The organism is Solwaraspora sp. WMMD1047, assembly GCF_029626155.1.
GTDB lineage: Bacteria > Actinomycetota > Actinomycetes > Mycobacteriales > Micromonosporaceae > WMMD1047.
The window spans coordinates 854395-1315767 of the sequence record NZ_JARUBL010000001.1 but is presented as its reverse complement, the minus strand read 5'-3'; the positions used below and the strand labels follow the sequence as shown (position 1 = coordinate 1315767).

General features: G+C 72.4%; 399 protein-coding genes, 2 tRNA genes, 7 pseudogenes and 2 riboswitches (2 of these 410 cut by a window edge). Of the genes and pseudogenes, 176 read left to right on the top strand and 232 right to left on the bottom strand.

Annotated features, from left to right (window positions below):
• A protein-coding gene (locus O7627_RS06085; RefSeq protein ID WP_278092515.1) for a roadblock/LC7 domain-containing protein crosses the window boundary here: on the bottom strand, positions 1–235 show its 5' portion. 188 nt of this gene lie to the left of the window's left edge; 235 of the gene's 423 nt are visible here — the first part of the coding sequence; it begins with the start codon at positions 233–235; its stop codon lies beyond the left edge, outside the window.
• Positions 235–2919 (bottom strand): nitrate- and nitrite sensing domain-containing protein, encoded by a 2685-nt coding sequence (locus tag O7627_RS06080; RefSeq protein WP_278092514.1) that lies wholly within the window; start codon positions 2917–2919, stop codon positions 235–237. Before O7627_RS06080 ends, O7627_RS06085 begins: the two co-directional genes overlap by 1 nt.
• A gap of 360 nt (positions 2920–3279) precedes the next feature.
• Here O7627_RS06080 and O7627_RS06075 point away from each other — a divergent pair, with 360 nt between their 5' ends.
• The 3 genes from O7627_RS06075 to O7627_RS06065 all read left to right on the top strand — a co-directional run bounded on the left by O7627_RS06075 (position 3280) and on the right by O7627_RS06065 (position 5703).
• Positions 3280–3873, top strand: a complete 594-nt coding sequence (locus O7627_RS06075) for a hypothetical protein (protein ID WP_278092513.1) — start codon at positions 3280–3282, stop codon at positions 3871–3873.
• A 14-nt stretch (positions 3874–3887) separates the two neighbouring features.
• Positions 3888–5099 (top strand): hypothetical protein, encoded by a 1212-nt coding sequence (locus O7627_RS06070; protein ID WP_278092512.1) that lies wholly within the window; start codon positions 3888–3890, stop codon positions 5097–5099.
• Positions 5100–5340: 241 nt separating this feature from the next.
• Entirely contained in the window at positions 5341–5703 is a 363-nt protein-coding gene (locus tag O7627_RS06065) for a hypothetical protein (RefSeq protein WP_278092511.1), read from the top strand.
• A 250-nt stretch (positions 5704–5953) separates the two neighbouring features.
• On the opposite strand, the gene O7627_RS06060 is transcribed toward O7627_RS06065, so the two are convergent.
• Positions 5954–7744 (bottom strand): glycoside hydrolase family 6 protein, encoded by a 1791-nt coding sequence (locus tag O7627_RS06060; protein WP_278092510.1) that lies wholly within the window; start codon positions 7742–7744, stop codon positions 5954–5956.
• A 418-nt stretch (positions 7745–8162) separates the two neighbouring features.
• On the opposite strand from O7627_RS06060, the gene O7627_RS06055 reads away from it, so the two are divergent.
• The 3 genes from O7627_RS06055 to O7627_RS06045 all read left to right on the top strand — a co-directional run bounded on the left by O7627_RS06055 (position 8163) and on the right by O7627_RS06045 (position 11130).
• Positions 8163–8987: a TerC family protein gene (locus O7627_RS06055; RefSeq protein ID WP_278092509.1), complete on the top strand. Its 825-nt coding sequence runs from the start codon at positions 8163–8165 to the stop codon at positions 8985–8987.
• 606 nt (positions 8988–9593) lie between these two features.
• Positions 9594–10322, top strand: coding sequence for a hypothetical protein (locus O7627_RS06050; protein WP_278092508.1), 729 nt, complete (start codon positions 9594–9596; stop codon positions 10320–10322).
• Positions 10306–11130 (top strand): class F sortase, encoded by an 825-nt coding sequence (locus O7627_RS06045; RefSeq protein WP_278092507.1) that lies wholly within the window; start codon positions 10306–10308, stop codon positions 11128–11130. Before O7627_RS06050 ends, O7627_RS06045 begins: the two co-directional genes overlap by 17 nt.
• A 99-nt stretch (positions 11131–11229) precedes the next feature.
• On the opposite strand, the gene O7627_RS06040 is transcribed toward O7627_RS06045, so the two are convergent.
• Complete coding sequence (locus O7627_RS06040) at positions 11230–16401, bottom strand: NAD-glutamate dehydrogenase (RefSeq protein WP_278092506.1); 5172 nt, start codon at positions 16399–16401, stop codon at positions 11230–11232.
• A 324-nt stretch (positions 16402–16725) separates the two neighbouring features.
• On the opposite strand from O7627_RS06040, the gene O7627_RS06035 reads away from it, so the two are divergent.
• Positions 16726–18690, top strand: a complete 1965-nt coding sequence (locus O7627_RS06035) for a penicillin-binding transpeptidase domain-containing protein (RefSeq protein ID WP_278092505.1) — start codon at positions 16726–16728, stop codon at positions 18688–18690.
• Positions 18691–18753: 63 nt separating this feature from the next.
• On the opposite strand, the gene O7627_RS06030 is transcribed toward O7627_RS06035, so the two are convergent.
• Positions 18754–20286: a hypothetical protein gene (locus tag O7627_RS06030; protein ID WP_278092504.1), complete on the bottom strand. Its 1533-nt coding sequence runs from the start codon at positions 20284–20286 to the stop codon at positions 18754–18756.
• Positions 20287–20487: 201 nt separating this feature from the next.
• Between O7627_RS06030 and O7627_RS06025 the strand changes: the two genes are divergently transcribed.
• The 3 genes from O7627_RS06025 (at position 20488) to O7627_RS06015 (ending at position 22455) form a co-directional block, all read left to right on the top strand.
• Positions 20488–21615: a DUF6183 family protein gene (locus tag O7627_RS06025; RefSeq protein ID WP_278092503.1), complete on the top strand. Its 1128-nt coding sequence runs from the start codon at positions 20488–20490 to the stop codon at positions 21613–21615.
• A 63-nt stretch (positions 21616–21678) separates the two neighbouring features.
• Complete coding sequence (locus O7627_RS06020) at positions 21679–21858, top strand: DUF6767 domain-containing protein (protein ID WP_278092502.1); 180 nt, start codon at positions 21679–21681, stop codon at positions 21856–21858.
• A gap of 21 nt (positions 21859–21879) precedes the next feature.
• A complete protein-coding gene (locus tag O7627_RS06015; RefSeq protein ID WP_278092501.1) occupies positions 21880–22455 on the top strand; it encodes a class I SAM-dependent methyltransferase in 576 nt (191 codons plus the stop codon).
• Between the two features lie 37 nt (positions 22456–22492).
• On the opposite strand, the gene O7627_RS06010 is transcribed toward O7627_RS06015, so the two are convergent.
• A complete protein-coding gene (locus O7627_RS06010) occupies positions 22493–23152 on the bottom strand; it encodes a hypothetical protein (RefSeq protein ID WP_278092500.1) in 660 nt (219 codons plus the stop codon).
• Positions 23153–23305: 153 nt separating this feature from the next.
• Complete coding sequence (locus O7627_RS06005; protein WP_278092499.1) at positions 23306–23494, bottom strand: hypothetical protein; 189 nt, start codon at positions 23492–23494, stop codon at positions 23306–23308.
• 316 nt (positions 23495–23810) lie between these two features.
• Between O7627_RS06005 and O7627_RS06000 the strand changes: the two genes are divergently transcribed.
• Positions 23811–24197, top strand: coding sequence for a DivIVA domain-containing protein (locus tag O7627_RS06000; RefSeq protein WP_278092498.1), 387 nt, complete (start codon positions 23811–23813; stop codon positions 24195–24197).
• 1566 nt (positions 24198–25763) lie between these two features.
• Here the strand turns inward: O7627_RS06000 and O7627_RS05995 are convergent.
• The 11 genes and pseudogenes from O7627_RS05995 to O7627_RS05945 all read right to left on the bottom strand — a co-directional run.
• A pseudogene (locus O7627_RS05995) lies at positions 25764–26678 on the bottom strand (arginase family protein); the annotation flags it as partial.
• 103 nt (positions 26679–26781) lie between these two features.
• Positions 26782–27702 (bottom strand): tetratricopeptide repeat protein, encoded by a 921-nt coding sequence (locus O7627_RS05990; RefSeq protein WP_278092497.1) that lies wholly within the window; start codon positions 27700–27702, stop codon positions 26782–26784.
• A gap of 6 nt (positions 27703–27708) precedes the next feature.
• Positions 27709–30711 carry a hypothetical protein gene (locus O7627_RS05985; protein ID WP_278092496.1) on the bottom strand — a complete coding sequence of 1001 codons (3003 nt, stop codon included), beginning with the start codon at positions 30709–30711 and terminating at the stop codon, positions 27709–27711.
• Positions 30708–33782 carry an FtsX-like permease family protein gene (locus O7627_RS05980; protein WP_278092495.1) on the bottom strand — a complete coding sequence of 1025 codons (3075 nt, stop codon included), beginning with the start codon at positions 33780–33782 and terminating at the stop codon, positions 30708–30710. The genes O7627_RS05985 and O7627_RS05980 overlap by 4 nt, the downstream gene beginning before the upstream one ends.
• Complete coding sequence (locus O7627_RS05975; protein WP_278092494.1) at positions 33782–34675, bottom strand: ATP-binding cassette domain-containing protein; 894 nt, start codon at positions 34673–34675, stop codon at positions 33782–33784. The genes O7627_RS05980 and O7627_RS05975 overlap by 1 nt, the downstream gene beginning before the upstream one ends.
• Positions 34676–34731: 56 nt before the next feature.
• Positions 34732–36420: a methylmalonyl-CoA mutase family protein gene (locus tag O7627_RS05970; protein ID WP_278092493.1), complete on the bottom strand. Its 1689-nt coding sequence runs from the start codon at positions 36418–36420 to the stop codon at positions 34732–34734.
• Between the two features lie 98 nt (positions 36421–36518).
• A complete protein-coding gene (locus O7627_RS05965) occupies positions 36519–37184 on the bottom strand; it encodes an Asp23/Gls24 family envelope stress response protein (protein ID WP_278092492.1) in 666 nt (221 codons plus the stop codon).
• A 1270-nt stretch (positions 37185–38454) separates the two neighbouring features.
• Positions 38455–38841, bottom strand: coding sequence for a VOC family protein (locus tag O7627_RS05960; RefSeq protein ID WP_278092491.1), 387 nt, complete (start codon positions 38839–38841; stop codon positions 38455–38457).
• Between the two features lie 328 nt (positions 38842–39169).
• Positions 39170–39841, bottom strand: a complete 672-nt coding sequence (locus O7627_RS05955) for an ATP-binding cassette domain-containing protein (RefSeq protein WP_278092490.1) — start codon at positions 39839–39841, stop codon at positions 39170–39172.
• A 97-nt stretch (positions 39842–39938) separates the two neighbouring features.
• Positions 39939–40928, bottom strand: coding sequence for a methylmalonyl Co-A mutase-associated GTPase MeaB (meaB, locus tag O7627_RS05950; RefSeq protein WP_278092489.1), 990 nt, complete (start codon positions 40926–40928; stop codon positions 39939–39941).
• Positions 40925–42112 carry an acetyl-CoA C-acetyltransferase gene (locus O7627_RS05945; RefSeq protein ID WP_278092488.1) on the bottom strand — a complete coding sequence of 396 codons (1188 nt, stop codon included), beginning with the start codon at positions 42110–42112 and terminating at the stop codon, positions 40925–40927. Before O7627_RS05945 ends, meaB begins: the two co-directional genes overlap by 4 nt.
• A gap of 92 nt (positions 42113–42204) precedes the next feature.
• Between O7627_RS05945 and mce the strand changes: the two genes are divergently transcribed.
• Positions 42205–42678 (top strand): methylmalonyl-CoA epimerase, encoded by a 474-nt coding sequence (gene mce, locus O7627_RS05940; RefSeq protein ID WP_278092487.1) that lies wholly within the window; start codon positions 42205–42207, stop codon positions 42676–42678.
• Here the strand turns inward: mce and O7627_RS05935 are convergent.
• The gene (locus tag O7627_RS05935; protein ID WP_278092486.1) at positions 42608–43567 is read right to left on the bottom strand and encodes a hypothetical protein; all 960 of its coding nucleotides are present in this window, start codon (positions 43565–43567) and stop codon (positions 42608–42610) included. The two genes, mce and O7627_RS05935, sit on opposite strands and share 71 nt — an antisense overlap.
• 152 nt (positions 43568–43719) lie before the next feature.
• Between O7627_RS05935 and O7627_RS05930 the strand changes: the two genes are divergently transcribed.
• From O7627_RS05930 to O7627_RS05915, 4 genes are all read left to right on the top strand, one after another.
• Positions 43720–44673, top strand: coding sequence for a TIGR03621 family F420-dependent LLM class oxidoreductase (locus tag O7627_RS05930; protein WP_278092485.1), 954 nt, complete (start codon positions 43720–43722; stop codon positions 44671–44673).
• A 143-nt stretch (positions 44674–44816) separates the two neighbouring features.
• A complete protein-coding gene (locus O7627_RS05925) occupies positions 44817–46073 on the top strand; it encodes a cell division protein DivIVA (RefSeq protein WP_278092484.1) in 1257 nt (418 codons plus the stop codon).
• Positions 46074–46305: 232 nt separating this feature from the next.
• Complete coding sequence (locus tag O7627_RS05920; RefSeq protein ID WP_278092483.1) at positions 46306–48462, top strand: hypothetical protein; 2157 nt, start codon at positions 46306–46308, stop codon at positions 48460–48462.
• Between the two features lie 215 nt (positions 48463–48677).
• A complete protein-coding gene (locus O7627_RS05915; protein ID WP_278092482.1) occupies positions 48678–49601 on the top strand; it encodes a hypothetical protein in 924 nt (307 codons plus the stop codon).
• Between the two features lie 15 nt (positions 49602–49616).
• On the opposite strand, the gene O7627_RS05910 is transcribed toward O7627_RS05915, so the two are convergent.
• Genes O7627_RS05910 through O7627_RS05900 form a run of 3 tightly spaced genes read right to left on the bottom strand, consistent with a single transcriptional unit; the run spans position 49617 to position 52326 of the window.
• A complete protein-coding gene (locus O7627_RS05910; RefSeq protein WP_278092481.1) occupies positions 49617–50255 on the bottom strand; it encodes a PIG-L family deacetylase in 639 nt (212 codons plus the stop codon).
• Positions 50252–51097 carry a glucose-1-phosphate cytidylyltransferase gene (locus O7627_RS05905; RefSeq protein ID WP_278092480.1) on the bottom strand — a complete coding sequence of 282 codons (846 nt, stop codon included), beginning with the start codon at positions 51095–51097 and terminating at the stop codon, positions 50252–50254. Before O7627_RS05905 ends, O7627_RS05910 begins: the two co-directional genes overlap by 4 nt.
• A complete protein-coding gene (locus O7627_RS05900; protein WP_278092479.1) occupies positions 51097–52326 on the bottom strand; it encodes a class I SAM-dependent methyltransferase in 1230 nt (409 codons plus the stop codon). The genes O7627_RS05905 and O7627_RS05900 overlap by 1 nt, the downstream gene beginning before the upstream one ends.
• A 162-nt stretch (positions 52327–52488) precedes the next feature.
• Between O7627_RS05900 and O7627_RS05895 the strand changes: the two genes are divergently transcribed.
• The 4 genes from O7627_RS05895 to O7627_RS05880 are packed head-to-tail and all read left to right on the top strand — an operon-like array spanning position 52489 to position 57354.
• A complete protein-coding gene (locus tag O7627_RS05895) occupies positions 52489–53586 on the top strand; it encodes an NAD(P)-dependent oxidoreductase (protein WP_278092478.1) in 1098 nt (365 codons plus the stop codon).
• Positions 53583–54782 carry a class I SAM-dependent methyltransferase gene (locus O7627_RS05890; protein ID WP_278092477.1) on the top strand — a complete coding sequence of 400 codons (1200 nt, stop codon included), beginning with the start codon at positions 53583–53585 and terminating at the stop codon, positions 54780–54782. The genes O7627_RS05895 and O7627_RS05890 overlap by 4 nt, the downstream gene beginning before the upstream one ends.
• A complete protein-coding gene (locus O7627_RS05885) occupies positions 54779–55711 on the top strand; it encodes a glycosyltransferase family 2 protein (RefSeq protein ID WP_278092476.1) in 933 nt (310 codons plus the stop codon). The genes O7627_RS05890 and O7627_RS05885 overlap by 4 nt, the downstream gene beginning before the upstream one ends.
• Entirely contained in the window at positions 55711–57354 is a 1644-nt protein-coding gene (locus O7627_RS05880; RefSeq protein ID WP_278092475.1) for a lipopolysaccharide biosynthesis protein, read from the top strand. The genes O7627_RS05885 and O7627_RS05880 overlap by 1 nt, the downstream gene beginning before the upstream one ends.
• Here the strand turns inward: O7627_RS05880 and O7627_RS05875 are convergent.
• Positions 57332–60211 carry a PQQ-dependent sugar dehydrogenase gene (locus tag O7627_RS05875; RefSeq protein WP_278092474.1) on the bottom strand — a complete coding sequence of 960 codons (2880 nt, stop codon included), beginning with the start codon at positions 60209–60211 and terminating at the stop codon, positions 57332–57334. The two genes, O7627_RS05880 and O7627_RS05875, sit on opposite strands and share 23 nt — an antisense overlap.
• A 264-nt stretch (positions 60212–60475) precedes the next feature.
• Positions 60476–61882: a PQQ-dependent sugar dehydrogenase gene (locus O7627_RS05870; RefSeq protein WP_278092473.1), complete on the bottom strand. Its 1407-nt coding sequence runs from the start codon at positions 61880–61882 to the stop codon at positions 60476–60478.
• 312 nt (positions 61883–62194) lie between these two features.
• Between O7627_RS05870 and O7627_RS05865 the strand changes: the two genes are divergently transcribed.
• The 6 genes from O7627_RS05865 to O7627_RS05840 are packed head-to-tail and all read left to right on the top strand — an operon-like array spanning position 62195 to position 68493.
• The gene (locus tag O7627_RS05865; RefSeq protein ID WP_278092472.1) at positions 62195–63517 is read left to right on the top strand and encodes a glycosyltransferase family 4 protein; all 1323 of its coding nucleotides are present in this window, start codon (positions 62195–62197) and stop codon (positions 63515–63517) included.
• A 24-nt stretch (positions 63518–63541) separates the two neighbouring features.
• On the top strand, positions 63542–64420 hold the full coding sequence (locus O7627_RS05860) for a hypothetical protein (RefSeq protein ID WP_278092471.1): 879 nt from the start codon (positions 63542–63544) through the stop codon (positions 64418–64420).
• Positions 64417–65778: an O-antigen ligase family protein gene (locus O7627_RS05855; protein ID WP_278092470.1), complete on the top strand. Its 1362-nt coding sequence runs from the start codon at positions 64417–64419 to the stop codon at positions 65776–65778. The genes O7627_RS05860 and O7627_RS05855 overlap by 4 nt, the downstream gene beginning before the upstream one ends.
• The gene (locus O7627_RS05850; RefSeq protein WP_278092469.1) at positions 65775–66617 is read left to right on the top strand and encodes a glycosyltransferase; all 843 of its coding nucleotides are present in this window, start codon (positions 65775–65777) and stop codon (positions 66615–66617) included. The genes O7627_RS05855 and O7627_RS05850 overlap by 4 nt, the downstream gene beginning before the upstream one ends.
• Positions 66611–67450, top strand: coding sequence for a glycosyltransferase (locus O7627_RS05845; protein ID WP_278092468.1), 840 nt, complete (start codon positions 66611–66613; stop codon positions 67448–67450). The genes O7627_RS05850 and O7627_RS05845 overlap by 7 nt, the downstream gene beginning before the upstream one ends.
• Complete coding sequence (locus O7627_RS05840) at positions 67447–68493, top strand: glycosyltransferase family 2 protein (protein ID WP_278092467.1); 1047 nt, start codon at positions 67447–67449, stop codon at positions 68491–68493. Before O7627_RS05845 ends, O7627_RS05840 begins: the two co-directional genes overlap by 4 nt.
• On the opposite strand, the gene O7627_RS05835 is transcribed toward O7627_RS05840, so the two are convergent.
• Complete coding sequence (locus O7627_RS05835) at positions 68462–69223, bottom strand: alpha/beta fold hydrolase (protein ID WP_278092466.1); 762 nt, start codon at positions 69221–69223, stop codon at positions 68462–68464. The genes O7627_RS05840 and O7627_RS05835 overlap by 32 nt on opposite strands.
• Before the next feature lie 67 nt (positions 69224–69290).
• A complete protein-coding gene (locus O7627_RS05830; protein ID WP_278092465.1) occupies positions 69291–69617 on the bottom strand; it encodes a hypothetical protein in 327 nt (108 codons plus the stop codon).
• Between the two features lie 182 nt (positions 69618–69799).
• Between O7627_RS05830 and O7627_RS05825 the strand changes: the two genes are divergently transcribed.
• The 4 genes from O7627_RS05825 (at position 69800) to O7627_RS05810 (ending at position 74414) form a co-directional block, all read left to right on the top strand.
• Entirely contained in the window at positions 69800–70900 is a 1101-nt protein-coding gene (locus tag O7627_RS05825) for an Ig-like domain-containing protein (protein ID WP_278092464.1), read from the top strand.
• Between the two features lie 27 nt (positions 70901–70927).
• Positions 70928–72046, top strand: a complete 1119-nt coding sequence (locus O7627_RS05820) for an Ig-like domain-containing protein (protein ID WP_278092463.1) — start codon at positions 70928–70930, stop codon at positions 72044–72046.
• 102 nt (positions 72047–72148) lie between these two features.
• On the top strand, positions 72149–73267 hold the full coding sequence (locus O7627_RS05815; RefSeq protein ID WP_278092462.1) for a hypothetical protein: 1119 nt from the start codon (positions 72149–72151) through the stop codon (positions 73265–73267).
• 43 nt (positions 73268–73310) lie between these two features.
• Positions 73311–74414 (top strand): Ig-like domain-containing protein, encoded by a 1104-nt coding sequence (locus O7627_RS05810; protein ID WP_278092461.1) that lies wholly within the window; start codon positions 73311–73313, stop codon positions 74412–74414.
• An 87-nt stretch (positions 74415–74501) separates the two neighbouring features.
• Here the strand turns inward: O7627_RS05810 and O7627_RS05805 are convergent, their stop codons facing one another.
• Together O7627_RS05805 and O7627_RS05800 are read right to left on the bottom strand one after the other, a co-directional pair.
• Positions 74502–76220 carry a 3-hydroxybutyryl-CoA dehydrogenase gene (locus O7627_RS05805; RefSeq protein ID WP_278092460.1) on the bottom strand — a complete coding sequence of 573 codons (1719 nt, stop codon included), beginning with the start codon at positions 76218–76220 and terminating at the stop codon, positions 74502–74504.
• Between the two features lie 126 nt (positions 76221–76346).
• Positions 76347–76952, bottom strand: coding sequence for an FHA domain-containing protein (locus O7627_RS05800; protein WP_278092459.1), 606 nt, complete (start codon positions 76950–76952; stop codon positions 76347–76349).
• A 299-nt stretch (positions 76953–77251) separates the two neighbouring features.
• On the opposite strand from O7627_RS05800, the gene O7627_RS05795 reads away from it, so the two are divergent.
• From O7627_RS05795 to O7627_RS05780, 4 genes and pseudogenes are all read left to right on the top strand, one after another.
• A complete protein-coding gene (locus O7627_RS05795; protein WP_278092458.1) occupies positions 77252–78751 on the top strand; it encodes an aldehyde dehydrogenase family protein in 1500 nt (499 codons plus the stop codon).
• Positions 78752–78787: 36 nt separating this feature from the next.
• Positions 78788–79450 (top strand): class I SAM-dependent methyltransferase, encoded by a 663-nt coding sequence (locus tag O7627_RS05790; RefSeq protein ID WP_278092457.1) that lies wholly within the window; start codon positions 78788–78790, stop codon positions 79448–79450.
• 13 nt (positions 79451–79463) lie between these two features.
• The gene (locus O7627_RS05785; protein WP_347404702.1) at positions 79464–79625 is read left to right on the top strand and encodes a Scr1 family TA system antitoxin-like transcriptional regulator; all 162 of its coding nucleotides are present in this window, start codon (positions 79464–79466) and stop codon (positions 79623–79625) included.
• Positions 79618–79767, top strand: a pseudogene (locus O7627_RS05780) (DUF397 domain-containing protein); the annotation flags it as partial. The gene O7627_RS05785 and the pseudogene O7627_RS05780, both read left to right, overlap by 8 nt.
• Before the next feature lie 133 nt (positions 79768–79900).
• Here O7627_RS05780 and O7627_RS05775 read toward each other — a convergent pair.
• Positions 79901–80488 (bottom strand): hypothetical protein, encoded by a 588-nt coding sequence (locus O7627_RS05775; RefSeq protein ID WP_278098564.1) that lies wholly within the window; start codon positions 80486–80488, stop codon positions 79901–79903.
• Between the two features lie 121 nt (positions 80489–80609).
• Between O7627_RS05775 and O7627_RS05770 the strand changes: the two genes are divergently transcribed.
• Both O7627_RS05770 and O7627_RS05765 read left to right on the top strand, forming a co-directional pair.
• On the top strand, positions 80610–80855 hold the full coding sequence (locus O7627_RS05770) for an AbrB/MazE/SpoVT family DNA-binding domain-containing protein (protein WP_278092456.1): 246 nt from the start codon (positions 80610–80612) through the stop codon (positions 80853–80855).
• A complete protein-coding gene (locus O7627_RS05765; protein WP_278092455.1) occupies positions 80852–81256 on the top strand; it encodes a type II toxin-antitoxin system VapC family toxin in 405 nt (134 codons plus the stop codon). The genes O7627_RS05770 and O7627_RS05765 overlap by 4 nt, the downstream gene beginning before the upstream one ends.
• A gap of 168 nt (positions 81257–81424) precedes the next feature.
• Here O7627_RS05765 and nucS read toward each other — a convergent pair whose 3' ends face one another.
• Positions 81425–82084, bottom strand: a complete 660-nt coding sequence (gene nucS / locus O7627_RS05760) for an endonuclease NucS (RefSeq protein WP_278092454.1) — start codon at positions 82082–82084, stop codon at positions 81425–81427.
• Positions 82085–82152: 68 nt separating this feature from the next.
• Between nucS and O7627_RS05755 the strand changes: the two genes are divergently transcribed.
• The 4 genes from O7627_RS05755 (at position 82153) to O7627_RS05740 (ending at position 85240) form a co-directional block, all read left to right on the top strand.
• Positions 82153–82770 carry a DUF4126 domain-containing protein gene (locus tag O7627_RS05755; RefSeq protein WP_278092453.1) on the top strand — a complete coding sequence of 206 codons (618 nt, stop codon included), beginning with the start codon at positions 82153–82155 and terminating at the stop codon, positions 82768–82770.
• A 436-nt stretch (positions 82771–83206) separates the two neighbouring features.
• A complete protein-coding gene (locus O7627_RS05750; protein WP_278092452.1) occupies positions 83207–83506 on the top strand; it encodes a DUF1540 domain-containing protein in 300 nt (99 codons plus the stop codon).
• Between the two features lie 49 nt (positions 83507–83555).
• On the top strand, positions 83556–84404 hold the full coding sequence (locus O7627_RS05745) for an ABC transporter ATP-binding protein (protein WP_278092451.1): 849 nt from the start codon (positions 83556–83558) through the stop codon (positions 84402–84404).
• Positions 84401–85240, top strand: a complete 840-nt coding sequence (locus tag O7627_RS05740) for an ABC transporter permease (RefSeq protein WP_278092450.1) — start codon at positions 84401–84403, stop codon at positions 85238–85240. Before O7627_RS05745 ends, O7627_RS05740 begins: the two co-directional genes overlap by 4 nt.
• Here O7627_RS05740 and O7627_RS05735 read toward each other — a convergent pair.
• The 5 genes and pseudogenes from O7627_RS05735 to O7627_RS37140 form a co-directional block, all read right to left on the bottom strand.
• Positions 85237–86391, bottom strand: coding sequence for a tetratricopeptide repeat protein (locus tag O7627_RS05735; RefSeq protein ID WP_278092449.1), 1155 nt, complete (start codon positions 86389–86391; stop codon positions 85237–85239). The two genes, O7627_RS05740 and O7627_RS05735, sit on opposite strands and share 4 nt — an antisense overlap.
• On the bottom strand, positions 86391–87680 hold the full coding sequence (locus tag O7627_RS05730) for an AAA family ATPase (RefSeq protein WP_278092448.1): 1290 nt from the start codon (positions 87678–87680) through the stop codon (positions 86391–86393). The genes O7627_RS05735 and O7627_RS05730 overlap by 1 nt, the downstream gene beginning before the upstream one ends.
• A 64-nt stretch (positions 87681–87744) precedes the next feature.
• The gene (locus O7627_RS05725; RefSeq protein WP_278092447.1) at positions 87745–88593 is read right to left on the bottom strand and encodes a 3-hydroxyacyl-CoA dehydrogenase family protein; all 849 of its coding nucleotides are present in this window, start codon (positions 88591–88593) and stop codon (positions 87745–87747) included.
• Positions 88594–88702: 109 nt separating this feature from the next.
• Positions 88703–89785: pseudogene (gene murA, locus O7627_RS05720) on the bottom strand (UDP-N-acetylglucosamine 1-carboxyvinyltransferase); the annotation flags it as partial.
• A 207-nt stretch (positions 89786–89992) separates the two neighbouring features.
• Positions 89993–90211 (bottom strand): annotated as a pseudogene (locus O7627_RS37140) (UDP-N-acetylglucosamine 1-carboxyvinyltransferase); the annotation flags it as partial.
• A 52-nt stretch (positions 90212–90263) separates the two neighbouring features.
• Here O7627_RS37140 and O7627_RS05715 point away from each other — a divergent pair.
• Together O7627_RS05715 and O7627_RS05710 are read left to right on the top strand one after the other, a co-directional pair.
• Positions 90264–90881, top strand: a complete 618-nt coding sequence (locus tag O7627_RS05715) for a cob(I)yrinic acid a,c-diamide adenosyltransferase (protein ID WP_278092445.1) — start codon at positions 90264–90266, stop codon at positions 90879–90881.
• Entirely contained in the window at positions 90878–91279 is a 402-nt protein-coding gene (locus O7627_RS05710; RefSeq protein ID WP_278092444.1) for a VOC family protein, read from the top strand. Before O7627_RS05715 ends, O7627_RS05710 begins: the two co-directional genes overlap by 4 nt.
• Here O7627_RS05710 and O7627_RS05705 read toward each other — a convergent pair.
• From O7627_RS05705 to glyA, 13 genes are all read right to left on the bottom strand, one after another.
• A complete protein-coding gene (locus O7627_RS05705; RefSeq protein ID WP_278092443.1) occupies positions 91276–91719 on the bottom strand; it encodes a DUF2550 domain-containing protein in 444 nt (147 codons plus the stop codon). The two genes, O7627_RS05710 and O7627_RS05705, sit on opposite strands and share 4 nt — an antisense overlap.
• Positions 91720–91731: 12 nt before the next feature.
• Entirely contained in the window at positions 91732–92016 is a 285-nt protein-coding gene (locus O7627_RS05700; RefSeq protein ID WP_278092442.1) for a F0F1 ATP synthase subunit epsilon, read from the bottom strand.
• A 90-nt stretch (positions 92017–92106) separates the two neighbouring features.
• On the bottom strand, positions 92107–93198 hold the full coding sequence (locus O7627_RS05695) for an LCP family protein (RefSeq protein WP_278098176.1): 1092 nt from the start codon (positions 93196–93198) through the stop codon (positions 92107–92109).
• A 365-nt stretch (positions 93199–93563) separates the two neighbouring features.
• Positions 93564–95015, bottom strand: a complete 1452-nt coding sequence (gene atpD / locus O7627_RS05690; protein WP_278092441.1) for a F0F1 ATP synthase subunit beta — start codon at positions 95013–95015, stop codon at positions 93564–93566.
• Positions 95015–95956, bottom strand: a complete 942-nt coding sequence (locus O7627_RS05685) for a F0F1 ATP synthase subunit gamma (protein WP_278092440.1) — start codon at positions 95954–95956, stop codon at positions 95015–95017. Before O7627_RS05685 ends, atpD begins: the two co-directional genes overlap by 1 nt.
• A 2-nt stretch (positions 95957–95958) precedes the next feature.
• Positions 95959–97623, bottom strand: a complete 1665-nt coding sequence (gene atpA / locus O7627_RS05680) for a F0F1 ATP synthase subunit alpha (protein WP_278092439.1) — start codon at positions 97621–97623, stop codon at positions 95959–95961.
• Between the two features lie 79 nt (positions 97624–97702).
• Positions 97703–98524, bottom strand: coding sequence for a F0F1 ATP synthase subunit delta (locus tag O7627_RS05675; RefSeq protein WP_278092438.1), 822 nt, complete (start codon positions 98522–98524; stop codon positions 97703–97705).
• A complete protein-coding gene (locus O7627_RS05670; RefSeq protein WP_278092437.1) occupies positions 98524–99081 on the bottom strand; it encodes a F0F1 ATP synthase subunit B in 558 nt (185 codons plus the stop codon). Before O7627_RS05670 ends, O7627_RS05675 begins: the two co-directional genes overlap by 1 nt.
• Before the next feature lie 30 nt (positions 99082–99111).
• Positions 99112–99345, bottom strand: coding sequence for an ATP synthase F0 subunit C (gene atpE / locus O7627_RS05665; protein WP_278092436.1), 234 nt, complete (start codon positions 99343–99345; stop codon positions 99112–99114).
• Between the two features lie 91 nt (positions 99346–99436).
• Positions 99437–100216, bottom strand: coding sequence for a F0F1 ATP synthase subunit A (atpB, locus tag O7627_RS05660; RefSeq protein WP_278092435.1), 780 nt, complete (start codon positions 100214–100216; stop codon positions 99437–99439).
• A 43-nt stretch (positions 100217–100259) separates the two neighbouring features.
• The gene (locus O7627_RS05655; protein ID WP_278092434.1) at positions 100260–100481 is read right to left on the bottom strand and encodes a hypothetical protein; all 222 of its coding nucleotides are present in this window, start codon (positions 100479–100481) and stop codon (positions 100260–100262) included.
• A gap of 194 nt (positions 100482–100675) precedes the next feature.
• Positions 100676–101158 (bottom strand): hypothetical protein, encoded by a 483-nt coding sequence (locus tag O7627_RS05650; protein ID WP_278092433.1) that lies wholly within the window; start codon positions 101156–101158, stop codon positions 100676–100678.
• Positions 101155–102453 carry a serine hydroxymethyltransferase gene (gene glyA / locus O7627_RS05645; RefSeq protein WP_278092432.1) on the bottom strand — a complete coding sequence of 433 codons (1299 nt, stop codon included), beginning with the start codon at positions 102451–102453 and terminating at the stop codon, positions 101155–101157. Before glyA ends, O7627_RS05650 begins: the two co-directional genes overlap by 4 nt.
• A gap of 35 nt (positions 102454–102488) precedes the next feature.
• Here glyA and O7627_RS05640 point away from each other — a divergent pair, with 35 nt between their 5' ends.
• Positions 102489–104024, top strand: a complete 1536-nt coding sequence (locus tag O7627_RS05640) for an SDR family oxidoreductase (protein WP_278092431.1) — start codon at positions 102489–102491, stop codon at positions 104022–104024.
• Here the strand turns inward: O7627_RS05640 and O7627_RS05635 are convergent.
• From O7627_RS05635 to O7627_RS05620, 4 genes are all read right to left on the bottom strand, one after another.
• Entirely contained in the window at positions 103972–106155 is a 2184-nt protein-coding gene (locus O7627_RS05635; RefSeq protein ID WP_278092430.1) for a transglycosylase domain-containing protein, read from the bottom strand. The two genes, O7627_RS05640 and O7627_RS05635, sit on opposite strands and share 53 nt — an antisense overlap.
• A gap of 133 nt (positions 106156–106288) precedes the next feature.
• A complete protein-coding gene (locus O7627_RS05630; protein ID WP_278092429.1) occupies positions 106289–106906 on the bottom strand; it encodes a phosphotyrosine protein phosphatase in 618 nt (205 codons plus the stop codon).
• Position 106907: 1 nt separating this feature from the next.
• Entirely contained in the window at positions 106908–107552 is a 645-nt protein-coding gene (locus O7627_RS05625; RefSeq protein WP_278098175.1) for an L-threonylcarbamoyladenylate synthase, read from the bottom strand.
• The gene (locus O7627_RS05620) at positions 107552–108622 is read right to left on the bottom strand and encodes a HemK/PrmC family methyltransferase (RefSeq protein WP_278092428.1); all 1071 of its coding nucleotides are present in this window, start codon (positions 108620–108622) and stop codon (positions 107552–107554) included. The genes O7627_RS05625 and O7627_RS05620 overlap by 1 nt, the downstream gene beginning before the upstream one ends.
• Before the next feature lie 77 nt (positions 108623–108699).
• On the opposite strand from O7627_RS05620, the gene O7627_RS05615 reads away from it, so the two are divergent.
• Positions 108700–110268, top strand: a complete 1569-nt coding sequence (locus tag O7627_RS05615; RefSeq protein WP_278092427.1) for a GGDEF domain-containing protein — start codon at positions 108700–108702, stop codon at positions 110266–110268.
• Between the two features lie 6 nt (positions 110269–110274).
• Here O7627_RS05615 and prfA read toward each other — a convergent pair whose 3' ends face one another.
• The 10 genes and pseudogenes from prfA to argS all read right to left on the bottom strand — a co-directional run bounded on the left by prfA (position 110275) and on the right by argS (position 125837).
• Positions 110275–111363 carry a peptide chain release factor 1 gene (gene prfA / locus O7627_RS05610; protein WP_278092426.1) on the bottom strand — a complete coding sequence of 363 codons (1089 nt, stop codon included), beginning with the start codon at positions 111361–111363 and terminating at the stop codon, positions 110275–110277.
• Between the two features lie 130 nt (positions 111364–111493).
• Positions 111494–111718, bottom strand: coding sequence for a 50S ribosomal protein L31 (gene rpmE, locus O7627_RS05605; RefSeq protein WP_278092425.1), 225 nt, complete (start codon positions 111716–111718; stop codon positions 111494–111496).
• Between the two features lie 341 nt (positions 111719–112059).
• On the bottom strand, positions 112060–114183 hold the full coding sequence (rho, locus tag O7627_RS05600; protein ID WP_278092424.1) for a transcription termination factor Rho: 2124 nt from the start codon (positions 114181–114183) through the stop codon (positions 112060–112062).
• A 294-nt stretch (positions 114184–114477) separates the two neighbouring features.
• Entirely contained in the window at positions 114478–115494 is a 1017-nt protein-coding gene (gene thrB / locus O7627_RS05595; RefSeq protein WP_278092423.1) for a homoserine kinase, read from the bottom strand.
• Between the two features lie 10 nt (positions 115495–115504).
• The gene (locus tag O7627_RS05590) at positions 115505–116740 is read right to left on the bottom strand and encodes an MFS transporter (protein WP_278092422.1); all 1236 of its coding nucleotides are present in this window, start codon (positions 116738–116740) and stop codon (positions 115505–115507) included.
• A gap of 92 nt (positions 116741–116832) precedes the next feature.
• A pseudogene (locus O7627_RS05585) lies at positions 116833–120126 on the bottom strand (efflux RND transporter permease subunit); the annotation flags it as partial.
• A gap of 92 nt (positions 120127–120218) precedes the next feature.
• Positions 120219–121268 (bottom strand): threonine synthase, encoded by a 1050-nt coding sequence (thrC, locus tag O7627_RS05580; protein WP_278092421.1) that lies wholly within the window; start codon positions 121266–121268, stop codon positions 120219–120221.
• 147 nt (positions 121269–121415) lie between these two features.
• Positions 121416–122753, bottom strand: a complete 1338-nt coding sequence (locus O7627_RS05575) for a homoserine dehydrogenase (RefSeq protein ID WP_278092420.1) — start codon at positions 122751–122753, stop codon at positions 121416–121418.
• Positions 122750–124135: a diaminopimelate decarboxylase gene (lysA, locus tag O7627_RS05570; RefSeq protein WP_278092419.1), complete on the bottom strand. Its 1386-nt coding sequence runs from the start codon at positions 124133–124135 to the stop codon at positions 122750–122752. Before lysA ends, O7627_RS05575 begins: the two co-directional genes overlap by 4 nt.
• A 37-nt stretch (positions 124136–124172) precedes the next feature.
• Entirely contained in the window at positions 124173–125837 is a 1665-nt protein-coding gene (argS, locus tag O7627_RS05565; RefSeq protein ID WP_278092418.1) for an arginine--tRNA ligase, read from the bottom strand.
• A gap of 140 nt (positions 125838–125977) precedes the next feature.
• Here argS and O7627_RS05560 point away from each other — a divergent pair, with 140 nt between their 5' ends.
• From O7627_RS05560 to O7627_RS05550, 3 genes are all read left to right on the top strand, one after another.
• A complete protein-coding gene (locus tag O7627_RS05560) occupies positions 125978–126868 on the top strand; it encodes a DUF3105 domain-containing protein (protein ID WP_278098174.1) in 891 nt (296 codons plus the stop codon).
• A 185-nt stretch (positions 126869–127053) separates the two neighbouring features.
• Positions 127054–127725, top strand: a complete 672-nt coding sequence (locus tag O7627_RS05555; RefSeq protein ID WP_278092417.1) for a DUF305 domain-containing protein — start codon at positions 127054–127056, stop codon at positions 127723–127725.
• Between the two features lie 196 nt (positions 127726–127921).
• A complete protein-coding gene (locus O7627_RS05550; RefSeq protein WP_278092416.1) occupies positions 127922–128599 on the top strand; it encodes a winged helix-turn-helix domain-containing protein in 678 nt (225 codons plus the stop codon).
• Positions 128600–129197: 598 nt separating this feature from the next.
• On the opposite strand, the gene O7627_RS05545 is transcribed toward O7627_RS05550, so the two are convergent.
• Positions 129198–130448, bottom strand: coding sequence for an HNH endonuclease signature motif containing protein (locus tag O7627_RS05545; RefSeq protein WP_278092415.1), 1251 nt, complete (start codon positions 130446–130448; stop codon positions 129198–129200).
• 126 nt (positions 130449–130574) lie between these two features.
• Here O7627_RS05545 and O7627_RS05540 point away from each other — a divergent pair.
• Positions 130575–130649 (top strand) — tRNA-Arg (locus O7627_RS05540).
• A gap of 171 nt (positions 130650–130820) precedes the next feature.
• On the opposite strand, the gene O7627_RS05535 is transcribed toward O7627_RS05540, so the two are convergent.
• Positions 130821–131408, bottom strand: a complete 588-nt coding sequence (locus tag O7627_RS05535) for a TetR/AcrR family transcriptional regulator (RefSeq protein ID WP_278092414.1) — start codon at positions 131406–131408, stop codon at positions 130821–130823.
• Between the two features lie 75 nt (positions 131409–131483).
• Between O7627_RS05535 and O7627_RS05530 the strand changes: the two genes are divergently transcribed.
• Positions 131484–131855: a nuclear transport factor 2 family protein gene (locus O7627_RS05530; protein WP_278092413.1), complete on the top strand. Its 372-nt coding sequence runs from the start codon at positions 131484–131486 to the stop codon at positions 131853–131855.
• Between the two features lie 52 nt (positions 131856–131907).
• On the opposite strand, the gene O7627_RS05525 is transcribed toward O7627_RS05530, so the two are convergent.
• The 3 genes from O7627_RS05525 to O7627_RS05515 all read right to left on the bottom strand — a co-directional run bounded on the left by O7627_RS05525 (position 131908) and on the right by O7627_RS05515 (position 134973).
• Entirely contained in the window at positions 131908–132234 is a 327-nt protein-coding gene (locus O7627_RS05525; RefSeq protein ID WP_278092412.1) for a TraR/DksA C4-type zinc finger protein, read from the bottom strand.
• A 316-nt stretch (positions 132235–132550) separates the two neighbouring features.
• Positions 132551–133240 (bottom strand): glycosyltransferase family 2 protein, encoded by a 690-nt coding sequence (locus tag O7627_RS05520; RefSeq protein WP_278092411.1) that lies wholly within the window; start codon positions 133238–133240, stop codon positions 132551–132553.
• A 131-nt stretch (positions 133241–133371) separates the two neighbouring features.
• Complete coding sequence (locus tag O7627_RS05515; RefSeq protein WP_278092410.1) at positions 133372–134973, bottom strand: hypothetical protein; 1602 nt, start codon at positions 134971–134973, stop codon at positions 133372–133374.
• Positions 134974–135466: 493 nt separating this feature from the next.
• Between O7627_RS05515 and O7627_RS05510 the strand changes: the two genes are divergently transcribed.
• On the top strand, positions 135467–136357 hold the full coding sequence (locus O7627_RS05510; RefSeq protein WP_278092409.1) for a nucleoside hydrolase: 891 nt from the start codon (positions 135467–135469) through the stop codon (positions 136355–136357).
• A 147-nt stretch (positions 136358–136504) separates the two neighbouring features.
• On the opposite strand, the gene O7627_RS05505 is transcribed toward O7627_RS05510, so the two are convergent.
• The 4 genes from O7627_RS05505 to O7627_RS05490 all read right to left on the bottom strand — a co-directional run bounded on the left by O7627_RS05505 (position 136505) and on the right by O7627_RS05490 (position 139261).
• Positions 136505–137377, bottom strand: a complete 873-nt coding sequence (locus O7627_RS05505) for a class I SAM-dependent methyltransferase (RefSeq protein WP_278092408.1) — start codon at positions 137375–137377, stop codon at positions 136505–136507.
• Between the two features lie 95 nt (positions 137378–137472).
• Positions 137473–138072, bottom strand: a complete 600-nt coding sequence (locus O7627_RS05500) for an XRE family transcriptional regulator (RefSeq protein ID WP_278092407.1) — start codon at positions 138070–138072, stop codon at positions 137473–137475.
• 59 nt (positions 138073–138131) lie between these two features.
• A complete protein-coding gene (locus O7627_RS05495; protein WP_278092406.1) occupies positions 138132–138623 on the bottom strand; it encodes a DinB family protein in 492 nt (163 codons plus the stop codon).
• Positions 138620–139261, bottom strand: coding sequence for a class I SAM-dependent methyltransferase (locus tag O7627_RS05490; protein WP_278092405.1), 642 nt, complete (start codon positions 139259–139261; stop codon positions 138620–138622). The genes O7627_RS05495 and O7627_RS05490 overlap by 4 nt, the downstream gene beginning before the upstream one ends.
• Positions 139262–139382: 121 nt before the next feature.
• Between O7627_RS05490 and O7627_RS05485 the strand changes: the two genes are divergently transcribed.
• Genes O7627_RS05485 through O7627_RS05475 form a run of 3 tightly spaced genes read left to right on the top strand, consistent with a single transcriptional unit; the run spans position 139383 to position 141426 of the window.
• Complete coding sequence (locus O7627_RS05485; protein ID WP_278092404.1) at positions 139383–139961, top strand: XRE family transcriptional regulator; 579 nt, start codon at positions 139383–139385, stop codon at positions 139959–139961.
• A 3-nt stretch (positions 139962–139964) separates the two neighbouring features.
• Positions 139965–140831, top strand: coding sequence for a hypothetical protein (locus O7627_RS05480; protein ID WP_278092403.1), 867 nt, complete (start codon positions 139965–139967; stop codon positions 140829–140831).
• Between the two features lie 10 nt (positions 140832–140841).
• On the top strand, positions 140842–141426 hold the full coding sequence (locus tag O7627_RS05475; RefSeq protein ID WP_278092402.1) for a DUF1707 domain-containing protein: 585 nt from the start codon (positions 140842–140844) through the stop codon (positions 141424–141426).
• Between the two features lie 10 nt (positions 141427–141436).
• Here O7627_RS05475 and O7627_RS05470 read toward each other — a convergent pair whose 3' ends face one another.
• The 5 genes from O7627_RS05470 to O7627_RS05450 all read right to left on the bottom strand — a co-directional run bounded on the left by O7627_RS05470 (position 141437) and on the right by O7627_RS05450 (position 148546).
• Positions 141437–142663, bottom strand: coding sequence for an ABC transporter substrate-binding protein (locus O7627_RS05470; protein ID WP_278092401.1), 1227 nt, complete (start codon positions 142661–142663; stop codon positions 141437–141439).
• Positions 142663–143067, bottom strand: coding sequence for a roadblock/LC7 domain-containing protein (locus tag O7627_RS05465; RefSeq protein ID WP_278092400.1), 405 nt, complete (start codon positions 143065–143067; stop codon positions 142663–142665). The genes O7627_RS05470 and O7627_RS05465 overlap by 1 nt, the downstream gene beginning before the upstream one ends.
• 33 nt (positions 143068–143100) lie before the next feature.
• Positions 143101–145773: a nitrate- and nitrite sensing domain-containing protein gene (locus O7627_RS05460; protein ID WP_278092399.1), complete on the bottom strand. Its 2673-nt coding sequence runs from the start codon at positions 145771–145773 to the stop codon at positions 143101–143103.
• A 365-nt stretch (positions 145774–146138) separates the two neighbouring features.
• Positions 146139–147203 (bottom strand): DUF2855 family protein, encoded by a 1065-nt coding sequence (locus O7627_RS05455; protein ID WP_278092398.1) that lies wholly within the window; start codon positions 147201–147203, stop codon positions 146139–146141.
• Between the two features lie 56 nt (positions 147204–147259).
• A complete protein-coding gene (locus tag O7627_RS05450; protein WP_278092397.1) occupies positions 147260–148546 on the bottom strand; it encodes an APC family permease in 1287 nt (428 codons plus the stop codon).
• 27 nt (positions 148547–148573) lie between these two features.
• Here O7627_RS05450 and O7627_RS05445 point away from each other — a divergent pair, with 27 nt between their 5' ends.
• From O7627_RS05445 to O7627_RS05435, 3 genes are all read left to right on the top strand, one after another.
• A complete protein-coding gene (locus tag O7627_RS05445) occupies positions 148574–149371 on the top strand; it encodes an ArsR family transcriptional regulator (RefSeq protein ID WP_278092396.1) in 798 nt (265 codons plus the stop codon).
• Positions 149368–149754: a VOC family protein gene (locus tag O7627_RS05440; RefSeq protein ID WP_278092395.1), complete on the top strand. Its 387-nt coding sequence runs from the start codon at positions 149368–149370 to the stop codon at positions 149752–149754. The genes O7627_RS05445 and O7627_RS05440 overlap by 4 nt, the downstream gene beginning before the upstream one ends.
• Positions 149755–149906: 152 nt before the next feature.
• Positions 149907–150245: a DUF6223 family protein gene (locus O7627_RS05435; protein ID WP_278092394.1), complete on the top strand. Its 339-nt coding sequence runs from the start codon at positions 149907–149909 to the stop codon at positions 150243–150245.
• Between the two features lie 38 nt (positions 150246–150283).
• On the opposite strand, the gene O7627_RS05430 is transcribed toward O7627_RS05435, so the two are convergent.
• The 3 genes from O7627_RS05430 to O7627_RS05420 form a co-directional block, all read right to left on the bottom strand.
• The gene (locus tag O7627_RS05430; protein WP_278092393.1) at positions 150284–150946 is read right to left on the bottom strand and encodes a response regulator transcription factor; all 663 of its coding nucleotides are present in this window, start codon (positions 150944–150946) and stop codon (positions 150284–150286) included.
• Complete coding sequence (locus O7627_RS05425; protein WP_278092392.1) at positions 150943–152124, bottom strand: sensor histidine kinase; 1182 nt, start codon at positions 152122–152124, stop codon at positions 150943–150945. The genes O7627_RS05430 and O7627_RS05425 overlap by 4 nt, the downstream gene beginning before the upstream one ends.
• A 78-nt stretch (positions 152125–152202) precedes the next feature.
• Positions 152203–153468, bottom strand: a complete 1266-nt coding sequence (locus O7627_RS05420; RefSeq protein WP_278092391.1) for a cysteine desulfurase-like protein — start codon at positions 153466–153468, stop codon at positions 152203–152205.
• 149 nt (positions 153469–153617) lie between these two features.
• Here O7627_RS05420 and O7627_RS05415 point away from each other — a divergent pair, with 149 nt between their 5' ends.
• Positions 153618–154025 (top strand): GNAT family N-acetyltransferase, encoded by a 408-nt coding sequence (locus O7627_RS05415; protein ID WP_278098173.1) that lies wholly within the window; start codon positions 153618–153620, stop codon positions 154023–154025.
• A gap of 59 nt (positions 154026–154084) precedes the next feature.
• Here O7627_RS05415 and O7627_RS05410 read toward each other — a convergent pair whose 3' ends face one another.
• The 4 genes from O7627_RS05410 to O7627_RS05395 form a co-directional block, all read right to left on the bottom strand.
• Positions 154085–155263: an MFS transporter gene (locus O7627_RS05410; RefSeq protein ID WP_278092390.1), complete on the bottom strand. Its 1179-nt coding sequence runs from the start codon at positions 155261–155263 to the stop codon at positions 154085–154087.
• A 73-nt stretch (positions 155264–155336) separates the two neighbouring features.
• Positions 155337–156062, bottom strand: coding sequence for a DJ-1/PfpI family protein (locus O7627_RS05405; RefSeq protein ID WP_278092389.1), 726 nt, complete (start codon positions 156060–156062; stop codon positions 155337–155339).
• 127 nt (positions 156063–156189) lie between these two features.
• Entirely contained in the window at positions 156190–157161 is a 972-nt protein-coding gene (locus tag O7627_RS05400; RefSeq protein WP_278092388.1) for a DJ-1/PfpI family protein, read from the bottom strand.
• Positions 157162–157175: 14 nt separating this feature from the next.
• Positions 157176–159614: a helix-turn-helix domain-containing protein gene (locus O7627_RS05395; RefSeq protein WP_278092387.1), complete on the bottom strand. Its 2439-nt coding sequence runs from the start codon at positions 159612–159614 to the stop codon at positions 157176–157178.
• A gap of 257 nt (positions 159615–159871) precedes the next feature.
• Here O7627_RS05395 and O7627_RS05390 point away from each other — a divergent pair, with 257 nt between their 5' ends.
• On the top strand, positions 159872–161506 hold the full coding sequence (locus O7627_RS05390; protein WP_278092386.1) for a discoidin domain-containing protein: 1635 nt from the start codon (positions 159872–159874) through the stop codon (positions 161504–161506).
• Between the two features lie 23 nt (positions 161507–161529).
• Here O7627_RS05390 and O7627_RS05385 read toward each other — a convergent pair whose 3' ends face one another.
• Both O7627_RS05385 and O7627_RS05380 read right to left on the bottom strand, forming a co-directional pair.
• Positions 161530–163656 (bottom strand): heavy metal translocating P-type ATPase, encoded by a 2127-nt coding sequence (locus tag O7627_RS05385; protein ID WP_278092385.1) that lies wholly within the window; start codon positions 163654–163656, stop codon positions 161530–161532.
• Positions 163657–163738: 82 nt separating this feature from the next.
• Positions 163739–164737: a sigma-70 family RNA polymerase sigma factor gene (locus O7627_RS05380; RefSeq protein ID WP_278092384.1), complete on the bottom strand. Its 999-nt coding sequence runs from the start codon at positions 164735–164737 to the stop codon at positions 163739–163741.
• Between the two features lie 97 nt (positions 164738–164834).
• Here O7627_RS05380 and O7627_RS05375 point away from each other — a divergent pair, with 97 nt between their 5' ends.
• The gene (locus O7627_RS05375; protein ID WP_278092383.1) at positions 164835–165467 is read left to right on the top strand and encodes a maleylpyruvate isomerase family mycothiol-dependent enzyme; all 633 of its coding nucleotides are present in this window, start codon (positions 164835–164837) and stop codon (positions 165465–165467) included.
• A gap of 184 nt (positions 165468–165651) precedes the next feature.
• On the opposite strand, the gene O7627_RS05370 is transcribed toward O7627_RS05375, so the two are convergent.
• Positions 165652–166761, bottom strand: a complete 1110-nt coding sequence (locus O7627_RS05370; RefSeq protein ID WP_278098172.1) for a serine hydrolase domain-containing protein — start codon at positions 166759–166761, stop codon at positions 165652–165654.
• 400 nt (positions 166762–167161) lie between these two features.
• Here O7627_RS05370 and O7627_RS05365 point away from each other — a divergent pair, with 400 nt between their 5' ends.
• Both O7627_RS05365 and O7627_RS05360 read left to right on the top strand, forming a co-directional pair.
• On the top strand, positions 167162–168295 hold the full coding sequence (locus O7627_RS05365; RefSeq protein WP_278092382.1) for a M20/M25/M40 family metallo-hydrolase: 1134 nt from the start codon (positions 167162–167164) through the stop codon (positions 168293–168295).
• Between the two features lie 144 nt (positions 168296–168439).
• Positions 168440–169474, top strand: coding sequence for an SIS domain-containing protein (locus O7627_RS05360; protein WP_278098171.1), 1035 nt, complete (start codon positions 168440–168442; stop codon positions 169472–169474).
• A gap of 3 nt (positions 169475–169477) precedes the next feature.
• Here O7627_RS05360 and O7627_RS05355 read toward each other — a convergent pair whose 3' ends face one another.
• Positions 169478–172879 carry an SIS domain-containing protein gene (locus tag O7627_RS05355; RefSeq protein ID WP_278092381.1) on the bottom strand — a complete coding sequence of 1134 codons (3402 nt, stop codon included), beginning with the start codon at positions 172877–172879 and terminating at the stop codon, positions 169478–169480.
• A gap of 318 nt (positions 172880–173197) precedes the next feature.
• Between O7627_RS05355 and O7627_RS05350 the strand changes: the two genes are divergently transcribed.
• The 4 genes from O7627_RS05350 (at position 173198) to O7627_RS05335 (ending at position 176583) form a co-directional block, all read left to right on the top strand.
• Positions 173198–173554 (top strand): hypothetical protein, encoded by a 357-nt coding sequence (locus O7627_RS05350; protein WP_278092380.1) that lies wholly within the window; start codon positions 173198–173200, stop codon positions 173552–173554.
• Positions 173541–174587: a hypothetical protein gene (locus O7627_RS37135; RefSeq protein WP_347404640.1), complete on the top strand. Its 1047-nt coding sequence runs from the start codon at positions 173541–173543 to the stop codon at positions 174585–174587. The genes O7627_RS05350 and O7627_RS37135 overlap by 14 nt, the downstream gene beginning before the upstream one ends.
• Positions 174588–174894: 307 nt before the next feature.
• Positions 174895–175809 carry a DUF559 domain-containing protein gene (locus O7627_RS05340; protein WP_278092379.1) on the top strand — a complete coding sequence of 305 codons (915 nt, stop codon included), beginning with the start codon at positions 174895–174897 and terminating at the stop codon, positions 175807–175809.
• A 207-nt stretch (positions 175810–176016) separates the two neighbouring features.
• Positions 176017–176583 carry an N-acetyltransferase gene (locus tag O7627_RS05335; protein WP_278092378.1) on the top strand — a complete coding sequence of 189 codons (567 nt, stop codon included), beginning with the start codon at positions 176017–176019 and terminating at the stop codon, positions 176581–176583.
• Between the two features lie 238 nt (positions 176584–176821).
• Here the strand turns inward: O7627_RS05335 and O7627_RS05330 are convergent, their stop codons facing one another.
• The 6 genes from O7627_RS05330 to rnhA all read right to left on the bottom strand — a co-directional run bounded on the left by O7627_RS05330 (position 176822) and on the right by rnhA (position 181690).
• The gene (locus O7627_RS05330; protein ID WP_278092377.1) at positions 176822–177094 is read right to left on the bottom strand and encodes a YbaB/EbfC family nucleoid-associated protein; all 273 of its coding nucleotides are present in this window, start codon (positions 177092–177094) and stop codon (positions 176822–176824) included.
• A 69-nt stretch (positions 177095–177163) separates the two neighbouring features.
• Entirely contained in the window at positions 177164–178078 is a 915-nt protein-coding gene (locus O7627_RS05325) for a hypothetical protein (protein ID WP_278092376.1), read from the bottom strand.
• 14 nt (positions 178079–178092) lie between these two features.
• On the bottom strand, positions 178093–178425 hold the full coding sequence (locus O7627_RS05320) for a hypothetical protein (protein ID WP_278092375.1): 333 nt from the start codon (positions 178423–178425) through the stop codon (positions 178093–178095).
• A gap of 106 nt (positions 178426–178531) precedes the next feature.
• The gene (locus O7627_RS05315) at positions 178532–179152 is read right to left on the bottom strand and encodes a hypothetical protein (protein ID WP_278092374.1); all 621 of its coding nucleotides are present in this window, start codon (positions 179150–179152) and stop codon (positions 178532–178534) included.
• A gap of 107 nt (positions 179153–179259) precedes the next feature.
• Positions 179260–181182 carry a molecular chaperone HtpG gene (htpG, locus tag O7627_RS05310; protein ID WP_278092373.1) on the bottom strand — a complete coding sequence of 641 codons (1923 nt, stop codon included), beginning with the start codon at positions 181180–181182 and terminating at the stop codon, positions 179260–179262.
• A gap of 73 nt (positions 181183–181255) precedes the next feature.
• Positions 181256–181690 (bottom strand): ribonuclease HI, encoded by a 435-nt coding sequence (gene rnhA / locus O7627_RS05305; RefSeq protein ID WP_278098170.1) that lies wholly within the window; start codon positions 181688–181690, stop codon positions 181256–181258.
• Positions 181691–181776: 86 nt separating this feature from the next.
• Between rnhA and O7627_RS05300 the strand changes: the two genes are divergently transcribed.
• The 3 genes from O7627_RS05300 to O7627_RS05290 all read left to right on the top strand — a co-directional run bounded on the left by O7627_RS05300 (position 181777) and on the right by O7627_RS05290 (position 185553).
• Positions 181777–182814, top strand: coding sequence for a LacI family DNA-binding transcriptional regulator (locus O7627_RS05300; RefSeq protein ID WP_278092372.1), 1038 nt, complete (start codon positions 181777–181779; stop codon positions 182812–182814).
• A 209-nt stretch (positions 182815–183023) separates the two neighbouring features.
• On the top strand, positions 183024–184376 hold the full coding sequence (locus O7627_RS05295) for a PHB depolymerase family esterase (protein ID WP_278092371.1): 1353 nt from the start codon (positions 183024–183026) through the stop codon (positions 184374–184376).
• Positions 184377–184527: 151 nt separating this feature from the next.
• Complete coding sequence (locus O7627_RS05290; protein WP_278092370.1) at positions 184528–185553, top strand: hypothetical protein; 1026 nt, start codon at positions 184528–184530, stop codon at positions 185551–185553.
• Positions 185554–185825: 272 nt separating this feature from the next.
• Here O7627_RS05290 and O7627_RS05285 read toward each other — a convergent pair whose 3' ends face one another.
• On the bottom strand, positions 185826–186287 hold the full coding sequence (locus O7627_RS05285) for an ATP-binding protein (protein ID WP_278092369.1): 462 nt from the start codon (positions 186285–186287) through the stop codon (positions 185826–185828).
• 153 nt (positions 186288–186440) lie between these two features.
• Positions 186441–187715, bottom strand: a complete 1275-nt coding sequence (locus O7627_RS05280) for an erythromycin esterase family protein (protein WP_278092368.1) — start codon at positions 187713–187715, stop codon at positions 186441–186443.
• Between the two features lie 83 nt (positions 187716–187798).
• Here O7627_RS05280 and O7627_RS05275 point away from each other — a divergent pair, with 83 nt between their 5' ends.
• Positions 187799–187990 (top strand): DUF2795 domain-containing protein, encoded by a 192-nt coding sequence (locus O7627_RS05275; protein ID WP_278092367.1) that lies wholly within the window; start codon positions 187799–187801, stop codon positions 187988–187990.
• A 6-nt stretch (positions 187991–187996) separates the two neighbouring features.
• Here O7627_RS05275 and O7627_RS05270 read toward each other — a convergent pair whose 3' ends face one another.
• Both O7627_RS05270 and O7627_RS05265 read right to left on the bottom strand, forming a co-directional pair.
• Entirely contained in the window at positions 187997–188644 is a 648-nt protein-coding gene (locus tag O7627_RS05270; protein WP_278092366.1) for a response regulator transcription factor, read from the bottom strand.
• A complete protein-coding gene (locus O7627_RS05265) occupies positions 188608–190578 on the bottom strand; it encodes a sensor histidine kinase (protein WP_278092365.1) in 1971 nt (656 codons plus the stop codon). Before O7627_RS05265 ends, O7627_RS05270 begins: the two co-directional genes overlap by 37 nt.
• 258 nt (positions 190579–190836) lie before the next feature.
• Here O7627_RS05265 and O7627_RS05260 point away from each other — a divergent pair, with 258 nt between their 5' ends.
• On the top strand, positions 190837–192051 hold the full coding sequence (locus O7627_RS05260) for a YibE/F family protein (RefSeq protein WP_278092364.1): 1215 nt from the start codon (positions 190837–190839) through the stop codon (positions 192049–192051).
• Here the strand turns inward: O7627_RS05260 and O7627_RS05255 are convergent.
• The 3 genes from O7627_RS05255 to O7627_RS05245 all read right to left on the bottom strand — a co-directional run bounded on the left by O7627_RS05255 (position 192029) and on the right by O7627_RS05245 (position 194471).
• Positions 192029–192943 (bottom strand): Gfo/Idh/MocA family oxidoreductase, encoded by a 915-nt coding sequence (locus O7627_RS05255; RefSeq protein ID WP_278098169.1) that lies wholly within the window; start codon positions 192941–192943, stop codon positions 192029–192031. The genes O7627_RS05260 and O7627_RS05255 overlap by 23 nt on opposite strands.
• A gap of 251 nt (positions 192944–193194) precedes the next feature.
• Entirely contained in the window at positions 193195–193899 is a 705-nt protein-coding gene (locus tag O7627_RS05250; RefSeq protein ID WP_278092363.1) for a hypothetical protein, read from the bottom strand.
• Positions 193900–193988: 89 nt separating this feature from the next.
• Complete coding sequence (locus O7627_RS05245) at positions 193989–194471, bottom strand: tetratricopeptide repeat protein (RefSeq protein WP_278092362.1); 483 nt, start codon at positions 194469–194471, stop codon at positions 193989–193991.
• Between the two features lie 77 nt (positions 194472–194548).
• Between O7627_RS05245 and O7627_RS05240 the strand changes: the two genes are divergently transcribed.
• The gene (locus O7627_RS05240) at positions 194549–194914 is read left to right on the top strand and encodes a hypothetical protein (RefSeq protein WP_278092361.1); all 366 of its coding nucleotides are present in this window, start codon (positions 194549–194551) and stop codon (positions 194912–194914) included.
• Complete coding sequence (locus O7627_RS05235) at positions 194907–195308, top strand: hypothetical protein (RefSeq protein ID WP_278092360.1); 402 nt, start codon at positions 194907–194909, stop codon at positions 195306–195308. The genes O7627_RS05240 and O7627_RS05235 overlap by 8 nt, the downstream gene beginning before the upstream one ends.
• A 12-nt stretch (positions 195309–195320) precedes the next feature.
• Here O7627_RS05235 and O7627_RS05230 read toward each other — a convergent pair whose 3' ends face one another.
• Positions 195321–196976, bottom strand: a complete 1656-nt coding sequence (locus O7627_RS05230; RefSeq protein WP_278092359.1) for an alpha-amylase family protein — start codon at positions 196974–196976, stop codon at positions 195321–195323.
• Between the two features lie 164 nt (positions 196977–197140).
• On the opposite strand from O7627_RS05230, the gene O7627_RS05225 reads away from it, so the two are divergent.
• Positions 197141–197806 (top strand): DedA family protein, encoded by a 666-nt coding sequence (locus tag O7627_RS05225; RefSeq protein WP_278092358.1) that lies wholly within the window; start codon positions 197141–197143, stop codon positions 197804–197806.
• Positions 197807–197820: 14 nt separating this feature from the next.
• Here the strand turns inward: O7627_RS05225 and O7627_RS05220 are convergent, their stop codons facing one another.
• Both O7627_RS05220 and O7627_RS05215 read right to left on the bottom strand, forming a co-directional pair.
• Positions 197821–199221: a cellulose binding domain-containing protein gene (locus O7627_RS05220; RefSeq protein WP_278092357.1), complete on the bottom strand. Its 1401-nt coding sequence runs from the start codon at positions 199219–199221 to the stop codon at positions 197821–197823.
• A gap of 128 nt (positions 199222–199349) precedes the next feature.
• Entirely contained in the window at positions 199350–200750 is a 1401-nt protein-coding gene (locus tag O7627_RS05215; protein WP_278098168.1) for a carbohydrate-binding protein, read from the bottom strand.
• A 303-nt stretch (positions 200751–201053) separates the two neighbouring features.
• Between O7627_RS05215 and O7627_RS05210 the strand changes: the two genes are divergently transcribed.
• Positions 201054–202211, top strand: coding sequence for a glutamate--cysteine ligase (locus O7627_RS05210; protein WP_278092356.1), 1158 nt, complete (start codon positions 201054–201056; stop codon positions 202209–202211).
• The gene (locus O7627_RS05205) at positions 202204–203586 is read left to right on the top strand and encodes an FAD-dependent oxidoreductase (RefSeq protein ID WP_278092355.1); all 1383 of its coding nucleotides are present in this window, start codon (positions 202204–202206) and stop codon (positions 203584–203586) included. The genes O7627_RS05210 and O7627_RS05205 overlap by 8 nt, the downstream gene beginning before the upstream one ends.
• Position 203587: 1 nt before the next feature.
• Here the strand turns inward: O7627_RS05205 and O7627_RS05200 are convergent, their stop codons facing one another.
• Together O7627_RS05200 and O7627_RS05195 are read right to left on the bottom strand one after the other, a co-directional pair.
• Positions 203588–204913, bottom strand: a complete 1326-nt coding sequence (locus O7627_RS05200) for a hypothetical protein (protein WP_278092354.1) — start codon at positions 204911–204913, stop codon at positions 203588–203590.
• 112 nt (positions 204914–205025) lie between these two features.
• Positions 205026–205559: a SigE family RNA polymerase sigma factor gene (locus tag O7627_RS05195; protein ID WP_278092353.1), complete on the bottom strand. Its 534-nt coding sequence runs from the start codon at positions 205557–205559 to the stop codon at positions 205026–205028.
• 253 nt (positions 205560–205812) lie between these two features.
• Here O7627_RS05195 and O7627_RS05190 point away from each other — a divergent pair, with 253 nt between their 5' ends.
• Genes O7627_RS05190 through O7627_RS05175 form a run of 4 tightly spaced genes read left to right on the top strand, consistent with a single transcriptional unit; the run spans position 205813 to position 208605 of the window.
• Positions 205813–206172, top strand: coding sequence for a GntR family transcriptional regulator (locus O7627_RS05190; RefSeq protein WP_278092352.1), 360 nt, complete (start codon positions 205813–205815; stop codon positions 206170–206172).
• A complete protein-coding gene (locus O7627_RS05185) occupies positions 206169–207095 on the top strand; it encodes an ABC transporter ATP-binding protein (RefSeq protein ID WP_278092351.1) in 927 nt (308 codons plus the stop codon). The genes O7627_RS05190 and O7627_RS05185 overlap by 4 nt, the downstream gene beginning before the upstream one ends.
• Positions 207092–207787: an ABC transporter permease gene (locus O7627_RS05180; protein ID WP_278092350.1), complete on the top strand. Its 696-nt coding sequence runs from the start codon at positions 207092–207094 to the stop codon at positions 207785–207787. Before O7627_RS05185 ends, O7627_RS05180 begins: the two co-directional genes overlap by 4 nt.
• A gap of 5 nt (positions 207788–207792) precedes the next feature.
• Positions 207793–208605 carry an N-formylglutamate amidohydrolase gene (locus O7627_RS05175; RefSeq protein WP_278092349.1) on the top strand — a complete coding sequence of 271 codons (813 nt, stop codon included), beginning with the start codon at positions 207793–207795 and terminating at the stop codon, positions 208603–208605.
• Between the two features lie 119 nt (positions 208606–208724).
• Here the strand turns inward: O7627_RS05175 and O7627_RS05170 are convergent, their stop codons facing one another.
• Positions 208725–210827: an IPT/TIG domain-containing protein gene (locus O7627_RS05170; RefSeq protein ID WP_278092348.1), complete on the bottom strand. Its 2103-nt coding sequence runs from the start codon at positions 210825–210827 to the stop codon at positions 208725–208727.
• Positions 210828–210960: 133 nt separating this feature from the next.
• Complete coding sequence (locus O7627_RS05165) at positions 210961–211797, bottom strand: DNA-formamidopyrimidine glycosylase family protein (RefSeq protein ID WP_278092347.1); 837 nt, start codon at positions 211795–211797, stop codon at positions 210961–210963.
• A 35-nt stretch (positions 211798–211832) separates the two neighbouring features.
• Between O7627_RS05165 and O7627_RS05160 the strand changes: the two genes are divergently transcribed.
• From O7627_RS05160 to rocD, 11 genes are all read left to right on the top strand, one after another.
• Entirely contained in the window at positions 211833–212351 is a 519-nt protein-coding gene (locus O7627_RS05160) for a hypothetical protein (RefSeq protein ID WP_278092346.1), read from the top strand.
• 42 nt (positions 212352–212393) lie between these two features.
• Positions 212394–212651, top strand: coding sequence for a hypothetical protein (locus O7627_RS05155; RefSeq protein ID WP_278092345.1), 258 nt, complete (start codon positions 212394–212396; stop codon positions 212649–212651).
• 87 nt (positions 212652–212738) lie between these two features.
• Complete coding sequence (locus O7627_RS05150; protein WP_278092344.1) at positions 212739–213215, top strand: hypothetical protein; 477 nt, start codon at positions 212739–212741, stop codon at positions 213213–213215.
• Between the two features lie 169 nt (positions 213216–213384).
• Positions 213385–214404 carry a hypothetical protein gene (locus O7627_RS05145; protein ID WP_278092343.1) on the top strand — a complete coding sequence of 340 codons (1020 nt, stop codon included), beginning with the start codon at positions 213385–213387 and terminating at the stop codon, positions 214402–214404.
• Between the two features lie 567 nt (positions 214405–214971).
• The gene (locus tag O7627_RS05140; protein ID WP_278092342.1) at positions 214972–215163 is read left to right on the top strand and encodes a helix-turn-helix domain-containing protein; all 192 of its coding nucleotides are present in this window, start codon (positions 214972–214974) and stop codon (positions 215161–215163) included.
• 332 nt (positions 215164–215495) lie between these two features.
• On the top strand, positions 215496–216647 hold the full coding sequence (locus tag O7627_RS05135) for a sensor histidine kinase (RefSeq protein WP_278092341.1): 1152 nt from the start codon (positions 215496–215498) through the stop codon (positions 216645–216647).
• Positions 216647–217324, top strand: coding sequence for a response regulator transcription factor (locus O7627_RS05130; RefSeq protein ID WP_278092340.1), 678 nt, complete (start codon positions 216647–216649; stop codon positions 217322–217324). The genes O7627_RS05135 and O7627_RS05130 overlap by 1 nt, the downstream gene beginning before the upstream one ends.
• A 59-nt stretch (positions 217325–217383) precedes the next feature.
• Positions 217384–219504, top strand: coding sequence for an MMPL family transporter (locus O7627_RS05125; protein ID WP_278092339.1), 2121 nt, complete (start codon positions 217384–217386; stop codon positions 219502–219504).
• A 269-nt stretch (positions 219505–219773) separates the two neighbouring features.
• Positions 219774–220607 carry a thrombospondin gene (locus O7627_RS05120; RefSeq protein WP_278092338.1) on the top strand — a complete coding sequence of 278 codons (834 nt, stop codon included), beginning with the start codon at positions 219774–219776 and terminating at the stop codon, positions 220605–220607.
• Between the two features lie 331 nt (positions 220608–220938).
• The gene (ddaH, locus tag O7627_RS05115) at positions 220939–221778 is read left to right on the top strand and encodes a dimethylargininase (protein WP_347404639.1); all 840 of its coding nucleotides are present in this window, start codon (positions 220939–220941) and stop codon (positions 221776–221778) included.
• Positions 221778–222989, top strand: a complete 1212-nt coding sequence (gene rocD, locus O7627_RS05110; protein WP_278098166.1) for an ornithine--oxo-acid transaminase — start codon at positions 221778–221780, stop codon at positions 222987–222989. The genes ddaH and rocD overlap by 1 nt, the downstream gene beginning before the upstream one ends.
• Before the next feature lie 10 nt (positions 222990–222999).
• Here the strand turns inward: rocD and O7627_RS05105 are convergent, their stop codons facing one another.
• The 3 genes from O7627_RS05105 to O7627_RS05095 form a co-directional block, all read right to left on the bottom strand.
• Positions 223000–224007, bottom strand: a complete 1008-nt coding sequence (locus O7627_RS05105; protein WP_278092337.1) for a winged helix-turn-helix domain-containing protein — start codon at positions 224005–224007, stop codon at positions 223000–223002.
• A gap of 274 nt (positions 224008–224281) precedes the next feature.
• A complete protein-coding gene (locus tag O7627_RS05100) occupies positions 224282–225382 on the bottom strand; it encodes a mannose-1-phosphate guanylyltransferase (protein ID WP_278092336.1) in 1101 nt (366 codons plus the stop codon).
• 89 nt (positions 225383–225471) lie between these two features.
• On the bottom strand, positions 225472–226617 hold the full coding sequence (locus O7627_RS05095; protein WP_278092335.1) for a glycosyltransferase family 1 protein: 1146 nt from the start codon (positions 226615–226617) through the stop codon (positions 225472–225474).
• 146 nt (positions 226618–226763) lie between these two features.
• Here O7627_RS05095 and O7627_RS05090 point away from each other — a divergent pair, with 146 nt between their 5' ends.
• Positions 226764–227456 carry a TIGR03089 family protein gene (locus O7627_RS05090; protein WP_278092334.1) on the top strand — a complete coding sequence of 231 codons (693 nt, stop codon included), beginning with the start codon at positions 226764–226766 and terminating at the stop codon, positions 227454–227456.
• Between the two features lie 50 nt (positions 227457–227506).
• Here O7627_RS05090 and O7627_RS05085 read toward each other — a convergent pair whose 3' ends face one another.
• Positions 227507–227833: a hypothetical protein gene (locus O7627_RS05085; protein ID WP_278092333.1), complete on the bottom strand. Its 327-nt coding sequence runs from the start codon at positions 227831–227833 to the stop codon at positions 227507–227509.
• A gap of 126 nt (positions 227834–227959) precedes the next feature.
• Positions 227960–229966, bottom strand: coding sequence for an acetoacetate--CoA ligase (locus tag O7627_RS05080; protein WP_278092332.1), 2007 nt, complete (start codon positions 229964–229966; stop codon positions 227960–227962).
• Positions 229967–230151: 185 nt separating this feature from the next.
• Here O7627_RS05080 and O7627_RS05075 point away from each other — a divergent pair, with 185 nt between their 5' ends.
• The gene (locus tag O7627_RS05075) at positions 230152–230826 is read left to right on the top strand and encodes a hypothetical protein (protein WP_278092331.1); all 675 of its coding nucleotides are present in this window, start codon (positions 230152–230154) and stop codon (positions 230824–230826) included.
• Between the two features lie 220 nt (positions 230827–231046).
• Positions 231047–232063, top strand: a complete 1017-nt coding sequence (locus tag O7627_RS05070; protein ID WP_278092330.1) for a hypothetical protein — start codon at positions 231047–231049, stop codon at positions 232061–232063.
• A gap of 15 nt (positions 232064–232078) precedes the next feature.
• Here the strand turns inward: O7627_RS05070 and O7627_RS05065 are convergent, their stop codons facing one another.
• A complete protein-coding gene (locus O7627_RS05065) occupies positions 232079–233245 on the bottom strand; it encodes an acyl-CoA dehydrogenase family protein (RefSeq protein ID WP_278092329.1) in 1167 nt (388 codons plus the stop codon).
• Between the two features lie 376 nt (positions 233246–233621).
• On the opposite strand from O7627_RS05065, the gene O7627_RS05060 reads away from it, so the two are divergent.
• Together O7627_RS05060 and O7627_RS05055 are read left to right on the top strand one after the other, a co-directional pair.
• Entirely contained in the window at positions 233622–235049 is a 1428-nt protein-coding gene (locus O7627_RS05060; RefSeq protein WP_278092328.1) for a UDP-glucose/GDP-mannose dehydrogenase family protein, read from the top strand.
• 149 nt (positions 235050–235198) lie between these two features.
• Positions 235199–240529 carry a permease gene (locus tag O7627_RS05055; protein ID WP_278092327.1) on the top strand — a complete coding sequence of 1777 codons (5331 nt, stop codon included), beginning with the start codon at positions 235199–235201 and terminating at the stop codon, positions 240527–240529.
• A gap of 96 nt (positions 240530–240625) precedes the next feature.
• On the opposite strand, the gene purE is transcribed toward O7627_RS05055, so the two are convergent.
• From purE to O7627_RS05040, 3 genes are read right to left on the bottom strand one after another with little or no spacing between them, the layout of a single operon-like run.
• Complete coding sequence (gene purE, locus O7627_RS05050; RefSeq protein WP_278092326.1) at positions 240626–241120, bottom strand: 5-(carboxyamino)imidazole ribonucleotide mutase; 495 nt, start codon at positions 241118–241120, stop codon at positions 240626–240628.
• Entirely contained in the window at positions 241117–242280 is a 1164-nt protein-coding gene (locus tag O7627_RS05045; protein ID WP_278092325.1) for a 5-(carboxyamino)imidazole ribonucleotide synthase, read from the bottom strand. The genes purE and O7627_RS05045 overlap by 4 nt, the downstream gene beginning before the upstream one ends.
• 12 nt (positions 242281–242292) lie before the next feature.
• Positions 242293–244284, bottom strand: a complete 1992-nt coding sequence (locus tag O7627_RS05040) for a thioredoxin domain-containing protein (protein WP_278092324.1) — start codon at positions 244282–244284, stop codon at positions 242293–242295.
• Between the two features lie 116 nt (positions 244285–244400).
• On the opposite strand from O7627_RS05040, the gene O7627_RS05035 reads away from it, so the two are divergent.
• Positions 244401–245156: a hypothetical protein gene (locus O7627_RS05035; protein WP_278092323.1), complete on the top strand. Its 756-nt coding sequence runs from the start codon at positions 244401–244403 to the stop codon at positions 245154–245156.
• A gap of 62 nt (positions 245157–245218) precedes the next feature.
• Here O7627_RS05035 and O7627_RS05030 read toward each other — a convergent pair whose 3' ends face one another.
• Positions 245219–246133 carry a hypothetical protein gene (locus O7627_RS05030; RefSeq protein WP_278092322.1) on the bottom strand — a complete coding sequence of 305 codons (915 nt, stop codon included), beginning with the start codon at positions 246131–246133 and terminating at the stop codon, positions 245219–245221.
• A gap of 107 nt (positions 246134–246240) precedes the next feature.
• Here O7627_RS05030 and O7627_RS05025 point away from each other — a divergent pair, with 107 nt between their 5' ends.
• The 3 genes from O7627_RS05025 to O7627_RS05015 all read left to right on the top strand — a co-directional run bounded on the left by O7627_RS05025 (position 246241) and on the right by O7627_RS05015 (position 247144).
• Positions 246241–246636: a Scr1 family TA system antitoxin-like transcriptional regulator gene (locus tag O7627_RS05025; protein WP_278092321.1), complete on the top strand. Its 396-nt coding sequence runs from the start codon at positions 246241–246243 to the stop codon at positions 246634–246636.
• 12 nt (positions 246637–246648) lie between these two features.
• Positions 246649–246846, top strand: coding sequence for a DUF397 domain-containing protein (locus tag O7627_RS05020; RefSeq protein ID WP_278092320.1), 198 nt, complete (start codon positions 246649–246651; stop codon positions 246844–246846).
• 100 nt (positions 246847–246946) lie between these two features.
• Positions 246947–247144, top strand: coding sequence for a DUF397 domain-containing protein (locus O7627_RS05015; RefSeq protein WP_278092319.1), 198 nt, complete (start codon positions 246947–246949; stop codon positions 247142–247144).
• Between the two features lie 30 nt (positions 247145–247174).
• On the opposite strand, the gene O7627_RS05010 is transcribed toward O7627_RS05015, so the two are convergent.
• The 3 genes from O7627_RS05010 to mca form a co-directional block, all read right to left on the bottom strand.
• The gene (locus O7627_RS05010) at positions 247175–249667 is read right to left on the bottom strand and encodes an EAL domain-containing protein (protein WP_278098165.1); all 2493 of its coding nucleotides are present in this window, start codon (positions 249665–249667) and stop codon (positions 247175–247177) included.
• A 239-nt stretch (positions 249668–249906) separates the two neighbouring features.
• Positions 249907–250251: a hypothetical protein gene (locus O7627_RS05005; protein WP_278092318.1), complete on the bottom strand. Its 345-nt coding sequence runs from the start codon at positions 250249–250251 to the stop codon at positions 249907–249909.
• A 107-nt stretch (positions 250252–250358) separates the two neighbouring features.
• Positions 250359–251240, bottom strand: a complete 882-nt coding sequence (gene mca, locus O7627_RS05000; protein WP_278092317.1) for a mycothiol conjugate amidase Mca — start codon at positions 251238–251240, stop codon at positions 250359–250361.
• A gap of 114 nt (positions 251241–251354) precedes the next feature.
• On the opposite strand from mca, the gene O7627_RS04995 reads away from it, so the two are divergent.
• From O7627_RS04995 to O7627_RS04985, 3 genes are all read left to right on the top strand, one after another.
• Positions 251355–251789, top strand: a complete 435-nt coding sequence (locus O7627_RS04995; RefSeq protein WP_278092316.1) for a DUF4307 domain-containing protein — start codon at positions 251355–251357, stop codon at positions 251787–251789.
• 108 nt (positions 251790–251897) lie between these two features.
• Positions 251898–252398, top strand: coding sequence for a transcription elongation factor GreA (gene greA / locus O7627_RS04990; protein WP_278092315.1), 501 nt, complete (start codon positions 251898–251900; stop codon positions 252396–252398).
• Between the two features lie 128 nt (positions 252399–252526).
• Entirely contained in the window at positions 252527–253417 is an 891-nt protein-coding gene (locus O7627_RS04985; protein WP_278092314.1) for a hypothetical protein, read from the top strand.
• Between the two features lie 94 nt (positions 253418–253511).
• Here O7627_RS04985 and ilvA read toward each other — a convergent pair whose 3' ends face one another.
• From ilvA to O7627_RS04970, 3 genes are read right to left on the bottom strand one after another with little or no spacing between them, the layout of a single operon-like run.
• Positions 253512–254732 (bottom strand): threonine ammonia-lyase, encoded by a 1221-nt coding sequence (ilvA, locus tag O7627_RS04980; protein WP_278092313.1) that lies wholly within the window; start codon positions 254730–254732, stop codon positions 253512–253514.
• Complete coding sequence (locus O7627_RS04975; protein ID WP_278092312.1) at positions 254729–256111, bottom strand: amidase family protein; 1383 nt, start codon at positions 256109–256111, stop codon at positions 254729–254731. Before O7627_RS04975 ends, ilvA begins: the two co-directional genes overlap by 4 nt.
• Positions 256112–256149: 38 nt before the next feature.
• Positions 256150–257292 (bottom strand): cystathionine gamma-synthase, encoded by a 1143-nt coding sequence (locus O7627_RS04970; protein ID WP_278092311.1) that lies wholly within the window; start codon positions 257290–257292, stop codon positions 256150–256152.
• Between the two features lie 34 nt (positions 257293–257326).
• Between O7627_RS04970 and O7627_RS04965 the strand changes: the two genes are divergently transcribed.
• A complete protein-coding gene (locus tag O7627_RS04965) occupies positions 257327–257740 on the top strand; it encodes an HIT family protein (RefSeq protein WP_278092310.1) in 414 nt (137 codons plus the stop codon).
• A gap of 154 nt (positions 257741–257894) precedes the next feature.
• Positions 257895–259289, top strand: a complete 1395-nt coding sequence (locus O7627_RS04960) for an IS4 family transposase (RefSeq protein ID WP_278091547.1) — start codon at positions 257895–257897, stop codon at positions 259287–259289.
• A 79-nt stretch (positions 259290–259368) separates the two neighbouring features.
• On the opposite strand, the gene O7627_RS04955 is transcribed toward O7627_RS04960, so the two are convergent.
• The 6 genes from O7627_RS04955 to O7627_RS04930 form a co-directional block, all read right to left on the bottom strand.
• Positions 259369–260079, bottom strand: coding sequence for a class I SAM-dependent methyltransferase (locus tag O7627_RS04955; RefSeq protein ID WP_278092309.1), 711 nt, complete (start codon positions 260077–260079; stop codon positions 259369–259371).
• Positions 260080–260241: 162 nt separating this feature from the next.
• A complete protein-coding gene (locus O7627_RS04950) occupies positions 260242–260697 on the bottom strand; it encodes a pyridoxamine 5'-phosphate oxidase family protein (protein ID WP_278092308.1) in 456 nt (151 codons plus the stop codon).
• 158 nt (positions 260698–260855) lie between these two features.
• Positions 260856–261215: a hypothetical protein gene (locus O7627_RS04945; RefSeq protein WP_278092307.1), complete on the bottom strand. Its 360-nt coding sequence runs from the start codon at positions 261213–261215 to the stop codon at positions 260856–260858.
• A gap of 948 nt (positions 261216–262163) precedes the next feature.
• On the bottom strand, positions 262164–263267 hold the full coding sequence (locus O7627_RS04940; protein ID WP_278092306.1) for a questin oxidase family protein: 1104 nt from the start codon (positions 263265–263267) through the stop codon (positions 262164–262166).
• Positions 263268–263331: 64 nt separating this feature from the next.
• On the bottom strand, positions 263332–263535 hold the full coding sequence (locus tag O7627_RS04935; RefSeq protein ID WP_278092305.1) for a DUF397 domain-containing protein: 204 nt from the start codon (positions 263533–263535) through the stop codon (positions 263332–263334).
• Positions 263526–264329: a helix-turn-helix transcriptional regulator gene (locus O7627_RS04930; RefSeq protein WP_278092304.1), complete on the bottom strand. Its 804-nt coding sequence runs from the start codon at positions 264327–264329 to the stop codon at positions 263526–263528. Before O7627_RS04930 ends, O7627_RS04935 begins: the two co-directional genes overlap by 10 nt.
• 206 nt (positions 264330–264535) lie before the next feature.
• On the opposite strand from O7627_RS04930, the gene O7627_RS04925 reads away from it, so the two are divergent.
• Positions 264536–264811 (top strand): hypothetical protein, encoded by a 276-nt coding sequence (locus tag O7627_RS04925; protein WP_278092303.1) that lies wholly within the window; start codon positions 264536–264538, stop codon positions 264809–264811.
• Between the two features lie 200 nt (positions 264812–265011).
• Here the strand turns inward: O7627_RS04925 and O7627_RS04920 are convergent, their stop codons facing one another.
• A complete protein-coding gene (locus O7627_RS04920; protein ID WP_278092302.1) occupies positions 265012–265629 on the bottom strand; it encodes a hypothetical protein in 618 nt (205 codons plus the stop codon).
• A 112-nt stretch (positions 265630–265741) separates the two neighbouring features.
• Between O7627_RS04920 and O7627_RS04915 the strand changes: the two genes are divergently transcribed.
• From O7627_RS04915 to O7627_RS04890, 6 genes are all read left to right on the top strand, one after another.
• Positions 265742–266722, top strand: a complete 981-nt coding sequence (locus O7627_RS04915) for a GlxA family transcriptional regulator (RefSeq protein ID WP_278092301.1) — start codon at positions 265742–265744, stop codon at positions 266720–266722.
• 99 nt (positions 266723–266821) lie between these two features.
• Positions 266822–268768 (top strand): ABC transporter ATP-binding protein, encoded by a 1947-nt coding sequence (locus O7627_RS04910; RefSeq protein WP_278092300.1) that lies wholly within the window; start codon positions 266822–266824, stop codon positions 268766–268768.
• Entirely contained in the window at positions 268765–270543 is a 1779-nt protein-coding gene (locus O7627_RS04905) for an ABC transporter ATP-binding protein (protein WP_278092299.1), read from the top strand. Before O7627_RS04910 ends, O7627_RS04905 begins: the two co-directional genes overlap by 4 nt.
• A 109-nt stretch (positions 270544–270652) precedes the next feature.
• Positions 270653–271312 (top strand): peptide-methionine (S)-S-oxide reductase MsrA, encoded by a 660-nt coding sequence (gene msrA / locus O7627_RS04900; RefSeq protein WP_278092298.1) that lies wholly within the window; start codon positions 270653–270655, stop codon positions 271310–271312.
• Between the two features lie 90 nt (positions 271313–271402).
• The gene (locus tag O7627_RS04895) at positions 271403–271687 is read left to right on the top strand and encodes a type II toxin-antitoxin system Phd/YefM family antitoxin (protein ID WP_278092297.1); all 285 of its coding nucleotides are present in this window, start codon (positions 271403–271405) and stop codon (positions 271685–271687) included.
• On the top strand, positions 271684–271974 hold the full coding sequence (locus O7627_RS04890; RefSeq protein ID WP_278092296.1) for a type II toxin-antitoxin system RelE/ParE family toxin: 291 nt from the start codon (positions 271684–271686) through the stop codon (positions 271972–271974). Before O7627_RS04895 ends, O7627_RS04890 begins: the two co-directional genes overlap by 4 nt.
• Before the next feature lie 27 nt (positions 271975–272001).
• Here O7627_RS04890 and O7627_RS04885 read toward each other — a convergent pair whose 3' ends face one another.
• On the bottom strand, positions 272002–272961 hold the full coding sequence (locus O7627_RS04885; protein ID WP_278092295.1) for an AbfB domain-containing protein: 960 nt from the start codon (positions 272959–272961) through the stop codon (positions 272002–272004).
• 350 nt (positions 272962–273311) lie between these two features.
• Between O7627_RS04885 and O7627_RS04880 the strand changes: the two genes are divergently transcribed.
• Entirely contained in the window at positions 273312–273824 is a 513-nt protein-coding gene (locus O7627_RS04880; protein ID WP_278092294.1) for a GNAT family N-acetyltransferase, read from the top strand.
• Between the two features lie 77 nt (positions 273825–273901).
• Entirely contained in the window at positions 273902–274879 is a 978-nt protein-coding gene (locus O7627_RS04875; RefSeq protein WP_278092293.1) for a trypsin-like peptidase domain-containing protein, read from the top strand.
• Positions 274880–274887: 8 nt separating this feature from the next.
• Here the strand turns inward: O7627_RS04875 and O7627_RS04870 are convergent, their stop codons facing one another.
• Entirely contained in the window at positions 274888–276258 is a 1371-nt protein-coding gene (locus O7627_RS04870; RefSeq protein ID WP_278092292.1) for a cystathionine beta-synthase, read from the bottom strand.
• A gap of 71 nt (positions 276259–276329) precedes the next feature.
• Positions 276330–276686, bottom strand: coding sequence for a DUF1232 domain-containing protein (locus tag O7627_RS04865; RefSeq protein ID WP_278092291.1), 357 nt, complete (start codon positions 276684–276686; stop codon positions 276330–276332).
• A gap of 174 nt (positions 276687–276860) precedes the next feature.
• On the opposite strand from O7627_RS04865, the gene O7627_RS04860 reads away from it, so the two are divergent.
• From O7627_RS04860 to O7627_RS04845, 4 genes are all read left to right on the top strand, one after another.
• Positions 276861–278030: a GDSL-type esterase/lipase family protein gene (locus O7627_RS04860; protein WP_278092290.1), complete on the top strand. Its 1170-nt coding sequence runs from the start codon at positions 276861–276863 to the stop codon at positions 278028–278030.
• A complete protein-coding gene (locus tag O7627_RS04855) occupies positions 278027–278860 on the top strand; it encodes an SGNH/GDSL hydrolase family protein (protein WP_278092289.1) in 834 nt (277 codons plus the stop codon). The genes O7627_RS04860 and O7627_RS04855 overlap by 4 nt, the downstream gene beginning before the upstream one ends.
• A gap of 34 nt (positions 278861–278894) precedes the next feature.
• Positions 278895–280157 carry an acetyl-CoA C-acetyltransferase gene (locus O7627_RS04850; RefSeq protein WP_278092288.1) on the top strand — a complete coding sequence of 421 codons (1263 nt, stop codon included), beginning with the start codon at positions 278895–278897 and terminating at the stop codon, positions 280155–280157.
• A gap of 102 nt (positions 280158–280259) precedes the next feature.
• Positions 280260–281561: an IS701 family transposase gene (locus O7627_RS04845; RefSeq protein ID WP_278091974.1), complete on the top strand. Its 1302-nt coding sequence runs from the start codon at positions 280260–280262 to the stop codon at positions 281559–281561.
• A gap of 10 nt (positions 281562–281571) precedes the next feature.
• On the opposite strand, the gene O7627_RS04840 is transcribed toward O7627_RS04845, so the two are convergent.
• Both O7627_RS04840 and O7627_RS04835 read right to left on the bottom strand, forming a co-directional pair.
• Complete coding sequence (locus O7627_RS04840) at positions 281572–281895, bottom strand: hypothetical protein (protein WP_278092287.1); 324 nt, start codon at positions 281893–281895, stop codon at positions 281572–281574.
• 138 nt (positions 281896–282033) lie between these two features.
• Entirely contained in the window at positions 282034–282849 is an 816-nt protein-coding gene (locus O7627_RS04835) for a Bax inhibitor-1/YccA family protein (protein ID WP_278092286.1), read from the bottom strand.
• A gap of 197 nt (positions 282850–283046) precedes the next feature.
• On the opposite strand from O7627_RS04835, the gene O7627_RS04830 reads away from it, so the two are divergent.
• Positions 283047–283127 (top strand) — tRNA-Leu (locus O7627_RS04830).
• 13 nt (positions 283128–283140) lie between these two features.
• Here the strand turns inward: O7627_RS04830 and O7627_RS04825 are convergent.
• From O7627_RS04825 to O7627_RS04795, 7 genes are all read right to left on the bottom strand, one after another.
• Positions 283141–283566 carry a type II toxin-antitoxin system VapC family toxin gene (locus O7627_RS04825; RefSeq protein WP_278092285.1) on the bottom strand — a complete coding sequence of 142 codons (426 nt, stop codon included), beginning with the start codon at positions 283564–283566 and terminating at the stop codon, positions 283141–283143.
• Positions 283563–283808, bottom strand: coding sequence for an Arc family DNA-binding protein (locus O7627_RS04820; RefSeq protein ID WP_278092284.1), 246 nt, complete (start codon positions 283806–283808; stop codon positions 283563–283565). The genes O7627_RS04825 and O7627_RS04820 overlap by 4 nt, the downstream gene beginning before the upstream one ends.
• A 94-nt stretch (positions 283809–283902) precedes the next feature.
• Complete coding sequence (gene metE, locus O7627_RS04815) at positions 283903–286149, bottom strand: 5-methyltetrahydropteroyltriglutamate--homocysteine S-methyltransferase (protein ID WP_278092283.1); 2247 nt, start codon at positions 286147–286149, stop codon at positions 283903–283905.
• Positions 286150–286270: 121 nt separating this feature from the next.
• A riboswitch (cobalamin riboswitch) is annotated at positions 286271–286479 on the bottom strand.
• A gap of 13 nt (positions 286480–286492) precedes the next feature.
• Positions 286493–287488 (bottom strand): ribonucleotide-diphosphate reductase subunit beta, encoded by a 996-nt coding sequence (locus tag O7627_RS04810; protein WP_278092282.1) that lies wholly within the window; start codon positions 287486–287488, stop codon positions 286493–286495.
• 28 nt (positions 287489–287516) lie between these two features.
• Positions 287517–289835, bottom strand: coding sequence for a ribonucleoside-diphosphate reductase subunit alpha (locus O7627_RS04805; protein ID WP_278092281.1), 2319 nt, complete (start codon positions 289833–289835; stop codon positions 287517–287519).
• Positions 289836–289949: 114 nt separating this feature from the next.
• A riboswitch (cobalamin riboswitch) is annotated at positions 289950–290156 on the bottom strand.
• A 57-nt stretch (positions 290157–290213) separates the two neighbouring features.
• Positions 290214–291098 carry an ABC transporter substrate-binding protein gene (locus O7627_RS04800; protein ID WP_278092280.1) on the bottom strand — a complete coding sequence of 295 codons (885 nt, stop codon included), beginning with the start codon at positions 291096–291098 and terminating at the stop codon, positions 290214–290216.
• Between the two features lie 7 nt (positions 291099–291105).
• Positions 291106–291669: a sigma-70 family RNA polymerase sigma factor gene (locus O7627_RS04795; protein WP_278092279.1), complete on the bottom strand. Its 564-nt coding sequence runs from the start codon at positions 291667–291669 to the stop codon at positions 291106–291108.
• Between the two features lie 207 nt (positions 291670–291876).
• Here O7627_RS04795 and O7627_RS04790 point away from each other — a divergent pair, with 207 nt between their 5' ends.
• From O7627_RS04790 to O7627_RS04775, 4 genes are all read left to right on the top strand, one after another.
• Complete coding sequence (locus tag O7627_RS04790) at positions 291877–292611, top strand: YcnI family protein (RefSeq protein ID WP_278092278.1); 735 nt, start codon at positions 291877–291879, stop codon at positions 292609–292611.
• 2 nt (positions 292612–292613) lie between these two features.
• Positions 292614–294293 (top strand): copper resistance protein CopC, encoded by a 1680-nt coding sequence (locus O7627_RS04785; protein ID WP_278092277.1) that lies wholly within the window; start codon positions 292614–292616, stop codon positions 294291–294293.
• Complete coding sequence (locus O7627_RS04780; RefSeq protein WP_278092276.1) at positions 294290–294913, top strand: DUF1775 domain-containing protein; 624 nt, start codon at positions 294290–294292, stop codon at positions 294911–294913. Before O7627_RS04785 ends, O7627_RS04780 begins: the two co-directional genes overlap by 4 nt.
• A 116-nt stretch (positions 294914–295029) precedes the next feature.
• Complete coding sequence (locus tag O7627_RS04775) at positions 295030–296934, top strand: hypothetical protein (RefSeq protein WP_278092275.1); 1905 nt, start codon at positions 295030–295032, stop codon at positions 296932–296934.
• Positions 296935–296956: 22 nt separating this feature from the next.
• Here the strand turns inward: O7627_RS04775 and O7627_RS04770 are convergent, their stop codons facing one another.
• The 10 genes from O7627_RS04770 to O7627_RS04725 all read right to left on the bottom strand — a co-directional run bounded on the left by O7627_RS04770 (position 296957) and on the right by O7627_RS04725 (position 305795).
• Positions 296957–298273, bottom strand: a complete 1317-nt coding sequence (locus O7627_RS04770; protein ID WP_278092274.1) for an NAD(P)/FAD-dependent oxidoreductase — start codon at positions 298271–298273, stop codon at positions 296957–296959.
• A gap of 103 nt (positions 298274–298376) precedes the next feature.
• Entirely contained in the window at positions 298377–298937 is a 561-nt protein-coding gene (locus tag O7627_RS04765; RefSeq protein WP_278098164.1) for a hypothetical protein, read from the bottom strand.
• Between the two features lie 16 nt (positions 298938–298953).
• Complete coding sequence (locus O7627_RS04760) at positions 298954–300408, bottom strand: DUF58 domain-containing protein (protein WP_278092273.1); 1455 nt, start codon at positions 300406–300408, stop codon at positions 298954–298956.
• Positions 300405–301409: a MoxR family ATPase gene (locus tag O7627_RS04755; RefSeq protein WP_278092272.1), complete on the bottom strand. Its 1005-nt coding sequence runs from the start codon at positions 301407–301409 to the stop codon at positions 300405–300407. The genes O7627_RS04760 and O7627_RS04755 overlap by 4 nt, the downstream gene beginning before the upstream one ends.
• Positions 301406–301990, bottom strand: a complete 585-nt coding sequence (locus O7627_RS04750; RefSeq protein ID WP_278092271.1) for a hypothetical protein — start codon at positions 301988–301990, stop codon at positions 301406–301408. The genes O7627_RS04755 and O7627_RS04750 overlap by 4 nt, the downstream gene beginning before the upstream one ends.
• A complete protein-coding gene (locus tag O7627_RS04745; RefSeq protein WP_278092270.1) occupies positions 301987–302748 on the bottom strand; it encodes a DUF4129 domain-containing protein in 762 nt (253 codons plus the stop codon). The genes O7627_RS04750 and O7627_RS04745 overlap by 4 nt, the downstream gene beginning before the upstream one ends.
• Entirely contained in the window at positions 302749–303462 is a 714-nt protein-coding gene (locus tag O7627_RS04740) for a uracil-DNA glycosylase (RefSeq protein WP_278098163.1), read from the bottom strand.
• A 19-nt stretch (positions 303463–303481) separates the two neighbouring features.
• Entirely contained in the window at positions 303482–304180 is a 699-nt protein-coding gene (locus tag O7627_RS04735) for a dienelactone hydrolase family protein (RefSeq protein ID WP_278098162.1), read from the bottom strand.
• Positions 304181–304440: 260 nt separating this feature from the next.
• Positions 304441–305466 (bottom strand): hypothetical protein, encoded by a 1026-nt coding sequence (locus O7627_RS04730; RefSeq protein WP_278092269.1) that lies wholly within the window; start codon positions 305464–305466, stop codon positions 304441–304443.
• Positions 305463–305795: a PadR family transcriptional regulator gene (locus tag O7627_RS04725; protein WP_278092268.1), complete on the bottom strand. Its 333-nt coding sequence runs from the start codon at positions 305793–305795 to the stop codon at positions 305463–305465. Before O7627_RS04725 ends, O7627_RS04730 begins: the two co-directional genes overlap by 4 nt.
• 78 nt (positions 305796–305873) lie before the next feature.
• On the opposite strand from O7627_RS04725, the gene O7627_RS04720 reads away from it, so the two are divergent.
• On the top strand, positions 305874–306305 hold the full coding sequence (locus O7627_RS04720; protein WP_278092267.1) for a hypothetical protein: 432 nt from the start codon (positions 305874–305876) through the stop codon (positions 306303–306305).
• 88 nt (positions 306306–306393) lie between these two features.
• Positions 306394–307434, top strand: a complete 1041-nt coding sequence (locus O7627_RS04715; protein ID WP_278092266.1) for a cellulose binding domain-containing protein — start codon at positions 306394–306396, stop codon at positions 307432–307434.
• A gap of 130 nt (positions 307435–307564) precedes the next feature.
• On the opposite strand, the gene O7627_RS04710 is transcribed toward O7627_RS04715, so the two are convergent.
• From O7627_RS04710 to eno, 5 genes are all read right to left on the bottom strand, one after another.
• Positions 307565–308506, bottom strand: a complete 942-nt coding sequence (locus tag O7627_RS04710) for a Ppx/GppA phosphatase family protein (protein WP_278098161.1) — start codon at positions 308504–308506, stop codon at positions 307565–307567.
• Positions 308507–308551: 45 nt separating this feature from the next.
• Positions 308552–309097, bottom strand: coding sequence for an amino-acid N-acetyltransferase (locus tag O7627_RS04705; protein ID WP_278092265.1), 546 nt, complete (start codon positions 309095–309097; stop codon positions 308552–308554).
• Entirely contained in the window at positions 309094–309654 is a 561-nt protein-coding gene (locus tag O7627_RS04700; RefSeq protein WP_278098160.1) for a DUF501 domain-containing protein, read from the bottom strand. Before O7627_RS04700 ends, O7627_RS04705 begins: the two co-directional genes overlap by 4 nt.
• 128 nt (positions 309655–309782) lie before the next feature.
• Positions 309783–310436, bottom strand: coding sequence for a septum formation initiator family protein (locus O7627_RS04695; RefSeq protein WP_278092264.1), 654 nt, complete (start codon positions 310434–310436; stop codon positions 309783–309785).
• Positions 310437–310466: 30 nt separating this feature from the next.
• Complete coding sequence (gene eno, locus O7627_RS04690) at positions 310467–311750, bottom strand: phosphopyruvate hydratase (protein ID WP_278092263.1); 1284 nt, start codon at positions 311748–311750, stop codon at positions 310467–310469.
• Positions 311751–311973: 223 nt separating this feature from the next.
• Here eno and O7627_RS04685 point away from each other — a divergent pair, with 223 nt between their 5' ends.
• Together O7627_RS04685 and nudC are read left to right on the top strand one after the other, a co-directional pair.
• Complete coding sequence (locus O7627_RS04685) at positions 311974–312678, top strand: hypothetical protein (protein ID WP_278092262.1); 705 nt, start codon at positions 311974–311976, stop codon at positions 312676–312678.
• 53 nt (positions 312679–312731) lie between these two features.
• Positions 312732–313625, top strand: coding sequence for an NAD(+) diphosphatase (nudC, locus tag O7627_RS04680; RefSeq protein ID WP_278092261.1), 894 nt, complete (start codon positions 312732–312734; stop codon positions 313623–313625).
• Here the strand turns inward: nudC and O7627_RS04675 are convergent.
• The 4 genes from O7627_RS04675 to mfd are packed head-to-tail and all read right to left on the bottom strand — an operon-like array spanning position 313622 to position 320762.
• The gene (locus O7627_RS04675; protein WP_278092260.1) at positions 313622–315235 is read right to left on the bottom strand and encodes a DUF885 domain-containing protein; all 1614 of its coding nucleotides are present in this window, start codon (positions 315233–315235) and stop codon (positions 313622–313624) included. The genes nudC and O7627_RS04675 overlap by 4 nt on opposite strands.
• Before the next feature lie 10 nt (positions 315236–315245).
• A complete protein-coding gene (locus O7627_RS04670) occupies positions 315246–316313 on the bottom strand; it encodes a MazG family protein (protein WP_278092259.1) in 1068 nt (355 codons plus the stop codon).
• A gap of 41 nt (positions 316314–316354) precedes the next feature.
• The gene (locus O7627_RS04665; protein WP_278092258.1) at positions 316355–317107 is read right to left on the bottom strand and encodes a hypothetical protein; all 753 of its coding nucleotides are present in this window, start codon (positions 317105–317107) and stop codon (positions 316355–316357) included.
• Between the two features lie 13 nt (positions 317108–317120).
• Positions 317121–320762, bottom strand: coding sequence for a transcription-repair coupling factor (gene mfd, locus O7627_RS04660; RefSeq protein WP_278098159.1), 3642 nt, complete (start codon positions 320760–320762; stop codon positions 317121–317123).
• A gap of 194 nt (positions 320763–320956) precedes the next feature.
• Between mfd and O7627_RS04655 the strand changes: the two genes are divergently transcribed.
• Together O7627_RS04655 and O7627_RS04650 are read left to right on the top strand one after the other, a co-directional pair.
• The gene (locus O7627_RS04655; protein WP_278092257.1) at positions 320957–322039 is read left to right on the top strand and encodes a hypothetical protein; all 1083 of its coding nucleotides are present in this window, start codon (positions 320957–320959) and stop codon (positions 322037–322039) included.
• Between the two features lie 237 nt (positions 322040–322276).
• A complete protein-coding gene (locus O7627_RS04650; protein ID WP_278092256.1) occupies positions 322277–323185 on the top strand; it encodes a DUF559 domain-containing protein in 909 nt (302 codons plus the stop codon).
• 325 nt (positions 323186–323510) lie between these two features.
• Here O7627_RS04650 and O7627_RS04645 read toward each other — a convergent pair whose 3' ends face one another.
• Entirely contained in the window at positions 323511–324266 is a 756-nt protein-coding gene (locus tag O7627_RS04645; protein WP_278092255.1) for a TetR/AcrR family transcriptional regulator, read from the bottom strand.
• Positions 324267–324356: 90 nt separating this feature from the next.
• Between O7627_RS04645 and O7627_RS04640 the strand changes: the two genes are divergently transcribed.
• The 8 genes from O7627_RS04640 to O7627_RS04605 all read left to right on the top strand — a co-directional run bounded on the left by O7627_RS04640 (position 324357) and on the right by O7627_RS04605 (position 335908).
• Positions 324357–325346: an ATP-binding cassette domain-containing protein gene (locus O7627_RS04640; protein WP_278092254.1), complete on the top strand. Its 990-nt coding sequence runs from the start codon at positions 324357–324359 to the stop codon at positions 325344–325346.
• A complete protein-coding gene (locus O7627_RS04635) occupies positions 325343–326197 on the top strand; it encodes an ABC transporter permease (RefSeq protein WP_278092253.1) in 855 nt (284 codons plus the stop codon). Before O7627_RS04640 ends, O7627_RS04635 begins: the two co-directional genes overlap by 4 nt.
• A gap of 457 nt (positions 326198–326654) precedes the next feature.
• Positions 326655–328517: a family 16 glycoside hydrolase gene (locus O7627_RS04630; RefSeq protein ID WP_278092252.1), complete on the top strand. Its 1863-nt coding sequence runs from the start codon at positions 326655–326657 to the stop codon at positions 328515–328517.
• A gap of 23 nt (positions 328518–328540) precedes the next feature.
• Positions 328541–329668 carry a multicopper oxidase domain-containing protein gene (locus O7627_RS04625; RefSeq protein ID WP_278092251.1) on the top strand — a complete coding sequence of 376 codons (1128 nt, stop codon included), beginning with the start codon at positions 328541–328543 and terminating at the stop codon, positions 329666–329668.
• Positions 329669–329698: 30 nt separating this feature from the next.
• Positions 329699–333688, top strand: a complete 3990-nt coding sequence (locus tag O7627_RS04620; RefSeq protein WP_278092250.1) for a ThuA domain-containing protein — start codon at positions 329699–329701, stop codon at positions 333686–333688.
• Positions 333689–333835: 147 nt separating this feature from the next.
• Positions 333836–334969, top strand: coding sequence for a PQQ-dependent sugar dehydrogenase (locus O7627_RS04615; RefSeq protein ID WP_278092249.1), 1134 nt, complete (start codon positions 333836–333838; stop codon positions 334967–334969).
• 87 nt (positions 334970–335056) lie between these two features.
• The gene (locus tag O7627_RS04610; RefSeq protein ID WP_278092248.1) at positions 335057–335617 is read left to right on the top strand and encodes a Uma2 family endonuclease; all 561 of its coding nucleotides are present in this window, start codon (positions 335057–335059) and stop codon (positions 335615–335617) included.
• Between the two features lie 66 nt (positions 335618–335683).
• Positions 335684–335908 carry a winged helix-turn-helix domain-containing protein gene (locus O7627_RS04605; protein ID WP_278092247.1) on the top strand — a complete coding sequence of 75 codons (225 nt, stop codon included), beginning with the start codon at positions 335684–335686 and terminating at the stop codon, positions 335906–335908.
• Between the two features lie 132 nt (positions 335909–336040).
• On the opposite strand, the gene O7627_RS04600 is transcribed toward O7627_RS04605, so the two are convergent.
• Positions 336041–336355, bottom strand: coding sequence for a hypothetical protein (locus O7627_RS04600; protein WP_278092246.1), 315 nt, complete (start codon positions 336353–336355; stop codon positions 336041–336043).
• A gap of 214 nt (positions 336356–336569) precedes the next feature.
• Here O7627_RS04600 and O7627_RS04595 point away from each other — a divergent pair, with 214 nt between their 5' ends.
• The gene (locus tag O7627_RS04595; protein ID WP_278092245.1) at positions 336570–336797 is read left to right on the top strand and encodes a winged helix-turn-helix domain-containing protein; all 228 of its coding nucleotides are present in this window, start codon (positions 336570–336572) and stop codon (positions 336795–336797) included.
• A 164-nt stretch (positions 336798–336961) separates the two neighbouring features.
• Positions 336962–339748 carry a phosphoenolpyruvate carboxylase gene (gene ppc, locus O7627_RS04590; RefSeq protein ID WP_278092244.1) on the top strand — a complete coding sequence of 929 codons (2787 nt, stop codon included), beginning with the start codon at positions 336962–336964 and terminating at the stop codon, positions 339746–339748.
• A gap of 145 nt (positions 339749–339893) precedes the next feature.
• Here ppc and O7627_RS04585 read toward each other — a convergent pair whose 3' ends face one another.
• The 3 genes from O7627_RS04585 to O7627_RS04575 are packed head-to-tail and all read right to left on the bottom strand — an operon-like array spanning position 339894 to position 341319.
• A complete protein-coding gene (locus O7627_RS04585; RefSeq protein WP_278092243.1) occupies positions 339894–340169 on the bottom strand; it encodes a hypothetical protein in 276 nt (91 codons plus the stop codon).
• On the bottom strand, positions 340166–340651 hold the full coding sequence (locus O7627_RS04580) for a DUF2269 family protein (protein ID WP_278092242.1): 486 nt from the start codon (positions 340649–340651) through the stop codon (positions 340166–340168). Before O7627_RS04580 ends, O7627_RS04585 begins: the two co-directional genes overlap by 4 nt.
• Positions 340648–341319, bottom strand: coding sequence for a DJ-1/PfpI family protein (locus O7627_RS04575; RefSeq protein WP_278092241.1), 672 nt, complete (start codon positions 341317–341319; stop codon positions 340648–340650). Before O7627_RS04575 ends, O7627_RS04580 begins: the two co-directional genes overlap by 4 nt.
• 120 nt (positions 341320–341439) lie before the next feature.
• On the opposite strand from O7627_RS04575, the gene O7627_RS04570 reads away from it, so the two are divergent.
• Positions 341440–342393 carry a helix-turn-helix domain-containing protein gene (locus tag O7627_RS04570; RefSeq protein WP_278092240.1) on the top strand — a complete coding sequence of 318 codons (954 nt, stop codon included), beginning with the start codon at positions 341440–341442 and terminating at the stop codon, positions 342391–342393.
• Positions 342394–342514: 121 nt separating this feature from the next.
• Here the strand turns inward: O7627_RS04570 and O7627_RS04565 are convergent, their stop codons facing one another.
• Genes O7627_RS04565 through O7627_RS04550 form a run of 4 tightly spaced genes read right to left on the bottom strand, consistent with a single transcriptional unit; the run spans position 342515 to position 346010 of the window.
• Positions 342515–343225 carry an ABC transporter permease gene (locus tag O7627_RS04565; RefSeq protein WP_278092239.1) on the bottom strand — a complete coding sequence of 237 codons (711 nt, stop codon included), beginning with the start codon at positions 343223–343225 and terminating at the stop codon, positions 342515–342517.
• A gap of 1 nt (position 343226) precedes the next feature.
• Positions 343227–344228 carry an ABC transporter ATP-binding protein gene (locus O7627_RS04560; protein ID WP_278092238.1) on the bottom strand — a complete coding sequence of 334 codons (1002 nt, stop codon included), beginning with the start codon at positions 344226–344228 and terminating at the stop codon, positions 343227–343229.
• Entirely contained in the window at positions 344225–345103 is an 879-nt protein-coding gene (locus O7627_RS04555) for an ABC transporter permease subunit (RefSeq protein WP_278092237.1), read from the bottom strand. Before O7627_RS04555 ends, O7627_RS04560 begins: the two co-directional genes overlap by 4 nt.
• A complete protein-coding gene (locus O7627_RS04550; RefSeq protein WP_278092236.1) occupies positions 345090–346010 on the bottom strand; it encodes an ABC transporter ATP-binding protein in 921 nt (306 codons plus the stop codon). Before O7627_RS04550 ends, O7627_RS04555 begins: the two co-directional genes overlap by 14 nt.
• 166 nt (positions 346011–346176) lie before the next feature.
• On the opposite strand from O7627_RS04550, the gene cysC reads away from it, so the two are divergent.
• The 5 genes from cysC to O7627_RS04525 all read left to right on the top strand — a co-directional run bounded on the left by cysC (position 346177) and on the right by O7627_RS04525 (position 352456).
• Positions 346177–347730, top strand: a complete 1554-nt coding sequence (cysC, locus tag O7627_RS04545) for an adenylyl-sulfate kinase (RefSeq protein WP_278092235.1) — start codon at positions 346177–346179, stop codon at positions 347728–347730.
• Between the two features lie 93 nt (positions 347731–347823).
• A complete protein-coding gene (locus O7627_RS04540) occupies positions 347824–349917 on the top strand; it encodes a beta-galactosidase (RefSeq protein WP_347404638.1) in 2094 nt (697 codons plus the stop codon).
• Complete coding sequence (locus O7627_RS04535) at positions 349917–350735, top strand: DeoR/GlpR family DNA-binding transcription regulator (RefSeq protein WP_278092234.1); 819 nt, start codon at positions 349917–349919, stop codon at positions 350733–350735. Before O7627_RS04540 ends, O7627_RS04535 begins: the two co-directional genes overlap by 1 nt.
• On the top strand, positions 350732–351811 hold the full coding sequence (galT, locus tag O7627_RS04530; RefSeq protein WP_278092233.1) for a galactose-1-phosphate uridylyltransferase: 1080 nt from the start codon (positions 350732–350734) through the stop codon (positions 351809–351811). The genes O7627_RS04535 and galT overlap by 4 nt, the downstream gene beginning before the upstream one ends.
• Positions 351812–351847: 36 nt before the next feature.
• Entirely contained in the window at positions 351848–352456 is a 609-nt protein-coding gene (locus O7627_RS04525; protein ID WP_278092232.1) for a hypothetical protein, read from the top strand.
• Positions 352457–352510: 54 nt separating this feature from the next.
• Here O7627_RS04525 and O7627_RS04520 read toward each other — a convergent pair whose 3' ends face one another.
• Positions 352511–353461: an NAD-dependent epimerase/dehydratase family protein gene (locus O7627_RS04520; protein ID WP_278092231.1), complete on the bottom strand. Its 951-nt coding sequence runs from the start codon at positions 353459–353461 to the stop codon at positions 352511–352513.
• A 164-nt stretch (positions 353462–353625) separates the two neighbouring features.
• Here O7627_RS04520 and O7627_RS04515 point away from each other — a divergent pair, with 164 nt between their 5' ends.
• Positions 353626–355350 (top strand): serine/threonine-protein kinase, encoded by a 1725-nt coding sequence (locus O7627_RS04515; protein WP_278092230.1) that lies wholly within the window; start codon positions 353626–353628, stop codon positions 355348–355350.
• Between the two features lie 207 nt (positions 355351–355557).
• Here O7627_RS04515 and O7627_RS04510 read toward each other — a convergent pair whose 3' ends face one another.
• The 5 genes from O7627_RS04510 to purN form a co-directional block, all read right to left on the bottom strand.
• On the bottom strand, positions 355558–356775 hold the full coding sequence (locus O7627_RS04510; RefSeq protein ID WP_278092229.1) for an NADP-dependent isocitrate dehydrogenase: 1218 nt from the start codon (positions 356773–356775) through the stop codon (positions 355558–355560).
• A 141-nt stretch (positions 356776–356916) separates the two neighbouring features.
• The gene (gene mdh / locus O7627_RS04505; protein WP_278092228.1) at positions 356917–357867 is read right to left on the bottom strand and encodes a malate dehydrogenase; all 951 of its coding nucleotides are present in this window, start codon (positions 357865–357867) and stop codon (positions 356917–356919) included.
• A 97-nt stretch (positions 357868–357964) separates the two neighbouring features.
• A complete protein-coding gene (locus O7627_RS04500) occupies positions 357965–358825 on the bottom strand; it encodes a bifunctional methylenetetrahydrofolate dehydrogenase/methenyltetrahydrofolate cyclohydrolase (protein WP_278092227.1) in 861 nt (286 codons plus the stop codon).
• A gap of 77 nt (positions 358826–358902) precedes the next feature.
• Positions 358903–360486 carry a bifunctional phosphoribosylaminoimidazolecarboxamide formyltransferase/IMP cyclohydrolase gene (gene purH, locus O7627_RS04495; protein ID WP_278092226.1) on the bottom strand — a complete coding sequence of 528 codons (1584 nt, stop codon included), beginning with the start codon at positions 360484–360486 and terminating at the stop codon, positions 358903–358905.
• Positions 360483–361103: a phosphoribosylglycinamide formyltransferase gene (purN, locus tag O7627_RS04490; RefSeq protein WP_278092225.1), complete on the bottom strand. Its 621-nt coding sequence runs from the start codon at positions 361101–361103 to the stop codon at positions 360483–360485. Before purN ends, purH begins: the two co-directional genes overlap by 4 nt.
• 187 nt (positions 361104–361290) lie before the next feature.
• Here purN and O7627_RS04485 point away from each other — a divergent pair, with 187 nt between their 5' ends.
• Positions 361291–361575, top strand: a complete 285-nt coding sequence (locus O7627_RS04485) for a CD225/dispanin family protein (protein WP_278092224.1) — start codon at positions 361291–361293, stop codon at positions 361573–361575.
• Positions 361576–361673: 98 nt separating this feature from the next.
• Here O7627_RS04485 and O7627_RS04480 read toward each other — a convergent pair whose 3' ends face one another.
• From O7627_RS04480 to O7627_RS04465, 4 genes are all read right to left on the bottom strand, one after another.
• Positions 361674–362924 carry a DUF6350 family protein gene (locus tag O7627_RS04480; RefSeq protein WP_278092223.1) on the bottom strand — a complete coding sequence of 417 codons (1251 nt, stop codon included), beginning with the start codon at positions 362922–362924 and terminating at the stop codon, positions 361674–361676.
• A 65-nt stretch (positions 362925–362989) separates the two neighbouring features.
• Complete coding sequence (gene sucD / locus O7627_RS04475) at positions 362990–363877, bottom strand: succinate--CoA ligase subunit alpha (protein ID WP_278092222.1); 888 nt, start codon at positions 363875–363877, stop codon at positions 362990–362992.
• A 2-nt stretch (positions 363878–363879) separates the two neighbouring features.
• Positions 363880–365091 (bottom strand): ADP-forming succinate--CoA ligase subunit beta, encoded by a 1212-nt coding sequence (gene sucC / locus O7627_RS04470; protein ID WP_278092221.1) that lies wholly within the window; start codon positions 365089–365091, stop codon positions 363880–363882.
• A gap of 372 nt (positions 365092–365463) precedes the next feature.
• Positions 365464–365868, bottom strand: a complete 405-nt coding sequence (locus tag O7627_RS04465; protein WP_278092220.1) for a cobalamin B12-binding domain-containing protein — start codon at positions 365866–365868, stop codon at positions 365464–365466.
• Between the two features lie 441 nt (positions 365869–366309).
• Here O7627_RS04465 and O7627_RS04460 point away from each other — a divergent pair, with 441 nt between their 5' ends.
• Entirely contained in the window at positions 366310–367029 is a 720-nt protein-coding gene (locus tag O7627_RS04460; RefSeq protein ID WP_278092219.1) for a M23 family metallopeptidase, read from the top strand.
• Positions 367030–367300: 271 nt separating this feature from the next.
• Positions 367301–368167, top strand: a complete 867-nt coding sequence (locus tag O7627_RS04455; protein ID WP_278092218.1) for a peptidoglycan DD-metalloendopeptidase family protein — start codon at positions 367301–367303, stop codon at positions 368165–368167.
• A 10-nt stretch (positions 368168–368177) separates the two neighbouring features.
• Here O7627_RS04455 and pcrA read toward each other — a convergent pair whose 3' ends face one another.
• A complete protein-coding gene (gene pcrA / locus O7627_RS04450; protein WP_278092217.1) occupies positions 368178–370712 on the bottom strand; it encodes a DNA helicase PcrA in 2535 nt (844 codons plus the stop codon).
• 298 nt (positions 370713–371010) lie between these two features.
• Here pcrA and O7627_RS04445 point away from each other — a divergent pair, with 298 nt between their 5' ends.
• Complete coding sequence (locus O7627_RS04445; RefSeq protein WP_278092216.1) at positions 371011–371325, top strand: chorismate mutase; 315 nt, start codon at positions 371011–371013, stop codon at positions 371323–371325.
• Between the two features lie 173 nt (positions 371326–371498).
• On the opposite strand, the gene O7627_RS04440 is transcribed toward O7627_RS04445, so the two are convergent.
• The 7 genes from O7627_RS04440 to O7627_RS04410 all read right to left on the bottom strand — a co-directional run bounded on the left by O7627_RS04440 (position 371499) and on the right by O7627_RS04410 (position 379516).
• Positions 371499–372509, bottom strand: coding sequence for a dipeptide ABC transporter ATP-binding protein (locus tag O7627_RS04440; RefSeq protein WP_278092215.1), 1011 nt, complete (start codon positions 372507–372509; stop codon positions 371499–371501).
• Positions 372502–373542 carry an ABC transporter ATP-binding protein gene (locus O7627_RS04435; RefSeq protein ID WP_278092214.1) on the bottom strand — a complete coding sequence of 347 codons (1041 nt, stop codon included), beginning with the start codon at positions 373540–373542 and terminating at the stop codon, positions 372502–372504. The genes O7627_RS04440 and O7627_RS04435 overlap by 8 nt, the downstream gene beginning before the upstream one ends.
• 6 nt (positions 373543–373548) lie before the next feature.
• Positions 373549–374484 carry an ABC transporter permease gene (locus tag O7627_RS04430; protein ID WP_278092213.1) on the bottom strand — a complete coding sequence of 312 codons (936 nt, stop codon included), beginning with the start codon at positions 374482–374484 and terminating at the stop codon, positions 373549–373551.
• On the bottom strand, positions 374477–375487 hold the full coding sequence (locus O7627_RS04425) for an ABC transporter permease (protein WP_278092212.1): 1011 nt from the start codon (positions 375485–375487) through the stop codon (positions 374477–374479). The genes O7627_RS04430 and O7627_RS04425 overlap by 8 nt, the downstream gene beginning before the upstream one ends.
• Before the next feature lie 103 nt (positions 375488–375590).
• Positions 375591–377219 carry an ABC transporter substrate-binding protein gene (locus O7627_RS04420; protein WP_278092211.1) on the bottom strand — a complete coding sequence of 543 codons (1629 nt, stop codon included), beginning with the start codon at positions 377217–377219 and terminating at the stop codon, positions 375591–375593.
• Positions 377220–377588: 369 nt separating this feature from the next.
• A complete protein-coding gene (locus tag O7627_RS04415; RefSeq protein WP_278092210.1) occupies positions 377589–378272 on the bottom strand; it encodes a response regulator transcription factor in 684 nt (227 codons plus the stop codon).
• 5 nt (positions 378273–378277) lie between these two features.
• Entirely contained in the window at positions 378278–379516 is a 1239-nt protein-coding gene (locus O7627_RS04410; protein ID WP_278098157.1) for an ATP-binding protein, read from the bottom strand.
• Positions 379517–379728: 212 nt separating this feature from the next.
• On the opposite strand from O7627_RS04410, the gene O7627_RS04405 reads away from it, so the two are divergent.
• The 3 genes and pseudogenes from O7627_RS04405 to O7627_RS04395 all read left to right on the top strand — a co-directional run bounded on the left by O7627_RS04405 (position 379729) and on the right by O7627_RS04395 (position 383517).
• Positions 379729–381600: a PspC domain-containing protein gene (locus O7627_RS04405; protein ID WP_278092209.1), complete on the top strand. Its 1872-nt coding sequence runs from the start codon at positions 379729–379731 to the stop codon at positions 381598–381600.
• Positions 381597–381779: pseudogene (locus tag O7627_RS37130) on the top strand (hypothetical protein); the annotation flags it as partial. The gene O7627_RS04405 and the pseudogene O7627_RS37130, both read left to right, overlap by 4 nt.
• Positions 381780–382263: 484 nt before the next feature.
• Positions 382264–383517: a phosphatidylserine decarboxylase gene (locus tag O7627_RS04395; RefSeq protein ID WP_278092207.1), complete on the top strand. Its 1254-nt coding sequence runs from the start codon at positions 382264–382266 to the stop codon at positions 383515–383517.
• A gap of 71 nt (positions 383518–383588) precedes the next feature.
• Here the strand turns inward: O7627_RS04395 and O7627_RS04390 are convergent, their stop codons facing one another.
• The 3 genes from O7627_RS04390 to O7627_RS04380 form a co-directional block, all read right to left on the bottom strand.
• The gene (locus tag O7627_RS04390) at positions 383589–384536 is read right to left on the bottom strand and encodes a CDP-alcohol phosphatidyltransferase family protein (RefSeq protein WP_278098156.1); all 948 of its coding nucleotides are present in this window, start codon (positions 384534–384536) and stop codon (positions 383589–383591) included.
• A gap of 386 nt (positions 384537–384922) precedes the next feature.
• Positions 384923–385849 carry an NUDIX domain-containing protein gene (locus tag O7627_RS04385; protein WP_278092206.1) on the bottom strand — a complete coding sequence of 309 codons (927 nt, stop codon included), beginning with the start codon at positions 385847–385849 and terminating at the stop codon, positions 384923–384925.
• Between the two features lie 168 nt (positions 385850–386017).
• The gene (locus tag O7627_RS04380; protein ID WP_278092205.1) at positions 386018–386965 is read right to left on the bottom strand and encodes an NUDIX domain-containing protein; all 948 of its coding nucleotides are present in this window, start codon (positions 386963–386965) and stop codon (positions 386018–386020) included.
• A gap of 145 nt (positions 386966–387110) precedes the next feature.
• On the opposite strand from O7627_RS04380, the gene O7627_RS04375 reads away from it, so the two are divergent.
• Complete coding sequence (locus O7627_RS04375) at positions 387111–387497, top strand: PspC domain-containing protein (protein WP_347404637.1); 387 nt, start codon at positions 387111–387113, stop codon at positions 387495–387497.
• 15 nt (positions 387498–387512) lie between these two features.
• Here O7627_RS04375 and guaA read toward each other — a convergent pair whose 3' ends face one another.
• From guaA to O7627_RS04360, 3 genes and pseudogenes are all read right to left on the bottom strand, one after another.
• On the bottom strand, positions 387513–389063 hold the full coding sequence (guaA, locus tag O7627_RS04370) for a glutamine-hydrolyzing GMP synthase (RefSeq protein WP_278092204.1): 1551 nt from the start codon (positions 389061–389063) through the stop codon (positions 387513–387515).
• Positions 389064–389093: 30 nt separating this feature from the next.
• On the bottom strand, positions 389094–391226 hold the full coding sequence (locus O7627_RS04365) for an acyltransferase family protein (RefSeq protein WP_278092203.1): 2133 nt from the start codon (positions 391224–391226) through the stop codon (positions 389094–389096).
• 91 nt (positions 391227–391317) lie between these two features.
• Positions 391318–393031 (bottom strand): annotated as a pseudogene (locus tag O7627_RS04360) (GMC family oxidoreductase).
• Positions 393032–393244: 213 nt separating this feature from the next.
• On the opposite strand from O7627_RS04360, the gene O7627_RS04355 reads away from it, so the two are divergent.
• Positions 393245–394435, top strand: coding sequence for an LCP family protein (locus O7627_RS04355; RefSeq protein ID WP_347404636.1), 1191 nt, complete (start codon positions 393245–393247; stop codon positions 394433–394435).
• A gap of 45 nt (positions 394436–394480) precedes the next feature.
• Here O7627_RS04355 and O7627_RS04350 read toward each other — a convergent pair whose 3' ends face one another.
• Positions 394481–395863 carry a M1 family metallopeptidase gene (locus tag O7627_RS04350; RefSeq protein WP_278092202.1) on the bottom strand — a complete coding sequence of 461 codons (1383 nt, stop codon included), beginning with the start codon at positions 395861–395863 and terminating at the stop codon, positions 394481–394483.
• 133 nt (positions 395864–395996) lie between these two features.
• Entirely contained in the window at positions 395997–396368 is a 372-nt protein-coding gene (locus tag O7627_RS04345) for a helix-turn-helix domain-containing protein (RefSeq protein WP_278092201.1), read from the bottom strand.
• A 47-nt stretch (positions 396369–396415) separates the two neighbouring features.
• Here O7627_RS04345 and O7627_RS04340 point away from each other — a divergent pair, with 47 nt between their 5' ends.
• Complete coding sequence (locus tag O7627_RS04340; RefSeq protein ID WP_278092200.1) at positions 396416–397171, top strand: hypothetical protein; 756 nt, start codon at positions 396416–396418, stop codon at positions 397169–397171.
• A 4-nt stretch (positions 397172–397175) separates the two neighbouring features.
• Here O7627_RS04340 and O7627_RS04335 read toward each other — a convergent pair whose 3' ends face one another.
• The gene (locus tag O7627_RS04335; protein WP_278092199.1) at positions 397176–398294 is read right to left on the bottom strand and encodes a GuaB3 family IMP dehydrogenase-related protein; all 1119 of its coding nucleotides are present in this window, start codon (positions 398292–398294) and stop codon (positions 397176–397178) included.
• 57 nt (positions 398295–398351) lie between these two features.
• Positions 398352–399917: an IMP dehydrogenase gene (guaB, locus tag O7627_RS04330; RefSeq protein WP_278092198.1), complete on the bottom strand. Its 1566-nt coding sequence runs from the start codon at positions 399915–399917 to the stop codon at positions 398352–398354.
• 128 nt (positions 399918–400045) lie between these two features.
• Here guaB and O7627_RS04325 point away from each other — a divergent pair, with 128 nt between their 5' ends.
• A complete protein-coding gene (locus O7627_RS04325) occupies positions 400046–400438 on the top strand; it encodes a DUF5319 domain-containing protein (protein ID WP_278092197.1) in 393 nt (130 codons plus the stop codon).
• A 50-nt stretch (positions 400439–400488) separates the two neighbouring features.
• Here the strand turns inward: O7627_RS04325 and O7627_RS04320 are convergent, their stop codons facing one another.
• Positions 400489–401547, bottom strand: a complete 1059-nt coding sequence (locus tag O7627_RS04320) for a LuxR C-terminal-related transcriptional regulator (RefSeq protein ID WP_278092196.1) — start codon at positions 401545–401547, stop codon at positions 400489–400491.
• Positions 401548–401838: 291 nt separating this feature from the next.
• Between O7627_RS04320 and O7627_RS04315 the strand changes: the two genes are divergently transcribed.
• Positions 401839–402234: a WhiB family transcriptional regulator gene (locus O7627_RS04315; RefSeq protein ID WP_278092195.1), complete on the top strand. Its 396-nt coding sequence runs from the start codon at positions 401839–401841 to the stop codon at positions 402232–402234.
• A gap of 22 nt (positions 402235–402256) precedes the next feature.
• Here O7627_RS04315 and O7627_RS04310 read toward each other — a convergent pair whose 3' ends face one another.
• The 3 genes from O7627_RS04310 to groES form a co-directional block, all read right to left on the bottom strand.
• Positions 402257–403819, bottom strand: a complete 1563-nt coding sequence (locus tag O7627_RS04310; protein WP_278098153.1) for a molybdopterin-dependent oxidoreductase — start codon at positions 403817–403819, stop codon at positions 402257–402259.
• A 255-nt stretch (positions 403820–404074) separates the two neighbouring features.
• Positions 404075–405715 carry a chaperonin GroEL gene (gene groL, locus O7627_RS04305; protein WP_278092194.1) on the bottom strand — a complete coding sequence of 547 codons (1641 nt, stop codon included), beginning with the start codon at positions 405713–405715 and terminating at the stop codon, positions 404075–404077.
• An 81-nt stretch (positions 405716–405796) separates the two neighbouring features.
• Positions 405797–406111, bottom strand: a complete 315-nt coding sequence (gene groES / locus O7627_RS04300) for a co-chaperone GroES (protein ID WP_278092193.1) — start codon at positions 406109–406111, stop codon at positions 405797–405799.
• A gap of 288 nt (positions 406112–406399) precedes the next feature.
• Here groES and O7627_RS04295 point away from each other — a divergent pair, with 288 nt between their 5' ends.
• The 7 genes from O7627_RS04295 to O7627_RS04265 all read left to right on the top strand — a co-directional run bounded on the left by O7627_RS04295 (position 406400) and on the right by O7627_RS04265 (position 413006).
• Positions 406400–407689 (top strand): methyltransferase domain-containing protein, encoded by a 1290-nt coding sequence (locus tag O7627_RS04295; RefSeq protein ID WP_278092192.1) that lies wholly within the window; start codon positions 406400–406402, stop codon positions 407687–407689.
• Positions 407690–407949: 260 nt separating this feature from the next.
• Positions 407950–409041 (top strand): substrate-binding domain-containing protein, encoded by a 1092-nt coding sequence (locus O7627_RS04290; protein ID WP_278092191.1) that lies wholly within the window; start codon positions 407950–407952, stop codon positions 409039–409041.
• 139 nt (positions 409042–409180) lie between these two features.
• On the top strand, positions 409181–409984 hold the full coding sequence (locus O7627_RS04285) for an ATP-binding cassette domain-containing protein (RefSeq protein WP_278092190.1): 804 nt from the start codon (positions 409181–409183) through the stop codon (positions 409982–409984).
• A gap of 101 nt (positions 409985–410085) precedes the next feature.
• The gene (locus tag O7627_RS04280; protein ID WP_278098152.1) at positions 410086–411240 is read left to right on the top strand and encodes an ABC transporter permease; all 1155 of its coding nucleotides are present in this window, start codon (positions 410086–410088) and stop codon (positions 411238–411240) included.
• Positions 411241–411248: 8 nt separating this feature from the next.
• Positions 411249–412445 (top strand): ROK family transcriptional regulator, encoded by a 1197-nt coding sequence (locus O7627_RS04275; protein WP_278092189.1) that lies wholly within the window; start codon positions 411249–411251, stop codon positions 412443–412445.
• A gap of 70 nt (positions 412446–412515) precedes the next feature.
• A complete protein-coding gene (locus O7627_RS04270) occupies positions 412516–412851 on the top strand; it encodes a hypothetical protein (protein WP_278092188.1) in 336 nt (111 codons plus the stop codon).
• 14 nt (positions 412852–412865) lie between these two features.
• On the top strand, positions 412866–413006 hold the full coding sequence (locus tag O7627_RS04265) for a hypothetical protein (RefSeq protein WP_278092187.1): 141 nt from the start codon (positions 412866–412868) through the stop codon (positions 413004–413006).
• Positions 413007–413111: 105 nt separating this feature from the next.
• On the opposite strand, the gene O7627_RS04260 is transcribed toward O7627_RS04265, so the two are convergent.
• From O7627_RS04260 to O7627_RS04250, 3 genes are all read right to left on the bottom strand, one after another.
• The gene (locus O7627_RS04260; RefSeq protein ID WP_278092186.1) at positions 413112–413462 is read right to left on the bottom strand and encodes a hypothetical protein; all 351 of its coding nucleotides are present in this window, start codon (positions 413460–413462) and stop codon (positions 413112–413114) included.
• A gap of 223 nt (positions 413463–413685) precedes the next feature.
• A complete protein-coding gene (locus tag O7627_RS04255; RefSeq protein WP_278092185.1) occupies positions 413686–413883 on the bottom strand; it encodes a hypothetical protein in 198 nt (65 codons plus the stop codon).
• On the bottom strand, positions 413880–414017 hold the full coding sequence (locus O7627_RS04250) for a hypothetical protein (RefSeq protein WP_278092184.1): 138 nt from the start codon (positions 414015–414017) through the stop codon (positions 413880–413882). The genes O7627_RS04255 and O7627_RS04250 overlap by 4 nt, the downstream gene beginning before the upstream one ends.
• A gap of 357 nt (positions 414018–414374) precedes the next feature.
• Here O7627_RS04250 and O7627_RS04245 point away from each other — a divergent pair, with 357 nt between their 5' ends.
• Positions 414375–415262: a helix-turn-helix transcriptional regulator gene (locus tag O7627_RS04245; protein ID WP_278092183.1), complete on the top strand. Its 888-nt coding sequence runs from the start codon at positions 414375–414377 to the stop codon at positions 415260–415262.
• Positions 415259–415462: a DUF397 domain-containing protein gene (locus tag O7627_RS04240; RefSeq protein ID WP_278092182.1), complete on the top strand. Its 204-nt coding sequence runs from the start codon at positions 415259–415261 to the stop codon at positions 415460–415462. The genes O7627_RS04245 and O7627_RS04240 overlap by 4 nt, the downstream gene beginning before the upstream one ends.
• A 598-nt stretch (positions 415463–416060) precedes the next feature.
• Here the strand turns inward: O7627_RS04240 and O7627_RS04235 are convergent.
• The 5 genes from O7627_RS04235 to O7627_RS04215 form a co-directional block, all read right to left on the bottom strand.
• Positions 416061–416510: a barstar family protein gene (locus O7627_RS04235; protein ID WP_278098151.1), complete on the bottom strand. Its 450-nt coding sequence runs from the start codon at positions 416508–416510 to the stop codon at positions 416061–416063.
• A 348-nt stretch (positions 416511–416858) separates the two neighbouring features.
• Positions 416859–418679: a polymorphic toxin-type HINT domain-containing protein gene (locus O7627_RS04230; protein ID WP_278092181.1), complete on the bottom strand. Its 1821-nt coding sequence runs from the start codon at positions 418677–418679 to the stop codon at positions 416859–416861.
• Between the two features lie 35 nt (positions 418680–418714).
• The gene (locus tag O7627_RS04225) at positions 418715–423706 is read right to left on the bottom strand and encodes a hypothetical protein (RefSeq protein ID WP_278092180.1); all 4992 of its coding nucleotides are present in this window, start codon (positions 423704–423706) and stop codon (positions 418715–418717) included.
• Between the two features lie 86 nt (positions 423707–423792).
• Positions 423793–427380 (bottom strand): LamG domain-containing protein, encoded by a 3588-nt coding sequence (locus tag O7627_RS04220; RefSeq protein ID WP_278092179.1) that lies wholly within the window; start codon positions 427378–427380, stop codon positions 423793–423795.
• A 699-nt stretch (positions 427381–428079) separates the two neighbouring features.
• Positions 428080–428934 (bottom strand): helix-turn-helix transcriptional regulator, encoded by an 855-nt coding sequence (locus O7627_RS04215; protein ID WP_278092178.1) that lies wholly within the window; start codon positions 428932–428934, stop codon positions 428080–428082.
• 222 nt (positions 428935–429156) lie between these two features.
• Here O7627_RS04215 and O7627_RS04210 point away from each other — a divergent pair, with 222 nt between their 5' ends.
• Positions 429157–429378: a hypothetical protein gene (locus O7627_RS04210; protein ID WP_278092177.1), complete on the top strand. Its 222-nt coding sequence runs from the start codon at positions 429157–429159 to the stop codon at positions 429376–429378.
• Between the two features lie 15 nt (positions 429379–429393).
• On the opposite strand, the gene O7627_RS04205 is transcribed toward O7627_RS04210, so the two are convergent.
• Genes O7627_RS04205 through tsaB form a run of 7 tightly spaced genes read right to left on the bottom strand, consistent with a single transcriptional unit; the run spans position 429394 to position 435815 of the window.
• On the bottom strand, positions 429394–431142 hold the full coding sequence (locus O7627_RS04205; RefSeq protein ID WP_278098150.1) for an ABC transporter ATP-binding protein: 1749 nt from the start codon (positions 431140–431142) through the stop codon (positions 429394–429396).
• Positions 431143–431147: 5 nt separating this feature from the next.
• The gene (locus O7627_RS04200; protein ID WP_278092176.1) at positions 431148–432851 is read right to left on the bottom strand and encodes an ABC transporter ATP-binding protein; all 1704 of its coding nucleotides are present in this window, start codon (positions 432849–432851) and stop codon (positions 431148–431150) included.
• Positions 432852–432909: 58 nt separating this feature from the next.
• Entirely contained in the window at positions 432910–433164 is a 255-nt protein-coding gene (locus O7627_RS04195; protein WP_278098149.1) for a hypothetical protein, read from the bottom strand.
• 33 nt (positions 433165–433197) lie between these two features.
• Entirely contained in the window at positions 433198–434244 is a 1047-nt protein-coding gene (gene tsaD, locus O7627_RS04190) for a tRNA (adenosine(37)-N6)-threonylcarbamoyltransferase complex transferase subunit TsaD (RefSeq protein ID WP_278092175.1), read from the bottom strand.
• On the bottom strand, positions 434237–434728 hold the full coding sequence (gene rimI, locus O7627_RS04185) for a ribosomal protein S18-alanine N-acetyltransferase (protein ID WP_278098148.1): 492 nt from the start codon (positions 434726–434728) through the stop codon (positions 434237–434239). Before rimI ends, tsaD begins: the two co-directional genes overlap by 8 nt.
• An 8-nt stretch (positions 434729–434736) precedes the next feature.
• Positions 434737–434937, bottom strand: coding sequence for a hypothetical protein (locus O7627_RS04180; RefSeq protein WP_278092174.1), 201 nt, complete (start codon positions 434935–434937; stop codon positions 434737–434739).
• Positions 434934–435815: a tRNA (adenosine(37)-N6)-threonylcarbamoyltransferase complex dimerization subunit type 1 TsaB gene (gene tsaB, locus O7627_RS04175; RefSeq protein WP_347404635.1), complete on the bottom strand. Its 882-nt coding sequence runs from the start codon at positions 435813–435815 to the stop codon at positions 434934–434936. Before tsaB ends, O7627_RS04180 begins: the two co-directional genes overlap by 4 nt.
• A 558-nt stretch (positions 435816–436373) precedes the next feature.
• On the opposite strand from tsaB, the gene O7627_RS04170 reads away from it, so the two are divergent.
• The gene (locus tag O7627_RS04170; RefSeq protein WP_278092173.1) at positions 436374–437108 is read left to right on the top strand and encodes a helix-turn-helix transcriptional regulator; all 735 of its coding nucleotides are present in this window, start codon (positions 436374–436376) and stop codon (positions 437106–437108) included.
• A gap of 33 nt (positions 437109–437141) precedes the next feature.
• On the opposite strand, the gene ung is transcribed toward O7627_RS04170, so the two are convergent.
• From ung to O7627_RS04145, 5 genes are all read right to left on the bottom strand, one after another.
• A complete protein-coding gene (gene ung, locus O7627_RS04165; RefSeq protein WP_278092172.1) occupies positions 437142–437828 on the bottom strand; it encodes a uracil-DNA glycosylase in 687 nt (228 codons plus the stop codon).
• Positions 437825–438301, bottom strand: coding sequence for a tRNA (adenosine(37)-N6)-threonylcarbamoyltransferase complex ATPase subunit type 1 TsaE (gene tsaE / locus O7627_RS04160; protein ID WP_278092171.1), 477 nt, complete (start codon positions 438299–438301; stop codon positions 437825–437827). Before tsaE ends, ung begins: the two co-directional genes overlap by 4 nt.
• A complete protein-coding gene (locus O7627_RS04155; RefSeq protein ID WP_278098146.1) occupies positions 438294–439418 on the bottom strand; it encodes an alpha/beta hydrolase in 1125 nt (374 codons plus the stop codon). Before O7627_RS04155 ends, tsaE begins: the two co-directional genes overlap by 8 nt.
• A gap of 41 nt (positions 439419–439459) precedes the next feature.
• Positions 439460–440596, bottom strand: coding sequence for an alanine racemase (alr, locus tag O7627_RS04150; protein ID WP_278092170.1), 1137 nt, complete (start codon positions 440594–440596; stop codon positions 439460–439462).
• 81 nt (positions 440597–440677) lie between these two features.
• Complete coding sequence (locus O7627_RS04145) at positions 440678–442147, bottom strand: NAD(P)H-hydrate dehydratase (protein ID WP_278092169.1); 1470 nt, start codon at positions 442145–442147, stop codon at positions 440678–440680.
• 233 nt (positions 442148–442380) lie between these two features.
• On the opposite strand from O7627_RS04145, the gene O7627_RS04140 reads away from it, so the two are divergent.
• Positions 442381–442674: a type VII secretion target gene (locus O7627_RS04140; protein WP_278092168.1), complete on the top strand. Its 294-nt coding sequence runs from the start codon at positions 442381–442383 to the stop codon at positions 442672–442674.
• A gap of 53 nt (positions 442675–442727) precedes the next feature.
• On the top strand, positions 442728–444422 hold the full coding sequence (locus O7627_RS04135; RefSeq protein ID WP_278092167.1) for an alpha/beta hydrolase: 1695 nt from the start codon (positions 442728–442730) through the stop codon (positions 444420–444422).
• Between the two features lie 9 nt (positions 444423–444431).
• Here O7627_RS04135 and glmS read toward each other — a convergent pair whose 3' ends face one another.
• Positions 444432–446345, bottom strand: a complete 1914-nt coding sequence (gene glmS / locus O7627_RS04130) for a glutamine--fructose-6-phosphate transaminase (isomerizing) (protein WP_278092166.1) — start codon at positions 446343–446345, stop codon at positions 444432–444434.
• Between the two features lie 257 nt (positions 446346–446602).
• Between glmS and O7627_RS04125 the strand changes: the two genes are divergently transcribed.
• On the top strand, positions 446603–447454 hold the full coding sequence (locus tag O7627_RS04125; protein WP_278092165.1) for an MmpS family transport accessory protein: 852 nt from the start codon (positions 446603–446605) through the stop codon (positions 447452–447454).
• 6 nt (positions 447455–447460) lie between these two features.
• Positions 447461–448654, top strand: a complete 1194-nt coding sequence (locus tag O7627_RS04120; RefSeq protein ID WP_278092164.1) for a pyridoxal phosphate-dependent aminotransferase — start codon at positions 447461–447463, stop codon at positions 448652–448654.
• A gap of 37 nt (positions 448655–448691) precedes the next feature.
• On the opposite strand, the gene glmM is transcribed toward O7627_RS04120, so the two are convergent.
• The 6 genes from glmM to O7627_RS04090 all read right to left on the bottom strand — a co-directional run bounded on the left by glmM (position 448692) and on the right by O7627_RS04090 (position 453433).
• Entirely contained in the window at positions 448692–450050 is a 1359-nt protein-coding gene (gene glmM / locus O7627_RS04115) for a phosphoglucosamine mutase (protein ID WP_278092163.1), read from the bottom strand.
• Between the two features lie 161 nt (positions 450051–450211).
• Positions 450212–450700 carry a 30S ribosomal protein S9 gene (gene rpsI / locus O7627_RS04110; protein ID WP_278092162.1) on the bottom strand — a complete coding sequence of 163 codons (489 nt, stop codon included), beginning with the start codon at positions 450698–450700 and terminating at the stop codon, positions 450212–450214.
• Between the two features lie 46 nt (positions 450701–450746).
• Complete coding sequence (gene rplM / locus O7627_RS04105; protein WP_278092161.1) at positions 450747–451190, bottom strand: 50S ribosomal protein L13; 444 nt, start codon at positions 451188–451190, stop codon at positions 450747–450749.
• A gap of 193 nt (positions 451191–451383) precedes the next feature.
• Complete coding sequence (locus O7627_RS04100; protein ID WP_278092160.1) at positions 451384–452763, bottom strand: nitrate/nitrite transporter; 1380 nt, start codon at positions 452761–452763, stop codon at positions 451384–451386.
• 129 nt (positions 452764–452892) lie between these two features.
• Positions 452893–453186, bottom strand: coding sequence for a type II toxin-antitoxin system PemK/MazF family toxin (locus O7627_RS04095; protein WP_278092159.1), 294 nt, complete (start codon positions 453184–453186; stop codon positions 452893–452895).
• Positions 453176–453433, bottom strand: coding sequence for a DUF6364 family protein (locus O7627_RS04090; protein WP_278092158.1), 258 nt, complete (start codon positions 453431–453433; stop codon positions 453176–453178). Before O7627_RS04090 ends, O7627_RS04095 begins: the two co-directional genes overlap by 11 nt.
• A 270-nt stretch (positions 453434–453703) precedes the next feature.
• Between O7627_RS04090 and nirB the strand changes: the two genes are divergently transcribed.
• The 3 genes from nirB to O7627_RS04075 are packed head-to-tail and all read left to right on the top strand — an operon-like array spanning position 453704 to position 457697.
• Positions 453704–456253, top strand: a complete 2550-nt coding sequence (gene nirB / locus O7627_RS04085) for a nitrite reductase large subunit NirB (protein ID WP_278092157.1) — start codon at positions 453704–453706, stop codon at positions 456251–456253.
• Entirely contained in the window at positions 456250–456609 is a 360-nt protein-coding gene (gene nirD / locus O7627_RS04080; RefSeq protein WP_278092156.1) for a nitrite reductase small subunit NirD, read from the top strand. Before nirB ends, nirD begins: the two co-directional genes overlap by 4 nt.
• A complete protein-coding gene (locus O7627_RS04075) occupies positions 456609–457697 on the top strand; it encodes a uroporphyrinogen-III synthase (RefSeq protein WP_278092155.1) in 1089 nt (362 codons plus the stop codon). The genes nirD and O7627_RS04075 overlap by 1 nt, the downstream gene beginning before the upstream one ends.
• Positions 457698–457796: 99 nt before the next feature.
• Here the strand turns inward: O7627_RS04075 and O7627_RS04070 are convergent, their stop codons facing one another.
• The 3 genes from O7627_RS04070 to O7627_RS04060 all read right to left on the bottom strand — a co-directional run bounded on the left by O7627_RS04070 (position 457797) and on the right by O7627_RS04060 (position 460463).
• Positions 457797–458576: an ABC transporter ATP-binding protein gene (locus O7627_RS04070; RefSeq protein ID WP_278092154.1), complete on the bottom strand. Its 780-nt coding sequence runs from the start codon at positions 458574–458576 to the stop codon at positions 457797–457799.
• Positions 458577–458601: 25 nt separating this feature from the next.
• Positions 458602–459390 carry an ABC transporter permease gene (locus tag O7627_RS04065; protein WP_278092153.1) on the bottom strand — a complete coding sequence of 263 codons (789 nt, stop codon included), beginning with the start codon at positions 459388–459390 and terminating at the stop codon, positions 458602–458604.
• A gap of 164 nt (positions 459391–459554) precedes the next feature.
• Positions 459555–460463, bottom strand: coding sequence for an ABC transporter substrate-binding protein (locus O7627_RS04060; RefSeq protein ID WP_278092152.1), 909 nt, complete (start codon positions 460461–460463; stop codon positions 459555–459557).
• A 501-nt stretch (positions 460464–460964) separates the two neighbouring features.
• On the opposite strand from O7627_RS04060, the gene O7627_RS04055 reads away from it, so the two are divergent.
• A protein-coding gene (locus O7627_RS04055; RefSeq protein WP_278092151.1) for a GntR family transcriptional regulator crosses the window boundary here: on the top strand, positions 460965–461373 show its 5' portion. 287 nt of this gene lie beyond the right edge of the window; 409 of the gene's 696 nt are visible here — the first part of the coding sequence; its start codon is at positions 460965–460967; its stop codon lies off the right edge, out of view.

Here is a 461373-nt window from a genome sequence, read left to right as displayed (position 1 = left end):
CCGTCTGCCGGACCTGCCCGGCCTGGAAGTGCCGGCTGGCGCCCTTGGCCAGGCTCTGGAAGCCAGATGCCATCGCGGACAGGTGCTCGGCGTCCTCCCGGCTCAGCCCGGCGGAGTTGCCCATCAGCAGCCCGTCGGCGGAGAGCACCACTGCCTGCTGCGCCGGCGGCACCCGCTCGACGAGGTCGTCGAGCAGCCAGTTGAGGTTCGCGACCGGCCTCGGCGTCTGCACCACTACGCATTCCTTCCAGAGTGGGGGGATCCCTCGTCGGTGGCTGGTGCTCCGGTACCGGTACTGGCCGCCGGACCGGGCTGGGTCGTCCGGTTCGATTCGGTCGGCTCCACCGTGGCGTCCCGCCGGCCCCGCGCCGTGCCGGACTGCAGCGCCGCCATCACCGACCGGACCTCCTCCGGGGTGCGGGGCGGCGGCGGCGCTTCGGCGACGACGATCGGAGGGCGCCCGTTGCCGGGCCGCCTCGGCATCTCCTGGGTCGCGCCGGCCCGGCCGGGCGGTCCGGACTGCGGCTTGCGCAGCTGCGGGGCCAGGCTGGTCTGCCGGACCCGGCGCGGCAACCCGTCCTCGCCGATCTGCACCTCGGCCGGCCGACTGGGACCGGCCGGGCCGGCCGGGCCGGATTCGGCCGGGACGGGGCCGGCCGGGACGGGGCCGGCCGGGACGGGCTCTCCGGAGCCGGCCCGGGTCGCGGAAGCCGGACTGGTGGAGTCCCGGTGCGCGGGTCCCTGGACGGCAGGGGCCTGGATCGCGGAGGTTGGAGTCGCGGGGGCCTGGATCGCGGGGGTTTGGATCGCGGGGGTTTGGCTCACGGGGGTCTGAATCACGGGAGGCTGGTTCGGTGGGGTCTGGGCCGCGAGCTGGTCCCCGGTGAGCACGAACTCCACGGTGGAGTCGAGGTCCCGGCCCCGGGGTGGGCCGGGTCGGGCCGTCGGGGCGGCCCCGGCGGCGGCCGGTGAGACACCGGCCGGGCTCGGGCCGAGTGGCAGCGGCGGGCGGCCGGGGAGCGCGAGGGTGCCGGTGCCGGCGACCACGATGTCGGACGGGATCAGGGCCACCGCCGTCACCCCGCCGTAGGCCGACGTCCGTAGCTGGACCTTCACGCCGTGCCGGGCGCCGAGCTGGGCGACGACGAAGAGCCCGAGCCGGGCACTGTTGGTGGGGTCGAACTCCGGCGGGTCGGCCAGTCGCTGGTTCGCCTCGGTCAACGCCTCCGGCGGCATGCCGAGGCCACGGTCCTCGATCTCGATGGCGTACCCGTTGGGCAGCACCTCCCCGGAGACCCTGATCCGGGTGTGCGGCGGGGAGAACGAGGCGGCGTTCTCGATCAGCTCGGCGAGCAGGTGGACCACGTCCCCGACCGCCCGGCCGACCGCCGCGGCCGGCTGCACGGTGGCGATGTCGACCCGGGCGTAGTCCTCGATCTCGGAGATGGCACCCCGGATCACGTCCACCATCGGCACCGGATTGCGCCAGCCCCGGCCGGGTGTGGCGCCAGCGAGGATCACCAGGTCCTCCGCGTGCCGACGCATCCGGGTCGCCAGATGGTCCACCTTGAACAGGTCGGCCAGCTCGTCCGGCTCGGTGGTGCGCCGCTCCATCCGGTCGAGCAGCGCGAGTTGGCGGTGCAGCAGCGTCTGGCTACGCCGGGCGATGTTGAGGAACACGTCGTTGAGTCCCCGCCGGAGGGCGGCCTCGTCGATCGCCGACCGGATGGCGGTCTGCTGGACCTCGCTGAACGCCCGGGCGACCTCGCCGATCTCGTCCCCGCCGTGATCGAGCGCGGGCACCTCCCGGTCGAGGTTCACGTCCTCGCCCCGGCGGAGCCGGCCCACGACGGACGGCAGCCGTTCGGTCGCCGTCTCCTGCGCGGCGGCCCGCAGTCCACTCAGCCGGCGGGCCAACGACCGACCGATCCGGACGGCGATGATCATCGACAGGAGCACCGCCAGGAATCCGAGTACGCCGGCCAGCCCGAGCCGGGCCAGGATCCCGATCGCCACCGGGACGGTCCGCTCGGTGAGTGCCTCCGCGCCGGCCAGCTCGAAGTCGCGCAGCTGCCGCTGGACCGAGTCGTAGCTGCTCTGCCAGGCGCGGGCGTCGACCGGCACCGGAGCACCCGGGCGTCCATTGGCGACCAGCTGCTCCTCCATCGCCCGCAGCCGGACGAACGCGTCGCTCTCGGTCATCCGCTGGTACTCGGCCCGGCCGGCGTCGGGCAGTTCGGCCACCGCGTCCGCGAGCAGGAACCGCTGGGTGCCGATGATCTGGACCAGCTGGGTGTATTCCCCGTCGCCGAACCGCTCGGCGGTGAACGACCCGGCCAGCAGGGCATCGGTCTGCCCGAGCACCTCCCGGGCGCGGCCCAGCGCGGTGAGGGCGCGGGCCTCCCGGTTGAGCGACTCGTCGGGCAGGGCGAGCATCGCGGAGAAGGTCCGGAACGCAGTGTCGATCATGCCACTGTAGAGACCGATGGCGCCTGCGGCGTCCATGTCCCGGCGGTCGATGAAGCCCCGGCCCGCCGACAGCGCGTCCAGCGCGGTGTAGGTCTGGGCGAGCCGGACGGAGACCAGGCCGGTCGCCACGTCGGTCAGCTCCTCGCCGGTGGTCCGGCGGCGGAACTCGGTGATCGCCGCGTCGGTGCGGACCCGCTGCTCGGCCAGCTCGGTGGTGTTGTCCCGACCGGCCAGGTAGATGGTGGACAGCCGGCGTTCACGCTGCAGTTCGGCCACCATGGCCTCGCCGGGCTTGCCCAGCTCGTCCAAGAGCGTCTGGGCCGCCAACAGGCTCGACGCCGGGCCGACCGTCAATGTCGTCGCGAAGATCCACAACGCCAGCAGCGCTGCGATCGGAGCGGCGACCAGCGCGACGATCTTCGAGCGGATCGGCCAGTTGCGGGTGTTCATCAGACCTCGCCCGAGGGGGTGCGGCAGGGAGGCACGCGAGGCCCGGCGCGACCTCGGTTCTCACCCGGAGTCGCGGTCACGGGACCGACAGCTCCGGCCGAGTCTCGGTCGCGGGCTCGCACGCCTCCGGCAGGATACGTAATCACGGGCCCATGCACTACCGGGTGATCGCGACCGAATGCCCGGTCTGGGCGATCGCCGCAGGTCACGAGGTTGATCGATGGCTGGAAAGGGCTCACCTGACCGACCGCGGCCGAGCTTTCTGGAACCAGTCCAGTAAGACCGCCAGCAGGGAAAGTACCGGGAATCTGGATTGGTGATCAGGGCGGAGCGGGAATACCAGGTGACGAAGGAGGAGCCATGTCGCCCACGCAGCTCATCATCACAGTTCTCGTCATCGCCGCCGTCGTGGCCATCGCCGCGTTCGCCTGGGTCAGCGCCCGCCGCAAGGCCCTGCGGAACAGGTTCGGACCGGAGTACGACCGCCTCGTGGCCGAGCAGGACAGCCGGACGGCCGCCGAGCGCGAACTGCGGGAGCGGGAGCGGCGGCACGCCGAGCTCACGCTCACCCCACTCACCGACGAATCCCGCCGCCGGTACGCGGCGGACTGGGAGGAGATCCAGGCCCGCTTCATCGACTCGCCGGCCGAGGCGGTCGGCGCCGCCGACGAGCTGGTCACCCGGCTGATCGCCGAACGGGGCTACCCGACCGAGGACTATTCCGACCAGCTCGCCCACCTTTCGGTGGAGCACGCGCAGACCCTGACCCACTACCGTGACGCACACGAAATCCACCTGCGCAACGAACGCGGCGAGGCGAGCACCGAGCAACTGCGCCAGGCCGTCGTTCACTACCGGGCGCTCTTCGCCGAGCTGCTGGGCGAGGATCCGGTACGTCATCACCACGCGGACGAGCCCCGTCCCGACGCCACCCAGGACGCCCAGAGCCGGTGAGGAGACACTTCGCCATGCGCCACCAGGAACCGCACACCTATCAGGACCACCCCGAGTACGACGACCATCCCGAGGCGGTCAGGTCCGAGCCCGTCCCGGTACCCACCCCGCCCGGGGCCGAGGCCGACCGGCCCGGAGACGACGGCGACCGCACCGACGACGAGCTGCTCACCGGTGACCAGCCGCGGGCCGAGGACGGGAGCGGGCCGGACGGCGCGGCCCGCTCCGACGGCCAGCCACCCGCGGACGCGGACCTCCGGGCCGAGGACGAGGTACGGGCCGACGACGCGCCGGCCGACGACGCGGCACGGGCCGAAGACGTCCGGGCCGATGACGAGGTACGGGCCGAGGAGTTGCGCGAGGACGACGACTTCCGCGCCGAGGTGGCCGCGCTGAACGAGCCCGGGCCGCACGGTGGCGACGCGGACGGGTCGCCCGCCGACGATCAGGACCGTCCCGAGTACCACGATCCGGCGCCCGTTCCCACCGCCTTCGGCGCCCCCACGGTCGGCGGGGCCGTCGCCGCCTCCGCGCTGGCCAGCGAGGACCGGACCGCCGAACCCGACCCACGGGACGAACGCACCGCGGACCCGGCGAACGGCGTGGTCGACGCCGACCCGACCGGGAACCGACCCACCGATGTCCGCCCGGTCGACGCCGAGCCGGTCGCCGGCGGGCCGGTCGACGGTGGGCCGGTCGACGCCGAGCCGGTCGCGACCGGGCCGGTCGACACCCTTCCGGTCGGCACCGACCCGGTCGACGGGCAACCGGTCGGGACGGAGTCGGTGGCCGTGGGTTCGGACGGCGCGACCGAGGAGCGCGTGCTCGCGGCGGGTAACCCGGCCCTGACCGGCGACCAACCGGCGGTCGCGGCCGACGAGTCGACCACGCCGTCGGCCGACGAGTCGACCACCACCGCGGACGGCGAGTTGCTGCCGGGCGCCGTGCCGGCCGCGCCGGTCGCCACACTGTTGGCGGCCGACGCCGCCCAGGGCTTCCGGGACCGGTGGCGCGAGGTGCAGCTCCGCTTCGTGGATGACCCGCGGGCGGCGGCCGGCGAGGCGCAGGGCCTGGCCGAGGAGGCGATCGAGGCGCTGGCCGCGGCGCTCGCCGCCCAGAAGGACGAGCTGGGCGGTTGGCAGGACGGCTCGGCCGACGACACCGAACAGCTCCGGGTGGTGGTCCGCCGCTACCGCGACTTCCTGGACAAGATCCTCGACCTCTGAGGGTGGGCGTTCGCCAGCGCGGCCCGGCACTCCGCACCGAAGGATGCCGGGCCGCGGTGCGTCACCGGCCCGGCGGTCCGCACCCGCGGCTGCCGGGCGCGCTCCTCCTGGGGCGGATTCTCCCGCGGGCCGGTGGCATGACCGGGCGCGGGACGGGTAGCCGGCGAGCAGCGGGTGATCCGGTGGTCGACGAGGCGCGCACGAGCGCCGGGGCACCCGGGCGGAGCCGGGAGGATCAGGCATGACACGACGAGACCGCGAGTCCGGACAGCCGTTGGAGGAGACCCCGGAGGTGGCCGCGGCGGTGGACGACGAGACCACGGTGCCGCAGCTCGCGGCCGGTGGTGGACCTGACCGGGACACCCCCCGCTTCACCGGACCCGACGAGGTGCCGGCGGACCGGCCCCCGACCGAGGATGTGATCGGCGACGCGTACGGTGCGGGATCACCGGGCAGCGACGCCCGCACCGGCGCCGAGCAGCCCTGGGAGCCGGCGGACCTGGCGGCGGCGCAGGGGCGCGAGCCGAACCCGCAGAACATCGAACGGGCCCGCGAGGAGTTGGAACACGACGGGCCGGCGGCGGTCGAGCGCACCGTCCCCTGAACCGGACGCCGGCACCTGCCGGATGCTGGAGCGAGACGGAAGGCCGCAGGACCGAATGAGACCCGGCCGATGAGACCCGGCCGACGGACTCCGTCACAGCGACGGCCGCGGCGACCGAGATGCGGTACGGACACGGCGATCCCTGGTCCCGCCAGCTGCGGCGGGACCAGGGATCACTCGGGTGGTGCGCGGTGCTACCGCTTCGATCGGACCGGCCGGACCGAACAGGTCGATCCGGCCGGCGGTCGACCTACAGCGGCGGGTAGGCGTTCTCCATCAGCTCCTGGAGCTGAGCGGAGAACCAGGCGCCCGAGATCGGGGCGCCCGGGAGCGCACCGCTGGGGTTGTTGCCGTTGCGCACGTTGCCGCCGTAGGTCGGGTCGCACATCCGGTCGAAGCCCTTGCCCTCATCGTTGTCGATCAGGGTGCTGGAGCCGTCCGACTCACCCGGCGGCTTGACCCAGACGTAGGCGTCGATGCCAGGGGCCGGCGCGGCCCGCGGACGCTCGCCGAGGCCGGCGCCGCTCTGGTTGCACCAGTTGCCGAGGTGGATCCGGCGGTCGATGCGGGAGCCGTCGACCTGTTCGTTGATGTCACCGCTGGTCACCGGACCGGTCGGCCGGTCGGGGCCGCCCCACCCGTTGCGGGAGGTGTCGATCAGCATGCCGATGTTCGACGAGAAGCCCTGCGAGATCAGTTCGGTCCGCAGTGCCTGGGCGAACGACTGCTCGTCCACGTACTGGTTCCAGTCGATCCAGTCGGACTGGCGGTTCTGCTCGGTGATCGTCAGGTAGGGCTCGACGGTGGCCGAGTAGTTGGCGGTGTTGGCGATGAAGCCGTGCACGTTCGCCGGGGTGCTGCCCGAGGCACGGGCGGCCTGGGCGAAGATCTGCGCCGAGGGACGGAAGTTGCTGTCCCAGCCGATCCAGCCGTGGTGGCCGGCGTCCACGTAGTTGTAGACGTTCGGGATCGCGCCCAGCTTGGCCAGCGCGTAGCCGACACCGTCGACGTAGCCGCGGTTGGCCAGCATGGTGTCGCAGGCCGCCGTCGCGGTCTCCCGCGAACCGGTGTTGGTCACCAGGTTCGGCAGCGAGTCGATCTCGATGATCGCGACGATCCGCAGGCTGCGGTACTTCGTGTCGCCCATGATCGCGGCGATCGGGTCGATGTACTCGGACTTGTAGATGGGCAGGTCGTCCGGGCCCAGCTCACCGTTGGAGGCGAGCGCGGCGCAGTCCCGGCCGGGCAGGTTGTAGATGACGATCTGGATCGTCAGCGGCTGCCCGTTGGCCTGCACCAGTGCCTCGTCGAGGTGGTCGGCGAGACCCATCGGACCGTTCGAGCTGCTGTCCGGGGTGCCCTCGATCGCGGCCCGCCGGTCCAGCCAGACGGCCGTCGAGATGTTGGAGATCCGGTCGCCACCGGGCTCGGCGGCGGCCTTGGCCGACCACTCCGGGTTGACGTAGCCACGGGCGCCGACGTACGGGTTGTCGACCCGCTGTCCGGGCGGCGGCGTCGTCGGGTTCGGCGGCGGCGTCGTCGGGTTCGGCGGCGGGGTGGTCGGGTTCGGCGGCGGCGTCGTCGGGTTCGGCGGCGGCGTGGTGGGCTGCTGGCCGCCGTTGCACGCCACCCCGTTGATGGTGAACGCGGTCGGCGCCGGGTTGCTGCCGCTCCACGCACCGTTGAAGCCGATGCTGGTGGAGGCGCCGGTGGCGAGGTTTCCGTTCCACGCCATGTTGGTGGCGGTCACCTGGCTGCCGGACTGGGTCCAGTTCGCCGACCAGCCCTGCTGCACCCGCTGGCTGCTGTTCGGGAAGGTGAACCGCAGCGTCCAGCTGGTCAGCGGGTCACCGATGTTGTTGATGGTGACGTTGGCGGTGAAGCCGCCCTGCCACTGGTTGGCCGCGTACGTCACGTTGCACCCCGGGGCCGCGAACGCCGCGGTGACCGGGATGGTGACGAGGCCGGCGGCCACCAGGGTGCCCGCGCCCGCCAGCGCCAGCGCCTTGCGGCGGCCGGACAACCTACTCCGTAAATTCATGCACTGATCTCCTTGGGCCAGCCGAGGCTCCGATGACGGCGCCCGGCGAGGCGGCCTGCGGACGTCGCAAGAGGTGGGGACGTCACAAGGCGCCATGGGGGGACTACGGTGCCCGCACCCGGACGGGCAGCAGCAACTACGTGGTGGTGGTGCCGGCCGTCAGCAAGCGGCCGTGTCTCGACACCGTCCGGAGAACCGGATGCCCTCGGCATCGACTGCGCGGTGTGGCTCCCCCAGCACAGTCCCTGAATTCTTGCATGGGAGCGCTTCCACCACAACCGCAACCGAAAGATGGCGATGAATTTCCCGCCCGGGTCGCCCGGCCCGCACCCTCCCGGTGGCACCCTCTCGACTCCGTGTAGGACGATGATCCGCGACCGACGTACGCCCGGACGGGCGATCTCACCTGGGAGAACTGATGATCGAGCTTCTACTGCAGCCCGAGCTCTGGGTAGCCTTCGCCACCCTGCTCCTGCTGGAGGTCGTCCTCGGCATCGACAACATCGTCTTCATCTCGATCCTGGCCGGCCGGCTGCCCGAACACCAGCAGGCCCGGGCCCGCACCATCGGCCTCTCCCTCGCGTTGGTCACCCGACTGCTGCTGCTCGCCTCGCTCTCCTGGGTGATCGGCCTGACCGCGCCACTGTTCACGGTCTTCGGTCAGGAGATCTCCGGGCGGGACCTGATCCTGCTGCTCGGTGGGGCGTTCCTGCTCGCCAAGGCGACCTACGAGATCCACGAGAACCTGGAGGGCCACGCCGGCTCGGAGTCGCGCAAGGCCGCCACCTTCACCAGCGTCATCATCCAGATCCTCATCCTGGACATCGTCTTCTCGCTGGACTCGGTGATCACCGCGGTCGGCATGGTCGACCAGCTCTTCATCATGGTCGCCGCCGTCGTGGTGGCGATGGCGATCATGCTCATCTCGGCCGGCGCGATCAGCGACTTCGTCAACCGGCACCCGACCGTGAAGATGCTCGCCCTCTCCTTCCTGCTGCTGATCGGCGGCAGCCTGATCGCCGAGGGCCTGGACCAGCACATCCCCAAGGGGTACGTCTACGGCCCGATCGCCTTCTCGGTCTTCGTCGAGTTCCTCAACCTGCGGGCCCGGGCCCGGGCGGAGCGCCGTCGCGGCAAGACCGCCGAGCCGGTGCACCTGCACCCGACCTACGTCAAGCAGCGGACGGCGGCCGAGTCCGCGCCGGCCGGGACCTCGACCGGCACGCCCGCCGACAGCCACTAGACCGCCGAGCCACCAGGCCGCCGGCCGGGCCCGTGACGGGTCCGGCCGGCGGCCGGCCTGTCTCCGCTGTGGACGCGGCAACGGGAACACCTTTCACGTCCCGCCGAATGCGGGCGGAAAGGGGACGGTGCACGTAATGTGGACAGTGCACTTGCGCGTTTGACGACCTACTGCGGCGTTGTTTGTAAATAGCGCAATATCCGAATCAAAAGCGGCCTTTGCCCCGCGCCATCCCCCATCACGCCGAGCGCCGCTTTCGGTGCTACCGCGACCCTTGAAAGCGCCGGGGCCGTTGTGACGCAAGGGGCCGCAACACCCCTCCCAGCACCGGAAAGCCGGTCGCTCGAACCGGACCTCGCGGGCAGCGACGGGACGGGCAGGCCCCGGGGAACCGATAACGGTCGTCGCCCGGCTGACCCGCCGTCCGGCCCCAATGACCATCGACCAGCCCAGACCACGCGCGCACGGCAAATACCACAAACCGTCGCCATAAGGGCGAGGTTGGAAATAGCCGCTTTAATACGATGAAAGCTCGCGAACGCGCTAGCCTCGGTCATGGCTCGGCTGCCCGCCGGGCCGAAGGCGACAAAGGGAAGAGGAGGAGTCATGGCTAAGAAGTTCCTCGGCAAGATGGTGGCCGGAGCAGCTCTCGGCGGCGCGTCCCTGCTCATCGGCGCACCTGGCATTGCGCTCGCGGACGGACCCACGCCGGCGCCGGAGCCGGCACCGGAGGAGGTCAACAAGATCTTCACCTACCCGGAGTGGGTCAAGGCCGGCCACAAGGTCAAGATCGTCGAGATCTGCGAAGAGGCGCAGGACGCGCCGTGGGCCTGGACCGAGATCACGGGCGAGGTCGACCTCGTACCCAAGAAGCACGGGGACAAGTGGGGCGAGGAGGGCTCCTGGGGCGACGAGGGCTCCTGGGGCGAGGAGGAAGGCTCCTGGGGCGGGTCGAACGGCGCCGAGGAAGAGGGCGGCTGGGGCGGCTCCGCCAAGGACGACGCAGCGGACAAGAAGGAGCCCAAGGCGGACGCCGAGGACGCTGCGGCGGCCGAGGAGGGCAAGAAGGACGAGCACCACGAGAAGGACGAGAAGTTCGTCTACTACGCCACGGTGAAGATTCCGTGGGACACCACGCCGGGCCACTACGAGCTCGTCGGCCAGTGCGCCGAGGGTGAGCTCAAGGTGGCCCCGAAGGGCTGGGTGCACGGCGGCGACGGCGGTTCGACCGGCGCCAACACCGCGTTGGCCACGAGCGGAGCCGGCCTGCTCGGCGCCGCGGCGCTGGGCGGCGTCATGCTGATGCGGCGGCGTACCAATGGCACGCTCGCCTGAAAACCCGGCGGCTAGGGGCGCCGGCGGCAGTCACGGGTCACCGTGGCGCGCCGCCGGCGTCGCCGTCGTCGCCGCGCTGGCCCTCGGCGGCAGCGGGCTGATCGTGGTGGCCTTCACCGGTGAGCCGGAGGCACCGCCGCAGCCACCGGCCGAGGCCGCCCCGAGCGACCTCGCGTCGCTGCTGGCGGTACCTCCGGGCGCCGGGCCGACCGATCTGTCATCCGCCACGGCGACCGCGATACCGGCGCCGACCGGCACCGCGGCGCCGACCACCGGACCCACGCCCGGTGGCCCGGCCACCCCGACCGCCGCGCCGAGCCCGACCGGGCCGGCACCGCTGCCCCGGTCCGAACCGGTCGGCATCCGGATCCCGAAGATCGGCGTGAAGGCCAAGACCCTCTCCCTCGGACTGGACAAGGAGGGCATGGTCCAGGTGCCTTCGCTGGACCAGGCCCAGCACGCGGGCTGGTTCAACCTGGGACCGAGCCCCGGTGAGGTCGGCGCGGCGGTGGTCGTCGGGCACGTCGACTCGCACAAGACCGGTCCGGCGGTCTTCTTCAAGCTCGGCCTGCTCCGGCCGGGAGACAAGATCACCGTCAACCGCAAGGACGGCAAGGACGCCACCTTCGTGGTCGACGCGGTCAAGTCGTTCCCGAAGACGGCCTTCCCGACCGACCTCGTCTACAGCCGTACCGCGTTTCCCACCCTGCGGGTGGTGACCTGCGGCGGCCGGTTCGACCAGAAGACGGGCAACTATCCGGACAACATCATCGTGTTCGCCACCATCGCGGGGGCACCCCGGCTGTGACGCAGCCGGGGCGCGGCTGCGACGCGACCGGGCGGCTGCGACGCGACCGAAGGCCCGCCCGGCGGCGGCGCGGGGTCACCTGCCCCGCGCCGCCGCCGGTCAGCTCGCGGCGGAGGTCCGGACCAGGGTCCGGATCTGCCGGAGCAACACCGACAGGGCCGCCAGGTCGGACCGTGACTCGTCGAACTCGCCCATCGCCTTGCGGGTCCGGGTGATCGAGGTGGCGTTGGCCTCCTCCCACTGGTGCACCCGCTGCTCGGCCGGCACGTCGGCCGGCGTCGAGGCCAGCACCTCGGCGGTGAGCGCCGCCAGCGCCGCGTACAGGTCGTAGCGGAGCGCCATCCGGGCCAGCGTCTGCCACCGGTCCTCCCGGGGCAGCAGCGAGATCTTCGACAGCAGCGAGTCCACCCGGAACCGGTCCGAGATCACGAAGTACACCGAGGCCACCTCGCCGGTGTCCCGGCCGGTGTCGGTGGCCACCTCGACCACGTCGAGCAACCCGAAGCTGTACATCAACCTGGTCGCCCGCTCCGCCAGCTCGCGCGGCAGCCCCCGACCGACCTGCAGGTCGATGTGGGCCAGCAACGACTCCCGCTCGGCGCCGTAGAAGAGCCCGCCCAGCTCCGGCAGCAGCCGGGCCACCCCGTCCCGGAGCCGGGCGATCTCGGTCGGCACGTCGATCGGCGACCGCCGGTTGGTGACCAGCCAGCGCACCGCCCGGTCCAGCAGCCGCCGGGTGTCCAGGTAGACCGCCGTCTGCAGCTCGGTGGAGACCTGGTTGTCCAGCGCCTCCACCGCCGCCCAGAGTTCCCGCAGCCGGAACACGTCCCGCACCACCACGTACGCCCGGATCACGTCGGCCGGGGTGGCGGCGGTCTCCTCCACCACCCGGTAGACGAAGGTGAGTCCGCCCCGGTTGATCGCCTCGTTCACCAGCACCGTGGTCACGATGTCCCGGCGCAGTCGGTGGCCCGGCATCCGGTCGGCGTACCGCTCGCGCAGCGGCGTCGGGAAGTAGCCCGCCAACACCTCCGAGGTCCACTCCTCGTCGGCGATCCCGTCGGCCAGGATCTCCCGCTCCAGACCGATCTTGATGTACGCCAGCAGCACCGCGAACTCCGGAGCGGTCAACCCCGACTCCCGCGCCGCCAGCTCCTCGTCGGCCGGCAGCGCCTCCAACTCCCGGATGAGCTGCCCGGAGCGCTCCAGGTCGGTGATGATCCGCCGGTGCACCGGCAGCAGCGACGCGGCCTGGGCCAGCGAGTTGCTGATCGCCCGGGCCTGGTCGTAGTTGTCCCGCAGCACCAGCTCGGCGACCTCGTCGGTCATCTCGGCCAGCAGCGCGTCCCGGTCCGGCATGGTCAGCTCACCGTCGCCGACCGCGTCGCCGAGCAGAATCTTGATGTTCACCTCGTGGTCGGAGGTGTCCACCCCGGCCGCGTTGTCGATCGAGTCGGTGAAGATCCGACCGCCGGTGAGCGCGTACTCGACCCGGCCGGCCTGGGTGAAGCCCAGGTTCCCGCCCTCGCCGACCACCCGGACCCGCAGGTCCCGGCCGTCGATCCGGATCGCGTCGTTGGACTTGTCCCCCACCTCGGCGTTGGTCTGGGTGGACGCCTTCACGTAGGTGCCGATGCCGCCGTTCCAGAACAGGTCCACCGGCGCGGCCAGGATCGCCCGCATCAACTCCTGCGGCGACAGCGCGTCGACCCCGTCGTCGAGGCCGAGCACCGCGCGGACCTGCGGCGTCACCGGCACCGACTTCGCCGTACGCGCGAAGACGCCGCCGCCGTCGGAGATCAGCTCCTGGTCGTAGTCGGACCACGACGAGCGCGGCAGGTCGAACAGCCGGCGGCGCTCCGCGTAGGAGCGGGCCGGGTCCGGGTCGGGGTCCAGGAAGATGTGCCGGTGGTCGAAGGCGGCCACCAGCCGGATGTGCTCGGAGAGCAGCATCCCGTTGCCGAACACGTCGCCGGACATGTCGCCGACGCCGACCACGGTGAAGTCCTCGGTCTGGGTGTCGAGGCCCAGGTCGCGGAAGTGCCGCTTGACCGACTCCCAGGCGCCCCGGGCGGTGATGCCCATCCGTTTGTGGTCGTAGCCGGCCGAGCCGCCGGAGGCGAACGCGTCGGCCAGCCAGAAACCGTGCGCCAGCGAGATCTCGTTGGCGATGTCGGAGAAGCTCGCCGTCCCCTTGTCGGCCGCCACCACCAGGTACGGGTCGTCGCCGTCGTGGCGCACCACGTCCGGCGGCGGCACCACCCGACCGCCTTCCAGGTTGTCGGTCACGTCCAGCAGGGCGGCGATGAACTCCCGGTAGCAGACCACCGCCTCGTCCCGGTCGCCCGGCTTCTGCTTGAGCACGAAGCCGCCCTTGGCGCCCACCGGCACGATCACCGCGTTCTTCACCATCTGCGCCTTCACCAGACCGAGCACCTCGGTGCGGAAGTCCTCCCGCCGGTCGGACCAGCGCAGTCCGCCTCGGGCCACCGGGCCGTAGCGCAGGTGCACGCCCTCGAACCGGGGCGAGTAGACGAAGATCTCGTATTTTGGCCGGGGGGCCGGCAGGTCCGGGATCGCCTGCGGGTCGAGCTTCATCGCCACGTACGGCTTCGGTCGCCCGTCGTCGCGGCGCTGGTAGAAGCTGGTCCGCAGGGTGGCCTGGATCAACGTCAGGTAGGACCGCAGGATGCGGTCCTGGTCCAGGCTGGTGACCTCGTCCAGTTCCCGGCCGATCCGGTCGACCAGGTCCTTGCCGCGCAGGCTGCGTTCCTCCGCGCTCAGCCCCAGCACCGGCGACATCCGCACCTCGAAGAGCTCCACCAGCAGGGCGGCCAGCGTCGGGTAGCTGATGAAGGTCTGCTCCATGTAGTCCTGGGAGAAGACCGTGCCGGCCTGCCGCAGATACTTCGCGTACGCGCGCAGCACCACCACCTGCCGCCAGGTGAGGCCGCCGCGCAGCACCAGCTCGTTGAAGCCGTCCACCTCGGCCTCGCCCCGCCAGGTGGCCGAGAAGGCGTTCTCCACGTGCGGCCGCACCTCGGCCAGCTCCAGCGCCTTCTCCGGCAGTTCCAGGCCGAAGTCGTACAGGTAGATCCGGCCGTCGATCCGGTCCACCTCGTACGGGTGCTCGTCGATGACCCGGACCCCGAGCGAGTGCAGCACCGGCAGGACGGCCGACAGCACCATCGGTTCGCCGTACCGGTAGACCTTGAACCGGACGTCGGTCTGCTCGCCGCCGCGGTCGGCCCCCCACCGCTGCTTGCGGAACATGTGCATCTCGAGCTGGCCGGACTCCTCCAGCAGCTCCAGTTTGGCCAGGTCCTTCATCGCCTCGTACGGGGTGTGGCTGTCCTTGTAGCCCTCCGGGAACGCGTCGGCGTACCGGGCGAAGAGCCGTTTGGCCTGCTCGTCACCGAGCTTGCGCTCCAGCACCAGCCGGTAGTCGTCGTCCCAGAGCCGGGTGGCGTCGGCCAGCTGCTCGGCCAGCAGGTCGGGGTCGATGTCGCCGGGCGGGCTCGCCGGGTCGCTGCGGACGATGAAGTGCACCCGGGCCAGCATCGACTCGGTGACCCGGGTGGTGTAGTCGACCCCGATGCCGTTCAGCTCGCGCAGCAGGATCTCCTGCATGCGCAGCCGGTTCTGGGTGGTGAACCGGTCCCGGGGCAGGTAGATCAGGCAGGAGATGAACCGGCCGTAGCCGTCCCGGCGCAGGAACAGCCGCAGCTGCCGGCGGCCGGCCATCCGCAGTACGCCGACGACCGCGTGGTAGAGGTCGTCGGTCTTGATCTGGAACAGCTCGTCGCGCGGATAGGTCTCCAGGATCTGCAGCAGGTCCTTGCCGGAGTGGCTGCGCGGGCTGAGCCCGGAGCGGTCCAGCACCTCGGCGACCTTGCGGCGCACCACCGGCAGCTCCCGGACGCTGGTGCGGTAGGCGGCGGTGGCGAACAGGCCGAGGAAGCGCCGCTCGCCGACCACCTCGCCCTCGTCGTTGAAGATCTTGAAGCCGATGTAGTCCAGATAGGCCGACCGGTGCACGGTGGCCCGCGAGTTGGCCTTGGTGATGATGAGCAGCCGCTTCTCGCGTACCTTGTCGTGCGCCTCGGGCGCCAGCGAGGACAGCGTCCGGGGCCGGGTCGAGTCCTGGCGCAGGATGCCCAGGCCGGAGCCGAGCACCGCCTCCAGCGCCTGGTCGCCGTTGTCGGTGCGGACCAACCGGTACTCGCGGTAGCCGAGGAAGGTGAAGTGGTCGTGGGCGAGCCAGCGCAGCAGCTCCACCGAGTCGGTGATGTCCTTCTCCGGCACCGGCGGGCGGGTCTCGGAGGTCCGGGCGGCGGCCAGGTCGTCGGCGAGGCCGAGCGCCCGTTGCCGCATCTTCGGCCAGTCCTCCACCGCCTCCCGCACATCGGTGAGCACCCGCTGCAACTCGCCGCGGAGCCGGTCGCGGGCGGCGGCGTCGCGGACCGGGTCGATCTCGATCCGCATCCAGCTCTCGACGATGTCGCCGGCGATCGCGTCGTCCGGTTCGACGTCGGCGGCCACCTCGGTGAGCCGGCCGAGCGGTTCGCGGCGCACCACCACCAGCGGGTGGACCAGCATGTGCACGTCGAGGTGCTCGCCGGTGAGCAGGGCGGTGACCGAGTCGACCAGGAACGGCATGTCGTCGGTGACGATCTCGATCACGGTGTGCTGCTGGCCGGTGGCCGGCTCGTGGATGCGCAGCTTCAACTCGCCGGGCACCCGCTGCCGGGCCAGGTCCCGGTGGGCCTGGGCCGCGGCGAGCATCTCCTCGGCGGTGATGCCGATCAGTTCCTCGTCGGGGGCGAACCGCCAGAACCGGTCGACCAGGGTGGCGGCGTCGTGGTCGCCGCCGGCCAGCCCGACCGCCTGCGCGACCAGCCGCTCGGCGTTGGGTACCGGCTCGTCCAGTTCGGCGTCCTCGACGTCGTCGGCGAGCGCCTCGGCCGGCAGGCCCAGGTCGTAGAGGGTGTCGACGCTGGCCCCGGTGAGCCCGGTGACGCCGGTGAAGATCCGGGCCCCGGAGTCGTCGTCGCTCAGTCCGGTGTCCCCGGCATCGGGGCCGCCGGACCGGCGTCGGTTGCCGTCGTCGACCACGGCCAGCCCGATCTCGTGGTCGCCGTCCGGATCGAGGTCGCCCTCCGGACCGGAGCCGCGGTCGGGATCGAGGCCGCGGTCGGGATCGAAGTCGTTCCGGCCGTTGTCGTCAGGCCGGAGATCGGGTCCCGGTTTTGTCGCCGGACGCCGGTCCATTGGTGCCACTCCCCTCGACCCACGACGCTGTGGGTCACTCAGCGCCCCAGCCTAGGCCCTGCCGACCCGGGAACGGATCGGTGGATCGCCGGCCGGACGTCAGGAACCGGACTCTTCCCACCACCCCGTCCCGGCCCCAGGGAGAGGCTGTCCCTAGATACCCCCGCTGCGCAGGTCATCACACCCGACCCCGCCCTGATCGTCGGGGTGGTCGGCCGACGGGGGCGGCCCCCACGGGTCGGCCGCGGGTACTACCGTCGGCTCATCCGGCTCGCCAACCCCGGCCGCCCCACCAGCCGGTTCGCTTACCGAAAGTGACGACAGATGCGCTTGCTCCCGCCGTACCCGAAGGTTTCCGCCCGCCGGCGGACCGCCGCGGCCCTCGCCTGCCTGACGCTCGCCGCCGCCGGCCTGACCGGCTGCTCGGACGAGGACGGGCCGGAGCAGACCGTGGACGCCTTCCTGGCCGGGTGGCGCGACGGTGGCGGGCTGGACGCCATCGGCTTCCTCAACGCCTCCGGCCAGCGGACCCCGGCCGCCGAGGTGACCGAGGAGCTCAAGCAGCTCTCCGGCGAGCTGGCGGCGACCCCGCCCGCGCTGCGCCGGCAGGGCGAGGTCACCGAGACGGCCGAGTCGGCCACCGCGACGGTCCAGGTGGACTGGACGCTGCCGGGTGGCACCCACTGGAGCTACCCCACCGAGGTACGGCTGCAGCGCGGGCCGGACGACGAGTGGCAGGTGGTGTGGGAGCCGACGATCGTGCAGGAGAAGCTGACCCCGGGCGACCAGTTGGCGATCCGCCGGGTGCCGGCGGCCCGGGGCGCGGTGCTCGACGCCGCGGGTCAGCCGATCGTCACCCCCCGACCGGTGGTGCAGGTGGGGGTGCAGCCGAGCGCGGTGACCGACCCGGCCGCCCTGGTCCGCGACCTGGACGCCGCCTTCCGGGCGATCCGGCCGGCGCTGAACCCGCCGGTTGACCTCACCGACCTGCCGGACCGGCTCAAGGCCGCCAAGCCGGACGCGTTCGTCGACGTGGTGCTGCTGCGCCGGGAGGCGTACCTGCAGATCAAGCCGAGGATCCACGGCCTGGACGGCACCCGGTTCGTCGAGGACCAGCGGGATCTGGCGCCGACCCGGGAGTTCGCCCGGGCGCTGCTCGGCTCGGTGGACCCGGTGCAGAAGGCCGACCTGGAGGCCGAGCCGGGCGTCTACGCGGTCGGCGACCTGGTCGGCCACGGCGGCCTGCAGGGCGGGTACGAGCAACGGCTGCGCGGCACGGCCGGCACCAGTGTGATCGTCACCCGGACCAACCCGGCCGGGGTGGTCGAGCCGACGGGCACCGAACTGTTCCGGCAGGAGCCGCGGGCCGGCGCGCCGATCCGGACCACCCTGGACGTCCGGGTCCAGACCGCGGCCGACGCCGCGCTGGCCGGCGAGCCGAAGCGCTCCGCGCTGGTGGCCGTCCGGGTCAGCGACGGCGCGCTGCTGGCGGTGGCGAACGGGCCGGGCGGCGGCGCGGAGAATCTCGCCCTCACCGCCCAGGTACCGCCCGGTTCGACCTTCAAGATGGTCAGCACGCTCGGCCTGCTCGACCTCGGCGCGGTCGGGCCGGACACCCCGGTCGACTGCCCGAAGACGTTCACTGTGGACGGTCGGTCGTTCAAGAACTCCGACGACTTCGCCCTCGGCCGGGTGCCGTTCCACACCGACTTCGCCCGCTCCTGCAACACCGCGTTCGCGGCGCTGGCGCCGAAGCTGGGTCCGGACGGGTTGGCCGAGGCGGGCCGTTCCGTCGGCTTGGAGGCGCCCTGGGAGCTGGGCGTCGAGGCGTTCAGCGGCAAGGTCTCCACCGGCGGCAGCGCGGCCGAGCGGGCCGCCGCCGCGTTCGGGCAGGGCACCACGCTGGTCAGCCCGGTGGCGATGGCCGGCGCGACCGCGGCGGTGGCGCGCGGGCAGTGGCAGCAGCCGAAGCTGCTACTGGACCCGGCGCCGGCCAACCCCGCGCCGGCCGGACCGCAGCTCAAGCCGGGCTCGGTCGAGCCGCTGCGAACCATGATGCGGGAGGTGGTCACGGCCGGCACCGCCACCGCGCTCAAGGGGGTGCCGGGTTCGCCGGTGCACGGCAAGACCGGCACCGCCGAGTTCGACGACAACCCCGCGAACACACACGCCTGGTTCGTCGGCTGGCAGGGCGACGTGGCGATCGCGGTTTTCGTCGAGAAGGGCGGCGCCAGCGGCGCCAGCGCCGTCCCGATCGCCGCCAACTTCCTGCGCGCCGTGAACGGCTGAGCCTTCCGGGCGGTCCCGGCCGGGTTCAGCGGTCCCGGCCGGGTTCAGCGGTCCCGGCCGGGTTCAGCGGTTGAAGAGGCGGGTGAGGCCGGCGACGGCGGCGGTGGTCAACACCCAGCCGGCGATCACCAGCGCGGCGGCCACGTACTGGCTCCAGCCGGCCGGCTTCCAGGCCCCGTCGTGGCCGAGGTTGATGATCGGCAGGAGCAGGTCGAGGGCCTGCAACGCGGCGTCCGGGGTGGGCGCCTCGGCCGGGTTGCGCGGCTGCGGCGGCCGGGCCACGAAGGTGGCGGTCCCGACCGCCCAGAACACGACCAACCACAGCCCGGCCAGCCAGGTGCGGTAGCCGTAGCCGACCAGCCCGTCCAGCGCGTACCCGGCCAGCCGGCCCGGCCAGCGTAGGGTGGCCCGGCGCCGGCGCTGCTTGGCCAGCAGCACCCGCCGGGCCTCCGGATCCTGCCCGTTGCGCCGGTAGAAGTCGGCGAGCTGCTCGTACGGCTGCGGGGCGTAGCCGTCCGGGCTGCGGGTCAGCCAGTCCAGTCGTTGGCCGACCTCGACCTGCACGGTCGGCGACGGCTCGTCCGGCGCCGACGGCAGCCGGGCGACGATCAACCGGTAGGTGCAGCCGATCAGGTCCAGCTCGGCCGACCAGGTGGCCGGATCGTCGAAGATCGAGTCGACGGTCAGGCCGGAGAGCCGGACCCGCCCGTCCGGCGGTTCGGCGAAGTTCAGCCAGAGCGTGCCGGCCCGGGCACCGCCGAGGTGCAGCGCCGAGAATCCGGAGCTGCCCAGCCGGGCGTTCGTGAAGTTGAGCTGGCTGCCCACCTGGGCGTGGATCAGGATCACGTCCCCGTCGGCGCGGAAGCCGTACCGGGCGGTCAGGCTGCCGCCGACGGTCAGCCGGTCGGCGCTCAGCGACAGCCCGCCCGGGTTGCTGATCACGGCGCCGTCGAAGTCGGCCGTACCGCCGATCGTCGCGCCGCCGAGCCAGACCTGCCCGACCGCGGTGAAGCCGCCCCGGGCATGCAGGTTGCCGGTCACCGTCATCCGCGCGCCGGCCAGCGCCACCCCCGCGCCCCGGCCCGCCGCGCGGGTCTCGTCGACCGCCTCCCCGGCGGCGGCCAGCCGGGCGCCGTCCAGGTTCACCGTCCCGCCGACCCGGGCGTCGCGCAGGTCGACCGGGCCGGTCACGGCGCAGCCGCGCAACACCAGGTCGCCACGGAGCTCCAGCAGTCGGGCGCGCAGTCCGGGCAGGACGCAGTCGGTGAACAGCAGGCTGGCCGCGCGGGCGTCGTCGAGGCAGGGGGTGTCGGTGAAGGTGGAATCGGCGAACCGCACCGGTACGGCGACCTCAGCGTTGCGCAGATCCAGCCGTCCCTCGATCCGGGCGTTCCGCAGCCGCAGCGCGGCCCGGCCGGGCCGCTCGCAGCCGGTCAGCAGGTCGGCCAGGACGCCGGCCCGGACCGGTTCGGCCAAGTCCCGCAGGTCGACCGGCTCGCCCCGCTCGAACCCGACCGTCACCCGCCGTTCGGCACCGGTCAGCCCTCTCATCCGCTTGGACAACCGCGACCAGCCACGTCCCTCCACATCGGCCATCCTCGCAAACCCCGACACCGGCTGAGGGTGGAGCCAGCTCAGGTCGCCGCGTACCAGCGCTCCGGGTCGACGAGCTGGACGTCGGGGTCCGCCGTCGCCACCGACCTGTGGTCGTCGGTGAAGCCGCCGCCACTGATTACCTTATGGGACGGGCGCTGCCGGGTCAGCTGTCGCCAAGATCTGCACGGTTACCCTGCGGAGGTGGGCGACCAGATCGAGCGGCTCCTTCGCGGGTTGGGGCAGGAGAGGGAGGCGGCGGAGGTCTGGCGGCTCAGTGAACGGCGCCTTGCCGAGGGCGACGCCGGCTTCCTGGTGGAGCTCGGCCTGGCGGTCGCCAGTCGGTACGGCCGCGCGACCTGGCAGTTCCGCAGCGTCCTTCCCCCGCTGGTGCGACTGCTGGCCACCGCACCCGGGGCAGACCACCTTGAACCAACCTGTCGGCTGGTCAACGGCGTCGCCGACGCCGGCATCACCCGCTACGCGGCCGCCCTGCTGGCCACCCACCATCCCGCCGACGAGCTGGCGGCAGTGCTGCTCGACAGCGGCGCGGCGCAGGACGGACCGATCGCGGACCTCAACGCCTGTCTGACGCACGAACTGCTGCTGGCCGGCGCGGCCGTCGAAAAGACACCCTGGGTCTGCGGGTGGGCTGGGTCGCCGCACCGCGCCGCCCACCCTCTCGGCTGGCTGCCCCTGTCCCTGACCACGCTGGACAAGGCGGGCACCGCCGCCGCCCAGCCCCACGACCTCCCCGGTCCCGGCCATCGTGCCCTCTCCGGTCCGACGCTGGCGCGGCCCGCCACCGGACCGGCGGTGGCGGCGGAGACCACCACCGCATCGACGGCGACGGCGATCGGTGCGGCCGTCCTGAACTGGGTCGAGGACTCCAACGGCCGGTTCGAGGCCCGCACCTATCTCCTCGCCGACGATCTGGACATCGCGCCGGGTACCGTCGTCGGGCTGCTGTTCGGCCTCGGACTGGAGTGTCTTTCCGGGCTCGACGACCGGGATCGGCTCGTCCTGGCCGAGCGGTCACCGGCCGACATCTGGCGGCGGCTCTTCACCGCGGCCGCGACGGGTGGGGCGTACCGGTCCGGTGAGCGTGGCGCGTTCGGCCGGTTGGCCGCCTGGCGGTCGATCGCCGCGCTGGCGGGCGCCCCGCCCGATGCCTCCCCCGCCCAGGTGGAGCGGCTGGTTGACGATTGCGCCTGGTACACCTTCGACGCCGACACCGACTGGTTCGACCGGGTCGCCTGGGACCTCGGACTGGTCGCCATCCGCGCCGACCGGCGAGAGCTGTCCGTGCTGGCCGCCACGGACAGCGATTGACGCGCCAGCCGGCCGGGACTGATGGCCCTGGTCCGGGATGAAGCGCTGGGCGAACATGGGGACATGACCGCACGACCGTCCCGCCGCCCGGAGCCGAAGTGCCCGATCCGGCCGGGCGAACCTTGCACGCTCTGCCTACCCGGCGCCACCGGCCCGCAGGACTGCGGACTGGTCTACCTGGTGATGAGCGACGATGAACTGCGCGCCGGGCTGCATCGAACCCGGACGGGTCCAGGGAGGTAGTCGCCCGGGAAGGGAGTGACAGTGCAGGACGAACCAGTTCGCGTGCCCGAGGCGCTGGCGGGAATCCTGGCCGATGCGGCAGCACTCGGTTTCGAGATGTCGTGCGAGAACCGGACCGGGGCCATGCTGGCGACCCTCGCCGCGAGCAAGCCGGCAGGCCGCATCCTGGAGTTGGGCACCGGCGCCGGTGCCGGCGCCGCCTGGTTGCTCGACGGCATGTCCGCCGACGCGCGGCTGATCAGCGTGGAGATCGATCCCCGGGTGCAAGCGGTAGCCGTCGCCCGGCTGGGCGCCGATCCTCGGGTCAGCTTCGAGTCCGCCGACGTCGACGGGTGGCTGACCGACTACGACGGTGAGCCCTTCGATCTGGCCTTCGTGGACTGTCTTCCCGGCAAGTTCCACCGTCTCGACGACGTGCTCGCCCTGCTGCGGCCCGGCGGCCTCTACGTGGGCGACGACCTGCTGCCGCAGCCGACCTGGCCCGCCGAACACCAGGAACGCGTCGACGGATTCCTGGACCGGCTGCCCCGGGTGGCCGGGCTACGGGCGACCGCCATGGCTTGGGGATCGGGGCTGGTGGTCGGCGCCCGGATCTAGGGGCCGGCTGATGCGCAGGTAGGCCGGCTGTCGTCGGTCAGGAGAGTGGACAGGCCCAGGCCAGCGGGCGGGGCGTCGGTTGCCCCGGCCAGGTGCCGCTCAACATCGCGCCCTGCACCGCATCGGCACCATCGGGTCGGTCGAGGCGCCGGATCACGGAGAGTTCCACCCGGTCCGTGACCAGGATCGTGGGATCGGCGGATCGCACCGAACGAACAGCCCCGACACCGGTGTCGACGGACTCGCCACCAGTCCAGTCGCTCCCGGCCTCGCCGGTGACGGTCATGCTCCGCTCGCGCCGGTCGAGTTGGCCCTCCGTCTCGTAGAACTCGTCGGCCTGTCCCACTTCGCCGACGATGACGCTCGCCAGGGTTGCCGCGTAGACCGGATCGCCGCAGGCGTCGTAGATCCAGCGCCGGCCGAGCGCGGAATGCTCGCCCGTGCCGAGCAGCCGCTCGTCACCGCCGTCGAACGGGGCGTCCCGATAGGTCAACGGCACCTGATAGAGCTGCCCGTCGCCACACCGGACCAGCAGGGTTTCCATGCCGACCGCGCCGGCGGGATCATCGAACCGGTACGACGCCACCCGCTCAAGTTCCGCCGGATCTGGCCCCTGATACCAGGGCTGCCCCGGTAGCCAACCGGCAATGAGTTCCAGCCTGGTCGGGACCATCGTCGCCCGATGCAACAGCGCCACCCCCGAATCCTAACGCGATCGCCCATCCCACCCCGGCCCACCAAGACCCGCCCGCCCTTCAACGCGGTTCAGAGCAGGCGTTGAGACGTTCTGTGGTTGCCCCAGCGACACCGCAGCGTCTCAACATCGACGTTTCAGCTCGGGGAAGCCAGGTCAGTCTTCGCGCTGAGTCGAGCGGTGTTTCTTGATCCAGTCGGCAACCTGCTCGCGTGACCAGATCCGACCGGTCGCAAGGGTGTCCAAGGGCGCTGGGAAGGACGCCCGGTTGACGATCTCCGAGGCTCGTTGGCGGGATACGCCCCCGAGCATCTGTTGGATCTCCGCCATCCCAGCCAACCGCATGAAACGAACGTACGGAGGTGACGCCTAGCAGCCCCGTCAACTTGACGCACTTGACATACGTAAGGGGGAGGGTGATTCTGTTACCGGGTTCGGTTCCGCTCCGTCAGCGCCCGCCAATCCGTTACGCCGCCGGGACCGGACCCACACCCAACCGCTCAACCACTGCACAGCGGCTCTGTGGTCGTACCGCCGATTGAGGCTGCGGTCGTAGAGCGGGTGGCCCGACCCCGCCTGCCCCTATCCGGGGTCGGGCCACCCTTCCAACCATTCACGGCACAACCCGGCGTCATCCGTGATCCCGAGAGGGTGGTTCTCCGTGCGCAGACTGCTCAGGCGGCTCATCCCGGCACACCGGCGGCGAGCGAAACTCCTCGCCGACCTGCAAACCCGCACCGGCGGTCCCGCCGGTCACCCGAACGGGGGAGGACGGCCCCGGCTGGCGCGGCGGATGCCGAACGGCGGCGCCTACTACCGGCGGGTGGAGCGGGAGCCGATCAGCCCCGCCCAGGTGCGGGACCGCCGCTTCACCGACAGTGCCCGGCGCGGGTGCGACCCCGGCGAGGTACACGCGTTCCTGCACCTGGTCGCCGACGAGCTGGCGGCGCTGCGCGCCGAGCTGGCCACCACCAGGGCGGAGAACCTGCGGATCAAGCAGGCGCTGCGTGACTGGCAGCCCCAGTTCCACCGATGGGCGCCGTCGTGAACCCGGCCGTCCCGACCGTCGACCGCGCCGACTGCCAAGGCAGGCAGGCGGTACCCGATTTTGACGCGGACGCCGAGGCGAAGCGCCGCCAATTGGAGAGTGACCGGTGACGTGGGGGACGCCGTGGGAGTGGCGTTCCATCGGCGGTCGACCACCCCGGAAGCGGGAGCGGAGAGTGCGGACCGATACCGGAAGCGCCGCCGGCAGGGAAGTCCCGGAGAATGCGGCACACCGGTTCGTGGTTCCGCCGTTCCTCACCGGAACCCTGTCCGGGGCGTACCAGGATCTGGACTCAACCCCCGGCCCCGACCCGATCCCCGCCGACGTCCGGGCGCACGCCCTTCGGATGACCATCGAGCGGCACTCCCCGAACGGGAAGACGGGGGTGTGCGCGTGCGGCGCCCGACTCGGGACGGAGACCGGACTGTGTCGTGCGGCCCGGTTGGCGCTCGATCATCTGAGACGGATCGAGCCCCCGACGAACGGGACGGGGTGAACCCCTCGAACGGCCGGCCTCAGGTCCTCCGTGGTGGCGCCGCTCCCCGCTGCACAGGGGGCGGGCGTCGAACGGTTGATGATCTGAGCACCAGTGCTGTTATCGGTGCCGTTTAACAGCACTGGTGCTCAGATCATCAAGGGGCCTGCGACGCGGACTACCAGCGGATCGTTGATTTGCGCCTTTTGGGTGCCTAGACGTCGGCATCAGGGTTGAGGCTGGCGGCGGTGGTGGCGCGTGGCCGCTGGCCAGGCGGGCGGCGGCGAGCAGGTCGCTTGGCCCATTGAAGGGTGGCGCGGTCAGGCGCTCTCCGCCGTGGGATCTGCGGGCGGGGCGGAACCGCGCCCAGCGGCGGGTTCCGCAGGATCGGGAAGGGCCGGGTTACGGCGCAACCGACCCGGTCCCGCCGACGGCGGCGGTCCCACCGGCTCAGCCTGACGGCTCTCCGGCGTAGCGTCCTCGGCTCGGCGACCGGCCGGCGCGCCGCCGTCCACCTGGTGTCGGACCGGACCGTTCTCGGCCGGTGCACCCACCGCAGCCGGTTCGGCGGACGGCCGCCCGCCGTCGGCCCACCCCCCAGCCAGCCGCCGCTGGTCCGCGCTCCCAGCCGCGCCTGCGGCGGCGCCCTCAGGCCCGCGCGCAGCCGGCTGAGCTGGTGCTGCCCGCTCGACCCGCCGGCCCTCGGCGTGCCGACCCTCGGAGGGATGATCATCGGCGGGGCGGATCTCGGCGGTTCCGGCGGGCCGGACCGTCGCACCGGTGGACTGTGACCGGCGCCGTCGCGCCAGCCGTTCCGGCACGGTGATCGCGGCCGGGGCAACCAGCGGCGTCGGCCCGCCACCGGCCGGCAGAGACGGCATCGCGCCGGCCGCTAACGACGACCCCCCGCCAGCGGCCGAGGACGGCGCCGCCGAGGACGGTGCTGCCGAGGACGGTGCTGCCGAGGACGGCGCTACCGAGGACGGCGCCGCCGCCGACGGCGAGGACGGTGCCGCGCCGGCCGGTGGCCGAGGCAGGGCCGGCGCCGGTTCACTGACCGGCGTCCGGGGCGCCGGCGCGGGTGTCGGTTCCGGCTCGGTGAGCGGGGTGAGGCCGGCCACCAGCGTCGCGACGATCTCGGCGGCGTACCCGCCGTCCGGGTCGTAGTCGGGGTCGAAGACGGTGATCTCGGCGCCCAGGCAGTGCGGGCTGGCCACCAGGCCGGCCAGCAGCAGCTCCAGTTCCGGGAAGGCGATCCCACCGGCGTCCGGGGCGTCGACGGCCGGCATCACCGCCGGGTCGAGCACGTCCACATCGACGTGCACCCAGTAGCCGGCGCAGTCGGCCAGCTGGTCCTGGGCCCACTGGGCGCTGCGGGCCGCGCCCTCGGCCCGCAGCGGTGGTGCCGGCCGGGTCACGATCCCGGCCGCCTGCAGGTCGAGCCGGTACTCGTCCTGGGCCCGGATGCCGAGCACCACCACGTCGATGTCCCGGAAGTACGGGCGGCGCCCCTCGATGGCGGCCAGGTCGGCCTGGCCCCGCCCGGTCACCAGCGCCAGTCCCTCACCGGCCGCGGCGCCTACATACGAGGCGTTGCCCGGGTGCCGGAAGTCGGAGTGGCCGTCGACGTAGATCAGCCCGATCCGGCCGCCCACCGCCTCGCCGAGCCGGTGCATGGCCAGCGCCGCACCCAGCAGGATCGAGCAGTCACCGCCGAGGATCAGCGGAAACTCCCCGACATCGATGATGGCGCCGACCCGTTCGGCCAGCGCCATCGAATACGCCCCGATCTCGTCCGCGTGGCAGACCCCGTCGCCCGGCCGCCAGCCCCCCGGGTCGTAGCGGGGCGGGGTGAGGCAGCCGGCGTCGCGGGCGCCGAGCCGACCGATCAGGTCGTGGTCGCGCAGCGCTCCGGGTGCCTTGGCGCAGCCGGGGACGGAGGAGACCGTCGGCGGCCGCAGGCCCAGGTTCGACGGCGCGTCGAGGACGGCGATCCGGCGCATCATGGGCTCCCGTCCTCGTCGCGGCCACGCGGCTGGCCTGCCAGTTCCTGGCAATCATCCGGTGCGGACGCCGCCTGGGCCATCCTCCGTCAGAACAACGCCCGAGTCAGAACAACGCCCGCGCCAGTGCCCGCCGGGCCGCGCCGACCGCCGGATCGTCCGGACCCGCGATCGTGAACAGCGACACCAGGTGCTGCCGAACCCGTTCCCGCTCCTCGCCGGCCGTCCGGCCGACCAGCCCGACCAGCCGCTGGTACGCCAACTCGGCCTGGCCGCTGGCCATCTCGACATCGGCGGCCAGCAGTTGGGCGTCGAGGTCGTCCGGTGCGGCCTGCGCCGCCGCGAGCACCGCCGCCGGGTTCACCCCGGTGACCCGGCGGGCCAGCCCGACCTGCGCCAGGCCCGCCTCCGCCGCCCGGTCCGCGGGTGCCTCGGCCAGGATCTTCTTGTACGCCCGCTCGGCCACGTCGAGGTCACCGGTGATCAACGCCTCGTCCGCCTCGGTCAGCCGAGGGTCCTCCGGTTCCTCCACCGAGACCCCGCCGGCCTTGAGGACCGCGCCGATCCACTGCCGCAGCTGTGCCTCGGGAACCACGCCGGAGAAGGCGTCGACCGGCTGCCCGCCGACCACGGCGTACACCATGGGGATGCCCTGGACCCGGAACATCTGCGCGATGCGCGGGTTGGCATCCACATCGATCTTGGCCAGCACCCAGGCGCCGCCGCCCTCGGCGGCGAGCTTCTCCAGCACCGGCGAGAGCTGCTTGCAGGGCTCGCACCACTCGGCCCAGAAGTCCACCACCACCGGTGTGGTGAGCGAGCGTTCCAGCACCTCGGCCTGGAATGTCGCCTCCGTGACATTGATCACGGCGGCACCGCCGGGGCCGGCTGGGGCGGCGCCGGCCGGCGCGCCCCGCTCGGTGGGCCGGGTGGCTGACTGGGCGGGCGGCTGGGCGGCGCTACGCAGCGCGCCGAGGTCTACCGCGCCGCGGGTGAAAATCGACGAGGTGATCCGTGGGTCGCTCATGGTTGTCTAGTCTCGCACGCGCGCCGCCCGCGCCAGGGCAACCGCCACCCCCGCGATGAGCAATGCGATCGCCGCCCACTGCGGCCCGACCACGACCGGGTCCGGCCAGGCCGACGCGACCATCGGGAACTCTCGATCCACGAAGAGGGGCAGATACTCGCCGGTCAGCCACCACGCGACCACCGCACCGACCAACCCGGTCAGCAAAGCGGCCGCCACCAGCGGCAGCAGGCTCCACAGCTCGGCCCGGTCGGTGATCCGCGCCGGCAGGCCCTGCAGCCGCAGCGCCCGGGTGTCGTCGCGGCGGCGGCGCCGGTCGGCGACCCCCGCCAGCACCAGTCCGCAGAGCGCCAACGCCACGGCCAGGCCGCCGGCCAGCAGGTGGAACCAGATGGCCAGGGTGGGCGCCTGCTGGTCCAGCCGGTCCCGCTCCTCGACGACGGTGTCCTCTTCGAGGATCGTCAGCCCGGCACCCCGGAGCCGGTCCAGCACGTCCGGGGGCGCGTCCGGGCCCAGCCAGACCTCCGCCTCCGGCAGGAAGGTACTCGCGGTCGACTGCCGGGCGGCGTACTCCAGGTCGACCAGGACCCCCGTGCCGCCGACCCGCGGCAGGATGGCGGCGGCGCCGACCTGCTCGATCGGCCGGCGGACGGCGTCCAGCACGGCCATCGCCCCGCTCGGCGGCAACTCGCCGGCCACGATTGCCGGCAGCTGCTCCGGTGCGTCGTTCGGGCGGGCGATGATCCCGTTCGCCGGGATCGGCACAGCCACCGCCAGCCGGAGCCCGTCGGCCGCCGGTTCGGGGGCGGACGTCCGCCAGCGGCCGGCGAACGCGGCCGCGTCGATCACCGTGGCCCCGGTGTCACCCGCGCGCAGCCCGGTGACCAGCAGCTCCGCCCGCGGTTCGGTGTACTGCTCCAGGCCCGCCTCCACCGAGACCACCCGGCAGCCGTCGGCACAGGCCGTGACCTCGGCCGAGTAGTCCCCGGCACCGGCCGCGATCGGCCCGAACGGCACCCGGATCGCCTGGCCGCCGGCGAGCGGTCGCAGCACCACGGTCACGGTCAGCTTCCCCGGCACCGGCGGCGGCGGACCCTGCACCGACAGCGTGGCCCGGGTGTCCCGCAGGACGAACGGCTCGTCGGTAGCCGGTCGGAGCAGTCCGGTGACCGCGTCGGCCGACGGGGCGCCGTCCCCGGAGCGCCAGTAGGCCACCCGGGGCAGCGCCACGGAGTCGGCCAGCAGGACCGGCGGTCGGTTGTCGCCCTCCCCGGGCACCAACCCGACCGCCATCGCGTACCGGCCGTCCGGGTCGACGCCGCGGACCGCCGTGAGCAGTTTGTCCCCGGTCAACGGCTGCACGGTGATCCGCCGGTCCGCCCCGGTGGCCAGCTCCGCCCGGTCGGTCCGGCCCTGGGCGGCGACATCCACCGCCACGGTGGCGAATCCGAACAACGCGGAGGCCACCGCCAGCAGCACGAACAGCCGTTGGGCGCCGGGCCGGCGGGCGAGCTGGATCGCGCCCAGGGCCGGGCCGATCCGACCCCGCCGCAGCGCCCGCACACCCGCCCGGTCGGCCAGCGGCAGCACCAGCCGGGCCATCAGCAGCGCCACCGCCAGGCCGACCAACCCCGGCACCAGCAGCGACAGGCCGACCAGTTCGCCGTCGAACCCACGCAGCTGGAAGGCCGCCACCACGGCCAGCGCGACCACGACGGCCTCGATCGCCAGCGATCGCCACCCGGTCACCCGGGCGGGTACCCGGCGGAGCAGATCGACCACCGGGCCGGCCAGCTCCCGGCGCTGGGCGAGCAGGCCGGCCAGCACCGCCCCGCCGACCGCCAGCAGCACGGCGCCGGCCACCAGCGGTCCGCTGACGCCGTCGATGCCGCCGCCGAACCGGGCCCGGGCCAGCAGATCGACGCCCACCAGGCCGGCGACCAGCCCGATCGGGGCGCCAGCCAGGATCGCCAGGGTGCTCTCACCGCCGGTCAGCCACCACCGCACCGGCCATCGGGAGCCGCGCAGAGCCACCAGCCCGAGCTCGTGCCGGCGGGCCATCGTGCCGGCTCCGACCGACAGGAAGATGACGAACCAGCAGAGGGCGACCAACGGCACCGCGGCGACCGGCACCACCTGCCGGGCCAGCTCCCGGGACCGGTCGATCCGATCCAGCACGTCCGGCAGGTCCACCTCCACCCGCGCGTACTGGCCGACCGGGGAGGCGGTCTCGGAGCCCAGATCCGCGCCCAACTCGTCCAGGTCGGCCCGGAGCACCGGCAGCCCTTCGATGGTGAACGCGTCCGGGCCGGGTCGCGCGCTGACGGCCCGCACGTCGCCCGGATGGTCGATCGCGTCGAATCCGGGCCGGGTGACGAAGACCGGCTCGCGGTAGTGGTCCGGGCTGCCCGGCAGGAAGTAGGTCGCCCGACCCCAGTAGACGTCGGCCGGGTCGACCGGCCGGTAGACGCCGACCACGGTGAGCGTCGCCGGTTCGCCTACCGGCACGAAGCGCTTGGAGAGCTCGTCGTACCGGGCCGCCACCACGGTCACCGTGCTGCCCGGTCCGACCCCCCGCCGGGCCGCCGTCGACTCCCCGATGACCGTCTCGCCGGCGGTCATCAGGCAACGGCCGGCGATGATCTCCAAGTGGGGGCAGACGTCCTCCCGCAGGGTGAGCGTCGAGACGATCTGGTCACCCTCCTCCACCCCCAGCACCTGGAACTCGGCCGAGTAGACCGTGGTGAAGCCGGGCACTTTGAGCACCGAGGTGGCCAGCGAGTCGAACGACTCGGGACGCCCGCCCGCTTCCCCGGTCACCCCGCTGACGGCGATGGTCAGCTCCTCCCGGTCCGCCCCCGCCACGATGGTGGCGACGGCCGCGCGATCAACCGCGCGCAGATAAGCGGGACCGGCCACCGCCGCTGCCGTGGCGAAGACACTGAGCAGCGCCAGTACCACGGCCGGACCGCGGCGGGCCCGCAGCATCGACAGGACCAGCGAGATCACGTGCCCTCCCCCGTGCCATGGCCGGACCGACCCAGCACCGCCCGGACCAGCTGGCCGGCGGCGATCGCCGCCGCCCCGCCGAACGTCACCAGGCCGGCGAGCACCGCCAGCAGCACCGGTACGGGCGCGGGTCCGGCCGGCAGCGGCAGCACCCGCCAGTTGTCAACGAAGAGCGGCATCGCCGGCGGCAGCACGGCGCGGGCCAGCACCGCCGCGGCCACCCCGAGCCCGACCGCCAGTCCGACCAGCAGCAGCGGGCCGCCGTAGATGACCCGGCGTACCGGCCTGGCCGGCATCCCCTGCACCCGCAGCGCGGCCAGCTCGGCCGCCCGGTCCGGCCGCTCGGCGGCGGCGGCCACGGTGAGGGCACCGGCCCCCATCAGCAGGCCGATCATCCCGGCAAAGAGCTGGAACCGGCTGGCGGCCGGTGGACCCTGCGCACTGATCAGGTCGGCGGTCTCCGCGATGGTCTCGGTGGTCAGGACAGTGAGGCCCTGGTCGGCGAGCAGGTCCGGGAACCCCGCCGGCGCCTCGGCGGCCAGCCAGACCTGCAACAGGTCACCGGTGCCGCCCGCGGTCGGCGCGATCCGGTCGGCGTACTCCAGGTCGACGAGCAGACCGCCGCGGGGAAGCTGCGGGAGTCGCTCCACGACCGCGACGACCCGGGCCGGCAGATCGAGGCCGCCGAAGACCGGTGCCCGCGGGTCCCCCGGGACCTGCTCGCCAGGCTCGCCGGCGAGCAGAACCGGCACCGGCGACGGCCCGTCGACCAGGTACGCCCAGGTCGACCGCCGTACCCCGGGGGTGAGTGGCCGCGGCCCGGCGACGACGGTGAGCTGACCCCCGGTCGGTACGAGGGTGACCCCCAGCACCTCCGCGCGCAGGTCGCCCCGCCAGCGGGCCGGGTCTGCGAGTACGGCGGCGTCGAGCAGCTGCCCGGCCGGTCCGGAGAGGCCGTCGATCCGGACCTGCCGGCCGGGGTCGGGTTCGACCGGTGGACCGTCGACGGACGGCTCGAACAGGCCCAGTCCGACCAGTCGGCAGCCCCCGGCCGCCGGGTCACCGCAGCCGGTGACCGTCGCCCGATGTGCCGCGGGGGCGGCACCGATCGGGCCGAAGTCCACGTTGGCCGTCCGCCCCTCGATAGTGACGAACTGCGCGGTCACCAGCACCGGCGCGCCGGAGGCGACCAGGGTGAGCTCCCCGTCGCCGACCCGGACCGGTTCCGGCGCCGCGGGCCGGAGCAGCTCCGCCGGCGAGGCCGACCCGGCGGGCAGGTAGTGCCGCGGCTCGGTGACGACCGAGGCGAAGCGGGGCGAGTCGACGGCCAGGGTGGCCCGGCCCCCGGCACCGGCCCCCCGGACCACCGCCATCGCCTGCCGGCCGGTGGGGTCGGCCGCCCGGACGGCGGTCAGCAGGTGCGCCCGGCTGCGGGCCTCGACCGTGAGGACCCGGTCGGCGCCGATGTCGTGTCCGGCCCGGAGCTGCCCGGCCCGGGTCGACGCGGACACCCCGAAGACGGCGGTCGCCAGGATCGCCACCGCGACGGTGAGCAGCGCGAAGACCCGATGGGTTCCGGGCCGCCGGGCGATCGAGGTGGCGGCCAGCAGCACCGGCAGCCGGCCGGCCCGCAACGCCCGGGCGCCGGTCACGGCCGCCAGCGGGGCCAGGGTCCGGGCCGCCAGCAGTGCCACCACCAGGGCGATCAGCGCCGGGGCCAGCAGGGTGAGCCCGGCCGCTTCGCCGGGCTCGACCGTGACCGCGTAGGCCTGGTAGATCCCGGCCACGGCGACCGCGACGACCACGAGGTCGGTCACGTCGGCCCGCCAGCCCCGCCGTTGCGGAACCCGGCGCAGCAGGTCGGTGACGTCGCGACCCAGCCAGTGCAGGTCGGGCAGGCAGACCGCGATCAACGCCCCGGCCAGCGCCGCCGCGCCGGCCACCCCGGACAGGCCCAGGGCCAGCTGGATCTGGTCCGGTTCGGTGATGCCGCCGGCGAAGAGCCAGGCGCCGAGGGCGCCGGCTGCGGCGCCCACCAGTGCTCCGGCCAGCATCGGTACGGCGCTCTGCGCGACCGCCAGGTTCCAGGCCCGCCGTCTGGTCCCGCCGCGCAGCTTGAGCAGCCCGATGTCGGCCCGGCGCGCCTCGCCGGTGTGCCGGACCGCGAAGTAGAGCGCGCACCAGCAGAGCAGCAGCAGCTGCGCCGCGGCGATCGACACCCCCAGTTCGAGCAGGTGACGTTCGCGGGTCACCCGGTCGGCCAGCTGCGGGGCGGCGGTCTCCACCCGCCACCGCGTCCCCGGCCGCTCCCGCTGCAGTGCCAGATCGGCGCTGATGTCGTAGCCGTCGGCGCCGAGGAACGCCTCGGTCGGCAGGGTCAGGTGGTAGTCGGCGTTGAGCTTCTCCACCTGCAGGCCGGTCAGCGCGTCGGCGAGGACGAAGAGCGGGTCGCCGACGCTGGCCGACGCGGCCTGGCTACCGCCCGCCGAGGCCAGGTCGCTGAGCGCCCAGTACGGGTCGAGCGGTTCGCGTACCTGGTAGAGACCGGTCAGCCGCAGCGGGGCGACACCGCCGGTGTTGGTCCGGAAGGTCACCTCGTCGCCGGTCGACACCCCGAGGATCTCGGCGGTACGCCGGCTGAGCAGCGCCTGGTCCGGGGTGGTCGGGCAGGCGCCGTCGATGATCAGCGCGGCGCACACCTCGTCCCGGTAGGCGATCGGCAGGCCGATCGGATCGGCGGCCCCGGCGGCCCGGCCGCTGAGCCAGATCGCGACGCTCGGGCTGGCGCCGGGCACCTCGATCGACGCGCTGCCGGCGGAGCGGGCCTGATCGAGCAGTTCGGCGCCGGTGGTCACCGCGGGAGGCCTGGGCAGGTCGATCGAGCCGACGGCGCGGGCGGCGAGGTGGGCGGGTTGCGCCGCGGCGACGTCGGCGAGCGCCACCGACCGGGCGGTGGCGATCACGTACCAGGGCGCGGCGGTCGCCGTGGCCAGGGCCAGTGCGGTGAGTGCGAACAGGATGGCGGCCTGGGCACCGCGGGCCCGGATCGCGGCGAGGACGAGGGCGATCATCAGGCCGGCCGGCCAGTGTCCGCCGCCGGCCCGGGCGCGGGCGGTACGCCGTCGGGCAGCGGGCCGGCGCCCCCGATCACGAGGCTGACCGTCCCGTCGACGCGGTCGACGGTGAACAGGGTGCCGGGCGGGAATTCGCTGAGCACCTCGGGTGGCAGCTGCACCGTGCCGTCGCCGGCGACGACGGCGAAGTCCTGCCCGTCGCGTCCCTCGGCGCCGACCCGGCCGTCCCGGATGGTCACCGCCCGGCCGAGCCGGGCGCCGACCTCGCCGTCGTGGGTGACCACCACGATGGTGGTGCCGCGTTCGGCGTTGACGGTCTCCAGGGCGGCCAGCACCTCGTCCCGGCCGTGGGTGTCGAGCTGGCTGGTCGGCTCGTCGACCAGGAGCAGTCCGGGTGAGGCGGCGATGCCGACGGCCAGGGCGGCCCGCTGGCGGGCGCCGGGGGCCAGCTGGTCGATCTTGGCGGTGCCCTGGTTGGCGAGGCCGACCAGGTCGAGGATCCGCTCGGGGTCGTCAAGTGAGATCCCGGCGGTGGCGGCGGCCCGGCGCTGGGCCAGCCAGACGTTGCGGTGCAGCGTCGCGTACGGCAGCAGGTTGCGGGCGGCGCCCTGCAGGACCACCCCGATCTCGGTGCCGCGCAGCCGGGAGATCTCGGAGTCGGTGAGCTTGCCGAGGTCGTAGGTGCCGACGCTGACCCGGCCGGCGGACGGCCGCATCAGGCCGGCGAGCAGCGCGACCAGGGTGGACTTACCAGACCCGGACGGGCCGACGAGCGCGAGCATCTCCCCCGGGTTGATCGACAGATCGACCCCGGAGAGCGCCACCACGTCCCCCGCGCCGGCCCGATAGATGTGCACCACGCGCCGACACGCCACCGCCAGTCCAGTCACCGGAAGTGCTTACCACGGAACGACTGCGATCACCGCCCCGCGCCCGACCGGCAGGATCAGAACCGGGCCGGTTCGCGGTAGATGCCCCATTCGGTGCGCAACGCGTCGCAGATCTCCCCGAGGGTGGCCTCGGCGCGGGCCGCGTCGAGCATGGCCGGGATCAGGTTGCCGTCGGTGCGGGACACCTCGACCAGCCGGGCGATCGCCGCCTCGACGGCGGGGGTGTCCCGGGCCGCCTTCCGCCCCGCCAGCAGCCGGCGCTGCTCGACCTCCACCTCGTGCGAGACGCGCAGGATCTCCAGTTCCTTGGCGACCGTACCGGTGTGGCAGTTCACCCCGACGATCTTCTTGTCGCCCTTCTCCAGGGCCTGCTGGTAGGCGAAGGCGGACTCGGCGATCTGGCCGGTGAACCAGCCGTCCTCGATGCCGCGCAGGATGCCGGCGGTCATCGGCCCGATCGGGTGCGGGCCGTCGCCGGCCAGCCCCCGGATCCGGGCGAAGATCTCCTCCGCCTCGGCCTCGATCCGGTCGGTGAGCGCCTCGACGTACCAGGAGCCGCCGAGCGGGTCGGCCACGTTCGTCAGGCCGATCTCCTCCATCAGCACCTGCTGGGTACGCAGGGCGATCTCCGCCGATTCGTCGGTCGGCAGCGCCAGCGTCTCGTCGAGTGCGTTGGTGTGCAGCGAGTTGGTGCCGCCGAGCACCGCGGCGAGGGCCTCGACGGCGGTGCGTACCACGTTGTTGACCGGCTGTTGGGCGGTCAGCGACACCCCGGCGGTCTGGGTGTGGAAGCGCAGCCAGAGGGCCCGTTCGTCGGTGGCGCCGTAGACGTCGCGCAGCCACCGGGCCCAGATCCGCCGGGCGGCCCGGAACTTGGCGATCTCCTCGAAGAAGTCGAGGTGGGAGTCGAAGAAGAAGCTCAGTCCGGGCGCGAACGTGTTGATGTCCAGCCCGCGCGACAGCCCCAGTTCGACGTAGCCGAACCCGTCGGCGAGCGTGTACGCCAGTTCCTGGGCGGCGGTCGAGCCGGCCTCCCGGATGTGGTAGCCGGAGACCGACAGCGGCTTGTACCGGGGGATCTCAGCCGCGCAGTACTCCATCAGGTCGCCGATCAGCCGCAGGTGCGGCTCGGGGTCGAACAGCCACTCCTTCTGGGCGATGTACTCCTTGAAGATGTCGGTCTGCAGGGTGCCGTCCAACCGGGACAGGTCGGCGCCCTGGCGCTCGGCGGCGACCAGGTACATGCAGAAGATCGGCACCGCCGGCCCGGAGATGGTCATCGAGGTGGTGACGCCGGCCAGGTCGATACCGTCGAAGAGGGTCTGCATGTCGGCGGCCGAGTCGATGGCCACCCCGCAGTGGCCCACCTCGCCGAGCGCCTGCGGGTCGTCGGAGTCGCGCCCCATCAGGGTGGGCATGTCGAACGCCACCGACAGCCCGCCGCCGCCGGCGCCGAGGATCATCTTGTACCGCTCGTTGGTCTGCCGGGCGTTGCCGAATCCGGCGAACTGCCGGATGGTCCAGGTCCGCCCGCGATAGCCGGTCGGATACAACCCCCGGGTGTACGGGAACTCGCCCGGCCAGCCGATCCGTTCGAAGCCGGGGTGGTCGGCGCCTTCGGGTGGCCCGTACACCGGGTCGACGGTCGTCCCGGAGAGGGTGGTGAAGTCCGCGGTCCGCTTGCTCGCGGCGTCGTACCGGGCCTGCCAGCGGGCCCGGCCGGCGGCGATCTCGTCGGCGTTCATCCGGAGCGCTCCTCCTCGAGTTCTCGACCTGTGGTCGAGTGTAGGGGGCGTTCCTGAACGATCGCTAAGTCACCACCGACCGACCGGTAACCGCCGGCTCACGCCGGGTCGTCGGCTGCCCTCGCCTCGTCGTCTCCGACCGGTCCGGCGTCCTCGACGTGCACGTCGTCGACCCGGATGTTCACCTCGGTGACGTCCAGGCCGAGCAGGTTCTCGATCGCACCGATCACCTTGGCCCGGACCCGCTCGGTCACCGAGTGCACGACGAAGCCGTACTCGATGACCAGGGTGATGTTGACGACGGCGCTGCGGCCGTCGAGCTCGACCGACATGCCCCGGGCCGCGTCGTCGTCATCGTCGCCCAACCCGATCCGGTCCTTGACCGAGGCGAAGAACCGGGCCACGTCGCCGCCGAGGTCGTACACCCCGGGCACCTCGCGGGCGGCGATGCCGGCGATCTTCTCCACCACCTCGTCGGCGATGATCGTGGTACCCCGCTCGGCGGCCAGCTCGGCGCTGTTGCGCAGCCGGTCGACCACCTGCGAGGCGACCCGCCCGGACGCGGCGGCGGCCCGCTCGACGGCGTCCCCGGCCCGGTCGACCGCCTCGCCGGCCCGGTCGCCGAACCGTTCGAAGGCGGTCCCGGCCGGACCCGGCCCACCCGCCTCGGTGGCCTGCTCCAGCCCGTCGGCGACCGGCCCGGTGCCGGCCTCCGGCGAATCGTCGCGGCGCTGTCCCGGAATCCCGGTCGCGATCTCGGTCATGTCGTCTCCCCTGGCCTCGGTGGGTGCGAACGGCTGCTCAGCGGTATCCGATGGCTCGGCACAGTACCCCCTGCAACCCACCCCTGGGCAGCCCCCGAACGTCACCCTCGAACGTCACCCACCGGGCCGTCGTGGGACCGGCACGCATCCAGGCAAGCGGACAGCCCAGCACCTCGCGCAGCGTGCGGATCGAGCAGCAGCCGCAGGCGGGTCGGCTGCAAGGACCCGTGCCGGCAATCCCGGTTGGCTGCCGCCCGGATTCGACGATGGTCTGCCGCACCGCACGGACGAATGGGGCGGCGCATTCGCGGTGGGGAGCGTCCCGTGACGGAGTCAGGGTAGCGCCTGTCATTCGTGGTCCGTTTCCAAGCAGCTCCGCAAATCGCGCTGACCACGCAGTTCGCATCAGACAGAGAACGTTCCTTCGATCCCGGGCCACCCGCACCTCGATCGATCCGATCTCGGCCTGCGCCCTGCTCGCCGTGTGCCCGTGAGTTATACGGATGCCGCCTGGGTCCGCTTGGCGTACGTATTGCGCGATCTTCGGCTTCCGCTGTCGCCGTGGCCGTTAGCGAAATCTGTCGTCTCTCATGCCCGGCCAGTTCCCGGACAGCTTCCGGCTCACCGACCCGCACCTCGCCCGCTATAGCGGTGCCGGCCGCATGGTGATGCTCTGGCACGGCGATCACCCCGCGGTGAGCTTGGCAGCCACGTTCTCGGCCTGGCCCGGAATCGGTTCGTGCCGGTTCGGCCGTCACGGCGAGGGCGCCCGATCCGCCCCGGACCCGGCGTAGCCGCTCGGCGTGCCGCCGCCGCAGGCCCCACGCGCGGTGTCGTTCGTGGACCCGGCGGAATTCGTCACGGCTGGGACAGTAGTTGCGGGACTTTGCCCGGTCCCGCATTCTGCCCAGCTCAGCCGACTGAACAACTGCAGCTGCCGCATTCAACAATTATCTCGCATCCGAACACCCCACACCACCCCGAACAGGTGTTCGATAAAACTTTTCCCGATACTTTCGCGACGAGACCAAATGCGCCGACCTTTATACGCGCCGCTTCTCCCAGGTCACAGACCATGGATCCGAACAGCGACCACACAACGATGTGGCACGCGCACGGCGAACGTCGTCACCGACTCCTTCGGCTGGGAGTTTGCCCGGCGGCATCATCGAGAAGGACGAGACCGGACCGGCCGCCGCCGTCCGGGAAGGAGACCGGCCCGTCCAGCCGAGGGCGCGGACGCCAGCGTCCGCGTCCTCGGCCGTCGACGTCATCCAGACGTGTCACGCTCGGCGGGACTCGTGTTCATGCAGAACTCGTTGCCCTCCGGGTCGGCGAGCACGATCCAGCCTTGTCCTCGGCCACGCCGGTCCGCGATGAGCGTGGCACCAAGCGCGACGACCCGTTCGACCTCCTCGTCTCGGGTGCAGTCCAACGGCTGCAGATCGAGGTGCAGCCGGTTCTTGCCTGCCTTCATCTCCGGAACGCGGGTAAACAGCAGGCCAGGGTGCCCTGGCGCAGGCGGCAGCACGGCGCACTCGTCGTGGCCGGGCTGGTCTTCATCGTCAGTTGACCATCCGGTCACGGTTCCGTAGAAACGGGACAGCGGATAAGGATCGGCACAGTCAATAGAGATCCAGCGGATGGAAGAGGTCACTGATCCTCCAGGAAGGGGTGAATGGACGGGCGTCAGCGCTTGTCTGCGCGCCCGTCGAGAAACCCGGCATGGGACCCTCCTCCGCAAATATGATCTTCATCGGCCCGGAGTTGATTTTACGGCCGTGTTCCGGGTCTCAGCCAAACGCCGGTGCGTGATCATGGAGCCCGACGCCACCGGGACCCGGGTCGATCATCGAGTCCACCATTCGGACTTAGACGATTCGCGACTCGACTGTCCGGATCTACCCGGTTGAGCGCTGGTCAGCGCGCTCGCCGTGCTCGGGCCCTCCGACCCCTCGCGATCATCGGAGGTGCAAGGGTGGGGCTCAGGCTGCGATGGGGGCGGCGCGGAGCAGTTCGGCCCGGCCGTCCAGGAGGTGCAGTTCGGCGTCGCAGGCGGCCGCCGCCTCGGCGTCGTGGGTCGCGAACACCACCGCCGCGCCCCGGTCGGCCTCCTCGCGCAGCAGCTCCAGCACGCGCTGGCGGTTGCCGGCGTCCAGCTCGCTCGTCACCTCGTCGGCCAGCAGGACGTCGCCGCCGAGCGCCAGGCCGCGCGCGATCGCGGTGCGCTGCTGCTGGCCACCGGAGAGCTCCTCGACGAGCTGGTCGGTCTGACCGGCCAGGCCGAGTCGTTCCAGCGCGGCGGCGCTGGACCGGCGGGCGTCGACCGGCGGCGCGCCGGCGGCGATCAGCGCGACCTGAAGGTTCTCCCCGGCGGTCAGGATCGCGGCGAGGCCGTTGTCCTGGGGCACCAGCACCACGCCCCGACCGACCGCGTCGTCCCGGTCGCGCAGCGGTTCGCCGTCCACGGTGACGCTGCCCTCGACCGGTCGCAGCAGGCCGGCCATCGCCCAGAGCAGGGTGGTCTTGCCCGCCCCGGACGGGCCGGTGACGGCGAGCATCCGGCCCGGCTCGGCCACCGCCGACACCCCGCGCAGCACGGGCTCGCCCCTGCCGTACCCGACCGTTATCGCATCGACCCGCACCGTCCTGCTCACCCGGGAAGGGTAACGCCAGCGCCGCCACAGCGGGGACCGGTGCCGCGTCAGAACCTCGGCGACCGGCGCGACCGCGGATCAGGGACGTCGACGCGCGTCAGTGATCGAGTTGGTCGAGTAGTTCGGTGGCGGCGGCGTACGGGTCGAGGGTGCCGTCGGCGACCCGGGCGGCGAGCGCCGGCAACGCCGTACCGTGGCGGACCGAGCCCAACTTCTCCCGGAGCGTGCCGAGCGCGATGGCCTCGACCTCGGCGGCGGCCCGCGCCTCGCGCCGGCGGCGCAGTTCGCCGTGCTCGACCAGCCAGCCGCGGTGCTTCTCGATGGCCGAGGCGACCTCGTCGATCCCCTCGGCCCGCACGGCCACCGCCCGGACCACCTGCGGGCGCCACTGGCCCGGACCGCGCTCGCCGAGCGCGATCATGCCCTGGATGTCGCGGACGGTGGCGTCCGCGCCGTCCCGGTCGGCCTTGTTCACCACGAAGATGTCGGCGATCTCCAGGATGCCGGCCTTCACCGCCTGGATCGCGTCGCCCATGCCGGGGGCGAGCAGCACCAGCGTGGTGTCGGCCAGCGAGGCCACCTCGACCTCGGCCTGGCCGACCCCGACGGTCTCCACCAGGACCACGTCGCAGCCGGCGCCCTCCAGCACCCGCACCGCCTGCGGAGTGGCCGCCGCCAGCCCGCCGAGATGTCCCCGGCTGGACATCGACCGGATGTAGACGCCGGGGTCGGTGGCGTGGTCCTGCATCCGGACCCGGTCGCCGAGGATCGCCCCGCCGGTGAACGGGCTGGACGGATCGACCGCCAGCACGCCGACCCGGTGTCCCCGGGCCCGCAACTGCCGGACCAGCTCGTTGGTGGTGGTCGACTTGCCCACCCCCGGCGAGCCGGTCAGGCCGACCACCTGGGCCTTCCCCGTGTACGGGGCCAGCCCGGCCGCCACCTCGGGGAGCAGTTCGTCGCCGGACTCGACCAGGGTGATCAGCCGGGCCACCGCCCGGGGGTCGCCGCCCCGGGCGCGCTCGACAAGCATCGGCACGTCCCGGCTGCGCCGGATGCTGCCCGCTGCCGCCGCCGGTCCGGTCATCCGGCCGCGGGTACGTGGATGATCAGCGCGTCGCCCTGGCCGCCGCCGCCGCAGAGCGCGGCCGCGCCGGTGCCGCCGCCGCGCCGGCGCAGCTCGTACGCCAGCGTCAGCACCAGCCGGGCGCCGGACATCCCGATCGGGTGGCCGAGCGCGATCGCCCCGCCGTTGACGTTGACGATCTCCGGATCCACGCCGAGGTCCCGGGTCGACTGGACGCCGACCGCGGCGAACGCCTCGTTGATCTCGATCAGGTCCAGGTCGGCGACGGTCAGGCCGGCCTTGCGCAGCGCGTGGTCGATGGCGGCGGACGGCTGGGAGTGCAGGGAGTTGTCCGGCCCGGCCACGTTGCCGTGCGCGCCGATCTCGGCGAGCCAGCTCAGGCCCAGCTCGGTCGCCTTCGTCCTGCTCATCACCAGCACCGCGCAGGCGCCGTCGGAGATCGGCGAGGAGCTGCCGGCGGTGATCGTGCCGTCGGCGCTGAACGCCGGGCGCAGCTTGGCGAGGGTGTCGACGGTGGTGTCCGGCCGGATTCCCTCGTCCTCGCTGATCACCAGCGGGTCGCCCTTGCGCTGGGGAATCCGGACCGGGGCGATCTCCTCGGCGAACGCACCGTTCTTCTGCGCGGCGGCCGCGCGCTGGTGGCTGGCCGCCGCGAAGGCGTCCTGCGCGGCGCGGTCGATGCCCCGCCCGGCGTTGTGCCGCTCGGTGGACTCCCCCATCGAGCAGCAGTCCCAGGCGTCGGTCAGGCCGTCGATGGCCATGTGGTCGCGTACCACCACGTCACCGTACTTGTAGCCGGTGCGCTGGCCGAGCAGCAGGTGCGGGGCGTTGGTCATCGACTCCATCCCGCCGGCCACCACGATGTCGAACTCGCCGGCCCGGATCAGCTGGTCGGCCAGGGCGATCGCGTCGAGCCCGGAGAGGCAGACCTTGTTGATGGTCAGCGCCGGCACCGACATCGGGATGCCGGCCTCCACGGCCGCCTGCCGGGCCGGGATCTGGCCGGCGCCGGCCTGCAGCACCTGCCCCATGATCACGTACTGCACCTGGTCGCCGGGGATGCCGGCCCGCTCCAGCGCGGCGGCGATCGCCACGGCGCCGAGCCGGGTGGCCGGCAGGTCCTTCAGGTTGCCCAGCAGCCGGCCCATCGGGGTACGCGCGCCGCTGACGATCACCGAAGTCATGACTGTTCGCCTCCGAGGGGTGGGGTGCCCGGCGACCGCGGGGGTGGTGGGTCGGCCGTAGTCCTGAACGGGTGTTCAGCCAGACTAGCGGGATGACGGAAGAGACCTCGCCCGAGCCCGCTGCCGAGTTGGTCACAGGGATCGGCCTGCTCCGCATCGATCACGTCGGCGTCGCGGTGGCCGATCTGGATGCCGCGATCGCATTCTACGAGCGGGTCTTCGGGATGCGCTGCGTGCACACCGAGACCAACCCGGAGCAGGGGGTCCGGGAGGCGATGCTGGCGGTCGGGCCGTCCGTCGCGGGCGGCTGCCTGCAGTTGCTGGCGCCGCTGTCGGCCGACTCGCCGATCGGGAAGTTCCTGGACCGCAACGGGCCGGGGTTGCAGCAGGTGGCGTACACGGTCGCCGACGTGGCGGCCGCGTCGGCGGCGCTGCGCGACCGGGGGCTGCGGCTGCTCTACGACACCCCACGACGGGGTACGGCGGACTCGCGGATCAACTTCGTCCATCCGAAGGACGCGGGCGGGGTCCTGGTGGAGCTGGTCGAGCCGGCGCCGGGACACTGACCGGCGCACCGGGACCGGTGGCCTCGTACGCGCGGACCAGTTCGCGGGGCAGCGGGGCCAGGTCGGCCGCCCGCAGGAAGTCGCCGAGGCTGCTGCCCCGGCAGGCGGCGTCGACGTTCGGCGCGCCGGCTCCGGTGGTCAGGTCGGTCAGGTGCACGGCCCGGAAGTCGATCGAGAACCGGGTCCGGCCGGAGGTGTTCGGCACCGTGCTGTGCAACTGCGCCCCGGAGAAGACCAACAGGCCGCCGGGGGGCGTCAGTACCCGCAGCTCCGGCTCGCGGTCGATCTGTTGTTCCAGCCGGGGTTGGCGCCGGGTCTCGACGGTGACCTGCCGGACGGCCGCCACCCGGCCACGCCGGACCCAGTCCGCGTAGTCGTAGCCGGCCGAGCTGTTGCGTACCGCGGTGGCGAAGTACCGCTGGTGGAAGGCCATCACGTTGGCCTGCTCGACCTCGTACACGGGTAGCCAGAAGTTGACCTGGGCCAGTGGGGCGGAGAACCAGGTGTCCCGGTGCGGCGTGAACTGCAGGGTCAGCCCGGCGTTGAGGTATTCGCTGGTCATGGTCCGCAGCCGGGGTACGTCGAAGTAGGTCCGGTCCAGGTCGGCGCCGAGGTCGGCGAGGATGCCGCGGACCAGTTCCTTGCAGCGCGGGTGGTTGATGAAGCGGGGCTTGAGCCCGGCCAGCACCGACACGTACGCCGGCCCGGTGAGGTGGTGTTGGGCGTCCGGTGGGAAGTGCGGGGCGAAGGCCCGCTCGGCCATCACCCGGGCGAACTCGGCCAGCTCGATCGAGTGCGGGGTCGGCGAGTAGACGAACAGGTCACCGGCGAAGAGCCGGGTCCGGCGCTGCTCGTCGGCAGCGGCGGAGTCGACGTGCAGCACCGTCATCGTGACCTCCAGCGGACCGTCGCCGATCACGTTATGTTCGCCGTCCGATCGCCCCCGGTAGGCGAGGCCGGTCCGCCCTTGTCCGGAATCCGACCGGCGGCCCCGGCCCGCCGGCATCGGCGCCGGGCCGGTGGCCGCCTATGGTCCGGCGGATGACCGGGCCGCGTGGGTTCCGCTTCACCACCTCGATGCCGCCGCTGGACCGGCCGGTGCCGCGGTGGCGGGCCGAGATCCGGCGGATCGAGGACCTCGGCTTCAGCTCGGTGTCGGTCTCCGACCACCTGACCGGCGGCTGGTCGATGGACCCGGTGGTGGCGATGACGGTCGCGGCCGAGGCGACGAGCCGACTGCGGGTGCTCGCCCTGGTCCTCGGCAACGACCTGCGGCACCCGGCGGTGCTGCACCGGTCGCTGGCCAACCTCGATGTCTTCTCCGGCGGTCGGTTAGAGATCGGGTTGGGCGCCGGGTGGTTGCGCGCCGACCACGACGCGGCCGGGCTGCCGTTCGACCCCCCGGCGGTACGGGTGGCGCGGCTGGCCGAGTCGGTGGCGGTGCTGACCGCGCTGTTCGGGGGCGGCCCGGTCCACCACGCGGGCCGGCACTACCGGCTGACCGGGCTGGTCGGGCTGCCCCGGCCGGTCCAGCGTCCGCGCCCGCCGCTGCTGGTCGGTGGCGGTGGTCGGCGGGTGCTGGAGCTGGCCGGGCGGTGCGCGGACATCGTCGGGATCAACCCCCGGCTGGCCCCGGACGTCGACCCGCTCGCGGCGGCCGCCGAGCTGGGTCCGGACGGGCTGGCCCGCAAGGTGGGTTGGGCGCGGGCTGCGGCGGTGGCGGCCGGCCGCGACCCGGCGGCGCTGGAGTTCCAGCTGCGGATGTTCGACGTGCGGGTGACGCACCGGGGGGTGCGGCACCGGTCGACGTCCAGCCACGCCCGGTCGGTGCCGGAGTCGGTGTTGGCCGCCTCGCCCGCGGTGCTGCGCGGCGATGTGGCCGAGTGTGTGGACCACCTGTTCGCGGTCCGGGAACGGTTCGGCATCAGCTATCTGCATCTGGGCGGCAACCTGGCGGCGGCCGCGCCGATCGTGGCCCGGCTGGCCGGTCGGTGACGGCCCGGCCGATGACGCCCGCAGCTGGCAAGATCGGGAAAAATGGGTGGCGCGCCGGTCGGCGTCGTTGACCATACGAACGGCACGCGATAGGGCTTCGAAGCTCTTGCGAAGCACCCCGGTACGTCTGCAAGTATGTCCCAATGCCCCAGCAGCAGTCCTCCCCTCTTACATTCTTCGATAACGCCAACTCGCAGCCCGACTTCACCGTCGCCCTGCGCGGCTACGACCGCGAGCAGGTCAACAGCCATCTTGGCCGGTTGACCGCCGCGCTGACCCAGTCCGAACAGGCGCGCGCCGAGGCCGAGCAGCGGATGAACGACGCCCAGCGTCGGCTCCGACAGGCCGAGCAACGCCTCAACGCGGTGGAGCAGAAGCTCACCGACACGAACAAGCAGCTCGAGGAGAACAGCCGACCCACCCTCTCCGGTCTGGGCACCCGGGTCGAGCAGATTCTCCGGTTGGCCGAGGAGCAGGCCAACGACCACCGCGGCGAGGCCAAGCGCGAGTCGGAGGGGATCCTCTCCGCGGCCCGGCTGGAGGCGCGGGAGATCACCGACAAGGCCCGTGCCGAGGCCGCGGCCATGAAGGCCAGCGCCGAGCGGGAGGCCGGCAGCGTCCGCACCGCCGCCGAGCGGGAGGCAGCCGAGGTCCGGGTGCAGGCCCGTCGGGAGGCCGACACGCTGCGCGCCGACGCCGACCGGGAGACCAAGCAGCTGCGTACGGTCACCGCGCACGAGGTCGCCGAGCTGAAGTCGACGGTGGAGCGCGAGGTGGCGACCCTGCGGGCGACCGCCGAGCGGGAGATCACCCAGCAGCGGGCGAAGGCGGCCCGGGATGCCGAGGAGAAGCGCGCCGAGGCGACCAAGCTGCTCACCGACGCCCGGGACAAGCGGGACAAGGACCTGCAGGCGCTGGAGCTGCAGCTCGCCGAGCGCCGGGAGAAGGCAGAGCGCGAGGAGTCCGAGCGGCACGCCGCCCAGGTCGCGCAGACCCAGAAGCTGGTCAGCGAGGCCGAGCAGCGGGCCCGCGCCGCGCAGGACCGGGCCAAGGAGATCGAGCAGCGGGCCGAGGCCCGCCGGATCGAGTCCGAGCGCAACGCCAACGAGACCGTCGACAAGGCGAAGGCGCTGGCGGACAAGACCCTCAACGAGGCGCGCGCCGAGGCGCACCGGTTGATCAACGAGGCGCGTACCGAGGCCGAGCTGACCACCCAGACCGCCCGCCGCGAGGTCGAGGACCTGACCCGGCAGAAGGACGCGGTCACCTCGCAGCTCGGTCAGATGCTCTCCGGTCTGGCCGGCATCGTGCCGACGGTGGGGCAGGCGGCCAAGGGGGCGGACGCCCAGCCGGCCGGCAAGGACGAGTCGGACGACAAGAAGGTGCCGGCGGAGGCGTGACCGATCGGGCGGCGGGATGTCCGTCGCCCGACTCCCCGGGGCCGGCCGTCCGGCCCCGGAACGCGCGGAGGCGCGGGGCAGCGACAGGGCCGGCCGGATTTTTTCCGGTACGGCCCTGTAGCGTGTCCGAACAGGAGTCCGTCAGGTCTGAGATATCCCAAGCAGTGAGTTTCGTCCCATCAGCGCCCTCGGTATCGCCGCGCAACTGGGCGATGCGTGTGAGGATGGGGGTATGTCGCACGGCGAAGATCTGTTCGCTCTCAGCGGGGACGTCTCTACGGAGCCGAGCTTCGAGTCCGCTCTGCGTGGGTACGATAGACGGCAGGTTGACCGTTATGTCGCTCGCGCCGAGAACGAGATCAACACGCTGGCCGCCGAGCGCGAACAGGCATACACGCAGATCCACAAGCTGGCCGGCCAGGTGGAGGCGCTGCAGCGCGACCTGGTGAACGTCCGCCGGCAGGTCGGCGTGGTCGACCGGGCCTCCTTCCGCCATCTCGGCCCGGTGGTCGAGCAGATCCTGGCCCTCGCCGAGGAGCAGGCCGAGAGCATCCAGGTCGACGCCGAGCAGCACCTCGCCGAGCGCCGCGCGGAGGGCGAGCAGATTCTCGCCCAGGCCCGCGAGCAGGCCGAGACCGCCCTGAGCGATTTCGAGATCGCCCTGGCCACCCGGCGCTCCGAGGAGGAGCAGGTCACCGCGCGCCGCCAGGCGGAGGCCGACGCGGCGGTTGCCGCCGCCGCCGAGGAGGCCGCCCGACTGCGCGACGCCGGCGAGGCCGCGCACGCCAAGGCGGTCCGCGAGGCCGCCGAGCTGCGCGACACCGCCGCGGAGGAGGCGACCCGGCTGCGCGAGGCCGGCCAGGCCGCGCTCACCAAGGCGCAGCAGGAGTCCAAGCGGATGACCGAGAGCGCCACCCGGGAAGCGAAGCGGGTGACCGAGGTCGCGCTCCAGGAGGCGGGCCGGCTGCGCGACGGCGCGGCCGAGGAGTCGAAGCGGATGATCGAGGCCGCCAAGCAGGAGGCGACCCGGCTACGCGAGGCCGGCCAGGCCGCGCACGCCAAGGCCCAGCAGGAGACGACCCGGCTGCGCGAGGCCGGCCAGGCCGCGCACGCCAAGGCCCAGCAGGAGGCGAAGCGGATCGCCGACGAGACCGCGGAGATGGTGCGCCGGTCCCGGGCGGAGACCGAGAACTACGCCCGCCAGGTCCGCGCCCAGACCCAGCAGGAGCTGGGTGCCTGGCGGACCGGTGTGGAGCGCGAGGTCAACCAGCGCAAGTCCACCGCGGAGCAGGAGATCACCGCCCGCAAGCAGGCCGTCGAGCAGGAGTACGCGGCCCGCAAGCAGGCCCTGGAGAAGCAGTTCGCCGACCGCAAGGCGGAGCTGGAACTCCAGTTCGAGAACCGGGCCGCCGCCGCGGAACGGGATCTCGCCGGCCGCCGTTCCGACCTCGAACGGGAGTACGGCGTACTCATCGCCGGCGCCGACCAGGAGGCCACCGAGATCCGCCGGCAGGCCGAGGAGGTCGCCGCCGACATCCGCGGCCAGGCCGACGAGTACGCCGCGCAGGTGCAGCGGGAGGCCGACGACTACGCCACCGAGCTGCGGCGCGAGGCCGAGGAGTCGGCGGCGGCGTCCCGCCGCCAGATGGAGGAGTACACCGCGACCGCCCAGCAGCACCTGGCCACCACGCAGCAGCATCTGGCGACCACCCAGCAGGAGGCGGCGGTGGGTCGCCAGCAGCTCGCCGAGGTGATGCAGGAGATCGCCCGGGCGCAGCAGTCCCTCGCCGACATCCGGCAGGACACGGTGGCTTCCCGCAACGAGTCCGACCAGATCCGCAAGCGGCTCGCCGACGCGCAGCGGCAGCTCGGTCTGGAGCGCAAGCGGCTCTCCGAGACCCAGCGGCAGGCCAACCAGGCCGAGCGGTACGCCGCCCGGGCGGGGGCGGACATGCAGCGGGTGGCCGACGTGGCGGAGTCGATGGACGGCGGCGGCCCGGACGGCGCCAGCGCGGACGGTGGCCGGGGCGATCGCGCCGAGGTCCGCGAGCAGCCGGTCGGGGCGACCCAGGCCGCGGCGGTGACCGAGCCCGCGGCGGCGACCGAGCCCGTGACCGCGACCGAGCCCGTGACGGCGACCCAGCCGAACGGGTCGGCGGCGGCGACCCGGCCGAAGGACGAGTCCGACCCGGAGCCCGTCCTGGCGGGCGAGTCGGCGGGCGGCGGCGTGGCCGGCGAACCAACCGTCGCGGCGGTGCCCGGCGAGGGTGGCCGCGAGCCGGTCCCGACCCGGATCACCAGCACCGGCGACACCGGCAAGCGCTCCGGCAAGTCGAGCGTCGAGGACCGGGGAGCCAAGTCGAAGAAGGTCTCGGTCGACTCCGACTGAGCCGGCCCAGCCGCTCGTCCGAGCCCCCCGGCCCGTCCGGGGGGCTCTTTGTCGCGTGTCTACGATCCGTCAGATCCACTTAATGTGGTATTTGGCCATTCCTCGTATGATTCATCCATAAGTATTCACGTCGCCAACGGCGGCTCCGGAGCCACCCGGCGGTCAGCCGCCGGACCACGACCCGTGGCCAAGCCAGCCCCCCTGGGGAGCTACTCATGTCTTATCTGCGAGACGAATCCGTTGGCATCGCACCGACCTCACCCGACCCGGGTCGAGGCGGTCGGCGCTGGATGCTCGTCGGCGTGGTCGTTCTCGGCGTTCTGGCGGTGGGCGCGGTCGTCAAACTGGCGGACGCACCCCGGAGCCGTCAGGTGACGCCGACGGCTCCGCCCACGCCGATCAGCTACTGGCCGTCGGCGGCCACCACCGGGGTTCCCGCCGGCACCAAGCTGCGCGACTCCGGCGCGCTCAGCCTGCGTACCGACAACCAGGTGGTCACCGGCCTCAACATCACCGGATGCGTGAACGTGTACGCCCGCAACGTCCGGATCACCAAGTCGAAGATCAGTTGCGGCAGCCCGGCGTACGCGATCCGGACCATGAGCACGGCGGTGAACCTGGTGGTGGAGGATGTCGAGATCGACGGCCTGGGGCGCAACGGGGTGACGATCTGCTGCGGCAACTACACGCTGCGCCGGGTCAACATGTACGGGATGACCGACGGCCCGCGGCTCGGCACCAACACCACCGTCGTCGACTCCTACATCCACGACCTGGCCCGGCTGCCGGGCACCCACAACGACGCGCTGCAGATCACCGGCGGGGTCGGCGTCGTGGTGCGCCGCAACACGCTGCAGGTCTACGACGCGGCGACGAACGATCCGCTCAACGCCTGCCTGATGCTCGGCTCGGAGACCGCTCCCTCGACCCGCAACCTGCTGTTCGAGAACAACTACTGCGACGGCGGCAACTGGTCCATCGGGGTGCGCACCGACCTGGTCGGCGCCAACATCGTGTTCAAGGACAACAAGTTCGGCCGCAACTACCGGTACGGCATCATCGCCCGCCCCGATCAGGCCGGCATCATATGGGAGAACACGAACGTCTGGTTCGACAACGGACGGCCGGTCGTCCCGTGATCGACCACCCCGCGGTCACAGCGTGACGACCGCCTTGTCACAGCGGTACGCCTCGGCGTACCGGCTGCGGCACTCCATCCCGCGCAGCCGGGCCAGGCCGAGGAAGACCTCCTCGTCCCACCAGTCCCGGCCGGCCTGCGACGGGTAGCACCCGCGCAGCAGCGCCGCCTTCCGCCGGACCCGCTCCTCGGTCAGCGGCAGATAGACGTTGCGCCGGTTCAGGTCGCCGTCCCACTTCGGGATCTCGTAGTGCAGCAGCAGTCCGGCCCGGAACGCGGTGGGGACCAGCCGGGCCAGGGTGGCGTGGTCCTGGTGGGCGTCGTCAGGGTCGGGCGCGACGACCAGATCCGCGTCGGCCGCCGCCGCGACGGATTCGACGATCTCCTTGGCGGCCAGCCAGCGGGCCGGCACCCGCCCGTCCGGCAGGTCGTGCAGGGCCAGGCTGACCCGGGCGGCGGGCAGGAACGCCGTCGCCGCGGCCCGCGCCTCGGCCTGCCGGGCCGGTGTACCGGTCAGCAGGACGTAGTGCACCCGCAGGTCGGGCAGCTCGCCGAGCGCGAGCAGCAGCCCACCGGCGCCGATCTCGATGTCGTCCGGGTGCGCCCCGAGCAGCACGACGGACCGTACGCCGGTGAGCCGGAGGCCGGCGGTCACGACCGCGCGACCGAAGCTTCCACCGCGGCCCGCCCGGCCGGCGCCTCCTGCTGGTCGCGGTTGCGGTGGTGGTCCCAGAGCATCCACGGGCAGCGGCCCGAACGGTACAGCTCCTCCAACTCGGCCCGGTCCTTGAAGGTGTCGGCGGCCCGCCAGAACCCGGTGTAGCGCTGGGCCATCAGCCGGCCGTCCGGCAGCAGCCGGGCGAACCCCTGCGGCACCAGGTCCTCGCCCGGCCGCAGCACGGAGAAGATCTCCGGCCGGAGGATGAAGTAGCCGCCGTTCTCCCACTGCATCAGGTCCCGGATCGGCCGGACCCGGCTGACCCGGTCGTCCGGTCCGATGTCGATCACGTGGTGGGTGGACTGCACCGGCACCGCGAGCAGGCTGGCGACCGCGGTGCCGCGCTGGAACCGGTCGATCATCGACGGCAGCGGGGCGTCGGTGAGGGTGTCGGCGTAATTTGCCAGGAAGGCCGGTTCCCCCTCGACGTGCCGGCGGACCCGGATCAGCCGCTCGCCGATCGTCGCGTCCAGCCCGGTGTCGATGAAGGTGATCTGCCAGTCGGTGATGTCGGCGGAGAAGAGCCGCAGGTCCCGACCACCCATCGTCAGGGTGAAGTCGTTGGAGAGCGTCTCGTCGTAGCGCAGGAAGTACTCCTTCACCGCGGCGGCGCCGTAGCCGAGGCAGAGCACGAACTCGGTGTGTCCGAAGTGGGCGTAGTACCGCATCACGTGCCAGAGCAGCGGCCGGTCGCCGATCATGGCCATCGGTTTGGGGGCGGAGGCGGCGTCCTCGCGCATCCGCATCCCGAGCCCGCCGCAGAAGAGGACCACCTTCATCAGACCACCTCCAGCTCCGGGATCGCGAAGACCAGCCGGCCACCCCAATGGCGTACGTGGCACAGCTGGGTGGAGATCTCGGCCCGCAGGTTCCAGGGCAGCACCAGGACGAAGTCGGGCCGGTCGGCGTCGATCCGCTCCGGCGGATGGACCGGGATGTGCGTACCGGGGAGGAACCTGCCCTGTTTGTGCGGGCTGCGGTCCACCGTGTAGGCGAGCAGGTCGGGCCGGATGCCGCAGTGGTTGAGCAGGGTGTTGCCCTTGCCGGGGGCGCCGTAGCCGACCACCCGCCGGCCCTGGGCCCGGGCGGTGAACAGGAAGTCGAGCAGGTCCCGCCTGATCCGGAACACCTGGTCGGCGAACCCTCGGTGTCCGGCCAGGGTGTGCAGTCCGGCCTCGGCCTCCGCGTCCAGCAGCGACTTGACGTTGCTGGACGGAGCGCCGGCGGTCGCCGCCGGGCGGGCGTGCACCCGCAGCGAGCCGCCGTGCGACGAGAGCTCCTCCACGTCGGTGACGACCAGGCCGCCGGTGGCCAGCGCCCGGGCCGCGGTACGCAGCGAGTAGTACTGGTAGTGCTCGTGGTAGATGGTGTCGTACTGGCGGCGCTCGATCAGCCGCAGCAGGTGTGGGAACTCCAGGGTGACCAGGCCGGACGGCTTGACGAGCGCGGCCAGCCCGGCGCTGAAGTCGACCGGGTCCGGCACGTGCGGGTAGACGTTGTTGGCGACCACCAGGTCGGCGCGGCCGAACCGCTCCGCCAGCTTCCGGCCGGACTCGGCGCCCAGGAACTCGACCTCGGTGCGCACGCCCCGGGACCGGGCGACCTCGGCGACGTTCGCCGCCGGCTCGACGCCGAGCACGGGTACGCCGCGTTCGACGAAGTGGCGGAGCAGGTAGCCGTCGTTGCTGGCGACCTCGGTGACCAGGCTGGTCGGCCCGAGCCCGAGGGTGTCGGCGATGGCGGTGGCGTACCGCCGGGCGTGCGCCACCCAGGAGTCCGAGTAGGACGAGAAGTACGCGTACTCGGCGAAGATCTCCTCCCCCGGGACGTACGCGGGCAGCTGGACCAGCAGGCAGTCCGGGCAGATCCGCACGTGCAGCGGGTAGAAGGTCTCCGGGGCGTCCAACCGGTCGGCCGGCAGGTAGCTCTCGCAGAGCGGAGACATGCCGAGGTCGACGAAGGTCTCGGTCAGCTCGCCACGGCACAGCCGGCACCGCAGCGCGAACATCCGCATCACCCCTTGCCGCCCCCACCAGTGCGCGCAGTTACGCTATCCACACGTTCGGTAGGTTCGACCATTCAGTAAAAATACCGACAATAGCCGGTCATGATCCTCAACCATTCATAAACTCTCCTTCTTACTAAAACCACCAACCCCGGGAGCCTCCTGATGCGCGTGCTGGTGACGGGCCACCTCGGCTACCTCGGCAGCGTCCTCACCCCACTGCTGCGGGCCGCCGGACACCACGTCACCGGCCTCGACACCGGCCTGTACGCGGACTGCCTGCTCGGACCGGCGCCGCGCGAGGTGCCGACGCTGCGGCTCGACCTGCGCGACGTGCTGCCCGAACACCTGGCCGGCTTCGACGCGGTCTGCCACCTCGCGGCGCTGAGCAACGACCCGGTCGGCGACCTCGACCCGGAGCTGACCCACGAGATCAACCACCGGGCCACCCGGCGGCTGGCCCGGGCCGCCCGCCGGGCCGGCGTGGACCGGTTCCTCTTCTCCTCCTCGTGCAGCCTCTACGGCGCCGCCGGTGCGCCGGCAGCCGCCGCGCCCGGCACCGGCGGGCTGACCGAGACCGCCGACTTCGCGCCGGTCACCGCGTACGGTGAGTCGAAGCTGACCGCCGAACGCGGCCTGCTCGCCCTCGCCGACGAACGGTTCTGCCCGGTCCTGCTCCGCAACGCCACCGCGTACGGCTTCTCGCCGCGGCTCCGCGCCGACCTGGTGGTGAACGACCTCACGGCGCACGCGCTGCTGACCGGGCAGGTGCGGTTGCTCTCCGACGGCGCGGCCTGGCGCCCGCTGGTGCACGTCGAGGACATCGCCGCGGCCTTCCTCGCCCTGCTGCGCGCCCCCCGGGCGGTCGTGCACGCCCGCGCGTACAACGTCGGCGTGGACGGGGAGAACCACCGGATCCGGGACCTCGCCGAACTGGTCGCCGAACGGGTGCCCGGCTCGACCGTGACGATCGCCGGCGGCGCCACCACCGACACCCGCGACTACCGGGTGGACTGCTCGCGGATCCGCGCCGAGGTGCCCGACTTCCAGCCCCGGTGGACGGTCGCCGACGGGATCGACGAGCTGCTGCGGGCGTACCGGCGACTCGGGTTGACCGTCGCGGACCTGGAGGGTGACCGGTACCACCGGGTCCGCCGGGTCCGCGCCCTGCGCGCCGCCGGCCGGCTCGACGCCGACCTGCGCTGGACCGAGCAGCTGGCGGTCCGGTTACCGGACCGGACCGAGCAGCTGGCGGTCCGGTGACCGGACCGGACCGGGCCGCTGGCGCTCCGGTGAGCGGGCACCGCCGGTGCGACGCCTGTGGGCACCCGCGCCTGCTGCCCTTCGCCGACCTGGGCGAGGTCCCGATCTACTGCGGCACCCACTGGGCCACCCGGGACGAGGCGGTCCGGTCGCCGGTCGGCCGGATCGTGCTGGGCCACTGCCCCGGCTGCGGGTACGCCCGCAACCTCGCCTTCGACCCGGCCGCCCTGGTCTACGACACCACGATGGACACCAACCTGCACCACTCACCCGCCTTCCAGTCCTGCACGGCGGAGCTGGTCAAGCGGCTCGCCGACCGCTACCCGCTGCGCGGCGGCGCGGTGCTGGACGTCGGCTGCGGCCAGGGCGAGTTCCTGCGGGAGCTGTGCCAGATCGCCGGCTGCCGGGGCTTCGGCTACGACCTGATGTACGCCGGCCCGGTCGGCCCGGACCCGTCCGGCGCGGTGCTGTACCGCGGGCCGGTGCCGCTCGACGATCGGCTGCCGGCGTACGACCTGGTCACCTCCCGGCACTGGCTGGAGCACCTGGACGATCCGCACGGCTTCCTGGTCCGGCTGCGCGAGCTGGCCGGCGACCGGCCGGTCCACGGCTACCTGGAGGTGCCGGACGCCGGCTACGACCTGGCCACCGCCGGCTGGGAGGTGATCTACCCGCACGTCTCCTACTTCGACGGGTACGCGCTCTGCCGGCTCGTCGAACGCGCCGGCTGGCGGGTGCTCGCCACCGGTCAGCTCTTCGCCGGCATGTTCCGCTACGTGGAGATCAGCAACCAGCCGACCACCGGAGCCACCGGGAGCGCCACGGCCACCCGGGATCGGCAGCTTGCCGCCATCGCCGGCTTCGCCGCCCGGCACGCAGCCGAGCGGGACCGTTGGCGCACCGCCGTCGGGCGGCTCGTCGCCGCCGGGGACCGGCCGGTCCTCTGGGGCGCCGGCTCGCGGGGGGTGCAGTTCCTGCACCTGGCCGACCCGGACCGGCGGCTGACCGCCGTGGTCGACGTCAATCCGCGCAAGTGGGGCCGCTTCCTGCCGGTGACCGGGCACGAGGTGTGGCCGCCGCAGGCGCTGGCCGAGTCGGGCAGCCGCGCGGTGATCATCACGAACCCGGCCTACCGGGAGGAGATCGACGCCGCGCTGCGCCGGCTCGGCGTCGAGGCGGAGCTGATGGTGGCATGACGGCCGGCGACGGACCGCCCGCCCCCCGGGTCAGCCTCGGCGTGCCGGTCTACAACGCCGAGCGCTACCTGGCCGCCTGCCTGGACGCGCTGCTGGCCCAGGACTACCCGGACTTCGAGATCATCATCAGCGACAACGCCTCCACCGACGGCACCTGGGAAATCTGCCGGCGGTACGCGGCCCGGGACGGCCGCATCCGGCTGTACCGCAACCCGCGCAACTACGGCGGTCACGTCAACTACGCCCGGGTGGTGGAGCTGGCCCGGGGCGAGTTGTTCAAGTGGGTGGCCTATGACGACATCTGTCTGCCGTCGTACCTGAGCACCTGCGTGGCGGCGCTGGACGCCGCCGGCCCGCGCGCGGTCCTGGTCTATCCCCGCACCCTCCTCATCGACGAGGCGGGCGCGGTGATCGGCCCGTACGACGACGGGCTGGACCTGCGCGACCGGCGGGCCTGGCGGCGGGTCGCCGGGGTGGCGCACCGGATCAGCCTCTGCCACGCGCACTTCGGCGTGTTCCGGCTCGGCGTGCTGCGCCGTACCGGCATGATCCGCCCCTATCTCTCCTCCGACTACACGCTGCTCGCCGAGGTGGCCCGGCTGGGCGAGATCCACGAGGTGGCCGAGCGGCTCTTCCAGCGCCGGCTGCATGCCGGCTCCACCGTGCAGGGCCGGCGCAGCACCGCCGCGAGCGCCGCCACCTGGTACGCGCCCCAGGGCCGGCGGGTGCTGGCCCCCCGGTTGCGGATGCTCGCCGAGACGCTGCTCATCCTCAGCACCGGCGACGGCCGGCTGCGCACCCGGGTCGGCGCGGCCGGCGCGTTCCTGGCCGCCTGGCTGGTCCGCCGCTGCCGGGTGCTGCTCGGGCGATGGCGGCGGCGGATCGGCCTGCGCCGGACACCGCCGGCACCGGTCCGGGGTGGCTCCTAGTGGCCGACCGCACGGCCGCGCGGCGGCCGGCCGGCCATGACCCCGCGGCGCCACCCGACCCGTCGGCGTCCCACCCCTCGGCGTCCGACCCGGACCTCTCGGCGTCGCAGACCGGCCGGGTACGGACCGCGATCGGCTGGTCCTATCTGCTCACCGCCGGCCGGGTGGGCTCGTCGATCGTCGTCACCTTCCTGCTCGCCAAGCTGCTCGGGCCGAGCGAGTTCGGACTGGTCGCGATGGCGACGGCCTACATCGTCGTCGCACAGGCGGTGATCCAGCACGGCCTGGTCGCCGCGCTGGTGCAGCGCGAGCGGGTGACCGATGACCACCTCGACGCCGCCTTCTGGGTGCTGCTGCTCGGCGGGCTCGGCTGCACCGGCCTGACCGCCGCCGCCGGTCCACTCTGGGCGCTCGTCAACCGGGAGCCCGAGCTGACCGTGCTCTGCGTCGCGCTCTCCCCGCTGGTGCTGCTGCAGGCGCTCGCCATCGTCCCGGAGAGCATTCTCCGCCGCGAGCTGCGGTTCCGCTCGGTGGCCCTGCGGACCCTGGCCGCCGCGCTGCTGAGCGGGGTGGTCGGGGTGGTCCTGGCGCTGGCCGGCGCCGGCATCTGGGCGCTGGTGGCGCAGCAACTGGTGAACGCGGCGGTCGGTCTGGTGGTGCTCTGGCTGGTCTGCCCGTGGCGGCCGGGCCGGCGGCCGCGGTTGCGCGGCATCCGCGACCTCTGGGCGTTCTCCGCGCACTCGGCGAGCGCGGGCATCGGGGTGCTGCTCAGCGCGCGGGCCGACATCATCCTGGCCGGGATCTTCTTCGGGCCGGTCGCGACCGGCATCTACCGGTTGGCCGCGCGCCTGCCGGACATGCTCGTCGACGTGACGGTCCGCTCCGTCCAGCAGGTGGCGCTGCCGTCGCTGTCCCGGTTGCAGGGCGACCGGGCGGGCTTCGCCGCCCACCTGCGCCAGCTGCAGCACCTCGGCGCCGTGGCCGGGCTGCCGGCGCTGGGCGTCCTCGCCGCCACCGCCGACCCGCTCGTCGCGCTGCTCGGTCCGCAGTGGGCCGGCACCGAGCTGCCGCTGCGGCTGCTCTGCCTCTACGGCGCCGTCAACGTGTACGGCGTCCTGCTCGGACCGGCATTGCAGGCCATCGGCCGACCCGGCCGGCTGGCGGCGATCGCCTGGCTGCGCGGCGCGCTGGGGGTGGCCGCGCTGGCCGGGGTCGGTGCCCTGCTGGCCGGCTCTGGCGACCCGCCCGGACAGGCCGCCGCGGTGGCGCTGGCCGGCATCGCCATCCAGGCGGTGGTCACCGGGATCTCCCTCTGGGCGGCGGTGCACCGGGCGGCCGGCATGCCGGTGCTCCGCTTCCTCGCCCCCACCGCGCCGGCCGCCCTGGCCGCGACCGCCGCCGCGCTGGTCCCGCTCGCCGCCGGCCGGCTCGGTCTCGCCGGCGCCGATCCGGTCGTCGCGCTGCCGGTGTTCGGCGCGGCGGCGACGCTGACCGCCGCAGCGGTGCTCTGGCTCGCCGACCGGCCGTTGCGCCGCCAACTGCTGGCCCGGCTGCCCGGCCGCCGGCCGGCGGTGGCGCCGGCCGGCGGACCAGCCACCGCCGGACCGACTGCCGTCTCCGTCACCGATCGGGCGGCGGGTTGAACACCACGGCCCGGCCGTCGACCAGGACCGCGTGGTTCACCGAGTACGCCAGGGCGACTCCGCCCGTGCCGTCCTCGATCCCCACCGTGGCGCCGCTGCCCAGCTCCCGCAGGCTGGTGCCGGTCAGGCCGGCGTAGTTGAAGGTGATCCGCCCCGACTCGGCCAGGCTGAGCTGGAACGAGATCTTGGCCGTGGACGACCCGTACAGGTAGACGTCCCGCCACTCGACCACGAACTCGCGGTTCGGTGCGCTGCCCCGCACCGCCGACCGGACGCTGGAGTCGGCGCGTACCACCAGGTCGTCCCAGAACGGGTGGACGGCGGCGTTGGGTAGGCCGGCGTCCGGCAGGCCGGCGTTTATCGCGCCCGGCAGTCCCGGGTCCTGGAAGGAGAGGAACCCGTTCGTGGAGACCCAGGCCCGCTCGTACCGGCGGCCGTAGAACAGCACCGGGAACGGCAGGTCGACGGGTGTCCGGGCGTCGTCCCCGGTCAGCGGCAGCACCGCCTGGTCGGCCGGCTGGTACGCCGCGCCGACCACCGACGTACAGGTGTAGCCGGCGCTGTCCCGGCAGCCCGGCGCGGTGGCGAAGGTGGCGGTGTAGGTGGTGGCGGCCGGCGGGGCGATCACCACCTGGGTCTGGGCTCCCCCGTTGGACCAGTTGTCGAAGACGAACTCGGCGACCCCGGCGGACTGCGGCCCGGGTGCGCTCATCGTCGTGGTGGCGCCGACCACCACCTTCACGGCGGCCGGGGTGGTGTAGCTGACCCCGTCGACGTTCACCTCCAGGCCGCTCGGGTTGCTGACCATGTTCAGCCGGGTCCACCGGGGGTCCAGCCGGGTGGTGGTGCTCGCCGACAGGCCGCCGCTGCCGGTGGCGGTGAGGGTGAGCTCCAGATAGGACGGATATTCGTGGTCGGGCGCCACGAACGCCCCGGCGGCCACGCCGGTCCAGTGCTGCACGGTGTGGGTGTGGCAGTTGTCGACGGTCGGGCAGTGCCGGTTGATCAGCTGCCACTCCAGCCGGTCGGCCGGCACCGGCGCGCCGCCGGCCTCGGTCGCCCGGCCGGAGAACGTGATCTGCTGGCCGACGCTCCACTTCGCCGTGCCGAGCGGGCTGGTGATGACCGGCCGGGGGGCGCTGGTCCCCACCCGGATCTGGATCGTCGCGGTGTCGCTGCGACCGGCCAGGTCGGTGACCCGCAGCCGGGCGGAGTAGGTGCCGGTGGAGCGGTAGGTGTGGCTGGCCGTGACCCCGGTCGCGTCGAAGCTGCCGTCGCCGGTGAAGTCCCACTCGTGGCGCAGGATGTCGCCGGGGTCCGCATCCGTCGAGGCCGAGCCGTCGAAGAGCACCTCCAGCGGGGCGTTGCCCTCCTCCGGGGTGGCCCGCACCACGGCCCGCGGTGGCTGGTCGGCCGCGTCGAAGTGGAACCGGCGGACCGTGCCACCGGTCAGGTCCACCAGGTAGAGATCCCGCTCCGGCCCGATCTGCAGGTCCACCACGCCACCGGCGGCGGACGAGAACGGCTGCACGCTGGTCGGGTCGGGCAGCCCGTCCGACCCGGCCCGCATCAGCCAGACGCACCGCCGGGCGTAGTCGGCGAAGAACAGCGCCCCCCGGTACCCGGCCGGATAGCCGCCGCCGGTGGCCGGGTAGAAGGCCAGCCCGGACGGGGACGAGCCGCCGGCCGGGCAGCCGTCCCCGGTGGCCACCTGCTGGCTGTGCGAGTAGCTGTAGTACGGCGGCGTGACGGCGTCCGGCGGGGCGCTGTAGAGGCTGTCGCAGAGCCCGAGCCGGGCCACCCGGTAGCCACCCTGCTTGACGTTCCCCTCGTAGCAGGGCCAGCCGTAGTTCGGCGGCGGACCGCCCGGGTGGGCCAGCCGGTCGATCTCCTCGTGGTCGCGCCAGCCGACGTCGCCGAACCAGACCTCGCCGCTGTCCGGATGAAACGTCCACCGGTACGGGTTACGCAGCCCGTAGGCGAGGATCCGGCGGGCGTTGGGGTCGGCGCTGTGCGCCAGCGGGTTGTCCGGCAGCGCCGCGCCGGTCACCGGGTTGATCCGGATGAAGGTGCCGGAGAGGCCGGTCGGGTCGTCCGGCGTACGCAGGTCCTGCGAGCGCAGCGCGCCGCCCTCGGCGCTCGGCGGGGCCAGCGCCGCGCCGACCGGCCCGGGCGGATCGCCGCACGGGTTGACCGGGTTGCCGGTCTGGCCGTAGTCGACGAACGTTCCGGAGGCGCCGTCGCCGCCGGTGGCGTAGAGGGCACCGTCCCGACCGAACGCGAGGTCGCCGACCGAGTGGCTCTCGATCTGGGTGCACCAGTCGTGCACCAGCACGTGCTCGGTGCCGGTCATCGCGTCGCCGTCGGCACGCAGCCGGGAGATCCGGGCGCTGGAGACGCAGCTTCCGGCGGCCGGGCAGGTGTCGCGGTAGGTCGGCGCGCTGCCGCCGATCACCCCGTCGTAGCTGTAGCTGACGTAGACCCAGGGGTCGTCCGGGAAGGTGGGCGCCAGGGTCAGCCCGATCAGGCCCAGGTCCTTGTAGTCGTACACCTGGGTGCGCAGGTCGGCGAAGACGGTCGCGACCGGGTCGGCCAGGCCGCGGAAGACCTTGATCAGCCCGCTCTTCTCGGCGACGAAGACCCGCCCGTCCGGCGCGAACGCCAGCTTCGTCGGCCGGGTCAGCCCGGCGAAGACCACCTGCTGGGTGAAGCCGGCCGGCGCGGCACCGGCCAGCGCGACGGCCGCCCCACCGACCGTGGCCGGCCCGGCGGACACCGTCGGGCCGGCCACCGCGACCGGTACGACAAGCGCCACGGCCAACCCCGCGCGGAGCGCGCGAAGCCCTGATCCAGACATGATTACCCCATCCCCCGGCCCTGGCCCGGGCCGGATCCCGGTCGCAGAATGCCTGCTCAAAGCATTGGCGGCGGGTCCAGGGTGGGCTGTCAGGTGGCGGACCGAGAGCCGGGGCCGACCGGCCCGAAGTGCCGGCCCGGCCGACGCCCCGACGACTCGTCCGGGGGAGGAACGGGACCGGTTCCGGATGCCGACTGAAAGCGATCGTTGCCGACATCCGGCCATTCGTCCGATCTGGCCCATTGACCTGCTGGGTGCGTGGGGTCAGCGGTACTGGAGCCGGCGGATCGCGCCGCCGGCGAGGTCCACGTAGTACAGGTTGCGGTCCGGTCCCACCTGGAGGTCGACCGGCCGACCCACCGTGCTGCCCAACGGATCGATGTAGTTGAAGTTGGGTACCCCGCTGGCCCCGGGCCGGGCCGCCCAGACGCAGCGGCGCACCACGTCGGTGAAGAAGAGCGATCCGAAGAAGCGGGCCGGGTAGTGCCCGCCGCTGGCGGGGTAGAAGGCCAGGCCGCTGATCGCGCCGCGCGCCGTCGCGCAGCCGTCGCCGGCCCGCACCGGCTGACCGTGCCGGTAGCTGAACCGCGGCGCGGTCGCGGTGCCGGCGGCGTACAGGCTCGTGCAGAGGTTCAGGCCGATCGGCTGGTAGCTGGCCTGTGGGGCGCTCCCCTCGTAACAGGGCCAGCCGAAGTTGCGTAGCGGCCCGGCAACCGGGTCGGTCACCTGGTTGATCTCCTCCCAGTCCCGCCAACCCACGTCGCCGATCCAGAGCTCCGAGGTACCCGGGCGGAAGGTCCAGCGGTACGGCTGGCGCAGTCCGTACGCGACGATCCGGCGGGCGTTCGGGTCCGGGCTGCCGTACCCCGGGTTCGTCGACAGCGCCGCGCCGGTCGCCGGGTTGATCCGGATCACGGTCCCGGAGAGCCCGGTGGGGTCGGCCGGGGTGCGCAGGTCCTGGGCGCGCAGCGCGCCGCCCTCGGCGGTCGGCGGGGTCATCGCGCCGCCGACCGGCGCCGGCGGGTCGCCGCACGGGTTGCGCGGTGAGCCGGTCTGGCCGTAGTCGACGACGTCCCAGGCACCCTCGCCGCCGGTGACGTAGAGCGCGCCGTCCGGACCGAAGCCGACATCGCCGACGGAGTGGGTGTCGCCCTGGGTGCACCAGTCGTGGACCAGCACCTGTTCGGGGCCGGTCGCCACGTCGCCGTTGATCCGCAGCCGGGACACCCGGGCGCTGGTCCGGCAGTTGCCGGGCAACGTACAGGTGTCGTGGTAGGTCGGCGCCGGGCCGCCGATGACCCCGTCGTAGCTGTAGCTGAGGTACAGGTACGGGTCGGTCGGGAAGGTGGGCGCCAGGGCGAGGCCGAGCAGCCCGAAGTCGGCGAAGTCGTACACCTTGGGGCGCAGGTCGGCCACGACGGTGGCGGTGGTGCCGGTCAGCCCGCGGTAGACCAGGATGACGCCGTTCTTCTGGCCTACGAAGACCCGGCCGTCGCGGGCGAAGACCAGCTTCGTCGGCTGGGTCAGGCCCGAGAACACCACCCGGTCGGTGAAGTTGGGCGGTAGGGCCTGCGCCCGCGCGGTGTCGGCCGTCCCCGCCCCGGTCGGCCCGACGACGGCGAGGGTGAGCAGCGCGGACACCAGGCGTCTTGATTGCAGTCGCTGGAACATGACCGTCCTCCGATCTTGCGGAAGGTGCGGTCTAGGTGGGCTCCGCACCTGTTGTCCACAGTCGCGCGGGCCGTCGGACGGGCGCAGTCAACTGCCGGACCAGAGCGACTAAACCGGCACTACGTACTAATGAGACTGTTTCAATCAATCGACCGATTGGTCAGACGATCTGTAGCAATGTCGACAAGACTCGCGAATGATCGGACCGCGCATGCACTCTGAGTCAGCGCATCCGGTCGCTAGAGTGACCGTTTGCCCGGCGCGATGGACTCGCGCCGGTCCGATCGCGGGGCCGACGGACGGAGTGAGAGGGTGCCCGACCGACCACCGCACGTCGTCATCGTCGTGGTCAACCTGCCCGCCGAGCGGGACCGCCGGGTGATCCGGCAGTGCCGGGCCCTGGAGGAGGCGGGCTACCGGGTGACGGTGATCTGCCCGCGCGGGTCCGGCGACCCGGGCGTGCTGCCCGGCACCGAGCGCACCGCCGTCCGCCCGTTCCGCCAACCGTTCGCCGGCTCGGGGGTGCTCTCCTTCGCGGCCGAGTTCGCCTGGGCGCTGGTCGCCGTGACCGGCCGGCTGTTGGCGCTGATGCTGCGTACCCGGGTCGACGCCGTGCAGACCTGCAATCCGCCCGACGTGTTCTGGATCGTCGGCCTGCTGCTGCGGGCGGCCGGCCGGCCGTTCGTCTTCGACCACCACGACCTCAGCCCCGAGCTGTACGAGTGCAAGACCGACCGGCCGCGGCGGGGCGTACTGCGGTTGCTCCGGATCTTCGAGAAGCTCTCCTGGCGCTGTGCCTCCGCCGTGATCGCCACCAACCAGTCCTACCGCGACCTGGCGATCAGTCGGGGCGGGTGCGACCCCGACCGGGTCGTGGTGGTCCGCAACGGGCCGACCCTGGCCGAGGTCGGCGGTCCGCCCGGCACCTCCCCGCCGGCAGCCCGGCAGAACCCGGCTCCCCGGCAGAACCCGGCCCACCGCCCCGCGTCGGCGTGGCGGGGGTCGACCCCACCCCAGACCATCGTCTACCTCGGGGTGATCAACGAACAGGACCGGGTCGACCTCGCGGTGCTGGCCGCCGAACGACTCGTCGAGCTCCGCGGCGACGCCGACTGGCGGCTGGTGGTGGCCGGCGACGGGGAATGCCTGCCCCCGCTGCGCCGGCTCACCGAGGATCGCGGCCTCACCGACGTCGTCCGGTTCACCGGGTGGCTGGAGCCCGACCAGGTGAACAGCCTGCTGCACTCGGCGTCGATCGCGCTCCAGCCCGATCCGCCGACCCGGATGGCCGAGCTGTCGACGATGGCCAAGACGGTCGAGTACCTGGGCCGGGGCCTGCCGGTGGTCGCGGTCGACCTGCTGGAGACGCGCCGCACCGCCGGCGCGGCGGCGAGCTACGTGCCGACCGGCAGTCCCGACGAGCTCGCCGCCGAGCTGGACCGGCTCCTCGACGACCCGGACCGGCGGGCCGGGATGCGCGACATCGCCCGACGCAGATTCGCCGACCAGCTCGCCTGGGACCACCAGGCCCGGTCCTACATCGACCTGTGGAACCGCCTGATCAGACCGGACACCCCCGGCAACCAGCCGCCGACCCCGACGCCGATCGGCGACACCTCGGCGCTGACCACCTGAAACCCTCAAAGGACGGAACCCCCCATGGACTTTCTCGACCTGATCAGACTCATGTTCCGGCGGTGGTACGTGACCCTGCCGGTGGTGGTGGTGACCCTCGGCGCCGCCTACGCGGTCGGCTCGGCGATCCAGCCGGAGTACAAGACCTCGGTGGCCATCGTGCTCGTCCCGCCCACGGTGGCGGTCGCCGCGCCCGCCCCGGGCGAAAGTCCGCAGCCGGCCAATCCCTGGCTGCGGGTCGGTGAGAGCGCGATGGCCCAGGCGGTCCAGATCTCCACCTCCGCGCACGACGCCCGGTCGCGGGTGGCGGCCGCCGGTGGCGATCCCGGCTACCAGGTCGAACTGGTTCAGCGCAGTTCGATCCTGACCGTCGAGGTCGCCGCGGCGACCCGGGAGCAGGCGCTGGTCACCGTCGAGGCCACCACCCGGCTGATCAACGACGAGGTGGCCCGGCAGCAGGCGCCGTACGGCTCACGCGGTGGTGAGCAGATCACCACCCAGGTGCTGGACGCCGGCCTGAACATCACCCCGTCGCGCAGCAACGTGCTCCGGGTACAGATCACGATGGTCTGTCTCGGTCTGCTGCTCGCCGCCGGTGCCGCCGTCGGCTGGGACGCGATGACACGTCGCCGGGCCGCCGCCCGGACCGGCCAGCACCGGGGCGGCCCGGACGACCGCCCGGTCGACGACGACGGCCCGCGCGGAGCCGACCGGCGCGGCCAGGATGACAGCCGCGCCCAGGATGACAGCGGTCCCCACGGTGACCGCGGCGCGGACAGCCGGCCGGCGACCGCCGCCGACCACCCGACCGCCGGCAGCCAGCCCGCCGGCAGCCAGCCCGGGAGCCAGCCCGCCGGTGAACCGGGACGGCGGGAAACCGCACCGGCGGGCCGATCGGCGTGACCTCACCAGCCCTGTCGTTCCCGGTCGGGTCCGCGCCGGGGCGGGTCCACCCCGCTCCGGTCCAGCGGCCCGGCCGGGATGCGACGGTCGGGCTGGCGCTGGCCGTACTGCTGGCGTACCTGCTGCCGCACCGGCTGATCTTCCCGCCGCTGACGATCCTCGGCCGGCCGGCGGTCCTGGTGGGATTCGGGCTACTGGTCTGGTGGACGCTGACCCGGCTGCACCCCACCCTGGCCCGCCGGGGACCGCAGCCGATGCGCTGGGTGCTCACCGGTTACCTGGCCACCGTGGCCGCCTCGTACGCCGCCGGCCACGCCCGGGGTCTCAGCGCGCTGGAATCGGCCGGCGCGGACCGGACCGTGCTGATGGCCCTCGCCGCCGGCGGCGTCCTGCTCGCCGCCGCCGACGGCCTGGGCAGCCGGGACCGGATCGACACGGTGCTGCGGGTGTTCTGCTGGGGGTCCACCGCGATGGCGCTGATCGGGTTGAGCCAGTTCTCGCTCCGGATCAACCTGACCAACCACCTGCAACTCCCCCCGCTGTTGACCTTCCAACGCGACCAGATCGGCTTCAGCATCCGGGGCACCGGCGACCTGGTCCGGGTGGCCAGCACGACCGGCCACTACATCGAGTTCAGTCTGCTCATGGTCATCGGTCTGCTGGTGGCGATCCACTTCGCCCGGTTCTCCGACCACCGGCGGGACCGGCAGATCTACCTGACCCTGGCGATCATCCAGGCCGGCGTGATCCCGATCTCGCTCTCCCGCACCGGGGTGCTCGCGCTGGCCGCCGGCCTGCTGCTGTTGGTGCTGGTCTGGCCGCTGCGCACCACCTTCAACGTGCTGATCGTCGGCGCCGCGCTGGCGGCCCTGATCCAGGTCCTGCGGCCCGGCCTGCTGGCGACGCTGCGCGCCCTGCTGCTCGCCGGTGACCGGGACCCGAGCGTGGCCGGCCGGCTGGAGGACTACGACTACGCCGCGCCGTTCGTGCGGGACAGCCCGCTGCTCGGCCGCGGCGTCGGCACCTGGCTGCCGGAGCTCTACCAGATGCTGGACAACCAGTGGCTCGCCACCCTGATCACCGGGGGCCTGGTCGGGGTCGCCGGCCTCGCCTTCCTGCTGCTGGCCGGCGCGCTGGTCGCCGCCCGCGCCCGCCGCCGCCTGGCCGATCCCCGGGGCCGCGACCTGGCCGCCGTGCTGGCGGTCGCCATCGTCGTGCTCGGCATCGGCGCGCTCGCCTTCGACGCCCTCTACTACTCCACCTACCTGATCACCCTGCACCTGCTGCTCGGTCTGGCCGGCGCGCTGTGGCGGGTCACCCGGGCGGACCGGATCAACGACGACAGTGGGACGGCATGACCGGCATCGACATCCTGATGATCACGTACAACCGGCCGGAGTACGTCCGGCTCTCGCTGCCCCGGCTGCTGGACGGCTGCCCCCCGTACGCCCGGGTCTGGGTCTGGCACAACGGCACCGACCGGGCGACCCTGGACGCCGTCGAGGCGGTCCGCGACCATCCCCGGCTGCACCGCTTCCGGCACAGCCCGGTGAACGTCGGGCTGCGGGAGCCGACCAACTGGCTGTGGCGGGAGTCCACCGGGGACCTGGTCAGCAAGGTCGACGACGACTGCCTGCAGGACCCCGAGTGGCTGCCGACGCTGAGTCGGGCACACCGGGACGTGCCCGAGTTCGGGGTGATCGGCACCTGGCGGTTCCCGGACGAGGACGTCGACCCGGCGCTGACGGCGCGCAAGCTCGTCGCCTTCCCCGGCGGGCACGCGCTGCTGCGCAACCACTGGGTGCAGGGCAGCGGCTATCTGGCGAAACGGTCGGTGGTCGAGCAGGCCGGGCCGATCGCCGACGGCGAGTCGTTCACCTCCTGGTGCCTACGGACCGCCCGGCTCGGCTGGGTGAACGGCTGGTACCACCCGTTCCTGCGAGAGGACCACATGGACGACCCGCGCAGCCCCAACACGATCTACCGCACCGACGAGGACCTGATGGCCCGCCGCCCGCTGTCGGCCCGCAACACCGGGGTACGCACCATCGCCGAGTGGACCGAGCACATGCGGCACTCGGCCCGACTCGTCCAGGCGGCCTCGCTGGACCTGCGCGAGTACGAGGGCTGGCGGCTGCGCCGGCGGACCATCACCCGCCGGATCCGGTGGGCGCTGACCGGGCGGGCCCCGTGGTGATCAGTGTGGTGATCGCCGCGCACAACGAGGCGGCGGTGCTTCCCCGGTGTCTGCACGGTCTGCTGGACCGCGCCGAGCCGGGCGAGTTCGAGGTGGTGGTGGTGGCGAACGGCTGCACCGACGCGACCGCCGAGATCGCCCGCTCGTTCCCCGGCGTACGCGTGCTGGAGCTGGCGGCGGCGGGCAAGCCGGCGGCGCTGAACGCGGGCGACCGCGCGGTGGCCGCGTTTCCCCGGATCTACCTGGACGCCGACATCGTGCTCACCGCGCCGGCCGCCCGCGCGCTGGCCGCCGCGCTCGTCGAGGGCGGGTCGCTCGCGGTCGCTCCGCGCCGGTTGCTCGACACCACCGGCCGGCCGTTGCTGGTCCGGGCCTACTACGCGGTGAACGGGAGGCTGCCGGCGTTCCGGGACGCGCTGTTCGGCCGGGGTGCGATCGCGCTCGGCGCGGCCGGGCGGGCACGGTTCGCCGAGTTCCCGGACCAGCTCGCCGACGATCTGTTCCTGGACTCGCTCTTCCGGGCCGGGGAGAAGCGGGAGGTGCCGGCGGTGGCGACCGTGGTGGCCACCCCGCACCGCACCCGCGACCTGCTGCGCCGGTTGGGCCGGGTGCGGGCCGGCAACGCCGCGTTGCGTGGCACCGGCGGCCAGGTCCGCCGCTCCCGGCCGGCCTCCTGGCTGTTCGACGTGGTGCTGCCCCGGCCCTGGCTGCTGCCGGCCGGGGCCTGCTATCTGGCGCTGACGGTGGCGGCCGGGTGGGCCGCCCGCCGGCCGGCGACCCGCAGCGGTTGGGGCCGGGACGAGTCGTCCCGGCTGGCGGGCAGCCGGTGGTGACCCCGACGGTGAGCGTGGTCATGGTGTCGTACCAGACCCGCGAGTTGATCCTGCGGGCGCTCGCGGCGCTGCGGGCGAACTGCCCGGCCGACCGGTACGAGGTGATCGTCGTCGACAACGCCTCCGTGGACGGCTCGGCCGACGCGGTGGCCGCGGCCTTCCCGGCGGCCCAGGTGGTGCGGCTGGCCCGCAACGTCGGTTTCGGTCGGGCGGTGAACGTCGGTGCCGGGCGGGCCGCCGGCCGCTGGCTGCTGCTGCTCAACCCGGACACCGAGCCGGTCGGCGACCTGATCGGGCAGTTCGTCCGCTTCGCCAGCACCCATTCGGGGCACCGGATCTACGTGGGACGCACGCTGCGGCCGGACGGCACCGACGACGGCCGGTCGGTCTTCGGCTGGCCGACCCGGTGGGGCTACTTCTGTTTCGCCACCGGGCTCTCCACGGTGTTCCGCCGCTCCCGGCTGTTCAACCCGGAGGAGCTGCCGGGACTGAACCGGGCGGTGCCGGCCCGGGTGCCGGCCGGCTCGGGCTGCCTGCTGCTTGTCGACCGGGCGCTCTTCGCCGAGCTGGCCGGCTTCACCCCGGACTACTTCATGTACGGCGAGGACGTCGATCTCTGTTTCCGGGCCGCCCGGCTCGGGGCGGTGCCGGTGCTGGTCCCGCAGGCCCGGGTGCGGCACCACAATGGTGCCGCGTCGACGAGCGTCGACAAACGGATCATGCTGATGCGCGGCAAGACCACCTTCCTGCGGCTGAACTGGTCGCCGGGGCGGGCGCGGGCCGGGCGGGCGCTGCTGGCCGCCGGGATCGCGGCCCGGGCGGCCGGTGCCCGGCTGACCGGGCGGGCCGGCTACTGGCGGGCGGTCTGGACCGAGCGCCAGACCTGGTTGGCCGGCTGGCCGCCGGCCACCGACCTCGCCCCACTGGAGTTCGCCGAGCCGCTGGCGGACCCCGGCGGGCCACCCCCGGTCGCCGGCCGGCCGGGGCCGCCGGTTCCGCCGGCACCCGCCGTCAGCCAGCCGGGCGATCCGCGTACGCGCTGACGTCGCCGGTGGCCATCGGGCCGTCCCAGGTGGTCGGCAGCGGCAGGGGCACCGCCGGGTTGACCCGACGGACGATCTCGTCGAGCACCCGTTCGGCGTCGCCGACCCAGAGGTGCTTGGCGTCCGGCACGGCGACCACCTCGGCCTGCGGCACCACCGCGAACCGCTCGCGGGCCTGTGCCGGGCGCAGGTAGTCGTCGAACTCGGGCACCAGCGCGGTGAGCGGCTTGCCGGACTCCGCCCAGGTGGCCAGGTCGGCGTCGGTGCTGGACCGCAGCGGCGGCGAGAGCAGGATCGCCCCCGCCACGCCCGGGTCGCAGCCGTACCGCAGCGCCAGGTCGGTGCCGAACGACCAGCCGACCACCCAGATCCGGGGCAGCTCGGCGAACTCGGCGTACTCGATGGCGGCCGCCACGTCGTACTCCTCGGCGACCCCCTCGTCGAAGCTGCCCTGGCTGGTGCCCTGGACGCTGCTGGTGCCCCGGGTGTTGAACCGGAGCACCGCCAGGTCGGCCAGGGCCGGCAGCCGCCAGGCGGCCTTGCGGAACACGTGGCTGTCCATCATCCCGCCGTGGGTGGGCAGCGGGTGCAGGCAGACCAGGGTGGCCACCGGGTCGCGCTCGGCGGGCAGCGCCAGCTCGCCGATCAGGCGCAGGTGGTCGGCGGTGTGCAGTTCGATCTCCTGCCGGCGGGCGGGCAGGATCGAGGCGGCGCGGATGGCGGTGCTCACCGGACCAGTCTGGACCGGATCGCCACGTGGCGTCAGCCGGAGCCCGGCGAGCGTGACGAAGATCCCGTCAGCCGTAGCGGGGGGCGTTGCGGGACCGTTCGACGGCCGGGCCGCGCCGGTCCCGGGCCCGCCAGCAGCCGGTGTGCCAGTGCCGCCGGTCGGTGAGGTCGCCGCGCCCGTCCGCCGGCCAGGCGACCAGATGCGCCGTGCCGGCCGGGATCTCCTGCAGACAGCCGGGGCAGCGGTACGCCTTGGTCGCCGCGCCGCCGGGGATCGCCCGCACCTGCCACTCGCCGTCGGCCCAGCTCTGCACCGCGTCGACGCCGCGCCGGACCCGTTCGGCGTCGACCGGGTCGGCGCCGTCCGGACGCGGCCGATTACGACGGGGGCTCATGCGTTCCCAGCGTACGGGGTGGGCGACGGTCCGGTTCAGCCCGCGCCGAGCACGCCAGGAGACAGCGGAGAGCGTTTGTCGGATCACGGTCAGCAATATTCTCATTACCACAGAAGGGGTCTACGTTCGCGAATGTGTGCTGATCAGTACTAGTCGCTACACAAGGTGTGAAAGGAACGGCCATGAGGTGGAGTGGACGCATCGCGGTCGGAGTCATCCTGACGACACTCGGGACCCTCGGCGGGGTGGCACCGGTGTCGGCAGCCGAGCAGGGCGACCCCGTGCACGGCGACTTCAACAACGACGGCGTTCCCGACATCGCCTTTCTCGGCGTGATCGCCCCGGACCGGTGCTCGGTGATCGTCACCTACGGCCGGGAGCCGGGCGTCTACCTGCCCCCCGTCGCCTTCGCCTACCTGAACCCGGCCAGTGATGCGCCGAACGCCTGCCCGGACATCGGGGTCGGCTTCGACTGGGACGGCAGCCCGGGCGACGAACTCTGGGTCGGCTGGGCGGACGGTCCACCGCCGAGCCTCGACTACAACCGGCTGGTCCTCGACGACACCACCTTCCGGCCCATCGCCAGCTTCGCCTCCCCGGTCACCCCGGTCTTCCTGGGCATGGCGGACTTCACCGGTGATGGCGTACTCACCCCGTACACCTATGGCCTCGGCGGTTTCGCCACCGCGATCCGGCGCGGCGGCCAGGTGGTCCTCGGGCCCGAACGGTGGTGCTCGGTGGACACCCCGGAAGTCTTCGTGCGGGACTTCAACAACAACGGGGCGGCGGGCGCGCTCATCAGCTACACGCGCGGCTGCGACGACGACGGCAACGGCGTGGTGCTGTTGATCGACTCCGGCACCGTGCGCCGGCTCCAACACGACCCGACCGGGACGAAGACCTGGACCGCCAGCGTGGTCTACGCCAACGGCGACCGGTTCCCCGACGTGCGCACCACCGACTCGGCCAGCGACATCGACTACTTCCTCAACACCGGCAGCGGCACCGGGGAATTCGTCGCCTCGCCCAGCGCCACCACGGACGCGGTCTACCCGACCAACAGCCGGCGGCTGCTGATCGACGTGCTGGCCAACGACTGGGCGACTGACCAGGCCCGGCTCACCATCGTCACGCCGCCCGCCCACGGCCGGGTCCAGGTGCGCCCGGACCGTCAGCTCGTCTACGTCCCGGACGGCACCGTCCAACCGGACCGGTTCGTCTACGAACTGACCGAGGAGGGTCGCGTGAGCCGCGCCCCGGTCTACATCCGGCCTCGGATCTGAGGCTCCGTCGACCCATGGAGGAGCACCATGTGGCGCAAGCGCACGGCCCTGACCACCGCGAGCACGGTTCTGATCGCCGCGACCGCGGTGGTGCTCGGTCCGGCGGCCGCGGTCGCCGGCGGACGGGGTGATCCGATCCACGGCGACGTCGATGGCGACGGGTTACCCGATCGGGTCTATCTCGGCGTGATCCAACCCGACCTCTGCTCGGTGATCGTCGAGTACGGCCTCCCGGACGGCGGGTACCGAAACCCCCGCGCGTACGGGTATCTGAAGCCCGGCGGGACCGGCATCGCTACCCGCTGCCCCGACCTTGGCGTCGCGCTGGACCTCGACTGGGACGGAGTCGACAGTTTGGTGCTCGGCTGGTTCCCGGGTCCGCCCGCCACGCCGCCCGGCAATCTGATCATCCTCGGCCGGGATTTCATGCCGGCCGGCAGCCTGCCGGCGGCGATATTCCAACCGACCATGCTCGGCACCGACGATTTCAACGGCGACGGCCGACTGGACGTGTATGCCGTCACCGACCAGGGCGAGGGGTTCGAGACCCACCTCAACCTGGGCGACGGCCGGTTGACGCCGGGGCCGCAGCGGTGGTGCGCCGTGCCGCGGGGACACCTGCTGCGGGACCTCACCCACGACGGCGCCACCGAGGTCGTCATCCCGTACCTCCTACGCTGTGACGACTTCTCCAGCGGGGTGGTCGTCCTGCGCACCGATGGCTCGGTGATCGAACTCCACCACGACCCGCTCGGCGAGGATCACTGGGCCCTGGCGTTGGTCTACGCGGACGCGGACAACATCCTGGACCTCCGAACCACCTCCGAATTGACCGGCACCATCACCAGCTTCATCGGGGCCGGGGACGGAACCTTCGGCCCGACACCACGCGCGAACGGCGATTCGGTGACCCGCACCGGCGACCGCCGGATCCTCATCGACGTCCTCGCCAACGACCTGGCCTCCCGGGAGGCGCTGCTCGAGATCGTCGAGCCGCCGACCTACGGCCGCGCCCGGATCACCGCCGACCGCCAGGTCGCGTACACCCCCGACCCGGGCAGCCGGGCCACAGACCGGTTCACCTACCGCATAACCGAGAACGGCCGACAGAGCGTCACCTCCGTCTACGTCCGATACCGGGACTGACCAGACACCACCGGCGCTTGCCAGGGCGTCCAGCACCGGCGGGGCGACGTCAGCCGTGGCTGGGATGCCGGCAGGGTCCGGCGCGCGTCAAGGAGCAGAAAGATGTTGGAGATCCGCAGCACGACGCTTGCCATCGGGATCGCGGCTGTGATCCTCGCGGTGGGTTCGGCGCCCGTGCGCGCCGACGGCGGCCAGGGCGACCCACTGTACGGCGATCTGAACCACGACGGTGTCCTCGACCGGGTCACGGTCGTCGGTGTCGGGCCGGTCGGGCCGGGCCAGTGCGCGGTCCGGGTCGAACTGGGGCTGCCCGGTGGCGGCTACCAGGCTGCCCGGACCCACCCGTACCCGATGCCGGGCGGGACCGTCGGCTACTGCCCGGACATGGGGGTGATCGTCGACCTGGGCGGAGACGGCCGGGTGGAGATCGTGCTGGCCTGGTTCGATGGCCGCCCACCCGACGTCGACACCGACCTGCTGGTGCTGCGCGACTTCACCCCGGTCGGCGGTTTCGCGGGGATCTACCAGCCCAGTTTCATCCGGCTGGCCGACTTCAACGGTGACGGCCGGCAGGACGTCTACGAGTGGACCGACCAGGGCGAGGGGTTCCGCAGCTTCCTGAACACCGCCGACGGGCGGCTGGTCGCCGGCCCGGTCCGGTTCGCCGGGTTCTGCACCAGCGACCCGGACTTCGAGCTGGCCGACTTCAACCGCAGCGGCGGCCTCGGGCTGGCGATCGCCTACTTCGACCTCTGCGGCACCGGCAGCAGCGGGGTGGCCGTGGTCGGCTGCGACGGCACCCGGGTGGACCTGGAGTTCGACGAGTTCGGTGAGCAGTGGTGGGCGATGGACGTGGTGCAGGCGAATGACGACCTGTACCCCGACGTCCGGACCGTCAACGAGGTGACCGGCGAGGTGACCCACCACCTCAACCTCGGCAACGGCACCTTTGCCGAATCTCCCCGGGCGCTCCCGGACAAGGCGATAGCCGCCGTCAACGCCCCGACGGTCATCCCGGTCCTCGCCAACGACCGGGCCACCCGGGCCGCCACCGTAACCTTCGCCATGCCGCCGAAGTTTGGTCGGGTGACGGTGAACCCCGACCGGACCGTCTCGTACGTCCAACTCGCCCCGCACGACGGTGGGGACCGGTTCGTCTACCGGCTCAACCAGGACGGCAAGCGGCACACCACTTCGGTCTCCATCCGTTTCCCGACCTGACACCGCCGGCGGTCGGCGGCGACACTCGACTGAGGAGAAGTTCATGCGCGGACGCCTGGTGGCGGCGATGGTCGCCGCGACGTTGACGGCGGTGGTCGGGGTGGCGCCGGGCGCGGCAGCGGGTGGGCAGGGAGATCCGCTGCGCGGCGATGTGAACGGCGACGGGCTGGTCGACCGGGTGACGTTGGGTCGCGCCCCGGGCCAGTGCACGGTACGGGTGCGGCACGGCCAGCCCGGCGGCGGCTACGGCCCGGCGCGGACCCACGCCTACCCGCAGCCGAGCCCGACCGAGAGCTACTGCCCGGACCTCGGCGTCATCGTGGACCTGGGCGGTGACGGCGTGGTCGAACTGGTGCTGGGATGGTTCGCCGGACCCGACTCGGCGCTCGGGTACCAACTGCTGGTGCTGCGCGACTTCCAACCGGTTGGCGGGATCCGCAGCCGGGTCTACGCCCCCAGCGCCATCGAGACCGCCGACTTCGACGGCGACGGCCGGCAGGACGTCTACGCGTACTCCGACCAGGGTGGTGGTTTCATCAGCTTCCTGAACACCGCCGACGGCTGGTTGACCCCCGGTACGGCGGTGTTCGAACTCTGCGACCCTTTCGGCTTCGAGCTGGCCGACTTCAGCAACAACGGGGGACGCGACCTGCTCATCTGGTATACCGTCGGATGCTCCGGCGGGCTGGCCGGGGTGAGCGTCGTCGGCGGGCATGGCTACCGGATCGACCTGGAGCGGGCCAGCCCGCCCTGGTTGGACGAGTCCTGGACGGCCGACGCCCTGGACGCCAACGGCGACCGGGTGCCGGACGTCCGGACCGACAACCAGACCACCGGAGAGATCACCCACTTCCTCGGTACCCCCCACGGCGCCTTCTTCGTCGAATCGCCCCGGGCCGTCTTCGACCGACCCGTCGTCAGCCGCTCCCGACCGACCCGCATCCGGGTACTCGCCAACGACTTCGTCACCAGACAGGCCACCGTGACCATCATGAGCCAGCCCAAGTTCGGCACCGTCAGGTTGAACCCCGACCGCACCATCACCTACGTCCCGCGTGAGCCGGCCCACGGCGGCGACCGCTTCACCTACCGGGTCGACCAGGACGGCAAGCACCAGACCACCGCCGTCAGCATGTCGTTCAGCTGATCACCGGTTCGCCGTTGCCCGCCCGGCCAGCGGTCCCGGCCAACGGTTCCGGCCGGGCGCTCCCGGCGGGCGCTCCCGGCCGGGCCGTCAGCCGGCGGCGTGCTCGCGGAAGCCATGGCCGGAGATCCGGCCGAGGCGACCGACCGCCACCAACTGCGCGAGCAGTGGCACCGGCGCCAGCCCCGGCTCCCGTGACTCCCGGTAGAGGTCCCGCTGGATGGCCAGCGCGACGTCCAGTCCGACCGTGTCGAGCACCTCGAACGGCCCCATCGGGTAGCCACAGCCGAGCTTCATCGCGTGGTCGATGCCGTCGACGGTGGAGTAGCCGTCCGCCAGCATCCGTACCGCGTCGTTCAGGTACGGGAAGAGCAGCGCGTCGACCACGAAGCCGGCCCGGTCGCCGCAGACGACACCGGTCCGCCCCAGCCGGGCGCAGACCGCGCGGGCGGTCGACACGGTCTCCGGCGCGGTCCGGACGGTCCGGACGATCTCCACCAGTGGGACCTCCGTCACCGGATCGAGGAAGTGCAGCCCGACCACGTCGGCCGGTCGGCCGCTGGCCATCGCCAGGTCCACCACCGGCAGCCGGCCGGTCGGAGCGAACACCACCCCGGGCTTGCAGATCTCGTCGAGCCGGGCGAACAGCGCCTTGCGAACCGTCGGTTCCCCGGCCACCGCCTCGACCACCAGGTCGACATCGGCGAGCCGCCGCAACGCGGCGTCCTGGTCGGCCTCGTCGATCACCGCCACCACCTCGTAACCGGCCGCGGCGAAGACCTCGGCGATCCCCATCGCCCGGGCACCCGATCCGACCACGCCAACCACGGCCACGGTCCGCGCGGCAGCGCCGGCCGAGTCGACGGTGCCCGTCATGCCGGCAGTGCCGGCAGCGGCGCCGACGTCGGCCGGGGTGCGGTCGTCGGCGACGACGGCCGCCGAACCGGGCCGCTCGTAGGTGTAGAAACCGCGCCCGGACTTGCGGCCGAGCAGCCCGGCGGCGACCAGTTGCCGAAGCAGCGGCGCCGGGGAGTGCCGCCGGTCCCGGCCGCCGCGCCGGTACATGGTCTCCAGCACCTGGTACGCGGTGTCCAGGCCGATCAGGTCCAGCAGGGCGAGCGGTCCCATCGGCAGTCCGCAGCCGAGCTTCATCGCCGCGTCGAGGTCCTCCCGGCCGACGTAGCCCGACTCGTACATCGTCACGGCCTGGTTGAGGTAGCCGAAGAGCAGTGCGTTCGCGATGAAACCGGCCCGGTCGGCGATGGTGACGGCCACCTTGCCGAGCCGGTCACCCAGCGCTTCGACGTCGGTCACCACGGCCGGGGCGGTGACCACCGTGCGGACCACCTCGACCAGCCGCATCACCGGTGCCGGGTTGAAGAAGTGCATGCCGATGACCTGGTCGGGCCGGCCGGTGGCGACCGCGATGTCGGTGACGCTCAGCGAGGAGGTGTTGGTGGCCAGGATGGTGTCGGGCCGGCAGATCCGGTCCAGCTCTCCGAAGAGCTGCCGCTTGATCTCCAGCCGCTCCGGCACCGCCTCGATCACCAGGTCGACGTCGTCCAGCGCGGCCAGGCCGACCGCGAAGTCGATCCGGGCCAGCAGCGTGTCCCGGTCGGCGGCGGTGAGTTTGCCCCGGGCCACCGCCCGGTCGGCGGAACGGGTCAGCCGGGTCCGGCCGAGGTCCAGGGCGTCGGCGGCGATCTCGACCGCGACCACGTCGATGCCGTTGCGGGCGAAGACCTCGACGATGCCGGCCCCCATCGTGCCCAGCCCGACCACGCCGACCCTGGTGAACTCCCGTGCCACGGCTCCGACCTCCCATCGCTCCCCGGCGGTCACTGAACGACCGCTCAGGTCATGAGCGTGAGTCTGCCATGTGCCGGGTGCCGTGGTGGTCGGGCCGGCGGCGGGACCGCCGGCCCGACCGGCTGCTCACCAGATCAGGTACGCCCAGGCGAACCAGGCGACCATCGCCAGTACGCCGGCGACCGTGAGGACCGTCCGGCCGGACCGGGTGGTGTCCGGCATCACCTCGTCGAGGGTCATCGTGGGACCGCCCACCGACCGCAGCGCCGCACCGTTGCGCGCCGGCCGGGTCGTCCCGTGTTCCGGCCGACCCACCCCGCGGCCCGACCAGCGGTCCGCCCCGTCGTTCGGGCGGGCCGGCACCTGGTCCGTCGGGGCCGGCACGTAGTGCAGCGTGCCGATCGGATCGGTGGCGGCGGCCGCCGGGTCGAAGAACCGCAGGCCGACGTTGCCGATCCGGATCCGGTCGCCGTCGCGCAGCGCCCGGGCGTCGGTGATCCGCTCGCCGTTGAGCCAGGTCCCGTTCGTCGAGCCGGCGTCGGCCAGCATGACCCGGCCGTCCACGATCTCGACGGTCGCGTGTTTCCTACTGATTTTCCGGTCGTCGATCACGAAGTCGGCCGAGGCGTCCCGGCCGATCACCCGCAGCTCCGGACCGAGCCGGAAGCTGACCCCGTGGACCGGCCCGCTGACGACGGTCAGCACCGGTGACAGATCGTGTTCATTCCCCATCTGTGCTACCCGCTTTCCCCACCGGCGGCGGCTCCAGCCGCTCGGCACCCTGGGACAGCCTGCCAGCACCGGCGCGTTTTCCCCACGAACCAGCGGACGAGTTGGGCCGTCCGCCGGACAGTGTTGACCGCCGGGCGGGCCGGGCGCGGCCACCGTTCAGCCAGTAGCCGGGTGGCAACTTCCGGCAACCGTCCGGCGACGAAGGGTCAACCCGGGTGGGAGTTACGGGTGATCCGGGAGCCTACCGGTGAATGGGCTCGCACACTACCGCCCAGTAGTTTCGGGACTAGACTTCCGGCATGACGGCCACCCGCGTACCCGGCGTCCCGGTCATCGAGGACGGCGAGCTGATCTCGACGAACCCGGCCACCGGCGCACCGGTGGGCAGCTTCCCGGTGGCCGCCGCCGAGGACGTGACCCGGGCGGTGCAGCGGGCCGCCGAGGCGGCCGGGTGGTGGGCCGGGCTCGGCTTCGCCGGTCGCCGGCAGCGGCTGCTGCGCTGGCGGGCACTGCTGGCCAACCGGATCACCGAGATCGCCGACCTGTCCCACCGGGAGGGTGGCAAGCCGATCGCCGACGCGATCGTGGAGACCGCGTCGGCGGTCGAGCACATCGACTGGGCGGCCCGCCACGCGCGGCGGGTGCTCGGCCGGCGGCGCGTCCGCTCCCCGCTGGTGCTGGCCGAGTTCTCCGCCCACCTGGAATACCAGCCGTACGGGGTGGTCGGCGTGATCGGCCCGTGGAACTACCCGGTGCTGACCCCGCTGGGCTCGATCGCGTACGCCCTGGCGGCCGGCAACGCGGTCGTCTTCAAGCCCAGTGAGTACACCCCGGCGGTCGGCCAGTGGCTGGTCGACACCTTCGCCGAGGTGGTCGACGGGCGGCCCGTGCTGCAGGCGGTGCACGGGCTCGGCGAGACCGGGGCGGCGCTCTGCCGGTCCGGGGTCGGGAAGGTCGCCTTCACCGGTTCGCCGGCGACCGCCCGGAAGGTGATGGCGACCTGCGCCGAGTCGCTGACCCCGGTGCTGCTGGAGGCGGGCGGCAAGGACGCGATGATCGTCGACGGCGACGCGGACCTCGACGCGGCGGCCGACGCCTGCGTCTGGGGGGCGTTGACGAACGCCGGCCAGACCTGCATCGGCATCGAGCGGGCGTACGTCGTCGAGTCGGTGCACGACGAGTTCGTCGCCAAGGTGGTGCAGCGCGCCGGCCGGTTGACCGTGGGTGCCGGCGAGGGCGCCGACATCGGCCCGATCACCATGCCGAGCCAGCTCGACGTGATCCGGCGGCACATCGACGATGCCGTCGCCCGGGGCGGACGCGCGGTGCTCGGCGGTCCGGAGGCGGTGGCTCCGCCGTACGTGCGGCCGACGATCCTGGTCGACGTGCCGGAGGACGCCGCGGCCGTGCGGGAGGAGACCTTCGGGCCGACGTTGACGATCAGCCGGGTCGCCGACGCCGACGAGGCCGTGGCCCGCGCCAACGCGGTCGCGTACGGCCTGGGCGGGTCGGTTTTCGGTCGGCGGCGGGCGGTCGAGATCGCCGGCCGGATGCGGTCCGGGATGACCGCGATCAACTCGGTGCTCACCTTCGCCGGCATGTCGGCGCTGCCGTTCGGCGGCACCGGTGAGTCCGGCTTCGGCCGCATCCACGGTGCGGACGGGCTGCGCGAGTTCGCCCGGGCCAAGGCGGTGACCCGGCGGCGCGGCCCGTCGCTGCTGCCGACCACCACCTTCGACCGGACCCCGGCGCAGGTGGCCCGGATCGTCAAGGCAGTGAAAATTATCTACGGCAGGTAATCGCTTCATAACCGGTTGTTCTGTACCTTGCTAGGAATGGGTCTGCACGCGTTACGCACCCGCCTGGCCGACGGCGAGGACTCCTGGGGCGCCCGCCGCCGCCAGCAACGGGCCGGCTGGCTGGCCCAGACGTTCCCCGACCTGGCGCAGATGTCCATCATCGACCTGGGCGGCCGGGTGGACACCTGGTTGGCGGCGCCGGTCCGCCCCGCGCGCGTACACGTGGTCAATCTGGAGCCGGCGCCGGCCGACGTGCCGGACTGGGCCGAGGTGGACCACGGCGACGCCTGCGCTCTGCCGGCCCACCTGGCCGCCCGCCGCTACGACCTGGTCTTCTCCAATTCGGTGCTGGAACATGTCGGTGGGCACGAGCGCCGGGTCCGGTTCGCCGAGGCGGTGCACGCGCTCAGCGACGCGCACTGGGTGCAGACGCCGTACCGCTACTTCCCCATCGAGCCACACTGGATCGCCCCTGGCATGCAGTTCCTGCCGCTGGCCGCCCGCGCGTCGGTGGCCCGCCGCTGGCCGCTGGCGCACAGCCCGGCGAAGACCCGCGAGACCGCGCTACGCCAGGTGCTCTGGACCGAACTGGTCGACCGCACCCAGATGCGGCACTACTTCCCCGAGTCGCGCATCCGGGTCGAACGGCTCCTCGGCGTCCCCAAGTCGCTCATCGCGATCCGCACCCCGGCCGACTGACGGCCCGCCGCCGCTGGCCTATGTGGACACCCTCACCGGCGCCCTCTACCTGAGCAAGCCCGCCGAAGTCCACGCCTACGAACTCGCCTGGGGCGACCTCGAATCCCAGGCGCTCGACGAACCCACGTCGAGGAAACTGATCACCACGATCCTGGAGGCACTGACCCGTGACTGACCTCACCGGCGCCCGATGGCGCAAGAGCACCCGCAGCGGCAACGTCGGCGACTGCGTCGAGGTCGCAACCAACCTCCCCGACGTCGTCGCCGTCCGCGACAGCAAGGACCCCGCCGGCCCCACCCTCACCTTCACCCCCACCACCCCCACCCCGCCCGCTGACCCACCTGCCCTTCACGATCCAAAGGACATTGGGCACGGCCTGACGCCGTACGGCGTGCCCAATGTCCTTTGGATCTCGACTTTCGACCCCGTCGCCCGGTTGGGGCGGGAGGTCAGATCCAGTCGATGCCTCGGCGGACGACAAGCGCACCGGCGAGTAGGCCGACGACGATCATGGCAACCCCGGTCCAGGTACGCCCGACGCCCCACAGCCACGCGTCGCCGTATGGGCGGTCACCGGCCGGCACCTCTCCGGCGTACCTGTCGACCAGCTCCTGGACCTGTCGCAGCTCGTCGTTCGACAGGCCGTCGGATCCCAGCTCCCGGGCAAGGCCGGTGACCTGGGTCGCCTGTCCGTCCGTGAACCCGGTCAGGTTGACGCCGCCCGGCCCCGCCACCATCCCGTCCTGCACACACGACAGCGGCTTGCCGTTGGCAGCGCTGAGGACCAGACCGTTCGGCGGGCAGTCCTCCCCGGAGCGCCCGAAGATCACGACGTACGCGGCGTCGGCGTCGCGCTGCTCGATGATCCCTATCGGGACGAACAGCAACCCGAGGATCACCGCCAGGATTGCGCCGATGGCGCCAACGATGACCACCAATGCCCGCACAGGTTTCATCATGTACCCGGCAAGCTGCGGGCACCAGTCTGGCGGAAGCCGCGCGGGGTGACGGCACGACGCCACGGCCGGCGCGGGCACGAGCACCTCCGACCAGGACCCGCCCTCTCGGTGACCGATCGCTCGGGCCGCAGCGATACCCGCATGCGGAGCGAGACCGGATGCACTCTCGGCTTGGTTTGATCGATGGTATCTTCATACCATGAGAACTGCCATTGATGGGGCTGGCCGAGTCGTGATCCCCAAGGCGCTCCGGGACGCGCTCGGTCTGATACCAGGGCAGCCGCTCGACATCGTGTCGCGCGATGGGCGGCTGGAGATCGTGCCGGAGCCCACCCCGATGCGGCTTGTGGACGATGGGGATGGAGTGGCCGCCGTGGCAGATGTGGAGATGCCGCCCCTGAGTGCGGACCTGGTACGCGAAACCTTGGAGCAGGTCCGTCGATGATCGCCGTGGACTCAAGCGTCGCGATCGCGGGCTTTGCCAGCTGGCACGAGCAGCACGCGACCGCCCGAAAGGTCCTCGCCCGGTCACCTCGGTTGGTGGCCCACGCCGCGCTGGAAACCTACTCCGTACTCACCCGGCTGCCCGCGCCTCACCGGGCGCAGGCTGACATGGTCGGCGCATTCCTCACGGCCCGATTTCCGGACCAGCTCCTCTGCCTGCCGGACCACCAGTACCGGGAGCTGATCGCCCTTCTCGCCGAGCGGCAGATCCTGGGCGGCCGAATCTACGACGCCTTGATCGGGATGACTGCCGTTGCACACGGAGCCACTCTCGTCAGCCTCGATCATCGGGCTGCGCTGATGTACGAAGCAGTCGGTGTCAGCGTTGAACTACCGGGCTGACACCACCGCAGCGATCACCGGTCCGGCGAACCAGGCCATGGCAAGGAGTACCCGGGTGTCGGTCCACGCCGCCGCGTTCGAGGCGTCGATCGCCGTGGCCAGGAGCGTACGTGGGCGACCATGCGGCGAACGCGGTGCTGGCCGGAAGGCTGTCGCTCCCCTGACAGGTCAGAAGAGGGTCAGCTCGTCGCGTTCGATGCCGCGTAGCTTGTCGTAGTCGACGACCACGCAGCGGATGCCCCGGTCACCGGCGAGCACCCGGGCCTGCGGCTTGATCTCCTGCGCGGCGAACACCCCGGCCACCGGGGCGAGCAGCGGATCCCGGTTGAGCAGCTCCAGATAGCGGGTGAGCTGCTCGACCCCGTCGATCTCACCGCGCCGCTTCACCTCCACCGCCACGGTGCCCGCCTCGGCGTCCCGGCAGAGCAGGTCGACCGGGCCGATCGCCGTCATGTACTCCCGGCGTACCAGGGTATAGCCCTCGCCCAGGGTGGTCGGATTGGCCGCCAGCAACTCCTGCAGGTGCGCCTCGACGCCGTCCTTGCGCAGACCGGGATCGACCCCCAACTCGTACGAGGTGTCCTGGAAGATCTCCTCCAGGGTGATCCGCAGCTCCTCGCCGGCCTTGTTCACCACCCGCCAGACCCCGGGCGCCTCCTGCAGCTTGCACGGCGGGCTCATCCAGTTGAGCGGCTTGTACGCCCGGTCGTCGGCGTGGATCGACACCGACCCGTCCGCCTTCACCATCAGTAACCGGGTCGCCAACGGCAGGTGCGCCGAGAGTCGACCGACGTAGTCCACCGAGCATCGCGCTATCACCAACCGCACCGCACGAGGGTAGCGGAGCCGCCGATTGCCACCCGGCGCGACTGGCGCGTCGATGCGATGCTGATGTTGTGCTGGAGATCCTCACCGGAACCGGCCTCGCCGCGTCGGCGGGGCTCAACGCGTACATCCCGCTGCTCCTGATGGGCCTGCTCGCCCGCTACAGCGACCTGATCGACCTGCCGAGCGGCTGGCAGTGGCTCGGCAACGGCTGGGTGATCGCGATCCTGGCGGTGCTGTTCGTGATCGAGCTGGTCGCCGACAAGGTGCCGGTGGTCGACCACGTCAACGACGTGGTGCAGACGGTGGTCCGGCCGACCGCCGGCGGGCTGGCCTTCGGCGCCGGTTCCAGCTCGGAGACGGTCACGGTGAGCGACCCGGGCCAGTTCTTCTCGTCGAACCAGTGGGTGCCGATCGCCGCCGGGGTGGTGATCGCCCTCGGCGTACACGGGGTGAAGGCCGCCAGCCGGCCGGTGATCAACGCGGCCACCGCCGGGGTCGGCGCCCCGGTCGCGAGCACCGCCGAGGACGCCACCAGCATCGTCGTCTCGCTGATCGCGATCCTGCTGCCGGTGCTGGTGCTCGCGGTCCTGGTGGTCATGGTGCTGCTGGCAATCTGGCTGATCCGCCGAACCCGGACCCGCCGCCGCGAACGCGAGGCCGCCCGCGCCGCCGGCTTCCGGGTCTGACGCCGGCTCCGGAACCGGCAACCCTTCCCCGCCGGGCGGGCCGCAGCCTTACCCGACGGACGGCATTCCACGACGAACCGCCCGACGCTGGCGACGATGTATCCGGCTGCCGGATGTGAACGCGCCAGACGTTGTATACCGTTGAAGCAATATACAACCGAGTCATAATTATGCCGGAGAGGCATAACGCGACTTCCCTTTATGTTGTCCAGCCGCCGCTGAGCCGAGTGGTCGAATCCCGTCGGCCGGTCGGCGGAGCGCCGCGCGGCCCCGGCCCGCTCTGACACCATCGGCATCGGGTCCGTGGCCCGGACGTTCGCCGTGCTCAGGCTCTCGGCGGTACTGGCCGTCGTCTGAACTGCGAATACCGGCCTACCCGTAGCCGAAACTCCTTACTCTGTTCTTATCAGGCTTAACGTCGCAAAAGGGGGCTGTCATGACCGCGATGATGGAGATGCCACGGGTCCAGGAGTGCACCGTCACGGGGTGCTCGTACAACCACGACGGCTGCCGCGCCTTCGCGATCACCATCGGCAGCCTCAACCACGCGCACTGCGACACCTTCGTCGAGAGCCCCCTCAAGGGCGGCATCGACACGCTGGTCGCGCAGGTCGGCGCCTGCAAGCGGGACGACTGCCGGCACAACCTGGAGCTGGAGTGCCGGGCCCCGGCCATCACCGTCGCCGCCGGCCAGGACATGGCCGACTGCATGACGTACGAGCCGACGACGATCTGACCGGCCCCGCGGCCGACCCGTCCGGGCGGGCCGGCCATAGTTGTACCCCATGACAGACCAGCTCGCGATCTCCGTCCGGGGCCTGCGCAAGTCGTACGCGGGCAGCCCGGCGGTCGCCGGCCTCGATCTGGCGGTCCGGGCCGGCGAGGTGTTCGCCCTACTCGGCCCCAACGGCGCCGGCAAGACCACGACCGTGGAGATCCTGGAGGGCTACCGGCAACGCGACGCCGGTGAGGTGAGCGTGCTCGGCGTCGACCCGGCCCGGGCCGACCAGGGCTGGCGGTCCCGGGTCGGGATCGTGTTGCAGGGCACCGGCGAGTTCGACGAGTTGACCGTCGGCGAGGTGGTGCACCACTTCGCCGCCTTCTACCCCACCGCCGACGACCCGGCGCTGGTGATCGACCGGGTCGGGCTGGCCGCGAAGGCGAACGCCCGTACGCACACCCTCTCCGGCGGGCAGAAGCGCCGCCTCGACGTGGCGTTGGGCATCATCGGCCGGCCCGAACTGCTCTTCCTCGACGAGCCCACCACCGGCTTCGATCCGGAGGCGCGGCGCGAGTTCTGGGAGCTGATCCGGGACCTGGCCGCCGCCGGCACCACGATCGTGCTCACCACCCACTACCTGGAGGAGGCCGAGGCGCTGGCCGACCGGGTCGGGGTGATCGCCGGCGGTCGGCTGGTCGAGGTGGCCACCCCGGACCGGCTGGGCAACCGGCAGGAGGCGCTGGCGACCGTCTCCTGGCGTACCCCCGGTGGGGTGGTGGAGCGCGCGGAGAGCGCGACGCCGACGGCGCTGGTCGCCGAGTTGGCCGCGCGCTTCGGCGGCGAGGTACCCGGGCTCACCGTGACCCGTCCCACGCTTGAGGACGTCTACCTGCGGATGATCGGACACGCATGACGACACAGACTCGCACGGCGCCGACAACGACGGCGGCTGGGCCCGTCGGGCCGGTCGCGCTGGGCCTGCGGCAGGGGCGGCTTGAGGTACGCCAGTTCCTGCGCAGCCGGGAGTCGGTGGTCTTCACCATGGCCTTCCCGGTGATCATGATCCTGATCTTCGCCTCGATCTTCTCCGGCGAGATCGGCGGCGGGGTGAAGTTCACCCAGTACTTCGTCACCGGCATGATCGCCACCGGGCTGATGACGGTCGGCTTCCAGAGCCTGGCCATCCAGATCCCGATCGAACGCGACCGGGGCGTGCTCAAGCGGCTGCGCGGCACCCCGATGCCGAAGTGGGTCTACTTCGCCGGCAAAGTGATCATGGTGGCGGTGATCGGGGTGGCCGAGACGGTGCTGCTGCTCGCGGTCGCCGTGGTCCTGTTCGACCTGCGGCTGCCGGACACCGCCGGCAGGTGGCTGACCCTGGGCTGGGTGTCGGCGCTCGGCATCACCGCCTGCACGCTCTGCGGGATCGCCTTCTCGTCGCTGGCCCGCAGCGGGCGCAGCGCGTCGGCCGTGGTCACCCCGGTGGCGCTGGTGCTGCAGTTCATCTCCGGCGTCTTCTTCGTCTTCACCAGCCTGCCGACCTGGATGCAGCAGGTGGCCGCGCTGTTCCCGCTGAAGTGGATGTGCCAGGGGCTGCGGTCGGTGTTCCTGCCGGAGTCGTTCGGCGCCCAGGAGCCGGGCGGCTCGTTCGAGCTGGGCCGGGTCGCCCTGGTGCTGGCCGTCTGGTGCGTCATCGGCCTGCTGCTCTGCCTGACCACCTTCCGCTGGACCACCAAACGCGACGGCTAGCCGGTCCGGGCGCGGAACCACAGTCGGCGCAGCAGGTAGTACGCCTCGTTCAGAAGCCAGTTGCGCGCCCGCAGCACCAGCAGCAGGAACGGCACCATGATCAGCACGATCGCGGCCGCGTCCAGGCCGCTCTCCTCCCCCGGCGCCGGATCCACCGCCAGCAGCAGCCCCCCGAGCGCCACCCCGACCAGCCGCACCCCGGCGAGCAGGAACGTCGGGCGGCGCAGGTTTCTGCGGATCAGCGTCCGAGTCGGCCCGGCCAGCCGCCCCAGCCGCCAGCGCAGGAACCAGCCCGTCCCGCCGACCCCGACCAGCACCGCCAGCACCCCGACCGCCACCCCCGCCGGCCCGGCCTGCTCCGACCGCCAGTTGCCGGTGAAGATCGCCGCTACCAGCAGCAGCACGGTCGCGGCGTCGGTGAGCAGCCAGAGCGCCCGGCGGGCACCGTAGGTGGCGGCGGTCAACGCCGTCGGGTCGGTCGGCGCGGCCTGCAGCGTTCCGCCCAGCAGCGGTGAGGCGCGCAGCGCCCGGCCCCGGTCGGAGTCGAGGGTGGCCAGCTTGTAGAGCGCCCGCGGATTGTCCGGTTCCAGCGCCAGCCCGTGCCGGTAGGCCCGCCCGGCCCGACCGAACTCGGCCATCCGGCGCTGCACGTCACCCTCGGCGAGGTGCGCGTCGACCTCATCCGGCGCCAGTTGCCGGGCCCGGTGGGTCGCCGCGCCGGCAGCCACGATGTTGCGGGTGCCACCGGCGGCCAGCAGGGCGTCGGCAAGCACCACGTCGTTGCGGAAGTCCTCCGGGTCCAGCCGGTGCGCCTCACCGGCGGCGGCCACCGCCTCCCGGGCCCGGCCCAGCCCCTGCCACGCCCGGGCGAGCTGCCGGTGCGTGGTCGGATCGTCCGGCGCCAGCGCCGCCGCCTGCCGGGCGACCGCCAGCATCTCGGCGTACCGGCCGGCGCGCTGCAGGATGTACGCCAGCACGTGCAGCGCCGAGACGTTCTCCGGTTCGGTGGCGAGCACCTGCTGCACCAGCGGCACCGCCTCGCCCAGCCGGCCCAGGTTCGCCAGTTGCAGCGCCCGCGCCACAGCGTGCCGCGTCCGGTCCCCGGCGGCGGCCGGGGCGGTGTCGGCCCCCGGCCCGCTCGGCGCCGTCATCAGAGCAGCTTGCGTTGCTTCAGGTAGGCGACCAGGTCGTCGTAGACGCCACCCTCGTTGGCGAACATCGCCACGTTGCGGGCGGCGTCGAACCAGGCCCGCGTCGACGGCCGGATCTCCCGCACCGCGCGGTCGAAGTCCCGCTGCTCGATCATGCGTACCTCGCCGGTGCGGATCGAGTCGGCCATCGCGTACTCGGCCGCGGTCTCGCAGAGGTGGGCCAGGTCGGCGCCGGAGAAGTCCTCGGTGGCGGCGACGATCCGCGGCAGGTCGATGCCGGCGATCGGCCGGTCCCGCAGGTGCAGCCGCAGGATCGCGTCCCGGGCCTCGACGTCGGGCGGCAGCACCAGCACCATCCGGTCCAGCCGGCCGGGCCGGCGCAGCGCGGTGTCCACCTCCCACGGCGTGTTCGTCGCGGCCAGCACGAAGAGGCCGTCGTTGTCGCCCTCCACCCCGTCCAGCTCGGCCAGCAACTGGTTGCCGACGGTCCGCATCGAGCTGGAGTTCATCCGGGACCGCTTCTGCCCGAGCGCGTCCACCTCGTCGAGGAACAGCACGCACGGCGCGTTGCGGCGGGCGGCCTGGAACAGCTCGTGCAGGTTCCGTTCCGACCTGCCAATCCAGATGTCGAGGACATCCACGATGGACAGTGAGATGAACTTGGCCCCCATCTCGCCGGCCACCGCCCGGGCCAGGAAGGTCTTGCCGCAACCGGGCGGCCCGTACAGCATCAGCCCGCCGCGCAGGCTCTTGCCGAACAGCTTGCGCAGCTCGGGATTGCGCAACGGCCCGAGAAAGGCCAGCTCCAGCCGCTCCTTGACGGCGGTCATGCCGCCCACGTCGGCCAGCCGCACGCCCGCCGACTCGACCTCGAACATCCCGTCCTGCTCGCCGCGTACCGGCTCCGGCTCGCTCCCGGCCGGCGCCGGATCGAGTCCCGGCGACGAGGTCGACTTCTCGGCCGGCGCGTACCGGGGCGGCACCACGTCGGCGAGTTCCCGCTCGAAGGCCCCGAGCGGATCACCCTCCCCCGCCGGGTCCGCGTCCGGCGCCGGGTCCGTGCCGGTCGGCGGCGGCTTTGCGGGTACGGGCGACAGCGCGCGCTGCATCAGCGTCTGCGCCGGACCGTTGCCCGGATCGCTGGCGAGCACTCCCGCCAGGTGGGTGATCGCCTCGGGCGTCCGTCCGGCGTCCAGCAGCAGCCCGGCCAGGTGCAGCCGCAGCGGCAGATCACCGGGACTGGCCTGCACGGCGGCGGTGAGGCTCGTGATCAAGGGGTCATCGCTCATACCACCCGGCAGCCTACCGGCGTACCCGGAGGATCGGCCTCCCGGTGGCCGGTAGCGGCCGTGGTCAGTACGAGTAGAAGCCCTGCCCGGTTTTACGGCCCAGGTCGCCGGCGGCGACCATGCGCTGCAGCAGCTCCGGCGGGAAGAACTTCTCGTCGGCGGTGTCGGTGTAGATGTTCTTCGCCGCATGCAGCAACACGTCCACGCCGGTCAGGTCGGTGGTCGCCAGCGGCCCCATGGCGTGCCCGAACCCGAGCCGGCAGGCGGTGTCGAGGTCCTCCGGCGAGACCACCCCGGACTCGACGAGCTTGACCGCCTCCACCACCAGGGCGGCGATCAGCCGGGTGGTGACGAAGCCGGCGATGTCGCGGTTGACCACCACGCAGGTCTTGCCGATCCCCTCGGCGAACGCGCGGGCGGTGGCCAGCGTCTCGTCGCTGGTCTTGTAGCCCCGGACCAGTTCGCAGAGCTTCATCATCGGCACCGGCGAGAAGAAGTGGGTGCCCACCACGGACTCCGGCCGCTCGGTCACCGCGGCGATCTGGGTGACCGGGATCGCGGAGGTGTTGGTGGCGAGCACCGCACCGGGCCGGCAGAGCTTGTCCAGCTCCCGGAACACCTCCTGCTTGATCTCCAGCCGCTCGAAGACGGCCTCGACCACGATGTCGGCGTCGGCCACCGCCGCCAGGTCGGTGGTCGTGGTGATCCGGTCCAGCACCGGTGCCACCTCGCCGGCGTCCAGCCGGCCCTTGGCGACGAACTTCTCCAGCGAGACCCGGATGCCGTCGACGCCCCGCCGGGTGGCCGCGTCGTCGATGTCGCGCAGCGTCACCTGCCAGCCCGCCTGGGCGGCGACCTGGGCGATGCCCGACCCCATCAGCCCGGCTCCGACGACCGCCAGCCGACCCGCCATCTCGCCACTCCTCACGCCCGCTTCCGCTGCCGCCGACCACCCTATCGGTAGCACCTGAACGCATCCTCAGGACGGTCCGACCGGGCCGCTGCGCCGGGCGGGCGGGCGGTTAGAGGCTGAAGGCCGGCTCCTCCGGCGCGGAGACCCGCTCCACCTCGACGCCCAGGTTGCGCAGGTCGGCGACGAAGTCCGGGTAGCCCCGGTCGACGTGGTGCACGTGGGAGATCTCGGTGATTCCGTCGGCGCAGAGGCCGGCGATCACCAGGCCGGCGCCGGCCCGGATGTCGGTGGCCCGGACCGGAGCGCTGGAGAGCCGTTCCCGGCCCCGGACCACCGCGTGGTGGCCGTCGGTCTTGACGTCGGCGCCGAGCCGGGTCATCTCGTTGACGAACATGAACCGCCCGTCGAAGATGTTCTCGGTGATCAGCGAGGCGCCGTCGCTGACCGAGGCGAGCCCGATCGCCATCGGCAGCAGGTCGGTCGCGAAGCCGGGGAACGGCAGGGTCACCACGTCCACCGCGGTCGGTCGCCGGTCCATCCGGACCCGGAACTCGTCCGGTCGGGTCTCCACCATCGCCCCGGCGGAGACCACCTTGTCCAGGGCGATCTCCAGGAACGCCGGGCTGGCGCCGGTGACTGTCACGTCGCCCCGGGTCATCGCGGCGGCGAACGCCCAGGTGCCGGCGACGATCCGATCGCCCACGGTGGCGTGCCGGACCGGCCGCAGCGAGGAGACCCCCTCGATCCGCAGCGTCGAGGTGCCGGCTCCCTCGATCCGGGCGCCCATCTCGCTGAGCATCGTGCAGATGTCGACGATCTCCGGCTCCCGGGCCGCGTTGTCGATCACCGTCTCGCCGGTGGCGAGGACCGCCGCCATCACCAGGTTCTCGGTCGCGCCGACGCTGGGAAAGTCGAGCCAGATGGTGGCGCCGTGCAGTCCGTCGGGCGCCGAGGCGATGACGAAGCCGTGCTCGCCGGAGATGTCGGCGCCCATCCGGGCCAGCCCGGCCACGTGCATGTCCAGCCCGCGCGAGCCGATCGCGTCCCCGCCCGGGTGGGCCACCCGGACGTAGCCCCGCCGGGCCAGCAGCGGCCCGAGCACGCAGATCGACGCGCGCAGCCGGCGTACCAGGTCGTAGTCGGCCTCGGTGCCCGGCTCGGCGGGCACGTCGATGATCACGGAGCGGGACCGGGCCTCGCCGCCGGGCGGGCGCGCCGGGCCGGTGGGTCCGCTGCCGGCCAGCCGGCTCTCGCTGCCGGTCATGGTGTCGACCGGCAGCAGGTCGGGGCCGCCGACCGCCTGCCCGACGGTGACCACGTCGTCGCCGATCGCCACCCGGTCGCCGACCACCACCTCGTCGGCGGGCACCTGGTCGACCGCCACCGGTTCACCGGCGGCCTCGTCGTCGGCGAAGGTGACCGTACAGCCGAGCCGGCGCAGCACCTCACCCATGATCGCGATGTCGGTGATCCGCGGCACGTTTGTGATCACGCTCCGGCCGGGGGCCAGCAGCGCGGCGGCCATCAGTTTGAGCGCCGAGTTCTTGGCCCCGACCACGTGTACCCGCCCGGCGAGCCGGGCGCCTCCGCTGACTCTGATCACGTCCACGTCGGCCATCGTAGGATCGGTCGGCTCGGTTGTCGGGGCGGGCTTCCGTAGGCTGTCCGTCATGGCCGTTCACCTCACCCGCATCTACACCAGGACCGGCGACGCCGGCATGACCAGGTTGAGCAACAACGAACAGGTCTCGAAGACCGACCCGCGCCTGGCCGCGTACGCCGACGTGGAGGAGTGCAACGCGGCGATCGGGGTGGCGCTGGCCCTGGGCGGGCTCGACGGACAACTGCGGGCCATGCTGGCCGGGATCCAGAACGACCTCTTCGACACCGGCGCCGATCTGGCCAACCCGATCGAGCCGGAGCCGGCGTACCCGCCGCTGCGGGTGACCGAGGAGTACATCACCCGCCTCGAGCAGTGGTGCGACGAGTACAACGCGCGGCTGGCCAAGCTCGACTCCTTCATCCTCCCGGGCGGCACCGCCGGGGCGGCGCTGCTGCACGTGGCGCGGACCGTGGCTCGGCGGGCCGAGCGGTCGGCCTGGGCGGTGGTACGGCGTGAACCCGAACGAACTAGTGCCCTTCCGGCAAAGTATCTCAATCGTCTGTCGGATCTGCTCTTTATCCTGGCAAGGACCGCGAACCCCGCCGGTGACGTGCTATGGGTCCCGGGCGGCGGCCGCGCGACCGCCGACCCGGCGACGGGCGGTTCGGCGACGGACGAGGGTTGAGCGACGGCGGGCTGCACCACGTCGAGGTCTGGGTGCCGGACCTGACCGCCGCCGAGCGGAGCTGGGGCTGGCTCCTCGGCGAGCTGGGCTGGCAGCCGTACCAGCACTGGCCGGCCGGCCGGTCCTGGCGGCACGGCCCGGTCTACCTGGTGCTGGAGGAGTCACCGGCCCTGACCGGCCGGGTGCACGACCGGCTCGCCCCCGGGCTGAACCACCTGGCCTTCCACGCCGGCCCACCGGCCGAGGTGGACCGGCTGGCGGTGGCCTCGTCGGAGCACGGCTGGACGCTGCTCTTCCCCGACCGCCACCCGTACGCGGGCGGCCCGGACACCTACGCGGCGTACCTGACCGACGAGTCCGGCTTCGAGGTGGAGCTGGTCGCCCGGCTCCCGGCCTAGTCGTGCAGGGCCAGACGCGCGGAGACCGCCCCGGGTGGGGCGGCCTCCAGCCAGGAGAGGAACCCGGTGAGCGTGGCCGTCGCCATCGCGATCTCCACCGGGGCGTGATTGTTGGTACAGCGCAGGATTATCCAGTCGGTCGGCAGGATGAGCCGTTCCTGGCCCTCCGGGAGCCGGCGCCGCTCGACGGCGAGCCCGTTGCGGGAGAGCACCCGCTTCGGGCGCAACGAGAAGCTGAACATCCGGTACCAGCGCAGTTCGTCGTTGACGAACCTGGCGAATCCCGCCGACCAGCCACGACCGTCCAGGATCGTGGTGACCCGGACGCTGAGCCGGATGATGCCGCCGGAGCGGGCGAAGAATGCCCTACGCAGGAAGAGCAGGGCGATGGCGACGAGCAGGGCGAGGACGCCGAATCCGATCCACTCCAAGATCAGCATCGCCGGCCCGGATCATCGGGCCGGGTCGGCGGATACTGGGTTGGCCTCCTCGGCCAGGATGGTCACCCCGGACCCGGTCACCGAGAGGAAGCCGCCGGTGACCTGGTAGTCGACCTGGCCGCCCTCCGGCAGCTTGATCCGCACCTCGCCCGGCTCGGCCAGCTGACCCAGCAGCGGGGCGTGACCCGGCAGCACTCCGAGCTCGCCTTCGGTGGTCCGGGCGACGACCGAGGAGGCCGCGCCGGTCCAGACCTTCTCCTCGACAGCCACGAGCTGGACGTGTAGCTGCTCTGCCACGCTGTCTCCTTGCTGCGTGCGGCGTACGGGATGAGGAAAGTGTAATCCCGGTGACGACCGCGCCCCAACGCGGGTGGCGAGATCCACAGCTCACTGGTTCGTGTTGATCAGCTCCGGGTTGGCGAGCACGAACTCGTCGATGGTGCCGGCCTTGACGCTGGCCAGGAACTCCTCGGAGAGCGGGGTCAACCGCTCCCCCTGGTAGTTCCGGCCGGTGCCGATGCCCTCACCGTCCAGCTTGATCATCTGGATCGAGTCGGAGCCGAGCCCGCGCAGCGCGAAGCCGAAGTCGGCCACGCTGTGTCCCCGACCGTTGAAGATCAACGACTTGCCGGCGGCCCGCAGCACGGAGTCGAGCTTGATCGGGTTGGCCGCCACGTCCTTGCTCAGCGCCTGCGCCGCCATCGCCTTGACGAACTGCTGCTGGTGCCGCTGCCGGCCGTAGTCGCCGTCGGGCACGCCGTTGCTCGGGTAGCGCTGCCGGACGTAGTCCAGCGCCTGCCAGCCCTTCAGATGCCGGTTGCCCTTCTTGTAAACCGCCTGCGGGCCGATGTAGCCCTCGCCGTACGGGTTGCTCTCCCGGTGCTTGCCGTTGGGCTGGCGGTGCTCGGACTTCACGTCCCGCTCGATGTACATCGTGACGCCGCCCATCGCGTCGACGATCTTCTGGAAGCCGGAGAAGTTGATGATCGCCCCGGCGTCGAACCGTTTGATCCCGGTGTTCGCGCTGATCGTCTTGGAGAGCAGTTCGAAGCCCCGGGCCGCGTCCGGGTTGCCGCCCGGCACGTTGCTGCCGTGCGACATGGCTGCGTTGAGCCGGTCGGTGCCGCCCGGGTACCCGGCCTTCTCGAAGGCCGGGATCTCCACCCGCAGATCCCGGGGAAGCGAGAAGAGGTACGCCCGGTCCAGACCGGGCGGCACGTGCATGATCAAAATGGAGTCGGCCAGCGGCCGGGTCTCCGCGTCCCGCGGGTCGATGCCGACCAGCAGGATGTTCAGCGGACCCTTGATGTCGGACTTGCGCTCCTGCGCGCCGGCCGCCTGGTCACCGAAGAGGTCCGCGGTGGCCACCGAGCCCTCGTAGCGGGCCAGCAGCGCCTCGTACGCGATGAGCACGCCGCCGCTGAGCAGCATGAGGACCGCCCCGAACACGGTGCAGACCCGGGCCCAGCGCGGCACCAGCGAGCGGCGCTTGCGGGGTCGGTCCGGCGTCGGGCCGACCGCGGCCCGCCCTGCGCCCTTGCGGCGCGGCGACCGTCCGGCACGTCTGCCGCCTTCACTCACGAGCTTCTCCATTCATCGCGCCCCTGTGAAGAAGGACGGTCATCCGAGGCTCGGACGTTGCAGAGATTAACGCCGCAATCTGGTGATCGCCAACGACGGTACTACCGGCGGGCATGGCAGACCGGCATCAAAAGCGGCGTTTCGGACAGGCAGCCCGGCGCCGCCGGCCGGAAACGGAAAACCGCGCCGGCGTGACTGCCGGCGCGGTTTCCTGTCGCTTGGGGTGGAAGACCAGTTCCGACCGGCCTCGGCCGGCGGACCGGTCAGTCCTTCATCAGCTCCCGAGCCTTACGCTCCAGGTCCTCCAGGCCGCCGCACATGAAGAACGCCTGCTCGGGGAAGTGATCGAACTCACCCTCGCTGATCTTCTTGAACGCCTCGACGGTCTCCTTCACCGGCACGTACGAGCCCTTGATCCCGGTGAAGACCTCGGCCGCGTAGGTGTTCTGCGACAGGAAGCGCTCGATCCGCCGGGCCCGCTGGACCGTGATCTTGTCTTCCTCGGAGAGCTCCTCGATACCGAGGATGGCGATGATGTCCTGCAGGTCCTTGTACTTCTGCAGGATCCGCTTCACCTCGGAGGCCACCGCGTAGTGCTCCTGGCCGACGAACTCCGGCGCGAGGATCCGCGACGAGGAGGCCAGCGGGTCCACCGCCGGGTAGATCCCCTTGTCGGAGATCGACCGCTCCAGGTTCGTGGTGGCGTCCAGGTGGGCGAAGGTGGTGGCCGGCGCCGGGTCGGTGTAGTCGTCGGCCGGCACGTAGATCGCCTGCATCGAGGTGATCGCCTGGCCCCGGACCGAGGTGATCCGCTCCTGCAGCTCACCCATCTCGTCGGCCAGCGTGGGCTGGTAGCCCACCGCGCTGGGCATCCGGCCGAGCAGCGTGGAGACCTCCGAGCCGGCCTGGGTGAACCGGAAGATGTTGTCGATGAACAGCAGCACCTCCTGCTTGTTCACGTCCCGGAAGTACTCCGCCATGGTCAGGGCGGCCAGCGCGACCCGCAGCCGGGTGCCCGGCGGCTCGTCCATCTGGCCGTAGACCAGCGCGGTCTTGTCGATGACACCGGACTCGGTCATCTCGTGGATCAGGTCGTTGCCCTCGCGGGTCCGCTCCCCCACCCCGGCGAACACCGAGGTGCCGCCGAAGTTGTTCGCGACCCGCGTGATCATCTCCTGGATCAGCACGGTCTTGCCCACACCCGCACCGCCGAACAGGCCGATCTTGCCGCCCTTGACGTACGGGGCGAGCAGGTCGAGGACCTTGATGCCGGTCTCCAGCATCTCGGTCTTCGGCTCCAGGTCGGCGAAGGCCGGCGCCTTGCGGTGGATCTGCCACCGCTCGGCGATCTCCAGCTTCTCGCCCTCCTTGAGATTGAGGCACTCGCCGATCGTGTTGAACACGTGGCCCTTGGTGCCGTCGCCCACCGGCACGGTGATCGCCGAGCCGGTGTCGCGTACCTCGGCGCCGCGGACCAAGCCGTCGGTGGGCTGCATCGAGATCGCCCGGACCATGTTGTCGCCCAGGTGCTGGGCGACCTCCAGGGTCAGGGTCTTCTCGCCGCCGGACAGCGACACGTCCACGTGCAGCGCGTTGTAGATGTCGGGCATGGCGTCGCGCGGGAACTCGGCGTCGACGACCGGTCCGATGACCCGGACGACCCGGCCCGTCGCGGCCTGCTCCTGGCGGTTCGGAGTCTCCACTGGTGCAGTCATCACACTTCACTTCCCGACGCGGCCAGCGCGTTCGCGCCGCCGACGATCTCGCTGATCTCCTGGGTGATCCCGGCCTGGCGGGCCGAGTTCATCTCTCGTGTGTAGCGCTGGATCATGTCCTCGGCGTTGTCCGTGGCGCTCTTCATCGCCCGCCGGCGGGCCGCCGACTCGCTGGCCGCCGACTCGATCAACGCCGCGTAGATCCGGGTGTTGATGTACTTCGGCAGCAGCGCGTCGAGCAGCGTCTCCGGGTCCGGCTCGAACTCGTACTCCGGTGGCAGGGCCTCGGGCTCGGCCTCGCTGCGCGGGCGCTCCTCGACCTCCATCGGCGCCAGGATCCGGGGCACCGGCAGCTGGGTCATCAGCGACTTGAACTGGGTGTGCACGATGTGCAGCTCGTCCACGCCGTGCACGCCGTCCGGCCCCGGGTCGCCGTCGGCGTCGTCGGCCCCGCTGGTGAACGCGTCGATAAGCGTTTCACCCACCATGCGGGCGTCGGCGAACGACGGCTGCTCCGAGAACCCGGTCCAGCTCGCCTCGATCGGCCGGTTGCGGAACCGGTAGTACCCGACACCCTTGCGCCCGATGACGTAGAGCAGCGGATCCTTGCCGTCTTCCTTGAGCCGGGCGATCAGCGACTCGGCCGTCTTGATGGCGTTGGAGCTGTAGCCGCCGGCCAGGCCGCGGTCACTGGTGATCAGCAGCACGCCGGCCCGGCGCACGTTGGGTCGGGGGGTCAGCAACGGGTGGTCGACGCTCGCGTTGGACGCCAGCGCGGTGAGCACGCCGGTGATGGCCTGGGCGTACGGCAGCGACGCCTCCACCCGGGCCTGGGCCTTGGCGATCCGGCTCGTCGCGACGAGCTCCATCGCCTTGGTGATCTTCTTCATCGACTTCGCCGAGCGGATCCGTTGACGAAGAACGCGAACCTGGGCCGCCATCGTCAGCCCCGCTGCCCGTCGTCGTCGGCCTCGGTCTCGCTACCGTCCCGGTAGCGCACGACCGTCTCCCGGTCCTGCTCCCCGGTGAGGGCCTCGGCCGGTGCCTCGTTCACCCGGACCTCGTCCGCCTGGCCGAGGAACATCTCCTTGAACTTGGCGATCGCCTCGTTCAGGGCGTTGACGATGTCGTCGTCCCACTTGTTGTCGGCGATCGACTGCAGGGTGGCGGTGTGCCGGTGCCGCAGGTAGCCGAGGAACTCGGTCTCGAAGCGGCGGATCTCGCCGACCGGGATGTCGTCGAGCTTCCCCTCGGTGCCGGCCCAGACCGACACCACCTGCTCCTCGACCGGGAACGGCGAGTAGTTCGGCTGCTTGAGCAGCTCCACCAGTCGGGCGCCACGCTCGAGCTGGCTGCGGGAGGCCTTGTCCAGGTCGGAGGCGAAGGCGGCGAACGCCTCCAGCTCCCGGTACTGGGCCAGGTCCAGCCGGAGCCGGCCGGCGACCTTCTTCATCGGCTTCACCTGGGCGGCGCCGCCGACCCGGGAGACCGAGGTGCCGACGTTGATCGCCGGCCGGACGCCCTGGTTGAACAGGTCGGTCTCCAGGAAGATCTGGCCGTCGGTGATCGAGATGACGTTCGTCGGGATGAACGCGGAGATGTCGCCGCCCCGGGTCTCGATGATCGGCAGGCCGGTCATCGAGCCGCCGCCCATCTCGTCGGAGAGCTTCGCGCACCGCTCCAGCAGCCGGGAGTGCAGGTAGAAGACGTCACCCGGGTACGCCTCGCGGCCCGGCGGGCGACGCAGCAGCAGCGACACGGCCCGGTACGCCTCGGCCTGCTTGCTCAGGTCGTCGAAGACGATCAGGACGTGCTTGCCGCCGTACATCCAGTGCTGGCCGATGGAGGAGCCGGCGTACGGGGCGATGTACTTGAAGCCGGCCGGGTCGGAGGCCGGCGAGGCGACGATGGTGGTGAACGCCATCGCGCCCTGCTCCTCCAGCAGGCCCTTCACCGACGCGATGGTGGAGGCCTTCTGGCCGATCGCGACGTAGATGCAGCGCACCTGCTTGGCCGGGTCACCGGACTCCCAGTTGGCCCGCTGGTTGAGGATGGTGTCGATGGCGACCGTGGTCTTGCCGGTCTTGCGGTCGCCGATGATGAGCTGTCGCTGGCCCCGGCCGATGGCGGTCATCGCGTCGACGGCCTTGATGCCGGTCTGCAGCGCCTCGAACACGCTCTGCCGGGCCATCACGTTCGGCGCCTGCAGTTCGAGCTCGCGGTACTCCTCGGAGGCGATCTCCCCGAGCCCGTCGATCGGCTGGCCGAGGGCGTTGACGACCCGGCCGAGGAAGGCGTCGCCGACGGGTACCGAGAGCACCCGGCCGGTGCGCTTGACGCGCTGCCCCTCCTCGATGCCGGCGTAGTCGCCGAGCACCACGACACCGATCTCCCGGACGTCGAGGTTGAGCGCCACGCCGAGCGTGCCGTCCTCGAACTCCAGCAGCTCGTTGGCCATGGTCGAGGGAAGGCCCTCGACGTGGGCGATTCCGTCACCGGCGTCGGCGACGGTGCCGACCTCCTCGCGGGAGACGTCGGGCGAATAGGAGGAGACGTAGCGCTCAAGAGCGCCGCGGATCTCCTCCGACGAGATGGTCAGCTCGGCCATCCTCTGCTTCCTCTGTTTCAGGGGCCCGGGTCTGGTTCCGACCGGTCCGAACGGCGACGATTGGTTGTCTGGCTGGTCGTTAGCGCTTGGAGAGCGCGTTGCGGGTGTCGGTGAGCCGGCGCAGGATCGTGCCGTCGTAGAGGTCGGAGCCCACCAGGACACTCATCCCGCCGAGGACCTCGGGAACCACCGTCTGCTTGACGGTGACGTCCCGACCGTACAGTTCCGAAAGCTTGGCCCCCAACCGCTGCTCCTCGGCCTCGGCCAGCGGCGCCGCCACGGTGACGTAGGCGACCTGCCGGTCCCGCCGGTCCGCGGCGAGCTCGACCAGCCGGGTGAGCGCGCCGGAGAAGGAGCGCCCGCCGAAGCCGGCGAGCGCCACCTCGACCAGCCGGATGGTGACCGGCCGGGCCTTGCCGGCCAGTAGCGACCCGACCAGCCCGGCCCGCTGCGCCACCGGTGCGATGACGTCGGCGAGCACGCTGGCGAGCTCCGGGTCGCCGGCGACGACCTGGCCGAACCGGAACAGCTCGTCCTCGACCTCGCCCAGCTCGCCGGCGCGGTCGGCGCCGGCGAGCAGCGCCTCGACGCCGAGCCGCTCGGTGGCCTCGAGCAGCTCGGCCGGGGACGACCAGCGGGCCGCCGCCAGACCGGTGAGCAGGTCGGCGGACTCCCCGCCGACCCGGTCGCCGAGCAGGCCGCGCAGCAGTCCGGCCCGGTCCTCGCCGGAGCGGGCCGGGTCGGACAGCGCCCGCCGCAGCCGGGGTTCCCGGCGCAGCAGGTCCGCCACGGCCAGCAGCGCCTCGGCGGTGTCGGTGATCGCCGACGGCTGGGCGCCACCGACGTACGCCTCCAGCCGCTCGGCGGCGGCGGCGTAGGACTCCCGACTGGCGGCCTGCATCAGCTCGTCCTGACCGGGCCCGCGCCGTTGCCGGCGGACGCGCCCTCCAGGTCGGTCAGGAACCGCTCGACGGTGCCCTGCCGGCGGGCCTCGTCGGCCAGCGACTCGCCGACGATCTTGCTGGCCAGGTCGACGGCGAGGGTGCCGATCTCCGCGCGCAGCTCCCGGACGATGGTCTCCCGCTCGACGGCGAGCGACTCCCGGCCGGCCGTGATGATCCGGTCGGATTCCTCCCGCGCCTTGGCGAGCACGTCGGAGCGGATCGCCTCGGCGTCGGCGCGGGCGTCGTCACGGATCCGGGCGGCCTCGGTGCGCACCTCGGCGAGCTGCGCCTTGTACTGCTCAAGCAGCTGGTTCGCCTCGGCCTGGGCGGCCTCGGCGCGCTTGAGCCCGCCCTCGATCGCCTCGACCCGCGTCTGGTACATCGCCTCCATGCGGGGCATGACGAACTTGAGCAGGACGAAACAGAGCAGGGCGAAGGAGATCGACCCGATGACCAGCTCCTGCCAGATCGGCAGGATCGGGCTGTGCTCGACCCCTTCAGCGGCGAAATTCATCGCGGACCTCCCGGTTGGCGGCGCGGACGATCAGTTCGCAGTCGCGGGCAGCGCGAAGGCGAGCACCAGGCCGAACAGCGCGAGCGCCTCGACCAGCGCGAAGCCGAGGATCAGCCAGGTGCGGTTGTAGCCGGCGGACTCCGGCTGCCGGGCACTGGCCTGGATGTACGCGGAGAAGACAAGTGCGACGCCGATGCCCGGGCCGATGGCGGCGAGGCCATAGCCGATGCTGTTGACGTTGCCGACTACTTCGGCGAGAACCATTGCGAAGTTCCTCCTAGTTCGCGCGTGAGGTCTCACGCGGTACGACATGTGGTACCAAGGGCTGGGCCGGCGCGGGCGCGCCGTGGGTCGGTCAGTGTTCGTCGGCGAGCGACTTCGAGACGTAGTTGGCGGTCAGCACGACGAAGACGTAGGCCTGCAGGATCGCGACCAGCGCCTCGAAGAAGGCCATCACGATGGCCAGCGCGAAGGAGAAGATCGACGAGACCTGGATGAACGGGTTGTCCGAGGCCAGCATCACGAACCCGCCGACGGTGAAGACCAGCAGGATCAGGTGGCCGGCGAACATGTTCGCGAAGAGTCGCACCGCGAGGGTGACCGGCTGGTTGATGAAGTTCTGCAGGAACTCGATCGGGACCAGCAGGAAGTGCATCGGCCACGGCACGTTCGGCAGGATCAGGTTCATCTTCATGTATTTGAAGAACCCGTGCTTACGGATGCCGACCGAGAGGTAGAGCACGTATGAGATGGCCGCCAGCACGATCGGGAAGGCGATGTGCGAGTTCGGCGAGATCTGCAGGCCCGGCACGATGCCGAAGAGGTTCGTCAGCAGGATGAAGCAGAAGAGCACCGTCAGGTAGGGCGCGAACCGGATGCCCTGGACGCCCATCTGGTCGCGGGCGACGTTGTCCCGGATCAGGCCGTAGACCGACTCGGCCAGCCACTGGCCCTTGGTCGGCACGATCTTCGGGTCGCGGTAGGTGACCAGGAAGAAGATCAGCAGCAGCGCGACGGCGATCCAGATCATGACGCTGAACTTGGTGACCCACGGCCCCGCGATGTCCGGCAGGAAGAAGTCCTCGACCCGGGGAGGCCAGGGCAGCCCCTCGGCCGCGATCACCTTCTCGCTCACCGTGTAATCCTCCGCAGGTCGAACGAACCGGCCGTTGCTGGCGTCAGGCACCGAGCCGTTTCATGATCAGGTAAATCGCGCCGGCCGCACCGATCATCATGCCCACGGCGATGCCCACGCCGGACGGCAGACCGAGAAACCGGTCGGCCAGCCAGCCCAGGAAACCCCACGACACGATGCCGGCGATCAGGTAACCCACCACGGCCCCCGCCGCCCCCTCCGACGAGCGATCGTCGGACTGGTGGGGGTGGAGGTCGTCGGCCATGACGAGGAGAAGATATCAGCCCAGACGGACAGGGGTGCGAGGTACCCCCCACACTGCGAGTTGCGTGCGGGCCCTGATCCAAGGCGCGGCTGTCCGGGATCACGTTACTCCCACCCGGGCCGATTTTCGGCCCGCGCGGGAGCGCCAAGTTCCGACAGAATTCACCCGGACGGGTTGTGCGGTTCCCCCGCCGACTACCGGGCGTCCGGAGTCGGCCACTCGGCGTCGACCTGCACATAGGGCAGTGGCGCGCGGACCACCCAAGCCAGATGTACCGCTGTCCAGACCACCACCGCCGCGATGATCGTCACACCCATCGGCGCCAGACCGTCCCACCCGGTCGCCGCCACCAGCGCCATCACCACGCCCAGCAGGACGATCTTGAAGACATAGGTGAGCAGCCCGACCGACATGATCAGTCGTGGGTGGACGGCGTCCGCCCAGGCCACCGAGACACCGGAGATCAGGTAGCTGACCACCACCAGCGCCACGCCGGCCGCCGCGCCGGCCGCCCCCGGGCCGCCGCGCAGCACCGCGCCGACCGGGACGGCCACCGCCAGCAGCACCGCCGACGCCGGCAGGGTGGCCCGCAGGTACGGCAGCCGGTGCCGGATCGCCCCCGGCCGACCGGCCGGCGGGGCCGGCACCGCCGGGTCCGTCGTGGTCCGGGCGCTCATCTCGGGTACGCCGGAAAGTCCGCCACCAGCTCCGTCACCTCCTGTGCGATCCGGGCCAGCGTATCGGTGCCGCCCGGGGCGGCCGGATCGGTGCGGACCGCGCGGGCGATCAGCCCGGCGACCTGCCGCAGCTCGCCCTCCCGCATCCCCTGGGTGGTGACCGCCGGGGTACCGACCCGGATGCCGGAGGCGACCATCGGCGGCCGCGGGTCGTACGGGACGGCGTTCTTGTTCAGGGTGATCCCGGCCGCCTCGCACCGGCGCTCGGCGTCCGCCCCGGTGACGTCGAGGTCGCGCAGGTCGATCAGGGCCAGGTGGGTGTCGGTGCCGCCGGAGACCGGCCGCATCCCCTCGGCGGCCAGCCCGGCCGCCAGCGCCTGCGCGTTGCGGACCACCTGGCTCGCGTACGCCTGGAACTCCGGCAGCGCGGCCTCGCGCAGCGCGACCGCCTTGGCCGCCACCGCGTGCATCAGCGGTCCGCCCTGGGTGAACGGGAAGACCGCCTTGTCGATCCGCTCGGCCAGCCCGGCCCGGCACAGGATCAGGCCGCCGCGCGGCCCGCGCAGCACCTTGTGGGTAGTCAGGCAGACCACGTCGGCGTGCGGCACCGGGGACGGGATGGCCCGGCCGGCGACCAGGCCGATGAAGTGCGCGGCGTCCACCATCAGGTACGCCCCGACCTCGTCGGCGATGGCCCGGAACCGGGCGAAGTCGATCAGGCGCGGGTAGGCGGTCGCGCCACAGATGATCATCTTGGGTCGGTGCGTCCGGGCCAGCGCCGCGACCTCGTCGTAGTCGATCAGCTCGGTCTCCCGGTCCACCTGGTAGCCGACCGTGTCGAACCACTTGCCGGAGAAGTTCACCTTGCTGCCGTGGGTCAGGTGCCCGCCGTGCGCCAGCTCCATCGCCAGCACGGTGTCCCCCGGCCGCACCAGCGCCGCGTACGCGGCCAGGTTGGCGCTCGCGCCGGAGTGCGGCTGCAGGTTGGCGTGCTCGGCCCCGAACAGCTGGATCGCCCGGGCGATGCCGAGCTGCTCGGCCCGGTCCACCTCGGCACAGCCGCCGTAGTAGCGGCGGCCCGGGTAGCCCTCGGCGTACTTGTTGGTCAGGGTGGAGCCCAGCGCCGCCAGCACCGCCGGTGAGGTCAGGTTCTCGCTGGCGATCAGTTGCAGCCCGGTGCGCAGCCGGCCCAACTCGCCGACGACCACGGCCGCGATCTCCGGGTCGACCGCCGCCAACTCGGCGAAATCAGGCCCCCAGAACGGCACCGTCGGGTCGGTCTTCGCGTTCGGCACAACAGGTGAGTCTAGGTGGCCGCATGATGGAGATCATGAGATGCCTCGTCACCGGCGCCACCGGTTACATCGGTGGCCGGCTCGTACCCCGGCTGCTCGACGCCGGGTACGAGGTGCGCTGCCTGTCCCGCACCACCGGCCGACTACGCGACGTGCCCTGGGCGGACCGGGTGGAGGTCGTCGAGGGCGACCTGAGCAAGCCGGAGACGCTGCCCGCCGCGCTGGCCGACAGCCAGCTCGCCTACTACCTGGTGCACGCCCTCGGCCAGCAGGGCTTCGAGGACGCCGACCGGATCGCGGCGGAGAACTTCGCCACGGCGGCCCGCGCGGCCGGCGTACAACGGATCGTCTATCTCGGTGGTCCGGAGCCGCCGGCGGACGACCCGGCCCCCTCGGCGCACCTGCGCTCCCGGGCCGAGGTGGCCCGGATCCTGCTGGCCAGCGGGGTGCCGACGGTGGTGCTGCGGGCGCCGGTGATCATCGGGTCCGGCTCGGCGTCGTTCGAGATGCTGCGCTATCTGACCGAGCGGCTGCCGGCCATGGTCACCCCGCGCTGGGTGCGCAACCGGATCCAGCCGATCGCGATCCGGGACGTGCTGCACTATCTGCTGCACGTCCCCGACCTGCCGGCGGAGGTCAACCGGGGCTTCGACATCGGCGGGCCGGAGGTGCTGACCTTCCACGACATGATGCAGCGGTACGCCGCCGTCGCCGGGCTGCGCCGCCGGGTGATCGTGCCGGTCCGGGCACTGAGCCCGAGCCTGTCGTCGCACTGGGTGGGCCTGGTCACCCCGGTCCCGAACTCGATCGCCCGGCCGCTGGTCGAGAGCCTGATCCACGAGGCGGTGGCGCACGAGCACGACATCGCCGAGTACGTTCCCGACCCGCCCGGCGGGGCGACCGGCTTCGACGACGCGGTGCGGCTGGCGCTGGCCAAGATCCGCGACGGCGAGGTGGAGACCCGCTGGGCGAACGCCAGCTGGCCCGGCGCCTCCGCCGAGCCGCTGCCCAGCGACCCGCACTGGTCCGGCGGCTCGGCCTACACCGACACCCGGACCAGCCCGGTGGCCGCTCCCGCCACCGCCCTGTGGCGGGTGATCGAGGGCGTCGGCGGCGAGAACGGCTGGTACTCGTTCCCGCTCGCCTGGTCGGTGCGGGGCTGGCTGGACCGGGCCGTGGGCGGGGTGGGGCTGCGCCGGGGGCGGCGCGACCCGCACCGGCTTCAGGTGGGCGAGGCGCTGGACTTCTGGCGGGTCGAGGAGATCGTCCCCGGCGAGCTGCTGCGGCTGCGGGCCGAGATGCGGCTGCCCGGGCTGGCCTGGCTGGAGATGCGGGCGGAGTCGACCGGCCCGGACCGCAGCGAGTACGTGCAGCGCGCCGTCTTCCTGCCCCGGGGGCTGGCCGGGCACGCCTACTGGCGGGCGGTCAGCCCGTTCCACGCGCTGATCTTCGGCGGGATGGCCCGCAACATCGCCCGCGGCGCCGAACGCCCGGCCGCCGGGGGCGGTCCGGCGCGGGTCAGAAGTTCGTCCGGCCCGGGCCGACCACCAGGTCCTGACCCGGTGGGGTGAACTCCCGCTTCGGCGCGCCGGCCAGCGCGGTGGCCATCACCCGGACCACCGCCGCCACCACGTTCGCCTGGACCGCGGCCCCCACCTTGTCGCCCGGGTCATCCGGGTTGGCGGCGATCGCCGCCGCCGCGAGCTGCGGCGTGTACGCGACGAAGGTCTCGGTGGCGTACTGCTCGGCGCTGCCGGTCTTGCCGGCCACCGGCCGGCCGAGCAGCCCGGCCACGCTGGTCGCCGTGCCACCGTCGCACTTGTTGAACGCCGACCGGTCGCCGACCGGGCAGCGGGCCGCGTCGGTCGCCGCCCGCGCCACGTCCGGCCGGACCACCTGCGAACAGCTCGGCTGGGCGGCGGCCACCGGCTGGCCCGCCGGATCCATCAGCTCCGCGACCGGCAGCGGCGCGCAGTACCGGCCCTCGGCGGCCACCGTCGCGTACGCGTTCGCCAGGTCCAGCGGGGTGGTGGCGGCGACGCCCAGGGTGAACGCGCCCCAGCCGGCGGCGTCCTCGGCCAGCGCGGCGTCGGCCTCGGAGCGCAGCACGATGCCGAACCGCTGCGCCATCGCGACCACCTTGTCCGCGCCGATCCGCCGCTCCAGCTCGACGAAGTAGGTGTTCACCGAGCGCCCGAACCCGTTCCACATGGTGCGCGGACCGTTCATCCACTTCGGGTTGGCGTTCACCGGGCACCAGAAGCCACCGCAGTTGCCCGGCCCGGTGTGCCGCCACTGGGTGACCAGCTTGGTGGGGGCGTTGATGGTGGTGCCGAGCGGCAGACCGGCCTCCAACGCGGCCAGCATGGTGAACATCTTGAAGGTGGAGCCGGCCTGGTAGCCGTCGATCGCGCCGCCGCCGGCGACGAGCTGGTTCACCGTGTTCGGATAGTTCTCCTGCCCGGCCGGGTTGGCGTCCAGCCGGTAGTGCCGGTTCACCGCCAACGCCAGCACCCGCCCGGTGCCGGGCTGCACCACCGCGGTCGGCATCGCCCGCGGGTTGTCGTAGCCGTACACCCCCAGGGCCTGGCCGAGCGCGCTGGCCTGCACGGTCGGGTCGAGCGAGCTGACGATGTGGTAGCCACCCCGGCGCAGCCGCTCCTGCCGTTCGGAGATGGTGGCCCCGAACGCCGGCTGCCGCTCCCACCACTGCACCAGGTAGTCGCAGAAAAAGCCCCAGTCGGTGCGGCCGGCCGGCATGCTGGTGCAGCCGTTCGGTTCGGTGGTGGGGCGCAGCGCCAGCGGCGCGGCGGTGGCGCGGGCCGCGTCGGCGGCGCTGGTCACCCCCATCCGGACCATCTGGTCCAGCACGTAGTTCCGCCGGGCCACCGCCGCGTCGGCGTCGCCGTCGATCGGGCTGTCGGTGTCCGGGGACTGCACCAGGCCGGCCAGCAGCGCGGCCTCGGCCAGGTTCAGGTGCGCGGGCGCCTTGTCGAAGTAGCGTTCGCTGGCCGCCGAGATGCCGTACGCCCCGGCGCCGAAGTAGGCGATGTTGAGGTAGCGGTTGAGGATCTCCGTCTTGCCGATGCCCCGCTCGACCGCGATCGCGTACCGCATCTCGCGGAGCTTGCGGCCCGGGCTGGTGACGGTCGCCGCGGCGCGTTCCGCCTCGGTCAGGTTCGGGTCGCTCTTGAGCACGTTGCGGACGTACTGCATGGTCAGCGTGGAGGCCCCCTGCCGGACCTCGCCGCCGGCCCGCTGGTTGGCCACGAACGCCCGCAGGACGCTGCGCAGGTCCACCCCCGGGTGCTCGTAGAACCGGATGTCCTCGGCCGCCACCATCGCGTCGCGCATCACCGGCGCCACCGCGTCCATCGGCACCGCCACCCGGTTCTCGTCGTAGAACGAGGTGATCAGGGTGATCCCGTCGTTGGCGTAGAGGTCGGAGCGCTGGGCGATCGGCGGGGTCCGCAGCGCGGCGGGCAGGTCCTCGAACTCGCCGGCCGCCGCCTTGATGCCGAAGCCGACCAGCAGCGAGCTGGGCAGCGCCGCCGCCGCCATGAAGACGCCGGCGATCAGGCCGGTCAGTGCCAGCGTCCAGAGCCGGCCCTTGCCGGGCAGGTCACCGCGCCGCCGGACCTCCGCACCTCGCCGGGATTGCGCGCCAAGCCGGGATGGATCGCCGCGACGGGACCGGGGCATGGTCATCACCTCTTGGCAGGGGCCTGCGGTGGCGGGATGGTCGGACCCCTCCAGAATGCCGGCGAAATGCCCGATGCGCGCCAGTTTCGGGGACATCGGCCGTCAGGCCCGACCGCAGGCGGACCGCGCCCGATCAGGGCAGCAGCGCGGCGGCCAGCGGCTGCACGGTCTCCTCGATCTCGTCGGCGACCCGGGTGAAGCACTGGTCGCCCCGGCCCCACGGATCGTCGAGGTCGTCACCGGGCAGCGCCGCCGCGCCGGCCCGGGCGGCGTCCATGGCCGCCACGATCGCCACCCCCCGGGCGTGGAACGCGTCCGGGTCGAGCGAGGCCGGCGGCAACGCGGCGGAATCCAACCCGCTCAACAGCCGGCCGAACTCGCCGAGCACGAAGGTCCGGCCGGCCGCGTCGGGCCGCAGCGCCACCACGTACTCCTGCTGGTCGGCCGTTGCGGTCAGGATCAGATCGGCGGCGTCGATGTGTTCGGAGCGCAGCTTGCGGGCGCCGAACCCGGCCACCTCACCACCCCGGCTGCGCACCTGACGGGCCGCCGGCGGGTTCATCTCCTCACCGGCGTGCCAGCCGCCGGTGCCGGCGCTGTGGCTGTGCAGCAACTCGTCGGCGGCGGTTCCGGCCGCCCCACCGGCCTGCTTGGCCAGCCGCTCCCTGATCGCCAGGGCCAGCAGCCGCTCGGCCATCGGCGACCGGCAGATGTTTCCGAGGCAGACGTGCAGGACGGTGAACGGCGGCAACTCAGGCCACCCGGCCCTGGATGTCCGGGACCACGTCGCGCAGCTTCTCCAGCGGGATCGCGCCCTCGCGCAGCACCCGGGGCACCTCGCCGGTGACATCCACGATGGTGCTCGGCACCGGGTCCGGGCAGGGGCCGGCCTCCAGATAGGCGCGGACCGCGTAGCCGAGCTGGTCGCGGGCCTCGGCCGCGGTGACCGCCGCCGGCTGGCCGTGCTTGTTCGCCGACGAGACCGCCATCGGGCCGGTCTCCCGCAACACCTCCAGGGCCACCGGGTGCAGCGGCATCCGCACCGCCACCGTGCCCTGGGTGTCACCGAGATCCCAGCGCAGGCTCGGCGAGTGCTCGACCACCACGGTCAGCGCCCCCGGCCAGAACGCCTCGACCAGGTCCCGGGCCACCTGCGGCAGCATGAAGACCAGCCCGTCGAGGGTGTGCCGGGAGCCGACCAGCACCGGCGGCGGCATGTCCGGGCCGCGCCCCTTGGCGTTCAGCAGGGCCTTCACCGCATGGTGGGTGAAGGCGTCCGCGCCCACCCCGTACACGGTGTCGGTCGGCAGCACGACCAGTTCGCCGTTGCGCACCGCCTCGATCGCGGCCGCGATGCCTCGGTCGCGATCGGCGACGGACCGGCAGTCGTAGAGCATCACGATGAGCCAGTCTGCCACGCCAGGGCGGCGTCGGAAGCGGCGGTGCCACCCCCGGCGCCACCGGCCGTGCCGCCCGGGGCACCGCCGGCTCGCCGGGCGATGGTGAAACGTGCCCGGCCGGCCAGATCCGGGTGCTCGGCGACGGCGTCGAACCGGCCGCGGGCCCGGAACAGCGCCGGCAGCCGGCCGGCGTGCGACTCGTCGTGCTCGATGCCGACCAGCCCGCCGGGGCGCAGCAGGTCCGCCGCCCGGTCGATCACCGGCCGGATCACCGCCAACCCGTCCGGGCCCCCGAACACCGCCTCCGCCGGGTCGTGCTCGGCCACCTCGGGCGGCACCGGGGTGCCGGCCGGCACGTACGGCGGGTTGCAGAGCAGCACGTCCACCCGGCCGGCCAGCTCCGCCAGCAACGCCGGGTCGGTGACGTCGCCGGCCACCACCTCGATCGGGCGGACCCCGCCCCCGGCCCGCTCGGCCGCGTTGCGGCGCAGCCACTCGTCCGCGTTGCGGCGCAGCCACTCGTCCGCGTTGCGGCGCAGCCACTCGTCCGCGTTGCGGCGCAGCCACTTCAGCGCCGATGCGGCGCGTTCCACGGCGATCACCCGGGCCGCCGGCACCTCGTCGGCGACCGCCAGCGCGATCGCCCCGGTCCCGCTGCACAGGTCGACCACCAGCGCCGGGCCCTCGGCCCGGTCGGCCGCCAGCCGGGCCGCCCGCACGCCCCAGCCGGCCAGCAGCTCGGTCTCCGGCCGGGGCACGAAGACGCCCGGCCCGACCGCCAGCTCCAGATAGCGGAACCCGGTCGAGCCGAGCAGGTGCTGCAACGGCTCGCGCCTGGCCCGCCGGGCGACCAGTTCCCCGAGCCGGGCCTGCTGCGCCGGGTCCAGCTCCCGGGCCAGGGCCAGCCGTCCCCGCGACACCCCCAACGCGTACGCGGTCAGCTGCTCGGCCTCGGCCCGGGCCGGGCCGATCCCGGCCCGGGACAACGCGGCCGCCGCGCCCGCCACCGCCCGCGCCGGGGGGACCCCTTCCGTCTGATCGGGGGGGTGCCCATGGAAACCTGTCACGTCATAATCATGACCGTCGGCCGGCTTAGTCGTGCCACGGGTCAGTGTCCCCCCTCGAACCCGTTGGAGGTCTCCGCGTGAGCTGGCTCGACCGGGTGACCGACCAGGCCGAGTTGCTTTCCGGCGCCCGGGCGCTGATGGAGAACAGCCGGTCCGCCGAGGCCTGCGCCGCGTTCGAGCGGGTGATCGCCACCAGCACCGACCCGTACACCCGGGCGGACGCCCTGGTGCAGCGGCTCTCCGCGCTGCTCAACCTGGGCCGCACCGCGGAGTACACCTCCGCGCTGGAGGCCGCCTTCGACGCCGCCCGCGACCTGCCCGACCCGTACCTGCACGGCCATCTGCACGCGCTGGCCGCGCTCGCCGCGCACGTGCAGGGGGCGCTCGACCGGTGCGTCATGCACCTGGTCCGCAGTGACCGGGCGCTGGCGGCGGTGGAGGACCCGGACCGGGAGACCGCCTGGGGCTGGCACGACCTGGCGATGGCCTACTCCTACCTCAGCTTCCACGGGTACGCGCTGAGCGCCATCGAGCGGGCCCGGCGGCTCGGGATGGCCGCCGGAATCCCGGAGGAGACCTTCGCCGCGCCGGGCATCCGGCTGCGCAACGCCGTCACCCTCGACCACCAGGGCGACAGCGACGGCTGTCTGCGGGTGCTGCGGGACATCGCCGGCGACCTGGACCGGTTCGTCCGGGCTGGGACCGCCGGCCGGCTGCGCCCGAGCAGCCTGGCCGCGTACGGCTACGCGGCGGCCCGCCGGGCGGCGCTGGGCGGCCCCGCCGACCAGGGCGGCGGGGTTCCGGCCGGAACGGACGCCGCGGCGCTGCTGGCCAACGGCGGCGACAGCGCGCGGGCCCGGGACATGCGCCAGCTCGGCGCGGTCTGCCTGGCGATCCGCGACGGCCGCTCGGTGGAGGCGATGGTCCGGCTCGACGGGGCGACCGTCTCCGCCGAGACCCTCGGCTCGGCCGAACACGCCCGGCTGCGCAGCCTGGCCTTCGCCCGCTCCGGCGACCACGCCGCCGCGCACCGCGCCGACCGGTACGCCTTCCGGCTGGCCGCCCAGCGCAACGACCGGCTCCGGGACGTCTACGTCGACGGCATCGCGGCCCGCATCGACCACGAGGAGATGCGCCGGGAGGCGGCCCGGTACGAGGGTGAGGCGCTCACCGATCCGTTGACCGGGCTGCCGAACCGGCGCCGGCTGGAGCGCTACGTGGCGGCGCTCGTCACCCGCGGCGAGCGGGCCGCACTCGGGGTCTGCGACCTGGACGGCTTCCGGGCCGTCAACGGCGCGCACGGCCACCACTCCGGCGACCTGGTGCTGCAGCGGATCGCCGGGGTGATCAACCGGGTGATGCGGCGCGGCGACTTCGTCTCCCGGTACGGCGGCGACGAGTTCGTGGTGGTGCTGCCGGGCGCCGGGATGGTCGAGGCCGCCGAGGTGTCCCGCCGCATCCGGGCCGCCGTCCGGGCCGAGGACTGGGAGTCGCTGGTGCCCGGCACCCCGGTCGGGATCAGCGTCGGCTTCGCCGAACTGCCGGCGGCCGGCGCCGGGCAGCGCGACGCGTTCGGCGTCGCCTTCGAGCAGGCCGACCGGGAGATGCTGCGGCTCAAGAGCCGCAACCGGGCCGACGTGGGCTGATCCCGGTCAGCGCCGGGACAGCTCCGGGTCACCGGCCAGCCGCGCGGTCCGGTCCGCCTCGGTCAACGCGTCGAGTACGCCGTCCAGCTCCCCGCCGAGCACCAGGTCCAGGTTGTACGCCGTGAAGCCGATCCGATGGTCGGTGATCCGGTTCTGCGGGAAGTTGTAGGTGCGGATCCGCTCGGAGCGGTCCACTGTGCGCACCTGGGACCGGCGGGCGTCGGAGGCGGCGGCGTCGGCCTGTTCCTGGGCGGCGGCGAGCAGCCGGGCCCGCATGATCCGCATCGCCTGTTCCCGGTTCTGCAGCTGACTCTTCTCGTTCTGGCAGGAGACCACGATGCCGGTCGGCAGATGGGTGATCCGCACCGCCGAGTCGGTGGTGTTCACCGACTGGCCACCCGGCCCGGACGAGCGATACACGTCGATGCGCAGCTCGTTCGGGTCGATCGTGACGTCGACCTCCTCGGCCTCCGGCAACACCAGCACCCCGGCCGCGCTGGTGTGGATGCGGCCCTGCGACTCGGTGACCGGCACCCGCTGCACCCGGTGCACGCCGCCCTCCCACTTGAGTCGGGACCAGACCCCGTTGCCGCCCTCGGGCACGCCGCGTGCCTTCACCGCCAGCGAGACGTCCTTGACCCCGCCCAGATCGGAATCCTGCGCGTCCAGCACCTCGGTGGCCCAGCCGTGCCGCTCGGCGTACCGCATGTACATCCGCAGCAGGTCCCCGGCGAACAGCGCGGACTCCTCGCCGCCCTCGCCGGCCTTGATCTCCAGGATCACGTCCTTGGCGTCGTGCGGGTCGTGGGGGATCAACAGCTCGGCCAGCCGCTCCTCCAACGCCGGCAGGGCGGCGGCGAGGGACTCCACCTCCGGCTGGAACGACGGGTCCTCGGCGGCCAGTTCGCGGGCCGCCACCAGGTCGGCCCGGGCCTGCTCCAGCTCGCCGGCCGCCTTGTGCACCGGGGTCAGCTCGGCGAACCGGCGGCCGACCCGCCGGGCGGTGGCCTGGTCGGCGTGGATCCCCGGGTCGGCGAGCCGCTTCTCCAGGTCGGCGTACTCGTCGAGCAGCGCGGCGAGACGGTCACTACTCATTGCTGCTGCTCCCTGTGGACGGCTCGGCGTCCCGGTGGACGGCTGCGGGGGTTCGGCCGGTGGGTACCGGCCACATGCGAGACGGCGCCCACCGCCCGGCGGAACCGGGTGGCGGGCGCCGTCTGGGCCGCTACTTGGCCTTCTTGGCCTGAACCTTGGCGTACTTCTGCTGGAACTTCGCGACCCGACCGGCGGTGTCGAGGACGCGCTGCTTGCCGGTGTAGAACGGGTGGCAGGCGCTGCAGGTCTCGACGTGGATCGAGCCGCCCTTGGCGGTGCTGCGGGTGGTGAACGAGTTACCGCAGGAGCACGTCACCTCGGTGGTCACGTACTCTGGGTGGATCTTGGGCTTCATGTCGCCTCGGTCCTTTCATTTGTGGTCGCCGGGTCGCCGTCTGCGCCCACCGCCGGTGCCGCGACGGATCGCGACCCGCTGGCGGGCTCGGGCGTGAACCGGAACCGGTGGCCGATTGACAAGTGTGCCATGGGCTTCCGCCGGCCCGAATTCGGGCCGCACACGAGGTCTGTGACAGGTAACGGGCCGGACCTGTCAGGCATTCCCGGCCCGCCGGGTGAGCTCACCCGGACAGCCGGTGCGGAACCGGACGCCTGGGCACACTCTCCCCCGACGTCCACCTGCCCCGTCCGCCGCCGGCCCGGTCCGGGCCGGCGGGGGACGGTTGGCGTCCGGCGGCGTTACTCGCCCGGCGTCGACTTGGCGATCTGCATCAGGAACTCGATGTTGGTCCGGCTCTGCTTGAGCCGGTCCAGCAGCAGGTCCAGGGCGGCCTGCGAGTCCAGCGAGTGCAGCACCTTGCGGAGCTTGTGGATGATCGCGAGCTCCTCCGGCGCGAGCAGGATCTCCTCCTTGCGGGTGCCGGAGGTGTGGATGTCGATGGCCGGGAAGACCCGCTTGTCGGCGATCTTGCGGTCCAGCTTGAGCTCGGCGTTGCCGGTGCCCTTGAACTCCTCGAAGATGACCGTGTCCATCACCGAACCGGTCTCCACCAGGGCGGTGGCGAGGATGGTCAGCGAGCCGCCGTTCTCGATGTTGCGGGCCGCGCCGAGGAACCGCTTCGGCGGGTAGAGCGCGGTGGAGTCGATACCACCCGACATGATCCGGCCGCTGGCCGGCGCCGCCAGGTTGTACGACCGGCCGAGCCGGGTCACCGAGTCGAGCAGCACGACCACGTCGTGCCCCAGCTCGACCAGGCGCTTGGCCCGCTCGATCGCCAGCTCGGCGACGGTGGTGTGGTCCTGCGGCGGCCGGTCGAAGGTGGCCGCGACCACCTCGCCCTTGACCGAGCGCTGCATGTCGGTGACCTCTTCGGGCCGCTCGTCGACGAGCACCACCATCAGGTGACACTCCGGGTTGTTGTGGGTGATCGCATTGGCGATCGCCTGCAGCACCATCGTCTTACCGGCCTTCGGCGGCGACATGATGAGCGCCCGCTGGCCCTTGCCGATCGGCGTGACCAGGTCGATGACCCGGGTGGTGAGGATGTGCGGCTCGGTCTCCAGCCGCAACCTCTCCTGCGGGTAGAGCGGGGTCAGCTTGTAGAACTCCGGCCGCCGCTTGGCCTCCTCCGGGTCCATCCCGTTGATGGTGTCCAGCCGGACCATGGGGTTGTACTTGTCCCGACGCTGCTCGCCGTCCCGGGCCGACCGCACCGCGCCGGTGACCGCGTCACCGCGGCGCAGGCCGTACTTCTTGACCTGTGACATCGACACGTAGACATCGTTGGGGCCGGAGAGGTAGCCGGTGGTGCGGACGAACGCGTAGTTGTCCAGCACGTCGATGATCCCGGCCACCGGCACGAGGACGTCGTCCTCGCTCACCTGCGGCTCCCGGCCGCCGGAGTCGCCGCCGCCGTCGGGGCGGTCGCCCCGGCCGCGCCGCCGGTCCCGGAACCGGCTGCGCCGGCCGCGCCGGCCGCCCTCACCGGAGTCGTCGTCGGAGTCGTTGTCCCGGTCGTTGCCGCCGCGCTGTCCCCGGTCACCCCGGTCGTTGCGGTCCCGGTCGCCGTTGCGGTCCCGCCCGTTGCGGGCCTCGCCGCGCTCGTTGCGGTCGCCACGGTCCCGGTCGCCGCGCTCGTTGCGCTCGCCGCGATCCCGGTCGCCGCGCTCGTTGCGCTCGCCGCGGTCCCGGTCGCCACGGTCAGCCCGCTCCGCGGCCCGCTCACCCCGGTCGGTACCTCGGTCACCCCGATCGGACCGGTCACCCCGATCGGACCGGTCACCCCGATCGGACCGGTCACCCCGATCGGACCGGTCACCCCGATCGGACCGGTCACCCCGGTCGGACCGGTCACCCCGGTCGGACCGGTCACCCCGGTCGGACCGGTCACCGCGGTCGCGGTCGGTGTCGGCGGCCGGCTGCTCCTGGCCGGCTTCGGTGCCGGCGGTGCCGGCGCCGGAGCGGCTGCGGCGGGGGGCCCGTTCGCGTACCTCGGGCTCGGCGGCCGGCGCCTGGTTGTCCGGCGCCTCGCTGCGCCGCTCGGCGTCCGGCCGCTCGCCGGCCTCCCGCACCTCCAGGCGTACCTCGTCCCGGGCCGGGGCCGCCGCGGCGGCCACCTCGGCCCGCGGGCGCGGAGCACCCGCGGCGGCCGCGCCGCCCTGCCGCTCGGAGATCGCGTTGATCAGTTCGCCCTTGCGCATCCGGGCCGTACCGGAGATGCCGAGCGACGCGGCCAGGCTCTGCAACTCGGGCAGCAGCATGGCCGCCAGCCCGGTGCCGGACCGCCGACGGCGGGCGGGGCCTGCGGTGGCGTCGCCAGCGACGTTGGAAACGTCCGACGTCACGTCGGTGGTGTCGCTCAATGGATTCCTTCCCTCGATAAGGCCGGGGCTGCCCGGGAGGCGGAACTAGGTGGCCGGGCGGCCTCGGTGCACCCGCCTCGCGTGACGCGTCGCGGGAGTCTGTGACACAGCAGCCGTCGGTTTCCCACCCACCAGATCTCGGTGCGCGGGGCTCGCCGACTGCGGCGACCTGGGAGACTGCGGTGCGGCGTGGCCTAGGCAGGGGTTGAGACGGGCTAACCGCCGATAGCTTCGGGGGTGCGCCGACCCGCAGGAGATCGCGTGCTTCGCGGCTGTGCTAAGTCTAGAGCGTAATCAACTCTTCCGACCTGCGGCAACAGGGTCCCGCTCGGCGTGTCCCAGTTTACCCCCAACTACCTGGGCACCGGTGCCGTCTATTGACAACGATTTGACCGTCCAGCCCATTCCCGGGCCGAAATCGGCCGGCGGCTCGGTCAACGCCAGCACGCTCGGACCGGCCCCGCTGATCACCGCGGCGACCCCGGCGGTCCGCAGACTGGTCAGCAACGCCGCGCTCTCCGGCATTCCCGCCGCCCGATAGCCCTGGTGGAGGCGGTCCTCGGTGGCGGTCAACAGCAGGCCGGGGTCGGTGGTCAGGGCGTGCACCAGCAGCGCGGCGCGGCCGGCGTTGCGGGCCGCGTCGGCATGCGGAACGGTGGCCGGCAGCGCGGCCCGGGCGGCCGAGGTCAGGCCCTGGACCGCCGGCACGTAGACGGTGGGCCGGAGGTGCGGGGCGACCGCCAGCCGGACCGCGTGGGCCGGCTCCGCACCATCCGAAACTCGGGAATCCGCCCCTGGCGCCCCTTCGGCACCACTGTCATCAGCCGTCCCACCGGCGCCCATCCAGGCGATCGTGAAGCCGCCGAGCAGGCAGGGGGCGACATTGTCCGGATGCCCCTCCAGCTCGGCCGCCAGCCGGAGCACGGCGGCCACGTCCAGCAGCCGGTCGCCGTCGTCGACGAGCGCCCGGGCCAGCAGCACGCCCGCGACGATCGCGGCCGAGGAGGAGCCCATCCCCCGGGCCTGGGGAATCCGGTTGTCGCAGCGCACGTCGAGCCCGCCGGGTTGCCCGCCGAGCGCGTCGAAGGTGGCCCGCATCGCACGGACCACCAGGTGGTCCTCGCCGGTCGGCAGCTCACCGGCGCCTTCTCCGCTGACCGCCACCCGGGTGCCGTCGGCGCCCGTCACCCGGGCCTCGACCTCGTCGTGCAGCGTCAACGCCAGGCCGAACGCGTCGAACCCGGGGCCCAGGTTGGCGCTGGTGGCGGGCACCCGCACGCGGACCGGCTCGGAACCGAAGGTCAGGGGCATGGCGAACATGCTAGTGCCGGGTACCGACAGCGTCGGGGTCGGCGAGGGTGAGCCGGCGGGTGGCGATCCGCCAGCCGACCGCGTACACGACGGTCACCAGCCCGCAGCCGGCCAGCACGATCCGCTCGTCGACCCGGTCCACCACCGCCGCGACGGCGAGTTGGCTCACCGAGATGGCCAGGGTCGCCAGCATCATGTCGGTGGCGAAGACCCGCCCGCGCAGTCGGTCGGGCACCTCGCCCTGCAGCGCGAAGTTCGACATCACCCAGTTGCTGCCGCCGGCGAAGTGGGCCACGAAGACCAGCACCAGCACCAGCGGGAACCAGCCGGTCACCGAGACGCCGAGGTAGGCCAGCCCGTACCCGGTCATCGAGATCGCCAGGCCGGGCAGCAGCCAGGAGCGCCGGCCGAGCACCCGACGCATCAGCAGCGGCCCCACCAGGGCACCGGCGCCGCGGACCGCGAACAGCAGGCCGGCACCCACCGCGCCGACGCCGTACACGCCGGCCAGCAGCGGAAACACGGTGAGCACCCCGTTGCCGAGGCCGACCGCCGACTTGACGGTGACCAGGGCGAGCACCCGCGGCCGGGCAATGATGTAGGCGAGCGCCTCCCGGATCGCCGCCCACGGCCGCTGCACCGGCGCCGCCAGGTCCCGCTCCGCCTGCATCGGGCGGCGGATCAGCGCGGTCAGGCCCGCGGCCACCGCCAGGCCACCGGCCGCGACCCAGAAGCAGGCGTACGGCCCGGCCAGCGCGCTGAGTACGCCGCCGAGCGAGGCACCGACCACCGTCATGGTGCCCCAGGCCGAGCCGGCGATGGCGTTGCCGGCGGCCAGGTCGGCCGGCTCGACCACGTTCGGCAGCGCGGCCTGGGCGGCGGGCGAGTAGAACGCCTTCGACGCGGCGACCACGCCGACCGCGACCAGCGCCAGCCAGGCCGTCGCCGCGCTGCGCACCCCGAGCAGCAGCAGCACCGCCGCCAGCGCGACCACGTTCGAGGTGATCAGGATGCGGCGGCGGTCCAGCCGGTCGGCGATGGTCCCCGCGTACGGCAGCAGCAGGGCGATGATGCCGGTGTCGGCGGCCAGCACCAGCGCGCCCCAGACGCCGCTGCCGGTCAGTTGGGGCAGCAGCACCAGCAGCGGCACCATGACGAACCAGTCGGCCCCGAAGACCACCAGCTCGGCCCCGAACAGGTGCCGGAAGTCACGGTTTCTGGTAAGGACCGAGAGCGGAGACGCCACGTACTGCCACGTTACTCCCCGGCCGGCGAGGACCGCCCGTCCGGCCGCTGCTCGGACGCCGGCCCAGGCGCCGGACCCGGTTGCGGACCGGGTTCCGGGGCGGGCAGCGGCGACCGGCGGCTACGCGGCAGCCGCAGCACCTCGAACTGGTCGGTGCCGGCCAACAGCGCCCCCGATGGTGCCGGCCCCGGACCGGCGCCCGTCGACGCGGCGGACCCGGGTCCACCCGCGGACCAGCCGGCCGAACCGCCGCCGGCCCCGGCACCGGCCGGCAGCCGGACAGGTCCGCCGTTGCCCCCGCCGTCGGCCGGCGCGTGGGGATCGCCCGGCTCGGCGGCGCCACCGCGCCGGCCGCGGATCCACTCCTTGGCGTTCTCGACCATCGTGTAGAGGGTCGGGACCAGCACCAGGGTGAGCAGGGTGGAGCTGAGCAGGCCGCCGATCACCACGATCGCCAGCGACTGGGAGATGAAGCCACCCTCGCCGGTGAGCCCGAGCGCCATCGGCAGCAGCGCGAAGATGGTCGCGATCGCCGTCATCAGGATCGGCCGCAGCCGGCGCCGGCCGCCCTCGACCACCGCGTCCCGCACGCTCATCCCCTGCGCCCGGTACTGGTTGATCAGGTCCATCAGGACGATCGCGTTCGTCACCACGATGCCGACCAGCATCAACGCGCCGATCAGCGCCGGCACCCCGAGCGGCTTGCCGGTGACCAGCAGCAGGGTGATCGCGCCGGTGGCGGCGAACGGGATGGAGACCAGCAGGATCAGCGGCTGGATCAGGCTGCGGAACGTCGCCACCATGATCACGAAGACGATCGCGACCGCGACCAGCAGCGCCAGGCCCAGGTCGGCGAAGGCCTCGGCCTGGTCCGCGCTGACCCCGCCGACGGTGATGGTGGCACCGGCGACGGTGATCGCGTCCAGCCTCTCCTGCAACGCCCGGGTCGTCGCCCCCAGATTGGAACCGGTGGCGGTGCCGGTGACCGTCGCGCTGCGGTCGCCGTCGATCCGGGTGACGGCGAGCGGGCCGTCCACCTCGGTCACCTCGGCGATGTCGTCGAGGGTGCCGGCGCCGACCGGCAGATCCCGCAGCTCCTGCAGACCGGCCGGCGGCGGTCCGCCGGCCAGCAGCACGTCCTGCTGGCCGCCGTCGAGCGTGACCCGCCCCAGCGGGGCGCCCCGGAACGCCTGCCCGACGAGCTGGCCGACCGCCGCCTCGGAGAGACCGGCCTGGGCGGCGGCGGCCCGGTCCACCACGATGTCGATGCGGGGCGCGCTCTCCGCCAGGCTGGTGCCGACGTCCACCACCTCGGGGGTGTCGGCCATCGCCGCCCGGACCCGTTCGGTCGCCCGCGCCAGCACGTCCGGGTCGGCGGCCTGAATGATCACCGCGAGCTGGTTGGTGGCGCCGCCGCCCGGTCCGCCGGCCGCCCCGAAGGTCAGCTCGCCGGCCCCGGTGAGCCCGTCGAACTCGGCCCGCAGCCGGTCGGTCACCTCGGCCGCCTCCGCGTCCTCGGTCAGCGCCACTGAGAAGGTGGCCGCGGAGTTGGACCCGCCGCCGGCCCACGGGGTGCCGCCGCCACCCGCCGTCACCTGGTACGACTCGACACCGTCGGTGCGGCCCAGGATCGTCTCCACCCGGCGGGCGGCGGCGTCGGTGGCGGCCAGGCTGGCGCCCACCGGCAGCTGCTGGGTGACCGTCAGGGTGTCCTGGCCGGAGTCGTCGATGAAGTTGGTCTCCAGCCGGGTGGCCAGCGCGAAGGTGCCGAGCAGCACCACCAGCCCGAGACCGACCGTGAGCCACCGCCGGCCGGTGGCGAACGCGATCACCGGCAGGTAGCCGCGCTGCAGCGGGCTGCGCAGCTCCTTCTCCTCGGCGGACCGGCGCACCGCGGCCTCGTCGTCGGTGCCCGCCGGCGGCTTGAGGAACCAGTACGCCAGCACCGGGATGACGGTGAGCGAGACCAGCAGCGAGGCGAGCAGCGCCACCGTGACGGTGACCGCGAACGGGGTGAACAACTGCCCGACGAACCCGCCGACCAGGGCGATCGGGGCGAACACCGCGACCGTGGCCAGGGTGGAGGCGGTCACCGCGCCGGCCACCTCCCGGACCCCGGTGAGGATCGCCTGCCGGCGCTGCTCGCCGTACTCCAGATGTCGTTTGATGTTCTCCAGGACGACGATCGAGTCGTCCACCACCCGGCCCACCGAGATGGTCAGCGCGCCGAGGGTGAGCAGGTTGAGCGAGTAGTCGCCGACCCAGAGCGCGATCAGCGCGATCAGCACCGACAGCGGGATCGACACGGCGGTGACCACGGTGGACCGGATCGACAGCAGGAAGACCAGGATGACCAGGACCGCCATCACCAGGCCGAGCAGCCCCTCGGTGGTGAGCGCCTCGATCGAGCGCTCCACGAACGGGGCCTGGTCGAAGACCGCGGTCAGCTCGGCGTCGGCGCTGTCGCCGAGCTCGTCCAGCCGGTCCCGGATCTCCCGGGAGATGCCGACCGCGTTGCCGTCCGGTGCCGCGGTGACCGCGATGCCGAGGCTGTCCTGGCCGTCGGTGCGGGTGAACGAGGTGGCCGGGGCGAGCTGCTGGTCAACGGTGGCGACGTCGCCGAGCCGCACCGGCGGCCGGCCGGGGCCCGGGGTCAGGTAGATGTCGCGCAGCTCGTCGAGGGTGGCGATCCGGGTGCCGACCTGCACCGGCCGGGTCTGGTCCGACTCGGTGACCGCGCCGGCCGGAATGGTGACGCCGTTGGTCTGCAGCGCCTCGCCGAGTGCGGTGGGGGTCAACCCGGCGGCGGCGAACTTCGGCGGGTCCGGGGTGACCAGCACGACCTGGTCGCGGGTGCCGGTGACCTCGACGGTGCGGACGCCGTCGATCGCCTCCAGTTCGGGTACGACGGTGGCGGCCAGCCGCTCGGCCAGCGCCTGCGGGTCGGTGCCGCCGGCCGCGGCCAGCACCACCGCCGGCAGGTCGTCGGTGTTGCCGGCGAAGACGAGTGGTTCGACGTCCGCCGGCAGCTGGGCGGAGATCCGGTTGAGACCGGATTCCATCTCGGCGACGGCGGCGTCGAGGTCGGTGCCGAACTCGAACTCGACCTCGACGGTGCTGGCCCCCTCCCGGGAGGTGGAGGAGACCTCGCTGAGCCCGTCGATGCCCTGCAGGCTGTCCTCGATCGGCGCGGTCACCTGCGACTCGACGATCTCCGGCGCGGCGCCGGGGAAGGTGGTCACGATGAAGGCGCCGGGGAACTCCAGCGACGGCAGCAGCTGCTGCTTGAGGGCGGGCACGGTGAACGCGCCGAAGGCGGTGATCACGATCGCGACGAGCGCGACGAGCCCCCGGTTGGCGAGGCTGAGTCTGGCGAGCAGCGACATGATCGGGCCCACTCTCCCGGAGATTTAGTTGGCGCGGCAGTTGCAGAGTTTGCCTGACCCGCGCCACCGTACCGGCGGCGGGGCGGCGGCCGTCAGGCCAGATCCAGCGACCGGGCGGCGGCGAGCACGTCGTTCGGGATGGTGGTCGGTGACGGGGCGGTGGAGATCGCCCACTCCGGGTCCTTCAGGCCGTTGCCGGTGACCGTGCAGACGATCGTCGACCCGCCCGGCACCCGCCCCGCCTCGGCCTGCTGCAACAGTCCGGCCACGCTGGCCGCGCTCGCCAGCTCCACGAAGACGCCCACCTCGCGGGCGAGCAGCCGGTACGCGGTGAGGATCTCCCGGTCGGTGACGGCGGCGATCAGCCCGCCGGAGGCGTCCCGGGCGTCCAGCGCCTTGGTCCAGCTGGCCGGGTTGCCGATCCGGATCGCGGTGGCGATGGTGGACGGCTCGCGGACCACCTCGCCGGTGACGATCGGCGCGGCGCCGGACGCCTGGAAGCCGTACATCCGGGGTTTGCGGGTGGCGTTGCCGGCCTGCGTCTCCTCCTGGTAGCCCATCCAGTAGGCGCTGATGTTGCCGGCGTTGCCGACCGGCAGGCAGTGGATGTCGGGGGCGTCGCCGAGCGCGCCGACGATCTCGAAGGCGGCGGTCTTCTGGCCGTGCAGCCGGTCGATGTTCACCGAGTTGACGAGCGCCACCGGGAAGTCCTGGGAGAGCTTGGAGGCGAGCGCGAGGCAGTCGTCGAAGTTGCCGGTGACCTGCAGCAGCCGGGCGCCGTGCACGAGCGCCTGGGCCAGCTTGCCGAGCGCGATCTTGCCCTGCGGGACGAGCACCGCGCAGGTCAGCCCGGCCCGGGCGGCGTACGCGGCGGCCGACGCGCTGGTGTTGCCGGTGGAGGCGCAGATGATCGCCTTGTTGCCGGCCTCGACCGCCTTCGACACGGCCAGGGTCATCCCCCGGTCCTTGAACGACCCGGTCGGGTTGGCCCCTTCGATCTTGAGGTACACGTCGCAGCCGGTCCGGGCGGAGAGCACCGGCGCCGGCAGCAGCGGGGTGTCACCCTCGTGCAACGTGATCACGGGCGTCGTCGCGGTGACCGGCAGCCGGTCCCGGTACGCCTCGATCAGTCCACGCCACATGTCGCTCTCCTCGTGCCTCTCGGCGATGGCCGCACGCGCTCTGGAAGATCGCCGCACGCGCTCCGGCGCCACCCGCACAGCCTGCCGCAATGCCGGCTCGCCGGCCAGCCCGCCTCCGCCGCAACCCACCTACCGGGACACCGCCGGTCAGCCGGTGCCCTCGACCCGCAGCACGCTGGCGATCGACCGGACGATGTCCAGGGTGCGCAGCTGTTCGACGGTGGCGGCCAGCGCGGCGTCCGGGGCGGCGTGAGTGACCACCACCAGGATGGCGTCGTCGCCCCCGCCGGGGGTACCGCCCGGGGCGCTGGCCTGCCGCACGGTGGCGATGGAGACCCCGTGCGAGGCGAAGACGTTCGCGACGGTGGCGAGCACGCCCGCGCGGTCGGCGACGTCGAGGCTGATGTGGTAGCGGGTGACCGCCTCCCCCATCGGCCGCACCGGCAGCGCCGCGTACGACGACTCGCTGGCCGAGCGGACCCCGGCGAGCCGGTTGCGGGCCACCGCCACCACGTCGCCGAGCACCGCGCTGGCGGTAGGCGCCCCGCCGGCCCCGCGGCCGTAGAACATCAGCTGACCGGCGGCCTCGGCCTCCACGAAGACGGCGTTGAAGGCGTCGCCGACGCTGGCCAGCGGGTGGCTGCGCGGGATCATCGCCGGGTGCACCCGGACGCTCACCGAGTCGGCGCCGGTGGAGTCCGGCCCCCGGGAGGCGATGCAGAGCAGCTTGATGGTGCAGCCCATCGCCTGGGCGCTGGCCATGTCGGCGGCGGTGACCTCGGTGATCCCCTCGCGGTGCACGTCGGCGGCGGTGACCCGGCTGTGGAAGGCGAGCGAGGCGAGGATGGCGGCCTTGGCGGCGGCGTCGAAGCCCTCCACGTCGGCGGTCGGGTCGGCCTCGGCGTAGCCGAGTTCGGTGGCCTCGTCGAGGGCCTCGGTGAAGCCGGCGCCGGTGGCGTCCATCGCGGAGAGGATGAAGTTGGTGGTGCCGTTGACGATGCCGGTGACCCGGGTGATCGTGTCGCCGTGCAGCGACTCGCGCAGCGGCCGCAGCAACGGGATCGCCCCGGCCACGGAGGCCTCGTAGAACAGGTCGGCGCCGCCCTCGGCGGCGGCGTCGTGCAGGGTGCCGCCGTCCTCGGCGAGCAGCGCCTTGTTGGCGGTGACCACGCTCTTGCCGGCCCGCAGCGCCTCGACCAGCCAGCCCCGGGCCGGTTCGATGCCGCCGACGACCTCGACCACCACGTCCACGTCGTCGCGCTTGACCAGGCCGAGCGCGTCGGTGGTGAACAGCGCCGGGTCGACCGGCAACCCGCCGCGGTCGCGGCCGGCCCGGCGGACGGCGATGCCGGCGATCTCCAGCGGGGCGCCGACCCGGGCGGCCAGGTCGGCGGCCTGGTCGTGCAGCAGCCGGACCACCTCGGCGCCGACCGTGCCGCAGCCGAGCAGGGCGAGCCGTACCGGGCGATGCTGTGTCGTCGTCATCCCACATCCAATGCGAGCAGATCGTCTTCGGTCTCCCGGCGTACGATCACCCGGGCCTGGCCGTCGCGGACCGCGACCACCGGTGGCCGCGGTACGTGGTTGTAGTTGCTGGCCATGCTGCGGCAGTACGCGCCGGTGCCGGGCACCGCGAGAAGATCTCCGGGCTGCACGTCGGCGGGCAGGAATTCATCCTTCACCACGATGTCCCCGGACTCACAGTGCTTTCCCACCACCCGGGCCAGGATCGGGCCGGCGGCCGAGGCGCGGGAGGCGATGGTGGCCGAGTAGGAGGCGTCGTAGAGGGCGGTGCGGATGTTGTCGCTCATCCCGCCGTCGACGCTGACGTAGCTGCGCAGGCCGTCGACGTCCTTGACGGTGCCGACCTGGTAGAGGGTGAAGACCGCCGGGCCGATGATGGCCCGGCCGGGCTCGATGGAGAGGTGCGGCACGGTCAGTTTCAGCGCGGCGCACTCCCCGTCCACGATCTTGTCGAGCCGCTTGGCCAGGTCGTGCGGGGGCGCCGGGTCGTCGCTGGTGGTGTAGGCGATGCCGAAGCCGCCGCCGAGGTCCAGCTCGGGCAGCTCGACGCCGCGGGCGTCGCGGAGCTGGGCCTGCAGGGCGAGCACCCGGCGGGCCGAGACCTCGAAGCCGCTGGTGTCGAAGATCTGTGAGCCGATGTGCGAGTGCAGGCCGCGCAGCTCCAGCACGTCCTCGTCGAGGATCTTGACGGCGGCCTGGAAGGCGGCGCCGCCGGCCAGCGAGAAGCCGAACTTCTGGTCCTCGTGCGCGGTGGCGATGAACTCGTGGGTGTGCGCCTCCACGCCGACGGTGACCCGGACCAGCACCCGGGGCCGCACACCGCGCTCGCGGGCCAGCGCGGTGAGCCGGTCGATCTCGGTGAACGAGTCGACGATGATCCGTCCGACGCGCGCGTCGACGGCCCGGGTCAGTTCGCTCATCGACTTGTTGTTGCCGTGGAAGCCGATCCGCTCCGGCGGCATCCCGGCGGACAGCGCGACGGCCAGCTCCCCGCCGGTGCAGACGTCCAGATGCAGCCCTTCCTCCGCGATGATCTTGACGACCGCGCGGCAGAGGAACGCCTTGCCGGCGTAGTAGATGTCCTCGTCGGGGAAGGCGGCCCGGAACTCCCGGCAGCGGGAGCGCAGGTCGTCCTCGTCGAGCACGTACGCCGGCGTACCGAACTCCTCGGCGATGGCGCGGACGCCGAGGCCGCCGACGGCGAGGGCGCCGTCGGCGGCTCGCGCGACGCCGCGCGGCCACAGCTGCGGCACCAGGGCGTTGACGTCGTCGGGGGTACGCAGCCAGCCCGGCCCGCCCGCGCCCAGCTCGCCGTGCAGGGCGCCCGCCTCGTGCGCCCGCATCAGACCCGCCCTCCGCGCGCCACCGCGCCCGCCCCGCTCACATCCGTTCCGGTGCGCTGACGCCGAGCAGGGTGAGCCCGTTGGCGATCACGGTGCGGGTGGCGTCGTTGAGCCAGAGCCGGGCCCGGTGCAGGTCGGTGGGCTCCTCGTCGCCGCGCGGCAGGATCCGGCAGCTGTCGTAGAACCGGTGGTAGGTGCCGGCCAGGTCCTCCAGGTAGCGGGCCACCCGGTGCGGTTCGCGCAGCTCGGCGGCGGTGGCCACCACGGCGGGGAACTCGCCGAGCGACTTGAGCAGGTCGTTCTCCCGCTCGTGGTCGAGCAGCTCGGGGCGGAACGCCTCCGCGTCGCCCCGGTTCAGCCCCACCTCGTCGGCGTTGCGCCCGACGCTCGCGGTCCGGGCGGCGACGTACTGCACGTAGTAGACCGGGTTGTCGCGGGTGGCCCGGGTCCACAGCTCGATGTCGATGTCGATCGGCGAGTCGCTGGAGTAGCGGGCCAGCGCGTACCGGGCCGCGTCCACCCCGATCGCCTCGGTCAGGTCCTCCAGGTTGACCACGGTGCCGGCCCGCTTCGACATCCGGACCGGCTCCCCGTCGCGGACCAGGTTGACGAGCTGGCCGATCAGGATCTCCAGGTGGGTGTCGGGGTCGTCGCCGAAGCAGGCGGCCATCGCCCGCATCCGGCCGAGATAGCCGTGATGGTCGGCACCGAGCATGATCACGACCCGGTCGAAGCCGCGCTCCCGCTTGTCCAGGTAGTAGGCGCAGTCGGCGGCGAAGTAGGTCCAGTCGCCGGAGGAGCGGACCAGCACCCGGTCCTTGTCGTCGCCGAAGTCGGTGGTCCGCAGCCAGACCGCGCCGTCGGACTCGTACACGTTGCCCTGCTCCCGCAGCCGGGTCAGCGCCCCGTGGAGCTCGCCCCGGTCGTGCAGGTCCTTCTCGTTGAAGTAGACGTCGAACCGGACCCCGAACTGGTCGAGCGTCGAGCGGATCTCGTCGAACATCAGCGCGACGCCCTCGACCCGGAAGATCTCCTGGGCGGCGGCCTCGTCCTGCGCCAGCACGTCGGGCCGGCGGGCCAGCACCTCCCGGACGATGTCGTCGATGTACGCCCCGGCGTAGCCGTCCTCGGGGACGGGTTGGCCCAAGGCGGCGGCGAGTAGGGACCGGGCGAACCGGTCGATCTGGGAGCCGGCGTCGTTGAAGTAGTACTCGGTGGTGACCCGCGCGCCGGTGGCCCTCAGCAGCCGGGCCAGGGCGTCACCGACGGCCGCCCACCGCACCCCGCCGATGTGCACGGGACCGGTGGGGTTGGCCGAGACGAACTCCAGGTTGATGGTCTGACCGGCGAGCCGGTCGCTGCGGCCGTAGGAGTCACCGGCCTCGACCACGACGCGGGCGAGCTGCCCGGCGGCGGCCGCGTCGAGCCGGATGTTGAGGAACCCGGGCCCGGCGATGTCGACCGATTTGACCCCGGCAGCGGCGGCCAGCTCCTCGGCGAGCGCGCCGGCCAGCTCCCGGGGTGCCACCCCGACCCGCTTGGCCAGCTGCAACGCCAGCGTGGAGGCGTAGTCGCCGTGCTCGGGATTGCGCGGTCGCTCCAGGCTCACCGTCTCGGGCAGGACGGATTGATCAAGCCCACGGGCGGTGAAGACGGCCCGGGCAGCGGCGCTGACGACCTCGGCGAGTTTGGCGGGAGTCACTTGCGCATGTTACCGGGGTAGACTCGGGCACTCGGCGGTGACCCTTGCGCCTGCGTGACCCGCCTGACCCCCGACCGACCCGACCTGACGAGGCATCAGTGAGCATCAGTACTCCGAGTGGCGACCAGCGCCGTCCGTCCGTGGTCAGCACCGGCAAGAAGGCTCCGGGCGGCAAGACGGCCACCGAGGCCAAGACGCCCGCGGCCCGCAACAAGCCGGCGGCGGGCGCGAAGCCGGCGGCTGCCAAGCCGGCGGCGGCGGCCAAGCCAGCGGCCAAGCCGGCCGCGGGCGGCAAGCCGGCGGGAGCCAAGCCGGCGGCCGGCAAGCCCGCCGGCAAGCCGGGCGCGGCCCGGTCCGGTGGGGGCAGCAAGGGGCCCCGTAAGCCGGTCAAGCCGGTCAAGGTCAGCCAGGAGCGGGCCTGGGGCCCGATCGCCCTGTTCGTCGCCGTCGGGGTGCTCGCGGTGGGCATCGTCGGATACGGCGCGTTCGCCGTCTACCAGGGCGCCCGGTCTTGGGAGGACCGCGCCTCGGACATCGACGGCATCTCGAACTTCCGCGAGTCGGACCCGGAGCTGATGGCCGGCGGTAACCACCAGAGCGGCCCCATCGAGTACACGGTCACCCCGCCGGTCGCCGGCCAGCACAACGCGACCTGGCAGAACTGCATGGGCGACGTCTACGAGGCGCCGATCGCCAGCGAGCACGCGGTGCACAGCCTGGAGCACGGCGCGGTCTGGATCACCTACCGCCCGGACCTCGCCGCCGACCAGGTGGAGACGCTGGCCAGCAAGGTGCGCGGCACCGAGAAGCTGTTCATGAGCCCGTTCGAGGGCCTGGACAAGCCGATCTCGCTGCAGGCGTGGGGCTACCAGCTCAAGGTCGACAACGCCAGCGACGGCCGGATCGACGACTTCATCTCGGCGCTGCGGGTGAACGCCTCGATCGAGGGCCCGACGGCGCTCTGCTCGGGTGGCATCACCGCCACCGGCACCACCCCGCGTGACATCCAGCAGCAGCAACAGCAGGGCTGACAGCGGTAGGCGGTATCCCGGGGGGAGTCGGTCGGCTCCCCCCGTACCGTTTTCGGGTCCTGGTCCGCCGGGTTCCCGGTTTTTCCGGGTTCCGGTTGGTCCCGGGACCTATGGCCCGGGCGGCGCGGCGTCCGGCGCGGCAGTATGGGGAACAAGGTCCGGTCCGCGACAGGTTGGGGAGAGCCATGGAGACCTCGGTGGTGACCAGGGAACAGCACGACGAGCAGCACAACGAGGCGGCGGTCGGGCAGCGGCCGGGTCGCCGGTTCGGGTTCGTCGGCCTCACGGTCGCCGTCGTGGTCGGACTCCTGCTCGGGTACGCGGGCGGCTGGCTCACCCCGCAGTTGACGCAGCCGGGCACCGACTCGGCCGAGGCGGGCTTCGCCCGGGACATGACCACGCACCACGCCCAGGCGGTGGAGATGGGGCTGCGGGCGTTCGACGCGGCCACCGACGGCGAGGTACGCCAGCTGGGGATGGACATCGCCGCGTCGCAGCAGGGCGACATCGGGGTGATGCAGACCTGGCTCCGCACCTGGAACGTGACGCCGACCCGGTCCGGCCCGCCGATGGAGTGGATGCCCGGCGGCCCTGAGATGGTCTCGGAGGCCGGCCTGATGCCCGGCATGGCCACCGCCGAGGAGATGACCGCCCTGCACAACACCACCGGCCCGGAGCTGGACATCATGTTCCTGGAGCTGATGCGCGACCACCACCTGGGCGGCGTGCACATGGCCGACGCGCTGCTGGAGGTCAGCGGCAACGACGAGGTTCGCGAGGTGGCGCTGACCATGAAGCGCACCCAGCAGAGCGAGCTGAACACCCTCCAGATGCTGCTGGCCCGGCTGCAAGGCTGACCACCAGAGCCGGGGCTGACCACCAGAGCCGTCACGGCTGGGCGCCGAACGGCCGCGGCGGCCGCCCGCTCTCTTCGACCACACCGCCACCCGGTCATGCCGACCGGGGCGGGGCGTCTTTGTCCGACTACAGACTTAAGTCCGGTTTCTACCGACATAGCGTGACGCTTCATGATTAGTCGTCGTTGTCCCTGACGTGGTGGTTCTACTCGGCGACACACGACGGTCGGTCACCTCCTGGTGCCGACGCAACACGATCGGCGGCGACAGCGCGGTCGCCGCGGTCCGGCACCCGGAGCAGGCCGATCGCGGCCCGCTCAGCCGGGCCCAGGAACTGGAGCTGATCGATCTGCTCCGCGGCACCCATCCGGACGAGTGCGGGTTCGGCGAGGAACTCTGGTCCCGGGAGAGCGTGGCCGCGCTGATCCGGCGCCGCTTCGACCTGGCGATCCAGCCCGGCGACGTCGGCGGCTACCTGCTCGCCTGGGGACTCGGCCCCCGCGAGCCCACCGACCGGGCCTGCGGCCTCTGCGTGGACGCGGTGGCCAGGTGGATGCGCGACGACTACCCGACGATCGTCGCGTCGGCCCGCGAACGGCACGAGGAGGTCTGCTGGATCGGCCGCACCCGCCTGCACGGGCTGACCCCGGCAGCCGACATCATCGCCGCCGAATCGATCCGCGGCCGTACCCAGTTCATGGTCACCACGGCCGCGCCCGACACCCGACTCCCCCGCGACTTCCTGATCCGGCTCAGCGGCGCCGCCGGCCGGACGGTCCACGTCGTGGTCGACAACTCCTGGGCCAAGGTCGACTGGCCGCGCCGGCTCCCCACCCACCTGATCCTGCACCCGCTGCCGAGTTGCGGGCGCTGAGCCGGGGGTCCGTCAGCGGCGCGGCCGACGGACCCCCGGCAACAAACCCGTTCCCCCGGGGCGGCGCGTTCCCCCGGGGCGGCGCGGCCCCCCAGATCGGCACGGCCCCCCATCGGCACGATCCCCCAGATCGGCACGATCCCCCAGATCGGCACGGCCCCCCAGATCGGTACGGCCCCCCAGATCGGCACGGCCCGTCCTTCGGTGAGCCACCAGCCGGACCCAGTTGATGCTCCGCTGACCTGCTCGGGACTGTCGGGCGGGTGGCAGGACCGAGTGAGCCCGAGTCGACCTCCACGGTTCACCGTAGGTGCCGCCGGGTCCATTCCGCGCTCAGCCGACACCGGATGAACCGACGCCCGATGAGCCGATGTCGGGTAACCAAGGTCACCGACGCCCCCGTCGACCCTGACCCACCTCCGGCCCACCCCGGGAGCCCGGCTCGACGGGCAGCATCCCGGCATGTGGGTCGCCTCCGGCGAGAGGACCGGGGAGGCCGTGGCGGTCTGGCCCCGGGTGTCGGTCCGTCCCCAGGGGTGGGGGTTCAGTTGCTTCGGTGGTATCAGTTTCGTCGGTGGTATCAGTTTCGTCGGTGGTATCAGTTTCGTCGGTGGTAGTGGTTGCGGCGGGGTAGTTGGGTGGGGTCGAGCCAGGCGGGTGGGATGAATTCGGGACGTCCGTCCGGCGCGAGGCGGACTTGCCATTGGCCGGTGTGGATGAGGCGGTGGTGGTAGCCGCAGATCAGGACGGCGTTGTCGAGGGTGGTGGTGCCGCCGTCGTGCCAGGCGGTGATGTGGTGTCCGTCGCACCATCGTGGTGGTCGGTCGCAGCCGGGGAAGGCGCATCCGCCATCGCGCAGGGTCAGGGCGCGGCGCAGTGGTCCGGTGAACAGCCGCCGTTGCCGGCCCACGTCGAGGACCTGGCCGTTGCCGCCGAGGACGGCGGGCAGGATCTGCGCGTCGCAGGCCAGCCGGCGGACGGTGGCGGGGGTGAGTGCGGCGCCGGTGTCGAGCATGCCGGCGCCCATCTCCCGGACGAGGGCGTGGTAGCCGATGGTGACGACAAGTTGTGGGCGGTCGCCGCCGGAGGCGGGCAGCTGCCCGGTCCGCAGCACCAGTCGGCATACGTCGGCCAGGGCGTCGTGGCGGCGCTGTCCGGGGCTGCGGTCGTCGCCGTCACCGGTCGGGGCGCACAGCGGGTCCAGTGCGGCGTGCAGCAGCCCGGCGGTTTCGAGGTCCAGGACCCCGGTCAGCCGTACCCGCCCGTCGCGGGGCGAGGAGAGGCTGACGTGTCGACGTGGGTGGGCCTGTTCCTCCTCACGGCGCAGCGCGTCGGCCTCGGCCTGCTCGGCGACGTCGGGGGCGACGTGGTGCAGGATCCGCCGGCCCAACCCGCGCAGGATCGACGGCTCGAACCGGACGCTGTGATCGACAAGCGCCTGCGCCGCCTTCTCCACCACCTCGGCACCCACGGTGGCGGGTAGGTCGGACACCATGTCGACGATCACCCGGGCCTGTTCGGCGTTGATGGTTGCGGCGGCCAGGGCGTGGCCCACCACGGCCGGAGCGGCGTCCAGCGCGGCGGCCAACTCGACTGCGCGTCGGGCCGCGCTCCCGGAGATCCGCAGCCGCTCCCGCAGCCACACCGCCGTGGACGAGGCGCCGTGGGTGGTGGCGACCCCGCGTCCGTCGACCTCCCGCACCAACGCCAACCGCAACGCGGTCAACCGCTGCTCCAAGCCGTGCACCGCCTCCAACGCCGCGACCAGCTCACCCTCCGGCAACGCCCACGCGTCGCGGAGCGCGGCCTCGTCCACCAGGCCACCGATCCCCCGCAACGTCTCCAACACCACCACAGACTAGAACAGGTGTACGACAAGAGTGGCCGACGTCGAACAGATGCACCGATCACCCGACTCGGCCGATACCGATTCGGCCGTCGCCGGGGTCGTTTGCTAGTCTTTCCGGGTCACTGAGCCCCCGTAGCTCAGGGGATAGAGCACCGCCCTCCGGAGGCGGGGGCGCAGGTTCGAATCCTGCCGGGGGCACCACACATACCTGCTTACATCCGGCCGTCTTCTGGTCGGGGCCGCGCTGTTGCACGCCAGCCCTCGGCGTTCCATGCCGAGCCCGTCGTGGTTGGGCGCCGCCGCCGCGAACCCGGCCAGCACCGTGCCGATCGCCGCGTCCCGCACGGCCGGGACAGCGTCCGGTAAGGACAGTCAGTTCGGCGCTCGGCACACTCTGAGCACTCCCTCCCGGAAAGCCGCGCCGGCTTCGGCCTGTGTCATGCGGCCGGCAATCACCTCCTGACCTGCGGCGTGGCCGAGGCCGATGATCGCCGCGACGTACCAGGTGGTGGGCATGGCCCGGTCGAACTCGCGGCACCGACGCCCCCGATCGAGGAGCCGGACCAGTCCGTCCGTCACCGGTTCGTGGCGCTCCTGCTCGTCGCCGCCCGGCGCGGCAATCGCCGGAGTGAGCAGCACCGGGTAGCGCTCCAACAGCGTCCAGCTGGCGTCGACCCAGCGCGCCAGGGCTTCGACGGTGCTGCCCCTGTCGAGATCGAGGCCGCCGAGCTCACGAGCGACTTCAGCCGTGATGTGCCGTGTCACCGCGTGCAGCAACGCGTCGCGGGAGGAGTAGTGCGCGTAGATCGTCTGGCGGGAGACCCCGGCGGTCGCGGCGATCTCGTCCATGGACGCGTCCGGCCGCCGGCCCAGCAGCGCGACCGCGGCGTCCAACACCGCGGCGATGCTGCGCCGCGCGTCGGCACGTTGGCGTCGCTTCGGCTCCCGTACCTCCGACATGGTTGTCAAATTTACCGTACGACGTTAGCTTTGACATTACTGTCGAATTTATCTCCGAACGGCCTGGAGCTGAGCATGGATGTCACTGTCGCCGCGTACCTCACCCAGTACCCGCAGGAGGTCGCCTTCGGCGAGCACGACGCAGGGACGGTGTTCGACCGCTATCACACGGCGGACTTCGTCATGTGCAACAACGGCGTCCAGCTCGATCGGGAGAAGCTGCTCGCGCACGTGCGTCCAGCCCGCAAACGCGCCAAAGGCGTCCACGTCGAGGTGCACGAGACTCTGAGCGCGGCCGACCGGGTGGCCGCGCGGTACACGCTGACCGCGGACATGGCCGCGGGGAACACGATCACAACGGAGATCTACATGTTCGGCCGGCTCTCGGCGGACGGACGGCTGCAGCGGGTCGACCAGATCACCCGCGATGTGCCGTCCGGACGCTGACCCCGGCTGTAATCCGCACCGGACGGGCCGGAGTCGTCGCCGGTGGCGGTTCCTATCCGCACGCCACGCAGCGGCGGGCGAACGGCCGTACGGCAAGGCGTTCGCCGGCGATCGGCTGGCCGCATCCCTCGCAGACTCCATAGGTGGCGGCGTCCACCCGCCGCAACGCGTCGTCGACCTCGGCGATCCGTTCCCGCGCGGCCGCGAGCAGCGCGGTCAACTGGGCACGTTCGAAGCCGATGGTGGCGCCCTCCGGGTCGTGCTCATCGTCGGCGTTCGAACCGCGCGACGCCGAGAACAGCTCCGCCAGGTCCCGGGCCAACGTCGCCGCCTCGGCCTGCGCGCTCGCCCGGAGCCGCAGCAACTCGTCGCGGATCATTCTCCGCAGCCTAACGAGGGATTCCGGCGAGACGGAAAGGAGTACGTGAGGAACCAGCGACTGAACACCTCTCAAGAGAGCCACCAGCTCGCACCTGGCGGATCTGGGCTGGCCAGCAGCGCGCACCGGGACTGCGTAGTTTGCCGTGTTTGACCTGGGTGTGGTCCGTCGGACAGGACGTCGATCCTGTCCAGGAAGGACCACGTCACGGCAGACAACAAGAACGCGGCTCAGCTTCCGCGGTCGACGACGGCGTCAAGGCGTGCGGGCTCGCGGGCGGCCCGTGCAGTGGGTGTGTCTTCCTCGACCTCGTTTGTCAGCGCTTGCGGGTGCGCTCGCGGCCCAGAATCCACAGTGCCTCGACACCGTCTTTCCAGGTGATCTTCTTTCCCTCTTCGCGACCCCGGGCCCGGTAGCTGATCGGCACCTCGTACGGCCGAATCTTGCGCCGCAGCAGCTTGCCGGTCACCTCGGCCTCCATGCCGAAACCCCGCGACTTGATCTCCAAAGACCGGTAGAGCTCGACCGGCAGCAGCTTGAAACAGGTCTCCAGATCACCGATGTACGAGTTGAACAGCACGTTCGCGGCCGTGGTGACGGCCTTGTTGCCCATCACGTACCAGAAGCTGTAAGCGCTGTGGCTGCCGAACGTGCGGTTGCCGTAGACCACCTCGGCCCGCCCGTCGAGCACCGGGTCGAGCAGCTTCGGGATGTCCATCGGGTCGTACTCGAGGTCGGCGTCGAGGATGACCAGGTAGTCACCCTCCGCGCTGTCGACCGCGGTCTTGATCGCCGCGCCCTTGCCCGCGTTGCGCGAATGGGTGATGACCCGCAGGCGAGCGTCGTCGGCGGCACCGTCGAGGATCGCACCGGTGCCGTCGCGGCTGCCGTCGTTGACCACGACGAGCTCGATCTCACACGGGTAGTTGACCGCGAGCGCCTGCTTGAGCGCCTCCGCGATGCGTTCTTCCTCGTTGTAGACCGGCATGAGGATCGACAGCTTCACAGAAATCTCCATGGGTGGGTGACAGGCCGCGTAAATGTACCGGCACAGCTCTTCGTATCGTCTTCACCGGGTAGGTCCGCTGACTCGTGATGCAAGCAACCGCAGCACGCGCACTCCCCCGGCGTCTTAGCTCAGTAGATTTCCAGGCAGGGCTCATCGCCAGTCATGGGTCGCGGTGTCGGTTGGAAGGGTTCGAGTTCGACCAGCGCCCAGGAGTTGGGTCCGATCCGGTCGCCTCGGCCGTCGTGTTGCTCGACGACGGTGCCGATCGAGTCGAACAGCCGAAGGGTGACCTCGAAATGGTCTCTGCGCGTGGTGGCGTTGAGCTGGCCTTCGACATAGAACACGCGCTTGGCGCCAGCGAGTTTCTCGTAAACCGCCAGCTGTTTTTCGACAGGGGTCTTCGGCCGGCACAGCCGCACGTGGTGCACGGCTGGACCCAGATCAAGGTAGGGCCTGTACCACCTGGTGACCGGATTGCCGAAGTAGTAGACGAGCACCACGTCGCCCGGTCGTACCTTCCCGGAGATATCCCGCAACGCGTCTCGCAACGCGTCCTTCCCCCGCGGGTCAGCGATTTCCTTCGCTGCCGTCTGCGCGCCTGGACCAGCAATCATTCCTACGCCTAAGCCCGCGGCCACGGCCAGTGCGGCCGCCACCGCGGCGGGCAGGTGATACCAGGGCATCGCTCGACCGCGCTGGAACAACCCTGCGCTTACCCGCACGAGGCCATCCACCGCCGCGACCACCAGCAAGATCGTCGGTGCGATCAGATAGATCGCTGGTCGGCTGACCACGGGGAAGCCCCGCACCGCGCCTCCGCCAACCCCGGAGACGAACACCATCAGCAGCATCACCGCCCACACCCGTCTGCGCCACCAGAGCGCCACCAGCCCGGCAACCATCAGCAGCAGGACCAACCCGCCCAAGCGCCAGCCCATCGGATTGGCGACGAACTTGCTCCACATGAACGGCAGCCAATCGAGGATCTCGGGTAGCCCGGCACCCTCAGGCGCGGTTCCGCCTTTGAAATAGTCAGTCTGGTCGGGATAAAACGAGAAACGGCGTCGCCACGACACGAGAAAGGTCGCAGTCAATCCCGCTGGCAGCGAGAGGCCGGCCTGCCAGCCGAGATCGGCCCACGCTCTCCTTGCTGCGTGCAGGCAGAGCAACGCCATCGTCACCGCAGCCGTCACCAGAATTGCGCTGAAGGATACGAATACCGCGACCCCCGTCGCGGTCACCCAGGCAGCCGCTGGCCACGAGCGAAGAGCGGAGGCCCAGCCTTGCCACCGGATCGCCTGGTGCGCCCACGCCCCGAGCACAAGCAGTACCAGCGCGATGCCGGCTTCCCAGGCGTACTGCTTGGTCTCGCCGGCGTAGACGAGCAGGGCCGGCGCGAACGCGAGCATGGCCACGACCGCAACCGCCGCGAAGCGTCCGATCGCCTGCCGCGCGATGAACGCCCCCAGACACAGGACCGTCAGCGCACCGAGATAGGGCAGGAACCGCAGGACCCGGTCGTCCGGACCGACAACCTCGAGCAGGAGCTTCTCCAGCCAGAGCCAGCCAACCGGGGCCACCTGGTCATAGGTCAAATGCCCAGTCAGCTGGAGGAACGACCGGCGGAGGTTGTTCGCGATGCTCGCCTCGTCTTTCCACATCGGCACGGCTGACCACCACACACGTGTGACGCCGAAGACCCCCACACCCAACGCCAACACCAGCAGCACGCGGGAAGACCATTCGACGACACCCGCAAGGACCTGGCCGCGCGAACGAATGCGACCCGCAGGCGCGTCAGCCCTTTCCGGGGCGTCTGTCCGGCTGCCCGGCACCGACGATGTCCGAGAACCCGCCACGTTGTCCCTCGCTCCTCTGAATGCCCGCCACGCCGCTCGACAACATCAACAGCGGCGCGGGATAACCTGGTCCTATTTCGCCCGACACATCTTCGACGGTTGCTGCGCCAGCAGGGGATGTTGACGTTGCTGAGCAGCGCTGGGTGTCGTGACGGTGAACGGGAACAGCCACCGTTGATCATGGACGGTCGCGTGTGGGTCAACCATGACACCGCGGTGGCGACGGCCTACAGAGTAGACGCTCAGCGTTAGCAGGAGTAGTCAGAGTTTTCGGCAGCCGCGACCTGGCGAAGTGCGGGTGCTTCGTGCGTTACCGGTAGATTATTCGGCTCCGCCCGATGAATCCGACCCGTTGGGGAGACTCATGCAGCCGACACGGCGTCGCCGCGTGATCATCGACACCGATGCGAAGAACGAAGCGGACGACCAGTACGCGATCGTGCACGCGCTGCTGTCTCCGTCGCTGGACGTGCGTGGTCTGGTCGCCGCGCACTTCGGGACCCGCCGCACAACCCGCAGCATGGCGGAGTCCCGGGAGGAGATCGACCACCTGCTCGACCTCATGGACCTGCGGGAAACGGTCACCGTGGCCAACGGTGCCCCCACCCCCATCCCCGACGAGCAGACTCCCGAGGACAGCGACGGGGCGCGGCTTATCGTGGCGGAGAGCAGGCTCGCCTCGCCGGCGGACCCGCTCTACGTCGCCTTTCTCGGGCCGCTGACCGACATGGCGTCGGCGATCCTGCTCGACCCGGACATCGTCCACCGACCCGTCGTGGTCATCTGGATCGGCGGCGTCGGCTACGGCGGCGTCGAGACCTATCCCGGCGTCGAGTTCAACCTCGGCAACGACATCCCCGCCGCCAACGTCGTCTTCGACTCCGGCATCACGCTCTGGCAGGTGCCCAGCAACGTCTATGCGCAGGTCTCGGTCAGCTACGCCGAGCTTGAGGAGAGGATCGGCGGCACCAGCCCGCTCGCCGACTACCTGATCCGCCAACTCGTCGAGTGGAACGAGACCTACCACCCGGCGCCCATCGAGTCCCGCTCCCTCGGTGACTCGCCCGCCGTCTCGCTGATGCTGTATCCCCACGGCGGCACGTTCCGGGTAGTGCCCGCGCCGCGGTTCGGTCGGGAAGGGCACCCCGTGCCCGGCTCGGGGCACCCGATCCGCGTCACCGAATCAGTGGACGTCCGGTTCCTCATCGAGGACATGTTCGCCAAGATCCGTCGCTTCGGCCGCGACCACACCTGACGCGGCCCTCACCCGCACCCCGCCGAACGCGGCATCGACCCGCCGCACGATGCCCGAGGAGGTGAGGGTCTCGTGCTCATCAGCGATGTCGGGGTGCCCTCACCGCCGCCGGAGCGGGGCCGGCTTGGTCGGAGCGACCACCGGAGCTCAGCCGGGGCGACGGGCGGCCCAGATGGTGCGCTCGGTGCGGACCTGAAGGTCACCTCTGCGCAGGATGCTCTGGTCGCCGCCGGTGTCCAGCAGCCGATCGAGGGCCGCGAGATCCTCGGGGTCCAGGGCGTCGGCGAGGCCATGCCGGATGCGCGTCAGGCCGTTGAGGGCGTACGCGCCGACCGCGTGATCGCCCGCCCCCTCGACGTTCACCGCGATGGTTCGGATGCCTTCGACGGTGAAGCCGGCGGCGGTGAGCAGCGGTCCCCAGTCGGCGCCGCGGTGGGACATGCGCCCAGCGTGTAGCCGGTCGGCCGCGGCGTGGCAACGATCTTCCAGGCCGGGGCGGTCCGTCGGCATGTTCTCGGGCAGGAAGCGCGGGAAGCCGGCCAGTTCCAGCACCGCGAACAGGCCGCCCGGGGCGAGCAGGCTGCCGACCGCGCGCAGGGCGCGCTCCGGATCGGCCAGGTGGTGCAGCGAGGCCGATGCCCACACCAGGTCGGGCCGGCCGAGGTCGGGCCAGGTCGGGCCGTCGAGATCGGCCTGGACGGTGCGTACCCGATGCTCCTCGCCGCGCTCGCAGGCCTTGCTCATCAGGCGCTGCAGGTGGGCGACGGAGGAGTCGACCGCGATGACGTGAGCGTCGGGCAGGCGCTCCAGGAGGGCGAAGGTGCCTGCTCCCGTTCCGCATCCCAGGTCCACGATCCGGCGCGGTGGCGCGTCGAATGGAAGCCACCGGATGATGTCCGCGAGGTGTTCGGCCAGGACCACCGCGTCCAGGTCCAGGATCTCGATCAGGTCGCCGTCGTGGCCGGAGCCGTGGCCGGGACCGTGGCCAGGATGCGTGTCGTGCGAGTGATTCAGGGGCATGGGGGCCACGCTACGACCGCCATGCTGGAGAGGCATAGCCACTCCCGTTTTACGCAAGACAATGACGCGCGGCGCTGCCCGAGGCGCAACCCGGTCTACCCGCCGGAGGTGTCGTCGCCGGCCCGGGTCCTGCCGTTGCGTTGCTGGTGGCCGCGGCGGGCGTCGCGATCGAAGATGCCCAGGATCTCGCAGGGTCTGCCGGCGGTGCCGATGGCGTGCGGAAGCATGGTGGGAAACTGGGCCGCCTGGTTGGCCTCCACCCGGTAGCGGCGGTCGCCGAGCAGGAGGACGGCGACGCCGGAGAGGACGACGAGCCATTCCTGGCCGGGGTGGGCACGCATCCGGGCGGGGTTGTCCGGGGGCGGCCCGGTCAGCCGTTGGCGGACCACGCTCATGCCGGGCTCACCCTTCATGGTCCAGCGCAGCTGACCGTGCGCTCCCTCGACCGTGGGATTGATGATCACGTCGTCGGAGGCGGTCTCGACGAGCTGGTCCAGGGTCGTGTCCAGCGCCCGGGCGAGGACCACGAGCTGGTCCAGGGCGAGCCGGCGCTGGCCGTTCTCGATCCGGCTCAGGGACGACTGGCTGAACCGGGTCCGGGCCGCCAACTCCTCCAGCGACAGTCCCCGGGCGACCCGCAGCGCGCGGATGCGTTGCCGCACCAGGCCGTCCAGGTCACCCTCCGCCTGCCTCACGAGCAGAGCTCTTGCGTCATGAGCAGGATGATATGCCCCTACCGTATTACCAGCGGCTCTCACCGGCCGGTGGAGCCGTCGATCTGCTCCCGGAGGATGTCGGCGTGGCCGGCGTGCCGGCCGGTCTCCTCGATCATGTGCACAAGTACCCACCGCATCGAGGGCGCCGGCCCTCGGCGCGGGGGTCTCGGGGCGGGCTGGGCCAGATCGGGGCAGGCGTCGATGACCTGGTTCGCCCGCTCGACGGTGTCGCGGTAGTCGGCGAGCACACTGTCGACGGTCTCCGCGGCGGTGGGCCGCATGGTCGCCCGCCAGTTGCCGACGTCCTCGCCCAGGAAGTAGAACCGCTCGACCGCCGCCAGGTGCTTGACCAGCCCGAGCAAATTGGTACCCGAGGCGACGCCGGCCGTTCGGACCTGCGGCTCCGGTACGCCGGTCAGCTTGTTCGCGATGGCGTCGCGCAGGTAGTCGAGGAACCCCCGCAGGGTCTCCTTCTCGCCGGTGCCGGTCCACGCCGGTCCGGTGTCCTTCGCCCGCCGCCGGGCGGTCATTTGGCGGTCCGCTCGATGAGCAGGACGTTGTCGACCACGGTGGCGGTCCGGCCACCGGGTCCGGTGGCCCGGCGGCGCGGCATGTCGGCGCGCCGGACCGCCCAGCACCGGGGGTCGAGGTCGAGTTCGGCGGCCACCTCCGTCGGGGTCGGGTAGTGGGCGTCGGGATCCTGGTTCCACGACCAGGGTGCCGTGGAGCCGTGGTCGACGACCAGCAGCAGGCCGCCGGGTCGCAGGGCCGCCGCCGCGGCGCTCAGGATCCGGCCCCGCAGCAGCGGGAACGGGGTGTGGAAATACTGGGCGGAGACGAGGTCGAACCGGCCGGCCGGGAAACTGCTGGCCAGATCGTGCCGCTCGGCGGTGACCAGGTCCTCGACGCCGAGTTCGCGGGCGCGCTCGCGCAGCCGTTCGACGGCGGTGGTGGAGATGTCCACGGCGGTGACGTGCCAGCCCCGCCGGGCGAGCCAGACCGCGTCGCCGCCGGCGCCGCAGCCCAGATCCAGGGCGGCGCCGGGATGCAGCGGGTCGGTGATCTCGGCGAGCAGCGGGTTGACCCGGGCCGCCCCGCCGGGCCGGCCGCGGTAGTGCCGTTCCCAGAACAGTTCGGCGTTCTCCCCCGCTGGTCGTCCTCTGCCCATCACGGAATCCATCCGGATCTCCCTTGTTCGGGCCGGCGCGCCAGCGCCGGTCAGCTACCTGGAGCCTCACCGCCACCGTTTCCCCGTTGCAAGAAAAATTGCGGATCTGCACTATCGGGGGATGGAGAACCTCGCGCACGACGTCCTGGCCGGGGTCGGGCCACGGCTGCGCGCCCTGCGCCGGGCCCGCGGCGGCACGCTGGCCACGCTGGCCGCCGAGACCGGGCTCACGGCGAGCACCCTGTCCCGGCTGGAGACCGGTCGGCTCCGCCCCACGCTGGAGCAGCTGCTGCCGCTGGCCCGGGCGCACGGCGTACCCCTTGATGATCTTGTGGCGGCGCCACCCACCGGCGACCCGCGCATCCACCTGCGACCGATCCGCCGAGCCGGACTGGTGCTGGTGCCGTTGACCAGGCGGGCCGGCGGCGTCCAGGCGTACAAGGTGATCTATCCGCCGGCCGGCCGGTCGCCGATCAGAAAACCCCAGACCCACGAGGGGTACGAGTGGTTCTACGTCCTGGGCGGCCAGGTCCGGTTCGTGCTCGGTGAGCGGGAGTTCCGGCTCGGCGTCGGCGAGGCCGCGGAGTTCGACACCGGCGTACCGCACTGGATCGGCAGCGCCGACAGCCAGCCCGCGGAGGCACTTGTCCTCTTCGGCGCGCAGGGCGAACGCGCCCACCTGACACCGGCGAGGTCCTGACCGGTGCGGGTGACGATGGCGACCGACGCGGCGGGCCGACCCGGCCGTACCAATGAGGATTTCGTCGGCGCGGTGCCCACGGCGGTCGTGCTCACCGACGGCGCCGGCGGGGTGGTCGGCGCCGAGGCGGTCTGCCGGCACGGCGTCGGCTGGTACGCCTGCCGCCTCGGCGGACACCTGCTCAACCTGCTGTCGCCGGGCGCGGCGTACCCCTCGGCACCCGCCACGGACCGGACCCTGCCGGCGCTGCTCGCCGAGGCGATCGAAGCGGTGGCCGACGACCACCGGCACACCTGCGACATTGCCGATCCACGCAGCCCGTGGGCGACCGTGGCGATCCTGCGGCTGCGCGACGGCCAGGCCGAGTACCTGGTCTTCGGTGACGCGGTGCTCGTGCTCGACCGGGCCGGCGCGCCGGTCGTCGTCACCGACCCGCGCGAGGTGCGCATCGCCGAGCCGTACCAGGCCGCGCTGGACGCCGCGGTCGAGGGCAGCGTCGAATACCAGCGGATCCTCCGGGACGGCCGCGACGCGATGCGGGCCAACCGCAACCGGCCGGGCGGTTACTGGGTGGCGCAGCAGGACCCGCGGGCGGCGGCCGAGGCGATCGTCGGCAGGCGACCCGTCGCCGAGCTCGCCGGTGCCCTGCTGCTCAGCAACGGGGCCAGCCGGATCGTCGACCGGTTCGGTCTCGCCGACTGGCCGGAGGTCCTGACCGCCGTCCGGTCGGCCGGACCGGACGAGATCATTCACCGCGTCCGGCAGGCGGAGGCCGACCGGAAGGTGGCCGCCGACGACGCCACCCTGGCGTACTGCACCGGCCTCGCCGGGTGGGCGTCCGGCCTTCTGCGCACGCCGGTCGGGCCGTAGAGTCGGTCGGGTGAATGGCGATCTGGTGCCGTCGCGGCGGAACCTGCGGATGTCGGATGCCGACCGGGAGCAGGTGCTGGCCCGGCTGAGCAGCGCCGTCGCCGAGGGCCGGCTGACGCTGCCCGAATTCGAGGAGCGCACCGACGGGGTGCTGCGGGCCCGCACCTACGGCGAGGTGGAGCCCTACGTCGCCGACCTGCCGCCGGCAGACGTCGCGGCCGCGACCGAAGACGTGGTCGAGTTGCGCAGCAGCGCCGGCACCCTTGCGCGCAGCGGCCGCTGGGCGGTCCCTGCGCGGCTGGTGGTCCGGAGCCGGGCCGGCTCGGTCAAGCTCGATTTCCGACATGCCGTGATCAGCCACCGGGTGGTCGAGATCGAGCTGGCCGCGCAGGCCGGGTCGACGACGATCGTGCTGCCGCCCGGCGCCACCGCCAACATCGACCGCGTCACCACGACCGCCGGTACGGCGACGACGAAGGTGCCCTCGATGCCCGAACCGGGATCGACCGCCCCCCACTTCGTGATCACCGGCAGCACCTCCGCCGGCACCCTGCTGGTGCGGTACGAGTACCGCTTCTGGCGCTGGCGCTGGTGACCGACAGGTCTCAGCCGCCCAGGGTGGCCAGCTCCGACACGACGACGTTGCTCAGTGCCCGGCCGTCGCGGCGGACCTGGCGCAGGTACCACTTCTGGATCGGCGCGTGGGTGGTCTTCGCGAACTGCCACGGACCGCGCGGGCTGGTGAGTTGCCCGAGCGCGCCGATGGCGTCGTTGATCTGGTCGGGAGTCGGGTTGGTGCCGGCCGCCGCGATCGCCCGGTCCAGCACGGCCGCCGCGTCGTAGGAGGCCATCACGATCGAGGTGGGCACCCGGCCCGGGTACGCCGCGTTCCAGGCGGCGACGAACTCCCGGTTCTCCGCGTTGTCCAGGTCGGGCGAGTAGTTCAGGCCGTTGTAGATCCCCTCCGCCGCCTCGCCCTGCTCGACCAGGCTCGCCGGTTCGGTCACGAAGCCGGCCGCGTAGAGCGGCAGGTCGGCCACCTCCGACTCGGCGTACTGCTGGACGAAGTAGATCGCGTTCTGGGCGTCGAAGAAGCAGTAGATGGCGTCGGCGCCGGACTCGGCGATCTCCTCCAGGTACGGCCCGAAGTCCTCGTTGACCGGGAACGGGCTGAAGACGGCCTCGCCGTCCGGGTTGGCCAGCTCGCCGCCGAGCGCCGTGAAGGTGTCGACGAAGCCGCGCAGCTCGTCCCGGCCACCCTGGAAGTCCGGCCCGATGGCGTACACCTTGCCGTCCTTGACCTGCTGCTTCACGAACGGCGCCATCGCCACGCCCGGTTCGACCGAGAGCAGGTTGGTGTTCCAGATGTAGTTGACCTCTTCCAGCGCCGGCCGGCCCAGCGCACCGACGAGCGGCACCTTGCGCTCGTTGAGCAGCGGTTGGATGGCGGTGACGTTGCCGCCGTTGATGATGCCGGTGATCGCGGAGACCCGCTGCTCGTCCAGGAGCGCCCTGGCGGACTCGACCGCGACGCCGCGTTCGTACCCCTCGTCGCCGACGATCAGCTCCGCCGGGTGACCGCCCAACTGGCTGCCCCGCATGTCCAGGTAGAGCTGGAAACCGTCGCGCAGCTCCGAGCCGGGCGCCTCGAACGGGCCGGCGATGTTGGCGATCATCCCGATCCGGATGGTCCGCCGCGGGTCCTCCGCGTCGCCGCCGCAGGCGGCCACGGCCAGCACCAGCACACCGCTGAGGACGGCCGCGAGCAGGCGCCGGGCGGCCGGGCCGCCGGGCCGGACGGTGGGCAGTCGAAGAGCCGGTCGGCTGGCCATCACAGCGTCCGCAGCAACTCGGAGCGGACCGCCGGCGTGAGCGCCTCTCCCATCCGGTTCGCCAGGTCGGTCATCTCGTAGGAGACCTGGCCGACGTCGCAGGCGGGGGAGGCGAGCACGAGCAGCGACGCCCCCTCGCTGAACGCCATCAGGAACATGAACCCGCCGTCCAGCTGGGTCACGTTGGAGATCACCGAGCCGGCCTGGAAGAACCGGGCCGCCCCCATCAGCAGGGAGATCAGGCCGCTGCCGGTGGCGGCGAGTTGATCCGCGCGGTCCCGGGGCAGGCCGTGGTTGTGCGCCAGGACCAGCCCGTCGGTCGAGACGGCGAGGGCGTGGCTGACCTCCGGGATGCTGTTGACAAAGTTCTGCAACAGCCAGCTCAGGTTGTTCGGGCTCGTCACGGGCGCTCCAGGGGACACATCGGGGGGGAGGGGTCAGGGCTGGTTGGCGGCGGGGACGCGGTGGGAGGCGACGCCCTTGGCGTAGGCCGACATCGCCGCGGCCACCGTGGACGGGTCGAGTTTGCGAGGCGCCTCGGCGGCGGGTTGGGGCGCGTCCGGAACCAGGTGGTGCTGAGGCACCCGCCGCGGCAGCCCGACCTGCGTGGGCACCGCGACCGTGGGGGCGGTCGCCCACCGCTCACCCGCGTCGACCGGCCAGGTGACGGTCACCGAATCGCCGTCCTGGGCGGTCTTGAACCAGCCGTTCACCGAACGCCCACCCGACGGCTGCGCGACCGTCGACTGCTGCGCACCGTCGAACTGCTGCGCACCGTCGAACTGCTGCGCACCGTCGAACTGCTGCGCACCGTCGAACTGCTGCGCACCGTCGAACTGCTGCGCACCGTCGAACTGCTGCGCACCGTCGAACTGCTGCGCACCGTCCGACCGCTGCGTCCCGGTCGGTACCTCCGTGGTCGCCTGTCCCCCGTTGGACGCCTGGGTGCCGGCGCCGGGCAGCGCGGCCGCGTTCGGTCGCTGCGGCAGGGTCCCGGCGACCGGCTGGAACAACGGCGCGGGCGCGGCGGGCGCCGGCGTGAACGGGGAGACCGGCGACGCGGGAGCCGCCCGGCCGGCCGGGGAGCCCGACCCGGCCACCGCCGCCGGGGCGGGCAGCCCGCCCTGGCTGTACGGGGGAGGCGGGGACGCGGTGACCGACCGGCCCTGGACGACGGACGGTCGGACCGTACCCGTCACCGCCTCCACCGGCTCCGGACGCTGGAACGGCCGCCGCACCACGACCGACGCCGGCATCACGATCTCGGCCACCGTGCCGCGTTCCGGGCCGGGACGCAGCTCCACCCGTACGCCCTGTCGGGCGGCGAGCCGGGCGACCACGGTGAGGCCCATCGCCCGGACGCCGGAGACGTCGACCGAGCCGGGGCTGGCGAGTCGGACGTTGAGCTGCTGGCACCGTTGTTCGGAGAGGCCGACGCCCTGGTCCACCACCTGCACGATCGCCCGGTCGGAGAGCGCGTGCCCGGTGACCAGCACCTCGGTCTCCGGCGACGAGTACGCGGTCGCGTTGTCCAGCAGCTCGGCGAGCAGGTGCACGATCTCGTCGACCGCGGTGCCGGCGACGTGCAGCTCCTTGTCGACGGAGCCCGTCCGGACCCGGGTGTAGTGCTCGATCTGGGAGAGCGCGGCCTGGATCACGTGGTCCAGTGGGACCGTGTCCTGGCGTACCCGGGAGATCCCGGAGCCGCCCAGCACCAGCAGGCTCTGGTTGATCCGCGCCATCCGGGTCGCGAGGTGGTCCAGTTGGTAGAGCTGGTGCAGCCGCTCCGGGTCGGCCTCGTCGCGTTCCACCTGGTCGACCAGGACCAGCATGGCGTCCACCAGTCGCTGCTCGCGGCGGGACAGGTGCACGAAGATCTCCGCGACGTTGGCCCGCATCACGGCCTGTTCACCGGCGATCCGAACCGCCTCCCGGTGCAGCGCCCGGGTCGCGGTCGCCACCTCGGCGATCTCGTCGGTGCCGCTGATCCGGAACTCCGACACCGAACGGTCGGCCACCTCGTCGGGTCGCACGCTGCCGGGTGGGGCGGCGTCGAGCTCCCGGACCACGGCCGGCAGCCGGTCGTACGCCACCTTCGTCACGGTCCGGCGCAGGGATCGCAGCCGCCGGGTGATCCGGCGGGCCACCACGGCGGTGAGCACACCGGTCAGGATCAGGACCAGAAGCATCCCGGCGCCCTGCGAGACCGCCGTGTAGATCCGTTGTTCGCGCTCGTCGGTGACCGCGTCGGCGACCGACGCGTCCACCCCGCCCTGGATCTCGAACAGCTTGCTGATCCACCCGTCGGTGGCCTCGACCCACTGGTCCGGCTCGACGTCGTACCGGGCGCCCGGCAGCGTACGCCCCACCTCGTCCTGCAGGCGCTGCGCGGCGACCACCTCGGGATCGGTGCCGATCTGCTCCCAGCGCGCCACCCACTCCGGCTCGGCCAGCCCCAGGAAGGTGGTGCTGGCCTCATTGATGCGGGCCTGGGCGGCGGCGCTCTCCTGCTGTCCGGCCGGGGTCAGCGCGCCACCGGCGAGGCTGCGCAGCACGCTCACCTGGAGCTGGCCGATCGCCTCGCCCACCTCGGACACCGCCACCGCGGCGCGGACCTCGTCGGCGATCCGGGCCGGGGTGTCGGCGACCACGGACGCCCGGAAGGCGAGCAGGTCGGCGATGAGGATCCGGTAGCTGAAGGCGATCGCGGAGAGTGACGCACGCGGGCTGGAGCGCACCTGCTCGCGTACGGTGGTCAGCGCGCTCAGGCCGGCGTCGACCCGTTGCAGGCTGGGGCTGGCGTCCGTGACGTCCGCGCGGCCCTGTTGGAACTGGGCGACCGCGATGTCGGTACGCCCCACCTGCCCGTCAAAGGTCGAGCTGGCGACCTGTTCCTCGTTGGTGAGCTCGACCGCGGCGAGCACCCGTTCGGACTGCAGAGCGCGAGCCAGGTTGCCGGCCTGGGCCGAGAGCCTGACCAGGTCGTGCACGGTGCCGGCGTTGATCACCTCCTGCACCGATCCCTGCAGCGCCAGGCCCGCGAAGCCCATGACCGCGATCAGCGGTACGGCGACCAGCAACCGGATCAGTCGGACGATGCTGCCGCCCAACCGCCATCCCCGACGCGCGTCTGCGTGGATGCGCACCGCGCCTGCCCCTACGGCCCGTGTCACGAGCGACTTCGCCCCCTAGCTTTAGCGGCGCCAATTGTCGGAGCTGACGGACTGTGATGCGTACGATGATGGAGTGGGCGAGCACGCCCACTTCAGTGCGCATTCGTACCATGGCGCGTGAGGCCGATTCCAGATTCATCTTCACCCCCAGCCCGCAGATTGACGGATCGGATCTTTCCAGACGCACGACGGTTGAAGTCCGTACCACCGTTCGAGTGGGATGAACCGACGTTCAGTCGATCTCCGCCGGCGGTCTGATCTTGTAAGATCCGCCCCGCCCCCAGCGACCGGCCGTCAGCGAATCAGAGCTGGACGACGCGACCCTCCCGAGGCGGGACGCGGCCGGCCAGCACGTCTGCCCAGGCGGCGCGCAGGCCGTCGGGTCCGGTGTCGATGCGCACGTCGAGCCAGCCGGCCGCCCGGTCGGCGAAGCGCCGCCAGCCCGCGGCGAGCCGCCGGTCCAGTTCGTCGCGGCCCCAGTCCTGGCGGCGCTTGCCCAGCTGCGTCGGCGCGAAGAACGTCTCGTCCGCCCCGGCGTCCAGCCTCTGGTTGGTGAGTCCGACCGCGATGTCGCGGACCAGCCGGTCGCCGAGCTGGCGGCGCAGCGCGGCCCGGGTCGCGGACGCGCCGGCCAGGTCGAGGTAGAGCGTCGGCACCGGGTCGAGGGCGCCGAGGTCGTCGTACGGCAGGACCTCGTGGTAGCAGCCGAGCGACCGGGTGAAGTCGACGTTGCCCGGCGAGGTGAGCCCGATCAGCCGGGGACCCTGACCGTGCAGTTCGGCCGCGGCCGCGTACCCGGTCTTGCTGGAGGCCGACGAGACCACGACCGCCGCCGCCCCGTGGAATTTCCGGTCGATGAGCTGGTCGGCGAGCATGAAGGAGGTGAGAAAGAGCGGCCGGAGCAGGACCAGCAGGTCCTCCTGGTCCGCCCGGTAGGCGGGGTCGCCGGTGGTGGCCAGGTAGCTGTTGTACGGCGCCGGCAGCTCGGCGCGGTGCCCGCTCGCGTCGCGGAAACCGGTCGCGTCGACCCGTTCGGGCCGGACGACGAGGTGCCCGGCGGGTGGCAGGTAGCCGTAGAGCCGCTGTCCGGCCGGCACGCCGGCCACCGTGGAGGCGACCACCTCGGCGAACCCCCACAGCGGCGGCAGTCCCCACTGCGGTCCCAGCTCCCGGGGTCCGGGCGGGAAGAACTCCCAGTACCGCATGGCGTCGCCGAGCACCGCGTAGGTGATGTTGTTGGCGGTCAGCCCGACCCGGTCGACCCGCAGCAGCGCCTCGCCGCCGGCCGGCTCCGCGACGGGGTGCTCGACCAGGCTGGTGCGGGTCAGGTCGTTGCGGGCGACCGCGAAAGTCCACGAAGCAGGCATGCTGCGACGCTAGACAGCCGCTCGACCGATGACAAGTGCACTCCCAGTGCAAAAACCTAGGACCCGGGTACGGACCGACGCCGGCCCGGCCGGATCAGGCCGACCGCGCGGCCGGCGATGCCCACCGCGAACATGGCCACCCCCGCGAGCACCGACTGCCAGGGCAGGGTGGCGACCAGCAGCAGGCAGCCGGCGGCGCCCAGCGCGTTGAGCGGGCGTGGCCAGCGCCGGTCCGAAGCCGGCTGGGTGATCGCGGCGACGTTGGCGACGGCGTAGTAGACGAGCACCCCGAACGACGAGAAGCCGATCGCCTCCCGCAGGTCGACGGTGGCCACCAGCACGCCGACCACGACCGCGAGGGCGACCTCGGCCCGGTGCGGCACCCGGTGTTCGGGGTGCACGGCGGCCAGCCAGCCGGGCAGGTCGCGGTGGCGGGCCATCGCCAACCCGGTCCGGCCGATGCCGGCGATCAGCGCCAGCAGCGCGCCGAGCGCCGCCAGGGCGGCGCCGACCCGCACCACCGGCGCCAGCGCGCCGGCGCCGGCCACCTCGACCGCGGTGGTCAGCGGCGCCGCCGCGGCGGCCAGCCGGGCCGGGCCGGCGCCGAGCAGCGCCGCCACCCCCACCACCAGGTAGACGGCGACGGTGACGAACAGGGCGATCGGGATGGCGCGCGGAATGGTGCGGCGCGGGTCGCGTACCTCCTCGCCCATGGTGGCCACCCGCGCGTAGCCGGCGAAGGCGAAGAAGAGCAGACCCGCCGCCTGCAGGATGCCGTACGCGCCACCGGCGCCCAGGTCGGACCAGTCGCCCAGGTTCGCGGTGTCGGCGCCGCCGCCGACGGCGATGCCGGCCACCACCACGGCCAGGGCGGTCAGGCTCGACGCGACCAGCACCCGGGTCAGCCGCACGGTCCGGGTGACGCCTCGGTAGTTCAGCGCGGCCAGGCCCACCACGCCCAGCACGGCCACCGCCCGCTGCGCCCACCACGGGCCGGGCACCGCGTACGACGCGAAGGTCAACGCCATGGCCGCGCAGGAGGCGGTCTTGCCGACCACGAAGCCCCAGCCGGCCAGGAACCCCCACCAGTCGCCGAGCCGTGCCCGACCGTAGATGTAGGTGCCCCCCGAGGTGGGGTAGGCCGCCGCGAGTTGCGCCGACGCGGCGGCGTTGCAGTACGCGATCACGGCCGCAATCAGCAGGCCGACCAGCAGGCCGGTGCCCGCCGCGGCGGCGGCCGGCGCGAACGCGGCGAACACCCCGGCCCCGATCATGGAGCCCAGCCCGATGACCACCGCGTCGCCGGTGCCGAGCCGGCGCGCCAACCGATCCGGACGATCCATCAAGCTCATTTGATGTATTCTCGGGGCATGGCTCCGACCGGTCAAGCCGCCGCACCACCCTTCGTCCAGTTGGCCGCCCACCCGCTGCGCTGGGCCCTGCTGACCGAGCTGGCCCGCAGCGACCTGCGGGTCCGGGAGCTGGTGGCACTGGTCGGCCAGCCGCAGAATCTGGTCTCGTACCACCTGCGGCTGCTGCGCGACGGCGGCCTCGTCACCGCCACCCGCAGCAGCTTCGACGGCCGGGACAGCTACTACCACCTGGACCTGGACCGCTGCGCGACCGCGCTGACCGACGCCGGGACCGCCCTGCACCCGGCCCTGCACCCGACGCCGCGTCCGGCCAGCCCGGCGGCGCCGGTGCCGCCGAGCGGCCGGCCCCGGGCCGCCGTGCTCTTCGTCTGCACCGGCAACAGCGCCCGCTCGCCCATCGCGGCGGCCCTGTTGCGGCACCGGGCCGGCGGGCGCGTCGAGGTCGCCAGCGCCGGCACCCAACCCAGGCAACGGATCCACCCCAACGTCGTACGGGTGCTCCGCGAGCGCTACGGCATCGCCACCGTCGAATCCCGTCCCCGACAGCTGGAGAGCCTCGCGGACCGGCGCTTCGACCACCTGGTCACCCTCTGCGACAGGGCCCGCGAGGCGTGCCGCCACCTGGCTGGGCCGCCCAGCCGGACACATTGGAGCATCCCGGACCCGGTCCCGGCCGGCGCCACCGACCAGGCCAGCTACCCCGCCTTCCAGCGCACCGCCGCCGACATCGACACCCGGCTGCGCCACCTGATGCCGACTCTCGACACCGACGCTCACCAGGAGGTCAGACCATGACAACCCCCGACCGGTACGCCAGCGTGCGCTACCTCGTCGACGACGTGCAGACGGCGATCGACTTCTACACCGGACACCTCGGCTTCAGCCTGCACTCCAGCGCCGCGCCCGCCTTCGCCGACGTGGTGCGCGGGCCGCTGCGGCTGCTGCTGTCCGGACCGGCCAGTTCCGGCGCCCGGGCCACGCCACCGGAGACCGCCGGCGCCGGGCACAACCGCGTACACCTGGTGGTGGACGATCTGGACGCCGAGATCCGCCGGCTGACCGCGGCCGGACTGCCGTTGCGCAGCGAGGTGGTCGCCGGCCCGGGTGGCCGGCAGATCCTCCTCGCCGACCCCGCCGGCAACCTGGTCGAGCTCTTCGAGCCCGCCGGCCGCGGGTGACGACCCCGGGAAACACAACCCCGGTGGTACGCCGAAGCGGTCGGACGCGACCCGGGTGGTAGGCCGACCGGCAACTGCGGCATGACGACCGGTGACCCCGTCGGTACCTACGCTGCCGCAGGTAGCCGTCCGGTCGACGAGGGGAACTCCCGATGCACACCCAGCACCTGCTCGCCGCAGCCAGTGTCACCACCATGAGCGCCGGGCGACTCGGCGCCAGCATCGCCGCCGTACTGGGACTGGCCGGCCTGGTGGTCGGCGGGCTGGCGCTGGCCCGCCCGGCCGGTCGCTTCGGCGGGCGCCGGGGAGCCACCCTGGCCGTGACCGCCGGGCTGCTCGGCCTGGTCGTCGCCGGCCTGGTCGTGGCCACCTCCGACAGCGGAATCGGCACCGGCAACGGCCGGGGCGGGGCCTACCTGGCCCTGGTTGCCGGGCTGCTCGCCGTCGCACTGGGCGGGCTGGGCCTGACCCGCCACCGCCGCGCCGGCTGAGTCCGCCGGTCCGGCTCGGGGCGCGGCCGGGTCGGGCGTCAGGAGCGGGTGAGCCAGCCGGGCAGGGCCAGGCCGGCCTCGTACGCGAGGATCACCAGCTGGGCGCGGTCCCGGACCCGGGTCTTGGTCATGATCCGGCTGACGTGCGTCTTCGCGGTGGCCGGGCTCAGCACCAGCCGCGCCGCGATCTCGTTGTTGGACAGGCCGGCGGCGACCAGCGCCAGCACCTCGCGTTCCCGCTCGGTGAGCGCCCGCAGCCGGGGCTCGGGGTCCGGCTGCGGGACCCGCGCGGTGAACTCGGAGATCAACCGGCGGGTGATCGACGGTGCGATCAGCGCGTCGCCGCGCGCCACCACCCGCACCCCGTGGATCAGCTCCGCCGGCTCGGTGTCCTTGACCAGGAACCCGCTCGCGCCGGCCCGCAGGGCGCCGTAGACGTAGTCGTCCAGGTCGAACGTGGTCAGTATGATCACCCGGACCTCGGCACCGGTGGCGATCTGCCGGGTGGCCGCCAGGCCGTCCAGACCGGGCATCCGGATGTCCATCAGCACCACGTCCGGCCGTAGCTGCCGGGCCAGGCGCACCGCCTCGGCGCCCTCGGCTGCCTCACCGACCACCTCGATGCCGTCCTCACCCTCCAGGATGGACCGGAACCCGGCGCGTACCAGGGTCTGGTCGTCGGCGAGCAGCACCCGGATCACGCCGACGCTCCCGCCGGGATCGGACCGGGCCGCAGCGGCAGCCGAGCCCGAACCCGGAAACCGCCGGCCGGCCCCGGCCCGGTCGTCAACGACCCGCCCAGCGCCCTGGCCCGCTCGTCCATGCCGAGAATCCCACTGCCGGGCGAGTCCGGTTCACCGGCGCGGTCCAACCCGCCGGTGACGGCCGGTTCGCCCGGACCGTCGTCGTCGATCTCGACCAGCACGTCGTCGCCGTCCGGACGGACCCGGACGACCGCGGTGGTCGCCCCGGCGTGCCGGGCCACGTTCGTCAGCGCCTCCTGCACGATCCGGTACGCCGCCAGGTCGACCTCGGGCGGCAGCGGGCGGGTCTCGGTCAGCTCGGTGCGGATCGCCAGCCCGGACCGTCCGGCCGTCGTCACCAGCTCGTCGAGGTGCGCCAGGCCGGGCGGCGTGGCGGTCGGCGCCGCGTCCCCCTGCCGCAGCGCGTTCAGCGTGGTACGCAGCTCGTGCAGCAGCTCCTTGCTGGTCTGTTTGATCGCGGTCAGCGCCTGCTCGGAGCGGTCGGGGTCCGGACGGTGCAACGCGGCGCTGGCCTGCACGTTGATAAGTGACAGATGGTGGCCGAGCGCGTCGTGCAGCTCGCGGGCGAGGCGCAGCCGCTCCTCGGTGGCGCGGCGCCGCGCCTCCTCCGCCGTCCGCTGCTCCGCGGCGAGCGACCGGGCCCGCGCCTCGGCGAGGTACGCACGCCGGTTGCGGGTCACCCCGACGATGACCGCGACCAGCCAGCCGGCGTGCAGCAGCGTCGCCCCGTTGCCGGCGATCCCGGTCCGCTGGTAGCTGTCGGCGACCGCGAAGGCGACCACCGAGGCGAGACCGAGCCCGATCGCGACGGCGAGGTACCCCTCGTCGACGACGGTGTAGAGGGCCACCACGAAGACCAGCATGATCGGGCCCGGCCGGTGCAGCAGCGCGCCGTAGGCACCGACGGCGGCCAACGCCAGCAGGCCCACCGCCACCGGATGACGGCGGCGCCAGCAGAGCGCTCCGGCCGAGACCAGCACGGCCAGCAGCGCCGCCCACTCGGCGGTGCGGTCGATGCCGGCGGACTGGACCACCAGGCCGACGAGGGCGACCAGGCCGACCACCGGCACCAGCGCCGCGTCCGCCACCCGGCCGCGCCATCGCCACGTACCCATGCTTCGAAGCGTAATCTCCGGCCCGACGCCCCCGCGTCCCGCGAGCGGGCGGCCGGCACCCCGGGATCGGCCGGCGATCTACCCCGCGTCCCCAGGGGCCGGTCGGCCGCGGTGCTCCGGGGCGCGGTCAGCCGGGGATCGATCGGCCAGCTCGGCCACGCCGGCCAGCAGGCGGTCGACGTCGGCACGGTCGTTGTAGTGGACCAGGCCGGCCCGGACCGCGCTGCCCGCCGACCGGATGCCGAGCGCGGCGGTGACCTCCCAGGCGTAGTTGTGCCCGTCCCAGACGTTGACCCGCCGCCCGGCGAGATGCCCGGAGACCTCCCGCGGGCTCCGCCCCGCCACCGTGAAGTACGCCGTCGCGGTGCGCCGGGCCGGCTTGCCGTAGAGGGTCACCCACGGCATCGCCGCCAGCCCGTCCAGCAGCACCGCGAACAGCTCCAGCTCGTACGCCTCGGCGGCGGCCAGCGAGGTGAGCAGCCGCTGGCGCCGGGTGCCGGTGGCGGTCGGGTCCAGCCCGGCCAGGTGGTCGACGGCCGCCACCACCCCGGCGAAGTCGGCGAACGGCGAGGTGCCGGTCTCGAACCGCCCCGGCACCTCGTCGCTGGCCGAGGCGAGCTTGTCCGGCAGCAGCCCGGCCAGCCGGTCCGGGTCGGCGACCACCGCGCCGACGTGCGGCCCGGACCACTTGTACGCGCTGGTGGCGTAGAAGTCCGCGCCGAGCGCCGCCGCGTCGGTGGGGCCGTGCGCGCTGGCGTGCACCCCGTCGACGTAGCTGACCGCCCCGGCCGCCCGGGCCCGGGCGGTGATCGCCGGCACGTCCGGCCGGGTGCCGAGCACGTTGCTGGCCGCCGTCACCGCCACCAGCCGGGTCCGCGGGCCGATCAGGGTGTCGTACTGCGCCACGCCCAGCTCACCGGTTGCCAGATCGACCTCGGCCCAGCGCACGCCTGCGCCGGTCCGCTCGGCGACCTGCACCCACGGCCGCACGTTCGCGTCGTGGTCGAGCCGGGAGAGCACCACCTCGTCGCCGGCCCGCCACCCCCGCGACAGCGCGTACGCCAGCCGGTAGGTCAGGGTGGTCATGTTCGGCCCGAGGATCACCCCGTCGGGATGCCCACCCGCCAGGTCGGCGACCGCGGCCCGGCACTCGGCGACGATCCCGTCGGAGCGGTGGCTGGCCGGGAAGGTCCCGCCCACGTTGCCGATCCCCCGCCGGTACGCGCCGGCGATCGCCTCGATCACCGTCTCCGGGACCTGGGTGCCGGCGGCACCGTCGAGGTAGGCGTATCCGTCGGCGAGGGCGGGGTAGGCGGCGCGGACCGCGCTCACGTCGTATGGCATGCCGACCAGTCTGGCGCAGCCCGGCGTACCTGGATAATGCGTTGCGGGCGTTCGGCGGATCGGGGAGGCTGCGCCAGGTGACGACGCAGCCGCCGGTCGAGCGCCCGGTCCGGGCGGCCACGGTGGCCGACGCCGACCTGGTGGCCGAGATGCTGGACGCCTTCAACCGTGAGTTCGACACCCCGACGCCGGGTCCGCGGGTGCTCGCGAGCCGGTTGCGGCAGTTGCTGACCGGCGAACACTTCGTGGTGCTGCTCGGCGGCGAACCGGCGGTCGGGGTCGCGGTGCTCTCGTTCCGACCGAGCCTGTGGTACGCCGGCCCGGTCGCCACCCTCGACGAGCTCTACGTCCGCCCCGACCTGCGCGGCCGGCGGTACGGACACGCCCTGCTGGAGGCCGCCTGCGAGCTGGCGCGCCGCCGCGGCGCCGGCTCGTTGGAGATCAACGTCGACGGCGAGGACACCGACGCCCGCCGCTTCTACGAGGCGCACGGCTTCACCAACTTCGAGCCGGACGCCCCGGAGCCGATGTACTACTACTACCGCGACCTGGACTGAGAACTACCGCGACCTGGACTGACAACTACCGCGGCCCGAACTGTCGGTGAGCAGGCCGGTCAGCCGCCGACGTCGTGGTCCCCGGTGGCCGGGGGCCGGTCCGGTGGGAGCCGGGTCAGCACCCCGGTGGAGAGGGCCAGCAGCGCCGCCACCGCCCAGAACACCCCGGCGGCGCCGGTGGAGAAGACCCCGACCGCGACGGGCAACGCGGTCTGCGCCAACCGGTTGGCGGTCAGCCGCAGCCCCATCGCCGCACCCTGGGTGCCGGGTCGGGCCGCGTCGGCCACCCACGACATGGTCAACGGCTGCGACGCCCCGAGTCCGAGCCCGAACAGCACCATGCTGATCAGGGCTCCCCACAGACCCACCACCGGCAGCAGGACCAGCCCGGCGCCGGCGCAGCCGAGGGCGAGCATCATCGCGATCCGGCGGCCGGTACGGCGTACCACCCGGTCGACGAAGAGCCGGACCAGCAGGGTGACCGTGCCCCGCGCCGCGAGCAGCCACCCCACCGCCACCACCGAGACGCCCCGCTCGTCCGCCCAGGCGGGGAGGAACGTGTAGAGCAGGTCCAGGGCCGCGAGCGCGACCCCACCGGCGACCAGGGTGGCGGTCATGCCCTGGATGCCGAACATGCCGGTGGCCACCTGCCGGTTGGACCGCGGCGGCCGGATCCGGCCGTCGGGGCGGGGTACCGTCCGCAGCAGCGGCGGTAGGCAGGCGATCGACGAGACGCAGAGCAGGGTTCCGATCGCCAGGCCGACCGAGGCCGGCGACCAGCCGCCGGCGGCGCTGGCACCGACGCCGGCCAGCACCGGGCCGACGATCTGGCCGACGGCACCGGCCGAGGTGAGCAGGCCGAAGCCGCGGTCCAGGTCCCCGGTCCGGCCGACCGCGACCGCGGACTGCTGGCCGACGATGCAGACCAGGTGCCCGAGCCCCAACAGCGCGCTCGCCGCCAGCAGGACCGGCAGGTTGCCGGCGAGGGCGGCGAGCACCCCCGCGACCGCGAAGATGACGGTGCCGGCGACGATCAGCCGGGCCGGACCGAACCGGTCCGCGCGCCGGCCGACGGTGTAGGCGAGCAGCAACGGCAGCACCGAGAAGCTCGCCGCGAGCAGCCCGATGGCGGTGTTGTCGGCCTGCAGCTCGATGGCCCGGTAACTGGCCATCGGACGCACCGCCGAGTAGCCCGCCAGCACCAGCCCGGACTGCACGAGCAACGCCCACCCACCCACCGAACCGATCTTGGCATAGTCGTCGTTTCCCCAGGTCGGCGCCCTCTTCCGCGTCGCACCCGACGCCGAGGACTCAGCGCCCCGTAGCGGCCCGTCCACGGAAAGCGGCGATGGTGCGGCGCCAGGCGATCGTCGCGATGGCGCGCGCCTCGGTCCGGTTGACGGCGATCTTCCGGCCGAGTCGGGTGGCCCGGTCCAGCACCGCCTTGCTCGCCTGTTCCGGGTGGCCGGCGGCGAACGGCGGCCTGGGGTCGTACTCGATGTAGAGCTGGATGGTCTCGGCGTGCTCCCGGCCGGCGATCTCCCCAGCCAGCCACAGGCCCAGGTCGATGCCGGCCGAGACCCCGGCCGCCGTGACGATCTTGCCGGACCGCACGATCCGCTTGCCCGGCTGCGGTCTGGCGCCCACGGCGGCCAACCCCCGTTGTACGTTCCAGTGGGTCGTCGCGGGCTGCCCGTCGAGAATGCCGGCGGCGCCGAGGATCAGCGCCCCGGAGCAGACCGACGTGGTCCACGCTGTCGTCTCGTGCACCTGCCGGAGCCAGCCGGTGAGCTGCCGGTCGGCCATCGCCGTGGCGGTCCGGGGGCCGGAGCCGGGCACCAGCACGATGTCCGGCCGCGGCGTCTCGGCGTAGTCGTGCGTGACGCCGAGGAAGAGCACGCCGCTGTCGGCGACCACCGGTCCGGGCTCCGCACCGACGAACCGGACCTCGGCCTCGGGCAGGAACCGCAGCACCTCGTACGGCCCGATGGCGTCCAGCGCGGTGAGGCCGGGGTATAGCACGATCGCGATCTGCATGGCCGTCCTCCTGACCCGGATCGTTGTCGCCGTTGCACCACCGATCGTGCCGGCGGCGGCGCGTTCCGCCAGCGCCGGCGGTGGCGGCGCGTCCGGATCCGTGGTGACCGGTGCCGGAATCCTGCGGTCAGCCGGCCGGTACCGGTGTCCGGTCGAGTCGGTACCGCGACGGGGGCATGGCGTACCGGCCGAGGAAGGCCTGCCGCAGCGATTCGGTCGAGCCGAAGCCGCAGCGCCGCGCCACGGCGGCCAGCGGCAGTCCGGTCGAGACCAGCAGGTGCGCCGCCGCCTCGGTCCGGGCCCGCCGCACGTACTGGGCGGGGGTCTCGCCCACACAGGTCAGGAACAACCGCGCCAGGTGCCGCTCGCTGACCCCGGCCGCCCGGGCCAGTGCCCCGGTGCTCAGGTCGTCGCCGAGATGGCCGGCGATGTGCGTCGTGGTGCGGCGCACCAGCCGGTCGTCGGAGGTCCGGCTGGTCAGGAACATGCTGCGCTGGGTCTGGCCGCCGGGCCGTTGCAGGTACGCCACCGCGCCGAGCGCGACGCCGCGGGCCAGCGCGGGCCCGTGGTCCTCCTCGATGAAGGCCAGGGTCAGGTCCAACGCGCTTGTCACCCCGCCGGAGGTGGCGACGTTGCCGTCCCGGACGTAGATCGGGTCCCGTTCGACCCGGACGTCCGGGTAGCCGCGGGCCAGCCGGTCCGCGTACATCCAGTGGGTGGTGGCGCGGCGGTTGGCCAGCAGGCCGGCCGCCGCGAGCACCGTCGAGCCGGTGCAGACCGAGGCCACCCGCCGGGCCAGTGCGGCGAGCCGGCGCACGTGGCCGACCAGAACCGGATTGGCCGCCGCCCGCTCGTGGCCGAGGCCGCCGGTGACGAGCACGGTGTCCGGCGGTTCGGTGAACCGTTCCAGGCTCGCCGCGGCGTCCAGCCGCAGGCCGGAGTCGCAGGTGATGGGCTGCCGCCCGGGGGTGGCCAGGACCGTCCGATAGGCCGGGCTCGCGCCGGCCCGGTTGGCGATGTCGAGGCTGGAGGTGACACAGGCGATGTCGAGCAGTTCCGCGCCGTCGTAGCCGATCACCAGAAACAACCGTTCAGCCATCCGATCAGCGTAGCCTACCCCAGGGGGGTATAGGCGACCTGATTCGCGGCGCCGGTGCGACGCGACCACGAAGAATCCGGCCCGGCCGACCGGCAGCGCTCCCGGAGCCCGGCCGCCGCCGGGTGCCGCAGGTCGTCGAATATCTCCAGCGCCTGCCGCCACGCGACCCGCGCCTGCTCGCCGGCCCCGGCCAGCTCGTGGCAGTCGCCGAGATGGACCAGGGTGTCGGCCTCGTTGTAGCGGTCGCCGGCGGCCCGGTACAGCTCGACCGCCCGCCGGTACGACGCCGCCCCCTCGGCGTACCGGCCGAGCTTGTGGTAGGCGAAGCCCAGACTGTCCAGGGTGGATGGTGACTCGTACGCCGGCCCCAGCTCGGCGAGGAGTTCGACCGCGCGGCGGCAACCCGCCAACGCGCGGTCGTACCTGCCGAGCAGGGCGTCGTACCAGCCCACGACGCCCAACGCCAGCGCGTACCCGACCCGGTTCGCCGCGCCGCGGTAGAGCTCCAGCCCGCTGCGGGCGTGCTCCAGTGCGGTCTCGTACCGGCCGGCCAGCTCCAGGTTCAGGGCCAGGTTGAGATGGCAGCGCGCCTCGGCGGCCGGATCATCGATCCGCCGGCACAGCTCGATCGCCGCCGTGAGATGCGCCCGGGCCTCGTCGTTGCGGCCCAGCCGGTTGCCGGCCCGGGCCAGCAGGCGGCGGGCGTGCACCTGGCCGAGGTCGTCGTCGGCCCGGACGGCGGCGGCCAGGGCGATCTCCTGCACCGCCGCCAGATCGTGCCAGTGGCCGCGCCAGTCGAGGTAGCTGGTGAGCGCCCAGGCCAGGCGCCAGGCGTGCCCGGCGAAGCCGTGCGCGGCCGCCTGCTCCACCACACCGAGCAGGACCCGATGCTCACTCTCCAACCAGCGCCGGGCCTGCTCGCGGTCCCGCAGCGGCTCGGGGGTGACCCCCGGGGCAGCCGGCTCCAGGCTGATCCGGTCGCAGGCCGGGTCCAGCAGCACGGCCGCCGCGAACGCCGTACGCAGATAGTGGTCGAGCCCGCGCCGCACCACCGCCCGGCGCCGCGCCTCGCGGTCGACCTGACCGGACTGTTCGGCGGCGAAGGCCCGCAGCAGGTCGTGCATGGCGTACCGGCCCGGGGTGCGCTCGACGAGAAGGTGCGCGCGGTTGAGCTCGGCCAGCGCCGGCCGGACCGCCGCCGGCGACACCCCCACGATGCTCGCCGCCGCCTCAGCCGTCTGATCCGGACCGGGATGACCACCGATCCACCGGAACAGCTTCGCCACCGACGGGCGCAACCGGCGGTACGAGCCGGCGAACGCCGCCCGCGGGTCGGCCGCACCGTCCTGCCCGGCGAAGGCGGCGAGGCTGTGCTGCGCGTCGCGCAGCTCCTCGGCGAGGGTCGCCAGTGGGAAGGCCGGGCGGGTGCTGGCCCGGGCGGCCACCACGGCCAGCGCCAACGGCAGCCGGGCGCACCGGTGGATCAGCTCGTCCACGGTCTCGGGCTCGGCCGACACCCGCTCGTCGCCCAGCCGCGCGGCCAGTAGGTCGCGGGCGTCCGCGACCGGCAGCACATCGAGCCCGACCAGCCGCGCGCCGTGCGTCGCGACCAGTCCGGTGAGCTGGTCGCGGCTGGTGATCAGCGTCAGGCAGCCCGGCGAGCCGGGCAGCAGCGGCCGGACCTGGTCGGCGTCGCGCGCATCGTCGAGAACGATGAGCATCCGCCGGTCGGCGACGAGGCTGCGGTAGAGCCCGACCTGCGCGGCGGTGCTCGGCGGCACGGCCCGGGTGGCGACCCCCAGCGCTTCGAGCAGATCCCGCACCACCTCCGCCGGGCTGACCGGCGCCCGCGCCGGGTCGAAGCCACGCAGGCTCACATGGAGCTGGCCGTCGGGAAAGTGTCCGGACACCCGGTGTGCCCAGTACACGGCGAGGGAGGTCTTGCCCACCCCCGCGCTGCCGGCGAGCACCGCGACGGTGCCGACCCCCGCCGCCGCGCGCCGCGGCCCAGCCCCGGCCCGGCCGGTCCGCCCGGACCGGCCACGGACCAGGCCGTCCAGCTCGGCCAACTCCCGGGTACGGCCGACGAACGGGAAGCCCGCCACCGGCAGTTGGCGCGGCACCGGCGCGTTCAGAACCCTGATCTGCCGTCGGCGGCTCTCCTGGGCCCGGTCCCGGGCGGTGGCCAGCGCCCCCCGCTCGGCCGGCTGGGCGCCGAGCACGGTGACCAGCACGTCGAAGCGGTCGGTCGGCGGCAGCACCCGGCCGCTGAAGTAGCCGGCGATGGCCCCGATCGACCAGCCGGTCCGGGCGGCCAGCTCGCGGTAGGTGAGCTCCGATCCACCACGCTGGCGGGCCTGCCGGCGGCGGAGCTGGCGGAGCAGGTGGTCGATCTGCTCCGGCCGGCCGCCGTCGTACGCCAGGCTCTCGACCGGGGACGGTTCGTGCGTCATGTCTCAGACCTCCGCAGATAGGTCCCACGCCGCGCCGTGCCCGCCACCGCGGGCGTCGCCGCCATGACCCTACGCATCGGTGGCGCTACCTCGGGACACCGTCTCGCCTGCTGGTCCATCCGTGTTCAGCGATGTTCAACCGCGTTCAGGATTCAAGGCGGCCGATCCGGCACCGGGCCATCATCTGGGTCGACAGGCCGGCCGGACGCAGGTGCCGCGACCGGCCCTTGAGGTCCCGACGAAGGGAGACCGTGCAGATGGCCGTCCACAGTTCCGCCCGGGGAAGCTGGTCCGCAGCGCGGGCACTGGTTCCCCTCCTCGGCGTGGCGCTCGCCGCCACGACCGTCGCCGGTCCGGCGCACGCCGACAGCGAACGCTTCGCGGCCCCGGCCGCGGCGGTGCCGTCGATCGAGGTGCAGATCAACGGCCGGCTGCAGAACCTGTTGGCCCCGGCGCTCGCCGCCGCCGGGGACACCCAGGTACGGACGCTGGTGCGGTCCGTCGCCGCCCGGCAGTTCGACGGCGACACCAACGCCCTGTGGTCCACTGTGATCCGGGAGGCCGAGGAGAGCCGGATCGTGGTGCCGACCGACCCCGGCTGGGTGGCGCTGAAGAACGCCGTCGCGCTGTTTCAGAACATCGGCGGGTACGCGTACGACCCGCAGGTCTACATCCCGAACCAGGACGAGGGGATCGTGCCGGCCGCGACCGTGACGATGGTGGTGGCGCCCGCCGACGAGAACGCGGCCTCGGCGACCGGCTACCGGCTCGGCTCGTCGGGCGAGCTGGTGGCCCTGCCCACCCCCATCGACGAGACGTACGTCGAGACCAACGAGGTCTGGGTGCTGTCGGTCAACGAACGGATCAACACCGGTCCGGAGCCGCGCCCGGTCGCGGCCACCGCGGCCACCGCGGCCGACGCCGCCCCGGGGTCTGACATCGCCCGGATCGAGCCGGGTGGCGCCGAGGTCGCCGCCGCGGGACCGATGGCCGCCTGCAACCCGACCGGGCTGCGCAACAACCGGGGCGAGGAGTACCTGCAGCGCTGGCGGGTGCCCGACCGGAGCTCGTTCGGCGGGCTCTTCGAGGGCAAGCGGGAGATGCGGCTGCTGGTGGTCACCAGCACCGGAGTGCAGATCAAGAACTACCGGTTCCCGAAGGTGAAGCGTAAGCACATCAGCTCGTGGCAGAACTCCGACATCTTCATCACCACCTGGGACCGGGCGGTCTGGGGCGAGGTGATGGGCTACCAGTGGTTCGAACTGGACGGTGGCAAGACGGTGAGCAGCACGATCAGCATCCCCGTCCAGGGTGGCGGCACGATCAGCACCACGGTCACCTCGCAGGAGCGCGACGACGACGGCGGCAGCACGGCGGTGCTCTTCTCCGAGTCGACCTACCGCGAGTACGACACCGGGCGGGTCCGGTTCAACGTCTGCAGCCAGGGCGGTGACGGCGGCACCGGCATCGACAACTTCGCCTGCGGCGCGATCGCGTCAGCGTCGAGCACCTATCCGGGCTACTCGCCCGCCCGGGCGACCGACTGCAACCCCGACACCCGGCTCGGCGGCGCGTACAGCTGGTCGAACGCCGCCGGCACCTGGCCGCCGGGTAACCCGCAGTGGGTCCAGGCCGACCTGGGCGTCGACCGGACGATCCGGCGGGTGGTCGTCTACACCAGCGCGGGCTATCCCATCCGGGACTTCGACGTGCAGGTGTGGAACGGCGTCACCTACCTGACGGTGGCCACGGTGACCGGCAACACCCAGCTCGCGGTGACCGTCAACTTCCCGGCCCGGACCACCCGGATCGTCCGGATCCTCGGCCGCAGCGGCCCGAGTCACCAGCAGACCCACGTGCGGGTCAACGAGCTGGAGGCGTACGCGGTGTAGCTCCCGCCGATCCCGGCTGGCCCCTACTGTTCCTGGGGGGTCAGCCGGGTCCGGCGCAGCAGTTGGGCGTTGAGCGCGACCACGATCGTGGACGCCGACATCAGGATGGCCCCGACCGCCGGACTCAGCGTCACGCCGGCCCAGGCCAGCACCCCGGCCGCGAGCGGAATCGCGACCACGTTGTAACCGGCGGCCCAGCCCAGGTTCTGCAACATCTTGCGGTACGACGCCTTCGACAGCCGGATCACCCCGGTCACGCCGCGCGGGTCGGACGAGGCGAGGACCACGCCGGCGGACTCGATCGCGACGTCGGTGCCGGCGCCGATCGCGATCCCGACGTCGGCGCGGGCCAGCGCGGGGGCGTCGTTGACGCCGTCGCCGACCATCGCCACCGTCAGGCCCCGGTTCCGCAGCTCCGCCACCGCGTTGTCCTTGTCGGCCGGCAGCACCTCGGCGAAGACCTCGTCCTCGCCGGCCCGGAAGCCGAGGTCGGCGGCGACCGCCTCGGCGACCGGCCGGGCGTCGCCGGTGATCATCACGATCTTGGTCACCCCCTGCTCGCGCAGTTGGGAGATCGCCTGCCGCGCCTCGGGGCGGATCTCGTCGGCCAGCCCGAAGCTGCCCAGCACCTCGGCCCGGTCGTCGGCCAGCCTCAGCAGGTGCAGCACGGCGGCACCGCGCGCGGACCAGTCCCGGGTCACGGACTCGATCTCGGCGGGCAGCTCGGCGTCGAGCTCCCGGAGCAGGGCGGGGCCACCCACGGCGTACCGGTTGCCGCCGACGGTGGCCTGCACGCCCCGGCCGGTCAGCGACCGGAAGTCGGTGGCCGCCGGAGCCGGATGGGCCGCCGCCGCATCGCGGCCGGCGGCGGTGACGATGGCCTTCGCCAAGGGGTGTTCGCTGTCGGCCTCGACGGCGCCGGCCAGCCGCAGCACCTCCGCCTCGTCGTGTCCGGGTGCGGCCGCGACGCCGGTGACGGTGTGCGCGCCCTTGGTCAGGGTGCCGGTCTTGTCGAAGAGCACCGCCTGCACGGTGCGCATCCGCTCCAGCGCCAGCCGGTCCTTGACCAGGATGCCGGCCCGGGCGGCGACCGCCGTGGAGAGCGCGATGACAAGCGGAATCGCCAGGCCCAGCGCGTGCGGGCAGGCGATCACCAGGACCGTCACGGTGCGGATCACCGCATCGTCGACGGAGCCGAAGGCCGACCAGGCGGCGAAGGTGAGCGCGGCGGCGGCCAGCGCGACGTAGAACAGCAGTGCGGCGAACCGGTCGGCCAGCACCTGCGCCCGGCCGCTGGACGCCTGGGCCTCGGCGACCAGCCGCTGGATGCCGGCCAGCGCGGTGTCCTCGCCGAGCGCGTCGACCCGGACCCGGATCGCGGAGTCGGTGGCGACGGTGCCGGCCACCACCCGGTCACCGGTGCTCCGGCGGACCGGGCGGGACTCGCCGGTGATCATTGACTCGTCGAGTTCGGCCTCGCCGTCGGCGATCCGCCCGTCGGCCGGGACGCGGCCGCCGGACCGGACCAGCACCAGGTCACCCACCCGCAGGTCGCCGACGGTGACCTGGGCCACCGATCCGTCGTCGGCGACCCGTTCCGCGTCGTCGGGCAGCAGCGCCGCCAGCGCGGCCAGCGCCCCCTGGGCCTGGCCGATGGCCTTCATCTCCTGCCAGTGGCCGAGCAGCATGATGGTCACCAGGGCGGCCAGCTCCCACCAGAAGTCCAGGTCGAACGCGCCGACGGTGGTGGCCAGCGAGGCCAGGTAGGCGACCGTGATCGCCATCGAGATCAGCAGCATCATGCCGGGCGCCCGGTCGCGGACCTCCCGCCAGCCGCCGACCAGGAACGGCCAGCCGCCGTAGCCGAACACCACCGAGCCCAGCACCGGGCCGATCCAGGACATCCCGGGGAAGTCGAGCGAGTAGCCGAACCAGTCCATCACCATGGAACTGGTGACCACGATCGGCACCGTGAGCGCCAGGCTCAGCCAGAACTTGCGCCGGAACATCTCCGGGTCGTGCCCGGCGTGTTTGTCGTGCCCGCCGTGCCCGCCGTGCTCGGCATGGCTGTCGTGCCCGGCGTGACTGTCGTCGCCGCCGGCCGGCGGGTGCCCGCCGTGCGGTACGTGATCGGTCGTCTCGGGTCGCATGCCGCATCGCCTCCCGCCCCGACTATACCCCTGGGGGGTATTAACGCAAGCCCGTTCGTCGACCGGGGCGAGGTGATCCGCCTCAGGCCGGCGAGGCGGCGAGTGGTGGTCCGGCCACCTCGGCCGGCGGGCCGAAGAGGGTGAGCAGCCGGTCGGCGTCCAGGAAGGTGGTCGATCCGGTGACCAGTCCACCGGCCACGTGCAGCAGCACCAACGCGAACGGCCGGTAACCCCCACCCGACGCCGGCCGCAGCTGCCAGTACGCCGGAGTCCCGTTGGCCGCGACCGGCACCAGGCGGGCGCCCGCGCAGGACGCCGCCGGATCCAGCAGCGCCACCCGGAGCTGGTCACGGCCGCGCAGCCACCACCGGAACGGTGGCATCGTCATGGTGGCGTCGGAGTGCAGCAGCGCCACCAGCGCCTCGACGTCGTGGCGCTCGAACGCGGCACAGTAGCGGGTGAGCAGGTCACGCTGGACCGGATCGAACGGCCGCAGCGGTTCGCCCGGATCCCGACCGACCTCGCCGATCCGCGCCCGGGCCCGCTGCAGCGCGCTGTTCACCGACGCCACACTCGTGGCCAGCAGCCCGGCCACCTCGTCGGCCCGCCAGCAGAGCACGTCGCGCAGGATCAGCACCGCCCGCTGCCGGGGCGGCAGGTGCTGTAGGGCGGCCACGAACGCCAACCGGATCGATTCGCGCCGCACCGCCAACTCCTGTGGGTCGGCGTCCAGTCGCAGCACGGCGCCGTCCGGCACCGGCTGCACCCACTCCCGCTCGGCCGTCGGCGCGCCCAATTCCTGACCGGGGGTGGCCGGCCGGCTCAGATCCATCGCCAGCGCCCGCCGCTGCGGACTGCGCAGCATGTCCAGGCAGACGTTGGTGGCGATCCGGTAGAGCCAGGTCCGCAGCGACGCCCGCCCCTCGTCGAACCGGTCGGCCGCCCGCCAGGCCCGCAGCAGCGTCTCCTGCACGGCGTCCTCGGCCTCGAACCCGGAGCCGAGCATCCGGTAGCAGTATCCGGTCAGGTCGGCGCGCAGCGGTTCCAGGCGGGCATCGGCCCAGGTCGGCGTCTCTGGCACCCCCCGACCCTACAAACGCGATGAGTTCGGCCCGGCCGGTCCGTAGGTACCGGTGGAGGGCGGGCCACCCCGCGCGCCCCGAACGAGAGGACCGAAGATGACCGAAAAATCCAATTCCCCGGTACGCGCCCAGGTGGCGGCCGAACGACGCGAGCTGGCCGACCTGCTCGCCGGGCTGGCACCCGCCCAGTGGGACGCCCCGACACTCTGCGCCGGCTGGCGGGTCCGCGAGGTGGTCGCCCACACCACGATGCCGTTCCGGACGTCGCTGCCCCGGCTGGTGGTGGAGCTGGCCCGGTCCCGCGGCAGCTTCAACCGGATGGCCGACCGGAGCGCCCGCCGGGACGCCGCCGACCTCTCGGCCGACCAGCTGCTCGACTCGCTGCGCGCCAACGTCGAGCATCCCTGGACACCGCCCGGCAGCGGCCCGGCGGGTGCCCTGTCCCACGACGTGATCCACGGCCTCGACATCACGGTCGGCCTCGGCCTGGACCGGCGGGTCCCACCGGACCGGATGACCACCGTGCTGGCCGGGATGCTGCCCCGGAACATCGCCTTCTTCGGCACCGACCTCACCGGAGTCGAGCTGCGGGCCACCGACCTGGACTGGTGCTACGGCACCGGCACCCCGCTGCGCGGCCTCGCCCAGGACCTGCTGCTGGTGGTCTGCGGACGCCGGCTGCCGGCCGGCCACCTCCACGGCGACCCCGCCGCCCGGTTCAGCACCTGACGCCGCCACCCGGCCCGGGCCGCACGTCCGGGCCGGGCAGCAGGTCAGCACCTCGCTTCCAGTGCCGGACCCGTCGACCACCGGCCGCCCCCGTCCACCGGCCGCCCCCCGCCGACCCGGCCTTCGACCGGCCCGGTCGAGCTGATGGTCGGGGACCGACAGCCCGACCGGTCGAGGTGGACGGTCAGCGGGTGGCCGGGGCGAGCGCGCTGATGGCCGGTAGCCGCAGTGGCGCCGGTGTCGACCGGCTTGCCGACGCTGAGGCGGCACAGGCTCCCGTGAACAGGAAGTTCTGCCAGGCCACGTCGATCGGGTGCGGCTCACCGCTGAACAACTGGTAGTGGCTGTAGTTCAGCGCGGTCGAGACCTGCCGGGCACCGTCCGCGCTGTGCAGCGAGACGGTCAGCTGGCCGACCACCCCGCCGTCGTGGCCCCAGAGCGTCCCGCACGGGCTGGCCGCCTGGTAGATCCCCAGACCGTAGCCGCCGATCTCCGGCTGCTCCGGCACGAACGGGACGGTGGTCTTCATCTGCGCCAAGGTCGCCGGGCTGAGCAGTCGGCCACCGAGCAGCGCCCGGAAGAACGCGTTCAGGTCGGGCATCGTGGAGATCAGCTCCCCGGCCATCCAGGCCCACGTCATGCCGTACCGGCTGAAGTCGCGGACGCCGAGCGGCGCGAAGTAGGCACCGGCGTGCGGACCTCGGATGATCGGCTGGGCGCCCGGGAAGTAGGTGCCGGTCAGCCGCAGCGGGCGGATGATCCGCCGGGTGACCTCGGCCGCCGGGTCGTTCCCGGTGACCCGCTGCACGATCAGCCCGGCCAGGATGTAGTTGGTGTTGGAGTACGAGTGGGCCTCGCCCGGCTCACCCGTACGGGGCATGCCGGCGCCGATCGCGACCAGCTCCGCCGGGGTGTACACGGTGTTCCCCACCTCGATGACCGTGGCCAACGAGGTGAGCAGCACGTTCGTGTAGTTGCCGATCCCGCTGGTGTGGTTGAGCAGCATCCGCACCGTCACCCGCTGCCCGAGCTCACCCGGGAGCGCGTCGGGCAACCACCGACCCACCGGGTCGTCCAACCCCAGCCGGCCCTCGTCGACGAGCTGCAGCAGCACGGTGGCGACGAAGGTCTTGGTGATGCTGCCGACCCGGTGGCGCATCTCCGGCCGGGTCGGTCGGGCATTCGACAGGTCGGCGATCCCTGCCGCACCGGTCCACTCGGACCGGCCATCCCGGACGGCGGCGAACACCCCCGGTGCCCCGGCGGCCGGCACCGCCGCCAGTGACCGGCGCAGTGCGGCCCGGTCCAGCTCGGAGCCGGGTCGACCGGCGGACGTGGGCGCGCCGACAGCGCCGGCCGGTTCGGGCGCCGCGGCGGCCGCGGCGGGCAGCACCGCGACCGCGGTAAGCAGCAGCAGAGGTGTGAGTGCGGACCGGACGGCCCGGAAAAGCTTCGACATCCCTCCATGGTTGACCAGGTTCGTCCAGATCGCGTCCGTCCCGCGCCCGACCGCGCGCTCCAACCTGCGGAGGAGCCGGACGCTGCGGGTCGTCCTCAGGCACTGTGTCGCCGCGGTGGTGCGGGTGGCGCAGACTCGAACCTGGACGGCGCTGCCGTCCGCGAGACGCCGACGGGGGCGAGCGGTACCACCACCCATGCGCCGCCGTACCCGGAGCGGACTGAGAGGTGTTGTGATGCTGCTGCCCAATCTCGTCGCCCAACTGCGGGCCGCCCTGCCGGCGATGATCGCCGACATCGAGACGCTCGTGACGTGCGAGTCGCCCTCGGCCGACCTGGCCGCCGTCGCGGCGAGCGCCGACGCCGTCGCCCGGGTCGGCACCCGGCGGCTGGGGGTGCCACCAGAGTGGATCGTCCGGGACGGCCGGACCCACCTGCGGTGGCGGCTGGGCGGCGAGCCGACCCGGGTGCTGCTGCTCGGACACCACGACACGGTCTGGCCGCGCGGATCACTGGCCGCCCACCCGTTCACCGTCGTCGACGGGGTGCTGCGCGGGCCGGGCTGCTTCGACATGAAGGCCGGCCTGGTGATGGCCCTGCACGCCGCCGCCGGGCTGGTCGACCGGACCGGCGTGACGATCCTGGTCACCGGCGACGAGGAGCTCGGCTCGCCGACCTCGCGCAGCCTGATCGAGACGGAGGCGGCGGGCTGCGCGGGCGCGCTGGTGCTGGAGGCGGCCGCCGACGGCGGGGCGGTGAAGACCGAACGCAAGGGCGTCTCGCAGTACCGGGTCCGGGCGCTGGGTCGGGCCGCCCACGCCGGCCTGGAACCGGATCGCGGCGTCAACGCCACCATCGAACTGGCCCACCAGGTGCTCGCGGTCGGCACGCTCGCCGACACCGGCCGCGGCACCACCGTCACCGCGACCCGGATGTCGGCCGGCACCACCGCCAACACGGTCCCGGCGACCGGCGAGTTCGAGGTCGACGTACGCGTCCGCGACGCGGGCGAACAGCAGCGGGTCGACGCCGGGATGCGGGCCCTGCGACCGGCGCTGCGCGGCGCCGAACTGACCGTGACCGGCGGTCCGAACCGGCCGCCCCTGCCGGCGGTGGCCTCGGCCGGGCTCTTCGCCCGCGCGGCGGCGCTCGCCGCCCAGCTCGGCATGCCGCCGCTGACCGCCGTCGCGGTGGGTGGCGCCTCCGACGGCAACCTCACCGCCGGCATCGGTACGCCCACCCTGGACGGCCTCGGCGCGGTCGGCGGCGGCGCCCACGCCGACGACGAGCACGTTCTCATCGCGGAGCTGCCCCGGCGGACCGCCCTGGTCGCGGCGCTGATCGCCAGCCTGCGCCACGACGGCGCCTAGCAACGACTCGGGCCGCGCCCACACAGGGCGCCCTGCTTGTTTCGTTGCGATTGATCTTCTATTCGTGCAAGACTGAGCATGGAAGGGACAGGATTCGCGCACGGATCGGCATGAGGGAGCGTCATGACCACTCCTGGCTCAGGGATGGCAGCGGACATCTCGGAACAGCCCGAGGCGTACGCCCGGCTGCTCGGGGCGGACCACTCGGGGCGGATCGCCGAGGTCGCGGCCGCCATCGCCCGGCGGCGACCCCGGCACGTCGTGCTCACCGCGCGCGGCACCTCCGACTACGCGGCGCTCTACGGCGCGTACCTCGCCGAGATCCGGCTGGGGCTGCCGGCCGGGCTGGCCTCGCCGAGCGTCACCACCCTCTTCGGCGCCCGCCCGGACTACTCCCAGGCCCTGGTGGTCGGGGTCTCCCAGAGCGGCCACTCGCCCGACCTCTGCGAGGTCGTCAAGGTCGCCCGGGAAGCCGGCGCACTCACCCTCGGCATCACGAACGAGCCCGACTCGGAGCTGGCCGGCATCGCCGAACTGGTGATCGATCTCTCGGTCGGCGTCGAACGCGCCCTGCCGGCCACCAAGACCTACACCGCCGAACTGCTCGCCCTGCTGATGGTGATCGAGGGGGTCCGGGCCGGCGACGGGCGGCTGCCCGCCGACGAGCGCGCCGTCCTGGACACCCTGCCGGAGCTGGCCGCCACCACCCTCGCCGATGACACCCCGGCCGAGCTCGCGCCCCGCTACCGGTTCGCCAACACCCTGGTCACCGCCGGCCGGGGCTACGGCTACCCGACCGCCCGCGAGGTTGCCCACAAGATCATGGAAACCTCGTACCTGCCGGCGCTCGCGTTCTCCGGGGCGGACCTGCTGCACGGGCCGCTGGCCGTCACCGATCCCGACGTACCCGTCCTCGCGGTCGTCGGCGGCGGACCCGGCGGCGCCTCGATGCGCGAGGTGGTCACGAAGGTCGGCCAGCGGCGCGCGGACGTGGTGGTGGTCTCCGCCACCGACGTGCCCGGCACCACCGCCCGACTCCCGGTGCCCGCCGTCGACGAGCGGTACGCGCCGCTGCTGGACATCCTGCCGCTGCAGCGGCTGACCCACGCGCTGGCGCTCGCCCGGGGCGAGAACCCGGACTCCCCCACCGGCATCACGAAGGTCACCCCGACGAGGTGACCGTCACGCCGCCCCGGTGAGCTGGCGGCTCACCTCGTCGACCGGGGCGAGCAGCACCGTCTCGACCGGCAGCGCGGCCAGCCCGGCCGGGTCGAAGCGGGTGTCCGTCTCGGTGACCGCCGCCCGCACCTCCTCCAGCCGGGTGCCGGTCAGATCCAGCAACTCCACCAGATGCGCCGGATCGACCCGCTCACGCAGCACCACGTGCGCCAGCGTCAACGCGTGCACCCGGGTGCCGGTCCGCTCCGGGATCATCAGCACCAGCCGGCCGTCCCGGCCGCCCCGCACCAGCCGGACCATCCGGGACTGCACCGCCAACCGCTTGGAACCACTCAGCTCGGTGCCGCCATCCGCCCGGCTGGCCAGGTCCCGGGCGATCCCGGTCTTGCGGGTGACCCGCACCGTGGTCCGCTCCGGCGCCCAGCCGATCTGGTAACGGGTGGTCCCCGCCACCGCCGCCACCACCCGGGAGAACGCCCGCAGCGCCATCAGCACCGGGTAGCTCACCACCGAAGGATCGCCGCCGGCCTCGGTGACCGCCGCCGTCAACGGGTTCTCCAACAGGTCGGAGTCACCCCGCGAGGTGCCGACGGTGACCGTCTTGGCCTGGTGCTTCACCGAGTCGATCGAGCGGGTCAACTCGTCCACCGCCGAGGTGATCCGCTCCCGGACGAACTCGACCGGGTCGGCCGCCTCCGCCGGCAGCGACTCCATCGCCGCCGTACCGTGCCGCAGCAGCAGCGCCGCCTGCCAGAGCCGGATCGCGGTGTCGCTGGTCAGCACGCCGCGGACCGAACCGGTCGCCGCCTCGGCGAGGAACTGGTGCAGGTTGTCGCAGGCCCGGTCGAGATCGTCGAGGCCGAGCAGACCGGCGTCCACCGAGCCCTCCAGGGCGGCCAACGCCTCCCGCAGCGGATCCGCCCGCCGGTCGATCGCCCGCGCGCAGTGGTACGCGAACAGGTGCCCGGCGGCCGTGCTCAGGATCCAGGCGAACGCGGGGTGAGCGGCCGGCACCCGGACCACCCAGTCCGTCGCCCACGGCACGTCGACCCCCTCGTCCACCACCACCACCGGCGCGTTGCGGTGGGCGGCGAAGATGTCCACCTCCTTGGTCAGGTCACGGATCTGGCCGGGCGGCGCCCCGGCCGCGCAGACCAGCACGAACGCCTCGGCCGAGAGGTCCACGTGCTTCTTGTCCTCGACCGCGTCGGTGGAGATGGTCTTGTAACAGAGCTCCGAGAGCTTGATCCGGCTCTCCTCGGCGGCCACCCGGTTCGGGCCGGAACCGACCACCGTCCAGTACGGATACCTGATCGCCACCTCGGAGATCTCCGCGACGGTCGGCGCCAGCTGGTGCAGCGCCTCGATCTGGTGCGGCAGCTCCAGCAACGCGCGCAGCAGCGAGTCCTCCAGATCCGGCGCCAGCCGGTCACAGACCCGGGCGATCTGCAGCGCCAGCAACGCGCCGGTCGCCGCCTGCGAGTAGAACGCCTTGGTGGAGGCCACCGCCATCTCGACGTCCCGGCCGTCCGAGGTGTAGAGCACCCCGTCGCTCTTGTGCGCCAGGTCGCTGTCACGCCGGTTCACGATCGCCAGCACCGCCGCGCCCCGGGACCGGGCCATGTCCACCGCCCGGTTCGTGTCGGTGGTCGACCCGGACTGGCTCACCGCGACCAGGCAGACCGCGGACATGTCCGCCCGCAGCCCCCAGGCGGAGAGCTCGGTGGCGGGCATCGCCTCCACCGACAGCGCCGGATGCAGCAACTGGCGGGCCACGTTCGCGATGCCCTTGCAGGCCACCGCGGCCGTACCCTGCCCCACGAAGATCAGCTCGGTGAGCTGGCCGGCGGCGAAGCGCTCCCGCAACGCCGCCGGGAAGGTCGTCTCGCCAAGCGCCACCACCAGCCGCTCCCCGTCGACCGCGTACCGACCGCGCAGGCTCTTGCGGAACGACGACGGCGCCTCGGTGATCTCCTTCTCCAGATAGTGGTCGAAGCTGCCCCGCGCCACGTCCCGGGTGGTGATCTCGGCGGTGGAGAGATCCTCCTCGGTGACCGGCCGGACCTGACCGGCCAGGGTGTACGCGCGCAGCGCGGCGAGCGTGCCCGCCCCGGCCCGGTCCAGGGCGACCACCGACCCGGCCCCCTCCTCGCCCTCGCCCGCCGCGGTGCCGTCCAACCGCAGGTAGGTGTCGGTCCAGCCGACCAGGCCGTACACCTCGCTGGCCACCAGGAAGCAGCCCGGCGCGAAGCCGACGTAGAGGCCCTGCCCGCTGCCCTGCACGGCCAGCAGCAGCCGGTCCGGCGCCGCGTCGGTCTGCGCGCCGATCGCGAACGAACCGTGATACCGGCGTACGCAGTGAGCCAGCGCCCGGGCCGGCTCGGTCCCGGCGTCGACCTCGGCGGCCAGCATCACCGGGATCAGCTTCGCGTCGGTGCTCACCCCGGCCGGGTCGGCCGGCAGCCGCAGCCGCTCCCGCAGCTCGACGTGGTTGTCGATGTCCCCGTTCAGCACGGCGGTCGCCAAGCCGCCGCCGGTCGCCGAACCGGTCTCGCTGTCGACCGGGTGGGCGTTGGCCTCCGAGATCCGCCCGACGCTGGCCCACCGGGTGTGCGCGAGCACCGTCACCCGGGCGCCGGGCAGGGCGAGCAGGGCGTGCAGGTCGCCGTCGGCGGCGATCGCGGCCCGCAGGTACGCGACGTTGTCACCGAGCCGGCCGATTATCGACGCTCGCTTGTAGACCACCGAGAGGCCGCCCCGGAAGAACCGCACCGCGCGGTGCCGGTAGTCGGCGTCGACCCGGGACCGCAGCGCGTCGGGCAACTCGGCCGCCGCCGGCTGCTCGTCGAAGGTGATCCAGACCTGGACGCCGGCGGAGTCCCGGCCGCGTACCTCAAGCCGGTCGACCGCGTCCAGCACCGCGTCCAGCGCGAGGTAGCTGCGGGCGGCGGCCAGGGTGGCGATCCCGGCGGGCGCCAGCCCGCCGATCCGGGTGGCCGCCTCGATCCGGTCATTGCCGATCGTCCAGACCAGGTCGCGCGCCCGGACGGCCAGTCGCTGGGTCCGCTCCAGCAGGTCGGCGTCCCAGGACGCGCCGGAGTCGTCGAGCACGTCGTCCAGTTCGGCGAGCCAGCGTTCCAGCGCCCGCAGCCGGTCGGCGGTCCCGGCCCGCAACCGGGGGGTGACCGCGAGCCGGTGGATGGCAGCCGGTGCCGTGTACAGCTCGGCGGCCGCGCCCAGGCTCTTGACGAACCAGTCGAGACCGGCGGTCACCTCACCGGGTACGCCGCGCGCGGCGGTCAGGTCGACGGCGGGCGGATCGGGCAGGATCTCCAGCAACTGGCGGTCCGACACGCCCTCCGAGTCGCCGCTGTAGTCCGGTAGCGCCGCGACGATCCCACACACCTCGAAAACCTCCACCGGTCGGGCACAGTCGGCCGGCCACGACGGTAGCGCACGAGACCTCGGCGCACCGGACGAAACGTCCGTACCGGCCGTTAGTCGCCGACTCGGGCCGTTAGTCGCGGACCCGGGCCGTTAGTCGGTGCGCCGGTGGCCGAAGAGGCGACCGATGCGGGTGCCCGTCCGCGACCGCCGGACGGCCCCGCCCGTTGCCCGCGCGGGTTACCGTTCAGAGGGTGACCGAGCAGCAGTGCCGGAGGCTTGGTTCGCCGGTGGACACCCGTGGGGTGAGACCGCGACCACGATCAGTACAGTGGGGACGTGTCTCTATGGATCGCCGCGACGTGGGGACTTGTCGGCAGCGTGGTGGCGGAGGCGCTCAACCTCTACGGGATGATGCGCCCCACCACCGAGTCGAGGGGCCGGTGGCGGTGGCCGTGGCGGGACAGGCGGGACCGCCCGATCGTGATGTTCGCGGTGCTGTTGCGGGCCGTCGCCGGCACGGGTCTCGCTGCGGCGGCCGGAGCCGGTGGGCTCGCCACCACCGCGTTCGCCACCTTCACCTTCGGCGTGGTGGCCCCGCTCTTCATCGCCAAGATGTTCGATCAGGTGCGGGTGCTCGACAAGCCGCCGGTCGATCCGAACTGGCCCGGGGGTGACGGCGATGACCCGGTCTGACGGCTTCGTCCAGCGGCTGATCTCGGCGCTGGCCGCCCGACCCGCCACCACGACCGCACCGGTGCCGCTGCGGACCCGGACCAAGTTGGCCGCGGCCCTGGCCGCCCGCCCGGTCCTCGACCCCTACGCCGAAGGCGAGCCGGAGGGCCGCGCCTACCGCCCGCCGGACCTGGGCGAGAAGCTCGCCGGCCGGGTCCGGCTGGTCGTCGCCGAACTGCTCGGGGTCACCCCGGACCAGCTGCGACTGGACTCCGACGGGGACATCGGCATCCGCGCCGGTTCGGCCATGATCTTCGTACGGGCAATGGAGGATCCGCCCCTGGTGGACGTCTTCTCCCCGCTGCTCAGCGGGGTGCAGCCCACCGAGACGCTCTACCAGCGACTGTCCGATCTGACCAACGGCATGGCGCTGGGTCGGATCTACTGCACCGGCGACACCGTCTGGGCGTCCATTCCGGTCTTCGGCCAGGACTTCCAGGCCACCCACCTGCTGCTGGCGATCAAGGCGATGATGGAGATCGCCGACGATCTCGACGACGAGCTGCGCGCCGAGTTCGGCGGCAGCCGGTTCTTCGGATCGGAGGCGGCCGGCATGATCCCGGTCCCCGATCCCACCGGCTACCTGCGCAACCTGGCTGAGTCCGGCGAATCCGACGCCGGCCGGGTGCTGGCCGACCTGCTCGCCGACCGGGGCCATGTGGACGAGCTGCGCAGCCTCGCCGAAAGCGGTGACTGGCACGCCGCCTCCCGGTTGGCGGCTCTCCTGTACGACCAGGGCCACGCCGGCGAGGCCGAGCGTTTCTGGCGGCTCGCCGCCGACCAGGGCGAGCCGACCGCCCGGATCGAGCTGGCCGGCCTGCTGGTCAACCAGGACCGGGTCGACGAGGCGATCGAGTTGCTGCGCTCCGGCGTCATCGACGACGACTGGCGCTGCGTCGGCCTGCTGCTGACCCTGTTGACCCGGCAGGGCCACCTGGACGAGGCAACCGACCTGCTCCGCACCTGGGCCGACCGCTGGCCCACCCGCCCCTGACCCCACACCGCACCCCACGCCCGCACCGCGCGCCCCGCCCTCACCTCGCGCCCGCGCCTCGCCCCGCGCCCCGCGCCTCACCTCGCCCCGCGCCCCGCGCCTCACCTCGCCCCGCGCCCCGCGCCTCACCTCGCCCCGCGCCCCGCGTCCGCGACTCACCTCGCCCGCGCCTCGCCCCGCGTGCCGCTGAGGTCGGCTGGCCCGATCCGCCCGTTCTGGCCGTCCAGCCCGCCGTGACCCGTCCGGCTGGTGGTTCCGGGTGGGGGTGGGGCAGCGGCGTGACGGTCGGGCACGGCAAGCTGGGGCGATGCCCCGCGCTGCCGTTGTTCCCCGCGACCTGTCGTTCGTGCCGTTCTCCGGCCGCCGGGCCGTCGCCGACGGGTTGCTCACCAGGCGGATGCTGGTCGGGCCGACCTGGCGCCGACTGCTACCGGACGTCTACATCCACGCCGACGCCTACCAGGCCGACGACCACCGGATGTGGTGCGACGCGGTCGCGCTCCGGCTCCCGGCCGGCGCCGCGATCGGCGGGCTCAGCGCCGCGTACCTGCACGGGGTGGACCTGCTGCCCCGTGACAGTCCGGTCTCGGTTGTCCTGCCCGGCACCACCCGGTCCCGCCCGCACCCGCGAGTAGCTGTCACCTACGCCGACCTGGCGACCGACGACATGACGACATTCGCCGCGCTGCCACTCACCACGGGCGTGCGTACCGCCTTCGACCTCGGCCGGCGGCTGCCGCGTACCGAGGCGCTGGTCGCGCTGGACGCTCTGCTGCACCGCAAGGTGGTCCGGCCGCCCGAGCTGGCCGCATATCTGAGCGGGCACCCGAGGTGGCCCGGTGCGGCGCAGCTCCGCGAGCTGCTGGCCGTCGCCGAGCCACGGACGGAGTCTCCGATGGAGACCCGGCTCCGGCTGATCCTGCTCGACGCCGGGCTCCCACCCCTGACGGCCCAACACACCGTCCGCACCGCGAACGGCCGCCACCTGGGCCGGATCGACCTCGCCTACCCGGATTGGCGGATCGCCATCGAGTACGAGGGTGATCATCATCGGGAACGCGCGCACTTCCGTCGCGACGTCGCCCGTCTCAACGCACTGCGCGCGCACGGCTGGCTCGTGCTCCGCTTCACCGCCGACGACGTAAGACAACATCCCGGACAAATAGTCACCCACGTCACCGCCGCCATCCGCGAACGCCGACGGCAGGGGCTCACGAGGTGAACACCAGTTACCCTACCTCGCAGTTTTAAGGTAACTGGCGTTCACCTCGTTCCTGAAACCACCCACCACCCGCCGCGCCGACGCGGAAAGGTGAGACCGGAAAGCGCGGCGCAGAGGTGTGGCGCACGGAATGTGCGGCGCGGGGAGGGCGCGCGGAGCAGGGAAGGGGTGCGCGCGGGGTGCCGGAGAGCATGGAAGGGCTGCCGCATGAGTGACGGACGGGCGGTTGGGTGCCGCGCTGAGGAGCGCGGGGACCACGAGGCCGTACGCGAGTTGCACCGGGAGGCGTTCGGCGACCACGGGCGGATGGTGGCCGACCTGGTCGACGACCTGCGGGAGAGCATCACCGCGGACAACGGGCTATCCCTGGTCGCCGAGGACGGCGGCCGGGTGATCGGGCAGGTGATGTTCACCCGCGGCCTGCTGGACGCTCCGCGCCGCCTGGTCGAGGTGCAGGTCCTCAGCCCGCTGGCGGTGCTCCCGGCCCGGCAGCGCGAAGGCGTCGGCGCGGCGCTGATCCGGCACGGGCTGGAGACCATGGTGGAGCGGGGCGTACCGCTGGTGTTTCTGGAGGGCGACCCGCGTTACTACGCCCGCTTCGGCTTCGAGCCGGGCGGCGGACACGGCTTTCGCCGGCCGTCGCTGCGTATACCGGAGCGGGCGTTCCAGGTGATCCGGCTGCCGACCTACGAGCCGTGGCACACCGGGACGTTCGTCTACTCGGAGACCTTCTGGCGCCACGACGCCGTCGGCCTGCGGGACAGCACCGCCTGACCGACGGCGCACGGACGCGCGCCAGAACCACCAGCCGCATGGCGCGCGCCAGAACTCACCCGCCGCCAGACAGAAGCCAGGAACGGCCCGCCGCGTGGCGGGCGCCAGGAGACGCCCGAGGCGTGGCGAACGCCAGGAGACGGCCCGAGGCGTGGCAGGCACCAGGAGACGGCCCGAGGCGTGGCGGGCACCAGGAGACGGCCCGAGGCGTGGCGGGCACCGGAAATGGGCTCGTCGGCTAGCGGCTGGGTGGGAAGGCCTCGGCCAAGACTGCGTCGGTGTGTGCGGCGGCGGTCTGTCGGGCCAGCCGGATGGTGTCGTTGATGCGCCAGCCGAGGTCGTCGGCGGTCAGCTCCACCGCCCTCGGGTCCAGGCTGACGTTCTCGACCCGGCCGGCGTGGTCCACCACAACCCACACCATCCCCAGGTCGTCGCCGGCCCGGAAGGACGTCTCCCGCAACTGGCCCACCTGCGCGGCGAGCTGCTCACCGGCCGATCCGATCTCGGCCATGAAACGCTCCATCCGGTCCAACGCCGGGTATTCCATCGCACTCCCCTTCCACCGCTGGCCGGCCCGGTCTCAGTTCAACGAGTCGAGCAGGTCCTGAAACAGCCGGCTGCCGAACTTCAAGTCGTCCTTGTAGGTGTCGTCCATCAAATAGTTGCGGTCCCTCTTGCCGTCGCTGATCAGGTCCCAGGCGCCTACGGCGGCATCGCTTCCGGCGCCGGCGTATCCCGTCAGGTTGACAGGGGAGATCAAGTTGAATGCGGTGATCGGAACGGCGAGCAACACGGCGTGCTTGACCTTGAGCTCCCCCCACTCCTTCCACGAGATGCCCGACGTCTTCATCTTCTTCTTCAGCACCTGCAACTGCGTCCGGAGATCCGCCACCTTGGCAGCCAGGTCGCGCAGAAGTCGGGAGAGCTGCCCGAAAATCGCACCGAGCCGCCGGACGATCCGCCAGCCCTCGGTCATGGTCGCGGCAAGCCGGGTCAACCACCGAGCCGCGAAGGCCAGCACCGCAAGGCCGCCGGACAGTAGGCCCAAGGCCACGGAGACCACCGCCTCCCGCACGAACGCGATCGCGAAGCCGGCGATCAGTTCGAGCAGCAGGTTCACGGCATCCGCCGCCGCCCGGTGTGCCGCCGTCAGCACCTCCGCCACCTGGTTGAGAGAGGCGACCAGCAGGCGTACCTGTTCGTCGTTGTCGGCCATCAGGACGTCGAACGCGTCGGCCGACCCGCCACACCAGCCACCGTCGGTGGCCGCCGCCCGGTCCTTCGACTGCGCCACGCCGAGGTCGGCGAGCTTCTTCGCATCCGCCCGCATCCGTTCGGCCGCCGCCCACAGCTCGTCCGGATCACCTGTGCCGTACTCCAACAGAGATTGCAGGGCGTCGGCGGCCTGCTGGGCGATGTGCCGGACCTCGACCGGGGTCCTCGCGACGAAGTCGTCGAGGTAGGTGCTGGTGCGTTCCGCGATGGCGGTTGACATTGCAGGCTCCCTCGTCAGAATCGGGCATCCGGGTTCAGGCTGCGGTACCGGTCGAAGATGTTGTCGTCGGCGGCCACGCAGGACTGCCGGACCATCTCGACCGCGCCGGCGACGGAGGCGGTCAACTCGGCGTACTCGCGGATTCCGTCGCCGGCCGCGGTCAGAGTGTGCTGGTAGCTCTCGAAGAGCTCCGACGACACCAACGGGATGTAGCCGAAGGCCGACCCATCCAACGGCTCCGCGACCACCTCGGCGGCGACCCGCGTGAAGTCACCGGCCCGGTCCAGGATGGACATTGCGAGTGCGCGGAGCATGTCCGCCTCTACCCGGTAGCCGTTCTCCGCCATCGTGCGCTCCCTGGTGACTCCTCCGCCGGCTGTCCAGACCGACGCTAGGCGCACGCGAGCCTCCGCACACCGGCACAATTGCCGGTGTCGGTCAAGTCCAGGCGGGTCAGGTCCGGAAGGCGGGCGCGGTCCGATCGAGGAAGGCGCAGCCGGTCGCCAGCAGGAGTGGCAGGTGCTCCGCTATCTCGGCGGCGATGCCGGCGGCCGTCAACCCGGCATCTCCCTCGGCGTAGTAGGCGCACGCCGCCCAGAGGCTGTCATTGAGCAAGGAGAACGACCACAGCCCGTAGACGGTGCTGGGGACGGCGAGAACGGGGCGGCCGGCCGGCCCGATGCGGTGCTCGTCGGGCGCCTCGGGCGTCCCGCCGAGCCCCTGGGCCAGCGGGAACAACCGGTGCCCACTGAAGACCGGCGCCAGATCGCCGTCGGTGTCCAACTCCACCAGTAGGCCGCGGTCGACCAGGTCGGCCACCACCTTCGCCGGCCCGTACACCGGCACCGGAGCGCGCTCCAGCGCGTCCACAAGTGATGCCCGGTCGACCGTCAACGCGGCGTGGCCCTCGTGATCGGCGAACGCGGCCGACCAGACCGCCGCCTCGGTCTCGGTCAACTCGATCAGATCGTCGCCGAGATGCACCTCGTGGCATTCCGGCAGCGGATCCGGTGGCGTCGCGTACCGGAATCTCGGCCCCATCGACAATCCGGCCGGCACGATCACCTTCGGCATCGGTCCTCCCCCATGGTCCCCCCACTGAGGAGATCACCATAGGCGGACGCGCCGCCGAATCATGAGAATGACTCGGCGGCGCGCCGCGTGCGGGGTGGGCGGCCGGCTCAGAGGGTGCGGGCCAGGCGGTCGGCGAGCAGCCGGGCGAACCGGGCCGGGTCGGTGAGTTCACCGCCCTCGGCGAGCAGCGCGGTGCCGTACAGCAGCTCGGCGGTTTCGGGCAGCGCGGGGTCGTCGGCGCGCTCGCCGTACGCGGACCGCAACCCCGTCACCAGCGGGTGCTCCGGGTTGAGTTCGAGAATCCGCTTGATCTTCGGACCCTCCTGCCCCATCGCCCGGTACATCTTCTCCAGCGTCGGGGTCATGTCGTTGGCGTCGCTGACCAGGCAGGCCGGCGAGGTGGTGAGCCGGGTCGAGAGCCGGACCTCCTTCACCTGCTCGGTGAGCTGTTCGGTAAGCCAACCGAGCAGCGGCGCGAACTCCTCCTTGCGCTGGTCGCGCTCGGCGTCGTCGGCCTTGCCCTCGGCGTCGGCGGCGGCGAGGTCGACCTGGCCCTTGGCGATCGACTGCAGCTTCCGGCCGTCGTACTCGCGCACCGACTCGACCCAGACCTCGTCCACCGGGTCGGTCAGCAGCAGCACCTCGTACCCCTTGGCCTGGAAGGCCTCCATGTGCGGCGAGTTCTCGATCATCGACCGGGACTCGCCGGTCATGTAGTAGATCTCCTCCTGGCCGTCCTTCATCCGCTCCACGTACTGGGCCAGGGTGGTCAGCTTCTCGGCGTCGGCGGTGGAGGCGAAGGAGGAGATGTCGAGGATCGCCCGCTGGTTCTCGAAGTCGTTGAGCAGGCCCTCCTTGACGGCTCGGCCGAACTCGCGCCAGAAGGTGCGGTATTTGGTGTCGTCCTCGGCCGTCATCAGGTCCTTGACGGTGGCGAGCACCTTCTTGACCAGTCGGCGGCGCATCAGCTGGATCTGCCGGTCCTGCTGCAGGATCTCCCGGGAGATGTTGAGCGAGAGGTCCTGCGCGTCGACCACGCCCTTGACGAAGCGCAGGTACTCGGGCATCAGCTCCTGGCAGTCGTCCATGATGAAGACGCGCTTGACGTAGAGCTGGACGCCGCGCCGGGCGTCGCGCTGGAACAGGTCGAAGGGCGCCTGCGACGGCAGGAACAGCAGGGCCTCGTACTCGAAGGTCCCCTCCGCCTTCATCTGGATGGTTTCCAGCGGATCGGTCCAGTCGTGGCTGACGTGCTTGTAGAACTCCTTGTACTCCTCCTCGGAGACCTCCGACTTGGGCCGGGCCCAGAGCGCCTTCATCGAATTGAGGGTGACGACCTCGGTGGTGGCCTCCTCGCCCTCACCGCCCGGGCGCTCGACCGTCATCCGGATCGGCCAGGCGATGAAGTCGGAGTATTTCTTGACGATCTCCCGGATCTTCCATTCGTCGGTGTAGTCGAAGAGGCTGTCCTCCTCGTCCTTCGGCTTGAGGTGCACGGTGACCGTGGTGCCCTGCGGCGCGTCCGGCGCGTCGGAGATCGTGTAGGTGCCCTCACCCGCCGACTCCCAGCGGGTGCCGGCCGCCTCGCCGGCCTTGCGGGTGAGCAGCGTCACCCGGTCGGCGACCATGAAGGTCGAGTAGAAACCCACTCCGAACTGCCCGATCAGGTCCTTGGAGGCGGCCGCGTCCTGCGATTCCTTCAGCTGCCGCAGCATCTCGGCGGTGCCGGACTTGGCGATCGTGCCGATCAGGCCGACCACCTCGTCGCGGGACATGCCGATGCCGTTGTCCCGGACGACGAGCGTCCGCTGTTCGCGGTCCGCCTCGATCTCGATGTGCAGGTCGTCGATGTCGGCGTCAAGATCCTTGTCGACGAGCGCGCCGATCCGGAGCTTGTCGAGCGCGTCGGAGGCGTTGGAAATGAGCTCCCGGAGAAAGATGTCCTTGTTCGAATAGATCGAGTGGACCATCAACTGCAAGAGCTGCCGCGCCTCGGCCTGGAACTCAAGCGTTTCGACCGGAGTGCTCATGTAATCCCTTCCCTCGCGGTGACCCTTTCCCCGACGGATGGTACGACCCACCGGCGATCTTGCCGCCCGAAGGTCAGCGCCGCGCCTCCCGCAGGCCGCGGACCGCCAACTGGTCGGCGCGCTCGTTCTCCGGATGGCCGGCGTGCCCCTTCACCCAGTGCCAGCGCACCTGGTGCCGGCCCGCCGCGGAGTCCAGCCGCTGCCACAGGTCGACGTTCTTCACCGGCTGCCGGCCGGTGGTCTGCCAGCCGTTGCTCTTCCAGCGCGGCAGCCACTTGGTGATGCCGTCGCGCACGTAGGTGCTGTCGGTGTACAGCAGCACCACCGCCGGCCGGGTCAGGCTCTCCAGCGCGCGGATCGGCGCCATCAGCTCCATCCGGTTGTTCGTGGTGGCGGTCGACTCGCCGCCGTACAGCTCCTTCTCCCGGTCCCCGTAGCGCAGCACCGCGCCCCACCCGCCCGGCCCGGGGTTGCCGCTGCACGCCCCGTCGGTGTAGATCTCCACCATCCGCTCCGCCACCCCGGCACCATACTCACCGGCCCACCGGTGGTCACCGACCCGGCCGCGCCGTCGGGACACATAGACTCACCGACATGTCGACTACCGGCGTCGAGCACCCGGAGGACGAGCGCCGGCGGGCGCGGATGACCGTCGCCCGGATAGCCCGGATCGCGGGCGTCTCGGCGCCGACCGTCTCCCGGGTGATCAACGGCCAGTCCGGGGTGGCGTCGGACACCCGGCAGCGGGTCGAGGAGGTCATCCGCGCACACGGCTACCGCCGCCCCGAGGGCAGTGGTGCGGCGGCCATCCTGGAGCTGGTCTTCCACGCGGTCGAGAGCCCCTGGGCGCTGGAGATCATCCAGGGCGTCAGCCGGGCGGCCCGGGAGCACGACCTGGCGGTGGTGCTGACCGAGCTGCAGGGGCAGCTCACCCCGGGGCGGGGCTGGACCGAGCAGATTCTGGCCCACCGGCCGACCGGGGTGGTGGCGGTCTTCTCCGAGCTGACCGTCGAGCAGCAGTCCCAGCTCGCCAGCCGGTCGATTCCGCTGGTGGTGCTGGATCCGACCGGCGAGCCGCTGCACCAGACCCCGTCGGTCGGCGCCACCAACTGGACCGGTGGGCTGGTCGCCACCCGCCACCTGCTGGAGCTGGGCCACCGGCGGATCGCGATGATCTGTGGCCCGGTCGAGTGGCCGTGCTGCCGGGCCCGGCTGGACGGCTACCGGGCCGCGATGGACGCCGCCGGGGTCGAGGTCGACCCCGATCTGGTACGCATCCACCCGCTCTACGTCGAGGGCGGGCTGGCGGGCGCGACCGAACTGCTCCGGTTGCCCGATCCGCCGACGGCGATCTTCACCGCGAACGACCTGCAGTCCGTCGGCGTCTACCAGGCCGCCCGACGGGCCGGGGTCGGCATTCCCGACCGGCTGAGCGTCGTCGGCTTCGACGATCTGTCGTTCGCCGAGTGGGCGATGCCGCCGTTGACCACGATCCGTCAGCCGCTGGCCCAGATGGGCGCCACCTCGGTGGAGCTGGTGGTCGCGCTGGCCGCCGGGGAACGTCTGCCGCAGCACCGGATCGAGCTGGCCACCACCCTGGTGGTGCGGGAGAGCACCGCCCCGCCCGGCTGACCCGCTGCGAGTTCCGCCTTGCAAGGGCCGCTGACCGCGGCCGACCAACCGCTCGCCGCACCTGAGCGGTTCCGGGTTGTGTCCTGAAACATTTCGATAGACACTTTTGAATATTTCAGGGAGTCGGCGACCGGTCGAGGGCTCCGGGCGCCGCCGACCGGCCAGTTTCCGGATGACACGAAACGGAAGGTCGAGAAGAAATGAGAGTGATGAACAGGGCGCTCGGCGGCGTGGCGGCGGCCGCGATGGTGGCGGCCGCCTGGCTGCTGGTGGCCACCCCGCCGCCCGCGTCGGCGGCCACCCTGACCGAGGTGACCGGCTTCGGCACCAACCCGAGCAATCTCCGGATGCACCTCTACGTCCCGGACAACGTGGCACCCCGGCCGGCGGTCGTGCTGGCGATCCACTACTGCACCGGCTCCGGCCCGGCCTTCTACTCGGGCACCGAGTTCGCCTCGCTGGCCGACCGGCACGGCTTCATCGTCATCTACCCGTCCGCCACCCGGTCCGGCTCCTGCTTCGACGTCTCCTCGCCGCAGGCCCTGCGCCGCGACGGCGGCAGCGACCCGGTCGGGCTGATCTCGATGGTCCGGTACGTCCTGCAGCGCAACAACGGCGACCCGAACCGGGTCTACGTCACCGGTGCCTCCTCCGGCGCGATGATGACGAACGTCATGCTCGGCAACTACCCCGACGTCTTCAAGGCCGGCGCGGCCTTCTCGGGCGTACCGTTCGCCTGCTTCGCCACCACCGACGGCTCCGCCTGGAACAGCGCCTGCGCCAACGGCCAGCTCAGCCGCACCCCGCAGGAGTGGGGCAACCTGGTGCGCGGGGCCTACCCCGGCTACACCGGCGCCCGACCCCGGATGCAGATCTGGCACGGCACCAACGACGACATCCTGCGCTACCCGAACTTCAACGAGCAGATCAAGCAGTGGACGAACGTGCACGGGCTCAGCCAGACCCCCACCTCCACCGACACTCCGCAGTCGGGCTGGACCCGGACCCGGTACGGCAACAGCGGCGCCACCGCGCCGGTCGAGGCGATCAGCCTGCAGGGCGTCGGGCACAACCTGCCCGGCGGCGGGATGGCGGCGCTGGCCATCGCGTTCTTCGGCATGAACAGCGGCCCGACGCCGAGCACCACCCCGACCGGTCCGTCCCCGTCGCCGACCACCCCCGGCCCGACGCCCACCGTCAGCCCCACGCCGACCCCCACACCGACTCCCACGCCGCCGGTCGGGGCCGGGTGCCGGGTCGGCTACACCGTCAACGCCTGGAACACCGGCCTGACCGCGTCCGTCACCATCACCAACACCGGCACCACGGCGGTCAACGGCTGGACGCTGGCCTTCAGCCTGCCGGCCGGACAGACCATCACGTCGGGCTGGAACGCCTCGTACTCGCCGAACAGCGGCCAGGTCACCGCCCGCAACGCCAGCTACAACGGCACCATCGCCCCGAACGCCTCGACGAACATCGGCTTCCAGGCCACCCACACCGGCAACTCCGGCCGGCCGTCCTCCTTCACCCTCAACGGCGCCGCCTGCACCGTCGCCTGAACCCGGTCGCCCAGACCGGACACCCGGGCCCCGCCCTCGCGGCGGGGCCCGGGCCCGGCGGAACGACCCCGACGACACCGCCGACTTTGGTCTACCCGGTCGAGCCGCATGCCCGCTGCGCACGCCAACCGCCGCCCGTAGCGTCACCGCCATGACACGGCAGAACCCGCCGCCCGGCCCGAGCCGACCGCGGCGACGCGTCACCCCGGCGCTCGGGCTGTTCCTGCTCGCGCCGCTGGTCGCGGAGTACCTGCTCGGCAACATCGCGATCGACCAGCTCGCCGGGCTGCTGGTGCTGGCCCCGATGTACGGCGGCGGCGCGCTGCTGATCCGGGAGGTCACCCGGCGGGCCGGCCGCGGCTGGCCGACCATGTTCCTGCTGGCGCTGGCGTACGGCCTGCTGGAGGCCGGCCTGCTCGACCAGTCCCTGTTCAACCCCTCCTACCTCGGGTACGACTTCCAGACCACCGCGCACGTCCCGCAGCTCGGCGTCAGTGCCTACTACGCGCTGCTCTTCCTCATCGGACACACGGTCTGGAGCATCGCCGTGCCGATCGCACTGGTCGAGAGCTTCACCCCGGCCCACCGGACCACCCCGTGGCTGGGCCGGTTCGGGCTCGCGGTCACCGCGCTGGTCTTCGTGGCCGGCAGCGGCTTCATCTTCTACGACCACCAGGTGACCGAGGACTTCCTACCCGAGCGCCGGCAACTGCTCGGCACCGCCGGGCTGATCCTGCTGCTGATCGTGGTCGCGTTCCTCGTCCGCCGGTCCCGGCAGCGACCGGCGACCGGCCGGCCGGCGCCCGACCCGTGGCTGGTCGGCGGGGTCGCGTTCCTCGCCGGCAGCCTGTTCTGGCGGATTCCGGAGGACCGCAACGGAGTCGCCCTCGGGATCGCGCTCGTGCTGGTGCTCGCGGTGGTGGTGCTGCGCTGGGCCCGCCGGCCGGGGTGGGACGCCCGGCACCGGCTGGCGCTGGCCGCCGGGGCGGTGCTCACCTACTGCTGGTTCTCGTTCACCATCCCGCCGATGCTCGGCTCGACCGGCCGCACCGACCTGATCGGCAACGCGGTCTTCGCCGCCGCCGCGGTCCTGCTGCTGCTGGCCGCCGGCCGGGCCGTGCGGACCGGGCGCGCCCGGCGGGCCGACCGGCCGGCGCCGGCACCGGACCGGTCCTGATCGGGTGGTACGCCGGGACGGCGGCCGGCTGGTGGCGCTCGGCTGGGTCGGCCCGCGCGGGGCGGTCTTCGTGGAGCTGGGTCGACGACGGGGTGCTGCACGAGGCGATCGACGCCCTGCCGCCCCCGGCGGGGGAGATCATCGGCTGGGGATGGGGTTCGAAATGGGGCGGCACCCTCAACCTGCGTCACACGGTTCCCGGCACCGATGACCGCGAGGTGTACTACCAGTGGAACTGGAGAGTACTTCCAGCCGTCGTGACGCTCCAGGAGCTACCGGCCGGGCAGCCGGGCGCTCACCCGGACCACGGTGCCGTCCGGGCCGCTCTCGATCGACATCGTGTCGCAGACCTGGCTCGCCAGCCAGAGACCGAGGCCGCCGGTCGGCGACGGGCGGGGCGGGACGGCCCAGGAGGTCCGCGCCTCGACGTCGAACCCGGGGCCCTCGTCGCTGATCTCCGCGATCAGCTCCCCGTTGCGCCACACCCGCATCACGCCACCACCGCCGCCGTGCCGGACGGCGTTGCTCATCGCCTCGTTGACGGCGAGCACGAAGTCGTCGGCCGGCCCGGCGTCCAGTCCGGCCGCCGCGGCGTGCTCGCCGACCTGACGCCGCAGGCCGGTGACCTCACCCTCGGCGAAGCGGGTCTCCAGCAGGCAGCGCTGGTCCTCGGCGACCCGAGGCGCCGCGCCGCGGGTGGGATCCGGTACGCCAGGCGTGGGACCCTGCACCATTACGCCCCTTCCGCAGCCCCGGTCGGACGACCGGGTTCGTCCGCTCGACTGTCTTGGTACCCCCTCAAGTACCCCGAGCGGCGGTGGCGAACCGTCCCGGACGGCAACGAGACAGTGACCGAATTTCCGGATCCGCCCCGGTCAGCCGCGAGATCAGACGCCCGCCGGGTAGGTCTCCATCTCGCCCGGCGTGACATCGGCCGGCAGCGGATGCAGCGCGCTGGTCCGGTCACACCACACGAAGGCGTCGTAGCGCTCCCCGAAGCGGGTCGGGACGTAGTTGCCCCACTGCTCGAACGACGGGTCGTACACCACCCCGATGGCCCGGTGGTCCGCCTCGGCGGTGAACCAGTCCGGGCGGTCGCCGTGCGACAGGATCAGCACCGCCCGCTCCGGCAGCATCGTGTGCAGCCGATCTTCGAGCGTGCCCGGCCGGGCCGGTGGCACGGTCATCACCTCGGCCGGCGCCCCCCACCTCGGCGCGGCGACCACCCGCCCCTGGTAGCTGCCGAAGCCCACCAGCACCGCTCCGTCGGCGCCGTACCGCTCGCGGGCCAGTTGGCCGATGTTGACCAGCCCGGCGCCGGCCATGTCGGTGGCCCGGGCGTCGCCGACGTGGGTGTTGTGCGCCCAGACCACGCCGCGGGACAGCGGGCCGTACCGGTCGAGCAGCCGGTCCAGGGTGTCGGTCATGTGGGTGTCCCGGATGTTCCAGGACTCCGGTCCGCCACCGACCATCGCCCGGTAGTACCGCTCGGCCCGGGCGATCACCTCCGCGTTCTGCCAGGCCGCGAAGCGGTCGGACGCGTCGGCCCCGCCGGACCCGGCGGCCGCGGCCCGCTCGCGGGTGCGGGCCAGCAACGTCACCACCTCGTCCTCGCAGCGGGCCGAGACGAACCGACTGGCGATGCCGTACTCCTCGACCTGCCGGCCGTACGGCTCGAAGCAGCGGTATGCCTCCTGGGCGGCCTCCAGCGAACCCGGGTCCTCCTCGCCGAGGTAGTCGAAGATCGCCTGCATCGACTCCCAGAGGCTGTAGATGTCCAGGCCGTGGAAGCCGACCCGACCCGGCTCCGGCCGCTCGGAGTTCCAGGCCCGCAGCCACTGACAGAACCGGGACACCTCGGCGTTGGACCACATCCAGGTCGGCCACCGCTCGAACCGCTCGAGCGCCACCTGCGGGTCCGGGTCGCCACCCGGCGCGAGGGTCACCGACCGGTTCACCCGTTCACAGTCCGGCCAGTCCCCCTCGACCGCGACGAACGAGAACCCGCACTCGGCGATCAACCGCCGGGTCAGCTGCTCACGCAGCCGGTAGTAGTCGTAGCTGCCGTGACTGGCCTCGCCGAGCAGCACCACCCGGGCGTCCGCGACGCGCTCCAGCAGCGGATCGAAGTCGCCCGGACCGCCGAACCGGTGAACCAGCATGTCCGCGGCTACCCGGCCGCCGCGCACACAAACGCCGGGCGGCCGGCGGTGTGCCGGCTTTGGATCCCGGGTACGGAATGACCATGACCGTTGACCCGATTCCGTCGTGGGAGGCCCTGAACGGGCTCGACTACCCGGTTTCCAAGGAGGATCTGATCCGGCGGGCGCAGGAGCTCGGCGCCAGCACCGAAACCCTGCAGTCGCTGCGTTCGCTGCCGGTGGAGCGGTTCGATTCGCCGGCCGCCGTCGGCGAGGCCCTCGGCGGCCTCGGCTGACCCGCGTCAGCGGCCGTCCAGGTACGCCAGCACCGCCAGCACCCGCCGGTTGTCGTCGTCCGACGGCGCCAGCTCCAGCTTGGTGAAGATGCTCGCGGTGTGCTTGCCCACCGCGCTCTCGCTGAGGAAGAGCCGCTGCCCGATCGCGCTGTTGGACCGCCCCTCGGCCATCAGCTCCAGCACCTCCCGTTCGCGCGGGGTGAGCCGGCCGAGCGGTTCGCCCCGGCCCGGCCGGGCCAGCAGCCGGGCGATCACCTCCGGGTCCATCGCGGTCCCGCCGGCCGCCACCCGCCGGACCGCGTCGATGAACTGGTCGCCGTTGAAGACCCGGTCCTTGAGCAGGTAGCCGATCCCGCCGGTGCCGTCGGCCAGCAGCTCCCGGGCGTAGAGCTGCTCGACATGCTGGGAGAGCACCAGCACCGGCAGGCCGGGCAGCTCCCGGCGGGCCGCCAGCGCCGCCTGCAGGCCCTCATCGGTCTGGGTGGGCGGCAGCCGCACGTCGACCACCGCCACGTCCGGCCGCAGCCCGGTCAGCGCCTCGCGCAGCTCCGGCCCGGTCGCCACGGCCGCCACCACGTCGAAGCCGTGCGCGGTCAACAGCCGGGCCAGCCCGTCCCTCAGCAGGTAGAGGTCTTCGGCGAGGACGACGCGCATGGGATCTCCAGGGTCACGCTGGTGGGGCCGCCGGCCGGGCTGGCCACCAGCACGGTGCCGTCGAATGTACCGAGCCGGCGTCGCACCCCGCGCAGGCCGCTGCCGGCCGCCGGGTCCGCGCCACCCCGGCCGTCATCGCGTACGGTGATCCGCAGCCGGCCGCCGGTGTGCCGCAGATCGACCGATATCCGGTTGGCCCGGGCGTGCTTCACGGCGTTGGCGAGCAGTTCGCTGACCCCGAACCAGGCCGCCGTCTCGATCGGTTCGGGGAGCCGGCCGGGCAGGTCGGCGGCGACGTCGACCGGCACCGGCAGGTCCAGCGCCAGCGCCCGTACCGCGTCGCCGAGGCCCCGCTCGGCCAGCACCGGTGGGTGGATGCCCCGGACCAGGTCGCGCAGCTCGGCCAGGGCGCGGACCGAGCCGTCCCGGGCCTGCGCCAACAGCTCCCGGGCGGCGGCCGGGTCGCGGTCGAGCAGCTGCTCGATGGTGCCCAGGGTGAGCCCGAGTGCCACCAGCCGGGCCTGCGCGCCGTCGTGCAGGTCCCGCTCGATCCGGCGCAGCTCGTTGGCCTGTGCCTCGGTGGCGTCCGCCCGGCTCTCGGCGAGCTGCCGGACCCGCTGGGCGAGCCGGGCCCGCTCGGTCGGGGCGAGCAGTACCCGGGTCCACCGGCCGTGCCAGCGCAGCACGGCGGGTGCCAGCGCCAGGCCGACCGCCATCATCGCGAACCCTCCGACGACCAGCCCCAGCCCGACCGGGACGGCCCAGCCGACCGGCAGGGCGGGCGCGTCGACCCCGGTGAGCGCCACCCGCCAGCCGGTCGCCTCGCGGGCGCCGAGCAGCTGCCACAGCCGGGGCAGCACCAGCCCCCAGTAGCCGTACCAGGTCAGGACCGGCGGGATGAGCAGCAGCAGCCCGCCGACCAGCGGGTCGGTCACCAGCCAGAGGGTCTCCCGCCAGGTCGCCGGGTCGCGGGTGAGCCAGCGCAGCCGCTGGTTGTAGCGGGTCCACCTCGGGGTCCGGTACAGGTGCCGGCCGACCTGGTAGAGCCCGTCCGGGCGGGGCTCGGGCAGCTCCGGCCGGGGCAGGTACGGCGCCGGCACGTCAACGCCGGACCAGGCCCCGGCGAGCTGCCGGCGCAGGTTCGCCAGCCAGCGGAAGTGTTCGATCAGCGGCGGAAGCACGACGACGAGACCGAGGCCGTACCCCAGTCCGATCCCGATCACGGTCAGCACCGCCATCGGCACCGCGACCAGGGTGAGCCCGAGCAGGCAGAGCAGTCGCAGCATGGCCAGCAGCCGGCCGGCCAGCCAATTCTTGAGTCCGGTCATCCCGGCCCGGTCCACCGGTGCCCGCAGCAGCAGGCGGGTCCAGCGGCCGTGCAGCCGGACCAGCGCCGGGGCCGCGGCGAACCCGGCCAGCACGCCGGCCGCCCCCGTCGGCACCGCCCACCAGTCCTGCCCGGCGCGGCTGACCGTCAGCCAGGCACCGGCGACGATCAGGGCCGGCGCGGAGCCGGCGAGGAGCCCGCCGATCACCGGGTTGAGCAGCAGCCAGGCCAGGTCGCGGTGGGTGGCGATGTCGCCCAGCACCCAGTCCAGCCGGGCCAGCAGGGCGGGCGCCCCCGGCCGCCGGTAGAGCTGGTTGCCGTGCTGGTAGCGGCCGTCCGGTCCGGGGCGCGGCGGGGCCGGCCGGGGCCGGTAGGGCCGGCCGACGACCACCCCGGACCACCGGGCGGCGAGCCGGCGGGCCAGGTTCGGCAGTGGTCGGGCCGCCTCGATCGGGTCCGGCAGCAGGAACACCATCCCGAGCCCGAATCCGGGCAGGAACAGCAGCGCGTGCAGCGCGAGGGAGAGCGCCGAGCCGACCGCGAGCCCGACCAGCGCCACCGCCCGGGCGACGGCGACCAGATGCCGCCCGACCACGCCTCTCGTCATGCCCTGAAGTCTCGCCGACCCGGCCCGACCAGCGCACTGACGACAACCACCGGCCCCACCTGCACCTACCCCCACCCCGCCACCAAACCTCGCTCATGATCGTGACGCGCTGGGCCGTCGAACACCGCGGTGTTTCAACGGCTGGTCGCGCCACGATCATGACAACCCCGTCCGCGCAACGGCCGGCGCTGCCGTAGCGTCGAAGGCAGGCCCCCTGCTGGCTATCGGCAGTCGCCGACGGCGCGATGGAGGGCGGGCATGGGCGGCACGCACGGGCACGGGCACGCGCCTGGGCACGGGCACGCGCCTGGGCAGCGCGTTCCCGGGGCGGTGCCGGAGCGGGCCCGGCGGCTGATCGTCGCCGTGCTGCTGCCGTTGATGCTGCTCACCGCGGCCGGTCTGGTGCTGCTCTGGCCCACCGAGCGCCCGTCGGCCAGCGATCCGAACGAGGCACTGCGGCGCGGTGGCACGGTCACCGAGCTGCGGCCGGCCGGGTGCGGGCAGCGCGCCGCGCCGCGCTGCGACACCGCGCTGGTCCGGCTCGACGACGGACCGGCCGGCGCCGCGGCCGTACCGGCCCGGATCCCGGCCGGGCCGGGCGCCCCGCAGCTGCGGATCGGCGACCGGATCGTGGTGGTCGAGACGGCCGAGGCGGACGGCGGCACCGGCTACGCGGTGCTGGACCATCAACGGGGCCGGCCGTTGCTGGTCCTGGTGCTGGCGGTGGCGCTCGCGGTGATCGGATTCGCCCGCTGGCGCGGGCTGGCGGCGCTGGCCGGCCTGGCGGTGAGCTTCGCCGTACTGCTGCTCTTCGTGCTGCCGGCGATCGGCACCGGCGAGCCGCCGCTGCTGGTCGCGGTCGTCGGCTCGGCGGCGATCATGTTCGCGGTGCTCTACCTGACCCACGGGGTCAGCGCCCAGACCTCGGTGGCCGTGCTCGGCACCCTCGCCAGTCTGGTGCTCACCGGGGTGCTCGGCGCGGTGAGCATCGCCGCCACCCGGCTGACCGGCTTCGGCAGCGAGGAGGCCAGCCGGCTCGCCGTCCAGCTCGGCGAGGTCGACGTACGCGGACTGCTGTTGGCCGGCGTCATCATCGGCACCCTGGGCGTGCTCGACGACGTGACCGTCACCCAGACCGCGATCGTCACCGAGCTGGCCGCCGCCGATCCGGGCCTGTCCCGACGGGGTCTCTACCGGGCCGCCAGCCGGATCGGCCGAGCGCACATCGCCGCCACCGTCAACACCATCGTGCTCGCGTACGCCGGGGCGACGCTGCCGCTGCTGCTGTTGGTCTCGGTCAGCGGTCTCTCCGTCGGGACGACCCTGACCAGCGAGTTCATCGCCCAGGAGGTGGTTCGGACCGCGGTCGGCACGCTCGGCCTGGTGGCCGCGGTGCCGCTCACCACCGGCCTCGCCGCCCTGGTGACGGCCCCCGGCGCCGCCAATGGCGCTACCCGGGGGCGGCGACGGTGACGGTGCGGCCCTCCGCCCGGGCGGTCTCGGCGGCGGCGAGCACCGCCACCACGTCCCGGCCGAACCGGACGTCGCAGCGGTGGTCCCGGGTGGCCGAGTCGACCTCGGCCAGCAGCTGATCGATGGCGAGGATGAGGGCGTCCACCGCGCTGCCGTTGCGGGTCGGCAGCTCCTGCACCCCCTCCTCACCGAAGAAGACGAAGTCGGAGAGGACCGCCGCCGGTGGGGCGTCCAGGCTCAGCGAGACGGTGCTCGCGGCGCCGCCGTCGTGCGCCAGCAGCAGATGGGTGGTGTCCCGGGGGCCAGCCAGGGCGGCCACCCGGCGGACCGGGCCGAGCACCGGCAGCAGCACCGCCAGGGCGTGCGGGCCGACGTCCCAGAGCCCGCCGCGTTCGCGCCGCCACGCCGAGCCGCCGTACGGGTTGTCGGGCTGGAAGATCGACGCGAACAGGGTCACCCGGGCGCCCTGCCAGCCGCCGCCGGCCGCCGCGGCGGCGGCGATGAAGCCGGCCACGTTCGGATGGAACCGGCCGGTGAAGAAGACGATCGAGGCGACTCCCGACTGCTGGGCCGCGGCGACCACCCGATCGGCGTCGGCCAGGGTCAGCGCCAGCGGCTTGTCCAGCAGCAGGTGCCGGCCGGCCAGCGCGGCCCGAACCGCGATCTCGGCCTGGACGTCCGGTGGCACCGCCACCGAGACGGCGTCGGCGGCCTCGATCAGCGCGTCGATGTCGTCGAAGGCCGGCACCTGATGACGGTCGGCCAGCGCGGCGGCCTTGGCCGGATCGCGCCCCCACACGCCGACGAGGCGGGCACCGGGATGCGCCGCCAGCGCGGCGGCGTGCGTCTCGGACGCCCAGTGGCCGGTACCGAACAACCCGAACCGCAACACGGACCGACCCCTCTCCGGGCCGTCCGCCGACCATCCGACCGCTTCGGCCGGCGGCCGGCGCACCCGGACGGGCGCTGCCGGCACCCGGCTCCATTCCTAACACATCCGATCAGCCGGCACGCCGGCTCGCAGCCCAGCACCGTCGCCACCCGCCGGCCCTGACGCGACACGGCCGCCCACGACTGCGCCGACACTGCCGCCACCCGCCGCCACCGGCACCCTCCGGCAACCCGCGGCTGGGGGCGCCGCTGTCAGCTGCTCCGGCGGAACGTGCGGCGGCGGGCGGTGAGCTGCCGCACGGCCAGCAGCGCCTCCTCCGCCTCGGCGGCGGAGGAGGCCGCCTCGTCGACCAGAGCCTGCGCCGCCACCTCCGCGACCCGCGCCGCCTGGTCGGCCCGCCGGGCGGCAGCCGCCGCCCGGTCGTACTCGCGCCGGGCGGTGGCCCGGTCGATCCGGCACCGGTCCGCGGCCCGCTCCCGCTCCTGCTGGGCCGGGTCCCAGTCGCCGGTCCGCCGGAACACCTCCTGCAGTTCCCGGACCGAGATGTCGCCCCGCCGGTAGGCCGAGAGCGCGGCCCGGGACACCGCCCGTTCCCGCTCGACGGCGCGGCCGGCCGGCTCGGCCGCGCGGCGCCGGTCCGCGTCGCGGCCGGCCACCGCCGCCCGCAGCGCCCGGTCGTACGCCAGTTCGGCGGCCTCCTGGGCGGTCCACGCCGCGTCGCGGGTCTGTTCGGCGGTGAGCGCCGCCGCCCGCGCCTCGACCGCGGCGGCCGCCGCCCGGGCCGCCTCGGCCTCGGCGGCGGCGGCGTGCGCACCAAGCTCGTCGGCCTCGGCCGCCAGCCGGGTCGGGTCCGGACGGGGCGGGCGCGGCGGCCGGCCCAGCACGGCGAGACCCAGGAATGCCAGTACGACGAAGCCGCCCGCCACCAGCAGCACCCAGATGCCCGTAGCGTCCATGTCTGCCCGACTCCCCACGGCGACCCGTCGGTGAACGAGCTTGATGATAGATGCGCATTGATGACAGAACCAGGGGCACGCGGTTACTGTCAGATCTCGTCGCCGCCCGGCGGGCCGGCGGCCAACTGCTGCGCCAGTCGTTCCAGACCACCCTTGATCAGCCGGCCGTAGTCGTCGTCGCCGAGCGCGCCGATCCCCGCCCGCGCGCGCTCCAGGCACTCGCGGGCCCGCTCGGGATCGCCGAGCCTGCGGTGGCACTCCCCCAGGTTGAGGTGCAGCGACGGGTACAGTGCGGCCACCGACATCGGCACCCCGGCCTGGGCGAGCCGGTCGTCGGTGAGCAGGTCGGCCGCCGCCAGCGCCCGCTGGTCCCAGCTCAACTCCTGGTGGACGTCGTCCTGCACGTCGGCCATCGAGTGCGCGAGGACGCAGACGTGCAGGGGGTCACCCCGCTCGCCGCCGATCTCCGCCCAGACCTGCGCGAACAGTTCCCGAGCGGCGTCGGGCCGGCCCTGCTGGTGGTGCAGCTGGACGCCCTCGTTGATCCGGGCGAGCGTCTCATCGACCATCATCGGCCGCCTCGGTGCCACGCACGGCACCGATCGTACGTGCCGGCCGGCTCTACGACAGGGCTTAGTAGGCTGTCGCCGTGAACGGCCTGCTGGTGACGATCGCGATCGTCGCTTCCCTCGTACTCGCCGGGTGGGGCCTGCTGGCGACGGTGCGCAACCGGCCGCCGGACCGCGGCCAGCTGATCGGGCTGGCCGTCGTCGAGGCGGCGCTGCTGGTGCTCACCGCCGCCGCCCTGGTGGCCTGGGCCGGCGGCGACGGTCCGGCCGAGGTCGGCACCTTCGTCGGCTACCTGGTCACCCTGGTCTGCCTGCCGCCGCTGGCGGCCGTGCTGGCCCGGATGGAGCCGACCCGCTGGGGTTCGGTGATCGTGACGGTGGTCTGCCTGGTCATCCCGGTCGTCGTGGTCCGGCTCCAGCAGACCTGGCAGGTCGCCGGTGGCTGACCGGCGGCCCACCAACCGGGGGCCGGGGCGGGCACTGGTCGCCGTGTACCTGCTGTTCGCCATCGCCGCCAGCTCCCGGGCCGGGCTGCAGATCGCCACCCGGTTCGACGAGGCCCCGGTGGCGTACCTGCTCTCCGCGCTGGCGGCGGTGATCTACGTGGTCGCCACCGTCGGGCTGGCCCGGGACACCCCGACCGGTCGGCGGGTCGCGTTCGGCTGCTGCGCCGTCGAGCTGGCCGGAGTGCTCGTGGTGGGGGCGCTGAGCCGGGTCGAGCCGCAGCTGTTCCCCGACGACACCGTCTGGTCCGACTTCGGGCGCGGATACGGCTTCATTCCCCTGGTGCTGCCGGTGATCGGGCTGCTCTGGCTGCGCCGCACCCGCGCCAGACGCTGACCGGCGGCCGGGTCAGCTCACCGCGTCTCCCCGACAGAGCCGGATCCACCGGTAGCCGTAGCCGGCCACCTGCAGCTCGTCGAGCTTGCCCACCGGCCGGTAACGCCGGTCGGTCAACACGTCGATCGGCAGGTCGGCCTCCTCGTAGAGTGAGCCCAGATCCACCGTCGCGTCGTCCGGGCCCAGGTTGTGCAGGAAGACCATGGTGCCGGTCGATCCGTCGGCGCGGTGGGCGAGCACCCCGGGCGGCAGCACCACGTCGATGTGGGTGCAGGTGCCCTTGCCCACCTCCGGTGCCTCCCGCAGGGTCCGGATCATGCGCTCGAACCAGGAGAGCAGCGAGCCGGGGTCACCGCGTTGGGCGGTGACGTTCACCGTCTCGTACCCGAACTCGCCGGAGTCGATGACCGGGCGGACCAACTGCTCCGGGTCCGCGGTGGAGAAGCCGGCATTCTGCTTGTACGACCACTGCATCGGGGTGCGGATCGACTCCCGGCCGGGCAGCGACAAGTCCTCGCCCATCCCGATCTCCTCGCCGTAGCGCAGCACCGGGGTGCCGCGGAGCGAGAACTGCAACGCGTACGCCAGCTCGATCCGCCGCCGGTCGTTGCCGAGCATGGGGGCGAACCGGCGCCGGATGCCCCGGTCGTAGATGCGCATCTCCTCGTCCGGGCCGAACTTCTCGAACACCTGGTTGCGCTGCTCGGCGGTGAGCCGGGACAGGTCGATCTCGTCGTGGTTGCGCAGGAAGGTGGCCCAGGACGCCCCGTACGGCAGGGCCGGGGTGTCCCGCAGCGCGTCGATCACCGGCTCCGGGTCGTGCCGGGCCAGGGCCAGCATCAGCCGGCCGTTGAGCATGAAGTCGAAGAGCATGTGCAGCCGGTTGCCGGAGCCGCCGCGGTCGCCGAAGTAGGCGACGAGCTGGTCGGGTTCGACGTTCGCCTCGGCCAGCAGGACCGCGTCGCCGCGTCGCCACTGGACGTGCTGGCGCAGGTCGGTGAGGAACTCGAAGTCCTTCGGCGAGTTCGGGTTGCCCGGCTCGGTCAGCTCGATGATGAACGGCGCCGCGTCGATCCGGAAGCCGGAGACGCCGAGCTGGAGCCAGAACGAGATGATCTTCTTGATCTCCGCCCGGACCGCCGGGTTGCTGAAGTTCAGGTCCGGCTGGAAGCGGTAGAACCGGTGGTAGTACCAGGATTTCGCGGTCCGGTCGTAGCTCCACGTCTCGTGCTGCTCACCCGGGAAGACCATGCCCTGGAAGCGGTCGGCCGGCTCCTGGTCGGACCAGACGTACCAGTCCCGGTACGGCGAGTCCGGCGACGAGCGGGCTGAGACGAACCAGGGGTGCTCGTTCGAGGTGTGGTTGACGACCAGGTCGATGATGACCCGGATGCCCCGGTTGGCCGCCTGGTGCAGCAGCTCGGCGAAGTCGCCGAGGGTGCCGAACCGGGGGTCGATGTTGTAGAAGTCGGTCGCGTCGTAGCCGTCGTCCCGGTTCGGGGACGGGTGGATCGGATGCAGCCACAGGCAGGTCACCCCGAGCCGGGCCAGGTAGTCGAGGCGCCCGATCAGCCCCTGGATGTCACCGACCCCGTCGCCGTTCGAGTCCGCGTATGTGTCGATGTCGAGGCAGTAGACGACGGCCTCGGAGTACCACCTGTCGTTCATGCGGTGCTGGCTTCTCCAGTCGGCCGCCCCGGCAAACCCGCTCCGGCCAATGGCGAGGTACCGCACAGTGTCGGCGGCCGGTCCGCCGGGTACCGGATAGGTTCGATCAACCACGTGTACCGGCATTCGATCAACCGCGTATCGGCAGAGGAGAGGACGACTCGATGACCGTCGCCGTCGGCGCCCAGAATGTCGATCCCACCGAGATGGGCGGCCTGACGGGCTGGGTGGCGGGGGTGATCGATTCGCTCGGCGTACTCGGGGTGGGGTTGCTGGTCTTCTTCGAGAACATCGTTCCGCCGGTGCCCAGTGAGATCGTGCTGTCGATGGCCGGCTACCTGGCCGGCGAGGGCAAGTTCAACGTGGTGGCGGTGTGGGCGGCGGCGACCGCCGGCTCCGTGGTCGGCGCGGCGCTGCTCTACTGGCTCGGCGCCGCGCTCGGCGAGGACCGGCTGAAGCGGTGGCTGGACCGGGTGCCGCTGGTGGAGCTCGACGACCTGGAGCGGGCGGACCGGTGGTTCGAGCGGCACGCCCGCGCCACCGTGCTCTTCGGCCGGATGGTGCCGGTGGTGCGCAGCCTGGTCTCCATCCCGGCCGGCGCGAACCGGATGCCGGTGGGGCAGTTCCTGGCGCTGACCACCCTGGGCAGCGGGATCTGGAACGCGCTCTTCGTCGGGCTCGGCTTCGCGCTCGGCTCCCGGTGGCAGCAGATCGACCGCTACAGCACCTGGTTCGACCTGGCGATCCTCGCGTTCTTCGCGGTCACCGTGGTGAGCTGGGCGGTCAAGCGCATCCGTAAGCGCCGCGCCGCCCAGCCCGCCAACCGGTGACCGCTTCACCCGGGTCAGGGCAGGGTGGCCAGGTGGGGTTTGACGGTCCGGGCGAACCCGTTGCCGTTCGTGACGTCCCAGTTGATCGACCAGGTCATCGCGCCCCGGATGCCGGGGTAGCTGCGCGGAGGGCGGAAGCTGCCGCAGCTGGTGCCCTTGGCCAGGCAGTCCAGCGCCTGGTTGACCAGGTTGGGAGCGACCACGCCGCCGCCGGCGGCGCCGGGTCCGGCGGGCAGGCCGAGGGCGACCTGGTCGGGTCGCAGGCCGGCTTCGAGCTGCAGGCAGGCGAGCGCCGTCATGAAGTTGACGGTGCCCTGGGCGTACGCGAACGACTGGTCGCAGCCGAGCATCGAGCCGGAGTTGTAGAACTGGGTGTGCACCACGGTGAGGATGTCCCGGATGTCCAGGGCCAGCTTGAAGTAGGAGACCGACGGCGACTGCATGTCGATCGTCTGCGGGGCCATCGTGATGATCAGGCCGGCGCCGACCCGGCTGCGTAGCGAGCGCATCGCCTGGGCCATCCAGGTCGGGTTCAACCCGTTCTCCAGATCGATGTCGACCCCGTCGAAGCCGTACTCCTGGATCAGTCGGTAGAGGCTGTCGCTGAGCGCGGCGGCGGAGGCGGCGTCGTTGACCGCGACCCGGCCGGTCTCCCCGCCGACCGAGATGATGACCTTCTTCCCGCGGCTGTGCAGGGCGGCCACGTCGGCCTTGAACTCGTCGTCGGTGTAGCCGCCGAGCGAGGCGGCCAGGCCGGGGTCGATGCCGAAGGAGACCGCGCCGGGGGTGTTGGTGGCCTCCGCGAAGGCGACCGCGATCAGGTCGTACTCGGCCGGCACGGCGCTGAGCCGCAGTTCGTCGGCGGCGTTGGCGAAGTTGTGCCAGTAGCCGGTGAGGAAGTGCTTCGGCAGGCCGGTGACCGGCGGCGTGGTGGTCGGTGGTGCGGTCGTGGGTGGCGGCGTGGTCGGCGGGGCCGTCGTCGGTGGGGCGGTGGTGGTCGGCGGGGGTGTGGTCGGCTGGCTGCCGCCCGCGCAGGCCACTCCGTTGACCACGCAGTTCTGCGGTGAGCCGGGGCCGGCACCGAGGAACCCGAACGACACCGACCCGCCGACCGGGATGGTGCCGTTCCAGGAGCGGTTGGTGAAGGTGTAGCGCTGCCCGGACACGGTCAGCAACGCGTCCCAGTAGGACCCGACGGACGAGCCGGCGGGCAGGTCGAACGCGACACTCCAGGAGGAGACGGCGGCCGGTCCGGCGTTCGACACGGTCATCCGCGCCTCCCAGCCGGAGCCCCAGTCCGAGGTCTTCACGAAGACCGCCGACGGTCCGGCCGCCGCAGCCGGCGAGGCCACCCACACCGCCCCCACCGCGGCCAGCGTCGCGACCATCGCCGCGGTCAGCACTTGACGTCTCATGGCACTCCTCCCACCCCGTCCCAGCATCGACAGCAGCAATTATTAAGAGTGTTAACTGTTTCTGTCCAGTCCCGACCCGCCCGACCACCCGCGACGGGCGGCCGGGCGGGTCGGCACAGTGCCCACGGTCAGGTACGGAAGGTGAACCAGTTGACGTTGACGAAGTCGTTCGGCTGGCCGCTGGTGAAGGTCAGATAGACGGTGTGGGTGCCGGTGACCGCCGAGACGTTGCCGGGCACCGACCGCCAGCTCTGCCAGCCGCCGGTGTTGGCGAGCGCGAAGCTGCCGATCACCGTGCCGGTCGGGCTGCCGAGCCGGACCTCGACCAGGCCGCTCACCCCGGCGGACGCGCCCGAGGCGACCCGGGCGACGAAGTCGCGGGCCGGGGTGGATCCGAACCTGACGTTGTCGAACCGGACCCAGTCGCCGTTGCGCAGCGCACCGATGTTCTGGCCGCCCTCGCTGCAGGCTTCCACGATCACCCCGTTCTGCGCGCTGAACGCCTCCGCCTGGATGGTCGAGTACGCGTTGAACCCGCCACCGGTCGGCGGCGGGGTGGTGGTGGGCGGCGGCTGGGTGGTGCCGCCACCACCCCGGCTCCAGACCGCCACGTAGTCCACCAGCATCGGCCGGCCGGAGACGGTGGCGGCGGTGGGCGTGGTCGAGCCGGCCACCCCGTTCGGGAAGGCCCCGCCCATCGCGACGTTGAGCAGCAGGAAGTACCCGGCGTGGCTGGTCATCTGCGACCAGTACGGCTCGCCGACCCGGCTCTGGGTGACGGTGTGGTACTGCTGGCCGTCGACGTACCAGCGCAGTTGCTGCGGGCTGACACTGGTGTCCCACTCGAACCGGTAGGTGTGGAACGCCGACTGGCAGGTCGACCCGGGGCAGGCCCGGGAGGCGCCGATGCCGTTGAACTCGTCGCACGGCCCGCCGGGCGCCACGCCGCAGTGCAGCACCCCCCAGACCGAGTTGAGCCCGTTGACGTTCTCCATCACGTCGAACTCGCCGATGCCGGGCCAGTTCTGGTAGTTGCCCCGGTAGGGCGAGCCGAGCGCCCAGAAGGCCGGCCAGTAACCGGACGCCGCCGCGCCGGTCACGTTCGGCATCTGGATCCGCCCCTCGATGGCGAGCACCCCGCCGGCCGGCGGCTTGAAGTTGCTGCGTACGGTCTCGATCCGCGACGAGGTCCACTGGCCGGAGCCGTTGCGGATCGGGGTGATCCGCAGGTTGCCGGCGCCGTCGTGGCTGACGTTGGCGGTGCTGTTGGTGTAGGTCTGGATCTCGCCGGTCCCCCAGTTGGGCGGGCCGCCCGGGTAGCTGGTGCCGGTGTCGATGATCCAGTTGCTGGCTGACGGGAGCGTGTTCGCGGCGCCGGTGAAGTCGTCGCTCCAGACCAGGTTCCAGCCGGGCTGGGCCGGCACGGCGGCGCGGGCCGCCACGCCGGCACCGGCCAGCGCGGTGACGGCCGCGGTGACGGCGGCCGCCACCAGGTAGAGGCGGCGGCGCAGGGTGGGGCCGGCCGGCATCGTCAGGATGCCGGCGCCCGGGGAGACGGGTGGACGAGGTCTCATGGGGGTGCCTCTCAGCGGGGCGGGACGGGGACGTGAGAGCGCTCTCTCACGAGTTGTACGTCCCCACCTGGCTTCTGTCAACATCTGTCGATGCCCCCGCCCGACCGGCACCGCACCACCTAGAGTCGAAACTGCGCCCGGGTCCGGCGTGGCGACGCGCGGGCCGCGTTTCCGGTCGCCGCCACAGGGGGTAATCAGGTCACCGGACGGCCGCCGCGCTGCGCGGCCCCTGGCTGACAACGGACGGTGGTGGTGGCGATGGCCGGTCAGGTGGTCGCGGCGAGGCAGCCCGGGGCGGACGCGAGCGCCGATCTGCTCACCGTCGGCATCGAAGAGGAGTTTCTGCTCGTCGACGGCGCGACCGGAGTGGCCGCCCCGGCCGTCGAGGCCGTCCTCGAACAGGTCTCACCGGAGCTGCGCGGCCAGGTCCAGTACGAGTTCCAGACCAGCCAGGTCGAGATCGGCAGCCCGCCCGGCCTGGAACTGGCCTCCCTGCGACACTCGCTCGGGCTGCTCCGCCGCGGCCTCGCCGACGCCGCCGAGGCCGCCGGCGTGCGGCTCCTCGCTGTCGGCACCGGACCGCTGGACGGGCCGATGCCACCGGTGGTCGACAAGCCCCGGTACCACCGCATGATCGACCGGTTCGGCCTTCTCGTGCCCGGCCCGGGCAACAACGGCATGCACATCCACGTCGGGGTCCCCGACCCGGAGATCGGCGTGCAGGTGCTCAACCACCTGCGGCCGTGGCTGCCGATCCTGCAGGCGGCGACGGTCAACTCGCCGTTCTACGAGGGCGCCGACACCGGGTACGCGAGCTGGCGGGCGGTCAGCTGGGAACGCTGGCCGTCCGTGGCGCCCACTCCCTGGCTGCGTTCGCACGCCCACTACGAGCTGCTGATCGACGAGTTGATCAGCAGCGGCATGATGCTCGACGAGGGGATGCTCTACTGGTACTCACGGCTGTCGGCCCGCTATCCGACCGCCGAGTTCCGGGTCGGCGACGTCTGCCCGAGCCTGGACGACAGCATCCTGGTCGCGGCGTTGGTCCGGTCCCTGGTCGCCACGGCGCTCACCGACATCCACGCCGGTCGACCGGCCACCGACGTGGCGCACCACCTCCTGACCGCGGCGCACTGGCGGGCCGCCAAGGACGGGCTGGAGGGGATCGCGGTCGACCCGTTCAACGGCGGCACGGTCCCGGCCTGGCAGCTGATGGAACGGCTCGTCGACCGGGTCCGGCCCGAACTGACCCGGCACGGCGACCTGGCCACCGTCTCGGCCCTGCTGGCCAAGCTCCGCGAACGGGGTACCGGCGCGGCCCGGCAGCGGGCGGCGTACGCCCGCCGGGGCGAGTTCGCCGACGTACTCGACGAGCTGGCCCGGCAGACCCGGGGCGAGGGGGACCCCGGTGCCTGAGCGGATGGTGGTGATCGGCGCGGACGCCGGCGGCATGTCGGCCGCCTCCGAGGCGCGCCGCCGCCGGTCACCGGACGATCTGGAGATCGTCGCCTTCGAACGGGGCAACTTCACCTCGTACTCCGCCTGCGGCATCCCGTACTGGATCGGCGGACTGGTCGACGAGGTGGACGAGCTGATCGTGCGGAAGCCGGCGACCTTCCGCGACGACTTCCGGATCGGCGTACACCTGCACCACGAGGTCACCGGCCTGGACCTGGACCGGCGTGAGGTGGTCGTGCGGGACCTCTCCGACGGCGGGCGCGAGCGCCGCGAACGCTTCGACATCCTGGTGTACGCCGCCGGCGCGGTACCGGTCCGACCGGACTGGGCGCGCACGGACGCGGGCGGGGTGTTCGGGGTACAGACCCTCGACGACGGGGCGGCGCTGCGGGCCTGGCTGGACCGCGACCCGGCGCCCCGGCAGGCGGTGGTGATCGGCGGCGGCTACATCGGCGTCGAGATGGCCGAGGCGATGATCCAGCGCGGTCTGGCGGTCACCCTGATCGAGCAGGGCAGCGAGCCGATGTCCACAGTCGACCCCGACATGGGGGCGATGGTCCGTGACGCGATGGTCCGGCTCGGCATCGACGTCCGGACCGGGGTCGAGGTCGGCGAGCTGCTGACCCGCGACGGCCGGGTCCGGGCGGTCGGCACCTCCATCGGCGAGTTCCCCGCCGACGTGGTGGTGCTCGGCCTCGGGGTCCGGCCGAACACCGCGCTGGCCGCCGCCGCCGGCCTGCCGATCGGGCCGACCGGCGGCATCCAGATCGACCTGCGGGCCAAGGTGGTCGGCACCGACCGGATCTGGGCGGCGGGCGACTGCGTCGAGACCATCCACCGGGTGACCGGGCGGCCGGTGAACGTGCCGTTGGGCACCCACGCCAACAAGCAGGGCCGGGTCGCCGGTATCAACATCGGCGGTGGATACGCCCGCTTCCCCGGCGTCATCGGGACCGCTGTCACCAAGGTCTGCGACCTGGAGGTGGGCCGCACCGGCGCGCTCGAACCCGAGGCGGCGGCGGTCGGGTACGACTTCATCACGGTGATCGTGGAGTCCACCAACCGGGCCGGCTACTTCCCCGGCTCGGAATCGATGCACGTGAAGCTGATCGCCGAACGACACACCGGAACGCTCCTCGGCGCGCAGATCGTCGGCCGGTCGGACGCCGCGAAGCGGATCGACGCGCTGGCGGTCGCGCTCTGGAACCAGATGACCGTCGAGGAGATGGCCGGCCTGGACCTCGGCTACGCACCGCCGTACTCGCCGGTCTGGGACCCGGTGCTGATCGCCGCCCGGCGGGCGGCCGACAAGCTCCGCAGCATGGACTGCTGACTCACTCGCAGCGCCAGAGCAGGGCCTGCGGGTTGCCGTCGGCGTCGTCGCCCTGCCCGCCGATCGTCCGGCCGTCGTCGCTGACCACCACCGCAAGGTTGCTGGTCGGGCTCTGCGGCTTGGCGAAGACGGGCAGCGGCAACAACCCGTCGTCGGTGAGCAGACCGGCCAGTCCGTCGGCGGAGCCGACCACCCAGCCCTGCGCGTTGCCCGCCTGCGGCCACAGCGTCAGGTCCGGGAAGTCGACGAACCGACCGCTGGCCAGGTGGAGGCGGACCGGGATGGTGAGCCCCTCCGTCTGGTCGGCCTCCAACCCGGCCAGCCCCGTCACCCAGCCGTTGCGGATCGACTGCGGACGGAACGAGTAGGCCCGCTGCCCCTTGAACGTCGGCAACGGCAGCAGCTGGCTGGTCCCGTCCGGCGCCCACAGGTGCGCCCGTTCCTGCCCGCTGCCGTCGCGGTCGATGACGGTGCCGATCACCGTGCCGTCCTCGTCGATGTCGACGGCCGCGCCGCGCGGGTGGCTCTCCGGCAGCGGCAGGTCCACCGGTTGCTCCGATCCGGACGGCCACAGCACCGGCTGGGTGCCGTCGCGGGTGCCGACGATCTGGCCGGACTCGTTGATGGCGACCGCCTCCCCGTTGCGTACGCCGGGGAGCTGGGCTGCCTCGCCGTCCAGCACGACGAACGGCCGCGGTCCGTCGTCGCCCCAACTGGACCCGACGGCGACCCCCTTCGAGGTGGCATCGACCAGGCTCTGGTCGCTGCCGGGCAGGTCGACCACCCTCGGCCGGCCCGATGCCCAGAGCAGGACCGGATAGCTGCCCTCGGCCCGGTCCGGGTACGACCGGCCGAGCACGATCTGACCGGTCGGATCCATCCCGGTGACCAGGCTCATCGGCACGTCGTCGGGGATCGGCAGCGGCTGCGCCCGGCACCTTTTCGGCGCTCTGACCGGGTCAGCGTCGGCCGGACCGGCCTCCGGCGTCGCCGCGGCGTCCGGTGTCGCGCCAGGTGATCCGGTCGGTGCCGGGGCTGACGCCGCCTCAAGCGCGGTGGTCGGCGCCGGCTCCCCGGCGGTCTGCATGACGACCGGGACGGCCGCGAGCATGGCGACGGTGAGCGCGGCGGCCCCGCCGGCACCGGCCACCCGCCGCACCCGCCGCCGGCGCTTCCCCTCCGCCATCGCCCGGCCCAGATCGACCCGGCTCGGACCGCCCGGCTCGTCGTCGAGCCTTCGCAACAGCGTGATCGCGTAGTCGTCACCGGGCGGCTGCGGGTCGGTCGACCCGTCGCGCCCGTCCCACTGTTCGCCGCCGCCGCTCACCGCGCCACTCCCTTCGCTGCGTGTCCCGCCCGCTTCGCTGCGTCCGCCCTCTTCGATGCCCCCGCCGACCTGACCGCCGCCGCCCGCTTCGGCCCGTGCCGCGTCCGTCCGGTCATCGTTGCCCCCCGATGTCGGCGAACTCGCGGTCGCCGAGGATCTTCCGGAGTGCGGTCAGCCCGTGCGAGGTCTGACTCTTCACCGTCCCGGCGGTGCAGCCGAGAATCTCGGCGCACTCGTTCACCGGCAGGTCGTGCAGGAACCGCAGCACCAGTACGGCGCGCTGCCGGGGCGGCAGCTTGGCCAGGGCGGCCCGCAGCAGGTCGCGGTCGTCCGCCGACGGGTCCAGCGGCTGCGGTACGTCCGGCAGCGTTCCCGGCAGCAGCACCCGCCACCAGCCCTTGCGCTGCGCGTCGAGGAAGGTGCGCACCACGATGGCCCGCACGTACGCGTCCAGGTGGGCGATCCGGGGCACCCGGGACCAGTGCAGGTAGAGCTTGGTGATCGCCTCCTGCACCAGGTCGTCGGCCTGGTCGGCGTCACCGCAGAGCGAGTACGCCAGCCGCCGCAGCCGGGGCAGCCGCGCCGTCACGTACTCGACGTATCCGCCGTCCGGGTCGCCGTGCTCCGGTTCCGAGCCGTGCCGCATCCGCAAGACCTCCTGGGGGTTCCGCCCACCTAGACGGCCGTCCCGCCGGAATGGTTGCCCGGCGCGGGCACCCAATCTTGCCGCGCGCTTGACACGACCACTCCATTGCCTGCATGGTTACCTACATGACTAATGAACCAGCCAACCAGGTCGGCCGCACGGATCGGGGGGCGGCCGGCCGGGTGGGTGGCTCGGCAGCCGACCCGGACCGGAACCGCCCGGGGCGGGGCCGCCCAGATCGGGACCGGTCGTGATGGACGACGGGCGACCGATCTTCCTGCAGATCGCCGAGCTGCTGGAGAACTCGATCCTCGACGGGACGCTGCCGGAGGACGGCCAGGTCCCGTCGACGAACGAACTGGCCGCCTTCCACCGGATCAACCCGGCCACCGCCGCCAAGGGCGTGAATCAACTTGTCGATGACGGGACGCTCTACAAGAAGAGAGGAATCGGGATGTTCGTCTCCCCCGGCGCCCGCGTCAAACTACGCGGCCGCCGCCGCGAAGAGTTCGCCCGGCAGTACGTCCAGCCGCTGCTGACCGAGGCCCGCAAGCTCGGCATCGACCCGGCGGAACTCAAGACCATGATCGACAAGTGGGAGGACCACCGATGAGCACGGTCGTGACCGTCAACGACCTCACCAAGCGGTACAAGGGCGTCACCGCGCTGGACCGGGTGAGCTTCACACTGACCGAGAACCGCATCTACGGCCTGCTCGGCCGCAACGGCGCCGGCAAGACCACCCTCATGCAGATCCTCACCGCCCAGAACTTCGCCAGCTCCGGCGAGGTCGCGGTCTTCGGAGCACACCCCTACGAGAACGAGCGGGTGTTGTCGCGGACCTGCTTCATCAAGGAGAGCCAGACCTACCCGCAGAACCTGCGGGTCGAGCACGCGCTGCGGGCCGCCGGGCTGATCTACCCCAACTGGGACGACGAGCTAGCCCGGTCGCTGCTCGCCGAGTTCCAGCTCCCGGCCCGGCGCAACGTCCGCAAGCTGTCCCGGGGGATGCTCTCGACGCTCGGCATCATCATCGGCCTCGCCTCCCGCGCGCCGCTGACCTTCTTCGACGAGCCCTACCTCGGCCTGGACGCGGTCGCCCGGCAACTCTTCTACGACCACCTGCTCGCCGACTACACCCAGCATCCCCGCACCATCGTGCTCTCCACCCACCTCATCGACGAGGTCAGCGACCTGATCGAGCACATCCTGCTGATCGATCGGGGCCGGCTCCTGCTCGACGAGGACGCGGAGTCGCTGCGGGGTCAGGTCCTGACCGTCGCCGGCCCGGTCGACGCGGTCGACGACTTCGCCGGCACCGGCACCGAGCTACACCGGGTGCTGCTCGGCGGCACCGCCAGGGCCACCGTACGCGGCCCCTTCGGCCAGGCCGGCCGGGATCGCGCCCGGTCGCTCGGCCTCACCGTCGAGGCCGCCTCCCTCCAGGAACTCGTCGTGCGGCTGACCACCGCGCACAACGGGCACGTCGGCAACCAGGCCGGCACGGATCCGACAGTCAAGGAGAGCTCCCGATGAACCGCGTCCTTCCGGTCGCCCGGCTCATGTTCGTCAACTGGCCCAGCAACCTCGGCTGGCCCTGGGGCATCCTGGCCACCAGCTTCCTGATCAACCTGGCGCTCTTCTGGTCGCTGCAGGAGCAGCCGGACGTGGAGCCGACCACCGGCGGCCTGCTCAGCATCTACGTCGTCATGTTCGTCGCCTGCATCAACTCGATCGCGCAGGACTTCCCCTTCGTGATCGGGCTGGGGGTGACCCGCCGGACCTTCTACCTGGCCAACGTCACCCAGTTCACGGCGCAGTCGCTGGTCTACGCGGTAGCGCTGTACCTGCTGGCGCTGCTGGAACGGGCCACCGACGGCTGGGGTCTCAACCTGAAGTTCTTCGGACTGCCGCTGCTGTTAACCGACAACCCGCTGGTGGGAATCCTCGCGTACGCGATGCCGTTCCTGCTGCTCGGCTTCCTCGGCATCTTCATCACGGTGATCTACAAGCGGTTCGGGGTCAACGGCATGTTCACCCTCACCCTCGCCTCGGTGCTCGGCTTCGGTGGCGCGGCCGTGGTGATCACCTGGCAGGGCTGGTGGACGGCGACCTGGAACTGGTTCGCCGACCAGCCGTCGGCGATGCTGCTGCTCGGCTGGCCGGCGCTGCTGGTGCTCCCGCTGGCCGGGGTGAGCTATCTGGCCATCCGGCGGGCACAACCCTGACCGCGATGGTCCCCGACCCGACGGAGTCGCGGGGCGGGCTGGCCGGGTTCCGGGTCACACCCGGTGACCCGGCCAGTCCGGTGGTCCTGCACCTGCCGCACGCCGCCCGCAGAATCCCGGCCGAGGTCCGCTCGGGGCTGCTGTTGTCCGATGACGCGCTCGACGCCGAGTTGGACCGGGTCACCGACCACGGCACCGACGTCGTCGCCGGTCGGGCGGCCGGCGCCGCGGGCATTCGCCCGTGGACGTTCAGCAACCTGCTCTCCCGGCTGGTGGTCGATCCGGAACGGTTCCCCGACGACCGGGAGCCGATGAACGCGGTCGGCATGGGCGCCGTCTACACCCGGACCAGCCTGGGCGCCCCACTTCGCACCGACGACACCGCCGTCAGGAATCAACTGCTCGACCGCTGGTTCCATCCGTACGCCGGGGCGATGGCCGACCTGGTCGACGCCCGGTTGGCGGCGGTCGGCCGGGTGACCGTCATCGACGTGCATTCGTATCCGGCCGGACGGCTGCCGTACGAGATCGGCGGGGACCGGCGGCCGCCGGTCTGTCTGGGCACCGACCCGGTCCACACCCCGGCCTGGTTGCTGGCGGCGGCCCGGCAGGCGTTCGCCGGCTGCGGCGAGGTCGCCGAGAACACGCCGTTCGCCGGCTGTTACGTGCCGCTGCGCCACTACGGCCGGGACCGGTCGGTGACCGCAATCATGATCGAGATGCGCCGCGACGCCGGTCCGACCGGCTCCGCATGGACGAGGCTGGCCAACGCTCTGGCCCGCCTGATAGACGCACTCGACGACGTCCAGCGCCGATAGCACCCTTAGCGGCATCGTGGCGCATCCAGCCGTTGGCACACCGCGGTGTCCGACGGCTGGGTGCGCCACGATCACTGGACGACCGAGCCCGGGGACCATTCGGTCCCCGGGCCGTGTCGTCAGCCGGTTGCCTCCTGCCCGGGTCGGCGGCGGGACAGCACCAGCAGGAGGAGGCCGACCAGCACCAGACCCGAGCCGGCGGTCACGATCGGTCCCAGGTCGGTGCCGGTGACCGGCAGGCTGCCGCCGACGAAGCGGAAGTCCACGTCGTTGGACACCCCGCCCGGGGTGGCGACGCTCACCGCCGTCTCCCCCGCCTGGCAGGCCGGGGTGCGGAACGTCAGCACCGCGCCACCGTCGCCGACGGTGACCTCATCGGCCGGGATGGTCCGGCCACAGATGATCACGGCGGTCTGGCCCGGGACGAAGCCGCTGCCGATCACGACGACCGTCGTGCCGCCCGCGGTCGGGCCCTGGTCCGGATCGATGGCGTTGATCACCGGTGCCGCCCGGTACGTGTAGTCCAGCGGCGCCGCCGTACCGCCGGGCGTGGTCACCACGACCGACGCCGGCCCGACCGCACCGGGTGGCGTCACCGCCGTGAGCGAGGTGCCGGCCGGGTCCACCACCACGTCCGTCGCCGGTTCGCCGTCGAAGGTCACCGTCGTGGCGCCGGGCACGAATCCGGTTCCGGTGATGGTCACCGTCTGCCCGCCGGCCTGCGGCCCGGCGTCCGGCGCGATGGTGTCGGCGGTCGGCGGGTCGGCCAGGTAGGTGTAGCCGTTGACGGCGACGGCGTTCTCGCCGGGAATCTCCACTGTCACGTCCACCGGACCGGGCGATCCGGGCGGCGTGACCACGGTCAGCGAGGTGCCCGACGGGTCCACCACCAGGCCGGTGCCGGCGGCACCGCCGAAGTCGACGCCGGTCGCGTCGGTGAGGCCGGTGCCGGTGATCGTGACGGTCGTACCGCCCGTGCTCGGGCCCTCATCCGGCACGATGGACGTGATCGTCGGCGGGACGTAGGTGAAGGTTCCCGCGTCGACCGTGCCGGCCGGGAAGATCAGGTCGACCGTCGCCGGGCCGGCCGGGTTCGGTGGCGACACCACCGTGATCGTCGTACCGGCCGGATTGATCGTGAAGTCGGTGCTCGGCAGGCCGTTGAAGTCGACCGCGACCGCGCCGGTGAAGCCGGTGCCGGTGATCGTCACCGTGGTGCCGCCCGAGGTCGGCCCGGACGGGGGCGAAATCCCCGTCACCACCGCGGCGCTGCCGTCGGCCAGGTACTCGTAGCCCAGCGGGTCCGTCGACCCGCCCGGCGTGGTCACCACCACCTCCGCCGGACCGATCGCGCCCGGCGGCGTCACCGCCGTCAGCGAGGTGCCGGCGGGGTCCACCACGACGTCGGTCGCCGGCACGCCGTCGAAGGTCACCGTGGTGTTGTCGGGGACGAAGTCCGTACCCGTGATCGTCACGGTCTGGCCGCCGGACTGCGGGCCGGAGTCCGGCACGATGGTGGCGGCCGTGGGCGCGGCCGGCGTCGGCGGGCGCTCGCAGGTCGCCTCGGCCACGATCACGGTGCCGACCGGGATCGTGACGGGCGACCCGGCCACCTCGCCGGTCAGAGTGACCGCCGCGAGGATGGTGGTCGCGGCGGCCCCGTCGGCGGTGGTGGTCTCGACCCGGGTGAGCGAGACGTCCAGGCTGGCGTCGGTCAGGCCCGCGACGGTGACCGCCGCGCTGCCGGTGACGGCGGGCCCGTTGGCGGTCAGGGTGACCGCGGAGCCGAACAGTTCGAGGCCGGTCAGGGTGGTATCGGCGGTCTGCGCACCGACCAGCGGGCAGGTCACCGTCGCGGTGACCGCCGTGGCGTCCAGCACGTCGACGCCCAGGATCGACAGGTTCAGGCCGGAGACGCTCGACAGGGCCGACGACTCGACCGCACCCCGGGTGGCGGTGACCTCCTCGACCGTTCCGCTGGCGGTGACTCCCACGGCCCCGGTCAGGTCGATGGTGATCAGAGTGGAGGTGTCGGTGCCGCCGCCGGCCGGCGCGGTGGCGCTGCCGATCGTGGCGTCGGCACTGATCACGGTCAGGCCGAGGACCTCGGCCGACAGGTCGACCACCAGTCCCCGGGCGGCGGCGTCGCCGGGGGCGGCCAGGGCCGGCGCCGGCAGGCCCAGGACGGTGGTGCCGACGACCAGCATCCCCGCTGTAGCCATCGACAGTCTGCTTAGCGTTGCTCGCACGTTCCCCTCGTTTCAGCTCGCGCCGACGTGTCGGCCGGGCAGCCTTCAGCGCCACCTCTCAGAAGGTGAACGAGGAGAAAACGGGCAAGTTATGGGGAGACTGTCTCTAAGTAGTCGTGTAGCTACTTTGGGTAGCTGCTGGTTGGCAGTGCGGACACCAGTAGGAGTTCCGGCCGGCCAGCGTGGCGGTCCGGACCGGGCCGGCGCAGACATGGCAGGGCTGGCCCGCGCGGCGGTAGACGTACACCTCCCCGCCGTGCCGGTCCACCCTGGGCGGCCGACCCATCGCCGCCGGCAGGTGCCGGTCGTGCACGGTGTCGATCCGGCCGGTGACAAGCGCCGCCCGCATCAGCTCCCGCAGATCGGCCCAGAGCGCCTCCCAGCCGGCCGGCGTCAACGACCGGCCGGGTGCCGTCGGCGGCAGACCGGCCCGGAACAATGCCTCCGTCACGAAGATCAGTCCGGTCCCGGCCACCACCGACTGGTCCAGCAGCAGGGCGGCCAGCGCCGTCGGGCTGCGGCTGATCCGGGCGTACGCCCGCGCCGGATCAGCGTCCGTGCGCAGCGGATCCGGGCCGAGCCGCGCCCGCAGGGCCGCCACCTCCGGCTCGCTGAGCAGCTCACAGGCGGTCGGCCCGCGCAGCTCCAGCCAGTGCCGGTCGCTCGTCAACCGCAGCCGCAACTGCCCCACCGGCGGCGGCGGATCCCCGGCACCGTCGGTGAACTTCCCGTACAACCCCAGGTGTACGTGCAGGATGTGCCCGCCCGAGTAGTGGTGCAGCAGGTGCTTGCCGTACGCCTCGGTGCCGGCCAGGACCGCGCCGGAGAGCAGCGCGGCACCCGCCGCGAACCGGCCCTGCGGGCTGTCGGCGAGCACCTTGTCCCCGGCGAACAGCTCGGCGTGCCGGGCCGCCAGCCGGTGGATCGTGTGTCCCTCGGGCACGGTCGCCAAGAATAGCCAAACTGGACCCCGGCCTGGTGGCCTGGCTACTGACGAACGTCTTCCAGGTGAAAGTGCCCGACTACCACCACGCCCGCACCCACGCCACCGACGTCCGGGTACTGGTCCCACGCACCTACCACGCCGACAGCATGCTGCTGTTCTGCGACCCCGAGGACCGGCCCCTGCTGTCGGTCGTACTGGAGATCCAGCGCGGCTGGGACCGCAGCAAACGCCGCACCTGGAAGCTGTACGTCGCCCAACTCGAAGCCGAACTGAATGTCGACGCCGCCCTGCTGGTCTACTGCCCCGACCCCCGCACGGCCAGCCGTTACCGCGACCACTTCGCCTACGACGGACTCAGCCTCACGCTACGGCCGTTCATCTTCACACCCACGGACGTGCCCCTCGTCCTGGACGCCGAACAGGCCCGGGCCAACCCCGCCCCGGCCGTGCTCTCCGCCATCTGCCACGGCCACGACGCCCAGGTCGACGCCACCTTCCCCGCACTGATGGAAGCACTGCGATCACTGCGCCCGAACACCGCAATTCTGTAGGCCGGGCTGCCCACCGCCGCCCGGATCCGTTGGGAGGAGTACATGACCACCACCGTCGGCCACGAATACCGCAGCGAACTGCTGCGAGAGCTCGCCGCCCGCCATGAAGACCTAGACGAAGCCCGCGGCGAAGCCCGCGGTGAGGCCCGTGCGGTGCTGACCGTACTCGAAGGGCGGGGCATCCCGGTGACCACCGAGCACCGGGAGCAGATCCTCGCCGGCACCGACCTGGCCCGCGTCGACACCTGGCTCCGCCGCGCCATCACCGCCACCACCATCGAAGACGTCCTCCACGACTGATCTTGCGGTGATTTCCGCGAGCTCAGCGTGACGGGTGCCCCCGGGGGGTCGGGCCGGCGGGTGGGGTCCTGTCGTAGCCTGATCGACATGACCCGGACCGGCAGATCGCGCGCCCGTGCCGCGCTGCCGCCGTGGATGACCGCCGTGCTCGCGTTGACCGCTGTGGCCCTGCTACATGGCGCGCAGTGCGCGTCCGGCGTCCAGGCGCCACTGCTGGCGTCGCCAACGCAGCAACATGTGATTGCCGGCGTCGGCGGCCAGGGCCTGAACGTTGTCGACGGGGTGCGAGCGGGAACGGACCTGGCGGCACCGGCGACCGCGTCGGCAGGTTCCGGAGTACGGCTCGAAACCAGTGACGGCGCCGGGCACGGCGAGTCGCCGTGCGGGCTGGGGCTGGCCGCCGGGGCCTGTCTGGTGTTGCTGGTGAGCGCCGCGGCCGGCCGGCTGACAAGCGGACGTCCGGGCTGGTCGTCCGCCGTCGCCGACGAGGTGCGGTCCGTGATCAGGTTGACCCGGTGGCGGGCGTCGCCGGACCTGTCGCAGCTGTGCGTGCTCCGTACGTGACCTGCTGCACCGACCCATAGCGGTCACTCACTTTCGTTCGCTACCGCGTCTGTACCCCCGTGCCGCCCACCACCCTGTGCATCGCGGGCCGACCTGGCCCGATCAGGCGGCCGGCGGCGGAACACCCGGGCGCGCCTACCCCCCGTCAGCCGCACTCGGAAAGGAAACGATGACCACCCCGTCGAACAGGTGGCTCACCACCACCCTGGCAGTCCTGGCCACCGCCGCGCTGCTGGCGGCCCCGTTGGGGGCCCCGACCGCCGCGGCGCAGCCGAGCGGCGACGCCACCGCCAACGAGGACGGGCCGCCTCCCCTGCTCGGGGACGTACTCGAACAGGCCGGCCGGACCTACCTGGACGCGAAGGCGAAGCTCGACCAGTCCACCAAGCGGCAACTGGTCCTGAACCTGGACCTGCGACGGGCGGAGAACCGGCTGGCGGAACTCACCCCGCAGGTCGAGCAGATCGCCGCCCAGTCGTACCGGACGGGCCGGATCGGCCCGGCCGCGATGCTGCTCAACAGCGCCTCCCCCGACTCGTTCTTCGACCGGGCGGCCACCCTCGACGAACTCAACATCATCAACGGAAAGCGGGTCGCCGAACTCGCCCAGGTGGTCAACGAGGCGGCCCGGGCCAAGGAAGCCATCGACGCCGAGGTCCGCGACCAGCGCAAGCAGGTCGCGGTGATGAACGCGCAGAAGAAGGAGGCGGAGCGGGCGCTCGCCCTGGTCGGCGGACGCTCACTCACCGGCGGGTTCGTCTCGGCCACCTCACCGGTCGCCCGCCCCGCTCCCCGCACGAGCAGCGGGGGATGGCCGAGCGAATCGTGCAGCCAGGACGACCCCACCACCGCCGGCTGCCTCACGCCGCGCACGCTGCACGCCTATCGAGAGGTGAAACGAGCCGGGTTCAACCGGTTCGTCGGCTGCCACCGGTCCGGCGGGCCGTTCGAACACCCCAAGGGCCGCGCCTGTGACTGGTCCCTCCGCAACAGCGGCTTCACCCCCGCCCGCAACCAGGACGAACGCACGTACGGCAACAATCTCACGGCGTTCCTGGTCCGTAACGCGGACCGGCTCGGCATCCTCTACGTCATCTGGAATCGCCAGATCTGGCTGCCCAGCAACGGCTGGAGTTCGTACAGCGGCGCCAGCGACCACACCGACCATGTCCACATGTCGATGCTCTGACCTGGCCCGCCGGCAACGTGCCAGGTAGCCGCGACGGACCGACCGAGCCAGAGCCCCAAAAGTCCCCCGACGCGCCGGCTCCCTCGGGGTCCGATCCGGGAACCGCCGATCCCGCACCTGCCCCGGACTGATCACCGGCCGGTCATACCGGTAGTGGCCACCCGCGTTCGGCATCCGCCGCACCGTGGCAGTGCCGGCGGGTCGTTCCGGCGGCCGGGCCCGCCCACCAAGAGCGGAAATCTTTCGGGTACGCCGCCAAGCGCGGCCGGGTATCAGCAGGTCAAGCAGTCTGCGCACGGTAGAGACCACCCTTCGAGGTCACGGAACGTGCAACGGATCACGGGTCGAAACGGGGTGGAAGGGCGGCCCGACCCCGGATAGGGGAAGGCGAGGTCGGGCCACCCGCCCTGCGACCGCAGCCTCACTCGGCGAGTACGACCACAGAGCCGCTCAGTTGGGGGCGGTTCTGGAACACGGAGGACTTCACCATAGGGAACTACCCTTGTCGACCACAAGGGGGAACTTCAGGCGGGAGTTACCAGAGGCTGTTGCTGGGAATGTCTGCCCATGGCCAAGCTGCGGTTGATGGGCACGGCAGAGGTCGCCGATTACCTGGGGATCTCGCGGCAGTGGGCCGACGTGATCACGTCACGCCGAGACTTCCCCGAGCCGGTGGCAACCTTGAAGGGCGGCCGGATCTGGCTGGCCGAGGACGTCGAGCGCTACGCCGAGGAACGCCGCCGCCAACGCGAAGACTGACGCCGGCCCGCCGAGCCCGCCACCTATGCAACGACCAGCCGACGCGACTACCGCGAACCCGGACGCACCCAGGCCAACAGCCCCGACGTCACGCCCCACCCGGTCGCCCGAACCGTGGTCCTTGACGATCTGAGCGCTACGGCTGTTACCGGTGCCCTTTAGCAGCAGTAGCGCTCAGATCATCAACGGTTCGACCGCCTCGGCGAGCGCTTGAGAAAGCCTCGCCAGGTTCTTCGCGACGCTCGTACGGCATAGTTCTCGTTGATTTAGATCTTGACGGCTCGCTCCTGGGAGGGAGGTGCGGGGTTGGCGGGGTGGCGGATACTTGCGCGGTGCGCCAGCTAGCCGATGCCCTCCGACGCGCGCTCGCGCGGGTGCCGGACCGGGTTCGGGCGCTGCCGACGATCGCCGTCGACCTGGTCATCGCGCTCGCCTGCTACCTGGCGATGGTCGCCTCGCCGGTGCGGGACGGGCAGGAGACGCCCGCGATGTTCCTCCTCGCGGCGGTCGGCTCCCTGCCGCTCGTCTGGCGCCGCCGCTGGCCGGTCCTGATCACCCTGATCACCGGCATCGCGACGATCGCGCTCGCGCTCAGCGGCGGGCTGCACGAGATGCCCTACGGCCAACTGGTCGCCACCTACACCTTCGCCTCGCTGGCCACCCCCAGGTGGCGAGCCGTCGCCGGCACGCTCACCGTCGCCGGCATCCTCATCTCCCTGTGGCCCAAGGAGAACCTGCTCCCGGCGGGGGCGACCATCATCCTGTTCGTCGCCGCGTACGCGCTCGGGGCCATCGCCCGGTCCCGGCGCGAGCTGATCACGACGCTGGAGGCCCGCGCGCAGCGGCTGGCCGCCGACTACGCCCAGGCCGCGTCCGCCGAACGGGAGCGGATCGCCCGCGACATGCACGACATCCTGGCCCACTCGGTGAGCCTGATCGTGGTGCAGGCGGAGGCCGGGCCGGTGGTGGTGCGCAGCGACCCGGACCGCGCGGTCCAGGTCTTCGACGCGATCGCCGACGCCGGCCGCGACGCCCTCGCCCAACTCCGCCGCACCCTCAACGTGCTGCGCCCCGAGACCTCCTCGCGGGCACCGCAGCCCGGCCTGGAGGCGTTGGGCACGCTTGTCGAGCAGGCGCGCGGCGCGGGCGTGCGGACCACCCTCGACGAGTACGGCGAACGGCGGCCGATCGCGCCGGAAACCGCGGTGGCGGCGTACCGGGTGGTGCAGGAGTCCCTGACGAACGTGGTGAAACACGCGCACGCCGGCCAGGTGGACGTGCGGCTGCACTGGGACGCCACAGTCCTGCGGCTGGAGGTCCGCGACGACGGCCGGGGCACCGGCCGCCCGGTGCCGCACCTCGGCCACGGGCTGATCGGCATGCGGGAGCGGGTGGCCGCCTGCGGCGGCACCCTCACCACCGGCCCCAGCGCCGACGGCCCGGGCTTCCAGGTGGCCGCCACCCTGCCCGTGCTGGAAACCTGATGGGCGACCCGATCCGGGTGCTCGTCGCCGACGACCAGGAGCTGGTACGCGGCGGCTTCGCGCTGATCCTCGACGCGCAGCCGGACATCACCGTGGTCGGCGAGGCCGCCGACGGCGCCGAGGCGGTCCGGGTCGCCGCCGCGCTGGCGCCGCACGTCGTGCTGATGGACATCCGGATGCCCAACCTCGACGGCATCCGGGCCACCGCCGAGATCTGCGCCGGCTCCGACACGAAGGTGCTCGTGCTCACCACCTTCGACCTCGACGAGTACGTCTACGACGCGCTGCGGGCCGGCGCCAGCGGGTTTCTGCTCAAGGACATGCGCCGCGACGAACTGGTCAACGCGGTCCGGGTGGTGGCCGCCGGCGAGGCACTGCTCGCGCCGACCGTCACCCGCCGGCTGATCGCCGACGTGGTGGCCCGGTCCGCCGGCCGCGGCGCCGCGCCCCCGGCGGCCGCGAAGCTGGCCGCCCTCACCAGCCGGGAGACCGAGACGCTGCGGGCCGTCGCCCGGGGGCTGTCCAACGCGGAGATCGCCGCGCTGCTCTATGTCACCGAGCACACGGTGAAGACGCACGTCAGCAACGTGCTCACCAAGCTCGGGCTGCGGGATCGGGTGCAGGCGGTCGTTCTCGCGTACGAGACGGGGTTGGTGGTTCCTCGCTCGGGAGAGTGAGCCCGGGACCGCTCCCGACGGCGATCCGTTTTCGGCGCGCCGGACCAAGGATCGACGGCATGACAACCGCACTTGCGCGCTTCTCCGTACGCCGCCCGGTCATCGTGCTGGTGATCTGGCTGGCCGTCGTCGCCGCCGGCTTCACCTTCGGCGTCGGCGTCTTCGACCGCCTCGTCTCCACCGTCGGCGTGGTCCCCGGCAGCGAATCCGACCGGGCCCGCGACCAGCGCGCCGCGACCGCCCCGGAGCCCGGCTCCGTCACCGCGGTCGTGACCGGGATCGACCCGGCCGATCCGGCGGTGCTGGCGGCCGTCGAGCGGGCCGGGGCGGACGTCGCGACGATGCCCGGCGTCGTCGCGGTGGGCGAGCCGGTACCGTCCCGCGAGACCGGGCGGGCGCTGCTGTTCACGGTCACGATGGCGGCGGGCGGCGACGAGGCCGGCGACGACGGTGGCGCGGCCGCCCGGGTGGCCGACCGGGTCCGGGCGGTCGGCGCGGAGGCACCCGGCAGCGTGGTGACCATCGCGGGCGGTGCGCTCACCGAGGCCGAGTTCAGCGAGCAGGCCGCCCGGGACGTGGCCCGCGCCGAGATCATCACCACCCCGATCGTGCTGGTCCTGCTGCTGGTGGTCTTCGGCGGCCTGCTCGCGGCCGGCCTGCCACTGCTCGTCGCGGTCGCCGGGGTCGGCGGCGCGTTCGGGATCCTGCTCGCCTTCAGCCAGGCCACCGACGTCTCCGTCTACGCCATCCAGATCGTGACGATGCTCGCCGTCGGACTCGCCGTGGACTACGCGCTCCTGATCGTCAACCGGTTCGCCGAGGAACGCGCGACCGACCCGCGGGTCGGCCCGGCCGTGCTGCGGGCGGCCGCCACCGCCGGCCGGACCGTCTGGTTCTCCGGCCTGACCGTGGCCGTCGCGCTCGCCGGGTTGACCGTCTTTCCCGATCCGTTCCTGCGCTCGATGGGGCTGGCCGGCATGGCCGTCGTCCTCGTCGACATGGTCGCCGCGCTGACCCTGCTGCCCGCACTGCTGGCGCTCTTCGGCCACCGGATCAAGCCGCGCGCGGCCCGCCCGATGGGACAGGGCCTCCTCGCCCGGGTGGTCCGGATCGTGCAGCGCCGGCCGGCCGCTACCGCGCTCGTCGTGCTTGCTGCCCTGCTCTTCATGGCGCTGCCGGTGTTCGACATGCGACTGTCGATGGGCGATCCCCGGCTGCTGCCCACCAGCACCCAGACCCGCGCGCTGCACGACGAGCTGGTGGTGCACTTCCCCGACTCGGTCCGGCCGGACCCGGTGTCGGCGCTGGTCGCCGCGCCACCGCAGAGCACCGAGGTCGCCGACCTGCGGGACCGGATCGCCGGGCTGGCCGGCGTCCGCTCGGTCGAGGTGTCGCCGGTAGGTGGCGACACGCTGCTGCTGGCCGACGTGGACAGCGACCGGCAGGAGGCGGTGGCCCGGGCGGTCCGGGACCTGCCGACCGGCGCCGAGGTGCTGGTCGCCGGGGACGCCGCCAACCTGATCGACTACCGCCAGATGCTGGCCGACCGGCTGCCCTGGGCGGCCGGGCTGGTCGCGCTCACCACCCTGGTCCTGCTGTTCCTCTTCACCGGCTCGGTGCTGCTGCCGGTCAAGGCCGTCCTCAGCAGCCTGCTGAGCATCGGCGCCGCGCTGGGCGCGGTGGTGTGGGTGTTCCAACAGGGCAACCTCGGCCAGCCGGAGCTCGGCGGCACCAACCTGACGATCCCGGTCCTGGTCGCGGCGATCGCGTTCGGGCTCTCCGTCGACTACGAGGTGTTCCTGCTGTCCCGGATGCGGGAGCGGTGGCGGGCCGGCGCGTCGGCGCCGGCGGCGGTCGCCGAAGGACTGCAACTCACCGGCCGGATCGTGACCGCCGCCGCGCTGCTGTTGGCGGTCGTCTTCGCCGGCTTCATCATCGGCGGGTTCGTGCCGATCCGGGCCATCGGTCTCGGCCTGGTGCTGGCGGTGCTGCTCGACGCGACGATCGTCCGGATGCTGCTGGTGCCCGCCACCATGACGCTGCTGGGCCGCTACGGCTGGTGGGCGCCGGGTCCGCTGCGCCGCCTGCACGACCGGTTCGGCGGCGGCTTCGACGAGGTCGGCCCGACCGCCCCGGCCCCCGACCGGGCCCCGGAACTGGCCGGCTCCCCGGCCGGCTGACCACACGGGAGCCGGTCGGCCGACCACATCGGCGCGGATGCCGTCGACCTTCCTCGCACGGAGCAACCACCGTCAGGTTGCCGGCTCCAGCGGGGAGTCGTCGGCGGCGGATCCGGACCGGGTCGGGCTGCCTGCGGCGATCGATGGCGCCCTCGCAGGTGTGACGGAGTGTCCATCGGGGTAATCCATTTCCATCCCTGCGTAGGCAGCCGGGGAAGGACAGGCGGCCCCCACGCATTCACATAACGCTCATCAGGAGGTGTGTCGCGGTGAAGTTACCTTCGTTCACGGGCCGTTCGGAGTCGGCGCCGGTGCGGGACGAGAACGCCGACGGTCGCGTCGACGAACGTGACGCGGCGATCGCCGACCGGCGGGCCGACAACGAGCCGACGAGCGGCTCCCGGCCGGCGGGCGGGGCGCGCAGCCGGATCGCGGCCGCGTTCGGCAGCGCCCGGGCGACGAACAGTCGGCCGGCGGGCGGTCCGGGCAGCGCCCCGGTCGTGACGCCGGACCGGGCCGACGAGACCAGCACCTACCGCAGCAGCACCGCCACCGACGACACCGCCCCGACGAAGACGACGGAGCGGGTCACCACCAAGGAGCCGGTCACCCGGCCTGAGCCGGTGACCGCGGACCGCACGCCCACCGCGGACCGCACGCCCACCGCGGACCGCACGCCCACCGCGGACCGCACGCCCACCGCGGACCGCACGGCCGACGCCCGGCCGGCCGCCGACAGCGAGCCGACCGTCGTCGCCCCACCACCCGGCCCTCGGCCGCGGGCCAGCCTGCTGGCCACCCTCGGCCTGATTGTCGCCGTGGCGGCGGCGCTGTTCGCGCTCTCCGGGACCCTGGCCGGCTACGGCATCGGCCTCGGCGCGCTGGCCATCCTGCTCTCAATCGGCGGGATCTCCGCCACCGCCAAGCGGCACGTGGCCGGCAAGTCCGACGCCCTGATCGGGCTCCTGCTCGGCCTCGGGGCCGTGCTGGTCGGCGTCTTGGCGATGACCGGCCAGTTCAGCTGGCCGTCGACCGACGGTGGCACGGTGGAGCAGTTCCGGCAGTGGCTCGACTCACAGTTTGTCGACCGCTTCCAGGGGTAGAACAACAGCCAGGAGCGGTGATTCACCAATCCGGGGCGCTACTGAGGACTGGTGGTTCACCAGCACAGCGCAAACGTTAGGGGGCGGCCGATCCGGCCGCCCCCTAAGCGCGTTCGGCCTCGGGACACTGAGCCCGTCCCGCATCGGAACGCAACGGCCCGCCTCAGACGCAACGGATCGATGGTCGAGTCGGCCAAACACGCAACGATTCGAGGTTGAACGCAACCTTCGCCGGTGGATGTCGCCCGGCGACGCCGCATAGCGTTGAGCCACGGCGCCAGCTGGTCGGCCGACCGATGGCCGGGCGCGCCCTACTCACTGGAGCAGGACCGTGACACCGGACAAGATCATGGCGCGCCGGCGCTTCCTGATGTGCCGGCCGACCCATTTCGCCGTCGAGTACGCCATCAACCCGTGGATGGATCCGGCCGCGCCGGTGGACGTCGACCGCGCCGTGGCGCAGTGGGAGACGCTGCGCCGCACCTACCTCGACCTGGGCCACCGGGTCGACGAGATCGAGCCGGTACCGGGCCTGCCGGACATGGTGTTCGCGGCGAACGGCGCCACGGTGGTCGACGGCCGGGTGGTGGCGGTGCAGTTCCGCGACCCGCAGCGCGCCGACGAGGCGCCGGCCTACCGCTCCTGGTTCGAGCGGGCCGGGTTCGAGGTGTTCGACCCGAAGCACGTCAACGAGGGTGAGGGCGACGTCCTGCTCGCCGGTGACCTGCTGCTGGCCGGCACCGGGTTCCGGACCGCGCACGCCGCGCACGCCCGGCTGCAGGAGGTGTTCGGCCGGCCGGTGATCACCCTGCAGCTGGTCGACCCGCGCTTCTACCACCTGGACACCGCGCTCTGCGTGCTCGACGAGCGGACGGTGGCGTACCTGCCGGCGGCGTTCTCGCCGGGTAGCCAGGCGGTGCTGCGGCGGCTCTTCCCGGACGCGATCCTGGCCACCGCCGCGGACGCCGCGGTGCTCGGCCTGAACGCGGTGAGCGACGGCCGGAACGTGGTGCTCCCGGTGCAGGCGACCGGCCTGGCGAGCGCGCTGCAGGAGCGGGGATACGTCACAATCGGGGTTGATATGTCGGAGATACGCAAGGCGGGTGGCGGGCCGAAGTGCTGCACCCTGACGGTGCGGGAGACCACAGCGGTGCGGGAGGTGGCGAGGTGATCGTGGACGACATGCTGCGTACCCCGGATGCGATCCGGGAGGCCGAGCGCTGGACCGCGCACAACTACCACCCACTGCCGGTGGTGGTCGCCGCCGCCAACGGCGCCTGGGTGACCGACATCGACGGCCGGCGCTACCTGGACTGCCTGGCCGGCTACTCGGCGTTGAACTTCGGCCACCGGCACCCGGCCCTGATCTCGGCGGCACACGCCCAGCTCGACCGGCTCACGCTCACCAGTCGGGCGTTCGTGCACGACCAGTTCGCCGACTTCTGCCGGGAGCTGGCGCTGCTGGCCGGCAAGGAGCTGGTGCTGCCGATGAACACCGGCGCGGAGGCGGTGGAGACCGCCATCAAGGTCGCCCGCAAGTGGGGCTACCAGGTCAAGGGCGTACCGGCCGGGCAGGCCACCATCGTGGTCGCCGACGGGAACTTCCACGGCCGGACCACGACGATCGTCAGCTTCTCCACCGACGCGCAGGCCCGCGACGACTTCGGGCCGTACACGCCGGGGTTCCGGATCGTCGCCTACGGCGACCTGGCCGCGCTGGCCGAGGCGATCGACGAGACCACCGTGGCCGTGCTGTTGGAGCCCATCCAGGGCGAGCAGGGCGTGGTCGTGCCGCCGGCCGGCTACCTGCCCGGGGTGCGGCGGCTCTGCACCGAGCGGGACGTGCTCTTCGTCGCCGACGAGATCCAGTCCGGACTCGGCCGTACCGGCGAAACCTTCGCCTGCGACCACGAGGGCGTCAGACCCGACATGTACGTGCTGGGCAAGGCGCTCGGCGGCGGGATCGTCCCGGTCTCCGCGGTCGCGGCGGACCGGGCCGTGCTCGGCGTGCTGCGGCCGGGCGAGCACGGCTCCACCTTCGGCGGCAACCCGCTCGCCTGCGCGGTCGGCACCCAGGTGGTCCGGCTGCTGGCCACCGGCGAATACCAGCGCCGCTCCGCCGAGCTGGGCGCCGGGCTGCACGAGTCGCTGCGGGCGTTGATCGGGCAGGGCCTGGTCGCGGTCCGCGGTCGAGGGCTGTGGGCCGGCATCGACATCGACCCGGCGCTGATGACCGGCCGGCAGGCGTGCGAGCGGCTGGCCGCGCGCGGGGTGCTGGCGAAGGACACCCACGGCTCGACCATCCGGCTCGCGCCGCCGCTGGTGATCGAGGCCGACGAGCTGTCGTACGCGGTGGACCAGCTCGCCGCGGTGCTCAACTGAGCCGACCGGTTCACTGGTTGAGCATCGCCCGGCCCAGCGGCGTCAGGGTGTGCAGCACCATGTTCCGGTCCCGGTGGCTGACCAGCAGGCCGGCGTTGCGCAGCACGGTGGTGTGCTGGCTGGCGGCGGCGGCCGAGATGTGCAGCCGGCGGGCCACCTCGCCGGTCGAGCAGCCGTCCGCGACCACCTCCAGCACCCCGGCCCTGGTCCGGCCGAGCAGCGCCCTCAGCGCCTCCCGGGTGCCCCGGCGGCGGGCGGCGACCGACCCGTCGTCGCCCGCCGCCGGCACCAACCCGTCGAGCCGGTCGACGGGGTAGACGAGCACCGGCGGCAGGTCCGGGTCCAGCAGCGCCACCGGGGTACGCGCGCAGAAGAACGACGGCACCAGCAGCAGGCCGCGCCCGTCCAGGTGCAGTTCCCGGCTGGACGGGTAGCCCGGCACCTCCAGCACCCCGGAATCCCAGCGCACGGTCGGCCGGAGGCTGGCCAGCAGCCCCTCGGTCCCCCCGTCCAGCAGGGACCGGGCCCGCCGGGTGCGGTCCGACTCGACCGCCGCCTCGATCCGCTCCCAGTACGGTTCGATCGCCGCGGCGTGGTAGTGCCGCATCGCGTCGACGAGCTGCCGCATCGCGGCCGGCTCGCCGCGCCCCACCGCGGCGGCCGCCGGCGGCAGCTGGTGCTCGCCGGCGAGCACGGTCAGGTCGCGGTGCAGCAGCGGTTTCGGGGTACTCGCGATGGCGTCCAGTCCGGCCTCCAGCCCCTGCACGCTCTCGCTCGGGGTGAGAAAGTCCGGGAAGTAGCCGCGGGCCGGGTTGACGGCGCAGAGCAACCGGACCTGCTCGGCCGCCGTCCGGAGCCGCGGCCCGGTCGACACCTCCCGGCGCCAGCCGGCCATGACCGGGTCCCGGGTGCGGCCCTGCAGCAGGTGCAGGCTCAGCACCGACTCCCAGACCGGGTCGGCGGCGGGGGCGACGCGGGTCCGGGCGATGTCCTCACTGGAGAAAATAATTCTCAGCACGGCAGCGCTCCAGGTGCCGAGGCGAGGGGGGCCGGCACCGTTCGAACTCTACTCCGTAACGTTTCAACTCGGTCTTTCAGCCAGGACTGAAATACCTCGACGCCCTCCTGCCCCATTGGGCATGCTCGCTATGCCTACAGCGGAGGGCGGTGCCACCGGCGCCGGCCACCCGCTGACGCCGGGCAAAGGGGAGGCGCGGCGTCCGGGCGTCCACCACGAGGGTTCGCGGCCCTGCCAAGTCCGCGGAGGTGGCGCCCGGACCGCCCATCCGGCCTCAGATGTAGTTCTCCTCGCCCCGTTCCTTCAGCTCGTCCACGAGTTGCTTGACGTCCTGCGCCCGGTCCCGCGGGCAGATCATCAGCGCGTCCGGGGTGTCCACCACGATCAGGTCCGCGATCCCCAGCGCGGCGATGATCCGGCCCGAGTGCGGCACCACCACGAGTCGCCGGCTGTCCCGCAACAGCACCCCCGGCTTCGGTGCGGCGGCGTCCGCGCCGAGCACCACGTTGCCCGCCTCGTCGGCCGGCAGCACCTCACCGAGGGTGTCGAAGTCACCCACGTCGTTCCAGCCGAAGTCGCCGGGTACGGTCGCCACCCGGCCGACCGCCGCCGCGCCCTCCATCACCGCGTAGTCGACCGAGATCTTCGGCAGGGTGGGCCAGATCGTGCCGAGCACCTCGTCCTGCGAGGGGGTGCCCCAGGCGGCGGCGATGGTGGTCAGGCCGGCGTGCAGGACCGGTTGCTGGCGGGCCAGCTCCGCCAGGAAGACGTCCACCCGCCAGACGAACATGCTGGCGTTCCAGAGGTGCCGGCCGGAGCGCAGGTAGCCCTCGGCCACCTCCGTCGCCGGCTTCTCCTTGAACTCCTCCACCCGGCGCAGCGGCCCGCCCGGGATCGGGTCTCCGCACTGGAGATAGCCGTAGCCGGTCTCCGGGCGGGTGGGGCGGATACCGACGGTCATCAACAGACCCTGCTCGGCACCGGCCACCGCCGCCCGGACGGTCGCCACCCAGCCCGCCGGGTCGCCGATCAGGTGGTCGGCGGCGAACGATCCCATCACCGCGTCCGGCTCCCGCTCCGCGATCACGGCGGCGGCCAGCGCGATCGCCGCGCAGGAGTCCCGTGGCGACGGCTCCACCAGGATGTTCTCCTCCGGTATGCCGGCCAGCTGGCGGGCCACCGCGGCCACGTGCGCGGCGCCGGTGACCACCAGCGTCCGTTCCGGGGTCGTCAACGGCCCCAGCCGATCCACTGTGGACTGCAACAGGGACGAGGCGGTGCCGGTCAACGGATGGAGAAACTTGGGATGGCCGGCACGGGACAACGGCCACAGGCGCGTGCCGCTGCCACCCGCCGGAATCACGGCGTAGAGCATCAGCACATCATGCCGGACCGACCCGCCAGGTACGGCGCACTTGTCGGACAGTTGGACGGACCGTTATCTTCACTCTACGTGACCAGCGGTCAGTTCCGGGCCCGGCTCCACGCCGCGATGTGCACGTCGGCACTGGACTCCCAGGTGAACTCCTTGGCCCGGTCGAAGCCCGCCTTGGCCAACGCCAGCCGGCGTGGCTCATCGTCGAGCAGGGCGGCCAGGTCCGCGCCGATCTGCTCGGGGTCCTCGCTGGTGTAGGCCACCGCGTCGCCACCCACCTCCGGCAGCGACAGCCGGGGAGTGGTGAGCACCGGGGCGGCGCACGCCATCGCCTCCAGGATCGGCAGCCCGAAACCCTCGCCATAGGACGGGTACGCGGCCACCAGCGCCCCACCCAGGAAGCCCGGCAGGTCCGCGTAGCGCAGATAGCCGGGGCGCAGCAGCCGCAGATGACCGGGGACGTCGGCCACCGCCCCGTCGATGTCGTCGTCGTGCCCCTGCCCGCCCGCCACCACCAGCGCCGGCGGATTGGCCCGGTCCTTGACCGCCAACACCCAGCCCCGGATCAGGTTCGGCACGTTCTTGCGCGGCTCCTTGGCGCCCAGAAAGGCGACGTAACTGCCGTCGCCCAGCCCGAGCCGGGCCCGCACCCGGGCCTTCTCCTCCTCGGTCGGCGCGTGGAACGCCCCCTGGTCGACCCCGTGGTAGGCGACGTCGATCCGGGTCGGGTCGGCGTCCAGCAACCGGATCAGCTCGTCCCGGGTGGCCTTGCTCGGCACGATCACCCGGTCCGCCCGACGCAGCGATGTCTTGATCGCGCTGCGGAAGAAGGTCCGCCGGGACTTGTCGTAGTGCTCCGGCTCGGTGAAGAAGGTCGCGTCGTGCACCGTCACCGTCACCGGGCAGCCCGCCCGCAGCGGGCAGGTGTAGAAGGGCGAGTGCAGCACCTCCGCGCCGACCTGCTGGGCGAGCAGCGGCAACCCGGTCTGTTCCCAGGCCAACCGGGCCGGCCGGTGCGCCACCGCGGCCGGCGCCGGAAGCACCTCGGCGGCCGGCAGCATCCGCCCGTACCGCTCGGCGTCGGTGCGCAGGCTGACCACCACGAGATCGACGCCGGTGCCGGCGACCTTGCCCAGCGCACCGAGCAGTCCATCGACGTATCTGCCGACTCCGCCCCGGTCAGCGGGAACGCTCGTAGCGTCGATGAGCACGCGGGGCGGGCGACCGGGGGTCACGGGGCAACTCCTCAGCTGGTGGAACTCGCGGACATCAACCGGGTGGAACCCGGACACCACGGCTGTGGTGAACAACACTGACCCCAAGCGTACGCCGCGCGGCGGACAAGCCGTCCACAGCGACCCGCTCGGTATCGTCGGCGGCGATGACCGACGACCTTGCCCGGGTGTTCGCCGATGCCCTCGCCACCGACCCGACCCGACCGCTGCTGACCTGGTACGACGACGCCGTCGGGGACCGCACCGAGCTGTCCGGGACGACCTTGGCCAACTGGGTGGCCAAGACCGCGAATCTGCTCGTCGACGGGGTCGGCCTGGCCCCCGGGGACCGGGCCGGGGTGCTGCTGCCGCCGCACTGGCAGACCGCCGCCGTGCTGCTCGGCTGCTGGTCGGCCCGGCTCTCCGTGCAGCCGACCGGGCCGGCACCGGTGGACGTGCTCTTCGCCGCCGCCGACCGGATCGACGCGGCGTCCGCCTGGCCGGCCGGCGACCGGTACGCCCTGGCGCTCGCCCCGCTGGCCGCCCCGCTGCGCCAGGTGCCGGCCGGCTGGGCCGACTACGTGGTCGAGGTCCGCGGACACGGCGACCATTTCACCCCGTACCCCCCGGAAGGGCCGGGGGACACGGAGCTGGTCGCCCGCGCGGCCCGGCGCGCCACGGAGCTGGGGATCGGGCCGGGCGCGCGGGTGCTGATCGACGCCGACCGGCACCCCGACCCGGTCGACTGGCTGCTCGCCCCGCTGACCGCCGGCGCCAGCGTGGTGCTCTGCGCCCGCCTCGACCGGACCCGGCTGGCCGACCGGATCACCACCGAACGGGTCGGCCTCAGCCTGGCCTGACGGGCCGACCGCGGCCCGGCCCGACGGGATGCACCACCGCCGCGCGGCGCCTACAGTTCGCGGGCGGTCACCGGGCGCGCGGCGCCGTCCGCGCCGTAGCGGCAGAAGGCCGCGAGGTCGTCGAGCCACGGCCGCTCCCGCGCCTCGCGCTCCGAGAGCAGTCGCTCCTCCACCTCGAGTACGACCCAGCGCGGCGCGGCGAGCTGGGCCAGCAGGATCTCCCGCCGGCCCGGTCGCAGCGCCCCGTCGGTCACCCAGTCCGCCGGCAGATGGCACCAGACGGTCCGGGTCGCCCGGGAGGTCGGGATCATGGCGAGCGGTCCGACCGGAGCGTTGCTCGGCGTGTCGGTGATCGTCAGTCGCAGGTACGTGCCCACGACGGATGAGACGCGCGAGCAGGGTGCCCCAGTTGCCCGCCGACCGGTCAAGATCGCGGGCATCCGGCCGGTGCCGGCCGACCGACCGGACCACCGCCATCAACCGATCCTCGCCGGCCGGTCCCGTCAGCCGGACCGGCCGGCTCCCCCACCGGCCGCCCGGGCCGCCGCGAAGCCCTCGAACGCCAGCAGCGACTCCGGATTGGCGAGCGCCCCGGGGGCGGCCGCCGACTCCACCGGCGTACCGGTGAGGATCTTCTTCACCGGCACCTCCAGCTTCTTCGCCGAGAGCGTGCGCGGCACCGCCCGGACCTGGTGGATCTCGTCCGGCACGTGCCGGGGCGACAGCGCCGTGCGCAACTCGCGGACCAGCCGCGAACGCAGCGGATCATCCAGCTCCAACCCCTCCGCGAGCACCACGAAGAGCAGCAGGTCACCGGGTCCACCGGCGGGATCCTCCAGGTGGATCACCACCGAGTCCAACACCTCCGGCAGCCCCTCCACCACCGAGTAGAACTCGGCCGTGCCGAGCCGCACCCCGCCCCGGTTCAGGGTCGCGTCCGACCGGCCGGTGATCACACAGCCACCCCGCTCGTTGATGGTGATCCAGTCACCGTGTCGCCAGACGCCCGGATACACGTCGAAGTACGCCTCCCGGTAGCGGCGGCCGTCCGGGTCGTTCCAGAAGCCGACCGGCATGCTCGGCATCGGTGCGGTGATCACCAGCTCGCCGAGCTGGCCGACCACCGGCACGCCGTCCTCGCCGCGGGCCTCCACCCGCGCACCCAGGCAGCGGCAGGCGATCTCCCCGGCCCGGACCGGCAACAGCGCGACCCCGCCGACGAAGCCGGTGCAGACGTCGGTGCCGCCCGACAGCGACTGGAGTTGGAGCCGGTCGCCGACCGCCTCGTACACCCAGGTGAACCCCTCCGCCGGCAGCGGCGCGCCGGTCGAACCGATGCCCCGCAGCCCGGACAGGTCGGCCAGCTCCGCCGGCCGCAGGCCCGCCTTGCGGCAGGCCAGCAGGAACGGCGCCGAGGTGCCGAAGTAGGTGGTGCCGGTCCGGGCCGCCAGCCGCCACAGCTCGCCCAGGTCGGGATGGGCCGGGTTGCCGTCGAAGAGCACGATCGTCGCGCCGACCGCCGGGCCGGAGACCAGGAAGTTCCACATCATCCAGCCGGTGGTGGTGAACCAGAAGAACCGGTCCGCCGGGCCGATGTCGTGGTGCAGCGCCAGCATCTTCAGGTGTTCCAGCAGGATGCCGCCGTGGCCGTGCACGATCGGCTTGGGCAGCCCCGTGGTGCCCGAGGAGTAGAGCACGTAGAGCGGGTGGTCGAACGGCACCGCCTCGAAGGTCAGCGGCTCGTCGGTCGGCGCGGCCAGCTCCGCCCAGTCCAGCACCACCCCCGGGCCGTCCTCGTCGGCCGGCCCGGCCCCCGGGTACAGGTAGTCCAGCAGCACGGTGTGCCCGACCGACGGCAGCTCCCGGCGGATCGCGGCCACCTCCAGCCGGCGGTCCACCGCCTTGTCGCCGTACCGGTAACCGTCCACGGCCACCAGCACCTTCGGCTCGATCTGCCGCCACCGGTCGGTGACGCTGCGGGTGCCGAACTCGGGCGCGCAGGAGGAGAAGACCGCCCCCAGGCTGGTGGTGGCGAGCATCAGCGCGAACGTCTCGGGAATGTTCGGCGCGTACGCGGCCACCCGGTCACCCCGGCCGACCCCGAGCCGGCGCAGGCCGGCCCGGATCCGGCGTACCTCGTCGCGCAGTTGCGCGGCCGTGCGGGTGACCGGCGGCCGGGTCTGGCTCTCCCCGATCACCACCTCGTCCTGGTCGGCCCGGCCGGGCATCCGCAGCACGTGCTCGGCGTAGTTCAGGGTGGCGCCGGGAAACCAGCGCGCGCCGGGCATGGTGGCGTCGGCCAGGGTGCTGGTCGGCTCGGTGTGCGCGACGATCCCGAAGTAGTCCCAGACCGACCGCCAGAAACCGTCCAGATCGGTGACCGACCACTCCCAGAGCGCCGGATAGTCGGCGAACTCCAGGCCCCGGTTCACCCGCAACCAATCCAGATAGTCACCGATCCCGGACGTTTCGCGTACGTCGGCCGGCGGCGACCACAGCACCTCGCCCACGGTTGTCCACTCCTCCCGGATCCCGCACCGGCCGGCCGCGTCGTTGCGGCCGCACCGCCATCTCATTATCCGGGCAGATCACCTGCGGCACCGCCGGGGCGGCCACCCGCGGGAGCCACCTATTCAGCTCGGACCCGGCCGGGTGGCCGGTCGGTTATCCGCGCCGAAAACGGTACGGTGCGCGGATGCGACATCTCTGGAGCTTCCTCGCCGGAGTGGCGGTGGCGCCGCTGGCCTGGGTACTGATCGCCCTGGGTCAGGACGGGTCGAGCCGGACCGTCGACCGGTGGGCCGAGGTCGGCACCTACAACACCGCCAACCTGATCGAGCCGGCCGTCTACCTGGCGGTGATCGGCGTCCTGCTGGGCGTGCTGGGCACGCTGCGCTTCTCCCCGCTCGGTCCGGTCACCGCGGGCCTGCTGCTGGTCGGCCCGTACGTCGGCCACTTCGTCGACCCGTTCGCCGTCCAGGACGCGGTGCCGACCAACTGGAGCCTCTTCGGCGACCCGGTGCCGCTGCTGCTGCCGGTCGAGAACGGCACCCTCTTCCTGGTCGGGGCGGCGCTGCTGATGGCGGCGTTCAGCGTCCAGCGCTGGCGCCGCTGGCCGGTGGCCGCCCCGGGCCCGCTGCCGCCGCCGCCGATGGCCGGCACGGCGGACGACGAGCCCACCCGCACCGACCTCGACCCGCCCGGTCCGGGCCGCCCGGCCGACCCGGACACCGACCCGCCGACGCTCGGCTACCCCCGGCCGATGCCGCCGCCCCCGCCCGCGCCGGTGTCACCGGTACGGCGCGACGGCGAGTCGCCGTGGTCGGCCCCGCCCCGGGCGGGCAGCCGTCCGGACGGCGGCACCGACTGATCCTGATCCCACCGGGCGCCCTGATCCTCCCATCGGGGCGCCCTGATCCTTGCCACGCCTGCCCCGCCTGCCGTCCTGCCCCGCCTGCCGTCCTGCCCCGCCTGCCGTCCTGCCCCGCCTGCCGTCCTGCCGCGCCTGCCGTCCTGCCGCTGTGGAACCGCTGCCAGGGGTGGCCGGGGCGCGGTACCGTGCGCTGCACGCGCCCAGGATGGGAGGTCGGATGCGGCACCTCGGTTCGCTGCTGCTGTCGGTGATCCTGGCCCCGGTGATCTGGCTGCTGACCGGCTACGGACTCAGCGAGTACCTGCCGGACCGCGGCCGGGGTGACGACCTGCGGTGGGAGCTGGCGCTCGGTGGTGCCGCGCTGCTGGCCGCCGGGGTCTGCTACGCGCTGCTGATCCTGCCCCGGCTGTCGCCGGTCGGACCGGTCCTGGCCGGGCTCGCCTTCCTGGGGATGGTGGTCTGGTCCACGCTCGATCCGTACGGCAGCTACCTGAACACCGGTCTGGACGAGCTCCTCGGGATCGCCAACCCGCTGCCCTATCCCGCCGAGGGGTACGCGGCGCTGTTGGCCGTCCCGCTGCTGGCGACCATCTTCAGCCCGCGCCGCTGGCGGCGCTACGACCGGGTCCCCGCCCTGTACGCCGGCCAGCCGGCCCACCACGCCGAGCACCAGGCCGGGTTCCCGACCGGCAGCCCGCCGTTCCCGCCCCCCGACCCGTATGGCGCTCCCGCCCCGTATCCCGGTTCCGGGCCGTACCCGGCGGCACCCGGGTCCGGCGGATTTCCGGGGGTCGGCGGCCATCCGGGGGTCGGCGGCCATCCGGGGGGTCAGGCGTATCCGCCGCCCGGCGCCGGCCACCATCAGCCACCCGGGCCGTACCCGCCGGCCGGCCCGGGGCACCACCCGCTGGCGGCGACGCGGCCTGGACCGGCGTCCGACGAGGAGACGACCACCCGGCTCGGTCCGCTCGGCGGCAGCCGGCCGACGCCGGCGGACGACGCCGGCACCGACCGGACCATGGCCCTCGGCGAGGGCACCGACCGGACCGTGGCGCTGGGCGGTGGGGGCGCCGAGCGGCCGACCGAGGACCTGTCCGGGGACACCCGGCCGCTGACCGGCACCCCGCCGCCGCCGGCCGCGTACCCGCCGCCGGGGCACGCCACGCCGACCGCCCCGCCGGTCGACCCGGCGGCGCCACCCGACGATCCGGAAACCACCCGCCGGCTGACCTGAGGTAACGGGCCGGGCTCAGGCGTCCTTGAGTAGTTGGCGGGCCATCACGACCCGCTGGATCTGATTGGTGCCCTCGTAGATCTGGGTGATCTTGGCGTCCCGCATCATCCGCTCGACCGGGTAGTCGCGGGTGTAGCCGTACCCGCCGAGCAGTTGCACCGCGTCCGTGGTGATCTCCATCGCCGCGTCCGAGGCGAAGCACTTGGCCGCCGCGCCGTAGAAGGTCAGGTCGGCGTCGCCGCGCTCGGACCGGGCCGCGGCCGCGTACGTCAGTTGGCGGGCCGCCGCCAGCTTCATCCCCATGTCGGCGACCATGAACTGGATGCCCTGGAAGTCGGCGACCGGCTTGCCGAACTGCCGGCGCTGCCGGACGTAGTCGGTCGCGTAGTCGAACGCGCCCTGGGCGATGCCGAGCGCCTGCGCGGCGATGGTGACCCGGGTGTGGTCCAGGGTCCGCATCGCCGTGGCGAACCCGGTGCCCGGGGCGCCGATCATCCGGTCGGCCGGCACCCGGACGTTGTCGAGGTACACCTCGCGGGTCGGCGAGCCCTTGATGCCCAGCTTCTTCTCCGGCGCCCCGAAGCTCACCCCGGGGTCGGACTTCTCGACCACGAAGGCCGAGATGCCGCGGGACCGCGCGGTCGGGTCGGTCACCGCGAAGACGGTGTAGAACTCGGAGACCCCGGCGTTGGTGATCCACCGCTTGACCCCGTTGAGGATGTAGTGATCCCCATCACGCTCCGCCCGGGTGGTCATGGCCGCGGCGTCGCTGCCGGCGTCCGGCTCGGAGAGGCAGTACGAGAACATCGCCGCGCCCTCGGCCACCGGTGTCAGGTAGCGACGGTTGAGGTCGTCGGAGCCGCTGAGCAGCAGCGGCATGGTGCCCAGCTTGTTCACCGCCGGGATCAGCGAGGAGGCCGCGCAGGCCCGGGCCACCTCCTCGATCACGATCGCGGTGGCCAGCGCGTCCGCCCCGGCGCCGCCGTAGGAGACCGGGATGTGCGGGGCGTGGAAGTCGGCGGCGCGCAGCGCCTCGTACGACGGCTTGGGGAACTCCCCGGTCTCGTCCGCCTCGGCCGCGTTCGGCGCGACCCGGGCCGCGCAGACCTCCCGGACCGCGGCCCTGACCTCCTCGTACTCCTCGGGTAGCTGGTAGACGTCGAACGCCGGCTCCTGGCCCATCACGGCCCTCCCGTTGGTGTTTCCGCCCGTTGGTGTTCCGCATCCGCCACCAGCATCGTACCGGCCGGTAACTATTCATCGGAACCGCCCGCGACCATCGCGACGGGCCGGGACGTTGCACGATCGGCACACTTCCGGCACTCTGGTCCGGCCGGCAGGCGGGGTGAAGATGCCGACCTGCGCTCAGCCGCACCGGTCACCCGCGTAGGCTCAACCACCTGTCGTTGTCGGGAGTGACTAGGCCAGAAACCAGGCAGATGGACCCCGACCGGCACGCAGCACCTAACATGTCCACCGATAAGCCGGTGCCCGATCCACGGCACCGCACTCCCAACCGCGACGCGAAGCGCCGCCAGTGCGAGCGGAGAACACAGGCGTGACGATCCCGTATCCGACCACCCAGCCGACGCCGGCCATCGCCGCGGTGACCCCGCCGTCCGGCGCGGCCCGCCCCCGGCTCACCTTCCTCGGCACCGGCTACCTGGGCGCGACCTACGCCATCTGCTTCGCCGAACTGGGCTACGACGTGATCGGCTTCGACGTCGACGCGGAGAAGATCGCCAAGCTGGCCGGTGGCGAGGTCCCGTTCCACGAGGCGGGCCTGGACGAGCTGCTCAAGCGCAACCTGGCCGCCGGCCGGCTGCGGTTCAGCACCGACATGGCCGAGACCGCCGACTTCGGCGACGTGCACTTCATCTGCGTCGGCACCCCGCAGCGCGCCGACGGGATGGGCGCCGACCTCTCCTACGTCGAGGCTTCGGTGACCGGTCTGGCTCAGCACCTGACCCGTAAGGCGCTGATCGTGGGCAAGTCCACCGTGCCGGTCGGCACCGCCGAGTGGATCGAGCAGCTGGTCGGCAAGCACGCCCCCGCCGAGCTCGGGGTCGAGGTGGCCTGGAGCCCCGAGTTCCTGCAGGAGGGCTTCGCCGTCGAGGACGTGCTGCGCCCCAACCGGATCGTGGTGGGCGTCAAGACCGAGTGGGCGAACGGCATGCTCTACGCCGCCCACAAGGGCGTCTTCGACCTGGCCGCCACCGAGGACCGGGAGGTGCCGCTGGTCGTCACCGACTTCGCCACCGCCGAACTGGTCAAGGTCGCCGCGAACGCCTTCCTGGCCACCAAGATCTCCTTCATCAACGCGATGGCCGAGGTGTGCGAGGTCGCCGGCGGCGACGTCACCCAGCTCGCCCGGGCCATCGGGTACGACCCCCGGATCGGCAACCGCTTCCTGCAGGCCGGAGTCGGCTTCGGCGGCGGCTGCCTGCCGAAGGACATCCGCGCCTTCCAGGCCCGCGCCCAGGAGCTGGGCGCCGGTGAGGCGCTGCGCTTCCTGCACGAGGTCGACCTGATCAACCTGCGCCGCCGCAACCGGGTCCTGCAACTCGCCGCCGAACTGCTCGGCCGCCGCTACGGCCCGGCCGGCCCGGACCTCTCCGGCACCCGGGTCGCGGTGCTCGGCGCCACCTTCAAGCCCAACTCCGACGACGTCCGCGACGCGCCCTCGCTCGCGGTGGCCAACCTGCTCGCCAAGGCCGGCGCGGACGTCCGCGTCTACGACCCGGAGGGGATGGAGAACGCCCGCAAGGCGCAGCCGGACCTGACCTACGAGGCCAGCATGGTCGACGCCGCCCGCGACGCCGACCTGGTCTGCGTACTCACCGAGTGGGCCGACTTCCGCAACGCCGACCCGGTCGCCCTCGGCGAGATCGTCGCCGGGCGCAGGGTGGTCGACGGGCGCAACTGCCTCGACTCCGGTCTCTGGACCCAGGCCGGCTGGGAGTACCGCGGGATGGGCCGCCCCTGAGCCGTTTTCCGGCCTGATTCTGCCGAACGCCTGATTCTGCCGAAAACTGCCCGCGATCTCCCTCAGCCGGGGACTGTTCAAGTGTTGCCTCGTTTGGGCATGCTTCCCTTGAGTCCACAATGCCGGGCTCGGCGGCTGGAGGGGGTGCCATGAGTACGACCAAGTGCTCCTCGTGCGGCCGGACGATGTCCGCCGGACCACGCTGCCCGCGGTGCGGGGCCGAACAGACCGACTGGCAGGACGACCTGGCCCGGATCGAACGCTCGATCGCGGAGATGAAGGCCCGCGACGTCGCCATCGCCAAGGAGCAGAAGCAGATCGCGGCGAAGATGCAGGCCGCGCTCTTCCAGCGGGACATCCTGGCGCACGCGAACGAGCAGCGGCGCAAGCAGGCGACCAAACCCCGCCGGGTGCTGCGCCGCCGGGCCGGCCAACGGCCACCGACGGCGGGTGCCCCGGGAGCGACAACTCCCGGGGCACCGCCCGGCACGGCCCCACCGCGGGTGCCCCGACAGGGCAAGACCGGCGGCCCGGACCACCCCCCGGCGCCGCCGCCCGGCGACCCGGGTAACGGCACCACCGGGCCGGACCGGCCGCGCCGGTCGGACGAGGCCCGGCGGCCGGCCGGGACGGACCAGCCGGAGTGGCGGGCCGACGACGACTGGCAGCCCGACGAGGAGTGGCAGCCGGACCGCGACTGGCAGCCCGACGAGAGCTGGCGGCAGCCGCCCGGACCGGCCGCGCATCCACCGGAGGCCTCCTCCCGCGAGGTGCAGAACATCCTCCTCGGCCTCGGCGCGCTGCTGCTCGGCGTCGCGGCCGTGGTCTTCGCGGCCGTCGCGATCAGCTCACTCGGTGACCTCGGCCGGGTGTCGATCCTGGTCGCCGCCACCGCGTTGATGCTCGCCGGGGCACCGGTGGTCGCCCGCCGGGGGCTCACCTCCACCGCCGAGACGGTCGCCGCGGTCGGCCTGCTCCTGGTGCCGCTGACCGGGTACGCGGTCTGGACGGTCGACCGGGTCTGGTCCAGCGGTCTCTCCGGGGCCGTCTTCGGCGGCATCATCTGCCTGATAACTGTCGGCGTGGCGATCGCGTACGCGGGCGCCACCGGTCTGAACGCGCCCCGCTACGCCGCCGTGCTCGCCGCCCAGCCGGTCGTGCCGCTGCTCGCCTACGACTGGATCAGCGGGGCGACCGGCTGGACCGTGGTGCTCGCCGTGGTCGCCGCCCTGGACCTGTTCCTCGGCTGGCAGCTGGCCCAGGGCCGGCTGACGCCGCCGGCCCCGCTGGTCCCGCCGGCCCCCGCGCCGCCCGACCGCGCCGGAGCCACCGGCCGCCGCTTCCCGGGCTTCCGGGGCCCGGCGGCCGGCGCCGATCACGCCGTCGACCTCGACCTCGACGCACCGGCCACCGGCCGCGACCACCGCGCCGACCCCGACCCCGACCGCCATCCCGACCCGGACCGCCGCGCGGGCCGGGACCGACGCCCGGACGGGGTCGACCCCGACGGCGCGGAGCGGCCGGAGACGGCGCCGGAGGAGGCCGACGCCGTGGTCACCGTCGAACCCGGCCGGCCGGACCCGGTCGGGGTGGCCGCCCCGGCACCGACCCCCTGGCTGCGCGAGCTGATCGTGCTGCTGCACGGCATCACCGTGCTGGCCGCGCTCGGGTTCGCCGTCGTCGCGCTGCTGGCCGCCGCCACCGTGCCGGCCGCCGCCGGGGCCGGGCTGGCCATGCTGCTCGCCGCCGCGGTCGGCCTCGCCGGCGCGCTGGCGGTCCGCACCCCGCCGCTGCCGGACATCGCCGCCGGTGTCTTCACTCTGGCGGTGATCGGCGCGGCCGGCCGGGTCGCCGCGGTCGCCCTGCCCGGCCGGGCGCTGCTGCTGATCGCCGCCGTGATCGCGCTGGCCGGGCTCGGCGTACGCGCGGTCCCGGAGGCCGCCCGGCGCGGACCGCAACTCGCCTCCGCCGCCGCGCTGGTGGTGATCGGCATCGTGGTCTCCGGCGGTGCGCTGCGCGCCGCGTTCGCCCCGGTCCGGGCCGCCCTGCCGGTCTGGCACGCCGATCTGGTCGACCACCAGGCCACCCTCGCCGCCGCCGTCGGCCCGGCGGCCTGGCAGCTCGCCGCCACCACCTTCCTGCTCACCATCGCCGCCGTGCTCTCCCTGCCGGCCGAGATGCGACGCGAGTTCGCGGTGGCCGGCGCCGCGCTTACCGCGCTCGCGTTGCCGGCCTCGTTCGGCCTCGACTGGCGGGTCGCACCCTGGCCGCCGGTGCTGGCCGCGATCGGGATCGCCGCCGTCGGGCTGACCGCCCGGACCCGGCGGGCCGCGCTCGCCCACGCGATCGGCGCCGCGCTGGTCGGGCTGGCCGGGGCCGGCGCCTCGGCGGCGCGTCCCGGGCTCAACGCCGCGGTGCTCACCGCCCTCGCCGCGGCCGGCGTGCTGATCGCGCTCGCTCCCCGGCTGCTGCCCAGCCTGCCGGCCGACCCGACGATCCCCGACTGGGCGGCCGGTGGCGCCGCCTTCGCGCTGCCCGGCGCGGTGGCCGCGTTCGTCGCCTCTGCCCTGCCCTTCGACCCCACGCCGACCGCGAACAGCATCCGGGAGGCCACCGAGCCGGTGCTCGCCGCCGCCTTCCTCGCCGTCTGCGTGACCGTCTGCTACGCGGCCCTCCTACAGGTCTCGAAGCGCCACATCAGCCCGCCGCTCGCGGTCGGCACCGGCCTCGGGGCGCTCGCGGTGACCGCCGCCGCGTTCGGCGCGCCGGGCGCCACCTTCACCGACGTCTGGGTCGCGGCGATGCTGCTGGTGGCCGCGGCGCTGCTGTTCCTCGCGCCGTCGATCGACGCCGGCCGGCGTGCCGACCGGCTGCTCGACGGCTCGGACTTCGCCGCCGCCGCGGCGACCGCCGCGCTGGTGGCCACCCTCGCCCGGATCGCCACCATCCTGGTGCCGGGGGCTGAGATCGCCGCCGCCGCTTTCCTGATCATGGTGGTCGCGGTGGGTATCCGGACCATGCCGGCGGACTGGCGGCGCGGCCCGATCCTCGGCGCCGCCGTCAGCGGCGCCGTGGTCGCCGTGATCGCCGGCTGGACCGCCCTGAGTGGCGGGCTGCGGGTGCTGGCCACCCCCGGGCGGATCTGGGCGGCCGACCTGAACTCCTGGCCCGCCGGCCCGGCCGAGGGCGCCTGGCAGGCGCCGGTCGCGCTGGTGCTGCTCGCGATCGCCGCCGCGATCGTGCTGCCCCGCCCGTGGGGCTACGACGTGGCGGCCGTCTGCGTCGGGCTGGCCACCATCGGCACCCCCGCCGCGCTCGGCCTGCCCTGGTGGTCGCCGATCGTGGTCGGCGGCGCCGTCGCCACCGGGTACGGGGTGGCCTCGGTCGCCGCCGCCGATCCCCGTGCCGGGCTGGCCCGGGCCACCGTGGCCGCCGCAGTGGCACTGCACGCGGTCGGCGCCAGCCTGGTTCGGCCCTGGACCACCGCCGCCGCGCTCGCCGTGGTGACCCTGGTCGGCGTGGTCGTCGCCGGCCTGGCCCGGGTGCTGACCAACCTGGGTGCGGTGCCGACCGTAGGCGTCACCACCGCGGCGGAGCCGGCCGGCGAACCCGACTGGGCACCGCCGGCCGCCACCGGCCCGGAGCCGACCCCACTGCCGCCGCACCTGGCCCAGATCGGCGGGGCCGCCACCGGCGGGGCGCTGCTCGCCCTGCCCGGTGCGCTCGCCGCGTTCGCCGCCGAGCTGGGCTGGCCGGCCGAGGTGGTGCTCGGCAGCGCGCTGGCCGGCGCGAGCCTCGGCGTCGCCCTGCTGGCGGTGGCCCGCCGGCAGGTCCCGCAATACCTGGCGTACGGGACGGTCGGGGTGGTCGGCGGCGCGACCGGGACCGCGCTCGCCGCGCTCCCGACCGGCCTGCCCTGGGGCGTGTACGCGGCCGCTGCGGCGCTGCTCGGTGTGCTCGCCGAGCTGATCCGCTCGGCGACCCCGCCGCCCGGCGTCCGCGGCCCCGCGATCCGCCGCTGGCCGACGATGCTCGGCGGCGTCCGGCGGATGCCCGAGTCACCGCCCGGCGGCCGGTGGGCGGTGAACCCGGCCGTCGGGGCGATGGCCGCCGCCGCCCTGCCGACCGTGCTCGCCGTGGCGGCCGTGGCGCCCGCGCTGGTCGCCGCGCTCGTCGACCCGTACCGCACGCTCGGCCGGATCTGGCAGGGGCCGCCGGCCGCCCTGATCGAACCGCCGGCCGAGACCGTCAGCGGCTCGAACGTGCTGACCGCGCTGCTGCTCACCGTCGCCGCCGCGCTCGCCGCGACCGGCTTCAGCGGCGGCCGGCCGGCCCGCGCCGTACCGGTGGTGCTGCCCGGCGCCGCGATCACCCTGCTGATCGCCCCGACCTCGCTCGGGCTGGGCTGGCCGACCAGCACCATGGCGGCGCTCAGCGTCTTCACCCTCGCCATGCTCGGGCTGGCCCTCACCCCGCCGCCGCCGGCCGTCGAGCGGGCCCGGTCGCTGCGGACCGCCCGGGTGCTGGTCTTCGCGATCGGCCTCGCGGCGGGCGGCGCCGGCCTGGCCGGCAGCCTGGCGACCCGGCCGCTCACGCTCTTCACCCTCGGCGGGGCGGTCGGCGTCGGTGCGGTGGCCGCGCTCGCCGGCCGGAGCCAGGCGGCCCGGATCCTCGGCTGGCTGTTCGCCTCGATCATGGCGCAGCTCCTGGTGCTGACCACCGGCCTGGTCGTCGGGCTGGCCCCGGTCTGGTCCGCGTTCGGTGTGTTGGCGGTCGGGGCGGTGCTGCTGCTCGGGTCGGCCACGCTGCCCCGGCTGCGGCATCCGGAGGCGGGCCGCGAGGCGGCCACCGTCGAGTGGAGCGGGTACGCGGCGGCGCTCATCGCCGCCGCGCTGGCCTACGACTCGCCCCGGCACATCGCCGCGCTGCTGGCCGCCTGGGGCGCGGTGCTCGGAGTGGCGGCGACCCGGCGCGGTCGCGGCCCGGTCGAACGGCGCACCATGTTCTGGCTGGCGGTGGCCTGCGAGATCAGCGCCTGGTGGCTGCTGATGCGGGTCGCCGACGTGGCGCTGCCGGAGGCGTACACGCTGCCGTTCGCGGCGCTGGCGCTGCTGGTCGGGGTGTTGGAGCTGCGCCACCGGCCGGATCTGAGCAGCTGGGTGGCGTACGGGCCGGCGCTGGTGGCGGCGCTGCTGCCCACCCTGGTGATCGTGGTGCTCGGCGACGGCGGCAACGTGCGTCAGGTGCTGCTGCTGCTCGGCGGGGTGGCCACCCTGATCGTCGGTTCCAACTGGCAGCAGCAGGCGCCGGTGATCATCGGCTCGGTGGTCACGGTGATCGCCACGCTCACCCTGCTCACCGCGTTCGGGCCGTGGCTGGTGCTGATCCCGGTCGGCCTGGTGCTGCTGCTGCTCGGTGCCAGCAACGAGAGCCGCCGCCGCACCCAGGAGTGGAACCGGGCGGTCCGCAGCATGCGCTGAGCCGCCCGGGCTCAACCGCCCGGCGGCGCCGGTCCCGGTCAGGCTGGCCGTCGCGCCAGGGCCGCAGCGTCGCGCCCGGTCAGCGCACCGCGCCGGTCAGGTCAGGGTGGCGCGCAGCGCCTTGTCCTTCTCGGCGACCAGGTCCGCCAGCGCGGCCTGGAAGGCCGACATCCGGTCCCGCAGGGCCGGATCGCTGGCGGCGAGAATCCGCACGGCGAGCAGTCCGGCGTTGCGGGCGCCGCCGATCGACACGGTCGCCACCGGCACCCCGGCGGGCATCTGCACGATGGAGAGCAGCGAATCCATCCCGTCCAGGTGTTTCAGCGGCACCGGGACGCCGATCACCGGCAGCGGGGTGGCCGAGGCGACCATGCCCGGCAGGTGCGCGGCGCCGCCGGCCCCGGCGATGATCACCTGCAGGCCGCGGTCGGCGGCGGTCTGCGCGTACCCGATCATTTTGGTCGGGGTGCGGTGCGCCGAGACGACGCCGACCTCGTAGCCCACCTCGAACTCGTCGAGCGCCTCGGCCGCCGCCCGCATGGTCGGCCAGTCCGAGTCGCTCCCCATGATCACGCCGACCTGGGCGGTCATCTGCCCTCCCGCAGCCACCGGGCCGAGCGGACCGCCCGGTCCCGTACCGATGCCAGGTCGTCACCGAGCACCGTGACGTGCCCGATCTTGCGGCCGGGCCGGACCTGCTTGCCGTACAGGTGCACCTTGGCGCCCGGCTCCTCGGCGAACAGGTGGTGCAGCCGCTCGTCGATGGACATCCCGCCGTCGGCGCCGCCGAGCACGTTCGCCATCACCACGGCCGGCGCGGTGAGCGAGGTGTCGCCCATCGGGTAGTCGAGCACCGCCCGCAGGTGCTGCTCGAACTGGGAGGTCCGCGCCCCCTCGATCGTCCAGTGCCCGGAGTTGTGCGGCCGCATCGCCAACTCGTTGACGACCAGCCCGCCGTCGTCGGTGGTCTCGAACAGCTCCACCGCCAGCAGGCCGACCACGCCGAGCTCGGTGGCGAGGTCGATGGCGAGCCGCTGCGCGCGCAGCGCCAGCTCCTCGGCCAGCGCCGGCGCCGGCGCCAGCACCTCCACGCAGATCCCGTCCCGCTGCACGGTCTCCACCACCGGGTACGCGGCGACCTGCCCGAACGGCGAGCGGGCCACCTGCACCGCCAGCTCGCGGCGCAGCGGCACCGCCTCCTCCACGATCAGCGGGGTGCCCCCGGCCAGCAGGGTGGTCACCTGCTCGGTGGCCGGACCGGGCCCGGCGACGAACCAGACGCCGCGGCCGTCGTAGCCGCCCCGGGCGGCCTTCACCACCACCGGCCAGCCCACCTCGGCACCGAACGCGCAGACGTCGGCCGGTTCGGTGACCGGCCGCCACCGGGGCACCGGCGCGCCGAGGGCCGCCAGCCTCTCCCGCATCGCCCGCTTGTCCTGGGCGTACCGCAGCGCGTCCGGCCCGGGATACAGGGCGACCCCGTCGGCGGCGAGCGCGCGCAGGTGACCGGCCGGCACGTGCTCGTGGTCGAAGGTGACCACGTCGCAGCCCTTCGCGAACATCCGCAGGGCGGCCAGGTCGGTGTGCTCGCCGTACCGGACGTCGGCGGCGACCAGCGCGGCCCCGTCCTCCGGGGTGAGCGCCAGCACGCGCAGCGACTGGCCGAGGGCGATCGCGGCCTGGTGGGTCATCCGGGCCAACTGCCCGCCCCCCACCATGCCGACAACGGGCAGACCGGTACGGCTATCCATGACGGCGACAGCCTAGCCGGTGAGCTGCGCGGCCAGCTCCTCCGGTGTGGTCACCGGACGGTCGCAGACAAAACCCCGGCAGACGTACGCGGTGGCGGCGCCGCCGAGCATCGGCCGGTCGGCCAGCAGCGGCACCCCGGGCCGGTCGGTCGGCCCGGCGACCACCACGGTCCCGGGCGGGGCGTGCCGGTACGCGGTGGCCAGCAGCGGGTCACCGACCGGCTCGTCGGTGACGACCGCGATCTCGTACGGGCCGGCCAGCAACGCCTCGCCGACGGCCGCCGAGTAGCCGCTGAACCGGGCGTGCCGGGCCAGGATCGGCGTGATGGTGCCGAGGGCGGCCTCGGCCGCGTCCCGGTAGCGCGGCTGCGCGGTGAGCGCGGAGTAGGTGACGAGCGCCGCCGCGATCGCCGCCAGCCCGGACGGGGTGGCGTTGTCAGTCGGGTCGGCCGGCCGGGTGATCAGCTTCTCGGCGTCGTCGGCGGTGTCGTAGAAGCCACCCGAGCCAGTGCCGAAGTGCCGCAGCGCGGTGTCCAGCAGCTCACCGGCGAGCGTCAGCCAGCGCCCGTCGCCGGTGAGCTGGTGCACGGCGCAGAACGCCTCGGCCACGCAGCCGTAGTCCTCCAGCACCCCGGGCGGGTCGCCGACCCGGCCGTCGCGGGAGACCCGCCGCAGCCGGCCGTCGTGAAGGTGCCGGTCGGCCAGCACCTCGGCGATCCGCACCGCCGCCGCGCCGGTCACCGCGTCGCCGGTGAGCTGGGCGTGTTCGACAAGTGCGGTGACCGCCAGCCCGTTCCAGGCGGCCACCACCTTGTCGTCCCGGGCCGGCTGGGGGCGCCCGGCACGGACCTCGCGCAGCCGGGTCCGGACCCGCTGCCACCGCCCGGCCACCGCCGGGTCGACGTCGTCGATGTCGCGGGCCAGCCGCAGCACGCTGGTGCCGTGCTCGAAGCTGCCCTCCTCGGTGACCTGGAACAGGTCGGCCGCCCACCGGCCGTCGTCCGGGCCGAGCGCGTCGACCAGCTGCGCCGGGGTCCAGGCGTAGGTGGCGCCCTCGACGCCGTCGGTGTCGGCGTCCAGCGCGGAGGCCAGCCCACCGGCGTCGGTGCCGAGGTCGTCGAGGAGAAAGGCGGCCGTTTCGGCGGCGATCCGGGCCGCCATCGCGTCGCCGGTCAGCCGCCACAGTTGGGTGTAGACCCGCAGCAGCAGCGCGTTGTCGTAGAGCATCTTCTCGAAGTGCGGCACGGTCCAGTAGGCGTCGACCGAGTAGCGGGCGAAGCCGCCGGCCAGCTGGTCGTAGAGGCCGCCCCGGGCCATCGCCTCGCAGGTGTGCCGGACCATCTCCAGGGACCGGGCGTCGCCGCTGCGCTGGTGCTGGCGCAGCAGGAAGAGCAGGTTCATGTGCGGGGGGAACTTCGGGGCGCCGCCGAAGCCGCCGTGGCGTTCGTCGTACCCCTCGGCGAGCTGGCCGGCGGCGGCGTCGAGCAGGTCGGCGGTGACCGGGCCGATCGCCCCGCCGGTGGCCTGGGCGCCGCCGATCGCCTCGACCACCGCGGCGCCCTGGCTGAGCACCGCGTCCCGCTGGTCCCGCCAGGCGGTGCCGACCGACTGGAGCAGCCGGACGAAGTTCTGCTTCGGGAAGTAGGTGCCGCAGAAGAACGGGGTGCCGTCCGGGGTGGCGAAGACGGTCATCGGCCAGCCGCCCTGGCCGGTCATCGCCTGGGTGGCGGTCATGTAGACGGCGTCGACGTCGGGGCGCTCCTCGCGGTCGACCTTGATGGCGACGAAGCCGTCGTTCACCAGCTTGCCGACCCCGTCGTCTTCGAACGACTCGTGCGCCATCACGTGACACCAGTGGCAGGCCGCGTAGCCGACCGAGATGAGCACGGGTACGTCCCGACGCCGCGCCTCTTCGAACGCCTCGTCGCACCACGGCCACCAGTCGACCGGGTTGTCGGCGTGCTGCTGCAGGTACGGGCTGGTCGCGCTCGCCAGTCGATTCATCCTTCCGACCATAGGTCACACCTCGGCCACGGTGTCGCGCACCGGCGTCTCCCGGCTGCACTTCCCGCACCCGTCGGCTACCTTCTGAAAATGTTTGATCAACATTTTGCCAGCTCATGAGGCTGACCATCCCGGCCCGGCGGTTGCTGCGGCTGCTGCTGGGGATGGTCGCCGCACTGCACGTTCTCAGCCTCGTCGTCAACGTCGTGCACCGCCGGGTGGGCGCCGAACCGTTCCCGCACTTCGACTGGCTGTACGCGTTCTTCGACGTGGACCAGGAGCACAACCTGCCGACCTGGTTCTCGTCCACCCTGTTGATGGTCAGCGCGCTGGTGCTGTGGCACATCGGGACCATCGCCGTCCGCTACGACCGGCACTGGAAGCTGCTCGCCGCGGTCTTCACCTTCCTGGCGGTGGACGAGGCCGCCCAGGTGCACGAGGCCGCGAACACGCTGCGCGACACGTTCGACCTGTCCGGCGTGCTCTATCTCTCCTGGATCCTGGTGGCCGCCCCGCTGGTGGTCATCCTGGCCCTGGCCTACCTGCGCTTCGTCGGCCACCTGCCGTCCCGGGTGCGCACGCTGGTGTTGCTGGGCGGCGGGCTGTACGTGGGCGGGGCGATCGGCATGGAGGTGGTCGGCAGCGTGCTCTGGGACTCCGGCCCAGGCTACGACTCGATGGCGTACGCGCTCAGCGCCGCGGTCGAGGAACTGCTGGAGATGCTCGGCATCGTCAGCTTCCTCTACGGCATCGCCCGCTACCTGCAAGAACACCATTCGGATAGCGAGGAATCCGCCACCAGCACCAGGACAGTTCCCTATCCCCGCAGGTACGCGCCCACGGAGGCAGCCCAACCAAGTCCGGCCGGCTGAGCTGTGGCCGCGGGCGCGCTGGGGAGCGTCCGGCCGGGACCAGCCCGGCCGGACGCCGCCGGTCAGATCCGGGAGAGCAACGGCCGGGCAGAGCACTGCGTCGTGCCGATGTTCTTCAGCGTCAGTACCAGTTCCCGCACTGTCGATCCGCTGGAGTTGACGACCTGCCGGTAGTAGTGGCGGGTGATCTGCATCGTGCAGCCAAGCTCCACCGGCTCGACGTTTATGACATGCGTGGCGGTCAAGGGGGTGGCGTTGGTCCAGGAGGTGCTCACCGACGAACCGGCGCCCAGGGTCCGCAGACTCAGTCGGTTCTGTGTCGGCGTGACGCCCTTCAGGACGTCGGCCGAGCAGGCGATGTTTCCGATGTTCTGCACCTCGGCACGCAGGTACACCGGCTGCGCCACATCCCCTTGGGGGACCCGCTGGAACCAGGTGCGCAGCACCTTGAACCGGCAGCTGTTGGAGCTTGTCGCCCCGCTGGGGAGCAGGCCGATCAGTCCCATGTCGAAGACCTGCCCGATCTGGGTCAGTTGGGTGGAGACAGTCGTTACCTCGGAGGGCTCCACGCCGCCGGTGGAGGCGAGGGCGCTCCCACTGAGCGAGGAGAGGATGACGTCCGTCCCACAGGCGATCGTGCCGACGTTCTTGATCGTGAAGTGGAACTTGCGCTCGCCCGTGTTCAGCCGCTCGTACCACTCGTTGGTGACCTCGAACGCGCACGCGGTCGAGGTGCTGGCCCCGACCGGGGAGAGACCAACCTTGTAGACGGCGTTGTGGGGATTGGCGTTGTTCCAGACCCAGCCCTTCGAGGCGCCGGCCGCTACGGTGCCGCTGAAGAAGTTGGTCTCGGTCGCGGCATGGGCGGGAGCCGACGTGGCGATCACGCCCACCGGCACGGCGAGCAGCGTGACCGCGAGCAGGCGCAGCAGCGTCGATGCTGTGCGTCGACTGGGACTTTGTGGTTTGTGCGGCATGCAGAGACCTCCGAACCACTTGATGAGAACGAGGGACTGGCGCCCTGGGTCAGGAGCCGAACGGCTCGGACCGGATGGCCATCCTCGCAATCAGGAGCGGGCTCCGAATGGAATGCTGGACGCGGCTGGACACGGTTGGACACCTGACCCGCCGCCCGGAACCGCCGGCTACCGCTGCGCCCGCCGCACCAGGTGGGCCGGACGTGATGCGGGAGCAACTCGCTCATGTCGTCGCCGTCGCACAGGACATGCGGCACGTCTCGATCCAGGTTCTTCCATTCGATCAGGGAATCTTTCCAGGCATGCTCGCGTCCTTCACCCTCATGGACTTTCGTCCTCCCGATGGCAGCATCGTCTTCTCGGAAGGGTTGACCGGCGCGATCCACGAAGAGACCGAGGAGGCTGCGCGCTATAGAATCATCTTCGACGAGCTCCGCGCGGCCGCACTGAGCAAGGCAGACTCCATCAGACTGATGGAACAGCTCATGCATGAGTTGATCTAGGGAGGGGTCGTCATGGGTCCGTTGGACGAAACTTGGCGGGTTAGCACCCGCACCGGCACCCAGGGCCAATGCGTCGAGGCACGCGTCGCTGGACGGCGGGTCGAGATCCGCGACAGCAAGGACCGCAGTGGTCCGGTCCTCACCTTCACCCCCGGCTCCTGGACCAGCTTCGTCGCATTCCTCGACACCGGGCAGCGCACGGCCGACTGACCGGAGCGCGCCCCTACCCGGGCACCAGCCGTCAAGAGGCGCCGTCGGCGCGGAGCGGGACCACCCGCCTGGGATCAGTCGACCGAGAGAAGGGCCGACCGTGGAAATTCTCAACTCCACTTGGCGCACCAGCAGCCGTAGCGGCACTCAGGGACAGTGCGTCGAGGCGCGCATCGCTGGACGGCGGGTCGAGATCCGCGACAGCAAGGACCGCAGTGGTCCGGTCCTCACCTTCACCCCCGGCTCCTGGACCAGCTTCGTCGCGTTCTTCGACACCGACCGGCTCACGGCCGACTGACCGGAGCGCGTCGTATCCGGGGATCAGCCGTCAGGAGGCGCCGTCGGCGCGGAGGGGGTAGACCCGGGCCTGGGAGGAGCCGAGCAGGGTACGCAGCACGATGATGACCTTGTCGGACGGCATCGGCTTGAAGAAGTGGTAGCCCTGCGCCGCCGTGCAGCCCAGCTGGGCCAGCACGTCGCGCTGCTGGGCGGTCTCCACCCCCTCGGCCACCACCCGTAGGCCCAGCTCCTTGCCGAGGTCGACGGTGGTCCGCACGATCGCCGCCGCCTCCGGCGAGTCGGCCATCCGCATCACGAACGAGCGGTCCACCTTCAACTCGTCCACCTCGATCCGGGTCAGGAACGTCAGCGACGAGAAGCCGGTGCCGAAGTCGTCGACGGCGATCTGCACGCCCATCGCCCGGAGCGCGGCGAGCACCTCGTCGATGACCTCCAGCTCGCTCATCACCACGGTCTCGGTGATCTCCAGGACCAACCGGTGCGGCGGCACCTGGTGGGTCCGCAGCGACTCGGCGACCTCGCCCGGCAACCGCGGGTCGAGCAGGCTGCGGGCGGACAGGTTGATCGAGATCGGGATGTCCAGGCCGTGCCGGGCCCACTCGGCCGCCACCTGCAACGCCTTGTCCACCACGTACCTGGTGAACGCGCCGAGCAGTTCGCTGCCCTCGATCGCGCGGACGAAGTCGACCGGGTGCAGCTGGCCGCGGCGCGGGTGCGACCAGCGGATCAACGCCTCCACCCCGGTCGGCGCGCCGGTGGTCAGGTCCACCGCCGGCTGCAGGGCGAGCACCAGCTGGTCGTCGGTTCGAAGCGCTTCGCGCAGCTCCGCGAGCAGCGCCAGTCGGTCGGTGCTCGCCGCGTCCCGGGAACTGTCGTACGTGGCGACGCTGCTGCCGCCGGACTTGGCCTGGTACATCGCGATGTCGGCCCGGCGCAGCAGCTCGGTCATGTCGGCGGTGCCGGCGCCGGCCACCACCACCCCGACCGAGACCTCGACCGACATCCGCACCCCGGCCACCTCGATCGGGTTGGCCAGCTGTTCGACGATCTCCCGGGCCCGGCGCAGCGCGTGCGGCGCGGCCGGCCGGTCCCCCAGCGAGGTCGACTCGGCAAGCGTCGGCAGAGACGTCACCAGCAGGGCGAACTCGTCGCCGCCGAGGCGGCCGAGCAGCTCCCCCGGCCGGGCCAGCTCACCCAGCCGGGTGGCGGTCACCTGGAGCAGCTGGTCTCCGGCCGCGTGCCCGAGGGTGTCGTTGACCTCCTTGAAGTGGTTCAGGTCGAGCAGCAGCAGCGCCACCGGGTGGTCGTGGGGGAGCTGGTGCAGCGCGGCGTCGCCCTTGGCGAGCATCGCCGCCCGGTTGGCGAGCCGGGTCAGCGGGTCGTGCACCGCGTCGAACGACGACCGCTCGGTGACCGCCCGCAGCTCCTGGTGGGTGGCGGCGTCGTGCAACGCGGCCGCCAGCGCGTCTCCGTACGCGGAAAGGGCGTCGTGGTCACGCGGACCCGGCACGATCGACCGGGGGAACCGGACCCGCAGCATGCCGACGGTCGCCGCGCCGACCTCAAGCGTCCGGGCCAGTTCGTGCTCGTCGACCGCGAGCGCCTCGGCGGCCGGTGGGGCGGCCAGCTCGCAGTCGATCACCGGCGCGTCGACCCGGCCGACGTAGCGGCGCAGCCGGCCCTCCGGGCGGGCCAGGTCCAACTCCACCTGCTCGGCGCCGAACAGCCGCAGCGCTCCCCGGGTGCCGTTCGTCGCCACGCTGTGCTCGTCGAGCTGGTTGAGCGCGCCGGTCGCCTCTGCGAAGGCCCGCCAGGTGCGCCGCTCGTCGTCGGCGCGCAGCCGGTGGCTGTAGGTCTGCTGCAGCAGCCAGAGCACCAGCGGCAACAGCACCAGCCAGCGGGCGTCGTGGACCAGCAGCATCACGACCCCGAGCCCGACCAGCACGTTGCCGACGAACATCAACAGCTTGCCGTGCAGGGCCCGCAGCACCAGCGACCACATCGGCAGTCCGCGCCGCAGCGCCGCGGTGAGCCCGGCCAGCCAGACGGTGGTGAGCAGGTAGACCAGCGAGCCGGCGACCAGCCCGGCGGCCAGGAACGGCGACGGCGCGGTGTCGAACGGCGCACCGAAGAGCGTGATCACGCTGGTGGCGAGGGCGGCGGCCACCGCGATGGTCCCGGCGGTGTGCAGCACGTTCAGCGGCGGCCGGGGGTCGAAGAAGATCGAGATGGTCGCCCAGGCGAGCAGCCCGCCGGCCAGGGCGGCGGCCGGCATCCAACCGGGCGGTACGAGGAAGAGGCCGACGATCAGGGCGGCCTCGCCCCAGCTCACGCTCACCACGCCGGAGCTGACCCGGAAGCGCAGCCGGGCCAGTTGGGCCAGCGCCACCACCCCGGTGGCGAGCCCGAAGCGGGCCAACGGCGCCAGCCAGTCGTCGGCCGGCAGGGTGGCGGGGACGGCGAGTCCGACGGCGGCGGCGGCGAGCGCGGCGATCAGCACCGACGCGGTCAGCACCAGCATCCTCGGCTGCGCCGGCAGGACGCCGGCCCACCGGCCGAGGCGGGACCAGAACCCGGTGGGCGAGGTCATGGATCCGCACCGTTCGGGGTGCGCCAGGTCGGGACGCGGCCGGGCCGCACGCGGCGCCGGGCGTCGGATCGGATGGTCATCGGCGCCCCCTTCCGCGCACGCGGGACTTTTGGTCCCCGGCGGAAGGCTAAGCCAAAGCGGTTTGGCGCAACAGGGGGCGGCCGACCCGTTTAGCGTGAATCATGTCCCGGAGTGGGATTTTCGCTGCTGGTGGGGCCCCTGGAAACGCTCCCACCAGATTCATCCAAGCTGGCACGTCCCGGCGCGGTCTCCAGTGTCGGATCAACGACTCTCGAATCGACCCGGCCCTCGTCGGACCCGCCGCCGTCGGCGGGGAACCGGTCCGGTAGCCGACGCAACCGGGCATTCATGTTCCGAATCAGCAAAACGGTCACGATCCCCAACAGGATGATGAGGAACATGCCCATCGGACCGGCCAGACCGCCGGTCCGGGTGTCCCCGAAGTTGTTCTCGGCGAGCACCCGCTCGGCGAGCAACCCTGCGCCGGTCACCATGCTGCTCCTTGATCATCATCCGGCCGCGCTCTACCACCGGCCGGTGTCCGCCAGCGGCCCCTTCGTCCGCCGCCGGTCCCGGTCGACCACGGTACGCGCTCGCGGGCTCAGCCGGCGTGCGCGGTCCCGCGAATCCCGGCGAACAGGTCCGATTCCGGCACCGGGCTGTCGACGAACGACTTCACCAGCTGGAAGTCCTCCGTCGGCCAGGCCTTCCTCTGCAGCTCCATCGGCACGTGGAACCAGAAGCCGTCCGGGTCGACCTGGGTGGCGTGCGCCCGCAGCGCGTCGTCGCGGACCGGGAAGTAGTCGGCGCACGGCACCCGGGTGGTGATCCGGGGACCCTTGTCCTCCCGGTCGGCCCAGCGCTCGATCCACTCGCCGTACGGCGACTTCAGCTCGCGGGCGAGCATCTCCTCGTGCAGCGCCATGATCTTGCCGCGGGAGAAGCCGATGTCGTAGTAGAGCTTCAACGGCTGCCACGGCTCGCCCGCCTCCGGGTAGCGCTCCGCGTCACCGGCCGCGTCGAAGGCCGCCACGCTGACCTTGTGGCACATGATGTGGTCCGGGTGCGGGTAGCCGCCCTCCTCGTCGTACGTGGTGAGGACGTGCGGGCGGAACTCCCGGATCAGCCGGACCAGCGGCCCGGCGGCCACCTCGACCTCCTCCAGGGCGAAGCAGCCCTCCGGCAGCGGCGGCAGCGGGTCGCCCTCCGGCAGCCCGGAGTCGACGAAACCCAGCCACGCCTGCTCGACGCCGAGGATGGCCCGGGCGGCGTCCATCTCGGCCCGCCGGATCTCGCCGATGTTGGCCCAGACCTCCGGCCGGTCGAGTTTCGGGTTCAACACGCTGCCGCGTTCACCACCCGTACACGTGACGACCAGGACATCCACCCCCTCGGCGACATATTTCGCCATCGTCGCCGCGCCCTTGCTGGACTCGTCGTCGGGGTGGGCGTGCACAGCCATGAGCCGCAGTCGCTCTGCCACCGGGGTCGCTCCCTGATTCGTGTTCACCTAGTGGGAAGGTGTACACCTGCTGAGAAGATGGACTCTGCCATTCTCACCGATGGCACCGACAACGAACGCGGGAGAGCGCCCCCGGTGACCGAGACGCACGCCACAGATTCGCCCACCGCGCCGGTTTTCCCACCCGGCCGTTACGGTCGGCGGCGCTCCGGGCAGCGTCGGCGACCCTGGCTGGCGGGGCTGCTGGCGGCCGCCATGATCGCCGGCCTGGCCCTGGTCAGCATGCGGCTCTACCAGCAGTACGGCGACCCGAACTACACCGCCGAGGTGATCACCTACACCGAGATCACCGACAACCAGGTGCTCGTCGACTTCCGGGTCACCGTGCCGCCCGGCGGCGCCGCCACCTGCGTGGTGCGAGCCCGGTCACGCGACGGCGCCGAGGTGGCCCGCGAGGAGGTTGTGGTGCGGGCCGCCCCCGGCGAGCGGCACCCCACCGTCCGGCACCGGCTGGTCACCACCGCCCGGCCGATGCTCGGCGAGGTCGTCCGCTGCCGCCCCGCGGACTGACCCGCTTCTGCCGACCTCCCGACAAAACACCAGGGGCCTCACGTGTAGCGCACTGGTAACTTGGTAATTCGTCCCTGTCCGCCCTACGTCCACCCGAGGAGATCGCCCGTGTCTACGACCGACCGCGACGCGACCGCAACCTGGCTGTCCCAGGAGGCGCACGACCGGCTGCAGGCCGAGCTGGACGAGATGATCGCCGCGCGGCCGGCAGTGGCCGCCGAGATCAACGCCCGGCGGGAGGAAGGCGACCTCAAGGAGAACGGCGGCTACCACGCCGCCCGTGAGGAACAGGGCAAGCAGGAGGCCCGGATCCGCTACCTGCAGGAGCTGCTGCGTACCGCTCGGGTGGGTGAGGCACCGACGGCGGACGCGGTGGCCCCCGGCACCGTCGTCACCATCCACTTCGACGACGACACCGACGACACCGAGACCTTCCTGCTCGGCTCCCGCGAGATCGCCGCCACCACCGACCTGACCGTCTACAGTCCGGAGTCGGCCCTCGGCCAGGCCATCCTCGGCACCCGCTCGGGACAGACCGTCACCTATACCGCACCGTCCGGAGCGGACATCAAGGTGACCGTCGTCCGCTTCGAGCCGTACGCCGGCTGACCCCGCCCGTCCCACGGGGCAAACCTAAAGAATCCTGACCGAACGTCTCATGCGTTGGTCTATGTAGACCTGCAATCATCTCCTGCGCCCGTTTTCTCTGCGGGCTTTCACACGGGAGGAACACCCACATGCAGGAGCAAGACCAGAGTCGTACGGTCGGCCGGCGCAAGCTGCTGCGGCGCGCCGGAACCGTGGCCGCGGGGGCCGCTGGAGCGGGCGTTGTCGGCTCGATGGTCGGCAGCCCAGCCCAGGCGGCCCCCGGCGACCCGGTGGTGATCGGCTCCGCCAACACCGGCGGGACGACCACCACCACCCTCACCTCCGGCAACGCCACCAACCCGACGCTGCGCCTCAACAACTCGGCCGGCCCGGCACTCTCCGTCGAGCTGTCGGAGACGATCAACCCGACCACCGCCCCCTCGGGCAGCATCTACGTCGACAGCTACGGCGACTTCAACGCCGTCGGCGAGGTCGAGGGCGAGCGGTTCCTGACCACGGCGTACTCGCCCACCTGGGCGTTCATGCCGTGGCCGGAGTCCCCGTTCCGTTGGGTCGACACCCGGACCGCGGCCGGCCGGGCCTTCCTCAAGCCGGGTAGCACCTTCGACTCGTCCGGCCGCCTGCTGCCGAAGAACAGCAACACCACCCCGGACGCAATCGTCGACCTGTCAGAACTGTTCGCGGGCGGCATCGGCGCGGTTCAGATCAACCTGACCGTCGCCAGCCCGGTTTCCGGCGGCTACGCGTCCGTCTGGGACGAGGGTCCCTTCCCGGGCATCTCGAACATCAACTACGCCACTGCGAACCTCGCCAACTTCGCCCAGACCCTGATCGGTGGGGACCGGGCGATCCGAGTGAAGACCAGCAAGGCTGCCGTGATCATCATCGACATCATGGGCTGGGTGTTGACGGACCCGTTCTGGCAGCTCGGAGGCGCCTCGCCGCGCGCCACGAACGCCCGTGGCGGCACCAACAAGGCACTCGCCCGCCTCCAGAAGCGCATTCCGCAGGGCCAATAGCTGCGATTGTTCCTGTTGGTGTGGGCGGGTGTCCGGAGGCTCGGGCACCCGCCCACTCGCATCCTGGACGCGGATCGAGCCGTGTCCCGCCCGGTCAGTAGCGTTCGGCGAGGACTACCTGGTAGCCGGTGGCGCGTAGGCCGCCGATCAGGGCGTCGGAGTGTTCGGCGCCGCGGGTCTCCACCGACAGCGCGACCTCCACCTCGCCGAGCCGCAGCCGCGGGTTGCGGCGCTGGTGCTCCACATCGACCACATTCGCCCGATGCTCGGCGATCTGCCGCAGCACCGAGGCCAGCTCCCCCGGCTGGTCTCCGCAGCGCACCGTGAACCGCAGGTACCGGCCGGCGGCAGCCAGCCCGTGCTCGATGACCCGCAACATCAGCAACGGGTCGATGTTGCCGCCGGAGAGCACCGCCACCACCGGCGTATCCACCGGAACCGTCCCGGCCAGTAGCGCCGCCACCCCGGCCGCGCCGGCCGGCTCGACCACCTGCTTGCCGCGTTCCAGCAGCATCAGCAGGGCCCGGGAGATGTCCTCCTCGGAGACCGTCACCATCTCGTCAACCAGCTTGTTGACGTGCGCGAAGGTGATCTCGCCGGGGCAGCCGACGGCGATCCCGTCGGCAATGGTGGAGAACCGCGCCAACGCGATCGGCTCCCCGGCCGCCAGCGACGGCGGGTACGCCGCCGCGTCCTCGGCCTGGACGCCGACGATCCTGATCTCCGGCCGCAGCGCCTTGGCGGCCACCGCGATCCCGGAGATCAGCCCGCCGCCGCCGACCCCGGTGATGATCGTGCGCACCTCCGGCAGCTGTTCCAGGATCTCCAGCGCCACCGTGCCCTGACCGGCGATCACATCCTGGTGGTCGAACGGGTGGATCAGCACCGCCCCGGTCCGCTCGGCGAACTCCCGGGCGGCCACCAGCGCCTCGTCGACGGAGGCGCCGAAGAACTCGACGGTGGCGCCGTACCCCTTGGTAGCGGCGACCTTCGGCAGCGGAGCGCCCACCGGCATGAAGACGGTGGCGGCGGTGCCGAGCAGGGCCGCGGCGAGCGCCACCCCCTGGGCGTGGTTGCCGGCGCTCGCCGCGACCACGCCCCGCCGCCGTTCGTCGTCGGAGAGCCGGGCGATCCGCACGTACGCCCCCCGCACCTTGTACGACCCGGCGCGCTGCATGTTCTCGCACTTGAGCCAGACCGGCCCGCCCAGCGAGGCGGTCAACGGCCGGGACGGCTCCAACGGGGTCGTCCGGGTGACCCCCACCAGCAACTCCCGCGCCCCCCGCACATCCGCCAACCCGACCAGCTCACTCATGCCCCCGATACTCGCAGTTTGGGGTAGGTGGGGGCGTGTTGGGGCCAGGGGGCGGCCAGTTCGAACTGGCCGGCCACCGCGAGCAGGAGCAGTTCGGAGTTGGGTGGGCCGACGAGCTGCACGGCGACCGGCAGGCCGTCGGGGCGCAGCCCGACCGGCACCACGAGCGCGGGCAGCCCGGCGATGTTCCACGGCGCCGAGTAGGGCGCGTACCGGACGTTTGCCGCCATGTTGGCCCGCCAGGACCGCGACGACCAGCTCAGCGCGGCCGGCGGCGGGCCGGCCAGCGCGGGCGTCAGCAGCACGTCGACCGAGTTGTCGGCGAAGAAGGCGATCGACCGCGCCCGCCACGCCTCCCGGTCCGCCTCCCGCACGTAGTCGCGCCGCCGTGCCACGTCACCCAGCCGGGCGTGCCACCGGGACCGCCGCTGCAGGCTCTGCCGGTCCAGCCCGGCCGCCTCGTCGGCGGCGGCGGCGAACCAGGTCGCCACCCCGCGCAGCCCGAGCGGGGTCGGGTAGGTCACCTCGATCGACACCGCGTCGTGTCCGGCCGCCGCGAGCAGCCGGGACGCCGCCGCCACCGCGTCCCGGTTCGGCGCGTCGGGCCGCACCCCGGCCACCGGCGAGTTCAGCGACACCGCGACCCGCAGCCGCTCCGGCTGCACCAGTTTGTCGGGGCGGCGGCCGGCGAGCACCGAGAAACCGACGGTGGCGTCGGCGACGGTGGTGGCGAGGATGCCGTGTTCGGTGAGCCCGTACCAGGCGCTGGCCGGTGCGGGCAGCACGCCCCGGCCGGGCTTGAGGCCGACCAGGCCGCAGCAGGCGGCCGGGATGCGGATCGAGCCGAGCCCGTCGTTGCCGTGCGCGATCGGCACCAGCCCGGCGGCGACCGCGGCGGCCGATCCGCCCGACGAGCCGCCGGGGGTGACGTCGGTGTTCCACGGGTTGCGGGTGATGCCGCTCTCGTCGTCGGTCACCCCCCAGAGGCCCAACTCCGGCATCCGGGTGACGCCGAGGATCACCGCACCCGCGCCGCGCAGCCGCCGGGTCACCTCGTGGTCGGTCTCGGCGACCGGGGTACGGGCGGCGGCCGACCCGCGCCAGGTCGGCATCCCGGCGACGTCGGTGTTCTCCTTGATCGCCACCGGTACGCCGGCCAGCGGCAGGTTCGCCAGGTCGTCCTGCTCGTCGACCTTCTCCGCCTCGACGATCGCCTCGCCGCCGCGCAGCGCCCGGAACGCCGTCAGTTCGCGGTCCACCCGGGCGATGTGGTCGAGGTGGTCGGCGACCACCTGGGTGGCTGAGGCGTCGCCCCGGCGTACCGCTCGGGCGATCTGTTTCGCGCTCGCGCCGACCCAGCTCCGCGTGACGTCCTGCACGACCCCATCCTCCCCAACAGACCACCCGGGTGGGCGGTTCAGCCGAGCGCCTGTTCCAGATCGGCGAGCAGATCGTCGGCGGTCTCGATGCCGACAGACAGTCGCACGAGATCGGCGGGAACTTCAAGCGCCGAGCCGGCAACGCTCGCATGTGTCATCCGGCCGGGATGTTCGATCAGGGATTCCACTCCGCCGAGCGACTCGGCGAGCACGAAGAGCCTTGTTCGTTCGCAGATCCGCAGCGCGGCGGCCTCCCCACCGGCCGCCCGGAAGGAGATCATCCCGCCGTACCGACGCATCTGCTTGGCGGCGGTCTCGTGGCCGGGGTGCTCGGACAGCCCCGGGTAGAGCACCTGCGCCACGGCGGAATGGCTGGTCAGATACTCGGCGATCCGCTCGGCGTTGTCGCAGTGCCGGTCCATCCGTACCCCGAGGGTCTTGATTCCGCGCAGGGTGAGCCAGCCGTCGAAGGGGCCGTTGATGGCGCCCATCGCGTTCTGGTGGTAGGCCAGTTCGGCGCCGAGCCCGGCGTCGGCGGTGATCAGCGCGCCGCCGACCACGTCGGAGTGGCCGCCGAGGTATTTGGTGGTGGAGTGGATCACCACGTCGGCGCCGAGCCCGAGCGGCTGCTGCAGGTACGGCGAGGCGAAGGTGTTGTCGACGGCGAGCAGCGCGCCGGTCTCGTGGGCGATGCCGGCCAGCGCCGCGATGTCGGCGATGCCGAGCAGCGGGTTGGTCGGCGTCTCCACCCAGATGATCTTCGTCTGGCCGGGCCGGACGGCCGCCCGTACCGCGTCGGGGTGGGAGATCTTCGCGGCCGTGAAGGTCAGCCCCCACCGCTGCGCGACCTTCGCGAAGAGCCGGTAGGTGCCGCCGTACGCGTCGTCCGGGATGATCACGTGGTCGCCGGGCGCGCAGACGGTGCGGATCAGGGCGTCCTCGGCGGCCAGCCCGCTGGCGAACGCGAGCCCGACCCGCCCGCCCTCGATCGCGGCCAGGCACTCCTGCAGCGCGTCCCGGGTCGGGTTCCCGGACCGGCTGTACTCGTACCCCAGCCGCGGCGCGCCCACGGCATCCTGGGCGTACGTGCTGGTCTGGTATATCGGCGGCACCACCGCACCGGTCCGGGGGTCCGGGTCCTGGCCGGCGTGGATGGCGAGCGTCTCGAAGCCGTAGTTCATCATCGTGACGCTAGCCTGCGGCTACTCTGCCCGGATGGCGGGATGCGTGTTTTGCGGAATCGTCGCCGGCTCGACCCCGGCGTTCCTGGTCACCGACACCCCGGACGGCGTCGCCTTCCTGGACACCCGCCCGGTCTTCCACGGCCACGTCCTGGTGGTCCCCCGCGACCACCACGAAACCCTCACGGACCTGCCACCACCGTCCATCGCCGGCTACTTCAATCTGGTACGCCGAATCGCGCTCGCGGTCGAAGCCGGGTTGGGTGCGGGCGGCACCTTCGTAGCGATGAACAACCGCGTCTCCCAGTCGGTCCCGCACCTGCACACCCACGTCGTCCCCCGCACCAAGGGCGACGGCCTACGCGGCTTCTTCTGGCCCCGCCACAAATACGACTCCCACTCCCAGGCCGAGTCCTACGCCACCCGGGTGTCCGCCGCCCTCCCCTAAGCTTCACCCGTGTTGTGAAGGTTTGTGGTCGCCCTAGCGCAATGCCAGGAAGTTAAGGGTGTGTCACGTGCCTGAATAAGACGAAGCTCCTGTAGAACGTGGATCGACCAAGATCTAAATTCATACAGGAGCTTCGTTGTCCGGGGATTCTTCCATGGATGCGTTGCCGCGGCTTGGTGCGGGCGCCGCGTGGCAACACATCGGGCTGGGCGTGCTGTCACAGTCGGTGCCGCGAGAGCTCATCGATGAGGCGGTAGCGGCGACCGGAGTCACTCAGCGGCGGGTACGTCTGCTGCCGGCTCGGGTGGTGGTGTTGTTTGTGTTGGCGATGTGCCTGTTCAGTACGGACGGCTACCGGCAGGTGTGGCGGTTGCTGGTTTCGGGCTGGCCCGCGTTGGCCAGGATCACCCCTACCACCTCGGCGTTTTCTCAGGCCCGTCAGCGGTTGGGGGAGGCGCCTCTGAGATATCTGTTCGAGCGGGTGGCCGGGGCGCGGGGCGAGCCGGGCATGCCCGGCGTGTTCGTGGCCGGACGGCGGGTCGTGGCCTGGGACGGCACCAAGCTGCAGACGGCCGACAGTCCCGCCAATGAGGCCGCTTTTGGTCGTGATGCGGGTGGCGGTGGCAACACGGCGGGCTACCCACGGCTGTGGCTGTTGACGTTGATCGAGTGTGGCACGCATGCGGTCATCGGTGCGTCGTTCGGCCGCGAAGCGGAAATGGTCCAGGCCCGCGCCCTGCTTCCCCTGCTACGGGAAGACATGCTGCTCGTCGCTGACCGGAACTTTCACGGCTATGACCTGTGGCGGGCAGCGGAGGCCACCGGCGCAGGACTGCTCTGGCGGATGAAGTCCAACCGCCACCTGCCCGTGGTAAGGGCACTGCCAGATGGATCTTGGATATCAGTCATCAAACCCCCACCAGGGCGGCGGCGGGGCACCGAACCGGTCATCACCGTCCGGGTGATCGAGTACACCGTCACGGTCGCCACCACCAACCGACACGGCGTGACGGCATGCCGGACCGAGCGGTACCGGCTGGTCACCAACCTACTCTGCCCGCAGGACATCACCGCGGGACAGCTGATCGACTGCTACCACCAACGCTGGGAAACAGAGAACAGCTACCAGAACCTCAAGACCCACCAGCGAGGGTCGAAGGTCGTACTACGTTCCCACGATCCCACCGGTGTCCGGCAGGAGATGTGGGCTCATCTCATCGTCTACCAAGCGTTACGGGACCTGATCACCACGACCGCCGCCGAGCATCACCTCGACCCCGACCGACTACCGTTCCTGACCTGCCTACGCCTGGCACGTCGACACGTCATCAACACCGCGATCACCACCAGCCGGGACCTCACCAGCGCACTGATCACGGTCGCTGACGAACTCCTAGACGATCAGACCGGCCCACGCCGGTCACGCTCCAGCCCCCGAGCGGTCAAACGCCCTACCTCGCCCTACCGCGGCAAGAAACGAACCGAACCAGCATCAACCACAGCCACCTACACCACCAACCTCACCAAACCCGGCCCGGAAAGCACTTAACTTCCTGGCATTGCGCTGGGGCGACAACAAACCTTCACAACGTCGGCGTCACCTGCGTCGGCGTCGCGGACGGCGACGGTCACGCGGTGGTGCGGGTGGCGGTGTAGAGGACCGTCAGGCGGGGGTCTTCGACGGCGCCGGTGGGCTCGCCGTCGATGAGGGCGGCGAGCCGGGTCAGGAACTGCTCCCGGTCGGGTGGTGCCAGTTCGGCGATGTTCGGGAAGGTGGACCAGAGGTCGCGGGCGGTGTCGGCGGTCAGGGTCTGCTGCCATTCGATGATGTCGACGGTGACGTCGGTGAACCAGCCGCCAGTGGTCAGCCGCTGCCGCCACCGGTCGGTGTCGAGCACGTGCGAACGGCTGCTGCGGTAGCCGGGCTCGGCGGGCAGCAGGTCGGCGTAGACCTGATCGAGCCGGTCGCGGAACGTGGTCGGCCGGTTGGTGTCGCCGAACTCGTTCCACCAGGCGGCCAGCCAGCCGCCGGCCCGTACCTGGCCGGCGATCTTCCCGATGGCGGTGTCCGGATCGAGCCAGTGCAGTGAGGTGGCCGCGACCGCCAGGTCGAACCCGCCCGGCAGCTCGGCACTCTCGAAGTCGGCCACGACAACGCCGAGCCGGTCGCTGCCGTGGTCGGCGGCCAGGATCGCGGCGAGGCTTTCGCCCGGCTCGACCGCGACCACGTGTGCCCCGGCGGCCAACAGCGGCCCGGTCGCCAGTCCGTTGCCGGCACCGATTTCGAGCACCCGCGCGCCGGTCCGCAACCCACACCGGTCGGCAAGCAGGTCGAACACCGCTTTCGGGTAGGGCGGCCGCCCCCGGTGATAGGTGCTCGCGGCGGCATTGAACGACATCCGACGTCCGGGCGCAGCTTGCGGTAGGTCAGGCACCGGGCGAGCCTGCCGCCCCGCCCGCCGCACGGCAACCCATTTAGATCCCGCGCACCCGATCGAGGGCTACTCGCGCTCGACTTTCCGCAGCCCGTGCGTGGGGGTCCACCATTCGATGACGAGCAGGGTCGCCTTCTCGTTGAGGTGGGTGTGCACGACCTCGGTGATGTCAGCGTGGAACCGGTCGCCCGGCGGCCCGTCCTCGATCGGCCCGGCCAGAACCGCGCGACCGCTGATCTTCGCCTCGCCGGGCCACTGGGCCTCCGCGCCTTCGACCGGGTCGACGGTGGCGCTGTGCAGGGCGAACCTCGGATCCCGCCGTAGGTCGGTGCCCTTGCGGGCGTTCGCCATCGACCCGAAGGTCAACTCGCCCTCCTCGAAGACCACCTCGATCCCGGAGATCCGCGGCCCCCCGTCGGCCCGCAGGGTCGCGATCGTCTTGTGCCGGTGCGCGTCGAACAGCGCCCGCACCCGCCCCGCGAACTCCGGCGCCGCCGCCTCAACATCCCGCCACGCAGTCATCCGCCGATCCTCGCACCACCGACCGACAGAACGGGTACGCCACCGTCAGGCGGCCAGCTTCCACTAGACGTACTGGTTGACAATTGGCCGGACTACGACCGGAAGCGGTTCCGCTCCCACACACTGCCCGGCCCAGCGGGGCGTGGATCCGTGCGGCACTACGCTCCCTGATGCGTGTTCGCGAGCACCGGGTGGCGAGACTCCCACAGGTTGCGCACCTGCGGAGGCAGTACAAGCTCGGCCCAGAGCCGCACGAGGACCGGGCCGTCCAGCCACTGCACGAGATCGTCAACAGTGGTCGCCTCGCGGAGCACGACCTCGTACATGCTGGCAAGCTGGCGGGGATTGCCCAGGTCGTACCGCGCATGCCCGGACCAGTCGAGGCGCCGACTCAGCGTGATGTGCCCGCTGACCGGTCCGCCCAGACCGTCGAGGTCGTCGCTGACCACGTACGGACGCTGGTCCCCGTAACGCGAACCACGCGGCGCGCTCTGACCCGCCCATTCGAACTCGTCCACAACCTCGATCCTCGATATCGGCTGCCCCGGTGGTTTGCCAGCCAGATCAAACCACACCCGTGCCGGACCTCGCGCCGCGATTTGTCCATGCGACGGTGACGGCCGCCCGAGTCCAAGGCGCGGACGGAAGATTTCGGCGTGCCCCGTGTCCGACAGGAGCGCTCGGCAGCTTCCCTGCACAGAATTGTTGTCGGCGGAGAGCGGCCAACGGGGTGAGATGATTGCGGCCGGCATCCGTGATCCCGTTGCCGTACCGGGCTGCCCGCGCCGGTGAGATTGGACGGACGTGACCCGGATGGTGCTTCGCGGATGCTTCGTCGGCCCGAGTGACTGGCGTTTCGCGCTGCCTTGGGCCGCAGCCCAAACGGAGCCTCCGATGCCGCTACGTCCGCTGACCCAGGGTGCTGTCCCTCGCGCCGAACCCGGTCGTGGGCAGGCTCCGGGTCGCGGACCCGGTCGTGGACAGGTTCTGGCTCGTGGAGTAGACAATCGCCCGCGGTTCGACCGACGGCGATGCCGGGAGGTTCGGGCGCTGCGGCCACCGTGCGCGGGCTTGTGGGTCGTCGTCACGGCCGGGCCAGAGCTCGGTCCACGCGGCTCCGACCGGCACGACCTGGGCGTCGGATCCGGTCCGGACCCGGCGTAGCCGCTCGGCGTGGCGGCGTCGCAGGCCCCACACGCGGTGTCGTTCGTGGACCTGGCGGAATTCGTCGCGGCTGGGAGAGTAATTGCGAGATGCGGTCCGGTCCCGCATTCTGGCCAACTCAGCCGTGGTGAACAACTGTAGCTGCCGCATTGGACAATTATCCCCGACCCAAGCGCGCCACGCTGTCCCGAACGGGCGTTCGACCCCAATTTATGTGCGCTATTTCTGACCGGCCCGAAGCCTGGTCTCGACGACTTGTTCCGGGGCGAGTTCGACTGCGGTTCCGCCGGCCTCGGTAATGCTCAGTCTTTCGCAATCAGCTGGACCGAGTGCATTGCCGCGGTGATCGTGGCCGGATTGTTGGTGTGTGCGTACACGTCGATCGCGGTGTCGGCCAGCTTGATGGCGTGCGGGTCGGCAGTGGCTGCGGCGGCGGCGATCAGCTCCGCCACCGGCATCGCCCGGCGCACCTCAGCCGGCGGGCGGGCTTCAGCCGCTGTGTATGCGGCGGTGACGGCTGCCGTGGCTGCCCACGCGGCTGCCAGGCTCGCCACCCACAGCGACTCAGGTAGCGCGGGCAGGGTGCGCAGGACCGCGTTCGGGGCCGTCGCCGCGTGGACGAGCATGACCGGCGCGGCGTACCCATGGGCCGCGTGCCGGGCGGTCGCCGCCGCGACAATGCCCGCCAACCGCGCCGGAATCTGCCCGTCCAACGGCACCCTCTCGTCGACCGCCGTCCGCTCGTCAACCGGTCCCTGCCGGCCAGCCGGCGTCCACTCGGCCGAGCTGGGGACGTTGCCGGCGATGGCTGGCCAGTCGGGTAGGTCCGCGAGTTGGGCGAGTCGGGCGCGGATGCCGAACCGCTGGTCGGGAACTCTCGGTACGGCGTCGAGCGCGGAGCGGGGGTCGGTCGGCCGGTACGGACCCGAGCCGGGTACGCAAATCGGCTGCCAGCGGGCGGCCCAGTAGGCGAGGCCCTGGCCGAGTTCCGCCACCCGAGGGTCGGTTTCGGTGTCGAGCAGGGCGCGGACGGCGTGCCCGACCCGGATCACCCCGTGCGTGGCGCCGGCCGCGATACCCGGCAGCAGCCGCGGCCACCAGCGGACCAGCACCTCCCGCCACGGCGCGCCGGCCAGTTCCCGATCGAAGTAGTCGAGCCAGTCGCCGGTACGGACCGGGTCGCCGAGCGGATCCCGCCACTCGTCGACGGCGATGGGATCGATGCCCCGGGGCCGGGGCTCCAGCCGGTCGGCATAGTCGTCCAGCCACCGGTGTACGCGCTCGGCCAGCCCATGATGGGCGAGCGCCTCAGCGGCCATCGGGGCATGGTTGGACAGCCAACCGTCACGCTCCGGCCCGGTCCGCTGGATCCGCTCCAACGCCTCGTCGAGAATGCCATCCGCCACGCCAACCAGGCTCCGACCTCAACCAAGCTTGAGGTCAAGCCCTCTGCTCTGCCTCAGCTCCGGGTCAGCGACGGTCGGCGTGAAGCGGCGGCAAGCCAGCGACGAAGGCGCGCCAGGCGGGCGGGGTGAAAGCGAGCGCGGGGCCGATCGGGTCCTTGCTGTCCCGGACACCGACCACCTCGGGCAGGTTGTCCGCCACCTCCACACACGCTCCGCCGTGACCGTTGCTGCGGGTGCTCTTGCGCCAGATTGCGCCAGTCAGCTCCATGACTCCGCGACCTCTCCGATCAGCTCGATCGACTGCTGGTAGGACAGCGCCTCACCCTTGACCGACTCCCAGAGCTGGCGCATCGCGGCCACCTCGCCCGGCTCCTCGACCAGTTCACCCTTGCCCTGGTTGTCGCGGAAGGCGACCTCATCGCCCTCTGCCGGAATGGCAATCACGAAGGGTCCATTGAGGCCAGCGTACGCACCGGTGGCGATCGGAACCACCTGGATTCGCACCCGGGGCTGGGCATCGCAAACCGCCAACAGGTGCCGCAACTGCTCGGCCATCACCCGTGGTCCGCCGACCGGCTGCCGGATGACCCGCTCGTCGATGACGACCGCGAAGTGCGGTGGTTGATCCCGCGTCAGTACTGCTTGCCGGTCCAGCCGGGTGGTCACCTGCTCCTCGATCTGGGTCTTGTCGAGCAGCCCGCCAGCGCGGAGCAGCGTGCGAGCGTATTCCTCGGTCTGGAGCAGGCCGGGGACGATCGACAGTTCAAACCACCGCAGGGCGAGGGCGGTGCTTTCGATGGCGAACCATTCGCGGTACCAGGGGAGGCCGGCGTCGGGGCCGATGGTGGCGTGGATGCGCAGCAGTAGGCCGTCGGTGTGGAGCACCTTCTCGCAGCGTCGGACGAAGTCCAACCTCGGGCGGCGGGCGGCGGTCTCGACCTTGGCGATGGTGGAGGGCGAGTACTGCACCAGCGGGCTCAACCCCTCCAGGGAGAAACCGGCGGCGGTACGGGCGCGGCGCAACTCGCTCCCGAACAGTTCGAGTGTGGTCGGACGGCTCACTGGCGGCTCCTCTGGACAACAGGGTGGTCCACGCGTCGACCCTGCCGACGATAGTGCAAACACGACCAGACTGTGGGTACGCGGTCACGCACGGCAACCTCTCCCCCGGCAAAACCGCCGGCCCGTGACCGCCGGGCCGCCGCCCCGCCCGTGCCCGCGAGGGCGGCGGCCCACCACCGGCCGACGAGAAGACAAGGGAGAACGCCATGCCTACGAACCACGACCGGGATGAGCACACCACCGCCGCGCCGACCGAGCCACCCGGAACGGACGCGGCCGAAGCCACCACGCCAGATACCGAAGAACCCGCGCTCGGAGCACCCCGACCGGGGGCACCAACCGACCCACCACCCCGCGAGGTGGACCCCGATCTGCCGCCCGTACCCCCTCGGGAGCGGGACCTCAACCGCGGACCCGGCTGGCGGCGGCGGTCCATCGGGGCGAACGCGGCGCCGGTCGCCGGGCGGCCGGGGCGCGGGTGACGGCGTGGCTGGCGGGCCGATCGGCGGACCGGTCGCGGGGCTGGACGAGCTGCGGCGGCACCGGCCGTTGCGGCCCACCTGGCTCTGCCGGGCCTGCGCGGCACAGTGGCCGTGCCAACCGGCGAAGCTGGTGCTGCTGCACGACTTCGCCGACGACCGGATCGGGCTGAGCGTGTACGGCTGCTCGATGCTGCAGGACGTCAGCGCAGCAGGAGCAGCAGGATTCCGGCGCCGAGGATGGCGTCCAGCACGCCGCACCACTCGGCGAATGAGCGTACGACGATCCGGTTGGCCCGCCAGTGCAGGAAGTCCCAGGCGGCGTGGCCGAGCAGCCCGGCGGCGACCAGGAAACCGCCCACCTCGGCGGGCACCGACAACGCCACCACGGCGAGCGCGATGAAGCCGAACGCAGCCGGCGACTGCAGCGCGGGCAGGCCGGGCCGGCGCAGTTGCCCGGCGAGCAGCCCCACCGCGACGAGCGCGACCGCCACCAGCGCCATCGCGGGCATCGGGTCGAGGTCGGCCACCCGGAAAACCACCACCGCGCCGGTGAACGCGAACAGCCCCGGCCAGGTGGTGCGGGGCCGGTCGACGACCGCGACGAACAGGTATCCGGTGGCGGCCAGCACCAGCAGGAACGCGTACTCCCGGCCGTCATCGACATCCCAGAGGCTCACCGTCGCCAAGGCCACCGCGAACCAGGTCGGCCAGCGCCGGCCGACCGCCGAGACGGCGGCCCGCCAGCCGCTTCCGCCGGTGGCAGGGGTGGCAGCGGGCCGGTTCTCGAGCCGGGCCGGTGCGGGTGCGGTAGGTGCCATGGCCAACACCGTCGCGGACGCCGCCCGGGGGCGGCCACCCGCCCGACGCGACAGGTCCGAAACCGTGGGACACCGGTCTGTTCGGCCGGCCCGGCGGGTCTACGCTCGGCGGGTGGAGACGCGCCCGGTGGCGGTGGTCGGCTACGACGACGCCGAACTGCTCGACATCGCCTGCGTCACCACCACCCTCGGCATGGCCAACGTGACCGGCAACGTCGGCACGCCGTACCAGGTTCTGGTGGTCAGCCCCGGACGGCGGCCGATCACCTGCGGGCCGGGGGTGGTCCTGCAGAGCGGGTACGCGCTCGAACGGCTCACCAGCCCGCTCGACACGCTCATCGTCTCCGGTGGGCTCGGGCATGCGCGTGCCGCCGCCAACCCCCGGATCGTCGCCCACGTCCAGCGGCTGGCCCAGATCAGCCGGCGGGTCGCGTCGGTCTGCACCGGCGCCAGCATCCTGGCCGCCGCCGGGCTGCTCGACGGCCGGCGGGCCACCACCCACTGGCGGTTCGCCGCCGGACTCGCCGCCCGGCACCCCCGGATCACCGTCGATCCCGACCCGATCTACATCCGGGACGGAAAGGTCTCCACCGCGGCGGGGGTCACCAGCGCCCTGGACCTGGCGCTGGCGTTCGTGCAGGAGGACCACGGCGCCGAGCTGGCCCGGCTCGTCTCCCGCGACCTGGTCACCTACCTGCAGCGGCCGGGCAACCAGGCCCAGATGAGCATCTTCACGGCCGCGCCGCCGTCCGACAACGACGTGGTACGCCGGGTGACCGCGCACATCAACGCGAACCTCGCCAGCGACCTGGACACCGCCGCGCTGGCCGAGATCGCCGGGGTCAGCGTCCGCCACCTGACCCGACTGTTCCGCACCCACCTCGGCCAGACGCCCGGCCGGGCAGTCCGGCACCTGCGGGTGGCGGCCGCCGCGCACCTGCTCACCTCCACGCCGCTGCCGCTGCCCCGCATCGCGGCGCGGTGCGGGTTCGGGTCCGCCGAAACCCTCCGCGTGGCGTTTCTCCAGCGGTACGGAGTCCCACCGTCGCGGTACCGCTCGGCGACGGGCGACCCGGGCGGCCGGCCGGACTGACCGTCGCCGCTGGTCCGATTGGTGATAAATGCATGGCCTGGATGGACAGTGGGAGGTATCAAGGACAGTCGTTGCGTCGGCGCGGGGGCTGGGGGCGGCATGCGGTGGTTCGACCTGGCCGGGGGTGCGGCGCACCGGCTGGTGCGGGCGGTCTCCGGGATGGCGCCGGAGCCCCGGCCCGCCAGCGAGATCGCCGCCGAGCGGATCCGGCTGGTCCGGCTCCTGCCGCTGGCCGGCCGAGGGTACGCCAGCGCCCTGCTCACCGCGCACACCGTCACCGTCTTCGCCCCGGGTGCGCTCGCCGTGGCCACCGGCTGGCTGGTCGGCTCGCTCATCGAGGCGGCCGGCGAGGGGCGGACCGCGGGACTGCTCTGGCCGCTCGTCGCGTTCGCCGTCGTACTCGTGATTGAACAGTTCGGTGAGCTGGCCCGGGACACCCTCGACCAGCTCGCCGCCCAGCAGATCGACCGCCGGCTGCGGCAACGGCTGCGGCGGATCGCCACCGCGCCGGCCGGCATCGCGCACCTGGCGGAAACGGCGTTCGCCGACGACGCGCTGCGCGCCTCCGACCTGGGTAACAACGGCTGGCGGATCCGGTCGGCCGGCACCGCCGCCACCGGGCAGGCCAAGCTGCTGTTCCGGATCGCCACCGCGGTGGTCTCGGCGGGGCTGCTGGCGGCGTACTCCGTACCCCTGGCGGTGGGGTTGCTCGGCGCGGCGCTGTTCCTGCGGGCGGTGATCCGGCAACAGTGGACGGCGGCGGCCGGGATCTGGGAGCAGCTGGTCCCGCAGGAGCGCCGGACGAACTACCTGTCGGAGCTGGCCGCCGGCACCGAGGCCGGCAAGGAGCTGCGGATGTTCGGGCTCGGCGGGTGGCTGATGGCCCGCCGGCTGGCCAACGAGACCGAACGGCTCGGCACCGTCCGGGCGTTGAACGCCTCGATCGTCCGCCGGCAGGGGTGGGTGCTGGCGCTCTCGTTCGCCATCGCCGCCGCCGTCTACGCGGTGCCCGGCCTGGCCGCCGCCCGCGGCACGATGAGCGTGGCCGAGCTGACCGTCTGCATCGGAGCGGCCGCCGGCATCTTCCGGATCACCGGCATGGGCCTGGAAGCCTTCGACATCGAGTACGGCCTGGGCGCCGTCGCCGCACTCGACCGGCTCGGCGCCGGCCACCCCGCCCCGGCAACAGGCCGGCCCGGCGCGCTAGCCGACCCGCCCGGCGCGGTGGCAGGTCGGCCCGGTGCGGGGCCGAGTGCGCGCGGGGTGGGTGTCGTGTTCGAGGGGGTGCGGTTCCGGTATCCGGGGGCGGAGCGGGACACCCTGTACGGGCTGGACCTGACCGTCCGGGCCGGCGAGGTGGTGGCCGTCGTCGGGGTCAACGGCGCCGGGAAGACGACGATGATGAAGCTGCTCGGCGGGCTGTACCAGCCGACCGCCGGGCGGATCGTCGTCGACGGCGTCGACCTGGCCGAGCTGGACCCACGGCAGTGGCAGCGGCGGCTGACCGTGGTGTTCCAGGACTTCGTCCGCTATCCGCTCTCCGCCCGCGACAACATCGCCCTCGGCGCGGGCGAACACCCGGGCGACGACGCCGAGATCTGGCGGGCCGCCGAGGCGGCCGGGGCCGACGGGCTGCTGGCCGGGCTGCCCGCCGGCCTGGACACCCCGCTGACCCGGACCAGGTCCGGCGGGGTCGACCTCTCCGGCGGGCAGTGGCAACGCATCGCGCTGGCCCGCGCCCTGTACGCGGTGCGCGCCGGCCGGCAGCTCGTGGTCCTGGACGAGCCGACCGCCCACCTCGACGTCGCCGCCGAAGCGGAGTTCTTCGACCGGGTGGTCCAGGCGGTCGACGGCGCGACCGTGCTGCTGATCTCGCACCGGCTCTCCACGATCCGCAACGCGGACCGGATCGTGCTGCTCGACGGCGGCCGGATCGTCGCCGCCGGCAACCACGACGAGCTGGTCGCCACCGGCAGCGAGTACGGCCGGCTGTTCCGCCTGCAGGCGGCGCGGTTCGTCGGCGCCGACCGTGGGGGTGACCGGTGACCGGGCGGCTGCGGGTGGTCCGGCATGTGCTGGCGATCGCCTTCCGGGACAACAAGCTCCAGGTGGTCGGGGCGATCCTGCTGGTGAACCTGGTGGCGGTCGCCGCGGCGGCCACCGGCTGGGCGCAGCGTTGGCTCGTCGACTCCGCCGGGCTCGGGTCGGCGGCGGGAGTGCTGGGTGCGGCGGCGCTCGGTGCGGCGGGGTTCATGATGGTCACCGCCGGGTCGCGGGTGCAGGGCAGCCTGCGTACGGACCTGTCGGCGGCGGTGAGCGTCGCGCTCAACCAGGAGATTCTCGGGCGGGCGGCGCGGATCGCCACCATCGAGCACCTGGAACGGCCGGACTACCAGGACCGACTCAAGCTGCTGCGCAACAACACGTACGGGCTGGCCGCGTCGGCATGGACGCTGAGCGAGACCGGGGCGGCGCTGCTCAGCGTCGGGCTGAGCATGTCGCTGCTGGGCGCCGTACACCCGGTGCTGGCCGGGCTCGCGGTGCTCGCGGTGCCGCCGCTCTGGTTTGCCCACCGGGGCAGCACCCTGGTCCGGCGGGCGCACCAGGCGACGGCCGAGCTGACCCGTACCGAACACGAGCTGCACGAGCTCTGCATCACCGCCGAGCCGGCGAAGGAGACCCGGATCGCGCAGGCGACCGACGTGCTGGACCGGCGCGCCGACCAGCTCTGGGAGCAGGTCCTCGACGCCCGGCGCCGGGCGCAGGTCCGCAGCGCCGGGTGGCAGCTGTTCGGCTGGGCGCTGTACGCGGCCGGCTTCGTCGCGGCGATCGGTTTCGTGGCCCGGCTCGCCGCCGACGGCCGCGCCAGCACCGGCGACCTGGTGCTGGTCATCACCCTCGGCAGCCTGCTCCGGGCGCAGGTCATGATCACGGCCGCCGGCATCGGCGGGGTGGCCCAGACCGGACACGCGATCGACGACTACCGCTGGCTGGTCGAGTACGAGCGCACCGCCGCCGCGGCCGGCCGGGCGGTGCCGCCGGACCGGTTGCGCACCGGCATCGCCCTGGAGAACGTCACCTTCCGCTATCCGGGCACCGGCGAGGAGGTGCTGCGGGACGTGTCGGTGCGGTTGCCGGCCGGCGCCACGGTCGCCCTGGTCGGGGTGAACGGAGCCGGCAAGACCACCCTGGTCAAGCTGCTGACCGGGCTCTACCGGCCGGACGTCGGGCGGGTGACCGTGGACGGCGTACCGCTGACCGAGCTGGACCCGGTGCGGTGGCGGGAGCGGACCAGCGGGGCGTTCCAGGACTTCGTGAAGTTCCAGTTCAGTGCCAGGCACGCGGTCGGGGTCGGTGACCTGGGCCGCCGCGACGACGACGCGGTGATCGGCCGGGCGGTGGCCGAGGCCGGCGCCGACCCGGTGGTCGCCGACCTCCCCGCCGGCCTGGACACCCCGCTCGGCCGGGAGTTCGGCGGGGCCGAGCTGTCCCAGGGGCAGTGGCAGAAGCTGGCGCTGGCCCGCGGGCTGATGCGTACCGATCCGTTGTTGCTGGTCCTGGACGAGCCGACGGCCGCGCTGGACCCACAGGCCGAACACGACCTGTTCGAGAGGTTCGTCGGGGCGGCCCGGTCGGCGGCCGGCGCACACGGCACCATCACGCTGCTCATCTCGCACCGGTTCTCCACGGTCGGGATGGCCGACCTGATCATCGTGCTGGCCGACGGGAAGATCGCCGAATCCGGTACGCACACCGAGCTGATGGCCGCCGGCGGCCACTACGCCCGGCTCTACGCGATCCAGGCCCGCAGCTACCGCTGACCGCAGGCCGGCTGATAGGTCGGCGCGGGGCCGGGTAAGGATGGGAAGGCTCGCGTTGTTACACGCTCTAGACGGCTGCGTAGAGGCAGCCGCGGGAGAGGAGTCGACCGTGTTCCTACGCCGGATGAAGGGCAACCTGCCCAACCCCGACCAGGCGCTACCCGGTCGGGAGACACCGATCCCGGTCGTCGGCACGCACGAGGTGCTGGGCACCCCGTTGCAGGGTCCGTGGCCGGACGGGGCGAAGGTCGCCGTGTTCGGGATGGGATGTTTCTGGGGCGCCGAGCGACTGTTCTGGACCCTGCCCGGGGTGATCACGACCTCGGTGGGATACGCGGGCGGTATCACCCCGAATCCCACGTATGAGGAGGTCTGCTCCGGTTACACCGGGCACGCCGAGGTGGTCGAGGTGGTCTACGACCCGGCTCAGATCAGCTACGAGCAGCTGCTGAAGGTGTTCTGGGAGAACCACGACCCCACCCAGGGCATGCGACAGGGCAACGACATCGGTACGCAGTACCGGTCGACGATCTACACCACCGAGGACGAGCAGTTGGCGGTGGCGCAGGCGTCCCGGGAGGCGTTCGCGCCGGTGGTGGCGAAGGCCGGCCTCGGTGAGATCACCACCGAGATCGAGCCGCTGCGGGAGTACTACTTCGCCGAGAGCTACCACCAGCAGTACCTGGCCCCGACCAAGAACCCGAACGGTTACTGCAACCACGGCCCGAACGGCATGACCTGCCCCATAGGTGTCGCGAAGACCGCCTAGCCGTCACAGGCCACCGGGCGGCTTAGTGCCCGGTGGCCTTGGCCGGAATTCTGTACAGACTTCGCGCCAGAATCTGGCTACACTTCGAGCATGACTGCCGTGCCGTTCACTGAGGCCCGCAACCGCCTTTCGGAACTCATCGACGAGGTGGCCTCGACCCATGAGCGGATAGAGATCACCAGGCACGGCCACGCCGCCGCCGTGCTCATTTCCGCCGACGACCTCGCCGCGTTGGAAGAGACCCTGGAGGTTCTCTCCAGCGCCGAGGCCATGCGGCAACTTGGCGAGTCCAAGGCCGCCGTCGAAGCCGGTGACGTCCTCGACGCCGACGAACTCGCAGCGCTGATGGCAAAGCGATCGAAGCAGGCAAGGTGACCCGTCCGGACCCCGGCCGCTACCGACTTCAGGTCACCGGCCCGGCCGCACGCGCCTTGGCCGGACGGCTACCAGAGAAGATCTCCGCCGCCGTCTACGAGTTCATCACCACCGCCCTCCTCGACAACCCGCATCGCGTCGGCAAACGACTTCTCCTGCCGCCGTACGAAGGCACCTGGTCGGCCAGGCGCGGCACGTACCGTGTCCTCTACGAGATCGACGAGGACGACCGCGTCGTGACCGTGACGGCCATCGAACACCGCGCCGACGCCTACCGGTCGCGTTGATTCAAGGGAGCCGGGTGCGGTGCGGGGTCAGGACCAGGCGGTGGTGGCCTGGAACGTGACGCTTTCGGCGAAGGACGACGAGTATTCGATCGGGTCGAGGAAGAGCTCTCCGTTGCGGTTGCGGATGAACCGGCCGCGGAAGTTCTCCGACTCCAGCACGATCGACCCGCCGCCCCGGCCGAACGAGCGCGGGCAGAACGTGGCGTCCCGTTCGAAGACGTCCGAGCGGTCGTCGGCGTCGTACCGGATCCGGAACGCGAAGTGTCGCAGGTAGCGGCCGTCCGCGCCCCGGAACGAGTAGCAGTCCCGGTCGGCCAGCCCGGTCACCACCGTGAAGCTGGCCTGCTCGCGGGTTGCCGCCGGGCTGCTGCCGGTCACCTGGTCGACGAAGCCCAGGCCGCTGCGGTGCCGCACGTACCGGTCCGGGCTGGCGGCCAGCCGCAGCGACCGCTGGACGTTCGAGCGCAGACCGGCCGGGGTCGGGGTCGGCGCGGCGGCCGCCGCCGACGTGGCCGGGGGCGGCTCCGGTGCCGGGTTCCCGCCCGAGCCACCGGGCGGATCCGGCGCCGGAGTCGGGGTCGGGGTCGGGGTCCCGGTCGGGCTGTCGGACGGCTCGGGGGCGTCGCTCGGTGCGCCGTCGCCGGGTGCCCACACCCAGGCCGGTACCCGGTTGGCCTCGCCGGTGATGGCCGAGTCCCGATCCGGCGAGGCGGCCCGCACCACCAGGGCCGCGGCCAGCACGATCACCGCCAGCAGCGCGCCGCCGACCAGGGTGATCCGGGCCACCTGGCGGCGGATGGCGACCACCTCGCCGTCCGGTCCGGGCTGTTCGCCGAAGAGAAAGCGGGTCGCCATGCCGGCCAGCCCGGTCGGCGGTGCGGCCGCCGAGCCGGCCGGCCCGGTGCCCGCCGCCACCCCGGGGTCCGGGGTCGCGGTCCAACCGCCGCCCCGGACCAGGCCCGGCTCGGCGTCCTCTGGATGTGTCACGTCTCCCCCCACTGGAGATCCATAACAACGATGTGGCGTGCAGAGTACCGGCCACCGGGTCCGGGTGTTCGCCCCCGCCCGCAAAAATCGTTGCCGCCGCTGACCTTGGCTGGATAGCGTGGCGGTACACGGGAAGGGAGGTGGTCCAGCTTTGTATAGCAATCGGACTCGTGAGGTGGCTGTCCGCTAGCCGCTGTCCTCGACAGTTCCCGCCCACCGGGCGGGCGCCGAGACCGTGTGGCAGCGGTGCGGCGTAAACCACGACAGCCATCCGACCCCCGGGGTGCCGGCCAAGTCCAGCCGGTCAGCGCCGACAGGCGCAAGCCCCGGGGGTCGCCTATGTTTGCCGGGTGACGATCGAGCTGCGGCCGGCCACCGCTGACGACCTGATGCCGGTCGGCGCGCTGCACCACCTGTCCCGGGCCACCACCTACCGGGACATCGTGCCCGCCGAGGCGCTCGCCGCCGTCACCGCCGACCAGATGGGCCGTTACTGGACCGAGCGCTGGCAGTACGAGCGGGACAGCCACCTGATGACGGTGGCCGAGCGGGCCGGCCGGCTGATCGGGTTCAGCTACGTCGGCCCGCACGCCCACGCCGAACCGGACGTCGGCGAGCTCTCCGCGATCCACGTCCACCCGGCCGAGCAGGGCCGGGGGGTGGGCCGGGCGTTGATGACCGACGCGTTGGCCACCCTGCACCGGCGCGGCTGGCGGCGGGCCGTGCTCTGGGTGCTGGCCGGCAACAGCCACGCCCGCGACTTCTACGCCCGCTGCGGCTGGACGCCGGACGGCGTCGAACGCGACGACGACATCGGCACCGCCACCACCCGCCAGCTGCGCTACGTCCGCGACCTGCCCTGACGGGCGGTCCGGTCGGTGTTCGCTGTGAGCGGACCCCGGACGGGCATCGACGGCGCCCGCTCGACGTTGACAGCGTCATGAACACCGGACAGATCGAACCGGAACGCGTCGAGAGCGCGGCGCTCGACGCGTACTCCCAGGTGGTGACCGCCGTGGCCGGGCGGGTGCTGCCCAGCGTCGCCGCGCTGTCGGTGCAGACGGCCCGGGGGGCCGGTGCCGGTTCCGCGGTCACCTTCACCGACGACGGATTCCTGCTCACCAGCGCCCACGTGGTGACCGGCGCGCAGGGTGGCCTGGCCACCTTCGGCGACGGCGCCGAGGCGCGGTTCGACGTGGTCGGCGCCGACCCCCTCTCCGACCTGGCGGTGCTGCGCGCCCGCACCACCGGCGGCCAGGTCACCGACACCGCCCAGCGGGCCGAACTCGGCGACGCGGACGGGCTCCAGGTCGGGCAGCTCGTGGTCGCCGTCGGCAACCCGATGGGGCTGGCCGGCTCGGTCAGCGCCGGCGTCGTCTCCGGCCTACGCCGGTCGCTGCCGGCCCGCGACGGCCGGCACGTCCGGCTGATCGACGACGTGATCCAGACCGACGCCGCCCTCAACCCGGGCAACTCCGGTGGCGCGCTCGCCGACTCCGCCGGCCGGGTGGTCGGCATCAACACCGCCGTCGCCGGCTACGGGCTCGGGCTCGCGGTGCCGATCAACGCCACCACCCGCCAGATCATCAGCGAACTCGTCACCAACGGGCGGGTCCGCCGGGCCTGGCTCGGGGTGGCCGGCTCACCGGTCCCGCTGCCGCCGCAGGTCGCCGAGCGGACCGGCCAGCGACTCGGCCTGCGGGTGGCGGAGGTGGTGCCGGGCAGCCCGGCCGGCGCCGCCGGGATCTACCTCGGCGACGTGATCATCTCGGCCGGCGGCCGACCGGTGCAGAGCGTCCAGGCGCTGCTCAAGCTGATGCTCGGCCCGGCGATCGGCACCCGCCTGCCGATCACCGTGCTGCGCCGCGGCGCCCTCGTCGACGTGGTGACGGTCCCGACCGAACTGGCCGCCCGCTGACCGGCCCGTCAGCGGGCGCCGAGGTGGGCCAGCAGGTCCTGGCGGGTCAGCACGCCCTTGGGCTTGCCGTCCACCAGGACCAGCGCGGCGTCGGACTTCTCCAGCAGGCCGACCGCCTCGCTGACCGGCTGGCCGCCACCGATCATCGGCAGCGCCGGGCCCATGTGCCGCTCGATGGTGTCGTGCAGGTGGGCCTGGCCGGTGAAGAGCGCGTCCAGCAGGTCCCGCTCGGCGATCGACCCGGCCACCTCGCCGGTCACCACCGGCGGCTCGGCCTTGAGGACCGGAAGCTGGGAGACGGCGTACTCGCGCATGTAGTCGATGGCGTCGCGGACCGTTTCGGTCGGGTGCACGTGGATCAGCTCGGGCATCCCGTTCGGCTTGCTGGCCAGCGCCTCGGCCACCGTCGCCTCGGTGGTGCCCGACTCCAGGAAGCCGTACCGGGTCATCCAGCCGTCGTTGAAGATCTTGGAGAGGTAGCCCCGGCCACCGTCCGGCAGCAGCACCACCACCACCGCGTCCGGGCCGGCCCGCCGGGCCACCTCCAGCGCCGCCACCGCGGCCATCCCGCACGAGCCACCGACCAGCAACCCTTCCTCGCGGGCCAGCCGCCGGGTCAGCTCGAACGACGCCTTGTCGGAGACCTCCACGATCTCGTCACAGATCTCCCGGTCGTACGTGGTCGGCCAGAAGTCCTCGCCGACCCCCTCCACCAGGTACGGGCGGCCGCTGCCGCCGGAGTAGACGGAGCCCTCCGGGTCGGCGCCGATGATCCGCACCGCGCCGCCGGAGACCTCCTTGAGGTAGCGGCCGATCCCGGAGACCGTCCCGCCGGTGCCGACGCCGGCCACGAAGTGGGTGATCCGGCCCTCGGTCTGCTCCCACACCTCGGGGCCGGTGGTCTCGTAGTGCGAACGCGGGTTGGCCGGGTTGGCGTACTGGTCGGGCTTCCACGCGCCGGGGATCTCCCGGGCCAGCCGGTCGGAGACGTTGTAGTACGAACGCGGGTCCTCCGGCGCCACGGCCGTCGGGCAGACCACCACCTCGGCGCCGTACGCCTTCATCACGTTCTGCTTGTCCTCGCTGACCTTGTCCGGGCAGACGAAGACGCAGCGGTAGCCGCGCAACTGGGCCACCAGGGCCAGCCCAACGCCGGTGTTGCCGCTGGTCGGCTCGACGATGGTGCCGCCGGGACCGAGCAGCCCCGCCCGCTCGGCGTCCTCCACCATCCGCAGCGCGATCCGGTCCTTGACCGAGCCGCCCGGGTTGAAGTACTCGACCTTCGCGAGAACCAGTGCCGGGATCCCGGCACTGACGTTTCGGAGTCGAACCAGCGGGGTGTTGCCGATCAACTCGACGACGTTGTCGTAGTAGCGCACCTCATCGTGCCCTTCTCGTCCGGCGGCACCGGTCCACCAGGTGGGACCGGCGCAGCCCAGACTACGTGCCGTCAGGGCACGGCGTGACCGGGGATGACGGTTGCGCGCTTGGCCTCCCAGGCCAGGAACCGCTCCGTCTCGGCGAGCACGGAGCCGGCCAGCCAGGTCACCATCAGCATGTCGTCGGCCAGCCCGAAGACGGTCAGGAACAGCTCGGGCACCAGGTCGACCGGGGACGCCACGTAGACGGCGGCGGCGGTCATCATCGCGATCCGCAGGCCGCCGTCGTACTCGCCGCGGGCGGTGGCCCGGATCATCCGCGGCAGCGCCGCGAGCCGGGTCCCCAGCGACGGCCCACCCCGTACGCCGGAGGTCAGCGCCCTGGCCAGCGCCGTGAACGCCGCGGTCCGCTTGAGTGTCTTGGCCATCTCCGCACCCTCCTCTCGCCCATGATGCACCCGTCCGGCAAGCCGCGCCGGCGGCCATCGACAGGTCTGATGAAGGTACCCAGCCGGCACCGGCCGCAACCCCGACAGCGCGTCGGGCCGGATCGAGATAGCCTCGAAACCCGCGGCAAGGACGGCAGGCGGGGGAAGTTGTCGATGAGTCTGGCCGGTTCGACAGAGCGCTTGGCGCACCCGTGGCGTGTGGCCCGCCGGGTGGCCACGGCGGCGCTGGTCGGTGCCGGGCTGAGTGCCCTGACCACCGCGCTGGCGACCGGCGTGCTGGTCGGGCAGGCCCGGCAGGCCCGACGCACCATCCCGCAGGCGCAGGCCCCGCCGCCGCGCGGCGACGGTGTCTACGGCGCCCGCTTCCCGGGCCGGCCGATCACCATGGTGGTGCTGGGCGACTCGTCGGCCGCCGGCTACGGCGTACACCGGCCGCGGGAGACGCCCGGGGCGCTGCTGGCCACCGGCACCTCGCGGCGGCTGCGCCGGCCGGTCCGGCTCTACCGGTACGCGGTGGTCGGCAGCCTGTCCCGAGGGCTGGTGCCGCAGGTCGAGGCCGCACTTGAGCGGCAGCCGGACATCGCGGTGATTCTGGTCGGCGGGAACGATGTGACCAATCGCACACCACTGCCGACGGCGGTCCGGCATCTGGTCGAAGCGGTCCGCGCGCTGCGGGCGGCCGGCGCCCAGGTGGTGGTCGGCACCTGCCCCGACCTCGGTGCCATCCAGCCGATCAAGCCGCCGCTGCGCTGGCTGGCCCGGCGGTGGAGCCGCCAACTGGCCGCCGCGCAGACCGTCGCGGTGGTCGAGGCCGGCGGCTGGACGGTCTCGCTCGGCGACCTGATCGGCCCGAGGTTCGCCGCCGAGCCGCACCGGATGTTCTCCTGGGACCGGTTCCACCCGTCCGCCGAGGGCTATGCGGTCGCCGCCGCCGCGCTGCTGCCCACCGTGCTGTCCGCGCTCGCCTCGGCCGACCAGCGGCCCACCGCGGCCACCACCGGCGAAGGGCTGCGCACGCTGCCGCAGGCCGCGCAGGAGGCGGTCCGGCACGCCGGTACCGAGGTCACCGCCGTCCGGGTCGCCGGGCAGGACCGGGGACCGGCCGGCCGCTGGGCCCGGCTGCGCCGCCGCCGACCCTGGTTCGGCCAGCAGCAGCCCCGGCAGCCGAGCGCCACCGAACCAGCCGGCACCGCCGAACCGACAAGCGCCGCCGAACCCACAAGCGCCGCTCAACCGGCCGATCCGCCGGTGACGGGACCGGCCGCCGGTGGCCGTCCGGCAACGCGGGCGGCCACCCCAGCCAGCGTCGAGGAGCGAGCGTGAACCCGCCGATCAGCCAGCCCGGGTCGCCCGGCGTGCGGGCCCGACTCGGCCGGGCCGCCGCGTACACGTTGCTCGCCGGCACCCTCAGCGGGGTCGCGGTGCTGGCCGGCGAGGTGGTCGCGGCCCGCCACCGCCGGTACGCCCAACCCCAGCTCGGGCTGGCGCTGCGCTCGAAGGTCGGCCGGCCCGGCGCCGCTCGGCTGCGGCTGGTGCTGCTCGGCGACTCGTCCGCCCTCGGCGTCGGGGTGGACCGGGTCGCCGACACCGTCGGGGGACAGCTCTCCCGGCTGCTCGCCGAGGGGGTCGGCGGGCGGCCGGGAGCCGGCGAGCGGGAGGTCTGGCTCTCCAGCGTCGCCGTCTCCGGGTCCCGCTCCACCGACCTGGCCACCCAGGTGGCGCGGGCGCTGCTCGGCGACCGCCCGGACGTGGCGGTGATCCTGATCGGCGCCAACGACGCGACCGCCGCCCGCCGGCCGGCGGAGATCGCCGCCCACCTCGGCATGGCGGTCCGCCGGTTGCGCGACGCCGGGGTCGAGGTGGTGGTGGGCACCTGCCCCGATCTGGGGGCGGTCCGGGCGATCGCGCCGCCGCTGCGGCAGGTGGCCGGCTGGCTGGGCCGGCGTACCGCGCGGGCCCAGGCGGTCGCGGTCCGGGACGCCGGTGGGACCGTGGTCGACCTGGCCACCGATACCGGGCCGGTGTTCCGGGCCGACGCCGGCACGCTCTGCCACGACGGCTTCCACCCCTCCGCGGACGGTTACCGGGTCTGGGCGTACGCGCTCCTGCCGGCCGTGCGGGCCGCCGCCCGGCTGGCCGACCCACGGCTCTGAGCAGGCGCAGCCTGAGCTGGGTTAATGTTCGTTCATGTCGCCAGAGACCTCTCGTAACGCCGTCATCGTCGCCACCGCCCGTTCCCCCATCGGCCGAGCCGGCAAGGGTTCGCTCACGGAGGTCCGGCCGGACGACCTGGCCGCCACCATCGTCGCGGCCGCGCTCGACAAGGTGCCCCAGCTCGACCCGACCGAGATCGACGACCTCTACCTGGGCTGCGGCCTGCCCGGCGGTGAGCAGGGCTTCAACCAGGCCCGGGTGGTGACCACCCTGCTCGGTCTGGACACTGTGCCCGGCGCCACGGTGACCCGCTACTGCGCCTCCTCGCTGCAGTCGACCCGGATGGCGCTGCACGCCATCCGGGCCGGCGAGGGGGACGTCTTCGTCTCGGCCGGGGTGGAGTGCGTGTCCCGGTTCGCCCGGGGCAGCTCCGACTCGCTGCCGCTCCAGGCGCGGGAGGCGGTCGGCGGCGGCTGGGAGAACCCCCGGTTCGACGCCGCGCGGGCCCGGACCGCGAGCCGGGCCGAGGCCGGCGCCGAGGTCTGGACCGATCCCCGTTCCGGCGGCGAGCTGCCCGACATCTACATCGCCATGGGGCAGACCGCCGAAAACCTGGCCCAGGTGTACGACGTGAGCCGCGCCGACATGGACGAGTTCGGCGTACGCAGCCAGAACCTGGCCGAGAAGGCGATCGCGGACGGCTTCTGGGCGCGGGAGATCACTCCCGTCACCGTGCCGTCCGGCGCGGTGGTCAGCGCCGACGACGGCCCCCGGCCGGGCGTGACGCTGGCGGGGGTGGCCGGGCTGAAGCCGGTGTTCCGGCCGGACGGGCGGGTCACCGCCGGCAACTGCTGCCCGCTCAACGACGGGGCGGCGGCGGTGGTGATCATGAGCGAGGGCCGGGCCCGGGACCTCGGCATCACGCCGTTGGCCCGGATCGTCTCGACCGGGGTGACCGGGCTATCGCCGGAGATCATGGGGCTCGGCCCGGTCGAGGCGTCCCGGCAGGCGCTGCGCCGGGCCGGCATGACGATCGGCGACGTCGACCTGGTGGAGATCAACGAGGCGTTCGCCGCCCAGGTGATCCCCTCGTACCGGGAGCTCGGCATTCCGCTGGAGAAGTTGAACGTGATGGGCGGCGCGATCGCCGTTGGCCACCCGTTCGGGATGACCGGCGCCCGCATCACCGGCACCCTGCTCAACGCCCTGGACTGGCACGACAAGAGCATCGGTCTGGAGACCATGTGCGTCGGCGGCGGCCAGGGCATGGCCATGATCCTCGAACGCCTCTCCTAGTACTCCAACGTCACTTGGCTTCGGCGTTGGGCGTGGCGTGGGGATGAGGGCGGCCACCGCGTTGATCATCGATGGTTTGTGAGGACAACCGAAGATCGCGCGATGGCCGTGGGCCACAGCGTAGACCCCGCCCGGTGGCGGGTCATCCTGGATGAGGCGGTGACGCGTGTTGCTGATCGGTTCGTGCGGGCCGAGCCGCGGGCGACGGCCGGGCAGTTCGTGGAAGGGCTGCTGTCAGACACCGAACGGAAGACGTGCTGGTCGCTTGCGGAACGGGCGGGTAACGCTGATCCGCAGGCGATGCAGCGGCTACTGCGCACAGCGGTGTGGGACGCCGACGCCGTCCGCGACGATGTGCGTTCCTGGTTGATCGAACAGCTCGGCCACCCCGACGCGGTGCTGGTCGCCGATGAGACCGGGTTCCTGAAGAAAGGGGTGTGCTCGGTCGGGGTGCAGCGGCAGTACACCGGCACCGCCGGCCGTGTCGAGAACAGTCAGGTCGGGGTGTTCCTGGCCTACGTCACCCCGCGCGGGCGGGCGATGATCGACCGTCGGCTCTACCTGCCGGAGACGACCTGGTGCGACCGTCCCGACCGCCTGGCCCTCGCCGGCGTCCCCGACCAGGTCGGGTTCGCCACGAAGCCTGCCCTGGCCCGGCAGATGATCGTCGCCGCGATCGCCGCTGGTGTCCCATGCGGGTGGGTGACCGGCGACGAGGTCTACGGCGCCGACCCGGGCCTGCGCGCTGAGCTGGAACAACGCGAGATCGGCTACGTCCTGGCGGTCGGCTGCGACCGACGCGTGGCCGTCAACGACGGCCGCACCCTGATCCGCGTCGACGACCTCGCCGACCGGGTCCCCACCCGCGAGTGGCAGCCGCACAGCTGCGGCCCCGGGGCCAAAGGACCACGCGAGTACCTGTGGGCCTGGATCACCACCGCCACCAGGCCAGACGAGTACCGGTGGCTGCTGATCCGCCGCAACCGCACCACCGGTGAGCTGGCCTTCTACCTGTGCTGGTCACCCCGCCCCGTCCCGCTGCACACACTTGTGCGAGTGGCCGGCTCCCGATGGAGCATCGAAGAGCTGTTCCAGACCGGCAAAGGCCAGGTCGGCCTCGACCACTACCAGGTCCGCGGTTGGACGGGCTGGCACCGCCACGTCACCCTGGCCATGCTCGCCTTGGCCATCCTGACCATCCTCGCCGCACAACAGCCCGACCCCGACCCTGACCCCGATCCGAAGATCATCGCGTTGACCGTCGCCGAGATCCGCCGACTCCTCAACGCCTTCCTCCTCGCCACATCGCCACCATCAGCGCACACCCTGCACTGGTCAATCTGGCGACGAACATCCCAAGCCCGCGCCCGACGAGCCCACTACCAGCGCAGACAAGCCAAATGACGTTGGAGTACTAGAGGCGGTCGCGCACGGCGGCGATCTCGGCCGCGACGGCGGCCAGCGTAGGTGGTTCGGCCCCGGCCAGCAGCAGGTCGGTGACGACCACCCGGAGCTGGTCGGGTAGGGCGAGGTCGTTGTCGAGCCGGGGCACCGGCCGGGCCGGGATGCCCTCCGCCTCGGCCGCCCGGTCGGCGATCCGCTGCACCAGCCCGTACACCAGGTCGGCCCGGGACGCGGCGCCGTCGCCGGCGGCCGACGCCGCCCAGCGGGCCGGTCCCCAGTGACCGACCTGGCGGGCGAAGAGCTCCACCGCTCGGCTCAGTTCGTCGGCACTCATCGGCGCACATTCTCACCCATGGGCATCCCGCAGACGGCGGGACGCCCGCCCCACGAGGGGGACGGGCGTCCAGCGGTTCGTTCTGCCGACCGCGCCGGGGCCGTCGACGTCAGTCGTCGCCCAGGAACTCCGTCGACGTCAGTCGTCGCCCTGGAAGTAGCTGAGCAGGCGGAGGATCTCGATGTAGAGCCAGATCAGGCTCACCAGGATGCCGAAGGCGGCGGTCCAGGAGTAGCGCTGCGGAAGCCCCATCCGGACCCCCTCCTCCACCTCGTGGAAGCTGAGGATGAAGCTCAGCGAGGCGACCACGATGCAGATCAGGCTGAAGCCGATCGCCAGCGGGCCACCGCTGCGCAGCCCGGTGTCGAAGCCGAACAGCGCCAGCACCAGGTTGATCATCATGACGGCGAAGACGCCGACCATCGCCGCGATCAGGCCCCGGGTGAACTTCGGGGTGGCCCGGATCGCCTTCATCTTGTAGAGCACGGCCATCAGGAAGAAGACGCCGAAGGTGGCGACCACCGCCTGCAGCACGATGCCGTCGTAAAGGGACTCGAAGAACTTGCTGATCACGCCGACGAAGACGCCCTCGACGACGGCGTACGTCACCACCAGCGCCGGGTTCGCCATCCGGGAGAACGAGATCACCAGGCCGAGGATCAGTCCGACGATCGCCGCGCCGATCCAGGCCGGTCCCAGCAGCGCGTCGGGGACCAGCACCCAGGCCGCCACCGCGGTGATGCCGGTGATGCCCAGCAGCGTCACGGTCTTGACCACGACGTCGTCGATGCTCATCGGCTGCACGGTGGGTGGGGCGGCCGGGTAGCCGTCCGCCGTCGGATACGGCTGCCCTGGGATGGGCTGCCCATAGCCACCGGCTGGGGCGTACCCGGCGGCCCGCTCGCGCTCGGCCGCCTGGCCGAGCCGGGCCAGTACCGGGTTCGAAGTCTTCACTTTCAGGCCTCCCTTGGGGGGTCAGTGCACGCAGTGTGCGAGTCAAGGGTAATGGGCTCCGGCTAAGTTGTGCAGATTCCGTACCCGTCCGTCACAATGCGCGCCGTGGGGCCGGCGGTCGACGTGGGGCGTGCGGGCGGGGCGGCCGGGCCGCTACCGTGACACCCAGCGGAGCGCCGGTCGCTCCGGCGCCGCCCGCCCGGGTGGTGGAATGGCAGACACGGCCGCCTTAAAAGCGGCTGCCGCAAGGCGTGCGGGTTCGATCCCCGCCCCGGGCACCCAGCACCGAGCTCAGCCGGCCGACTCCTGCCACGGATCGATCACGACGATCCCGAGGTCGGCGAAGTCCTTGACGTTGCGGGTGGCCAGGCTGGCCGCCTGGGTACGGCAGATCGCGGCGATCTGCGCGTCGAAGCCGTCGATCGGAGTGCCCACGCGGTCCCGGGACGCGACGACGTCGGCGTAGGCGTTCGCCGCGGCGAGATCGAACGGCAGGACCTGGCGCGGAAAGGCGGCGAAGATCTCGTTCGCGGCCTGGTGCAGCGACTCGCGGCGATGCCCCTCGGGCAGTCGCGCGATGCCGTACCGGATCTCGGCGACCGTGACGGTCGTGGTGTAGAGGCTGTCGCCGGAGTTGGCCCGGAGCCAGGCCATGACCGCGGGTGCGGGAGTAGCGCGCATGAACTCGGAGACGACGTTGGTGTCGAGGACGATCATTCGGGCAGGTCCGCCGCGCGAGGTGGCTGTGCCCGGGCCGGAAGGTCGAGGTCCACTCCACCGAGCCCGGCGAACCGTTCGGTGAGTGCGCTGAACAGGTCGGACCTTGGCGCCTCATCGGTGACCGCTGCGGTCAGGATGGCCCGGATCTCGGCCTCCATGGATCGGCCGTGTCGGGCGGCACGCAGGCGCAGCTTGTCCTTGACCGCGTCGTCCAGGTCTCGAATGCTCAGGGCCGCCATCGTCTCGCCTCCTGTCAGAACTCACGGATCTGATAGCAATGCTAGCGCGAGGCCCGGGTGAGGGCCGCGGGTCGACCCCCACCCGGGCACGAACTCAGCCGGTCCGGAGTTTGGTGGCGGCGGCGATCAGGTTGCTCAGGGACGCCTCGACCTCCGGGTAGCCGCGGGTCTTCAGGCCGCAGTCGGGGTTCACCCAGAGCCGGTCCGTTGGCACCACCGCGACGGCCCGGCGCAGCGCGGCGCCGATCTCGTCGCGGCCCGGCACCCGGGGCGAGTGGATGTCCCAGATCCCCGGTCCGACGCCCCGGGCGTACCCGATGGTCTTCAGGTCGTCGAGGACCTCCATCCTCGATCGAGACGCCTCGATGCTTGTCACGTCGGCGTCGAGGGCGTCGATCGCGGTGATCACCTCGCCGAACTCCGAGTAGCAGAGGTGGGTGTGGATCTGGGTGCTGTCGGCGACTCCGCCGGTGGCGAGCCGGAACGCCCCGACCGACCACTCCAGGTACGCCTTCTGGTCGGCCGCGCGCAGCGGCAGCGTCTCCCGCAGCGCCGGCTCGTCCACCTGGATCACCGTGATGCCGGCCGCTTCCAGGTCGCGGCACTCGTCGCGCAGCGCGAGGGCGACCTGGTCGGCGGTGTCGGCGAGCGGCTGGTCGGCGCGGACGAACGACCAGGCCAGGATCGTCACCGGGCCGGTGAGCATGCCCTTGACCGGCCGGCTGGTGAGCGACTGGGCGTAGCGCGCCCAGTCCACCGTCATCGGCGCCTTCCGGGCCACGTCGCCGTGGATGATCGGCGGCCGCACGCAGCGCGAGCCGTACGACTGGACCCAGCCGTGTTCGGTGGCGGCGAACCCGGCCAACTGCTCCCCGAAGTACTGCACCATGTCGTTGCGTTCCGGCTCGCCGTGCACCAGCACGTCCAGCCCGAGCCGTTCCTGCAGCCGGATGACGTGCTCGACCTCGGCGCGCATCCGGGCCGCATAGCCGGCGTCGTCGAGCCGGCCGGCGCGGTGTTCGGCGCGGGCGTGGCGCAGCTCGGCGGTCTGCGGGAACGACCCGATGGTGGTGGTCGGCAGCGGCGGCAGGTTCAGCCGGGCCTGCTGGGCGGCGGCCCGGTCCGGGTAGCTGCCGCGCTGCCGGTCGGCCGGGGTCAGCGCGGCGAGCCGGGACCGGACCGATTCGTCGCGCCAGCACGCCGGGGGCGGCGGCAGCGGCTGCGGCAACCGGGTGGACCCGTCGCGCAGCGCCCGGCCGAGCAGCACCACCTCCTCGACCTTCTGCCGGGCGAACGCGAGCCGTTCGTGCAGGGCCGGGTCGAGGCGGGTCTCGGCGGCCAGGTCGACAGGTACGTGCAGCAGCGAGCAGGAGGTGGACACTGCGACGTGGTCGGCCAGGCCGGCGACCACGGCCCCGGTGGCGATGGCGGTCCGCAGGTCGGTGCGCCAGACGTTGCGCCCGTCGACCAGGCCGGCCACGATCGTCCGGCCGCCCAGCGGCCCGGCGCCTGCCAGCCGGCGCAGATTGTCCGGCCCGGCGACCAGGTCCAGCCCGAGCGCCTCGACCGGGGTGCCGAGCAGGGCCGGCAGCGCGTCGCCGAGGTCGCCGAAGTAGGTCGCCACGAAGATCTTCGGACGCCGGTCCAGCTCACCGAGCTTCGTGTACGCCGACCGCAGCGCGTCGATCTGGGCGGGCGTGCGGTCGGCGGCGTACGCCGGCTCGTCGAGCTGCACCCACTCGACCCCGGCGTCGGCCAGCGCCCGCAGCAGGTCGGCGTAGGTCCGCACCAGGTCGTCCAGCCGGTCGAACGGGTCGTGCCCCGGCCCGGTCGGCTTGGCCAGCAGCAGGAAGGTGGCCGGGCCGACCAGCACCGGGCGGGTGGTCACGCCGAGGGCGGCGGCCTCGGCGTACTCGGCCAGGGCCTTGCCCGGGTCGGCGGCGAAGGCGGTGTCCGGGCCGATCTCCGGGACCAGGTAGTGGTAGTTGGTGTCGAACCACTTGGTCAGCTCCATCGCCGGCTCGGCGTCGACCCCGCGCGCCATCGCGAAGTAGGTGTCCAGGTCGGACAGTCCGAGCCGGCGGAACCGGTCCGGCACCGCGCCGACCGCGACGGCGGTGTCGAGCATCTGGTCGTAGTAGGAGAAGGTGTTGGACGGGATGGCGTCCAGGCGGGCGTTGCGCAGCTCCTGCCACACCTGCGCCCGTAGCGTCGAGGCGGTGCGGTCCAGGGCGGCGGCGATGCCGCCGGCCCAGTAGGCCTCCACGGCCCGCTTGAGTTCACGGTTCGCGCCGATGCGCGGATAGCCGAGCACGGTGCTCTGGCCGAATGGCGTACTCACGGATGGTTGACCTTCCCTCGAAGTGCCCGACGGTCGCGGCGGGAGGGCAGGGGGAAACACACGGCGGCAGGCCGCCGGCTTCCGCCCGGGCCCTCCCGAGGGGCCGTCGGCGGCGCACACCGGTGGTGTGCGCGGTGCGGGCAGGTCTTCGGACTCGTGGGCGCGTGTTTCTGCCTACTGGCCGTCGCTTCCCAGGCGCTGACGCGCCCAGTGCGTATGACGGCGGTCGTTCCCACTCACCGCTGCGGGGCAGTCCCGGTTTCGCACCGGGTTCCCTCTTACGACGCCCCGACCTCGCGACCGGGGCGAACCAGCACCGCGCTCCATCCTAGGCGACGGACGGTCAGAAGTCGTCGTCGAAGCTGACCGTGCCGGCGACCCCCACCTGGTAAGCCGACACCCGCCGTTCGAAGAAGTTGGACAGTTCCTGGACGTCCTGCAACTCCATGAACGCGAACGGGTTCTTCGCGCCGTACCGGGGCGGAAGGCCGAGTTGGGCCAGCCGCCGGTCGGCCACGTGCTGCAGATACTCGCGCATGTCGACAAGCGACATTCCGGGTACGCCCTGGCCGAGCAGGTCCTCGGCGAACTGCACCTCGCAGTCGACCGCCTCGGCGAGCATCTCGCCGACCTGGGCGGCCATCTCGTCGTCGAACAGGTCCGGCTCCTCGCGGCGGACCGTGTCGACGACGTCGAAGGCGAAGGCCATGTGCATCGACTCGTCGCGGAACACCCAGTTGGTGCCGGAGGCCAGCCCGTGCAGCAGGCCCCGGGAACGCAGGAAGTACACGTACGCGAAGGCGCCGTAGAAGAACAGGCCCTCGATGCAGGCGGCGAAGCAGATCAGGTTCAGCAGGAAGGCCCGCCGGTCGTCGCGGGTACGCAGCTCCCGCAGCTCGAAGATCGAGTCGATCCAGCGGAAGCAGAAGTCGGCCTTGCGCTTGAGCGACGGGATGTTCTCGATCGCGGTGAACGCCTCGAACCGTTCGGTCTCGTCGGGCACGTAGGTGTCCAGCAGGTTCAGGTAGAACTGGACGTGCACCGCCTCCTCGAACAGCTGCCGGGACAGGTAGAGCCGCCCCTCCGGGGAGTTGACGTGCTGGTAGAGGTTGAGTACCAGGTTGTTGGCGACGATCGTGTCGCCGGTGGCGAAGAACGCCACCAGCCGGCTGATCAGGTGCCGTTCGGCCGGGCCGAGCTTGGGCAGGTCGGCCAGGTCGGTGTGCAGGTCCACCTCCTCGACGGTCCAGGTGTTCTTGATCGCGTCGCGGTACCGGTCGAAGAAGTGCGGGTAGCGCATCGGTCGCAGGGTCAGGTCCATGCCGGGGTCGAGCAGCATCGGGTGTCCTTCAATCATCTGGGGTGGTTCACTGGCAGGCGTCGCAGCTCTCGGGGTTCTCCAACGAGCAGGCCAGCGCCTCGGCGTCGGCGGCCACGGTCGGGGTGAGGGCGACGGTGGCCTGCTGGATCCGGGTCGCCGGGCGGGACCGCAGGTAGTAGGTGGTCTTCAGGCCGGCCTGCCAGGCGTACCGGTACATCGAGGAGAGCTTGCCGATGGTGGGTGCGCTCAGGAACAGGTTCAGCGACTGGCTCTGGTCGATGTAGGGGGCGCGGGCGGCGGCCAGGTCGATCAGCGCCCGCTGGGGCAGCTCCCAGGCGGTGCGGAACAGCTCGCGCAGGTCGACCGGCAGCGCCGTGATGCCCTGCACGGACCCCTCGGCCCGCTTGATCTCGGCCCGGATCTGCTCGGTCCACAGCCCGTGCGCCTTCAGCTCCCCGACCAGCGCGGTGTTGATCTGCATGAACTCGCCGGAGAGGGTCTCCCGCTTGAACAGGTTGGAGACCTGCGGCTCGATGCACTCGTAGCAGCCGGCGATGGAGGCGATGGTGGCGGTCGGGGCGATCGCCACCAGCAGCGAGTTGCGCAGCCCGTGCACGGCCAGCCGCTCCCGCAGCGCGGCCCACCGGTCGGTCTGGGTGGGCGTGACCCCCCACAGGTCGGGCTGCAGCTGCCCGGCGGCGGCCCGGGTCTGGTCGTACGCCGGGTGCGGGCCGAACCGCTTGGCCAGCTCGACCGAGGTCTCCAGGGCGGTCAGGTAGATCTCCTCGGCGATCCGGGTGGACAGCTCCCGGGCCGGCTCCCCATCGAACGGCAGCCGCAGCGCGAAGAAGACGTCCTGCAGCCCCATCACGCCGAGCCCGATCGGGCGCCAGCGCGGGTTGGACGCCGCCGCCTGCTCGCTCGGGTAGTAGTTGATGTCGATCACCCGGTCCAGGAAGGTCACCGCCGTCCGGACCGTGCGGCGCAGCCGGTCCCAGTCGACGTCCCCGCCGGCCAGGTGCGCGCCGAGGTTCACCGAGCCGAGGTTGCAGACCGCGGTCTCGTCGTCGGAGGAGACCTCGACGATCTCGGTGCAGAGGTTGGAGAGGTGGACCACGTTGCCGGGCGCGCCGGTCTGGTTGGAGAGCTTGTTCGAGCGGTCCTTGAAGGTCATCCAGCCGTTGCCGGTCTGGGCCAGGGTGCGCATCATCCGGCCGTACAGGTCCCGGGCCCTGACCTGGCGCACGTAGCGCCCCTCGGCCTCGGCGGCCCGGTAGACGGCGTCGAACTCGTCGCCCCACAGGTCGGGCAGCTCCGGCACCTGCGCCGGGTCGAACAGCGACCACAGCTCGTCGGCCTCGACCCGGCGCATGAACTCGTCCGGGATCCAGTTCGCCAGGTTCAGGTTGTGGGTGCGCCGGGCGTCCTCGCCGGTGTTGTCGCGCAGTTCGAGGAACTCCTCGATGTCGGGGTGCCAGGGTTCCAGGTAGACGCAGGCCGCGCCCTTGCGCCGGCCGCCCTGGTTGACCGCCGCCACCGAGGCGTCCAGGGTGCGCAGCCACGGCACGATGCCGTTGGAGAGCCCGTTGGTGCCCCGGATCAGGGCGCCCCGGGACCGGACCCGGGACCAGGAGATGCCGATCCCGCCGGCGAACTTGGACAGCTTGGCGACCTGGGCGTACCGGTCGTAGATGGAGTCCAGCTCGTCGCGGGGCGAGTCGACCAGGAAACACGACGACAGCTGGGTGTGCCGGGTGCCGGAGTTGAACAGCGTCGGCGAGCTGGGCAGGTAGGCCAGGCTCGACATCAGCCGGTAGAAGTCGATCGCCTCGGCCGGGTGCTCGGACAGCCCACAGGCGACCCGCAGCAGCCAGTACTGCGGGGTCTCGATGACCTGCCGGCTGCTGGGGTGGCGCAGCAGGTAGCGGTCGTAGACGGTGCGCAGGCCGAAGTACTCGAACCGCAGGTCACCGGCCGGGTCGATGGCGTCGTCCAGCTTGCGGGCGTTGGTGGCGACGAACCGGGCGGTCTCGTCGCTGATCAGGCCCTCGGCGTGGCCGAGCCGGATGGCCTGGCTGAACGAGGCGATCTGCTGCCCGCGTACCTCCTTGTCGAGGTAGCCGGCGAGCAGCCGGGCCGCGAGCTTGGAGTACTGCGGCTCCTCGCCGATCATGTCGGCGGCGGTCTGGATCGACAGCCGGTCCAGCTCGGCGGTGGTGGCGCCGTCGTAGAGGCCGCTTATCGTCCTGGTGGCCACCCGTAGCGGGTCCACGTCGGTCAGGTCGTCGGCCCACCGCTCGACCGCCCGGACGATCTTGTTCACGTCCACCGGTTCGGTGGCCCCGCTGCGTTTGCGGACCCGCATCTGTCGCTCCTCGCTGTCGCCTCCGGGTGGAGGGCGCGCGGGCGGACAGGCGTGGACGCGCAGCGTCACCGCCGTCGGCCGTCCCGCGCGGCCTCGGACTCCCGCGCACCCGTCGCGGGCACGCGGCACAGTGGCAGGTCTTCGGACTCGTGGGCGTGCGTGTCGCTGCCTACTGGCCGTCGCTTCCCAGGCTTGCGCCCAGTGCGTCATGACGGCGGTCGTTCCCACTCACCGCTGCGGGGCAGTCCCGGATTCACACCGGGTTCCCTGTTACCCCGACCGGGCTGGGTGCCCGGCCGAACCAAACTGCGCGGTCACTATATCTAGTAGCGAGAGCCTCGCGTCCACCCAGATGTCGTGTCGGGCGTGTCGCGCGGGTCAGGCCACCCGGGCGATCACCGGGCCGGCCGGGGTGGCGACCGCGTCCGGGTGCAGGATCGCCGCCATCGCCTCGACCCCGTCGACCAGGCGGGGGCCGGGGCGGACCACCAGGCCGTCGGCGTCGATCGCCCAGACCGGCACCCCCGGGAACCGGGGTGCGACCGTCTCGGCCTGCCGGACCGCCCCGTCGAGGTGGAACCCGCACGGCGAGACGATGATCACCTCCGGCGCCGCGTCGTGGAACTCCTGCCAGGTGGTCTGCACCGACCGGGCGCCCGGCCGGCCGGCCACCGGCTCGCCGCCGGCCGCCCGGACCAGGTCCGGCACCCAGTGCCCGGCCGTGAACGGCGGATCGACCCACTCGACGACCGCCACCCGGGGCCGGGGCCGGCCCCGGACCGCCGCCGCCACCGCCGACAACCGGTCCCGCAGACCGCCGACCAGCGCCGCCGCCCGATCGGGTACGCCGGTACGCGCCCCCACCTCGACGATGGTGTCGAGCACCTCGTCCAACGTGTACGGATCGAGCGAGAGCACGTCGGACCGGCAGCCGAGGTGGTCGAGCGCGTCGGAGACGTGGTCGGACGGCAGCGCGCAGACCCGGCACAGGTCCTGGGTCAGGATCAGCTCCGGCGCCAGCTCGGACATCGCCCCGGCGTGCAGGGTGTAGAGGTCCTCCCCGGCCGCCAGCCGGGACTTGACGTAGTCGTCGATCTCGGCCGGGCTCATCCCCCGGGTGTCCCGGCCGCCGACCACCACCGTCTTGTCGGCCCGGGCCTGCGGCGGCTCGTCGCACTCGAAGGTCACCCCGACGAGGTCGTCGCCGAGCCCCAGGGCGTAGACGATCTCCGTCGCGGACGGCAGCAGCGACACCAGACGCATCACCCCATCATGCACCCGCCCGGGCCGTCGGGCGGCGGTGCTCGCGTGGGTCGATCGCGGCCGCCAGGTCCTCCCGGGCGCGGGCCACCCGGGACCGGATGGTGCCGACCGGGCAGTCGCAGACGGCGGCGGCCTCCGCGTACGACAGGCCGAGGACCTGGGTGGCGACGAACGCCTCCCGCCGGTCCGGTGCCAGGTCGTCCAGGAGCCCACGCAGCGCCGACTCCTCCTCGAACCGGGGGCCGTCGGCGGAGTCGACGAGTTCCCAGGACTCCACGACGGTGGTCCGGGGCCGGGTCATCGCGGCCCGGACGTGGTCGACCGCGACCCGGCGGGCGATGGTGAACAGCCAGGTCCGCGCCGACGACCGGCCGGCGAAGCCCGGCAGGCTGCGCAGCGCCCGCAGGAAGGTCTCCTGACACAGGTCGTCGGCCTCCGCCGGCCCGGCCAGGTGGGCCACGAACCGCCAGACCTGGTACTGGGTGAGGCGGACGAACGCCGCCGCCGCCTCCCGGTCGCCCTGCCCGGCGGCCAGCGCCAACCGGGTGACCCGGTCATCCGGGCCGGTCACCGGGCACCCCGCTGTGTGAACTGACTGACGCGCTGCACCGACACCCAGGTTGGTCGGTGCCCGGGGCCGCGAAGTTCCCGGAACTTCACGGGAACTGATCGATGACCCGGCCCGACCATCCAACCGGCCCGCTCACTGTTGTCCCGCGCGTCCCTGACGCCCGTGCATGCCTGATGCCTGCGCATCCTGACGAAAGGCACCGATCGAATGAACACCACCCTCCGCAATGTGCTCCGCGCCGGTGTCGTGACGGGCGCCGCCGGGGGTCTGGTCGCCCTCGCCGCGCTGCCGGCGGGCGCCCACGTGACCGTCACCCCGACGGTCACCGCCGCCGGGGCGTACACGGTGCTGACCTTCTCGGTGCCGCACGGGTGCGACGGCTCGGGCACCACGAAGGTCGCCATCCAGATCCCGGAGCAGATCAACTCCGTGACCCCCACCATCAACCAGGGCTGGACCGTCGAGAAGGTGAAGGCCCCGCTGGACCCACCGGTGAAGGACAGCCACGGCAACGAGCTGACCGAGCGGGTGTCGGAGATCGTCTACACCGCGAAGACCCCGCTGCCGGAGGGCCACCGCGACGCGTTCGAGCTGTCGCTGAAGTTGCCGGAGACGCCGGGCGAGACGTTGGCCTTCCCGTCCGTGCAGACCTGCGAGCAGGGCGAGACCGCCTGGGTGCAGCTGCCGGCGGCCGGTCAGGACCGCGACGAGTTGGAGGCGCCCGCGCCGACGTTCGTGGTCACCGAGGCCGCCGGGGACGGGCACGGTGGCGCCGCGGCCGAGGCCGACGTCGAGGCCGCTCCGGAGCGGGTCGCGCAGGAGTCGAGCACCGACGACCCGGGTGCGGCCGGATCGGCGGCCGGCTGGACCGGGCTGGTGCTCGGCGCCCTCGGCTTCGTGCTGGGCGGCCTGGCGTTCATCCGCACCCGCAAGACCGCCTAGGAATGCGACAATTCGCGACCCGGCGGGCCCGGCGCCTCGGCACCGCCCTGCTCGCCGGGTTGGTGGGGGCCGCGCTGAGCCTGCTCGGCGCGGCCCCCGCCGCCGCGCACGCCACCCTGCTGCGCACCGACCCGGCCGACGGCGCGGTGCTGCCGGCGACCCCGGAGACGGTGACGCTGTACTTCAACGAGGCCGTCGAGGTACGCGACGGCGGGGTCCGGCTGCTCGACGCGAGCGGGACGGAGCTCGACGCGGAAGCCAGGGCGGTCGACAGCACGGTGGTGCTGACCCCGCCCGACAACCTGGCCGACGGCACGTACCTGGTGAGCTGGCGGGTGGTCTCCGCCGACAGTCACCCGGTCGCGGGCGGGTTCAGCTTCTCGGTCGGCGCCCCCAGCGCCGGCACGGTCGCGATTCCGGAGACCGAGCCGGGGTCCGGACTGCGGGTGCTGCGCCCGGTCACCGAGACGGTCGCCTACCTGGGGGTGCTGGGCGGCACCGGCTTGATGATCTTCGGTCTGACGCTCGCCCCGGTTGGCCGGTCCGCCCGGGTCCGTCGGGACCGGATCGCCGGTGGCCTCGGCGCCGCCGCCGCGCTCGCCCTGCTCCTGCTGATCCCGGTCACCGTCGCCTGGCAGGACGGCAGCGACCTGGCCGCCGTGTTCGACGGGGAGACCTGGGCGACCGGCCTGCGCTCCGATCCCGCCCTGAGCTCACTGCTGGCCCTCGCCGGCCTGGCGGTGACGCTGACCGCGGGCTGGTATGCGGGCCGGTCACGGCACCGGCCGGCGCTGACCGCCGTCGCGTTCGGCGGGGCCGCGCTGGCGTTGGGCGCGCTGGCCCTGGTCGGGCACACCCGTACCTTCGGCCCGGCCTGGCTGGTGGTCGGCGTGGACCTGCTGCACCTGGCCACCGCGGCGGTCTGGCTCGGCGGGATACTCGGGCTGGCCGTCACACTGTCCCGCGGCGCGGACGTCGCGGCGCCCGCCGCCGCCCGGACGGTGGGCGCCTTCTCCCGGCTCGCGGCGCTGCTGGTGGGCCTGCTCGGGGTCGCCGGGGTGCTGCTCGGGTGGCGGATCCTGCGCTCCTGGTCGGCCCTGTTCGACACCGGGTACGGGTGGACCCTGCTGGCCAAGACGGGGCTGGTGCTCGTCGTGCTCGCGGTGGCGGGCTGGAACCGGTTCCGGCTGGTGCCCCGGGTCGCCGGCCGGCCCGACGACGCCGCGGCCCGCACCGGGCTGCGCCGGACCGTCCGGGCGGAGGCACTGCTGCTGGTGGGCGTGCTCGCCGCCACCGGATTGCTGGTGACCCAGAGTCCGATCAAGGAGTCCACCGCCGCGGCCGCGCCCGCCGGGCCGGAGGCGGTGGTGTTGGAGGCCGCGCTCGGCACCGGCCGGGTCACCGCCCGGATCACCCCCGGCGCGGTCGGCATCAACTCCCTGGAGCTGTCGGTCCTCGACGCGGCCGGCCGCCCGGTCGAACCGGTCGAACCGCCGAAGGTCACCGCCACCCAACCGGAGTACGACATCGGCCCGCTGGACCGGCCGCTCGCCGTGATCGCACCGGGTCGGTACGAGGCGGTGGCCGACTTCCCGCTGGCCGGCGAGTGGGTGCTGACGGTGAGCGTGCGGACCAGCAAGTTCGAGAACCCGATCGTCGAGATTCCGGTGGTGATCCGATGAGAGTCCGGACCGCGCTTCCGGCGCTGCTGCTCGTCGTCGCGATCCTGACCGGGCTCTGGCCGGCCGCGCCGGCCTCGGCGCACGTCCTGCTCGCCAAGGCGCAACCGAACGGCGACGGCACCACCACCCTGACCTTCACCTTCGACCACGGCTGCGGGACCGCGCCGACCACCGAACTGACCGTCACGATGGCGGACGGGGTGATCGCAGGCAGCGCCACCGCGCCCGACGGCTGGTCGGCGGAGGTGGCGCCCAGCCGGGTGCGCTGGTCCGGGCCGGGGATCGACGCGGCCGAGGAGGCGGAGTTCTCGCTCGTCGCGCGGATCTCCGGGGTGGTCGGGCAGACCCTGTGGTTCCCGACCGAGCAGCGGTGTGACGGCGGCGGGTCCTACCAGTGGACCGGCACCGAACCGGGCGCCGAGGAGCCGGCGCCGTCGCTGATCACCACCGGCGCGGTCCTCGCGCCCGCCCCGGCACCGGCAGCCCGGTCCGGTCCGGAATCGGGGTCGGGCGGTGCCGGCGCCGGGCAGGTGGGGATCGGCATCGCGGCGGCGACCGTGTTCGCCGCCGGGCTCGGACTCGCCCTCGGCCGGCGGCGAAGAGCTGACGAGGAGGGCTGAGCAGCTACCCGGGCGGCGGTACGGCTGTGAGCTGCGCCACGCGGGAGACGGCGGGCGGAGGCCGGCCTCGGCCACCGGCCGGACCCGACCGCCACGGTGACACTAGGGTCGTCGGCGTGACGAGCACAGCGCGCGTGGAACCCGACGCCGAACCGGCCGACCGGGCGAGCGGACCCACCGACGCGCCGGACCAGCCCGCCGACACCGTCCGGGAGACCACCGGTCCAGCCGCCGGACCGGGCAGCCGGGTGCCGCGCTGGCGGCGATGGGTGACCACGCTCCGGCCGTACCGCGTCGATTTTGGTACCTGCCTGCTCTTCGTGCTGCTGGCCGGCTGGCTGACCCAGGGTCTGTGGCCGGACCCGGGGGCGCGGGTGCTGGCGTTGAACCCGGCCGACCAGACCCTCTACGAGTGGTTCCTGGCCATGGACGCCCGGCTGCTGTACGGCGACTTCAGCCTGCTCAGCGACCGACTCAACGCCCCGGACGGGGTCAACCTGATGGCCAACACCACGGTCATCGCGCTCGGCTTCCTGTTCGCGCCGGTGACCCTGCTGGCCGGCGCCCCGGTCACCTTCGCGCTGCTCGCCGCCGCCAACCTGGCCGGAACCGCGATCGCCTGGTACTGGCTCTACCGACACACCCTGGGCCTGGGGCGGCTGGCCGCCGGGCTGGCCGGCGGATTCTGCGGCTTCGCGCCCGGGATGATCTCCCAGTCCAACGCGCACCTGCACATGACCGCCCAGTGGCTGGTTCCGGTGATCATCTGGTTGGTGGTCCGGCTGATCCGGGCCGCCGACCCGGCGGCCCGGCCGGACGGGCGCCGGGACCCGCGGGGCATCGCCCGCAACGGCGCCCTGATCGCGCTCACCGTCACGGTGCAGGTCTTCGTCGGCGAGGAGGTGCTCTTCCTGAGCGCCGTCGCGCTCGTCGTGCTGGCCGTGGTGTACGCGGTGGCCCGGCCCCGGTTCACCTGGCGGGTGCTGCCGGGCTTCCTGGCCGGCATGCTGCTCGCCGTCGGGCTGGCGCTGGTCGCGCTGGCGTACCCGCTGTGGTTCCAGTTCGCCGGGCCGCAGAGCGTGCCGAACGGCATGTTCAGCCCGCACTACTTCTCCGCCGACCTGGCGAGCTGGCCGGCGTTCTCCCCGCTGTCGGTCGCCGGCTCCGCCGCCGGGGAGGCGCTGACCACCGGGCCGGCCGAGTACAACACCTTCCTCGGCTGGCCGTTGATCATCGTGACGCTGGTCTGCGCCGCCGCCCTGATCCGGCGCCCACTGGTGATCGGCTGCGTGGCCGCCGGCCTGGCGATGGCCGCCCTCTCGCTCGGGCCGGTGATCGTGGTCAACCGCGAGCCGACCGAGCTGACCGGCCCGTACTCGATGCTGTTGGAGGTGCCGGTGGTGGACGGCGCGCTGCCGATGCGGTTCGCGCTGGCCCTGATCCCGGTGATCGCGACGGTGCTGGCGCTGGCCGTCGACCGGGCGGTGCGCGACGTGCGCCGGCCGGTCCAACTCCTGGTGCCGGCGGCCTGCGTCGCCGCCTTCCTGCCGATCTTCCCGGAGCCGCTGCCGACCACCGACCGGCCCCCGCTGCCGGAGTTCATCACCGCCGGGCACTGGCGCGACTGTGTGCGGCCGGGCGGCGTGCTGGTGCCGGTGCCGCTGCCCACCCCGCAGGAGCCGTGGCCGATGCGCTGGGCCACCGGGGCGGACGCCGGTTTCAGCCTGCCGGAGGGCTTCTTCATCGGCCCGTACGCGGCCGGCGGCCGGGCCTCGATGGGCACCTACAAGCGGCCCACCTCGAAGCTGCTCGCCGACGTGGCGAAGACCGGCCGGCTGCCGGCGATCACCGACCGGACCCGGCAGGCCGCCCAGCGCGACGTCGCCTTCTGGGACGCCTCCTGCGTGGCGCTGGGCGACGACGCCCCGAACGCCGCCGCCCTGCTGGACGCCCTGGAACAGCTGTTCGGGCCGGCCACCCGGTCGGCGGACGTCTGGACCTGGCGGGTCGGCCGACCCTGACGCCCGCCGGCCGACGGCGGCCCTACAGCCGGGGGGTGGCCTCGACGAACTCCTCCCGCGGGTCGTGCAGCTGGCCGAGCGCCACCACCTCGCGCTTGAGGAAGAAGGCGAGCGTCCAGTCCACGATCACCCGCACCTTGCGGTTGAACGACGGGATCCGGCTCATGTGGTAGGTCCGGTGCATGAACCAGGCCGGCAGGCCGGTCAGCTTGATGCCGTACACCTGCGCCACGCCCTTGTGCAGGCCCAGGCTCGCCACACTGCCGGCGTGCTTGTGCCGGTAGTCCACCGGCGCCTGGCCCCGGATCACCGCCCGGATGTTGTCCGCCATCCGGGCGGCCTGCCGCACCGCGTGCTGCGCGCTGGGCGAGCAGTACGCGCCGGGCGGCCCGGTCAGGTCCGGCACCGCCGCGCAGTCCCCCGCGCTCCAGGCGCCCTCGACCACCCGATCGCCGTCGGCCACCTGGAGGGTCGGCAGGCAGGTGATCCGGCCACGGCCGTCCCGCGGCAGGTCGGTCTCGTCGAGCATCGGCGACGGCTTCACGCCGGCGGTCCAGACGATCGTGTCGGCCCGGAAGGTGTCGCCGTCGGAGAGCACCACCAGCCCGTCGACGCAGGACTCCAACCGGGTGTCCAGCCGGATGTCCATCTTGCGCTTGAGCAGCTGCTGGACCGTGTACGCGCCCATGTCCCGGTCCACCTCGGGCAGCACCCGCTGGGTGGCCTCGACCAGCACCCAGCGCATGTCCTCGGGCGACAGCTCCGGGTAGTAGCGCAGCGCGTCGCGGGCCATGTCCTCCATCTCGGCGACCGCCTCGATGCCGGCGTAACCGCCGCCGACGAAGACGAAGGTGAGCGCGCACCGCCGGGTCTCCGGGTCGCTGGTGGCCGCCGCCACGTCGAGCCGGTCCAGGACGTGGTTGCGCAGGTAGATCGCCTCACCGATGGTCTTGAACCCGATCCCCTGCTCGCGCAGGCCGGGGATCGGCAGGGTCCGGGACACCGAACCGGGCGCCACGATGATGTGGTCGTAGCCGATCTCGCGGGGCGGTCCGATGATCGGCTGCACGGTGGCGGTCTTGCGGGCGTGCTCGATCCGGGTCACCGCGCCGGAGACGATGTGGCAGCGGCGCAGCTCCCGGCGCAGCGGGACCACGGAGTGCCGGGGGGAGATGTTGCCGGCCGCCGCCTCGGGCAGGAACGGCTGGTACGTCATGTGCGGCTGGGGATCGACGACGATCACCTCGGCCTCACGCGACCGGAGCTTCTTGGACAGGCGCAGGGCCGCGTACAAACCGACGTGGCCGGCGCCTACGACAAGGATCCGCTGCGGGTTCACGGCTACCATCTTTCCCCCGCCGGGCCGATCAGACGGCACGGAACGGCCCTTCTGTGATGGAGGACGCGGGTGTGAGCTGGCCTACGTCACCGGCCGGCCCGGCTCAGCGGCGGCGCAGCAGCCAGCTCAGCAGGGCGGCGACCAGCACGGCGACGGCCAGACCGCCGAGCGCGGCGACCAGGAACGTCTGGTCGCCGGACCGGTCGGCCACCGACAGCAGCAGCACCGACAACACCGCCGCCGCCAGCACCACCCCGGCCGCCCGGGCCAGCCACCGGGCCAGCAGGTCGGGGGCGAGCACCACGTCGTACGGCAGCAGGGCGGCCAGCGCGCAGAGGCTGTGGGTCAGGTACAGGAAGCTGGCCAGGGCGAGCAGCCGCCACAGCTCGACCGGTTCGTCGTACCGGCTGGTGGCCAGCACCCAGCCGGCGACCGCGGCCAGCGTGACGATGGTCGGCCAGCTGCCCTTCGGGGCGAGTGCCGGGGCCGCGGCGGCCATCACCAGCAACCCGACCAGCCGGGTGGCGAGCACCTCCGCCGGTACCGCCACCGCCAGCGCGATCAGGGTGCTGAGGAAGATCCCACCGCGCACCAGCAGTGGCGCCAGGGTGACCCGGGTGACGGCGGTCCGGGCCGCCCGGACCCGGTCCACCAGACCGCCGATCACGCTCCGCCGCCCGTCACCGCAGCATCGCCTTCGGCGCCGAGGCGAGGCGGGCCACGTCCCGCAGCACCAGGTCCAGGCTGCCGGCGCCGGCCCAACCCACCACCGGTACGCCGTGCTCGCGCAGCTGGCCGATGGTGTTGTCCCGGTCCAGCCGCCAGAGCCGGTGGGCGACGTCGGTGAACGGGCCGCGCTGCGGCGGCGCGGCGGCGGCCGGCAGGGTGTCGACGGCCACCACGATCCGGCCGGACCGGGCCAGCCGGGCCAGCATCGCCGCCGACCGCGGGTCCACCAGCGGGGTGAGCACCACCACCAGCGCGTTCGAGGAGAGCAGGTGCGGGCCGAAGACCTGGTCGTACGGCTCGTACGGCGACGGCGTGGCGCGCACGTCGAGCAGCCACTCCAGCAGGATCAGGTACTGCCGGCGGCCGGTGGCCGGGCGCAGCCGGCGGGCGGCCGGACCGTACTCCAGCATCGAGACCCGGTCGCCCCGGTGCAGATAGTGTTCGCCGATCGCGGCGGCGGCCCGGACGGTGGTGTCCAGCACCGAGGCGGTGCCGCCGATCCCACCCGAGGTGCCCGCCTCGGCGAGCACGTCGAGCAGCAGCACCACCTCGGCGTCCCGGTCCGAGAGGGTGGCCGCGACGTGCAGTTGCCGGGCCCGCAGGGACACCCGCCAGTCGATCCGGCGCAGCCGGTCCCCCGGTCCGAAGATCCGTACGCCGGCCAGCTCGCCGCCCTCGCCGGGGCGGCGGGAGCGGTGCCCGCCGACCAGGCCGGCCGCCCGGGGCATCGCCTCGTCGGCGTCGAACGGCTCGGTGACCGGGTAGACCCGCACCGGCAGCGAGTCGCTGACCACGAGCCGGCTGGTGACCAGGCCGTCGCAGGCGGCGGCCCGGGTGGCGGCCGGCCCGAACTGGTGCCGGCCCCAGCGCAGCGCCTCGCCGGCCAGTTCGACGGCCTCGGCGGTGCCGGCCGGCACGCCGAGCGCGAACGGCCGGTCCGCGCCCTTACCGCCCGCCCCCTCCGGCGCCCCGTCGGCCTTCGGGCCGGGTGCGCCGCCGTCGGCGGCGAAGCCGGACCGGTCCAGCCGCAGCCACGGCGAGACCACGGTGCGGACCAGGACCAGGTCGTAACCGGTCCGGTCGGGGTTGCCGACGGCCACCGAGGCGGTCACGTCGCCGCCCTCGACGAGGCTGCCGTCCTCGGCGGCCAGCCCGATCCGGGGCGCCTCGACCGGCCGGCGGTGCAGCGCGTACGCGGTGCCGAGCGCGAACGGGACGGCCAGCACGATCAGGTCGACCCGGCCCAGCAGCACCCCGGCGACCAGCAGTACACCGGTGATCAGCACCGCCCGGCCGAGGGCCCGGGTGGGTGCCCAGGTCGGCTCGTCCGGGCGGGACGGGGCGTGCCCGGCCGCGCCCGGCACGGCCGCGCGCAGGGTGGTCGGGGCGGCGGTGCCGGCGGTCATGCCGTCGGCGCCCCGGCGGCGTAGCTGGGCAGCGCGCCGCTGGCCGGGGCGGGCGTGCCGGCCAACACCTCGTTCACGACGAACGCCGGGTCGACCCGGCGCAGCCACATCTCCGGCCGCAGCGTGATCCGGTGCGCCAGCGCCGGCACCGCGACGTCCTTGACGTCCTCGGGGACCACGTAGTCCCGGCCGGCCAGCGCGGCCTTGGCGCGGGCCAGCAGCAGCAGCGCGAGCGAGCCGCGCGGCGAGGCGCCGACCAGCACCGAGGCGTGTTCGCGGGTGGCCGCGGTGAGCGCCACGATGTAGCGGCCGATGGAGTCCTCGACCACCACGTTCTCCAGGGCGGCCTGCATCCGGCGCAGCCCGGTCGCGTCGACCACCGGCTTCAGCTCGGCCTCCTCCCGGCGGCGGGCCATCCGGCGGCGCAGCACCTCCCACTCCTCCTCGGCGGCGGGATAGCCGAACGACACCCGCAGCAGGAACCGGTCGAGCTGCGCCTCGGGCAGCGGGTAGGTGCCCTCGTACTCGATCGGGTTGGCGGTGGCCAGGACGTGGAACGGCGGGTCCAGCCGGTAGGTGACGCCCTCGGCGGAGACCTGGTTCTCCTGCATCGCCTCCAGCAGCGCCGCCTGGGTCTTCGGCGGGGTGCGGTTGATCTCGTCGGCCAGCAGCAGGTTGGTGAAGATCGGCCCGGCCCGGAAGGTGAAGTCGGAGGTGCGCTGGTCGTACAGGAAGGAGCCGGTCACGTCGGCGGGCAGCAGGTCGGGGGTGAACTGCAGACGGCGGAAGTCCAGCCCGAGCGCCTGGGCGAAGGACCGGGCGGTGAGCGTCTTGCCGAGGCCGGGCAGGTCCTCCAGCAGCACGTGCCCGCCGGCCAGGATCCCGGCCAGTACCAGCTCCAACGCGTCGCGTTTGCCGACCACCACGGTGCCGACCTGGTCGAGCACCGCTCGGGCCAGCCGGCCCACCTCCAGGGTGTTCACCGGTTCGACGCCGTTCATAGCTTCTCCAATTTCTCGACGATGGCCGCGAGCTCGCGGGGTGCCGGCGTGCGCTTGACGGGGGTGGACAGGAACGTCCAGAGCTCCTCGCCGAGCAGCGCCCGGGCACGGACCGGGTCGGATTCCCTGGTCAGCCCGTGCCGCAACCGCAGCCGCTCGTCGGTCAGCTCACCGAGGGCCGGCAGGACGCCCTTGGCGAACCGGCCCGATTCCCCCTTCGACCAGGCGAGTTTGGTCTCCCAGCGGTGCACGGCACCGCGCAGCGCATCCTCGGTGGTCCAGTTGTAGGAGCCGTCGTCCCGGGCCGGATCGGGCGGAGTATACGCGGGGCGGGGCGGGGGTGCCGCCACCGTGGCGGTCACCCGGCGGAGCAGCAGCAGCGCCAGCAGGCCGGCGAAGACGGCCGGGGCGGCCACCTGGAGGGAGAAGAGCCGGAGCCCGAAGACCACCACGGCGGTGAAGCCGGCGGCGACCAGCAGCGCCCCGAACAGCCACCCGTACCGGGACCGCCCGCGCCGGGTCCGGCCCGGGGTGGACTCCTCGTCGTGGCCGAGCAGGTCGTCGATGCTGGTGCTGGTCATCCGCCGCTCCCGGCGACCGGGGCCGGGCCGGGCACGCCGCCCCCGGCGGTCAGTTCGCCGCGCAGCCGTTGCAGCGCGGCGCGGGCCTGGCTGCGCATCGACTCGTCCACCGTGTGGGTGGCGTAGCGGGCCTCCCGGTAGACGTGCGCGAACGCGGCGAGCACGTCGGCGCTGACCTCGGCGCGGGCGCCGAGCAGCCGGCCGACCAGGTCGGTCGGGGTGTCGCCGACCTGGCGCGGCAGCCCGGCGGCGGCCGCGGCCTGTTCCAGGCGTACCCAGCAGGCGATCACCGCGCGGCGCGGATCGGCGTCGCTGTCGGAGAGGTCGACCAGGCCGGCGTCGAGCGCCGCGACCACCTCCTGGGCGGTCTGCTCGGAGGACGGGACCCGCGGCATCGGGGTCCGGCCGGTCCGGCGGCGCAGCAGGCCCCGCAGCAGCTGCCAGAGCGGCACCGCGATCGCCACCAGCGTGATCAGCAGGCAGATCCCCAGCGCGGCGTTGGTCAGCCAGCCGGGGATCTCGCTCGGCTCGGCCGGCACCAGCTCCTGCGGGGTGGGCGGGAAGGTCGGCGGCGCTTCGGGCGCCTCATATTCGGGCAGCGGCGCCCGCTCGACCGGCGGCGCCTCGGTCCGGTTGATCTGGAGGGAGGAGTGGGCGGCGGCGAGCGAGGCGAGGGCGAGCAGCGCGGCCACCGCGGCGAGTGGCCACCACCGGCGCGCCAGCGCGCCGATCACCGTGCCCGTCCCGCCCTGCCGCATTCAATCCACTCCGGCCCGCTGCTTGGCCCGGGCGAACACCTCGTCCAGCATTGCCGGGGTGAGCCGTCCGGTGAAGGTGTTCTGCTGGCTGACGTGATAACAGCCGAGCAACTCCGGGACTTTCTCGCCGGTCCAGTGTGCCCCATGCCCGAACGCCGGGCGCGGGCTGGGCGGCGCTACGCCGTAGACGGCGCGGGCCGCCGGCCACCAGGCGGCCCAGGCGAAGGCGCCCAGGGCCACCACCACCCGCAGCGTCGGGGCGATCAGCTCCAGCTCGCGGTGCAGCCAGGGCGCGCAGGTGTCCCGCTCGGCGGGGGTCGGCTTGTTGTCCGGGGGTGCGCAGCGGACGGCGGCGACGATCCGGGTGTGCCGCAGCGCGAGGCCGTCATCGCGGGCCACGCTCGTCGGCTGGTTGGCCAGCCCGGCCCGGTGCAGGGCGGCGAAGAGCACGTCGCCGGAGCGGTCGCCGGTGAAGATCCGGCCGGTCCGGTTGCCGCCGTGCGCGGCCGGCGCCAACCCGAGGATGGCGATCGTCGGGTCGGCGACGCCGAAGCCGGGGATCGGCCGGCCCCAGTACCGCTGGTCCCGGAACGCCGCCCGCCGGACCGTGGCGACCTCCTCGCGCCAGGCCACCAGTCGGGGGCAGGCGAAACAGTCGACGCAGGCGCCGTCGAGGTCGGTCAGGTCGGCCGCCCGCGTCGCGCGGGCGGTCACCTGCGCCGGGGTACGCGGTTCAGCCAAGCCGGGACCGGAAGGATTCGAGGGTACGGGCCCAGGCGCTGGCGGCGGCCGACTGGTCGTACACCTCGGGCCGGTCGTCGTTGAAGAAGGCGTGCCGGGTGCCCGGGTAGTCGTGCAGGGTGCACTTGCCGCCGGCCGCCTCGATGGCCCGGCGGGCGGTCTGGATCCCCTCGGCCGCCGACGTGCCGTCCTCCTCGGAGCAGTGGATCATCGCCGATTTGCCGTCGTAGTCGGACCACTCGGGGCGCATCCGCTCCCACGGCAGCACCGGGTAGAACCCGGCGGTGGCGACGATCCGGTCGGAGAGGGTGGCCGACCAGAGCGCCAGGCTCCCGCCGGCGCAGAATCCCATGCAGGCGACGTTGTCGCCGACCGTTTCCGGCCGGCCGGCGAGGTAGTCGGCGGCGCCGGCGATGTCCCGGGCGGCCTGGTCCATGGCCAGCCCCATCAGCAGCCGGCGGGCCTGGTCGGGTTCGCTCGTGGTGGCGCCGTGGTAGAGGTCGGGGGCGAGGGCGACGAAGCCGGCCTCGGCGAACCGGTCGGCGACGGCGGTGATGTGCGGGACCAGCCCCCACCACTCCTGGATGACGATGACGGCGGGTCCACCGGCGGGTGAGTCGCCATCGGAAGGTAAGGCCAGATAGCCCTCGCTGGTCCCCCCGTTGCTGCGGTAGCTCACCATCTCGCCCATCGGCCCGGCCTCCTGTCGGTCAGTCATCGTTGGCTGGTCGCACAGTCTCCGATCCGGGGTGGCCGGGTCGGCTGGTCGTCGTCCGACCCGACCGGGGCCTGCCGATCGGGGTCGTCTCGCGTTGTTTGTGCGGGTAGCCTGCCATGTCCGACCGGACCGGGGAAAGGTGTGGTGGCGGATCGCACCCTGCACGGCACGGCGGGCGGCGGTGGCCGTGGGCCACCTGCCGCCCGCCGCGGAGCGGGATCCGAGCGTCGGCGTCAGTCGCCCGGGGAGGGGCTGACCGGCGACGGTTCGGGATCCGCTGTTGGGGCGGTGGGGTCCGTCGGCGACGGTGTCGGAGCCGCCGCCGACGGAGTCGGTGCCGGAGCGGCGGGCACGGGTGCGTCCGTGGACGCCGACTCGGTCGGGGACAGGGACGGCACCCGGAACGGCGCCCCCTGTGGGCAGTACGGGTAGGTGTCCGTCGGCACCGGACCCGGCACGGGCTTGCCCCACTCGTCCATGCGCTGTCCGAACTCGTCCATGCACCAGGGGTACCCGATCCGGATCGGGACGCCGTTCTGGTCGAACAGTCGGACGTCTTCCAGCAGCCGCCCTTCGGAGTCGTAGACGTACACGTCCTGGATGTGCGAGTAGGGGTCGCTGTAGGTCGGCTCGTAGTAGTAGTCGGAATGGTTCTGCAGCTCCATGACCGCGAACAGCCCAAAGAGCACCACGACGAGGGTGCCCGCGTGCACGCCCAGTCGGGGCCAGCGGCGCAGGGTCGGGGTGCGCCGACCGAGCCAGATCGACCCGACCAGGCAGCCGGCCAGGACGAGCAGGCCGAGCAGGTAGCTCTCGTCGACCTGGGGCAGCAGGCTCGGCGACTGGCTGGTCATGGTGCTGAGCAGCATCGCCACCAGGTAGCCGCGCAGCACCCACCAGGCCGGGCGCAGCAGGCGGAGGAATTCGCTGGCTTTCGCGTACCCGATGGTGGGTCCGACCTTGGTGTCGACGGTCCGGAGTCGGGCGCGGAGGCCGGCCACGGCGGTGGCGATCCGCTGGTCGAGGTTCGGTGCCGGGCGGCCCGGGGCGGTGCCGGCGGCGGTGCGCAACTCGGCGGCGTACGCCTCGGGGGTGCCGATCCGGTCGGCCAGCGGGCCGTCGAACTCGGCGGCCACCTCGGTCAGGTGTTCGGGGAGGTCCTCCAGCAGCTCGTCGCGGACGGCCGGCGGCAGGTCGGCCAGTTCCCGGCGGACCTGCTCGACGTAGCGCGTGATCTCCTCGTCCCGCGTGACGGTCACGCCGCCACCCCCCGATCGTCGAGCAGTGTGTCCATTGTGGTGGCGAAGGATCGCCAGGTCTTGCCGGAGCGGCGCAGTTGGTCGCGGCCGGCCGCGTTCAGCGCGTAGTACTTGCGGTGCGGCCCGGACTCGCTGGGGACCACGTAGGTGTTGAGGAAGCCGGCCTGGAACAGGCGGCGCAGGGTGCCGTAAACGGAGGCGTCGCCGATCTCGTCGAGGCCGGCGGCGCGCAGCCGGCGCATAATGTCGTAGCCGTAGCCGTCCTCGTCCCGCAGGACCGCCAGCACCGCGAGATCCAGTACGCCTTTGAGCAACTGGGTGGTGTCCACGACTCCACACACTAGTACGCAATACGGGGTACCGTCAATCGCGTGCTAGTGGTGGCGGCAACCGGTTACCGTGTCGCCGTGTCCACCGGGAACGATCTGCTCCGCCGGCTCGCCAGCGCGACCGGCGTCTACCGGGGCCGCGGCGACGGCCCGGAGAGCGGCCCGTTCGTGGCCCGGATGGCGGTCGCCTCCGTCGTCGGCGGGCGGGCGGTCACCCTCGACTACGAGGCCGTCAGCGATCGCAACGGGCTGCAGCACGTCGAGCACACCCTGCTTGTGGTCGGCCCCGGCGGCCGGCTCGAACTGCACGTCGCCAGCCTGGAACTGCCCGGCGTGGTGCGCTTCTCGCAACTCGGCCCCGGCCAGTTCACCGCGTACGAGGGGCCGCTGGTGGCTCGGATCGTGCTGGCGCTCCCCCAGCCCGACGCGATCAGCTACGCCTGGTGGTGGTCTCGGGACGAGACCGAGCCCCGCGAGCAGTCCCGCGCTGACCTGCACCGCACCGGCTGACCGCCGCTATTCAGAGTGGTCGATACGTGAGATACTCTCTGTCACCCTCTCCGCACTCGGGGAGCGGTGGGACCGAAGGAGAGCAGCCGTGTCGACAGCACCGAGCCGCTGGCGGCGGGCCACGGCGGCCGTCGCCGCCGCCCTCGCCCTCACCGCCGCCGGCCTGACCGCCACCGGCGGCCCGGCACACGCCGACGCCGACTGTCTGGCCATCGACACCCGGATCACGCACTGGACCACCGGCCCCGGCACCGGCGGCTACCAGGTCACCCTGATCATCACCAACACCTGCGACACGGCGATCACCGGCTGGACCCTGTCCCTGACCCTCCCCTCGGGACACACCATCCAGCAGGGCTGGAACGCCAGCTGGACGGTGGCCGGCAACGCCGTCACCGTCACCCCGCCGCCCTGGAGCAGCGCCCTGCAGCCCGGCGGCTCGCTGAGCGTCGGCTTCATCGGTACCTGGACCGGCAGCCCGCGGCCACCGATCTGCCGGATCAACGGCCGCCCCTGCGAACTGCCACCCGGCGAGGAGCCCGCCCCCCAGGTGACGCTCACCGCCCCGGTGGAGCGAAGCGGCAACCCGAGTGTGTGCGCGCTACCGATGACCGCCGCGGTCGAGCCCGGCACCGCCACGGTCGACCGGGTCGAGTTCTACCTCAACGGCCAACTGGTCGGCGCCGACGGCAACGCCCCGTACGGCATCGAGGTGCCGGCCGACCACCCCGCCTTCAACACCATCAACCCATACCTGCACACCGCATTCGCGCGGGTGGTCACCACCTCCTCGGCCACCGCCGACTCGCCGACGACGACCTTCCAGCGGGCGGTGCATCCGCCGGCACTGATGGCGATCTCCTGCCAGCCCCGGGTCGAGGTCGTCGAGGGCGGCACCGCGACGGCGGTCTTCGTGACGGCCTGCTCGGGCACCCCAGACCTGCGCCTGACCGTCACCGGCGACGCCGGCATCAGCGTCCCCGACCTCTCAACACCCGGCACCCGGGAGCACCGGATCACCGTCACCGCAGCACCCGGCAGCGCCGGCGCCACCGCACGCATCACCGCCACCCCGGAACCCACCGGCTGCATGCCCGCCTCGACTCAGGTAGTGGTGACCCCGGCCTGACGACAGCACCGTGAGCCGGCCCACCGGCTACTCGCTCGGCTCTTGATCATGGCGCACGGAGCCGTCGAATCTGGCGATTTTCAACGACTGACAGCGCCACGATCTTGGGCTGCTCCGCTGGCGAGGGCGGTCAGGCGAGGGACCAGGCGATGCCGTCGAGGATGTCGTGTTCGGAGGCGGTCACCGCTTCGGCGCCGGAGCGTTCCATGATGACCTTCAGGATCAGGGCGCCGGCGCCGATCACGTCGGCCCGGCCCGGGTGCATCACCGGAATGGCCAGCCGCTGCGCCGCCGTCATCGTCAGCAGGTCCGCCGTCACCTTCGCCACCTCGTCGTACGAGATGCGGGCGTGGTGGATGCGGTCCGGCTGGTAGCCGGTCAGCCCGAGCGCGATGGCGGCCACCGTGGTCACCGAGCCGGCCAGCCCGACAAGCGTCGCCGCGTCCCGGCCCGGGACCGCTGTCAGCGCCCGGTCCACGGCGGCGGCGATGTCGGCCTGGGCCGCGGCGACCTGCGCCACCGACGGCGGATCGGCCACCAGGTGCCGCTCGGTCATCCGGACACAACCGATGTCCACCGACACCGCCGCCGCCACCGTCGCGGCGCCAGCCGGGGGCCGGTGGCCGACGACGAACTCGGTGGAGCCGCCGCCGATGTCGACCACCAGCAGCGGCGACGGCACCTCGGCGGGCAGCCCCCGCACCGCCCCGGTGAACGACAGCCGGGCCTCCTCGTCGCCGGTGACCACCTCCGGTTCGACCCCGAGCGTCGAGCGGACCATGGCCCGGAACTCGTCGGCGTTGGAGGCGTCCCGGGACGCCGAGGTGGCGCACATCCGGACCCGCTCGGCGCCGAGCGCGTCGATGTCGGCGGCGTAGTCGGCCAGCGCGACCCGGGTGCGTTCGATCGCGTCCGGCGCCAACCGCCCGGTGCGGTCCACGCCCGCCCCGAGCCGGACCAGTTCCAGCTTGCGGGTCACGTCGACAAGCGGCGCCGCCGGGCCGGCCGACGGATCGGGCAGGTCCGCCACCAGCAGTCTGATCGAATTGGTCCCACAGTCGATCGCCGCCACTCTCGTCGTCACGGCGGAAACCCTACGCGAACCCGGCCGGCCGGCTCAGAGCCGCAGCAGCATCCGGGTGTTGCCGAGGGTGTTGGGCTTGACCCGCTCCAGGCCGAGAAACTCCGCGACCCCTTCGTCGTACGAGCGCAGCAGTTGCTCGTAGACGGGTGCCGGGACGGGGGCGCCGTCGATCTCGGTGAATCCGAACGAGCCGAAGAATCCGGTCTCGAAGGTGAGCACGAAGACCCGGGAGACCCCGACCTGCCGGGCCGCGGCCAACAGCTCGGTGACGATCCGGTGGCCGATCCGGCGGCCCCGGCAGGCCGGGTCCACCGCCACCGTGCGGATCTCGGCCAGGTCCTCCCACATCACGTGCAGCGCCCCGCAGCCCACCACCGCGCCGTCGGCCGGCCGGTCGGCCACCCAGAACTCCTGCACGTCCTCGTAGAGGGTGACGGTCGCCTTGCTCAGCAGCCGACGATCCGGGCTGTAGGTGTCGATCAGCTCCCGGATCCGCCGCACGTCCGCCGTCCGCGCGCGCCGGATCACCAACTCGTCCCCGGCCGGCCCGGTCGCGTCGCCGGCTCCGGGCGCCGTCATGCCGCCGGCTCCGGAGCCAGGTCGGGGGCGGAGGGGTCGGGGCCGCCCTCCGGTACGCACGGGCCGCCGGTCCACCAGGGCGCCAGCAGCCGCAGGACCTCGTCGCCGAACGGGTTGACCCCGGGGCCGGTGGCCAGCGCATGACCGAGGTGCACGTGCAGGCACTTGACCCGGCCGGGCATCCCACCCGCCGACACCCCGGCGATCTCCGGCACCGGGTCGATCGCGTCCCGCCGGGCCAGGTAGTCCTCGTGCGCCGCCCGGTACGCCACCGCCAGCTCCGGGTCGGCGGCCAACCGGTCGGCCATCTCGCGCATCACCCCGGCCGACTCCAACCGGCTGCACCCACCGACCGCCCGGGGGCAGGTCAGATAGAACAGGGTCGGGAACGGCGTGCCGTCGGCCAGCCGGGGGGTGGTCTCGACCACGTCCGGCCGCCCACACGGACACCGGTGCGCCACCGCCCGGGTCCCACGCGGCGGCCGGCCGAGCTGCGCGGCCACCGCCGCCAGGTCACCCTCCGTCGCCGGCTCCCGCACCGGCCCGGGTACGCCCACAGCCGCCGACGCGTCCGGCGCAGGCTCCGCCGCGGTCGGCCCGGCCGGCGGGCGCGCGGACCCGTCAGGGCCGTCGGGCGGGGGCATGGTCACGCCGCCGACCGCCTCGGTCGGTGGCTGGGATTCGGTCACTCTTCCGGTTCCTCGTTCGCGGCCTGGATGCTCGACCAGAGCGTGTCGTACCAGGGTCCCCGGTCGGAGTCGTCGGCCGGCGGGGCCGGCTGGCCGGCCTGGCGGGCGGCGCCCTCCTCGTCGGTGAGGACCACCAGCGGCACCTCGCCCGGCAGCACCATGTAGAAGCGCTCCCGGGCCTGGATCTTGATGTACTCGGGGTCCTGCCAGAGCGCGGCCTGCTCGCTGAGCTCGCCGATGTGTTCGCGCTGGGCCCGCTGGGCGGCCTCCATCGCGGCGATGTCGGACTGCTGGTTGAGATAGACCCGGATCGGATAGGTGTAGCCGAGCGCCAGCGCGATAAGCACCGCGAACAGCACGGTGAGCCGGCCGGTGTACCGGCGGGAGCGCGGGGCGTTGGTGCGCTTCGCCGCTCCCCCGGCGGCCGCCCGGCGGGCCGCCGCCGGCCGGTTCGCCGACCGCGGCCGGTCGGCCAGCCGGCCGCTGGAACCGGCGGCGCGGGTCGAGCCGGTGATCCGGGACGAGCCGGACCGCGGTTCCGACCGGCCGCCGGTGGCGCGGGTGGGCGTACCGGTGCGACGGGCGCCGGACACCCGCGGGCCCGGCCGGCGGACCGGCCCCTGCCCGCCCGGTGTCCGGCGTTGCGTCATCGTCGCACCCCTCCCCGAGTGTTTCCGACGTCAGGCCGAACGGTAGCGCGGGAAGGCGCTGGCGCCCGCGTAGCGCGCCGCGTCGCCCAACTCCTCCTCGATCCGGAGCAGTTGGTTGTACTTCGCCACCCGCTCCGAGCGGGCCGGTGCGCCGGTCTTGATCTGGCCGCAGCCGGTGGCCACCGCCAAGTCGGCGATGGTGGTGTCCTCGGTCTCGCCGGACCGGTGGCTCATCATGCACTTGAAGCCGGCGTGGTGGGCCATCGCCACCGCGTCGAAGGTCTCGGTGAGCGAGCCGATCTGGTTGACCTTCACCAGAACCGCGTTGGCGGCCTGCTCGGTGATGCCCCGGGCGATCCGCTGCGGGTTGGTGACGAACAGGTCGTCCCCGACGATCTGGATCCGGCTGCCGACGGCGGCGGTGAGCGCCGACCAGCCCGACCAGTCGTCCTCGGCCAGCGGGTCCTCGATCGAGACGATCGGGTACGAGTCCAGCAGCTTGTTGTAGTACGTCACCATCTCGTCGGCGCTCTTGGCCGCGCCCTCGAAGGTGTAGGAGCCGTCTTCGAAGAACTCGGTGGCGGCCACGTCCAGGGCGAAGACGATGTCCCGGCCGAGCTGGTAGCCGGCCTTCTCGACCGCCTCGCTGATCAGGTCCAGGGCGGCCGAGTTGGTCGGCAGGTCGGGGGCGAAGCCGCCCTCGTCACCCAGGCCGGTGGAGAGGCCCTTCTTCTTCAGCACCGACTTGAGCGCGTGGTAGACCTCCGCGCCCGAGCGCAGCGCCTCCCGGAAGGTGGGAGCACCGATCGGCGCGATCATGAACTCCTGCACGTCGACGTTCGAGTCGGCGTGCGACCCGCCGTTGAGGATGTTCAGCATCGGCACCGGCAGCAGGTGCGCGTTCGGCCCGCCCAGGTAGCGGAACAGGCTCAGCTCGGCACTGCTGGCCGCCGCCTTCGCCACCGCCAGCGACACGCCGAGGATGGCGTTGGCGCCCAGCCCGGACTTGTCGGCGGTGCCGTCCAGGTCGAGCATCTTCTGGTCGATCAGCCGCTGCTCGCTCGCCTCGTAGCCGACGAGCTGGTCGACGATGCGGTCCTCGATGTTGGCGACGGCCTGCTCGACGCCCTTGCCGCCGTACCGGTCGGCGTCGCCGTCGCGCAGCTCGATCGCCTCGAAGGCGCCGGTGGAGGCGCCGGACGGCACCGCGGCGCGGGCGATGGTCCCGTCGTCCAGCCCGATCTCGACCTCGACGGTCGGGTTGCCGCGCGAGTCGAGAATCTCCCGGGCGACGATTCCCTCGATGGTGGCCACTGTGTCGCTCCTCGTTCGTGAGTCCGGTGCGGATCGGGCCGCGACGGTGCGGCTGAGACGCTTTCAGCCGCGAAGGCGCACGGCTGTGGCTTTTCAGAAGCAGCGTATCGGTCCGGGGCGTGCCCTCGGGCGTCGCCTCCGGGGACGGACATTCCCGGATGCTCGGCGCAGGAGCCGACAACCGGTTTGCGCGCGGTTGACCCGATCGGCGAGGCTGTGAGACATGCCAGCCGTCCCGGCCCCACTCCGCGCCCTGGCGGGATCGATCGTCGCCGTGCTCCTGCTGGCCGGCTGCCAGACCCTCGACGACGCCGGCCAGGTGATCGGCCGCTCCGACCTGATCAACGACCTGGCCAGCCGGTTGGACCAGTCCGGCGAGTTGACCTACTCGGCCGACTACCAGCTGCCGGCGGGCGAGAGCGCGTCGATCGTCCAGTCCCAGCAGCCGCTGCGCGCCGCGTACCTGTATCCCGGCGGCCGGCTCACCGTCACCCCGGACGCGACCACCGAATGCGTCGCCGCCGGTAAGCGGCAGGACTGCGTGGTCGACCCGCCCCCGCAGCAGACCGACCGGCCGTCGGTGACCCTCTTCGACAAGGCCGGCGAGCGCGGTCTGATCACCCCGCCGGTGGTGATCGGCCTGCTCACCGCCGCCGCCCTCGACCCGGACGCCGTCATCGAGCAGAACGACACCACGGTCGCCGGCCGGCACGCCACCTGCCTGGCGGTGAGTCAGGTGACGAACGCCCCGGCCGCCAGCTTCCAGACCTGCGTCACCACCGAGGGGGTGCTCGGCTCCTTCACCGGCGTGGTGGACGGCCGGCAGGTGGACATCGCCCTGAGCCGGTTCCGGCCCGAGGCGGAGAGCACGGCGTTCGACCTGCCGGCCGGCGCTGGTGTGGTCGACCGGCGCTCCGCCGCGCAGTGACCACGGCCGGGTCGCGGCGTCCGACCGGGGACCGGGGGGCGGCCGACCGGTTCGTGCCCGACGCGTCGGCCGCCGCCGCCCCGGCACCGGCCGACCGGTGCCTGGTGGTGGCCGGCCGGAAGCTGCTGGTCCGGGCCGGCGGCGAGCTGCCCCGGGTCGCCGAGCTGGCCGACGGTCTCGCCTGTGTCCCACTGGGCACCCTCGACGGCGGCCGGGTGTGGGCCGCCGGGCTGCCCGATCCCGACCCGGGCCTCGGCGAGTGGTGGGGGTGGCCGGCGCTCGCCACCGAGCTGGGCGAGCCGGTCGCCGCGCTGGCCGGGCGGGCGTTGCAGGTGATGACCTGGCGCCGCAGCCACCGGTACTGCGGCGCCTGTACGGCCGAGCTGGCCGACGTGCCGGGCGAACACGCCCGGCGCTGCCCGTCCTGCGCGCTCTACGTCCCGATGCAGCTCTCCCCGGCGGTACTGGTGGCCATCCGGCGGCCCGGCCGCGGTGGGGCGCCCGACGAGCTGCTGCTGGTCCGCCACTCGTACGGGGCGACCGAGGTGTGGGCGCTGGTGGCCGGCTTCGTGGAGGCCGGCGAGTCGCTGGAGCAGGCGGTGCACCGGGAGGTCGGCGAGGAGGTCGGGCTACGGGTCACCGAGCTGGCCTACTTCGGCAGCCAGCCGTGGGCGATGTCGGGCCCCGGGGTGGTGCTGGCCGGCTTCACCGCCACCTGCGCCGACACCGACGCCGAACCGGTCGCCGACGGCCGGGAGGTGACCCAGGCCCGCTGGTTCCCGGTGGACGCGCTGCCGGCCGAACTGCCGGCGCCGTACTCGATCTCCCGCTGGCTTATCGACTCGGTCGCGCCGCCGGCTGGCGCTCAGCCCAGGCGGGCCGACGGCTGCGAGCCCGCACCGCCGGATGGCACCGGCGAGCCGGCGCCGCGGGGTGTGGCCGGCTAGCCGAGCAGGAGGGTACGCAGGTGGCGCGGCGGCGGTGAGCCGTGCGCGAGCATCGCGTCGTGCCAGGCCCGCGGCGAAACCCCGGCCGGGCGGGCGGCGGCGATCTCGGCGACCTCCGTGTAGCCGACGAAGTACGTCGAGAGCTGGGTCGAGGTGAGCAGTGCCCGCCGCCACTTGCCGTCCGCCTCACCCTCCTCCTGGAAGCCGCGCCCGGTCAGTAGCGCCATCGCGTCGGCCTCGGCGAGCTCATCGCAGTGGGTGAGCTGGTCGAGGATCGCGTTGAGGGTCATCCGGAGCTGCATCTTGAGCTGCTGCAGCCGGACCGCCGGGCCGCCGAACCCGAGGCCGGCCATCAGCTCCTCGCCGTAGACCGCCCAGCCCTCCACGAACGGCCCGGAGAAGCCGACCGCGCGCACCCGGGTGCTGCCCCGGAACCGGCGGGAGTGGGCGAGCTGGAGGTAGTGGCCGGGCATCGCCTCGTGCACCGAGAGGTTGCGGACCATGTGGTTGTTGTACTCGCGGTAGAACGACTCCACCCGCTGCGCCGACCAGTCGGCCGGGGTCGGCGCGATGCAGTAGAAGGTCGGCACGTCTGCCGTCTCCAACGCGCCGGGCGGGTCGCAGTAGGCCACCGAGACCCCGCGGGCGAACTCCGGCATCACCCTGATCAGACACGGATCGTCCAGCAGCGACACCAGGTCGTGGGCGCGGACGAAGTCGGTTGCCTCGGCGAGCGTCCGGTTCGCCAGCTCCACGATGGACGAGTCGTCGGGGTGTTCGTCGGCGAGCTGGTCCAGCGCCCGGCGTACCGTTTCGTCGGTGGCCGGACCACCGACCAGCTCGGCGGCGGCCGCGCGGATCTCGTCGGTGACCAGGTCGAGCCGAGCCTCGGCCCGCCGCAGCACCTGGTCGGCGCTCAGTTCGGTGTCCAGGGTGTGCCAGAGGCGGGCTTCCCAGAGCCGCCGGCCGAGCCGCGGGTCCCGGCCGGTGTCGTCGTCCGGCCGGTCCCGCAGCCAGGTCACGAACTCGTCGAGGGCCCGCATCGCCGCCCGGGCCGCCGGCTCCACCGTTTCCCTGAGGCCGGGCGCCTCGGCGAGCAGCGCCGGCACCTCGTCGCGGATCAGCGCCGCGGTGCCGGCGAACTGGCCGACCGCCGTCTCGGTGTGGATCCGGGGCGGCTGCCGCAGCGTGGCGCGGGCGGTCGCGAGCGCGTCCGGTACCGCCGCCAGTCGGTCGGCGAGGCTGGTCAGCCGCTGCTCCACCGGCGCGAACGGCCGGGCGATCAGGTGGTGCAGCAGCGGACCGGGGTTGTGCCGCAACGGGTCCCACTCGTGGGTGCGGAGCTGGGTCAGCTCGAACAACTCGCGGTCCACCCGGGCGGCGAGCAGCGCGTGGTCGACCTGCTCCTGCGGGTCGAGCCCGTCGGCGTCGACCTGGGCGAGCGCGCCGGACGCGTCCCGCAGCATCGCCCCGTCGGCGGCGACCGCGCCGGCCGAGAAGTCGGGCAGCCGGTCGTCGAAGCGGTGGTCGCCGGCGGTCGCGGCGAGCGTCGGGCTGCTGGCCAGCAGGGCGTCGACGATCCGCTCGGCGATCGGCACGAAGGACGACATGACACCAAACCTAATCGGATTGCTCGGCGGCCCGGACGGCGGCGGCGTAGTCGAGCGCGGTCCGGCGCAGTGCCGCCTCCGGGTCGAGCCCGGCTGCCCGCGCCCGGGCCACCAGCTCGAAGAGCCGGGCGCCCAGTCGCGACTCGTCCGCCACCTCGGCGAGCTCGGCGCCGAGACCGGCACCGGTCCATGGCTGCTCACCGGGCGGTCGCTCGTCGCCGGGCGGTGGCTGGTTAGCGGCTGGCGGGGCGCCGCCCGGCAGCGGGAGGTCGACGCCGGGCAGCGGCGGGTGGATGCCGGCGCGGGCGGCGCGTTCCAGCAGCTTGGCGGCGAGCGAGAGCGCCGGCTGGGCGAGCACCACCCCGTCCACCACCGAGTCCCTGGCCTTCTCCGCCCGTTTGATCTGCTCCCAGTTGGCGGTGATCTCCTCGATCGTCTCGGCCGACCCGTCGGCGAAGACGTGCGGGTTGCGCCGGATCATCTTCTCGACCAGGCCGGCCGCCACGTCGTCGACCGTGAAGGCTTCCCCCGCCGGCCGTTGCTGCGCCAACTGGGCGTGCAGTACCACCTGCAACAGGACGTCGCCCAGCTCCTCGCGCAGGGCGGTCGGGTCGCCGGACCGGATCGCGTCGTACGCCTCGTAGCACTCCTCCAGCAGGAAGTGCGCCAGCGTCTCGTGGGTCTGCGCCCGCTTCCACGGATCGCCGCCGGGCGCCAACAGCCGGTCCAGCACCGCCACCGCGTCCAACAGCCGGGCGCCGGGCGGGTCCCAGGAGCCGTACATCAGCTCCAGCTCGGCCAGGCCCGGTTCACGGGCCAGCCGCAGCCCGAGCTCCCGGGCGATCGGCTCGTCACCGGCCGGCCCGGCCAGCCAGACCACGGTTTTGACGCGGGCCACCTCGGCCAGCAGATCCGGCACCGGGGTGGCCGTGACGGTGACCTCGACACCGGCGGCGCGGACCGCCGTGACCTGCTCGCTCTCGGCCCCCGCCAACACCGGATGGGCCCGTACGACGTCCCAGCCGGCAGCGGTCAGCAGCCCGGCCGGCAGCCGCGGCGAGGTGACCAGCAGCACCACTCGGCCAGCGCCGGCCGGCGGCTGCGGACCAGCCGGGCTGGTCAGCGGGCGTCCACGACGGTGTCCGAGTCGGCCTCGCCGATCGTCAGGCTCACCAGGGTACTGGCCTGGAACTTCAGCACCGGGTACTCCAGCGGCCGGTAGCGCGGGTTCACCGTCACGTCGTAGGCGGCGAACGCCTCGGCGAAGAGGTCCCGCTGGCCGAGCGCGGTGCGCAACTGCTCGCCGTCGAGCCGGGCGGCCGCGTCCGCGTCGGAGACCTCCGGCGGCACGAACCCGGCCTCCCGGCCCCGCTCGATCACCTCGGCGAGCTCCTCGGCGGTCGGCACCACCGGCTGCGGGGTGGGCAGGCTGGGGAAGCAGGTGTACGAGCGGGCCTGCTCGCGGGCCCAGCCGGAGTCGGCCGGGATGCCGAACCGCTCGGCCACCTGGTCTGGGGTGATCTGCTGCTGCGGCTGCCAGCCCCGGTCGGCGGCGAGCCGCTCGCACAGCTCGTTGAGCAGCAGCATGGTGACCACCTCGGTCCGCTCCGGCAGGGTCACCTCGCCAGCCGGCTGCTGCGGATCCACCGGTGGCTGCTCCGCGCCGGGCGACTGCTCACCCGCGGGCGCCTCGGCGGCCTCGGCCTCCCGCACCGCGCGGATCTCGTCGATGATCGCGGTGACCCGCTCCTCGGTGATCTTGGTGTCGCCGATGTAGGCGGCCACCCCGGGCTCGGAACGGCAACCGGACAGAGCGGTGGCACCGAGCGCGGCAATGACGGCGATCGAAGCCAGACGACGGACACGCTGCATGGCAGTCACTCTCTCACGCACTCTTCGAGGTGGCCGGAACGGGGTCGCCGAGCACATCGGCGAGGAACTGGCCGGCCCAGTCGAGCAGGGCCTGGTCGCGCAGCGGCTCGCCGCCGACCCGGCGGGTGCTCGGTCGGGGCACGCTCACCTGGTCGGTGACCTGCTTGTAGACCGCGTCCGGGTGGTAGCGCTTGAGCCGCAGCTGCTTCGAGTCGGGCAGCACCAGCGGGGCGAACCGCAGGTGCCGGCCCTGCACCGAGACGTCGGTCAGGCCGTACGAGCGGGCCAGCAGCCGGAACCGGGCCACCGCCACCAGGTTGGCGACCGGCTCGGGCGGCTCGCCGTACCGGTCGGTCATCTCGGCGACCACCTCGCGCAGCCGGTCGGCGTCGCGGGCCTCGGCGAGCTTGCGGTACATCTCCAGCCGCAGCCGCTCCACCGCGATGTAGTCGTGCGGCAGGTGCGCGTCGACCGGCAGGTCAACCTTCACATCGGCCTCTTCCTCCGGCCGTTCCCCCTTGAACTGCTGGACGGCCTCGCCGACCATCCGCACGTAGAGGTCGAAGCCGACCCCCTCGATGTGGCCGGACTGTTCGCCGCCGAGCAGGTTGCCGGCGCCCCGGATCTCCAGGTCCTTCATGGCCACGTACATGCCGGCGCCCAGCTCGGTGTGCTGGGCGATGGTGGCCAGCCGCTCGTGGGCGTGCTCGGTCAGCGGCCTCTCCGGCGGGTAGAGGAAGTACGCGTACGCCCGCTCGCGGCCCCGGCCGACCCGGCCCCGGATCTGGTGCAGCTGGGCCAGCCCGAGCATGTCGGCCCGCTCCACGATGAGCGTGTTCGCGTTCGGGATGTCGATGCCGGACTCCACGATGGTGGTGCAGACCAGGACGTCGAACTCCTTCTCCCAGAAGCCGACCATCACCTTCTCCAGGGCGTCCTCGCCCATCTGCCCGTGGGCCACGGCGACCCGCGCCTCGGGCACCAGCTCGCGGATCCGCCGGGCCGCCCGGTCGATCGACTCGACCCGGTTGTGCAGGTAGAAGACCTGGCCGTCGCGGAGCAGCTCACGGTGGATCGCCGCCGCCACCTGCCTGTCGTCGTACGCACCGACCGAGGTGAGCACCGGGTGCCGCTCCTCGGGCGGGGTGGCGATGGTGGACATCTCCCGGATGCCGGTGATCGCCATCTCCAGGGTGCGCGGGATCGGGGTGGCCGACATGGTCAGCACGTCGACGGCGGTCCGCAGGGTCTTGAGGTGTTCCTTGTGCTCGACGCCGAACCGCTGCTCCTCGTCGACGATCACCATGCCGAGGGACTTGAACCGGGTGGCCGACTGGAGCAGCCGGTGGGTGCCGATCACGATGTCGGCGGTCCCCTCGGCCGCCGCCTCCAGCGTCAGCTCCGCCTCCTTCGGGGTCTGGAACCGGGAGAGCTGCCGGATCTCGACCGGGAACTGCCCCATCCGTTCGGCGAAGGTGTTGTAGTGCTGCTGGGCCAGCAGGGTGGTCGGCACCAGCACGGCCACCTGCTTGCCGTCCTGGACCGCCTTGAACGCCGCCCGCACCGCGATCTCGGTCTTGCCGTAGCCGACGTCGCCGCAGATCAGCCGGTCCATCGGGGCGGACTGCTCCATGTCCCGCTTGACCTCGTCGATCGCGGCGAGCTGGTCGGGCGTCTCGGTGTACGGGAAGGCGTCCTCAAGTTCCCGCTGCCAGGGCGTGTCCGGCCCGAACGCGTGCCCCTTGGACGCCTTGCGGGCGGCGTAGAGCTGGATGAGCTGGGCCGCGATCTCGCGGACCGCCTTGCGGGCCCGGGCCTTGGCCTTCTGCCACTCCGAGCCGCCCATCTTGTGCAGCGTCGGCATCTCCCCGCCCACGTAGCGGGAGAGCTGGTCCAACTGGTCCGTCGGCACGAAGAGTCGATCACCCGGCTGTCCCCGCTTGGCCGGGGCGTACTCGATGACCAGGTACTCCCGCTCGGCGCCGTTCACGGTCCGCCGGACCAGTTCGACGTACCGCCCGATGCCGTGCTGCTCGTGCACCACGTGGTCGCCGGCGCGCAGCTCCAGCGGGTCGATGGTGTTGCGCCGCCGGCTCGGCATCTTGCGCATGTCCCGGGTCGACGAGCCGCGCCCGCCCGTGACGTCGTTGCCGGTGACGACGGCGAGGCGGGACGCCTCGTCGAGGAAGCCGTGGTTCAGCGACCCGCAGGTGATCAGCAGTTCACCCGGCCGGGGCGGCGCGTCGACGGCTTCGGTCAGGGTGGCGCCGATGCCGGCGTCCCGCAGCACCTCGACCGCGCGCTGGGCGGGGCCGTGCCCCTCGAAGACCATGGCGACCGCCCAGCCGTCGCCGGTCCAGCGCTTCAGGTCGTCGACCACCCGGCTGGTCTCGCCGTGGTACAGCGGCGTGGGCTGGGCGGCGAGCACGAGCGCCTCGCCCTCGTCGGGGGTGACGGTGACCTGCTCGGCCGGGTCGAGCCACGGCTCGTCGGCGGCCGGCGCGGCCGGCTCGGCCAGCCCGAACGGCGAGACCGACCACCATGCCTGGCCGAGGGCGGCGACGGTGGCGCGTACCTCGGAAAGGCTCTTGAAGGCGGCGGCGCCGAGGTCGATCGGGGCCTGGCCGCCGACGGCGGCCGCGGCCCAGCTCGCCTCCAGAAACTCCGCCGAGGTTCGCACCAGGTCGTGCGCGCGGGTCCGGATCCGCTCCGGGTCGCAGAGCAGTACGTGGGTGCCGGGCGGCATGCAGTGGGGCAGCAGTTCCATGCTGTCGCCGTCGATCAGGACGGGGGCGAGCGACTCCATCCCCTCCACCGGGATGCCCTCGGCGAGCTTGTCCAGGATCTCGGCCAGTTCGGGGTGCTGCTCGGCCAGCTCGGCGGCCTTGCGCCGGACCTCGGGGGTGAGCAGCAGTTCGCGGCAGGGCGGCGCCCAGAGCGCCGGCACGGCTTCGATGGTGCGCTGGTCGGCGACGGCGAAGGTGCGGATCTCCTCGACGTCGTCGCCCCAGAACTCGACCCGGGACGGGTGCTCGTCGGTGGGCGGGAAGATGTCCAGGATGCCGCCTCGGACGGCGAACTCGCCGCGCTTGGTGACCAGGTCCACCCGCGCGTACGCCATGTCGGTCAGCCGCCGGGCGGTCTCCTCCAACCCGGCCTCGACCCCGGTGCGCAGGTAGACCGGCGTTAGGTCGCCCAGGCCCTTGAGCTGGGGTTGCAGCAGCGACCGGACCGGCGCGACGACGACCTGGAGTGGGCCGCCGCTCTCCGGGATCTCCGGGTGCGCCAGCCGGCGCAGCACCGCCAGCCGACGGCCGACCGTGTCCGACCGGGGGGAGAGCCGCTCGTGCGGCAGGGTCTCCCAGGACGGGAAGACCGCCACCCGGTCGGCCGGCAGCAGGCTGCCCAGCGCGCCGGCCAGGTCGTCGGCCTCCCGGCTGGTGGCGGTGACCGCGAGCACGGGCCGGCCGGCCCCGCCGGCGGCCGGTTCAGCGGCGACCACGGCCGCCACGAACGGCCGCAGCGCCGGCGGCGCGGTCAGGTCGAGCCCGTCGGCGCGCGCGTCGCGGGCCTGGTCTCCCTCGCCGCGGGCGAGGTCACGGGCCCGGGCCAGCGCGGGGTCGCCGAGGGCGGCGCTGAGCAGACCGGCGAGCACGCTCATGATCACAACCTCTGAGTGGTGGTGCGTCCGGCGTTGTCGGCACGCGAAGATGCCCCGCGCCGAGGGCGGTACGGGGGTGTACCCCCAGCCTATCCCGCTCGGGAGCGCCCCCGAAGCCCTGACCATCCGCCGCCGGAGCGTGGCGACAAGAGCCTCAGTAGCTGTCAATCTCCGCTTAAGCTGACAATATGGGCGCTACCGCTGCGGATCGCACCGATGAGAAGCCGAAGACCCGGGTACTCTCCACCGTCGGCATGCTGCTCGGCGTCCTGGCGGTCGGCACCGCGTTCCTCGCCGCGCACGTCGGCGCCCTGCACCAGCCCACCCCGAAGGACGTCCCGGTCGGGGTGGCCCGCACCGACCAACGGGCGGTCGCGCTGCTCGACGCCGTCCGCGCCGAAACCGACAAGATCCAACCCATCCGGTACGCCGACCCCGACGCCGCCGACGAGGCCCTCGCCGAACGCGCCGTCTACGCCATCCTGGCCAGCGCCCCCGCCGGCGGCAGCAACCCTCCCGGCGGCAGCTCCCCTGGCGGCGACAGCGAATCTGGCGCCGCGCTGACCCTCACCGTCGCCAGCGCCTCCGCGCCGACCGCAACCGACCTCATCCAGCAGGTGCTGGCCGGGGCCGCCAAGCGCGCGGGAGTCACCCTCGACGTCACCGACGCGGCCCCGACCTCCGCCGCCGACCCGCGCGGCCTGGTGCCGTTCTATCTCACCTCCGGGCTGGTCTTCGGCGGCTACCTGGCGGCCACCATGCTGTCGCAGGCCGGCGGCACCGCCGCGCCGAACCCGCGCGCCAGCGGCATACGCATCGCCGCGCTCGGCGGTTACTCTGCGCTGCTCGGCGTCATCGGCGCCGTCATCGCCGGCCCGGTCGTGCACGTGTGGGACCACGACCTGGTCGCCGTCGCGGCCGCCGGAGCGCTGGTCACCCTCGCCGCGGCGCTGCTCGCCGCCGCCGTGCAGTCCTGGCTCGGGCCGCTCGGCACCGGGCTGGTCATCCTCCTGCTGGTGGCGCTCGGCCCACCGACGTCGGGCGGGGCCACCGCGCCGGAGTTCCTACCGTCGGCACTGCGCGGCGTACACCGCTGGAACATCCCCGGCCTCGGCACCGACCTGATCCGCTCGGTCGCCTACTTCGACCACCGCGCCTTCCTCCGCCCACTGACCGGACTGGTCGGCTGGGTGGCCTTCGGCCTCGCCGGAACGTTCACCGCCACCATCGTCAAGAACCGCCGCCGAGCCCGGGAGCGCCGCTCGGGTTGACCAGGCAGTGACGAACCGGACCAGGCTCAGCACACCCGGTTCGGCGGCGCGATCACCGCCGCCCGGCCCCACCCGCCACCCCGCGGCACACCGCCACCCCACCTTCACGCCGCCACTCCACCCGCACTCCGCCACGCGGCACGCCGCCAACCCAACGACGGCAGCGGGTCGTCAGCCCGGGGCAGGCGAGCCGGGTAGGGGCAGCGGGTGACTGGTCGGCTACGGCAAGCTTTCCGGATGCCCCGCGCCGCCCACGTTCCGCGTGACCTGTCGTTTGTTCCGTTCGCCGGCAGCCGCGCCATCGCCGACGGCCAGCTCACCCCCGCGATGCTGCGCGGGCCAGCCTGGCGGCGGTTGCTGCCCGACGTCTACGTCCACGCCGACGCGTTCGACGCCGACGACCACCGGATGTGGTGCGACGCGGTCGCCCTCAGGCTCCCCGCCGGCGGCGCGATCGCCGGATTCAGCGCCGCATACCTGCACGGGGTCAATCTGCTCCCCCGCAACGCTCCCGTCACCGTGATCCTTCCCGGCGCCGCGCGGCTGCGGCCGCACCCCCGGATCAGCGCAAGTCACGACGCTCTCTCGCCCGACGACGTCACCCGGTTCGGTGAGCTGCGGCTCACCACCGGCACCCGCACCGCCTTCGACCTCGGCCGGAAGCTGCCGCGCGCGGAGGCCCTGGTTGCCGTGGACGCGCTCCTGCACCGCCGGGCCACCCGACTCGCCGCCCTCACCGACTACCTGCTGGCGCACCAGGGATGGCCCGGCATAGTGCAGCTGCGCACCATGCTCGACCTGGCCGAGCCGTTGAGCGAATCTCCGATGGAAACCCGCCTCCGCCTGCTCCTGCTCGACGCCGGCCTCCCCCGGCCCGTCGCCCAGCACGAGGTGCGGGCCAAGTCTGGGCGCCTACTCGGTCGGGTCGACCTCGCCTACCCGCACTGGCGAATCGCCATCGAGTACGAGGGCGACCACCACCGCGAACGCGCCGCATTCCGCCGTGACGTCACCCGCCTGAACACTCTCCGCACCGCCGGATGGCTTGTGCTCCGCTTCACCGCAACCGACGTCCTACGCACTCCATCCCAAACCACCCACCAGGTAGCGGCAGCCATCCGCGAACGCCGCGGCAGCACTTGTTGATCTGAGCGCTACTGCTGTTAAAACACCCGGGAAACAGCAGTAGCGCTCAGATCAACAGTTGGTGGGCGCGGCTGGCCGCGGGCGCGGCGCGCTCGGCGCCGCGGGCGGCGCGCGGCGGGCGGCGCGCGGCGGGCGCCGCGGGCGGCGCGCGGCGGGGCGCGCGGCGGGCGGCGGGCGGCGGGCGGCGCGCGGCGCGCGGCGGGCTCGGTTGGGGCTGTGAGAGGCGGGCGGCGGGCGCGGCGGGCGGCGCGCGGCGGGCTCGGTTGGGGCTGTGGGAGGCGGGCGCAGCGGGAGGCGGGTGCGGTGCGGTGCTCGTGGTGGGGGGTCAGGTGGGGAGGTGGGCGGCTATGCCGTCGAGGAGGCGGGCTAGGCCGAACTCGAAGGCGCGGGTGGGGTCGGCGGGGGCGTTGTATTCGGCGCCGGCCGCCGCGCCGACCCGGGCGGCGATCGGGTAGCGCTCGGCGTCGAAGACCTTCTCCAGCAGCGGCGCCCACTCGGCCCACCACTCGTCGTCGGTCTTGCCGGTGCGCCCGACCGCCTGGGCGGCCTCGATCTGACCGCGCACCGCACCGTGCACGTAGTCGGCGAGCAGGCTGACCACCAGGTCCATCTCGACGTCGGTGAGGCCGAGGCCGTCGACGGCGGCCAGTTCGTGGTCGTACTTGGCGATCAGGTTGGGGCCGAGCACCGGGCGGCCGGTGGCGACCTGGAGCAGCCAGGGGTGGCGCAGGTAGAGGTCGCGGTTGGCGCGGGCGATCCGGGTCAGCCGCTCCCGCCAGCCGACCCCGTCCTCGGTGGGCAGCGGCACCTCGCCGAGGACGGTGTCGAGCATGACGTCGACCAGCTCCGCCTTGCTGGGCAGGTAGGTGTAGAGGGACATGGCGGTGACGCCGACATCGTCGGCGACCCGGCGCATGGAGAGGGCGGCCAGCCCCTCCCGGTCGGCGATGCCGATGGCCGCCGCCGCGATCCGCTCCACGGACAGCCGCGGCTTCGGCCCCCGCTTCGGGCGGTCCTGGATGCCCCAGAGCAGTTCCATGCTCCGCTTCGGGTCGCCGCTGGCGCTGTACTCCGTCGTCACCCGCTCATTCTCCCCGCTAGCAACTCTATACGGCGTACGCTATAGTTCCCCGGCCAACTTTGTACACCGTACGGAGATAAGGGGTTCCGCATGGGCTACTCGGTGATTACCGAAGGGCTGCGCAAGCGGTACGGCGAGACCGCCGCGCTCGATGGGCTCGACCTGGCGGTCGGTGCCGGCACCATCCACGGGCTGCTCGGCCCGAACGGCGCCGGCAAGACGACAGCGGTCCGCATCCTCACCACCCTGCTGCGGCCCGACGGCGGCCGGGCCGAGGTCGCCGGCTGCGATGTCAGTCGGGACGCCACCCGGGTGCGGCAGCGCATCGGGCTGGTCGGTCAGCACGCGGCGGTGGACGAGGTCCTCTCCGGCCGGGAGAACCTGATCATGTTCGGCCGGCTCTACCACCTGGGGCGGCGGCCCGCCGGCCGGCGGGCCGACGAGCTGCTCGACCGCTTCGACCTGGCGGAGGCGGCCGGCCGACCGGTGGGCAAGTACTCGGGTGGGATGCGCCGCCGGCTGGACCTGGCGGCCTCGCTGATCCTCTCGCCGGAGGTGCTGTTCCTGGACGAGCCGACCACCGGGCTCGACCCGCGCGGCCGCAACGAGGTCTGGTCGGCCATCCGCGCCCTGGTCGACTCCGGCACGACGGTGCTGCTGACCACCCAGTACCTGGATGAGGCGGACCAGCTCGCCGGGCGGATCTCGGTGGTCGACGGCGGCCGGGTGATCGCGGACGGCACCCCGGACGAGCTGAAGTCGATTATCGGTGGCGACCGGCTCGACATCGTCCTGACCGCCGCCGCCGACCTGGCCGCGACGGCCGAGCTGCTCGGTCGGGTGACCGGGACCCGGGTCGGGACGGACGACGAGGCCCGGCGGATCAGCGCGCCGGTCGCCGACCGGGTGGCCACGCTCACCGAGGTGGTCCACGCGCTGCACGACTGGGGCGTGCCGGTCGAGGACATCGTCCTACGCCGGCCCACCCTCGACGAGGTGTTCCTGCGGATCACCGGCGACCCGCCGGATCCGGCGCCGAAGCAGGATCCCGGGTCGAGGACGGAGCGGGAGTCGGTATGACGAGCTTGGACATGGTCACCACGGACCCCAGGCCGCACCGGGCACCGGCCCGGACGCCGCTGGCCCGGCTCGGCTGGGCGTTCGCGGACGCGGCCACCATCACCAGCCGCGAACTGCTGCACTGGCGGCGGCAGCCAGCGCAACTCCTGATCGGGCTGCTCTTCCCGATCATGGTGGTACTGATGTTCGGCTACCTGTTCGGTGGCGGGATGGCGGTGCCCGGCGGCGGGAACTACCGGGAGTTCCTGTTGCCCGGCATGTTCGCGCTGACGATGGCGTTCGGCATCGAGGCCACCTTCACGGCGGTCAGCGCCGACGCGACGAAGGGAGTGACGGACCGGTTCCGGTCGATGCCGATGGCCGGGTCGGCGGTGGTGGTCGGGCGCAGCGCAGCGGACATGCTCAACTCCGCGCTGGGGCTGGCCGTGCTGGTGGCGTGCGGGCTGGCGGTCGGCTGGCAGTGGCATCACGGGGTGCCGGCGGCCCTGGCGGCGTTCGGGCTGCTCCTGCTGCTGCGGTTCGCGCTGCTCTGGCTGGGCATCCACCTCGGACTGGTGCTGCGCAACCCGGAGGCGGTGCTGGTGCTGCAGATCCTGGTCTGGCCGCTCGGCTTCCTCTCCAGCGCCTTCGTGTCACCGGCGACCATGCCGGGCTGGCTGGGCGCGGTCGCCGAGTGGAATCCGCTGTCCGCGACCGCCACCGCGACCCGGGAGCTGTTCGGCAACCCCGGGTGGAGCGCCGACTCGTGGCCGGCCCGGCACGCGGTCGAGCTGGCCATCGCCTGGCCGGTGCTGCTGATCGCGGTCTTTCTGCCGTTGTCGGTGCGGCAGTACCGGCGGTTGAGCCGCTGACTGTCCAGCCCAGCCCTTCTTTCGTCTGCGCAGAGGAAAGTCAGTGCCATCATGTCGAAAGATGTGGACATGTCGATAGCAAGTCCGTTAGTGTCGCATCGGAAACAACCCGTTCAATTGAGGTGACCGTCGGCGCGGTCAGCTCGTGAGACGTGGCGGACGGGACGCAGCTGCACGTCCCGTCCGCCACGATCGCCAAGGGGCGTGGCACCCCTGCCAGGCAGTCACTGCGTCCACCCCAACCCTCGCGCACCCGGTCGCACCCGATCACGCCCGCGCGGTCGAGGTGCCACCGCAACGCGCCCTCACTCCGCCTGCCAGGCCCTGAACAACATCCATCGTCTGTCCTAAAAGGACGTTGATGAAAGGTGCGTCGGAGATGCCGATCCTCTCGTTACGCCACGGTCCGCCGGGTCACCATCCGGGACCGCGCCGCCACCTCAGGAGCACCGCAACGGTGCTCGTCACGGTCCTCGCCCTGCTGATCGGCTCCACGCCGCTGCCCGCGGCTGCGGCCCAGCAACAGCAGCAGGTGCTCACCTGGACGGCCGGCAACGACATCCTCGCCTACACGTCCGCGCCGGAGACCGCCGAGGCCGGGCCGGCGACCCTGGTCTTCGAGAACAGCGCCGCGACCGGCAACACCACCGGCATGCAGCACACCCTCACCTTCGCGACCGGCGACCCGGCGTACAACAGCGACGTCGACGTGAACCTCGTGGCCGACCCGTTCGACGCCAACGGCGGGCGGTGGACGGTCGACGTGGTGCTGACCCCGGGTACCTACCGCTACTTCTGCGCCATCCCCGGCCACGGCTCGATGACCGGCCTGCTGGTCGTCGGCGACGGCGGCGGCGAGGACACCACGCCGCCGACGGTGACGGCCTCGGTCAGCGGCGACCGGAACGGCGACGGCGCCTACCTGGGCGCCGCGACGGTCACCCTCTCGGCCAGCGACAGCGGCGGCGTCGACAGCGTGGAGTACGCCGTGAACGGTCAGCCCTACGCCCCCTACACCGCCCCGGTGACGGTGAACGAGCCGGGCGAGTACACGATCGGCTACCGGGCCACCGACCTGGCCGGCAACACCTCGGACGAGCGCGAGTTGTCGTTCACAGTGGTGCCGCCGCCGGACCCGGACACCACCCCGCCGGTCGCCACCGCGACGGTCTCCGGCCAGCGCGACGGCAGCGGCGCCTACCTCGGCGCGGCGACCGTGACACTGGCGGCCACCGACGACGACTCCGGCGTGGCCCGGATCCAGTACTCGCTGGACGGGCGGCCGTACGCCACCTACGCGGCCCCGCTCACCGTCAGCCAGCCCGGCCAGCACACCCTCGACTACCGGGCCACCGACGCGGCGGGCAACACCTCGGACCCCGGCACGGTCACCTTCACCGTGGCGACAGTCGAGACCGGACCGGCCTGCCCGGTGACCGACACCCGGCCGACGGTCTGGCTCGGCACCGTGAACAGCGGCGTACCGAACCGGCTCGTCGAGACGAGCTGCTCGATCAACAACCTGATCGAGGACGAGCGGCTCTGGCCGGACCATCCGACCTTCATGGCGCACGTCAAGGAGATCACCGAGCACCTGCGCCACTTCGGCGCGATCAGCCGGCAGGAACGCAGAAAACTGATCGACGACGCTGCCACCTCGAACGTCGGCAAATCAGATGCCCAGACCGGCTACCAGCCGCTGCTCAGCCGGTCGGGTGCGTCGTTCGCCCAGTGGGAACAGGTCGGGGCCGGCGGGTTCACCCGCAACTCCGACGGCTCGATCACCAGCCGGCCGGTCGACGGCCTCGGGATGCTGTGGTTCCCCATCCGGGCGTACGGCGATTTCTCTCTGAAGCTGCAGTGGCGCGACGACGCGCCCGGCGACGGCCGCGCCAACAGCGGCGTCTTCGTCCGCTTCCCCGACGTGCACCAGCATCCGCAGGAGTCCCGCCCCGAATGGGTGGCGATCAAGTACGGGCACGAGATCCAGCTCAACGACCGGACCGACGGCGACCGCTACAAGACCGGATCGGTGTACGGCTTCGACGAGGTCGGCCTTGCCGGCGCCGGGGTCACCCCGAAGGGCACCTGGAACGACTACGAGATCCGGGTGGTCGGGCAGCACTACTCGATCTTCCGCAACGGGGTGTTGATCAACGAGTACGTCAACGCGCCGGACGCCGTCTTCGACCCGCCGCGCGCCGACGACCCGGGCGGCGCCGGCCGGCAGCAGGCCACCGGCTACCTCGGCCTGCAGAACCACGGCACCGGCGATGTCGTGAGCTTCCGCAACGTCCGGATCGCCCCGCTCACGCCATGACCCCCGACAGATTGGATACGACCTTGAGCAACACGATCAACCGCAGGTCGTTGCTGGGATCGCGGGCCGGCCGGCTGGGGCTGGTGCTGACGGTGCTTGTGGTGACCTTCGCCAGCGCCGGCACGGCCCTGGCGATCGGCGCCCGGGTGCAGTTCGCGGAGCAACCCGACGGCTGCGTCCAACCCGACCGCACCATCACGCTGTACGCCGTGGAGCTGCCCCCGGACCCGTCGACCAACCAGGTCCGGCTCGGCTACGGGCTCACCCCGCAGACCGCCTCGTACCCGGGGCCGACGATGGAGATGATCGAGGGCGAATGCCTGGCGATCACCCTGCACAACCAGGTGCCGGAGGCGACCCTGGCGCGGCTGCGCACCGACCCGGAGCACCCGCTCGGCGTCTCGCTGCACGCGCACGGGGTCAAGTACACCCAGCTCTCCGACGGCACCGTGCACAGTGGCTCGTTCGTGCCGGCCGGCCAGTCCCGCACCTACACCTGGTACGCCAAGCCCCGCAACGCCAGGACCGGGTCGCCGGGCACCGCCGGCTACTGGTGGTACCACGACCACGTGGTCGGCGGGGCGCACGGCACCGCCGGGCTGCGGTCCGGGCTCTTCGGCGGGCTGGTGGTCCGCCGGCAGGGCGACCCGCGGCCGGACCGGACCTACGTGACCGTCTTCGGCGACCGGCAGACCATCAACCTGCGGCGAGCCGCCGAGGCGGACACCTGCGACGAGCAGAACCCGCAGCCCGGACCGACCTGCCTGGTCGCCAAGGTGGGTGAGCGGGTCGAGTTCGTGGTGATCGGCATCGGCGACGACATGCACACCTTCCACCTGCACGGCCATTCCTGGGCGGACACCCGCACCGGGGTGGTGGCCGGCGACAACAAGGCCATCGTCGACTCGATCCCGGTGATCGACAACAAGACCCTCGGGCCGGGCGACTCGTTCGGCGTGCAGGTGGTCGCCGGCGACTCGGTCGGGCCGGGGCACTGGATGCTGCACTGCCACATGCAGTTCCACTCCGATCTGGGGATGGCCACCACCCTGCACGTCCTGGACGAGAACGGGGCGATGCCGCCACACCACGGCGGCCACGCGGCCGCGCCCGGCGCCGGCGCACCGGCCGGCCACTCCACCCACTCCTGAGCGACAGTCGAACCCTCCCAAGGAGCGGACATGGCCCACGAACGCCATTCCAAGAAATCCCGATTCGGATTATCTCGCCGACGCGCCGCCGTCCTGGCCGCGGCCACCCTGCTGGCCGGCCTGCTGACCGCCACCCCGGGCACCGCCCCGGACGCGGCCGCGGCGCCCCCCACCTGGGGCAACCGGGTGGTGAACGTGCTGGTCTTCCACGGACCGGCCGCCGAGCAGGACGACCCGGTGGCCAAGGCCACGAACGCGATCCGCAAGCTCGGCAAGGAGCACGGCTTCTACGTCCACGAGGCCGAGGACCCGGCCGTCTTCGCCGCCGAGAACCTGGCCCGCTACCGCAGCGTGGTGTTCCTGTCGGCGAACGGGGTGACCCTCGACGACACGCAGGAGGCCGCCTTCCAGGCGTACGTGAAATCGGGTGGGGGTTTCGTCGGCGTGCACGACGCCGCGTACGCCCAGCCCAGCTCGGAGTGGTTCACCGGCCTGATCGGCACCCGGCCGGCGGCCAGTCTGCCGGACGCCGAGGAGGTGGTGGAGGCCACCGCGAGCGGCACCAACCCGCCGAACGAGACCCCGCCACACGCCTTCGACGGGTCGACCAGCACCAAGTGGCTGACCCGGCAGCCGGTGAGCTGGCTCGCCGGCAAGCTGGCCACCCCGGTCGCCGTCAACCGGTACGCCCTGACCTCGGCCAACGACTCCCCCGGCCGGGACCCGAAGGACTGGACCCTGCAGGGCTCGAACGACGGCGAGAGCTGGACCGACCTGGACCGCCGCACCGGGGAAGCCTTCCCGCAGCGCTTCCTGACCCGGCAGTTCAGCTTCGGCAACGACGTCGCCTACCAGCACTACCGGCTGAACATCACCGCGAACAGCGGTGAGCCGCTGACCCAGCTGGCCGAGCTGTGGCTGATCGGCCCGGACGCGGCGCCGCCGCCGGAGAGCCAGGTGCAGGAGGCGGTGGTCGACGTCACCGACCGGGACCACCCGGCCAACGCCGGGCTGCCGCTGAAGTGGACCCGGTCCGACCAGTGGATCAACTGGGACCCGAGCCCGGTCGGGCGGGTACACACCGTCGCGCAGGTCGAGGAGACCAGCTACCAGGTGGGGTTGAGCGGCAACGGCCCGTTCCACCCGGTCTCCTGGTGCCGCGACTACGACGGCGGCCGGTCTTTCTACCTGGGCATGGGCCGCACCGAGGCCAGCTACACCAGCGACGACCGGTTCCGCGACCACCTGCTGGGGGCGATCCGCTGGACCGCCGGCACGGTCCGGGGCGACTGCCAGGCCGGCATCGCCGCGAACTACCGGACCGAACGGCTGACCGCGGCGAACCAGTCCGGCCAGCTCGACCAGATCGGCGAGCCGCACGGGCTGACCATCGCACCGGACGGGACGGTCTTCTACATCGGCAAGGCGGCCTGCCCGACCGCGCCGGTGGTGAACTGGGACGACCCGAACGTCGGCCTGGGCTGCGGCACCATCCACCAGTGGGACCCGCGTACCCGGCAGGTGAAGCTCCTCACCACGCTGCCGGTGATGGGTCACCGGGGCAGCGGCGGTGAACTGGTGAAGAACGAGGAGGGCCTGGTCGGTATGACGCTGGACCCGGCGTTCGCGGAGAACGGCTGGTTCTACGTCTACTGGATGCCGCACTCCTCGATCGACCGGGAGAAGCGGATCGGCAAGCGGACCGTCTCCCGGTTCACCTACGACGCCGCGACCGACACCATCGACCAGGGCACCCGGGTCGACCTGCTGGAGTGGGACACCCAGATCCACAGCTGCTGCCACGCCGGCGGCGGGATGACCTTCGACGAGTCCGGCAACCTGTATGTCGGCACCGGCGACAGCAACTCCTCCGGCGGCTCCGGCGGCTACTCCGGCAACAACTGGACCCAGGAGTACGCGGGGGTCTCGTTCCAGGACGCCCGCCGTACCTCCGGCAACACCAACGACCTGAACGGCAAGATCCTGCGGATCCACCCGGAGCCGGACGGCTCGTACACGATCCCGGACGGGAACCTCTTCACCGGGAACGAGGAGGGCGGCGGCAAGACCCGGCCGGAGATCTACGTGATGGGGGTCCGCAACATCGCCCGGATCGCCTGGGACCCGGTGAACGACTGGCTGACCGCGGCCTGGGTCGGCCCGGACGCCAGCGCCCCGAGCCCCGAACTGGGTCCGGCCAAGTACGAGACCGCCACCATCATCACCTCGGCCGGCAACCAGGGCTGGCCCTACTGCATGGGCAACCGGCAGCCGTACCGGGACCGCAGCAACACCGACGCGACGGTGCTGACCGGCTGGTACGACTGCGACAACCTGCGCAATGAGTCGCCGCGCAACACCGGCCTGGTCGACATTCCGCCGGCCCGGGACAACATGATCTGGTTCTCGCCGCAGGGCGGCGGGCCGGTCTACCCGACCCGGACCGACGGCAGCGGGCTGCCGTCGTACGTGACCGGGCAGGAGACGTTCACCCGGCCGTACCTGCGCGGCGGCAGTCAGGCCGTGATGAACGGGCCGACCTACCAGCGCTCCGAGGTCGACACCGACAGCGGGGTGGCGTGGCCGGCGTACTGGAACAACAAGTGGTTCATCGGGGACTACTCGAACTCCGGCAACCGGGTGGCGGTGACCGTCGACCCGGCGAACGTGCCGGAGCAGGGGGCGCCCGCCCTCGGCGAGGACCTGCGGGCGATCATCCAGGCCGGCACCGGCGGCACCCAGCTGGACCACTGGATGGACGCCAAGTTCGGCCCGGACGGCGCGCTGTACCTGCTCGACTACGGCGGCGGCTTCTTCTCCCTGCACAACAACCAGAAGCTGATCCGGATCACCTACCAGGGCGGGGCGGCCACCCCGAACCCGGGCCTGGCCACCACCCGGGCGGCCGCGCAGAGCGAGCCGCGGCGGGTCGAGTTCTCCAGCGCCCGGGTCGGCGGGGTGGCCTGGGAGTGGGACTTCGGCGACGGCAGCCGGCCGTCGACCCAGGCCCACCCCACCCACACCTACCAGCGGTACGGCACCTTCCAGGCGACCCTGAAGGTGACGTACGCCGACGGCGAGGTGGTCACCGACACCATCGACGTCAACGTCGGCTGCGTGGCGGCCGACACCAGGCCGACGGTCCGGCTGCTCGACACCGACACCGGGGTGCCGAACCGGCAGGCCGGCGGCGGTTGCACGATCAACGACCTGATCGACGACGAGCGGTCGTGGCCGAACCAGGGCTCGTTCACCAGTCACCTGGACGAGGTGGTCGACCTGCTGGCCGCGGTGCGGATCATCAACGAGACGGAGGCGGCGACGCTGCGCCAGGCGGGCGCCGACTCCCCGATCGGTCGGACCCCCGGCTACCGGCACATCTTCGACGGGACCGGGTACTCGCTCGCCGACTGGCGGCAGGCGCCCGGCGGCTCGTTCGGGCTGCGCCCGGACGGTTCGATCCGCAGTGCCGGCGGGCTGGGCATGCTCTGGTACGCGGGTCAGGAGTTCGCCGACTACTCGGTCCGGCTGAAGTTCCGGGACATCTCACCGGATGCGGTACGCGCCAACAGCGGCCTGCTGGTGCGGTTCCCCGATCCGCGGATCCCGCTGGCGGACCGGCCGGAGGGCAGTTGCGGCACGATCGGGTCGGCCCGGACGTCGCAGGCGTGGGTGGCGATCTACTGCGGCCACGAGATCCAGATCTACGACGGGGAGACGGGCGAGTCGCAGAAGACCGGCTCGGTCTACAACTTCTCGCCGCTGACGCTGGACCGGGCCGGGGCCACCCCGAAGGGCCAGTGGAACGACTACGAGTTCCGGGTGGTCGGCCAGCACTACACGATCATCCGCAACGGGGTGGTGATCCACGAGTTCGACAACGTCCCGGGCAAGCAGTCCTCCCGGGCCGGTGACCCGCCGACGGACGCCCGCCAGTTCCTCAGCGGCTTCCTCGGCCTGCAGAACCACGGCAACAGCGACGTGATCGAATTCCGCGACATCCGGGTAAGAGAGTTGTAGTAGGAAGGGGCGCCGCCGCCGGCAGTGGCATTGTTGGTCTGGCCACTGCCGGCGGCTGCGCCGTACCCGTACCAGCCCGGCCTTTCGCCGGGCTTTCGGGTTTTCCTGATGCGCTTGCCCGACTATCGACCAGCTTCGGAGGACACCATGGCAGTCAGCACCGCAGGTAGGCGGAGTGCGTGGGGGTGCGCCGCGCTACTCGTGGTCGGCGCGGTGACGAGCTGCGGTGACGACCCCGCCGAGCCGGCCCGGTCCACTGCGACGCCCGGCCCGGTGGTCACGGCGACGGCGCCGAGCACCCCGTCGGCGACGCCGGATCTGGGCGCCGGCGAGGTGGTCGCGGAGGGGATCGACGTACCGTGGGGCCTGACCTTCCTGCCCGACGGCGACGCGCTGGTGGCCGAGCGGGAGAGCGGCCGGATCCTGCGGGTCTCCCCGAGCGGTGGACAACCCCGCCAGGTGTACGACGTGCCGGGCGTGGTGGCCGGCGGTGAGGGTGGCCTGCTGGGATTGGCGGTCTCCCCCGACTACGCCTCGGACAATCTGGTGTACGCCTACTTCACGGCGCGGGAGGACAACCGGATCGTCCGGTTCAGCCTGGACGACGACAGCCCGGACGTGGTCTTCGACGGCATCGCGAAGGCTGGCAACCACAACGGTGGCCGGATCGCGTTCGGCCCGGACGGCATGCTCTACGTGGGCACCGGGGACGCCGGCCGGACGTCGCGGTCCCAGGACGCCGACGACCCCGCCGGCAAGATCCTCCGGTTGACCCCGGACGGCGAACCGGCCCCCGGAAACCCGACCGCCGGCTCGCCGGTCTACAGCCTCGGCCACCGCAACGTGCAGGGGCTGGCCTGGGACGCGCAGGGTCGGCTGTTCGCCACCGAGTTCGGGCAGAACGACGTGGACGAGTTGAACCTGATCGAGCCGGGCCGCAACTACGGCTGGCCCGAGGTCGAGGGGGAAGGTGACACCGAGGGCGGGCGCTACACCAACCCGCTTGTCACCTGGCCCACCCGTGAGGCGTCCCCGTCCGGCCTGGCCATCGCGGGCGAGACGGCGTACATGGCCGCGCTGCGCGGCGAGCGGCTCTGGACCATCCCGCTGACCGGCGACCCAGTCGGCGAGCCGTCGGCCGAGTTCACCGACCGCTACGGCCGGCTGCGCACGGTCGCGGTCGCCCCCGACGGCGCCCTCTGGCTGACCACCTCGAACACCGACGGCCGGGGCGACCTCCGCGACGGCGACGACCGCATCCTCCGCTTCCCCGCCCGCTGACCGTGCCGGCACCAGCCGGCACCGGACAGCAGGGCCTGGGCGCTGCGGGTCCCCTCGTGCGACCAGCCCGGCCGTTAGGATGACCACATGAGCGCGGAGGCTGTCGGCAGGCACATGCCGTCCGTCGTGACGCTCGACGATCTCGCCGCGATGATCGCAGCCGATCCGCACGGACACCGTTACGAGACCAGCCCCCAGGGAGCGTTGTCCGTAATGCCGCCACCCGATTCGGAACACGCGGCGATCGCGAGCCGGCTGTTGGTGTGGCTCGCCACGGCGGGTTGGCCGGCCGAGCAGGTGCTCCAGGCCGCCGGGGTCCGCATCCCCGGGCCGGACGGTGACGGGGGCCGGATTCCCGACCTGACCCTCTGGTCCCGTCCTCAGCCGCGCAGCGTCTGGCTGGCGGTCACGGAGCTCCTACTGGTGGTCGAGATCGTGTCTCCGGGGTCGGAGACGATGGACGAGATGGTGAAGCGGCACGAGTACGCCCGCGCGGGGATCCCCTGGTACTGGGTCGTCGACCGGGACGCCGCGCAGACCGTCACCCTCAATCGGCTCGCCCCGACCGGCGAGTACGAGGTGGCCAGCAAGCTACCGCTCGCCTGGCTCCTGAACACGGCCCCCGCCGACCACCTCGACCGCCCCTGACAACGCGGCCGACCAGTCAGGCGCGGCCTAGCGGATCTACTTGGCAACGCGAGCCAGGGAGACACCTTGCACACACCGAAGTACGAGCGGGTGGCGTCGGCCATCCGGGACCAGATCCGGTCCGGGCAGCTCAAGCCCGGAGACCAGTTGCCGACGACCCAGGGCCTGATCAAGGAGCACGGCGTCTCCTACGGATCCGTCCGCACCGCGCTCATGATCCTCAAGGCGGAAGGGCTGATCGAGGGCCGGCAGGGCGAAGGCGTCTACGTGCGAAAGATCGCTTGCGCCTAACGAGCCATTCACCCCGCCCGGCCCACGGCCAGCCGCCCATTGCGCCAGATGGAGGTCAAGTTCATCAGGACATTGAGCACGCGAATCGGGCTCCAAGCGTGCGTATTGTCCTGACGATCTTGACCTCCATGGTCAGGCAGCGCGGGAAGGGGTGGCGTTGGCGTGGCCGAGTAGCCGGGGCAGCAGGCGCGCCAGGGACAGTGCCTGGATCAAGCCGATCGGCCAGCGCTCGACATCACCGCCAAGGGTGAACTCCAACAGCACGCCACCAACCGGAATGGAGGGCGACTCGACGTCGAGTTGCCAGAGCCCGGCCGCGACCTGGATCACCTCGTCGCCGAGCGATGCCACTGGCAGCAGGGCCGAGTTGTGCCAGCCCGGCGCGGTGGCGCAGTCCGGGCCGCGCCCGCACCACGGCGGGTGGGCAGGATTCGATAGCTTGTCCATGGGCCGGGGGTCCTTCCCGGTCAAGGCCCGGGGATCGGAGCGCCAACTCCACCCTGGTCCGCCTAATACTGAAGATGTTCGCGAGAAGCCCAGTGGTACCACCCAGACGGGCTGCTCCGGTTCAACCTAGGACATGATCCCACCCTTGGTCAGTGCCTACTTCAGGTAGTAGGTCGCGGCGTGATCTCATTGGCGTGCCACCCAGGGAGTTGTCATGCCATATGAGGCCGCCTATGAGCGGGTCGCCCGCGAGCTGCGGGAACGGATCGTCTCCGGTCAGCTCAAAACCGGCGACAGGCTGCCGTCGATCAGTCAGCTCAAGGCCGAGTACCAGGTCTCCGACACGGTGATCCGCAACGCCATGTTGATCCTGCGGACCGAAGGGCTGACCGAGGGGCGGCCGGGGTCCGGAGTGTTCGTGCGGGAGCGGGACGGCGGGTAGTTCGGCGGTGGAGTGACGACCGCCACTCGCGTCGGCAATCGGCCAGGTGGGCTGCGTCATTCGCAAGATGTGAACGCGGGGGCAGTGCGCCACCGAGGCGCCGCGCGGATACGATCAACGGTGTCGGACAGTGCCGTCCTTCGTACTCTCGTGAGGAGCGCACGGTGACCGACCAGCATGACCACGACGGCCCCGACGCCGCCCTGCGGGCGGACATCCGGCGACTGGGCACCCTGCTCGGCCAGACCCTGGCCCGGCAGGAGGGCAAGCCGCTGCTGGACCTGGTCGAGGAGATCCGGGCCCAGGTCCGCTCCGACGCCGAGGCCGCCGCGCAGCGGCTGGCCGCGATGGACATCACCACCGGTACGAAGCTGGCCCGCGCCTTCTCCACCTACTTCCACCTGGCCAACATCACCGAGCAGGTGCACCGGTCCCGGGACCTGCGCCGGCAGCGGGCCACCCAGGGCGGCTGGCTGGACCAGGCCGGCCGGTTGATCGCCGAGCGCGGGGTGTCGCCGGAGGAGATCTCCTCGGCGGCCCGCAAGCTCGCCGTCCGGCCGGTCTTCACCGCCCACCCGACCGAGGCGGCCCGGCGCTCCATCCTGTCGAAGCTGCGCGCGATCGCCGACGAGCTGGACACCGAGGCCGCCGCCGCGATCCTCTACGGCGCCGCCGACGAGGGGCCCGCCAACCGGCGGCTGGCCGAGCTGCTCGACCTGCTCTGGCAGACCGACGAGCTGCGGCTGGACCGACCGGACCCGACCGACGAGGCCCGCAACGCGATCTACTACCTGCGCGACCTCTACGACGAGGCCGCCCCGCAGGTGCTCGACGACCTGGCCAACACGCTGCGGTCGCTCGGGGTGGAGACCGCCCCCAGCGCCCGGCCGCTGACCTTCGGCACCTGGATCGGTGGTGACCGGGACGGCAACCCGTTCGTCACCCCCAAGGTCACCGGCGACGTGCTGCTGATCCAGCACGAACACGGCATCCAGGCCACCGAGAAGGCGCTGGACGCGCTGATCCGGGAGGTGTCGGTCTCCCGGCGGCTGCGCGGGGTGTCGCTGGACCTCTCCGCCAGCCTCGCCGCCGACCTGGACGCGCTGCCCGAGGTGGCGGCCCGGTTCCGGCGCACCAACGCCGAGGAGCCGTACCGGCTCAAGGCCCGCTGCATGAAGGTCAAGCTGGCCAACACCCGGCTGCGGCTGCGGCAGGGCACCGCGCACGTGCCCGGCCGGGACTACCTGGACGCCGCGCAGGTGGTCGCCGACCTGGAGCTGATGCGCGCCTCGCTGGCCCGCAACGCCGGCCAGCTCACCGCCGTCGGGATGCTGGCGTCGGCGATCCGCACCGTGTCGGCGTTCGGACTGCAGCTCGCCACGATGGACGTCCGTGAGCACGCCGAGGCGCACCACGTCGTGCTGGCGCAGCTCTACGCCCGGGTCGGCGAGGTCTCCGACTACTCCGCGCTGAGCCGGGCGGACCGGACCAAGCTGCTCGCCGACGAGCTGACCGGGCGCCGGCCGCTCTCCAGCCCGGACACCCCGTTGACCGAGGCGGCCCGCAAGACGTTCGACGTGTTCGCCGCGATCCGGCAGGCCCAGCAGCGGTACGGGCCGGAGGTGATCGAGTCGTACATCGTCTCGATGACCCTCGGCGTCGACGACGTGCTGGCCGCCGTGGTGCTGGCCCGGGAGGCCGGGCTGGTGGACGTGCACAGTGGCCGGGCCCGGATTGGCTTCGTGCCGCTGCTGGAGACCCCGGCAGAGCTGGACGCCGGTGGTGAGCTGCTGGACGAGATGCTGTCGCTGCCGGCGTACCGGGCGATCGTGACCGCCCGGGGCGACGTGCAGGAGGTGATGCTCGGCTACTCCGACTCCAACAAGGAGGCCGGCATCACCACCTCGCAGTGGTCGATCCACAAGGCGCAGCGGGCGCTGCGGGACGTGGCGGCCCGGCACAACGTACGGCTGCGGCTGTTCCACGGCCGGGGCGGCACGGTGGGCCGGGGCGGCGGCCCGACGCACGAGGCGATCCTGGCCCAGCCATACGGCACCCTGGACGGCGCGATCAAGGTCACCGAGCAGGGCGAGGTGATCTCCGACAAGTACACGATCCCGTCGCTGGCCAGGGAGAACCTGGAGCTGACGATCGCGGCCGTGCTGCAGAGCACGCTGCTGCACACCACCCCGCGCCAGCCGATGGAGATGCTGGAACGCTGGGACGCCACAATGGACGTGGTCTCCGGGGCGGCGTTCCGGCAGTACCGCTCGCTGGTCGAGAACCCGGACCTGCCGGCGTACTTCTGGGCGTCGACGCCGACCGAGCTGCTGGGAGCGCTGAACATCGGCTCCCGGCCGGCGAAGCGGCCCAACACCGGCGCCGGGCTGGGCGGCCTGCGGGCCATCCCGTGGGTGTTCGGCTGGACCCAGACCCGGCAGATCGTGCCCGGCTGGTTCGGGGTCGGGACCGGGCTGGCCGCCGCCCGCGCCGACGGGCTGGCCGACGTGCTCGCCGAAATGCACCGCAACTGGCACTTCTTCCGCACGTTCCTGTCGAACGTCGAGATGATGTTGACCAAGACCGACCTGAACATCGCCCGCCGCTACGTGGAGACGCTGGTGCCGGCGCAGCTGCGGCCGATCTTCACCACCATCGAGGAGGAGTACGAGTTGACCAAGCGCGAGGTGTTGGCGATCACCGCCTCTCCCGCGCTGCTGGACAACTCGCCGGTGCTGCAGCGCACCCTGGCCGTCCGGGACACCTACTTGGAGCCGCTGCACCACCTGCAGGTGGCGCTGCTGCGGCAGTACCGCGACTCCGGCGCCGCCGGCCGCGCGGTCGCCACCGCACCGGGTGGCCGGCGCGCCCCCGGCGACGGCACCGCCCTGGAGCGCGCCCTGCTCACCACCGTCAACGGCATCGCCGCCGGCATGCGCAACACCGGCTGACCCAGTCGCCGCAAGCCCGGTCGAGGAGGGCCGGTCGAGGAAGGCCGGTCGAGGAACGGCCGGTCGCCGTAAGGGCCGGTCGAGGTGGCCTGGTCCGGATAGCCCGGTCCCGGTGGCCGGTCGACGGGATCGGGTGCCCGGCGACCTACCGCCAGCCGTCGTCGGTGGCCGGTCGGAGGCGAGCGGCAGGCGCGGCCAGGAGGCCGCCGATGCCGGGGATGAGCGCGAGCAGCCACACCCGGTGGCGGCCGCCCATGACGAGGACGGCCGTGATGACGGTGGCCGTGTAGGCCAGCCCGTGGACTGGGCCGAGCACCCGGGTGAGCTCCGGCAGGTGGATGGTCGCCAGGTTCGCGAGCAGCAGCGCCAGCGTGCCGAGCTCAACCGTGCCGGCGACCCAGAGGACGCGGCGCGGGCTCACAGCCCGACTCCCGTCGTCGAGCCGGGCCGGTAGATCATCAGGACGACGACGATCGCCCAGAGCAGGTTGAAGACGCCGGTCAGCATCCCGAGCCGGCGCGCGACCCGGTCCGGCACCAGGTCGCCGGTCCGGTCCGCGTCCGTGGTGAGCGCCCGGAGGACCCGTCGCTGGCCGGGGAGGATGACCCCGATCAGCAGCGCGGCCGCGGCGGCGGTCAGGACCATGGAGACGATCAGCCAACTGTCGCCGAGCACGCCGAGGCTCGCACCGGTGGCGAGTCCGAACACCGGAACGAGGACGCCGATCACCGCGTAGACGCGGGTGATGCGGTGCAGGATGCGTACCGCGGCGCCCTTTTCGGGGTGTTCGGGTGCGGTGAGGGCGAGCCGCGCGGCGCGGGGGAACATGCTCGCGGCGATGGCGACCGGCCCGATGGCGAGGATGGCGGCGAGCACATGCACCGACAGCAGGAACGCGCTCACCCGCCGGTCCGCACGCCGGTCGCCGGCTGCCGGCTGCTCTTCCAGGTGGTGCCGCGGCGCTCGTACTCGAACAGCTCCTCGACGGCGCGGGCGGTGTGCGGGCCGAAGTCCCGTTCGAGCAGGTAGAGGGCGACGTCGAGGCCCGAGGTGACGCCGCCGCCGCTGATCAGGTCGCCGTCGTCGACCACCCGGGCGCGGACGGCGTGCACCCCCGTGGTGTCGAGCAGGTCGACGCCGAGCGCGTGGGTGGTGGCGGTGCGGCCGTCGAGAAGGCCGGCCATCGCCAGGGCGAGTGAACCTCCGCAGTACGCCGCGACGGTGATCTCCGGGTTGTCGAGCGCTCGACGGATCAGCGGCATCGCGTCGCTCGACGCGAACCGGCCGAGGCGCGCCGGGATGCTCTCCTCTCCGGCGTCCGCGTCGACCGGGCCGACCGCCCCGGGGACGAGCACGTAGCCGGGCGCGTCCGGGTCGAGGGTGGCGGTGGCCGTCAGCGTGATCCGGGGGTTACCGGACCGCACGACGCCGGGTCCGCCCGCGCTGACGAGTTCCAACGCGAACGCGCCGCCGAGGAACTGGCTCCCGGCGGTGAGCGCCTCGAACGGGGCGACCACGTCGAGCGGGTCGAACCCGTCGAAGAGCACGATCTGAACATTGATCCGGGGCATGGGTGATCCTTCCTGTTGGCGCTCGCTCTACCTTCGCGTTCCCCGCGCCGGCCGAAAAGTGGCTATCAGGACTAGAATCACCTGTATCTGGCCAAGCCCGGAGTGCCCTATTCTGCAGGGATGCACACCGTCGTCGTGCTTGCGCTGCCGGATGCGATTGCCTTCGATATGGCCACCGCCGTGGAGACCTTCGGGCGCGTGCGCCTGCCGGACGGCCGGCCGGGGTACCGGCTGGTCGTGGCCGGCCACGAGCGGTCCGTCCAGGCCGGTCCACTGCGCCTGTCTGTCGATGAAGGGCTGGACGCGATCGAACGCGCCGACCTGATCGTGGTGCCGGGACGCAACGACCCGCTGCGGCCGTCGCCGCCTCCCGTGCTGGCGGCCCTGCGGGCGGTGGCGCAACGCGGGACGCGGATCGCGTCGATCTGCGTCGGCGCGTTCACGCTGGCCGAGGCCGGGCTACTCGACGGGCGGGACGCGACGACCCACTGGCTCGCCGCGGACGAACTCGCGCGCCGGCATCCCGCGGTCCGGATGAACCCCGACCTGCTCTACACCGACAACGGCGACATTCTGACCTCCGCCGGTGCCGCGTCCGGTCTCGACCTGTGCCTGCACCTCGTCGAGCGCGACTACGGGACGGCCGTCGCGGCGGACGCCGCCCGCCTCGCCGTCGCGCCGCTGCACCGGCCGGGCGGGCAGGCGCAGTACATCGTCCGGAACCGGGCGAGCGCCCGGACCACGACGCTGACCAGGGCGTTGGACTGGATCGAAGCGAATGCGCACCGCGACCTCACCCTCGCCGACATCGCCGGGGCGGCGGGCATGAGCGTGCGTACGCTCACCCGCCGGTTCGCCGACGAGACCGGGCAGAGCCCGATGCAGTGGGTGTCGGGGGTGCGCATCCGGCACGCCCAGGAGCTGCTGGAAACCACCGACCACACGGTCGACCGGATCGCCGCCCAGACCGGGTTCCCGACCACGAGCAACTTCCGGGCCCAGTTCCTGCAGCTCCTCGGCGTCACACCCGGCGCCTACCGCAAGGTGTTCCGTCCACCGCAGACAACTGTGTGAGCGGCATCCGTCGAGTGTCTGGGCCTCCAGGCGCGGCAGCCGCGGCCCAAGGACCGGAAACGCCGCCGGCTGACCCGTTCCCATGCCGGGTCAGCCGGCGGCGCCATAGCAGTAACGCCGGTCAGCTCGTCTCGCCGGCCACGCTGAAGGAGCGGAGCCGGTCCACCGCCAGCACGGTGAAGCCGACCGTCAGCAGCACCGTCATCACCGTGGCCACCGGCACCGACACCGCGCCGTCGAGCAGGTCGGTGGGGGCGATCCGGTCGGCGAACGCCACCACGTACTGCTGGATCGACAGCACCCGGGTGCCGGACACCAGGTTGGTCAGCAGCCCCTCCCAGATCAGCACGTAGACCAGGCCGAGCAGCACCGGCCGCCGGGTGAGCAGACTCAGCGCCAGGAACAGCGCCGAGTACGCCAGCGCGCCCACCGCGCTCGCCGCGGCCAGCGCCAACCCCAGGCTGACCGAGTCGGCCAGCACCCCGGCGACGTAGAGCGGGACGGCCGCGGTGACGGCGGTGATGCCGGCCGCGACGAACAGCTTCGGCAGCACGATCTGCCAGCGCGGCAGCGGCTTGGTCAGGATGTGCACGATGGTGCCGTCGTCGATCTCGGAGCCGAGCACGCCGGTACCGACGATCAACGCGATCACCGGCAGTACCACGGCTAGCCCGAGGCCGACGAGGACCGGCGGCCCCCACTCGGCCGGGTCGATGCCGGACGCCCGGGACAGCACGGCGAGACCGACCAGCAGCAGCGGCAGCGGGAGCAGCAGCAGGAACCGGCGCCGGCCGAACAGGCCGCGCGCGGTGATCCACGAAATGGTCGACATCTCAGACCTCCACCAGGTAGGAGAAGACGCTCTCCAGGGACTCGTCCGAGGGCAGCAGCCGGCGGACCCGGATCTGCGCGGCGAGCGCGATCTTCGGCAGCGCGCGGGTGAAGCCGCCGTAGTCACCGGCCCGGACCGTCAGGCCGGTCTTGTCCAGCTCGACGCCGGTCACCGACGGGTCGGCCATCAGCGCGACCGCCAGCTTCCGGTCGTCGGTGGACTGCACCACGAAGACGTGCGGCCGGTGGGTCATCAGCCGGCGGATGCTGCGGAAGTCGCCGGAGGCGGCCAGCCGGCCGGCCACGATCACCTGGACGGTGCCGGAGACCTGCTCGACCTCCTCCAGAATGTGCGAGCTGAACAGGATGTTCCGGCCGGCGTCGCCGAGCGAGTGCAGCAGGTCCATCATGTGCATCCGCTGCCGCGGGTCCATCCCGTTGAACGGCTCGTCGAGCAGCAGCACCTCGGGGTCGTGCACCAGCGCGGCGGCCACCCGGGTGCGCTGCCGCATGCCCTTGGAGTAGGTGCCGATCCGGCGGTCCTGCACGTCGGTCAGCTCGACCAGCGCGATCGCCCGCCGGGCCGCCGCCTCCGGGTCCGGCAGCCGGTGCAGCTTGGCGCTGGCCAGCACGAACTCGTACGCGCTGAGGAAGGCGTGCACGGACTCCTTCTCGGTGACCAGGCCGAGCCGCCGGTACACCGACGGGTTGCGCCAGGTCGACTCGCCGCCGACGGTGACGGTGCCCCGGGACGGGGCCAGGAAGCCGGCCATCATGTGCAGCAGGGTGGTCTTGCCGGCGCCGTTCGGGCCGAGCAGACCGGTCACCCCGGCACCGAGGCTCATCGTGACGTCGTTGACGGCGACCACGTTGCCGTACCAGCGGGAGACCGCGCGCAGTTCGATGCCGGCGGCGGCAGTCCGGGCGGTGACCGGGGCCGGGCCGGCGCCGTCGGCCGGTCCGGCGGCCGGCGCCGCGAGCGTGGTGGTGGACTCGGGGTTCATGCGGCGGCGACCTTCCGGTAGCGGGCGAGCAGCAGCAGGACGCAGGCGGCGACGAATCCGACCGCGACCAGGCCGTAGAGCGGACCGAAGTCGCCGACGCCGAACTCGCCGTCCGACCCGAAGAGCCAGTCGCCGATGCCGCCGACCAGGGTGGCGGGGCTGGCCAGGCCGGACAGCTCGTTGGCGGTCCGGGACGGCATGACGGCGAGCACCCCGACCACCGGGGTGGTGACCAGGAAGGCGCCGACGATCGCCGCGGCGGCCACCGCCCGACGCTTGACCACCGAGGCGATCAGCAGGGCGATCGAGCCGAAGACGACCGCGTGGATGGCGGCGTGCGCCACGCCGGGCAGGAAGTCGCCGAACTCGGTCCAGACGGCCGAGACGTCCGGCAACGAGAACGCGGCACCGGCGAACATCACCGTCAGTGGGCCGGCCAGCATCAGGAACGTCGCGGTGAGCAGCGCGGCCAGCTTCGCCAGCGCGTAGTCGCTACGGCGTAGTGGCCGGGCGAAATACAGCGGTAGCACCCCGCTGTGCAGGTCCCGGGAGGCCAGCTCCGGCGCGACGATGGCGCAGAAGAAGATGATCAGCAGGGTGAGCACCTCGGGGAACTCCGGGTAGCTCAGCACCACCTCGCCGGTCTGGGTGCGGATCGCGACCAGCACCGCGGCGACCGCGCCGACGGTGCCGACGATCAGCCAGGGGAAGATCTTCGCCTTGGCGCTGCGGCCGAGCCCGAAGGCGGTCCGCAGACCGTGCAGGTAGAGCGCGCCGACGATGTGCCGGCGGCCGAGGCGGGTGCCCTCGTAGCGCTGGTAGCCGATGTCGTGGATGACCCCGGTCGGGGGTGCGGCGGTGTCAGACCTGGGCACTTGTGGTCTCCCTCGTGGCGAACAGCTCGGACACCCGGTGCCGGCGCTGGTCGAGCCGGTGCAACGGCAGGTCCAGCTCGGCGACCGTGGTCAGGATCAGGTCGTAGGTGGCGTCGTCGGCAAGCGGTACGAGCAGCAGCCGGCCCTCCCGGCTCACCGGCAGCCGCAGGCCGGTCAGCCGCGCCGCCAGCTCGTCGGTGCCCTCGCTCACCTCGACGGTGAGCACGTCGGTGGCGGTGGTCATGTCCGAGACCTGCGCCGACCGCAGCAGCCGGCCGCCGTCGATCGCGATCAGCGCGTCGCAGATCCGCTCGACCTCGCCGAGCAGGTGAGAGCAGACCAGCACGGAGATGCCGAACTCGGTGCCGATCCGGTGGATCAGGCTGAGCATGGCGTCCCGGCCGGCCGGGTCCAGGCCGTTGGTGGGCTCGTCGAGCAGCAGCAGGTCGGGGTCGTGCACCAGCGCCTGGGCGAGCTTGACCCGCTGCTTCATGCCGGTCGAGTAGCCGCCCACCTGCCGGTAGCGCTCCTCGTAGAGGCCGACGTGCCGCAGCGCCTCGGAGGCCCGTTCCCGGGCGGTGCTGCGGGGCAGGCCGCTCATCCGACCCATGTGGGTGACGAACTCGGCCGCGCTCAGGTCGGGCGGCAGGCAGTCGTGCTCGGGCATGTAGCCGACCCGGGCCCGGACGGTCTGACCGTCCGTGGTCGGGTCGAGACCGAGCACCCGGGCCTCGCCGGTGGTCGGCGGCAGCAGCCCCAACAGGATCTTGATGAAGGTCGACTTGCCGGCGCCGTTCGCGCCGACCAGCCCGACGATCCCCGGTTCGACCGCCACCGTGAGATCGGCCAGGGCGGTCACCCGGTTGCCGTACGTCTTGGTGAGCGACTGGGTCGCTATCAGTGTCACGTCGCTCAGCGTAGGGACCGGGGGCTCGTCGCGAATCAGGGAACGCCCCGGTCCCATCCCTGAGGGGGTGGGTCCCGGCGAGTTGATCATTATCCGCTGGGGTGGCAGTCTCGACCGATCGGCGGCGGGCTGAGAAACTGTGGGCCGGTCCGGTGTTGGGGGTGGGATGAGCAACGGGTGGGTGCTGCCCGACGAGGTGCTGCGGGACGCTCCGGCGTACACCCCGCGCCCGTACGAGCTGGCTGATCTCGAACTGCTCCTGACCGGCGCGTATGCCCCGCTCACGGGCTTCCACACCCGGGCGGATCTGGCCGCCCTGGCGCGCCGCGGCCAGCTCGCCGACGGTACCCCCTGGCCGGTGCCGGTGACCCTGCAGGTGCCGGTCGCGATCGCCGAGCGGCTGGACCTCGCCAACCCGCTGCACCGGGCGCTGGTGCTGACCGACCCCGAGGACGCCCCGGTCGCCCTGCTCGACGTCAGCGACGTGTGGCCGACCCGGGACGGGCTGGCCGGGGTCGGCGGCAGCGTCCGCCGGCTCGGCGACGGCGGGCACGGCCCGTTCCAGCGGCTGCGGCGTACCCCGGAGGAGGTCCGGGGGTTGCTCCCGCCGGGCCGGGTGCTCGGCGTGGTGGCCGACCGGCCGCTGCACCGCCCGCAGCTCGCCCAGATCGCGCACGCCGCCCGGACCCTCGCCGCCCACCTGCTGATCCTGATCCCGATCAGCGAGCTCGGCGCCGACGGGCTGCCGCCGGAGGTGCTGGTCCGCAGCATCTTCGGGGCTCGCGACCGGATGCCGCCGGCCACCCTGGTGGCGGTGCCGATGGTGCGGCGCGGCGACGAGATCCGCGACGCCCTGCTGCGGGCCCGGGTGGCGGCGTCGTACGGGGTGACCCATCTGCTCTCCACCGGGGAGATGCTCACCGGCGGCGGGCTGCGGGTGCTGGTGCCGCGCGAGCTGGCGTACGACAACCGGGACGGTCAGTGGCGCTGGCGCGACGACATTCCACCCCGCAACCGTCGGCTGGCGCTCAGCCAGGCCGAGATCGAGGACCTGCTCGACCGGGGTTTCCCACTGCCCGAGTGGCACACCCCGCCGGCGGTGGCGAAGGAGCTGAGCCGGGCCCGGCCGCCGCGCCGGCACCGTGGTCTGGTGGTCTTCTTCACCGGCCTGTCCGGGTCGGGCAAGTCGACGATCGCCCGCGGGCTGGCCGACTCGTTGCGGGAGAGCGGCGACCGGACGGTCACCCTGCTCGACGGCGACGTGGTCCGCCGGGAACTCTCCGCCGGGCTCGGCTTCAGCAAGGCCGACCGGGATCTGAACGTCCGCCGGATCGGCTGGGTGGCGGCCGAGGTGGCCCGGCACCGGGGCATGGCGCTGTGCTGCCCGATCGCCCCGTACGCCCAGGCCCGGGCGACGGCCCGGCAGATGGCGTTGGCGGCCGGGGCGGGATTCCTGCTGGTGCACGTGGCGACCCCGCTTGAGGTCTGCGAGCAGCGGGACCGCAAGGGTCTCTACGCGCGCGCCCGGGCCGGTCAGATCACCGGGATGACCGGCATCGACGACCCGTACGAGGAGCCGACCGACGCCGACCTGGTCCTGGACACCAGCCGGATCACGGTGGCCGAGGGGGTCGACGCGGTGCTGGCGCACCTGACCGAGACCGGCTGGGTGGAGCCGAAGCTCGCCACCGGCCTGACCGGCCTGGTCGCCAGCCCCTGACCTGCGGCGACCCGCCCGTGGGCTTCCCTGGCATCAGCCCGCCCGCTAGTGTTCGTATCTGTTGGATTTCGTGCGGGCACGTTGGGAGTCGGTGTGGGCAAGCTGGTGCCGGGGATCCGCGGGATGGCCTACGGGGGCGACTACAACCCCGAGCAGTGGCCCGAGCAGGTCTGGGCCGAGGACGTGGCCCTGATGCGCGAGGCCGGGGTCAACCTGGTCAGCGTCGCCGTCTTCGGCTGGGCCTGGCTGGAACCCGCCCCGGGCCGGTACGAGTTCGACAAGCTGGACCGGATCATGGACGGGCTGCACGCCGGCGGGATCGCCGTCGACCTCGCCACCGCCACCGCCTCGCCGCCGATCTGGTTCTCCCGGGCGCACCCGGAGACGCTGCCGGTGGACGCCGCCGGGCGCCGGCTCACCTACGGCAGCCGGCAGGCGATCTGCCCCAGCTCACCGGTCTACCGGCGGGCCGCCCGCGACCTGACCGAACAGCTCGCCCGCCGCTACGCCGGGCACCCGGCGCTGGCCATGTGGCACGTGCACAACGAGTACGCCTGCCACAACGCGCACTGCTACTGCGAGGTGTCGGCCGCCGCGTTCCGGGACTGGCTGCGCGCCCGCTACGGCGACCTGGCCGGCCTCAACGATGCCTGGGGCACCGCGTTCTGGTCCCAGACCTACACCGACTGGGAGCAGGTGCAGCCGCCGCTGCCCACCCCGACGTCGGCCAACCCCGGGCAGCTGCTGGACTTCCGGCGGTTCAGCTCCGACGAGCACCTGGCCTGCTTCAGCGCCGAGCGGGACGTGCTGCACGAGCTGTCGCCCGGCGTACCGGTGACCACCAACCTGATGACCGGTAGCTGCTTCAACCTGGACTACTGGGCCTGGGCGCCGGAGTTGACCGGCCCGGACCGGCTGGTCTCCAACGACCACTACCTGCTCGGCGAGCACCCGTTGCCCGGGCCGGCGCAGATCGCCTTCGCCGCCGACCTGAGCCGCTCCCTGGCCGGCGGCCCGTGGCTGCTGATGGAGCACTCCACGAGCGCCGTCAACTGGCAGCCGCGTAACCTGCGCAAGCCCGCCGGCCAACTGGTCCGGGACAGCCTGGCGCACGTCGCCCGCGGCTCCGAGGGGGCGCTGTTCTTCCAGTGGCGGGCCAGCCGGGCCGGCTCGGAGAAGTGGCACTCGGCGATGGTTCCGCACGCCGGGACCGACTCGAAGATCTGGCGCGAGGTGGTCCAGCTCGGCCGGCACCTGCGGGCGCTGGCGCCGGTCGAGGGCGCCCGGACCGAGGCCCGGGTCGCGCTGCTGCTGGACTATCCGAGCGCCTGGGCGCAGGAGGCGCCGAACCAGCCGAGCACCGAGATGGTCGCCTTCGAGGAGATCCGGCGCTGGCACACCGCGCTCTGGCGGGCCGGGATCACCGCCGACCTGGCCCACCCCGGCGCCGACCTGACCGGCTACCGGCTGGTGCTGGCCCCGGCACTGTACGCGGTGGACGACACCGCGGTGGCCAACCTGGACGGATACCTGCGCGCCGGCGGCACGCTCGTGGTCGGGGCGTACAGCGGGCTGGTCGACGGCTGCGACCGGGTCCGACCGGCGCCGCTGCCCGGCGCGTTCGCCGCCCTGCTCGGCATCCGGGTCGAGGAGTTCGCGCCGCTGCCGGCCGGCGGCGCGGTCCGGCTCGACGACGGGGGTACGGGCGCCAACTGGACCGAGGAGCTGACCGCCCCGGACGCCGAGGTGGTGGCGCACTACGCCGACGGCCCGACCGCCGGCGGCCCGGCGATCACCCGCCGGGCGGCGACGCCTGCGGACCGGCCCCCCGCCGGAAGCGAAGCCGCCGAAAGCGAAGCCGGCGGAACCATCGGGACCGCTGGCGGGGCCGCCTGGTACGTCAGTACCCGGCTGGTCGACGCGGACCTGGGCCGGTTGCTCGGCGGGATCGCCGAGGCGGCCGGTGTCGGGCCGGATCACCCGGTGCCGCCCGGTGTAGAGGCGATCCGGCGCCGGCAGCCGGACGGCCGGTCGTACCTGTTCCTGCTCAACCACGGCGACGATCCGGCGGAGGTCGCGGCGGCCGGCGTCGACCTGCTGACCGGCACCGAGCACTTCGGGCCGGTGCGGTTGGCCGGCGGCGGGGTCGCGGTGCTCGCCGAGCCGCCGGCCCGGACAGCCGCGTGATGCTGGCCCCGCAGCGGCAGGCGGCGATCCTGGACCGGGTCCGGGTGACCGGCGGGGTCCGGGTCACCGACCTGGCCGCCGAGTTCGGCGTCTCGGACATGACCATCCGGCGGGACCTGGAGTCGCTGGCCGAGCGCGGCCTGCTCGCCAAGGTGCACGGCGGCGCGACGGTGGCCGGGGCGGGATCGACCGACGAGCCCGGCTTCGAGGCGAAGTCCGTCCGGCAGCGGGCGGAGAAGGCCGCCATCGGCGCCCGCGCCGCCCGGCTGGTCGCCCCGGGGATGGCGGTCGGGCTGTCGGCCGGCACCACCACCGTGGCGCTGGCCCGCCGGCTGCTCGGCGTCGCCGGGCTGACCGTGGTGACCAACTCGGTCCCGGTCGCCGACCTGTTCCACCGGGGCGGTCGCACCGACCAGACCGTCGTGCTCACCGGCGGCGTGCGTACCCCGTCGGACGCGCTGGTCGGGCCGGTGGCGGTGAACGCCATCCGGTCGCTCAACCTGGACCTGGTCTTCCTCGGCGTACACGGGATGAGCGAGCGGGCCGGCTTCACCACCCCGAACCTGATGGAGGCGGAGACCAACCGGGCGCTGGTCGCCGCCGCCGAACGGCTGGTGGTGCTGGCCGACCACAGCAAGTGGGAGATCGTCGGCATCTCGTCGATGGCCGCGCTGGCGCAGGCACACACCGTGGTCTGTGACCCGGGGCTGCCGGAGCACGCCCGTGCGGTGCTGCGCGAACACGTCGCCGACCTGCTGATCGCCGAGGCCGGATCGGCCGCCGACCCGGCACCGACGGCGGGCGGGGTGTCGGCATGAGACGGACCTCGATCGAGCTGGCCGACGGCCGGGAGCTGATCTACTTCGACGAGCGGGACGACGCCGTCCGCGAGGGGCCGGACCGGCGCGACCTTCCGGAGCCGCCGCCCGCCTCCCAACTGCGCTACGACCCACTCGTCGACGAGTGGGTGGCGGTCGCCGCGCACCGGCAGACCCGGATCTTCCTGCCCCCCAGCGACAAGTGCCCGCTCTGCCCCTCCACCCCGACCCGGTCGACCGAGATCCCGGCGTACGACTACGACGTCGCGGTCTTCGAGAACCGGTTCCCGTCGCTGAGCGACCGGGCCGGCGAACCGCCGGGCCAGGTCACCCCGTTCACCGCCAGCCGGCCCGGCGCCGGCCGCTGCGAGGTGGTCTGCTTCACCGCCGACCACGACGCCTCCTTCGCCACCCTGCCGCCGGCCCGGGTCCGCACCGTCCTGGACGCCCTCGCCGACCGGACCGACGCGCTGGCCGCACTGCCCGGGGTGGAGCAGGTCTTCTGCTTCGAGAACCGCGGCGTGGAGATCGGGGTGACCCTGCACCACCCGCACGGTCAGATCTACGCGTACCCGTTCGTGCCGCCGCGGACCCGGGCGATGCTCGCCGCCGCCGGCCGGTACGCCGACCGGACCGGCGGCCGCAATCTCTACGCCGACGTGCTGGCCGCCGAGCGGTCCGCGGGCGTCCGGGTGGTGGCCGACAACGAACACTGGACGGCGTACGTGCCGGCCGCCGCCCGCTGGCCGTTCGAGGTGCACCTGGCGCCGCACCGGCCGGTGCCGGACATCCCGGCGCTCGGCGACGCCGAACGGGCCGCGTTCGGGCCGCTCTACCTGGACGTGCTGGGCCGCTTCGACCGGCTGTTCGACCTGCCGATGCCGTACATCGCCGCCTGGCACCAGGCGCCGGTGCACACCGGCCGCGAGCTGAGCCACCTGCACCTGCAGGTGTTCAGCATCCGCCGGGCGGCGGACAAGCTGAAGTTCCTCGCCGGCTCGGAGTCGGCGATGGGGGTCTTCATCAACGACATCGCGCCGGAACGCGCCGCCGAACTGCTCCGGCAGGCCGGCTGACCGGCGGTTGCCCGTTCTGCGGCCTAGACTGGCGCCATGTCGGTCGATGCGCTCGACGCCTCGGAACGGTGGTTCCGGACGTTGGCGCTGGCCGGACTGGTGGCCGCGACGCTTATCGGCGGTGGCTGGTGGTGGGTCGCGAACGAGCCGGCCGTCGACGGGCGGCGGCTCACCCGCGGCGAGTTGCCCGGCGGCTCCTGGCCGACCGTGCCGCGGGGTGTCGAACCGGAGGACTCCTTCGTACTGCGGTTCGGCCCCGATGACCGGCTCGTCATGGATACCGCCACTCCGGGGCCGGTCCAGCCCAGTGGCCGGCGCCGGGACCTGCGGGCGGACGCCTGGCAACTGCTGCCCGACCGCCCCGGGCTGCTGGTCGCCGATGCCCGGGTGGTGACCGAGCAGGACGTGTTCTCGGTCGGCGTCGACCGGGTGGCCGCCGGGCGGTACCTCCTGGAGTGGTTCTGTCTGGGGCGCGGCGAGGTGCACATCTGGCGCGAGCGGGAGACCGACCGCCAAACCGTGGAGTGTCTGCCCTCCCCCACCGCGGTGTCCGTCACCGTCCCCGCGAACGGCGAGGTGCGGCTCAACATCCGGTGGACGTCGTCGGTCGCCGCGCTGATCGGCATCCAGATCTCGGTGACCTGACCGGGGCCCGGTCCGGGTGACCTGACCGGAGCATGGTCCCGGTGGCCCGACCGGTCAGCCCCAGGCCCGCCAGGCGTCGGCCAGGATCTGCTCCAGGTCGGACCGCTTCGGCTGCCAGCCGAGCAGATCCCGCGACCGGGTCGGGTCGGCGAGCAGCCGGGGCGGCTCCGGCCGGGGCGGCAACCGGCGCACACCGACGATCCGGCCGGTGACCCGCTCGGCGGCGGTCACCACGTCGGTCATGCTGACCCCGACCCCGGAGCCGACGTTGAACACCTCGTGCCGGCCGGGCGTGCACCGCGCCAGCGCCAGGCAGACCGCGTCCGCGGCGTCCGCGACGTGCACGAAATCGCGTACGGCGGAGCCGTCGCCGTTGAGGGTCACGTGCGGCAGCTGGCCGGTCATGGCCCGGAACACGTTCGGGATGATGCGCCCCGGATCGGTGTCGCCAACCCCGGCCACGGCGCCCGCGATGTTGAACGGCCGCAGCGTCACCGCGCCGACCGCGCCGGTCGCCGCGTACGCCGCCACCAGCTGCTCGGCGGCCAGTTTCGAGGCCGCGTACGGGCTCTCCGGGTGCGGGTCGAGGTGCTCGGCGAGGGCGCCGTGGTGCCGGGACCCGTACACGATGTTCGTGGAGACCAGGACGAAGGCCGGTGGCAGGCCGGCCCCGTCGGCGGCCGGCCCGGCCAGCGCCCGGAGCAGGTTGATCGTGCCGGCCGTGTTGACGTCGAAGTAGTCCAGCGGGTCGGCGAACGAGTCCCGGCCGCTGGTCAGCGCCGCCAGGTGGCAGACGGCGTCGAACTGGCCCGGCCGCACCACGTCGGCCAGGCCGCCGCGGTCGCGCAGGTCGGCGGTGAGCACCGCCACCCCGGCCGGCGGGTCGACCCGCTGCCGCTCCGGCCGTCGCCGGGTCAGCACGGTGACCCGGTGCCCCTGGGCGAGCAGCTCGCGGGTGACCGCGTACCCCAGAAAGCCGAGCCCACCGGTCACCAGGACGCGCACGACCATCCCCTTTGCTGGGAGCCACCACGGCCGACGGCTGACCCGGCCCGGACAGCCGCACCTTACCTGTTCCTTAAAGCCGGGTCGGTGCGCTCCGGGCGGCGGGTTCCTCACTGATCGACTGACTATCGTGTACCGCAGGTGACGAACGGAGACAACTGATCGTGCGGCAGACTCTGGTGGCCGGCCGGTACCGGCTGCTGCGGATGGTCGGCAGTGGCGGGATGGGGCAGGTCTGGTTGGCCCGGGACGAGTTGCTGCACCGGGACGTGGCGGTCAAGGAGATCCTGCCGCCCGGCTGGCTGGCCGAGAGCGAGCGGGAGCACCTGCGGGACCGGACCATGCGGGAGGCCCGGACCGCGGCCCGGCTCACCCACCCCAACGTGGTACGGATCTACGACGTGGTCACCGACGGCGGCAGTCCGTGGATCGTGATGGAGTACGTGCCGTCCCGCTCACTGCACGACGTGATCGAGTCCGACGGCCCGATGCCGCCGCGTCGGGTCGCCGAACTGGGGCTGGCTCTGCTCGACGCGTTGCGGGCGGCGCACGGCGCGGGGGTGCTGCACCGCGACGTCAAGCCGCACAACGTGCTGATCGCCGACGACGGTCGGGTGATGCTCACCGACTTCGGACTGGCCACCTTCGACGGTGACGGCGGGTTGACCAGGCCCGGGATGGTGCTGGGCTCGCCGCAGTACGTGGCACCGGAGCGGGTCGCCGACGGGATATCCACACCGGAGGGTGATCTGTGGTCGCTGGGCGCCAGCCTGTACGCGGCCGTCGAGGGACGCTCGCCGTACGCCCGCTCCAACCCGGTCGCCACCCTGGCCGCGCTCGCCACCGCGCCACCGGATCCGGCCCCGAACGCCGGCCCGCTCGCCCCGCTGCTGGCCGGGCTGCTCCGCCGCGACCCGGGCCACCGGCTGACCTCGGCCGAGGCGGACCGGATGCTGCGGTCGGTGCTCGAAGCGCACCGGTCGACGGCATTGGCCGGGCGGGCCGACGGGCCGGCCAGCACCGGCGAACCAGCGGGATCGGCGGACTCAGCCGGACCAGCCGGATCGGTGCCCGGGGGCGAGGCATCGGCACCGGTGTCGGTCAAGTCTGACGATTCGGGGTCCCTGGGCGGCCGCCGGCCGGCGCGTGGGTATCTGCTGCCGGTCGGGGTGGCGGTGCTGCTGGTGGTCACCCTCGGCCTGACCCTGGCGGCCGCGCAGGGGGTGCTGCCCGGGGACGGCGAGCCGTCCGCCGGGACGACCGTCCAGACCGAGCCGTCCGGGCGGGTGCCCCCGCCCCGACCGCCGGGTGCGCCGGACGGTCGGCCGGGTGGCCCGCCGGGACACGGTGGACCACCGCCGGTCGGGCCGCCGCCGTTCGGCTGTCGGCCACCGCCACCGCCGATCGGGCGGGTGGTGGCCGCCACCGTCGAACCGCCGGACGGCCCGACGCTGCTACCGGACTGGACCTGGCACACCGACCCGGCCGGGTTCCGGGTGGCCGCCCCGGTCGGCTGGGAGTACTTCACCGGCAACGACGTGCTCTGCTTCCACGAGCCGTTCGGGCCCCGGGTGCTGATCGTGGACCCGTCCCCGCCGGCCCGGGACGCCGAGGCGTACTGGGCGGTGCGGGAGCGGGACCTGCTCGGCGACGACCGGGTCACCAACTACATCCCGATCGGCAGCCGACCGCTGGACCGGTACGCCGGCACCGAGTGGGAGTTCCGGTGGACCGGGCCGGAGGGCCAGCCGTTGCACACCGCTGAGCTGCTGTTTCCGGTCTCGCCGGAGCGCGCCTTCGTGGTGGTCTGGCATACCCCGGAGTTCGACTGGCGTACCAATCTGCCGTTTCTGACGCTGATCCGGGACAGCTTCCAACCGGTCGGCTGAGCGGGGGGCGACTGGAGAAGGAAGGCGCGGGGGGCCCGGGACAGGGCCCCCCGCAGGGAAGGGACGGCCGGCTGTGCGAGACAGCCGGGAGGACCGGTCAATCCGGCGCGCGGCCGGACTGGCCCGACCCGGGCTGGTCCTCCTCGGACGCGACTGGCATCACGTCCACCCGGTTAAACGAGCGCGACCGGAGTACGGTGACGGCGGTCAGCGGCCGAGCCGGCGGGCCAGGTTCTCGTCCAGGGCGTTCATGAACTCGTCGGTGGTCAGCCACGGGGCGTCCCGCGAGATGAGCAGGGCGAGGTCCTTGGTCATCTGGCCGTCCTCGACGGTGGCGATGCAGACCTGCTCCAAAGTGTCGGCGAACTCGGTGACCGCCGGGGTGCCGTCCAGCTTGCCCCGGTGGGCCAGGCCCCGGGTCCACGCGAAGATCGACGCGATCGGGTTGGTCGAGGTCTTCTCACCCTTCTGCCACTGCCGGTAGTGCCGGGTGACCGTGCCGTGCGCGGCCTCCGCCTCGACGGTGCGGCCGTCGGGGGTCATCAGCACCGAGGTCATCAGGCCGAGCGAGCCGAAGCCCTGGGCGACGGTGTCGGACTGGACGTCACCGTCGTAGTTCTTGCAGGCCCAGACGAAGCCGCCCTCCCACTTGAGCGCGGCGGCCACCATGTCGTCGATCAGCCGGTGCTCGTAGGTGATGCCGGCGGCGTCGAACTCGGCCTTGAACTCGGCCTCGAAGACCTCCGCGAAGATGTCCTTGAACCGGCCGTCGTACGCCTTGAGGATGGTGTTCTTGGTGGAGAGGTAGACCGGGTAGCCGCGGTCGAGGCCGTACCGCATCGACGCGCGGGCGAAGTCCCGGATCGACTCGTCGAAGTTGTACATCCCCATCGTGACGCCGCCGCCGGGGAAGTTGGCGACCTCCATCTCGATCGGGGCGCCGCCGTCGGCCGGGGTGTAGGTGATGGTCACCGTGCCCGGGCCGGGCACCACGAAGTCGGTGGCCTTGTACTGGTCGCCGTGTGCGTGCCGGCCGATGATGATCGGCTTGGTCCAGCCGGGGACCAGTCGGGGTACGTTCGCCATGATGATCGGCTCGCGGAAGACCACGCCGCCGAGGATGTTGCGGATGGTGCCGTTCGGCGAGCGCCACATCTTCTTCAGGTCGAACTCGGCGACCCGGGCCTCGTCGGGGGTGATGGTGGCGCACTTCACGCCGACCCCGTGCTGCTTGATGGCGTTGGCCGCGTCGACGGTCACCTGGTCGTCGGTGGAGTCGCGGTACTGGATCGACAGGTCGTAGTAATGCAGGTCGACGTCGAGGTAGGGCAGGATCAGCTGCTCCCGGATCTGCTTCCAGATGATCCGGGTCATCTCGTCGCCGTCGAGTTCGACGACCGGGTTGGTCACCTTGATCTTCGCCATCGGCCGGGCGCTCCTCTCAGGGGACAGACTCAAGCAGTACGAGCGTACTGCAGGGGCGCCCGGGCCGCTCGCCCGGCCCGAAAGGCGCGGCGGGGCCCGGCGTCGACCGCCGGGCCCCGGATCGCCGTACCGGTGAACGGGTCAGAGGTCCGCCACGTCACCCTGCTTGGCGCGGACCGCCTCGGCCGCCGCCTTCAACGCGGTCAGCTCGTCGGCGTCCAGCTCGGTCTGGACGATCCGGCGTACCCCCTGCGCCCCCAGCTCCGCCTCGACGCCGAGGTAGACCCCGGAGATGCCGTAGTCGCCGTCGACCCAGGCGCAGACCGGCATCACCTCGCCGGAGTCCTGCGCGACCGCCCGGGCCATCCGCGCGGCGGCGGCCGACGGGGCGTAGTACGCCGAACCGGTCTTGAGCAGCGCCACCACCTCGGCACCGCCGTTGCGGGTCCGGACCACGAGCTCCTCGATCTGCTCGGCCGGCATGACCTCGCGCAGCGGCTTGCCGTTCACCGTGCTGCGCGACGGCACCGGCACCATGGTGTCGCCGTGTGAGCCGAGGGTGAGCGTCCTGACGGTGCCGACCGGCACCGAGAGCGCCTCGGCGACGAAGTGGCTGAACCGGGCGGTGTCCAGCATGCCGGCCTGGCCGAGCACCCGGTTGCGGGGGAAGCCGGTGGCCAGCTGCGCCATCGCGGTCATCTCGTCGAGCGGGTTGGAGACCACGATCACCACGGCGTCCGGCGCGTGCCGGGCGACCTGCTCGGAGACCTGACGGACGATCTTCGCGTTCGTCTCCAGCAGGTCCATCCGGCTCATGCCGGGCTTGCGGGGCAGCCCCGCGGTGATCACCACGACGTCGGACCCGGCGATCACCTCGTAACCCGCGCCGTCGGCGCCGGTGGTCTTGCCGACCACCAGGGTCTCGAAGCCCTCGATCGGCCGGGACTGGTTGATGTCGAGCGCCAACCCTTCCGGCTTGCCGTCCACGATGTCGGTGATCACGACCGTGTCGAAGATGTCGTACTCGGCGAGGCGCTGCGCGGTCGTCGATCCGTAGAAACCGGCGCCGACGACAGTGACCTTCTTACCCATGGTCATCCCACTCTCTGATACCAGAAGGGTTTTTCCGGACCGTATCAGCCATGTTTCCACCGATCGGGCCAGGGGCGGTGCCGGTTGACCGGATCACTCACCCGCGCTCGGCCCGCTCCACCACGTTCGTGAGCAGCATCGCCCGGGTCATCGGGCCCACCCCGCCCGGCATCGGGACCAGGGCGCCGGCCACCCCGGCGACCTCGGGGTCCACGTCGCCGGTGTAACGGCCCTTGCCGTCCGAGCCGATCACTCGGGTGATCCCGACGTCCACCACGACCGCGCCGGGCCGCACCATGTCGGCCGTGAGCAGCCCGGGTACGCCGGCCGCGACGATGACGATGTCGGCGGACCGGGTGTGCGCGGCGAGGTCGAGGGTGCCGGTGTGGCAGAGCGTCACGGTGGCGTTCTCGCTCCGCCGGGTCAGCAGCAGCCCGAGCGGGCGGCCGACCGTGTTGCCCCGGCCGACCACCGCGACGTTCGCCCCGCGCAACGGCACCTCGTGCCGGCGCAGCAGCTCGACCACCCCGCGCGGGGTGCAGGGCAGCGGGCCGTCGTAGCCGAGCACCAGCCGGCCCAGGTTGACCGGGTGCAGGCCGTCGGCATCCTTGTCCGGGTCGATCGACTCCAGCACCCGCTGGGTGTCGATCTGCGCCGGCAGCGGGAGCTGGACGAGATAGCCGTGGCAGGCCGGATCCGCGTTCAGCTCGGCTACCACCTCGTCCACCTGGCGCTGGGTCGCGTCGGCGGGCAGCTCCCGGCGGATCGAGGCGATCCCCACCTCCGCGCAGTCGCGGTGTTTGCCGTTCACGTACGCCTGGGAGCCGGGGTCCTCGCCGACCAGGACGGTGCCCAGGCCCGGGACGACGCCGCGTTCCGCGAGCGCCTTCACCCGGGCCCGCAGCTCGTCCTTGATCTCCGCCGCGGTCGCCTTGCCATCAAGAATCGTCGCCGTCACACCCGGATGGTCTCACGCGCCGCGATCCGGCTCGCCGGCCCCGGCGAAGGGTGTGGCCTGGCTGACTCGTGGGGCGGCTAGTGGAAGAAGTGCCGGGTGCCGGTGAAGTACATGGTGGCGCCGGCCTCCTTCGCGGCCGCGATGGCCTCCTCGTCGCGGATCGAACCGCCCGGCTGCACCACCGCCCGGACCCCGGCGTCGAGCAGCACCCGCAGCCCGTCGGCGAACGGGAAGAACGCGTCCGAGGCGGCCACCGCCCCCCGGGCCCGGTCGGCGCCGGCCCGGGAAACCGCCAGCTGGGCGGCGTCCACCCGGTTCACCTGGCCCATCCCGACCCCGACCGTGGCGCCGTCGGCGGCCAGCAGGATCGCGTTGCTCTTCACCGACCGGATGGCCCGCCAGGCGAACGCCAGGTCGCGCAGCACCTCGGGGGGCGCCGCGTCACCGGCGGCCAGCCGCCAGGCGGCCGGGTCGTCGCCGGGGGCGTCCACCCGGTCGGCGGTCTGGGCCAGCACCCCGCCGGTCACCGGCCGCCACTCGACGGCCGCCGGCCGCCAGGCCGGCACCCGCAGCAGCCGGATGTTCTTCTTGCCGGTCAACACCTCGATCGCCTCGTCGGTGAACGCCGGCGCCACCACCACCTCGGTGAAGATCTCGGCGACCTGCCGGGCCAGCTCCGCGGTGACCGGCTGGTTGACCGCGATCACTCCGCCGTACGCCGACACCGGGTCGCAGGCGTGCGCCTTGCGGTGCGCGTCGGCCACGTCGGCGCCGAGGGCGATCCCACACGGGTTCGCGTGCTTGATGATCGCCACCACCGGCAGGTCCGGGCCGTAGTCGTTCGCCGCCCGCCAGGCCGCGTCGGCGTCGACGTAGTTGTTGTACGACATCTCCTTGCCGTGCAGCTGCTCGGCCTGGGCCAGCCCGGCCGGCGCCGCCGGGTCCAGGTAGAGCGCGGCCCGCTGGTGCGGGTTCTCGCCGTAGCGCAGGGTGGCACCACGCCGCAGCGCCAACCCGGCGAACTCCGGCCACCACTCGCCGGCCGGCGCCAACTCCTGGGCACACCAGTCGGCCACCGCCACGTCGTACTCGGCGATGTCGGCGAACGCCCGGGCCGCCAGCGCCCGCCGCTGGCCGAGGGTGAAGCCACCACCCGCCAGGGCGTTCACCACCAGCGGGTACGCCGAGACCTGGGTCACCACCGCCAGCGAGTGGTGGTTCTTCGCGGCGGCCCGGACCATCGCCGGCCCGCCGATGTCGATCTGCTCCACGCACTCGTCGGCCGAGGCCCCGGAGGCCACCGTCTGCTGGAACGGGTAGAGGTTCGACACCAGCAGGTCGAACGGTTCGATCCCCAGTTCGTCGAGCTGCCGGGCGTGGCCGTCCAGCCGCAGGTCGGCCAGGAGTCCGGCGTGCACCTTCGGGTGCAGGGTCTTGACCCGCCCGTCCAGGCACTCGGGGAAGCCGGTCAGCTTCTCCACCGCGGTCACCGGGACACCGGCCGCCTCGATCGTCGACGCCGTGCTGCCGGTGGAGACGATCTCGACGCCGGCGGCGTGCAGCGTCCGGGCCAGGTCGACCAGCCCGGTCTTGTCGTACACGCTGATCAGGGCGCGCCGGATCGGGCGCCGGGCGTCGGAGGCGGAGCCGCTCTCGCTCACGGGATGGTGACCTTTCTTCCGGTGATCGTCCAGCCTTCGCGGACCAGCCGGCCGACCTGCTCGACGAGCTGGCGGCGCTCGGCCTGCTTGATCCGTTCGGTGAGGGTTTCCTCGTCGTCGTCGTCGAGCACCGGGACCGCCACCTGGGCGATGATCGGGCCGGTGTCGACGCCCGCGTCGACGAAGAAGAGGGTGGCGCCGGCCAGCTTGACCCCGTACGCCAGGGCGTCACGCGGGCCGTGCATACCGGGGAACGCCGGCAGCAGCGCGTTGTGCGTGTTGAGGTATCGGTCGCCGAAGGCGGCGAGGAAGTGTGGGCCGACCAGCTTGAGGAAGCCGGCCGAGATCACCAGGTCCGGCTTGTGCTCCGCGACCAGCGCGGTGAGCGCGACGTCCCACTCCGCGCGGCTCGGGTAGGCACGCACCGGCGCCACGAAGGTCGGCACCGAGGCCGCCGCGGCCCGGTCCAGGCCGGCGATGCCGTCCCGGTCGGCGCCGACCGCGACCACCCGCGCGCCGTACCCGGGGTCGGCGCACGCGTCGAGCAGCGCCTGCAGGTTGCTTCCGGAGCCGGAGATGAGCACGAGCAGTCGGGCGGCGGAGGCGGGCTCGGTCACGTAGAGCACCCTATCGGCCTGGTCGGCGGGGCCTCGCGGGGGCGCCCGCGGCCGAAGCGTGACCGGCACGGGCAAGCCAACGTGGTGCGAATTCGGTACGCTGCCGGTCGCTCCGACCGGTGGTCGCCAGCCCCGGTCCCGGAACGTTAGCCGCACGCAGAGTGCCCAATCAAGGAGTTCAACACCAATGCAGCCTGGTTACCAGTCGCAGCCGCCGCAGCAGGTCGACAACAACATGACGATGTCCATCGTCGCCATCTTCCTGTGCTGGCCGCTCGCCATCCCGGCCATCATCAACGCCTCCAAGGTGAACCCGCTGCTCCAGCAGGGCGACTACGCCGGGGCGCAGGCCGCCGCGGCCGAGTCCAAGAAGTGGTCGAAGCTGGCCCTCATCATCGGTCTGGTTCTCTGGGGCATCGGCATCCTGTGCTGCATCATCAGCACGGTGATGAGCGCCAGCAGCGGCGTCTGAGAACCGAACGGCTCGACACCGTGACCGGCCTGGCCGGTCGGTAGCAGCGGGCGGGGCACTCCGGCAGCGGCCGGGGTGCCCCGCCGCCGCATTCCAGGTCAGCGGGTGGCGAGGGCGCGGTTGCCGGCGGCGCCGACCATCGCCCCGACCGCCAGCACGGCGGTCGCGACGGCCGCGACCTGCCAGCCGACCGGTCCGATCTCGGCCAGCCGGCCGCCACCGAGGGGGCCACCGGAGGCGCTGGCGGCCAGCCCGAGCACTCCTCCGGCCACCGGGCCGCTGACCGCGGCCGCGCCGAGCAGCCCGCGCCAGCCGATCGGGGCCCGTTCGCCGGCCGAGCGCATCAGCCGCCGGGCGAGCAGCCAGCCGGCGGTCATCCCGGCCAGCACCGGCACCGCGAGCAGGCCGGCCCCGACCGGGCCGGCGGGGCCGTGTGGCAGTCCGGCCAGCAACGGTACGGTCGGCAGCGCGCCGATCGAGACCTCGCTGGTGCGGACGACGGTGTCGGTGCCGACGGCGAAGCCGGGACCGAGCAGGTAGCTGGCCGACCAGACGGCGGCGTTCGGCGCGTAGGCGAGGCTGACCAGGGTGATGCCGGCCTGGCCGGGCACTCCGGTGCGGTAGGCGCCGATCATGTCGCTGGCCGCCCCGCCCCCGGTGGCCATGGCGAGTCCGGCGGCGCCGGCGCCGGCGCCGAGCAGCAGCAGCGCGGCGACCATCCCGGTACGCAGCCCGTCCCGCAGCACCGCCGGGGTTCGCCGGGCCAGCCCGCCCAGCGCGCCGGTGGTCCGCAGCGCGCCGACCAGAGCGGCCAGCGCGCCGAAGCCGGTCAGGGTGAGGGCTGCGCGGAACCCGGAGACCGAGGTTCCCCCGCTGGACAGGATGCCGGCCGCGAGCAGCCCGAGCAGGCCGTACCAGAGGCCGACCGCGCCGGCGGCGGAGAGGGCCTGCGCCGGCGTGCCCCCGCCCCGGGCGCCGATCGCGCGGCTGGCGTGCACTCCGGCCCGGCTGAGCCGCCAGGCGGCGATCGCACCGAGGGCCAGCGGTACGAGCCCGAACCGGCCGGCGCTGGTCTCCAGGGGTACGCCGTGGCCGAGCAGCCAGCCGGCCAGCCCGACCCGGGCGGCACCGCCGATCGTGCCGGCGTCCTCGGCGAGCTGGGCCAGGCCCATCACGGCCGCGACCGGCAGGTAGGAGAGGATGGCCGCCCAGCCGGCGGCGACGGCCGCGGCGACGGCGAGCGGTGCCCGGCCACCGCCGGGCCGCGCCGACCCGGCCCGCGCCGACCCGGTCGGCCGCGGGGCCGGTCGGGTCGGCTGGCGGGACTGGTCAGGGGTGCTGGCTGGCATCGGTACCTACTGTGGCACGCCGGAGCGGCCGGTAGGGGTCCGACACCACCGGGATTCCCCGTCGATCAGCCGCCGGACATGATGTCGCGCATCAGCCGGGCGGTCTCGCTGGGCGTCTTGCCGACCCGGACGCCGACCGCTTCCAGGGCGGCCTGCTTGGCGTCGGCGGTGCCGGACGAGCCGGAGATGATGGCACCGGCGTGCCCCATCGTCTTGCCGGCCGGCGCGGTGAAGCCGGCGATGTAGCCGACCACCGGCTTTGTCACGTTGGACTTGATGAACTCGGCCGCCCGCTCCTCGGCGTCGCCGCCGATCTCGCCGATCATCACGATCGCGTCGGTCTCCGGGTCGTCCTGGAAGGCGGCCAGGGCGTCGATGTGGGTGGTTCCGATGATCGGGTCACCGCCGATCCCGACGCAGGTCGAGAAGCCGATGTCCCGCAGCTCGTACATCATCTGGTAGGTGAGCGTGCCGCTCTTGCTGACCAGGCCGATCCGGCCGGAGCCGGTGATGTCGGCGGGGATGATGCCGGCGTTGGAGGCGCCCGGGGAGGCGATGCCGGGGCAGTTCGGGCCGACGATGCGGGTCCGTCCGCCCTGGGCGAGGTTGTACGCCCAGAACGCGGCGGTGTCGTGCACCGGGATGCCCTCGGTGATCACCACGGCCAGCCCGATGCCGGCGTCCACCGCCTCGATGACGGCGCCCTTGGTGAACTGCGGGGGGACGAAGATGACGGTGACGTCGGCGCCGGTGGCCGCCATGGCCTCGGCGACTCCTGCGAACACCGGCAGCTCGGTGCCGTCGAAGTCGACCGACTGGCCGGCCTTGCGGGGATTCACCCCGCCGACGATGGCGGTGCCGGCGGCCAGCATCCGCTTGGTGTGCTTGGAACCCTCGGACCCGGTCATCCCCTGGACGATGACCTTCGAGTCCTTGGTCAGCCAGATTGCCATGATCAGATTCCCATCCCGGCCGAGCCGCCGGCCGACGTAGCGCCGGTGGCCGCGAGTTCGGCGGCCCGCTCGGCCGCGCCATCCATAGTGTCCACCCGTTCGACGAGCGGGTTGCCGGCGCCGTCGAGGATCGCCCGGCCCGCCTCGGCGTTGTTGCCGTCGAGCCGCACCACCAGGGGCTTCTCGACCCGCTCGCCGCGCTGCTCCAGCAGCGCCAGCGCCTGCACGATGCCGTTGGCGACCTCGTCACAGGCGGTGATGCCGCCGAACACGTTGACGAAGACGCTCTTCACGGCGGGGTCGGAGAGCACGATCTCCAGACCGTTGGCCATCACCGCCGCGCTGGCGCCGCCGCCGATGTCCAGGAAGTTGGCCGGCTTCACCCCGCCGCGGGACTCACCGGCGTAGGCGACCACGTCAAGGGTGGACATCACCAGGCCGGCCCCGTTGCCGATGATGCCGACCTCACCGTCGAGCTTGACGTAGTTGAGGTCCTTCTCCTTGGCCCGCTGCTCCAGCGGGTCGACGGCGGCCTGGTCGACCATCGCCTCGTGGTCCGGGTGCCGGAACGCGGCGTTGGCGTCCAGGGTCACCTTGGCGTCCAGGCAGAGCACCTGACCCTCGGTGGTGCGGGCCAGCGGGTTGACCTCGACGAGGGTGGCGTCCTCGGCGACGAACGCCTGCCAGAGCCGGACCGCGATGGCGGTGACCTGGTCGGCGACGTCGGCCGGGAAGCCGGCCGCGGTGACGATCTCGCGGGCCTTCGCCTCGTCGACCCCGACGTTGGCGTCGATGGGCGCCTTGACGACCTTCTCCGGCGCCTCCTCGGCGACCTGCTCGATCTCCATGCCGCCGGCCACGCTGGCGATGCAGAGGAAGGTGCGGTTGGCGCGGTCGAGCAGGTAGGAGAAGTAGTACTCCTCGGCGATGTCGGCCGTCACCGTCAGCATGACCTTGTGGACCTGGTGGCCCTTGATGTCCATGCCGAGGATGTCGGTGGCCCGGGCCACCGCCTCGTCGACGTCGTCGGCCAGCTTCACCCCGCCGGCCTTGCCCCGCCCACCGACCTTCACCTGGGCCTTGACGACCACCCGGCCACCGAGGCGCTCGGCGATCGCCCGCGCCTCCTCAGGGGTCGTCGCGACGCCGCCGGCGAGCACGGGCAACCCGTGCCGCTCGAACAGCTCACGCCCCTGGTATTCGTACAGGTCCACGATCGCGCGTCCCGTCCCGTCTTGGCGACGCGCCATCGCGCCGCCGCCAGCGTGAAATGAGTTTGACGCCTGTTGTCAGGAGAAACAGGCCACCGGCGCAGCCTAGCGAGGTGGCCGGCGCCGGCAACCGCTCGGGTATGCCTTGTGCGGTAATGCACACCCGCCGGGGAAAAGATTTCCCAGCCCACGTAACCCGACGTAACGGGCGTCGTTGAGTCAGATGTCGGAACGCTGGAAGGCGCGAAGACGGAGCGGCCGATGCCCTGTCGGTCGAGGGGTGGCGGCGGGGCATCGTGCATAGAGAGGCCGGGCGTGTGAGGGGTGCGTCCGGCCTCTCCCTCTCCGTGTCCGGCCGGTCAGGAGACCGGCCGGTCAGGAGACCGGTTGCGCGACGTTCTCCCGGACCCAGTCGACGATCGAGTGCGTGGTGGCCCCCGGGGTGAAGATCTTCGCCACGCCGATCCGGGCCAACTCGGGCAGGTCGGCCTCCGGGATGATGCCGCCGCCGAAGACCACGATGTCCCGCGCGTCGCGCTCGGTCAGCAACTCGATCACCCGGCGGAACAGCGTCATGTGCGCGCCGGAGAGCACCGAGAGGCCCACCGCGTCGGCATCCTCCTGAATGGCGGTCTCGACTATCTGCTCCGGGGTCTGGTGCAGCCCGGTGTAGATGACCTCCATGCCGGCGTCCCGCAGGGCCCGCGCAACCACCTTCGCCCCGCGGTCGTGGCCGTCCAGGCCCGGCTTGGCGACGACGACCCGAATCCGAGAACTCATCAGTCCCCTACCTCTCCGGTCGGCCTGGCGGCACCGACTTAACGAACGGTAACCCGGCGTCGACGCCCTGCGGTAATCAGGTCCCGTACCAGGTGAGCCGGCCACCGCACCGCCGCCGACCGCCGCCGCGAACCCTAGGGGAATTTCCCCGATCCGTCGGGCGAAGCCCTGGACGAATGACTATCTGTAGTGTTCGATGTAACCAAGCGCGACTAACGAGGTTCCCCGCAAAAGGTTACGAGTTATGGCATTCCACAACGGACGCGCACACTCGGCACCGGTTATTTGGCGGTGCGACTTGTGGCCGGACTAGGGGTTGGTTACCGTGGCCAACGGTTGTCTTCAGGTCTGCGACCGGACGACAACGCGGCCCGGCAGTGTCACCCCCGCTCTTCGACGCTGGCGACGGTCGCTCAACTGACCCGATAACGGAGGGTGTGCGTGCGCCAGCGCCTGTCGTCTGAGCCCGATCGATATCGCGGGCGACGTCGCGTACCCACCCCCCCGCGTAGCCGCTATGCGGCGGTGGTCACCACCGCCTTCGTCGGCGCCGGAGTGGTGGCACTCGGCGCGGGCGGACTGCCGGACGCGAAGTCGGTCAGCCCGTCGGCCCTCTCCGAGCTGGAGAACGCCGCCGCCACCAGCGAGGACTTCGCCGCCCGCGCGGCCGACGCGGAGCGCGCCACCCGGGACGAGCGGACCCAGCTCGAAAGCTCCCTCTCCGAGGCGCCGGACGCCTGGGTGCTGCCACTCAAGGGCTACAACTTCACCTCCCCGTACGGCATGCGCTGGAACAAGCTGCACGCCGGCATCGACCTGGCCGCGCCGGAGGGTACGGCGTACCGGGCGATCCACTCGGGCACGGTGACGAAGGCCGGCTGGTTCGGTGGCTACGGCTACTGCGTGATCATCCAGCACCCGGACGGCACCGAATCGGTCTACGGACACTCCTCCAATCTGCTGGTCCAGGAGGGGCAGCAGGTCAAGGCCGGCGACGAGATCGGCTGGGTCGGCAACACCGGCCACTCGTACGGCCCGCACCTGCACCTTGAGGTGCATGTCAACGGGGAGCCCACCGACCCCATCCCGTGGCTGCGCACCAAGGGAGTGGACATTCAGCTACAGGTCGAGACAATCTACGGCGGAGTAGTCGACTCCTGACCCTCCGTAATGTCCAGCCTACCGCCCGTGCCGACAGGTTCGGGCGGTTTTTTTATGATCACTTTCCGTTGATGTTGCCTACGCCACACCGGGAAATGTGACCAGCACCACAACGACTCCCGGTCTACCTACTGGTAACCGCGCATCAATACGGGCATAACCCGTCGCCCCGACGCCCGTCCGCGCCGCGACCAGATCCCCCTCCTTCCCGAGTTTCCGCAGGTCAAACCACCATTTCCGGGTCCGTGTCCCTCGACCCGAAGGTTCCCCCGTGCAGGAAAACGAGTCGATCGAGAACGTGAGCGGTCAGCCCGGCCAGCCGGGCCAGCACCGCCGGCTCCCCCAGTCGAGCGACGGCGCCACGGTGGTTCGGCACCGCTTCCGGCCCGGCTACCGCGGCCGGCTCCCCTATCTCGTCACCGCCGTGGTGGCCGCCGCCGGCCTCGCCGTGGCGGGCGTCGCCACCGCGACCACCCGGAGCAGCGACGACCGCCGGGACGCACCGGTGGCCGCGGCCGACGAACGCGCCCGCGCTGACGCCGCCGACCGCGCCAACCGGTCCGGCCGGGACGCCCCCTCCCAGCCACCGACGGCCGAAGCCACGCCCGACGCCCCCACCGGCAGCCCGTCCACCGGCGCCCCCGCCACCCCCCGGGCCACCCCGGAGCGGACGGCCGAGTCCAAGCCGGCCAAGCCCGCCGAGCCGGCCGCCCGTACCGCCGAGGCGGAGAAGGAGTCCGCGGACTGGGTGCACCCGATGCCCGGCGCCGCCACCACCTCCTGCTACGGGCAGCGGTGGGGCGTGCTACACGCCGGCATCGACCTCGCGATGCCCGCCGACACCCCGATCCGGGCGGCCGCCGACGGCACCGTCGTCGAGGCCGGCTGGGTCTACGCCGGCTACGGCATCTCGGTCGTCATCGACCACGGCGACGGGTTCCTGACCCACTACGCCCACCAGAACCGCACCGCGGTGGCGGTCGGCCAGCAGGTCGACGCCGGCGAAGTGATCGGCTACGAGGGCTCGACCGGCGACTCCACCGGGCCGCACCTGCACTTCGAGGTGCACAACGGCCTCTGGAACCAGCTCGATCCGGCGCCGTGGATGCGGGAGCGCGGCGTGGACCTCGGCTGCTGACCGCCGCCGGTCAGAGCTTGTCGAGCGGGGCGTGCCGCAGCACCAGCCAGAGGGTCTGGTCGCCGAAGTCGATCTGCGCCCGGGCGCCGGGGCCCTGCCCCTCGACCGCGAGCACCCGACCCAGGCCGTACCGCTGGTGGTTGACCCGTTCGCCGGCCGAGAGCTTCAGCGCCCGGGGCAGCTCGCTCGCGGTGGTCAACCGGCTGCCGTCCACCCCGAGCCGCTGCGCGAGCTGCGCGGCTCTGGGCGTACCACCGGGGGCGCCCGGACCGCGCGCGGAGGCCGCGCGGTCCGCGGCGCTGCCGCGGCCACCCACCCCGCCACCGGTCCCCGACCAGGAGGTGTACGCCCCCTCGGTGCGCTCCCAGCGCACCAGATCGGTCGGCAGCTCCGGCAGGAACCGGGACGGCGGGTTGTAGGAGGGCTGCCCCCAGGCCGAGCGGGTGACCGCCCGGGACAGGTAGAGGCGCCGGCGGGCCCGGGTGATGCCCACGTACGCCAGCCGGCGCTCCTCTTCCAGCTCCCGGGTGTCGCCCAGCGACCGCAGGTGCGGAAAGACGCCGTCCTCCAGGCCGGTGAGGAAGACGACCGGGAACTCCAGGCCCTTCGCGGTGTGCAGGGTCATCAGGGTGACCACACCCTGGTAGGGCTCGTCGTCGTCGCCGTCGCCGGCCGGCTCGGGGATCTGGTCGGCGTCGGCGACCAGCGCCACCTGTTCCAGGAAGCCGGCCAGGGTCGCGGCCCGGTCGGGGACAGGTTCGCCGTCGTCGCCGTCGTCGCCGTCGGCCGCCTCGGCCTCGGCCAGCGCCTGCGCCTCGGCCCGCTCGGTGTACTCCCGGGCGACGCTCACCAGCTCCTGCAGGTTCTCCACCCGGCCGGCGTCCTGCGGGTCCAGACTCTCCTCCAGCTCGGTGAGATAGCCGGAGCGCAGCAGCACCGCCTCCAGCACCTCCTCCGGCGGGGCGGTGGCGGCCAGCTCGCGGGCCTGGTCGAGCAGGGCGACGAAGTCGGCGACCGCGTTCGCCGCCCGGGTGGAGATGCCCGGCGCGCCCGCCGCCCGGCGCAGCGCCGCGCCGAACGAGATCCGGTCCCGGGCCGCCAGTGCCTCCAGGCACGCCTCGGCCCGGTCGCCGATCCCCCGGCGGGGGGTGTTCAGCACCCGGCGGATGCTCACCGTGTCGTCGTCGTTGACCACCGCGCGCAGGTAGGCCAGCGCGTCACGGACCTCCTTGCGCTCGTAGAAGCGCACCCCGCCGACCACCTTGTAGGGCAGCCCGCTGCGGATGAAGACCTCCTCGAAGACCCGGGACTGGGCGTTGGTGCGGTAGAAGACCGCCACCTCGCCCGGCCGGGTCTCACCGGCGTCGCAGAGCCGGTCGATCTCGCGGGCCACCCAGTCGGCCTCGGCGTGCTCGGTGTCCGCGACGTAGCCGACGATCTGCTCGCCGGCGCCCTCCTCGCTCCACAGCCGCTTCGGCTTGCGCGAGGTGTTGTTGTCGATCACCGCGTTGGCGGCGCTCAGGATGGTCTGGGTGGAGCGGTAGTTCTGCTCCAGCAGGATCGTGCGGGCGTCGGTGAAGTCCCGCTCGAACTCGAGGATGTTGCGGATCGTGGCGCCCCGGAACGCGTAGATCGACTGGTCCGCGTCGCCGACCACGCAGAGCTCCGCCGGCGGTACGCCGTCCGCGCCGCTGCCGACCAGCTCCTTGATCAGGGTGTACTGCGCGTGGTTGGTGTCCTGGTACTCGTCGACGAGCACGTGCCGGAACCGGCGGTGGTAGTTCTCCGCCACGTGCGGGTGCGACTGGAACAGGTGCACCGTCGCCATGATCAGATCGTCGAAGTCGAGGGCGTGCGCCTCGGCCAGCCGCCGCTGGTAGAGCGCGTACGCCTCGGCGACGGCCCGCTCGTTCGGTCCCTTCGCCCGGCCGGCGAACTCCTCCGGGTCGACCAGCTCGTTCTTCAGGTTGGAGACCTGCGCAGCCAACCCGCGCGCCGGGTAGCGCTTCGGGTCCAGGTCCAGCTCGCGGGCGACAAGCTGCATCAGCCGCCGGGAGTCGTCGGCGTCGTAGATCGAGAAGGTCGACTTCAGGCCGGCGTGCTCGTGCTCGGCCCGCAGGATGCGGACGCAGGCGGAGTGGAAGGTGGAGACCCACATCAGCCGGGCCCGCGGGCCGACCAGGGCGGCCACCCGGTCCTTCATCTCGCCGGCCGCCTTGTTGGTGAAGGTGATCGCCAGGATCTGCCCGGGATGCACCGGCTCCGCCGGACCGCCGTCGGTGCCGCCGGCCGCCGCGTCGCCGGGCCCCGCGCCACTCCGCGCCGCCAACAGGTAGGCGATCCGGTGGGTGAGCACCCGGGTCTTGCCGGAGCCGGCGCCCGCCACGATCAGCAGCGGTGCGCCGGAGTGCGTCACCGCCGCCCGCTGCGGACCGTTCAGCCCGGTCAGCAACGCCTGCGGATCCCCGGCGGCGGGGGGCCGCGAACGCGGCGTGGACTGGGCGCGCGGGGGATTCACCGGCGGGACTTCGAAGAGGGCATGCATCGCCTTCCGAGTCTATGCCCCGGGTCGGACACCAACCCGCCGGCGGGACAGCGTGCCGGGTCCTGCCGGCCGGACGCGGGGTCCTTCTCCGGCGGAACGCTTGCGCGGGCCGACTCGGGTGGGCATACTCAAGCCGTGATCGACGAGGCGCGGGTCTTTTTTTACTACGGCACCGGGAGTCCGGCAGCCGTAGGTCGCGCCTGATCAGATGACCTACGAAAAGCCCCGGGCTCCTGGAGCCCGGGGCTTTTCGCTTCGGGATCCGGGCACCGGGGACCCGAGCCCCAGGGAGCAACCGATGAGCACAGAACTCGCCGAGCAGCAGGCGGAGTCGACCGACCGTGACGCGACCGGCGCCCAGGCCCCGGAGGCCGCCGAGCGCATCATCGCCATGCGGGAACGGATCGACGAGATCGACGGCGCGTTGATCGCCCTCTGGCAGGAGCGGGCCGCCCTGTCCCAGCAGGTCGGAGCGACCCGGATCGCCTCGGGCGGCACCCGGCTGGTGCTCTCCCGGGAGCGGGAGATCCTGGAGCGGTTCCGGACCGCGCTCGGCGTGGACGGCACCCAGCTCGCCCTGCTGCTGCTGCGGGCCGGTCGCGGACCGCTCTGAGCCGCCGACCGCCCGCGTCCGAGCCCTCGGTGTCCGGGCGGGGCGGAAGCCCCGGCACGCGGTCCGGGGCGCCGTCCGCGTGGATGACGGACGACGCCCCGGAACACTGAGGAGGCGTTACTTTCACCGGTGGCGCCGGCCGGGTGCGGCCCGGCCACCGGCGTCTACCCGGTCTACTCCCGCGCGTGCACCACGTCGCGTACCTCGGCGAAGTGGCAGGCGCTCGGGTGGCCGGAGTTGTCCCGTACCACCAGCGGCGGTTCCTGCTCGGCGCAGATGTCCTGGGCCTTCCAGCACCGGGTGCGGAACCGGCAGCCGGACGGCGGGTCGGCCGGCGACGGCACGTCCCCCTCCAGGACGATCTGGTCCCGCAACCCGCGCAGCTTCGGGTCGGGGACCGGCACGGCGGAGAGCAGCGCCTGGGTGTACGGGTGGGTGGGCCGCTCGTAGATCTCGTCCTCGGTGCCGATCTCGACGACCTTGCCCAGGTACATGACCGCCACCCGGTCCGCGATGTGCCGGACCACCGACAGGTCGTGCGCGATGAAGATGTACGACAGCCCCATCTCCTTCTGGAGCTGCTCCAGCAGGTTCACCACCTGGGCCTGGATCGACACGTCGAGCGCGGAGACCGGCTCGTCGCAGAGGATGATCTCCGGCTTGAGCGCCAGCGCCCGGGCGATCCCGATCCGCTGGCGCTGCCCGCCGGAGAACTGGTGCGGGTAGCGGTTGATGTGGTCGGGGTTGAGCCCGACCAGCTCGATCAGCTCCTGCACCCGGCCGCGCCGCTCGCCGCGCGGCGCCACCTCCGGGTGGACGTCGAACGGCTCACCGACGATGTCGCCGACCGTCATCCGCGGGTTCAGCGACGTATACGGGTCCTGCATGACGAGCTGGATGTTGCGCCGGGACTTGCGCATCTCGGACCCGCTGGACCTGGAGATGTCCTTGCCGCGCACCACGATCGAGCCGCTGGTCGGCTTCTCGAGCCCGACCAGCAACTTGGCCAGCGTGGACTTGCCGCAGCCGGACTCGCCGACCACCCCGAGGGTCTCACCCCGGCCGAGCTGGATGCTGATGCCGTCCACCGCGCGGACCGCGCCGATCTGCTTCTTGAAGAGGATTCCCCGGGTCAGCGGGAAGTGCTTGACCAGATCCCGGGTCTCCAGGACGTAGTCACTCATCGCCCTTGACCTCCTTCCAGAAGTGGCAGGCCGAGGCGCGGCCGGGGGCCACCGGGTAGCGCGGCGGCTCCGGGTCCGCCCGGCAGACATCCTGGGCATACCCGCAGCGCGGGTTGAACGAGCAGCCCGGCGGAATTCTGGTCAGCACCGGCGGCAGCCCCTTGATCACGTTGAGCTGCTGCCCCTTGAGGTCGATCCGGGGGATCGACTGCAACAGGGCCTTGGTGTACGGGTGGGCCGGGCTGGCGTAGATGTCGCCGACCGGCGCCTCCTCGACCACCCGGCCGGCGTACATCACCGAGATCCGGTCGGCGACGTCCGCGACCACCCCCATGTCGTGGGTGATCAGGATCAGCCCCATGTTCCGTTCCCGCTGCAGTTCGGCGAGGAGGCTCATGATCTGGGCCTGGACCGTCACGTCGAGCGCCGTGGTCGGCTCGTCGGCGACCAGCACCTCGGGGTCGAGGGCGAGCGCCATGGCGATCATGACCCGCTGCCGCATGCCGCCCGAGAACTGGTGCGGGAAGTCGTTCACCCGCTGCCGGGCGGCCGGGATCTTGACCAGGTCGAGCAGCTCGACGGCGCGCGCCTTGCTGTCGGACCGGGACATTCCCCGGTGCTTGCGGAACAGTTCGGAGAGCTGGAAGCCGACCGTGAAGACCGGGTTCAGCGCCGAGAGGGCGTCCTGGAAAATCATCGCAATCCGGTTGGCCCGCACCTTGCGGCGCTGCGCCTCGGGGAGCGTGAGCAGGTCGACGCCCCGGTATCGGATCTCCCCCCCGGTGATGAAACCCGGCGGGGAGTCGATGATCCCCATGATCGCCTGGGCGGTCACGCTCTTGCCACACCCGGACTCACCCAGGATCGCCAGCGTCTCCCCCGCCTCCAGGCTGAAGCTGACCCCGTTGACGGCGCGGGCGATCCCGTTGCGGGTCCGGAACTCGACCTGCAGGTCCTTGACGTCCAGCAGCGGCGCGCTGTGGTCGAGTCCCGGCAGTGCGTCGATGCTGGCGGTCACCTCAGTGGTGTTCATGGCGCATCACCGCAGCTTCGGGTCGAGGGCGTCGCGCAGCGCGTCGCCGATCAGGATGAAGGAGAGCACGGTGCCGACCAGCAGGCCGCAGGGGAAGAGCAGCAGCCAGGGGTCCTCCAGGAAGTAGACCTGGTGGGCGGCGATCGCGATACCCCAGGACTGGGCCGGCGGCTGCAGACCGACGCCGAGGAAGGTGAGCGTCGCCTCGGCCGCCACGAAGCTGCCCAGGGTGATGGTGGCGTAGACCAGCATCGGCGCGAGCGCGTTCGGCAGGATGTGCCGGAACATCAGTCGCGCGTTGGTGGCCCCGACCGCCTTCGCCGCGTGTACGTAGTCGAGGTTCTTCGAGGAGATCACGCTGCTCCGCATGATTCTGGCGATGGTCGGCCAGGCGAGCGTGATCAGCACGATCCCCAACGTCCAGACGTTCTGCCGCTTGATCACCGTCAGGAAGACGATGGCACCGAGCAGGAACGGCAGCGAGAAGAAGATGTCCATCACCCGCGAGATGATCGCGTCGACCCAGCCGCCGTAGTAGCCGGCGAGCAGGCCGGCGATGCCGCCGATCAGGATGATGCCGATGGTCGCGAAGATCGCGATCTGCAGCGAGGGGCGGGCTCCGTAGACGTTGAAGGCGTAGTAGTCGCAGCCGAGGATGTTGGTGCCGAACGGGTGCTCGGCGTTCGGCGGGATCCGGGAGTCGGAGACGTTGCAGTCGGCCGGATCCTTACGGGTCCAGAGCCACGGCACGACCGCCATCGACCCGACCACCAGGATGTAGAGCGAGGCGATCACGAAGACCGGGTCCCGGACGAGCTGCCGCCAGGCGTCGGCCCAGAGGCTGGCGTTGCGCTCCTGGGCGGTGGTGGGCGCCGGTTCCTCCGGGCCCTGCGGCACCGGCTGGCCGCCTACCCCGGTGCCGGCGATGCTCGGTTCACTCATAGCGGATCCTCGGGTCGAGTACGGCGTAGAGCAGGTCCACCAGCAGGTTTGTCACCAGGAAGACCAGGGCGAGCATGGTGACCACGCCGATCACCACCGGTGCCTCACCGGTCCGCGCGGCCTGGGTGACCAGCCGCCCGATGCCCGGCACGTTGAAGATCGTCTCGGTGACCACCGCGCCGCCCATCAGGGTGCCGATGTCGACACCGAGGTAGGTGATGACCGGGATCAGCGAATTCCGCAGGGTGTGGATGCCGATCACGCGCTTCGGCGCCAGGCCCTTGGCCTTGGCCGTCCGGACGTAGTCGGAGCGGACGTTCTCCATGATGCTGGTCCGGGTCAGCCGGGCGGTGGTCGCCAGTGAGGTCGCACCGAGCACCATGCCGGGAATGATCAGGCTGGCGAATGGATAGTCGACCTTGAACCCGGCACTGAACACGCCACTGGAGATCAGTTCGGGTATCCAGTCCTGGTCACGAAGAACGTTGCCGAACTTCACCCCGACGTACTCCCGGATCACGATGCCGAGCACGAAGATCGGCACCGAGATGATGAAGACCGTGGAGATCTTGACCAGGTAGTCCGAGAAGCTGCCACCGCGCAGGCCGGCCAGGACACCGGCGGCGATGCCGACAACGGCCTCGAAGATGATCGCGATCAGGACGAGCTTGATGGTGAACGGGATCGCGTCGGCGACCAGGTCGGTGACCGGCCGCTGCCGGAGATTGATCCCGAAGTCGAAGTGCAGGAAGACCGCCTGCAGGCGTTCCAGGAAGAGGCCGAAGCAGGGGTTTCCCCGCTGGTCCAGGCAGGGGTTGTCGTAGCCGAGTTCCCTGGTGATCGCGTCGACCAGCGCCTGGGGCGGGGTCCGGTCGCCGAAGAGGGCCCGGACCGGGTTGCCGGAGAACTGGATCGCCAGGGAGGTGAGGTAGTGCAGCAGGAACATGGTGCCCAGCGCGGTCGGGATGAACTGGAGCAACCGTCGGATGATGTAGCGCCCCATCGCGGGGACTCCTCTCGGCGCTGACGTGGCGGCAACAGGCTCCTTGTGGGAAACCCGCTGCCGCCACGTCGACGTTACGGCTAGGTGAGCTAGCTCAAGCTGGTCACTGCTTCAGCGACGTCGCACCGTAGTCCGCGTCCGAGATCGCGTTCCACACGAAGGTGTCCACGTTCTCGCTGTACACCGCACCGATCTTGTTGAACCACATCGGGATGACCGGCAGGTCCTCCACGACCAGGTCCTCGGCCTGCTGGTAGAAGGGAATCGCGGCCTCGATCGACTCGGCCCCGTTGCCCTGCGACATCAGCGCGTCGAACTGCGGGTTGGTGTAGGTGGTGTTGTTGCTGGAACCGCCCGTGCCGTACAGCGGCGCGAGGTAGGTCTCCATCACCGGGTAGTCCGGACCCCAACCGAGGCGGAAGCCACCGGTGAACTCACGGTTGTCGGCGGTCTCCAGGTACTCCGGGAACTGCAGGTTGACCTTCAGTTCGTACTCGATACCCAGGTTGGCCTTGAGCTGGTCGCCGACGGCCTGCAGCCAGGCGTCGTGACCGGCACCGGCGTTCGCCCACAGGGTCAGCGTGCCGCCCTGCCAGCCACCGGCCTCGGCCAGCAGCGCCTTGGCCCGCTCCACGTCCAGCTTGCAGTACTGGCAGGCGTTGTCGCGGGCACCGTCGAAGGTCGGGCCGACCACGCCGGTCGCCGGGGTGTACCGGCCGTCGAAGACGGCGTCGATGATCGCCTGCCGGTCGATCGCCATCGAGAACGCCTGGCGGATCCGCTTGTCCTTGAAGGCGTCCACGTAGAGCGGCATGCCGACGTAGGTGAAGCTGTCGCCCGGCGCCTCGTAGAGGCGGTCGCCGTACTGCTGCACGGCCTCCTTGTAGCGGGCCGGCGGCAGGGTGTACATGACGTCCAGCTCACCGGCCTGGAAGGCGGCGTAGCCGGCGTCCACGTCGGCGAAGATCCGGTAGTTGATCTTGTCCGGCTTGCCGGGGTCGCCGGCCCAGGTGTCGCTGCGGACCAGGGTGATGCCGACGTTGTGCTGCCAGCTGCCCTCGATCTTGTAGGGGCCGTTGCCGATCGGCGTCTCGTTGCAGGCCTCGAAGTTGGCCAGGCACGCCTCGGCCATCGGGAAGAAGCCCGAGTAGCCGATGGTCGCCGGGAAGCCGGAGAACGGCTCGGTCAGCTCGACGGTGAAGGTGTAGTCGTCGACCTTCTTCAGGCCGGAGAGCTCCTTCGCCGCCGGCTCCGGGGCCTCCTCCGGCCCGTCGCCGTCCGGGTCCTCCGAGGTGACCTCGTCGATACCGGCGAACCGCTTCATGAAGTACGCGTTGCCCTGAGCGTTCGGGCCGTACGCGGTGTAGTTCCAGCTCCGGATGAAGGCGTCGGCGTTCACCGGCTCGCCGTTGTCGAAGGTGTAGCCCTCCTTGACCTTGATGGTCCAGAGCTTCTGGTCGGTCGACTCGATCGACTCGGCCAGGTCGTTCTCGGCCTCGCCGGACTCGGCGTTGTACTTCACCAGGCCGCGGTAGAGCTGACGGATCACATAGATCGACGGCTCGTCGTCACCGCCGGACGGCGTCAGGAACGCCGGTTCCGACGCGTAGACGCGGAGTTCACCGCCGGAGGCGTCCTCCGGCGCCGAAGAGTCGTCGTCGCCACTACAAGCAGTGGCAAACATGGCGATGGCGGTCGCTGCGACCGCCACCTTAAAAGTTTTCCCGCGCATGGGAGTGCCTCCTCAGGGCGCTCACGAGGGGGTTGTGAGGTGACTGACACTGTGACACCAACCTGCCCATTGCGTGAAGGTGCCGTTATCAAGCCGTTAGTTGCCTGCCGCCCCGTCGATACTGGTCAAGATCACTTCCGGGCCGGCCTCGAACCGGCCCTGACCAGCGAATTTAGCTCGGGCGTCGGCGGTTTCCCAACGGCGGGAAGGGAGCCGTGTGTGACGTTCCCCGCCGCGACAACCCCCGTTACGCGTGTCAAGCGTTTACTGACCGTGCATGTCCGTCCGGACGATGGCGGTTCCGTCCCGGCGGCGCGACACAGCGGGCCGGGCGGTGGAGGCAGGGCACCGGGTCGGGTGCTAGAGCCGTCACACCAACCGGCGGTCGGCCGCCCAGCGGGACAGCTCGTAGCGGTTGGACATCTGCAGCTTGCGCAGCACGTTGGAGACGTGCGTCTCGACCGTCTTGATCGAGATGAACAGCTCCTTGGCGATCTCCTTGTAGGCGTACCCCCGGGCGAGCAGCCGCAGCACCTCGCGCTCCCGGTTGGTGAGCTGGTCCAGCTCCGGATCGGCGACCGGCGCGTCCGGCCGGGCGGCGAAGGCGTCCAGCACGAAGCCGGCCAGCCGGGGGCTGAACACCGCGTCGCCGTCGGCCACCCGCCGGATCGCGGCGGCCAGCTCGTCCGGGGAGATCGTCTTGGTGACGTAGCCGCGGGCACCGGCCCGGATCAGGCCGATCACGTCCTCGGCCGCGTCCGAGACGCTGAGCGCCAGGAACCGCACCTGCGGGTGGCTGCGGCGCATCGCGTCGAGCACCGCCCGCCCGCCGCCGTCGGGCATGTGCACGTCCAGCAGCACCACGTCCGGGGCGACAGCGGCGATCCGGTTGACCGCCTCGGCGACGGTGCTCGCCTCCCCGATCACGTCCACATGCGCGCCCAGCTCGGCCCGTACCCCGGCCCGGAACATCGCGTGGTCGTCGACGAGGAACACCCGCAGCCGACGGGGCGGCTGCGCCTGCTCGGCCTGCTCGAACGAGTGGTCGGTCATGATCCCTACCTGTCCTTCCCTGCCGTCGCGCCGTCCCGTGCGGTCGGCATCATCAACCGCACCTCGGTACCGCCGCCGGGTTCGCTGCGGATCTCCGCCCGGCCCCCGTGCCGGCGCATCCGCCCGATGATCGACCCCCGCACTCCGTGCCGGTGGTCCTCAACGGTAGACGGGTCGAAGCCCGCGCCACGGTCGCGGACGAAAACGCTCACCTGTTCCGGCTCCACCTCGGCGTAGAGCGAGACGGTCTGCACCTTGGCGTGCCGGGCCGCGTTGACGAGCGCCTCCCGGGCCGCCGCGACCAGCGCGCCGATCCTCTCGTCGGTCTCCCGGTCGCCGACCAGCACCGTCTCGACGGTGATCGCGTAGGTGTCCTCGACCTCCGCGGCGGCCTGCTCCAGCGCGGCGGCCAACCGTTCGGTCGGCGAGGCGGTCGGCTTGTAGAGCCAGTTGCGCAGCGACCGCTCCTGCCCCCGGGCCAGTCGCTGCACCGTCTTGGTGTCGGTGGCGTTGCGCTGGATCAGGGCGAGGGTGTGCAGCACCTGGTCGTGCACCATGGCGGCCAGTTCGGCCCGCTCCTGCTCCCGGATGCGGCCCTCCCGCTCGGCCCGCAGCTGGCTGAACGTCCGCCACAGCACCGGCGCCGCCACCACCGAGACCCCGGCCAGCGCGACCAACGCGAAGATCACCCCGTTGATCACCGCGTCCAGGTTGTCCTGCGGCGAGTAGACCGCCACCACGCCGATGATGCCGACCGCCACCAGCACGCCGCCGCCGATGAAGCGCAGTACGAAGGCCCGCCGGTCGCTCTCCTCGACGACCGCGCCGAGCCACGGCACCGGCATCGAGCGGCTCCACTCCCAGCGGCGCTCCGGGGCCGACTGGTGCCAGATCACCCCGGCCCCGACGGCGATGATGGCGACCAGCCAGCCGGCGGTGCCGGCCACGCCGGTGGAGCCGAAGAGCAGGACCTGGAGCAGCATCACCCCGAGCCCGATCGCGACGAACGGCAGGAGCTGGAAGATGTCCCGCTGCGGCGGCTCGGTGCTGCTGGTCCGGGGCGGCACCACCGCCCAGAACGCCGCGTAGAGCAGCAGCCCGAGACCGCTGAGCCCGAGCAGCAGCACGAACGAGACCCGCACCCGGACCACCGGGATCCCCAGGTGGTGGGCGATGCCGGCGGCCACTCCGGCGACCATCCGATGGTCGCGGGAGCGGTACAGGCGCGGGGGTCCGCTGGCGATGCTGATCTGCGCTCCTCGGGTGACTGCCGGGCCATCCTCCGGCGAGCTGGGGTCGGCCCGTCACGGGGCGTGCGTTACCGACGCTCTGATCGTCACACGGCGGTCCGGGCGCCGACCACCGGGACGCCCCGGACATTGGCCCGGAAGATCTCAGGGTGGCCTCAGGGTCGACTCCTGAGGCAGGTCGGCCGGCCGGGGACGACGATCGAAACATGACCGAAGAAGCTGCCCAGCACCGCCGGGAGACCCCGGCGGAGGGCGATCCGCAACCGCCGGCGGGCCGGCCCGGGCAGGGCGACGAGACCCGCACCGGGGACGGCGTCGACCGGGTAGCCGACCAGCCCTCGGCGAGCGAGGCGCCGACCGAGCCGATGCCCGCGGCGGCCGAGCCGCCCGGCGATCCCGCAGCGACCGAGCCGCCGACCGCCGAAGCGCCGACCGCCGGGCCGGCGCCGGGCGGGCCGCCGCCGGGCGGTTGGCCGGGGTCGGACCCGGGCTGGGCCGGCGGCGCCGGCGCCGGCTTCCCGCCCGGCCAGCAACCCCCCTGGGGGTACGCGGGCCAGGGGCACGTCCCGCCGCCGGGCGCCGCCTTCACCTCCCGGTACGGTCTGGTCCGGCCGCGTCAGGGCCGGTACCTGGCCGGGGTCTGCGCGGCGGTGGCCCGGGCCACCAACACCGACCCGATCCTCTGGCGGGTGCTGCTGGCCGTGCTCGGTTTCTTCGGCGGCATCGGCATTCTGGTCTACGTGGCGGCCTGGCTGATCATCCCGGCCGAGGGGGACACCGCCTCGCCGGTGGAGTCCATGCTCGGCCGCGGCAAGTCGAGCATGTCGCCGGTGACGGTGCTCGTGCTCGGGGTGCTGGTGGCCGTGATGTTCGGCTACATCGTGACCGACGCGTTCCGGGCCGTGCTGCTCGGCGTGGCCATCCTGATCGGCGGCGCGCTGCTGCTCAACCGAGACGCCAACCGGTCGCCCGCCGGGCCGCCCGGCCCCCTGCCCGGCGCCCCGCCCCCGGCTGGCGGGTCCTGGCCGGACGGGCCCGAGTTCCAGCCCGCCGAGCAGCGCTACGGGTCGGTGCCGCCCGGCGCCGAGACCGCCGCCGGCCGCCCGCTCGACCAGCCGACCCGGCAGTTCGAAGCCGTCCCGCCCCACCTCGCCGCTCCGCCGGCCAGCGCCGCGCCGCCCCCGGCGAGCGCCCCCGCGCCGGTCGGTGCGGGGTGGGGCTGGCCGGCATCCGCACCCGCGGCCGCCGCTGCCGGAACCGCCACCGGCCCGGCCTGGTCACCCGGCCTGCCCACCGCCCCGCCGCCGGGCGGGTACCGGCCGCCGTTCGCCCCCCGCGGCCCGTACGCCGGCCCGTATCCGCCAGGTGGCGGTGGGGCCGGCGGCGGATTCCCGCCCGGGGGGTTCCCGCCGGGACCGGTCCCGCCGTCGGCCGGGGGTAAGCCGCCGAAGCGGCCCAAGCCGCCGCGCGAGCGGTCCCGGCTCGGTGGCGCGACCTTCTCGATGATCTTCGTGGCGATCGGGCTGGTGGCGGTGCTGGACCTGGTCAACGCGGTCCCGGTCGCGCCCTCGGCGTACTTCGCCGGCGCGTTGCTCACCATCGCTCTCGGGCTGCTGGTCGGCGCCTGGTTCGGGCGGGCCCGCTGGCTCATCGCGCTCGGTCTGGCCGGCGCTGCGGCGCTGGGCATCTCCACCGTCGCCGAGTCGTACGACAAGGTCCGGCAGGACGGCGGCACGATCAACTGGACCCCGGTCGGCCACGAGGCGATGGCCGACCGGTACGAGACCCAGTTCAGCGACGCGATTCTGGACCTGCGCCAGGTGGACTTCACCGACACGGACAGCCAGGTCACGGTCGAGATCGACTTCGGCAAGCTGGAGGTGGTGCTGCCGCCCGAGGTGGACGCCACGGTCGAGGTGGAGATCCGGGCCGGCGACGCCGAGGTGTTCGGCACCCGCTGGAGCGGATTCGACGAGCCGGGCCGCGAGTTCGTCGACCTCGGATCGGACGGGGCCGGCGGCGGCAAGCTGCGGCTGAACATCTATGTCAACGCCGGAAACGCGGAGGTCAGCCGATGAAGGCACATCGCACCGACGGGGTGTCTCTCACCTTCGGACTGATCTTCCTGGCCATCGTGGCCTGGTGGCTGCTCGCCCAGATCCTGCACCTGTCGCTGCCGGCGGTCGGCTGGTTCCTGGCCGGGGCGCTGATCCTGATCGGGGCGCTCGGCCTGCTGGGTGCCCTGCGCTCCGGCCGCGCCACGCCACCGACGGCACCCGACCCGGCCCCGGCACCGGGGCCAACCTCGGCGTCCGACCCGACCCTGGTCTACGACCCGGACCCGGGGTACGACCCGACCCTGGTCCACGACCCGAAGCCGGGCTACGACCCAGGATCGGGGTACGGCTCCGGGCCGGGCTACGACCCGAAGCCGGACAACGACCCAGGATCGGGATACGGCTCCGGGCCGGACAACGACCCGGGACCGGGTTACGACCCGGCCGGGCCGGTCAGCGGCGCCGGCCCGGCGGGCGAACCGGCCGGGCCGGGTCCCGACGGCGAGTCCGGCCGGCGCTGAGCCTGATCTGTGCGGGCCGGGTGGGAGGCCGCCTAGACTGGCCGGTGGAGGTTTCCGCCTCCGCCGGCCGGTTCGTGCCGGGCGGGGGCGGATTCGGCTTCCACGCACGTCTGCCCCGCGCCGGCCGGCAGGACCCCACCACCCCGCGAGGAGCTCTTCCGTCATGACCCAGTCCCCCGCCGTGCGTACTCCCGGTTCTCCCGGACCGGTCCGCCTCGGCGAGCGAGCCGCCCGGGCCGTCACCGCCGAACTGGCCCGGCACCAGTCCTCGAAGACCGCCCTGCTGGTCGGTGCGGAGCCGGAGTCGGCCCTGCTGGCGGCGACCGTCGACACCCTGCTGCCCGGCGACACCCTCACCGTGGTGCCGGCGGCCGGTACGCCCGCCGGTGCGTTGCGGGAGCACGTGGCGGCGCAGGGCCGGTGGGTGGCCGACCGGGTCCGGGTCGTCGACTCCCCCGCCGAGGCCGACCCGGCGGACCTGGTGGTGGTCGCCGAGCCGCTGACCGGCACCGCCGAGGAGGCCCGGGCCACCCTTGACGCGCTGGCGAAGAACCTGGCCGACGGGGGGCTGCTGACCGTCGCGGTGCCGGCGCCACCGGGTCGTACCGCGGGCGCGGCCGCCGAACTGGACCGGCAGTCCGCGCTCTTCGGCGTCGGCACCGACCTGGTGCTGCGCAACCGGCCGCCGGTCCGGGTGCACCGACTCCGGTTCACCGCCGCCGAGGTGGCGGGGGCGGCGCGGCTGACCCCGGCCTACCGGACGTCGAGCGTGCCGCTCACCCGGGGCATGCACATCGACTCGAACGGCCTGGCCGCGGCCGGCATCGCCGTCGGCCTGGCGGCACTGACCCGGCTGGCCCGGCCGAAGTCCCGGCTCTGGCTGCTCCCGGCGCTCGCCGCCGCGCCGGTGGCGGCCTTCTTCCGGGACCCGGAGCGGGACGTCCCCACCGACCCGGCGGCCGTGGTGGCCGCCGCCGACGGCAAGGTGCTCTCGGTCGAGCGGCTTCGCGACGAACGCTTCGGTGACGGCGAGTTCCTCCGGATAGCGGTCTTCCTCTCCGTGCTCGACGTGCACGTCAACCGGGTACCGGTCGCCGGCAAGGTGGTGGACTACTTCGTCGCCGACGGCGGTTTCGCGAACGCGATGACCCCCGACGCCGAGCACAACGTGGCCGCGTACACCGTGCTGGACACCGAGCGCGGGACGGTGGTGGTGGCCCAGCGCACCGGGCTGATCGCCCGGCGCATCGTGCAGCGGGCGCCGGTGGGCGCGCTGCTGGCCCGGGGCGAGCGGCTGGGGCTGATCCGGTTCGGGTCGCGTACCGACGTCTACCTGCCGGCGGATGCCGTGCAGCCGCTGGTCGGCCCCGGTGACCGGGTGCTCGGCGGCAGCTCGGTGATCGCCCGCTGGCGCTGATCCGACGGCGGCGACCGCCGGCTCGGCCGGCGGTCGCCGCAGATCGGTTCGGGCGGTACGAGGAGGTCAGCTCAGGCGGTACGCCGCTCGCGGAGCCAGAGCAGCGGCCCGCTGGCCAGGTAGCCGATCACCAGCAGGGCGAAGGTGAGCCGGATGTCGAGCAGCGCGCCGATCACCGGCGCCGCCCAGACCCAGGGTGGCAGCTTGATCAGCCGGGCCAGCTTCGCGTACGGGAAGCTGGAGACCATCGCGAACGCCAGCAGGCCGACGCCGGCGACCTGGACGGTCCCGGAGACCGGCAGACCGATGAGTACGGCGAGGGCGAGCACGGCGGCGGCCATCGTGGTCGGCACGCCGCAGAAGAACCGGCCGTCCTTCGGCGAGACGTTGAACCGGGCCAGCCGGATCGCGGCGCAGGCCGCCACGAGCGCGCAGGCCACCGCGGCGGCCGGGGTGGAGACCGAGCCGGCGAGCGAGGCGTAGACCACCACCGGGGCGGCCAGCCCGAACGAGCACATGTCGGCCAGCGAGTCCATCTGCGCCCCGAACGGGCTGGCCACGCCCATCCGGCGGGCGAGCGCACCGTCCAGCCCGTCGAAGAGCACGCAGGCGATCAGGGCGCCGGCGGCGAGCCGGACGTCACCCTGCATGGCCAGGAAGATCGCGAAGAGGCCGAGCGTCAGGCTGGCGACCGTGCAGGCGTTCACCACGACGAACTTGGCCTGGCGGACCAGGGTGCGCTCGCCGGGCAGCAGCGGGATGGCCAGCCCGGTCTCGTCGGCGTCGACCGCGCCGGCGGGGCCGATCGCGGGGCTGACCGGCACCAGTGCCTGGATCTCGGCGTCGGTCACCCGCCCGACGGCGTACCGCTCGGCGGCCTGTCGTCGACCGGCCGAACGGCGCCAGCCGGGTATCCGGGGCTGTCGGGGGGTATCGACCGGGTAGCGGTGGTCAGGGAGCACAACGGCGGCCGAACCGCCGGGCTCGTTGCCCCGACGACCGACCCGGACCAGCAGCACCTGCCTGGCGAACGCGCCACCTCGGCGTAGCCCTCCGGTCCACCGGCGTCCGCCGGGGCGGGGGCTGTCCGTACTGCGACGCCGACGCCATGGGGCTCTCGGCACGTCTCCTCCATAACCGGATCGACTGGTCCGCCACCTTGGCGGCCGCCCGGCGGCTTCGTGCCGGGGTCTCGGTTGTTGCCGGCAACCGTTTCTGCGGGTCTGCACCCGATCAATGCGGGGTCTACACCATCGCACAGACAGCGACGCGTTGGCGATAGTCACCAGTAGCACGAAAAGGGCACAAGGGACATTCAGGGACGCGAGCACCAAGTTGGTGGATACGTCCCGGTCGAGCTCTCCACGGCTCCACGCCCGCAGTCTACCGGAATCATCCACAACGGTCATTTGGGCGGCGCAGTATCCGACTCCAGCCGGCGCAGCAGGTCAGCGGCCACCTCGGTAAGCGGCAGCCCGGCCGCTGCCACGGGATCGAACCAGCCGGCCCGCGCCGTGGACCCGCCGGTCTCCGCCACGACCGGTTCGGTGGGCGCCTCGACCAGGACCCGGTAGAGCACCCGGACCACGTGCCAGTCGATCGGCACGCCCTCCGGGCCGAGCGCGGCCGGGTCGTGCCAGTTCGACACCGTGAGCAGCTCCCGCACCCGGCCGCGTTGCCCGGTCTCCTCGACCAGCTCACGTCTCAGCCCGGTCGCCGGCTGCTCGCCGTGCTCGGTGCCGCCGCCGGGCAGATGCCACCGCCCGGCGCCCGGGTAGCCCGCCGCGATCTCGGTCAGCAGCACCCGGCCGGCCGGGTCGGTCACCAGGCCGTATGCGGCGAACCGCTGCCCCGTTCCCGGTCTGGGCGGATGGTCGACCGGGCGACCGGAACCGGTGGACTCATCCAGGGCGAGGGGGGTCACCGGCAGGCCCAGCAGTTCCGCCGTGAACGGCATCAACCGGCGCTCGGCCAGCGCCGCCCGGGGCACCCACTCGGCCCGGTCGGTGGACCCGGTCGGTTCGGCGCGCAGCCCGCCGCCGACCACGGTGACGTCGTAGACGACCCGGTCGGTGTGCAGGGCGACGTCCAGGACCGGCGACGCGATCACGTCCGCGACGACCGCGTGGACCCCGGTCACCCGAACGGTCAGCCCGGTCTCCTCGGCGAACTCGCGGACCACCGTCGCCGCCGGCGACTCGCCCTGGTCCACGCCACCGCCGGGCAGCTGCCAGACCCCGGCGACCCGGGTGCCCGGCGAGGCCCGGACCAGCAGCACGGCGTCGCCGTCGCGGCACAACCCGTACCCGCCGATCCGCCGCCTACGCCGCATGCCGCGCCCCCGTCCCCGCCTACCGGCCCGGCGGTCGGAAATGCCGCGCGCCGCAACCACGTCCGCCGATCCCCCCGGCGGTCGAGAATGCCGCGGGCGGCAGCCCACGTCCCCGTCGGGCGCCCGGCGACGCCGGGCCCGACCGCGACCCTAACCGGGGCGGCGAGGTCAGGTGAGTCGGGCCGCCTGCACCGCCTCCGCGGTGACCTCGGTGAGCCGGTCGGCCGGCAGCGCGCCCAGCTCGTCCGGGCCGAACCAGCGGGCCTCGCAGGTGGAGCCGCCGACGTCGGCCACGGTCGGCGGGGCCGGCGCATCGACCACCACCCGGTAGAACGCGCGGACCCCGTGCCAGTCGATCGGGTAGCCCTCCGGCCCGAGCGAGGCGGCGTCCCGGTGGCTCGCCACCCCGAGCAGTTCGACGAGACGCCCGCGCTGGCCCGTCTCCTCGACCAGTTCCCGGATCAGCGCCGCGCCGGGCTGCTCGCCGTAGTCGGTGCCGCCGCCGGGCAGATGCCAGCAGCCGGCGCCCGGATAGCCGTCGGCGACCCGGGTCAGCAGGACCCGGCCGTCCGGGTCGGTGGCCACCGCGTACGCGGCGAACCGCTGGGCGCGGTGCAGGCCGTCCGGGCCGGGCACCGCGTAGAAGGACGGGAACTCGGGCGTCTCCTCGGGTGACAGGTCGACCGGCCCGGCCGGCAGCCCGAGCGCCCGCGCCGTGAATGGACGCAACGGCAGCGACCGGGCCTCCGCCAGGCTGTGCCAGCGGGCCAGGTCGGTGGGCTGGCCGATGCGGTCGCAGAGGGTGCCGCCCCGGATGGAGACCTTGTAGAGCAGCCGGTCGGTATGGATCGTGATGCCGCGGTGCGGCAGCGAGCGCATGTCGGCGAGGACGTCCTGCAGCCCCACCACGGCGACCGAGAGACCGGTCTCGGCGGCCGTCTCGCGGACCACCGTGTGGTTGGGGTCCTCACCGTGGTCGACCGCGCCGCCGGGCAGCGACCAGACCCCCGGCGTCCCGGACCGGGGCGAGGCGCGGACCAGGAGCACCCGATCCTCGGAATCGGCACACACGGCATAAGCCGCGATCCTGCGGAGGGGTTCCAGAGCGGGGGTCACAGGGGCAAATTCTCCCTTGATCGCGGCAGCCACCAGCGAAAAGAGTCGGATTCCTGACAGTAGGGTCCGTCGTCAGGGGGCGGTCAGGGTCGCTATCCGGGCGGTCACCGAGGTCGGCGACCGGCTCGTGGCGGACCGTGGAGACATGAACCAGACACCGACCTACCCGACCGCCGCGAGCGGACCGTCGTCCCACCAACCGCCAATCCACCAGCCGCCGTCGCCGCACCAGCCGCCGTACCAGTCCTCGGCGCACCAGCCGCCGTACCGGCAGCTGCGCCGGCCGGTCACCGACCGGATGGTGGCCGGCGTCTGCAGCGGCCTGGGCCGCTACCTCAACGTCGACCCCACCCTGGTGCGGGTGATCTTCGCCGTCACGGTGCTGATGACCGCCGGCGTGGCGCTGCTGGCGTACCCGATCATGTGGTTTCTGATGCCGGAGGAGCCGGCCGGTGCCCCGGCCTGGCCGACCACCGGCCACGTCGGCCCACCCCCGCCGCCGGCGCCGCCCGCCGCGCCGCCGGCCGGCTGATTGGCGGCGCCTGGGTCACTCCCACTCGATGGTGCCCGGCGGCTTGCTGGTGATGTCGAGCACCACCCGGTTGACCTCGGGCACCTCGTTCGTGATGCGGGTGGAGATCCGGGCGATCAGGTCGTGCGGCAACCGGGACCAGTCGGCGGTCATGGCGTCCTCGCTGGAGACCGGTCGCAGCACCACCGGATGCCCGTAGGTGCGGCCGTCGCCCTGCACGCCGACGCTGCGCACGTCGGCGAGGAGCACCACCGGGAACTGCCAGACGTCGCGGTCCAGCCCGGCGGCGGTCAACTCCTCGCGGGCGATCAGGTCCGCCGCGCGGAGCAGGTCCAGCCGGTGCCGGTCGACCGCCCCGATGATCCGGATCGCCAGCCCCGGCCCCGGGAACGGGTGCCGCCAGACCATCGCCTCCGGCAGGCCGAGCGCGGCGCCGATCGTGCGGACCTCGTCCTTGAAGAGGGTACGCAGCGGCTCCACCAGTGCGAACCGGAGATCCTCCGGCAGCCCGCCGACGTTGTGGTGGGACTTGATGTTGGCGGTGCCGGTGCCGCCGCCGGACTCCACCACGTCGGGATAGAGGGTGCCCTGGACCAGGAACTCGACGTCCCCGGCGGCGGCCACCTCACGGGCCGCCGCCTCGAACACCCGGATGAACTCCCGGCCGATGATCTTCCGCTTCGACTCCGGGTCGGTCACCCCGGCCAGCGCGGCCAGGAACCGCTCCTCGGCGTCGACCACCTTCAGCTTGATGCCGGTCGCCGCCACATAGTCCTTCTCGACCTGCTCGGCCTCGCCGGCGCGCAGCAGGCCGTGGTCGACGAAGACGCAGGTGAGCTGGTCGCCGATGGCCCGGTGCACCAGCGCGGCGGCGACCGCCGAGTCGACCCCGCCGGAGAGGCCGCAGATGACCTCCTTGTCGCCGACCCGGGCCCGGATCGCGGCCACCTGCTCGTCGATGATGTTGTCCGGCGTCCAGGTCGGCTCGATGCCGGCGATGTCGTAGAGGAACCGGGTGAGGATCTGCTGCCCGTGGGCGGTGTGCGCGACCTCCGGGTGGAACTGCACCCCGGCCCGGCGGCCGGCGACGTCCTCGAAGGCGGCCACCGGGGCGCCCGCCGACTCGGCGGTGACGGCGAAGCCGGCCGGGGCCTCGGTGACGCAGTCGCCGTGGCTCATCCAGACCGGCAGTTCGGCCGGCAGCTCGCGCAGCAGCACGCCGGCCGACCTGGACCGCAGCAGCGTGCCGCCGAACTCCCGACCGCCGGTGTGCGCCACGGTGCCGCCCAGCGCCTGGGCCATCGCCTGGAAGCCGTAGCAGATGCCGAAGGTCGGCACCCCGGCCGCGAAGAGCCCGGCGTCGAGCTGCGGGGCGTCGGGGGCGTAGACGCTCGCCGGGCCGCCGGACAGGATGATCGCGGCCGGCTCCCGGGCCAGCATCTCGGCGACCGGCATGGTGTGCGGGACGATCTCCGAGTAGACCCGCGCCTCCCGGACCCGCCTGGCGATGAGCTGGGCGTACTGGGCTCCGAAGTCGACCACCAGGACCGGGCGCGGCGTGCTCATGCGGCGAAGCCTACCGACCACCGCCGGCGGTCAGTTGAGCACCTCGTCGACGTGCGCGCGCAGCCGCGGGGCGAGGGTACGGGCGTAGGTGGCGGTCAGGTTGTTGCTGTCCCGGTAGACCAGCACCCCGCCGATCACCGGCGCGCAGCGCTCGGTCGGGCAGATGGCGTCGTTGAGGTTGACCAGGCGTACGCCGCGCTGGCCCTCGGCCGCCGCCTGCTGCCGGGGGCCGCCCCCGGTCTCCCAGATCTCCTCCCGGGGTGCGGCGCACCGGGTGAGGCGGCGGCGGTGCTCGGCGACGCACTCGGCGACGTCCATCGGCATCCGCGGAATGTCGCGGATCACCATGGTCGGCACGCCCGCCGCGCGCATGGCCTCCCAGGTACGCCGCATCCCGGCGACGGCTTCGGCGTCGGCCTCCTCGTCGGTCAGGATCAGACCGTCCCGCATCGGCGCGTAGGCCAGACCGCTCGTCACCAGCAGGTCCGGTCGGTCGTCGCCGGTGAGTTCCTCGGTGACCTGGTCGACCCAGGCGCTGCATCTGGGCTGCGGCACACCGTTCAGGGAGATCCGGTAGTGGGCGAAGGGGCAGCCGGTCTTGAGGTAGGTGACCAACCGCCACCCGCGTTCCTGGGCGAGGACCTGCAGCGCCGGGAGCCAGGTGGCGGCGTTCGGGTCGCCGGCGAGGGCGACCGTGACCTCGGATTCCCGGTCGCCGTAGACGCACCGCAGCACCTCGAAGTCCGGCACCCGCGTGATGCACTTGTGCTGGTAGACGTCGGGTACGTCGTCGCGGGCCAGCATCGGGTCCGGGGTGATCGACGCCACCTTGTCGGTCGGGGCGCCGCGCCGGTCGTCGCGCGGGTCGGCGGCGAGCAGCGCGGCGCCCTGGGCGGTCTGCTGGTCGGCCGGGCTGCCGGTGGGGCTCGGGCGGTCGCTGGCGGCCGGGAGCTGGGCGACCGGCAACGGCGCCTGCCGCGCCGGCCAGACGGTGAGCTGGAACAGCAGACCGGCCAGCACCGGCAGGGTGGTGAAGACCGCGCCGAGGCGCAGCGCGTACCCGGGATTGATGGTGACGGTCCGGGCCGTGCGGATCGGTTGTTCGAGGTATCGGTAGGTGAGCACGGCCGGGATCGCGGAGAGCAGCAGTACGCCCAGCGCCACCGGCGGATCCAGCGGGCCGAACCGGGCCTGCGCCGCGACGAGCACCGGCCAGTGCCACAGGTAGAGGGAGTAGGACACCGCCCCCACCGCGCCCAGCGGTCCCCAGCTGAGCAGCCGGCCCGGACCGCGCTGGCTGGTGGTGAGTCCACCGGCGATCAGCGCGGCCGTGCCGACGGTGGGCAGCAGCGCGGAGTAGCTCGGAAACGGCTGCCCCGGGTTCAGCACGAGAGCGGCCAGCAGGATCGCCGCCAGCCCGCCCCACGCCACCGAAGTGGCGATCCACGGCGCCAACCTGACCAGGTACGGGGTGGCGATCGCCAGCAGTCCGCCGAGGGCGAGTTCCCAGAGCCGGGTGGTGGTGACGAAGTACGCCCGGCCGGGTTCGGCGGCGCTGAGGTGGACCGACCAGCCGAACGAGCCGACCGCGACCAGGCCGAGGGTGATCAGCAGCGCCGGGCGCAGCCGGCCCGCCCGGCGCCGGGTGAGCCAGCCGACCGCCAGCAGCAGGATCGGCCAGCAGAGGTAGAACTGCTCCGCCACGCCCAGCGACCAGAAGTGTTGCAGGATGCTTGGTGCGTCGGTGGCGGCGAGGTAGCCGGCCGGCCCCTCGGCGAGCCGCCAGTTCTGCACGTACAGGCCGCTGGCCACCACGTCCCAGCCGGTCTGCGACCAGCGGCCGCGGGGCAGGAACAGGTAGGTCAGCAGCAGGGTGGCGGCCAGCACCACGCCGGCCGCGGGGAGCAGTCGCCGGGCCCGGCGGGCGAGGAACCCGACCAGCGAGATCCGCCCGGTCCGGTCGACCTCGGCGAGCAGCAGTCCGGTGATCAGGAAGCCGGAGATCACGAAGAAGACGTCGACTCCGATGAATCCGCCCGGTACGAAGGCGAATCCGGCGTGACCGAGCAGCACCAGGGTGATCGCGAGGGCGCGCAGGCCCTGCACGTCCCGGCGGAAGGTCTGGCGGTCGTCGGTCTCCGTCCGGGTGCTCACCTGTGTCACGTCGCCCACCTTTCGCCCGGCATTCCGGACCGGATACTAATGGGCGAAAGTTCTTTAAGTCCGGATATAGGGAACAAAGGAGCAGATGGCGTCAGGGCCGGAGTGCTCCCGGCGCGCCGTCCGGCACCGCCGGCCGGATCGGGGACACCGGCCGCAGTCGCCGGTACGGCTCGCCGAGCGCCGGCCGGGGATCCGGCTCCCCCCGGGTTGGGCCAGCCCGCCATCGCCCGCTCCGCCTGGGCGGTGATGGTCAGCGCCGGGTTCACCCCCAGGTTCGCCGAGACCGCCGCGCCGTCCACGACGTGCAGGCCGGGATGGCCGAACACCCGGTGGTACGCGTCGACGACCCCGTCGGCGGCGCTCGCCCCGATCGTCGCGCCACCCAGCAGGTGCGCGGTCATCGGCACGTCGAACGGCTCGGTCACCGCGCCGCCGGGAATCCCGCCGATCTCCTCGGCCAGCAGCCGGACCGCCCGGTTGCCGGCCGGAATCCAGGTCGGGTTCGGCGCCCCGTGCCCCTGGCTGGTCGCCAGCCGCCACCCGCCCAGCCGCCCCCGCCGGTAGTGGGTGGTGAGCGAGTTGTCGTGCGACTGCATCACCAGCGCGATGACGGACCGCTGCGACCAGCCCCGCACCGACAGCATCCGCAGGTAGGTCAGCGGCGACCGGGCCAGGGTGGCCAACCACCGCCGGACCCGGCGCGACCCGCCGTCGACGAGCGCGGACTGCAACAGCCCCATCAGGTTCGATCCCGGCCCGTACCGCACCGGCTCCAGGTGGGTGCGGTCGTCCGGGTGGAACGAGCTGGTGATCGCCACCCCCCGGCTGAAGTCCAGTCCGCGTCGGCGCGCGTCGGGCCGCAGCACCGCAGCGCCCAGCAGCGCCTCCGAGTTGGTCCGGGTCAGCGCCCCGAGCCGGTCGGAGATGTTCGGCAGTTCGCCGGTCGCCCGCATCCGGTGCAGCAACCGCTGGGTGCCGAGCGCGCCGGCCGCGAAGACCACCTGATCGGCGTGGACGACCTGCCGGTCCCGGCGCCACCAGGCGCCGGTACGTTCCGTCTCCACCAGGTAGCCGGTGCCGGTCGGCGCGGGGCGCACCGCCGTCACCGTGGTCAGCGCCCGGACCTGGACCCCGAGCCGCTCGGCCAGCCACAGGTAGTTCTTCACCAGGGTGTTCTTGGCCCCGTGCCGACAGCCGGTCAGGCAGCAGCCACAGTGCAGGCAGCCGGTGCGGTCGGGGCCGGCGCCGCCGAAGTACGGGTCGGCCACCCGCTCGCCGGGCCGGCCGATGTGCACGCCGACCGGGGTCGGACGGAAGGTGCCGGCCACCCCCATCCGGTCGGCCACCGCCCGCATCGCCCGGTCCGCGGCCGTCGACACCGGGTACGCGGTCACCCCGAGCATCCGGGCGGCCTGGTCGTAGTGGGGTGCCAGCTCGGCTCGCCAGTCGGTGATCCCACGCCACTGCGGATCGTCGAAGAAGACGGGCGGCGGCTCGTAGAGGGTGTTCGCGTAGACCAGCGAGCCACCGCCCACCCCGGCCCCGGAGAGCACCAGCACCCCGGCGCCACCGGCACCCGGCCGGCCGCGATCCGGCCGGAGCAGGGTGATCCGCTGGATTCCGCGGCAGCCCAGCCGGGGCGCCCAGAGGAAGCGCCGGAGCCGCCAGGAGGTCTGCGGAAACTCGTCATCGGCGAATCGCCGGCCGGCCTCCAGCACGGCCACCGAGTAGCCCTTCTCGGCGAGTCGCAGCGCGGCGACGCTGCCGCCGAAGCCGGAGCCGATCACCACCACGTCGAAGCCCACGCCAGCCATCATTACCGACCGGTAGCTGTTGCGCCACGGCCAGCGTGCGCGATCATTTCCGAGCAGTCGTACGGGCGGTGGTGCTGGGCGGGCCCGCCACGGCGCCCCGGCGCCCGGACTTTCCGGCGCCGGCACGCAACCGCGACGACCGGCGACGCGTTCTTTCCAGGGGGCGGACCGGTCGTCCAGGTACGGCTGGAGGGAGTCGGCGCAGTGACCGAGAACGGGCAGGACGGGCGGGCGGACGGCCCGGCCGACGCGGACCGCGCGGACCGGGCGGCCGGCGCGGACCGCCGCCGGAGCTGGTGGCGGCGGCGCCGGATCGCGCTGCCGGCGGCCGGCATCGCGGCGGTACTGCTGCTCGGCGGCGGCGCCGTGGTGATCAACCAGGTGAGCGCCGCCGGCCGCAACGGCCCGACCGACGCCTCCACCGGGGCGACCGGCACCCCCACCCCGTCACCCACCCCGAGCCCCACCCCGCCCCCCGGGGCCGACATCCGCGGGCCGCTGAACCTGCTGCTGGTCGGCGTGGACACCCGGGTCGGCGTACCCGACTGGGAACCGCACGCGGACGCCGTCCTGATCATGCACATCACGGCGAACCTGGACCGGGCGTACCTCTTCTCGCTCCCCCGCGACCTGGTGGTCGACATCCCGGCCTTCCCGAAGGCCCGCTTCCGCGGCGACCGGACCAAGCTCACCCACGCGATGAGCTACGGCAGCCGCCGGCCGGGTGACCAGCCGCCCAGCGCGGCCCAGGGCTACCAGCTGCTGTCCCGCACGGTCAGCGACTACACCGGCATCAAGAAGTTCGACGGCGGCGCGGTGCTGACCTTCGGCGGCCTGGACAACCTGGTCGACTCGCTCGGCGGCATCGACCTCTACGTCGACCAGCGGGTGGTGTCCCAGCACCGGCAACCCAACGGCAAACACCGCGACGGCAACGGGTACGGCTACATCGGACCACAGATGGTCTACGAGAAGGGCCAGCGCCGGATGAACGGCTGGCAGGCGCTGGACTACGCCCGGCAGCGCTACCTCACCGGCGGCGACTACTCCCGGCAGCGCCACCACCAGCAGCTCATCAAGGCCATCGTGGCGCGCCTGATCAGCCAGGACGTCACCACCGACCCGGACCGGCTGAACGCCGTCGTGAAGGCGATCGGCAAGACGCTCGTCTTCGAGGGCGGCGGCCAACGGGTGATCGACTTCGCGTTCGCGCTCAGCGGCCTCACCGCCGAGTCGATCACCATGGTCGCGCTGCCCGGCCACTCGGTCGGCAGCGGCGGCAGCTACCGGGGCGAGGAGCTGGGCCAGCTCGGCGACCAGTTCATCGCGGCGGTCCGCAAGGGCAACGTGACCGAGTTCCTGGCCGCCAACCCGAAGCTCGTCGTGCCGCGCTGACCGCGTACCCGGAGAAAGGGACGGCCCGGAGCCGGCCGGCGGTGCTCAGCCGCCCGGGATGGCCGGCGGCGTGGTGCCCGAGAGCCAGGCGTCGAAGAGCGGTCGCAGTGGCCTGCCGGAGACCCGCTCCGCGACCGTGATCAGGTCGGCGGTGGTGACGTTGCCGTCCCGCTTCTCCGCCGTCCAGGTCCGCAGGAAGCGGAAGAACACGTCGTCGCCCATGGCCAGCCGCAACGCGTGCACCGTCAGCGCACCGCGCTTGTAGACCGCCCGGCCGAACAGGCCGGCCCGGCCCGGGTCGAGCGTCGGGCTGGACCAGTCCGTGCGGGCGTACTCGGTCTCGAAGTTGCGTTGCGCGGTGTTGCCGCCGTCGTGCTCCTCCCAGAGCCACTCGGCGTAGCTGGCGAAACCCTCGTTGAGCCAGAGGTCCGACCACCGCTGGATCGAGACGCTGTTGCCGAACCACTGGTGCGCCAGCTCGTGGGCCACCACCCAGTCGTTCGGGCCGGACCGGAAGAACGTCGGCCCGTACACCGGCCGGGACTGCGTCTCCAGGGCGTACCGGATCTCCTCCTCGGCGACCACCACACCGCCATACGCCTCGAACGGGTACGGCCCGAAGCGGGTCGCCAGGAAGTCGGCGATCTCCCCGGTGCGGGCGATGGAGGCCTCCGCTCCGCCGCCCTCGGGCAGGCTCGCCGCGATCGCGGTCACCAGCGGCTTTCCGGCGTGCGTGCCGGTGGTCACCCGATAGTCGCCGATCACCACAGTGGTCAGGTAGCTGGCCATCGGTGTCCGCTCCGACCAGCGCCAGGTGGTCCAGCCGTCGGCCGTCCGGTTGCCGCCGGGCACCCCGTTGCTCAGCGCGGTGAGCCCTTCCGGGACGGTGATCTCGATGTCGTAGGTCGCCTTGTCCACCGGGTGGTCGTTGACCGGGAACCAGGTACTCGCCGATTCGGGCTGGCCGAGCGCGATCCCCCCGTCGTCGGTGGCGATGAACCCACCCACGCCGAGATCCGGGCTGGTCACCGGGCTCGGCACCCCCTCGTAGCCGACATCCACGGTGAATTCGGCGCCCCGGACCAGTCCGTCGGCCGGGGTGATGATCAACTCGGCGTCGTCGTGCTCCTCCTCGGCGTCGACCCCGTCCACCCGCACCGACGTGACGGTCAGCCCGGTCAGGTCCAGATTGAAGCGGGACAGGTCCTCGGTGGCGGTGGCGGTGATGGTGGCGTCGCCGGTGAGCCGGTCGGTTGCCGGGTCGTAGCGCACCCGCAGGTGATAGCTGGAAACGTCGTACCCGCCGTTGCCGTAGCCCGGGAAGTAGGGGTCGCCGACGCCCTCGGCCCCGGGCTGGAAGCTGGGGGTGGTCCCGGTCTGTGACGTGCCGCCCCTCGGCGTACCGGGGCCACCGGTGCAGCCGGTCACCGCCAACACCACTGTCAGCCCCGCCGCCACCGCTGGCCGGACTGCTCGACCCGTCCTCGTTCCCGACAATCTCACCCGGGCAGCGTAGGCACACCACCACCCCGCCCGCCCACAGGTACGCGGATCGCCGCGATCAGGTCCTCCCCCGTACCGCGCTCCGGCGGGCTTCCTCGAGCTCCGACGCGTGCTCGACGGCCCACTCGCCGATCGCGATGATCAGCGGGAGGAGCGAACGTCCCAAACCGGTCAGGGCGTACTCGACCCGTTGTGGCGTCTCGCGGCGGCTCACCAGGCCGTCACTCTCCAGGGTCCGCAGCGTACGGGTCAGAATCCGCCGGCTCAGCCCGCCGATGGCCCGGTCGAGTTCGTTGAACCCGTGGGGCCGCTCACTCAACAGCGCCAGGACCAGCACGCTCCACTTCTCACCGACCCGACGCAGCACCTCGGTCGCCACACAGGCGGCGCGATCGGCCGGGGTGACCGGCAGCGGTATCACCGGTGACATCAATGTGCCTTCTTTCGGCCGGCTCGATCGGTACGCAGGATCAGCGTATGCGCACAGTCGTGATAACCGGCGGCACGCGGGGCATCGGTGGCGCCCTCGCCGATCGGCTCCGGGCCGGCGGTGACCGGGTGATCGCCATCGGCAGCGCCCACGCCGACCTCACCTCCGTCCGGCAGACCGCCGAGCTCGCCGCCCGGCTGCCCGACCGGATCGACGTGCTGGTGCTCGCGGCCGGCCGCTTCGACCAGCGGCGTGTCGTGACCGCCGAGGGCTTCGAGCAGACCTTCGCCATCGGCGTGCTGAGCCGCTACCTGCTCGCGGAGCGGCTCCGCCCGGCGCTGGAGCGGGCCGACGCACCGGTCCTGCTCAACCTCTGCGGCACCGGCGGCATCCGGGCCGGCCGGATCCACTGGGACGACCTGCAGCTCACCCGCGGCTACAGCCTGTTCACCGCCACCATGCAGGGCGCCCGCGCCAACGACCTGATCGGGGTGAGCTTCGCCGCCCGCGACCCGGACAGCCGCATCCGGTACGTCCTCTACAACCCGCTCCTGGTCAACAGTGGGATGCACCGCTACTTCCGACAGCCCACCCGGGCGGTGGTCGGCGCGACGGCGGCGGTGTTCGGATCCACGGTCGGCGCGACCGCGACCCGGCTGGCCACGCTGCTGGCCGACCCACCGTCCGCCCCGCTGACCGCGCTCCGGCGTGGCACTCCGGTCGCGCTGTCCCGCCCGGAGTTCGACCGCTCGACCGCCGACCGCCTCGACTCGGTGCTCGCCGAACTGGTCGCCACCAGCTAGCCGGTCAGCGGTCGAGGACCAGGCCGACCTTCTGGAACTCCTTCAGGTCGCGGTAGCCGCACTTGGCCATCGCCCGGCGCAGCCCACCGAAGAGGTTGAGCTGGCCGTCCGGCTCGTCGGCCGGGCCGTGCAGCAGCTTCTCCATCGAGCCCAGCGGCTCGCCGGCCACCCCGAACGCCCCGCGGGGCAGTTTCGGGTGGCTGGCGGCCGGGTGCCACCACGCGCCGGAGGCCGGTGCCTCCTCGCAGAGCGACAGCGGCTCGCCGAGCATCACCGCGTCCGCGCCGCAGCCGAGCGCCTTCGCGATGTCGCCGGAGGTCTGCAGGTCGCCGTCGGCGATCAGGTGCACGTACCGGCCGCCGGTCTCGTCCAGGTAGTCCCGGCGGGCCGCCGCCGCGTCGGCGATCGCGGTCGCCATCGGCACCCGGATGCCGAGCACCGACTCGGTGGTCGACCACTCGTCACCGCCGAGCCCGACGATCACGCCGGCCGCCCCGGTCCGCATCAGGTGCAGCGCGGTCTTGTAGTCGGTGCAGCCGCCGGCCACCACCGGTAGATCCAGGTCGGCGATGAACTCCTTGAGGTTCAGCGGCTCGTCGGTGGTCGAGACGTGCTCGGCCGAGACCAGGGTGCCCTGGATGACCAGGATGTCGACGCCCGCGTCGAGGATCACCGGAGCCAGCGTGAGGGTGTGCTGCGGGGAGACCCGCACCGCCACGGTCTGCCCGCCCTCGCGCATCTCACGGACCCGCTCGGCGATCAGCTCGGGCCGGATCGGCTCGGCGTAGACCTCCTGCAGCCGGCGGGTGGCGTGCGCCTCCTCGTCCAGGCTCGCCAGCTCCTCCAGCACCTTCGTCGGATCCTCGTACCGGGTCCAGAGACCCTCCACGTTGAGCACACCGAGACCGCCCAGCTCACCCAGCCGCCGCGCCGACGCCGGGCTCATCGTCGCGTCGGACGGGTGCCCGACGCACGGGATCTGGAACTGGTACGCGTCCAGCTGCCAGCTCGTCGAGACGTCGTCCACGTCCCGGGTGCGGCGGCTCGGCACGATCGCGATGTCGTCCAGGTGGTAGCCGCGCTGCGCGGTCTTGCCCAGCCCGATCTCGACCACGTCACGCATGGGGTGCTCCTCAACGAATAGTGGTGCCGCGGCTCGACGGAGGGGCCGGCCGGTAGGTCAGCGGGTGTGGTAGTTGGGTGCCTCGACCGTCATCTGGATGTCGTGCGGGTGGCTCTCCTTCAGCCCGGCGGCGGTGATCCGGATGAGCTGACCACGCCGGTGCAGCTCGGTGATGTTCTCCGCGCCGACGTACCCCATGGCGGCGCGCAACCCGCCGATGAGCTGGTGGGCGACCCGGGCCAGCGGCCCCCGGTACGGCACCTGCCCCTCGACGCCCTCCGGGACCAGCTTCTCCTCGCTGAGCACGTCCTCCTGGAAGTAGCGGTCCCGGGAGAACGACCGGCCCTGGCCCCGGGCCTGCATCGCACCGAGCGAACCCATCCCCCGGTACGACTTGAACTGCTTGCCGTTGATGAAGAGCAGCTCGCCGGGGCTCTCCTCGCAGCCGGCCAGCAGGCTGCCGAGCATCACCGCGTCGGCACCGGCGACCAGCGCCTTGGCGATGTCGCCGGAGTACTGGACGCCGCCGTCGGCGATCACCGGCACGCCGGCGGGACGGCAGGCCCGGGTCGCCTCCATGATCGCCGTGATCTGCGGTACGCCGACCCCCGCCACCACCCGGGTGGTGCAGATGGCGCCCGGCCCGACGCCGACCTTCACCCCGTCGGCGCCCGCCTCGACCAACGCCTTCGCGCCGGCGAAGGTGGCCACGTTACCGCCCACGACGGCGACCTGGGTCTCCCGCTTGAGCCGGCGGACCATCTCCAGCACGTTGCGGCTGTGCGCGTGGGCGCTGTCCACCATGAGCACGTCCACGCCGGCCTCGATCAGCGCCCGGGCCCGCTTGTAGCCGTCCTCGCCGACCCCGACAGCCGCGCCGACCCGGAGCCGGCCGGCCTCGTCCTTGGTGGCGTCCGGGTACTGCTCGCTCTTGGTGAAGTCCTTGACGGTGATCAGGCCGCGCAGCTTGCCGGCCTGGTCGACGAGCGGCAGCTTCTCCACCTTGTGCCGGCGCAGCAGGTCCAACGCCTCGGCCTTGGTCGCCCCGACCGGGGCGGTGATCAGCGGCATCCGCGTCATGATCTCGTGGACCGGGGTGGAGCTGTCCGCGACGAAGCGCATGTCCCGGTTGGTCACGATGCCGACCAGCGCACCGGCGGCGTCGACCACCGGTACGCCGGAGATCCGGTACCGGCCGCAGAGCGCGTCCACGGTCCGCATGGTGTCGTCGGGGCTGCAGGTCACCGGGTTGGTGATCATCCCCGACTCGGAGCGCTTGACCAGGTCGACCTGGACGGCCTGGTCCTCGACCGAGAGGTTGCGGTGCAGCACCCCGATGCCGCCCTGCCGGGCCATCGCGATCGCCATCCGGGCCTCGGTGACCGTGTCCATCGCGCTGGACAGCAGCGGCATCGCCAGGGTGATCTCGCGGGTGAGCCGGGTCAGGGTGTTGACCCGGCTGGGCACCACGTCCGACTCGGCCGGTTGCAGCAGGACGTCGTCGAAGGTGAGGCCGAGCGGTACCACCCGGGCCGAGCCGGCGGGCAGCTCGGGCAGGTGGCCGGTGAGCTGGCCGGCTTCGACGTCGCCCATCGGAAGGTCGGTGCCGGGTGCGTACTCCACGATTGGTTCCCCTGGGCTGTCGGCGGGCGGAGGGTGAAGGTTCATCGTACCTATCCGATGGTCCGGTCCCCGATCGGGCGCGCGCCACGGGCAGGCGCGCCGGACCGGACTACCACTACGGTGGAGGGGTGCACGAGGAGCCGATCGACCCGTTCAACGGCGATCCCACCGACCCCGCCGCGGGGCTGGACGATCCGGTCGAGGACGTCCAGCTCGACCCGCTGAGCGAGGTCGAGCGGCAGGACGTGCTGGAGGACCTGGCCGATCTGGAGATCTACCAGGCGCTGCTCAGCCCGATCGGGATCCGCGGCCTGGTGATCGAGTGCGAGGACTGCCGGGAGCCGCACTACTTCGACTGGGATCTGCTCCGCGGCAACCTGCGCCATCTGCTGCAGTCCGGCCGGCCGCGGGTGCACGAACCGGCCTTCAACCCGGACCCCGACCACTACGTGACCTGGGAGTACGCCCGGGGCTACGCCGACGGGGTGCACGACACCCTCGCCGAGGGCACCGACGACTGATCCGCCCGAGTCCCGGCGCTCCTGGCGGACCGTCGGGCGGCTGACCGGACTCAGGCGACCAGTCCGGCTCGGAAGCCGGCGGCCACCGCGTGCGCCCGGTCCCGCGCCCCGAGCTTGCGGAACAGCCGGCGGGCGTGCGTCTTGACGGTGTCCTCGGAGACGAACAGCTCGCGACCGATCTCGGCGTTGCTCTTGCCCTCGGCCATCCCGACAAGCACCTGCATCTCCCGCTCGGTGAGGGTGACCCGGCGGGTCGGGCCGGCGCCGGCCGGCGCCGGCAGCGCATACCCGCCGGGCTTTGCCGGCACGCCCCGACGGGGTCCGCCGAACCGGGCGTCGGCGGCCACGTTGGCGCGCGGGTCCAGCGAGGTCGGGTAGCCGGCGGCGGACCCGGGCGGCGAGAGCGGCGGTCTGGTCGACCGCGGTTCGGGGCCCCGGTTCACCGGCGCCGGTTCGTTCGCCGGCCTACCCCGGGTCTCGGCGGCCGGCTCACCGGCCGGGGCGTCGTCCCCACGCTGGACGGGCACGACGCTCGGCGGGTCACCGCCGTCGGCCCCGGCCGGGCCGATCCGGCCGGCTCCGGCGCCGGGGGTGGCCCCGACCGGCCCACCGGCAGGTCCGGGCGATCCGGGCGTCCCGGGTGATCCGGCCCCCAGCGGGGTCCGCCCGGTCGCCGGGCTGGTCCGGCCAGCCGGGGGCGGCTGCCTGGTCGCGCCCGGCGACGGGCCGGTCGACGGCCGGCGCGGCACGGACAACAGCATGATCGCCTTGGCGATCGCCCCGACCAGGTCGCGTTCGCCGCTCTGGACGAGGCCACGCGCCCCGGCCGCGACCGCCGCGTTGGCCACCCCGGGGTCCTCGGTGCCGATCAGCAGCACCGCCGCGCCCGGCGAACGGGCCAGCACCCGGCGGGTGAAGCCGACGGTGTCGGGCCGGGTCACCCCGGTGTCGGCGAGCACCACATCCGCCGCCCGCTCGCCGAGCCGGGCCATCGCCTCCGGCTCGGAGACCGCGGTCCGGACGGCGCCGGACAACCCGAGACGAGCGGCGACGGCCGCGACACTCTGCGCGGCGATCGGGGTCCGCACACAGACCAGAACGGTACGCACGCTGATCTCCTCTCTTGAATGAGGAGACCACGGCAGGGACCGGTCACGAGGGCTTTCCCGCCGATGAGCGGCGGTGATTTTAGCCGTTGCGAGGCGTCCTGCCCGACATGGCGGCAGCGCCGACGGGTCCAAAAACGGACGGATGGTGACGAGAGACGCGGACACGTGTGAGTTCGCCGCGCACGGGGTATCGGTGTCGACAGGTCGGAACGGCGCGACTTGAGCGGCCCGCCGCCCCGGACCCGACCGGATTGACGTGTTTTCGCGGTGCCGCGCGGAGGGAGGGTGCTGATGTCGAACGTACGCAGGCTTCCGGGACCCATTGTCGATCTGTGGGACTGGCAGCGACTCGGCGCCTGCCGCGGTCGGGACAGCGCCCAGTTCTTCCACCCGGACGGCGAGCGCGGCTCGTCGCGCAACCGGCGGGAAACCCAGGCCAAGGCGGTCTGCGGAACCTGCCCGGTGCGGGCCGAGTGCGCGGCACACGCCCTCAGCGTGCGGGAGCCGTACGGCGTCTGGGGTGGGTTCAGCGAGTCGGAGCGGCTGCGGCTGCTCGCGGTCGGCTGGGAGGACCTCGCCGACCGGCAGCGCAGCCGGGTGGACCTCACCCGGCTGGAGGCCCGGCTGGGCCGCCCGCACAAGTCGACCGTGCCCGCCCAGCGCCCGGTCCCGGCCGGTCAACGCTGATCAGTTGGGGCACCGGGCGCCGTCACCGAACAGTGACGTTCACCGAGTGCCACCCCGTCGCGCCGTCCGGTTCCACCGGGCGGCGCTGCTCGGTCTGCACCTCGCCGGTGGCGTCGGTCGCGCGCACCTGCAGGGTGTGCTCGCCGGGGGTGGCCTCCCAGCGCCAGGACCACTGCACCCAGGTGTCGATCGAGACGGTTTCGGCCAGGGTCGCCTCCTGCCAGGGACCCTCGTCGACCCGTACCTCGACCCGCTGGATGCCGCGGTGCTGGGCCCAGGCCACGCCGGCCACCGGGACCGGTCCGGCGGTCAGATTGTTGCGCCCCCGGGGGGTGTCGATCCGGGACTGCGTCTTGATCGGCCCCTCGGCCGACCAACCCCGAGGCACCCAGTACGCGTCGAAGTCGGCGAAGCTGGTCAACTCCAGTTCGACGACCCACTTGCACGCGGAAACATAGCCGTACAGGCCCGGCACCACGACCCGGACCGGGAACCCGTGCTGGACCGGCAGCGGCTCGCCGTTCATCCCGACGGCCAGCAGCGCGTCCCGCCCGTCGCGTAGGACGGCGGTGGGGGTGCCGCAGGTCCAGCCGTCGGCGGAGCGGCCGACCACCTGGTCGGCACCGTCCAGCGGCTGCGCCTCGTCGAGCAGGTCGGCGATCCGTACGCCGAGCCAGCGGGCGTTGCCGATCAGGTCGCCACCCACCTCGTTGGAGACGCAGGCGAGGGTGATGTGCCGCTCGACCATCGGCCGGGCGAGCAGGTCGGCGAAGCTCAGGGTGATCGGGTTGCGGACCCGGCCGTGGATCCGCAGCCGCCAGGTCTCCGGATCGACCTGCGGCACGACCAGGGCGGTGTCGATCCGGTAGAAGGCGAAGTTCGGCGTGACGTAGGGGGCGAGCTGCGGCAGCGACAGGTCGGCCCCGGCCGGCACCGCCGTGGCCGCGCTGGCCGGGGTCGGCAGCACCACCGCGGACCGGGCCGCCGAAACCCCACGCCGGGTGGACAACCACCGACCACCGAGCCCGGCCACCGCCGCCCCGCCGAGCGCCACCCCCACCCCGGTAAGGAACCGCCGCCGCCCCTCCGCCGCACCGCCGCCGACCTGGTTGGCGGGCACCGCGTCGGTGTCGATCTGCAACGGGCCGCGCAGCAGTAGCCAGAGCAGCCAGCCGGCGAACCCGGCGCCGAGCAGCGACGGCAATGCGGCGGCCGGCCCGGCGCCGGGGCGGGTCAGCGCGGCCAGCACCCCGATCGCACCGAAGACGGCGATGCCGGCGAACCCGGTGGCCAACGACCGGACCGCGACTATGCCGATCAGCGCGGCGAACGCGGCGAGCAGGACGGCCGTGCCGATCAGAAGGGCGATCTTGTCGTAGCGGCCGAAAACATCGATGGCGAACTGCTTGAGCGGGGCAGGCACCACGTCCACGACCACTCCGCCGACCGCCACCAGCGGGGCCGACCGGGAGCCGGTGAGCACCGCCACCAGCTCGGCCAAGCCGAGCGCGACCGCCGCGGCGGCCACCCCGGCAAGGCCGGCAACACCGCGGGTCGGGCCGGTCGGGCCGGCGGCCCGGAGCAGGTCTGGACTAGTCGTCACGCCCACCAGTGTGGCCAGCCGGTCTGCTGACCGCCACAACCAGCCGATCCGGAAAGAACCACGTAAGAATCGGCCGCCCCCAGCCCCGACCCCCAAGATCCTGGCGCACCCAGCCGTCACAAGCGCCCGAATCCAACGACACAGTGCGCCAGATCAAGGAACGAGCGGGTCGGAAACGGAAACGATCCGCGTGACCGGGTGGTGCCCGGTCACGCGGATCGATTCGATGGGGTCGGGCTAGAAGCCCGGTCCGTGCTGGTGGCCGTGGCCGTGACCGTGGCCGCCGGCGGGGGCGGGTTCCGCCTTCTCCGGCTTCTCCACGATCAGGCTCTCGGTGGTCAGCAGCAGGCCGGCGATCGAGGCCGCGTTGGTGACCGCGTTGCGGGTCACCTTCACCGGGTCGACGATGCCGAACTTTGCCAGGTCGCCGTACTCGTCGGTGGCGGCGTTCAGGCCGACACCCCAGTCGCTGCCGGCGACCTTCTGCACGACGACGTAGCCGTCGTGACCGGCGTTCTGGGCGATCCAGCGCAGCGGCTCCAGGAGCGCCTTGCGGACGATCGACACGCCGGTCTTCTCGTCGCCGGTCATCCCCAGGTCACCGTCGAGCACCGAGGTGACCTGGACGAGCGCGGCACCACCGCCGGGCACCATGCCCTCCTCGACGGCGGCCTTGGTGGCGGCGATCGCGTCTTCGATGCGGTGCTTGCGCTCCTTCATCTCGACCTCGGTCGCCGCGCCGGCCTTGATGACCGCGATGCCGCCGGAGAGCTTCGCCAGCCGCTCGGCCAGCTTCTCCCGGTCCCAGTCGGAGTCCGACGCCTCGATCTCCTTGCGGATCTGGGCGACCCGGTCGGCGACCTCGGTGTCGTTGCCCTTGCCGTCGACGACCGTGGTGGTGTCCTTGTCGACGACAACCCGGCGGGCGCTGCCCAGCATCTCCAGGCCGGTCTGGTCAAGCTTGTAGCCCAGCTCGGGCGCGATCAGCTCGGCGCCGGTGAGGGTCGCCATGTCCTGCAGCATCGCCTTGCGGCGGTCGCCGAACCCGGGGGCCTTCACCGCGCAGACCTTGACGGTCTTGCGGATCGAGTTGACCACGAGCGTGGAGAGCGCCTGGCCCTCGACGTCCTCGGCGATGATCAGCAGCGGCTTGCTGGTCTGCAGCACCTTCTCCAGCAGCGGCAGCAGCTCCTCGATGGAGGAGATCTTCTGCGTGGTGATGAGGATGTACGGCTCGTCCAGCACCACCTCCTGCGACTCCGCGTCGGTGACGAAGTGCGGAGAGATGAAGCCCTTGTCGAACTGCAGGCCCTCGGTGACCTCCAGCTCGGTGGCGAGGGTGGAGCCCTCCTCGACGGTGATGACACCGTCGCGGCCGACCTTCTCCATCGCCTCGGCGATCAGGTCGCCGATCGTGCCGTCCTGCGCCGAGATGGTCGCCACCTGGGCGATGGACGCCCGGCTGTCCACCTCGACCGCCTTGTCGAGCAGGCTCGCGGAGACCTTCTCGGCGGCCGCGTCGATGCCCCGCTTGAGGGCGGTCGGGTTGGCGCCGGCCGCCACGTTGCGCAGGCCCTCGCGGACCATCGCCTGGGCGAGCACGGTGGCGGTGGTGGTCCCGTCGCCGGCGACGTCGTTGGTCTTGGTCGCCACCTCCTTGACCAGCTGCGCGCCGAGGTTCTCGTAGGGGTTGGTGAGTTCGATCTCCTTGGCGATGGTCACGCCATCGTTGGTGATCGTCGGAGCGCCGAACTTCTTGTCCAGAACGACGTTGCGCCCGCGCGGGCCGAGGGTGACCTTGACCGTGTCGGCGAGCGCGTTGACACCGTGTTCGAGCAGATGCCGGGCGTCATCCGAGAAGCTCAGAATCTTCGCCATGTCTTACCTTGGTCCCTTCAACGGAGCACTGCCCCGGCCCGGCACGGGCCGGTCCGGGGCAGCGTCACTGAATCAGTCAGATCACTTCTCGATGACCGCGAGGACGTCGCGGGCGGAGAGCACCAGGTACTCCTCGCCGGCGTACTTGACCTCGGTGCCGCCGTACTTCGAGTAGATGACGGTGTCACCGACGCTCACGTCGACCGGAACCCGGTTGCCGTTGTCGTCGATGCGGCCAGGGCCGACAGCGAGGACGGTGCCCTCCTGCGGCTTCTCCTTGGCGGTGTCGGGGATCACGATGCCCGACGCCGTGGTGGTCTCAGCCTCGTTCGCCTGGACCAGGATCCGGTCCTCGAGCGGCTTGATCGCAACCTTGGTCGCGGTAGTCACGGGCATACCCTCCTGGGGTACTTGGTTTCACGCGCTGGCCGGCGCACCGACCAGCGACAATCTGCCTCATGTCCACCGGGCGGGGCCGTCGTCGCGGGTGCCGGTCCGCCTGGCGTTCAGCCACCGGGCCGGGGCCCGGAAGCTGGCACCCTCGGGTTGAGAGTGCTAACCGCAGGTTATGCCGTAGCTAGCACTCCGTCAAGGAGAGTGCCAATCAGACACACCATCGAGTCTCCTCGGCGGGACCCGCCGGCGACGGGATCGACCCGGTGCGGGGCCGGCACAATGGGGCCGGTGGATCTCGACCGGCTGGCTGCCCTGCGTACCCCCGAGGGGTCGGCCGCACTCGCCGCGGCGGGCGGGCTTGCCGGCGGCGACCCGCTGGCGGCGGCGGCCGCGCTGCGCTCCGCCGGGGTGCCCGGGGACCTCGCGGCGGCGGCGCTGACCCAGGCCGAGCTGCGCCGCCGGGCCCAGTCGAAGTTCGGTACGGCGGCCGACGGGATGTTCTTCACCAGGGCCGGGTTGGAGCAGGCGACCCGGGCCGTGGTCGCGGACCGTCGGGCCGCCCGGTTGCGCGCCGCCGGGGTGCGCACCCTCGCCGACCTGGGTTGCGGTCTCGGCGCGGACGCGCTCGCCGCCGCCCGTGCCGGCATCACCGTGTACGCCGTGGAGGCCGATCCGTTGACCGCCGAGCTGGCCGCCGCGAACGCCGAGGCGGCCGGGCTGGCCGGGTTGGTGACGGTGGAGTGCGCCGACGCGACGGTGGTGGACCTGGACCGGCTGGGCGGCACCGGGGTGGACGCGGTGTTCTGCGATCCGGCCCGGCGGCGGGCCGGCACCGGCCGGCGGGTGTTCGACCCGGCCGCCTACTCGCCGCCGTGGGACTTCGTGTCGGCGCTGGCCGAGCGGGTGCCGCGCACGGTGTTGAAGGTGGCCCCGGGCATCGACCACGCGCTGTTGCCCCGGGGCGCCGAGGCGGAGTGGGTGAGCGTCGGCGGAGACCTGGTCGAGGCGACGATCTGGTGCGGCCCGCTCGCCGAGGTCCCCCGCCGGGCGACTGTCCTGCCGGCCGGCGCAGCCGGCCCGGCCGGAGCGCTCCGCGCGGTCGGTTCGGCCAGCGCGGCCGGCCCAGCCAGCACAGCTAGGACGGTTGGCTCGGCTGGCGCGGAGTTGGTCGGGAGTGGGGCGGTCGAGGCGGGCGTCGGGGCGGTTCGGCGGTATCTCTACGACCCGGACGGGGCGGTGGTGCGGGCGCACCTGGTGGCCGAGTTCGCCGGCCTGGTCGGCGGGAACCTGGCCGATCCGGAGATCGCCTATGTCTACGCCGACGCCGCCGTGGCAACGCCGTTCGGGCGGTGCCTGGAGGTGGTGGAGACGCTGCCGTTCTCGTTGAAGCGGCTGCGTGCCCTGCTGCGCGAGCGCGGCGTGGGGCGGGTGGAGATCCTCAAGCGCGGGTCGGCGGTTGACCCGGAGCGACTGCGTCGTGACCTGCGGTTGACCGGCGATGCCCCGGCCAGCCTGGTGCTGACCCGGGTCGGCGGGGCGCCGACGGTGCTGGTCTGCCGGCCGGCGCCGGCCGCCTGACCCGACCGGCAAACCCGTCATTCCGGCGGCATGACGCCGCGATGTCCGCCACGTTGCCGAATTGTTATTGCCCACAACAAACTCATGTCCCCGGGTGCCTTGTGCCCGGCCGGCCCGCGAAATACGTTGCCGGACACAACAAACATACGAAGGACCGGTCCCAACCTCTTGCCGTGGCGGCCTGACCTCCACGGACCGCTCCATCCGGATCGATCAAGGTCCGTGCCCCGAACCCCTCACCCACCGAAAGGACCCGTGCAATGCGCAGAGGGATCCTCACCATCGCCGCCATCGGCCTCGTGGCCACCGGCGGCCTCGCCGCCTGCGGCGAGGACTCCGACGAGCCCGGCGGTTCGGCCGCCACCCCGAAGATCGGCGTGATCCTGCCGGACAGCGCCTCGTCCGACCGCTGGGAGACCGCGGACCGCAAGTACCTCCAGGCCGCGTTCGACGCCGCCGGCGTCGAGTCGATCATCCAGAACGCGCAGGGCGACAAGGCCCAGTTCCAGACCATCGCCGACCAGATGATCACCTCCGGCGTGACCGCCCTGATGATCGTCAACCTGGACTCCGGCACCGGCAAGGCCGTGCTGGACAAGGCCAAGTCGCAGGGCGTCGCCACCATCGACTACGACCGGCTGACCCTCGGCGGCTCCGCCGAGTACTACGTCAGCTTCGACAACGAGGCCGTCGGCAAACTGCAGGGCGAGGGCCTGGTCAAGTGCCTCTCGGATGCCAACGCGCAGAAGCCGGTGATCGCCACCCTGAACGGCTCCGAGACCGACAACAACGCCACCCTGTTCAAGAACGGGTACGAGAGCGTACTGAAGCCCAAGTACGACGCCAACGAGTACGTCAAGGGTCCGGACCAGTGGGTTCCGGAGTGGGACAACACCCAGGCCGGCACGATCTTCGAGCAGATGCTGACCCAGACCGGCGGCAAGATCGACGGCGTGCTCGCCGCCAACGACGGCCTCGGCAACGCGGCGATCTCGATCCTGGCCAAGAACAACCTCAACGGCAAGGTGCCGGTGACCGGGCAGGACGCCACCGTCCAGGGCCTGCAGAACATCCTCAAGGGCGACCAGTGCATGACCGTCTACAAGGCGATCAAGAAGGAAGCCGACGCGGCCGCCGAGCTGGCCATCGCGCTGGCCAAGGGTGAGCGCAAGGACACCGGCACCACCGTCACCGACCCGGAGGGCAACCGCGAGGTGCCGTCGGTCCTGCTGGAGCCGGTCGCCATCTACAAGGACAACGTGAAGGACGTCGTCGACGACGGCTTCGTCACCAAGGAAGACCTGTGCGGGGGCGAGTTCGCGGCGCTCTGCACCGAGGCCGGCATCAGCTGACCCTGCTCGGGGGCTGGCCCCCGGCAGCCTGAACAGGCAAACTGCCGTCACCATCCGGGGGCGCCGACCGGCACGCAGCACCGCTGCCGGTCGGCGCCCCCGGCGACGGGGAACCCACCCGCCCCAAAAGGAGACACTCGTGTCCGCACCTCTGCTGGAGCTGCGCGGGATCGACAAGAGCTTCGGTCCCGTCCAGGTCCTCCGCGAGGTCGCCTTCTCCGCCCACCCGGGCGAGGTGACCGCGCTCGTCGGCGACAACGGCGCCGGCAAGTCCACGCTGGTCAAGTGCATCAGCGGCATCTACAGCACCGATGGCGGCGAGTTCTTCTTCGAGGGGCAGCCGGTCAGCATCCACAGCCCGCGCGATGCCGCCGCGCTCGGCATCGAGGTCGTCTACCAGGACCTGGCGCTCTGCGACAACCTCGACATCGTGCAGAACATGTTCCTCGGCCGGGAGAAGAAGAGCGGCATCATCCTCGACGAGCCGACCATGGAGCAGATGGCCGCCGAGACCCTCGCCGGCCTCTCGGTCCGCACCGTCAAGTCGGTCCGCCAGCACGTCTCCAGCCTCTCCGGCGGCCAGCGGCAGACCGTCGCCATCGCCAAGGCGGTGCTCTGGAACAGCAAGCTGGTCATCCTCGACGAGCCGACCGCCGCGCTCGGCGTCGCGCAGACCGCCCAGGTGCTGGAGCTGGTCCGCCGGCTGGCCGACAAGGGCCTGGCCGTCGTCCTCATCTCGCACAACATGAACGACGTCTTCGCCGTCTCCGACCGGATCGCCGCGCTCTACCTCGGCCAGATGGTCGCCCAGGTCAAGACAAGCGACATCACCCACGCCCAGATCGTCGAGCTGATCACCGCCGGCCGCAGCGGCGACCTCGGCGTCACCAACGGCAACGGCAGCGAGTACGCGGACACCACCACCTCGGGAGCCGACGCATGAGCACCCAGACCACCACCGTCGGCGACGAGAAGGTAGCCCTGCCGCAGCCGTCGGTCGGCGAGCACGCCCGCAACTACCTCTCCCGGGTACGCGGCGGCGACATGGGCGCCCTGCCGGCCGTACTCGGTCTGATCGTGCTCTGCACGGTCTTCTCGATCCTGCGGCCGAGCTTCCTGTCAGCCGGCAACTTCGCCAACCTGTTCACCCAGGGCGCGGCCGTCACGCTCATCGCGATGGGCCTGATCTTCGTCCTGCTGCTCGGCGAGATCGATCTCTCCGCCGGCTTCGCCAGCGGCGTCTGCGCCGCGGTGCTGGCCCATCTCCTCACCGAGCGGGGCTGGCCGTGGTACGTGGCGGTGCTCGCCGCGATCGTCACCGGCGTGGTGATCGGCCTGACCCTCGGCCTACTGGTCGCCAAGATCGGCATCCCGTCCTTCGTGGTCACCCTCGCCGCCTTCCTCGCCTTCCAGGGCGTGGTGCTGCTGCTCATCAAGGGCGGCACCATCGTCGCCGTACGGGACAGCGTGATCGTCGCGATCGCCAACCGGAACATCCCACCGTGGCTCGGCTGGCTGCTAGCCGCGCTCGGCGTCGCCGCGTACGCCGCCATCCAACTGATGCGCTACCGGCGCCGGAGCGCCCGCGGCCTGACCACCGACCCGATGGCCGTCGTGCTGGCCCGGATCGGTTTCCTCGCCCTGATCGTCGGCACCGCCGTCTACATCCTCAACCTGGAGCGCAGCCGCAACGCGCTGGTGGTGTCGCTCAAGGGCATCCCGATCGTGGTCCCGATCATCGTGATCCTGCTGGTCGTCTGGACCTTCGTGCTGCAGCGCACCGCGTACGGCCGGCACATCTACGCCGTCGGAGGTAACAAGGAGGCGGCCCGCCGGGCCGGCATCAACGTCGACCGGATCCGCATCTCGGTCTTCGTGATCTGCTCCTCGATGGCGGCCGTCGGCGGAATCGTGGCCGCCAGCCGGTTCAGCTCGGTCGACGCCAACACCGGCGGCAGCAACGTGCTGCTCTACGCGGTCGGCGCCGCGGTCATCGGCGGTACCAGCCTCTTCGGCGGCAAGGGCCGGGTGCTCGACGCGGTGCTCGGCGGCGCCGTGGTCGCCGTGATCGACAACGGCATGGGCCTGCTGAACGCCAGCTCGGGCGTCAGGTTCGTGCTGACCGGCGCGGTGCTGCTGCTCGCCGCGAGCGTCGACGCGCTGTCCCGGCGTCGCGCGACCGCCACCGGTAGTCGCTGAGCCGCACGATGCGCGCGGGGCCGAGTCAGGAGGAGATTCGTCGGCAGAACCTGGGCGCGCTGCTGCGGTACGTACACATCCACGGTGCGACCTCCCGCGCCGAGCTGACCAACGAGCTGGGACTCAACCGCAGCACCATCGGGGCGCTCACCGCCGACCTGGCCAACGCCGGCCTGGTCACCGAGCGGACGCCCCGGGAGACCGCCCGCGCCGGCCGGGCCGGACGACCGTCACTTGTCGTCCGGCCCGAGTCGGACCGGGTGTACGCGTACGCGTACAGCATCGAGGTGGACCGGCTGCGGGCCGCGCGGATCGGTCTGGGCGGCGCGGTGCTGGACCGTCGGGAGGCCGCCCGACCACCCGGCCTGCTGCCCGAGGACGCCCTGCCGCTGCTGGCCGCCCTCATGAAGGAGATGCACCACGCGGTGCCGGCCCGATCGGTGTACGTCGGGGCCGGGCTGGCGGTCTGCGGGATGCTGCTCGGCGACGACGGGCCGGTACACGTCCGGCCGGAGACGGGCTGGGTGGACGGCCCGTTGGGCGAGGCGCTGACCGCCGACTTCGGCGCGGACCGGCCGGTCCTGGTCGGCAACGCCGCCGACGTCTGCGCTGTCGCGGAGCACGCCCGGGGTGCGGCGGTCGGCTACGACAACGTCATCTATCTGCACCGGGACGTCGGCGTGGACGCCGGCATCATCGTCGGCGGGCGGCGGCTGTCCGGCCAGGGCGGCTTCGGTGGCGAGGTCGGCCACATGGTGGTCCGCCCCGGCGGGCGGCCGTGCGGCTGCGGGTCGTGCGGCTGCTGGGAGACCGAGATCGGTGAGCAGGCGATGATGGAGGCCGCCGGCCGGGCGGGCGGGCCGTCGGGTCGGGAGGCCGCGTTGGCGCTGGTCGAGGCGGCGGCCCGGGGCGACGCGGGCGCCCAGGCGGCGGTCCGCCAGGTCGGCGACTGGCTCGGCTTCGGGGTGGCGAATCTGGTGAACGTCTTCAACCCGGGTGTGGTCATCTTCGGCGGCACGCTGCGGGACGTTTATCTGGCGGCGGCGGCCCGGGTGCGCAGCCGGCTCAACTCGATGGCGTTGCCGGCCGCGCGGGAGCAGGTGCGGCTGCGTACCCCGGAACTCGGTGACGACGCCGCCCTGCTCGGCGCCGCGGAGCTGGCCTTCGAACACCTCCTCGCCGACCCGTTGGACGCGGGCACCTGAGAGCGGTTGTCTAGCGCCTCGCAGCACGGCCGTGACCGGTAGACTTCCTGACGGAGGGAGGTCGTCGATCATGTCGCGTCACTACGTCACAAACGCACCGGTGCTGGACCGTACGGTGAGCCGGCCGGTGGTCGTCGTGGACGACCTCGCCCGCCTGCACGGGCCTGCCGCTGGCGTGGTCACCCTCCCGATCACCCTTAACTGGACGCCGCGAACCCGCTACGACCTGTCCACCGAGGTCGCCCAAAGGTCCCTCTATCAGGTCGTGCTGCGTGAGGCGCACACCGAGGACGAGATCGAGACCTACTTGAACGCTGACCTGTTGCGACGGCTGTGGAACTCACTCACCCTCCCCCGATCTGTCCGCGACTTCTGGGAAGCCCGGCACTCGATGCTGGCCGCCTGAGCTGCGACCTGCTCGTGTCCTTTACCCCGTTCCAGCATCTCGTCGCCCAGCTCACCCTGGAAGCGATCGCCGATCTCGGGTTCGCACTCGGCGGCGGCCAGGCCCTGCACGCCCACGGATACGGAGACCGCCTCTCCCTCGACCTCGACTTCTAGGTCACAAAGTTCGATCAGGATCTGTTCGATCGCGCCGAGATCGCCACCCTGACAACGCTGCGCGCGCACGGGTACACCGCCCAGGTTGGCCACTCCGACACCTGGCTACGCCAGCTCCTCGTCACCCAACCCGCCACTGCTGAGCAGGTCGTACTTGACCTCGGACAGGACTACCGGCAGAATCCGCCAATCGTCATCACCGGTCTCGGCCCTGTCATCATCGACCTGCCCGACGCCGCCGCCAGCAAGGCTCGAGCCCTCAACGACCGCCGGGCCGCCCGCGACTACCTCGACATCCATGCCCTGCTCAGCCGCGGAATCTGGACTCCTGCCAAACTCTTCACGGCACTGCGCGACAACCTGCGTCCGATCATCACCGCCGCAGAGTTCGCCGCTGACCTCGCCGCCGCAGGCAGCCAGGACCCCGAGGACTACCACGCCTACGGACTCACCCATGACGACATCGCCCGGCTTACCGGTGACTTCGACCGATGGGCAGCCGAACTGCGGGCAGAGGGCATCGACGTCAACACCCCGGCGGGTAGTTCCTGCGCCTACTGTTGGTCAGCAGCCGGAACCCGAAATACCACCGCTGGGCGCATGGCTGCCGCGCTGTGAATCGTGTCCCTTCCAACCAGCGAGCCGCTGAATAATCTGCCCGAGGCGCTGGGCCGCTCACCTATCTGGTTCCGCCCCCCGGCGGGCCGTCGAGTGGTCCGTCCACCACGTCGAGGAGGGCGAGCATCGCCTCTGCGGTCAGGTGGCCCTGCCAGGCCCGCACGCTGAGCTCGTGCATCGCGGCGTAGAAGCGGACCTCCTCGGTGAGTACGGTGAGGGCGTCCGGCTCGTGGTCGGCGGGGTCCTGGTCGGATGTCACTGGTCGCGCCGTTCGATTCGGGGGACGGTCAACTGACCGCAGTACGGGCACCATCGGGACTTCACCTTGAAGCTGAACAGGCCGGCGGCGAAGCCCAGCAGGGCCACTCCGACCAGCGCACCGAGCGCGACCATGTGTCCGCCTCCCCTCGTTGTCCGATGCGTTGTGCGGATCGCTGTGCCGGGCAGGTCGTTGCCGCGACCCGCCCGGCGTCTCAGGACGGCGAGGAGCAGTCGGATCAGGGGTCCGCTGGCTCACTCGCTCAAGATGACTGCCTTGCATTTCCCCGGCCACAGTGGCGGACGCGAGAGTCCTGTTCGGACGGTCGAAACTACTTCTGAGCAGCAGTTAAGCAGTCTGTCGGGCTGCGTACAAGATTTCATTTGTCCGTTTCGGGATCGATGGTTCGGAGTGTGTCAGTCGTTGCGGAGCGTGTTCGGAGGTGCTTTCATTTCGGGTGGCAGCATGTCCTCACCCCGATGGAGTGCGCGATGCCCGACCAGGCAACCGGTTCAACCGTTCCCCGCCGGCAACTCGGCCGGCGCCTGCGAGATCTGCGGGGCCGAGCCCGACTGACCGTCCGCGCGGCGGGCGCCGCGCTGGAGTGGTCCGAGGCCAAGATCTGGCGCATCGAGACCGGCCAGACGTCGATGCGCAGCCTCGACGTCGAGCAGATGTGCCGCATCTACGGCGCACCCACCGACACCACCGCTTCCCTGATGGCGCTGGCCAAGGAGACCAAGGCGCGTGGCTGGTGGCTCAGCTACGCCGACGTCATCAACGAGGGCTTCGACGTCTACATCGGCCTTGAGGAGGCGGCGTCCCGCTTCTACTGGTACGAGTCGGAGCTCGCACCCGGACTCTTCCAGACCGCCGACTACGCCCGCACGATGATCGAGTCTGACAATCCCGGCGTCCCCGACAGCGAGATCGAACGGCGCGTCCAACTCCGCATCGAGCGCCAGTCACTCCTCACCCGGGTAACCGCCGCCCCACAGCTCGACATCGTCCTCAACGAGGCGGTCCTACGCCGTCCAGTCGGCGGGCGCCAGGTGATGGCCGACCAGCTTGACCGGATCGCCGAAGTTGGCGACCTCCCGAACGTCGCCGTACGGGTGATGCCCTTCGCCGCCGGGCTTCACTACGGCGTCATGTCCGGTCCGTTCGTTACGCTGGAATTCCCACTCAACTCCAACAACCAGCCGAGCGAACCCTCCACGGTCTACGTAGACAGCTTCACCGGCGCGCTCTTTCTCGACAAGCCTCACGAGATCGACCTCTACGACAAAGCGTTCAAGGAGATCTGGACCGCCTCCCTCGACGAGGCGGAATCCCAGAAGATGATCACGAAAGCAGCACGGGAGCTGAGGAAATCATGAACCGACACCACCCCCGACCCGCCTGGCGCAAGAGCAGCCGCAGCAACGGCCAGAACAACTGCGTCGAGGTTGCCGCCGTTGACGGCGGAGACCGCCTCGTCCGGGACAGCAAGGACCCAGCCGGCGGGATGATCGCCTTCACTCCGACCCAGTGGGCCGCATTCACGGACGCGGTGAAGAACGGGTCACTCACCGTCTGACCACTCCGGAGGGGCACCCGCCGCGCAGCTCGCTCCCGCCGACGAGTGCCCCTTCGCTGCGACCGCAAATTCTGGAATGCACCCCATGCCCCGCCGACTCAGCTCGCGGCAGATCGCCGACGACATCGCTGCCCGGATTGCCTCCGGTACCGATCGAAAGGTGCGAGCAACCACCAAATCCAATCGGCTACCTGCCGAGAGGAAGGCACTCAGTCAACGATAAGTTCGTCGAGGCGACCAACAGCGGATTGCCCATCTAGGCGATCCGCAAGCGCTTCGACTCGTTCATAAAATGCTCGCGATACAGCAAGAGAATCCTCATAGATCCAGGAACAAAGAGTATCAAATGCTAGCCCAATCTCTCCAACTTGCACCAACTCACGAACGTCGTTCTGAACATCAGTGGACGTCATGGGAGAGTCGTCCAGTAGGACCAAAATGTCCGCTTTTGCCTGACGCGAATTCACTCCATTAGCCAATCGGGAAGCCCGTTATGACACGAATCCGCAGCTGGCTGAAATCTCGCCGAGATTGTAGCGGGCAAATGCTTCGACCGCCCCGGATCCGCCCCTCACGAACCTCCCGAATCGGCAGACCATTAATCGAGAACGAGATCGACTTGGAACTCGCCCATAAGATCAGCAACAGAATTAACGAAGGAAACGCCTAGAATTTGCCGGGAAGTATCGGCACCTCGCCAATTAACCCGTACAAGGCGGCCCCCGCCGTAGTTCGAGGACACACAGTCAGCTAGGGCGTCGAGGTTCGACCCGAAGTATCCACCAGGACCATTAACCGCCTCCCCTAGCTCACAGTAGAAACCCGATACCGTCGCCATCCTCGAACCGTGTATTTCAACCTCTTCTTCATGCCCATATCGGCCCGCTCGACGTCCAGTCGAAAACCAAGAGTTCTGGACTACATGCAGCCAGTCATCATGGCACCCGTTTGGCCACCGGAGCCATTCACCAGCATGGAGGGCAGTGCCGGAAGTCCACCGAGCCCAAACTCTCGCAGCATCAGCGTATTCACAGCGTCCATCGAACACACGAAACGACAGCTTTGAAGCTACACCCTCCTTCGAGTCGTTCTCTAAACTGCCGGACGCGACCCGACCGATGAAATACTCGCCAATCCTTTGGCCGCTGGAGTCTCGGATTTCAAGGACGGCGTTATCAGTTCTGATTTCGCGCGCGTTGATGTCATGCACGTCGAGGAATACAACTTCCGACGAAGGATCCTCCAAGGCCACAAAGAAACCCGATACGCCCCCGGCCGAAACGAGAATATCTCGGGATCCCTCCTCCACCAGCACGTACCGCGGAAAGCTCACATCGTTCTCCCGAACAAAACTATGGTCTTTGGAGGCTCATTGAGACACATCAATTGATTTCGGTTAGTTCCACCCCGAATCAGGAAAGTGAGGCGCACTGAACCGCTGGATCTTCTGATAGTGCGTTGATGTCCAGCCATACACCTTCTCTCCACCAGGAAGTGTTTTTTCAAGAATCCTGTCACTGTCGGGTCGGCCAGGTACACGGTATTCCTTTGCGCCTGCCCACCACGGGTGCTCTCTCCCGCGATAGGTGTCGTGTGATGCGATCCTTCCTGCCTTCACATCATCGTATGCCGAGGCAATTTTGTTGTTCATCCCCCTAGGCAATGGGTCCGACAACTTCCCCTTGGGGCAGTTACTGTTATGAACAAGAACCGGGGTATTGCCCGCTAGCACATAGTACGTGTGGATGTCGGTGACGGTGAGGTTGTACGCGGCGGCGCGTTCGGTGGTATTCCAGTCTATGCCGGCGACGGCAAGGCGGGTGCCGTTAGAGGTGAGGAGATGGTCGCCGGGGGTGAGGTGTTGGGCTTGTTGCCATTGGCGGTCGGTGGCGTTCCAGAAGGGGTGGTCCTCGGTCGTGGTGACCGAGCTGCCGTTGGCTAGGTCGAGGTTGACGAGGTCGTCTTGGTGGACCCAGACGTGGGTGATCTGGCGAGGGCCGCGTTCGCCGGTTTCGGGGTCGGCGGCCAAGACGACATCCCCGACCGCCAACTCACCGATCGGCTTGGTGGACCCGTCAGCCATTAGGACCGGGGTGTCAGCGCTGAAACTACAGGCGCGGCTGAGGCCCGCCAGCCGCCTGGCTCCGGCGGCGTTGCCCACGAGCGGAACCATCGCAGCGGCAGACAGGGCCGCTCCCTCGTAATCCTCGTTGTACAGCGCGATCCCCATACTCATCAGGTCCGCGACCTCGCCCACGCCTGGGACGAAACCCATGAGGGTAAGGAAGGTCTCGATGTCCCCACCGTCGGAGTAGTACCTCTCGTAACAATGCGAATCGCCGCCACAGAGCGCCCAGATGGTCGCATCATCCGGGTGCATGGAGCCGTTGCTGACCTGGTCACGCAGCAATTCGCAGTTGCCAGCCGCGTATGCCTGGCAGGCGTAGGAGTCAGGCGTGAACGTGGCCAGGAAAGCCTTCTTGGCCAGCTCCAACGGGTTGGAGACCTCCCCAGCCGCGATGGCACGATCAGCGGCCGCGATGTTCCGCGCCTTCGGCCAGTAGCTCAACCGCTCGTCACGGATGTCGTAGCCACGGCCCTTCTTCTTCTTACGTGCCGTGTGCTTACCCTCGTTGTCCCCGGTCACCACCAGCCCGGTCGGATCGGAGAACGTGATCGGGTTGTTGTTCGCGTACGCGTACGCATGCCACTGCTGCGGATCGGACAGATCCATGATCGGATCGACGGAGATGAACCGGCCCAACCCGGGGTCGTACTGCCGGGCACCGATGTGGGTCAGACCGGTGGGCTCGATCGCTCCGCCGACGAAACCCTTCGGGGTGGGCCACACCGGCTGGGTACCACGAGGAGAGCCGTACGGGGTCTGCCGGCGCACCGCTACCTGCTGAGTCGACGAGTTCACCGACACCCGCTCGGTGCCCTGATGGTCACCGAAGATCCAACTTACCCCGTAGATGCCAGCCACCCGCGAGGCCACAACCCGACCACCGAAGCTGTAATGACGGGTCGCCGTCAGCGTGGCGTCCGACCCGTGACCGTCGCGCCGCACCTCCATTCCCGGTAGGTAGAGAGTGGCGCCGGTGGCGTCCCGACGAATCAGGCGGTTGCCGTCCACGTCGTAGACGTTCGTGACCGTCTCGCCGCCCTCGATTTCCTCAGCTATCTCAGCCGGTCGACCCTCGATGTCCCAGTCCAAGCCCTGCGTAACACCATCCGCTCCCGGCCGGCTGGTCATGTCCCGGCCGCGTCGTACGCGTAGGACTGAGCCGTCGGCGCCTGGCCAGGGGCAGTCGTGGTTACCGAAGTGACAGCGTGCGGACGGATCGCGTTCTGACCAGATGCGGGAACCTGGTATGTGCGGACCGTGTCACCCGCGGTGCCGTGCGACCGCTCCTCGGTCCGGTTGCCGATCGCGTCGATCGTCCACTCGGTCCAGTACGGAGCCGCCCCGCCAAGGTTGGCCACGCTCGCCGCGGTGCCACAACCGACGCCGACCTTCGGCGTCCATGCCTCCCGCAGCCGGCGCAGCGCGTCGTACTCGAAGCACTGCCGATCGACCTCCCCAACCTGCGGCTCGTCAAAGATCGACTCGATGTTGCCGGCCGCGTCGTAGGTATACCTCGTGTCAGCAACGGTGCTGTCGATGACCTCCGACTTGATTTGCTGGCGAGCCACCCGGCGGGTGTCTCGCTCGTAGGAGAGGATCTCCTCGGTGTAGGTGCCTGCGCTTCGTTTGCGCGTGGTGATGGACGGCTCGCCGTACGCCGTGTACGTCTGGCCTGCTACATAGGTGTCCCCGAGGTCCGCGCTGGTTTTCAGGGTGGCGGGAAGGCCGGTCGTCGAGTTGTACGTGGTGGTGACCGCCTCGTTGGCGAGTCCGCCGACGGGCGGATACTGCACTTTCGTAACTGAACCGTCGTAGTCGGAGTAGCCGTAGATCATTTTCCATGTTCCGGCGAACCCGGGCTCCGAACTCGGGATGACGAAGTTCATCGACGTGGGCTGGTAGCGCTGATTGAAGCCGCCCAACTGCCACTTGTATTGCTCGCCATCCTCGTAGCGAATCGTCTCGGTTAGATGGCCACGGATCGGCACCATGCCGTAGTTCCGGTCGTACTTCCATTCGGCAAGGCGGTTCTCCGGAGCCACGCTCCCCGCATAACGTCCGATCTTGCGGCCGAGCTGGTCGTAGGTATTGACCAGGGTCTCGCCAAGCGCGTTCGTGGTGCTGACCAACTCGTTATGGCTGTTGTATGTCATGGAGGTGACGCCGCTGTCCGGGTCCTTGGACCCGACCTGGCGGCCCCGTACGTCGTACTGGTAGGTCCATTCGTTGCCGGCAGGGTCAGTCACTCGGACGAGTTTGTCGCGGTGGTCGTAGGCATATTGGGTGGTCTGATAGGCGCCGTCCACACCCGATTGGGTGGTGTGCTGCCGGACCTGAACGGCCCGGCCTTGCACGTCGGTGATGGTGGTCGTCGGCACGCCACCGCTCGGCGGAGTGACCGAGACGGTGTCCCCCGCATAACGGGTGGTCGTTCGCCACTTCTCCACCACGCTTTCGACGTCGTTCCCGGAGAGGAAGATCTGGGCGGTGGGCCGGGACGCCCGGTCGTACACCGTCCGGCCCACCGCCGGCACCGACCACTCCGGCTCCCACCAGAGGGTGCCCGACGGATCGCCCGGTTCGGCGTGAGCGCCATAGCTGGTGACCGCCCGCCCCAACGGGTCGTACTTGGTGTCGGTGACCACCCGGCCGCCACCGACGGCCGCCGCCTGGGTCTGCCGGGACCGCAGGAAGCCATCGACGATCTCGTACCCGGAACGGTATGCGCCGCCGGCGTGCAGGGCCTCGGTGTGGATGTAGGGGTAGGCGTTGCGGTCGGCGGCGTAGTGGTAGTTGAACCGGGCCGACGGGTTGTTGCCGTGACTCGCTCGGCTCCAGCCGACCTCCCAGACCCGGCTCGTCCGGCCGAGCGCGTCATAGGTCGCCTCGTTGATCCTGCCGTTCGGGTCGGTCTGCTTTACCGGATTCCCCCAGTACGGCGAAATGTCGGTGGTGGTGATCCAGCCGTACGGGTCCGTCAGCCGTCGCACCTGCCGGGTGACCGGACCGCCGTTCTCCGGCGTGTAGGTGATGGTGGTGACGTTCCCCTTGATATCGGTCTCGCTGGTCGTCCGTCCGAACCTGTCGATCGTCGAGGCGCTGGCCACCTGCCAGATGGTGCCGCCGCTCGGGGTCCAATCCGCGAGCTGCTCGACCCGAGTGATGCCGCCGACGGTCGGCGCGGTGTCCGGGCTGGTGGCGCCGTCGTAGGTGTTGCGAACGTCCCCGAGCACGTGCGCGGGAGCGGTCGGCGCGGTACCGCAGGGCAGCGCCACGGACGTGGTCCGCTTGAGCAGCCCGGTGAGATTCTTGTCGAGGTTCCGGTTGTACGTGAAGGTGGTGCACTTCTCATCTCCGGTGACAGCAATGTCGCCGTCGTCCAAGGTCTGGGTCACCGACGCGTAGGTGTCGTCGAAGGTCGTGGTGGTGCGGGTGGTCCGCCAGCCGGCCGTGCCGTCCACGCCGAGCGCGGTGGAGTCGTAGACCACCCGCGTCCCGGTATGCCGGGCGTGGACCTGGTCGTCGTTGATGGTCCGGCTGGCGGTCGGGGGCGACTGCCACGGCACGTTGACCTTGCGGCTGACCGGCCGGTTGGTGGTGCCGTTGTAGACCACCTCCTCCCGGACCATCCCGGCGAACGTGTCCTCGTCGTACACGGCCTCCGTCCCGACCGAGGCCGCAACGGTGACGGTCCTGGTCCCGCCGGACGGGGCGGCCCGGTCGCCGTGCATGCCGCGCAAGTACGTGGTCCTGGTGAGAGTCTGCTCCGCGGACGACTCGCCGACCCGCTGCTCGACCGTCGCGTACCCCCGGAACTGGTTCCAGGTCTTGCGTTTCGGCCGGATCAGGCCGTCGTCGTCGGCGTAGTGCCAGGCCGGGTTGCCGATGTAGTCGTAGTGGGTGTTGACCGTTGGTGACTGATGTCCGCCGGGCACCTGCACGTCAGTCTGGGAGACCTGATCGACGACGTACTTGTGCCAGTACTCGGTGATGTCGGGGCCATCGGGGTTGGCCGGATTCGGGCCGATCACCGGATAGCAGAGCCGGGTGTTGGTGTGCGGGGCCGAGGGCAGGCTGGAACTTGTGCAGTCCGGCAGGCTGTAGGTCACCTGAATGCGCGCACCGGTCTCCAGGTGGACGTTGCCCATCCGCTGCCAGTTGTTGCTGGTGTTGGTCCGGGTCAGTACCCGGTTGGGGAGAGAGACCGGTTCGAAGGTGACCGGCGGTAGCGTAATCGGGGCCGTCTCGCCTGCAGGTGCGCCGGCCGGGGCGATGCCGACCTCGCCCGTGTTCTGGATCGACTTCAGCCACAGTCCTCGATAGGTGCTGCCATCTCCCCCCGATGGGAAGGAATGTTCGAGTTTCCAGGAGTCGACCTGTTGCCAGCCAGGGGTCGCCTTCGCGGTGTCCCAGACCCTGGTAGTGACCTTGGTGAGGCGCTTGGTGGACCAGAAGGTGGGGGCGTGTTTCTGCTGGCAGCTTGTCGACCCGTCGGCGCACTCCTGGTCCCAGGGCACGTCCGGCCAGTACTCGGCGGTCTTGCTACCGCAGTCTTCGCGGCACCGGTCACCGGTGTCGAAGAGGATCTGGCCGGTCGGGTGGATGGACCGGTCAGTGGCGCCCCGGTCCCAGGTGCCGTAGTCGATCAGGCGCAGGGTGCCGCCCCGCACATAGCGCTTCACCTTGCTCGACGTGACCTCGGCGGCGTAGTTGTTGAACTCCCGGTTGTACCAGTACGACATGCTGTTGCCGCGCGCGTCGATGACGTAGTCGAGGTTCCACCGCCAGGCCTGGTTGCAGGCTGAGGTGGTGAAGGTGCTCTTGTTGCACGGTTCGTTGTTGTGGTTGCCGTACACCGGGACGGTCCAGGTCGAGTCGGTGGTGCCGGTGTGCCCCTCCGGTCGGTTGACCCCGAAGTAGTACCGGGTGCCGTCGGTGGTGGTGATCCGCCAGTACTCGCCGTCGTCGTCACCGTTGTCCGCGCCGGTGAGCCGGTCAATCTTCGATCCGTCGTCGTTGCGTTGCCGCCAGACGCTTCCGGCCTTCCAGACCAGATCGGAGCCGCCGCCGTTGAAGCTGGCAACAGCGTTGTTCGACCGCCAGCAGAGGTCACCAGTCTTCTCGGAGTTGTTCGCCGAGCCCTCCATGTCCTCGGAGCAGGGCACGTAGCGACGTTCGATGTAGCCCGGGGAGTACTCGAAGCCCTCGCCGATCCACGAGGGCTGGTTGTTCGTGACTTCGGACCGTCCGTCAACGCTAGCCGAGGAGTAGGCCAAGGCGATGTCCGGCTTCGGCCCGCCCGTGCCCGGCGGCACCCGCAGCGGGTACGACCAGGTGAAACCGCCGGTGGATCCGCCAACGCTCCAGGTGGACGACGGAAGCATCGAGGTGGCACCGAAGTCACCGGATGGCCCCGAGGACCCGGCGGCCAAGGCGACGAGGTGACCGGTCGAGGCGCTGGCCTCGCCGGCGAACGGTCCGGCGTTGCGCGTCGCGCCAGTAGCCACGGACGTCTCGGCGCTCACCGTCAGGGTTGCGGTGTCGTTGTGGCCGGGCAGCGGCGTTGCCCCGCACCCCTCCTGGTCCGGGCTGGTCAGCGCACAGGGCGGCACCTGCCACAACTGCAGCCGGGATGACCAGTCTCCGCCGTAAGCCCACCGGAAGTCGCCATAGTTGACCGAGAGCCGGACCCGGCCGCCCGGGTTGCCGGCGGAAGCAGTCAGTTTGAGCAGGACTCCGTCTCGCCACTGGGCCGGCACCGCCTGTCGGTCGAGCACCTGAACGGTTAGTTCCGAGCCCCCGGGTACGGCGGCGGCGGTCTCCGTCGGACCTCGGTTGGCGGACTCGGTGACGGCGGCCACCGACACCGGGAGGCCCTTTGCCTGGACAATGCCTTGTCCCGTCTCCGATGTCGGCACAACCACCCGGGCGGTGCCGGCCTCCGGCCACACCACATCCGGCAGATCCACGTCAGGCGGGGCCGCCTGCTTCCGAGGCGGCGCCTTGGCCACCTCCCCGCCATGTGAGTCGAACTCCTCGGCTGGGGCGCCGCGCTGTTCCGGCTTGGCCGGCTGCGCGGCAGCGGGCGGTACCGCCAGCATGCCGGACAGCACCATGACCATGGTTAGCCCAGCGGCCAATCCTCGACGAGATCGCTTGCTCACAGGTCGCCTCCCGGCTCAAGGGTTCGAGGATCGACGGGTCAGTCGAGTGCGGCGGATTCTTCGGCGAAGAGGAGCTTGACCGCCGCGTCGGTCATCGCTCCCTGGTAGGTGGCGAGGTCGTCGATCTCGCCGGGCCACAGGTCGGCCCAGGAGCCGGTCCCACCGGCCGGGGTGAACCAGCCCGCGCCCACGGTCATCGGACCGGTGGCGGCGATCGCCTGGGAGACGGGCTGAGCTTCCGCGAGGCTGCCGTTGACGTAGAGCCGGATCTGGCGGGCGCCGGCGTCGTAGACGCCTACCAGGTGGGTCCAGGTGCTCATGTCGTCGGTGTCCAGCGCCTTGGTTCGCTGCGCCGCGGTGACTCCCGCGCCGTCCTGGTCAGCCTGGTAGACGGTGAATCCCCAACTGTGCTGGAGATTCCCGTTGATGTTGAGCAACCGGGCTGAGAGGTAGAAGGCCGAGACCTGGCCTGCGCGCTGGGCGACGGCGGTGGCGGTGTGCATCACCAGGTCGGTGGGGCGGACCCAGACCGAGACCGTGAAGGACTGGTCGGTTCGCAAGACCGGCGCGTTCTGCCAGGTTGGCGGTCCCGAGAGCGCGGTGTTTCGCTGACTGCGGCCGTACTCGGTGGTCGTGGTGCCGTAGTGCGGATCGAACGGGTCATCGATCCAGTGGCTGCGGTCAAACGCCAAGGCCACACCTCGGCGCCCTTCGCCGGCACCAGTACCGGTCGTCACCGCGAGCCGTCGACGCCATGGCGACGCGTCCTCCGCCTCACAGGTGGACGGGATCCCTTCCTCGTAGCAGGGAAACGCGTCGTTGAACGCCCACCGGCCGACTTCGATCGGAGTGACGACGCCCGGTTCGTCGAAGCCGCCAGAGTCATCCTGTTCCTCTGCGGTCAACCCCGTGAAGTCATGGCCTACCAGGACTCGGTCGAAGACCTGTACGTCGGCGATCTGGCCGCCGAACTGGCCGCCGGATCCGCCAGCCCACCGATCCCGGCCGACGGTCAACGGACCGGTCGCCTGCCAGCCCGCGCCGTAGCGGCTCCGCCAGTCGGCCGACGCCGTCGTCTCGGCCACAACCGCGCCATCAACGAACAGCAGCGCCTTCCGCTCGGTCGCGTTCCAACTCCCGGCGACCCGCGTCCACTGCCCGGCCATCGGCGCCGTTGGGGCCGTAGCGTTGACGAAGGTCACCGCCGGCCCGTCCACGTCAGCGACCCGGAACCGCCAGCGGTTGGCCTCGCACGAGTAGCTCAGGAAGAAGGCGCTGTTCTGCCCGCCGTCCACCGAAACGGCGGTCTGGTTGCCCGCGCAACTCGTCGAGTCGAGCCGCACCAGGGCGGACACGGAATAGTTCGACCTAGTGTCGATGATGGGACCGGGGGCGGTGTATGCCATCGCGCTGGTCCCGAAGTCGGCCGTGCTCGCTCCGATGAATCGGGCCTCCGCCTCCCAGGCCGGACTGGCACTGGTCAACGGTGTATTTCCGGCCAGTTCCGGACGCTGGTCGGCCAACGCCGCGGAGACGTTGCGGCCCGGCCAGGTCTCCAAACCCCAGTGCGCGACCGCCGGGCTGGGCCGGGCGACGGTGAACTGCAACGATCCGTAGCCCCGGTTCCCGGTGCTGTCGGCGGCCGAGACGTGCAGGATGTTCACCCCGTAATTCGGCGCGGTGAGGGTGACGGTCGCGGTCCGAGGACCGGTGCCGGTGGCCGCCACCTCCGTCGTCCCCGGGTCGGTCCAGCCGTACCGGAAACTGGTCACGCTGGTGTCCGGGGACACGATCCGGAAGGTGCCCGGCTTCCCGGGCCCCGCCGGTGCGGATTCGATCACGACCGACACCGGCGGTCCCTCCGTGTCGACAGTGAACTCGCACCAGGCCGACCAGAGGCTGTCCAGGTTGTAGGGCTCTGGATCCTTCGAGCGGGTCCGGAAGGCGTACGACTTGCCGTTGACCAGGCCGCTCAGGGCTGCGCTCGTGCCTCGGCTGTTGGCGGCGATCGAGACGGTCGGCGGCGCCGGCTTGCGGGGAGTCGAGTCGTTGTAGGTGCCGGACGGCGGGATCTCCAGCCACTCGAACGAGGCCCGCAGCGCCTGGGTGGTATCCGCGTCGGAGTAGTGCGCCGACAGGGTAGGCGTCGTCGTACCGATCATCGCCCGGCCCGACGTCGGACAGGCCACCCCGGAGACCTGCTGGGAGCTGGGCTTGCCCGGGTACGAGCTGTAGTCGACAACCAGCTTCGCGTCGGCCGGGAAGAACTTCTTCCACCGTTCGACCTCGGACTCGTAGTCGCCGTCCGCATTGCAGGCACAGAAGCCGACGGTGACCGAACCCGCCTTGTTGTCGGCGGCCCGCTGCATGAGTTCGGATACGGCGTCGTTGATGAAGTTCACCGTCATGTCCGGCTGGATGGTGCCGCATCCACCTGCCTCGTTGGCGTGCGAGGCCGCCGCCGCGATCCACGAGTTGTGGGCGATCGCCCATTTGTTGCGTGGGGTCTTGGCGATCCCCTTGGTGTGGTATAGGTGCGTCCAGGTGTCGCCGCAGGATGAGGAGTGGTCGAGTTTCATCTGCACGTACGCCGAGCGGATGTGCTTGCTCGCCAGACTGGCGGTGGCGAACTCGAAGTAGGACCGGTAGCGCACCCCGTCTTCGGGGTTGCTGCCGACCCGGGCCACCGAGGTGTCGGTGTTGTTCGAGTTGTTGCTCGTCGCGTACGCCCAGCGGCGGCGTCCGGTGTCCCAGGCCGGGTCGATGTAGAGCGGATAGACCGCGGTATCGGAGTCCAACAGCTCCGGATCGGGTCGCAGCAGCAGCCGTCCATCGGCGTCCACATCGGTGTCGACGGGCGCGATCGTCGCGGCGTCGCCCGGCCCGACCGGCGAGGAGTCAGAGGAGGTGCTGATCCTGCCCGCGTCGCCAGGAGCAGCCGGCGCTCCGGCCGTCGACGGAGTGGAATCCCACATGGCCGGCTCCGGAGCCGCCGCCAGCAGCTCACCGGTTGGGCTCATCGCACGCAGTCCGCCGTCGGGGAGCCGCCGCATCTGCGCCCCGCCGACCTGCAAGGCCAGCTGGCGGACCCTGGGATCGGCGGCGGCCTCGGGGGTGTTCAGGACCAGCACATGGGTGAACCCAGTGGGGGTGGCCCGTAGCACCAGGTCGACACCGTCCAGCACGTTGAGGTACCGCGCGGAGTCGTCCGACACGGTGGGCGGTGTCAACGCCGACGGCCAGGTGAGGGTGAACGTGCCGCCGGGCCTGGTGAGGGTAGCCATCGGGCCGGTCCCGCCGCCGGAGAACCGAACGTCGGCCGTGGACGCGGTCGGCCGCCATCCGCCGGCGCCATCGGGCACCAGGTCGAGGTTGATGTCGGCCCACGAGCCGTCAGTCCGCTTGGTGCGCTGCGGCACCACTGCCGACTCCAGCTGGAACCCGCCGTCCGGCAACGCGAACACCTGGCTCAGCTCGGTGCGCGCCGGTGCGACCTCGACCCGCTCGTTGCTTTGCGCGGCGGCCCGGGAGGCAGCGGCCGCCGCCGTCTCGGCCGGCAGACGCGCCGGTTCGGCGGCCAGCGCCGCCGGGGTCTCCACAGGTACCGCGAGCAGTCCCCCGACCATCGCCGCAGCGAGCCCGGACCTTAACGAGAATCGGCGCTCTACACGTCGCCGCTGGGTGGGAAGGAGCATCGTCGGACATCGCTGTCGACCATCAAACCCCCGCCCACGGACAGCTATGACCCGGTCACGCTAGCGATCATGTGAGACGTTCGTCAATACCCGAGCGGAATTCGCAGAATCTCGTTAACCCTTGCTCCATAAGGGGTTCAGGTGGTACGAGTGGACGATCAGTCGCCGCGCCAGGAGCGCCACAGGGACGCGTACGAGCCGCCCGCGGCGACCAGTTCGGTGTGGGAGCCCAGTGGGCTTGACCCGGTTTCACGGACAGGGTCAGTAAGTTGATCTCACGCTACCCTGCTGACGGGCCTGCTGGGATAGGCGGCTGCTTCGTACTCGGCCGGGCTCAGGTAGTTCTAGGGTGAAGTGGCGGCGGCGGGTGTTGTACCAGCCCTCGATCCAGTCGAAGATTGTCTGGCAGCAATACATTGTCGGTGCGGACACGCTTCCTCGACGGATCCTTCTCGCCGGCATGGAACTATGAGTTCCAGGTCAGCGCGGGACCCGGCGCGGCTCCCAGCAACAATTCGTAGTAGCAACCCGAAGGGCGGCGGGCCGCAGGGTTCGGCAAGGTAGTGATGTAGTGCAGGGCTTCGATGGCCCAGTGCCCGCGTAGAGCGCGGCGTTGGCACAATATCCCATTCAAATGGGTTGCATCTCCACCTGGTCGGAGCGCAAGGCGGCGAGCAGCGGTAGGGCGCGTGCCGTCCGCGAGTGCGCCTCGACGGTGTAGATGACGAGGTGCTGGCCGGCCTCCTGCGGGGCGACGACCAGCTCGACGTCGAAATCCAAGTTGCCGGCGACCGGGTGCCGGATGCGTCGGTAACCCGAGGAGTACTCGCCGACCCGGTGCTCGTCCCACCAACGCTCGACGTCCGGGTCGGCCCGGCGCAGCTCGTCGATGTCGCGCTTCAGTCGGCGGTCTTGCGGATGGCGGGCGGCCTCACGCCGCAGCCCTGCGACGGCGGCCCTGGCGCAGCCTTCCCAGTCGTCGATCCGCGCCCGAGCCTCCGGGTGGAGGAAAAGGAAGTGCGCCCACGACGTGCCCGGGTCCATGCTGTGCCCGTACACGGCGCTGAACAGCGCGTTGCGGGCCAGCACGATCCCGCGCCGGCCGATGAGCACGGCCGGGACATGATCGAGCGTGCTGAGCACCCGCAGCATCCCCGGATCCGGCCGCTGGGTGCGGTCGACAGGCACCCGGCTGCGGGGCGAGCGGGGCGTGGCAAGGTCGTACAAATGGCCGCGCTCCACGTCACTGAGACGCAGAGCCCGGGCCAACGCGTCGAGTACCTCGCGAGAGATGTTCGCCTGGCGCCCCTGCTCAAGGCGGCTGTAGTAGTCGGCGCTGATCCCAGCGAGCAGAGCCAGCTCCTCGCGGCGCAGTCCCGGTACCCGGCGTTCGCCCGGCAGCGGCGCGATGCCGGCCTGCCGTGGCGTAAGCCGGTCACGCCGGGAGCGAAGGAACGCAGCAAGCTGAGACCGATCACTGACCACAACGCGACTGTACGCGAGGATCATCCAGTTTGGATCGTTCCGTCGTACCCAGGCAGTGCCACCTGGTACGGCAGCCGCCACTCGTGATCATGGTTAAGTCTCGAGGTGAAGATGGCGCCCTGGTACCAGCTCCAAACTGGCCCCAGGGCCATCTCGTGAAGTCCGGCGCGCCGAGCCGCCTTGCCCGCCTACGGGTGTAGGTCCTGCGGTGCGGAGTAGTAGGTGGAGTTCGGGTCGGTGGAGCCGCTGGCAGACGCGGAACTTGCCGGGCCGACGGCCAGCAGGAGTGCAGTGGCCACGATCGCCGCCGAGCTGACCCCAATCAGCCTGACGCGCATCAAACGCTTCGACATGAACATTCCTTTCTCGGTCTTACCCCAAGTCGCGAATCGAGAGCGATCACTCACCATGTCGTTGACCGTACGCCGCAAAGACCGGGTTTGAGTGGTCCTGTCATACCTAGGTTGTGGTGCCGTGCCAGGAGCGCCAGAGGGCCGCGTACGAGCCGTCGGCGGCGACCAGCTCGGCGTGGGAGCCCAGCTCGGTGATCCGGCCGTCCTCGACCACCGCCACCCGGTCCGCGTCGTGTGCCGAGAAGAGCCGGTGTGCGATCGCGATCACCGTACGGCCGCGCAGCGCACCGGCCAGCGACCGTTCCAGGTGCCGGGCCGCGCGCGGGTCGATGAGCGAGGTGGCCTCGTCCAGCACCAACGTGTGCGGGTCGGCAAGCACCAGCCGGGCCAGCGCGAGCTGCTGCGCCTGCGCGGCCGGCACCGGGTGGCCCTTGGCCCCGACCACGGTGTCCAGCCCGGCCGGCAGCGCCTCGACCCAGTCCAACGCGTCCACCGCCGCCAGCGCCGCGCGGATCCGCCCGTCATCGGCGTCCGGCCGCACCATCCGGATGTTGTCCCGCACGCTGCCGACGAAGACGTGATGCTCCTGGGTGACCAGCGCGACCCGGGTACGCAGCTCGGCCAACGGCAGATCGGCAAGCGGCACCCCGCCCACGGTCACCACCCCGGCCCGCGGCCGGTGGATGCCGGCGAGCAGCCGGCCGAGGGTGGACTTGCCGGCACCGGACGGACCGACCATCGCCAGCCGCTCGCCGGGCCGCGGGGTGAGCGTGATCCCGTGCAGCACGTCCCGCCCGTCCCGGTAGGCGTACCGCACGTCCCGCGCGACCAGCTCCCGCCCGTCCGGACTGGCCACACCCGCGTCAGGCCGCTCGTCGTCGGTCTGAGCGATACCGAGCAGCCGGGCCAGCGACGCGCCGCCGACCTGCAGCTCGTCCAGCCAGGAGAGCAGCCGGTCGAGCGGTTCGATGAGCAGTTGCACGTAGAGGGTGGCGGCGGTGACCTGCCCGAGGGTGACCCAGCCCTCCAGATAGAAGAAGCCACCGATCACCAGGGTTGCGCCCACCGGCAGCACATAGCTGAACTCCAGCACCGGCCAGGAGATCGTGCGCAGCCACATGGTGTACCGCTCGGCCGCGTACGACCGGCGGATGTCGGCGTCGGTGCGGGCCCGGCGGCGGGCGCGCTGGCCGAGTGCATCGGTGGTCCGGGAGCCTTCGACGGTCTCGCTGAGTCCGTCGGTGATGTCCGACCAGGCGGCGTTCTCCCGCAGGTACCCGGCCGGCGCCCGGCGCAGGTACCACCGGGTGATCGCCCAGAGGATCGGCACCGCGATCAGGCAGGGCACCGCCAGCAGCGGCCCGACCAGCAGCAGCGCGCCGCCCATCAGGACCAGGGTGACCGCCGCGATCAGGGTGTCCGGCACGGCGTACCGGACGGTGCGCGACAGCGCGGCGACGTCCCGGGAGGTGCGGGTGAGCAGGTCACCGGTGCCGGCCCGTTCGACGGTGGCCAGCGGGATGGCGAGGATCCGGTCGACGAAGTCCTCCCGCAGTTCGGCGAGGACCCGTTCGCCGAGCCGGGCGGAGGCGAAGTGCGCGAACCGCACCAGCACCGCCTGCCCGACCACGAACCCGGCGATGGCCAATGCGATCCGGTCCACGCTCACCCGGCTGGTGCCGGCGGCGATGCCCTCCACCAGCTCGCCGAGCAGCCGGGGGGCGGCCAGCCCGGCGATCGCGGCCAGCGCGTGCAGGCCCAGCACCCCGGCCAGGGCGCGCGGGTGCCGCCGCAGCAGGGTGCGGGCGTACCGGCGGACCTGCCGCGCGTCGGCGACGGGCAGCGCCCGGTCCACTGTCATCAGTCCTCCGCCCGGGTCACGGTGGCGGCGTACCGGGGCTGGCTGTCGAGCAGTTCCCGGTGGGTGCCCTCGGCGACCACCTTGCCGTCGTCGACGAAGATGACGTGTTCGGCCCGGTCCAGCACCAGCGGGCTGGTGCTGCAGATCAGGGTGGTACGGCCCCGTCGGGCGGCGCGCAGCCGGGCCGCGATCCGCGCCTCGGTGTGCGCGTCGACGGCGCTCGTCGGCTCGACCAGGATCAGGATCTCCGGGTCGGCGACAAGCGCCCGGACCAGCCGCAACCGCTGCTGCTGCCCGCCGGAGAACTCCCGCCCCCGCTCGGCGACGTGACTGTCCAGCCCGTCGGGCAGCGCCGCGACGATGTCGGTGGCGCTGGCGGCGGCCAACGCCGCCGCGATCTCCGCGTCCCCGGCCGCGTCGCGCGGGTCAAGCTCCGCGCGGAGCGGCCCGGAGAAGAGACGCGCGTCGTTGTCGGCCACCAGAATCCGCTCCCGCACCGTCGCCAGCGCCAGCTCTTCCAGGGGTACGCCGTGCAGCGTCACCTCCGCGTCGGTGTACCGCCCCAGCCGGTCGGCCAGCGCGGTCGCGTCGGCCGGGTCGGCGGCGGCGATGGCGGTCAGTCGTCCCGGTCGCAGCACCAGCCCGGAGGTGACGTCGACGAGTTCGCCGCCGCGTTCGGGGATGGTCGCCGGCTGGTCCGGGTCGCGCAGCTCCGGTTCGAGGTTGAGCAGATTCACCACCCGGCGGGCGGCGACGTGTCCCTTGGTGTACTTGTCGACCAACTCGGTGAGTGTCCGCAGTGGCGTGATCAGGAACGCGGTGTAGCCGTAGCTGGCGACCAGCTGCCCCGCGGTGATCTCGCCGGCCAGCGCGTAGCGGGCCCCGAGCCAGGTCACCAGTGCCACGAACAGGCCGGGCAGCAGCACCTGCGCCGACTCCAGCAGCGCGTCGACCCGGGCCACCCGCACCCCGGCGGCCCGCAGCTGCTGCGACTCGGTCCGGTACCTGGTGGAGAAGAGGCGCTCGCCACCGACGCCGCGCAGCACCCGCAGCCCGGTGACGATGTCGCCGGCCTGGGTGGCCAGGTTCCCTTCCTGGTCGCGGTAGGAACGTTGCCGCCGGTGCAGCGGCCGGATCAGCAGGGCGACCACCGCCATCAACACCGGCACCCCGAGCAGGACGACCAGGCCGAGTTGCGCCGAGGTGTCGAGCAGGACGGCCGCGATCACCACGATCCCGACCACCGACCCGACGCCCCGGGCCGTGATGTCCAGGGCGCTACCGATCCGCTCCACGTCGGAGGTGCCGATGCTCACCACCTCGCCGGTGGCGAGCCGCTTGGGCAGGGTGGCGCCGAGCCGGTTGGCCTGGTCGACGGAGACCTGCATGGTCCGGTACGCGCTGGACAGCCAGCAGAAGACCGCGAACCGGTGCCGCATGATCCCGCTGACCGCCTGGGTGGCGCCGAGGCCGAGCAGGACGAGTCCCCAGGCGAGGAGGGCGTCCCGGTCACGGTCGGTGAGTCCGTCGTCGATGGCTCTGCCGATCGCGGCCGGCATCAGCGCCTGGCTGACCATCCAGACGATGGCGAACAGCACCGACGCGGTGAGTGCCGGCCAGATCCGGGCCGCCATCCACAGCAGGAACCTGGTGGCCGACCGCCGGTCGGGACTACCGGGATCAGCCTCGGGTAGCGGCCGCATAGCGGTACGGAAACTACGGGCTCACCCTGGCGGGGAGCCACCGAATTACCACATACCGTCAGCGGTCGACCTGGGCGAAGTCCCAGCTGTGGGGTGGGCGGGCGACCAGCAGCACCGGCGGCTCGGGCAGGCTGACCGGGTTGCTGCGCCACTTGGAGATCACCACGACCCGGTTGTCCGTTGAGGAGAAGACCTCACTGGACACGTGCAGCGGGTTGTGCTCGATCTCCGGCAGCGCCTTCTCGCAGACCCAGGAGATCAGTTCGGCGAACCCCTTCGGCTCCGCCTTGGCCTCCCACATCCGCACGATCACGTCGCTCATCTCCCTTGCCTCCGCCGCTGGACGCTACACGCTGACCACGGTCAGCGGCATCGCGGAGTCGGCCGGCAGGTCCAGTCTGCTGGGTGCCACCCCGGCGGCGACCAGGTGGGAGCCGAGCGCGGCGACCATCGCCCCGTTGTCGGTGCAGAGCTTCGGCCGGGGCACCCGGACTTCGATGCCGTGCTTCTCGGCGCGCTGCTCGGCGAGCGCCCGCAGCCGGGAGTTGGCGGCCACCCCGCCGCCGATGACCAGCGTCGAGATGCCGTTGGTACGGCAGGCGTCGATCGCCTTGGCGGTGAGCACGTCGCAGACCGCCTCCTGGAAGGAGGCGGCGACGTCGGCGACCGGCACCGGCTCACCGGACCGCTCCCGCGCCTCGACCCAGCGGGCCACGGCGGTCTTGAGCCCGGAGAAGGAGAAGTCGAACCGGTGCGCGGCCTGGTCCTTCGGGGCGGTCAACCCGCGCGGGAAGCCGATGGCGGCCGGGTCGCCGGCCCGCGCCTCCCGGTCGATCGGCGGTCCGCCGGGGAACGGCAGGCCGAGCAGCCGGGCGACCTTGTCGAACGCCTCCCCGGCCGCGTCGTCGATGGTCGCGCCGAGCGGGGTCACCCCGGCGGCCAGGTCGTCGACGAGCAGCAGGGAGGAGTGCCCGCCGGAGACCAGCATGGCGATCGCCGGCTCCGGCAGCGGCCCGTGTTCAAGGGTGTCGACGGCGACGTGCGCCGCCAGGTGGTTGACCCCGTAGACGGGCTTCTCGGCGGCGAGCGCGTAGCCCTTGGCGGCGGCCACCCCGACCAGCAGCGCGCCGGCCAGCCCCGGGCCGGCGGTGACCGCGATCGCGTCGATGTCGGCGAGGGTGACGCCCGCGTCGGTCAGCGCCCGGCGCATGGTCGGTACGATCGCCTCCAGGTGCGCCCGGCTGGCCACCTCCGGCACCACGCCCCCGAACCGGGCGTGCTCGTCCACGCTGGAGGCGAGCGCGTCGGCGAGCAGGGTGTGCCCCCGGACGATGCCGACCCCGGTCTCGTCGCAGGACGTCTCGATCCCCAGCACCAGCGGTTCGTCAGCCATGCCGGGCCGGTCCCGTCGTCTCGCGCTCCACCGTCTCGGGCCCTTTCATGTCCAGGCGCATCACCAGCGCGTCGGTGTTGCTGGGCTGGTAGTAGCCCCGCCGGATGCCGACCGGCTCGAATCCGTAGCTGGCGTAGAGCCGCTGGGCCGGCGCGTTGTCCACGGCGACCTCCAGCAGGGTGGTCCGGGTCCCCCGGCGGGTCGCCTCGGCCAGCAGCGCGGTGAGCAGCGAACGGCCGAGACCGGCCCGCTGCATGTCGCGGCGGACCGCGATGTTCTGCACCCACGCCTCGTCCGGTGGCGTCACGGCGAGTCCGGCGTAGCCGAACACTTCGCCCTGCGGGTCCTGCGCAACCAGGTAGAAGTGGCCGCTGGCCAGTTCGTTCCAGAACATCGCCGGGGACCACTGCTCCGCGCCGAACAGGTCGGCCTCGATCCGCACCGCGTCGGTGATCTGCCACCAGCGGAACCGGGCCAGCCGGATCGCGCCGGTCACCTCAGCACCGCCAGGCGCGATGGCACCGCCGTCACGCCAGCACCGCCGGTCACCTCGGCACCACCGGTCACGCCAGCACCGCCAGTCACGCCAACACCGCCGGTCGCCTCCGCACCGCCGGTCACGCCAACACCGCCCGTCGCCTCCGCACCGCCGGTCACGCCAACACCGCCGGTCGCCTCGGCACCTTCGGTCACGGCAGCACCGGCTTGCGGGTGGTCGCCGCGACCGCGTCGGGGCGGCGCAGGTAGAGCGGGGTCAGCGGCTCGGCCGGGGCGGCGGCTCGGATCCGGTCCGCGGCCAGCACCGCCAGCGCGTACGGCGGCGGGTGCGCCGGGCCGGCCAGCAGCGGCAGCCCGAGTTGTTCTGCGTACCGCTGGGCGCCCTCCCCGACCGCGGCGCCGACGCCCAGTTCCCGGGCCCGGTCCCCCACGGCGGCCGGGACACCGACCTCCGGCCCGACGATCCGCTCGCCGCTGGACAGGTAGACCGCCCAGTAGATCTCGCGCCGCCGGGCATCGGTCGCCACCAGCACCGCCCCGGGACCCGACCGGCCAGCCCCCGAGTCCTCAGACCTCATGCCTCCGCCGCCCATCTCCACGGCGCCCAAGCCTCTGCCGCCCCTGTCCAGGACGCCCCTGTCCACGGCGCCCATGTCCCCGGCGCCCGGGTCCACGGCCCCCGGGTCCACGGCGCCCGGGTCCACGGCCCCCGGGTCCACGGCGCCCAGGTGCGCGGCGCCCAGGTCCGCCGTCGCCGTCCAGCCGATCGCGTCAAGGGAGCAGACCCCGTAGGCCGGTATGCCCAGCGCCTGTCCCATGCTGGCCGCGGTCACCAGCCCGACCCGTAGCCCGGTGAAGGGCCCGGGGCCGGTACCTGCGACGATGGCCGCCAGGTCGCGGGGTCGCGCGCCCAGTTCGGCGAGCACCGCGTCGACCTGCGGGGCGAGAAGTTCGCCGTGCGCCCGGGCGTCAACCTTGCCGCGTTCGGCGCGCAGCGCGACGCCCTCGGCGGTGACCTCCGCCAGCGCGGCCGCCACCGCCGGGGTCGACGAATCAACCACGAGTACGAGCACGCCTGAACCCTAACCGGACGAGCCCGCGCACCCACCGTCACCCTTCCGGCCGGACGGCGTCCCGGCTTGCACCCCCGCAACCCGCCCGTGCCCGGACCCCAGCCTCCGCCCGCCCTCTCCCGCAGCCCGGCCACCACCCAGCCCGACCCACGTCCAAGCCCGACCCACGTCCAAGCCCGACCCACGTCCAAGCCCAACCCACCACCAGCCAGGCCCACGTCTCAACCCGGCCCACGTCTAACGACCCAGCCAGGCCCACGTCCAAGCCCAACCAGGGCCCAACCCGGCCCATGGCCAAGCCCGGCCGACGATCAAGCCCGACCTACGATCAGACCTGGTTCAGCCGTCGTCCCGCCCATGCACGAAGAAGCCGCCACAGGTCTCCCTAGCTCCACCTGGTCTCATTCATCGGAGCGCACCAGGCCACCGACGCGACGAAAAGGACATTTGTCACCAAAGTTTCTCAGCCAAGAAATATAACCGGATGGCAATATACAACCGAGTCATAATTATGACGCTCAGGCATATCGCACAACCGGATACTTCAAAATTTTGTGGGTGACTGAGAGTCGCCTGCTCGCCATTCTCGGCGAGAAACTGAAATTTCAGCGTGAGCTGCGCGAGTTGACCCAGCAGCAGCTCGCCGAGCTGGCCGGGGTGAGCCAGGCGGCCGTCGCCCGGGTCGAGCGCGGCGGCCGGTCAGCCAGCGTGCCGCTGCTGGAGCGGCTGTTCGCCGCGTTGGACACCCAACTCGCGATCAGCCTGGAGCCCCTGGACGCGCACCTTGATGCGGCACTCGCCAGGCTGGCCAGCCAACCTCTCGAGGAACGCCTGGCCGCCAGTGACCTGCACTCGGCGATGAAGCGCCTGGCCGAACTGCCCTATCTGCTGACCGGCGCCACCGCCGCCGTGCTGCAGGGCGTGCCACTGCCGGCCGAGGCCACCGACATCGCCATCCGGTGGGCCGATGCCGACCGTTTCACCGGCTGGCTCACCGAGGTCTTCGCGTACCGCTGGAATCCCCGGTGGGAGGACTTCGGCGGGCTGCCAATTGATCCCCGTGAGCCGGGCGAGCACCGGTGGCGGACCACGGTCGGCGAGCTCACCGCCACCATGTACGAGCAGCTCCCAGCCGCGATCCAGGTCCGCCACGGCGACCGGACCTATCCGGTCGTCCCGTTGCCGCTGATCGAACTCGCCGACCCGGTCGCCGCCGACCTGCTACGCCGGCACCGCCTCCGGCTGGCGGCCGACCCCGGCTCCCGTCCGGTCGCCACCCCGGCACCAGGCTGACCCGCCCGCGGTCGGACGGGTCGGACGGACGGGTCAGTGCGTTGAGAGATCCCAGTCGACCGTGGGCCGGCCGGCGTCGGCGAGGGCCTTGTTGGCAGCACTGAACGGGCGGCTGCCCAGGAAGCCGCGGGGGTTCATCGGGCTGGGGTGCCCGGCCTCCAGCACGACGTGGTCCGGATTGGTGATCAGCTCCCGCTTGCGCCGGGCGTAGCCGCCCCAGAGCAGGAACACCACCCGTTCGCGGCGCGCGTCGAGCGCCTTGATCGTCGCGTCGGTGAACGCCTCCCAGCCTTTGCCGGCGTGCGAGTTCGGAGTGGCCTGCCGGACCGTCAGCACGGCGTTGAGCAGCAGCACTCCCTGCCGCGCCCAGCGGGTCAGGTCGCCGCTGCGCGCCACCGGCACACCGACGTCGGCGGCCAGCTCCTTGAAGACGTTGCGCAGCGAGGGGGGCACCGCCACCCCGTCCCGGACGCTGAAGCTGAGCCCGTGCGCCTGGCCGGCCTTGTGGTACGGATCCTGGCCCAGGATCAGCACCCGGCAGTCCTCGGGCGGGCACAGCCGATACGCCGTGAACAGGTCCTCGACCGGTGGAAACACCGGGTGGGTGGCGTACTCGTCGGCCACGAAGGCGCCGAGTTCGGCGGTGCCGACCGGGTCCAGGTGCGGCCGCAGCACGGCACGCCACGATTCGGGCAGCAGGGCGGGCAGGTCGAGAGTCATGCGGAGAAACTAGCGAGCCGGTCTGACCAATCGCCGCCCACCGGCACCAACTCGACCACTCTCGTATCGTCGTCCCGACGGTCGATCCGGATCCGCAGGTGTGCGTCGGCCAACTGCTCCACCATCCCCTCGCCCCACTCGACGACGGTGACCGCCTCCTCGATCGAGGCGTCCAGGTCGAGGTCGTCGATCTCGGCCCGCGGGTCGGCGGCCCCTCCCAGCCGGTACGCGTCCGCGTGCACCAGCGGCACCCGCCCGCCCCGTGCCCCGTCCGGGCGGTGCACCCGGGCGATCACGAAGGTGGGCGAGGTGACCGCGCCGAGCACACCGAGCCCGGCCCCGATCCCCTGGGTCAGGGCGGTCTTCCCCGCGCCCAGCGGGCCGGTCAGCACCAGCAGGTCACCGCCGCGCAGCAGGCCGGCCAACCGTTCACCGAAGTCCCGGGTCTGCTCCACCGTGGACAGTTCACGCATCGGATTCACCCGACGAGTGTGGCGAGGGCGGGGTGAGTCTGTCCAGGAAGTCGAGCAGCGCGGCGTTCACCTGGTCGGCGTGTTCCAGCATCACCACATGTCCACTGTTGGCCACCTTGACGAACTCGGCGCCCGGCAGCCGGCGGACGATCTCCTCGGAGTGGCTGACCGGTGTGATCAGGTCCCGGTCGCCGACGACGACAAGCGTCGGGGTCTCCCGGAGCGCGGCCAGCGCCGGGTAACGGGCGTGCGTGTAGAGGGTACGCAGATAGCGGGCCACCGTCTCGGTGGAGGTGCGCGAGTTCATCTCCTCCACATAGGAGACCAGCGCCGGACTGGGGTTGCCCTCCCCGAAGCCGTACCGGCGGGTCAACAGCCAGGCCAGGTTCGCCGAGGCCCGACGGGCCCGGTCGATCACACCGCCGGAAAGCTTGGTGGCGCTGTTGACCACCGGCAGCAGCGGGGTGCCGGCCCGGGCGATGATCGCCGGCAGCCCGAACTTGGTCTCTCCGAGCATCCCGCCCGAGGTGGCCATCAGCACCGCCCCGGCCACCCGGTCGGTGAACAGTTCCGGGTACTGCTCGGCCAGCGCCATGATGGTCATCCCGCCCATCGAGTGGCCGACCAGGATCAGCGGCCCGGCCGGCACCGTCCGGTCGATCACCGCCCGCAGCGTCTCGCCGAGCGCGCGCAACTCGTACTCGCCGGACTCCAGCCGGCCGGACCGGCCGTGCCCCGGCTGGTCGTAGAGGACCAGCCGGTCCGCGCCGCGCTCGGCGAGCACCTTGCGCTGGAAGTGGAAGGTGCCCATGTCGAGGCAGAAACCGTGCACGAAGACGATGGTGGGCCGCGCCGAATCGGCCGGCCCGGCCGGGTGCACCACCTCGACGTGGATGTCGGTGCCGTCCGCCGTCTCGACCAGGTACGACTCGTCGTACGGCTGGTCGCCGAAGATCTCGTCGACGTACGGATCACCGACCGCCTTCTTCGAGTGCCGGACCAGGGCTCGCTCCGCCGCCAGCGCGGCGGCCACCCCGGCCGCCGCCACCCCGGCGACCGCGCCGAAGATGCCGGCGGCGCGGGCGGTCGGCGACCACGACCGGGTCTGCCGGACCAGCGCCGAGCCGGCGGGCCGGCGGGGACGCGGCACGGCGGAACTCACGCCGCCTCCCCGTGGTCCCGGGTCTCCCCGTCGTAGACCCGGGGCACCCGGGGGCCGCCGAACCGGGTGACGATCTCGTAGTTGATCGTGCCCACCGCGGCCGCCCAGTCGTCGGCGGTCGGCCCGCCGTCCGCGCCGTCGCCGAAGAGGGTGGCGACCTCGCCGGCGGCGACCGGGTCGTCCCCGCAGTCGAGCACGATCTGGTCCATGCAGACCCGGCCGGCGATGGTGCGGGTGCGGCCGGCCAGCCGGACCGGTCCGGTGCCGGAGGCGTGCCGGGGCACCCCGTCGGCGTAGCCGAGCGGCACCACGGCCAGCGTGGTCTCCCGGTCGGTGGTGTAGGTGTGCCCGTACGAGACACCGGTGCCGGCCGGCACCCGCTTGGTGAGCATCACCCGGGCCCGCGCGGTCATCGCCGGACGCAGCCCGTGCTGCTGCCCCGGCACCGGCGACAGCCCGTAGACGGCGATGCCCGCCCGGACCAGGTCGAAGTGGGTGTCGGGGCGGGTCAGGGTGGCGGCCGAGTTGGCCAGGTGCCGCAGCCGGGGCCGCAGCCCGGCCCGCTCGGCCACCGCCACCCCCTCCTGGAAGGCGGCGAGTTGGCGGTCGATGGTGGGGTGGCCGGGCGCGTCGGCGTACACGAAATGGCTCCACACGCCGACCACCTCGACCAGTCCGTCGGCCTGGGCCTTCGCGGCGGCCTCGACCAGCTCGGGCCAGTCGGCGGCAGTGGCGCCGCCCCGGGACAACCCGGTGTCGATTTTCAGGTGGACGGCGGCCGGCCGGCCGGCGGTCTCGCCCGCGGCCACCATCTCGGCGACCTGGGCCACGCTCGCCGCACTCAGGTCGACCCCGGCGGCGACTCCCTCGTGCAGCGGCAGGCCGGGCACGAGCAGCCAGGCCAGCACCGGCGCGGTGATCCCGGCCCGGCGCAGGGTCAGCGCCTCGTCCAGGGTGCAGACACCGAGCCAGCTCGCGCCGGCCTCCAGCGCGGCCCGGGCGACCGGCAGCATGCCGTGGCCGTAACCGTCGCCCTTGACCACCGCCATCAGCTCGGCGCTCGTGCCGGACCGCAGCCGGCTGACGTTCTCCCGGATCGCGTCGAGATCGATCCGCACCTCGGCCTGCCACATGTGACCAGCCTACTTTCCGGTAATCGTCTCCTCCGGGCTCCCCGTCCGATCAGCCCAGCCGGGCGACCTCCCCGGCCTGGATCAGCCCAGCTGGGCGATCACCGGGCGCAGCGCGGCCGCCACGTCGGCCGAGGTCACCGGGCCGTGCCGGGCCGCCTCCCGGCCGGCCAGGCCGTGCAGGTACGCCGCCGCGGCGGCCGCCCGGTCCGGTGCCAGGCCGGCGGCGAGCAGCGAGCCGAGCAGGCCGGCCAGCACGTCGCCGGTGCCGCCGGTGGCCAGGGCCGGGGTACCGGTCGGGTTGACGGTGACCCGGCCGTCCGGGGTGGCGATCACTGTCCGGTCCCCCTTGAGCAGGACCACCGCGTTCATCCAGGCGGCCAGCCGGAGCGCGGAGGCGGCCCGGTCGGTGCCCGGCGGCTCTCCGCAGAGCCGGTTGAACTCCCGGTCGTGCGGGGTGATCACGATCGGCGCGGCCCTTCCCCGCAGCTGCTCGGCCATCCGGCCGTCGACCAGCAGGGTCAGCGCGTCGGCGTCGAGGACGACCGGTACCGGCGCGGCCAGCACCCGGCGCAGCTCGGCCGCCGCGGCGTCGTCGGTGCCGATTCCGGAGCCGCAGACCCAGGCCTGTACCCGGCCGGCGTCGGCGGCCCGGTCGGTGGCGATCACCGACGGATGGTGGTGCAGCACCTCGGCCCGGGCGCCGCCGGCATAGCGGAGCAGGCCGGCGGGGCCGGCCGCCGCGCCGCCCACCGACAGCACCGCCGCCCCGGGGTAGGTGGCCGAGCCGGTGGCGATGCCGAGCACCCCTCGGCTGTACTTCTCGGATGCCGCGCCGGGGCGGGGCCACCAGCTCGCCACGTCGTCCCATTCGGTCACCCGCAACGCAGGCGTGCCGCGCAGCCACGGGCGCAGACCGATGTCGACCAGCTCCACCTCGCCGGCCAGGGCGGCGGCCGGGCCGACCGCCAGCGCCGGCTTGAGGCAGCCGAAGGTGACGGTCAGGTCGGCGGTGACCGCGCTCGGCCCGGCGCCGTTCGCGTCCGGCACGTCACCGGTGTCCACCTCGACACCGCTGGGTACGTCCACCGCCACCACCGGCGGTCGCCCGCCGCTCCGGTCGCACAGCTCGGTCAGGCCGGCGACCACCCGGGCGGCCGGCTCACGCAGCCCACCCGTGCCGCCGATCCCGACGATGCCGTCCATCACCAGGTCCACCCGGGCCGGCTGCCGGTCCACGACCCGGCCACCGGCGGCGGTCAGCGCCGCCAGCCCGGCCCGGTGCGCCCGGTCCGGCGCCAGCAGCAGGGCGGTGACCGCGGCGCCCCGGTCGGCGAGTCGGGCGCCGGCGTAGAGCGCGTCCCCGCCGTTGTCGCCGGAGCCGACGAGGAGCAGGACGCTGGCCCCGTAGACGCCGCCGGTCCCGGTCAGCAGCAGCGCGCAGCGACGGGCCAGGCCGGCGGCGGCCCGCTGCATCAGCGTGTCGGGCGGCAGGGTGGCCATCAGCTCCCGTTCCGCCGCGCGGACGTCGGCGACGCGCCAGGCCGGCCTCATCGCTGCACCACCATCACCGAGCCGATCATCACCTCACCCTAGACGAGTAATCCCCCACCCACCCGCGCACCAGGAAGCCGGCAGATTAACGGCCTCCGGTAGGCGGGACAAGGGCTGTGGACGACGGTTGCGGTGCCCCGCCGCCGGTTGTCCACAGGGGCAGGTCACGGTGGGCCGGAGCTCGTAGCGTCGGGATGTCGGCGGGGGCCGCCGACGCCCGTGAGGAGGCTCCGATGCGGGACGATCTCGTGGTAAGCACCGATGTGCTGCGCCGGGCCGCCGGTGAGCTGACCGGCATCGCCTACCGGCTCGGCCACGGCCTGGCCGGGGTGCCCGGCCTGACCGTGCCGACGCCGGGCTGGGCCACGGCCGAGGCGTTGGCCACGGTCGAGTCCGCAGTGCACGGCTGGCTCGGCGAGGTCGGCGGCGACCTGGCTGAGCTGGCCACCGCCGCGCGGACCGCCGCCGACGAGTACGACGACGCGGACCAACGGGCCGCCCGACGGCTCTCCGGGGCCGCCCGGTGAACCCGCCGCGGTGGTCCGGCACCCGAGCGCCGGTAGTCGGGGCCGGGCCGCCGGTGACCGGCACCCGATCGCCCGTGGCCGGCGGCGGGCAGCCCTTGGTCGGCGGCGGGCAGCCCTTGGTCGGCGGCGGGCAGCCCTTGGTCGGCGGCGGGCAGCAGGTCGGTCCGTACCAGCGGCTCTGGGCCGCCGACCCGGGCTCGTGGCGGGCGGCGGGGTCGGCCTGGCGGGCGGTGCTGGAGGTGGTCGACCGGCGGCGCGCGGAGCTGCGTGCCGCCGGTGCGCGGTTGCTCGCTGGCTGGTCCGGCCCGGCCGGGCGGGCCGCCGGCGCCCGGTTGGCCGGCCCCACCGCCGTGCTGGCACTCGGCCGTCCGGCGTTCATCGAGATCGACCAGGTGCTGGCCGAGTTCGCGGCAGCCCTGACCAGGGCGCGAGCCCTGCTGGCCGCGGCGGTCGAGGCGGCCGACGCGGCGGGGGTGCTGGTGGACCGGCACGGCCGGGTGTCCCGGGCACCGACGGCCGGGCCGGTGGCCCGCGACGCCGGGCCGGACGCCGGCCACGCGGTGCGGGCGGTCGCGGCTCGAATCGCGGCGGCGTTGACGCTGGCCGAGACCGCCGACCGGACGGCCGCCGGCCGGTTGACCGTCCTGGCCGCAGCCGCACGGGCAGGCTGGACGGAGCACGCCGGTCGCGCTGGTCGCCCGGGTGGCGACGCGGACCCGGCCGGCGGTCCCGCCGCCCCGGGCGGTGCCGGATCGCTGCGGCCGCCGGGCGGCGCCGAGCCCGCCGACGTGCGGCGCTGGTGGGACGGGCTGACGGCGGCGCAGCGCCGGTGGCTGGTGGCGCACGAGCCGACGCTTGTCGGGCGGACCGACGGCGTCCCGGCCGACGCGCGTGACCAGGCCAACCGGCTGCTGTTGGCCGAGCGGGGGCCTGGTGCGTTGGCCGAGCGGGGAGCCGCGCTGGCCGACCGGCTCGGCAGCGACTCCGGGCAGCGCGCCTACCTGCTCGCCCTCGACCAGGCCGGGGACGGCCGGGCGGTCCTGGCGATCGGCAACCCGGACCGGGCCGACCATGTGGTCAGCTATGTGCCTGGCATGCAGGCCGACCTGCCCGGCATCGGGGCCGAGCTGATCCGCGTCGACCGGCTGGCCGAGCAGTGCGCCGTCGAGGCGCCGGGGCGCGCGAGCGCCGCCGTGCTCTGGCTCGACTACGACGCTCCGGACTTTGTCGACGAGGCGGCCAGCGACTCCCGTGCCCGCGACGCCGGGCCGGCCCTGCACCGGTTCCAGGAAGGGCTGCGGGCCAGCAACGACGGGCCGCCGGCCGGGCAGACGGTGGTCGGCTACAGCTACGGCGCGCTGGTGGTCGGGACCGCCGCCCGCGACCACGGTCTCGCTGCCGACCAGGTGGTGCTGCTCGGCGCCCCCGGGGTCGGCGTGGACCGGGCCGACGGGTTGGGCCTGCCGGCCGGGCAGGTCTGGGCCGGTACCGCCCGCGACGACCCGATCCAGTACGCCGCGCTGGCCCCGGGTGAGCTGCTGGAGCGGCTCGCCGTCGGGGTGTTCGCCCCGCTGGCCGGCCCGCTGGCCTTCGGCCAGCCGGCCGAGGACCTCTGGTTCGGCCGCAACCCGGCCGATGCGGCGTTCGGTGCCGGGCGGATTCCGACCGGACCGGGTGGCCACGCCGGCTACTGGACACCCGGCGGCCCGGCCCTGGCCGGCGTGGCCGAGGTGGCTACTCGACCGTGACCGTGGTGGCTATTCGACCGTGACCGACTTGGCCAGGTTGCGCGGCTGGTCCACGTCATAGCCCCGGGCCGCCGAGATCTCGGCCGCCAGGACCTGCAGCGGGATGGTGGTCACCAGCGGCGCCAGCAGGGTCGGCGTACGGGGCACGGCGATCAGGTGGTCGGCGTACGGCAGCACCGCCCGGTCCCCCTCCTCGGCGATCACGATCGTCCGGGCGCCCCGGGCGCGTACCTCCTGGATGTTCGACACGATCTTGTCGTGCAGCATGCCGCGGCCGGCCGGCGACGGCACCACGCAGACCACCGGCGTGCCCTGCTCGATAAGCGCGATCGGGCCGTGCTTCAGCTCACCGGCGGCGAACCCCTCCGCGTGCATGTACGCGAGTTCCTTGAGCTTGAGGGCGCCCTCCAGGGCGACCGGGTAGCCGACGTGCCGGCCGATGAAGAGCACGGTCGGCGCGGACCGGAGATCCTGGGCCAGCTGCCGGACCGGCTCCATCGCGGTCAGCAGGGTACGCAGCTTGTCGGGCATCTCCTGCAGTTGGGCGACGACGGCGGCCACCTCGTCGGCGTACTTGATCCCGCGGACCTGAGCCAGATGCAGACCGATCAGGTAGCACGCCACCAACTGGGTCAGGAACGCCTTCGTGGAGGCGACCGCGACCTCGGGGCCGCCGTGGGTGTAGAGAACGGCGTCCGACTCGCGCGGGATGGTCGAGCCGTTGGTGTTGCAGATCGCCAGCACCCGGGCCTTCTGCTCCTTGGCGTGCCGCAGCGCCATCAGGGTGTCCATGGTCTCGCCGGACTGCGAGATGACCACGATCAGGGTGGACCGGTCCAGCACCGGATCCCGGTACCGGAACTCGCTGGCCAGCTCCACCTCGCACGGAATCCGGGTCCAGTGTTCGATGGCGTACTTGGCGACCAGGCCGGAGTGGTAGGCGGTGCCGCAGGCGACGATGAAGACCTTGTCGACGTCACGCAGATCCTGGTCGGTGAGGCGGACCTCGTCGAGCATGATCTCGCCGCTGTCGGTCAGCCGGCCGAGCAGGGTGTCGGCGATGGCCTGCGGCTGCTCGGCGATCTCCTTGAGCATGAACCAGTCGTAGCCGCCCTTCTCGGCGGCCGAGGCGTCCCAGTCGATGTGGAAGTCCTTGCCGGCCGCCGGCGCTCCGTCGAAGTCGGTGATCGACACCTCGTCGGCGGTGATCAGCACGACCTGGTCCTGCCCCAGCTCCACCGCCTCCCGGGTGTGCTCGATGAACGCGGAAACGTCGCTGGCCAGGAAGTTCTCCCCGGTGCCCCGGCCGACCACGAGCGGCGAGTTGCGGCGCGCCCCGACCACCACGCCGGGCAGCGCCGCGTCGACCGCGAGCAGGGTGAACGCGCCCTCCAACCGTCGGCAGACGGCCCGCATCGCGGCGGCCAGCAGCGGCGGACCGGCCGGCTGCCCGTCGGCACGCATCCGGTCCAACTCGGCGGCGAGCAGGTGCGCGACGCACTCGGTGTCGGTGTCGCTGCCGAACTCGATCCCGCCGTCCTCCAGTTCCGCGCGGAGCTTGGCGAAGTTCTCGATGATCCCGTTGTGGATCACGGCCACCCGGCCGTCGACGGACCGGTGCGGGTGGGCGTTGCGGTCGGTCGGACCGCCGTGGGTGGCCCACCGGGTGTGCCCGATGCCGGTGCTACCGGCCGCGATGCCGAGCGGACCGGCGCCCGGATCGGCCGTGCCGCCGCCGGCCCGCTCGGCCAACGTCTTCTCGAGGTTGGCCAGCTTGCCGGCCTTCTTCTCGGTGAGCAGCTCGTCGTCGCAGACGATGGCGACGCCGGCCGAGTCGTAGCCGCGGTACTCCAACCGCCGGAGCCCGTCGACGACGATGTCCAGTGCCGGGCGAGCGCCGGCGTAACCCACGATTCCACACATGGTCCGCAGCGTATCCCAGCTTTCGCTCATTACTCCTGCTTGAAAGTAGCTGATTCAATCACTCTCCCTGCGCGATATCGCCCTTCTCGGGACCGATCGGCCGCCCGCACACCGGTCCGGCGAACGACGCACCGGCGTCCGGGGCACCCGGCGGGGTACGAAACCGGCCGGCCCGGGCCGGGCGCGGTACCGTGACCCCGCACAGACCCGTACGCCGTCCCGGCACCCGGCCACCGCCGTCGCCCCTGGAGCACTCGATGAGCGACTCGTCACCCCCGCCACCGTCCGAGCCGCCCGCCTCCGGACCCGGCCCGTCGTACGAGCCGCCGCCGCCGGGCCCGTCGTACGAGCCGTCGGCACCCACCCCGTCGTACGAGCCGCCGACCGTTCCCTATGAGGCGGGTCCCGCCTACCAACCGGGATACCCGCCCCCGGGCGACGCCGGCTACCCGCCATCCGGCTACCCGCCACAACCCGGTTATCCGCCACCGCCCGGTTATCCACCACCGCCCGGTTATCCACCACCACCCGGCTACCCGCCGCCGCCCGGCTATCCGCCGTACCAGCCCGGCCAGCCGGCGCCCGGCGGGTCCAAGCCGTCCGGGTCGGGCGGCGCAAACCGGGCGGTGCTGTTCATCGTGCTCGGCGTGGTTCTGGTGCTGCTGCTCTGCGCCGGCGCCTGCGTGGCCGGTTACGCCTTCCTGCGCGACACCGCCGAGTCGGTCGAGCGGGCCGTCGCCGAGGCGACCAGCTCCCCGACCAGCCCGCCACGGGCCACCGAGCCGTCACCGTCGGGTCGCCAACCGCTGCTGCCGCCGGGCTCCGGCGGGCCGGTGACCGTGGTCTACGAGGTGACCGGCGACGGCCCAGCCTCGGTCACCTATGTGGACGATTCCGGGCTGCCCAAGCAGGCCCTCAACGTCGAGTTGCCGTGGCGGACCGAGGTGACCATGCAGAACCAGGCCCTGATCATGCTGATCGCGCTGCGCACCGAGGCCGGCGACGGTTCGATCGGCTGCCGGCTCACCGTCGACGGTCGCGAGGTCGCCAAGACGGACGCCAGCGGCGGGTTCGCCACGGTCGACTGCACCAGCATCGGCGGAAACTGAGCCCGGATGGACATCGAGGCCGATCCGCTGGTACGCCGGATGCGCCCGTTCGGCACCACCATCTTCGCCGAGATGTCGGCGTTGGCGGTCCGCACCGGCGCGGTCAACCTGGGGCAGGGCTTCCCGGACACCGACGGACCACCGGAGATGCTGGCGTCCGCCGCCGAGGCGCTGATGAGCGGGCAGAACCAGTATCCGCCCGGACCGGGGATCCCGGCGTTGCGGGCCGCGGTGGCCGCCCACCAGCGTCGGTTCTGGGGTCTGGACTACGACCCGGAGCGAGAGGTGCTGATCACGGCCGGGGCGACCGAGGCGATCGCCGCCGCGATCCTCGGGCTCGCCGAGCCGGGTGACGAGGTGGTCTGCTTCGAGCCCTACTACGACTCGTACGCGGCCTCGATCGCGCTGGCCGGTGCGGTCCGCCGGCCGGTCACGCTGCGGCCCTCGGCCGGCGGCAGGTACGTCTTCGACCCGGCCGAGCTGCGCGCCGCGTTCGGGCCGCGCACCCGGCTGGTGCTGCTCAACTCCCCACACAACCCGACCGGGAAGGTCTTCGACCGGGCGGAACTCACTATGATCGCCGAGCTCTGCCAGGAGTACGACGCCTACGCGGTCACCGACGAGGTCTACGAGCACCTGGTCTTCACCGACGCGTCGAGCGGGCATCTGCCGCTCGCCGGCCTGCCCGGGATGCGGGGCCGGACGCTGCGCATCTCGTCGGCCGGCAAGACCTTCTCCTGCACCGGCTGGAAGATCGGCTGGGCGAGCGGCCCGGCCGCCCTGGTCACCGCCACGATGCGGGTCAAACAGTTCCTCACCTACGTCAACGGCGCGCCGCTGCAACCGGCGGTGGCGGTGGCGCTGGGCCTGCCCGACGACTACTACACCGGTTTCCGGGACGGGCTGCAGGCCCGCCGGGACCAGCTCACGGCCGGGCTGGCCGACGCCGGGTTCGACGTGCTGCCGTCCGAGGGCACCTACTTCGTCACGGCAGACATCACCGGCCTCGGCGGCCGCGACGGAGTGGAGTTCTGCCGGACCCTGCCGCAGCGGTGCGGGGTGGTGGCGGTGCCGACCCAGGTCTTCTACGACGACGCGGGGGCCGGCCGCCGGCTGGTCCGGTTCGCGTTCTGCAAGCGACCCGAGGTGCTGGCCGATGCGGTCGCCCGGCTCCGCGCCGGCGGTACCCACCGCGGCTGACCGCAGACCGTGCCGGCTGGCCGGGGGCCAGCGTCGGCTAACCGCCAGCGGGGCTGGCGGCCCGGACCTCGGCGGCGATCCGTTCGGCGATGGTCTGCGCCATCTCCAGCGTCGCCGCCTCGACCATCACCCGGACCAGCGGCTCGGTGCCCGACGGGCGCAGCAGCACCCGCCCGGTCCCGGCCAGCTCCGCCTCGGCCCGTTCGGCCGCCGCCAGCACCGCCGGAGCGCCGGCTCCGACGGTGCGGTCGCCCACCGGCACGTTTATCAGCACCTGGGGCAGCTTCGTGACCACCGAGGCGAGGTCGGCCAGGGCGTGTCCGGTGGCGGCCATCCGGGACATCAGCTGCAGGCCGGTGAGAATCCCGTCCCCCGTGGTGGCGTACGCGGGCAGCACGATGTGCCCGCTCTGTTCGCCGCCGAGCGCCAGGCCGGCGGCGCGCAGCTCGGCCAGCACGTACCGGTCGCCGACCTTGGTCTCGATCAGCCGGATGCCCTCCCGGGACATCGCCAGCCGCAGCCCGAGGTTGCTCATCACGGTGGCCACCAGGGTGTTGCCGGTGAGCGTGCCGGCGTCCCGCATGGCCAGCGCGAGGATGGCCATGATCTGGTCGCCGTCGATCGGTTCGCCGTCCGCCGTCACCGCCAGGCACCGGTCGGCGTCCCCGTCGTGGGCGATGCCCAGGTGCGCGCCGTGTTCGACCACCGCGGCCCGGAGCGCGTCCAGGTGCTGCGACCCGCAGTCCTCGTTGATGTTGAGGCCGTCCGGCTCGGCGTGGATGGCGATCACCTCGGCGCCGGCCTCCTGGTAGGCCACCGGCGCCACCTCGGCGGCGGCGCCGTGGGCGCAGTCCACCACCACCTTCAGCCCGTCGAGCCGGTTGGGCACGGTGCCGACCAGGTGCTTGACGTAGTGGTCCGCGCCGTCGAGCAGGTCGTGCACGCGGCCGACGCCGGCGCCGGTCGGGCGGTGCCAGCCGGCCGGCTCGCCGGCCTCGACCGCCGCCTCGATCCGCAGCTCCACCTCGTCGGGCAGCTTCTGCCCACCGGCGGCGAAGAGCTTGATCCCGTTGTCGGGCATCGGGTTGTGCGAGGCCGAGAGCATCACCCCGAGGTCTGCCTTGGTCTCGCTGACCAGGTGCGCCACGGCCGGGGTGGGCAGCACGCCGACCCGGACCACGTTGGCGCCGGCGCTGGCCAGACCGGCCACCACGGCCGCCTCCAGCATCTCCCCGCTGGCGCGGGTGTCCCGGCCGACCACCGCCAGTGGCTGGTGGCTGCGGTCGGACTCGGCAAGCGTGCGGGCGGCCGCCACGGCCACCGCCAGCGCCAGCTCGGGTGTCAGGTCGGCGTTCGCGCGGCCGCGTACGCCATCGGTGCCGAACAACCGGCCCATGCGGAGAACCTCCGAAAGTACGCCGTTGATGAGAAACCAGCCGGGACACGACCAGTCAAGAACAAATCACCCCGGGATGCGCGGCGATTGGCGATAGAACGCGGAACGGCCGGGACCGCCACCGCACGAGGGGTGGGCGGACCCGGCCGTCCGTCAGCAAATCAGCGCTTCGAGTACTGCGGGGCCTTACGGGCCTTCTTGAGGCCGTACTTCTTGCTCTCCTTGACCCGGGCGTCCCGGGTCAGGAAGCCGGCCTTCTTCAGCGCCGGCCGGTCGTCCGGCTCGAACGTGATGAGCGCCCGGGCGATGCCGAGCCGCAGCGCGCCGGCCTGGCCGGTGATGCCGCCGCCGCGCAGGTTGGCGATGACGTCGAAGGTCTCGACCTTCTCGGCGGTCACCAGCGGTTCCTTGATCATCTGCTGGTGGACCTTGCTGGGGAAGTACGCCTCCAGCTCGCGGCCGTTGCAGGTTATCTTGCCGCTGCCGGGCACGATCCGGACCCGGACGATGGCCTCCTTGCGGCGGCCGACGGTCTGGATCGGGCGGTCGCCACGCGGGACGCGGGCCACCGGAGCGCTGGTGGTGGTGGTAGCGGCGGGCGCGGCGGTCTCGCTGGGGGCCGTCGGGCTCGGCGCGATGGTGTCGGTCATGCGGTTTCCTTCGCCCGCGCTACAGCGCGATATTCCTGGCTCACGATCACTGAGCGATCTGCTTGATCTCGAACGGCACCGGCTGCTGCGCGGCGTGCGGGTGCTCGGCACCGGGGTAGACCTTCAGCTTCGTGATCAGCTTACGGCCCAGCTTGTTGTGCGGGAGCATCCCCTTGATGGCCAGCTCGACGGCCTTCTCCGGGCGCTTGGTGAGCAACTCGTCGTAGCCCACCTGCTTGAGGCCGCCCGGGTATCCGGAGTGCCGGTAGGCGACCTTGGTGTGCCGCTTGTTGCCGGTCAGGGCCACCTTGCCGGCGTTGACGATCACGACGAAGTCGCCGGTGTCGACGTGCGGCGCGAAAGTGGGCTTGTGCTTACCACGCAGCAACGTGGCGGCGTGGGTGGCCAGACGGCCCAGCACGACATCGGCGGCGTCGATCACATGCCACTGACGCTCGATCTCACCCGGCTTCGGGCTGTACGTACGCACAGGTCTACCTTGTCTCGTCGGCGGTCTGGGGTCGCGCGCCAGCCTGACCTCGCGGACTTGAAGCCCCCGCGGACATGGTGCCGAGCGCACACGAACGACCAAGCGTACCTGATGGGGCACGCCTACTGATGTCGCACAACAGCAGGCAACGATACCCGCTCGCGCGACCGGCGGTCAAAACGGGGTCGGAAGCTCACACCCCGGCCAGCCGGTGCGCCGACGGCCGCAGGTACGCCGCCCAGGTGACCGCGAAGCAGAGCGCGTAGAAGGCGATGAAGCCGAGGTACGCCGCGTCGGCGCTCTGATAGGTAAGGAACGACTGCCGGAAGGCGACGTTCACCAGCACCCCGCCGAACGCGCCGACCGCCCCGGCGATGCCCAGCAGCGCCCCGGCGAGCCGGCGGGACCGCCGCTCGGCGGCCTCGGGCGTCATCCCGGCCGCCACCGCCCGCTCCGCCTTGGCCTTGAAGATCGCCGGGATCATCTTGTAGGTCGATCCGTTGCCGATCCCGGAGAAGACGAAGAGCGAGATGAAGCCGACCAGGTAGAGCGGCAGGGACTGCCGGCCGGAGGAGGCGTAGAGCACCACCCCGGCCCCGGCCGCCATCGCCACGAAGTTCCAGAAGGTCACCCGGGCCCCACCCAGCCGGTCGGCGAGCCGCCCGCCGACCGGCCGGATCAGCGAGCCCACCAGCGGCCCGAGGAAGGTCAGGTAGGCGGCGTCGATCGCGGTGGCGAACTGGTCGGCGAACTGGATCTGCAGCACCTGGCCGAAGGCGAACCCGAACCCGATGAACGACCCGAAGGTGCCGATGTACAGGAACGACATGATCCAGGTGTGCGGGTCCCGGGTGGCCTGGCGCATCGCGCCCTTCTCGTTCGCCGCGGTCGGGATGTTGTCCATGTACCGGGCCGCGAAGACCGCGGCCAGCACGATCAGCGGCAGGTAGACGGCGGGCACCAACCGGGGGTACGCCGCGCCCGCGGTGGCCAGCACCGCCAGCCCGACCAGCTGCACCGCCGGTACGCCGATGTTTCCGCCGCCGGCGTTGAGGCCGAGCGCCCAGCCCTTGAGCCGCTGCGGGTAGAACAGGTTGATGTTCGCCATCGACGAGGCGAAGTTCCCGCCGCCCACCCCGGCGAGGCAGGCGAGCACCATCAGGGTGCTGTACGAGACCCCCGGCTCGATCAGGATCGCCATCGGGATGGTCGGCAGCAGCAGGAGCAGGGCGCTGATGATCGTCCAGTTCCGGCCGCCGAACTTCGCCACCGCGAAGGTGTACGGCAACCGCAGCGCCGCGCCGAGCGCGGTGGGTACGGCGGTGAGCAGGAACTTCCCGGCCGGGTCGATGCCGTAGGCGGGGCCGAGGAAGAGCACCATCACCGACCAGAGGCTCCAGACGGAGAAGCCGACGTGCTCGGAGAAGATCGAGAAGATCAGGTTCCGGCGGGCGATCGGCGCGCCGGTGCCGCGCCAGAAGTCCGGATCCTCGGGACGCCAGTCGGCGATCTCGTGCCGGCGCGGCGCGGCGACCGGGGTGGTTACCTCCAGCGGTGGGGCGACCGTACTCATGCTGCTTCCTCCTCGTCCGGCGACGAGGAGGAAGCTAACGACGGGCCGTTACCCGCCGGTGTGCCTTTCGGGTCGGGCCGGCGACAGGGCGCGCACGACGGCCGCCGGCCGGTGGTGAGATCGGCGGGCTCAGATGTTCTGCAGGATGCGCAGCGCGCGGCTGACCCGGTGCATGGTGTCGGTGTCGCAGACGTCGACGCACTCGGTGAACCACTTCTTCATCGGGGAGGAGAGCCGGTCCGGCATCACCACGTAGTCGCCCATGGTGACCGCGAGCGGCGAGTCGCGCAGCAGCTCCTCCGCCACCACCTCGGCCACGATGACGATCGGCACGTCGGTCGAGTTGTAGACGTCGGAACTGATCACCAGTCCGAGGCGTTCCCGGGCTCCCTCGATCCGCCAGATCTCGCCCCTACGCAGCACGCTTCGGACCGCCGAAGAGCACCGCGTCGACCATTTCACTCTCCTGCTCGTCGGCGAGCGCGGCGGCCTCGATGTCGAGGCCGGCCCGGCCGACGGCGGCGGCGTGCCCGGCGAAGACCTCGCGCAGCGCCTTCTCCCGGGCGGCCGCGTCCACCCAGGCGGAAAGGGACATTCCCTCCCGCTTGGCGAACCGGCGGGCCTCCTCGATCGTCTCGTCCGAGAAGGAGAGCGTCACCTTGGCAGTCATGCGAACGAGCATACCCCCGGTATGACCGGTCGTCATCCCAGTCGGTTGCCCACCCCCTGGGGCGGGCGGGTGTGAGCGGCTCTTAGCAGGCCCGAAACAATCGGGACGCGGCGGCGAAATCGGCTCCCGGCACGCTTCGGGCATGACAGGCAGTGCGCGGAAGGCGACACAAGTGGATGAAGCAGCAACCACCGTCGCCACCCACTGTCCATCCCGCATCCTCCATCGAGGACAGCGGGGCCTCGCGGAAACCGCGGAGGTGGCAGCGGCATGACCACGAAGAATCTGGTCGTCGTCGGCAACGGGATGGTCGGGCAGCGGCTGGTCGACGCGGTCCGCAGCCGCGACACCGCCGGCAACTGGCGGATCACCGTGCTGGCCGAGGAGGACCAGCCGGCCTACGACCGGGTCCGGCTCTCCGCGTACTTCGACGGGGTGACCGCGGCGGAGCTCAGCCTGCACACCCCGGATGACGCGGTCGACCTGCGACTCGGCGAACCGGCGACCGGCATCGACCGCGACCGCCGCACGGTCCGGACCGCGCGCGGGGAGTACCCGTACGACGCGCTGGTGCTGGCCACCGGCTCGTACCCGTTCGTGCCGCCGATCGACGGCGCCACCGACGAGACCACCCGGCCCGGCGGGCTGCGACCCGGCGTCTTCGTCTACCGCACGCTCGACGACCTGGCGGCGATCCGGGCGTACGCCGAGGGCCGGCGGGTCGGCGCCGTGATCGGCGGCGGCCTGCTCGGCCTGGAGGCGGCGAACGCGCTGCGGCTGCTCGGGCTCGCCACCCACGTGGTCGAGTTCGCCCCCCGGCTGATGCCGGTGCAGGTGGACGACGCCGGCGGCGCCATGCTCCGGCGTCATCTGGCCGATCTGGACATCGCCGCGCACCTGGGGGTGGCCACCACCGCCATCCGGTCCGACCCGGCCGGCGGCGTGGCCGGGCTGACCCTCTCCGACGGCACGGCGCTCGACGCCGAGCTGGTGATCATCGCCGCCGGCATCCGGCCCCGCGACGAACTGGCCCGCGCCGCCGGGCTGGAGCTCGGCGAGCGGGGCGGCGTCCGGGTCGACCAGACCTGCCGCACCGACGACCCGCTGATCTGGGCGATCGGCGAGTGCGCCGCCGTCGACGGCACCTGCTACGGCCTGGTCGCCCCCGGCTACGCGATGGCCGAGGTGGTGGCCGACCGGCTGCTGGGTGGCGCGGCCACCTTCCCCGGCGCCGACCTCTCCACGAAGCTCAAACTGCTCGGCGTCGACGTCGCGTCGTTCGGCGACGCGCACGGCCGGGCGCCCGGCAGCCTCGACGTGACCTTCACCGACCCGGCCACCCGGGTCTACGCCAAGCTGGTGCTCTCCGACGACGCCCGCACCCTGCTCGGCGGGGTGCTGGTCGGCGACGCGTCGGCGTACCCGACGCTACGGGCCAGCGTCGGCGGCCCGCTGCCCGGCCCGCCGCTGGCGCTGCTCGCCCCGGCCGGCGAGGCCGGCGCCGAAGCCGGCCTGGCGGCGCTGCCCGGCTCCGCCCAGGTCTGCTCCTGCAACGCGGTGACCAAGGACCAGATCACCGACGCGATCGACGGCGGCTGCGCCGACGTCGCCGCGTTGAAGGCGTGCACCCGGGCCGGCACCAGCTGCGGGTCGTGCGTACCGATGCTCAAGCAGCTGCTCGCCGTCTCCGGGGTACGGCTGTCCAAGGCGCTCTGCGAGCACTTCGACCACAGCCGGCAGGAGCTGTTCGACATCGTCCGGGTCCGGGGCATCCGGACCTTCTCCCAGCTCGTCGCCGAGCACGGCCGCGGCCGGGGCTGCGACATCTGCAAGCCGGCGGTGGCGTCGATCCTGGCGTCGCTCGGCAACGGCTACGTCCTCGACGGCGAGCAGGCGTCGCTGCAGGACACCAACGACCACTTCCTCGCCAACATCCAGCGCGACGGCACCTACTCGGTGGTGCCGCGGATCCCCGGCGGCGAGATCACTCCGGACAAGCTCATCGTCATCGGCGAGGTGGCCCGTGACTTCAACCTCTACACCAAGATCACCGGCGGGCAGCGGATCGACCTGTTCGGCGCCCGGGTCGAGCAGCTGCCGCAGATCTGGCGACGGCTGGTGGACGCCGGCTTCGAATCGGGGCACGCGTACGGCAAGGCGCTGCGCACCGTGAAGTCCTGCGTCGGATCGACCTGGTGCCGGTACGGCGTGCAGGACTCCGTCGGGCTGGCGGTCGCGCTGGAGCTGCGCTACCGGGGGCTGCGCGCACCGCACAAGATCAAGTCCGCCGTCTCCGGCTGTGCCCGGGAGTGCGCCGAGGCACGCAGCAAGGACTTCGGCATCATCGCCACCGAGACCGGCTGGAATCTCTACGTCGGCGGCAACGGCGGCTTCCGGCCCCGGCACGCCGAACTCTTCGCCACCGACCTCGCCACCGACGACCTGGTCCGCTACATCGACCGGTTCCTGATGTTCTACATCCGCACCGCCGACCGGCTGCAGCGCACCGCCGGCTGGGTCGAGGCGATGGAAGGCGGGCTGGACCACCTCCGGGCGGTGATCGTCGAGGACTCGCTGGGGCTCTGCGCCGAACTCGACGACGCGATGGCCCGGCACGTCTCCTCCTACGCCGACGAGTGGCGGGAGACGCTTGCCGATCCGGACCGGCTGCGCCGCTTCACCTCCTTCGTCAACGCGCCGGACACCCCCGACCCGTCGATCAGATTCGAGGTGGAGCGCGGCCAGCCGGTGCCGGCGGCCGGACCGCGCCGGCCGGTCGCGCTCGGTATGCCGGCCGGGGTCGGGACGGCCCCCCGATGAGCACCGACACCGTGACGACCGGCACCAGATGGGTGCCCGTCTGCCCGTACCGGCTGCTGGAGCCGGAGCGCGGGGTGGCCGCCCTGGTCGGCGGCGAGCAGGTCGCGATCTACCGGACCCACGACGGCGAGCTGTTCGCGATCGGCAACCTGGACCCGATCAACGGCGCGTACGTGATGTCGCGCGGCATCGTCGGCAGTCGCGGCGAGATCCCCACCGTCGCCTCCCCGCTGCACAAGCAGGTCTACGACCTGCGGACCGGTCGCTGCCTGGACGTGCCCGAGGTGCGGGTGCCGACCTACCCGGTGCGCTGCCGGGACGGTCTGGTCGAGGTCGATGCCGGATTGGGCGGCTGATGGCCGACGAGCTGGCAGGCTTCACGATCGGTGTCACCGCGGACCGCCGACGCGACGAACTGGCCGCCATGCTGGAGCGCCGTGGCGCCCGGGTGGTGCTCGCGCCGGCGCTGCGGATCGTGCCGCTCGCCGACGACTCGGAACTGCGCGCCGCCACCCGGGCCTGCCTGGACAACCCGCCCGACGTGCTGGTCGCCAACACCGGGATCGGCATGCGCGGCTGGCTGGAGGCGGCCGAGGGCTGGGGGTTGGCCGAACCGCTGCGGCTGGTGCTGTCCCGCGCCTACATCGTGGCCCGGGGGCCGAAGGCCAGAGGGGCCATCCGCGCGGCCGGGCTGCACGACGAGTGGTCGCCGGCCTCGGAGAGCTGCGAGGAGGTGATCACGCACCTCAAGGATCGCGGCGTCGCCGGCCAACTCGTCGCCATGCAACTGCACGGGGACCGCCAGCCGGAGTGCACCGCCGCCCTGGAGGAGGCCGGCGCGGCGGTCATCGAGCTGCCGGTCTACCGCTGGGCGCCGCCGACCGACCCGGCGCCGCTGCACCGGCTGGTCGACCTGATCACCGGCCGGCTCGTCGACGCGGTCACGTTCACCTCGGCACCGGCCGTGGAGGCCCTGCTGCGGGCCGCCGGTCCGAGCGCCGACGCGGTGCTGGACGCGTTCCGCTCGGACGTGCTGGCCGCCTGCGTCGGCCCGGTGACCGCGACCCCGCTGCGTCGGCACGGCATCCCCGTCCTCGCCCCCGGCCGGGCCCGCCTCGGCGCGCTGGTCCGGACCCTCATCGACGAGCTCCCGCAGCGGGCGGTGAACGTGAAGGTGGCGGGGCACCTGTTGACCCTGCGCGGTCACGCCGCCGTCGTCGACGGCGAGCTGCGCCCGCTGGCGCCCGCGCCGATGGCAGTGCTGCGCGCGCTGGCGCAGTCTCCGGGGCGGGTGCTGTCCCGGGCCGCGCTGCTGCGTACCCTGCCGCGCGGCGCCGACGAGCACGCCGTCGAGATGGCGGTGGCCCGGCTGCGGGCCGGCCTGGGTACGCCGGGCGTGATCCAGACCGTGGTGAAACGCGGCTACCGGCTGCCGGTGGACTGATCCCGCCGGAGCCGACCAGCCGGGGGTGGCCCGCCGGAGCCGACCAGCCGGGGGTGGCCCGCCGGAGCCGACCAGCCGGGGGTGGCCCGCCGGACCCGGTCAGCCGGGGTGGCCCGCCGGCTCCTGGTCGCCGACGCCGAGCAGTTGGTGCAGCTCGGCGGAGCAGGCGGAGACCCGCTCCAGATGGGCGTTGCGCCCGAACGACCGGGGCCGTGGGATGTCCACGTCGACGATCCGGCGGAGCTGGCCGGGGCGGGAGCTCAGCACCGCCACCCGGTCGGCCAGCAGCACCGCCTCCTGGATGGAGTGGGTCACGAAGACCACCGTCGTCCCCAGCTCCATGTGGATGCGCTGCAACTCGACCGCGAGCTCCTCCCGGGTCAGCGCGTCCAGGGCGGAGAACGGCTCGTCCATCAGCATCACCTTCGGCCGCTGGATGAGCGCCCGGCAGAGCGAGACCCGCTGCTGCATGCCGCCGGAGAGTTCGTGCGGCAGCCGGCCGGCGAAGTCCGCCAGGCCGGTCATCTCCAGCAGCCGCAGCGCGTGCTCCCGATGCGTCGACCGCTTCCAGCGGAAGATCTCCACCGGCAACAGGACGTTGTCGAGCACGCTGCGCCAGGGCAGCAGCGCCGGCCGCTGGAACACCATCGACACGTCCCGGCGCGGGCGGACCACCCGGTCGCCGCCGACCAGCACGTCGCCCGCGGTCGGCGCGAGCAGCCCGGCGATCAGCCGTAGCAGGGTCGACTTGCCGCAGCCGGACCGGCCGATCACCGCGAGGAACTCGCCCTCTTCGATGTTGATGTCGATGTCGCGTAACGCCTCGACGGTCCCCGACCGGCCCCGGAACGTACGCGAAACACCCGCGATCTTGATCATTGCGCTCCCAACGGGGTGATGGCTTTCAGGAGGTGATCGATCTGGCCCAGGGCACGAGAATCCGCTCCAGGCCCGCCACGAGATAGAAGAGGAGGGCGCCCATGATGGCGAGCAGGGTGAGCGCGGCGAAGGCCAGCGGCGTGTCGGCGGACTGGCCGGAGCTGACCACGACCGAGCCGAGCCCACGGTCGGGCTGGATCACCTCGCCGATGATCGCGCCGATGATCGCGAGTGAGGTCGCCACCTTCAGCCCGACGAAGACCTGGGGCAGGGCGCCGGGCAGCCGGACCTTGACGAAGGTCTGCCACCACGACGCCGACAGCGAGCTGGCCAGCTCCCGCAGGTCGTTCGGGGTGGAGGTGAGACCGGCCATGGTGGAGACCATGATCGGGAAGAAGCAGAGCAGGACCACCATAACGATCTTGGGCTGGATGCCGAACCCGATCCAGACCAGGAGCAGGGGCGCGAGCGCCACCTTCGGCACCGCGTTGATCCCGGCGATCAGCGGCAGGGTCATCCGCTCCACCGTCCGGGAGGCGGCGAGCACGACCGCCATCAGCATCCCGCCCACCGCGGCGATGCCGAACCCGACAACGGTCTCCATGAGGGTCACCCGCGCCTCGCCGAGGAGATAGCCCGGCAGCCGCAGGAACGCCTCGACCACGTCCGGGGGCGCGGGCAGGAAGAACGGTTCGATCTCGAAGAGCACGGTCGCCAGCCACCAGCCGGCGATCGCCAGCACCACGCCCAGGAAGGGCAGCCCGGCGGTCGACCAGAGCTGCCCCAGCCAGGCGTTCGTCCGCTTGTCAGTCATCGTTGGTCCAGAGGTCGTCGGTCGTCCAGCTCAGGAAATTCCACAAGCGTCGCGGCGGCGGGAGGGTGACGGATCTGCTCGCCGTTCCGTCACCCTCCCGGTCCGTCAGCGACGCGTCCCGGCCGGTGGCCGAGACCTCGGTCCGGTACTGACGACGCCGACCGTCAGGACTTCGGTACGAAGCTGAGGTCGACGACGTTCGCCGGCGGCAGGTCACCCGGGATCAGGTTGGATGCCTGCAGGATGGCGATCGTGCGGGCCACCCGGGCCTCGTCCATGGAGCCGATCGGCGCGCCACCGGCCGGCGCGACGTAGGGCGCCATCGCGTCGATCTCGCCCTTGCCGGCCGCGACCGCGTAGGTCGGCTTCACCTTGTTGAGGATGGTGGCGGCCTCCTCGGGGTTGTCGACGCTGTACTGCAGCCCCTTGAGGATCGCGCCGGTGAAGCGGCGTACCAGGTCCGGGTCGTCCTGGATCAGCTTCGGGGTGGTGATGATGGCGTTGCCGAAGAGGTCGCGGAGGTAGTCGCTGTAGGGCAGGATGACGACCTCCTTCTTCGACGCGGTCGCCAGCGCCCCCCGGCTGAGCAGGAAGGTGCCGAGCGCGTCGACCTGGCGGCTCGCCATCAGGCCGTTCAGCGCGGTGGGCTGGGCGCCCTGGATCTTGACCTTCGCGGGGTCGATCCCGGCCAGCTCGGCGTACGCCGGGAAGAGCAGCTCGGTCACCGACCCGGCCGCGGTGGCCATGGTCTTGTTCTCCAGGTCCTTCGGGGTGGTGATGTTGGTGTCGGCGGTGGTCATCACCGAGATCAGCGTCTGCTGGTGGACGGCCGCGATGGCCCGCCACTCGGTGAACTCACCCTTGCCCGCCTGGATCACCGCACCGGTGAAGTCGAGCGCGCCGAACTGGACCTGACCGGCCTTGAGGGCGGTCAGGTTCGGCACGTTGCCCGCGCCCTCCTGGATCTCGACCTCGATGCCGGCCTCTTTGAAGTAGCCCTTCTCCTTGGCCACCCAGACGAAGGCGTCCCGCCCGACCGCCCCGAAGGCCGTGATGTAGCCAACCTTGTCCATCTCTCCCGTCGACTCGGCTTCACCGTCCGAATCGGAGCCCGTACAACCACTCGTGGCCAGTAGGGCCGTGGCCAGCGCAGCTGCTGCCAGCACCCGAGAGCGTTTGAACATCATGCCTCCAGCTTTTCCAACGTGGTAAGTGAGCAGGCACCTTAGGCACCCGCACGGGTGTGGACCCCATCACCGTGACGGTCAACAACGCGCATCGATCGTCGCCCGGTCGAGAATCGTAGGTCACTCACTTACGCCTGTCACCGTCGAAATCCGGCGAAAAACGGCGTGCCACCCTCAGCTCCCCAGCTCTCCGAAGGGTTCCAGCAGCTCAGCCCGCTGGTCGGCCGGCGTCCTGCAGAAGGTCTCGCCTTGGATACAATACTGTGGACCAAATCGTTAACCAAATTGGAGACAACTTTGCGGGCAGCCACTACCCGTTGTTGCCTGGGCGGTCACCCGGAGCGGGACTGTCCTGACGGCGCCCAGGTGAGGAGCGGTGATCTGCCCATGAGCGGCACCACACGCGGCCCGGCCGGCTCGCCCCGACCAGCGGTCGACATCGCCTACGAGCAGCTGCGACAGGCGATCCTGACCGGCGAGCTGATGCCGAACGAGCGGCTGGTCGAGGTCGTGCTCGCCGACCGGCTCCAGGTCAGCCGGGCGGTGGTCCGCACCGTGCTGGTCCGGCTCGGCCAGGACGGCCTGGTGATCCAGACGCCGAACCGGGGCGCGCACGTCCGACTCGTCACCGAGGCCGAGGCGATCGAGATCCTCCAGGCGCGGGCCGTCCTTGAGGGCCTCGCGGCGCGGCAGGCCGCGCTTGAGGCGACCGCCCAGGAGATCGCGTCGATCCGCCGGGTACTCGGCCAGATGACCCGCAAACTGGAGGCGGAGGACCTGCTCGGATACTCCGACC

Coding starts and splice junctions, on each gene's coding strand:
- O7627_RS06080 (WP_278092514.1), bottom strand. CDS start 2,919: ATGAACACCCGCAACTGGCCGATCCGCTCGAAGATCGTCGCGCTGGTC.
- O7627_RS06075 (WP_278092513.1), top strand. CDS start 3,280: ATGTCGCCCACGCAGCTCATCATCACAGTTCTCGTCATCGCCGCCGTC.
- O7627_RS06070 (WP_278092512.1), top strand. CDS start 3,888: ATGCGCCACCAGGAACCGCACACCTATCAGGACCACCCCGAGTACGAC.
- O7627_RS06065 (WP_278092511.1), top strand. CDS start 5,341: ATGACACGACGAGACCGCGAGTCCGGACAGCCGTTGGAGGAGACCCCG.
- O7627_RS06060 (WP_278092510.1), bottom strand. CDS start 7,744: ATGAATTTACGGAGTAGGTTGTCCGGCCGCCGCAAGGCGCTGGCGCTG.
- O7627_RS06055 (WP_278092509.1), top strand. CDS start 8,163: ATGATCGAGCTTCTACTGCAGCCCGAGCTCTGGGTAGCCTTCGCCACC.
- O7627_RS06050 (WP_278092508.1), top strand. CDS start 9,594: ATGGCTAAGAAGTTCCTCGGCAAGATGGTGGCCGGAGCAGCTCTCGGC.
- O7627_RS06045 (WP_278092507.1), top strand. CDS start 10,306: ATGGCACGCTCGCCTGAAAACCCGGCGGCTAGGGGCGCCGGCGGCAGT.
- O7627_RS06040 (WP_278092506.1), bottom strand. CDS start 16,401: ATGGACCGGCGTCCGGCGACAAAACCGGGACCCGATCTCCGGCCTGAC.
- O7627_RS06035 (WP_278092505.1), top strand. CDS start 16,726: ATGCGCTTGCTCCCGCCGTACCCGAAGGTTTCCGCCCGCCGGCGGACC.
- O7627_RS06030 (WP_278092504.1), bottom strand. CDS start 20,286: ATGGCCGATGTGGAGGGACGTGGCTGGTCGCGGTTGTCCAAGCGGATG.
- O7627_RS06020 (WP_278092502.1), top strand. CDS start 21,679: ATGACCGCACGACCGTCCCGCCGCCCGGAGCCGAAGTGCCCGATCCGG.
- O7627_RS06005 (WP_278092499.1), bottom strand. CDS start 23,494: ATGCGGTTGGCTGGGATGGCGGAGATCCAACAGATGCTCGGGGGCGTA.
- O7627_RS05990 (WP_278092497.1), bottom strand. CDS start 27,702: ATGAGCGACCCACGGATCACCTCGTCGATTTTCACCCGCGGCGCGGTA.
- O7627_RS05980 (WP_278092495.1), bottom strand. CDS start 33,782: ATGATCGCCCTCGTCCTCGCCGCGATCCGGGCCCGCGGTGCCCAGGCC.
- O7627_RS05970 (WP_278092493.1), bottom strand. CDS start 36,420: ATGAACGCCGACGAGATCGCCGCCGGCCGGGCCCGCTGGCAGGCCCGG.
- O7627_RS05965 (WP_278092492.1), bottom strand. CDS start 37,184: ATGACCGAGATCGCGACCGGGATTCCGGGACAGCGCCGCGACGATTCG.
- meaB (WP_278092489.1), bottom strand. CDS start 40,928: ATGACCGGACCGGCGGCGGCAGCGGGCAGCATCCGGCGCAGCCGGGAC.
- O7627_RS05945 (WP_278092488.1), bottom strand. CDS start 42,112: ATGACTTCGGTGATCGTCAGCGGCGCGCGTACCCCGATGGGCCGGCTG.
- mce (WP_278092487.1), top strand. CDS start 42,205: ATGACGGAAGAGACCTCGCCCGAGCCCGCTGCCGAGTTGGTCACAGGG.
- O7627_RS05935 (WP_278092486.1), bottom strand. CDS start 43,567: ATGACGGTGCTGCACGTCGACTCCGCCGCTGCCGACGAGCAGCGCCGG.
- O7627_RS05930 (WP_278092485.1), top strand. CDS start 43,720: ATGACCGGGCCGCGTGGGTTCCGCTTCACCACCTCGATGCCGCCGCTG.
- O7627_RS05925 (WP_278092484.1), top strand. CDS start 44,817: ATGCCCCAGCAGCAGTCCTCCCCTCTTACATTCTTCGATAACGCCAAC.
- O7627_RS05920 (WP_278092483.1), top strand. CDS start 46,306: ATGTCGCACGGCGAAGATCTGTTCGCTCTCAGCGGGGACGTCTCTACG.
- O7627_RS05915 (WP_278092482.1), top strand. CDS start 48,678: ATGTCTTATCTGCGAGACGAATCCGTTGGCATCGCACCGACCTCACCC.
- O7627_RS05905 (WP_278092480.1), bottom strand. CDS start 51,097: ATGAAGGTGGTCCTCTTCTGCGGCGGGCTCGGGATGCGGATGCGCGAG.
- O7627_RS05900 (WP_278092479.1), bottom strand. CDS start 52,326: ATGTTCGCGCTGCGGTGCCGGCTGTGCCGTGGCGAGCTGACCGAGACC.
- O7627_RS05895 (WP_278092478.1), top strand. CDS start 52,489: ATGCGCGTGCTGGTGACGGGCCACCTCGGCTACCTCGGCAGCGTCCTC.
- O7627_RS05885 (WP_278092476.1), top strand. CDS start 54,779: ATGACGGCCGGCGACGGACCGCCCGCCCCCCGGGTCAGCCTCGGCGTG.
- O7627_RS05875 (WP_278092474.1), bottom strand. CDS start 60,211: ATGTCTGGATCAGGGCTTCGCGCGCTCCGCGCGGGGTTGGCCGTGGCG.
- O7627_RS05870 (WP_278092473.1), bottom strand. CDS start 61,882: ATGTTCCAGCGACTGCAATCAAGACGCCTGGTGTCCGCGCTGCTCACC.
- O7627_RS05860 (WP_278092471.1), top strand. CDS start 63,542: ATGGACTTTCTCGACCTGATCAGACTCATGTTCCGGCGGTGGTACGTG.
- O7627_RS05850 (WP_278092469.1), top strand. CDS start 65,775: ATGACCGGCATCGACATCCTGATGATCACGTACAACCGGCCGGAGTAC.
- O7627_RS05830 (WP_278092465.1), bottom strand. CDS start 69,617: ATGAGCCCCCGTCGTAATCGGCCGCGTCCGGACGGCGCCGACCCGGTC.
- O7627_RS05825 (WP_278092464.1), top strand. CDS start 69,800: ATGAGGTGGAGTGGACGCATCGCGGTCGGAGTCATCCTGACGACACTC.
- O7627_RS05820 (WP_278092463.1), top strand. CDS start 70,928: ATGTGGCGCAAGCGCACGGCCCTGACCACCGCGAGCACGGTTCTGATC.
- O7627_RS05815 (WP_278092462.1), top strand. CDS start 72,149: ATGTTGGAGATCCGCAGCACGACGCTTGCCATCGGGATCGCGGCTGTG.
- O7627_RS05810 (WP_278092461.1), top strand. CDS start 73,311: ATGCGCGGACGCCTGGTGGCGGCGATGGTCGCCGCGACGTTGACGGCG.
- O7627_RS05800 (WP_278092459.1), bottom strand. CDS start 76,952: ATGGGGAATGAACACGATCTGTCACCGGTGCTGACCGTCGTCAGCGGG.
- O7627_RS05795 (WP_278092458.1), top strand. CDS start 77,252: ATGACGGCCACCCGCGTACCCGGCGTCCCGGTCATCGAGGACGGCGAG.
- O7627_RS05790 (WP_278092457.1), top strand. CDS start 78,788: ATGGGTCTGCACGCGTTACGCACCCGCCTGGCCGACGGCGAGGACTCC.
- O7627_RS05770 (WP_278092456.1), top strand. CDS start 80,610: ATGAGAACTGCCATTGATGGGGCTGGCCGAGTCGTGATCCCCAAGGCG.
- O7627_RS05765 (WP_278092455.1), top strand. CDS start 80,852: ATGATCGCCGTGGACTCAAGCGTCGCGATCGCGGGCTTTGCCAGCTGG.
- O7627_RS05750 (WP_278092452.1), top strand. CDS start 83,207: ATGACCGCGATGATGGAGATGCCACGGGTCCAGGAGTGCACCGTCACG.
- O7627_RS05745 (WP_278092451.1), top strand. CDS start 83,556: ATGACAGACCAGCTCGCGATCTCCGTCCGGGGCCTGCGCAAGTCGTAC.
- O7627_RS05740 (WP_278092450.1), top strand. CDS start 84,401: ATGACGACACAGACTCGCACGGCGCCGACAACGACGGCGGCTGGGCCC.
- O7627_RS05735 (WP_278092449.1), bottom strand. CDS start 86,391: ATGACGGCGCCGAGCGGGCCGGGGGCCGACACCGCCCCGGCCGCCGCC.
- O7627_RS05730 (WP_278092448.1), bottom strand. CDS start 87,680: ATGAGCGATGACCCCTTGATCACGAGCCTCACCGCCGCCGTGCAGGCC.
- O7627_RS05725 (WP_278092447.1), bottom strand. CDS start 88,593: ATGGCGGGTCGGCTGGCGGTCGTCGGAGCCGGGCTGATGGGGTCGGGC.
- O7627_RS05715 (WP_278092445.1), top strand. CDS start 90,264: ATGGCCGTTCACCTCACCCGCATCTACACCAGGACCGGCGACGCCGGC.
- O7627_RS05705 (WP_278092443.1), bottom strand. CDS start 91,719: ATGCTGATCTTGGAGTGGATCGGATTCGGCGTCCTCGCCCTGCTCGTC.
- atpD (WP_278092441.1), bottom strand. CDS start 95,015: ATGACTGCACCAGTGGAGACTCCGAACCGCCAGGAGCAGGCCGCGACG.
- O7627_RS05685 (WP_278092440.1), bottom strand. CDS start 95,956: ATGGCGGCCCAGGTTCGCGTTCTTCGTCAACGGATCCGCTCGGCGAAG.
- atpA (WP_278092439.1), bottom strand. CDS start 97,623: ATGGCCGAGCTGACCATCTCGTCGGAGGAGATCCGCGGCGCTCTTGAG.
- O7627_RS05675 (WP_278092438.1), bottom strand. CDS start 98,524: ATGCAGGCCGCCAGTCGGGAGTCCTACGCCGCCGCCGCCGAGCGGCTG.
- O7627_RS05670 (WP_278092437.1), bottom strand. CDS start 99,081: ATGAATTTCGCCGCTGAAGGGGTCGAGCACAGCCCGATCCTGCCGATC.
- atpE (WP_278092436.1), bottom strand. CDS start 99,345: ATGGTTCTCGCCGAAGTAGTCGGCAACGTCAACAGCATCGGCTATGGC.
- O7627_RS05655 (WP_278092434.1), bottom strand. CDS start 100,481: ATGGCCGACGACCTCCACCCCCACCAGTCCGACGATCGCTCGTCGGAG.
- O7627_RS05650 (WP_278092433.1), bottom strand. CDS start 101,158: ATGAGCGCCCGGACCACGACGGACCCGGCGGTGCCGGCCCCGCCGGCC.
- O7627_RS05640 (WP_278092431.1), top strand. CDS start 102,489: ATGAGATGCCTCGTCACCGGCGCCACCGGTTACATCGGTGGCCGGCTC.
- O7627_RS05635 (WP_278092430.1), bottom strand. CDS start 106,155: ATGCCCCGGTCCCGTCGCGGCGATCCATCCCGGCTTGGCGCGCAATCC.
- O7627_RS05625 (WP_278098175.1), bottom strand. CDS start 107,552: ATGCTCTACGACTGCCGGTCCGTCGCCGATCGCGACCGAGGCATCGCG.
- prfA (WP_278092426.1), bottom strand. CDS start 111,363: ATGAGTAGTGACCGTCTCGCCGCGCTGCTCGACGAGTACGCCGACCTG.
- rpmE (WP_278092425.1), bottom strand. CDS start 111,718: ATGAAGCCCAAGATCCACCCAGAGTACGTGACCACCGAGGTGACGTGC.
- thrB (WP_278092423.1), bottom strand. CDS start 115,494: ATGCCCCTGACCTTCGGTTCCGAGCCGGTCCGCGTGCGGGTGCCCGCC.
- thrC (WP_278092421.1), bottom strand. CDS start 121,268: ATGTGGCGTGGACTGATCGAGGCGTACCGGGACCGGCTGCCGGTCACC.
- O7627_RS05575 (WP_278092420.1), bottom strand. CDS start 122,753: ATGACGACGACACAGCATCGCCCGGTACGGCTCGCCCTGCTCGGCTGC.
- lysA (WP_278092419.1), bottom strand. CDS start 124,135: ATGCGGGCGCACGAGGCGGGCGCCCTGCACGGCGAGCTGGGCGCGGGC.
- O7627_RS05555 (WP_278092417.1), top strand. CDS start 127,054: ATGGAGACCTCGGTGGTGACCAGGGAACAGCACGACGAGCAGCACAAC.
- O7627_RS05535 (WP_278092414.1), bottom strand. CDS start 131,408: ATGTCGGAGGTACGGGAGCCGAAGCGACGCCAACGTGCCGACGCGCGG.
- O7627_RS05530 (WP_278092413.1), top strand. CDS start 131,484: ATGGATGTCACTGTCGCCGCGTACCTCACCCAGTACCCGCAGGAGGTC.
- O7627_RS05525 (WP_278092412.1), bottom strand. CDS start 132,234: ATGATCCGCGACGAGTTGCTGCGGCTCCGGGCGAGCGCGCAGGCCGAG.
- O7627_RS05510 (WP_278092409.1), top strand. CDS start 135,467: ATGCAGCCGACACGGCGTCGCCGCGTGATCATCGACACCGATGCGAAG.
- O7627_RS05505 (WP_278092408.1), bottom strand. CDS start 137,377: ATGCCCCTGAATCACTCGCACGACACGCATCCTGGCCACGGTCCCGGC.
- O7627_RS05495 (WP_278092406.1), bottom strand. CDS start 138,623: ATGACCGCCCGGCGGCGGGCGAAGGACACCGGACCGGCGTGGACCGGC.
- O7627_RS05490 (WP_278092405.1), bottom strand. CDS start 139,261: ATGGGCAGAGGACGACCAGCGGGGGAGAACGCCGAACTGTTCTGGGAA.
- O7627_RS05485 (WP_278092404.1), top strand. CDS start 139,383: ATGGAGAACCTCGCGCACGACGTCCTGGCCGGGGTCGGGCCACGGCTG.
- O7627_RS05470 (WP_278092401.1), bottom strand. CDS start 142,663: ATGGCCAGCCGACCGGCTCTTCGACTGCCCACCGTCCGGCCCGGCGGC.
- O7627_RS05455 (WP_278092398.1), bottom strand. CDS start 147,203: ATGCCTGCTTCGTGGACTTTCGCGGTCGCCCGCAACGACCTGACCCGC.
- O7627_RS05450 (WP_278092397.1), bottom strand. CDS start 148,546: ATGGATCGTCCGGATCGGTTGGCGCGCCGGCTCGGCACCGGCGACGCG.
- O7627_RS05445 (WP_278092396.1), top strand. CDS start 148,574: ATGGCTCCGACCGGTCAAGCCGCCGCACCACCCTTCGTCCAGTTGGCC.
- O7627_RS05440 (WP_278092395.1), top strand. CDS start 149,368: ATGACAACCCCCGACCGGTACGCCAGCGTGCGCTACCTCGTCGACGAC.
- O7627_RS05435 (WP_278092394.1), top strand. CDS start 149,907: ATGCACACCCAGCACCTGCTCGCCGCAGCCAGTGTCACCACCATGAGC.
- O7627_RS05425 (WP_278092392.1), bottom strand. CDS start 152,124: ATGGGTACGTGGCGATGGCGCGGCCGGGTGGCGGACGCGGCGCTGGTG.
- O7627_RS05420 (WP_278092391.1), bottom strand. CDS start 153,468: ATGCCATACGACGTGAGCGCGGTCCGCGCCGCCTACCCCGCCCTCGCC.
- O7627_RS05415 (WP_278098173.1), top strand. CDS start 153,618: ATGCTGGACGCCTTCAACCGTGAGTTCGACACCCCGACGCCGGGTCCG.
- O7627_RS05405 (WP_278092389.1), bottom strand. CDS start 156,062: ATGCAGATCGCGATCGTGCTATACCCCGGCCTCACCGCGCTGGACGCC.
- O7627_RS05400 (WP_278092388.1), bottom strand. CDS start 157,161: ATGGCTGAACGGTTGTTTCTGGTGATCGGCTACGACGGCGCGGAACTG.
- O7627_RS05395 (WP_278092387.1), bottom strand. CDS start 159,614: ATGACGCACGAACCGTCCCCGGTCGAGAGCCTGGCGTACGACGGCGGC.
- O7627_RS05390 (WP_278092386.1), top strand. CDS start 159,872: ATGGCCGTCCACAGTTCCGCCCGGGGAAGCTGGTCCGCAGCGCGGGCA.
- O7627_RS05385 (WP_278092385.1), bottom strand. CDS start 163,656: ATGCGACCCGAGACGACCGATCACGTACCGCACGGCGGGCACCCGCCG.
- O7627_RS05375 (WP_278092383.1), top strand. CDS start 164,835: ATGACCGAAAAATCCAATTCCCCGGTACGCGCCCAGGTGGCGGCCGAA.
- O7627_RS05365 (WP_278092382.1), top strand. CDS start 167,162: ATGCTGCTGCCCAATCTCGTCGCCCAACTGCGGGCCGCCCTGCCGGCG.
- O7627_RS05360 (WP_278098171.1), top strand. CDS start 168,440: ATGGCAGCGGACATCTCGGAACAGCCCGAGGCGTACGCCCGGCTGCTC.
- O7627_RS37135 (WP_347404640.1), top strand. CDS start 173,541: ATGACCCGGTCTGACGGCTTCGTCCAGCGGCTGATCTCGGCGCTGGCC.
- O7627_RS05340 (WP_278092379.1), top strand. CDS start 174,895: ATGCCCCGCGCTGCCGTTGTTCCCCGCGACCTGTCGTTCGTGCCGTTC.
- O7627_RS05335 (WP_278092378.1), top strand. CDS start 176,017: ATGAGTGACGGACGGGCGGTTGGGTGCCGCGCTGAGGAGCGCGGGGAC.
- O7627_RS05330 (WP_278092377.1), bottom strand. CDS start 177,094: ATGGCCGAGATCGGATCGGCCGGTGAGCAGCTCGCCGCGCAGGTGGGC.
- O7627_RS05325 (WP_278092376.1), bottom strand. CDS start 178,078: ATGTCAACCGCCATCGCGGAACGCACCAGCACCTACCTCGACGACTTC.
- O7627_RS05320 (WP_278092375.1), bottom strand. CDS start 178,425: ATGGCGGAGAACGGCTACCGGGTAGAGGCGGACATGCTCCGCGCACTC.
- O7627_RS05315 (WP_278092374.1), bottom strand. CDS start 179,152: ATGCCGAAGGTGATCGTGCCGGCCGGATTGTCGATGGGGCCGAGATTC.
- htpG (WP_278092373.1), bottom strand. CDS start 181,182: ATGAGCACTCCGGTCGAAACGCTTGAGTTCCAGGCCGAGGCGCGGCAG.
- rnhA (WP_278098170.1), bottom strand. CDS start 181,690: ATGGTGGAGATCTACACCGACGGGGCGTGCAGCGGCAACCCCGGGCCG.
- O7627_RS05300 (WP_278092372.1), top strand. CDS start 181,777: ATGTCGACTACCGGCGTCGAGCACCCGGAGGACGAGCGCCGGCGGGCG.
- O7627_RS05295 (WP_278092371.1), top strand. CDS start 183,024: ATGAACAGGGCGCTCGGCGGCGTGGCGGCGGCCGCGATGGTGGCGGCC.
- O7627_RS05290 (WP_278092370.1), top strand. CDS start 184,528: ATGACACGGCAGAACCCGCCGCCCGGCCCGAGCCGACCGCGGCGACGC.
- O7627_RS05285 (WP_278092369.1), bottom strand. CDS start 186,287: ATGGTGCAGGGTCCCACGCCTGGCGTACCGGATCCCACCCGCGGCGCG.
- O7627_RS05280 (WP_278092368.1), bottom strand. CDS start 187,715: ATGCTGGTTCACCGGTTCGGCGGTCCGGGCGACTTCGATCCGCTGCTG.
- O7627_RS05275 (WP_278092367.1), top strand. CDS start 187,799: ATGACCGTTGACCCGATTCCGTCGTGGGAGGCCCTGAACGGGCTCGAC.
- O7627_RS05270 (WP_278092366.1), bottom strand. CDS start 188,644: ATGCGCGTCGTCCTCGCCGAAGACCTCTACCTGCTGAGGGACGGGCTG.
- O7627_RS05265 (WP_278092365.1), bottom strand. CDS start 190,578: ATGACGAGAGGCGTGGTCGGGCGGCATCTGGTCGCCGTCGCCCGGGCG.
- O7627_RS05260 (WP_278092364.1), top strand. CDS start 190,837: ATGGGCGGCACGCACGGGCACGGGCACGCGCCTGGGCACGGGCACGCG.
- O7627_RS05250 (WP_278092363.1), bottom strand. CDS start 193,899: ATGGACGCTACGGGCATCTGGGTGCTGCTGGTGGCGGGCGGCTTCGTC.
- O7627_RS05245 (WP_278092362.1), bottom strand. CDS start 194,471: ATGATGGTCGATGAGACGCTCGCCCGGATCAACGAGGGCGTCCAGCTG.
- O7627_RS05230 (WP_278092359.1), bottom strand. CDS start 196,976: ATGAACGACAGGTGGTACTCCGAGGCCGTCGTCTACTGCCTCGACATC.
- O7627_RS05225 (WP_278092358.1), top strand. CDS start 197,141: ATGACCGTCGCCGTCGGCGCCCAGAATGTCGATCCCACCGAGATGGGC.
- O7627_RS05220 (WP_278092357.1), bottom strand. CDS start 199,221: ATGAGACGTCAAGTGCTGACCGCGGCGATGGTCGCGACGCTGGCCGCG.
- O7627_RS05215 (WP_278098168.1), bottom strand. CDS start 200,750: ATGCCGGCCGGCCCCACCCTGCGCCGCCGCCTCTACCTGGTGGCGGCC.
- O7627_RS05210 (WP_278092356.1), top strand. CDS start 201,054: ATGGCCGGTCAGGTGGTCGCGGCGAGGCAGCCCGGGGCGGACGCGAGC.
- O7627_RS05195 (WP_278092353.1), bottom strand. CDS start 205,559: ATGCGGCACGGCTCGGAACCGGAGCACGGCGACCCGGACGGCGGATAC.
- O7627_RS05190 (WP_278092352.1), top strand. CDS start 205,813: ATGGACGACGGGCGACCGATCTTCCTGCAGATCGCCGAGCTGCTGGAG.
- O7627_RS05185 (WP_278092351.1), top strand. CDS start 206,169: ATGAGCACGGTCGTGACCGTCAACGACCTCACCAAGCGGTACAAGGGC.
- O7627_RS05180 (WP_278092350.1), top strand. CDS start 207,092: ATGAACCGCGTCCTTCCGGTCGCCCGGCTCATGTTCGTCAACTGGCCC.
- O7627_RS05175 (WP_278092349.1), top strand. CDS start 207,793: ATGGTCCCCGACCCGACGGAGTCGCGGGGCGGGCTGGCCGGGTTCCGG.
- O7627_RS05170 (WP_278092348.1), bottom strand. CDS start 210,827: ATGGCTACAGCGGGGATGCTGGTCGTCGGCACCACCGTCCTGGGCCTG.
- O7627_RS05155 (WP_278092345.1), top strand. CDS start 212,394: ATGACCACCACCGTCGGCCACGAATACCGCAGCGAACTGCTGCGAGAG.
- O7627_RS05150 (WP_278092344.1), top strand. CDS start 212,739: ATGACCCGGACCGGCAGATCGCGCGCCCGTGCCGCGCTGCCGCCGTGG.
- O7627_RS05145 (WP_278092343.1), top strand. CDS start 213,385: ATGACCACCCCGTCGAACAGGTGGCTCACCACCACCCTGGCAGTCCTG.
- O7627_RS05140 (WP_278092342.1), top strand. CDS start 214,972: ATGGCCAAGCTGCGGTTGATGGGCACGGCAGAGGTCGCCGATTACCTG.
- O7627_RS05130 (WP_278092340.1), top strand. CDS start 216,647: ATGGGCGACCCGATCCGGGTGCTCGTCGCCGACGACCAGGAGCTGGTA.
- O7627_RS05125 (WP_278092339.1), top strand. CDS start 217,384: ATGACAACCGCACTTGCGCGCTTCTCCGTACGCCGCCCGGTCATCGTG.
- O7627_RS05100 (WP_278092336.1), bottom strand. CDS start 225,382: ATGCTCTACGCCGTGATTCCGGCGGGTGGCAGCGGCACGCGCCTGTGG.
- O7627_RS05090 (WP_278092334.1), top strand. CDS start 226,764: ATGACCGACGACCTTGCCCGGGTGTTCGCCGATGCCCTCGCCACCGAC.
- O7627_RS05075 (WP_278092331.1), top strand. CDS start 230,152: ATGCGACATCTCTGGAGCTTCCTCGCCGGAGTGGCGGTGGCGCCGCTG.
- O7627_RS05070 (WP_278092330.1), top strand. CDS start 231,047: ATGCGGCACCTCGGTTCGCTGCTGCTGTCGGTGATCCTGGCCCCGGTG.
- O7627_RS05065 (WP_278092329.1), bottom strand. CDS start 233,245: ATGGGCCAGGAGCCGGCGTTCGACGTCTACCAGCTACCCGAGGAGTAC.
- O7627_RS05055 (WP_278092327.1), top strand. CDS start 235,199: ATGAGTACGACCAAGTGCTCCTCGTGCGGCCGGACGATGTCCGCCGGA.
- purE (WP_278092326.1), bottom strand. CDS start 241,120: ATGACCGCCCAGGTCGGCGTGATCATGGGGAGCGACTCGGACTGGCCG.
- O7627_RS05045 (WP_278092325.1), bottom strand. CDS start 242,280: ATGGATAGCCGTACCGGTCTGCCCGTTGTCGGCATGGTGGGGGGCGGG.
- O7627_RS05040 (WP_278092324.1), bottom strand. CDS start 244,284: ATGAATCGACTGGCGAGCGCGACCAGCCCGTACCTGCAGCAGCACGCC.
- O7627_RS05035 (WP_278092323.1), top strand. CDS start 244,401: ATGAGGCTGACCATCCCGGCCCGGCGGTTGCTGCGGCTGCTGCTGGGG.
- O7627_RS05030 (WP_278092322.1), bottom strand. CDS start 246,133: ATGCCGCACAAACCACAAAGTCCCAGTCGACGCACAGCATCGACGCTG.
- O7627_RS05025 (WP_278092321.1), top strand. CDS start 246,241: ATGGAATGCTGGACGCGGCTGGACACGGTTGGACACCTGACCCGCCGC.
- O7627_RS05020 (WP_278092320.1), top strand. CDS start 246,649: ATGGGTCCGTTGGACGAAACTTGGCGGGTTAGCACCCGCACCGGCACC.
- O7627_RS05010 (WP_278098165.1), bottom strand. CDS start 249,667: ATGCTGGTGCTGACCGCGTCGGTGCTGATCGCCGCGCTCGCCGCCGCC.
- O7627_RS05005 (WP_278092318.1), bottom strand. CDS start 250,251: ATGGTGACCGGCGCAGGGTTGCTCGCCGAGCGGGTGCTCGCCGAGAAC.
- O7627_RS04985 (WP_278092314.1), top strand. CDS start 252,527: ATGCAGGAGCAAGACCAGAGTCGTACGGTCGGCCGGCGCAAGCTGCTG.
- ilvA (WP_278092313.1), bottom strand. CDS start 254,732: ATGAGTGAGCTGGTCGGGTTGGCGGATGTGCGGGGGGCGCGGGAGTTG.
- O7627_RS04970 (WP_278092311.1), bottom strand. CDS start 257,292: ATGAACTACGGCTTCGAGACGCTCGCCATCCACGCCGGCCAGGACCCG.
- O7627_RS04965 (WP_278092310.1), top strand. CDS start 257,327: ATGGCGGGATGCGTGTTTTGCGGAATCGTCGCCGGCTCGACCCCGGCG.
- O7627_RS04960 (WP_278091547.1), top strand. CDS start 257,895: ATGGATGCGTTGCCGCGGCTTGGTGCGGGCGCCGCGTGGCAACACATC.
- O7627_RS04950 (WP_278092308.1), bottom strand. CDS start 260,697: ATGACTGCGTGGCGGGATGTTGAGGCGGCGGCGCCGGAGTTCGCGGGG.
- O7627_RS04935 (WP_278092305.1), bottom strand. CDS start 263,535: ATGGAGCTGACTGGCGCAATCTGGCGCAAGAGCACCCGCAGCAACGGT.
- O7627_RS04925 (WP_278092303.1), top strand. CDS start 264,536: ATGCCTACGAACCACGACCGGGATGAGCACACCACCGCCGCGCCGACC.
- O7627_RS04920 (WP_278092302.1), bottom strand. CDS start 265,629: ATGGCACCTACCGCACCCGCACCGGCCCGGCTCGAGAACCGGCCCGCT.
- O7627_RS04910 (WP_278092300.1), top strand. CDS start 266,822: ATGCGGTGGTTCGACCTGGCCGGGGGTGCGGCGCACCGGCTGGTGCGG.
- O7627_RS04895 (WP_278092297.1), top strand. CDS start 271,403: ATGACTGCCGTGCCGTTCACTGAGGCCCGCAACCGCCTTTCGGAACTC.
- O7627_RS04875 (WP_278092293.1), top strand. CDS start 273,902: ATGAACACCGGACAGATCGAACCGGAACGCGTCGAGAGCGCGGCGCTC.
- O7627_RS04865 (WP_278092291.1), bottom strand. CDS start 276,686: ATGGCCAAGACACTCAAGCGGACCGCGGCGTTCACGGCGCTGGCCAGG.
- O7627_RS04860 (WP_278092290.1), top strand. CDS start 276,861: ATGAGTCTGGCCGGTTCGACAGAGCGCTTGGCGCACCCGTGGCGTGTG.
- O7627_RS04850 (WP_278092288.1), top strand. CDS start 278,895: ATGTCGCCAGAGACCTCTCGTAACGCCGTCATCGTCGCCACCGCCCGT.
- O7627_RS04845 (WP_278091974.1), top strand. CDS start 280,260: ATGGCCGTGGGCCACAGCGTAGACCCCGCCCGGTGGCGGGTCATCCTG.
- O7627_RS04840 (WP_278092287.1), bottom strand. CDS start 281,895: ATGAGTGCCGACGAACTGAGCCGAGCGGTGGAGCTCTTCGCCCGCCAG.
- O7627_RS04825 (WP_278092285.1), bottom strand. CDS start 283,566: ATGATCGTCCTCGACACCAACGTCGTCTCCGAGTTCATGCGCGCTACT.
- O7627_RS04820 (WP_278092284.1), bottom strand. CDS start 283,808: ATGGCGGCCCTGAGCATTCGAGACCTGGACGACGCGGTCAAGGACAAG.
- O7627_RS04810 (WP_278092282.1), bottom strand. CDS start 287,488: ATGCTGCTCGACCCCGGCATGGACCTGACCCTGCGACCGATGCGCTAC.
- O7627_RS04805 (WP_278092281.1), bottom strand. CDS start 289,835: ATGCGGGTCCGCAAACGCAGCGGGGCCACCGAACCGGTGGACGTGAAC.
- O7627_RS04800 (WP_278092280.1), bottom strand. CDS start 291,098: ATGCGTCTGGTGTCGCTGCTGCCGTCCGCGACGGAGATCGTCTACGCC.
- O7627_RS04790 (WP_278092278.1), top strand. CDS start 291,877: ATGAACACCACCCTCCGCAATGTGCTCCGCGCCGGTGTCGTGACGGGC.
- O7627_RS04785 (WP_278092277.1), top strand. CDS start 292,614: ATGCGACAATTCGCGACCCGGCGGGCCCGGCGCCTCGGCACCGCCCTG.
- O7627_RS04780 (WP_278092276.1), top strand. CDS start 294,290: ATGAGAGTCCGGACCGCGCTTCCGGCGCTGCTGCTCGTCGTCGCGATC.
- O7627_RS04760 (WP_278092273.1), bottom strand. CDS start 300,408: ATGACCGCCGGCACCGCCGCCCCGACCACCCTGCGCGCGGCCGTGCCG.
- O7627_RS04755 (WP_278092272.1), bottom strand. CDS start 301,409: ATGAACGGCGTCGAACCGGTGAACACCCTGGAGGTGGGCCGGCTGGCC.
- O7627_RS04750 (WP_278092271.1), bottom strand. CDS start 301,990: ATGACCAGCACCAGCATCGACGACCTGCTCGGCCACGACGAGGAGTCC.
- O7627_RS04745 (WP_278092270.1), bottom strand. CDS start 302,748: ATGCGGCAGGGCGGGACGGGCACGGTGATCGGCGCGCTGGCGCGCCGG.
- O7627_RS04735 (WP_278098162.1), bottom strand. CDS start 304,180: ATGGGCGAGATGGTGAGCTACCGCAGCAACGGGGGGACCAGCGAGGGC.
- O7627_RS04705 (WP_278092265.1), bottom strand. CDS start 309,097: ATGACGGCGCCCGGAGCCGGCGACGCGACCGGGCCGGCCGGGGACGAG.
- O7627_RS04695 (WP_278092264.1), bottom strand. CDS start 310,436: ATGACGCAACGCCGGACACCGGGCGGGCAGGGGCCGGTCCGCCGGCCG.
- O7627_RS04685 (WP_278092262.1), top strand. CDS start 311,974: ATGCCAGCCGTCCCGGCCCCACTCCGCGCCCTGGCGGGATCGATCGTC.
- O7627_RS04675 (WP_278092260.1), bottom strand. CDS start 315,235: ATGTCGTCCTTCGTGCCGATCGCCGAGCGGATCGTCGACGCCCTGCTG.
- O7627_RS04665 (WP_278092258.1), bottom strand. CDS start 317,107: ATGCAGCGTGTCCGTCGTCTGGCTTCGATCGCCGTCATTGCCGCGCTC.
- O7627_RS04655 (WP_278092257.1), top strand. CDS start 320,957: ATGGGCGCTACCGCTGCGGATCGCACCGATGAGAAGCCGAAGACCCGG.
- O7627_RS04650 (WP_278092256.1), top strand. CDS start 322,277: ATGCCCCGCGCCGCCCACGTTCCGCGTGACCTGTCGTTTGTTCCGTTC.
- O7627_RS04640 (WP_278092254.1), top strand. CDS start 324,357: ATGGGCTACTCGGTGATTACCGAAGGGCTGCGCAAGCGGTACGGCGAG.
- O7627_RS04635 (WP_278092253.1), top strand. CDS start 325,343: ATGACGAGCTTGGACATGGTCACCACGGACCCCAGGCCGCACCGGGCA.
- O7627_RS04620 (WP_278092250.1), top strand. CDS start 329,699: ATGGCCCACGAACGCCATTCCAAGAAATCCCGATTCGGATTATCTCGC.
- O7627_RS04615 (WP_278092249.1), top strand. CDS start 333,836: ATGGCAGTCAGCACCGCAGGTAGGCGGAGTGCGTGGGGGTGCGCCGCG.
- O7627_RS04610 (WP_278092248.1), top strand. CDS start 335,057: ATGAGCGCGGAGGCTGTCGGCAGGCACATGCCGTCCGTCGTGACGCTC.
- O7627_RS04600 (WP_278092246.1), bottom strand. CDS start 336,355: ATGGACAAGCTATCGAATCCTGCCCACCCGCCGTGGTGCGGGCGCGGC.
- O7627_RS04595 (WP_278092245.1), top strand. CDS start 336,570: ATGCCATATGAGGCCGCCTATGAGCGGGTCGCCCGCGAGCTGCGGGAA.
- O7627_RS04575 (WP_278092241.1), bottom strand. CDS start 341,319: ATGCCCCGGATCAATGTTCAGATCGTGCTCTTCGACGGGTTCGACCCG.
- O7627_RS04570 (WP_278092240.1), top strand. CDS start 341,440: ATGCACACCGTCGTCGTGCTTGCGCTGCCGGATGCGATTGCCTTCGAT.
- O7627_RS04565 (WP_278092239.1), bottom strand. CDS start 343,225: ATGTCGACCATTTCGTGGATCACCGCGCGCGGCCTGTTCGGCCGGCGC.
- O7627_RS04560 (WP_278092238.1), bottom strand. CDS start 344,228: ATGAACCCCGAGTCCACCACCACGCTCGCGGCGCCGGCCGCCGGACCG.
- cysC (WP_278092235.1), top strand. CDS start 346,177: ATGAGCAACGGGTGGGTGCTGCCCGACGAGGTGCTGCGGGACGCTCCG.
- O7627_RS04535 (WP_278092234.1), top strand. CDS start 349,917: ATGCTGGCCCCGCAGCGGCAGGCGGCGATCCTGGACCGGGTCCGGGTG.
- galT (WP_278092233.1), top strand. CDS start 350,732: ATGAGACGGACCTCGATCGAGCTGGCCGACGGCCGGGAGCTGATCTAC.
- O7627_RS04525 (WP_278092232.1), top strand. CDS start 351,848: ATGTCGGTCGATGCGCTCGACGCCTCGGAACGGTGGTTCCGGACGTTG.
- O7627_RS04510 (WP_278092229.1), bottom strand. CDS start 356,775: ATGGCGAAGATCAAGGTGACCAACCCGGTCGTCGAACTCGACGGCGAC.
- mdh (WP_278092228.1), bottom strand. CDS start 357,867: ATGGGTAAGAAGGTCACTGTCGTCGGCGCCGGTTTCTACGGATCGACG.
- O7627_RS04485 (WP_278092224.1), top strand. CDS start 361,291: ATGCAGCCTGGTTACCAGTCGCAGCCGCCGCAGCAGGTCGACAACAAC.
- O7627_RS04480 (WP_278092223.1), bottom strand. CDS start 362,924: ATGCCAGCCAGCACCCCTGACCAGTCCCGCCAGCCGACCCGACCGGCC.
- sucD (WP_278092222.1), bottom strand. CDS start 363,877: ATGGCAATCTGGCTGACCAAGGACTCGAAGGTCATCGTCCAGGGGATG.
- O7627_RS04465 (WP_278092220.1), bottom strand. CDS start 365,868: ATGAGTTCTCGGATTCGGGTCGTCGTCGCCAAGCCGGGCCTGGACGGC.
- pcrA (WP_278092217.1), bottom strand. CDS start 370,712: ATGCATGCCCTCTTCGAAGTCCCGCCGGTGAATCCCCCGCGCGCCCAG.
- O7627_RS04445 (WP_278092216.1), top strand. CDS start 371,011: ATGAGCACAGAACTCGCCGAGCAGCAGGCGGAGTCGACCGACCGTGAC.
- O7627_RS04440 (WP_278092215.1), bottom strand. CDS start 372,509: ATGAGTGACTACGTCCTGGAGACCCGGGATCTGGTCAAGCACTTCCCG.
- O7627_RS04435 (WP_278092214.1), bottom strand. CDS start 373,542: ATGAACACCACTGAGGTGACCGCCAGCATCGACGCACTGCCGGGACTC.
- O7627_RS04430 (WP_278092213.1), bottom strand. CDS start 374,484: ATGAGTGAACCGAGCATCGCCGGCACCGGGGTAGGCGGCCAGCCGGTG.
- O7627_RS04425 (WP_278092212.1), bottom strand. CDS start 375,487: ATGGGGCGCTACATCATCCGACGGTTGCTCCAGTTCATCCCGACCGCG.
- O7627_RS04420 (WP_278092211.1), bottom strand. CDS start 377,219: ATGCGCGGGAAAACTTTTAAGGTGGCGGTCGCAGCGACCGCCATCGCC.
- O7627_RS04415 (WP_278092210.1), bottom strand. CDS start 378,272: ATGACCGACCACTCGTTCGAGCAGGCCGAGCAGGCGCAGCCGCCCCGT.
- O7627_RS04405 (WP_278092209.1), top strand. CDS start 379,729: ATGACCGAAGAAGCTGCCCAGCACCGCCGGGAGACCCCGGCGGAGGGC.
- O7627_RS04395 (WP_278092207.1), top strand. CDS start 382,264: ATGACCCAGTCCCCCGCCGTGCGTACTCCCGGTTCTCCCGGACCGGTC.
- O7627_RS04385 (WP_278092206.1), bottom strand. CDS start 385,849: ATGCGGCGTAGGCGGCGGATCGGCGGGTACGGGTTGTGCCGCGACGGC.
- O7627_RS04375 (WP_347404637.1), top strand. CDS start 387,111: ATGAACCAGACACCGACCTACCCGACCGCCGCGAGCGGACCGTCGTCC.
- guaA (WP_278092204.1), bottom strand. CDS start 389,063: ATGAGCACGCCGCGCCCGGTCCTGGTGGTCGACTTCGGAGCCCAGTAC.
- O7627_RS04345 (WP_278092201.1), bottom strand. CDS start 396,368: ATGTCACCGGTGATACCGCTGCCGGTCACCCCGGCCGATCGCGCCGCC.
- O7627_RS04340 (WP_278092200.1), top strand. CDS start 396,416: ATGCGCACAGTCGTGATAACCGGCGGCACGCGGGGCATCGGTGGCGCC.
- O7627_RS04335 (WP_278092199.1), bottom strand. CDS start 398,294: ATGCGTGACGTGGTCGAGATCGGGCTGGGCAAGACCGCGCAGCGCGGC.
- O7627_RS04315 (WP_278092195.1), top strand. CDS start 401,839: ATGTCGAACGTACGCAGGCTTCCGGGACCCATTGTCGATCTGTGGGAC.
- groL (WP_278092194.1), bottom strand. CDS start 405,715: ATGGCGAAGATTCTGAGCTTCTCGGATGACGCCCGGCATCTGCTCGAA.
- groES (WP_278092193.1), bottom strand. CDS start 406,111: ATGCCCGTGACTACCGCGACCAAGGTTGCGATCAAGCCGCTCGAGGAC.
- O7627_RS04290 (WP_278092191.1), top strand. CDS start 407,950: ATGCGCAGAGGGATCCTCACCATCGCCGCCATCGGCCTCGTGGCCACC.
- O7627_RS04280 (WP_278098152.1), top strand. CDS start 410,086: ATGGGCGCCCTGCCGGCCGTACTCGGTCTGATCGTGCTCTGCACGGTC.
- O7627_RS04275 (WP_278092189.1), top strand. CDS start 411,249: ATGCGCGCGGGGCCGAGTCAGGAGGAGATTCGTCGGCAGAACCTGGGC.
- O7627_RS04270 (WP_278092188.1), top strand. CDS start 412,516: ATGTCGCGTCACTACGTCACAAACGCACCGGTGCTGGACCGTACGGTG.
- O7627_RS04260 (WP_278092186.1), bottom strand. CDS start 413,462: ATGGGTGAGTCCGTAGGCGTGGTAGTCCTCGGGGTCCTGGCTGCCTGC.
- O7627_RS04250 (WP_278092184.1), bottom strand. CDS start 414,017: ATGGTCGCGCTCGGTGCGCTGGTCGGAGTGGCCCTGCTGGGCTTCGCC.
- O7627_RS04245 (WP_278092183.1), top strand. CDS start 414,375: ATGCCCGACCAGGCAACCGGTTCAACCGTTCCCCGCCGGCAACTCGGC.
- O7627_RS04240 (WP_278092182.1), top strand. CDS start 415,259: ATGAACCGACACCACCCCCGACCCGCCTGGCGCAAGAGCAGCCGCAGC.
- O7627_RS04225 (WP_278092180.1), bottom strand. CDS start 423,706: ATGGTGCTGTCCGGCATGCTGGCGGTACCGCCCGCTGCCGCGCAGCCG.
- O7627_RS04220 (WP_278092179.1), bottom strand. CDS start 427,380: ATGGTCGGGGGACTGCTCGCGGTACCTGTGGAGACCCCGGCGGCGCTG.
- O7627_RS04200 (WP_278092176.1), bottom strand. CDS start 432,851: ATGCGGCCGCTACCCGAGGCTGATCCCGGTAGTCCCGACCGGCGGTCG.
- tsaD (WP_278092175.1), bottom strand. CDS start 434,244: ATGGCTGACGAACCGCTGGTGCTGGGGATCGAGACGTCCTGCGACGAG.
- ung (WP_278092172.1), bottom strand. CDS start 437,828: ATGACTCTCGACCTGCCCGCCCTGCTGCCCGAATCGTGGCGTGCCGTG.
- tsaE (WP_278092171.1), bottom strand. CDS start 438,301: ATGCGTGAACTGTCCACGGTGGAGCAGACCCGGGACTTCGGTGAACGG.
- alr (WP_278092170.1), bottom strand. CDS start 440,596: ATGTGGCAGGCCGAGGTGCGGATCGATCTCGACGCGATCCGGGAGAAC.
- O7627_RS04145 (WP_278092169.1), bottom strand. CDS start 442,147: ATGAGGCCGGCCTGGCGCGTCGCCGACGTCCGCGCGGCGGAACGGGAG.
- O7627_RS04140 (WP_278092168.1), top strand. CDS start 442,381: ATGCGGGACGATCTCGTGGTAAGCACCGATGTGCTGCGCCGGGCCGCC.
- glmS (WP_278092166.1), bottom strand. CDS start 446,345: ATGTGTGGAATCGTGGGTTACGCCGGCGCTCGCCCGGCACTGGACATC.
- O7627_RS04125 (WP_278092165.1), top strand. CDS start 446,603: ATGAGCGACTCGTCACCCCCGCCACCGTCCGAGCCGCCCGCCTCCGGA.
- O7627_RS04120 (WP_278092164.1), top strand. CDS start 447,461: ATGGACATCGAGGCCGATCCGCTGGTACGCCGGATGCGCCCGTTCGGC.
- glmM (WP_278092163.1), bottom strand. CDS start 450,050: ATGGGCCGGTTGTTCGGCACCGATGGCGTACGCGGCCGCGCGAACGCC.
- rpsI (WP_278092162.1), bottom strand. CDS start 450,700: ATGACCGACACCATCGCGCCGAGCCCGACGGCCCCCAGCGAGACCGCC.
- O7627_RS04100 (WP_278092160.1), bottom strand. CDS start 452,763: ATGAGTACGGTCGCCCCACCGCTGGAGGTAACCACCCCGGTCGCCGCG.
- O7627_RS04090 (WP_278092158.1), bottom strand. CDS start 453,433: ATGACTGCCAAGGTGACGCTCTCCTTCTCGGACGAGACGATCGAGGAG.
- nirB (WP_278092157.1), top strand. CDS start 453,704: ATGACCACGAAGAATCTGGTCGTCGTCGGCAACGGGATGGTCGGGCAG.
- nirD (WP_278092156.1), top strand. CDS start 456,250: ATGAGCACCGACACCGTGACGACCGGCACCAGATGGGTGCCCGTCTGC.
- O7627_RS04075 (WP_278092155.1), top strand. CDS start 456,609: ATGGCCGACGAGCTGGCAGGCTTCACGATCGGTGTCACCGCGGACCGC.
- O7627_RS04070 (WP_278092154.1), bottom strand. CDS start 458,576: ATGATCAAGATCGCGGGTGTTTCGCGTACGTTCCGGGGCCGGTCGGGG.
- O7627_RS04065 (WP_278092153.1), bottom strand. CDS start 459,390: ATGACTGACAAGCGGACGAACGCCTGGCTGGGGCAGCTCTGGTCGACC.
- O7627_RS04060 (WP_278092152.1), bottom strand. CDS start 460,463: ATGGACAAGGTTGGCTACATCACGGCCTTCGGGGCGGTCGGGCGGGAC.